General features: G+C 44.1%; 402 protein-coding genes, 4 tRNA genes, 6 pseudogenes and 2 riboswitches (1 of these 414 only partly in view). Of the genes and pseudogenes, 199 read left to right on the top strand and 213 right to left on the bottom strand.

Going from position 1 to position 461,373, the window contains the following annotated elements:
* Positions 1-142: 142 nt before the first annotated feature.
* Entirely contained in the window at positions 143-856 is a 714-nt protein-coding gene (gene torR / locus OCV20_RS05965) for a two-component system response regulator TorR (RefSeq protein ID WP_017067841.1), read from the bottom strand.
* A gap of 285 nt (positions 857-1,141) precedes the next feature.
* Between torR and torD the strand changes: the two genes are divergently transcribed.
* From torD to OCV20_RS05940, 5 genes are all read left to right on the top strand, one after another.
* Positions 1,142-1,789, top strand: a complete 648-nt coding sequence (gene torD, locus OCV20_RS05960; RefSeq protein WP_050621831.1) for a molecular chaperone TorD — start codon at positions 1,142-1,144, stop codon at positions 1,787-1,789.
* 315 nt (positions 1,790-2,104) lie between these two features.
* Positions 2,105-3,109, top strand: a complete 1,005-nt coding sequence (gene purR, locus OCV20_RS05955; protein WP_017062096.1) for an HTH-type transcriptional repressor PurR — start codon at positions 2,105-2,107, stop codon at positions 3,107-3,109.
* Between the two features lie 170 nt (positions 3,110-3,279).
* A riboswitch (cyclic di-GMP riboswitch) is annotated at positions 3,280-3,365 on the top strand.
* 127 nt (positions 3,366-3,492) lie between these two features.
* On the top strand, positions 3,493-4,083 hold the full coding sequence (locus OCV20_RS05950; protein ID WP_019820997.1) for a TfoX/Sxy family DNA transformation protein: 591 nt from the start codon (positions 3,493-3,495) through the stop codon (positions 4,081-4,083).
* A gap of 134 nt (positions 4,084-4,217) precedes the next feature.
* Complete coding sequence (locus OCV20_RS05945) at positions 4,218-4,898, top strand: TVP38/TMEM64 family protein (protein WP_086775876.1); 681 nt, start codon at positions 4,218-4,220, stop codon at positions 4,896-4,898.
* Between the two features lie 64 nt (positions 4,899-4,962).
* Complete coding sequence (locus OCV20_RS05940; RefSeq protein WP_086775875.1) at positions 4,963-5,280, top strand: putative signal transducing protein; 318 nt, start codon at positions 4,963-4,965, stop codon at positions 5,278-5,280.
* 131 nt (positions 5,281-5,411) lie between these two features.
* Here the strand turns inward: OCV20_RS05940 and OCV20_RS05935 are convergent, their stop codons facing one another.
* From OCV20_RS05935 to topA, 4 genes are all read right to left on the bottom strand, one after another.
* Complete coding sequence (locus OCV20_RS05935) at positions 5,412-6,209, bottom strand: alpha/beta fold hydrolase (protein ID WP_017062100.1); 798 nt, start codon at positions 6,207-6,209, stop codon at positions 5,412-5,414.
* A 285-nt stretch (positions 6,210-6,494) separates the two neighbouring features.
* Positions 6,495-7,949, bottom strand: a complete 1,455-nt coding sequence (gene glgA / locus OCV20_RS05930) for a glycogen synthase GlgA (protein WP_017067845.1) — start codon at positions 7,947-7,949, stop codon at positions 6,495-6,497.
* The gene (glgC, locus tag OCV20_RS05925; protein ID WP_017062102.1) at positions 7,939-9,156 is read right to left on the bottom strand and encodes a glucose-1-phosphate adenylyltransferase; all 1,218 of its coding nucleotides are present in this window, start codon (positions 9,154-9,156) and stop codon (positions 7,939-7,941) included. The genes glgA and glgC overlap by 11 nt, the downstream gene beginning before the upstream one ends.
* Before the next feature lie 535 nt (positions 9,157-9,691).
* Positions 9,692-12,322: a type I DNA topoisomerase gene (gene topA, locus OCV20_RS05920; protein ID WP_086775874.1), complete on the bottom strand. Its 2,631-nt coding sequence runs from the start codon at positions 12,320-12,322 to the stop codon at positions 9,692-9,694.
* Between the two features lie 439 nt (positions 12,323-12,761).
* Here topA and OCV20_RS05915 point away from each other — a divergent pair, with 439 nt between their 5' ends.
* The gene (locus tag OCV20_RS05915) at positions 12,762-13,007 is read left to right on the top strand and encodes a YciN family protein (protein WP_017062104.1); all 246 of its coding nucleotides are present in this window, start codon (positions 12,762-12,764) and stop codon (positions 13,005-13,007) included.
* A 61-nt stretch (positions 13,008-13,068) separates the two neighbouring features.
* Here OCV20_RS05915 and aroA read toward each other — a convergent pair whose 3' ends face one another.
* Both aroA and OCV20_RS05905 read right to left on the bottom strand, forming a co-directional pair.
* Positions 13,069-14,349 carry a 3-phosphoshikimate 1-carboxyvinyltransferase gene (aroA, locus tag OCV20_RS05910; RefSeq protein ID WP_017062105.1) on the bottom strand — a complete coding sequence of 427 codons (1,281 nt, stop codon included), beginning with the start codon at positions 14,347-14,349 and terminating at the stop codon, positions 13,069-13,071.
* Between the two features lie 162 nt (positions 14,350-14,511).
* Positions 14,512-14,967, bottom strand: a complete 456-nt coding sequence (locus tag OCV20_RS05905) for an outer membrane lipoprotein (protein ID WP_004736438.1) — start codon at positions 14,965-14,967, stop codon at positions 14,512-14,514.
* A gap of 53 nt (positions 14,968-15,020) precedes the next feature.
* Between OCV20_RS05905 and aat the strand changes: the two genes are divergently transcribed.
* The 4 genes from aat (at position 15,021) to OCV20_RS05885 (ending at position 18,056) form a co-directional block, all read left to right on the top strand.
* On the top strand, positions 15,021-15,731 hold the full coding sequence (gene aat / locus OCV20_RS05900; RefSeq protein ID WP_086775873.1) for a leucyl/phenylalanyl-tRNA--protein transferase: 711 nt from the start codon (positions 15,021-15,023) through the stop codon (positions 15,729-15,731).
* Complete coding sequence (locus OCV20_RS05895) at positions 15,731-16,429, top strand: arginyltransferase (protein WP_086775872.1); 699 nt, start codon at positions 15,731-15,733, stop codon at positions 16,427-16,429. Before aat ends, OCV20_RS05895 begins: the two co-directional genes overlap by 1 nt.
* Before the next feature lie 81 nt (positions 16,430-16,510).
* A complete protein-coding gene (gene infA / locus OCV20_RS05890) occupies positions 16,511-16,729 on the top strand; it encodes a translation initiation factor IF-1 (protein WP_001040192.1) in 219 nt (72 codons plus the stop codon).
* 155 nt (positions 16,730-16,884) lie between these two features.
* A protein-coding gene (locus tag OCV20_RS05885) for an IS3 family transposase (protein ID WP_108721736.1) occupies positions 16,885-18,056 on the top strand; the annotation gives its coding sequence in 2 pieces (ribosomal slippage) (positions 16,885-17,167 and positions 17,167-18,056; 1,173 coding nt in all).
* A gap of 179 nt (positions 18,057-18,235) precedes the next feature.
* On the opposite strand, the gene clpA is transcribed toward OCV20_RS05885, so the two are convergent.
* Both clpA and clpS read right to left on the bottom strand, forming a co-directional pair.
* Complete coding sequence (gene clpA, locus OCV20_RS05880; protein ID WP_086775527.1) at positions 18,236-20,509, bottom strand: ATP-dependent Clp protease ATP-binding subunit ClpA; 2,274 nt, start codon at positions 20,507-20,509, stop codon at positions 18,236-18,238.
* A gap of 39 nt (positions 20,510-20,548) precedes the next feature.
* Positions 20,549-20,869: an ATP-dependent Clp protease adapter ClpS gene (clpS, locus tag OCV20_RS05875; protein WP_004737430.1), complete on the bottom strand. Its 321-nt coding sequence runs from the start codon at positions 20,867-20,869 to the stop codon at positions 20,549-20,551.
* A gap of 585 nt (positions 20,870-21,454) precedes the next feature.
* Between clpS and cspD the strand changes: the two genes are divergently transcribed.
* The gene (cspD, locus tag OCV20_RS05870; RefSeq protein WP_004736548.1) at positions 21,455-21,676 is read left to right on the top strand and encodes a cold shock domain-containing protein CspD; all 222 of its coding nucleotides are present in this window, start codon (positions 21,455-21,457) and stop codon (positions 21,674-21,676) included.
* 329 nt (positions 21,677-22,005) lie between these two features.
* Here the strand turns inward: cspD and OCV20_RS05865 are convergent, their stop codons facing one another.
* Entirely contained in the window at positions 22,006-24,231 is a 2,226-nt protein-coding gene (locus OCV20_RS05865) for an NADP-dependent isocitrate dehydrogenase (RefSeq protein WP_086775528.1), read from the bottom strand.
* A 321-nt stretch (positions 24,232-24,552) separates the two neighbouring features.
* On the opposite strand from OCV20_RS05865, the gene OCV20_RS05860 reads away from it, so the two are divergent.
* The gene (locus OCV20_RS05860) at positions 24,553-25,281 is read left to right on the top strand and encodes a pseudouridine synthase (protein ID WP_086775529.1); all 729 of its coding nucleotides are present in this window, start codon (positions 24,553-24,555) and stop codon (positions 25,279-25,281) included.
* 58 nt (positions 25,282-25,339) lie between these two features.
* Here OCV20_RS05860 and OCV20_RS05855 read toward each other — a convergent pair whose 3' ends face one another.
* Positions 25,340-26,047, bottom strand: a complete 708-nt coding sequence (locus tag OCV20_RS05855; RefSeq protein ID WP_086775530.1) for a DUF2057 family protein — start codon at positions 26,045-26,047, stop codon at positions 25,340-25,342.
* 77 nt (positions 26,048-26,124) lie between these two features.
* The gene (locus OCV20_RS05850; protein WP_086775531.1) at positions 26,125-27,117 is read right to left on the bottom strand and encodes a porin; all 993 of its coding nucleotides are present in this window, start codon (positions 27,115-27,117) and stop codon (positions 26,125-26,127) included.
* Positions 27,118-27,630: 513 nt separating this feature from the next.
* On the opposite strand from OCV20_RS05850, the gene dinG reads away from it, so the two are divergent.
* The 5 genes from dinG (at position 27,631) to OCV20_RS05825 (ending at position 32,550) form a co-directional block, all read left to right on the top strand.
* Positions 27,631-29,706: an ATP-dependent DNA helicase DinG gene (gene dinG / locus OCV20_RS05845; RefSeq protein ID WP_017066711.1), complete on the top strand. Its 2,076-nt coding sequence runs from the start codon at positions 27,631-27,633 to the stop codon at positions 29,704-29,706.
* Between the two features lie 128 nt (positions 29,707-29,834).
* Positions 29,835-30,614 carry a sulfite exporter TauE/SafE family protein gene (locus OCV20_RS05840; protein ID WP_017062114.1) on the top strand — a complete coding sequence of 260 codons (780 nt, stop codon included), beginning with the start codon at positions 29,835-29,837 and terminating at the stop codon, positions 30,612-30,614.
* A gap of 22 nt (positions 30,615-30,636) precedes the next feature.
* Complete coding sequence (locus OCV20_RS05835; protein WP_086775532.1) at positions 30,637-31,185, top strand: primosomal replication protein; 549 nt, start codon at positions 30,637-30,639, stop codon at positions 31,183-31,185.
* Positions 31,175-31,345, top strand: coding sequence for a pleiotropic regulatory protein RsmS (gene rsmS, locus OCV20_RS05830; RefSeq protein ID WP_017055021.1), 171 nt, complete (start codon positions 31,175-31,177; stop codon positions 31,343-31,345). Before OCV20_RS05835 ends, rsmS begins: the two co-directional genes overlap by 11 nt.
* Before the next feature lie 71 nt (positions 31,346-31,416).
* Positions 31,417-32,550: a ribosomal protein uL16 3-hydroxylase gene (locus OCV20_RS05825; RefSeq protein WP_086775533.1), complete on the top strand. Its 1,134-nt coding sequence runs from the start codon at positions 31,417-31,419 to the stop codon at positions 32,548-32,550.
* Positions 32,551-32,684: 134 nt separating this feature from the next.
* Here OCV20_RS05825 and OCV20_RS05820 read toward each other — a convergent pair whose 3' ends face one another.
* A complete protein-coding gene (locus OCV20_RS05820) occupies positions 32,685-34,802 on the bottom strand; it encodes a methyl-accepting chemotaxis protein (RefSeq protein WP_050643783.1) in 2,118 nt (705 codons plus the stop codon).
* Between the two features lie 498 nt (positions 34,803-35,300).
* Between OCV20_RS05820 and emrD the strand changes: the two genes are divergently transcribed.
* From emrD to xthA, 3 genes are all read left to right on the top strand, one after another.
* A complete protein-coding gene (gene emrD, locus OCV20_RS05815) occupies positions 35,301-36,506 on the top strand; it encodes a multidrug efflux MFS transporter EmrD (protein WP_017065927.1) in 1,206 nt (401 codons plus the stop codon).
* Between the two features lie 334 nt (positions 36,507-36,840).
* Positions 36,841-38,931 carry a S9 family peptidase gene (locus OCV20_RS05810; protein WP_162290822.1) on the top strand — a complete coding sequence of 697 codons (2,091 nt, stop codon included), beginning with the start codon at positions 36,841-36,843 and terminating at the stop codon, positions 38,929-38,931.
* Between the two features lie 168 nt (positions 38,932-39,099).
* The gene (xthA, locus tag OCV20_RS05805; protein WP_086775535.1) at positions 39,100-39,906 is read left to right on the top strand and encodes an exodeoxyribonuclease III; all 807 of its coding nucleotides are present in this window, start codon (positions 39,100-39,102) and stop codon (positions 39,904-39,906) included.
* A gap of 36 nt (positions 39,907-39,942) precedes the next feature.
* Here the strand turns inward: xthA and OCV20_RS05800 are convergent, their stop codons facing one another.
* The 5 genes from OCV20_RS05800 to OCV20_RS05780 form a co-directional block, all read right to left on the bottom strand.
* Positions 39,943-42,780: an ImpA family metalloprotease gene (locus tag OCV20_RS05800; protein WP_086775536.1), complete on the bottom strand. Its 2,838-nt coding sequence runs from the start codon at positions 42,778-42,780 to the stop codon at positions 39,943-39,945.
* 220 nt (positions 42,781-43,000) lie between these two features.
* Positions 43,001-43,678 (bottom strand): ABC transporter permease, encoded by a 678-nt coding sequence (locus OCV20_RS05795; RefSeq protein ID WP_017062123.1) that lies wholly within the window; start codon positions 43,676-43,678, stop codon positions 43,001-43,003.
* Between the two features lie 2 nt (positions 43,679-43,680).
* On the bottom strand, positions 43,681-44,421 hold the full coding sequence (locus OCV20_RS05790) for an ABC transporter permease (RefSeq protein WP_017066929.1): 741 nt from the start codon (positions 44,419-44,421) through the stop codon (positions 43,681-43,683).
* Between the two features lie 79 nt (positions 44,422-44,500).
* Positions 44,501-45,271 carry an ABC transporter substrate-binding protein gene (locus tag OCV20_RS05785; RefSeq protein WP_017066930.1) on the bottom strand — a complete coding sequence of 257 codons (771 nt, stop codon included), beginning with the start codon at positions 45,269-45,271 and terminating at the stop codon, positions 44,501-44,503.
* Positions 45,272-45,407: 136 nt separating this feature from the next.
* Complete coding sequence (locus tag OCV20_RS05780) at positions 45,408-46,178, bottom strand: ABC transporter ATP-binding protein (protein ID WP_004736532.1); 771 nt, start codon at positions 46,176-46,178, stop codon at positions 45,408-45,410.
* A gap of 791 nt (positions 46,179-46,969) precedes the next feature.
* On the opposite strand from OCV20_RS05780, the gene OCV20_RS05775 reads away from it, so the two are divergent.
* The 6 genes from OCV20_RS05775 to OCV20_RS05750 all read left to right on the top strand — a co-directional run bounded on the left by OCV20_RS05775 (position 46,970) and on the right by OCV20_RS05750 (position 54,958).
* A complete protein-coding gene (locus tag OCV20_RS05775) occupies positions 46,970-48,511 on the top strand; it encodes a DUF3360 family protein (protein WP_086775537.1) in 1,542 nt (513 codons plus the stop codon).
* Between the two features lie 307 nt (positions 48,512-48,818).
* On the top strand, positions 48,819-51,095 hold the full coding sequence (gene pflB / locus OCV20_RS05770) for a formate C-acetyltransferase (RefSeq protein ID WP_048607440.1): 2,277 nt from the start codon (positions 48,819-48,821) through the stop codon (positions 51,093-51,095).
* A 200-nt stretch (positions 51,096-51,295) separates the two neighbouring features.
* Positions 51,296-52,285 carry a lipid A deacylase LpxR family protein gene (locus OCV20_RS05765; RefSeq protein ID WP_086775538.1) on the top strand — a complete coding sequence of 330 codons (990 nt, stop codon included), beginning with the start codon at positions 51,296-51,298 and terminating at the stop codon, positions 52,283-52,285.
* A gap of 164 nt (positions 52,286-52,449) precedes the next feature.
* On the top strand, positions 52,450-53,190 hold the full coding sequence (pflA, locus tag OCV20_RS05760) for a pyruvate formate lyase 1-activating protein (RefSeq protein ID WP_010437353.1): 741 nt from the start codon (positions 52,450-52,452) through the stop codon (positions 53,188-53,190).
* Positions 53,191-53,411: 221 nt separating this feature from the next.
* Positions 53,412-53,912, top strand: a complete 501-nt coding sequence (locus OCV20_RS05755) for a YfbU family protein (RefSeq protein ID WP_017066932.1) — start codon at positions 53,412-53,414, stop codon at positions 53,910-53,912.
* Positions 53,913-54,388: 476 nt separating this feature from the next.
* Positions 54,389-54,958, top strand: a complete 570-nt coding sequence (locus OCV20_RS05750; protein ID WP_086775539.1) for an outer membrane beta-barrel protein — start codon at positions 54,389-54,391, stop codon at positions 54,956-54,958.
* Between the two features lie 180 nt (positions 54,959-55,138).
* On the opposite strand, the gene OCV20_RS05745 is transcribed toward OCV20_RS05750, so the two are convergent.
* Positions 55,139-55,894, bottom strand: a complete 756-nt coding sequence (locus OCV20_RS05745; RefSeq protein ID WP_086775540.1) for a MipA/OmpV family protein — start codon at positions 55,892-55,894, stop codon at positions 55,139-55,141.
* 354 nt (positions 55,895-56,248) lie between these two features.
* Between OCV20_RS05745 and OCV20_RS05740 the strand changes: the two genes are divergently transcribed.
* From OCV20_RS05740 to OCV20_RS05730, 3 genes are all read left to right on the top strand, one after another.
* Positions 56,249-58,183: a PrkA family serine protein kinase gene (locus tag OCV20_RS05740; protein WP_048607448.1), complete on the top strand. Its 1,935-nt coding sequence runs from the start codon at positions 56,249-56,251 to the stop codon at positions 58,181-58,183.
* Between the two features lie 126 nt (positions 58,184-58,309).
* Complete coding sequence (locus tag OCV20_RS05735) at positions 58,310-59,581, top strand: YeaH/YhbH family protein (RefSeq protein WP_017062133.1); 1,272 nt, start codon at positions 58,310-58,312, stop codon at positions 59,579-59,581.
* 11 nt (positions 59,582-59,592) lie between these two features.
* On the top strand, positions 59,593-61,155 hold the full coding sequence (locus OCV20_RS05730) for a SpoVR family protein (RefSeq protein WP_086775541.1): 1,563 nt from the start codon (positions 59,593-59,595) through the stop codon (positions 61,153-61,155).
* A gap of 198 nt (positions 61,156-61,353) precedes the next feature.
* Here the strand turns inward: OCV20_RS05730 and sohB are convergent, their stop codons facing one another.
* The gene (sohB, locus tag OCV20_RS05725) at positions 61,354-62,415 is read right to left on the bottom strand and encodes a protease SohB (RefSeq protein ID WP_009849001.1); all 1,062 of its coding nucleotides are present in this window, start codon (positions 62,413-62,415) and stop codon (positions 61,354-61,356) included.
* A 402-nt stretch (positions 62,416-62,817) separates the two neighbouring features.
* Here sohB and OCV20_RS05720 point away from each other — a divergent pair, with 402 nt between their 5' ends.
* Together OCV20_RS05720 and OCV20_RS05715 are read left to right on the top strand one after the other, a co-directional pair.
* On the top strand, positions 62,818-63,036 hold the full coding sequence (locus OCV20_RS05720) for a hypothetical protein (protein WP_086775542.1): 219 nt from the start codon (positions 62,818-62,820) through the stop codon (positions 63,034-63,036).
* A 12-nt stretch (positions 63,037-63,048) separates the two neighbouring features.
* Positions 63,049-63,381, top strand: a complete 333-nt coding sequence (locus OCV20_RS05715; protein WP_086775543.1) for a DMT family transporter — start codon at positions 63,049-63,051, stop codon at positions 63,379-63,381.
* 33 nt (positions 63,382-63,414) lie between these two features.
* On the opposite strand, the gene OCV20_RS05710 is transcribed toward OCV20_RS05715, so the two are convergent.
* From OCV20_RS05710 to OCV20_RS05700, 3 genes are all read right to left on the bottom strand, one after another.
* Positions 63,415-63,870, bottom strand: a complete 456-nt coding sequence (locus OCV20_RS05710; RefSeq protein WP_086775544.1) for a hypothetical protein — start codon at positions 63,868-63,870, stop codon at positions 63,415-63,417.
* A 283-nt stretch (positions 63,871-64,153) separates the two neighbouring features.
* Complete coding sequence (locus tag OCV20_RS05705) at positions 64,154-64,594, bottom strand: hypothetical protein (protein ID WP_086775545.1); 441 nt, start codon at positions 64,592-64,594, stop codon at positions 64,154-64,156.
* 133 nt (positions 64,595-64,727) lie between these two features.
* Positions 64,728-65,048: a hypothetical protein gene (locus tag OCV20_RS05700; RefSeq protein WP_086775546.1), complete on the bottom strand. Its 321-nt coding sequence runs from the start codon at positions 65,046-65,048 to the stop codon at positions 64,728-64,730.
* A 303-nt stretch (positions 65,049-65,351) separates the two neighbouring features.
* Between OCV20_RS05700 and OCV20_RS05695 the strand changes: the two genes are divergently transcribed.
* The 16 genes from OCV20_RS05695 (at position 65,352) to OCV20_RS05620 (ending at position 76,293) form a co-directional block, all read left to right on the top strand.
* Positions 65,352-65,609: a hypothetical protein gene (locus tag OCV20_RS05695; RefSeq protein ID WP_086775547.1), complete on the top strand. Its 258-nt coding sequence runs from the start codon at positions 65,352-65,354 to the stop codon at positions 65,607-65,609.
* 154 nt (positions 65,610-65,763) lie between these two features.
* Positions 65,764-66,153, top strand: a complete 390-nt coding sequence (locus tag OCV20_RS05690) for a hypothetical protein (RefSeq protein WP_086775548.1) — start codon at positions 65,764-65,766, stop codon at positions 66,151-66,153.
* A gap of 80 nt (positions 66,154-66,233) precedes the next feature.
* The gene (locus OCV20_RS05685) at positions 66,234-66,686 is read left to right on the top strand and encodes a hypothetical protein (protein WP_086775549.1); all 453 of its coding nucleotides are present in this window, start codon (positions 66,234-66,236) and stop codon (positions 66,684-66,686) included.
* A 38-nt stretch (positions 66,687-66,724) separates the two neighbouring features.
* A complete protein-coding gene (locus tag OCV20_RS05680; RefSeq protein WP_086775550.1) occupies positions 66,725-66,982 on the top strand; it encodes a hypothetical protein in 258 nt (85 codons plus the stop codon).
* On the top strand, positions 66,966-67,091 hold the full coding sequence (locus OCV20_RS05675; RefSeq protein WP_261881428.1) for a hypothetical protein: 126 nt from the start codon (positions 66,966-66,968) through the stop codon (positions 67,089-67,091). Before OCV20_RS05680 ends, OCV20_RS05675 begins: the two co-directional genes overlap by 17 nt.
* Before the next feature lie 129 nt (positions 67,092-67,220).
* Positions 67,221-67,457: a hypothetical protein gene (locus OCV20_RS05670; RefSeq protein ID WP_086775551.1), complete on the top strand. Its 237-nt coding sequence runs from the start codon at positions 67,221-67,223 to the stop codon at positions 67,455-67,457.
* Positions 67,458-67,973: 516 nt separating this feature from the next.
* Positions 67,974-68,411, top strand: a complete 438-nt coding sequence (locus OCV20_RS05665) for a hypothetical protein (RefSeq protein ID WP_086775552.1) — start codon at positions 67,974-67,976, stop codon at positions 68,409-68,411.
* A gap of 319 nt (positions 68,412-68,730) precedes the next feature.
* The gene (locus tag OCV20_RS05660) at positions 68,731-68,988 is read left to right on the top strand and encodes a division plane positioning ATPase MipZ (RefSeq protein WP_086775553.1); all 258 of its coding nucleotides are present in this window, start codon (positions 68,731-68,733) and stop codon (positions 68,986-68,988) included.
* A 1-nt stretch (position 68,989) separates the two neighbouring features.
* Positions 68,990-69,172: a hypothetical protein gene (locus tag OCV20_RS05655; protein ID WP_086775554.1), complete on the top strand. Its 183-nt coding sequence runs from the start codon at positions 68,990-68,992 to the stop codon at positions 69,170-69,172.
* Positions 69,169-69,306 (top strand): hypothetical protein, encoded by a 138-nt coding sequence (locus tag OCV20_RS05650; RefSeq protein ID WP_157896359.1) that lies wholly within the window; start codon positions 69,169-69,171, stop codon positions 69,304-69,306. Before OCV20_RS05655 ends, OCV20_RS05650 begins: the two co-directional genes overlap by 4 nt.
* Positions 69,307-69,861: 555 nt before the next feature.
* Positions 69,862-71,247, top strand: a complete 1,386-nt coding sequence (locus OCV20_RS05645) for a serine hydrolase domain-containing protein (RefSeq protein ID WP_086775555.1) — start codon at positions 69,862-69,864, stop codon at positions 71,245-71,247.
* A gap of 104 nt (positions 71,248-71,351) precedes the next feature.
* Entirely contained in the window at positions 71,352-72,632 is a 1,281-nt protein-coding gene (locus tag OCV20_RS05640; protein WP_086775556.1) for a serine hydrolase domain-containing protein, read from the top strand.
* Between the two features lie 97 nt (positions 72,633-72,729).
* On the top strand, positions 72,730-73,557 hold the full coding sequence (locus OCV20_RS05635; RefSeq protein WP_202910150.1) for a hypothetical protein: 828 nt from the start codon (positions 72,730-72,732) through the stop codon (positions 73,555-73,557).
* 346 nt (positions 73,558-73,903) lie between these two features.
* A complete protein-coding gene (locus tag OCV20_RS05630; RefSeq protein ID WP_086775557.1) occupies positions 73,904-74,740 on the top strand; it encodes a hypothetical protein in 837 nt (278 codons plus the stop codon).
* A 76-nt stretch (positions 74,741-74,816) separates the two neighbouring features.
* Positions 74,817-75,587 carry an oligogalacturonate-specific porin KdgM family protein gene (locus tag OCV20_RS05625; protein ID WP_086775558.1) on the top strand — a complete coding sequence of 257 codons (771 nt, stop codon included), beginning with the start codon at positions 74,817-74,819 and terminating at the stop codon, positions 75,585-75,587.
* An 85-nt stretch (positions 75,588-75,672) separates the two neighbouring features.
* Positions 75,673-76,293 (top strand): thioredoxin domain-containing protein, encoded by a 621-nt coding sequence (locus tag OCV20_RS05620; RefSeq protein ID WP_086775559.1) that lies wholly within the window; start codon positions 75,673-75,675, stop codon positions 76,291-76,293.
* A gap of 169 nt (positions 76,294-76,462) precedes the next feature.
* On the opposite strand, the gene OCV20_RS05615 is transcribed toward OCV20_RS05620, so the two are convergent.
* From OCV20_RS05615 to OCV20_RS05605, 3 genes are all read right to left on the bottom strand, one after another.
* Positions 76,463-77,383, bottom strand: a complete 921-nt coding sequence (locus OCV20_RS05615; protein WP_086773621.1) for an IS5 family transposase — start codon at positions 77,381-77,383, stop codon at positions 76,463-76,465.
* Between the two features lie 30 nt (positions 77,384-77,413).
* Positions 77,414-77,578, bottom strand: coding sequence for a hypothetical protein (locus tag OCV20_RS05610; RefSeq protein ID WP_261881427.1), 165 nt, complete (start codon positions 77,576-77,578; stop codon positions 77,414-77,416).
* A gap of 303 nt (positions 77,579-77,881) precedes the next feature.
* Positions 77,882-78,289 carry a hypothetical protein gene (locus OCV20_RS05605; protein WP_086775949.1) on the bottom strand — a complete coding sequence of 136 codons (408 nt, stop codon included), beginning with the start codon at positions 78,287-78,289 and terminating at the stop codon, positions 77,882-77,884.
* Between the two features lie 1,997 nt (positions 78,290-80,286).
* Between OCV20_RS05605 and OCV20_RS05600 the strand changes: the two genes are divergently transcribed.
* Positions 80,287-81,207: an IS5 family transposase gene (locus tag OCV20_RS05600; protein WP_086773621.1), complete on the top strand. Its 921-nt coding sequence runs from the start codon at positions 80,287-80,289 to the stop codon at positions 81,205-81,207.
* Between the two features lie 35 nt (positions 81,208-81,242).
* On the opposite strand, the gene OCV20_RS05595 is transcribed toward OCV20_RS05600, so the two are convergent.
* From OCV20_RS05595 to OCV20_RS05580, 4 genes are all read right to left on the bottom strand, one after another.
* Positions 81,243-81,380, bottom strand: coding sequence for a hypothetical protein (locus OCV20_RS05595; protein ID WP_157896365.1), 138 nt, complete (start codon positions 81,378-81,380; stop codon positions 81,243-81,245).
* Complete coding sequence (locus tag OCV20_RS05590) at positions 81,380-81,796, bottom strand: hypothetical protein (RefSeq protein WP_086775781.1); 417 nt, start codon at positions 81,794-81,796, stop codon at positions 81,380-81,382. Before OCV20_RS05590 ends, OCV20_RS05595 begins: the two co-directional genes overlap by 1 nt.
* Before the next feature lie 193 nt (positions 81,797-81,989).
* Complete coding sequence (locus tag OCV20_RS05585) at positions 81,990-82,352, bottom strand: hypothetical protein (RefSeq protein ID WP_086775780.1); 363 nt, start codon at positions 82,350-82,352, stop codon at positions 81,990-81,992.
* A gap of 107 nt (positions 82,353-82,459) precedes the next feature.
* Positions 82,460-82,792, bottom strand: coding sequence for a hypothetical protein (locus OCV20_RS05580; RefSeq protein WP_086775779.1), 333 nt, complete (start codon positions 82,790-82,792; stop codon positions 82,460-82,462).
* Between the two features lie 2,152 nt (positions 82,793-84,944).
* On the opposite strand from OCV20_RS05580, the gene OCV20_RS05575 reads away from it, so the two are divergent.
* The 6 genes and pseudogenes from OCV20_RS05575 (at position 84,945) to OCV20_RS05550 (ending at position 93,151) form a co-directional block, all read left to right on the top strand.
* Positions 84,945-85,589, top strand: a complete 645-nt coding sequence (locus OCV20_RS05575) for a helix-turn-helix domain-containing protein (RefSeq protein WP_086775777.1) — start codon at positions 84,945-84,947, stop codon at positions 85,587-85,589.
* Positions 85,590-85,687: 98 nt separating this feature from the next.
* Positions 85,688-86,481 (top strand): annotated as a pseudogene (locus tag OCV20_RS05570) (transposase family protein); the annotation flags it as partial.
* A gap of 386 nt (positions 86,482-86,867) precedes the next feature.
* Positions 86,868-87,608, top strand: coding sequence for a YciK family oxidoreductase (locus tag OCV20_RS05565; protein WP_086774974.1), 741 nt, complete (start codon positions 86,868-86,870; stop codon positions 87,606-87,608).
* Between the two features lie 155 nt (positions 87,609-87,763).
* Entirely contained in the window at positions 87,764-88,471 is a 708-nt protein-coding gene (gene imuA, locus OCV20_RS05560; protein ID WP_050648572.1) for a translesion DNA synthesis-associated protein ImuA, read from the top strand.
* Between the two features lie 3 nt (positions 88,472-88,474).
* Positions 88,475-89,944, top strand: coding sequence for a Y-family DNA polymerase (locus OCV20_RS05555; RefSeq protein ID WP_086774975.1), 1,470 nt, complete (start codon positions 88,475-88,477; stop codon positions 89,942-89,944).
* A 114-nt stretch (positions 89,945-90,058) separates the two neighbouring features.
* Positions 90,059-93,151, top strand: a complete 3,093-nt coding sequence (locus OCV20_RS05550; protein ID WP_086774976.1) for an error-prone DNA polymerase — start codon at positions 90,059-90,061, stop codon at positions 93,149-93,151.
* Between the two features lie 333 nt (positions 93,152-93,484).
* On the opposite strand, the gene OCV20_RS05545 is transcribed toward OCV20_RS05550, so the two are convergent.
* Positions 93,485-94,426 (bottom strand): chemotaxis protein CheV, encoded by a 942-nt coding sequence (locus tag OCV20_RS05545; protein ID WP_017062139.1) that lies wholly within the window; start codon positions 94,424-94,426, stop codon positions 93,485-93,487.
* A gap of 168 nt (positions 94,427-94,594) precedes the next feature.
* The gene (mlc, locus tag OCV20_RS05540; protein ID WP_019820875.1) at positions 94,595-95,812 is read right to left on the bottom strand and encodes a sugar metabolism global transcriptional regulator Mlc; all 1,218 of its coding nucleotides are present in this window, start codon (positions 95,810-95,812) and stop codon (positions 94,595-94,597) included.
* A 611-nt stretch (positions 95,813-96,423) separates the two neighbouring features.
* On the opposite strand from mlc, the gene pyk reads away from it, so the two are divergent.
* Positions 96,424-97,872, top strand: a complete 1,449-nt coding sequence (gene pyk, locus OCV20_RS05535; RefSeq protein ID WP_086774977.1) for a pyruvate kinase — start codon at positions 96,424-96,426, stop codon at positions 97,870-97,872.
* Between the two features lie 160 nt (positions 97,873-98,032).
* On the opposite strand, the gene OCV20_RS05530 is transcribed toward pyk, so the two are convergent.
* Both OCV20_RS05530 and cydH read right to left on the bottom strand, forming a co-directional pair.
* Positions 98,033-99,247 carry a patatin-like phospholipase family protein gene (locus OCV20_RS05530; RefSeq protein WP_086774978.1) on the bottom strand — a complete coding sequence of 405 codons (1,215 nt, stop codon included), beginning with the start codon at positions 99,245-99,247 and terminating at the stop codon, positions 98,033-98,035.
* A 41-nt stretch (positions 99,248-99,288) separates the two neighbouring features.
* Positions 99,289-99,378: a cytochrome bd-I oxidase subunit CydH gene (gene cydH / locus OCV20_RS05525; protein ID WP_100214626.1), complete on the bottom strand. Its 90-nt coding sequence runs from the start codon at positions 99,376-99,378 to the stop codon at positions 99,289-99,291.
* Positions 99,379-99,523: 145 nt separating this feature from the next.
* Here cydH and OCV20_RS05520 point away from each other — a divergent pair, with 145 nt between their 5' ends.
* Positions 99,524-100,117, top strand: coding sequence for an outer membrane beta-barrel protein (locus OCV20_RS05520; protein WP_017067207.1), 594 nt, complete (start codon positions 99,524-99,526; stop codon positions 100,115-100,117).
* A gap of 92 nt (positions 100,118-100,209) precedes the next feature.
* Here OCV20_RS05520 and OCV20_RS05515 read toward each other — a convergent pair whose 3' ends face one another.
* The 15 genes from OCV20_RS05515 to yceD all read right to left on the bottom strand — a co-directional run bounded on the left by OCV20_RS05515 (position 100,210) and on the right by yceD (position 113,298).
* Positions 100,210-100,614 (bottom strand): hypothetical protein, encoded by a 405-nt coding sequence (locus OCV20_RS05515; RefSeq protein WP_048610592.1) that lies wholly within the window; start codon positions 100,612-100,614, stop codon positions 100,210-100,212.
* A 230-nt stretch (positions 100,615-100,844) separates the two neighbouring features.
* Positions 100,845-102,275 (bottom strand): PTS glucose transporter subunit IIBC, encoded by a 1,431-nt coding sequence (gene ptsG, locus OCV20_RS05510; protein WP_048610590.1) that lies wholly within the window; start codon positions 102,273-102,275, stop codon positions 100,845-100,847.
* Between the two features lie 445 nt (positions 102,276-102,720).
* A complete protein-coding gene (locus OCV20_RS05505; protein WP_086774979.1) occupies positions 102,721-103,488 on the bottom strand; it encodes a TatD family hydrolase in 768 nt (255 codons plus the stop codon).
* Complete coding sequence (locus OCV20_RS05500; protein WP_086774980.1) at positions 103,479-104,444, bottom strand: DNA polymerase III subunit delta'; 966 nt, start codon at positions 104,442-104,444, stop codon at positions 103,479-103,481. Before OCV20_RS05500 ends, OCV20_RS05505 begins: the two co-directional genes overlap by 10 nt.
* Before the next feature lie 6 nt (positions 104,445-104,450).
* The gene (tmk, locus tag OCV20_RS05495; protein WP_019821240.1) at positions 104,451-105,083 is read right to left on the bottom strand and encodes a dTMP kinase; all 633 of its coding nucleotides are present in this window, start codon (positions 105,081-105,083) and stop codon (positions 104,451-104,453) included.
* Between the two features lie 10 nt (positions 105,084-105,093).
* Complete coding sequence (mltG, locus tag OCV20_RS05490) at positions 105,094-106,110, bottom strand: endolytic transglycosylase MltG (RefSeq protein WP_017062149.1); 1,017 nt, start codon at positions 106,108-106,110, stop codon at positions 105,094-105,096.
* On the bottom strand, positions 106,107-106,967 hold the full coding sequence (gene pabC / locus OCV20_RS05485; protein WP_086774981.1) for an aminodeoxychorismate lyase: 861 nt from the start codon (positions 106,965-106,967) through the stop codon (positions 106,107-106,109). The genes mltG and pabC overlap by 4 nt, the downstream gene beginning before the upstream one ends.
* Before the next feature lie 104 nt (positions 106,968-107,071).
* Positions 107,072-108,316 carry a beta-ketoacyl-ACP synthase II gene (fabF, locus tag OCV20_RS05480; RefSeq protein WP_010437291.1) on the bottom strand — a complete coding sequence of 415 codons (1,245 nt, stop codon included), beginning with the start codon at positions 108,314-108,316 and terminating at the stop codon, positions 107,072-107,074.
* 93 nt (positions 108,317-108,409) lie between these two features.
* A complete protein-coding gene (gene acpP / locus OCV20_RS05475; RefSeq protein ID WP_004737381.1) occupies positions 108,410-108,643 on the bottom strand; it encodes an acyl carrier protein in 234 nt (77 codons plus the stop codon).
* Positions 108,644-108,809: 166 nt separating this feature from the next.
* Positions 108,810-109,544 carry a 3-oxoacyl-ACP reductase FabG gene (gene fabG / locus OCV20_RS05470; protein ID WP_029235138.1) on the bottom strand — a complete coding sequence of 245 codons (735 nt, stop codon included), beginning with the start codon at positions 109,542-109,544 and terminating at the stop codon, positions 108,810-108,812.
* A gap of 25 nt (positions 109,545-109,569) precedes the next feature.
* The gene (gene fabD / locus OCV20_RS05465; protein WP_086774982.1) at positions 109,570-110,493 is read right to left on the bottom strand and encodes an ACP S-malonyltransferase; all 924 of its coding nucleotides are present in this window, start codon (positions 110,491-110,493) and stop codon (positions 109,570-109,572) included.
* Positions 110,494-110,573: 80 nt separating this feature from the next.
* Positions 110,574-111,524 (bottom strand): beta-ketoacyl-ACP synthase III, encoded by a 951-nt coding sequence (locus OCV20_RS05460; protein ID WP_017054985.1) that lies wholly within the window; start codon positions 111,522-111,524, stop codon positions 110,574-110,576.
* Positions 111,525-111,529: 5 nt separating this feature from the next.
* Positions 111,530-112,555: a phosphate acyltransferase PlsX gene (gene plsX, locus OCV20_RS05455; protein WP_086774983.1), complete on the bottom strand. Its 1,026-nt coding sequence runs from the start codon at positions 112,553-112,555 to the stop codon at positions 111,530-111,532.
* 9 nt (positions 112,556-112,564) lie between these two features.
* Positions 112,565-112,735, bottom strand: coding sequence for a 50S ribosomal protein L32 (gene rpmF, locus OCV20_RS05450; protein WP_004737376.1), 171 nt, complete (start codon positions 112,733-112,735; stop codon positions 112,565-112,567).
* Between the two features lie 35 nt (positions 112,736-112,770).
* Positions 112,771-113,298 (bottom strand): 23S rRNA accumulation protein YceD, encoded by a 528-nt coding sequence (yceD, locus tag OCV20_RS05445; protein WP_017062153.1) that lies wholly within the window; start codon positions 113,296-113,298, stop codon positions 112,771-112,773.
* Positions 113,299-113,447: 149 nt separating this feature from the next.
* Here yceD and OCV20_RS05440 point away from each other — a divergent pair, with 149 nt between their 5' ends.
* A complete protein-coding gene (locus OCV20_RS05440) occupies positions 113,448-114,029 on the top strand; it encodes a Maf family protein (RefSeq protein ID WP_086774984.1) in 582 nt (193 codons plus the stop codon).
* Positions 114,030-114,279: 250 nt separating this feature from the next.
* On the opposite strand, the gene rluC is transcribed toward OCV20_RS05440, so the two are convergent.
* Complete coding sequence (gene rluC, locus OCV20_RS05435; protein ID WP_017054981.1) at positions 114,280-115,224, bottom strand: 23S rRNA pseudouridine(955/2504/2580) synthase RluC; 945 nt, start codon at positions 115,222-115,224, stop codon at positions 114,280-114,282.
* 618 nt (positions 115,225-115,842) lie between these two features.
* Between rluC and rne the strand changes: the two genes are divergently transcribed.
* Together rne and OCV20_RS05425 are read left to right on the top strand one after the other, a co-directional pair.
* Positions 115,843-118,974 carry a ribonuclease E gene (gene rne, locus OCV20_RS05430; protein ID WP_086774985.1) on the top strand — a complete coding sequence of 1,044 codons (3,132 nt, stop codon included), beginning with the start codon at positions 115,843-115,845 and terminating at the stop codon, positions 118,972-118,974.
* A gap of 258 nt (positions 118,975-119,232) precedes the next feature.
* A complete protein-coding gene (locus OCV20_RS05425) occupies positions 119,233-120,780 on the top strand; it encodes a SulP family inorganic anion transporter (RefSeq protein ID WP_019823563.1) in 1,548 nt (515 codons plus the stop codon).
* A 114-nt stretch (positions 120,781-120,894) separates the two neighbouring features.
* Here the strand turns inward: OCV20_RS05425 and OCV20_RS05420 are convergent, their stop codons facing one another.
* Positions 120,895-121,344, bottom strand: a complete 450-nt coding sequence (locus tag OCV20_RS05420) for a low molecular weight protein-tyrosine-phosphatase (protein WP_086774986.1) — start codon at positions 121,342-121,344, stop codon at positions 120,895-120,897.
* An 84-nt stretch (positions 121,345-121,428) separates the two neighbouring features.
* Here OCV20_RS05420 and cobO point away from each other — a divergent pair, with 84 nt between their 5' ends.
* Positions 121,429-122,034, top strand: coding sequence for a cob(I)yrinic acid a,c-diamide adenosyltransferase (gene cobO / locus OCV20_RS05415; RefSeq protein WP_048610567.1), 606 nt, complete (start codon positions 121,429-121,431; stop codon positions 122,032-122,034).
* A gap of 219 nt (positions 122,035-122,253) precedes the next feature.
* On the opposite strand, the gene OCV20_RS05410 is transcribed toward cobO, so the two are convergent.
* The 3 genes from OCV20_RS05410 to apbC form a co-directional block, all read right to left on the bottom strand.
* Positions 122,254-124,380 carry an AsmA family protein gene (locus OCV20_RS05410; protein ID WP_086774987.1) on the bottom strand — a complete coding sequence of 709 codons (2,127 nt, stop codon included), beginning with the start codon at positions 124,378-124,380 and terminating at the stop codon, positions 122,254-122,256.
* A 106-nt stretch (positions 124,381-124,486) separates the two neighbouring features.
* On the bottom strand, positions 124,487-125,128 hold the full coding sequence (gene udk / locus OCV20_RS05405) for a uridine kinase (protein WP_004734002.1): 642 nt from the start codon (positions 125,126-125,128) through the stop codon (positions 124,487-124,489).
* Positions 125,129-125,385: 257 nt separating this feature from the next.
* On the bottom strand, positions 125,386-126,462 hold the full coding sequence (gene apbC, locus OCV20_RS05400; protein WP_048613198.1) for an iron-sulfur cluster carrier protein ApbC: 1,077 nt from the start codon (positions 126,460-126,462) through the stop codon (positions 125,386-125,388).
* Between the two features lie 157 nt (positions 126,463-126,619).
* Between apbC and metG the strand changes: the two genes are divergently transcribed.
* On the top strand, positions 126,620-128,680 hold the full coding sequence (metG, locus tag OCV20_RS05395; protein ID WP_017062160.1) for a methionine--tRNA ligase: 2,061 nt from the start codon (positions 126,620-126,622) through the stop codon (positions 128,678-128,680).
* A 222-nt stretch (positions 128,681-128,902) separates the two neighbouring features.
* A complete protein-coding gene (locus OCV20_RS05390) occupies positions 128,903-129,382 on the top strand; it encodes a YehS family protein (RefSeq protein WP_010437231.1) in 480 nt (159 codons plus the stop codon).
* Positions 129,383-129,551: 169 nt separating this feature from the next.
* Here OCV20_RS05390 and fadR read toward each other — a convergent pair whose 3' ends face one another.
* Positions 129,552-130,391, bottom strand: a complete 840-nt coding sequence (fadR, locus tag OCV20_RS05385) for a fatty acid metabolism transcriptional regulator FadR (RefSeq protein ID WP_017062161.1) — start codon at positions 130,389-130,391, stop codon at positions 129,552-129,554.
* 640 nt (positions 130,392-131,031) lie between these two features.
* On the opposite strand from fadR, the gene nhaB reads away from it, so the two are divergent.
* Together nhaB and dsbB are read left to right on the top strand one after the other, a co-directional pair.
* Entirely contained in the window at positions 131,032-132,624 is a 1,593-nt protein-coding gene (gene nhaB, locus OCV20_RS05380; protein WP_086774988.1) for a Na(+)/H(+) antiporter NhaB, read from the top strand.
* A 147-nt stretch (positions 132,625-132,771) separates the two neighbouring features.
* Positions 132,772-133,281: a disulfide bond formation protein DsbB gene (gene dsbB / locus OCV20_RS05375; protein ID WP_048617897.1), complete on the top strand. Its 510-nt coding sequence runs from the start codon at positions 132,772-132,774 to the stop codon at positions 133,279-133,281.
* A 126-nt stretch (positions 133,282-133,407) separates the two neighbouring features.
* On the opposite strand, the gene OCV20_RS05370 is transcribed toward dsbB, so the two are convergent.
* A complete protein-coding gene (locus tag OCV20_RS05370; protein ID WP_061038830.1) occupies positions 133,408-134,028 on the bottom strand; it encodes a YecA/YgfB family protein in 621 nt (206 codons plus the stop codon).
* A 210-nt stretch (positions 134,029-134,238) separates the two neighbouring features.
* Here OCV20_RS05370 and OCV20_RS05365 point away from each other — a divergent pair, with 210 nt between their 5' ends.
* Positions 134,239-134,793 (top strand): prepilin-type N-terminal cleavage/methylation domain-containing protein, encoded by a 555-nt coding sequence (locus OCV20_RS05365; RefSeq protein WP_050642999.1) that lies wholly within the window; start codon positions 134,239-134,241, stop codon positions 134,791-134,793.
* A gap of 71 nt (positions 134,794-134,864) precedes the next feature.
* Positions 134,865-135,821 carry a tRNA dihydrouridine(16) synthase DusC gene (gene dusC / locus OCV20_RS05360; protein ID WP_048613188.1) on the top strand — a complete coding sequence of 319 codons (957 nt, stop codon included), beginning with the start codon at positions 134,865-134,867 and terminating at the stop codon, positions 135,819-135,821.
* Positions 135,822-135,947: 126 nt separating this feature from the next.
* Here the strand turns inward: dusC and OCV20_RS05355 are convergent, their stop codons facing one another.
* The 4 genes from OCV20_RS05355 to yfbV all read right to left on the bottom strand — a co-directional run bounded on the left by OCV20_RS05355 (position 135,948) and on the right by yfbV (position 141,364).
* Entirely contained in the window at positions 135,948-137,414 is a 1,467-nt protein-coding gene (locus tag OCV20_RS05355) for a GGDEF domain-containing protein (RefSeq protein WP_086774989.1), read from the bottom strand.
* Positions 137,415-137,605: 191 nt separating this feature from the next.
* The gene (malZ, locus tag OCV20_RS05350) at positions 137,606-139,453 is read right to left on the bottom strand and encodes a maltodextrin glucosidase (RefSeq protein ID WP_086774990.1); all 1,848 of its coding nucleotides are present in this window, start codon (positions 139,451-139,453) and stop codon (positions 137,606-137,608) included.
* Positions 139,454-139,643: 190 nt separating this feature from the next.
* Entirely contained in the window at positions 139,644-140,609 is a 966-nt protein-coding gene (locus tag OCV20_RS05345; protein ID WP_086774991.1) for an ABC transporter substrate-binding protein, read from the bottom strand.
* Positions 140,610-140,911: 302 nt separating this feature from the next.
* Positions 140,912-141,364, bottom strand: a complete 453-nt coding sequence (gene yfbV / locus OCV20_RS05340) for a terminus macrodomain insulation protein YfbV (protein ID WP_017062168.1) — start codon at positions 141,362-141,364, stop codon at positions 140,912-140,914.
* 341 nt (positions 141,365-141,705) lie between these two features.
* Here yfbV and OCV20_RS05335 point away from each other — a divergent pair, with 341 nt between their 5' ends.
* The gene (locus tag OCV20_RS05335; RefSeq protein ID WP_017107306.1) at positions 141,706-142,902 is read left to right on the top strand and encodes an acetate kinase; all 1,197 of its coding nucleotides are present in this window, start codon (positions 141,706-141,708) and stop codon (positions 142,900-142,902) included.
* 147 nt (positions 142,903-143,049) lie between these two features.
* Positions 143,050-145,215 carry a phosphate acetyltransferase gene (gene pta, locus OCV20_RS05330; protein WP_017069189.1) on the top strand — a complete coding sequence of 722 codons (2,166 nt, stop codon included), beginning with the start codon at positions 143,050-143,052 and terminating at the stop codon, positions 145,213-145,215.
* Positions 145,216-145,294: 79 nt separating this feature from the next.
* On the opposite strand, the gene OCV20_RS05325 is transcribed toward pta, so the two are convergent.
* The 13 genes from OCV20_RS05325 to moaA form a co-directional block, all read right to left on the bottom strand.
* Complete coding sequence (locus OCV20_RS05325; protein ID WP_086774992.1) at positions 145,295-146,233, bottom strand: glutathione S-transferase family protein; 939 nt, start codon at positions 146,231-146,233, stop codon at positions 145,295-145,297.
* A gap of 183 nt (positions 146,234-146,416) precedes the next feature.
* Positions 146,417-147,409 (bottom strand): murein tripeptide/oligopeptide ABC transporter ATP binding protein OppF, encoded by a 993-nt coding sequence (oppF, locus tag OCV20_RS05320; protein ID WP_017632507.1) that lies wholly within the window; start codon positions 147,407-147,409, stop codon positions 146,417-146,419.
* The gene (oppD, locus tag OCV20_RS05315; RefSeq protein WP_048659733.1) at positions 147,406-148,377 is read right to left on the bottom strand and encodes an ABC transporter ATP-binding protein; all 972 of its coding nucleotides are present in this window, start codon (positions 148,375-148,377) and stop codon (positions 147,406-147,408) included. Before oppD ends, oppF begins: the two co-directional genes overlap by 4 nt.
* 42 nt (positions 148,378-148,419) lie before the next feature.
* Complete coding sequence (gene oppC, locus OCV20_RS05310; protein WP_050647432.1) at positions 148,420-149,322, bottom strand: oligopeptide ABC transporter permease OppC; 903 nt, start codon at positions 149,320-149,322, stop codon at positions 148,420-148,422.
* A gap of 12 nt (positions 149,323-149,334) precedes the next feature.
* On the bottom strand, positions 149,335-150,255 hold the full coding sequence (oppB, locus tag OCV20_RS05305; RefSeq protein ID WP_017062174.1) for an oligopeptide ABC transporter permease OppB: 921 nt from the start codon (positions 150,253-150,255) through the stop codon (positions 149,335-149,337).
* 114 nt (positions 150,256-150,369) lie between these two features.
* Positions 150,370-152,001 carry an ABC transporter substrate-binding protein gene (locus OCV20_RS05300; protein WP_048610543.1) on the bottom strand — a complete coding sequence of 544 codons (1,632 nt, stop codon included), beginning with the start codon at positions 151,999-152,001 and terminating at the stop codon, positions 150,370-150,372.
* Between the two features lie 617 nt (positions 152,002-152,618).
* Positions 152,619-153,461, bottom strand: coding sequence for an IS3 family transposase (locus OCV20_RS05295; protein WP_108721729.1), 843 nt, complete (start codon positions 153,459-153,461; stop codon positions 152,619-152,621).
* Positions 153,458-153,967 carry a helix-turn-helix domain-containing protein gene (locus OCV20_RS05290; protein ID WP_086774936.1) on the bottom strand — a complete coding sequence of 170 codons (510 nt, stop codon included), beginning with the start codon at positions 153,965-153,967 and terminating at the stop codon, positions 153,458-153,460. The genes OCV20_RS05295 and OCV20_RS05290 overlap by 4 nt, the downstream gene beginning before the upstream one ends.
* 88 nt (positions 153,968-154,055) lie before the next feature.
* Complete coding sequence (gene moaE, locus OCV20_RS05285; protein ID WP_081230609.1) at positions 154,056-154,511, bottom strand: molybdopterin synthase catalytic subunit MoaE; 456 nt, start codon at positions 154,509-154,511, stop codon at positions 154,056-154,058.
* Positions 154,512-154,513: 2 nt separating this feature from the next.
* Positions 154,514-154,759: a molybdopterin synthase sulfur carrier subunit gene (moaD, locus tag OCV20_RS05280; RefSeq protein WP_019823606.1), complete on the bottom strand. Its 246-nt coding sequence runs from the start codon at positions 154,757-154,759 to the stop codon at positions 154,514-154,516.
* Entirely contained in the window at positions 154,756-155,235 is a 480-nt protein-coding gene (moaC, locus tag OCV20_RS05275) for a cyclic pyranopterin monophosphate synthase MoaC (protein ID WP_004734026.1), read from the bottom strand. Before moaC ends, moaD begins: the two co-directional genes overlap by 4 nt.
* Positions 155,236-155,247: 12 nt before the next feature.
* Complete coding sequence (gene moaB, locus OCV20_RS05270; protein ID WP_004734027.1) at positions 155,248-155,760, bottom strand: molybdenum cofactor biosynthesis protein B; 513 nt, start codon at positions 155,758-155,760, stop codon at positions 155,248-155,250.
* Positions 155,761-156,116: 356 nt separating this feature from the next.
* Positions 156,117-157,106: a GTP 3',8-cyclase MoaA gene (gene moaA, locus OCV20_RS05265; RefSeq protein WP_009848642.1), complete on the bottom strand. Its 990-nt coding sequence runs from the start codon at positions 157,104-157,106 to the stop codon at positions 156,117-156,119.
* Positions 157,095-157,247, bottom strand: a riboswitch (molybdenum cofactor riboswitch). (Overlaps the previous gene by 12 nt.)
* Positions 157,248-157,441: 194 nt before the next feature.
* Between moaA and OCV20_RS05260 the strand changes: the two genes are divergently transcribed.
* The gene (locus OCV20_RS05260; RefSeq protein ID WP_086775094.1) at positions 157,442-158,329 is read left to right on the top strand and encodes a YvcK family protein; all 888 of its coding nucleotides are present in this window, start codon (positions 157,442-157,444) and stop codon (positions 158,327-158,329) included.
* A gap of 75 nt (positions 158,330-158,404) precedes the next feature.
* On the opposite strand, the gene luxU is transcribed toward OCV20_RS05260, so the two are convergent.
* The 3 genes from luxU to uvrB all read right to left on the bottom strand — a co-directional run bounded on the left by luxU (position 158,405) and on the right by uvrB (position 162,494).
* Entirely contained in the window at positions 158,405-158,749 is a 345-nt protein-coding gene (gene luxU, locus OCV20_RS05255) for a quorum-sensing phosphorelay protein LuxU (RefSeq protein WP_017066591.1), read from the bottom strand.
* A 24-nt stretch (positions 158,750-158,773) separates the two neighbouring features.
* Positions 158,774-160,162, bottom strand: coding sequence for a quorum-sensing sigma-54 dependent transcriptional regulator LuxO (luxO, locus tag OCV20_RS05250; RefSeq protein ID WP_004734031.1), 1,389 nt, complete (start codon positions 160,160-160,162; stop codon positions 158,774-158,776).
* A gap of 301 nt (positions 160,163-160,463) precedes the next feature.
* Entirely contained in the window at positions 160,464-162,494 is a 2,031-nt protein-coding gene (gene uvrB / locus OCV20_RS05245) for an excinuclease ABC subunit UvrB (protein WP_050652938.1), read from the bottom strand.
* Positions 162,495-163,003: 509 nt separating this feature from the next.
* Between uvrB and OCV20_RS05240 the strand changes: the two genes are divergently transcribed.
* A tRNA-Asn gene (locus tag OCV20_RS05240) sits at positions 163,004-163,079 on the top strand.
* Positions 163,080-163,247: 168 nt separating this feature from the next.
* Here the strand turns inward: OCV20_RS05240 and OCV20_RS05235 are convergent.
* The 5 genes from OCV20_RS05235 to OCV20_RS05215 all read right to left on the bottom strand — a co-directional run bounded on the left by OCV20_RS05235 (position 163,248) and on the right by OCV20_RS05215 (position 169,942).
* Positions 163,248-164,168, bottom strand: coding sequence for an IS5 family transposase (locus tag OCV20_RS05235; protein ID WP_086773621.1), 921 nt, complete (start codon positions 164,166-164,168; stop codon positions 163,248-163,250).
* A gap of 64 nt (positions 164,169-164,232) precedes the next feature.
* Complete coding sequence (locus OCV20_RS05230; protein WP_261881440.1) at positions 164,233-165,036, bottom strand: IS3 family transposase; 804 nt, start codon at positions 165,034-165,036, stop codon at positions 164,233-164,235.
* Entirely contained in the window at positions 165,033-165,542 is a 510-nt protein-coding gene (locus tag OCV20_RS05225; protein WP_086774936.1) for a helix-turn-helix domain-containing protein, read from the bottom strand. Before OCV20_RS05225 ends, OCV20_RS05230 begins: the two co-directional genes overlap by 4 nt.
* 433 nt (positions 165,543-165,975) lie before the next feature.
* Positions 165,976-167,349 (bottom strand): melibiose:sodium transporter MelB, encoded by a 1,374-nt coding sequence (gene melB, locus OCV20_RS05220; protein WP_048610537.1) that lies wholly within the window; start codon positions 167,347-167,349, stop codon positions 165,976-165,978.
* A 475-nt stretch (positions 167,350-167,824) separates the two neighbouring features.
* Positions 167,825-169,942 carry an alpha-galactosidase gene (locus OCV20_RS05215; RefSeq protein ID WP_086775397.1) on the bottom strand — a complete coding sequence of 706 codons (2,118 nt, stop codon included), beginning with the start codon at positions 169,940-169,942 and terminating at the stop codon, positions 167,825-167,827.
* 849 nt (positions 169,943-170,791) lie between these two features.
* Here OCV20_RS05215 and OCV20_RS05210 point away from each other — a divergent pair.
* The 11 genes from OCV20_RS05210 (at position 170,792) to nth (ending at position 185,031) form a co-directional block, all read left to right on the top strand.
* Positions 170,792-172,036 carry a carbohydrate porin gene (locus OCV20_RS05210; RefSeq protein ID WP_059020241.1) on the top strand — a complete coding sequence of 415 codons (1,245 nt, stop codon included), beginning with the start codon at positions 170,792-170,794 and terminating at the stop codon, positions 172,034-172,036.
* Between the two features lie 107 nt (positions 172,037-172,143).
* Positions 172,144-173,046, top strand: coding sequence for a MalM family protein (locus OCV20_RS05205; RefSeq protein ID WP_086775398.1), 903 nt, complete (start codon positions 172,144-172,146; stop codon positions 173,044-173,046).
* A gap of 121 nt (positions 173,047-173,167) precedes the next feature.
* The gene (locus OCV20_RS05200; protein ID WP_086775399.1) at positions 173,168-176,269 is read left to right on the top strand and encodes a beta-galactosidase; all 3,102 of its coding nucleotides are present in this window, start codon (positions 173,168-173,170) and stop codon (positions 176,267-176,269) included.
* 314 nt (positions 176,270-176,583) lie between these two features.
* Entirely contained in the window at positions 176,584-177,588 is a 1,005-nt protein-coding gene (locus tag OCV20_RS05195) for a substrate-binding domain-containing protein (protein WP_086775400.1), read from the top strand.
* Positions 177,589-177,856: 268 nt separating this feature from the next.
* Positions 177,857-178,435 carry an electron transport complex subunit RsxA gene (gene rsxA, locus OCV20_RS05190; protein ID WP_004734039.1) on the top strand — a complete coding sequence of 193 codons (579 nt, stop codon included), beginning with the start codon at positions 177,857-177,859 and terminating at the stop codon, positions 178,433-178,435.
* Between the two features lie 2 nt (positions 178,436-178,437).
* Entirely contained in the window at positions 178,438-179,031 is a 594-nt protein-coding gene (rsxB, locus tag OCV20_RS05185; RefSeq protein ID WP_048611571.1) for an electron transport complex subunit RsxB, read from the top strand.
* A gap of 7 nt (positions 179,032-179,038) precedes the next feature.
* Positions 179,039-181,849, top strand: a complete 2,811-nt coding sequence (gene rsxC, locus OCV20_RS05180) for an electron transport complex subunit RsxC (protein ID WP_086775401.1) — start codon at positions 179,039-179,041, stop codon at positions 181,847-181,849.
* Positions 181,849-182,895, top strand: coding sequence for an electron transport complex subunit RsxD (rsxD, locus tag OCV20_RS05175; RefSeq protein ID WP_061040162.1), 1,047 nt, complete (start codon positions 181,849-181,851; stop codon positions 182,893-182,895). The genes rsxC and rsxD overlap by 1 nt, the downstream gene beginning before the upstream one ends.
* 14 nt (positions 182,896-182,909) lie before the next feature.
* Positions 182,910-183,539, top strand: a complete 630-nt coding sequence (rsxG, locus tag OCV20_RS05170) for an electron transport complex subunit RsxG (protein ID WP_086775402.1) — start codon at positions 182,910-182,912, stop codon at positions 183,537-183,539.
* Positions 183,539-184,231 carry an electron transport complex subunit E gene (locus OCV20_RS05165; RefSeq protein ID WP_012603531.1) on the top strand — a complete coding sequence of 231 codons (693 nt, stop codon included), beginning with the start codon at positions 183,539-183,541 and terminating at the stop codon, positions 184,229-184,231. The genes rsxG and OCV20_RS05165 overlap by 1 nt, the downstream gene beginning before the upstream one ends.
* A gap of 164 nt (positions 184,232-184,395) precedes the next feature.
* Positions 184,396-185,031: an endonuclease III gene (gene nth, locus OCV20_RS05160; protein ID WP_048610522.1), complete on the top strand. Its 636-nt coding sequence runs from the start codon at positions 184,396-184,398 to the stop codon at positions 185,029-185,031.
* Positions 185,032-185,211: 180 nt separating this feature from the next.
* Here the strand turns inward: nth and OCV20_RS05155 are convergent, their stop codons facing one another.
* Positions 185,212-187,965: a cation-translocating P-type ATPase gene (locus OCV20_RS05155; RefSeq protein WP_086775403.1), complete on the bottom strand. Its 2,754-nt coding sequence runs from the start codon at positions 187,963-187,965 to the stop codon at positions 185,212-185,214.
* A gap of 764 nt (positions 187,966-188,729) precedes the next feature.
* Between OCV20_RS05155 and gloA the strand changes: the two genes are divergently transcribed.
* Both gloA and OCV20_RS05145 read left to right on the top strand, forming a co-directional pair.
* Positions 188,730-189,146: a lactoylglutathione lyase gene (gene gloA, locus OCV20_RS05150; RefSeq protein ID WP_004734046.1), complete on the top strand. Its 417-nt coding sequence runs from the start codon at positions 188,730-188,732 to the stop codon at positions 189,144-189,146.
* Between the two features lie 467 nt (positions 189,147-189,613).
* On the top strand, positions 189,614-190,048 hold the full coding sequence (locus OCV20_RS05145; protein ID WP_004734047.1) for a DUF2753 domain-containing protein: 435 nt from the start codon (positions 189,614-189,616) through the stop codon (positions 190,046-190,048).
* Between the two features lie 87 nt (positions 190,049-190,135).
* On the opposite strand, the gene OCV20_RS05140 is transcribed toward OCV20_RS05145, so the two are convergent.
* The 3 genes from OCV20_RS05140 to motY form a co-directional block, all read right to left on the bottom strand.
* Positions 190,136-190,978, bottom strand: a complete 843-nt coding sequence (locus OCV20_RS05140) for an IS3 family transposase (RefSeq protein WP_108721729.1) — start codon at positions 190,976-190,978, stop codon at positions 190,136-190,138.
* A complete protein-coding gene (locus tag OCV20_RS05135) occupies positions 190,975-191,484 on the bottom strand; it encodes a helix-turn-helix domain-containing protein (RefSeq protein ID WP_086774936.1) in 510 nt (169 codons plus the stop codon). The genes OCV20_RS05140 and OCV20_RS05135 overlap by 4 nt, the downstream gene beginning before the upstream one ends.
* Before the next feature lie 87 nt (positions 191,485-191,571).
* A complete protein-coding gene (gene motY / locus OCV20_RS05130) occupies positions 191,572-192,453 on the bottom strand; it encodes a flagellar protein MotY (protein WP_017063457.1) in 882 nt (293 codons plus the stop codon).
* A 188-nt stretch (positions 192,454-192,641) separates the two neighbouring features.
* Here motY and rnt point away from each other — a divergent pair, with 188 nt between their 5' ends.
* The 4 genes from rnt (at position 192,642) to OCV20_RS05110 (ending at position 200,864) form a co-directional block, all read left to right on the top strand.
* Positions 192,642-193,286 carry a ribonuclease T gene (rnt, locus tag OCV20_RS05125; protein WP_017061178.1) on the top strand — a complete coding sequence of 215 codons (645 nt, stop codon included), beginning with the start codon at positions 192,642-192,644 and terminating at the stop codon, positions 193,284-193,286.
* Positions 193,287-193,351: 65 nt separating this feature from the next.
* Positions 193,352-194,677: a Na+/H+ antiporter family protein gene (locus OCV20_RS05120; protein ID WP_029235135.1), complete on the top strand. Its 1,326-nt coding sequence runs from the start codon at positions 193,352-193,354 to the stop codon at positions 194,675-194,677.
* 438 nt (positions 194,678-195,115) lie between these two features.
* Positions 195,116-196,459 (top strand): response regulator, encoded by a 1,344-nt coding sequence (locus tag OCV20_RS05115; RefSeq protein WP_086774127.1) that lies wholly within the window; start codon positions 195,116-195,118, stop codon positions 196,457-196,459.
* 46 nt (positions 196,460-196,505) lie between these two features.
* The gene (locus tag OCV20_RS05110) at positions 196,506-200,864 is read left to right on the top strand and encodes a transporter substrate-binding domain-containing protein (RefSeq protein WP_086774126.1); all 4,359 of its coding nucleotides are present in this window, start codon (positions 196,506-196,508) and stop codon (positions 200,862-200,864) included.
* 42 nt (positions 200,865-200,906) lie between these two features.
* Here OCV20_RS05110 and OCV20_RS05105 read toward each other — a convergent pair whose 3' ends face one another.
* Together OCV20_RS05105 and OCV20_RS05100 are read right to left on the bottom strand one after the other, a co-directional pair.
* Entirely contained in the window at positions 200,907-201,536 is a 630-nt protein-coding gene (locus OCV20_RS05105) for a DsbA family protein (RefSeq protein WP_048610518.1), read from the bottom strand.
* 98 nt (positions 201,537-201,634) lie between these two features.
* Positions 201,635-201,973: a Grx4 family monothiol glutaredoxin gene (locus OCV20_RS05100; protein ID WP_004741702.1), complete on the bottom strand. Its 339-nt coding sequence runs from the start codon at positions 201,971-201,973 to the stop codon at positions 201,635-201,637.
* Between the two features lie 269 nt (positions 201,974-202,242).
* Here OCV20_RS05100 and sodB point away from each other — a divergent pair, with 269 nt between their 5' ends.
* The 3 genes from sodB to OCV20_RS05085 all read left to right on the top strand — a co-directional run bounded on the left by sodB (position 202,243) and on the right by OCV20_RS05085 (position 204,540).
* Entirely contained in the window at positions 202,243-202,827 is a 585-nt protein-coding gene (gene sodB, locus OCV20_RS05095; RefSeq protein WP_004734050.1) for a superoxide dismutase [Fe], read from the top strand.
* 247 nt (positions 202,828-203,074) lie between these two features.
* Positions 203,075-203,578, top strand: a complete 504-nt coding sequence (locus OCV20_RS05090; RefSeq protein WP_261881426.1) for a VC2046/SO_2500 family protein — start codon at positions 203,075-203,077, stop codon at positions 203,576-203,578.
* Positions 203,579-203,856: 278 nt separating this feature from the next.
* Positions 203,857-204,540, top strand: coding sequence for an SDR family oxidoreductase (locus tag OCV20_RS05085; RefSeq protein ID WP_050620898.1), 684 nt, complete (start codon positions 203,857-203,859; stop codon positions 204,538-204,540).
* Positions 204,541-204,727: 187 nt separating this feature from the next.
* Here OCV20_RS05085 and adhE read toward each other — a convergent pair whose 3' ends face one another.
* A complete protein-coding gene (gene adhE, locus OCV20_RS05080; protein WP_017061183.1) occupies positions 204,728-207,433 on the bottom strand; it encodes a bifunctional acetaldehyde-CoA/alcohol dehydrogenase in 2,706 nt (901 codons plus the stop codon).
* A 639-nt stretch (positions 207,434-208,072) separates the two neighbouring features.
* On the opposite strand from adhE, the gene OCV20_RS05075 reads away from it, so the two are divergent.
* Both OCV20_RS05075 and OCV20_RS05070 read left to right on the top strand, forming a co-directional pair.
* Positions 208,073-208,711, top strand: coding sequence for a YchE family NAAT transporter (locus OCV20_RS05075; protein ID WP_004734056.1), 639 nt, complete (start codon positions 208,073-208,075; stop codon positions 208,709-208,711).
* Positions 208,712-208,860: 149 nt separating this feature from the next.
* Positions 208,861-209,706 carry an ion transporter gene (locus OCV20_RS05070; RefSeq protein ID WP_050620964.1) on the top strand — a complete coding sequence of 282 codons (846 nt, stop codon included), beginning with the start codon at positions 208,861-208,863 and terminating at the stop codon, positions 209,704-209,706.
* Between the two features lie 60 nt (positions 209,707-209,766).
* Here OCV20_RS05070 and OCV20_RS05065 read toward each other — a convergent pair whose 3' ends face one another.
* Together OCV20_RS05065 and asd are read right to left on the bottom strand one after the other, a co-directional pair.
* The gene (locus tag OCV20_RS05065) at positions 209,767-210,288 is read right to left on the bottom strand and encodes a prepilin-type N-terminal cleavage/methylation domain-containing protein (RefSeq protein ID WP_086774125.1); all 522 of its coding nucleotides are present in this window, start codon (positions 210,286-210,288) and stop codon (positions 209,767-209,769) included.
* Positions 210,289-210,408: 120 nt separating this feature from the next.
* Positions 210,409-211,527 (bottom strand): aspartate-semialdehyde dehydrogenase, encoded by a 1,119-nt coding sequence (gene asd, locus OCV20_RS05060; protein WP_017629874.1) that lies wholly within the window; start codon positions 211,525-211,527, stop codon positions 210,409-210,411.
* A gap of 500 nt (positions 211,528-212,027) precedes the next feature.
* Between asd and nhaC the strand changes: the two genes are divergently transcribed.
* Positions 212,028-213,464, top strand: a complete 1,437-nt coding sequence (gene nhaC / locus OCV20_RS05055) for a Na+/H+ antiporter NhaC (RefSeq protein WP_017063453.1) — start codon at positions 212,028-212,030, stop codon at positions 213,462-213,464.
* Positions 213,465-213,569: 105 nt separating this feature from the next.
* On the opposite strand, the gene OCV20_RS05050 is transcribed toward nhaC, so the two are convergent.
* The 3 genes from OCV20_RS05050 to yejK form a co-directional block, all read right to left on the bottom strand.
* Positions 213,570-214,748, bottom strand: a complete 1,179-nt coding sequence (locus tag OCV20_RS05050) for a chemotaxis protein (protein WP_086774124.1) — start codon at positions 214,746-214,748, stop codon at positions 213,570-213,572.
* Between the two features lie 76 nt (positions 214,749-214,824).
* Positions 214,825-216,228 (bottom strand): Hpt domain-containing protein, encoded by a 1,404-nt coding sequence (locus OCV20_RS05045; RefSeq protein WP_086774123.1) that lies wholly within the window; start codon positions 216,226-216,228, stop codon positions 214,825-214,827.
* 106 nt (positions 216,229-216,334) lie between these two features.
* Positions 216,335-217,339: a nucleoid-associated protein YejK gene (gene yejK / locus OCV20_RS05040; RefSeq protein ID WP_017061190.1), complete on the bottom strand. Its 1,005-nt coding sequence runs from the start codon at positions 217,337-217,339 to the stop codon at positions 216,335-216,337.
* Between the two features lie 84 nt (positions 217,340-217,423).
* Here yejK and OCV20_RS05035 point away from each other — a divergent pair, with 84 nt between their 5' ends.
* From OCV20_RS05035 to OCV20_RS05020, 4 genes are all read left to right on the top strand, one after another.
* A complete protein-coding gene (locus OCV20_RS05035) occupies positions 217,424-217,651 on the top strand; it encodes a YejL family protein (RefSeq protein WP_004734063.1) in 228 nt (75 codons plus the stop codon).
* Positions 217,652-217,679: 28 nt separating this feature from the next.
* Entirely contained in the window at positions 217,680-219,488 is a 1,809-nt protein-coding gene (locus OCV20_RS05030; protein ID WP_086774122.1) for a DUF3413 domain-containing protein, read from the top strand.
* A 138-nt stretch (positions 219,489-219,626) separates the two neighbouring features.
* Positions 219,627-219,717 (top strand) — tRNA-Ser (locus OCV20_RS05025).
* Between the two features lie 446 nt (positions 219,718-220,163).
* Positions 220,164-220,254 (top strand) — tRNA-Ser (locus OCV20_RS05020).
* Positions 220,255-220,329: 75 nt separating this feature from the next.
* On the opposite strand, the gene OCV20_RS05015 is transcribed toward OCV20_RS05020, so the two are convergent.
* Positions 220,330-222,456: a methyl-accepting chemotaxis protein gene (locus OCV20_RS05015; protein WP_086774121.1), complete on the bottom strand. Its 2,127-nt coding sequence runs from the start codon at positions 222,454-222,456 to the stop codon at positions 220,330-220,332.
* Between the two features lie 192 nt (positions 222,457-222,648).
* Positions 222,649-223,569 (bottom strand): histone deacetylase family protein, encoded by a 921-nt coding sequence (locus OCV20_RS05010; protein ID WP_086774120.1) that lies wholly within the window; start codon positions 223,567-223,569, stop codon positions 222,649-222,651.
* 257 nt (positions 223,570-223,826) lie between these two features.
* Between OCV20_RS05010 and OCV20_RS05005 the strand changes: the two genes are divergently transcribed.
* Both OCV20_RS05005 and OCV20_RS05000 read left to right on the top strand, forming a co-directional pair.
* Entirely contained in the window at positions 223,827-224,510 is a 684-nt protein-coding gene (locus OCV20_RS05005; RefSeq protein WP_086774119.1) for an SDR family oxidoreductase, read from the top strand.
* A gap of 7 nt (positions 224,511-224,517) precedes the next feature.
* Complete coding sequence (locus OCV20_RS05000; protein WP_086774118.1) at positions 224,518-225,519, top strand: DUF3080 domain-containing protein; 1,002 nt, start codon at positions 224,518-224,520, stop codon at positions 225,517-225,519.
* Between the two features lie 18 nt (positions 225,520-225,537).
* Here OCV20_RS05000 and OCV20_RS04995 read toward each other — a convergent pair whose 3' ends face one another.
* Positions 225,538-227,532: a DNA topoisomerase III gene (locus tag OCV20_RS04995; protein WP_086774117.1), complete on the bottom strand. Its 1,995-nt coding sequence runs from the start codon at positions 227,530-227,532 to the stop codon at positions 225,538-225,540.
* A gap of 148 nt (positions 227,533-227,680) precedes the next feature.
* Between OCV20_RS04995 and OCV20_RS04990 the strand changes: the two genes are divergently transcribed.
* Positions 227,681-227,995: a recombinase family protein gene (locus OCV20_RS04990; RefSeq protein WP_086774116.1), complete on the top strand. Its 315-nt coding sequence runs from the start codon at positions 227,681-227,683 to the stop codon at positions 227,993-227,995.
* Positions 227,996-228,246: 251 nt separating this feature from the next.
* Here OCV20_RS04990 and OCV20_RS04985 read toward each other — a convergent pair whose 3' ends face one another.
* The 4 genes from OCV20_RS04985 to OCV20_RS04970 form a co-directional block, all read right to left on the bottom strand.
* On the bottom strand, positions 228,247-229,860 hold the full coding sequence (locus OCV20_RS04985) for a YadA C-terminal domain-containing protein (protein WP_238382729.1): 1,614 nt from the start codon (positions 229,858-229,860) through the stop codon (positions 228,247-228,249).
* 327 nt (positions 229,861-230,187) lie between these two features.
* Positions 230,188-230,682, bottom strand: a complete 495-nt coding sequence (locus OCV20_RS04980) for a hypothetical protein (protein ID WP_086774115.1) — start codon at positions 230,680-230,682, stop codon at positions 230,188-230,190.
* 350 nt (positions 230,683-231,032) lie between these two features.
* Positions 231,033-231,581 (bottom strand): NAD(P)H nitroreductase, encoded by a 549-nt coding sequence (locus tag OCV20_RS04975; protein ID WP_017070328.1) that lies wholly within the window; start codon positions 231,579-231,581, stop codon positions 231,033-231,035.
* A gap of 207 nt (positions 231,582-231,788) precedes the next feature.
* A complete protein-coding gene (locus OCV20_RS04970; protein ID WP_162290808.1) occupies positions 231,789-233,798 on the bottom strand; it encodes an NADPH-dependent 2,4-dienoyl-CoA reductase in 2,010 nt (669 codons plus the stop codon).
* A gap of 279 nt (positions 233,799-234,077) precedes the next feature.
* Here OCV20_RS04970 and sppA point away from each other — a divergent pair, with 279 nt between their 5' ends.
* Together sppA and ansA are read left to right on the top strand one after the other, a co-directional pair.
* Complete coding sequence (gene sppA / locus OCV20_RS04965) at positions 234,078-235,928, top strand: signal peptide peptidase SppA (RefSeq protein ID WP_048611534.1); 1,851 nt, start codon at positions 234,078-234,080, stop codon at positions 235,926-235,928.
* Between the two features lie 118 nt (positions 235,929-236,046).
* Entirely contained in the window at positions 236,047-237,063 is a 1,017-nt protein-coding gene (gene ansA / locus OCV20_RS04960; protein ID WP_019823767.1) for an asparaginase, read from the top strand.
* 143 nt (positions 237,064-237,206) lie between these two features.
* Here the strand turns inward: ansA and OCV20_RS04955 are convergent, their stop codons facing one another.
* Positions 237,207-237,488: a YeaC family protein gene (locus OCV20_RS04955; RefSeq protein ID WP_010437067.1), complete on the bottom strand. Its 282-nt coding sequence runs from the start codon at positions 237,486-237,488 to the stop codon at positions 237,207-237,209.
* A gap of 113 nt (positions 237,489-237,601) precedes the next feature.
* Here OCV20_RS04955 and OCV20_RS04950 point away from each other — a divergent pair, with 113 nt between their 5' ends.
* Positions 237,602-238,408, top strand: coding sequence for a DUF2989 domain-containing protein (locus OCV20_RS04950; RefSeq protein ID WP_048610482.1), 807 nt, complete (start codon positions 237,602-237,604; stop codon positions 238,406-238,408).
* A 175-nt stretch (positions 238,409-238,583) separates the two neighbouring features.
* On the opposite strand, the gene msrB is transcribed toward OCV20_RS04950, so the two are convergent.
* A complete protein-coding gene (gene msrB / locus OCV20_RS04945) occupies positions 238,584-239,021 on the bottom strand; it encodes a peptide-methionine (R)-S-oxide reductase MsrB (protein WP_019823761.1) in 438 nt (145 codons plus the stop codon).
* A gap of 319 nt (positions 239,022-239,340) precedes the next feature.
* Here msrB and gap point away from each other — a divergent pair, with 319 nt between their 5' ends.
* The 3 genes from gap to OCV20_RS04930 all read left to right on the top strand — a co-directional run bounded on the left by gap (position 239,341) and on the right by OCV20_RS04930 (position 242,912).
* Positions 239,341-240,336 carry a type I glyceraldehyde-3-phosphate dehydrogenase gene (gene gap, locus OCV20_RS04940; protein WP_017059382.1) on the top strand — a complete coding sequence of 332 codons (996 nt, stop codon included), beginning with the start codon at positions 239,341-239,343 and terminating at the stop codon, positions 240,334-240,336.
* Between the two features lie 245 nt (positions 240,337-240,581).
* Entirely contained in the window at positions 240,582-241,466 is an 885-nt protein-coding gene (locus tag OCV20_RS04935) for a D-hexose-6-phosphate mutarotase (protein WP_086774114.1), read from the top strand.
* A gap of 132 nt (positions 241,467-241,598) precedes the next feature.
* Positions 241,599-242,912 (top strand): IS4 family transposase, encoded by a 1,314-nt coding sequence (locus tag OCV20_RS04930; RefSeq protein WP_086775497.1) that lies wholly within the window; start codon positions 241,599-241,601, stop codon positions 242,910-242,912.
* 79 nt (positions 242,913-242,991) lie between these two features.
* Here the strand turns inward: OCV20_RS04930 and OCV20_RS04925 are convergent, their stop codons facing one another.
* Positions 242,992-243,954, bottom strand: a complete 963-nt coding sequence (locus tag OCV20_RS04925) for a nucleoside hydrolase (protein WP_086774856.1) — start codon at positions 243,952-243,954, stop codon at positions 242,992-242,994.
* A 204-nt stretch (positions 243,955-244,158) separates the two neighbouring features.
* Between OCV20_RS04925 and rlmA the strand changes: the two genes are divergently transcribed.
* The 4 genes and pseudogenes from rlmA to OCV20_RS04905 all read left to right on the top strand — a co-directional run bounded on the left by rlmA (position 244,159) and on the right by OCV20_RS04905 (position 248,646).
* Complete coding sequence (rlmA, locus tag OCV20_RS04920) at positions 244,159-244,974, top strand: 23S rRNA (guanine(745)-N(1))-methyltransferase (protein ID WP_086774855.1); 816 nt, start codon at positions 244,159-244,161, stop codon at positions 244,972-244,974.
* A gap of 75 nt (positions 244,975-245,049) precedes the next feature.
* Positions 245,050-246,002 (top strand): annotated as a pseudogene (locus OCV20_RS04915) (ChaN family lipoprotein).
* Positions 246,003-246,277: 275 nt separating this feature from the next.
* Complete coding sequence (locus OCV20_RS04910) at positions 246,278-246,631, top strand: hypothetical protein (protein WP_048611520.1); 354 nt, start codon at positions 246,278-246,280, stop codon at positions 246,629-246,631.
* A gap of 128 nt (positions 246,632-246,759) precedes the next feature.
* A complete protein-coding gene (locus OCV20_RS04905; protein WP_048611518.1) occupies positions 246,760-248,646 on the top strand; it encodes a BCCT family transporter in 1,887 nt (628 codons plus the stop codon).
* 105 nt (positions 248,647-248,751) lie between these two features.
* On the opposite strand, the gene OCV20_RS04900 is transcribed toward OCV20_RS04905, so the two are convergent.
* Positions 248,752-249,189, bottom strand: a complete 438-nt coding sequence (locus tag OCV20_RS04900) for a YcgN family cysteine cluster protein (RefSeq protein WP_048610470.1) — start codon at positions 249,187-249,189, stop codon at positions 248,752-248,754.
* 250 nt (positions 249,190-249,439) lie between these two features.
* Between OCV20_RS04900 and OCV20_RS04895 the strand changes: the two genes are divergently transcribed.
* The 4 genes from OCV20_RS04895 (at position 249,440) to OCV20_RS04880 (ending at position 255,578) form a co-directional block, all read left to right on the top strand.
* Positions 249,440-250,636 (top strand): tyrosine-type recombinase/integrase, encoded by a 1,197-nt coding sequence (locus OCV20_RS04895; RefSeq protein ID WP_086774854.1) that lies wholly within the window; start codon positions 249,440-249,442, stop codon positions 250,634-250,636.
* Position 250,637: 1 nt separating this feature from the next.
* Positions 250,638-252,371, top strand: coding sequence for a hypothetical protein (locus tag OCV20_RS04890; protein WP_086774853.1), 1,734 nt, complete (start codon positions 250,638-250,640; stop codon positions 252,369-252,371).
* 211 nt (positions 252,372-252,582) lie between these two features.
* Positions 252,583-253,503, top strand: coding sequence for an IS5 family transposase (locus OCV20_RS04885; RefSeq protein WP_086773621.1), 921 nt, complete (start codon positions 252,583-252,585; stop codon positions 253,501-253,503).
* Between the two features lie 17 nt (positions 253,504-253,520).
* A complete protein-coding gene (locus OCV20_RS04880; protein ID WP_261881425.1) occupies positions 253,521-255,578 on the top strand; it encodes a hypothetical protein in 2,058 nt (685 codons plus the stop codon).
* On the opposite strand, the gene OCV20_RS04875 is transcribed toward OCV20_RS04880, so the two are convergent.
* Positions 255,538-256,458, bottom strand: coding sequence for an IS5 family transposase (locus tag OCV20_RS04875; protein WP_086773621.1), 921 nt, complete (start codon positions 256,456-256,458; stop codon positions 255,538-255,540). The two genes, OCV20_RS04880 and OCV20_RS04875, sit on opposite strands and share 41 nt — an antisense overlap.
* A gap of 130 nt (positions 256,459-256,588) precedes the next feature.
* Here OCV20_RS04875 and OCV20_RS04870 point away from each other — a divergent pair, with 130 nt between their 5' ends.
* Both OCV20_RS04870 and OCV20_RS04865 read left to right on the top strand, forming a co-directional pair.
* Positions 256,589-257,014, top strand: a complete 426-nt coding sequence (locus OCV20_RS04870; RefSeq protein WP_086775993.1) for a hypothetical protein — start codon at positions 256,589-256,591, stop codon at positions 257,012-257,014.
* A 25-nt stretch (positions 257,015-257,039) separates the two neighbouring features.
* Positions 257,040-257,336, top strand: coding sequence for a YkgJ family cysteine cluster protein (locus tag OCV20_RS04865; protein ID WP_108721739.1), 297 nt, complete (start codon positions 257,040-257,042; stop codon positions 257,334-257,336).
* A gap of 26 nt (positions 257,337-257,362) precedes the next feature.
* Here the strand turns inward: OCV20_RS04865 and OCV20_RS04860 are convergent, their stop codons facing one another.
* Positions 257,363-257,578: a helix-turn-helix domain-containing protein gene (locus tag OCV20_RS04860; protein WP_086775994.1), complete on the bottom strand. Its 216-nt coding sequence runs from the start codon at positions 257,576-257,578 to the stop codon at positions 257,363-257,365.
* A 101-nt stretch (positions 257,579-257,679) separates the two neighbouring features.
* Here OCV20_RS04860 and OCV20_RS04855 point away from each other — a divergent pair, with 101 nt between their 5' ends.
* The 4 genes from OCV20_RS04855 (at position 257,680) to aqpZ (ending at position 261,019) form a co-directional block, all read left to right on the top strand.
* Positions 257,680-258,216 carry a hypothetical protein gene (locus tag OCV20_RS04855; RefSeq protein ID WP_086775995.1) on the top strand — a complete coding sequence of 179 codons (537 nt, stop codon included), beginning with the start codon at positions 257,680-257,682 and terminating at the stop codon, positions 258,214-258,216.
* A 263-nt stretch (positions 258,217-258,479) separates the two neighbouring features.
* Positions 258,480-259,400 (top strand): IS5 family transposase, encoded by a 921-nt coding sequence (locus OCV20_RS04850; RefSeq protein ID WP_086773621.1) that lies wholly within the window; start codon positions 258,480-258,482, stop codon positions 259,398-259,400.
* A 613-nt stretch (positions 259,401-260,013) separates the two neighbouring features.
* On the top strand, positions 260,014-260,229 hold the full coding sequence (locus tag OCV20_RS04845) for a Fe-S-cluster oxidoreductase (RefSeq protein ID WP_086773643.1): 216 nt from the start codon (positions 260,014-260,016) through the stop codon (positions 260,227-260,229).
* Between the two features lie 100 nt (positions 260,230-260,329).
* Positions 260,330-261,019, top strand: a complete 690-nt coding sequence (aqpZ, locus tag OCV20_RS04840) for an aquaporin Z (RefSeq protein WP_048610468.1) — start codon at positions 260,330-260,332, stop codon at positions 261,017-261,019.
* 66 nt (positions 261,020-261,085) lie between these two features.
* On the opposite strand, the gene recR is transcribed toward aqpZ, so the two are convergent.
* The 7 genes from recR to OCV20_RS04805 all read right to left on the bottom strand — a co-directional run bounded on the left by recR (position 261,086) and on the right by OCV20_RS04805 (position 267,028).
* Positions 261,086-261,685: a recombination mediator RecR gene (gene recR / locus OCV20_RS04835; RefSeq protein WP_019823189.1), complete on the bottom strand. Its 600-nt coding sequence runs from the start codon at positions 261,683-261,685 to the stop codon at positions 261,086-261,088.
* Positions 261,686-261,762: 77 nt separating this feature from the next.
* Positions 261,763-262,092, bottom strand: coding sequence for a YbaB/EbfC family nucleoid-associated protein (locus OCV20_RS04830; protein ID WP_017062338.1), 330 nt, complete (start codon positions 262,090-262,092; stop codon positions 261,763-261,765).
* A gap of 152 nt (positions 262,093-262,244) precedes the next feature.
* On the bottom strand, positions 262,245-264,467 hold the full coding sequence (dnaX, locus tag OCV20_RS04825; RefSeq protein ID WP_086773644.1) for a DNA polymerase III subunit gamma/tau: 2,223 nt from the start codon (positions 264,465-264,467) through the stop codon (positions 262,245-262,247).
* Between the two features lie 18 nt (positions 264,468-264,485).
* On the bottom strand, positions 264,486-265,031 hold the full coding sequence (gene apt / locus OCV20_RS04820; protein WP_017101994.1) for an adenine phosphoribosyltransferase: 546 nt from the start codon (positions 265,029-265,031) through the stop codon (positions 264,486-264,488).
* Between the two features lie 161 nt (positions 265,032-265,192).
* The gene (locus tag OCV20_RS04815; RefSeq protein ID WP_029225617.1) at positions 265,193-265,564 is read right to left on the bottom strand and encodes a YbaN family protein; all 372 of its coding nucleotides are present in this window, start codon (positions 265,562-265,564) and stop codon (positions 265,193-265,195) included.
* Between the two features lie 74 nt (positions 265,565-265,638).
* Positions 265,639-265,776 (bottom strand): hypothetical protein, encoded by a 138-nt coding sequence (locus OCV20_RS04810; protein ID WP_017067606.1) that lies wholly within the window; start codon positions 265,774-265,776, stop codon positions 265,639-265,641.
* A 148-nt stretch (positions 265,777-265,924) separates the two neighbouring features.
* Positions 265,925-267,028 carry a response regulator gene (locus OCV20_RS04805; RefSeq protein WP_048610462.1) on the bottom strand — a complete coding sequence of 368 codons (1,104 nt, stop codon included), beginning with the start codon at positions 267,026-267,028 and terminating at the stop codon, positions 265,925-265,927.
* A gap of 228 nt (positions 267,029-267,256) precedes the next feature.
* Between OCV20_RS04805 and OCV20_RS04800 the strand changes: the two genes are divergently transcribed.
* Positions 267,257-268,132, top strand: a complete 876-nt coding sequence (locus tag OCV20_RS04800; protein WP_017067604.1) for a LysR family transcriptional regulator — start codon at positions 267,257-267,259, stop codon at positions 268,130-268,132.
* A 120-nt stretch (positions 268,133-268,252) separates the two neighbouring features.
* Here the strand turns inward: OCV20_RS04800 and purF are convergent, their stop codons facing one another.
* From purF to fabB, 10 genes are all read right to left on the bottom strand, one after another.
* The gene (purF, locus tag OCV20_RS04795) at positions 268,253-269,767 is read right to left on the bottom strand and encodes an amidophosphoribosyltransferase (RefSeq protein WP_017066676.1); all 1,515 of its coding nucleotides are present in this window, start codon (positions 269,765-269,767) and stop codon (positions 268,253-268,255) included.
* Between the two features lie 34 nt (positions 269,768-269,801).
* Positions 269,802-270,293 carry a CvpA family protein gene (locus tag OCV20_RS04790; protein WP_009848678.1) on the bottom strand — a complete coding sequence of 164 codons (492 nt, stop codon included), beginning with the start codon at positions 270,291-270,293 and terminating at the stop codon, positions 269,802-269,804.
* Between the two features lie 61 nt (positions 270,294-270,354).
* Positions 270,355-270,930, bottom strand: coding sequence for an SPOR domain-containing protein (locus tag OCV20_RS04785; RefSeq protein WP_052878957.1), 576 nt, complete (start codon positions 270,928-270,930; stop codon positions 270,355-270,357).
* On the bottom strand, positions 270,931-272,193 hold the full coding sequence (gene folC / locus OCV20_RS04780; protein ID WP_050647390.1) for a bifunctional tetrahydrofolate synthase/dihydrofolate synthase: 1,263 nt from the start codon (positions 272,191-272,193) through the stop codon (positions 270,931-270,933).
* Between the two features lie 42 nt (positions 272,194-272,235).
* A complete protein-coding gene (accD, locus tag OCV20_RS04775; RefSeq protein ID WP_017062348.1) occupies positions 272,236-273,162 on the bottom strand; it encodes an acetyl-CoA carboxylase, carboxyltransferase subunit beta in 927 nt (308 codons plus the stop codon).
* A 176-nt stretch (positions 273,163-273,338) separates the two neighbouring features.
* A complete protein-coding gene (truA, locus tag OCV20_RS04770) occupies positions 273,339-274,133 on the bottom strand; it encodes a tRNA pseudouridine(38-40) synthase TruA (RefSeq protein WP_004734161.1) in 795 nt (264 codons plus the stop codon).
* Positions 274,134-274,327: 194 nt separating this feature from the next.
* The gene (locus tag OCV20_RS04765) at positions 274,328-279,241 is read right to left on the bottom strand and encodes a FimV/HubP family polar landmark protein (protein WP_261881424.1); all 4,914 of its coding nucleotides are present in this window, start codon (positions 279,239-279,241) and stop codon (positions 274,328-274,330) included.
* A gap of 207 nt (positions 279,242-279,448) precedes the next feature.
* The gene (locus OCV20_RS04760) at positions 279,449-280,462 is read right to left on the bottom strand and encodes an aspartate-semialdehyde dehydrogenase (RefSeq protein WP_017062350.1); all 1,014 of its coding nucleotides are present in this window, start codon (positions 280,460-280,462) and stop codon (positions 279,449-279,451) included.
* Positions 280,463-280,474: 12 nt separating this feature from the next.
* Positions 280,475-281,608 (bottom strand): 4-phosphoerythronate dehydrogenase, encoded by a 1,134-nt coding sequence (locus OCV20_RS04755; RefSeq protein ID WP_048611503.1) that lies wholly within the window; start codon positions 281,606-281,608, stop codon positions 280,475-280,477.
* Positions 281,609-282,091: 483 nt separating this feature from the next.
* Positions 282,092-283,303: a beta-ketoacyl-ACP synthase I gene (gene fabB / locus OCV20_RS04750; protein ID WP_017062353.1), complete on the bottom strand. Its 1,212-nt coding sequence runs from the start codon at positions 283,301-283,303 to the stop codon at positions 282,092-282,094.
* A gap of 128 nt (positions 283,304-283,431) precedes the next feature.
* On the opposite strand from fabB, the gene mnmC reads away from it, so the two are divergent.
* Positions 283,432-285,510, top strand: coding sequence for a bifunctional tRNA (5-methylaminomethyl-2-thiouridine)(34)-methyltransferase MnmC2/FAD-dependent 5-carboxymethylaminomethyl-2-thiouridine(34) oxidoreductase MnmC1 (mnmC, locus tag OCV20_RS04745; protein WP_202910152.1), 2,079 nt, complete (start codon positions 283,432-283,434; stop codon positions 285,508-285,510).
* A 125-nt stretch (positions 285,511-285,635) separates the two neighbouring features.
* Here mnmC and OCV20_RS04740 read toward each other — a convergent pair whose 3' ends face one another.
* From OCV20_RS04740 to OCV20_RS04730, 3 genes are all read right to left on the bottom strand, one after another.
* Entirely contained in the window at positions 285,636-286,157 is a 522-nt protein-coding gene (locus tag OCV20_RS04740; RefSeq protein ID WP_017070306.1) for an NADPH-dependent FMN reductase, read from the bottom strand.
* Positions 286,158-286,333: 176 nt separating this feature from the next.
* Positions 286,334-286,597, bottom strand: a complete 264-nt coding sequence (locus OCV20_RS04735; protein ID WP_017063425.1) for a YfcL family protein — start codon at positions 286,595-286,597, stop codon at positions 286,334-286,336.
* 9 nt (positions 286,598-286,606) lie between these two features.
* Positions 286,607-287,137, bottom strand: coding sequence for an elongation factor P hydroxylase (locus OCV20_RS04730; protein ID WP_086775637.1), 531 nt, complete (start codon positions 287,135-287,137; stop codon positions 286,607-286,609).
* A 299-nt stretch (positions 287,138-287,436) separates the two neighbouring features.
* Between OCV20_RS04730 and OCV20_RS04725 the strand changes: the two genes are divergently transcribed.
* Positions 287,437-288,060, top strand: a complete 624-nt coding sequence (locus OCV20_RS04725; protein ID WP_004734183.1) for a trimeric intracellular cation channel family protein — start codon at positions 287,437-287,439, stop codon at positions 288,058-288,060.
* 275 nt (positions 288,061-288,335) lie between these two features.
* On the opposite strand, the gene aroC is transcribed toward OCV20_RS04725, so the two are convergent.
* Positions 288,336-289,421: a chorismate synthase gene (gene aroC, locus OCV20_RS04720; RefSeq protein WP_086775638.1), complete on the bottom strand. Its 1,086-nt coding sequence runs from the start codon at positions 289,419-289,421 to the stop codon at positions 288,336-288,338.
* Between the two features lie 298 nt (positions 289,422-289,719).
* Here aroC and OCV20_RS04715 point away from each other — a divergent pair, with 298 nt between their 5' ends.
* The gene (locus OCV20_RS04715; protein ID WP_086775639.1) at positions 289,720-290,223 is read left to right on the top strand and encodes a GNAT family N-acetyltransferase; all 504 of its coding nucleotides are present in this window, start codon (positions 289,720-289,722) and stop codon (positions 290,221-290,223) included.
* A 128-nt stretch (positions 290,224-290,351) separates the two neighbouring features.
* Positions 290,352-291,698 (top strand): ISNCY family transposase, encoded by a 1,347-nt coding sequence (locus OCV20_RS04710; protein ID WP_261881439.1) that lies wholly within the window; start codon positions 290,352-290,354, stop codon positions 291,696-291,698.
* 144 nt (positions 291,699-291,842) lie between these two features.
* Here the strand turns inward: OCV20_RS04710 and OCV20_RS04705 are convergent.
* Positions 291,843-291,919 (bottom strand) — tRNA-Arg (locus OCV20_RS04705).
* 211 nt (positions 291,920-292,130) lie between these two features.
* Here OCV20_RS04705 and folD point away from each other — a divergent pair.
* Positions 292,131-292,988 (top strand): bifunctional methylenetetrahydrofolate dehydrogenase/methenyltetrahydrofolate cyclohydrolase FolD, encoded by an 858-nt coding sequence (gene folD, locus OCV20_RS04700; RefSeq protein ID WP_017062367.1) that lies wholly within the window; start codon positions 292,131-292,133, stop codon positions 292,986-292,988.
* A gap of 118 nt (positions 292,989-293,106) precedes the next feature.
* On the opposite strand, the gene OCV20_RS04695 is transcribed toward folD, so the two are convergent.
* The 5 genes from OCV20_RS04695 to OCV20_RS04675 form a co-directional block, all read right to left on the bottom strand.
* Positions 293,107-294,921, bottom strand: coding sequence for a cation:proton antiporter (locus OCV20_RS04695; protein ID WP_086775835.1), 1,815 nt, complete (start codon positions 294,919-294,921; stop codon positions 293,107-293,109).
* A 164-nt stretch (positions 294,922-295,085) separates the two neighbouring features.
* Positions 295,086-296,285: a NupC/NupG family nucleoside CNT transporter gene (locus OCV20_RS04690; RefSeq protein ID WP_019826134.1), complete on the bottom strand. Its 1,200-nt coding sequence runs from the start codon at positions 296,283-296,285 to the stop codon at positions 295,086-295,088.
* A gap of 205 nt (positions 296,286-296,490) precedes the next feature.
* Positions 296,491-297,411 carry a LysR family transcriptional regulator gene (locus tag OCV20_RS04685; RefSeq protein ID WP_017063421.1) on the bottom strand — a complete coding sequence of 307 codons (921 nt, stop codon included), beginning with the start codon at positions 297,409-297,411 and terminating at the stop codon, positions 296,491-296,493.
* Positions 297,412-297,581: 170 nt separating this feature from the next.
* On the bottom strand, positions 297,582-298,580 hold the full coding sequence (locus OCV20_RS04680; protein WP_048615080.1) for a lytic murein transglycosylase: 999 nt from the start codon (positions 298,578-298,580) through the stop codon (positions 297,582-297,584).
* A gap of 30 nt (positions 298,581-298,610) precedes the next feature.
* A complete protein-coding gene (locus OCV20_RS04675) occupies positions 298,611-298,901 on the bottom strand; it encodes a YcgL domain-containing protein (protein ID WP_017062372.1) in 291 nt (96 codons plus the stop codon).
* A gap of 219 nt (positions 298,902-299,120) precedes the next feature.
* Between OCV20_RS04675 and minC the strand changes: the two genes are divergently transcribed.
* The 3 genes from minC to minE are packed head-to-tail and all read left to right on the top strand — an operon-like array spanning position 299,121 to position 300,887.
* Positions 299,121-299,783, top strand: a complete 663-nt coding sequence (gene minC, locus OCV20_RS04670; protein WP_017063419.1) for a septum site-determining protein MinC — start codon at positions 299,121-299,123, stop codon at positions 299,781-299,783.
* 21 nt (positions 299,784-299,804) lie between these two features.
* Positions 299,805-300,617, top strand: a complete 813-nt coding sequence (gene minD, locus OCV20_RS04665) for a septum site-determining protein MinD (protein WP_009848498.1) — start codon at positions 299,805-299,807, stop codon at positions 300,615-300,617.
* Between the two features lie 6 nt (positions 300,618-300,623).
* On the top strand, positions 300,624-300,887 hold the full coding sequence (minE, locus tag OCV20_RS04660) for a cell division topological specificity factor MinE (RefSeq protein WP_010436847.1): 264 nt from the start codon (positions 300,624-300,626) through the stop codon (positions 300,885-300,887).
* A gap of 129 nt (positions 300,888-301,016) precedes the next feature.
* On the opposite strand, the gene rnd is transcribed toward minE, so the two are convergent.
* From rnd to OCV20_RS04620, 8 genes are all read right to left on the bottom strand, one after another.
* A complete protein-coding gene (rnd, locus tag OCV20_RS04655) occupies positions 301,017-302,135 on the bottom strand; it encodes a ribonuclease D (protein ID WP_050620928.1) in 1,119 nt (372 codons plus the stop codon).
* Between the two features lie 143 nt (positions 302,136-302,278).
* Entirely contained in the window at positions 302,279-303,973 is a 1,695-nt protein-coding gene (gene fadD / locus OCV20_RS04650; RefSeq protein ID WP_017062375.1) for a long-chain-fatty-acid--CoA ligase FadD, read from the bottom strand.
* Positions 303,974-304,079: 106 nt separating this feature from the next.
* Positions 304,080-304,931 (bottom strand): alpha/beta fold hydrolase, encoded by an 852-nt coding sequence (locus tag OCV20_RS04645; protein ID WP_050645444.1) that lies wholly within the window; start codon positions 304,929-304,931, stop codon positions 304,080-304,082.
* A gap of 49 nt (positions 304,932-304,980) precedes the next feature.
* Positions 304,981-305,541: a Slp family lipoprotein gene (locus OCV20_RS04640; protein ID WP_048610435.1), complete on the bottom strand. Its 561-nt coding sequence runs from the start codon at positions 305,539-305,541 to the stop codon at positions 304,981-304,983.
* A gap of 35 nt (positions 305,542-305,576) precedes the next feature.
* Positions 305,577-305,882 (bottom strand): hypothetical protein, encoded by a 306-nt coding sequence (locus OCV20_RS04635; RefSeq protein WP_048610433.1) that lies wholly within the window; start codon positions 305,880-305,882, stop codon positions 305,577-305,579.
* Positions 305,883-305,954: 72 nt separating this feature from the next.
* Positions 305,955-306,656, bottom strand: coding sequence for a tRNA (adenosine(37)-N6)-threonylcarbamoyltransferase complex dimerization subunit type 1 TsaB (gene tsaB / locus OCV20_RS04630; RefSeq protein ID WP_086775834.1), 702 nt, complete (start codon positions 306,654-306,656; stop codon positions 305,955-305,957).
* A 59-nt stretch (positions 306,657-306,715) separates the two neighbouring features.
* Positions 306,716-308,644, bottom strand: coding sequence for a DNA repair helicase YoaA (locus tag OCV20_RS04625; RefSeq protein WP_048611472.1), 1,929 nt, complete (start codon positions 308,642-308,644; stop codon positions 306,716-306,718).
* Between the two features lie 160 nt (positions 308,645-308,804).
* A complete protein-coding gene (locus OCV20_RS04620) occupies positions 308,805-309,005 on the bottom strand; it encodes a hypothetical protein (protein WP_017062381.1) in 201 nt (66 codons plus the stop codon).
* Between the two features lie 282 nt (positions 309,006-309,287).
* Between OCV20_RS04620 and purU the strand changes: the two genes are divergently transcribed.
* Positions 309,288-310,121, top strand: a complete 834-nt coding sequence (purU, locus tag OCV20_RS04615; protein WP_048611587.1) for a formyltetrahydrofolate deformylase — start codon at positions 309,288-309,290, stop codon at positions 310,119-310,121.
* A gap of 314 nt (positions 310,122-310,435) precedes the next feature.
* On the opposite strand, the gene OCV20_RS04610 is transcribed toward purU, so the two are convergent.
* Entirely contained in the window at positions 310,436-311,032 is a 597-nt protein-coding gene (locus tag OCV20_RS04610; RefSeq protein ID WP_086775833.1) for a VOC family protein, read from the bottom strand.
* A gap of 347 nt (positions 311,033-311,379) precedes the next feature.
* Between OCV20_RS04610 and argS the strand changes: the two genes are divergently transcribed.
* A complete protein-coding gene (gene argS, locus OCV20_RS04605) occupies positions 311,380-313,113 on the top strand; it encodes an arginine--tRNA ligase (RefSeq protein WP_017063415.1) in 1,734 nt (577 codons plus the stop codon).
* An 80-nt stretch (positions 313,114-313,193) separates the two neighbouring features.
* Here the strand turns inward: argS and OCV20_RS04600 are convergent.
* A protein-coding gene (locus OCV20_RS04600; RefSeq protein WP_108721736.1) for an IS3 family transposase occupies positions 313,194-314,365 on the bottom strand; the annotation gives its coding sequence in 2 pieces (ribosomal slippage) (positions 313,194-314,083 and positions 314,083-314,365; 1,173 coding nt in all).
* A 719-nt stretch (positions 314,366-315,084) separates the two neighbouring features.
* Here OCV20_RS04600 and OCV20_RS04595 point away from each other — a divergent pair.
* Both OCV20_RS04595 and OCV20_RS04590 read left to right on the top strand, forming a co-directional pair.
* A complete protein-coding gene (locus OCV20_RS04595; protein ID WP_086773621.1) occupies positions 315,085-316,005 on the top strand; it encodes an IS5 family transposase in 921 nt (306 codons plus the stop codon).
* Between the two features lie 312 nt (positions 316,006-316,317).
* The gene (locus tag OCV20_RS04590; protein WP_048610423.1) at positions 316,318-316,746 is read left to right on the top strand and encodes an HIT domain-containing protein; all 429 of its coding nucleotides are present in this window, start codon (positions 316,318-316,320) and stop codon (positions 316,744-316,746) included.
* A gap of 106 nt (positions 316,747-316,852) precedes the next feature.
* On the opposite strand, the gene OCV20_RS04585 is transcribed toward OCV20_RS04590, so the two are convergent.
* The 5 genes from OCV20_RS04585 to OCV20_RS04565 all read right to left on the bottom strand — a co-directional run bounded on the left by OCV20_RS04585 (position 316,853) and on the right by OCV20_RS04565 (position 321,031).
* Entirely contained in the window at positions 316,853-317,695 is an 843-nt protein-coding gene (locus tag OCV20_RS04585; protein ID WP_108721729.1) for an IS3 family transposase, read from the bottom strand.
* Positions 317,692-318,201, bottom strand: coding sequence for a helix-turn-helix domain-containing protein (locus OCV20_RS04580; RefSeq protein ID WP_086774936.1), 510 nt, complete (start codon positions 318,199-318,201; stop codon positions 317,692-317,694). The genes OCV20_RS04585 and OCV20_RS04580 overlap by 4 nt, the downstream gene beginning before the upstream one ends.
* A 107-nt stretch (positions 318,202-318,308) precedes the next feature.
* On the bottom strand, positions 318,309-318,539 hold the full coding sequence (locus OCV20_RS04575; protein ID WP_086775977.1) for a FeoC-like transcriptional regulator: 231 nt from the start codon (positions 318,537-318,539) through the stop codon (positions 318,309-318,311).
* The gene (gene feoB, locus OCV20_RS04570; protein ID WP_202910161.1) at positions 318,536-320,809 is read right to left on the bottom strand and encodes a Fe(2+) transporter permease subunit FeoB; all 2,274 of its coding nucleotides are present in this window, start codon (positions 320,807-320,809) and stop codon (positions 318,536-318,538) included. Before feoB ends, OCV20_RS04575 begins: the two co-directional genes overlap by 4 nt.
* Positions 320,810-321,031: a FeoA family protein gene (locus OCV20_RS04565; RefSeq protein WP_004734203.1), complete on the bottom strand. Its 222-nt coding sequence runs from the start codon at positions 321,029-321,031 to the stop codon at positions 320,810-320,812.
* 628 nt (positions 321,032-321,659) lie between these two features.
* On the opposite strand from OCV20_RS04565, the gene OCV20_RS04560 reads away from it, so the two are divergent.
* Positions 321,660-322,831 (top strand): IS3 family transposase gene (locus tag OCV20_RS04560; protein WP_108721736.1). Its coding sequence is split into 2 segments (ribosomal slippage): positions 321,660-321,942 and positions 321,942-322,831, totalling 1,173 coding nucleotides; the frame shifts between segments, so codons are not numbered across the junction.
* Positions 322,832-323,061: 230 nt separating this feature from the next.
* On the opposite strand, the gene OCV20_RS04555 is transcribed toward OCV20_RS04560, so the two are convergent.
* Together OCV20_RS04555 and znuA are read right to left on the bottom strand one after the other, a co-directional pair.
* Positions 323,062-326,424: an AraC family transcriptional regulator gene (locus OCV20_RS04555; protein WP_238382815.1), complete on the bottom strand. Its 3,363-nt coding sequence runs from the start codon at positions 326,422-326,424 to the stop codon at positions 323,062-323,064.
* A 268-nt stretch (positions 326,425-326,692) separates the two neighbouring features.
* The gene (znuA, locus tag OCV20_RS04550; protein WP_050647363.1) at positions 326,693-327,577 is read right to left on the bottom strand and encodes a zinc ABC transporter substrate-binding protein ZnuA; all 885 of its coding nucleotides are present in this window, start codon (positions 327,575-327,577) and stop codon (positions 326,693-326,695) included.
* 83 nt (positions 327,578-327,660) lie between these two features.
* Between znuA and znuC the strand changes: the two genes are divergently transcribed.
* Positions 327,661-328,440, top strand: a complete 780-nt coding sequence (znuC, locus tag OCV20_RS04545) for a zinc ABC transporter ATP-binding protein ZnuC (RefSeq protein WP_048617861.1) — start codon at positions 327,661-327,663, stop codon at positions 328,438-328,440.
* On the top strand, positions 328,440-329,225 hold the full coding sequence (znuB, locus tag OCV20_RS04540; protein ID WP_086774620.1) for a zinc ABC transporter permease subunit ZnuB: 786 nt from the start codon (positions 328,440-328,442) through the stop codon (positions 329,223-329,225). The genes znuC and znuB overlap by 1 nt, the downstream gene beginning before the upstream one ends.
* Positions 329,226-329,338: 113 nt before the next feature.
* On the opposite strand, the gene sucD is transcribed toward znuB, so the two are convergent.
* The 8 genes from sucD to sdhC form a co-directional block, all read right to left on the bottom strand.
* Complete coding sequence (gene sucD, locus OCV20_RS04535; protein ID WP_004734209.1) at positions 329,339-330,211, bottom strand: succinate--CoA ligase subunit alpha; 873 nt, start codon at positions 330,209-330,211, stop codon at positions 329,339-329,341.
* Positions 330,211-331,377, bottom strand: coding sequence for an ADP-forming succinate--CoA ligase subunit beta (sucC, locus tag OCV20_RS04530; protein WP_010436793.1), 1,167 nt, complete (start codon positions 331,375-331,377; stop codon positions 330,211-330,213). Before sucC ends, sucD begins: the two co-directional genes overlap by 1 nt.
* A 206-nt stretch (positions 331,378-331,583) precedes the next feature.
* Positions 331,584-332,786 carry a 2-oxoglutarate dehydrogenase complex dihydrolipoyllysine-residue succinyltransferase gene (gene odhB, locus OCV20_RS04525; RefSeq protein ID WP_086774621.1) on the bottom strand — a complete coding sequence of 401 codons (1,203 nt, stop codon included), beginning with the start codon at positions 332,784-332,786 and terminating at the stop codon, positions 331,584-331,586.
* Positions 332,787-332,807: 21 nt separating this feature from the next.
* Positions 332,808-335,624: a 2-oxoglutarate dehydrogenase E1 component gene (gene sucA / locus OCV20_RS04520; RefSeq protein ID WP_050647361.1), complete on the bottom strand. Its 2,817-nt coding sequence runs from the start codon at positions 335,622-335,624 to the stop codon at positions 332,808-332,810.
* Between the two features lie 97 nt (positions 335,625-335,721).
* Positions 335,722-336,435 carry a succinate dehydrogenase iron-sulfur subunit gene (locus OCV20_RS04515; protein WP_010436773.1) on the bottom strand — a complete coding sequence of 238 codons (714 nt, stop codon included), beginning with the start codon at positions 336,433-336,435 and terminating at the stop codon, positions 335,722-335,724.
* Between the two features lie 12 nt (positions 336,436-336,447).
* The gene (gene sdhA, locus OCV20_RS04510) at positions 336,448-338,214 is read right to left on the bottom strand and encodes a succinate dehydrogenase flavoprotein subunit (protein WP_086774622.1); all 1,767 of its coding nucleotides are present in this window, start codon (positions 338,212-338,214) and stop codon (positions 336,448-336,450) included.
* Positions 338,215-338,562 carry a succinate dehydrogenase, hydrophobic membrane anchor protein gene (gene sdhD, locus OCV20_RS04505; protein WP_010436768.1) on the bottom strand — a complete coding sequence of 116 codons (348 nt, stop codon included), beginning with the start codon at positions 338,560-338,562 and terminating at the stop codon, positions 338,215-338,217.
* Entirely contained in the window at positions 338,556-338,948 is a 393-nt protein-coding gene (sdhC, locus tag OCV20_RS04500; protein ID WP_017061948.1) for a succinate dehydrogenase cytochrome b556 subunit, read from the bottom strand. The genes sdhD and sdhC overlap by 7 nt, the downstream gene beginning before the upstream one ends.
* A gap of 417 nt (positions 338,949-339,365) precedes the next feature.
* Between sdhC and OCV20_RS04495 the strand changes: the two genes are divergently transcribed.
* Positions 339,366-340,655 (top strand): citrate synthase, encoded by a 1,290-nt coding sequence (locus OCV20_RS04495; protein WP_048617859.1) that lies wholly within the window; start codon positions 339,366-339,368, stop codon positions 340,653-340,655.
* Between the two features lie 732 nt (positions 340,656-341,387).
* Here the strand turns inward: OCV20_RS04495 and OCV20_RS04490 are convergent.
* The gene (locus OCV20_RS04490; RefSeq protein ID WP_048606455.1) at positions 341,388-342,146 is read right to left on the bottom strand and encodes a Nif3-like dinuclear metal center hexameric protein; all 759 of its coding nucleotides are present in this window, start codon (positions 342,144-342,146) and stop codon (positions 341,388-341,390) included.
* A gap of 90 nt (positions 342,147-342,236) precedes the next feature.
* On the opposite strand from OCV20_RS04490, the gene OCV20_RS04485 reads away from it, so the two are divergent.
* Positions 342,237-342,995, top strand: coding sequence for a DUF1853 family protein (locus tag OCV20_RS04485; RefSeq protein ID WP_086774623.1), 759 nt, complete (start codon positions 342,237-342,239; stop codon positions 342,993-342,995).
* Positions 342,996-343,116: 121 nt separating this feature from the next.
* Here the strand turns inward: OCV20_RS04485 and pgm are convergent, their stop codons facing one another.
* On the bottom strand, positions 343,117-344,763 hold the full coding sequence (gene pgm / locus OCV20_RS04480) for a phosphoglucomutase (alpha-D-glucose-1,6-bisphosphate-dependent) (RefSeq protein ID WP_086774624.1): 1,647 nt from the start codon (positions 344,761-344,763) through the stop codon (positions 343,117-343,119).
* Positions 344,764-344,855: 92 nt separating this feature from the next.
* Positions 344,856-345,395, bottom strand: coding sequence for a replication initiation negative regulator SeqA (gene seqA / locus OCV20_RS04475; protein ID WP_086774625.1), 540 nt, complete (start codon positions 345,393-345,395; stop codon positions 344,856-344,858).
* A gap of 93 nt (positions 345,396-345,488) precedes the next feature.
* On the opposite strand from seqA, the gene OCV20_RS04470 reads away from it, so the two are divergent.
* From OCV20_RS04470 to fldA, 3 genes are all read left to right on the top strand, one after another.
* Positions 345,489-346,250 carry an alpha/beta fold hydrolase gene (locus tag OCV20_RS04470; protein WP_086774626.1) on the top strand — a complete coding sequence of 254 codons (762 nt, stop codon included), beginning with the start codon at positions 345,489-345,491 and terminating at the stop codon, positions 346,248-346,250.
* A 108-nt stretch (positions 346,251-346,358) separates the two neighbouring features.
* Entirely contained in the window at positions 346,359-346,577 is a 219-nt protein-coding gene (locus OCV20_RS04465) for a DUF2788 domain-containing protein (RefSeq protein WP_004737900.1), read from the top strand.
* A gap of 58 nt (positions 346,578-346,635) precedes the next feature.
* Entirely contained in the window at positions 346,636-347,169 is a 534-nt protein-coding gene (gene fldA, locus OCV20_RS04460; RefSeq protein WP_086774627.1) for a flavodoxin FldA, read from the top strand.
* 97 nt (positions 347,170-347,266) lie between these two features.
* On the opposite strand, the gene OCV20_RS04455 is transcribed toward fldA, so the two are convergent.
* Positions 347,267-347,773 carry a DUF4442 domain-containing protein gene (locus tag OCV20_RS04455; RefSeq protein WP_086774628.1) on the bottom strand — a complete coding sequence of 169 codons (507 nt, stop codon included), beginning with the start codon at positions 347,771-347,773 and terminating at the stop codon, positions 347,267-347,269.
* A 207-nt stretch (positions 347,774-347,980) separates the two neighbouring features.
* On the opposite strand from OCV20_RS04455, the gene fcrX reads away from it, so the two are divergent.
* Positions 347,981-348,430, top strand: coding sequence for a ferric iron uptake transcriptional regulator FcrX (fcrX, locus tag OCV20_RS04450; protein WP_048606469.1), 450 nt, complete (start codon positions 347,981-347,983; stop codon positions 348,428-348,430).
* A 54-nt stretch (positions 348,431-348,484) separates the two neighbouring features.
* Positions 348,485-349,102, top strand: a complete 618-nt coding sequence (locus tag OCV20_RS04445; RefSeq protein ID WP_086774629.1) for a prepilin-type N-terminal cleavage/methylation domain-containing protein — start codon at positions 348,485-348,487, stop codon at positions 349,100-349,102.
* A gap of 132 nt (positions 349,103-349,234) precedes the next feature.
* On the opposite strand, the gene glnS is transcribed toward OCV20_RS04445, so the two are convergent.
* Together glnS and nagE are read right to left on the bottom strand one after the other, a co-directional pair.
* Positions 349,235-350,902: a glutamine--tRNA ligase gene (gene glnS / locus OCV20_RS04440; protein ID WP_086774630.1), complete on the bottom strand. Its 1,668-nt coding sequence runs from the start codon at positions 350,900-350,902 to the stop codon at positions 349,235-349,237.
* A 302-nt stretch (positions 350,903-351,204) separates the two neighbouring features.
* Positions 351,205-352,722, bottom strand: a complete 1,518-nt coding sequence (nagE, locus tag OCV20_RS04435) for an N-acetylglucosamine-specific PTS transporter subunit IIBC (RefSeq protein ID WP_231717418.1) — start codon at positions 352,720-352,722, stop codon at positions 351,205-351,207.
* 517 nt (positions 352,723-353,239) lie between these two features.
* On the opposite strand from nagE, the gene nagA reads away from it, so the two are divergent.
* The 4 genes from nagA (at position 353,240) to asnB (ending at position 359,171) form a co-directional block, all read left to right on the top strand.
* Positions 353,240-354,376, top strand: coding sequence for an N-acetylglucosamine-6-phosphate deacetylase (nagA, locus tag OCV20_RS04430; RefSeq protein WP_086774631.1), 1,137 nt, complete (start codon positions 353,240-353,242; stop codon positions 354,374-354,376).
* A 2-nt stretch (positions 354,377-354,378) separates the two neighbouring features.
* Positions 354,379-355,593, top strand: a complete 1,215-nt coding sequence (gene nagC / locus OCV20_RS04425; RefSeq protein ID WP_086774632.1) for a DNA-binding transcriptional regulator NagC — start codon at positions 354,379-354,381, stop codon at positions 355,591-355,593.
* Positions 355,594-355,678: 85 nt separating this feature from the next.
* Positions 355,679-357,265 (top strand): cation:proton antiporter family protein, encoded by a 1,587-nt coding sequence (locus OCV20_RS04420; RefSeq protein ID WP_086774633.1) that lies wholly within the window; start codon positions 355,679-355,681, stop codon positions 357,263-357,265.
* 235 nt (positions 357,266-357,500) lie between these two features.
* Positions 357,501-359,171, top strand: a complete 1,671-nt coding sequence (gene asnB, locus OCV20_RS04415; RefSeq protein ID WP_050652369.1) for an asparagine synthase B — start codon at positions 357,501-357,503, stop codon at positions 359,169-359,171.
* Positions 359,172-359,251: 80 nt separating this feature from the next.
* On the opposite strand, the gene rfaH is transcribed toward asnB, so the two are convergent.
* On the bottom strand, positions 359,252-359,758 hold the full coding sequence (gene rfaH / locus OCV20_RS04410) for a transcription/translation regulatory transformer protein RfaH (RefSeq protein ID WP_048612174.1): 507 nt from the start codon (positions 359,756-359,758) through the stop codon (positions 359,252-359,254).
* Positions 359,759-360,260: 502 nt separating this feature from the next.
* Between rfaH and OCV20_RS04405 the strand changes: the two genes are divergently transcribed.
* Positions 360,261-361,658: a peptide MFS transporter gene (locus OCV20_RS04405; protein WP_086774634.1), complete on the top strand. Its 1,398-nt coding sequence runs from the start codon at positions 360,261-360,263 to the stop codon at positions 361,656-361,658.
* Positions 361,659-361,784: 126 nt separating this feature from the next.
* On the opposite strand, the gene hemH is transcribed toward OCV20_RS04405, so the two are convergent.
* The 3 genes from hemH to htpG all read right to left on the bottom strand — a co-directional run bounded on the left by hemH (position 361,785) and on the right by htpG (position 365,962).
* Positions 361,785-362,747: a ferrochelatase gene (gene hemH, locus OCV20_RS04400; RefSeq protein WP_017063404.1), complete on the bottom strand. Its 963-nt coding sequence runs from the start codon at positions 362,745-362,747 to the stop codon at positions 361,785-361,787.
* A 277-nt stretch (positions 362,748-363,024) separates the two neighbouring features.
* Positions 363,025-363,669, bottom strand: coding sequence for an adenylate kinase (gene adk, locus OCV20_RS04395; RefSeq protein ID WP_048612175.1), 645 nt, complete (start codon positions 363,667-363,669; stop codon positions 363,025-363,027).
* Between the two features lie 388 nt (positions 363,670-364,057).
* A complete protein-coding gene (htpG, locus tag OCV20_RS04390) occupies positions 364,058-365,962 on the bottom strand; it encodes a molecular chaperone HtpG (protein ID WP_086774635.1) in 1,905 nt (634 codons plus the stop codon).
* A gap of 270 nt (positions 365,963-366,232) precedes the next feature.
* Between htpG and OCV20_RS04385 the strand changes: the two genes are divergently transcribed.
* The 4 genes from OCV20_RS04385 (at position 366,233) to OCV20_RS04370 (ending at position 368,872) form a co-directional block, all read left to right on the top strand.
* Positions 366,233-367,144, top strand: a complete 912-nt coding sequence (locus OCV20_RS04385; protein WP_050620947.1) for a transcriptional regulator — start codon at positions 366,233-366,235, stop codon at positions 367,142-367,144.
* A gap of 1 nt (position 367,145) precedes the next feature.
* The gene (locus OCV20_RS04380; RefSeq protein ID WP_017066005.1) at positions 367,146-367,661 is read left to right on the top strand and encodes a regulatory protein ToxS; all 516 of its coding nucleotides are present in this window, start codon (positions 367,146-367,148) and stop codon (positions 367,659-367,661) included.
* 116 nt (positions 367,662-367,777) lie between these two features.
* Entirely contained in the window at positions 367,778-368,533 is a 756-nt protein-coding gene (locus tag OCV20_RS04375) for a sulfite exporter TauE/SafE family protein (RefSeq protein WP_086774636.1), read from the top strand.
* Positions 368,534-368,551: 18 nt separating this feature from the next.
* Positions 368,552-368,872 (top strand): Rdx family protein, encoded by a 321-nt coding sequence (locus OCV20_RS04370; protein WP_050651628.1) that lies wholly within the window; start codon positions 368,552-368,554, stop codon positions 368,870-368,872.
* 24 nt (positions 368,873-368,896) lie between these two features.
* Here OCV20_RS04370 and yfcE read toward each other — a convergent pair whose 3' ends face one another.
* From yfcE to OCV20_RS04345, 5 genes are read right to left on the bottom strand one after another with little or no spacing between them, the layout of a single operon-like run.
* Positions 368,897-369,442, bottom strand: a complete 546-nt coding sequence (gene yfcE / locus OCV20_RS04365) for a phosphodiesterase (protein ID WP_017068995.1) — start codon at positions 369,440-369,442, stop codon at positions 368,897-368,899.
* A gap of 47 nt (positions 369,443-369,489) precedes the next feature.
* Positions 369,490-369,897, bottom strand: a complete 408-nt coding sequence (locus OCV20_RS04360; protein WP_086774637.1) for a CBS domain-containing protein — start codon at positions 369,895-369,897, stop codon at positions 369,490-369,492.
* Positions 369,894-370,244 (bottom strand): P-II family nitrogen regulator, encoded by a 351-nt coding sequence (locus OCV20_RS04355; RefSeq protein ID WP_017062207.1) that lies wholly within the window; start codon positions 370,242-370,244, stop codon positions 369,894-369,896. The genes OCV20_RS04360 and OCV20_RS04355 overlap by 4 nt, the downstream gene beginning before the upstream one ends.
* Positions 370,234-371,028, bottom strand: a complete 795-nt coding sequence (locus OCV20_RS04350; protein WP_050620952.1) for a DUF1538 domain-containing protein — start codon at positions 371,026-371,028, stop codon at positions 370,234-370,236. Before OCV20_RS04350 ends, OCV20_RS04355 begins: the two co-directional genes overlap by 11 nt.
* Positions 371,025-371,759 (bottom strand): DUF1538 domain-containing protein, encoded by a 735-nt coding sequence (locus tag OCV20_RS04345; protein WP_019820230.1) that lies wholly within the window; start codon positions 371,757-371,759, stop codon positions 371,025-371,027. Before OCV20_RS04345 ends, OCV20_RS04350 begins: the two co-directional genes overlap by 4 nt.
* A gap of 289 nt (positions 371,760-372,048) precedes the next feature.
* On the opposite strand from OCV20_RS04345, the gene OCV20_RS04340 reads away from it, so the two are divergent.
* The 5 genes from OCV20_RS04340 to OCV20_RS04320 all read left to right on the top strand — a co-directional run bounded on the left by OCV20_RS04340 (position 372,049) and on the right by OCV20_RS04320 (position 376,653).
* On the top strand, positions 372,049-372,963 hold the full coding sequence (locus tag OCV20_RS04340; protein ID WP_086774638.1) for a TIGR01777 family oxidoreductase: 915 nt from the start codon (positions 372,049-372,051) through the stop codon (positions 372,961-372,963).
* Positions 372,964-373,006: 43 nt separating this feature from the next.
* On the top strand, positions 373,007-373,822 hold the full coding sequence (locus OCV20_RS04335) for an SDR family oxidoreductase (protein ID WP_086774639.1): 816 nt from the start codon (positions 373,007-373,009) through the stop codon (positions 373,820-373,822).
* Between the two features lie 396 nt (positions 373,823-374,218).
* Positions 374,219-375,073, top strand: coding sequence for a co-chaperone YbbN (locus OCV20_RS04330; protein WP_017061924.1), 855 nt, complete (start codon positions 374,219-374,221; stop codon positions 375,071-375,073).
* Between the two features lie 197 nt (positions 375,074-375,270).
* Positions 375,271-376,200, top strand: coding sequence for an SPFH domain-containing protein (locus OCV20_RS04325; protein WP_086774640.1), 930 nt, complete (start codon positions 375,271-375,273; stop codon positions 376,198-376,200).
* A gap of 3 nt (positions 376,201-376,203) precedes the next feature.
* Positions 376,204-376,653: an NfeD family protein gene (locus tag OCV20_RS04320; RefSeq protein WP_086774641.1), complete on the top strand. Its 450-nt coding sequence runs from the start codon at positions 376,204-376,206 to the stop codon at positions 376,651-376,653.
* 563 nt (positions 376,654-377,216) lie between these two features.
* Here OCV20_RS04320 and cueR read toward each other — a convergent pair.
* The 5 genes from cueR to zipA all read right to left on the bottom strand — a co-directional run bounded on the left by cueR (position 377,217) and on the right by zipA (position 383,380).
* Positions 377,217-377,609, bottom strand: a complete 393-nt coding sequence (cueR, locus tag OCV20_RS04315; protein ID WP_086774642.1) for a Cu(I)-responsive transcriptional regulator — start codon at positions 377,607-377,609, stop codon at positions 377,217-377,219.
* Between the two features lie 93 nt (positions 377,610-377,702).
* Positions 377,703-378,506: a DUF2057 family protein gene (locus tag OCV20_RS04310; protein ID WP_048617812.1), complete on the bottom strand. Its 804-nt coding sequence runs from the start codon at positions 378,504-378,506 to the stop codon at positions 377,703-377,705.
* 96 nt (positions 378,507-378,602) lie between these two features.
* The gene (locus OCV20_RS04305) at positions 378,603-379,706 is read right to left on the bottom strand and encodes a porin (RefSeq protein WP_048617810.1); all 1,104 of its coding nucleotides are present in this window, start codon (positions 379,704-379,706) and stop codon (positions 378,603-378,605) included.
* 525 nt (positions 379,707-380,231) lie between these two features.
* The gene (ligA, locus tag OCV20_RS04300) at positions 380,232-382,244 is read right to left on the bottom strand and encodes an NAD-dependent DNA ligase LigA (RefSeq protein WP_086774643.1); all 2,013 of its coding nucleotides are present in this window, start codon (positions 382,242-382,244) and stop codon (positions 380,232-380,234) included.
* A gap of 92 nt (positions 382,245-382,336) precedes the next feature.
* Positions 382,337-383,380, bottom strand: coding sequence for a cell division protein ZipA (gene zipA, locus OCV20_RS04295; RefSeq protein ID WP_086774644.1), 1,044 nt, complete (start codon positions 383,378-383,380; stop codon positions 382,337-382,339).
* A 229-nt stretch (positions 383,381-383,609) separates the two neighbouring features.
* Here zipA and cysZ point away from each other — a divergent pair, with 229 nt between their 5' ends.
* The 5 genes from cysZ to crr all read left to right on the top strand — a co-directional run bounded on the left by cysZ (position 383,610) and on the right by crr (position 388,598).
* Positions 383,610-384,368 (top strand): sulfate transporter CysZ, encoded by a 759-nt coding sequence (gene cysZ, locus OCV20_RS04290; protein ID WP_086774645.1) that lies wholly within the window; start codon positions 383,610-383,612, stop codon positions 384,366-384,368.
* Between the two features lie 224 nt (positions 384,369-384,592).
* Positions 384,593-385,561, top strand: a complete 969-nt coding sequence (cysK, locus tag OCV20_RS04285) for a cysteine synthase A (protein ID WP_017061934.1) — start codon at positions 384,593-384,595, stop codon at positions 385,559-385,561.
* Between the two features lie 302 nt (positions 385,562-385,863).
* Positions 385,864-386,121, top strand: a complete 258-nt coding sequence (locus tag OCV20_RS04280) for an HPr family phosphocarrier protein (RefSeq protein ID WP_004734263.1) — start codon at positions 385,864-385,866, stop codon at positions 386,119-386,121.
* A gap of 136 nt (positions 386,122-386,257) precedes the next feature.
* Positions 386,258-387,982 carry a phosphoenolpyruvate-protein phosphotransferase PtsI gene (ptsI, locus tag OCV20_RS04275; protein WP_017061935.1) on the top strand — a complete coding sequence of 575 codons (1,725 nt, stop codon included), beginning with the start codon at positions 386,258-386,260 and terminating at the stop codon, positions 387,980-387,982.
* 106 nt (positions 387,983-388,088) lie between these two features.
* Positions 388,089-388,598, top strand: coding sequence for a PTS glucose transporter subunit IIA (gene crr / locus OCV20_RS04270; protein WP_004737851.1), 510 nt, complete (start codon positions 388,089-388,091; stop codon positions 388,596-388,598).
* A 542-nt stretch (positions 388,599-389,140) separates the two neighbouring features.
* Here crr and OCV20_RS04265 read toward each other — a convergent pair.
* The 4 genes from OCV20_RS04265 to OCV20_RS04250 form a co-directional block, all read right to left on the bottom strand.
* A complete protein-coding gene (locus OCV20_RS04265) occupies positions 389,141-390,274 on the bottom strand; it encodes a flagellin (protein ID WP_048659821.1) in 1,134 nt (377 codons plus the stop codon).
* Between the two features lie 296 nt (positions 390,275-390,570).
* Entirely contained in the window at positions 390,571-391,704 is a 1,134-nt protein-coding gene (locus OCV20_RS04260; protein WP_086774646.1) for a flagellin, read from the bottom strand.
* A gap of 121 nt (positions 391,705-391,825) precedes the next feature.
* Positions 391,826-392,749 (bottom strand): Dyp-type peroxidase, encoded by a 924-nt coding sequence (locus OCV20_RS04255; RefSeq protein WP_048606530.1) that lies wholly within the window; start codon positions 392,747-392,749, stop codon positions 391,826-391,828.
* 66 nt (positions 392,750-392,815) lie between these two features.
* Entirely contained in the window at positions 392,816-393,277 is a 462-nt protein-coding gene (locus tag OCV20_RS04250; RefSeq protein ID WP_050644971.1) for a DUF2919 domain-containing protein, read from the bottom strand.
* Between the two features lie 109 nt (positions 393,278-393,386).
* On the opposite strand from OCV20_RS04250, the gene OCV20_RS04245 reads away from it, so the two are divergent.
* Positions 393,387-393,731: a DUF2956 domain-containing protein gene (locus OCV20_RS04245; protein ID WP_048612194.1), complete on the top strand. Its 345-nt coding sequence runs from the start codon at positions 393,387-393,389 to the stop codon at positions 393,729-393,731.
* 12 nt (positions 393,732-393,743) lie between these two features.
* Positions 393,744-394,076, top strand: coding sequence for a DUF4156 domain-containing protein (locus OCV20_RS04240; RefSeq protein WP_048616132.1), 333 nt, complete (start codon positions 393,744-393,746; stop codon positions 394,074-394,076).
* A gap of 91 nt (positions 394,077-394,167) precedes the next feature.
* On the opposite strand, the gene OCV20_RS04235 is transcribed toward OCV20_RS04240, so the two are convergent.
* Positions 394,168-394,455, bottom strand: coding sequence for a winged helix-turn-helix domain-containing protein (locus OCV20_RS04235; protein WP_004734273.1), 288 nt, complete (start codon positions 394,453-394,455; stop codon positions 394,168-394,170).
* 205 nt (positions 394,456-394,660) lie between these two features.
* Between OCV20_RS04235 and OCV20_RS04230 the strand changes: the two genes are divergently transcribed.
* From OCV20_RS04230 to OCV20_RS04215, 4 genes are all read left to right on the top strand, one after another.
* On the top strand, positions 394,661-395,008 hold the full coding sequence (locus OCV20_RS04230) for an ArsC family reductase (protein WP_017060699.1): 348 nt from the start codon (positions 394,661-394,663) through the stop codon (positions 395,006-395,008).
* 99 nt (positions 395,009-395,107) lie between these two features.
* Positions 395,108-396,244 (top strand): succinyl-diaminopimelate desuccinylase, encoded by a 1,137-nt coding sequence (gene dapE, locus OCV20_RS04225; RefSeq protein WP_086774647.1) that lies wholly within the window; start codon positions 395,108-395,110, stop codon positions 396,242-396,244.
* Positions 396,245-396,289: 45 nt separating this feature from the next.
* On the top strand, positions 396,290-396,964 hold the full coding sequence (locus OCV20_RS04220) for a M15 family metallopeptidase (RefSeq protein WP_086774648.1): 675 nt from the start codon (positions 396,290-396,292) through the stop codon (positions 396,962-396,964).
* A gap of 8 nt (positions 396,965-396,972) precedes the next feature.
* On the top strand, positions 396,973-397,182 hold the full coding sequence (locus OCV20_RS04215) for a DUF2897 family protein (RefSeq protein WP_086774649.1): 210 nt from the start codon (positions 396,973-396,975) through the stop codon (positions 397,180-397,182).
* 145 nt (positions 397,183-397,327) lie between these two features.
* On the opposite strand, the gene bamC is transcribed toward OCV20_RS04215, so the two are convergent.
* Together bamC and dapA are read right to left on the bottom strand one after the other, a co-directional pair.
* The gene (gene bamC, locus OCV20_RS04210) at positions 397,328-398,374 is read right to left on the bottom strand and encodes an outer membrane protein assembly factor BamC (RefSeq protein WP_086774650.1); all 1,047 of its coding nucleotides are present in this window, start codon (positions 398,372-398,374) and stop codon (positions 397,328-397,330) included.
* Between the two features lie 49 nt (positions 398,375-398,423).
* Positions 398,424-399,302 (bottom strand): 4-hydroxy-tetrahydrodipicolinate synthase, encoded by an 879-nt coding sequence (gene dapA / locus OCV20_RS04205; RefSeq protein WP_050644965.1) that lies wholly within the window; start codon positions 399,300-399,302, stop codon positions 398,424-398,426.
* 374 nt (positions 399,303-399,676) lie between these two features.
* Here dapA and OCV20_RS04200 point away from each other — a divergent pair, with 374 nt between their 5' ends.
* From OCV20_RS04200 to bcp (OCV20_RS04170), 7 genes and pseudogenes are all read left to right on the top strand, one after another.
* Positions 399,677-400,219, top strand: coding sequence for a glycine cleavage system transcriptional repressor (locus OCV20_RS04200; protein WP_017060705.1), 543 nt, complete (start codon positions 399,677-399,679; stop codon positions 400,217-400,219).
* A 12-nt stretch (positions 400,220-400,231) separates the two neighbouring features.
* Positions 400,232-400,564, top strand: a pseudogene (gene bcp / locus OCV20_RS04195) (thioredoxin-dependent thiol peroxidase); the annotation flags it as partial.
* A gap of 91 nt (positions 400,565-400,655) precedes the next feature.
* The gene (locus OCV20_RS04190) at positions 400,656-402,056 is read left to right on the top strand and encodes a tyrosine-type recombinase/integrase (protein WP_086774652.1); all 1,401 of its coding nucleotides are present in this window, start codon (positions 400,656-400,658) and stop codon (positions 402,054-402,056) included.
* A 1-nt stretch (position 402,057) separates the two neighbouring features.
* The gene (locus tag OCV20_RS04185) at positions 402,058-404,412 is read left to right on the top strand and encodes a hypothetical protein (RefSeq protein WP_086774653.1); all 2,355 of its coding nucleotides are present in this window, start codon (positions 402,058-402,060) and stop codon (positions 404,410-404,412) included.
* Between the two features lie 13 nt (positions 404,413-404,425).
* Positions 404,426-406,627, top strand: a complete 2,202-nt coding sequence (locus OCV20_RS04180; protein WP_086774654.1) for a site-specific integrase — start codon at positions 404,426-404,428, stop codon at positions 406,625-406,627.
* Positions 406,627-407,115 carry a bacterioferritin comigratory protein gene (locus OCV20_RS04175; protein WP_086774655.1) on the top strand — a complete coding sequence of 163 codons (489 nt, stop codon included), beginning with the start codon at positions 406,627-406,629 and terminating at the stop codon, positions 407,113-407,115. Before OCV20_RS04180 ends, OCV20_RS04175 begins: the two co-directional genes overlap by 1 nt.
* A 114-nt stretch (positions 407,116-407,229) precedes the next feature.
* Positions 407,230-407,694, top strand: a complete 465-nt coding sequence (gene bcp, locus OCV20_RS04170) for a thioredoxin-dependent thiol peroxidase (protein WP_086774656.1) — start codon at positions 407,230-407,232, stop codon at positions 407,692-407,694.
* A gap of 65 nt (positions 407,695-407,759) precedes the next feature.
* Here bcp (OCV20_RS04170) and OCV20_RS04165 read toward each other — a convergent pair whose 3' ends face one another.
* A complete protein-coding gene (locus tag OCV20_RS04165; protein ID WP_086774657.1) occupies positions 407,760-408,095 on the bottom strand; it encodes a helix-turn-helix domain-containing protein in 336 nt (111 codons plus the stop codon).
* Positions 408,096-408,209: 114 nt separating this feature from the next.
* On the opposite strand from OCV20_RS04165, the gene OCV20_RS04160 reads away from it, so the two are divergent.
* From OCV20_RS04160 to OCV20_RS04150, 3 genes are all read left to right on the top strand, one after another.
* Complete coding sequence (locus tag OCV20_RS04160; RefSeq protein ID WP_269147984.1) at positions 408,210-408,722, top strand: hypothetical protein; 513 nt, start codon at positions 408,210-408,212, stop codon at positions 408,720-408,722.
* Positions 408,716-410,095, top strand: coding sequence for a DEAD/DEAH box helicase (locus OCV20_RS04155; protein WP_086774659.1), 1,380 nt, complete (start codon positions 408,716-408,718; stop codon positions 410,093-410,095). The genes OCV20_RS04160 and OCV20_RS04155 overlap by 7 nt, the downstream gene beginning before the upstream one ends.
* A gap of 101 nt (positions 410,096-410,196) precedes the next feature.
* The gene (locus OCV20_RS04150) at positions 410,197-410,748 is read left to right on the top strand and encodes a hypothetical protein (protein ID WP_086774660.1); all 552 of its coding nucleotides are present in this window, start codon (positions 410,197-410,199) and stop codon (positions 410,746-410,748) included.
* A 283-nt stretch (positions 410,749-411,031) separates the two neighbouring features.
* Here the strand turns inward: OCV20_RS04150 and OCV20_RS04145 are convergent.
* From OCV20_RS04145 to luxC, 8 genes and pseudogenes are all read right to left on the bottom strand, one after another.
* Positions 411,032-411,262 (bottom strand): annotated as a pseudogene (locus OCV20_RS04145) (integrase core domain-containing protein); the annotation flags it as partial.
* A gap of 176 nt (positions 411,263-411,438) precedes the next feature.
* The gene (ribB, locus tag OCV20_RS04140) at positions 411,439-412,128 is read right to left on the bottom strand and encodes a 3,4-dihydroxy-2-butanone-4-phosphate synthase (RefSeq protein WP_086774661.1); all 690 of its coding nucleotides are present in this window, start codon (positions 412,126-412,128) and stop codon (positions 411,439-411,441) included.
* Positions 412,129-412,150: 22 nt separating this feature from the next.
* Positions 412,151-412,852: a flavin mononucleotide reductase LuxG gene (gene luxG / locus OCV20_RS04135; protein WP_086774662.1), complete on the bottom strand. Its 702-nt coding sequence runs from the start codon at positions 412,850-412,852 to the stop codon at positions 412,151-412,153.
* A 5-nt stretch (positions 412,853-412,857) separates the two neighbouring features.
* Positions 412,858-413,991, bottom strand: a complete 1,134-nt coding sequence (gene luxE / locus OCV20_RS04130) for a long-chain-fatty-acid--protein ligase LuxE (RefSeq protein WP_086774663.1) — start codon at positions 413,989-413,991, stop codon at positions 412,858-412,860.
* Positions 413,992-414,076: 85 nt separating this feature from the next.
* Complete coding sequence (gene luxB / locus OCV20_RS04125) at positions 414,077-415,051, bottom strand: luciferase subunit beta (RefSeq protein WP_086774664.1); 975 nt, start codon at positions 415,049-415,051, stop codon at positions 414,077-414,079.
* A 26-nt stretch (positions 415,052-415,077) separates the two neighbouring features.
* Entirely contained in the window at positions 415,078-416,145 is a 1,068-nt protein-coding gene (gene luxA, locus OCV20_RS04120) for a luciferase subunit alpha (RefSeq protein ID WP_017106196.1), read from the bottom strand.
* 35 nt (positions 416,146-416,180) lie between these two features.
* Positions 416,181-417,098: an acyl transferase gene (locus tag OCV20_RS04115; protein WP_086774665.1), complete on the bottom strand. Its 918-nt coding sequence runs from the start codon at positions 417,096-417,098 to the stop codon at positions 416,181-416,183.
* A gap of 15 nt (positions 417,099-417,113) precedes the next feature.
* On the bottom strand, positions 417,114-418,547 hold the full coding sequence (gene luxC / locus OCV20_RS04110) for a long-chain-fatty-acyl-CoA reductase LuxC (protein ID WP_261881423.1): 1,434 nt from the start codon (positions 418,545-418,547) through the stop codon (positions 417,114-417,116).
* A 164-nt stretch (positions 418,548-418,711) separates the two neighbouring features.
* Between luxC and OCV20_RS04105 the strand changes: the two are divergent.
* The 8 genes and pseudogenes from OCV20_RS04105 to OCV20_RS04070 all read left to right on the top strand — a co-directional run.
* Positions 418,712-418,862: pseudogene (locus OCV20_RS04105) on the top strand (transposase); the annotation flags it as partial.
* 139 nt (positions 418,863-419,001) lie between these two features.
* On the top strand, positions 419,002-419,922 hold the full coding sequence (locus OCV20_RS04100; protein ID WP_086773621.1) for an IS5 family transposase: 921 nt from the start codon (positions 419,002-419,004) through the stop codon (positions 419,920-419,922).
* Between the two features lie 798 nt (positions 419,923-420,720).
* A complete protein-coding gene (locus OCV20_RS04095) occupies positions 420,721-421,827 on the top strand; it encodes an SAVED domain-containing protein (RefSeq protein WP_086774682.1) in 1,107 nt (368 codons plus the stop codon).
* Positions 421,828-421,836: 9 nt separating this feature from the next.
* Positions 421,837-423,201: an SMODS domain-containing nucleotidyltransferase gene (locus tag OCV20_RS04090; RefSeq protein WP_086774683.1), complete on the top strand. Its 1,365-nt coding sequence runs from the start codon at positions 421,837-421,839 to the stop codon at positions 423,199-423,201.
* A gap of 315 nt (positions 423,202-423,516) precedes the next feature.
* Positions 423,517-425,103: an SAVED domain-containing protein gene (locus OCV20_RS04085; RefSeq protein WP_086774684.1), complete on the top strand. Its 1,587-nt coding sequence runs from the start codon at positions 423,517-423,519 to the stop codon at positions 425,101-425,103.
* Between the two features lie 301 nt (positions 425,104-425,404).
* Positions 425,405-426,643, top strand: a complete 1,239-nt coding sequence (locus OCV20_RS04080; RefSeq protein WP_086774685.1) for a nucleotidyltransferase domain-containing protein — start codon at positions 425,405-425,407, stop codon at positions 426,641-426,643.
* Positions 426,643-428,391, top strand: a complete 1,749-nt coding sequence (locus OCV20_RS04075; RefSeq protein ID WP_202910133.1) for a ThiF family adenylyltransferase — start codon at positions 426,643-426,645, stop codon at positions 428,389-428,391. Before OCV20_RS04080 ends, OCV20_RS04075 begins: the two co-directional genes overlap by 1 nt.
* Complete coding sequence (locus OCV20_RS04070) at positions 428,369-428,833, top strand: Mov34/MPN/PAD-1 family protein (protein WP_086774687.1); 465 nt, start codon at positions 428,369-428,371, stop codon at positions 428,831-428,833. The genes OCV20_RS04075 and OCV20_RS04070 overlap by 23 nt, the downstream gene beginning before the upstream one ends.
* Before the next feature lie 84 nt (positions 428,834-428,917).
* Here the strand turns inward: OCV20_RS04070 and OCV20_RS04065 are convergent, their stop codons facing one another.
* Complete coding sequence (locus OCV20_RS04065; RefSeq protein ID WP_086774688.1) at positions 428,918-429,520, bottom strand: Cap15 family cyclic dinucleotide receptor domain-containing protein; 603 nt, start codon at positions 429,518-429,520, stop codon at positions 428,918-428,920.
* Positions 429,520-429,951 (bottom strand): diadenylate cyclase, encoded by a 432-nt coding sequence (locus tag OCV20_RS04060; protein WP_086774689.1) that lies wholly within the window; start codon positions 429,949-429,951, stop codon positions 429,520-429,522. The genes OCV20_RS04065 and OCV20_RS04060 overlap by 1 nt, the downstream gene beginning before the upstream one ends.
* Before the next feature lie 520 nt (positions 429,952-430,471).
* Here OCV20_RS04060 and OCV20_RS04055 point away from each other — a divergent pair.
* Positions 430,472-430,615: pseudogene (locus OCV20_RS04055) on the top strand (thioredoxin-dependent thiol peroxidase); the annotation flags it as partial.
* A 136-nt stretch (positions 430,616-430,751) separates the two neighbouring features.
* On the opposite strand, the gene OCV20_RS04050 reads toward OCV20_RS04055, so the two are convergent.
* On the bottom strand, positions 430,752-431,828 hold the full coding sequence (locus OCV20_RS04050) for an AI-2E family transporter (RefSeq protein WP_019821634.1): 1,077 nt from the start codon (positions 431,826-431,828) through the stop codon (positions 430,752-430,754).
* A complete protein-coding gene (locus OCV20_RS04045) occupies positions 431,821-432,060 on the bottom strand; it encodes a sulfurtransferase TusA family protein (protein ID WP_086774690.1) in 240 nt (79 codons plus the stop codon). The genes OCV20_RS04050 and OCV20_RS04045 overlap by 8 nt, the downstream gene beginning before the upstream one ends.
* A gap of 178 nt (positions 432,061-432,238) precedes the next feature.
* On the opposite strand from OCV20_RS04045, the gene bepA reads away from it, so the two are divergent.
* The 4 genes from bepA to OCV20_RS04025 all read left to right on the top strand — a co-directional run bounded on the left by bepA (position 432,239) and on the right by OCV20_RS04025 (position 435,200).
* Positions 432,239-433,693 (top strand): beta-barrel assembly-enhancing protease, encoded by a 1,455-nt coding sequence (gene bepA / locus OCV20_RS04040; RefSeq protein ID WP_086774691.1) that lies wholly within the window; start codon positions 432,239-432,241, stop codon positions 433,691-433,693.
* Between the two features lie 122 nt (positions 433,694-433,815).
* Positions 433,816-434,166 carry an arsenate reductase (glutaredoxin) gene (arsC, locus tag OCV20_RS04035; protein WP_048606628.1) on the top strand — a complete coding sequence of 117 codons (351 nt, stop codon included), beginning with the start codon at positions 433,816-433,818 and terminating at the stop codon, positions 434,164-434,166.
* 6 nt (positions 434,167-434,172) lie between these two features.
* Positions 434,173-434,766, top strand: a complete 594-nt coding sequence (gene wrbA / locus OCV20_RS04030; RefSeq protein ID WP_048616150.1) for an NAD(P)H:quinone oxidoreductase — start codon at positions 434,173-434,175, stop codon at positions 434,764-434,766.
* Entirely contained in the window at positions 434,763-435,200 is a 438-nt protein-coding gene (locus tag OCV20_RS04025) for a DUF2069 domain-containing protein (protein ID WP_017060713.1), read from the top strand. The genes wrbA and OCV20_RS04025 overlap by 4 nt, the downstream gene beginning before the upstream one ends.
* Positions 435,201-435,311: 111 nt before the next feature.
* Here OCV20_RS04025 and OCV20_RS04020 read toward each other — a convergent pair whose 3' ends face one another.
* Positions 435,312-436,565 (bottom strand): DUF2066 domain-containing protein, encoded by a 1,254-nt coding sequence (locus tag OCV20_RS04020; protein ID WP_050644961.1) that lies wholly within the window; start codon positions 436,563-436,565, stop codon positions 435,312-435,314.
* A 278-nt stretch (positions 436,566-436,843) separates the two neighbouring features.
* Between OCV20_RS04020 and OCV20_RS04015 the strand changes: the two genes are divergently transcribed.
* Positions 436,844-438,082 carry a uracil-xanthine permease family protein gene (locus OCV20_RS04015; RefSeq protein ID WP_050619933.1) on the top strand — a complete coding sequence of 413 codons (1,239 nt, stop codon included), beginning with the start codon at positions 436,844-436,846 and terminating at the stop codon, positions 438,080-438,082.
* A 141-nt stretch (positions 438,083-438,223) separates the two neighbouring features.
* Here the strand turns inward: OCV20_RS04015 and upp are convergent, their stop codons facing one another.
* On the bottom strand, positions 438,224-438,850 hold the full coding sequence (gene upp, locus OCV20_RS04010) for a uracil phosphoribosyltransferase (protein WP_017060716.1): 627 nt from the start codon (positions 438,848-438,850) through the stop codon (positions 438,224-438,226).
* A 169-nt stretch (positions 438,851-439,019) separates the two neighbouring features.
* On the opposite strand from upp, the gene purM reads away from it, so the two are divergent.
* Together purM and purN are read left to right on the top strand one after the other, a co-directional pair.
* Positions 439,020-440,060, top strand: coding sequence for a phosphoribosylformylglycinamidine cyclo-ligase (gene purM / locus OCV20_RS04005; protein WP_008222945.1), 1,041 nt, complete (start codon positions 439,020-439,022; stop codon positions 440,058-440,060).
* 132 nt (positions 440,061-440,192) lie between these two features.
* Positions 440,193-440,867 (top strand): phosphoribosylglycinamide formyltransferase, encoded by a 675-nt coding sequence (gene purN / locus OCV20_RS04000; RefSeq protein WP_086774693.1) that lies wholly within the window; start codon positions 440,193-440,195, stop codon positions 440,865-440,867.
* Between the two features lie 123 nt (positions 440,868-440,990).
* On the opposite strand, the gene OCV20_RS03995 is transcribed toward purN, so the two are convergent.
* Positions 440,991-441,836 carry a class II glutamine amidotransferase gene (locus OCV20_RS03995; RefSeq protein WP_050649617.1) on the bottom strand — a complete coding sequence of 282 codons (846 nt, stop codon included), beginning with the start codon at positions 441,834-441,836 and terminating at the stop codon, positions 440,991-440,993.
* 67 nt (positions 441,837-441,903) lie between these two features.
* Positions 441,904-442,479 (bottom strand): D-sedoheptulose 7-phosphate isomerase, encoded by a 576-nt coding sequence (gene lpcA, locus OCV20_RS03990; protein WP_017063379.1) that lies wholly within the window; start codon positions 442,477-442,479, stop codon positions 441,904-441,906.
* Positions 442,480-442,807: 328 nt separating this feature from the next.
* Between lpcA and fadE the strand changes: the two genes are divergently transcribed.
* Entirely contained in the window at positions 442,808-445,273 is a 2,466-nt protein-coding gene (fadE, locus tag OCV20_RS03985; protein ID WP_086774694.1) for an acyl-CoA dehydrogenase FadE, read from the top strand.
* A 127-nt stretch (positions 445,274-445,400) separates the two neighbouring features.
* Here the strand turns inward: fadE and OCV20_RS03980 are convergent, their stop codons facing one another.
* Both OCV20_RS03980 and dnaQ read right to left on the bottom strand, forming a co-directional pair.
* Positions 445,401-446,648 carry a TIGR03503 family protein gene (locus tag OCV20_RS03980; RefSeq protein ID WP_086774695.1) on the bottom strand — a complete coding sequence of 416 codons (1,248 nt, stop codon included), beginning with the start codon at positions 446,646-446,648 and terminating at the stop codon, positions 445,401-445,403.
* A gap of 9 nt (positions 446,649-446,657) precedes the next feature.
* On the bottom strand, positions 446,658-447,425 hold the full coding sequence (gene dnaQ / locus OCV20_RS03975) for a DNA polymerase III subunit epsilon (protein ID WP_017060722.1): 768 nt from the start codon (positions 447,423-447,425) through the stop codon (positions 446,658-446,660).
* Positions 447,426-447,481: 56 nt separating this feature from the next.
* On the opposite strand from dnaQ, the gene rnhA reads away from it, so the two are divergent.
* Entirely contained in the window at positions 447,482-447,946 is a 465-nt protein-coding gene (gene rnhA / locus OCV20_RS03970) for a ribonuclease HI (RefSeq protein WP_017069372.1), read from the top strand.
* Between the two features lie 78 nt (positions 447,947-448,024).
* Here rnhA and OCV20_RS03965 read toward each other — a convergent pair whose 3' ends face one another.
* Positions 448,025-448,807, bottom strand: coding sequence for a class I SAM-dependent methyltransferase (locus OCV20_RS03965; protein ID WP_048606645.1), 783 nt, complete (start codon positions 448,805-448,807; stop codon positions 448,025-448,027).
* A gap of 53 nt (positions 448,808-448,860) precedes the next feature.
* Here OCV20_RS03965 and gloB point away from each other — a divergent pair, with 53 nt between their 5' ends.
* The 3 genes from gloB (at position 448,861) to OCV20_RS03950 (ending at position 451,947) form a co-directional block, all read left to right on the top strand.
* Complete coding sequence (gene gloB, locus OCV20_RS03960; RefSeq protein WP_017060725.1) at positions 448,861-449,619, top strand: hydroxyacylglutathione hydrolase; 759 nt, start codon at positions 448,861-448,863, stop codon at positions 449,617-449,619.
* 70 nt (positions 449,620-449,689) lie between these two features.
* Positions 449,690-451,264 (top strand): LysM peptidoglycan-binding domain-containing protein, encoded by a 1,575-nt coding sequence (locus OCV20_RS03955; RefSeq protein ID WP_086774696.1) that lies wholly within the window; start codon positions 449,690-449,692, stop codon positions 451,262-451,264.
* On the top strand, positions 451,261-451,947 hold the full coding sequence (locus tag OCV20_RS03950) for a YIP1 family protein (protein WP_017060727.1): 687 nt from the start codon (positions 451,261-451,263) through the stop codon (positions 451,945-451,947). Before OCV20_RS03955 ends, OCV20_RS03950 begins: the two co-directional genes overlap by 4 nt.
* Before the next feature lie 106 nt (positions 451,948-452,053).
* On the opposite strand, the gene OCV20_RS03945 is transcribed toward OCV20_RS03950, so the two are convergent.
* The 8 genes from OCV20_RS03945 to lpxB form a co-directional block, all read right to left on the bottom strand.
* The gene (locus OCV20_RS03945; RefSeq protein ID WP_048612211.1) at positions 452,054-452,896 is read right to left on the bottom strand and encodes an endonuclease/exonuclease/phosphatase family protein; all 843 of its coding nucleotides are present in this window, start codon (positions 452,894-452,896) and stop codon (positions 452,054-452,056) included.
* A 61-nt stretch (positions 452,897-452,957) separates the two neighbouring features.
* On the bottom strand, positions 452,958-453,296 hold the full coding sequence (gene glnB, locus OCV20_RS03940; protein ID WP_017063373.1) for a nitrogen regulatory protein P-II: 339 nt from the start codon (positions 453,294-453,296) through the stop codon (positions 452,958-452,960).
* 130 nt (positions 453,297-453,426) lie between these two features.
* A complete protein-coding gene (locus tag OCV20_RS03935) occupies positions 453,427-453,738 on the bottom strand; it encodes a c-type cytochrome (protein WP_086774697.1) in 312 nt (103 codons plus the stop codon).
* A gap of 58 nt (positions 453,739-453,796) precedes the next feature.
* Positions 453,797-455,143, bottom strand: a complete 1,347-nt coding sequence (tilS, locus tag OCV20_RS03930) for a tRNA lysidine(34) synthetase TilS (protein WP_086774698.1) — start codon at positions 455,141-455,143, stop codon at positions 453,797-453,799.
* A 124-nt stretch (positions 455,144-455,267) separates the two neighbouring features.
* Positions 455,268-456,227 (bottom strand): acetyl-CoA carboxylase carboxyl transferase subunit alpha, encoded by a 960-nt coding sequence (gene accA, locus OCV20_RS03925; RefSeq protein ID WP_017060731.1) that lies wholly within the window; start codon positions 456,225-456,227, stop codon positions 455,268-455,270.
* Positions 456,228-456,272: 45 nt separating this feature from the next.
* Complete coding sequence (dnaE, locus tag OCV20_RS03920; protein ID WP_086774699.1) at positions 456,273-459,752, bottom strand: DNA polymerase III subunit alpha; 3,480 nt, start codon at positions 459,750-459,752, stop codon at positions 456,273-456,275.
* 113 nt (positions 459,753-459,865) lie between these two features.
* Positions 459,866-460,486: a ribonuclease HII gene (rnhB, locus tag OCV20_RS03915; RefSeq protein WP_017063371.1), complete on the bottom strand. Its 621-nt coding sequence runs from the start codon at positions 460,484-460,486 to the stop codon at positions 459,866-459,868.
* Between the two features lie 33 nt (positions 460,487-460,519).
* Positions 460,520-461,373 carry the 3' portion of a lipid-A-disaccharide synthase gene (gene lpxB, locus OCV20_RS03910; protein WP_086774700.1) on the bottom strand. Its footprint extends 343 nt past the window's final position, so the window shows 854 of its 1,197 coding nt (coding positions 344-1,197); its start codon lies off the right edge, out of view; the stop codon is at positions 460,520-460,522.

The following is a 461,373-nucleotide window of genomic DNA, read 5'->3' as shown; positions in this document are numbered from 1 at the left end:
CTGAGCAGACTGAGTCGGCAAGTATTTTTAGGTTCTCTGTTCGTTAACAATGAACGCTAAGCAATAAAAAAGCCGAGACATCAATGATGTCTCGGCTTTTTACGTTTAAATGTCGTTGTTGATTAATCACTCCCGAAGGAAATCAATCACCAGCGAACATGTAACCTTCACCGTGAACCGTCACAAAAATTTGTGGGTTCTTAGGATCGAACTCCATTTTTGCACGCATACGACGAATCAGTACGTCGATAGTACGGTCATTAGGCGCGTCCACTCGGTGGCTGATCATATTCAGAATACGTTCGCGGCTTAATACTTGGTTAGGGTAAGAGGACAAAGCCACTAGCAGTTCGTATTCTGCTTTGGTCAGTTTCACCGGTTCGCCGTTTTTGCTTAACGCACGACGAGGAATATCAAATGTCCACTCACCAAAACGAACCACAGACTCATCTGATGTTTCTTCTACTGCGCCCGCAGCTGTTTTACGAGCGGCAGAGATACGCCAAAGTAGGTTTTTTACTCGAACTAATAACTCGCGAAGTTCGAAGGGTTTAGTAACGTAATCGTCAGCGCCCATTTCAAGGCCTACGATTTTGTCGATGCTATCCGTGCGTCCAGTAACTAAAATAATTCCAATGTCTGATTGACTGCGTAATTCGCGAGTTAGCATCAATCCATCTTCGCCTGGTAAGTTGATGTCCAGCATAATGAGGTCAACGTTGTTTTCTTCTAACACGTTTCTCATTTGAGCGCCGCTTTCTGCTTCGCTCACTGTGTAACCCTCGTTCTGGAAGTATCCAACCAGTTTACTGCGGGTTACCACATCATCTTCTACGACTAATACGTGATAGCTCATCTACACCACTTTTCTTATTTAATAGTTTCAGTGACTATTCTATTCATAACTAGTAACAATTCTAGTGGTACAGAAGATAAAAGCCAGAAACATGGATTTTTTTTGATACAAGACAATCTTAAACCTTGCTATTTATCGTCCATCGCAATTCAATATAGGCATTACTACTAACGAGTAACTTTGCGTTTCGCAAATAACCTTGTTATTCAGCCTTGGTGTGCTTATGCCCAAGTGACTTCAAGATGTATATAAGCAACATCACAAGACTAAGTCAGGATCTAACAAATGAAAGATACGAAAGCGTTCAACGAGCAAAGAGCAGAAATATACTGGTGGCTATCAAGCTTATTTGCCAAAGAGCTCACTCAAGAAGAACTCGATCACTACCACTCTGTTGAAATTCGTTCTTTCCTAACTGGTTTAGGCGAAAATGAAACACTAAAGCCAGCGATTGATAAGTTAGTGGATGCGCTGAACCGTCTACAAACACGTGAAGATGCCCAGCTAGAACTGTCTGCAGACTTTTGCGACCTTTTCTTAAAGACAGATAAACACGGCGCTCTTCCTTACGCTTCTATGTATATCGGCGAAACTGGCCTTTTGAATGATAAGCCAGCAAAAGATATGGAAGAGATCATGGCTAAGCACAACTTAGTTGTGAACCAAGATCTAAAAGAGCCAGCAGACCACATTGCTATCGAACTCGATTTCCTTGGTAACTTGATCATTCGTTCAAACGAAACGGATATTGAAGAAGAGCTAGAGAATTCATTTGCCGTTCAACAGCAGTTTATCGACCAACAACTGCTGACTTGGGTACCAAAGTTCAACGTGAAATGTCATGACGTTGATGAATTCGGTTTCTACGCTAGTGTCTCATCTTTGCTACTCGCATTCTGTCAATTAGACACTCAATATTTAGCTGGTGAATAGCTTATTGGATGACTAGGTAAATAAATTCAGTAGAATGTGACAATTCACCCGGATTTCTGGGTGAATTTTATTGCGAGTAGTTTCTAGTCAGTCTAAAATTGTGACCGCAAACGATAAAATATGAAACATTCACGAAATGCTATGCTTATTAAAGTTCAGAGCATTTCGGTGTTAAGACAAGCCGCTCAATAGCGGTTTTTTGTTTTTTAGCACTTTAGTACCCAAAGAGCCCTACAAATTTAAGCTCTTAGTTAGGTAGCTTAACGGCTACTTTATTCCGTACTTTGGGAAAGTAGCTTCTAATAGGATAAAACCATGGCCACTATAAAAGATGTCGCTCGCTTAGCCGGCGTATCAACAACAACCGTTTCTCACGTAATCAATAAAACTCGCTTTGTTGCAGAAGCAACTCAAGAAAAAGTAAACAAAGCCGTAGATGAACTGAACTATGCACCAAGTGCTGTTGCTCGTAGCTTGAAATGTAATACAACACGCACTATCGGCATGCTAGTGACTCAATCAACTAACCTATTCTTCTCTGAAGTTATCGATGGTGTTGAGAGCTACTGCTACCGTCAAGGTTACACTTTGATCCTGTGTAATACGGGCGGTATCTATGAGAAGCAACGTGACTACATTCGAATGCTTGCAGAGAAACGTGTAGATGGCATCTTAGTTATGTGTTCTGACCTAACTGAAGAACTAAGAGAGATGTTAGACCGTCACGCTGACATCCCTAAAGTTATCATGGACTGGGGCCCTGAGAGCTCTCAGGCTGATAAGATCATCGATAACTCTGAAGAAGGTGGCTACCTAGCGACCAAATACCTTATTGAACGCGGTCACTCTAAGATTGCATGTTTAAGTGGCCACTTAGACAAAGCAGCATGTGTTGAACGTATTGCCGGTTACAAGCGTGCACTTAACGAAGCTAAGATTTCTGCCGATGAAAATATGATCATCGAAGGTAACTTCGAGTGTGATACGGCTGTTCTTGCTGCAGAACAAATCGTTGAGATGGAAGATCGTCCAACGGCGGTATTCTGCTTTAACGACACAATGGCACTCGGCTTAATGAGCCGCCTGCAAGAAAAAGGCATTCGCATTCCAGAAGATATCTCAGTGATCGGTTACGACAACATCGAACTGGCTGAATACTTCTCTCCGCCGCTAACGACCGTTCACCAACCAAAGCGTCGTGTTGGTAAGAATGCATTCGAAATTCTATTAGAGCGCATCAAAGACAAAGACCACGAAAAACGCGTCTTCGAAATGCACCCTGAAATTGTTGAACGAAGTACAGTTAAAACGTTAAATTAATTGATAATTCGAGTTTAATTTCATCAAGCGCACCTTTAGGTGCGCTTTTTTTATCAGCAACTATAATGAACCCAGATGCACAACGGAAAGATCATTAATTGAAGCAATATCACATTTTGAAATATCAACTGTGAGCTTCATTCAACAAAAACTTTATTCTATTCAATCAGTCACGCACAGGGCAAACCACTCGAAAGAGTGAGACGCAAAGCTTCCGGCCTAAACCACTCGTTGGTATGGTAGCGGGGTTACCGATGGCAAAATGCAGTAACTACTAATAATTTAGTAATTTACGGCTTATTGACAATTTAATTGCAACATTTTGCTAATCTCTCGGACCTGCTTATTTGGTGGCGTAGTTCAAATACACCGAGATAAATAACATGGATAAACCGATACTAAAGGACTCGATGAAGTTATTTGAGTCCCTAGGAAAAATAAAATCACGCTCAATGTTTGGTGGCTTCGGTCTTTTTGCTGATGACACTATGTTTGCTCTGGTTGTAAATGACCAGTTGCACATACGCGCAGACAAAGGCACAACGAAACAATTCGAACAACAAGGGTTTCAACCGTACGTCTACAAAAAACGTGGTTTCCCTGTCGTTACTAAATATTTCGCTTTACCTGAAGGCCTCTGGCAAGACCAAGAGAAAATCTTGCAGCTTGCAACCACGTCTCTAGGTTTTGCTAAAGAAGAAAAAGCTGAGCAGTCTTCTGCTAAGCCGACCCGACTCAAAGATCTGCCTAATCTTCGACTCGCTACCGAGCGTATGTTGAAAAAGGCAGGGATCGATTCTGTAGAACGTTTATATGAATCTGGCTCTGTAAACGCATTTAACGCCATCAAAGAATCGCATGCGTCTTCTGTCAGTATTGAACTACTTTGGGCGCTAGAAGGCGCGATCAATGGTACACATTGGTCTGTTATACCGCAGCAGCGTCGCGAAGAGCTTATCAATCGCGTCAATTAACATTGTCAGTACAATCTCTATACACAACTAAGCCGCATTTACTGCGGCTTTTTTTATATCTGGTGAAAGTTAATCTATGCTTTGCCTGTCTATCTATACTATCGGTATGCATTGAAAATTTAGAGGAAGTATCAATGAGTAAGAAAATGATATTGGGTATTGTGTTGGTCGTAACCATCGTGTTGTTAGGCATCAATTTCGGCCAGTACCTAACGCTTGAAAATGCTAAGGCCCAACAAGCTGTGTTAAATGACTACATTGACAGCAACTTTATTGCGGCTGCCGCTATCTATTTTGTCGCGTATGTAATGATTACGGCTTTCTCCATTCCAGGTGCCGCTGTTGTGACCCTATTAGGGGCCGCGCTATTTGGCTTCTGGAACAGCTTGCTGCTGGTATCTTTCGCAAGTGCGATCGGTGCTACTTTAGCCTTCTTAAGTAGCCGTTACCTGTTACGTGACTGGATTCAAACCAAGTTTGGTGACAAATTGGCGACGATTAACAAGGGGGTTGAAAAAGACGGCGCATTTTACCTGTTTTCTCTGCGTCTGATTCCTGTATTCCCATTTTTCCTTATCAACCTATTGATGGGTCTAACACCGATGTCAGTGAGTCGTTACTACATTACGAGTCAAATCGGGATGTTACCGGGGACGGCGGTTTTCTTGAATGCTGGTACTCAGCTCGCAGAAATTGATTCACTTTCGGGCATCGTCTCCCCTTCAGTACTATTGTCATTTGCGTTATTGGGGATATTCCCAATAGTGGCTAAATGGTTGATGGGTAAGTTTCGTTCAACGCCCGTAGCTGAATAACGTTTATAGCAGAATAGTTTATAATAGCTAAATAACACAGATAGCTGAATAAGGTTCTATTTCAATGAAAATCTTCAGTGCATCGAATCCGACAGAAGCTCATATCATCTGTGGATTATTAGAAAGCGAGAATATTGCCTGTGAAGTCCGTGGTGAGGGGTTGTTCGGATTGAAGGGGGAAATCCCATTCACTGAAGAAACTGACCCTTACGTATGGTTATATGAGCCAAAATTGGCCAGTAAAGCTCGCATGCTAGTAAATGACTACCAAAAGCAGCAAGATTCGATCATCTATGAAGAGTGGCGTTGTGGTAAGTGTCATGAAGTCAACGAAGCGCAGTTCGGTTCTTGCTGGCAGTGCGGTGCTGCCTCACCTGAATAGCAAGGTTTCAGTGACCTGATAGAACGATTCGGTCAGATACCTCCTCCAAATAAAAACGGGAAGCTAAAATTAGCTTCCCGTTTTTATTTCAATTCGATTCCATCATCATCTTTGATTTCGCATTTACAAAATCACTGAATTTGTTTTTGAATAAACGCAATCGAACGCTGATTAAACTCTTCAGGGTTTTCCACGTTACATACGTGCCCACAATTCGGAATCTCTACTAGCTCGCTCGACTCATGCGCTGCGACCATTTCTTTCACAGGCTTAATAAACATGTAGTCACGTTCACCCATCAAATAAAGAGTCGGTATTGGTAGCTCTCTATCTTTAAAATATTTCATCAAGGGGTTTACATCAGCCGTTAAGATAAACCAGCGCTTAAACTCTTTCTGGCACAGCTTTTTAGCTTCGCGGATAAACAGGTGACGCGATTCTTTCTGACTCTTTTGTGGCATCACAACATAAGCAAAAAGGCTGTACAACCACATATAAGGAATGATGTGCTTGCTGAGGTTACCCAACTTGATTAAGACTTGAGAGCGAGTGTTTAGCTTAGTGACAGCACCACCCAGTACCATTGAACGTACACGGCCAGCCGCGAGCTCTGCAACGTTACGCACAATAATCGTGCCCAAAGACATACCGACGAAATGTGCAGAACGGATCTTAAGATGGTCTAACACTTTAAGAATATCAAGCGTCACCGATTTGAACGTATAACGATTCGAAATCAGCCCTTTAAGTATATTGTCTGATTTACCGTGCCCTCTCAGATCAATGAGAAGTAAGTTGAAATGCTGTTTATACGCTTTGATCTGCTTGAACCAGATGGAGGAACTGCCTCCTGCGCCATGCACAAATACAACCCACTCATCGCTCGTCGGGTGAGTAAATGTTTTATGAAATAGTAAACTCTCAGACATACCTATCGCTTTAATTATTGGAATGGAGCTATGCCTCATCACGAGGCGATGACTAAGGATATCACGCTATTAAGAACTTTAAGTGATAATAGTGTCAAACCTATCATTAGTCATGTGAATACCTACCTCACCTTTTCTACCTGACTAAAATGAGTTTGCAAGCTTTGTCTTCGTAAACGTGATGTGCTCTGACCAGGAAACAAAAAGGCACTCTACAATTAGAGCGCCTTCATTTATTACGAGCGGTTGTTGCTCGCCAGCTAATTTTAAAGCTAAGTCAACAAGTTAAAATGCTGAATGGTACATAGCTAGGTATTCTTTAGCCGCATCTTCCCAACTAAAATCTTGCTGCATCGCATAAAGCTGAACACGCTTAATTTCAGATGGGTTTTGTGCGTAAAGCAGTAATGAACGATGTAACACAGCCAATAACGCTTGCGGTGTTGGCTCTTCAAAAGCAAACCCAGTCGCGACTTCAGGATCCTCATCGTAATCATTCACGCTGTCTTTTAAACCTCCCACAGAACGAACAATCGGCAAAGTACCGTAAGCCATGCTGTAGATTTGGTTTAAGCCACACGGTTCAAATTCCGAAGGCATCAAGAAGAAATCAGAGCCTGCTTCAACCAAGTGCGCAAGTTCATTATTGTACGCTTCCACGAACGAGAACTTATCTGAGTGAAGCGCTGATAGCTCTTTCAATTGACTCGCTAAAACCGGATCGCCAGTACCGACAATCACGATCTGCAGATCATTTTTCAAAAACTGTTCGATGATAGGCAGTAAGTAATGAACACCTTTTTGATTCGTCAAGCGACAAACCATGCCATAAACCGCGCAGTCGGCAACGGGTAAACCTACATCTTGTTGCAGTTTTTGCTTACAAGCTGATTTTCCGCGAGCCATGCTGTGCTTGGTCGCTTTGTATTTACGAGGTAGGAAAGCATCAGTTTCCGGATTCCAAGCCCCGTAATCACACCCATTCAAAATGCCGAACAGATCAGCCGATCTGTGTTGGAATTCTGCAGCCATACCGTGGCTACCTAATTCCGTTTTCAACTCTTCTGCATAGGTAGGACTTACTGCGTTCACTTTATCCGCGCACATCACGCCAGCTCTTAGCATAGTGACATGAGTGTCACTCACTGAAGCTTCAGGCGCATGGTAACTGTGCATCTCTGGCAGGAATTGAAGTTCATCGTATGCGAACACACCTTTGAAAACCGCATTGTGAATCGAGATAACACTGCGCGTATTTTCAAAGAAATCGTGTTGTTGGTAACGCGATTTAAGCAAGAAAGGTACGAAACCAGTATGCCAGTCATTTGCATGAATGATATCCGGTTGGAAGCCAAGCTTAGGAAGCATATCAAGACAGGCTGCACTAAAGAACGAGAAGCGCTCTCCGTTATCAGCATAAGCTTGATTGTTTTCTGCGTACATTTCCGGGCGGTCGAAATACTTGGCACATTCAATACCAAAAACTGGAACGCCTTCTACACTCAGTTTTTTAACTTGATAAGCCGTATGAGGCCAATGATCGAGTTCAGTCGATAAAATAACTTCTGCTGAATCAATGTTTGGAATGTTTCTATATGCGGGGATAGTCACTCGAACGTCCTGTTCGAGTGTTTGCAACGCTTTCGGCAGTGCCTTGGCTACATCAGCCAAGCCACCACTTTTAATCAAGCCTTCAACTTCAGACGCTACAAAAAGTACCGAGAGAGTCTTAGTAACCAACTCGTGCTCCTTTAGAAATCACTACAACACCATCGTCAGATACGTGGTAATGCTTTTTGTCTTCTGTCAGATTCACACCAATCTGTGTACCCGGTGCGATATCTGCATCTTTATCAATGATAACGCGGCGCAAGATACAACCCTCACCCACTTTTACATCACCGAGTAAGATACTTTCGCTAATATCACACGCTGATGCGATATTGCTGCGGAAGCCCAGTACACTCTTTTCAATACGCGAACCACGTACATAACTACCGCTACACACAAGGCTATCAATGATCTGAATTCGACCATTTGCCGAATCAGTAAACGTAGCTGGTGGTAGTGGCGGGTAATAAGTGTGTAGAGGCCATTTACGGTTGTATAGCGAGAATGGCGCATCTTTCTTAAGAAGGTCCATGTGCGCTTGCCAGTACGCGTCAATCGTACCTACATCGCGCCAGTAAACTTCTTCTTTCTCACCAGTAATACGGTTGGTGCTGAAATCATAAACAAACACGTCACCACGTGGGAACATGTTTGGAATAATGTCTTTGCCGAAATCGTGTGTCGAACCTTCTCTATCAGCATCTTCCGTTAGTTCAGCAAAAAGCTCTTTCGCTTCGAACACGTAGTTGCCCATTGAAACGAGCGCTGATTCTGGATCGCCCGGAATCGACTTCGGATTTGCAGGTTTCTCTTCAAAGCCAATCATACGGCCGTCAGCATCAACCTCAATAACACCGAATTCTGATGCTTCAGCAAGCGGCATGCGCAATGCTGATACTGTTAGAGCCGCTTTCTTCTCTTTATGGAAATCAAGCATCTGTTTGATGTCCATCTTATAGATATGGTCTGAACCAAAAATACATACTTGATCAGGTTCTTCCAACTCCATAAAGCCCATGTTTTGGTAGATAGCATCTGCTGTGCCTTCATACCAACGCTTTCCTTTACGCATTTGCGCAGGAATTGGGTCGATAAAACGGTCTGTTATACCACTGATATTCCAGCCTTTTTTCATATGGTGGAACAGTGACTGTGACTTAAATTGTGTTAATACGTAGATCTTCATTAGATCAGCATTAACGAAGTTGTTCAAAGCGAAATCAATTAAGCGGTAACTACCACCGAAAGGAACCGAGGGTTTGCTGCGAGATTCAGTTAAAGGTCTTAAGCGAGAGCCTTCACCACCAGCAAGAATCATTCCCAATACACCAGCCATTTTATTCTCCATATATCTATAGCTTGTCGATGTTAGTACTCGTAGAGGTATCTTCCTCAGGGGGATGAGCACCAACACTTATTTCGGTATTTAGCGAATATCCATTCACATACAGTGACAATATCCTAAGCCAAACGTTGTTATGTGTGCACTATTCTTTGCACTTGGTTTTATATACGTTATCGACTTTTCGGCCGAATTCAATTTTTAATACGCCATTCTGTGGTACGTAAGCTGATTGCTTTCCTAAGACTTAAAGCAGCTCACACTACACCGTCCAGACGAAACATTACATTAACACCCGACACACATCAGGTATACAACTAAACGCTGATCTGTGAGTTACAATATTTTAATTAAGTTACATTCTCGTTAAAGTTGCATAAGAAGATATAATTAATTAACACCATTTATTTCGCGGTGTGAATTTAATAAATTCCCGCCGACGAAACACAAAGTCAACAAGTTGCATAATTAGTCATATTGAGATCAAAAAAAAGCAGCCATTAGGCTGCTTTTCATCAATAACGTTCAGTTACTTCTCTTTCGGCTTTTTACGCTTATCCGTAACTTCCCACTTACCGTCGATGTACAACGCAGTCCAACCGGACGGTTTTCCATCGACTTCAGTACGAACGTAGTTTTCTTTAGTCTTACGACTAAAACGAACCACTGTCGGCTTACCATCAGGGTCAGCAACTGGCGCTGATGCTAGGTATTGGAACTTAGGTGAGATACGGTCTTTAAAACGAACCAACTCTTCCACTAATGGTGCACGTGTTTCACGTGATTTAGGGAAGTTGCTCGCAGCCATAAATAGACCAGAAGCACCATCACGAAGAACAAAGTACGCGTCTGAATTTTCACAAGGAAGTTCAGGGAAATGCACCGGGTCTTCTTTTGGTGGCGCAACTTCACCATTTTTCAGAATCTTACGAGTGTTCTTGCAATCTTCACTCGTACAGTCCATGTATTTACCAAAACGACCGTTCTTCAGAACCATGTCAGAACCACACTTGTCACACTCAACAAGTGGACCATCGTAGCCTTTCACTTTAAATTCGCCGTGCTCAACCACATAACCTTCACAGTTCGGGTTGTTACCACATACGTGCATCTTACGCTTATCATCAATCAGATAAGCATCCATTGCCGTTTCACAAATAGGACAACGCTTTTTAGCTCGAAGTGCTGCTGTTTCAACGTCTTCTTCAAGCACGTTGATAATGCCTTCTTCATCACCAAGGTTGATTGTTGTCTTACAACGCTCTTTTGGTGGAAGTGCATAGCCAGAACAACCAAGAAATACGCCTGTCGAAGCAGTACGAATACCCATTTTACGGCTACAAGTCGGACACTCAATATCGGTTTCCACGATATGATTTGGCTTCATGCCACCAGCGTCTTCATCAAGATCCGCTTTTTCCAAATCGCCAGTAAAGTCTTCGAAGAAGTTATCTAGCACGCCTTTCCAGCTTGCTTCGCCTTCTGCGATTTGGTCCAACTTCTGCTCCATACGAGCAGTGAAGTCGTAGTTCATTAGGTCATTGAAGCTGCCGTCTAGACGGTCAGTAACAATTTCACCCATCTTCTCAGCATAGAAACGACGCTGTTCAACTTTTACATAACCACGATCTTGAATCGTCGAGATGATTGATGCGTATGTTGAAGGACGACCAATACCACGCTTCTCAAGCTCTTTAACTAGCGCCGCTTCAGTGAAACGAGCCGGTGGCTTAGTGAAGTGCTGCTTAGGGTCTAACGCGATCAGATCAAGCTTGTCGCCGATCTGTACTGCTGGAAGGATAGTATCTTCGTTCTTACCCATTGGACGCTGAACACGAGTCCAACCATCAAATTTAAGGATACGACCTTTCGCTTTCAACGTGTACTCATCGGCTTTAACGCTTACTGTCGTTGAATCGTATTGAGCTGGTGTCATTTGACACGCAACGAATTGATTCCAAATTAGCGAGTAAAGCTTGTGTGCGTCTCCGTCTACGCCGTTTAGGTCTTCCGACTTAACATCTACACTTGAAGGACGAATCGCTTCGTGGGCCTCTTGAGCGCCCTCTTTGCTGCCGTATACAAGTGCTTTAGGTGGAAGGTATTGCGCGCCATACTCAGAACCAATGTATTCACGAGCGGCTTCTACAGCTTCTGAACTCAAGTTAGTAGAGTCAGTACGCATATAAGTGATGTAACCCGCTTCATACAGGCGTTGAGCCAGCATCATGGTTTTCTTTACGCCATAACCAAGACGGGTACTCGCCGCTTGTTGCAGCGTCGACGTGATGTAAGGCGCAGACGGCTTACTCTTTGTTGGGCGGTCTTCACGTTTACATACTTCGTATTGCGCTTTTTCTAAAACGCTAACAGCAGCTTGTGTTTGCGCTTCGTTTTCAGGTTTAAACGCAACACCGTCTTTCTGTGCTACTTGCAGTCTGAAGTCGGTTTTCTCTGCTGTTTTAGTATCAGCATGCACATCCCAGAACTCTTCAGGGATAAAGGCGTTGATCTCGCGCTCACGCTCTACCAGTAGTTTTACCGCTACTGATTGAACACGGCCAGCGGACAGGCCTCGTGCTACTTTTTTCCAAAGCAGAGGTGATACCATAAAGCCAACAACACGGTCCATAAAACGTCGTGCTTGTTGTGCGTTTACGCCATCAATATTTAACTCACCTGGAGTTTCGAAAGCTTGTTGAATAGCATTCTTGGTGATTTCGTTAAAAACCACTCGCTTGTATCGCGTTTCATCGCCACCGATGATCTCACGAAGGTGCCATGCGATAGCTTCTCCTTCGCGGTCCAAATCGGTTGCGAGATAAACATGGTCTGCGTTCTCAGCCAGTTTTTGCAATTCAGCGACGACTTTCTCTTTACCAGGTAGGATTTGGTAATTCGCTTCCCACTCTTTATATGGGTTGATACCCATCTTTTTAATAAGAGCTTTGCGATCTTTTTCTTTCTTGATACGAGCTTTGTCTTCTGGGCTCATACCCTTGGTTGAAACTGCAGCAGCCTTTTGACCAGTACTTTGACCCGCCGTTGGTAAATCACGTACGTGACCTACACTCGACTTAACGACAAAGTCTTTGCCAAGATATTTATTGATAGTTTTAGCCTTGGCTGGCGACTCCACTATAACGAGCGATTTACCCATATTGACTCTAACGTCCTTAATCACGATGCTTCAGCACCAACAATTTAGCTTGTGGGCTTTTACGCATGATATTCTAAATTCATTGCTTCTTTTTTTACTATTGTGCGAGATTACTAGAAGATCAACCGCTTTTTTCAAAATTGGATCTGATCGCTCGACAATTCGACGACTCATAGATAAAAGGGTCACAATATAAAGAAGCTATAAAGTACTCACTAAGAATACTTGCAAGAGCCTATTCATCAGGCATTACGTCTAAACGGGCTCATACTAAGCTTGTCCGCGAATCTAACGCGAGCCCCATTCAATTATTTTTGCCGTAAATCACAAAATAAATTGTGGATGTTTGAAAAGACTCTCTTAATCGGTTGTGAAATCATTGAATTTCTAGTTCGACACCATAAACTCAACGTTATATTCAGTTATCAGAGATAAACTCATGACAAAGAAAGTAATAGCAGAATTTGATTTACTGCTTATCGCAAACCAAATTATCCAATCACATGATGACTACATTGAAGGCATGCGCGCAAACAGCGTAGTAGAAAAAGACGATGTACTCGTCTTCAAAGGTGAATACTTCTTAGACAGCAATGGAATGCCGACCGAGAATACAACCGCGGTATTTAACATGTTTAAATACTTAGCGCACCACCTTTCGAAAGAATTTACAATTCAGCAATAATTAAAAAGCTTGCCACTTAGGCAAGCTTTTTTGTTCCTAAACCTCTACATACTAAGCATTTTTATAGACTTAGCATTTTCAGCTTGTCGAAGTAATCAGGAAATGTCTTTGACGTACAACCTGGATCATTAATCGTCACAGGCGTATCGCTCAAGGCAACCAGCGAGAAACACATCGCCATACGGTGATCATCGTAAGTATCAATCGCCGCGTGAGTCAGTTCAGCCACAGGGTTAACAATGATGTAATCTTCACCCTCTTCGACCTCAGCGCCGACTTTACGTAGCTCTGTTGCCATTGCTGCCAAGCGGTCTGTCTCTTTCACACGCCAGTTGTAGACATTACGGATTGCCGTTGTGCCTTTCGCAAACAATGCAGTTGTCGCGATAGTCATCGCAGCATCTGGGATATGGTTATAGTCCATATCAATGCCTTTCAGCTCGCCACAACGAGAAATAACGTAGTCGTCACCCCATTCGATTTCCGCACCCATTTTCTCAAGCGCATCAGCGAATTGAATATCACCTTGGATACTGTTTTTACCAATACCAGTGACCTTAATCTCACCACCTTTGATAGCAGCGGCTGCAAGGAAATATGACGCAGATGATGCATCACCTTCAACCAAGAAATCACCCGGTGCCGAGTAAGATTGCCCGGTAGGAATGACAAACTCTTGGTAATCATTATTGATCACGTCCACACCAAATTGCTTCATGATGTGCAGCGTAATATCGATGTAAGGTTTAGAAACCAATTCACCGTCAATTTTAATGGTCACTTCACCTTCAGCTAAAGGCGCAGCCATCAAAAATGCCGTCAAGAATTGACTAGAGATAGAACCGTCGATAGAAACTGTACCGCTCTTCAGACCTGTACCTGTTATCTTCAATGGTGGGTAGTTTTCGTTCTCTAAGTATTCAACGTCGGCACCGGCTTCTCGCAGGGCCGTTACTAAGTGGCCAATTGGGCGCTCTTTCATGCGCGGCTCACCAGTAAGAACGTATTCACCGCGACCTAAACATAGTGCAGCCGCCAACGGACGCATCGCCGTACCCGCGTTACCTAAGAAAAGCTCTAGGGCTTTGTCACTTGAAAATGCACCACCAACACCTGTCACTTCACAAACGGTTTTGTCTGCAGACAACTGATAATCAACACCTAACTGGGTCAATGCATTCAACATATGACGAATATCATCACTGTCTAGCAAGTTTGTTAGGCGAGTGGTTCCCGTAGAAAGTGCAGCCAAAAGAAGTGCACGGTTGGAAACGCTTTTTGAACCAGGTAGGTTAACTTCCCCGTTCACTTTTTGAATTGGTTGTAACGTAAGGCTTTCCATTAAATCTTATAGTCCTTGTGCCACCCGAAGTCACTGGCGCGTATTTATTTTCGGGTGATGAATAATTCTTCGTACTTGCAGACTAACGAACTTTTCCAACGAACTCCAGAGCTAATCCCGCTCAAACCGGTGATTAATTAGCCAATCAATCGTATTTACATACTAGTACACGAGATCGACTCGAACACCATCTGAAAAATAGAGAATTCGTACATCATCGCCTCGGTTGAACAGCATCGAGTTATCGACATCTTGGATAATGTTAACCAACTTGTCGTCTTTGGTTTTGACCAATAACTCGACCAGTTTGTACTCGACTTTATATTGTGTGTTACCTCGGTTACGAGCAATACCCGCGCCCGCTACTGCACCGACGGCCGTCGCCACTTCTTTACCGGTGCCGCCGCCAAACTGATTACCAATCAAGCCACCAATCGCCGCACCTAACAAGGTTTCCCAACCATTCGCTTTCGACTCAACGATCTCTTGCTGCGTGATGTATCTGACCGTATCAATCTCACCATAAACCACCTCGTTTACTGGTCGAGCTTGGTTTCTGTTGTAAGCTGCATTTGCCAACATGGGCAAAACAAGTAAAATCCAAAGCAACTTCTTCATGGTAAAACTCCTAAAGACCTCTTGGTCAGTGATTAATCTGTAATGCGGTACTTATGACTATATACCTAACCGAACTTGATACTACTAGTATAGAGTTTCCTTCGCCTTTCGACGCGCTTGATGAACCCAACGGTCTGCTCGCCTTCGGTGGTGATTTATCACCAATGCGAATTTTAAACGCTTATAGCCAAGGTATATTTCCATGGTATGGCCCAGGTGAGCCTATACTTTGGTGGAGCCCTGCACCGCGAGCGGTATTTAATCCTAAGACATTCGAACCGTCAAAAAGTCTTAAAAAGTTTCAAAGAAAGCACAATTACCGAGTCAGCATCAACCAAGCGACGGACAGAGTAATTGGTTATTGCTCTTCACTAAGACCCGAAGAAGAAACCTGGCTAAACAGCGACATGCAGTCAGCCTACCGCAAACTCGCTTCATTAGGTTTCTGCCACTCGGTTGAGGTTTGGCAAGATGATGAACTGATCGGTGGACTTTACGGCTTACAAAGAGGCCAAGTCTTTTGCGGTGAATCGATGTTCAGCCTGAAGACCAATGCCTCTAAAATTGCGCTGTGGTACTTTTGTGAACACTTTACACAATTCGGCGGACAACTGATTGATTGCCAAGTCATGAACCCTCACTTGGAATCCTTAGGTGCTATTGAGGTTGATAGGGATGAATTCCTAGGTTCTCTGCAATCACTCAAAGAGTTCTCCGTTAACGATGCATGCTTTAAAACCCAATGGCTAAAGGAAATGCCTTAATGAATCCAGATTTACAACAAATCAGAATTGGATTAACAGACAATCACGCTTGCAGCTACTTACCTCACCTCGAAGAAAGAGTGGCGGTCACGCTTGATGAACACATGCACACCTCAGATAACTATGAAGTTCTGCTTGCGAATGGATTTCGCCGCAGTGGAACGACCATTTACAAGCCACATTGCGATAATTGCTCAGCATGCCAAGCAATTCGTCTTTCAATTCCTGAGGTAAAGCTCTCCAAAAGCCAACGACGGATCCTGAACAAAGGGAAATCACTGCGCTGGGAGCTGAAAGATGAGATGGATGACAACTGGTTTGACTTATACAGTCGCTATATCACCGCTCGTCACCGTTCGGGAACCATGTACCCACCCAAGAAAGAAGAGTTTCTACAATTCTCTAAAAATGAGTGGCTTACTACAAAGTTCATGCACATCTATGAAGAGAACAAGTTGGTTGGTATCGCCGTAACCGACATCATGGCTCACTGTACGAGCGCGTTTTATACCTTCTTCGATCCTGATATAGACATTTCGATGGGAACACTTGGCGTTTTATTTCAGATCCAACATGCCCAGAAAGAGCAAAAACAATGGTTATATTTGGGTTATCAAATCGATGAATGCCCTGCGATGAACTATAAAGTACGATTTCAACGTCATCAAAGGCTAGTAAATCAGCGGTGGCAAGGGTAGAATACGCGACAACTTTACATATTTTGATTTTAACGGCACAATCAAGCCGTTGAAAACCGCCAAATTTCGAAAGAGGATTAGATGGCTAAAGAAGACGTAATCGAGATGCAAGGCACTGTCCTTGATACTCTACCAAACACAATGTTCCGTGTTGAGCTTGAAAACGGTCACGTAGTGACAGCACACATCTCTGGTAAAATGCGTAAGAACTACATCCGTATTCTTACTGGTGATAAAGTAACTGTTGAGATGACTCCATACGACCTTTCTAAAGGCCGCATCGTCTTCCGTGCTCGTTAATTTTTAATTAGCGAATACAATAAGAAGCGGAGCTTAAGGCTCCGTTTTTTATTGCCTGAACGTTTTACTACACAAGTACATCAATCTCACATCTCGCATCTCACATCTGATGTGACCCCATAAAAGTAGACACTTAATACAGAGCATTGAGTGTCATGAAAGTAAAATCACAAAGACAATATACAGACGAATTTAAACGAGAAGCTGTTCAGCGATCTCTCGATTCTTCTGATACCGTTAAGTCAGTAGCACTATCCTTAGGAATATCGCCGGTGCTACTTTCTAAATGGAGATGCCAAATGACATCGAAAAAGACTAACTCCCTCCCAATACCTAACCACGGCCCCGAAAAATCCTTTGCACAACTGGAGAAAGAGATCCGTCAATTGAAAAAGAAGCTTGAGATGGCAGAGCTGGAGAATGATTTCTTAAAGGAAGCGAAGGCTTTCTTCGACAGCCAAAAAGAATAAGGTTCGAGTATATCCTTAAGAAGGCCAGTGTGAAGCTTCCTGTCATACGACTATGCCAATGGTTGGGTGTTTCTAAAGCGGGTTATTACAAGTGGCTAACAAGGAAACCATCGAAGCGAGAGACAGACAATGAGTCTTTAAGTCACTACTTGAGGAGAGAAAGCAAAGCTCAGTATTGTATTCCAGGCTATCGAAAGCTTTGGGAAGCAGCGGTCGCTAACGGCTTTATTTGTAATAAAAAGCGAGTACAGAGGCTTCTGCAGAATATGGGCTATCGCTCTTGCGCGAGCAAGAAGCGATATGGACGAGCACCAAGACAAAATACGCTTATACCTGCCTATAACATTCTTGCCCGTCAATTTAAGGTGGATAAACCCGATCGAGTTTGGGTGTCAGATATAACTCAGGTGCGCTGTACTGATGGTTGGCAATACCTGTGCGTCGTCTTAGATTTGTTTTCACGCAAAGTGATTGGTTGGTCGACAAGTCGCATTAATAACGCAAAGTTAGTGCTAAGAAGCCTGAATAAGGCTTGGAAACAAAGGCAGCCCTTAGGTCACGAGCTTTTGTTTCACTCCGATCAAGGTATACAGTATCGAGCGTTGGAGACGATCCGTTGGCACCGTAAACGAAAGATTAAAGTCAGCATGTCGAGAAAAGGAAACTGTTGGGACAACGCTTGTTCCGAAAGCTTCTTTGCGCAATATAAGAAAGAGTGGATGAACAACTTAGATCAGCTTTCACGACAAGAAATGACGATGCAGAGTCGAATTTATATCGATACCTATTATAATCCAGTAAGAAGACATGGGACTCTAGGTGGAGTGAGTCCCATGGACTTTGAACTAATCAACTAAACCCCTGTGTCTACTTTTTAGGGGCCATATCACATCTCGCATCTCGCATCTCGCATCTCGCATCTCGCATCTCGCATCTCGCATCTCGCATCTCGCATCTCGCATCTCGCAAGCATAAAAAAACGCACAACCGAAGTCATGCGTTTTATATTTGAGCCCTTGATTTATCAATCACTTCGTTAGTGCATAACCTCTTCTTTAGCACCAACATAGATGAAATCCAATTCGTCTTTTTTCAGGGATACTTTAACCGTACCGCCATCAACCAAGCTACCGAACAGTAACTCGTTAGCAAGTGGTTTCTTAAGCTTCTCTTGAATCACGCGCCCCATTGGACGAGCACCCATGGTCTTGTCATAGCCTTTATTAGCTAACCAGTGACGAGCATCCTCAGAAACCTCTAAAGACACGCCACGAGCGTCCAGTTGAACCTGAAGCTCGACAATGAACTTATCAACTACTTGACTAATCACAGTTGGATCAAGACTGTTGAACCAAATGATATTATCAAGACGGTTACGGAACTCAGGAGTAAACACCTTCTTGATTTCGCCCATCGCATCTGGCGCATGATCTTGTTGGATCAGGCCGATCGATTTCTTCTCGGTTTCAGCCACACCTGCGTTGGTCGTCATCACTAGAATCACATTGCGGAAATCCGCTTTACGACCATTGTTGTCAGTTAGCGTGCCGTTATCCATTACCTGCAGTAGCAAGTTAAAGATATCTGGGTGAGCTTTCTCGATTTCATCCAGTAACACAACAGAGTGCGGGTTCTTGATTACGGCATCCGTTAGCAGACCACCTTGGTCGTAACCAACATAACCAGGAGGCGCACCGATCAAGCGGCTCACAGAGTGACGCTCACCGTACTCAGACATATCAAAGCGCAGAAGCTCAATACCCATCAACTTAGACAGCTGAACAGTCACCTCTGTTTTACCGACACCAGTAGGACCAGCAAACAAGAATGAACCAACAGGTTTATTGTCTGCACCCAACCCAGCACGGGTTAGCTTAATCGCTTCACTCAATACATCGATTGCAGGGTCTTGTCCGAATACCAACATTTTCATGCGGTCATCCAGTTTCTGCAGCGTATCTTTGTCTGAAGACGATACTGACTTTTCAGGAATACGCGCCATTTTCGCAACCATTGACTCAATATCAGCCACGCTTACCGTTTTCTTACGACGGCTTGCAGGTGCCAAACGGCTACGAGCGCCCGCTTCATCGATTACGTCAATGGCCTTATCTGGAAGGTGACGTTCATTAATGTATTTAGCTGACAGTTCCACAGCGGCACGCAACGCTTTGTTGGTGTAGCGCACTTCGTGGTGAGCTTCGTATTTTGGCTTCAAGCCGATCAGAATCTTGGTTGTATCGTCTAGCGATGGCTCGATAATATCGATTTTCTGGAAGCGACGAGCTAAAGCACGCTCCTTCTCAAAAATACTGCTGTACTCTTGGTACGTTGTTGAACCGATGCAACGTAATTTACCACTGCTTAGTAGTGGTTTAATTAAGTTTGCCGCATCAACCTGACCACCCGATGCAGCACCCGCACCAATAATGGTGTGGATCTCATCGATGAACAGAATCGCGTCTTCTTCTTTCTCCAGTTGCTTAAGAATCGCTTTAAAACGTTTCTCAAAGTCACCACGATACTTGGTTCCTGCTAGCAGTGAGCCAATATCTAGAGAATAAATCACGCTACTCTGAATGATTTCAGGCACTTGTCCTTCAACGATGCGCCATGCAAGACCTTCCGCGATGGCAGTTTTACCTACACCCGCTTCACCCACTAACAGAGGGTTGTTCTTACGACGACGACATAGAACTTGGATAGTACGTTCTAGCTCTTTGTCGCGACCGATTAATGGGTCAATATTGCCCTGCTTCGCTACTTCGTTAAGGTTAGTAGCAAAATTTTCTAAACGGTCTTCGGAGTTAGCTTCTTCAGCATTTTCTGCACCACCAAATGAATCAGATGATGAAGGGCTGTCGCCTTCGTTGCTGGCTTTAGTAATACCGTGTGAGATGAAGTTAACAATATCTAAGCGACTAATGTCGTTTTTCTTAAGAAGATATGCCGCGTGAGATTCTTGCTCACTAAAAATAGCCACAAGTACGTTAGCACCTGTTACTTCGCTGCGACCTGAAGATTGAACATGAAAAACAGCGCGTTGAAGTACTCGTTGAAAGCTCAACGTAGGCTGAGTTTCGCGAGTTTCGTCGCTTTCAGGGATAAGTGGGGTCGTTTGATCGATAAAAATATCGAGCTCATTGCGAAGAGCATCGAGATCAGCCTGACAAGCTTGGAGCGCTTCCTTGGCCGCATCATTTTCTAATAATGCTAGTAGGAGGTGTTCGACAGTCATGAATTCATGTCGCTTGTCTCGCGCACGAGCAAATGCGCCATTTAAACTCGTCTCTAATTCTTTATTTAGCATAAGTACCTCCTAAGGGAACAACAGTGTTGTTCGAGCAATTTATACTTGCTCCATTGTACATAGTAGCGGATGCTCATTTTCCTTTGAGTACATCGTGACCTGCGCTACCTTTGTTTCCGCTATTTCAGCACTGTATGTGCCGCATATAGCTTTACCTTCATAATGAACCTTGAGCATCACTTCCGTTGCTTTTTCGATATCTAGTGAGAAGAATCGCTCTAGGATCTCGATTACAAAGTCCATGGGCGTGTAGTCATCGTTATTCAACACAACGTTATACATCGCCGGTGGCTTTACTTTTGTTGCTTCTTTCTCCAGTAAATCTGAGCCTGGAGATGCCCATTCAAAGTTTCTGCTCATATCGCTTTGCTAAGGGTTATTTTTCGGAAGTCGTGAGTGTTTACCTAACTCAAATTTACCACATTCACGCTTTACGGTGTACTAAGAAACTGCACCGAGAAACAGTACCAAAAAATATTCCTCTATACTGAGCCTAATCCACCATTTCCATCGCTGCAAATAAAAGATCTCGATTAACAGGATTAACATATGTGATTGATTAAAAAGACGCCATAACTATTGATACTAACGATAAGATTACCGCTAAGTTACTATTTAGTTAATAGTTTGCAGTTAATCTCGAATGTGATTTGTTATTAAAATTAATCACTTTTATACCAATTTGCTATTGACTGTGCTCAATCATTAGCTACATTGGAGCTAAAAGGTTTTTTAATACATTTTTGCAACATGATTTAAAATCAGTAACACGCTTCAAAAATTAACAATAAGGAATAATTACGCAGGGTAGCGTTAATTTCCATAAGCAATGTACGAGATTCAAGCTATTAGCTGAAATTCTTTAGCTGGTAGGAATGATATCAATCGCACTTACAACAATTGATATAACAACGTTAGTAACAAAATGCATGAGGGATGTATAGCATGGCTACAGGTACAGTAAAATGGTTTAACAATGCCAAAGGGTTTGGCTTTATTTGTCCAGAAGGTGAAGACGGCGATATTTTCGCGCACTACTCCACAATACAAATGGAAGGTTATCGAACCTTAAAGGCTGGTCAGCAGGTCGACTATGAAGTAGAAAGTGGACCTAAAGGCTCGCATGCTAGCTCCGTTGTTCCTGTAGAAGGCAGCGCCGCAAAATAGGCGAATGCCAACTCATGTTAACCTCCGTCAGTCGTCATTAACGGCTGACAGGTAAACAGAATATTGAAACCGCTCATTTAATACCTGTAATACAGGCTTACGTGAGCGGTTTTTTCGTTTTGGGGCTATAAGGTTGCTCACTAGACCATTAGTTCACGGGTGTATTCTTATTAAGCTAGGTCTTGGGGGTATTACAAAAGAACAAAAAAAGACGCTTTAACGTTATCGTTAAAGCGTCTTTCGTTTTGACTTTATCTATGACTTAGCTGTCAGACTAAGCAACTCGTTAGCAAATCACCTTCATGACTGATTAACGATGAGTCCAATCACTATGCATCAATAAACGCGTTTAGCGTTGAGCTTGGTCGCATTAGTGTTGAAACCAATGCATCGTCAAGTAGGTAGTAACCACCTAAGTCGCCAGCCACACCTTGAGCGTTGTTCAGCTCTGCAACAATCACCTCTTCACTTTCAGCCAGTTGACTTGCCACACCTGCAAACTCAGCAGCAAGATCAGCGTCAACCGTTTGCTCAGCAAGCGCCTTAGCCCAGTATGCCGCTAGGTAGTAGTGGCTACCACGGTTATCAAGCTCACCCACTCGACGTGAAGGAGACTTGTTGTTATCAAGGAACTCACCCGTTGCTTTATCAAGCGCATCAGCAAGAACTTGTGCTTTAGCGTTACCTGTTACTACGCTCAGGTGCTCTAGAGATGCGGCCAATGCCAAGAATTCACCTAGGGAATCCCAACGCAGGTGGTTTTCTTTCTCTACTTGTTGAACATGCTTAGGAGCAGAACCGCCAGCACCTGTTTCAAACAGACCACCACCGTTCATTAGTGGAACAATCGATAGCATCTTAGCTGATGTACCAAGCTCTAGAATCGGGAACAAGTCTGTTAGGTAATCACGTAATACGTTACCAGTAACCGAAATTGTATCTAGGCCTTCTTTGATACGAACCAGTGAGTATTGAGTCGCTTCAAGTGGAGCAAGAATCTTAATTTCAAGACCATCGGTATCGTATTCAGGGAGGTACGCTTCAACTTTCTTAATAAGCTGAGCATCGTGCGCGCGTGACGCATCTAGCCAAAATACCGCTGGAACACCCGATGCACGAGCACGAGTTACCGCAAGCTTAACCCAGTCTTGGATTGGTGCATCTTTAACCTGACACATACGGAAGATATCGCCTTCCTCTACTTCTTGCTCTAGAAGCACAGCGCCTGAAGCGTCAACAACTTGAACCTGACCAGCAGCTTCAAGGATGAAAGTCTTATCGTGAGAACCGTACTCTTCCGCTTTTTGAGCCATCAAGCCAACGTTTGGTACGCTACCCATCGTTGTAGGGTCGAACGCGCCGTTCTCTTTACAGAAATCAATAACCGCCTGGTAAATGCTCGCGTAGCTACGATCTGGGATCATTGCTTTGGTATCTTTTTGCTTACCTTCTGGATCCCACATTTGACCAGAAGAACGCAACATTGCCGGCATAGATGCATCCACAATGATATCGCTTGGTACGTGTAGGTTAGTAATGCCACGGTCCGAATCAACCATCGCTAGTGGTGGTTGAGTCTCGTATACCGCTTGCAGGTCAGCTTCGATTGCTTCTTTTTGATCTTGAGGAAGCGCTGCAATCTTCGCGTATACATCACCGATGCCGTTATTCACATCAACACCTAGCTCTTCAAACAGCTGACCGTGTTTAGCGAATACGTCTTTGTAGTAAACCTTAACCGCGTGACCAAAGATCACTGGGTCAGATACTTTCATCATCGTCGCTTTCATGTGAAGAGAAAGCAGTACACCTTGCTCTTTAGCCGATGCGATTTCTTTTTCAAAGAACGCAACCAAAGCGGCCTTATTCATCACTGACGCATCAATGATCTCTTTATCTTGCAGTGCAAAAGCTGGCTTCAATGTTTTCTTCGCGCCATCTTTGCCAACGAATTCAATGCTAACTTCTGTAGCACCTTCAATGGTTACTGACTTTTCGCTACCGAAGAAGTCTTTGTCGTCCATACTTGAAACGTGCGACTTAGAATCTGCAGACCAAGCACCCATTGAGTGTGGGTTCTTCTTCGCGTAGTTTTTAACTGAAAGTGGAGCACGGCGATCCGAGTTACCTTCACGTAACACAGGGTTTACTGCACTGCCTTTGATTTTGTCGTAAGTCGCTTTAACAGCTTTCTCTTCGTCGGTATTTGCTTCTTCTGGGTAATTAGGAAGTGCGTAACCTTTTGACTGTAGCTCTTTGATCGTTGCTTGAAGCTGAGGTACTGATGCAGAGATGTTTGGAAGCTTGATGATGTTCGCTTCTGGTGTCTTAGCCAATTCACCTAGTTCTGCTAATGCATCACCAATACGTTGCTCTTCGTTCAAGTAGTCAGGGAAGTTGGCAATAATGCGCCCTGCAAGTGAAATGTCGCGAGTATCAACGTTAATACCAGAAGAAGCTGTAAAAGATTGAATGATAGGCAGCAGAGAGTATGTTGCTAGAGCCGGAGCTTCGTCTGTAATGGTATAGATGATCGTTGGTTTTTCAGTAGGCATGAAATTTCCCTATAGTTCTTACAAGCTCATTTAAAGTAGTGAGCGTGTTATAAATTGACCAGTAAGCCACTCTAAGAGTGAAAACTGCTTACTCGATAGTCGTACTCTATCTTATTTTTCATACAATCTTGATGACAGCATGAACCAAATCCGTGAGTGCGTTGTTATAATAAAACACGAAGGTATAATTAAACAAATCAGGCTTAAGAGTCCATCAACTTGTTCTATTTTGTGTCTTTTAGGCGCGCAAATGATAGCTCAATTCCGTTTCAGTGAAAACTTTTCAGCACACTTCGTTTACATTTTTGCAAGGTAGTTAACATGTCTACTCGCTCACGCAGCGCATCTCGTTCAGACAAACCGGCTCGTTCTGGTGCAACATTAAAACAAAGCGGTAATAGACAAAGCCGAAGCAGTGATAAGAATAACACTGGCAATTCGCACAAGAAATCTCACTCCAGTAAGCACCGATATAAAGGCAAGCCTACCAATACAAAACCTAAAGTAGCGCTCGAAGATCGCAAAGTAATTCTGTTCAACAAGCCTTTCGATACTCTAAGCCAATTTACAGATGGCGAAGGGAGAAAAACGCTAGCGGACTTTATTCCTGTGAAAGACGTTTATGCTGCAGGTCGCCTCGACCGCGACAGCGAAGGGTTAATGGTCTTAACCAATGATGGGATATTTCAAGCTAAGCTAACTCAACCAAACTCAAAATCCCCAAAGACTTACTGGGTACAGGTTGAAGGCGCACCTTCTGAGGAAGATTTAGATAAATTGAGAAAAGGTGTCGAACTAAAAGACGGCATGACACTACCGGCTCAAGTCGAAGTGATGCAAGAACCTGAAGTGTGGGATAGAAATCCTCCAGTCCGCTTCAGAGCCGCGATACCGACAACATGGTTGGCTATTACAATCATTGAAGGACGTAACCGTCAGATAAGACGAATGACAGCCAATATCGGCTTCCCTACCCTACGTCTTATCCGTTACTCAATGGGCAACATGAATGTCGGCCAGCTGCAGCCTGGAGAGTGGAAAGAGATTTAACTCGTAGCAATATATTAAAGCGAGATTTACGTCTCGCTTTTTTGTACGTGAAGATTGATTACTCTTGATCAATCATCCATTTACGGAATACTTTACGGTCTTCTTTTGAAGTGCTCAGATACAAAGCTTTAAGTTGTTTCAAAGACTCCGATTTATCTACAACCTGAGCAGATGTGTTAGCCGTTAAACCTTCAGCGTTTACTAGCGTGTTTTCTTCTAAACTTGTAGCATTAACCTTAACTGCAGGACGAACTTGGTTTTCTACAACTAAATAACTCATGGTTACAGCAGCAGCAGCACCAACTTTATTATATTCTGTAGCTTCTTCAGAATAACTTCTATTTAGTTGAACTCCGTCACTAGCTAAAATGTCTTCATTTTTGATTAAGGCTTGTCCTTGCTTGTTTTTAATTTCCCAATTCAAGTTTCCAATGTTTTCTTGAGCAGAACGCAAGTTTTTAAACTCAGGCATAGATAAGGTAAGTTCTTCGTTTTTTGCCTCAAATTTAGCGATAATAACAGAACTGTAGACTTTCCTTTGATTATCTCTTTCATCAAATACTGGTTCATATTGAAAAACGATTTGGTTTTCACCGTCAGGTAAAAGCACTGTCTTATCTGCAGAAAACAACCCTTGTTCAAAGTCAGGAGCACTCATGTTTACTGAAAGTAAATTTACATTTTCAGGGACATCCAATATTACTTCGGCATCAACTACTGTAGAAGCAACTAACAGCCCCAAAAAAGAATATTTGAAACTTTGCATTATTGTATCCATCCTTATAAAAAATAGGCAAAAAAAAGCCCAACTCTATGTTGGGCTTTTTCTAACAATATATCAAATTACCAGTAAACACGAGCACCGATACCGAAATTGTTTTCGCCATCAACAGTCTGAGGCGCTACAACCATATCACTACCTTGAGCGTTGAAACCTAGAGTACTACCGTCTGCATAACCATACTCAGCATAAACACGTGCCCAGCTAGCGTACTTGTATTCAGCACCAACGTAAACAACGTTGCTATCTTCTAATAAATCGTGATCTTGAGACACGAACTCATAACCACCATATACTGTTGTTTTATCAGCAACGCCATACGTAGCAGCTACTGAGAAACCTGTTTGGTCTGCTTTATCAATAGCAGATTCAACAGAAGATGCCGCAACAGTTGCACCAACTGTTAGAACATCTTTAGAGTACTCAACAGTACCTTCGTAGTATGTGTTCTCAAGGCCTGTAAAACCAGAACCAGCTACATCATCAGTTGTTTGACCACCACCAACGTGGATATTTACGTCACCAACAGAAAAACCAACGTAAAGTTCAGCTAGCTCTTGATTAGAATCATCTTCTGCTAATCCGTATCCTGCTTTTACCCAGAAGTTGTCAGAATCGTAAGAGTACTTTACTTGTGAGTCATGAAGAGCACCGTTCAAAGTAGAGTAAAGCAGTGCAGAACCACCAAAGAAGTATGAGTAATCAGCGCCGTATACATCATCTGATGTAGTCCATTGCTTACCAAATTTGATTGTTCCCGCTTGATCGCTGCTAAAGCCAAAAATGTGGTTACGTACATACATGTCGCCACTATCTTTCAATGCAAATTCTACTTTACCAAGAACTTTAAGATCATCAGATACATTATATTGAGCGTCAACACCAGCACGCGAAGAACCAGAACCTAATTTGGCATCTTGCCCGTCTAGGAACTTAAGCTCTGTACGTAGTTGACCGTAAAAGTCTACTGCGCCGTCTTCTGATTTATAAATTTCCGCTGCGTTTACTGAGCCTGCTGCTGCAACAACTGCAAGTGCTAATAGAGTCTTTTTCATAATAAATCCACTGCCTTTTCTAAGAATGGGAGATCCTTGCCCGGTTCCCTTTTATTTTTATGACTGGTCATTACCACTCTTTGTTGGTTAATCACCGTCACTAAATTTCGAGGTCTAGATTGCAAAAGATTATCCTGCGTGTCAAATAAACTAAAAACAAATCTAAAAAAAACACAAAGCAATCAAAATCAACCACTTACATTTTTTTTCATTGTTTTACGAGTAGCTTATCCTTAGTTTTATCAGGAAATATAATAATCCAAGAAAAGAACAAAACAGCATTTAACACCACAAACAACTCGCAAAAACGCCAAACTTCAGAATTTAACACCCACAAGCCAGTCTTTTTTAATATTTATATTTCGCAACATAAATAAAATAGTTAAGTTCCTGATGGTTCAGTTTTTTTTTGTGAACAAGATCTACCTTTGATTCAAAAGCAAGCTATTTCACCGTAAATGTACCGACTAGTGATATGTGCTACTATCCTCGCTCCGTTACGTAGGTCACAGTATGCTAACTACTAAAATTCAAAAATCTATTCGCACCAGTTATCAAAACCTCCAAGATCAGTTGGACAACTTTGTACCTCGTCGTGCTCAAAATTACCTTGTTGCAGAAATAGCGAAGACACTTTGTGGTCAATACCACAAAAGTAATCGTATGATTGTTGCAGAAGCGGGAACAGGAATCGGGAAATCACTAGCCTATCTCATGGCTACTATTCCAGTAGCAGTGCTCAATAACCGAAAAATAGTTATTTCAACAGCTACCGTTGCGCTACAAGAACAGCTCGTCAATAAAGATCTCCCTCTGTATCGAAGACTGACTGATCGAGAGTTTTCTTTCATATTAGCGAAGGGTAGACAGCGTTATTGTTGTTCCGAAAAGCTAGCCGCTGCCTGCGGGGTTGATGGCGGACAAATGGCCATGTTCGAATCTAAGCCGAAGAAAAAGGATATAGACCAACTGCAAACCATGTACCGCAGCCTAACCCAAGGTAAATGGGATGGTGACCGCGATTCGTGGCCAAAGCCAATCGACAACATGATTTGGCAGATGATTGTCAGCGATAAGCATAGTTGTAACAACAGTATGCCTACGCATAGAGACTGTCCTTTCCAGAAAGCGCGCTCAGAGCTAGATAAAGCAGACGTGATTATCGCTAATCACAGTTTAGTGATGGCAGATGCTGACCTAGGAGGCGGTGTGATACTGCCTGAACCAGAAAACAGCATCTATATATTCGATGAAGCTCACCATTTACCGCATGTAGCCAGAGATCACTCTTCTGCGGCTGCGAGCTTAAAAGGCGCGGCGTCGTGGTTGGAGCGTTTGAACCAATCCATCACTAAGCTTTCAGGCCTTGCAGACGAGAAACGTGTCCACCGATTTCGAAATGAACTGCAAGACTCAGTGCAACAGCTGATCCCTACCCTGACTCAAATGAGTAAACAGTTTGACGCTAACCACTTTGAAGACGGCTTGTATCGCTTCGAACATGGCGACTTACCTGAGTGGCTTGAGAATGAATCAAAAGATCTCAAGCAGCTCACGCAAAAGGCGAGCCAAGCCGTTGCGAAGATTGCAGACCTAATTGCAGAACGAGTTAAAGACGGTGAGCTTTCAGCAAAACTTGCAGAGCCTGCACTTGCAGAAATTGGCTTCTATATACAAAGAACAGAGAACCTTGCTCAAGTTTGGCGCTTAATGGCTGAACCGAAGAGAGAAAAAGGCGCCCCTTTGGCTCGTTGGCTCGAACTAAATAAAGAAAGTGAAGGCGACTTCGTTGTTAATGTTTCGCCACTGGAGGTGGGTTGGCAACTGGACCAGCAGATCTGGAGCCGCTGTGTGGGTGCCGTATTAGTATCTGCGACCATGAGGGCGCTCAACTCTTTCAGCTTTTTCTGTCATCAAGCAGGTATCAGCCAAAAAGCAGAAGATGGCGTACAGTTTTTGGCTTTGGCTTCACCGTTTGATTACCAGAATCAAGCTGAGTTGATCGTTCCGGCAATGAAGTACGAACCACAAGCACCTCAGTTTACCGAATATCTTATTGAAATTTTGCCTAAGGTAATAGAAGACAAAAAAGCCAATCTCGTTCTATTCTCTTCTTACTGGCAAATGAACAAAGTTGCAGAGGCTTTAGCAACAGATTTCGTTAAAAAGTCGTGGGCATTGCAGGTTCAAGGTGATACTTCACGAACTGAAATCCTAAAAAAACATAAAAAGCTAATAGACCAAGGTAAAACCAGCGTTCTTTTTGGAACTGGAAGCTTTTCTGAGGGTCTTGATCTACCGGGTGAGCTTCTTGAAAACCTCGTGATTACCAAGATTCCTTTTGGTGTTCCTACCTCTCCTGTAGAGCAAGCACATTCAGAATATATTGAATCACGCGGTGGTAACCCTTTTATGCAGATTACTGTTCCAGATGCGAGTAAAAAGCTTATCCAATCTGTGGGTAGACTACTGCGTAAGGAAAGAGATTCTGGTAAAGTCACGATCCTTGATAGACGCATAGTAACGAAGCGATACGGAAAGTCCCTACTCGATTCACTACCGCCTTTTAAAAGAACAATAAAATACTAATATCCCCTGCCCTCGAGGTAGTTATGGGCCTTCATCGCTAGGCCCTTGCATTCACAACCCAACATGACTAATCCATCGATTTTTCATGTGGCTGCCCTATCAGCCGATAACGAGAACACTAGCTACTTATGGAAATGATTGAGCCAACCATGTTGGTCATACTTGCTCTGGTTGCATTTGCAGCAGGCTTTATTGATGCTGTCGCAGGTGGCGGAGGGATGTTAACCGTTCCAGCTTTACTGTCACTTGGTTTACCGCCACACATCGCATTGGGTACTAACAAGCTTGCAGCAACCTTCGCTTCATCTACAGCTGCATTCACTTACTACCGTAAAAAGCTGTTCAAGCCTGAGTGTTGGGTCAATGCATTCATATCTACTTTAATCGGTGCGACAATCGGCACACTCACTGTTGATGCTATTAGCACAGAGTGGTTAGAGAAGGTATTGCCGTTAGTCATTCTTGCCGCTGCGGTCTATACCATTTTTCATAAGACTCCAGATGTGAGCCATAATGTGTCTCCTAAGCCTTGCCCTGTGCTTAAGAGAAAACAAAAGTACCAAGGATTCATTCTTGGCTTTTATGATGGGGTTGCTGGCCCAGGAACCGGCGCGTTTTGGACGGTAAGCTCTATGGCGCTTTATCGCTTAAACATCTTACTTGCCTCTGGTCTATCCAAAGCCATGAACTTTACCAGTAACTTTACCTCTTTGGTGACCTTCGCGATTCTTGGTCATATTGATTGGGTTCTAGGTTTAACCATGGGTCTTTGTTTAATGGCCGGAGCGTTTGTTGGTGCTCACTCTGCTATTCGTTTCGGTGCTACATTTATACGACCTGTGTTTGTTACCGTAGTAAGCGTACTTGCAATTAAACTGGCATACGAAGCTTGGTTTGTGAACTTATAGGCATTAGCCAACGGGAAGTGAAATGAATCAATTTTCAAAGCTAAAAAGTGTCATTGATACCTTGATTGGCCATTGCTCGCAGGTTGATAAATCTCGAGGGGCTTATCATCAAGCCTTGTTTGATCGAGCCTTATTTAAATGTGGCGCCTCTGTTTTGCTTCCCTATGCACTTGAAACTCAGGCAACGTACCGCACCATTGTACGTGAACAAACCACAAATCAACTGACCGCATCCAGAGCCAACTACCTGACAGAAAAGCTGACCAATCAGATTGCAGCAATCCAAAGAGAGTTAGCCAACCACGATTTACGCTTGGACCGAAAAAGTAAGTCAGGGAAAACCCTAAACGACCTATACAACGAACTCGCTCAGCACCAAGACTGGCAAAAGCGATTGGTCGATTTAGTACGAGTACGAAAGTTAGCGTTTGATTCTGCTCCTCGCCACAGTAAGAAAAAAGTGGAAGAGGCTTGGCAGTTAGCAAAAGAGCGATTAGAACGCTGTGAAGACTCAATGAAAAATATTGAGAGACTGATTAACTTAGAGAACCCTAAGCGAAATGAACACTGATAACACACCATCACCACTGGATAACGCACCAGAAGAAGTTAAGTTAGCTGTCGACCTGATTTATCTGCTCGAAAGCAACGAAATCGATCCAAAAGTCGCGTTAGAAGCAATCAAAATTGTCCAGCAAGATTTACAAGCCAAACTAGCATCTAGCATCTAGCATCTAGCATCTAGCATCTAGCATCTAGCATCTAGCATCTAGCATCTAGCATAAAAATATACAGGATTCACATGTACCAACTTAGCTTTTCTATGCCCGAGTTTCTTGAAAACTACTGGCATAAAAAACCAACCATCTTAAAGGGTGGCTTCCAAAACTTCGTCGACCCAATTTCGCCGGAAGAACTTGCTGGTTTATCGATGGAAGAAGAAGTGGATTCTCGCTTTGTCTCTAACCTCGACAATCATTGGACAGCAGAACACGGTCCATTCTCTGAAGAAAAGTTTGGCGAGTTAACCGAAACTCATTGGCAACTGATCGTTCAAGCAGCGAACCACTGGCACCAAGGCGCAAATCAGCTGACTGAGGCGTTCCAAGCGTTACCAAACTGGTTATTCGACGATCTAATGATCTGCTACTCAGAACCAGAAGGCGGCGTAGGCCCACATATTGATCAATACGATGTCTTCATAATTCAAGGCCAAGGCAAACGTCAATGGAAGGTTGGCGCTAAAGATGTTGGCCAATACAAAGAGACTGTTCAAGCGTCTGCACTTCGTCAAATTGAAGGTTTTGACCCGATCATTGATGAAACTTTAGAGCCGGGCGATATCCTTTATATCCCACCAGGTTTCCCTCATGAAGGGAACACGTTAGCGCCGTCAATGAGCTACTCTATTGGCTACCGCTCTCCTAAAGAACAAGAGCTGATCAGCAACTTTGCCGATTTTGTGCTTGCTCATGATATGGGGGACGTTCACCTGCACGATCCAGAATTCAAAACGCAAGAAGGCTACGGAAAAATTCGCTCATCGGATTTAAGCAATCTCACTGACATGTTGAAATCTGCATTAGAGCAACCTGAAACCATCAGTGAATTCATGGGTTGTCTGCTAAGTCAATCACGCCACCAGCTTGATATCGTTGCTCCAGAGCCACTATGGACTCAAGAAGAGATCGCTCAACACTTAGAGTCTGAAGGTGAGATTCACCGAGTATCAGGCTTAAAAGCGCTCTACCACGAAAATGAAAGCAACACGGCTTACATCAATGGCGAAGTGGTTAAGGTGGATGAAGCGGATTCTTCGTTACTCAACATACTTTGCGATGAGACCATGATTACCTCGGCTACTGCCCTATCTCCTTCGGGCGTAACTGTCGTGACTGAATTGGTCAACAAAGGCTACTGGTTTATCGAAGAGTAAGCAGCGTCAACCGTTGGTTATTGACCAGCTTCTAAAGAAACAATTAAAAAAGGGACAAATAAAATCTTCATTTGTCCCTTTTTCTATTCAAGAATTGGTTAAGGCTTAATGCTTAATGCTTATACCTTGAACAACTATACCTTGAACTGATTGACCAACTTCTGTTGTTGTTGAGACAGTTGGTCAATTTCATTACCCACTTGCTCAGAAGCCGCGGCTTGCTCCAAGATCTTCGCACTCAAATCGCGAATATTAACCACGCTTTGGTTTACTTCACCGGAAACCGATTGTTGCTCTTCGGCTGCTCGAACGATCTGACTGTTCATATCACTGATCGCCTCAATAGAAGTAAAGATCGACCCCAGATCTTCAACTGCTTTTTGAACGTGTAGTGCTGTGTCATTTGCAAGTATATTGCCTTCTTGTATCGCTTCAACGACATCTTGAGTTCCAGCATGAACCTTGTCGATCACCGCTCTGATCTCACCAACCGATGACTGTGTGCGACTTGCGAGGTTTCTTACCTCATCCGCAACAACAGCAAAGCCACGACCTTGTTCGCCAGCACGAGCCGCTTCAATCGCCGCATTCAATGCCAGTAAGTTAGTTTGCTCAGAAATCCCCTCAATAACACTTAAGATCTCGGTAATGTTGCCGTTATTTTTAGCCAACTCTTCAACAATAGGAACAGCACTCGACATACGTTCCACCAGCTTTCTCATTTCACCGGCTGAAAGTTCGATGACTTGTTGCCCTTGTTGAGCAGAACGATTCGCTTCACAAGCAGCATCAACCGCTACTTCTGCATTTTGTACCACCAAGCCTGCAGTTTGAGTCATCTCTTCGGCCGCTGTTGCCACAAGATCGACTTCTTTAAATTGAGATTCACTGCTTTCTCGAGTGCTTGATGCCGATGCTTTAGCCTGGCTTGTCGTACTCGCCACTTGCTCAGTGGTGTGAATGACTTCTTTAATCGTGTGTTGTAGCTTGTCTAAGAATAAGTTGAACCCTTTAGACAACTGACCAATTTCGTCTTGAGATTTCACTTCCAAACGTTGGGTCAAGTCACCTTCACCAGAAGCGATGTCATTAAGTCGCTCAACCACTTGTCGAATAGGCTTCACAATTGAAAGGGAAGCAAATGCGATAATGGCTAAACCGAACAAAATGAATACGGTACCTGCAATTACTTCCGTCTTGATGCCTTCACTTAGCTTAGTACTAATGATGGAATCCAATTTGTTGGCATCAGCGACGACGCTCTCTCTCGGAATCTCAAACAACACACCCCAAGTTTGATTAGCCGCAACAACAGGTGCAAAGGCAAGTAACCACTCACCGTTCTCACTCCATTGCGTTGTCACTTCACCACCAAAGATAAAGTCGGTCATTAAATCACTGTTTGTATTGCCACTTTGGAAGGTTGAACCGACCGCAATGCTTGAATCATCAGAAGCGATGACCGAACCATCTAGACTAACCACATAAGCTTTACCGGCACCGTTAAACAAGCTCTGGTCAGATTGCGTAATCACACTGGTTAAACCATCGAGTCTTAGATCAATACCAAGAAAACCAATAGCAACGTCGTCAACCAAAATAGGGACTGAAATAGAGGACGTAAGTAGTGCTACACCACCGCTGTTAACCACTCGAGGGGTACTAATACACGTTTGCCCTGAAGACAAAGGACAGTAAAAACGTTCGCTATTGCTGTCATCATTCAAGATAGATTCTGAAAGAACGTTCGCTAGAACATTTTCACCGTTATCTGCCACCTTCCAGTAAGGAGCAAAACGACCTTTTTCGTTAGAACCAACATAATCAGCATCGACATAATTCGCATCTTCGCTATCGAGTAAATCAGGCTTGAAAACTAGATACGCACCTTGAATAGAGTCGAAATTTAGAACCGAGCGACGAACCATTTCATCCAAGGCGGTACGAAGCTCTTCACTTGGCGTAAAGTTTTCGTCTGCATTGTTTTTTAGAAACTGAGCACTGGCCGCAAGCATCTCTGCGCGGTAAATAGCTTCGTCTACATAACGTTGAGTTTCTTGAGCATTAAGCTGAGAAACAGACGCCAGCAGCTGCTGAGTTTTATTGATAACTGATTCTGAACTTTGAGATTTGATGACTTGTTGATTACTCGTTGCGTTGTAGATCGAGAAACCAATAAGAGACAGTGACGTAATGATTAAACAACAACCTGCTAAGAGGGTTATTTTCCACTGTACCGATAGAGAGCGCATTTAATATCCTTATTTAAGCCAAAAGACTTCCATAACCATAACTATCACATCGACAACGAATTGCTGTACAAAATGTAAATAAGTTAGACGAATAGCTTAGCGGATAATTACAGCACAAATTGCTTACATATAAAACGAAAGTTTACACAAATGTTAATAGAGCGTGTTTTCTTCCTTTTTCTGTGATTTCAAATGATGTACTCATACAATCATTGGCTATGTCGCTTAGGTTTTAGCGCTTTGGACATAGCCAAAACATCGATATTTAAAGGAAGCCCACTCCACCCTCTCCCTCTTTCAAATGCAGCGATTTCGGATTAGTTTTTATAATCCAAGTTATAGATTTTTATCTTGCTCAACTTCACACTTTTTGATTGCTAAGCCCGCAATCAAGCTCTAATATCTCGCGCCTAGATTCCCTGAACACTTTATTCATTTGGCTCTCCTTTAATGGAGCGCTAAGGCTTTTTACGTCTTAATTTTTGGAGAGATACGCAAATGTCCGCCTCGTTTCCATTAGCGAAACTTACCTTTTTAATCGCTATTCTGACTGCAGTAGGTCAAATGACTCAAACGATGTACGTGCCTTCTATCGGTCATATGGCAGGTGAGTTCTTAGTTTCGGCATCTTCACTGCAAGCGGTGATGGCGTGTTACTTGATCCCTTATGGTCTGTCGCAATTTGTCTACGGTCCACTTTCTGATCGCCTAGGTCGTAAACCGATCATCGTGATTGGTTTGATCATCTACATCATCGGTACTTTGGTAGCATTGTTCGCTCACGAATATGAATGGTTCTTAGCGGGTAGCTTTATCCAAGGTTTGGGCATCGGTTGTGGCGGTGCGATGTCTCGTACATTGACTCGCGACTGTTTTGAAGGCGCAGAACTGCACCGTGCAAACAGCTTAATTAGTATGTGTGTAATTTTCTCACCATTGATGGCTCCTGTATTAGGCGGTTACCTAACAGAAGTTTTCGGTTGGCGTTCTAGCTACTTATTCCTTGCCCTGTTTGGTATTGCTGTTGTGATCACTATGATGACGAGCATGATGGAAACACTGCCGAAAGAACGACGCAAGCATGAATCGGTCGCCAACAGCTACAAATTCGTTCTGTCTGACAAACGTTTCCAAGGTTTCTTATTAGTATTAGTCGCAACCTTTGCTGGTGTAGCCGTATTTGAAGCAGCGGCAGGTGTGTTGCTTGGCGGCGTGCTTGGCTTACCGGCAACGACAGTAAGCTTGTTGTTTGTCTTGCCTATTCCGGGTTACTTAGTCGGTGCTGGCTTATCTAGTTACATCGCACAACGTCGCTCTGAGCGCCGCGCACTGAATGTTGGTCTAGTAGCTATCTTGGTAGGCTCAACAGTGGTATTGATACCGGGTCTGTTTGGTCAAACAACAGCATTAACCTTAATTGGCGGTGCAACCATTTACTTCTTGGGCGCTGGCATATTATTCCCAGCGGCGACAACAGGGGCACTTTCGCCATTCCCGTACCACGCTGGTACTGGAGGTGCGATTTTAGGTGGCATGCAAAACCTGGGTGCTGGCATCGCAACACTATTGGCATCGTTCTTCCCAGCTCAAGACCAATTGCCACTCGGTTGCTTGATGATTGCAATGTCATTCATCGCTATGCTTGGTTTACGTTGGGTTAATCGTAAACCTGACCACTCAAACGAAATGCCATTGGCTATTTAACGTAAAGCTCGAATCCTGCCCAAACAAAGGAAAGGGACATACTGAACAGTGTGTCCCTTTTTGTTGCACATTTATTCCTTCCACTCTCACGTATCAGTAATTTCATTTAACATTGCTTTGATTTTTTGAAAACAATAACAGACACTTATGATGAAAGTGCATATCTAGAATCCAATTATAAATAATATCACTGGAAGATACCCAACCAACAAAGGATGCTGGCATCAAAAAGAGTAAGGTGCACACTAAGGATATATAGATGCGTATCGCTTTAACCACATTAGCCGTATCAATAGCGCTTGTCGCCGGATGCAGCAATCAAGGAATCTCAACCATGAACCACTACTCTCAATCACAACTCGTCGCTCAGCAAACCCAAGCACCCGTTGCTAAGAAAGTCCCTCACGCAATGACGATTCATGGTGACGCCCGAATCGATGATTACTACTGGATGCGCGATGATGCACGCCAAGATCCAGAGATCTTGCAACAACTTGAACAAGAGAATCAGTACGCAGATACAGTGCTGAAACATACAGAAGCGGCACAAAAACAATTATTTGAAGAGATTAAAGGCCGAATAGCCAAAGACGACAATTCTGTACCGGTTCGCAAAGGCAGTTACTACTACTCGAATAAAGTCACAGGCGACAACGAATACCCAGTTCACCTGCGTGAAAAAAACTTTTTAGGCACAGACAAGCAAGTCATCTTAGATGTTAACGAGCTAGCAAAAGAACATGAGTTTTTCAGTATTGGTGGCTTAACGATCAGCCCAGATGAAAACTTGTTAGCCTATGGTGAAGATACGCTGAGCCGACGAATTTACACCATCAAGATCAAAGACCTCACAACAGGTGAATACCTAAAAGATGGAATTGAAGGCGCTTCAAGTGCAATCGCGTGGCAAAACGACAACCAAGCCTTCTACTACATCAAAAAAGATCCACAAACATTGCTGGGTTATCAAGTTTACCGCCACGTATTAGGCACAGATCAAGCAAGCGATCAGTTAATCTACGAAGAGACCGATAGTGCTTACTACACCTCTTTGAGTAAAAGCAAAGATGGTGAACAGGTCTACATTTGGCACTCGAGCACAGAAACCAGCGGTGTCTCAGTCATCGATGCCAACAACCCAAAGGCTACAGCTGAGGCTTTCTACCCAAAAGAGACCGGTATAGAGTACAGCATCGCTAAGCTAGGTGATTGGTATTACATCTACACCAACTACCAAGCGGTCAACTTCCGTTTAATGAAAGTCACCGCCGAAGAGATGCATGACCGCTCAAAATGGGTCGATGTCATCCCAGCGGACGATAATACTCAGCTTGTTGATTTCGAGTTGTTTGATGACCATCTTGTTTACGAGCAACGCGCAGATGGCTTGTCTACAGTGAAAGTTCGCCAACTCTCAACAGGCCACGAGTTCCCACTTGAATTTAACGACACCGCATTTGCCGCTTACCTAACGAGTAACTATGAATTAGATAACTCAAAAGTTCGTATCTATTACAGCAGCTTAACCACGCCAGGTACTTATTATGATTTCGACCTAAGTACAGGTGAATCCGAGCTCATGAAGCAAACACCCGTATTAGGTGATTTCGAAGCAGATAACTACCAATCAGAGCGAATCATGGTTACGGCTCGCGATGGTAAGCAAGTTCCTGTCTCTTTGGTTTATCGCAAAGATTTATTCAAGAAAGACGGCACTAATCCAATCTACCAATACGGCTACGGGTCTTACGGCTCTACGATTGAACCTACCTTCAGCTCAATTCGCCTAAGCCTACTGGATAGAGGTTTTGTTTATGTAATCGCACATGTCCGCGGTTCAGAAATGCTTGGTCGCCCTTGGTATGAAGATGGCAAGAAACTGACCAAACAAAACACGTTCAACGACTTTATTGATGTAACCAAAGAGCTTGTTGAAGAAGGCTATGGCGCTAAGGATAAAGTGTTCGCCGTTGGTGGCTCTGCTGGCGGTCTATTGATGGGAGCAATCATCAACCAAGCACCAGAACTGTACCGTGGTATTGGTGCACATGTTCCGTTTGTAGACATTGTGACAACCATGCTCGATGAATCGATTCCTCTAACCACCAACGAGTATGACGAATGGGGCAACCCAAACGATAAAACCTACTACGATTACATGCTGGGGTACTCACCGTACGACAACATTAAGGTTCAAAACTACCCGAACATGTTGGTAACGACGGGCCTGCATGACTCACAGGTGCAATACTTTGAGCCAATGAAATGGGTCGCAAAGTTACGGGAGATGAAAACAGACAACAACGTGTTGCTATTCAAAACCGATATGGAAGCTGGTCACGGTGGCGCTTCTGGTCGATTTAAACGACTAAAAGAAGACGCACTCGAATACGCATTCTTTTTGGATTTACTAAAGACTCAATAGATTCTGCGTAACTGTAAGTATTCACATCATTTAATGTCGCCATTTTGTCTCTACAAAGTGGCGACAGAAATTATCAAGCATGGTTAAATACGATGAACCATGAAATCCACCAAATCAAAAACCTTTAAAGACAAGCAGTACAAAGGTTTACGAGAGGTATAAAAACAAATGAAAGTAATTAGCTTCAACATCAACGGCCTTAGAGCCCGCCTTCACCAACTGCAAGCTATTATCGACAAACACCAACCCGACGTGATTGGTCTGCAAGAGATAAAAGTGCACGATGAAGCCTTCCCAATTGCTGATGTTGAAGCAATGGGCTACAAGGTTTACTTCCACGGTCAAAAAGCCCACTACGGTGTGGCAATGTTGTGCAAGCAAGAGCCTATCTCTGTGCAGAAGGGTTTCCCAACAGATAATGAAGATCATCAAAAACGCATGATCATGGCGACGTTTGAAGATGAAAATGGTGAAAAGGTTACGGTGCTGAATGGCTACTTCCCGCAAGGGGATAACATCAAGCATGAAACAAAATACCCATACAAACGCCAGTTCTACAAAGACTTAATGACTTACCTAAACGACTATCACAACAAAGATGAGCAAGTGATTGTGATGGGCGACATTAATATCAGCCCTATCGACGCAGACATCGGCATTGGTGAACCTAATGCGAAACGTTGGTTAAAAACAGGTAAGTGTTCTTTCCAACCAGAAGAGCGCGAATGGTTGAAAGCATTGATGGACTGGGGCTTTGTAGACAGCTTCCGCTTGCTGCACCCTGAAGTGAATGATCAATACTCGTGGTTTGATTACCGCTCAAAAGGTTTCGTGGACAACCGCGGCCTGCGTATTGATGTAGTCCTTGCGACTCAAAAGCTTGCTGATAAGTGTACTGAAGCTGGCATCGATTACGAGCTACGCGGCATTGAAAAACCGTCAGACCACGCTCCAATTTGGTCGACGTTTAAATAGAAAACAGGGAGCTCATGCTCCCTATTTATTTTTAGATTAGTTGATTGGCCAAGGGGTTGTCCCATCAACACTAATAGGTGCTGTGGCAAACTCATCGACACAATAACCTTGGTTTGAGCTCGCGAAGTACGTTAGTGGCATTGGTGGCAAATTCAGTGTCACGACTTGTTGTTTGGCTTTGTCCGTAAAACTAAAGCCCCACATATCTAGATAATTCCGCATATCGCGCTCGTTGACATAACTCAGCGCAACCAACAGCCAATCGTCGTTCGTGATCTGATTTGCATCATCTCTTGTATAGCTGTCAAAGCCAATGGTTTGCCTATGTGCGGCCCACAAGTCATCACTCGACTTCAAACGATTAAACTCACGTTCAATCAAGTGTAATCGTCCTAACATATGCCAGCCATAATCTAATACGCCTTGCTCTTGAGCTAACATCATCATTTGAATGTAGATGCGTGCTCCCCAACTCCAACCCGTTTGATTCTGAGCTGCCATAAAAGCATTTGGGTCAGGTTGAGATCGGCTCTGCTGCAAAACTTCATACTGCCCTTTAAAATCTAAGCCTTGGCAAGACGATGCTTTTCCTGTGTCTTTATAATATTTTGATTTACTAAAATACGAATAGTAGTTCGTTGTAGAGTGCCCATCCCAACCGCTAAACCTAAATCGACCACGCTCTAAGCCATGCCCTAACTCGTGAAGATCACCATGCCCTAATGGATGAAACGACCAGTAGGCATCATACGGGTTTCCTGAACAACCATAGCCACAGTTAGCTTGGTCTGCGTTCATATGCTTTACAATATCAATGGTCGCAATTTCCCAGCCCTTGTCTTCCCCGTATTGGTGTATTTCAGCAATTTCATCAATACCCGGCCCTTTAAAGCCTGCAAGTGCATGAGGAAAGTTATGTACATAACGCTCTGTGGCGAGAGCCATATCATGAGGCTGAACCCAGTCAGCAGCACTGATAGACTCTTTCATTTTGTCTAGTTTAGAGTGGACTTCAAATCCAGGTGTTACCAGTTCTGCCCAGTCAAACTTTCCTTCTTCAAGCTGTGCCACAAAACTATCGTTGTCCGCTTCACTTCGCCAAACCGGGTGTTGAGCAACATTTTCAAAACGCAACTCCACATCAATATCATTGGTATCAAAATGAACCTGTAATGTTCCACCATAGGCTGAAGTGAGATAAATCGTATCTCCTGGTTTCACTGGATAGGTTACCGAGGTTAAAAATTTCGGCCGAGCGTAACCGTCATTGCCTGAAAACTCGTGTGTCGCTCCACTACGTAGCGTATTAAATGCTATCGATGTCGCTACTGCATTGCTGTCCAAACGAGTCACTTTGATCGTCTTACCAGGCAAAGCATACACGCCTGCCGAACGGAAGTTTCTCTTAGATTCTAGGGTTATATTTTGGCTAACTAGAGAGACATCCTCAAAGGTCTTGGTGCTAAAATTACCCAAGCTTGGTTGTGCCGCATTATACAAACGGCTGTTGTATGCGACGTAATCACTATAGTAAGAACGAAGAAACTCGATTCTCTCAGTTACGCCTTTACCCGTAGGGTACTGGACATCTTGGCGATAATGATCCGCGAGTAACAGTAACAGCTTTTCATATTCATAATCATCGGTTGCAAACAGATCAATTTTTTTACTATCAAGAGTCGTTAAATGTGAACGAATACTATTCGCCGCAGTATAGAACTCTTCATTCATGTTGGAATCGTCAGGGCAAGATTTATCCTCACACGAATTCAGATCGACGGTAAAACTGTTGTCTTTCAATCTCTGTAAAAGCGCTTGCTGTTGGACAATATTATCCGGTATTTGATCAATCAGTTGTGTAGAATCCCAGTTCAACAAACCTAGCTTGCGCCAATAGTTATCGCCAACATACGTCATATGCATTTCTGCAAATAGTGCGTTACCTAAGTCCGTCATACCACCATCAAGATGTAGGTATAACACTGGAATATTTTTACTGAACGCCAAGCGTAACCCTAAAATCACATCTTCAATCTCATCGCCATCATTTAACTTTTGAGACAAAACTAGCAAGTCAGGGTTATTGGCTTCAAGACATTGGCTTAATTTACTGCCATCACAAGTATTGTCAGCGTTGATAACCATAGAAGCGTTAACATTGTCGGTTAACCAGTTTCGTGTCGCTTGGTCATCAGGAAAGTAATGAGACTGATCAAGCTGAGCTAACACGACATTCTGGGGCGCATCAGTACCCGAAACCCAAGTCACCAAATTCTTCAGCCAAGTGTTCATCTCTTCATTAACAGAATCAGGGAAACGTTGCTTCGTTCTAAAAGGGTTACTCGCTAATGCTGCATAGCGACTGTTGTCTGATGTATAACCAGCAATACCTATCACTAACTCTTGATCATCATATCCATCAATCATCGCTTTATTAGTTTTTAAGATGACATCATTAAAGCCATAGGTAGGTAAGATAATTGCTGTGTCATGGGTTGGATCCCAATGAAGATTGCGTAACGGCTCCCCATCTGAGTTTTGAGATATAGCTTGTTTAATCAGATTGTAATCCGAGTTGTATCGAGCCACTAAAGCTTGGCTAGCTTCAATAAATTCATTAGAGTCAGTTACATACGAGGCATCGCCCGTGGACAATGCCTTTTGTACTGCTGTTTGTGGAGTAGGAGTAATATCAGGGTCACCGCTTCCGTCACCTCCGCCCCCTTCCCCACCAGAACCACCAGAACCACCAGAACCACCAGAACCACCAGAACCAGTTTGGGCACTTTCACCGCCGCTACCACCTCCGCATCCTAAAAGTGATAGGGCGATAACACAAAGAACCAAATTGGATAGTAAGTTACTCTTTTTCATCATTATTCCATACAACAAAATTTCGCCGAGTCTATCTATAGTTAAATCTAAAGCAATTATTCTAATGAATGTGTAAGCACAATTTGAAGCAAGTTAACTGTTTTGAAAAATCGATAGCTCTCCAAGGTGAACCTATCCAAAGCCATCACTGAGTTTTCTTGTGATACAAAAAACGGCGCTCAATGAGCGCCGTTTTGTTAACTATATGGATACCATGCAATTAGCTAAGGGGTCTTAGGTAAGCAAGGAAACGTTTCTCTGCGAATTTGAAAATCGCGATGATGATGAACGTTAACGCCATGTAGAACAGACCTGCTGTTAAGAAAGACTCGAATGGAGCGTAGTAACGTGAGTTAACCAGACGCGCTGCCCCTGTCAGATCCATAATGGTTACGATACCCGCAACGGCTGAACCGTGAAGCATAAAGATGACTTCATTACTGTAAGCCGGCAGTGCGCGACGTAAAGCGCTTGGCAAAATGATACGACGGTAAGTCTTCGGTGTACTCATGCCGTAAGCTTTTGCTGCTTCAACTTCACCTTTCGGTAAGCCGTTAATCGCACCACGAATGATTTCTGCAGTATAAGCTGACGTGTTAAGAATGAATGCCACCAAAGCACAGAACCAAGCGTTTTCCCATAGTGTGTCTTTTACTGGGAAGAACTGATCCATACCGTAGTAAATCAGGTACAGCTGAACCAGTAATGGCGTACCACGGAAGAAATAGATGAATGACCAAGCCGGAGCATTAATCAGCATATTTGGGCTATTACGAGCGATCGCTAATGGTATGGCTACGAATAAGCCAATAATCAAAGCGACACAAACCATCCAAGCCGTTGTCCACAAACCACCAAGGTAAATCGGCAGGCTTTCAATTATCAATGAAAAGTCCATAACTACCTCGCGTGGATACTGAATTTACGTTCAACCAGCTTAAGTAAGCCCGTCGAAACACTGGTGAAGAATAAGAAGATAATCGCCACTGTCATATAGAAGGTAAATGGCATTTTGGTTGAACCCGCTGCCAGTGCGCTAACACGCACCATATCTTCTAGGCCAATAATGGAAACCAGCGCGGTAGTTTTAAGTAAAACCAACCAGTTGTTACCAAAACCCGGCAGTGCGTGACGAATCATTTGCGGTAATAGAATACGACGGAACGCTAGAACAGGCCCCATGCCATAGGCCTTTGCTGCTTCCATTTCACCGCTATCAACCGCCATGATCGCACCACGGAAGGTTTCAGCCATGTAGGCGCCAAAGATGAATCCAATGGTTAAGACACCAGCAACAAATGGACTGACATCAATATAATCAGGTAAGTAAGCGGTCCATTCGTGGTTAGGATCACTTGATGTGAACCACTCATTGAGCCACTCATTGATGGAATACAAACTGTTGTTTAAAAGGATTTGTCCACCAAAGAAAATCAGCATCATCAAGACGAGATCAGGAATGCCTCGAATAACGGTTGTGTAGAGGGTTGCGATAGCACGAGCCCAGCGATAAGGCGCTAGTTTTGCTAAGGCACCTAGCATACCAAGAACCATAGCTAAAATTAGCGACAGCAAGGCAACTTCGATTGTGAGCACCGCCCCTTTCAGGATCGACGCTTCATATCCTTGTAAATCAAACATAATGAATTCCAACAGAACTGCGAAAAAGTTGGTAAGACAGGGAGAGGAGAACCTCTCCCTTAAGAAGTGATGCTAGAGATTACTCACCGTATACGTCGTAGTTGAAGTATTTAGCAGCGATCTCTTGGTAGATGCCTTTTTCACGTAGTGAAAGGATTGCAGCATCTAATTGCTTAGTCAGATCTTTGTCTTGCTTACGTAGAGCAATACCAAAACCTTCACCGAACCACTTAGGATCTGTTAGTGATGGACCAACAAACTCGTAGTCTTCGCCACCAGCTTTGTTTAGTACGCCTTCTTCTAGAGCAGATGCATCACCCAGTACGGCAGCAACACGACCGTTAGCTAGATCAAGGTAAGCTTCATCGAATGAACCGTAACGAACGATTTCTACAGTGTCGCCGTAGTTGTCTGTTAGGTACTTATCGTGCGTTGTTGCACGTTGAACGGCAATCTTTTTACCACTTAGATCATCAAAGTTAAGGTCTGCACCTTTCTTAGCGATGAAATTGTTTGGGATAAGAGCGTATTTACCAGTGAAGTCGATCTTTTTCTTACGCTCTTCCGTGATAGACATTGCCGCGATGATCGCATCATATTTACGAGCAAGTAGAGAAGGAATAATACCATCCCAATCTTGTGCAACGATCTTACACTGCACCTGCATTTCAGTACAAAGCGCGTTAGCCATATCGACATCGAAGCCTTTCAGTGAACCGTCAGCTTCTGTCCAGCTAAATGGAGGGTAAGCACCTTCAATACCGAAACGTACTGTTTTCCATTCTTTTGCTTGAGCTACGCCCGTTGCAGCAGTTGCAGCAAGTGCCGCGACTAATAACCACTTTTTCATATCCCTACTCCTGTGATTTAGGTTTTTATGTTTTGCTAGTTTTAATATTGTGTTTGTTGTTACTTATTAACTTACTTGTTGTGTTTTATTGTTCACACCGTCGCTGTTTACCTTGGCAACGGCATTTCAATTCTGATTAGTAAATCGATGAGATAAATTGTTGTAAACGCTCAGATTCAGGTTCCGTAAACAGTTTAGCTGGATCGCCCTGCTCTTCCACTAGACCTTGATGCAAGAACATCACATGGTTAGATACGTCACGAGCAAAAGCCATTTCGTGAGTTACCACAAGCATGGTTCTTCCCTCTTCTGCTAGATCGCGCATTACACCAAGCACTTCGCCTACTAACTCAGGGTCTAATGCCGATGTAGGTTCATCAAACAGCATAACTTCAGGATCAACCGCTAGCGCTCGCGCAATCGCAGCACGCTGTTGTTGGCCGCCAGACAAATGGCCCGGGTAGTAATCTTTACGCTCATACAGTCCTACTTTCTTCAGTAGTAACTCTGCATTTTCAATCGCTTGTGCTTTAGGTACGCCCAAGACGTGAACAGGCGCTTCGATAACATTTTCGAGAACGGTCAGGTGAGACCACAGATTGAAACCCTGAAAAACCATCGCCAGACGAGAACGGATTCGCTGTACTTGTTTTTCATTGGCAGGAACAGAAACACCTTGGCGGTTGTTTTTCATTTGAATTAATTCGCCATTAACCCAAATCTCGCCTGCGGTAGGTGTCTCTAAAAGGTTGATACATCTAAGGAAAGTACTTTTACCCGACCCTGAAGATCCGATAATCGATACTACATCGCCTTTATGCGCAGAAAGTGAAATTCCCTTTAAAACTTCATTTTGACCAAACGTTTTGTGTAGATCCTTTATGTCCAGCGCTGGTACATCTTTCATGCGCTTTCTCTCCCAAGTTTGTGAAAATGCAAGGTACTCCGACCTTTTCATGCGATACAAACTAGCACCACACGGAATAACATGCAACAAATTATTAACCTAATAATTTGGAATAAATAGCGATTCACTCTGACTTATTATGCAAAAGGTAGCGTTTTCGCCTCAATTTAATGAATGGGTTCTATCAATAAGCTGTAATTACACCCCTTACATTGTTTAAATAAAGTTAATCAAAATGAGATTCTCGTAGCTGGATGTCTCACAAGAAAAACACGTTTTGTGAACTTATAAACATTACTGTCGACAAAATATAGCGCACGCATTCAGCACACCAACCTCACCATAAGGCACAATTATTTTAAGGTTATTACATTGTAAGTATTTTACTCAGAGCGTGGGACAAGCGAGTAATAGTGAGATAACTCAGTAAACATAAAGCATTCAGCCAATGCCATAGCGGTAAAGGCTCGGAGAAGATAAGAAAACGACAGTTTGTGAAAACTAATTACACGATTCATCAATGGGAAGTTAATGAATCGCTGCGTTTTGTAGCTTTCTTTCACATACACTCATAAAGTGATCAAGATCAATCACCCTAAAGGGTAAGCTTGTTAGACTCCCCAGCAAAGAATAAGGCATTAAAAATGCCAAACATTTCTTTTAACTTAGCTGCATAAAGCACATCAAAATCGTGCAACATAATGTTAATGAGTTATAACTAAGAAATAACGCAATTACGCGAACTTATAGAATTCAATTTTAGAATTACTAACATAAAATATGAGGAATCTATGTCAGACGTTGTGAACAATGCGAACTCTGAAGTAGAAGAGAAAAGCTATAAAGAGCTACACCGCCCTGCTTCTGAATTTGAGAGCCGCTCAGATTATCTAGATCACGAGCTGCAAATCATGAAGCCTCGCCGCTTCGGTCTTAACCTTCCAGGTCGTGACTTCCGCTTTGAACTTGAAGACCTTGTTCCTGCACTTGCTGGTACCATTGGTATCATCGCGATGTACTCTGCAGTAATGATGTCTTGGGCTGATGGCCTAACTCAAGCTTGGGATCACGTAAACCTTGGTAAAGAGTTTGCGATTGAAGTCGCTCGTGTAGAAATGCTTATCCCTGCACTGCTGTTCTGTATCCTTGCTTCTGGTTTCTTTAACCCTAAAGCAAACCTTGCCGGTAACCACGGCCCAATGATTCCTCTTATTGGTACCATCGCCCTAGCTGGTGCTCACCCTCTTGCATTGGCAATCCTTATCGGTGTCTTCGGTCTAATCCTAAGTTTCCTAAAAGGCGGCTCCAAGCTGGTTAACCTTACTTCTGAAGGTACCGCTGGTGGCTTGCTTATCTTCTTAGGCCTAACGGGTACCATGAGCCAAATCAACTCGATTCAAGAATGGGCGGTTGGTCTTCAATCTTCTACTGTTGAAGCGGGCAGCATGGGTTACGTTGGTTTAATCGTTCTTGCTATTACTATTGCTATCTACGCTTTCCTAGCAAAAGTGAACAAGCGTTGGTTAGCTATCCCAGTGTGTGCATTCACAGGCCTTGCTATTGCATTAATATTAGGTGCTGGCTTCGATATCGTATTCGAAACTGAAATGGGTATTCCAAACCTAAACCCAGTTTACTGGTGGGGTTCTACTTCTGAAGGTTGGATGCTTGGCTTGCCAAACGTTGAACACTTCATTGCATCTCTACCATTTGCAATCCTTGCTGTAGCAATGTGGTCACCTGACTTCCTAGGTCACCGTATCTTCCAAGAACTTAACTACCCTAAACGTTCTGAAAAAGTACTAATGGACGTAGATGACACAATGACTATGTGTTCTGTTCGTCAGATGGTGGGTACTGCAGTTGGTGGTGGTAACATCACATCTTCTTGGGGTACGTACATGATCCCAGCAGCAATCGCGAAACGTCCAATTCCTGGTGGCGCAATCTTGCTTGGTTCTCTATGTATTATTGTTGCAATTCTTGGTTTCCCAATGGACGTAGCAGTATGGCCACCAGTGATGCGTGTTGCGCTACTTGTAGGTGTATCTCTACCTCTACTTGAAGCGGGTATGCAAATGGTTAAGGATTCTAAAGATTCTCAAGCGGCTGGTATCTGTATCTTCGGTTCAGCGGTTGTTAACCCAGTATTAGCATGGGCACTGACTATGCTTCTAGATAATAACGGTCTAATTGGTGATAAAGAGCGTGCGAAGCGTCTATCATTTGTAGATAAGATTGTTATCCCAGTTGGCGTTTTAGTTATCTGTCTAGTAGCAATGCTTGCAGTTGGTATGCTAGAAAGTCAATATGGCCTAAAAGCTTGGCTATAATGGTCCTTACTACACAAAAGTAGTATTAGGATTAAAAAAAAGTTTGGGTGGCAACCCCTGTCACTCAAATTTTTTCAACTTTTTTTGGCATTTATTGATTTAGTTTAAGGTTTGCAGGAATTTTTTAGCGTAGTCTTGAATTCATAGAGTAAAGACAACATATAAAAAGTAGTGACAATATATATAACCATATGACGCTTATATGCTCATATATATTGTTATTAATAAGAGTGTACTACCCTTACGAGGGGCGCTGGCTCAACAGTGTTAATGTACGTATTTTTTCTACTAAAAAGGTAGGTATGTCATGGCAGAGCAATTTGCTAAAGCTTGGGAAGATTTTGCTGCAGGTGAGTGGCAAAGCGAAGTAAACGTTCGTGATTTCATTCAAAAGAACTACACGCCGTATGAAGGCGACGAGTCTTTCCTAGTTTCTGAGGGTACTGAAGCAACTAACAAGCTTTGGTCTTCGGTAATGGAAGGTATCAAACAGGAAAACGCAACTAAAGCACCTGTAGATTTCGATACTTCTGTTATCTCTACCATTACTGCTCACGATGCAGGTTACATTGAGAAAGATCTTGAGACTATCGTTGGTCTACAAACTGAGAAGCCACTAAAACGTGCAATCATCCCTAACGGTGGTGTACGTATGGTTGAAGGTTCTTGTAAAGCATACGGTGAAACTCTTGACCCAATGGTTTCAAAAATCTACTCAGAATACCGCAAAACACACAATGCTGGCGTTTTCGATATCTACACTCCTGATATCCTAAAATGTCGTAAGTCTGGTGTTCTGACTGGTCTTCCTGATGCTTACGGCCGTGGTCGTATCATTGGTGACTACCGTCGTGTTGCACTTTACGGTATTGATTTCCTAATGAAAGATAAAGCTGCTCAATTCGCTTCTCTACAAGAGCGTTTCGAGAACGGCGAAGATCTTGCTGCAACAATGCAATTGCGTGAAGAGATCTCTGAGCAACATCGTGCTCTAGGTCAAATCAAGCAAATGGCTGAGAAATACGGTTTCGATATCTCTGAGCCAGCTCAAACTGCTCAAGAAGCTATTCAGTGGACTTACTTCGGCTACCTAGCTGCTGTTAAATCTCAAAACGGTGCTGCAATGTCTCTAGGTCGTACTTCGACTTTCCTAGACATCTACATCGAGCGCGATATCGCTGCTGGCAAAATCACAGAAGACCAAGCACAAGAAATGATCGACCACTTCGTAATGAAGCTGCGTATGGTTCGTTTCCTACGTACTCCTGAGTACGATGAGCTATTCTCTGGCGACCCAATCTGGGCAACAGAGTCTATGGGTGGTATGGGTATCGACGGTCGTACGCTAGTAACGCGTTCGAACTTCCGTTTCCTAAACTCTCTATACACTATGGGTCCTTCTCCAGAGCCAAACATCACTGTTCTTTGGTCTGAGCAACTACCTGACGGCTTCAAACGTTTCTGTGCGAAGGTATCTATCGATACTTCTTCTATCCAGTACGAAAATGATGACCTAATGCGTCCTGACCTTGAGTCTGATGATTACGCTATCGCTTGTTGTGTATCTCCAATGATCGTTGGTAAGCAAATGCAGTTCTTCGGTGCTCGTGCTAACCTTGCGAAAACAATGCTTTACGCAATCAACGGCGGTGTGGACGAAAAACTTAAGATGCAAGTTGGTCCTAAAGAAGCTCCAATGACTGACGCTGTTCTTGATTACGATAAAGTAATGGACCGTCTAGATCACTTCATGGACTGGCTAGCTAAGCAATACGTGACTGCGCTAAACAGCATTCACTACATGCACGACAAGTACAGCTACGAAGCGTCTCTAATGGCTCTTCATGACCGTGACGTTCGTCGTACAATGGCTTGTGGTATTGCTGGTCTATCTGTTGCAGCTGACTCACTGTCTGCAATCAAGTTCGCGACTGTTAAACCAATCCGTGACGAAGATGGCATCGCAACTGACTTCGAAATCGAAGGCGATTACCCTAAATACGGTAACAACGACTCTCGTGTAGATGATATTGCTTGTGAACTAGTTTCTACGTTCATGAACAAGATCCGTAAGCTTAAGACTTACCGTAACTCTATCCCTACACAGTCAGTTCTTACTATCACGTCTAACGTGGTTTACGGTAAGAAAACAGGTAACACTCCAGACGGTCGTCGTGCTGGCGCTCCTTTCGCTCCTGGTGCAAACCCAATGCACGGTCGTGATGAGAAAGGCGCTGTAGCTTCACTAACGTCTGTAGGTAAACTACCGTTTGCTGACGCACAAGATGGTATCTCTTACACGTTCTCTATCGTGCCAAACGCACTAGGTAAAGAACAAGACAGCCAACGTGCTAACCTTGCAGGCCTAATGGATGGTTACTTCCACCACGAAGCTGGCATTGAAGGTGGTCAACACCTTAACGTTAACGTTCTTAACCGCGAAACTCTTGAAGACGCAGTTAAGCACCCTGAGAAATACCCTCAGCTAACAATCCGTGTATCTGGTTACGCTGTTCGCTTTAACTCTCTAACTGCAGAGCAACAAGCTGACGTAATCGCACGTACATTTACTGAGTCTCTATAAGCTCACGCTCAATAGACAGTAAATAATATTAGCCTCGCCAATGTGCGGGGCTTTTTTATATCTGAAATAAATCGCACTGCTCTCACCTATCCCGCGAAATGTTAGGTTGAGCAAAAAAGCACCCTGTCATTCACTTTTTTTCCACAAATTCTGTCAAATTACGGTAATATCGCGGTTCATAATTTAAGAGTAACTGCTCCATGAAATACCTGCGTTGTTTACCCCTGATTCTTCTCTCTTTCTCATCTTTAGCCTCTGAGCGTTCTACGTTAACTTTTGCTTTAGATAATGATGGTATTTTTGGTGTCGACCAAGACTATACCAACGGCTTATTTCTGGGTTACACATCATCAAGTATTACGCCATATAACTGGGTAAAACCACTGAGCCTTTCTTACTGGGGCGCAAGCTCTCTAGACAAGTGGGAAATCACCATTGGCCACAAGATGTACACCCCTTCTGACATTGAGTTAGAAACACCGTCGGCTAATGATCGTCCATACGCAGGTTACCTACACACTGAATTCAATTACATCAGCTTAAACCCACAGCAAGCCCAACGTTTTAATATCACGTTTGGTACCACGGGCGAGCGCGCGCTGTCAGAAGACGCTCAAAAGCTGGTTCACTCAATCACTAAGTCGGATGAGCCGATGGGTTGGGAATACCAAGTTGATGATGAGTGGGCGGGAAGCGTTGGTTACCTAAGCCATTTCAACTTAATGCGTAATCAAGCTCTTGCGAATACTGACTACGAAATCTCTAACGTTTCAGAAATCAACGTCGGTAACTTTAGAAGTGATATCTCGACTGGTTTTATGTTCCGCTGGGGTACGGACTTAGGCGGTAACTTTGGTGCAGCTAACATCACCACAGAAAACCCATTCAAACCGGGCATGATCGGCGCATCAAACGCTGGTTGGTTTACCTATGCAGGCCTTGAAGGTCGTTACCGATTCAACGATCTGACTATCGAAGGCGATCGTTCTGAAATCGAAGATAATTGGCCGAATCCAGAACAATACGATGTCACTTTAGAGAACATTCAGGCGACTGCTGTGCTTGGTGTGGCTTGGTATAACCAATACGTTGGTGCCTCTTTCGCGCTAACAGCAAAAACACCGGATTACGAAGAAGCGAAAGAGTCAGTGTACACCACTGGCGGTATCACAATGTTTGCATTCTTCTAGCCACCAGTAAGGGCTGTCGTCCTTTACTTTTCAAGTTTAATAAAGGCAATTATCTTCACAGGTGGTTGCCTTTATTTTTAAAGGTCTCGTTACCATTTGACCCTATTTTATGTACCGTTTTTGTAATAAAATAAACGGTATAAATTCCTCTACGAGAATAGCTCATGTCTACAACTGGTCGCATTCACTCATTCGAATCTTGTGGTACTGTCGATGGCCCTGGTATCCGCTTTATTGTGTTTCTTCAAGGCTGCTTAATGCGTTGTATGTACTGTCATAACCGTGATACATGGGATCTTCATGACGGAAAGGAAGTAACGGTCGAAGAGATCATCAACGAAGCAAAATCATACCGTCATTTCATGAAAGCATCGGGCGGTGGTATCACCTGTTCTGGTGGTGAAGCGATGCTACAACCTGAGTTTGTTCGTGACTTTTTCCGCGCAGCTCAAGCTGAAGGCATCCACACTTGTCTTGATACTAATGGCTACATTCGTAAGCACACTGAAGTGGTTGATGAAGTCCTAGAAGCCTCTGATCTAGTAATGCTCGATCTTAAGCACATGCGAGATGAGATTCACCATGATTTCATTGGTGTATCAAACAGACGCACTCTGGATTTTGCGCGCTACTTGCACAAAATTGGTAAGAAAACTTGGATTCGTTACGTGATTGTCCCTGGCTACACAGATACACCTGAAGATGCTCATCTGCTAGGTGAATTCATCAAAGACATGGACAACATCGAGAAAGTAGAACTTCTTCCATACCATAAGCTTGGTGCACATAAGTGGGAAGCACTTGGTTTTGACTACCCTCTTGAAGGTACAAATCCGCCAAGCAAAGAGAAAATGGACGAGATTGTTGCTGTTCTTAGCCAGTACCATTCAAACGTAAAATACTAATCTAGACCTACGTTCATAGTGTTTTCAAACGCCTCAATTTCGATTGGGGCGTTTTCTTTTATGGTTATACCAATCCTTTCACTTTTCTTTACAACTTTTGTTTATCAATTCAAAAAATCATATTAAATCCGTGTTGAGATCATGTTTCCACTCGTAGGAATGCTGTTACTCTTACTGCAACAAAAGAATACAACATTTAGTTTTTTAGTGAGGCTCCTCCCATGGAAATGACCAATGCTCAGCGTCTAATTCTATCAAATCAATACTACCTAATGTCTCAAATGGATCCTGAGAACTCCGCTAAATACCAACGTCTACAAACGATTGTAGAACGTGGTTACGAACTCCAAATGCGTGAGCTTAATAAAGAGTTTGGTTGTTTGACTGAAGCAGAATGTCGCGAAATTATCGACATCATGGAGATGTACCATGCAATGCAAGAGTCGAACAAAATGCTTGCAGAACAAGAACGTGCTGAAGTAGATCAACGTCGCCTGCAGTTCTTAGGTTTTGATATCGCTTCTGAAGCGCAGATCGTACATTACGTGCGTTTCCTTGTTGATTCTGAAGGTCTTTACCCTCAATTCGACAAAGCCGATCACCACTTCAATAGCCAAATGCCAATGCTAGAGAAGTATCGTCGCATGCTAACAACATGGCGCAACTGTCCTCGTCAGTACCACCTATGTGCGACAGAGCTATCTCAAATCTTTAGCGCTTAATACGTTAATAGATCAGCGATAACTTTTAAAAAGTTTCAAGAAAAAGGGTTACTCATCATGAGTAACCCTTTTTTAATGTTCGCACACAAAGAGCAAAATCAAAGCAACTAGAAAGCGTAAGCAGTACCGACATTTGACGTCACATGTATGTAGATAGTGAATATTCACAAACAGAAAACGGGACTTATGAAGCGATGTGGATAAAAAGTGTACTTCAGATACAGAAACGCGAATGAATCATAAAGATAAGATATTAAATATTGAACCATTTCCAATTGATTTCTCTGATATCGACAATTAACCAACGAACAAAAACCTAGTATTTACAAACAATTAGTTCATTCATCTTTGTTAATCCCACTTCGAAACCTTTAATACAAATTAAAAACCATCGCTCGATTTTGAACGGTGTTTTTTATTTTAAATAAGATAGCTAGAATTCCCCCCGAAATTTATTAACCAGAGCGATAAACAAAATGAGAAAATTCATCCTTGCATCACTAGCTATCATGTCTACTTCAGCTTTCGCAGCTAACGAAATGTACGTACTTGGCGGCGTTGGCATTAACGAAGACGACACAGGCGCACAATTCACTGTTGGTTCACAAATTCTTGATACAAACTTTTATCTAGAATCAACGATGAATTACATCGATTCAGATATCAGCGATGTTACTTCAGACGCAAACGGCGACCTAACTAAGCACAAGGGCGATTACCAACACTTCAAAATGTCTCTAGCGCCAATGTATAAATATAGTTTCGATGAATCTTTTGCTATCTACGGTAAAATTGGTGTTGCTTACTCAAACTTTAATTCTAAATCAACGATTACTGATAAAGATGGTTCAGTGAATAACAAGCATTCAGATAGCAAGTGGGGGGCAACTTACGGCATCGGTGCTGAATTTAAGTCTGCGCAACCAATGTTTGGTAACTCAAAGTTTATGGCGCGTGTCGGTTTTGATTGGTACGACTTCAGCTCAGGTGGTCTAAACCTAGACAGTGATACCACTCTAGCTCTACAAGCTGGTTTCACTTTCTAACGTATGAAGCAGGAAGGTTTTACATCAATTGAGCTGATGAGTGCTAAATCTAGCCATACAATGCGTTTCTTTGCTCCGATTCTTGTTGTCATCGGCCTGTACTTCGCATAAATAAAAAGGGTTACTCATCATAAGTAACCCTTTTTTAATGTTCGTACACAAAGAGAAAAAACAAAGCAACTAGAAAACGTAAGCCACACCGACGTTGGCGGCCATGTTGATGCCACTTTCAAGTATTGGGCTATTCTCAATATCGCCTTCAAGGTTGGTATAACGAACGCCACCTGTCACTCGAACGTTCGGCGTAACATGCAGATAGCCACCTAAACCAATAAAGTACTGACCATCCCAGTCTGCGTCGAATTCATCTAAGTTAGTTCTTGCCGCTTCAGCTGAACTCACACCATATAAATGATTGTTCAAACGCTCGCTGTTGTAGGCGTAACCAATAGATGGGGTAATCGCCCAGCCATTACGACGAATAGGTAGACGCCATGCTGCTTCCGCATAAATACCGTTGTGCTTAAAGCCTAAATCCGAACCCGCAGTCGCTTCAAACATACCAACCAGAGTGATCACTTGATAACTGATACCGCCCAATATCGAGGCATCACGTTCATCCAACTTTTGAATATCGACGTTATCGGAATCACCCGGCTTTAATGTTCTTGAATCATAAACCGCTCGAAATACGATGTTTTGCGGTGAGCCTGCTGGTAATAAGCGATAACCAGCGCTGAAACCACGCATAAAGAAGTGCTCACCTTCATAACCAATCATAGGGATCACGGCACGGTTTGATGGTGTATCTTTATAAACAGCAGGAGAATAAGAGGCGGCAACACCCAATGACCACTGCGAGATTCTTGCATGTGCTGTTGTTGAAGCCATTAACGCAGCACTGATAGCCACTATTTTTAACCCATTAGTCTTCACTACATCTACCTATTTATTGAGCAATTTTTGATAACGTCGCGCATTATATGGTACTTCATTCTAAAAGATCAATAGAGCCCAGTTATACATCTAATACACATAAATCCATTGTGAGTATTATTAAGCGACCTAAAATCTCAAAACAAACGGCCAGATCCCCTCGAATGTAAAATAATTTGATTCTACGCGCCTCAAGTTGCCTATTGCGCTCGCCACGTTTTTCACACGCAAAATTGTAAATAAATACATAATTGTTAAGCAAAATTGTGGAAGCGGGTCTAACCTTAAAATGTAGGGAGAGCCTATTTTTCAATCGCTCGTCAGTTTTGACTGGTTAACAAGGGGAATGTGACTATGAGTATTTTTGACCACTATCAATCACGTTATGAAGCAGCCAAGGAAGAAGAGCTGACATTGCAAGAGTTCTTAGGGCTGTGTAAAGACGATAAAAGTGCTTACGCTAATGCTGCCGAGCGCTTATTACTAGCCATTGGCGAACCAGAGGTTATTGACACCGCTCAAGACCCTCAACTGAGTCGTATTTTCTCGAACCGTGTCATCTCACGCTACAGCGAGTTTAAAGATTTCTACGGTATGGAAGATGCGATTGAACAGATTGTTTCTTACTTAAAACATGCTGCGCAAGGTTTAGAAGAACGTAAACAAATCCTTTACCTACTTGGCCCTGTGGGCGGTGGTAAATCTTCTCTCGCTGAAAAACTCAAAGCCCTGATGCAGAAACTACCAATCTATGTATTGTCTGCTGACGGTGAACGAAGCCCAGTAAACGATCACCCATTCTGTCTATTCGATGTTAACGAAGACGGCGACTTATTGAAGAACGAATATGGCATTGAGAAACGCTATCTTCGCTCAATTATGTCTCCGTGGGCAGCAAAACGTCTGCACGATTTTGGCGGTGATATTTCCAAATTCAAAGTCATCAAACTGCGCCCTTCTATTCTCGATCAAGTTGCGATCGCGAAAACAGAGCCAGGAGATGAAAACAACCAAGATATCTCGTCTCTGGTTGGTAAAGTTGATATTCGTAAACTTGAGCACTTCTCTCAAGATGATCCTGATGCTTACAGCTACTCTGGTGCGCTATGTAAAGCCAACCAAGGTGTGATGGAATTCGTGGAGATGTTCAAAGCACCAATCAAGGTATTGCACCCTCTACTAACGGCAACACAAGAAGGTAACTTCAACGGTACCGAAGGGCTTTCTGCACTGCCATTTGACGGTATGATTCTGGCTCACTCGAACGAATCCGAGTGGCAGACCTTCCGTAACAACAAAAACAACGAAGCCTTCCTAGACCGTGTGTACATTGTAAAAGTCCCTTACTGTCTGCGCGTTTCTGAAGAAGTTAAGATCTACCAGAAGCTGCTGGAACACAGTGAACTGTCCAAAGCCCCTTGTTCCCCGAGCACACTCGATCTGCTATCGCAATTCAGCATCCTATCGAGACTGAAAGAACCTGAAAACTCTTCTCTGTTCTCAAAAATGCGTGTTTACGATGGTGAGACTCTAAAAGACACCGATCCAAAAGCGAAGAGCTACCAAGAGTACCGAGATTATGCCGGCGTTGACGAAGGCATGTCTGGGCTATCAACGCGTTTCGCCTTTAAGATCCTATCTCGTGTGTTTAATTTCGACCAAGCCGAAGTGGCCGCGAACCCAGTGCACCTGTTCTACGTTATTGAGCAGCAAATCGAACGTGAGCAGTTCCCTCAAGAGACCGCTGAGAAGTATCTAGAGTTCTTGAAAGGATACCTAGTACCACGCTACGTAGAGTTCATCGGTAAAGAGATTCAAACCGCTTATCTAGAGTCTTACTCTGAGTACGGTCAGAATATTTTCGACCGCTATGTCACCTACGCAGACTTCTGGATTCAAGACCAAGAGTACCGCGATCCAGAAACAGGCCAGCTATTTGACCGTGCTTCTCTGAATGGTGAACTAGAGAAAATCGAGAAAACCGCCGGTATCAGTAACCCTAAAGACTTCCGAAATGAGATTGTGAACTTTGTGCTTCGTGCCAAAGCCAACAATAACGGTCAAAACCCAGTGTGGACGAGCTACGAGAAACTGCGCACTGTGATTGAGAAGAAAATGTTCTCTAACACAGAAGAGCTACTTCCTGTTATTTCGTTCAATGCTAAGACCTCAACGGATGATCAGAAAAAACATGACGACTTCGTTGCTCGTATGATGGAAAAAGGCTACACCGAGAAACAAGTGAGACTGCTATCTGAGTGGTACCTAAGAGTTCGTAAATCCTCATAACTAAACGGTATTGAGCTGCTCAACTGAGCAGCTCGTATAAACCAATAACTTTTATATCCAATAAACCAATTACTCTTATACCCGAATAAAAAGTAGGATCGCGACATCAGCTGAGAGGGAGTTCTTATGGCACAATTTATCGATCGGAGGCTCAATGGCAAAAATAAGAGTGCTGTGAATAGACAGCGTTTCTTACGACGCCATAAAGAGCAAATCAAAGAATCTGTGGCCGATGCAGTCAACCGACGCTCAATCACCAATACTGAAACGGGTGAAGACGTCACTATTCCCCATAAAGACATCAAAGAGCCAAACTTTCACCAAGGTCAAGGCGGCGTTAGAGAGCGCGTTCACCCAGGTAATGATCAGTTCATCACTGGCGATAAAATCGAACGCCCTAAAGGTGGCGGTCAAGGTGGTGGCTCAGGCCAAGGCGACGCAAGCCCAGATGGCGAAGGCCAAGATGAATTTACCTTCCAAATTTCAAAAGATGAGTATCTTGATATTCTCTTTGAAGATTTAGCTCTACCTAATCTAGAGAAAAATCAGGTCAATAAAATCACCGAATGGAAAACTCACCGCTCTGGTTACCAAAGCGCGGGGATTCCATCTAACATCGCTATCGTTCGTTCACTACAGCAATCTCTTGCTCGTAGAACCGCGATGACAGCAGGTAAAAAGCGCGAGCTGAACCTACTGATGGAGCAGCTTGACCAAGTTAAAATGACGGAGCCGGCGCAACCTTTTGAAGAGGGTCGCCTCAAAGAAGAGATTGCCGAGTTACGTAAAAAGATTGAAAGCGTGCCGTTCATTGACACCTTCGACTTACGTTTTAAAAACTATGAGAAGCGCCCTATTCCATCTAGCCAAGCCGTGATGTTCTGTCTAATGGATGTGTCCGGCTCAATGGATCAGGCCACAAAAGATATTGCGAAGCGCTTTTATGTTCTTCTGTATCTGTTCTTAAACCGCACCTACGAAAACGTCGATGTTGTGTTTATTCGTCACCATACTCAGGCTAAAGAAGTCGACGAACATGAGTTTTTCTACTCACAAGAAACCGGTGGCACCATTGTTTCGAGTGCATTGAAATTGATGAAGGAAATCGTCGCAGACCGCTACCCTGCGAATGAGTGGAACATCTATGCAGCACAAGCCTCTGATGGCGATAACTGGGCTGATGACTCTCCTCGTTGTAAAGAGTTACTGGTCAATACGCTTCTGCCAACTTGCCAATATTACTCTTACATCGAAATAACGCGCCGCTCTCATCAAACGCTTTGGCACGAATACGAAAAACTCGAGAGTAGCTTTGACAACTTCGCCATGAAAAACATTAAAACGGTGGATGATATTTTTCCTGTGTTTAGAGAACTGTTCCAGAAAGAGACAGCGTAAGGGAGTTTGCCATGACAGCGAAATCAAACGTTGCAGAGAAAGACAAAGCTGCAGAGAAGAAAAACGACAAGATGCTGCCTGATGGTCCAGATTGGACATTCAACCTCTTGGAGAAATACCACGTAGAAATTAAGCGTGTGGCTCAGCATTACCGTTTAGATACTTACCCAAACCAGATTGAAGTGATTACTTCAGAACAGATGATGGATGCCTACTCGAGCATTGGTATGCCGATCAATTACAACCACTGGTCATTTGGTAAGAAATTCATTCAAACCGAGCAAAACTACAAGCATGGCCAAATGGGCTTGGCGTACGAAATCGTGATCAACTCCGATCCTTGTATCGCTTATCTGATGGAAGAGAACACGGTCACAATGCAGGCGCTGGTAATGGCTCACGCTTGTTACGGCCACAACTCTTTCTTTAAAGGCAACTACCTGTTCCAAACATGGACCGACGCCAGTTCCATCATCGATTACCTGTTGTTCGCTAAGAAGTACATTAGTGGTTGTGAAGAGAAATATGGCGTCGCTGAGGTCGAGCAGCTCCTTGATTCTTGCCATGCACTGATGAATTACGGCGTAGACCGATACAAACGCCCTGAGAAGATTTCCATTGCAGAAGAGACAGCAAGACAAGAAGAACGTGAAGCTTATCTGCAATCTCAAGTGAATGAGCTTTGGCGAACCGTTCCTCAGAATAAAAGTAAGGAAGAAGAGACCAAGATCCGCTTCCCTAGCGAGCCTCAAGAGAACATTCTCTACTTTATCGAGAAGAACGCACCACTGCTTGAACCTTGGCAGCGTGAGTGTGTTCGTATTGTTCGCAAGGTGAGCCAATACTTCTACCCTCAGAAACAAACTCAAGTGATGAACGAAGGCTGGGCAACCTTCTGGCATTACACCATTCTTAATCATCTTTACGACGAAGGCTTGGTGAGTGATAAGTTCATCTTAGAATTCCTACACAGCCATACCAGTGTCGTCGCACAACCCGCCTACAATAGCCCTTATTTCAGCGGAATAAACCCTTATGCGCTTGGCTTTGCGATGTTTAGAGACATCCGACGCATCTGTGAAGAACCAACCGATGAAGACCGAGAATGGTTCCCAGATCTGGCAGGAAGTGATTGGTTAGAAGCGGTGCACTTTGCGATGCACAATTTCAAAGATGAAAGCTTTATTAGCCAATATCTTTCTCCAAAAATCATTCGAGACTTTAAGCTGTTCTCTGTACTCGACGACGACCGTAAAAACACCATTGAGGTAAGTGCCATTCATGATGATCCGGGCTATCGCCTGATTCGTGAGAAGCTTGCGGCACAATACAACCTAAGTAACCTTGAACCGAATATTCAGGTGTTTAATGTCGATGTTCGTGGTGACCGTTCAATGACACTGCAATATGTGCCTCATGACCGTATCCCGCTTGATAAAGGCTACGACGAAGTGATGAAGCATCTTTATCGCTTGTGGGGCTTTGATGTGATTTTGGAAGAGCTCAAAGACACGGGTCATAGAGAGATTCTGACGACTTGTCCAAAACGTAATGATTATGGAGCCAAGATTTAATATCAATCACAGTAAGTCAGTGCTTGGTATAAAACTCCGCTCCCCCTACAACATAGTGGTCACCCGCTCGGAAGTGGAGCAATAAAAAAGCGCATAAGTCTGATGACTTATGCGCTTTCTTTTTAAGGCTCAAACGTCTGTAAATGAACGTAAGGCACTAAGCCTAGAATTAGATACTAGAGCTAAAACAGAATAAGCTTAAACAATCGGCTTTTGACCGCGTTCAATCAGCTTCATCAGCACGCTGTCTGCAGATTTACCTGCCACGCCCGCTAGTTTGTCTGAAAGCTTTTTCTTCTGTACGTAGTGAATCGCTAGAACTGTTTTGTCCTTACATGCCGCTACGACTAAATCATCAGAAGTGCTGATCTCATCCACCAGCCCAAGTTCATGTGCTTGTGTACCAAACCAGTGTTCACCCGTTGCTACTTTTTCAAGATCTAACGCAGGACGATGATCACGGATGAAGTCTTTGAATAGGCCATGTGTCTCTTCTAGCTCTTCTTTAAACTTCTCGCGTGCTTTATCGCTGTTCTCACCAAACATAGTTAATGTACGTTTGTACTCACCCGCCGTTAACTGTTCGAACTCAATATCGTGCTTTTTAAGCAGTTTGTTGAAGTTTGGCAGTTGAGCGATAACACCAATAGAGCCAACAATAGCAAACGGTGCAGATACAATTTTGTCTGCGATACATGCCATCATGTAACCACCACTTGCTGCGACTTTGTCTACCGAGATAGTCAGAGGCAAACCTGCCGCTTTGATACGATCAAGTTGAGAAGACGCTAAACCATAGCCGTGAACCATGCCACCGCCAGACTCAAGTTTAAGCAATACTTCATCACCTTCACGAGCCACAGCCAGAACCGCCGTTACCTCTTCACGTAATGAAGCCACTTCTTTCGCATCAATGCTGCCGTTAAAATCGAGAACGAATAGATGTGGTTCACGCTTGCTATCAAGCTCACCCTCTTTCGCTGCTTTCTTCACTTCTTTACCGCGTGATTTTACTTTCTCTTTTTCCGCTTTCTTTTCTGCTTTATCACGGGCTTTGATGAAAGCATCATCGTGTAGATGGTGCTCTAATTGTTCAATCGTCTGTTTGTGGTGTTCAGATAGGTTCGTGATTTCCAGCTCACCTTTAATCGCGCTTGATTTCCCACCCACAGATTTAGCAATCACTAAAATTGCGATGATGGCGATTACAACGGTCGCAATCTTGGCTAAAAACAAGCCGTAGTCCAACAAAAATTCCAATGTCACATCCCCAAATATAAAAAGTTTAACACCCGAACCCGTTAAAGCCTTTTGGCATAAGGGGTCGTGATAATTCAATAAGTTTCAAAAATACCATTTTTGACTACATTTATGCCTAATTCAAGTTTAATACTAGGCACACAAACGTAATACTAGGAATCGCTAATACGCTAGCCACACCGCATTGTAACATTTCACTTCTAAATCACTAACTAGTATAATTTAACTGCGGCTAGGCCTGATCATATTAGCTTGGCTACTTGTTGGTGGTGTCGTGAAGCTCGAAGTTCTTGGAGGTCTAGGCCAATGGATATCAAATAACGCATTTTTAATTATGCTTATTCTTGCGGTTGTTAGCTTTTCTGTTGGCTATATCGTCACATAATCAATACAGATGTTTATGTGTTCGATAAAGACAAAGAGATTCTAGAGCTTAGAGCGAAGCTATCGCATGAAGCTTCCGTTAATAAGCTCATTACAGAACGCGAACTAATGCACTGGCAAGGAAGATACGAAAAGAGAAAGTATCAATGGTACTTCCCTGTATTGGTTGGTGCTGGCCTTATGGCTGTGTTGCAATTATTGATTAACAAACAAAGACCGCATTTCGCGGCATATTAAATGAGGAAAAACATGGGACACTGGACGTTTCTATTAATCGCGATTGTTGGAGAAGTGATTGCTACTTCTGCTTTAAAAGCGAGTGAGGGGTTCACTAAGTTAGCACCATCAGCAATTGTTGTTGTTGGATATGCTGTAGCGTTCTACTTCTTGTCTTTGACGTTAAAGCACATACCCGTAGGTATCTCTTACGCTATGTGGTCTGGGATAGGTATTGTTCTTATTTCTGGCACCTCTTGGCTCTTGTACGGGCAAAAACTTGATGCTGCAGCTCTAATAGGCATAGCATTAATTGTTACCGGAGTCTGTGTAATCAACGTGTTCTCGAGCGTTTCAGCTCACTAAAAGTAAGGCCGCATATAGCGGCCTTTTTTGTAGTTATGGAGTATCCCTCCTAATACCGTAATCAGCAACCCTGCCCTCTTCCCTTAGATACTCTGACGATTTCTTAAGGTAAAGGCCACCAGTCGCTTTAGCAGCACCAGAAATTCGACTCTTAACACTTTGCTTCAATTTGTCACCGGTTAGCGATTTAGGCGGATTGCGTTTGTTAAACTCACGGATTTCACAAAGGCTCTTATCTTTGGCTTTTGGATTATAATCTTTAGCGGCCTGTGTGAATTGCTCCATCAAGCTTGTTCGCCTGTCCTCTATGCCACGTTCTTTAGCCTTAACAGCAAATCTATGCTTTTGAGTTTCTGACTGCACTAGAGGGTTAAATCCTAAGCTCTTGCCAAATATCTCCCCTGCAGTGAAGTTATCGACAATCGCAGCACCAGAAGCAGTTTTACTTGCCCCCTCACCAAACATGTCACTCCACTTCAAAGCGGTCATTACGTTTTGATGAACAGTGGCGACAGCTTTGCAACACCATCGTAGACCTTGCCCTGCTTGAACTTATCAACCGCTTAGCCGTAACTTGATAGAGAACTCAATGTAGGACCACCGAAGCTATTAGCGTAGACCTCATTAAGTCAGTGAACGATCTTGGTGAATCAAAGGTACGGACAAACAAATCACTCACGCTAGTACGCGATTGCAGGTCTAAACCAGTACCAACAGACAATGGCCCTAGAGTTATCGTCGCAGCCCATCGAGAACCCATAACATCTGTTAACTAGTTACGAAGCTCGATTTTTGCGTCTACCGGCTCATCATCACTTAAAGCAGCACTTAGTATATCAATTAGCAATCCTGCCCCTGGCATACCAGTAACACCAAACATTACAAAACCAACTGCAGCAAAAGCAGCGAACGTTCTACGCGCTTCGTGCTTCTCTACTGCGCTCTGGAACTTGCTCATGTTGAGTGCAAGTGAAGCGTTTCGACCAAGGAAATACGCCATATTCTGACTGTATAGCCAGAAATGAGTGATAACTTTCATGCTTTGGTTACGCATAAAAGGCGCTCGATTACTAGCTTTGTAGTTAAAGTGAACCTGCTCGACTAGATCAGTTGTTTTCTGAATTAGCTTCTCTTGCGCCATGTTAGGGCTTCTTTGCTTGAGCAGACGGTAAGCAGAAAATACCGGCAAAGGAAAATTTAATAGATCACGCATGTAATCCACGTTTTCCATTAGATTTTGCTCTGCTTACGCGTTTGGGTTCGACTTGCCGCAGTACTTGCAGCTTAGTTCTGCCTCGGTGAAGTATTCGTATTGCTGCTTGCCCATTTCCCCATCCTCTCTTCAATTATCTGAATCTCTTCGCGCATTTCACTACGCAAGCTCTTAATGTCACTTTCAGCACGATTAACGCGACTAAACAGCTCCATTTGCTGCCCATGAGAGTGCTTAACTGCCCCTGCATGTTTTGGTTAGATAGCTTAAAGTCCTCAACGGATGAGTGAAGATTGGCAACAGCGCCGGTGAGATAATTGACATTTGAAACGATATCGACTTTCAACTGCTCACTTCTGCTATCTTCGCTGCGCCGCAGTATCACATTTACCATCGCGATGGCTACAATAAGCGCTACAAGGTTAATAAGATAAATTTTGGTTTCAGTTTTCATAATTACCAGACACAAAAAAGCCATCAGGAAAAGGCGATGGCTTTGTTTTTGATTTATTCAACGACGTAGGAGCCACCAAGCACCCACCATCGATTCAACTAACACCCTGAAAGCATCATAACCACACAAGCAACCTCCCATGTAGCACCCCAAACGAAACCAATTAACACAAACCTGACAATTAAAATCAAAAATGAACCTACCATCCTTCGTAAAACTCAAAAAGACGAATGTGAGTCGGAATAATATTATTACGATTATCGAATCAATATTGATAAGGGTATCAATTAACAGGAGCGCCCCATGAAAGTTCTAGAACTTGAAAGTCTACTTAACCGAATCACTCCAATTATCTCTGATATGGAAGCGGAATTAATTTGGCCTGAAGAGGCGAAGCGCTTTATTGGCAATGCAGTTTCAGCACTTGATGAAGATGACACTTTATCTAAACAACTAATCGAATTGCTTACATCAACTCAAGACGCTGAAACAGACGAAAGACGTTTAGATCTTTTGAACTATGTAGAAGAGGTTGTTAACCAAGAATTTGAAGAGCTTTAGTCACATGGCAGGCTTACACACACTTTTGTTCATTGGCTGTCTGCTCTTAGCTTGTTGCAACCAGAACGATCCAATTGACAACATCGTTGTCGAGGAATTTTTAGAGATTGAAGAACTTGAAGAGTTCGAACATTTACATAGTTAGGAGAAACCAATGAAAAGATTAACGGCAGCAGCCCTAATCATCTCTACAGCATTTGGCGCTTCTTGCGCTCACGCTATTAATAACTCTTCTCAATACAATCTGGATGTTTACGAGAGGTTTCAGTCACTTCGTGATGGAGAGGCTTACAACATTTATGCAGGTGCAGAAGACACTAGACGCATGTTGGTAATGGAAGCGAAGTGGTATCCATTCCCAGAACTAAGCACAGGCATATGTGAAGACACGGCAAAACGTGTAGGCCATGAATATGCAGCATCTAAAGGCGTTGCCGTGGCGCTATCAGACGCCACCAGCATCTATCTTGACGGCACTTATGGCTACTCGTTCAAGGTGACACCAATTGTCGTGAAGCCTAAAGGTTTCAAGCTCCAAGCTTAATTACGCACCGGATTAATAATCAATTCAATATCGGATTGATTGCCAAATTAATACTTATTCATCAACTAGGGGAAACACCGATGAAAAAATTATTAGTTCTATTAGTAATCGCCACTGTCTTCACGATGGTTAGAAACGAAGTTAAACAACTCGACCATGAGCCGCAGTCTTCATTCTCTCAATCATTCCTAGAAGACTTAAACCAAGACCTCAAAACCCAGTTTACAGGTAAAAGAATCGACCAGTTCACCACTGTGAAAAGCTATGAAGCGACAAAGGTTCAGGACTCCGAAGCGTATTTAGGTCACATGGTGATGAGCATAGACATGGACTTTTCGAAATTACTTAACACAGGCCTTGTTGACCGTGAAAACTATAAAGCAATGTTGTGCGAACAACTAGCAGGACTAACGAAAGACGAGATGGCAGCGATGGAGAAATTAAAAAGTAAAACCACCATCGATAGTGTTGCTATATCGCTAACGCATGAGTTTACCGATGGCGTGGCAATCACTGTTCAGAAAGAACTTTAATTAATCATTCATCTCACTAGGGGTAGCAAGATGAATAAATGAAAATTCAGTCAGGTACGCTGCTTTCAATTGGCGCTGTGACTTTCGTTTTTGGTCTTATTTTAAATCTAAGCATAGCGGCACTCTTGTTTGCTTGCTTATGCCTTTACAAAGCACTTTCAGCATTAGGCTTTGTGCTTGCTAAGAAGACTAAAACTGGCGCGTGGATGCTACGCCAAAACCAAACCTTTTTTAGCGTGATCACTGTGGACACTGTTTGGCTTCGCTGCCCTATTTACTATGAATTACCAAGTTAAGCTAAGCCAATGCGCACTTGGCCTAGCAATGACGGTTATTCCAATGACAGGCATTTTCATTATGGATGACGCAGCAGAACGTGAAGAGAAGATCTGTGAATACAAATGAACTAAGTCCCCAGAGCGAGAAATGGAAAGAGATATCAGCCTTATCCTGTGTGCTAAAGACACTATAGCTAACAGTCAAACGCAAGGAATGTCTTTGTTGTTCGCAAGCTTAACAGTGTGGAGCTAACCGATGCCTAAGTGCTTTCAAGTCGTAAGACGTGATGAAAGAAACCGTGATGTGACTCTTTTACTTACATCAATCAAGAACAAGGCCGTGGACGAGATAACAGCTCGCTTTCAACTTGTAAACTCGCACAAGCGCGACCGCGTATTGGTTCGCAACTGCAAAGAATCATTCTCTGTATTTCGGCCAACAAGTACCGAGCTAGTACTCAGCGCTAAATACTACATCCGAGAGGTGAATTAACGATGACAAGGATTGGCGATCTTAGATTGGCTCGACTGAGAGCCAAAGCCGAAAGGTTCTCTGTTTTATACGGAGTGCCACTAACGGTTCAGTTTGGAAAAAAGGAGTGAGGCTGGTGGATGGCTCACTTAAAGAATTGTCGAGCTGTGAGCTCGAGCTAGATGCTATGGACAAGTTTCTAGATGGTCTTAACGCAGGATGGCGATTACGAATGATGCTGAGAAGAGTGATTTGGTCATTTACACGTTAACAGAGTCAGTTGGGAATACTCCCCCGACCTTTCTTATACAGGACACAACAAAAAAGCGCGTAATGCGAGAGTTCAACAAGAGGATGGGCAATTACCGATTCAACCTAAAGGAAGGTGAGTACCTTAGGTTCTTTGAGGGCGGAACGCTCCATTTGTTCGAGCGCAACAATGGTGTTATCGATGTAAAACGCATTCTCCAATTTACAGTGTCAGACACACAAGAAATCAGGAAATGATTATCAAAACAATATTAAAAAGGGTATCAAATGCTAATTCGTGCATTTAAGAGGCTATTTCCAAAAACGTTCCTTAACGTTGAGCTTGCTAGGTACAACACCGAAATGATGGATCTAATGTTTGGTGAAAATGCTAGGCACAAGCGCATTGCCAAGATGTTCAATTATGACCGTGCGATCAGGATGATTGTGAAGTCCCACAATTCAAAAACTAGCGAGGCAGGACTCCACGGGGTAAGGGTTGCCGAGGCCACCGGTGAAGAGAAGATCTTTTTATCAATGATTATGGTGGCCCGTCACTTCCTTGGCACCAAGTGCCGCATAGATCATAACTTAGGTGCGAAGTATCTAATGCGTCTACACACCATGATCACGAATAGCCTTGAGTCTGGCACCGTAGCCACTACCCCACTGCTAGCCTACATCATTGAATATCTAAAGCTGTCGGTTGAAGAGATGGAGGCGTAATGGACGAGAGTGTAAAGCGCTTAGGCAAAGGTCACTCTAATATTGATGGAGAAGAATATATGTCTATTCGCTTCTTTAATACCCATTACGACACAGACCTAAACGTTAGCCTAATAGGGCGAGAATTGAAGTCCGAGCCCCCCCCTTTCTTCCAGCAACCTGTGACCTCATGACAAAAGGTGTTTGGTTATCGGGTAAGTGATATCAAGCGTCACGTTAACAAAAAAGCCAACATCGGAATTTAGAGAAACATATTGATTCGATTATCAAAATAATATTGGACACACTATCAAATGAAATTGCATGACTCACGCACCCTGTGCCTGTACCACCTAATGAACGAGATCCTTTACCGTCCCGACTGCATCCAGAAGATGAATTGACGGTTATTGATTGCGGTGGTTTCGACTCGAACACCACACGTTTGGTTATTGCCATGGCCGATCTCGTTCTGACTCCTACAACGGATGATGCGGTTGATCAGTTTGGGCTAAATATGTTCGCGGATACCCTAGCCTCTTTATCTGCAATTATCGGTAAAGACGTTGTGGCTCATGTTCTGCCTAACCGTATCTAGCATGCACGATGAACACGAGCTAGCTCTTGATGGATATCCAAACCTCGAGCTATTGCCATTTATCATTCCACAAAGCACAGACATTACCAACGCGGCTTTCACAGGTACTGGCGTTCTTAGTGGGAACGTAACTTACAAGTACCACCAGCTAGCAACTCATATTAGCGAGGTTCTAACTGCATGAATGGCCGTGTTGATTTGCTTGGGAACCTTGGCGCAAAGCTTAAAAGCACACAGCCAAAGGATGAAGAGTTCAACATCCACACGGATGAGACTTACCCATTTCATTACACCAACATGCCGGTTTCATTGCGCTAGCGGTTCAAGAAGCTGAAAAGCGAGGGACGCGTGGTTGGTACTTACACTTCGTTCGTCAAGAACGCTATTGCTCAATCATTACAAATTGCGGAGAAAGAATGAAAAAACATCAAAGAAACATTGCGGCATTAACACTGCTCATCGCGTTTTGCGCGTGTGTGGGCTATGCGTTAATGAACCCAAACCACTATGTTGAAAATCCATGCCCGAACTCCACTTGTGAATCAAGCTCTGAATTTGACTCAGATAGGCATGAGCGTTTCATAAATAACCACAAATCATGTAAAGACTGCTCAAAGTTGCACTAATTTAAACCTTGTTACATTTATAGGCCGATTATTGATTATTTTCGGCCAATAAATGTTTCACAACTGAGTTCGATCGTGTATATTCACTCTCAAGCCATTTCACATATGAGTCATCTCCTGCGGTTAACTGGCATAGGTTTCAATATTGAAACCACCAATGGATAAATGAGTCAGCTATAGACTCTGAAAAGGCAAATTTAATCTAAAGTTGTCAGCTTATCTGGCATCACAAATAGGAAACTATGTAATGAAAAAATCAATTATTGCTATGGCTATCGCGGCTACATCATTCGGTTCAATCGCTGGCGTTACTTACCACGCTCCAAGCGAAGAGATGGCTAAGAACCTTGAACCTTACCAAGTATCTGTTCGCGCTTGGGAAGAAGCTAAAAACATGCGTTTTACTATGGCTGACGCTCATCTTTACCACTACCACTCAGTAGTAACGCCAAACGAAGCAAACAAGATGCCTCTGAAAGTTACTGGCACTTTCGACCCTGCAAAAATGATGGTTGATGATATTCGTCCGGGTAAGAAGATCAGCATGTATAACATCATGCGTGACCGCGCAGCGATCCAAAGCTACGTGATCATGAACAAAGACGGTGAAATCCTTTCAGAAGATTACTGGTCAAACACAGAACAAACGACAAACCACCACGTTATGAGTGCTCACAAGTCGTTTAGCTCAATGCTTGCGTTCGCTGTTGCCGAAGCCGGTTACTTCAAAATGTCTGACCCTATTGGCAAGTACGCGCCAGAGCTTAATGGTTCAGGCTTCGAAAACGTTAGCATTCAACACTTCTCTGATATGACTGCCGGTGTTTGGGATCTTCCTAAGTCTCGCGATGACTACCACAACTGGGGTATGACTGGTCTTACTACTGGTTCATGGGATTCTCACATGGCTGTATCTGTTGGTTACAACGGCCTTGTTGAAAACGAGAAAGGCGAGCTTGTTCCACCTGCAGACGCTTACGGCCAACTAAACAACTTTAGCGAATGGCTAACAATGTTTGGTAAAGAAGTTAGTCCAACTGCAGAACCTGGTACGTTCTACGCATACCGCGATATTAATACTGAAATGCTAGGTCTAGTGGTAAGCCGCGTTACTGGTATGCCTTACTCAGAAGCGTTCGACAAGTTCATTTGGCAGAAAGGTGGCTTTAACCACCCAGTTAGCTTCTTTGTGAACCAAGAGAAAGAAAGCGCTGCTTCTGGCTCTATGAACATTACAGCTCGTGACTTCGCTATCGGCTCATACCTAATGGTTAACGATGGTAAGAACTTCAAAGGCGAGCAAGTTCTTCCTATGTCATACATCGATGCTGTTAAAGAGGGTGACGAAGTAGTTAAGAACGCTTGGGCTGACCGTGAGTACGAAGCTGCTGTATATCCTCAAGCGTTCTACAAGAACCAATGGCGTACAGTTACGGATCCAGAAACAGGTAAGACGTTCTCTACCATGATCGGTGTTAACGGTAACTTCTCAGCGTTCGACCACGAATCAGGCAACATCATCGCGCTTCAAGGTGCGTACCGCGAGCCAACAGGTTTCGCATTCGTTGAAGTGTACGTTCGTGACGTAATCCAACCAATCTTTGAAGAACTAGCGAAGCGTCAAGCTAAGTAAGTTCTAAACCTTAAGCTGGTGGCGGCTCACCACCAGCTTCTATTTACCAATGAGTTGTTACGACTGCTCATCGATAAATATTCTATGAATCCCGAGGTATTAACATGAAAAAAACTGTCTTAGCTGTGGCTCTTGCAGCGGTCACTACTGGCGCGTTCGCTGATGGTGTAACCTTTCACGCAGAAGATAAAGCAATGCTCGAACGCACTGCTCCACTAGGCATCACACAAGCCAATTGGGACTCTAACGAATACGTTTCTATGTTCTACGTTGAGCCACAACGTACCAGTGAACACGCAGTTGTTGAAAAAAGCTCAAACCCACGAACTTTCGAGAAGTCAGACAAAACACTAGACCTTGCCTCAATCCAAGTTCAAGACGTTGACGGCTTCCCTCTGCCTCTTTACGACTTGCTACGCGACCGTCTTCACAACCGTTCTATGGTTGTTTTACAAGACGGCAAGCTAGTACACGAACACTACTGGTCAGGCACTAACAAAAACACAAAACAATTCACTATGTCGGCTGGCAAGTCGATCACCAGTTCTCTAATGGCTATCGCTCAGTCAGAGGGATACTTGAATTTCAGCGATCCAGTTGAGAAATGGCTACCAGAAGCGAAAGGCACTGTTATAGGCGCTTACCCACTTCAATATGTTTCTGATATGCGTTCTGGCTTCGCTCTTATCGATCCAGTACCTAACGTCTACGGTGACGATTGGGATACTTCAATGGAACATGCGATCTCTTGGAAAGGTCACACTGACTCTGAATGGATTGGTATTAAAGACTACACGCCACACCTTAAAAAACTATCTTACACGCAAGGTGAGAAGTACGAATACCACTCATACAACACTGAGGTTCTTGGCCTAGCGACTCAACGTGCTATTGGTAAACACTTCACTGATTACCTGCAAGAAAAGATTTGGGAAAAAGGTCAGTTTACCTCTGACACAAGCATCATGGTTGATAAAGAGGGCACTGTTATCGCTTGTGGTTCTATGGGTATGACAACTCGCGACTTTGCGAACATGGGTGATATTTGGGCCCACGATGGCAAATCCCAAAACGGAGCGCAAGTAGTTCCTAAAGAATGGCTAGACGCTGTTTGGGCAGGTAACGATGAAGTTCGTAACGCTTGGGCTAAAGGCAAAGAAGCTGGTCTGGCTGATGGCTTCTACAAAGATCAATTCCGCATCCTAAACCTTGGCGGCAAGGATTGGATGATCGCGGTTGGCGTATTCGGTCAAATCATCGCGGTAGAACCGGACTCTAAAACAGTAATCGCTATGTTCAGTAGCTACAGCGAACCATCATCGCCACGTCTAGCAGTTGGCTTCTTCCACACCGCCATTCCTGCTATCGAAGCGGCTATCAAGTAATAACTCTCATTGGTTGGCGGATAACTGCCAACCTTATTTACCAATGGGCTGTCACGACTGCTCATCGATAAATATTCCAAGAATCCCGAGGATTAAAATGAAAAAAACTATTCTAGCTCTAGCTCTAGCTCTAGCAGCTACAACTATGAGCGTTAACGCAGCTTACTTAGACGAAAACACAGGTGAAGTGGTTGTTCCTGAGAACCCAGAACTATTAGGTGATAGCGCTCGCGGTGCCGAAGATGCGCCAGATCCAAGCGACCTAACAAAAGTTAACTCGTTCCTATGGGGTCAAGCGAGCAATAAGAACGACTTAAAAGTTAACCTTGGTCTTGCTGGCGCATTCTCTGAGGGCAATAACTACATGGCTCTTATAGAGCACAACTACAACACCAAAGAAAAAGCAGATAATTCACGTTTGCGTTATTTCCAAGTATTAGACACGGGGTTAACTGCGCTGCCGCAAGCAGGTGTATCGATCGATTATATGCGCGGTTGGGGTAAGAACTCTAGCGATCTGGTAGCAATCGGTACTATCGGTAAGGTTGCAACGCCTTGGGAGTCTTTCACCTTGTTCCCGAACGTTGCTTATGTAACGGGCAATGCTAAACATGATGCTGGCAAAATTGATACTACGGGTTATCAAGCAAACCTATATGGTTCATTGTCTATCAGCGATTGGGGTCAATACATCATGTTCCAACCTCAATACATGCACTTGGATTCGAAACAGAATCAAACTGGAGCTAAAGTGCCCGTTGATATTTCAAAAATGAAAACCGTATACGGTCAACCTTTCACAAGTGATGGTAAGTGGTGGTTTGACGTTACTCACGAATACACAAACACCCAAACCAAAGAAAAAATTGAAGACAAGAGCTTAAACGAGCATCGCTTTGAATTTGGCGTGGCTTACTACTTCTAAGAACCAACGACTAATCACGAAAAGCTAGGGCATTGCCCTAGCTTTTTTTTTCTCAACTCAAAATCAAAATTAAAACCAGCACCAAAACCAGAACCAGAACCAGAACCAGAACCAGAACCAGAACCAAAAATGAAACAATACACAGCAAATTTGCATCATATAAGCAAACCCCACTGCAAATGAAATGAATTTTTACGATCAAATTGAGAATTAACACTTCACAAATGAACCAATCACACGTACAGCTCACCCCGAAGTCAAAGATGAAACACAAATAGTAGTTTCGTATCTTTTTGTGATTTATTTATTAACTTTAAATTTCAATAAAATAACTTAGGATTTTCTAATGAAAAAACTAGCAGTAGCTTCGGCAGTTCTAGCAGTAATGGTTTCATCTGCAGCATTCGCAAACGTATCTCTAGACGTGTATTCAGAGCGTGTAACAAACGCAAAAACTGGTTTCTTCGGTGACAGCAGCGCAAAGCAAGGTGCGATTATTGGTTTCTCTCCAATTGAAAACGTCTCTTTTTGTGCAGAAGCAACTACAGCTAAAGATCTAGACCTTGGCGCGGCTTACACATTTGAAATTAGCGAGCACTTCTACGTTAAGCCTCAAATGGGCTACGTTGCTAAGTTTGGCAAGAGCAAAGACATCAATGGAAAAATTGACTTTAAGGAGGATGCTGGCAACAGCATTGATTCTTTCCACGTTACAGGTGTTAAGTCTGACGTGGCGAAGTTTGGTCTAGAAACTGGTGCTAACTTTGGTGAGTTCTTCACTTCTGTTCGTTACCGCGTAGATTACGATGTAACACCATTTTCAATTGACGTTAAAGGCAAAAAAGACGGCAAGGCACATAAAGAGAATTTGGCTAAGGAACGCAGCCAAATCGGTCGTACTGACTTGTTAGTTGGCTACCACTTTGACGCTGTAACTCTAACAGCTAAAGCTATCCACAAAGCTGAACTAAACAAAGACCTAAAGTCTAACGGTGACTTTGGCAAGAAAGTTAACAGCGCTCTTAAAGGCACTGATTGCCGCTACGGCTACGACTCTAACTGGACAAGCGAAGTTAAAGCTACTTTCACTAGCTTTGATGGCGTAGCTCCTTACGTTCAATACGCTCATAACCACCAAAACAGCGACAACGCTATTAAGTTAGGCGCTAAGTTCGCGTTCTAAGAACACCAGCAACGAACTTACTACCGGAGCAAGGATGCTCCACCCTTCCGAGACTTAAGACAAAGAGACACACAGAATGAAAAAGACAATTATTTCAACTTTAATCCTTTCAGCACTATCAGCAACGGCACACGCTGGCGCATTCGTTGAAGCAAGCGCCGAGTCTGCAGGTAAGCAAGGTGAAGCGAATAACACCATCATTGTAGGTTACGACTTCGATAAGATCGGCTCTTCTATCGCTCTTGAATACAACAAGAAGCGCGACTTTGACCTAACAGCGAAACACAATATCCAAATTACTGATAACTTCTCTCTTGTTCCTGAGCTTGGCTACGTATGGAAAACCAAACATGGCAATACGAAAGACTTCGACATTGAAATAATGCCAGGTGGTAGTGAGTACGCTTATTCTGGTACAGCTAAACAAGTTAATTCAGACGTTATCAGAGCTGGCCTAGAGGCGGCTTACAGCTTTGATAACGGCATCTTCACTTCTGCTCGCTATCGCCTAGAAACGGGTAGCGCTACTGTGGTTGAGGGTGTACGTGATCGTGGGGATGCATCTGCTACTCTATTCAATGAGAGCAAGCGCTCTACGATTGGTCGAACTGACCTAACAGTAGGCTACAGCTTTGACGGTGTAGTAACCCTAACGGGTAAAGCAATCCACAAGACACAAATCGGCACTATGAAAGATGTAACTGGTAGTGATAGCGCTACAGACTACGAAGCAAAAGCAACGGTCGCATGTTTAGGCCCACTAGCGCCTTACCTACAAATTGCAAACAAAGATATGCGAGATTCACGCGACACCACCTTTAAGCTTGGTGCGAAATACAGTTTCTAAGTATGTGTTTGAGCGCTATGGATGGCGCTTATTGTCCTAAGTCAAAGGCCGTTCGCGGCCTTTTTTTCCCTCAATAGGTTTCTCCATGAATAAGTTAGTTAAACAAACAAGTTTTGCCTACATCCTCCTTATGTTTGCTGTGATCGCAATTAGCCTAAAACATATACCTAAAGTTATGGCTGGTACTCAATTCACTGAGGGCGTTCACTACACAGTCCTTGATAGAGAGGCCACCAGCGAGCCAGAAGTTAAAGTCTTCTACACGCCTTACTGCCGCCCTTGTGGAATTATGCACTCTCCGGTTCATCTGATGGCTGAACGCGCTAACGTTAAGTACGTAGACGTTCCTATGAAAGTCGGCAAGCTTGGCCGAGAGATGCAAGAGAGTATCCTTGCTGCCAGAGCTCAGAATCTTGAAGCGCCCTTTACCATTGCCCTACTGGCAAGCATCCACATGAAAATAGACCGTTCTCCTGAGACGCGAGAAGATTTAGCAAAGCTTTTGGAAATTACAGGAGCGAACCCGGATGAGTTTAGAACCGGTTCAAAAGAGCTTACACAACAGGCAGAAGAACTGGATCGAATGGCAAGCGACTACAACATCAACAAAACGCCAACGATCATCATTAATGGCAATAAAGAGGTTCATCTTCCTAGCCTCGCTAGCTTCGATGAACTAGATCAACTTTTGAACTTCCTTTTTTAATGGGAATAACAACTGAATAAATATAAGGCCGCTTCTAGCGGCCTTTTTAATATTACTTTGATAATCGATTTAATATTAAATGAATTATTATTCGGTGAATATTAGCGCTTTTGGAGGCTTTGTTGCGTAATTAAATTTAGAGATAGAGCCAACCCGTTTCGCTTGTTTCTTAGTCAATACGACAAGTTTCAGGCATACCTAACCCAGTAAGCTTGTTCAACGCTTTTATCATCGCGTAAGTTTCACCCACCTGGGCATTGTAATTTCTTAAGCTCAGTTTCCCTCCTAGCAACTGTTTAACTCGATACATCGCTGTTTCTGAGAGTGAACGTTTGTGGTATCCATACCGCTCTTTCCAATACTTATTTGAGTCGTATAATTTCTGGCAACCCACGGCGAAATTTCGAGGGTGACCACGCTCCCAGAAGGCAGCCCCTTCTCTTGGGGGAATAAGCGCAATAGCTCCCTTAATCTTAATAGCAGCGTGACACGCTCTCGTGTCGTAAGCGCCATCACCAGACACCTCAAGGATACTTCGGCGTGTTTGTTTCAGTAAGTTCGGGAGTACTTCTCCATCTGTAACCGTCGATAAACTTAGCTCGGCGGCAATGATCTCATGAGTGTTGGTATCGACTGCAATATGCAGCTTTCGCCAGACTCTACGCTTGCCATCCGTCCCATGTTTTTTGACTTTCCATTCACCTTCGCCATAAACCTTAAGGCCAGTAGCATCAATGGCTAGGTGCTGTATCGCTCCTCTCGTTTTAGTCTTAAATGAAACCTCAACTTGCTTGGCTCTACGACTGATGCAGGTGTAATGCGGACAACTTAACGGTACATGGGCTAACCTAAATATCGAGTCGATAAATCCTTGCAGCGCTCTCAATGGCATAGAAAAAACTCGTTTGACCATGAGTGCTGTCGTGATAGCTAAATCACTGAACCGACGCGGCCTACCGCGCTTATTCTGTTTGCTTTGCGCCCATCCGCTTATTGCTTCTTCATCAATCCAAAAAGTCAGAGAACCACGGTTAATGAGTGATCGGTTGTATTGCTTCCAGTTGGTTGTTTTATAACGAGGCTTAGGCATAGGACTACGAGATAGAGTGGAGGTAGCTGATCAGATCGTAGGTTCTTGATTTAGTTCCATTGAATTACGCAACAAAGCCGCTTTTGGATGCGCGATATAAATCGAAGATAACGCATCACCACCCTTTACTTTATAGCTAACGCTCTTATCTATTTTCTCGTCTGTCTTCGCTGCATCGATAACAATCTGGCGCATTACTGTAACCAGTGTTGCCTTGTCCGTTGTCGTGGTTGGCGCTATCAATCCTATGTTGAAGCTCGAGAACACCCAAGCTCAAAGCGAATACCAAAGCTATTTGATGGCGTACGTACCGTTGGGTAGAGCGCACAACCAAACACCTAGACGGTACGGCTATCGTCAGGCTTATCAACTTCGTGCTTTGCATTACCATAGTAAAAAGGCGCCTCGGCTTGCGTGTTGTAGTTCTTGATGATTTAGTCTGTAAACCCCATCCCGTAGTCCACCAGCCTAGCTACGGTGTAACGTGTGATTGCCATATTAAATACTCCTATCGAAAGTCTTAATGTCACTACCAAAAATCAAGGTGGCCACACCATATGTTTTGTAGTCTGCAGTAATGACGAACGCGCACCGGTCATGGGCATAATTAGAAGTACCGGTAATGTTATTGAACTGAAAAAGGTTCAGCTTGTGATTGTACGTTTCTTCGTTCTCAGCCAACCCAATCACCCCATGTAGGTTCGCCCATAAGCGCGAGATACTGACATCACCGATATCCGATACTTCTACTTGATTGTTACTGGCGATACTGGCTTTTGCTGCAGTTAGTACCAGGTCGAAGTCGGCATGATGAATAGTGTGTTCACTGTTCCTCACCACTCCCGGTGACTGAGCGGTGTTTGTCTTGAATCGATGGCCTAGCCGCGTTCTCATGGTGTAAGGCATAGTATTTCCTTATTGGGTGATCTTCTTAAAGTGCCTACGTGCGTTGTCTTCCGCTTCACACAGGGTAAAAACAAATCGTTAGCGAGGTTCGAATAGTTCCGATAAAAGGCAGAGCGGCTAAGGCCGGTGGTTTTTGAAACCTTGTAAACATAAGCGAATGGGTATGCTAAATCGCTAATCCCAGTGCCATTACAAGCCGGGCATTTCGTCACGACTTTAGACGAGATGATGATCCCACGGCCTTTATAGCGCCTACACTTAATTTCTTCGTTCTTAACTAGCGTGTACTTCAAAATGGCGTACATCATCAAAGCGTGAGCAACTTGATTTTGCCGTTCATCGGTCAGTTTTGAATGTGCATTTACATCCTCAAGGCAGCGCTCGCGCACTACTGGATAGAATAGGTCTATAGCCAAGCGTTTATGCTGGTGGATCAGTACCAGGTCTGGCGACCATTTGGCGAAGACTAGTGTTGTACCTAGCTTGTGGTGGTGATTGGTGATGCCAATAGCGATTTGAATCTCGAACGTTACTAGTTCTGGTATGCCTCCACTAGCTCCACTCATGTCTAACGTACACTTATGGCCTTATAGATTAACAGCTTTACGCAAATCCATTACTTGTTACCTCCCTAAACCGGAAGTTACCCTTTTCTTTGGTAACAAGCACAAACTTCATAGGGAACATACCGACAGCGGTCTTTAGCTTTACTGCAGCGTCATCGCGCATAAAACCTTTGGTTTCGTAGAAGCAGAAGTGATCAGGATAGTAAGCTACAAAATCTGGGGGGTAGAACGTCTTATGCCCAAGTAGGAGCTTGATGGACTCAAACGCGTAGCCAGAGGTGCGGCCACCAGCGGATATTCGTCCTCAAAGCTGCGCTCGAGCTTGTTCTTTTTGTCTATTGGTTGAGGGGTGCAGGAAGCGCTTTCGACTTGCCTTTAAGCTTACTTTGCACCTGCATCTGAACATGCAGTGGAAGTTGAGATAGTTCCATAAAGTAATGTCCAGTTACCAAACGCGCATCTCACAACATCATCTAGGGTCACTGAACATTAATTTAGCTATCAAATTAATATCGTTTCGATAATCGAAATAATATTAGTTGAACCTTGTAAATTTAATTCCACTCAGTTCGTTGGGTTGTCCCACATTGAAACTTTCCAAATAAGGTTTCTTGCAAAGATCTCTTCGTTGCTCGGCCACTTATCTGCTTTTGCGCCTACAAAGGCTTTCCGCAATCTCTAGCACTTGCTCCCGGTGCTTGTATCCCAAGCGCCAATCTTTTTTGTGCTAGTGTCTACAAGCGAGCTCAATTTGCTCTTTGTGTGCCGCTTCCTTGCCCTTGCACTGGTGATATCCCATACGGCCTCAATCAGCATTTACTTTCCTATAATTTCTTGACTAAGCATGTAGATTTGAGGCTTAGTAAATTGGTCAACTGCCGACTCAGCGATCACCTCCCAATGAGCTATTTGAGAGAAATGCGCGAGGTCTGTCCACTCTTCCACTTCTAGCTCATCCTTTAGTACAGCGAGCTGAAAATCGCAACTGAACGCCAATCGCAATGATAGCGCTGGCAAATCGTCTTCAAACGCTTTGCATAGGGTAACAACTTGCTATTAAATATCTTCACTAGAGGTCAGAACGGTAATAGCAGCCGCTAGTGCTTTTTCGCCTGCATCTTCAACTGTCGAGTCCATTTCTGCTCTCCTTTTTGTAAATTTGACTGATACCTTTTCCCTCTTCGAACAACTGGACTACATATTGCTCCATGCTTCCAAGTAGCTGTTCTGGGTCATCGACATAACGTGAACATGAGACTTGTATGAGCATTTCAATAGAAATGCTGAATTGAGTGATGATGGTATTAAGAATTTCGTCATACTGCTGTTGTGTCAGTATGCCAGCGTGAGATGGCTTTGTTGCGTAATTCAATGGAACTAAATCAAGAACCTACGATCTGATCAGCTACCTCCACTCTATCTCGTAGTCCTATGCCTAAGCCTCGTTATAAAACAACCAACTGGAAGCAATACAACCGATCACTCATTAACCGTGGTTCTCTGACTTTTTGGATTGATGAAGAAGCAATAAGCGGATGGGCGCAAAGCAAACAGAATAAGCGCGGTAGGCCGCGTCGGTTCAGTGATTTAGCTATCACGACAGCACTCATGGTCAAACGAGTTTTTTCTATGCCATTGAGAGCGCTGCAAGGATTTATCGACTCGATATTTAGGTTAGCCCATGTACCGTTAAGTTGTCCGCATTACACCTGCATCAGTCGTAGAGCCAAGCAAGTTGAGGTTTCATTTAAGACTAAAACGAGAGGAGCGATACAGCACCTAGCCATTGATGCTACTGGCCTTAAGGTTTATGGCGAAGGTGAATGGAAAGTCAAAAAACATGGGACGGATGGCAAGCGTAGAGTCTGGCGAAAGCTGCATATTGCAGTCGATACCAACACTCATGAGATCATTGCCGCCGAGCTAAGTTTATCGACGGTTACAGATGGAGAAGTACTCCCGAACTTACTGAAACAAACACGCCGAAGTATCCTTGAGGTGTCTGGTGATGGCGCTTACGACACGAGAGCGTGTCACGCTGCTATTAAGATTAAGGGAGCTATTGCGCTTATTCCCCCAAGAGAAGGGGCTGCCTTCTGGGAGCGTGGTCACCCTCGAAATTTCGCCGTGGGTTGCCAGAAATTATACGACTCAAATAAGTATTGGAAAGAGCGGTATGGATACCACAAACGTTCACTCTCAGAAACAGCGATGTATCGAGTTAAACAGTTGCTAGGAGGGAAACTGAGCTTAAGAAATTACAATGCCCAGGTGGGTGAAACTTACGCGATGATAAAAGCGTTGAACAAGCTTACTGGGTTAGGTATGCCTGAAACTTGTCGTATTGACTAAGAAACAAGCGAAACGGGTTGGCTCTATCTCTAAATTTAATTACGCAACAAAGCCGCGTGAGATTGGTAGTAAGCCGTAGGTAAGCGTTCAAGTAATGGTTTTAATCGCTCTTCTACGGCCTCTCGGGAGAACTTAGCCTCCTTAACGTCAAGGTTAATGGTCAGCTTATCCATTAATGCACTTTCCCTACATTCTTAGCGTCTTGAGCTTCTTGAGCCTCGCGGTGCTTCTCAGTCGCTTTGCTAGGAGTTGTAGACATATTGCTGCCCCGCTCTTTAACAACGTCTTCGTACTTCCCAGCGTTCTGTTCGCAAACATCAATGATTTGGTTAACTTCTTTGCGTAGAGCATTAAACATCTGCTTGCGTCCATTCTCGTTGAGCGTAGAGCCATAGAGAACGGTCTTAGCCTCCATCACCAAGGCAAGCATAACGTTGATATCATCGTCTATAGCACTGACGTGTTTAGGGCATAGATTGGCTCGCATAGAAGCCATGTAAGCCTTGGTAAAGGTAGCGCTTCCGTTAAGAACGCGACTGATCATTTGTTGCGGTGAGACTTCGGTTTCGATTTTAGTTTCGTAAGGCATCACAATCTCCGGTAGTTTTGTTTACTTGTTTGTGTGAACCAGACGGAGTGACAGACTGGTGGTCTAGTGCTTTTTGTCGCCTGAAAACACCACTAAGTCTTCCTCTGCAACATGCCACTTCTGCGATTTAACCTTGAGTAGCCAGTTGCGGCAAAACTCCATCGTTTCGGAAGTTGGTGATCGCGAGAGCCGTTTAAGAGTTTAAGTCTAATCCGGTTGGGAACAGGAATAGATTCTCGCCTTTGGTGCGTCTGGATTGCTCCTTGAGTCGCTTGGCTTCCTTGGCGAGTTTAGCGTCTTCGACAAGACTAACAATCTTGAGTTTCATCTCAGCGTTAGTACGAGTGAGAGTGTCATTCTCACGCTGCAAACCTTTCACAGCCTCGAACAAGCCGACCGAGGTACGAAGGCCGACCTTCATGCGCTCTATGTCTTGTTCGAATTGTGAAATTTGGTTCTCAAACCCCGTGATACGGTTCTGGCGCATCAAGAGCTCACGTTGCAAGTCATCATCGAGGTCAACCTCACGGTTGTACGAATCCGCTAGGGTCTGCAAGGCATCGCAAGGCCTGTGGCGTTGGAGTTAACCACGCTCACAAGAATATCCATCGCCTCACCAGCGCTTAACTCTAGCCAACTCTCGTTCTCAGAGCCCACCCCCCATTAACTGCAACAAAAAACCAAGCAAACAATCAAAATAAGACCCACATTATAATCATATAAATCATAATTGAAACAATTGAGGCGGATTTTTTTTATTGGTTTAATTTTTGAGCCACGCCAGAAAAACTTTCGATTACGGTTTAGCGAGTCTCGAACGGCTTCGCGTTTTTGGTCTGGAAGCTTGGTAAGTTCGTTCGCGATCCAGGTTCGATTGACCACCTCAGATGTGTTCATTCCAATAGAACTTAGCTTGAACTCCCAAAGCCACATCAAGGCAATTTCATTCGCCTCACGTTCTAGCGATTGTCGAGGTGTAAAGATTTTATTATTCATTGTTATTTTTTAAGCTATTTGTTTTTTAAGCTCTTCTAATTATTGTTATTTTTTAATATTTAGATCTTAAGGGTTATTAATATATATTATTAGATCTGTATTGTTGGGTTAAAACAACTCATGGGCTAAAGATGCAATAATTGTGAATAACTAGCAGGTATTACTTGTGAATAAATTGGAATGTTTTTTGCAGTGGAAATGTCCTTTATGATGCAGATGGATGTGGCCATGGGTGGCTGACCTGCTCCAAATGTCATGTGGAATAGAGACGTATGAAGCCTGAGCTTGAAGCGGAGTGGAACAGGCAGCAGATAGAAGAAAGAAAGCAATTTAGACGGTATTTATAAGCAAAAAAACTCCATAGTGTGAACTAGAGAGGTTTTTAGCAGCCGATTTTAAGGCTTAAGGATGGTTTTTGTGGTGAACAAATAGGGGTCTTCACCCATCAACTTCAAACCATCTTGTGTGATTGAGTACCATTTAGTACGATCTAGACTGAGCCGATTGAAACATCCAGTTACTACACACACTCTTCGAGCTTTTTGAGCGCTGTTCTTACCTTTGTTCTTCCAATTTAGGGAGCAGCAACTCTAAAACTCTTGTGGTGACATATGACCAGTACCGCCCGTCATAGTAGTACCGGTCATTAACTCGGTTGTTTTCAAGCCATCCAAATATCACTTCAACGATAACACCTGCATTTAGACTCACTTCTTTTGCAGTTTTTCTATAATATACAACTATCACTGTTCTCTCCTTTAAAGTAGTGACCATGCTACAGTTGAAACGACCGGTGATAGTCCATCCACCAGCCTTACTTCTCTTTAGGGCAAGAACCTCTCATTAATTCGAGCGTAGCGCTGCTCCCCCTCGGTTAACACCTCAATGATGCCCTCGCTCGTTAAGCGCCACACATAGCGCTGGCTTTCACGGTAGTCGCCCCCGGACTTGCCAGCCCATATGGTTGTGTTGAAGTCGTAATACTCTTTATTGTCGCGAGTGACAGCCTTTCTAATGACTTCCCCACTCTGTTGCGCGTACGGTTGTTGGCGATTAGGTTCCCAATGGCAGAGCTATCGTTCTTGGTGGTAGCATTGGGAATGACTTACGTAGACTTTTATGTTTCACGGGCTCGCTAAATAACAGTTCTAGATAGCAAATCTCTTGAGAATACGAGCGCCATGAATGCCGCCCTTGACGACAGCAATAGCTTTCGGATTTACACTTAGATTAGACATATCGGTATTTTGTTTGCGTGATCGTTTGCAAATCAGAAACGACACAGGTGTATTCACGCTTGCGTATAAAGTGTGTGACTTTAAGCCAGAGTGGTTTCTCCCTAGTTACTGCTCAGGCTTTTCATCTCCTGGCTCTCGTAGTTTGTCAGCACTCCAATCCCCCCTGAAGAATACTTATTAACGACATTGCAAAACTGCGCTGCTACCACTTCTGGAACTCTATGAGTCTTCCAATGTGCAACATCATCTCTATAAACTGCTATTTCGTCATCAAGAATGGTAAGCGCATTCCAAAACCCTCCTACAGAATCGGAAAATTATGAAATAGCCACACGCGCTGCTTTCGCTCTATGAGTTTTATCTGTTGTCACTCACATCATTTTTATCTCAATCAAAGTTTCACCTATGGCCTCATACCAATTAATTATGAAACAACAAGAGATTTGCGAAAAATGATGTAATACTAGTTAATGATAGGATGCTGGCTCTTATATCCCTTAAATAGACCTGGATACATTTCGTGTTTTTTTACCACACTAGGGGGCGACTTCTCTATATGAATGTCCGTCTCTATTGATAGTAACAGTATTCCCTTTCATATCGGTACATACTTGCGCGTGGAACATCTGACATTTTTCCCAAGGCAATCGAATCCAAGTTATAGTGTATTCGCAACTTATCGAACATTCCCTTTTGTCCTTCCGTTTGTTCCTTATTAATCATATTCACACCCATCAGTTTCAATATTGAGCCAACCAACAACAAACGTAGCGCTTAATGACACAAACCATTAACAAGCATCTATAATCAAATTTGGTTCATTGACCTTGATTAAGCACCTAAAACCGTTTATCTTTTGAGATAGTTTCATATGTGATATACAAATGATTTAAGAATGACAGGAATAAAATTCAATGACTGAAAACTACCAAGATCGAATAGTCGCGCTCCTTAGGGAGTTAGGCGAGACTAATGCGAGCCTCGCCAAAGGTGTTGGGAGAGGTAAAGCGACTATTGGGCGCTACCTCTCCAAATCAGAGAATAGAACGCATCCAAGCATTGATGAACTAACAGATATAGCCGTGTATCTTGGAGTTCAGCCTCATTGGTTGTGTTTTGGTGTGGGAGATAAGTACACAGAGAAGCAGATCGTAAATAACATGGTTGCGGCTGGTGCTGCTACGGTGAACATTTATAACCGTGCAGATATAGCGGAGCTGTTATCGACAGGTTCAACTAGAATTATAGGTACAATGCCAGTACCAAAAGAGCATAGTGATTGCTTTGGTGTTGTTTACCCAGTCCAAGGCACAATCTCACACTCTTGGGATTGTGCAGCCCTTATCGTTCGTAACCGTGAGTGGGCGAATGATGATCTAGTTCTAGCACGTATCGGCAATAACCCAACTCCTGATTTCTTCACCCTTGTTCGAATTGCTGACACGGTGCATGTTTGGTATGGCGATGACACGTCCAAGAACGCGATGCACACAATTACGGAGTCCGAAATTGATGTGCTTGGTGTAGCTTGTTGGGGTGTCTGGTCTAAACGAACTTAGACGAACCATAATAAAAGCCGCTTATGTGGCTTTTTTTTCGCCTATTGTACCGTCCTAAATATGGTTGACACATTTCCAACATGAAATTGGAGAGTGTCATGAAAACAACAAGTAGACGTACTCAACGAGATTATTCTCTTGCCTTTAAATTGGCAGTCGTAAGCCAAGTTGAAAAAGGCGAAATGACTTATAAGCAAGCTCAAGAACGTTATGGGATCCAAGGTCGCTCTACCGTTTTAGTTTGGCTTCGCAAACATGGTCAACTAGATTGGTCTAAAGGAATAGAACAATCGAGAGCGTTAGGAGCGACTATGTCAAACTCTTCCTCAACTCAAACCCCAGAGCAACGAATCAAAGAACTCGAGCAGCAATTAGAAGAAACTCAGCTCAAAGCTGAGTTCTTTGAAGCGGTTGTAAAAGTCATGGATCGAGATTTCGGAGTCCGAATCTCAAAGAAGCGCAAGGCCGAGTTATTAAGGAAAAAACGGTCAGAAGATTGACCGTCACTAAAGCTTGCCACTTCATAGGTATTACACGACAAGCTTTCTACAAGCGCTGTGTTGCAGAAATTCATCAGACAAAGAAAGATGAATCCGTACTCGGTTTTGTGAAGGAGCAAAGGATGATGCACCCTCGTATAGGGACTCGTAAGATCAAGTATTTACTTGCTCAGAACGATATTGAAATCGGGCGAGACCGCTTATTCTCTCTGCTGAGAATGAATCGATTATTAGTACAGAATCGAAGGGCTTATCATCGAACTACAAACAGTAATCATCGCTTTTACTGCCATCCAAATCGAATTAAGGAAGGCTTAATCCCGGAAAGACCAGAGCAATTATGGGTTGCCGATATTACTTATCTAGCAACGCGGCGCGGTAGTACTTATCTCTTTCCCTGATACATTCCTCAGAAGAGCATCGGTGATGTTCATTCTTCCCCCTAGTTCTAGCCTAAACCTTAGGATCATTTCCCTAATTAGTGCCTAGACTTGTGCCTAATCGTAATTTAATAGTACGTAAAACTATGTAAATTAATGATCGTTTCAAATCGGAAGAATACCGCTCAAGCCCCGTAAATACTAACGCTGTGTTATCTTTCTTAAAAAGCCGAAAGGATCATAAAACCTAGATAATGTCATATCCCCTATTGTATGAATTAGTGTATTGTAACCATCTTGTCACGATTACCAAGAATTTCTCATCATTCCTGCGGTTATCTGTGTGATTAAACATCAATGGAATGACGAACATAATAAAAGAAAGAAGGATAAGCACAGTGGATTACCCAATCTCTACAGATGCCCTCAAAGATAAAGTAATTTTGGTTACAGGTGCCGGTGCTGGCATTGGTCGCCAAGCAGCACTAAGCTTCGCTCAACATGGTGCAACTGTCATTCTGTTAGGCCGCAATGTTAAAAACCTTGAATTCATTTACGATGAAATCGAAAGCGCTGGTTACCCACAACCTGCGATTATTCCATTGGATTTAAAAGGTGCGACAAAGCAGAACTACGTTGATATGGCTGAAACCATTGAATCACAGTTCGGTCGTTTAGATGGCCTACTGCATAACGCAGGTGTTCTCGGTACTCTGAGCCCATTTGAGCAGATTGATGAAGAAACGTTTGATGATGTTATGCAGATCAATGTGAAGTCTGAGTTCTTGATGACTCAAGCTCTGCTACCTGCACTTAAGAAAGCAGAAGCGGGTCGCATTGTTTTTACCTCTTCAACGGTTGGTCACTCTGGCCGTGCATTCTGGGGCACTTACGCGATTTCTAAGTTTGCTACCGAAGGTATGATGCAAACCCTAGCAGACGAGCTTGAAGACACTAACATCCGTGTTAACGCAATCAATCCGGGCGGCACTCAAACACGTATGCGTGCAAAAGCGTACCCAGGAGAAGATGCGAATAAGTTAAAAACGCCACTCGACATCATCCCACTGTACCTACACTTAATGAACCCAAGTGTGACAGACATTAATGGCCAATGTATCGATGCTCAACCTAAGTAACTGATATCATTAACCAATAGTGAAAAGTCGCTTCCATAGCGGCTTTTTTTGTATCTAAATCAACCATCTAATATTTAGTTCACCTGATTTTCATCATTTCTCTTTGCATCTTTTTCATTGTTAAATATACTGTATAAATATACAGGTATTTAATTATGCATGAACTAATAAAAAACTTACAAGACCGCCAGCTAATCTGGAAAGGGTTACAATCAACAACGCAAGGAAGTACCACTTCAACAGGCTATCCTCAACTGGATAAACAGCTTGATGGCGGCTTCCCGACGCACGGCGTTATTGAGGTTGAATCACAACAAGGGATCGGTGAGCTTCGCCTACTGACGCCCTATTTATCTCAACAAAACTCGCAAAAACTGGCCATATTCATTAACCCGCCAGGGAAGATTTGTGCCGAGTTTTTTAGTAACCAAGGCATTGAATTAGAGAATATTCTCGTTATCCAGCCCCAACGCGATCTCGATGCGTTGTGGGCAGCTGAGCAGTGCCTCAAAAGCGGCGCTTGTCACTCTGTATTGCTATGGGGAGCCGATCTAGAAATACACCAAACAAAGCGCTTACAAGCAGCAAGCGAAACCGGTAAGTGCCTGCAGTTTCACTTTAAAGCCACCAGCCATAATCAACTATCCCTGCCCGTTTCCTTAAGCATGAAACTGTCTTCTCACGCCCAAGGGTTGAAGGTAGAGGTAACAAAAAGAAAAGGCAGTTGGTCGTATGGCAGCTTTATTCTCGACATGACTCACAATTGGCCGTTACTTACAGAAAAAGTCATCAGCATCGACAGTTCACATCACAATTTGTCAGATAATACTGTGCTGGCTTTTCCTATTGCGAAGCAAGGCTAGCGTATGTTGTGGCTTTATCTGCACTTTCCATCTCTGCAGCTGGATACCTTGTTTAACTCTAATGAATTGGGTTCGAGCGAAGACTCCCTCGAACAACCTATTATCATCGTGGATGAAAAAGATCACCGTGTACTGCAAGCGAACCCAACTGCGCTGCAATCGGGAATTTCACTTGGTATGGGCTTAGGGTCTGCGGCGGCGCTGTGTCACAACTTACACGTCCACCCTTACAGTATTGAACTGGAGAAAAGTAAGCTCAAAGAGATCGCTCAATGGGCGTATCTGGTCACTTCTGATATGGCGTTATTGCCACCTAATGGCTTGCTGATTAAAGCCTCTAACATGCTGTCACTTTACGACGGGCTAGATAACTACTGGCATGAGCTCAAAAGCCACTTAGAAACGCTCAATATCCAGTTCAGCTTCGCTACGGGTTATTCGCCGCTTTCTGCGATCCTTTTGGGTAAGCAAGCGATCAACCAAGCAACAAACAATGTTGAGCAGATGAAAATTTGGGTCAATCAACAAGCATTGAATTCCAGTGAGCTACCGACCAAGCAAGTAGAACGCCTGAACCGTGTCGGTATCAATACCGTTGAAGACCTATTAAAGCTGCCTTTGCAAGAGGTCGCACGCCGCTTTGATATCGACTTGGTCAATTATGTCGGTCGCCTTAACGGCCAATTCAAGCACCCGATTGATTTCTATCACCCACCAGAAAATTTCCAGCAATATTTGGAGCTGTTATTTGATATTGAAAACATCCTATTTATCGAAAAGCCGTTGCTGAAATTACTGAATCAACTCGAGTGTTTTTTGAAGCTACGCGACCGAGTGGCTTTCGAGTTAACGTTGACTTTGCACCTCAGAGATAAAGACGATCACCCTGTCTCTTTTTATTCGGCACAAGGTGATTACCTTGCTGAAAAATGGGCGAACCTGACCCATCTCACCTTAGAGTCACTAAAGATCACAGCACCGGTTCAGGGGCTAACCCTCAGCTTGGTTCGTCATGGGGAACCGCAAATGGCCTACCATGATCTTTTTGATGGTAATACCGGAACACTTGCCGCGTTAGATTTGCTCTCATTACTGCAAGCAAAGCTGGGGCAAGCCTGTATCCAAACACCGAAAATACAGCACGATCCAAGGCCAGAAAAGGCCAATCAGTATTCGCTCCCAACACTGAATAAGTCTTTAGCAAAAAGGCAAGCGCCCTCAGGGAGCGAGCAACAAACCACAGCTCTCAGCGTCGTTCAACATCGGCTCAGGCCCAGTATTTTACTGCCAGAGCCCGAAGCCTTAACCGAAAGCGTCACCTTATCTCAAGGCCCTGAGCGCATTGTTTCTGGCTGGTGGGATGGAGAGAAGATCATTCGTGACTACTTTATTGCTCACAGTGAAAACGGTCGATGGTTATGGGTCTTTAGAACGCCAGATAAACAGTGGTTTTTGCACGGCTTATTTAGCTAATCTTTAGGAAAATAAGTCAGTAAGAAAACTTCGTTAACTCGTCCGTTCTACTTATTCAATTTCAGCGTCCCTTTTCAATCATGTTCATTCGCAATGGTTAAGTGAGAATACGTTATGTCTCAGCAATATTCAGAGCTTTTCTGTCAAAGCAATTACTCCTTTCTTGAGGGAGCTTCGCACGCGGAAGAGCTGGTTTTACAGGCCGACTTTTTACGCTACAAAGCACTCGCGGTTACTGATGAGTGCTCAGTCGCGGGCATCGTTAAGGTTCACTCTGCAATCAAGCAACATAAACTGTCACTCAAACAAATTGTCGGGAGCATGTTTTGGTTAAATGAAGAGTGCCAAGTGATTTTGATATGCCCAAACAGACAAGCCTACGCCGAGCTGTGCCGTATTATTACCAACGCGAGACGTCGTAGCAGCAAGGGACATTATCAGCTCTCTGAGTGGGACATCATGTCGGCTAAGCACTGCTTTATTCTTTGGCTTCCTCAACAGAAAAATGAAGACGCACACTGGGGGCAATGGCTCTTCCAGCATCATTCAGGTCGGCTTTGGATCGGCTTACAACGACACCTAAAACAAACCGACCAGCAGTACACAGATTACTGCGTTGAGCTGTCACAACATCATCAACTGCCAATAACAGCTTGTGGTGGTGTACTGATGCACAACGCGAATCGCTTACCCTTACAGCACTCACTCACTGCGATAAAGTACCAAAAACCCATTACCGAAGTGGGCAGTCACTTACTCGCTAATGCCGAACGCTGTTTACGAAGTATCAATAAACTCTCTCATATCTTTAAAGCTGAATGGCTAGAAGAGAGCAACCGTATCGCTGAGCTGTGTGAATTTGATTTAGGTAGCTTGCGATACGAATATCCCAGTGAACTGATTCCTCAAGGTGAGACACCCATGAGTTATCTGCGCATGTTGGTCGAAAAAGGAAAACAGGCTCGCTTCCCACAAGGTGTACCTAACGACATCCAACAGATCATAGATAAAGAATTGGGGCTGATTGGCGAACTCGACTACCCTTTCTTTTTTCTCACCATTCATGACATCGTGATGTTTGCCAAAAGCCAAGGGATTCTTTATCAAGGTCGAGGTTCCGCGGCCAATTCTGTGGTTTGCTACTGCCTAGAAATCACCTCTGTCGACCCAAGGCAGATCTCGGTGCTGTTTGAGCGTTTCATCAGTAAAGAGCGCGATGAGCCGCCTGATATTGATGTCGATTTTGAACATGAACGCCGAGAAGAGGTTATTCAATACATCTACCAAAAATACGGTAGAGAAAGGGCCGCGCTTGCCGCAACGGTCATCTCTTATCGCTTTAAAAGTGCGGTAAGAGATGTCGGTAAAGCATTAGGGCTACAAGAAACTCAGCTCGACTACTTCATCAAAAACACCAATCGCAGAGACAAAAGCTTAGGTTGGCAGGCTCAGCTCACTCAATTGGGGCTACAGCCTGATTCTTTGAAGGGGCAGCAGTTTATCCATTTGGTTAATGAGATCATCGGCTTTCCACGTCACTTATCTCAACACGTTGGTGGCTTTGTCATCTCTTCAGGGCCTTTGTATGAATTGGTTCCCGTCGAGAATGCCGCGATGCACGATCGAACCATTATCCAATGGGATAAAGATGATCTAGAAACCTTAGGCTTGCTGAAAGTTGATGTGCTCGCGTTGGGTATGCTCTCTGCGATTCGTAAATGTTTCGACCTAATCAAACGCATTCACGGGCGATCACTGACCATTGCTGAGATCACTCGCCTTAAGGATGATCCTCAGGTTTACGGCATGATTCAGCGAGCAGACACGGTCGGGATATTCCAAATTGAGTCACGCGCGCAAATGAGCATGCTGCCAAGGCTTAAACCAAAAACTTATTACGACTTGGTGATTCAAATCGCTATCGTACGCCCAGGTCCTATTCAGGGCGATATGGTGCATCCATTTCTCAAGCGTCGAGATGGCATTGAGCCAATCAGTTATCCATCTAAAGACGTGGAATCAGTACTGTCGCGCACCTTAGGTGTACCGATATTCCAAGAGCAAGTGATCAAACTCGCGATGGTGGCCGCAGGCTTCACAGGCGGAGAAGCGGATCAACTCAGACGCGCAATGGCCGCTTGGAAGAAAAATGGCAACGTCTTTAAGTTTAAAAACAAACTCATCGAAGGAATGCAAAAGCGCGGTTATGAGACAGAGTTTGCTGAGCAGATCTTTAAACAGATATGCGGCTTTGGCGAGTACGGTTTTCCTGAAAGCCACTCGGCTTCGTTTGCGGTGTTAGCGTATTGCTCCGCTTGGTTGAAATGCTACTACCCAGAGTGTTTCTACGCATCCTTGCTCAATAGCCAACCCATGGGCTTTTATAGCCCCTCACAATTGGTACAAGACGCACAACGACACAATGTGGTGATACTTCCGGTATGTGTGAACGCTTCTCAAAACGACCACACGGTTGTCTCTCATCAGAATGGTTTAGCGATTCGCTTAGGGCTGCGGCAAATCAAAGGATTCAGCGAGCATGGAATTCAAAGCGTGCTCACCAATCGCCCACCATCCGGTTATCGCCACCCTAGTCAGGTAAAACAGTTATCGATGAATAAGAAAGACATCGAGCTACTGGCATCAGCCAATGCGCTACATAACGTTTCTGGAGACCGTTTCCAGACTCGCTGGGCGATCATGGACTCGGCGTCTGATCTACCTCTGTTTAGCCAAGCCTATGACGATGCTGAGGCAGGACATGACGAACATGCACTGCACAAGCCCAATGAGATGCAAGATCTACTCGAAGACTTCACCAGTGTCGGAATTTCATTGAACAAACACCCAATCACTTTGCTCGAAGAAGCGGGACGATTAGGTCGATTCACACACATGAAAGATTTAATACAGCAAAGACACAAATCTATGGTCACCGTTGTCGGATTAGTCACTGGAAAACAATCTCCCGGCACCGCGGCAGGTGTCACCTTTGTCACGCTAGAAGATAGCACTGGTAATATCAATGTCGTGGTATGGGGAGCAACCGCACGCGCTCAACAGCAAGCTTATCTCACAGCCAAGGCGTTAAAAGTACAAGGGATATTAGAAAAAGAAGGTGAAGTCGTGCATGTTATCGCGGGAAAACTTATCGATATTACCGATGAAATTGTTGGCTTGAAAACCAAATCTCGGGATTTTCATTAGCGAAGTAGCAATTGTCCTCAATCGGTCCTTGGCTAAAGAAACGAGAGAAAGAGCAACGAAAAAGGGAAGCATCCGCTTCCCTTCAATTCCAATTGTTGAGTTATGACTCAACTTCAGCTTCCGTACGTCTTTTCTTAAATTCCCTATACAGTAATAAGCTCAAAGTCATGACGACTTTAGACGTTAACCATATCATTAAGAGGAACTACCTTAGATTGTGTGTGAAAAGTTACGCTAGTAGTTGAGCATATTTCGTTAAGAAAAATATGCTGCGTGAATATTAGCAAACGTTTTCTATAAGGTCACTCAAAACAAACCGTACAGCAGCGTTAATTACAAAATCTGACGCATTCGCTCTTGAGTCACTTCAACCAAGAGGTCTGGCTGGAACTTAGAAATAAAGCGGTTACACCCTACTTTCTCAACCATAGCTTCATTAAAACTTCCACTTAATGAAGTGTTTAGCGTAATGAATAGGTCATGCATTCTTGGGTCAGTACGTACTTCGTGTGTCAGCTTATAGCCATCCATTTCAGGCATTTCAGCATCGGTGATCATCAACAATATTTCTTGATTGATGTCTTTGCCTTCATCACACCAGCCCTTAAGTAAGGTTAGTGCTTCTAAGCCATCACAACACTCAATAATGTTCAAACCAAGCTGTGACAAGGTGCCTTTGATCTGGTTACGCGCTGTTGAAGAGTCATCAACGATAAGCACGTTACGTCCAATCATCTCCTGAGCTAATTGTTCATCCAAGACGCCTTCAGAGATCGAGACATCGTAATCAATGATCTCAGCCAACACCTTCTCAACATCGATGATCTCGACGATCTTGTGCTGCTCTTCTTCTTGAATATGCGTGATAGCGGTTAGGTAATTTGCACGGCCTGTTGTCTTTGGCGGCGGCTGGATTTCTGTCCATGTCGTGTTCACGATATTACGAACTTGCCCAACCAAGAAACCTTGTACGGTTCGGTTGTATTCCGTAATGATCAGGTTGCTCTCTTGAGACTCCGCACGAGATGGCGGAAAGCCAATGGCACTGCGTAAATCGATAACAGGCACCGATTCACCACGTAAAGACGCAACACCCGTAATATGGTGATGAGAGCCCGGTAAGCGAGTGAGTACTGGAACTTTGAGGACTTCTTTCACTTTAAATACGTTAATCGCAAATAGTTGACGACTATTTAAGCTGAATAACAAGAGTTCCAGACGGTTTTCACCGACCAGTTTGGTTCTCTGATCAACCGAATTTAAAACGCCAGACATACAACACCTTAGTGACAAATAATAACTGTGGCTACAATAGCCTACTTCAATAGGTTAAAGCAAAGCGCCAATGCACAGAATGCTTAAACTAAGTACAACAAATGATGTTATACAAAGCTTAAGTACATGGAAAGATTCAGGGTAAGGCTACAAGACGAGAAAAAGGGGTTAACCTTCAATAACTTTCATTAACAGTTGGCCATCGTATAAGGCCTGCTTGATAAGCGCAGCACCTGGCATGGTTGCCTGCTTATAAAAACGAGATTCCACCAGCTCTAAGTCTTTATGGTAAACCGATAGACTCTGCTCTTCGATGCACTTTTGAATCGCCGGGTATAACACGCTCTTCGCCTGATTGATAACACCACCCACCAAGATTTTCTCTGGGTTGAACAGGTTAATCACAATCGCAATCGCAGAACCTAAGTAACGACCTAACTGTTCAATCACTTCGACAGCCAGCGGATCCCCATTAGCAGCGGCAGCACAGATTTGTTCAATAGTGACGTCTTCAAACACCGTTAGCGTTGATTCTTCACCATTTGCCAATCGCTCTTTGACTTGCTCACGGATTGCCTGAGAACTCGCCACCGTTTCTAAACAGCCTCGATTTCCACAGTGGCAAAGCTTGCCTTCCTTATCGATCTGGATATGCCCCAACTCACCGATGTTACCGTGACGTCCTTGCAGAACGCGACCATCAAGAATGATCCCGGCACCTAAACCGTGGTGAATCGAGATAAGAACAGAGTTGTCGTTGTCTTGTGAATTACCAAACAGCTTCTCTGCTAATGCCCACGCTCGGGTATCATTGGCAATAAAAACTGGCAAACCGGTTTCTTTGTAGATCTCCGGCCCCAACGCTAAGTTTTCAACGTTGTAGTGCGGCATCTGCAACACAATACCTTGTTCTGAATTCACCAGACCTGGCAGTGTGATAGCGATACTCGTCACCCTGTCGAGTTGCTCGGCATAGGTTTGGAAGAACTCATCGATTTCATGGAGAAGACGCGCTAGCACATCGTCTTGGTCACGTTCATGGATATCAATCTTGGTATCGATAAGCACGTCGCCGCCCAATTCATGGAGCGCGATCGTCAAGTATCCGCGACCAAGACGCATCGACAGAAACTGCCAACCTTCGTTATTGGTTTGCAGACCGACAGCAGGACGCCCACGAGTCGTGGCTTCTTGAACCGTCGTTTCGTGAATAAGGTGAGCTTCAATGAGTTCACGGGTAATTTTAGTAATACTCGCCGGAGCCAACTCACTTTGCTTGGACAGATCGATACGAGAAATAGGACCTTTAAGGTCAATTAGTTTATATACACGACCAGCATTGACCTGTTTGATATGATCAATATGGCCCGGTTGAGCCATGTACATTTTACGCTCCAGAAATCATCAACGAGGTAATTTTTTTACTTTGCGAAGTAATTGTGAAGTCACTTGGTATATCGCCGTGACCAGTATCACGTATATACATGAATCTTTGTGTATCGAGTCAAATAGTTCGAGGAAAATTAACACCCACATCGATAATTTGCGACTTAATTTTCAGAATAAAACATCGCGTTTGAGCCCTGAATTCAATAATTAAAGGCAAATCAAGAAATATCCTCCTAGCTCCCAATAAATTATCAATTAATGCATATACTTAATTAAGGCGCGTTGACCTTTCGTGGTTAAATTTTGTTCGGATGGGGACGCCTAGTCAAAAGCGTTTTAATCGCGGCGAGGGGGAAGTAGCCTAGTCATTCTAAGCAAATCTCCCTCAACAAAGAGTAAAACGCTTTTTGCGGGGGCGCCCAGCTCGAACCCTTCGGGCAGCGTTTGCTGGTCATTTCTACTACGTTATCGGCTTCTCATGTAGGCTAGCTACACATCAAAGCCTCTGCCTTGTATAAATACCCAGCAACTCGCTGCAAAAATCAGCTCGAAAGATCAACACGCCCTAGTCTTTTAAAAGATTACTTGGCCTCACTCTAGGAGTATTCATGACAGCCGAATTAAGAAAAACGAAAATCGTCACAACGCTAGGCCCTTCTACTGATAAAGGTAACGTGCTTGAAGAGATCATCAAAGCCGGTGCCAATATCGTTCGTATGAACTTCTCTCACGGCACCAGCGACGACCATATACAACGCGCAGAAAAAGTCAGAGCAATAGCAAAAAGACACGGCACTCAAATCGCCATTCTCGGAGACTTACAAGGTCCCAAGATTCGTGTGTCGACATTCAAAGATGGCAAAATCCATCTTGCCGTAGGCGACCTGTTCACTCTCGATAGCAGCCTAGGTTTAGGCGAAGGCAATCAAGAAGCCGTTGGCCTTGATTACAAAGAACTGCCTAACGACGTATCCGCCGGCGATATCTTGTTGCTTGACGATGGTCGTGTTCAACTCAAAGTAACCAAAGTAGAAGGCTGTCGCGTTCATACCGAAGTCATTATTGGCGGCCCACTCTCAAATAACAAAGGCATCAACAAAAAAGGGGGTGGCCTTTCCGCAGAAGCGCTAACAGAAAAAGACAAGCGCGACATCGTCACCGCCGCACAAATCAAAGTGGATTACCTAGCGGTGTCTTTCCCTCGTAATGGTGAAGACATGCACTATGCTCGTCAGCTTGCACGAGAAGCCGGCTTAGAAGCTCACCTCATCGCAAAAGTGGAGCGAGCAGAGACAGTAGCTACTGTTGAGAACATGGATGACATCATAATGGCCTCAGATGTGGTCATGGTGGCTCGTGGTGACCTCGGAGTGGAAATTGGCGATCCTGAGTTGGTCGGAGTACAAAAACAGCTTATACGCCGTGCTAGAGCGCTTAACCGAACAGTCATCACCGCAACTCAAATGATGGAATCAATGATTTCTGCGCCAATGCCAACCCGTGCCGAAGTGATGGACGTTGCCAACGCCGTACTCGATGGCACCGATGCTGTGATGCTGTCTGGTGAAACTGCAGCTGGTGACTACCCAGTCGAAACCGTAAAATCGATGGCAGAAGTTTGTATTGGTGCTGAGAAGATGGCAGGCATTAATGACCAATCCAATTACCGTATTGATCGCACCTTTGTTACTGCCGAAGAAACCGTTTCGATGGCGACCATCTACTCTGCGAACCATATGGAAGGCATTAAAGGCGTTGTCACTCTCACCGAGTCAGGCCGCACTGCACTGATGATGTCTCGCCTAAGTGCCGACATGCCGATCTACGCGCTGTCTCGTAACGAAGGAACGCTTAATCGCTGTACCTTATACCGAGGTGTGACACCTATCTATTTCGAGACAGAAGCCGAAGACAGCTTTGACATTGCACTATCTACACTCACTTGCTTGAAAGACAAAGGACACCTTAAGTTTGGCGACCTAGTGATCGTCACTCAAGGTGACATTATGGATGTGGCGGGGTCGACCAACTGTATGAGAATCTTGCCTGTCACCTAATATTTGACCTTAAGGCGAAACGATTCGCCTAATCTCAAAAGCAAAAAAGGGTTATCGAACCAAGTTCAATAACCCTTTTTCATTTCAGAACACGACTCACTAACGATCTGCTTAAACAGCATAACGAGCTCACAGTATGCTAGCTCATCAACTTCGAGAGTTACTTGCCAGCAGCAATGGTGGCTAACTGTGGCATATGAGAATTGCGCGCGTTTTCCGTTGAGGTGTAGGTTTCGACAAATCGGTAACCGGCTTCTAAGCCCATTTCGTAATCGTGCAACAGGTCTTCTTTGTCGCTCATTAATGAACTCGATTTTAGTGGCTGACTTGGCGCTATCTGTACCACAAACGCGTCATCTGGTGGCGAATTCAAAAAATCCTGAGTCAATGAGTAGGTCTGATAATGCACCATCAGCATGTCAGCCAAGCCTGAATCAAACTTATCTCCGATTAAATGACTTAAGCGATAAATATCATCTGCACCAAATAGCCAGCGACCACCGTTCAGCAGGTCTAAATGCCCACGGTCACGCTTCTGCTCTTTTGAGCGCATAATTTGTTGTTGGAAGAAAGAGGTCCAGTCGGTTTTCCACTGTTCCACTTTCTGTTGCCAATGGCCTTGAACACTGTCGAAAGATTCGCGAAACCACTCCAGTTCTTCGGCAGAGATTGGTTTAGGCGCTTTGACTGAAGGTCCCTTAACTGGTGCTTCAACCAATTGGGTATTACCTTCCTCAACCACTGGCTCAGTACGAATCACTACAATAGAACGGGCTTGTCTTCGCCACGCTTCCTGAACTGGGATACACGCCGATACACCACCGTCCACATAAGCACTGTCACCAATAAAGACTTCATCATTGTACAAACGAGGAATGGCGCAGGTCGCAATCATCACCTTGTACCAATCTTCACCCAATAATGGGAAGTAGTGGTCTCGTAAGTCTTTGGAATCCGTTACAGCCGCATAGAAGTGGCGATCGCCTAGCGTTTGCCGCCCTAAATCCAGATCGAGCTTATATGGGTAAGCCATAATTTGTTCTAGCGCCCATTCTAATCCTAGGTTCTTTCTGTGTCGTATATAGGAAAAGAGATTGAAGAACTCTGGTGAGGTTGTGAGGTCGAGAACAAAAGAACGGCCAAGGCCTTTATCACGGCACAGATAAGCGCATAAGTTGAGAGCACCTGCTGAGGTACCAAAAAATTCGTCGAAGGGATCAAAATTTGAGAGAAGAAAGGCATCCAGCACTCCAGAAGTAAAAATACTTCTCTGTCCGCCACCTTGAGCGACCAGTGCTGTTTTTCCAGCAATAAACTTAGCGTAATAATCCAAGTCTATTGCTGTATCAATATTGGTTATAATCCCACTATTCATTATTCCCTGAGTATCAAAACTCAGCCTCGCAATAGATGGTATTAACTACCAATCGCAATAAAGCCAAATGAAAGAATGATCATGTAGATAAACACGGTAATTTGTAGGGCATTTTTCAGATTATGGTCCATAGACACCTCTGGCTTATTATTAATTTGTCGAGTCTCTATTTAAGTACTATCAGGTGTGTGAAGTATCTTCAAGAATCGTCGAAATTAGTCGCACAATATTGATGTAACCATCACAATTAGTAAGTGTATGGATAAGGATATACTCATGAATAACAAAGCAAATATGATGGCACTGATTACGCTTCTCTCCGTTTCAAGCGCGTATGCTTCGCCGGAGATCATCATTACACCTATGGTAGGTTATACCGGCGGTGGCAGTGTCGAAGACCAGGACGGTAAAACCTATGACATGAAAGGCTCTGAAAACTACACCTTTGCCATTGAAACGCCACTTGAAAAAGGACGTATCGGCTTCTTCTATTCCAATCAGAGCTCGGAATTAGAAACGCTTAACCTAAGCTCCTCCATCCAATACCTGCACCTTCAAAGCAGCATCTACTACCCTGCTTCGCCTGTGTTGTCGGGTTATCTAGGGCTAGGCCTTGGTGCTTCTTACGTCGATGTAGACTGGGCAAAAGATAAGTATGGATTCTCAACTTCTATCTTTGGCGGCTTAGAGTACAAATTTAGCGACCGATTAGCGTTGAACACACAAGTACGTTGGTTAGGCACGGTTGTCGACAACGATACCTCCGGTGTTTGTAATATCCCAAATAACGGGCAAGAGTGCATCATTCGCTTTGATACCGACTGGATGAACCAATTCCAAGCTAATGTCGGACTGAGTTTTACTTTCTAAGCGGCTCAATGAAGCAAAAATATAAGATCGGCCCAAACGAAAAAACCAGCTAAATGCTGGTTTTTTCATTATTAAAACAGTTTTAGTTCAGATTAGAACTTATAGGTAACACCTAAAGCGCCGCCTATTTGCAACTCAACACCTTTATACATATCGAGTTCAGGGTGAACTTGTGCGTAAGCATTCCAACCTTCGTAGAAATTCACTTTCACGCCTAACGGCAAGCGTAAGCCAAAGTCGTCATTCCATTCAGCCCAAGCACCAGCACCGACGTACCAGCTCAACGGAGCTTCAGTCTCGAACTGACCACGCTTCAAGATGTAATCAAAGGCAGCGCCGTCATTGCCAATCGTAGCACGGTATTTCTGATCAAATTCCACAACGACACTCAGGTCTTGGTCAATGGCGAGTCCCACTTCCAAAGCTGGAGCTTCAGAAGCTTGAGCAAACGAGGCTCCGCTGCAGCACATAAGGCCGATCAAGTAACGATGTTTCATAATATTCTCAGACTGTATTTAAAAAACGGAAGTCTACTGGAATCTCAGCAAAAGGTGTCATCGCTGGGTAAAAGATAAAAGACACGAAAAATTTGGGAACGACCATCAAATAATCGAGTTGAATGGTAACTCTCTGAGTTAGAGAGGATTAGACGCGAAAAGATCTTTCATAGAGCTGAAAACAAAAAAGGAGGCCTTTCGGCCTCCTTTCAATTTATTGAGTCAGTGAATTAACCGTTGTTACGGATCCACTCATCCATGTCTGTCTTAAGGTTGTCAGACTTAGTACCGAAGATAGCTTGTACGCCACCAGCAACTACAACAACACCTGCAGCGCCTAGTTTCTTCAGTTTGTCTTGGTCAACAACTGCTGTATCAGCAACTGCAACACGTAGACGAGTAATACAAGCGTCAAGACCAGTGATGTTCGCTTTGCCACCGAATGCAGCAACTAGCTCACCAGCAAGTTCAGAACCAGTCGCAACTGACTCTTCTTCAGTCTCGTCTTCACGGCCTGGAGTTTTAAGGTCTAGAGCTTTAATCACAGTGCGGAATACGATGTAGTAAATTGCAGCGTAAGCAATACCACATACAACCATTAGGCCCATCTTAGACGCGTTGCCAGATAGAACTAGGAAGTCGATTAGACCGTGTGAGAAAGATGTACCGTGTACAAAACCTAGAGTGTTCGCAAGAACGTATGCAGAACCAGCTAGTAGAGCGTGGATTGCGTACAGTACTGGAGCAACGAATAGGAAAGAGAATTCGATTGGTTCAGTGATACCCGTTAGGAATGAAGTCAACGCAGCAGAAGCCATGATGCCCATTACTTTAGCGCGGTTTTCAGGCTTAGCTGAGTGTGCAATCGCGATTGCAGCAGCAGGTAGACCGAACATCTTGAACATGTAACCACCAGCTAGCTGACCGAAGCCATTGCCCGCTGCACGAGATGCGTCATCAGCAACTAGGTAACAAGTAAGAACACCGTTTTGAGTTTCGCCAGCAGCGTTTACACAAGTACCAGCTTCAAAGAAGAAAGGTACGTTCCAAACGTGGTGAAGACCAAATGGAATTAGAGAACGCTCAACGATACCGTAGATACCAAACGCCACTTGTGGGTTTTGGTGAGCAGCCCAATCAGAGAACGCAGAGATAGCGCCGCCAACTGGTGGCCATACTACAGATAGTAGGATTGCTAGACCAATCGCAGAGAAACCTGTGATGATTGGCACTGCACGCTTACCAGCGAAGAAGCCAAGGTACTCTGGTAGTTGAATACGGAAGAAACGGTTGAATGCCCAAGCAGCAACACCACCGACTAGGATACCACCTAGTACACCAGTATCGATTTTATCAACGCCCATTACACCAGCCATTACGCCAAGTGTAGCAGTCATGATGCCGTAACCAACGATAGCAGCTAGACCCGCTACACCATCGTTGTTAGTAAAGCCAAGTGCAACACCTACTGCGAACAGTAGTGCCATTTGACCGAATACTGAACCACCAGCTTGTTCCATTAAGTTTGAAACGATTTCTGGAATGAAAGGAAGATCTGCTGCACCGACACCTAGCAAAATACCCGCAACTGGTAAAACTGATACTGGAAGCATCAGAGACTTACCAACTTTCTGCAGGCTAGCAAAAAGGTTCTTAAACATGTTTATGCTCCTGATAAAGATAAAATAATTATATTGGGTTCTAACGGCACACCCCCGTAGCCTATATGTTAGCACCCTGCGAAAATGTAACCATGTATTGCATTATATTTTCTGCCGCTAAATATATATTGATGGGGAACTAACTTTCTAGTCACTTACGAAATTTAGTTTCAAAACACGTCTTGGATCACATGTCAAATCTAGAAATGCAATGCTTTACAAGCATTTAATTAATTGAAATATATAAGTATTTTTAAGTGGCTCTATTATTTTACTGGGTAAATAAAATAGGAGCGAATGTTATTTTTAGTAACAAAATTACAAATGTTATAATTAGCGCTCTCAAGTTCAACATAATTCGTAAACATTAAAAAAAAACGTATTTTTGGTGATCAAAAACACAAAAAGGGAGCTTTCGCTCCCTTTTATTTGTTTACTTAGATTTTTATCGCAAAAAAAGTTTTTGGTAATTTTTGGTCGTTTGTTCGGCAACCTCTTTCATCGACACACCTTTTAATTGCGCAATGTAGGCCGCCACTTCGACGACATATGCAGGTTGATTCTGCTTTCCACGATATGGGATGGGTGCCAAGTATGGAGAATCTGTCTCGATCAGCAACCTGTCTAGCGGTAGGTTCTTAACAACTTCTTTAAGTTCTGTAGCCTGCTTAAAGGTCACAATACCTGAAATTGAGATATAGAAACCTAGTTCCATTGCTGCTTCAGCGAACGCTTGATCTTCGGTAAAGCAGTGAATCACACCACCACACTTCTCAGCTCCGCCATCACGTAAAATAGCTAATGTGTCTTCACGTGCGTTACGAGTGTGAATGATCAAAGGTTTATTCAGTTCAACGGCCAACTCAACATGCTGCTTAAATCGTAGCTGTTGCAGCTCTGCCGTCTCTGGTTGGTAGTGATAGTCTAAGCCAGTCTCACCAATCGCCACAACCTTATGGTTGCTCGCGTATTCTCGCATTGTCTCTAGGCTGAAATCACTTTCAACATCGAGAGGGTGAACGCCACAAGAGGCTTTAACGTTATCAAACGGCGAGATCATCTCGAGCATATTTTCAAACGAATCGAGTGTCACACCGACAGAAAGCAATTGGTCTACGTTAGCAGCCTTCGCCTTGTTAACCACATCTTCTACGCTGGTGTGTAAATCTTGGTAATCCAGTTTGTCTAAATGACAGTGGGAATCTACGAACATGTTTCCTCGCAAGTGGCTATCAGCCAATTCATTATGAGTAGCTCCGTATTGAGCCCAGGGTATTGCTTTAACTGCTCAATCAATATCAGCAGTTTATTCGATGCTGCATAAGCACTTTGATAAGACATCACCTCACACAGTGCTTTCGCACTCGGAGTGAAAGCCTGATTCGCCAAACCAAAATGCAGCTTCTGTACATCTGACAATAGATGCCAAAGCCAGCCAAGTTGAATCAAAGGGTCTTTGCTAAGCTCTGTAGAGAACTTTAGCATGTCAGGTTGAGTGCCTTTTATCACATTCACAAAGCCATCGAGCGCTTTTGTTGAGGCGTCAACGCCACCTTGCTCAAACATCGCTTTTGCTTTTAAAGGCGCGTTGTCATTGAGTGCTAAAATATACTGCGGTACCGCTTTGCCCACTTCACTATCTAACCACGCCGAACCTGTCTCCAACTGCGGGCTAACCACATTGAATTGCTGACAACGACTAATAATCGTCGGCATTAAGCGATTGCTGTTGCGAGTAGACAGAATGAAGATGCACTTGCTTGATGGCTCTTCCAGAGTTTTCAGTAATGCGTTGGAAGCCGATTCGTTCATTGCTTCAGCAGGATTAAGCAAGATAACGCGCAAACCACCTAACTGAGAAGACTCTTGAGCCCAGCGGTTACTGGCACGCACTTGATCAACCGTGATCGACTTACCTTCTTTCTCTGGCGAGATCACATGAAAATCAGGATGACTGCCCGACTTCATTAACTCACAGCTGTGGCAAAACCCGCACGACTCGCTTTCATAGTTCGTGCACATCAATGCGTCGGTAAGTTGGCTAATCAAAGCATCAACGCCGAGCCCTTCCGGTGCATTAACAATCACAGAGTTAGGAAAACGCTCCGCATCGAGACTTTTTTTCCACTCACTCCATACCGGTGTGAGCCAAGAATACACTTCAGCCATGACTACCTACTGTTTGTCGAGCCAAGCAGTTAGCGCGACTTTAATATCAGCGGCTACTTGCTCAATTTCTTGCTGCGCGTTAATCACAAGTACAGAATCATCTTGTTCTGCAATTTCTAGATAGCGCTCACGCGTGCGGTCGAAAAATGAGATGTCCATCTTTTCGATTCTATCAAGCTCACCACGGCCTCTAGCACGTTCTAGCCCTACTCTAGGGTCTAGGTCCAAATATAGCGTTAGATCGGGTTTAAAACCGCCTAGCGTGGTTGATTTCAGTGATTCCATAGTCGTGCGCGCGATCTGGCGACCACCACCTTGGTATGCCTGCGAAGACATATCATGACGATCACCCAATACCCATTGACCATTGTCGAGTGCGGGCTTGATGACGTTCTCTACTAGTTGAACACGTGCTGCATACATCAACAGCAATTCAGTCATATCTTGAAGCTTCTCGCCTTCGTGCTCTTCTTTAACCAATGAGCGCATCTTTTCAGCTAAGACCGTACCACCCGGCTCGCGAGTATTAACAATATCCTCAACACCCGATGCTTTTAATGTCTCAACGATGGCATTGATTGCTGTGCTTTTGCCAGCGCCTTCAAGGCCTTCAACCACGATAAATTTCGACTGATTCATAATTATTTCTTTATCTGTTTTTTCTTAATTGCTTTAAGTAAGCTCGCACTGCACGGTTATGCTCAGTCAAACTCTTTGAAAATACGTGACCGCCTGTTCCACTCGCAACGAAATACAAGTAGTTGCTCTTCTCTGGATTCAACGCCGCGTTGATAGACGCTTTGCCTGCCATAGCGATAGGTGTCGGTGGCAAGCCACTCATTGTATAGGTGTTGTATGGTGTTGGCGTGCGTAAGTCTTTCTTACGGATATTGCCATCGTAGCTGTCACCCATGCCATAAATAACCGTTGGGTCAGTTTGCAAACGCATACGCTTGTTCAGACGGTTAACGAACACAGAAGAGACACGCTCACGTTCTGACGCAACAGCGGTCTCTTTCTCAATGATAGACGCAAGAATTAACGCTTCATAAGGCGATTTAAGAGGCAGCTTATCCGCTCGATTTTCCCACTCTTCATTCACCACGCTCATTAGGTCTCGATGCGCACGCTTCAGCAAATCTAAATCAGTGGTGCCGTAGGTGTAGTGATACGTTTCTGCCAAGAAGAGACCTTCTAGCTTTTCGTTTTCAATACCCAACTTTTCAGCGATCTCTTTTTCAGAAACACCGTCCAACGTCTGTTGAATGAATTCGTTGTCTTTTAGTTGAACAAGCCATTCGTCAAAACGACTGCCTTCAACAAAGGTAATGGTAAACTGGTGTTCTTTCCCTTCTACAAGCACCTGTAGCGCCTGCTCTAAGGTTAAACCCGGTTCAAGCAGGAATGTACCCGCTTTTACGTCTACAAGCTCAGGATGTAACTTACGGATTAATTTCTCGTAAGGAGAAGCCTCAAACAGCCCCTCGTTAATCAACTGGGCTAGAACGCGGTTAAAGCTGCTACCTGAAGCAACAGTCACGACTTGTGGTTTTTCTAATTGAATAACTTGTTTCAGGTTATCTTGTGCTTGGTTGTAAACATAAAAACCAGCAGCACCGGCTGCGATTAAGCACAAGATAATAAAAATAAATAACTTTTTGATCACGAGTTTAGTTGTCCTTGAAGGCTACGAGTAACGGTTCCAATGTTAAATTGGGTATCACTAATACGGGTAACTGGGGCAACCCCTAAGATGGAGTTGGTCATGAAAACCTCATCAGCTTGCATGAGTTGAGATAAGCAGTAGTCACTAATTGTAACGGAAAGTTCAGCCTGATTCAGCGCGGTTAACACTTGCTTACGCATAACCCCCGCAACACCACTTTGAGTGAGTTGAGGTGTGTATATCGCCTGACCTTTTCGCCAAAACAGATTGGCCATGGTGGTTTCAATCACATTGCCCGATATATCAAGAACCACACCATCCACTTCATTAACCTGATCCATTTCATCTTTCATCAAAATCTGCTCAAGACGATTATTGTGCTTATGGCCAGCAAGTAGTGGGCTCAAACCTAGCGCTTGATGACAGATACCGAGTTCAACACCGGAGTCTTGCCACGCTGAATAATGACTTGGGTAATTAAAGGTACTGATGGTGATTGTCGGCTTGGCGATATTCTTCGTACTGTAGCCACGTCCACCAGCGCCACGGCTAACGTGCAGCTTGATCCCTGCTTTTTGATTATGGAGCTTGTTTGAACCTTCAAGGCCCTTTGTGCCATGAAGATCGTTATCTTGGATATGTTGAAGCGCAGTACCGAGCCAAATACTAACCACATCCCAATCAAGAGCAGAAATGCGCAGCGCTTTAAGGCATTCGTCGACACGGTGCTGATGATCGTGAAAATGTTGTATCTCACCATCACTCACGAGCATCGTCGTAAAACAGCCGTCTCCGTACTGAAACGAGCGATCCAAAATATCGATAGTTTGCTGGCTTTCTCCATCAACCCAAAACATGTTTTTCCCCATAAAAAGAAACGGCTCAATGCTAAAGCATCAAGCCGTTTAAAAACAAGTCTAATTGTGACTATCTACGAGTGTTTACGTCTTTAATAAGATGATTAAATCTTTTTGAAGATCAAACAGCCGTTTGTACCACCGAAACCGAATGAGTTACATGCAGCATATTCCATGTTGCTAACTTCACGCGCAGTGTGAGGTACTAAGTCAATATCTAAGCCTTCTTCAGGATCATCTAGGTTGATTGTTGGTGGAACAATTTGGTCAACCAGAGACATAGCCGTGATGATAGCTTCAGCAGAACCAGCAGCACCTAGAAGATGGCCTGTCATTGATTTCGTAGAAGAAACCAATACTTGCTTGCTGCCTGCTTCGCCAAGAGCACGCTTGATGCCCTTAACTTCCGCTACGTCACCTGCAGGAGTCGAAGTACCGTGTGCGTTTACATAACCGATTTGTTCACCAGTAATGCCAGCATCACGCATAGCCGCTTCCATCGCTAGTGCGCCACCTGAGCCATCTTCACTTGGAGATGTCATGTGGTAAGCGTCACCCGACATACCGAAGCCAACTAGCTCACAGTAAATCTTAGCGCCACGAGCTTTCGCATGTTCGTACTCTTCAAGAACCATCATGCCTGCACCGTCACCAAGAACGAAGCCATCACGGCCTTTGTCCCATGGACGAGAAGCTTTTTGAGGCTCATCGTTACGAGTAGAAAGTGCTTTAGCCGCACCAAAACCGCCCATACCTAGTGGAGTTGATGCTTTTTCAGCACCACCCGCTAGCATTGCGTCAGCATCGCCGTATGCAATCATACGAGCCGCGTGACCAATGTTATGTAGGCCAGTCGTACATGCAGTAGAAATCGCGATGTTTGGACCGCGTAGGCCACGCATGATAGACATGTGACCAGCAATCATATTCACGATCGTCGACGGTACGAAGAACGGGCTGATCTTACGAGGGCCTTTTTCAGTTAGAGCTTGGTGACCGGCTTCGATCAAACCAAGACCACCAATACCAGAACCGATAGCAACACCCACACGTGGAGCGTTTTCTTCAGTAATAGTTAGGGCTGAATCATCTAAAGCTTGAATACCTGCTGCGACGCCGTACTGGATGAACAAGTCCATCTTACGAGCATCTTTTTTAGTCATATACTCTTCGCAGTTAAAGTCTTTAACTAGACCTGCAAAACGAGTTGAGAAATTGGTTGCATCAAAATGATCGATATTAACGATACCACTTTGACCAGCTAGCAGGGCTTTCCAAGAAGATTCTACAGTGTTGCCTACCGGTGACAACATACCCATGCCAGTGACAACTACACGACGCTTGGACACGATTTTACACTCCGGGGATTGAGGTGATTTAAGATGAGGATAGATGAGTTAGATAAAACACAGGCGGTCGAGGTGACCGCCTGGGAGAGATTATTACTGAGCGCTAGTTACGTAATCGATAGCTGCTTGAACAGTAGTAATTTTCTCAGCTTCTTCATCTGGGATTTCAGTGTCGAATTCTTCTTCTAGAGCCATTACTAGCTCTACTGTGTCTAGAGAATCTGCACCTAGGTCATCAACGAAAGAAGCTTCGTTTTTAACTTCAGCTTCGTCTACACCTAGCTGTTCAACAATGATTTTCTTTACGCGTTCTTCGAGGTTGCTCATTTTTTCTTTTCCTTTACAGAGTTCGCTTTATGCGATGTTTTCCGTAGTTTATTCAATCTATTGAAAGTTGCAAGGTCAACTTTTCTGGTCAAACCACAATTTTCACGATTTTAACCGAAATTACGTATGATCTTGACTTAAATCATGCACAAATGTTGCACATAATTTACACCATGTACATACCGCCATTGACGTGAAGTGTTTCACCTGTGATATAAGCTGCCGCAGGTGATGCCAAAAATACCACAGCTTCAGCGATTTCGCGAGGGTCACCTAGTCGACCTGCTGGTACATTCGCCAAAGTTGCTGCACGTTGGTCATCATTTAGCGCTTTAGTCATGTCAGTTTCGATGAAACCAGGAGCTACAGTGTTCACTGTAACGCCACGAGACGCAACTTCACGAGCCATTGATTTAGTAAAACCAATTACGCCTGCTTTTGCAGCTGCGTAGTTAGCTTGACCAGCGTTACCCATAGTACCTACTACAGAACCAACGTTTACGATACGGCCTTGACGCTTCTTCATCATGCCACGCAATACAGCTTTAGACATGCGGAAGATAGGCGTTAGGTTAGTATCAATGATGTCATTCCATTCGTCGTCTTTCATACGCATCAGTAGGTTATCACGAGTGATACCTGCGTTGTTAACTAGAATGTCAATCGCACCGAATTCATCGTTGATGGTTTTCAGTGTAGCAGCAATTGAGTCAGTATCCGTTACATTAAGAGCAAGACCTTTACCGTTCTCACCAAGGTACTCGCTGATTGCAGCTGCGCCGCCTTCAGATGTCGCAGTACCGATAACTTTAGCACCACGCTCAACTAAAAGTTCAGCGATTGCACGACCGATGCCACGGCTTGCGCCTGTAACTAGTGCAACTTTGCCTTCTAAATTCATCATAACTTCTCTATTAAGTGGTTATTTACTTAGCAGCTTCTAGTGATGCAGTGTCATTAACTGCAGCAGCTGTCATAGTTTTTACGATTCGTTTTGTTAGACCAGTAAGAACTTTACCAGGGCCTAATTCAAGTAGCTTCTCAACGCCTTGCTCATTCATCGCTTGTACGCCTTCAGTCCAACGAACTGGGCTGTATAACTGACGAACAAGTGCGTCTTTAATTTTTACAGGGTCTGTTTCAGCAATAACATCAACGTTATTGATAACAGGCAATGCTGGCGTGTTGAACTCTAGAGCTTCTAGAGCCACTGCTAGCTTGTCTGCTGCTGGCTTCATCAGTGCACAGTGAGACGGCACAGAAACAGGTAACGGAAGTGCACGCTTAGCGCCCGCTTCTTTACAAAGTGCACCTGCACGCTCTACTGCCGCTTTGTTACCCGCGATAACAACTTGGCCAGGAGAGTTAAAGTTAACTGGAGACACAACTTCGTCTTGCGCAGCTTCTTCACACGCTTTAGCAATCGCTTCATCATCTAGACCGATGATTGCGTACATTGCGCCAACGCCTGCAGGAACGGCTTCTTGCATCAATTGACCACGTAGTTCAACCAGCTTGATCGCTTCTTTAAAGTCGATAACGCCAGCACATACAAGTGCAGAGTACTCACCTAGGCTGTGACCTGCTAGATTTACAGGTTGCTCTAGGCCAAGCTCTTGCCATACACGCCAAATTGCAACAGACGCTGTTAATAGAGCCGGTTGAGTGCGAAAAGTTTCATTTAGATTTTCTACTGGACCATCTTGAACCAATGCCCATAGATCGTAACCAAGTGCTTCTGAAGCTTCAGCAAATGTCTGTTTTACAACATCATACTGTTCGCCTAGGTCAGCAAGCATACCGATAGCTTGAGAGCCTTGGCCTGGGAATACGATAGCAAACTTGCTCATTGTAATTTTCCTTTAAGCAAAGCAAAAAATTGAATAAGGCACATAAGTTATGTGCCTTGTTTGTTGATTATCGCTTGGGGTTAGAATTTAACTAACGCAGAACCCCAAGTGAAGCCGCCGCCAAATGCTTCAAGTAGAAGCGTTTGACCACGTTTAATTCGCCCGTCGCGAACAGCCTCATCTAGCGCCGTTGGTACGGTAGCTGCTGACGTGTTGCCGTGCTTATCAAGAGTAATCACTACTTGATCAAGCGACATCGTCAGCTTTTTAGCGGTAGCCGAGATAATACGGTAGTTCGCTTGGTGTGGAACTAACCAATCAAGCTCTGACTTATCCATATTGTTCGCCGCTAAAGTGTCTTTAACTAGCTTAGAAAGCTGAGTTACCGCCACTTTAAATACTTCGTTGCCCGCCATGTGCAGCCATTTGTCTGCATCACCGCCACGCTCTGGTACTTCTAAGCTTAGAAGCTCACCGTATTTACCGTCAGAGTAAATATGAGTAGACAAAATACCTGGCTCTTCGCTTGCGCCTACAACCACCGCGCCTGCTGCATCACCAAATAGGATGATAGTAGAGCGGTCAGTCGGATCACAGGTTTTTGACAGTGCATCAGCACCAATTACCAAAACGTTCTTACACATGCCAGTCTTGATGTGTTGATCAGCAACAGACAGCGCGTAGACAAAACCAGAACACGCCGCAGCCAAATCAAACGCAGGGCAGCCTTTGATACCAAGCTTGCCTTGTACCTGACATGCCGAAGACGGGAATGTATGGCTACTGCTGGTTGTCGCAACGATGATTAAATCAATCTCTTCTTTGTCGATACCTGCCATTTCAATGGCATTTTCAGCAGCGTAAAACGCCATATCAGCAACGGTTTCGTTTTCCGCTGAAATACGACGCTCTTTAATACCAGTTCTAGCAACGATCCACTCATCGCTAGTCTCTACCATTTTCTCTAAGTCTGCGTTAGTACGCACCTGAGATGGCAAGTAGCTGCCAGTACCTAAAATTTTGCTATACATGAAGACTAATAATGCCTCTCGAGTAAAACCGCTTCCAAACGATCGCTAATGCGGCTGGGGACTTGTCGTTTGACCTCGTGTACTGCTTCACCAATCGCGTTGACGACTGCAGACACATCAGCACTTCCATGACTTTTAATGACAATGCCGCGCAATCCTAACAAACTTGCGCCGTTATACTGGTCGGGGTTCAAGGTTTTTAATTCAGTAAATAGCTCAGAAAACAGCATTCTGGCTATCCAACCCTTTATTGTTGAAGCCATCATGCGCGTTTTTAGCTTATCAATAAAGAGCTGAGCCGTACCTTCGCACGTTTTTAAGCAGACATTGCCCACAAAACCATCACATACGACGACATCAGCAGCATCTTGAAGTAATTGATTACCTTCAATATAGCCTATGAAGTTCACAGACTGAGTATTAGACAACATTTCAGCGCATCGTTTTACAAGGTCATTGCCTTTAATTTCTTCTGCACCGATATTCAAGATAGCGACACGTGGTGCGCGACCTAAATGTTGATCTGCTAATGCACTGCCCATGACAGCAAACTGAAAGAGTGAATCTGCGTCACTAGAAACGTTCGCCCCTAAATCAAGCATCCATGTGCGATTTCCGGATGCAGTAGGCAAAGCTGAAACCAATGCAGGCCTATCAATACCGGGAAGAAGCTTAAGTCTGAAACGGGATAAAGCCATCAGTGCGCCCGTGTTACCACCACTAACACAAGCATCAGCCTGTGATTCAGCAACCAGATCGATAGCGGCACGCATAGAGCTACCCTGACTATTACGTAAGGCTAGTGAAGGTTTTTCAGAATTGGAAATGACTCGATCACAATGCTGGATACTCAAACGAGAATCAGGCATTCGACCTAATGAAGATAATTGAGATGTGATCGCGTTTCGATCACCTATTAGAATGACTTTTAGCTCTGGGAAATACGACAGTGCCTGCACGGCGGCAGGCACTGTTACACGAGGACCGAAGTCCCCGCCCATTGCATCAAGCGCAACGGTTAGATTTTGCAAAGGTCAACCTTACTTGTTGATAACCTTTTTGCCGCGGTAGAAACCTTCGGCAGTCACGTTGTGACGTAGGTGAGTTTCACCTGAAGTTGCGTCTACAGAAAGTGCAGCTGTAGTTAGCGCATCGTGTGAACGACGCATGCCACGCATTGAACGTGATTTCTTGCTCTTTTGTACGGCCATTGACCCTACTCCTATGTAAATTCTTAAAGAAGCAATTACTTCTTTAAGCTTTTTAAAACATCAAATGGATTCGGCTTTTTGTCTTCCTCAATTTCTTCAGGAAGTTCACCAAACACCAAGTTATTTGAGTTAACGCTACATTTCGCATCGTCGTGCATTGCTATTTGCGGCAATCCAAGGATGAACTCGTCTTCAACTAATTGAATCAGGTCTAACTCACCGTACTCGTTCAGATCTACCAAATCGTACTCTTCCGGTGCTTCCTCTTCACTTTTCTCACTGTAAACAGGAGTATAAGTAAATTGGACATCGCACTCATGTGCGAAAACCTCATTACAACGTTGACACTCTAAATCGACTTCGACGTTAGCTTTACCAGAGATAACGACTAATCGTTGTTCATCAAGCCCAAATGACATTGAGACTTGCGCGTCACGTTTTACGCCTTCAGTTGCTTCAGTTAAACGCTTCAAAAGACTGACCTGAATGATACCATCCATATCGAGTCGTTTTTGAGCCGTTCTTGCCGGATCAACTGTACGCGGTATTTTTTCCTTTTGCATAGGGCGCGAATCTTATCTTCCAAATCGTGTTTAGTCAAAGGAAATGGCAAAAAAAATGTACTTTCCTGCCTTTCCTATTCAGAGCATTATGAATAGCAGGACAAGTTACGTTATCCTGAGATAAATGCTTCCTTGAATTGTAAATTAAAATGAGAAATTACCAACTAGTTTTAGCCTCTACATCACCATTTAGGCAAGAGATCCTCAAAAAACTACAGTTAAGCTTCATTACAACCAAGCCAGACTGCGATGAAACGCCGCTTCCAGAAGAGACGCCACAACAGTTGGTGATGCGCCTTGCTGAGACCAAAGCTAAGTCTTGTGCTGTGGATCAACCTAGCTTAGTCATCGGTTCTGATCAGGTTTGTGTGATTGATGGAGAGATCATAGGTAAGCCTCATACTCGAGAAAAAGCGATCGAGCAGTTATCTCGTCAAAGCGGCAAGAGCATTACTTTTTATACTGGGCTTTCGGTTTGGAACAACGAAACCAATCAAACTGACACGCGTCTCGACACCTTTGTTGTGCATTTCCGCGATTTAACCGAGCAGCAAATCATTAGTTATGTCGAGAAAGAACAACCTTATTACTGCGCGGGCAGTTTTATGTGTGAAGGGTTAGGCATCGCGTTGTTTAAACAGATGGAAGGTAAAGATCCGAATACTTTGATCGGCTTACCGCTGATCGATCTCGTCGATATGTTAGAAGCACAAGGAATGAGTGTACTGTAACGGATACGATCTCTTTGTTAGAGGTTCTCTACTCCTTCCTTCGTCAGTCTAGGGAATAACGGAACACGCAATTTTATCTAATCAGCTAATGATATAGAACGTGATTTTAAAAAGTCGTCATCCTCAAGAGCGAGGAACAAGCGACTTGGGGATCTTCTACAACAGATAAAACAAAAAAGGTTGACGATATTAGTCAACCTTTTCCATTTGATGCGTCTGATACTCAATTCACGAAAAATCTCGTATCTTCTTAAAGCTTACGTAAACCCGTTAGGGCTTTCTCTAGCCTTCTTTCCATTGGCGCCGAGATATCCATCTTCTCTTCACTACCTGGGTGTGTGAACTTGATGTTTGCTGCATGTAGGAACAGACGATCAAGACCAACCTTACCCGTGTAAGCGTCAAAACGACGATCACCGTAGCGATCATCCCAAGCGATTGGGTGACCAGTATACTGAGCGTGCACACGAATTTGGTGTGTACGGCCTGTAATTGGGCTAGCTTGAATCAACGTCGCCTCTTGGAACTTCTCTAAAACCTTAAAGCGGGTTTCAGAAGCTTTACCATTCGGGTTCACTCGTACAATGCTATTCACTTCATTTTTTAACAAAGGTGCATTGACGACTTTACAGCTGTTCTTCCATTCGCCCATGACTAAAGCGAAGTAGTATTTTTGAACCGTTTTTTCACGGAACTGTGCTTGAAGGTGTCTTAGCGCCGAGCGCTTCTTAGCAACAAGCAAAATGCCAGACGTATCTCTATCGATACGGTGTACTAATTCAAGAAAACGAGCATCAGGGCGAAGCGCACGTAATGCTTCAATCGCGCCAAACTTTAATCCGCTACCACCATGAACAGCAGTGCCAGACGGTTTGTTAAGAATCAGCATGTGATCATCTTCATAGATGATGCACTGTTCTAATTCTGAAACCTTGTTGAGTTTCGTGCTCGGCACGTTCTCTTCTGTTTTCTCTTCAATAGTAACCGGAGGGATACGAACTAAATCGCCAGCTTTTAGTTTGTACTCAGCCTTAATGCGTTTTTTATTTACGCGGACTTCGCCTTTACGCACGATTCGGTAAATCATGCTTTTCGGGATGTTTTTTAATTGGTTGCGTAAGAAGTTATCAATACGCTGACCAGCCATATCTTCGTCAATGTCGACGAATTGGACTTGGGTTCTAATTTCGCTCATCGGGCTATTGTATCACTGTCACTTTTGATAATTGAGATTTTCTTAGCCCTATTCCGAACTTATTTATCCCTAATCCTTACCGATCTATCCCAAAATGGTCATTGAAGTTCTATATTTCTTTGATTCTTCGAACAAAAAAGCATCAAGATTCCTGCAAATTAAAATATCAATTGATAAATTATTTATAGACAGTGAGTTAGAGCTATCAAAACCCAAACAAAAACTGTTTTTTTTACAGCATTCCGACAAAGCAGATTGCTGTGTTTACCGACCGCTGCTATAGTTCACAGCTGCTATCAGTGGTTTGACTATTATTTAAACAGCTAACCATTCATAAGCAAGTAAATGAGTAGATAACTCAGATTAGACAGTGCTGCAATCGGCGTAAGACACGGTCAACTGAGTTCCTTATCGCTCTACTCACGTACACTCATGTTGAGTATTCACCGCCACATCGCGGATCATAGGCTAACTACCTATGATGACTGACGTGCCCCAGAGCATCCCTCTCCAGCCGGGAGGCTGCACCGATAAAGCCATGGGATCTGGCACCATGAGAAACGAAATAAAGCGATAAGAACAATGATGAAAATAAGAAAAGACAATGAGAATTTCTAAATGAAAAGAATGTTAATTAACGCAACTCAAAAAGAAGAGTTGCGTGTCGCTTTGGTTGATGGCCAGCGACTGTTCGATCTAGATATCGAAAGTCCAGGTCACGAGTCAAAGAAAGCGAATATCTACAAAGGACGTATTACCCGTATTGAACCAAGCCTAGAAGCGGCATTCGTTGATTACGGCGCAGAACGTCACGGTTTCCTCCCTCTTAAAGAAATTGCCCGCGAATACTTCCCTGAAGGTTATACATACCAAGGCCGTCCTAGCATTAAAGAAGTGCTAAAAGAAGGCCAAGAAGTAATCGTACAAGTAGAGAAAGAAGAACGTGGTAGCAAAGGTGCTGCACTGACAACTTTCATCTCTTTAGCTGGTAGTTACTTAGTTCTTATGCCTAATAACCCTCGTGCTGGCGGTATTTCTCGTCGTATCGAAGGTGATGAACGCACTCAACTGAAAGCAGCATTAAGTACTCTTGAGCTTCCTCAAGGTATGGGCTTAATCGTGCGTACAGCGGGTGTTGGCAAAAGTGCAGAAGAGCTAGAATGGGACCTGAATGTTCTATTGAACCATTGGGGCGCTATCAAGCAAGCTTCTGATTCAAACGCAGCTCCTTTCCTAATTCACCAAGAGAGTAACGTTATTGTTCGCGCAATTCGTGACTACCTACGTCGTGATATTGGCGAGATTCTAATCGACAGTAATACTATTTTTGAACGTGCACAAGCGCACATTCAATTAATACGCCCAGATTTCATGAATCGCGTTAAGAAATACGATGGTGAAGTGCCACTATTCAGCCATTACCAGATTGAAAGCCAGATCGAATCTGCTTTCCAACGTGAAGTTCGTCTTCCATCTGGTGGTTCTATCGTAATCGACCCAACAGAAGCACTGACTTCTATCGATATCAACTCGGCTCGTGCAACAAAGGGCGGCGATATTGAAGAAACAGCACTTAACACTAACCTAGAAGCTGCCGATGAAATTGCACGTCAATTACGTCTACGTGACCTAGGTGGTCTTGTTGTAATCGACTTTATCGATATGACTCCGGTTCGCCACCAACGCGAAGTAGAAAGCCGTCTACGTGATGCCGTTCGTTTAGATCGCGCACGTGTTCAGATTGGTCGTATTTCTCGCTTTGGTCTTCTAGAGATGTCTCGTCAACGTTTAAGCCCATCACTAGCAGAAGCAAGCCACCACATTTGTCCTCGTTGTACAGGTACTGGTGTTGTTCGTGATAACGAATCTCTAGCACTTTCTGTTCTACGTTTGATTGAAGAAGAAGCTCTAAAAGACAACACAGCACAAGTACTTGCTGTTGTGCCTGTTCCAATCGCTTCTTACCTTCTGAACGAAAAACGTCGCTCAGTAAACCACATCGAGAAGAACCAAGAAGTTAAGATCACTGTTGTTCCTAACTCAGACATGGAAACGCCGCACTTTGAGGTTATCCGTGTTCGTGAAGGTGAAGAGTTCGATCTACTGTCTTACTTGCTGCCTAACAAGCTAGAAGCTCTAAAAGAAGCTGAAAGCAAAGAGCCTGCTGAACAGACTATTCGTCCTAAGAAGATCGAAGAACCTGCTCTGAAAGGCTTCGCAGCTCCTGCTCAATCAGCACCGACTCCTGCTCCAGCACCTAAAGCTGTAGAAGAGAAGAAAGCTGAACCAGCAGCGACTCAAGAACCAGGCCTAATTGGTCGTTTCTTCAAAGCTATCGGTAGCTTCTTATTTGGCTCTTCAACTCAAGAAGAGAAAAAAGAAGAAGAGAAGAAAGAAGAAGAGAAACCTAAAAACAATCGCAACAACGGCAACCGTCAACGCCGTGATCGTAACGATAACCGTCGTCGTAACCAACGTGGTGAGCGTGGCGAACAGCGTAACGACCGTGGTGAACGTGGCGACAATCGTAACGAAAACCGTGACAACAAACGCCGTCGTAAGCCAGCTCGTGATGAGAAGCCTGAAGAGCAAAAAGAAGCAGCTCCACAGCAAACTCGTCAGCCTCGCAAGCCTAAGCAAGACCGTCGCAACAAGCCACGTGATGAGCAGAAGCAACGCGAAGAGCAAGCACCATCTAAATTAGCAGAAGAAGGTCTACAGCTAGCGGCAGAAGCACAAGCTGGAAAACCGGAAGCGCCTAAGGCTAAGCCTGAAGCGAAAGCAGCTAAGATTAAAGAGCGTCGTCAGCGTCGTAAACTGAACAAGCAAGTTCGTGTTAAAGACCAGCAAGCTCAAGCTGAAGATAATGCTTCAAAAGAGCAAGTTGCAGCTAAAGAACAATCAGTAGCTCAAGAGCAAAAAGTTGCGGAACAAGTAGAAGCAACTCAAGCGAATGCAGAGCAAACTGAACAGGAAGAGCCGAAACAACGTCGTAACCGTCGTTCTCCACGTCACCTACGTGCAAGTGGTCAACGTCGTCGTCGCGGTCGTGATCGTCGCCCTAACCCATTCCGCCTACGTAAAGGTGGTGTAGCTTCTCCAGAGATGGCTATGGGTAAAGTGATGCCTCGCTTCATTCCAAAACCTCACCACAAGCAGGCAAAACCTGAAGTGGCTGAAGTTCAAGTAGCAGCTGAAGCTCAAACATCTGTTCAAGAGCAGAATGTTGCTCTAGAGACGGCACCACAAAGCAACGTAGCAATGGCTGGCGGCTTCGCATGTCCAGAGCTTGCAATGGGTAAAGTTATCATCCGTCGTGAAGATGCTGTTATTGCTGAAGAAGTGGCTACTGAACCTAAGGTTGAAGCTCCTGCCGTCGTTGAAGAAGCACCAGTGGTCGTTGAAACTGCGAAAGTTGAAGTTCCAGTGATTGCAGAAGCGACGAAAGTTGAAGCGCCTGTTGTAGCAGAAGCTGTGCAAGCAGAAGCAACACCAGTTGTTGAAGCTGAAGTGCCTAAAGTTGAAGAAGCACCTGTTGTAAAAACAGAAGCTCCTAAAGCGGCACCAAAGGCAGCTGTTGCTAAGAAGCAAGCCGGTTCACCAATGACTAAAGCTCCTGGTCCTCAAGAGATCAAAGAGATTGAAGTGATTGCAGCTCCGTTCCGCACTGAACGTTTTGTATCGAAAGGTGCAGGCAGTCAGGCAGCGTCGAACAAAGCTGGCGCGGCGATGACTAAGCCAAACTACTAGCGATTACTGATAGATAATCGCAAGTAAATAGAATCAAAGGCTGCTTATTAAAGCAGCCTTTTTCATATCTACTAATCGAATAAAAATTAACAGATATATTACTCAAAGTTAGGTTCAACCTTGAACTTAATCACATTTTTGGGTAGCATTCGCGCACTTATCTTTTCGACACTTCGCTATTGCCGCTCTTTTCCATCACTGTTTGGCTACGCAATACACCCGTGTCGGTAAATCCATCTTAAGCATAGCTGAGCAAACATGTTCGAATTCCCACAATTTTCAAAGCACTCTGTAAAGAATGACGTGCTTTCAGGTCTTACAGTAGCCCTAGCTCTGGTACCTGAAGCTGTAGCATTCGCCTTTGTTGCTGGCGTTGACCCAATGGTTGGTCTTTACGCAGCATTCATCGTAGGTTTAATCACCTCTGTCTTTGGCGGCCGTCCAGGTATGATTTCTGGTGCAACTGGCGCAATGGCCGTGGTAATGGTGAGCCTAGTGGCAACCCATGGTGTTCAATACCTATTCGCAGCCGTTATGCTGGCTGGCCTTCTGCAAATTGCAGCGGGTGTATTTAAACTAGGTAAATTTATCCGTATCGTTCCACACCCAGTAATGATTGGTTTCGTGAACGGTTTGGCCATTGTTATCTTCCTAGCTCAGCTTGGTCAATTTAAAGCGCCAGACGTAACAGGTGCGTTGACTTGGTTACCAAGCGGTCAAATGACACTAATGCTAGGTCTAGTCGCCCTTACAATGGCTATCATCCACTTCCTACCTAAGCTAACAACAGCAGTACCGTCTTCATTGGTTGCTATTGTTACAGTAACGGCTTTGGTTGTGGGTCTTGACCTTGAAACTCGCACTGTTGTCGACTTCCTACGTACCATGTCTGGTGACGAAGCTGCTACGCTAGCGGGCTCTCTACCAACATTCTCAATTCCTGCTGTTCCGTTTTCTTTAGAGACACTACAGATCATCCTGCCTTACGCAATTATCCTTGCGGCTATCGGCCTGATTGAATCTCTGCTGACACTGACAGTACTAGACGAAATGACAAACACTCGAGGCCAATCTAACCGTGAATGTGTTGGTCAAGGTATGGCTAACGTAACGTGTTCTGTATTCGGTGCGATGGGTGGTTGTGCGATGATCGGTCAATCGATGATCAACGTAAACTCAGGTGGTCGTGGTCGTCTTTCAGGTATCGTAGCCGCAGTTGCACTACTGATGTTCATCCTGTTCGGTTCTGCACTGATTGAAATGATTCCTCTAGCAGCACTTGTGGGCGTAATGTTCATGGTTGTTATCGGCACATTTGAATGGGCTACTTTCAAGCTTGCACGTCGCGTTCCTAAGCAAGACTTCTTCGTTATCGTTCTTGTTACCGTAGTAACCGTTCTGACTGACCTTGCAGTAGCAGTAGGTGTTGGTGTTGTAGCTTCTGCGCTAATGTTTGCTTGGCAACATGCTAAACACATCTACGCAGATACATCAGTAAACGCTGAAGGCTCAAAAGAGTACAAAGTTAACGGTCCAATCTTCTTTGGTTCGACGGCTAACTTCTTAGAGTTGTTTGACGCTTACAACGATCCACAAGATGTAATCGTTGATTTCGCAAACTCACGCGTGACTGACCACTCTGCAATTGAAGCGATCGACACGATTGCTGACCGTTACGCGGCCCTAGGTAAAACACTTCACCTTCGCCACCTAAGCCAAGACTGTGTTGCTATGCTGCACAAGGCAGGTAGCTTAGTTGAAGCGAACGTTGCAGAAGACCCAATCTACAAAGTAATGTCTAAGTAATCTTAGCTGTAGCTTTAAGTTAGATTTAGAGAGGCCGACATTCAATGTCGGCCTTTTTTATACCTATCGGTCAGCCCTTGCGCTGATCACCAAAAGACGAACATTGTTCCTACACTACATTGAACGCAATATCGCTTCGCTAGACTCTTCGATTAAATCCAACACCAATTCAAAGCTATTTCCCTCACCATAATACGGATCGGGGATCTCTTGATATTGTGACTCTCCAAAGCTCAAAAATAGCGCAAGTTTGTATTGGAGGTGAGCGGGACACTGGCTCATTAAGTCATCTAGATTCGCCCTATCGGCCGCGAGTATCAGGTCAAATTCTTCGAAGTCATTATCTACCACTTTACGAGAAGTTATCCCCTTAAAGCTGTAGCCTCGCTTCTCTCCTGCAGATTTGGATCGCGAGTCTGGCGGGTTGCCTTGATGAAAACCAATCGTCCCCGCAGAGTCGACCACAACGTCAATATCCAGCAGTTGCGCTTTCTTCCTTAGCACCGCTTCACCTGTTGGCGAACGGCAAATATTCCCCATACAAACTACGAGTATCTTCTTCATCCCTAATCACCTGTTCTTCCGATGGTTTTTGCTATCGTTAAGTTAGGCTATGATAGGCGCAATCACAACTTAAAAGGATTTGTTATGTCGACTGAAGACAACAAAGAACAACGCCACAAAGCAAGACAACAGAAAGTAAAAGAACAAGTCGATGCTCGTGTCGCTGCAGCACAAGAAGTAAAAGGCCTATTGCTGGTTATCACTGGTAACGGTAAAGGTAAATCAACATCCGGTTTTGGTACGATTACGCGTGCCGTTGGTCATGGTAAGAAGTGTGCCGTTGCTCAGTTTGTAAAAGGAACTTGGGATAACGGTGAAAAGAACGTTCTCCAAAAGCTCGATGTAGAGTTCCAAGTGATGGGTACTGGCTTTACTTGGGAAACTCAAAACAAGGCTCAAGATATCGAAGCCGCACAGCGCGTCTGGAAAGAGTGTCAGCGTATGCTAGCCGATGAGTCAATTGATGTGATTCTGTTTGATGAGCTGACTTACATGGTGAGTTACGGCTACATTGAACTGGATGAAGTGGTAGAAGCTCTAAACAACCGTCCGAAAATGCAATCAGTCATCATTACTGGCCGTGGCGCGCACCGCACTTTAACGGACATGGCCGATACCGTGTCTGAAGTTCGTAACGTTAAACACGCTTTCGAATCTGGTGTAAAAGCACTTCAAGGCGTGGATTGGTAATCGCACTCAACCAGAGATCCCCGACTCGGTCATTCTCCCTCTCGAGGATGACGAAGATTCAGTGTTACTCCCCTAAATAATGGACGAGCACCTGTCGTCATTCCCTAGAACGAGGGACGAGTGTCATAGGGAATCTCTCGAAAGTATTATAAGCATCCAAACAAAAGCGCCATTCCTATAGTAGGAATGGCGCTTCTTTTACATACGAGTCAAAAATGTTTAGTTAAAGAAACCTTTCAATAAACCATCAACGGCTTCTTTAGTTTTCTCGTCTTTGATCTTGTCCGTTAGCTTGTTCACACCACGGTCAATTTCTTTCTGTGCTTTCTGCTTCAACACATCATCAAAAACAAGTGCGAATTTCGGGGCAGCCCACTGGCCAGTTACCTTAATTGGGATCGTCACATCTTTCAGATCGTCGATGCTCTTACCGCCCTGACCTTCAAGTGAACCCACAATCGATGTACGAACAAGGAAGTCTACGGTTTCATTGATGAAGTTCGCTTTACCTTGGCCTGTCACACGTAACAGTGGCGACTGTGCAGATAAGTCGTTAGTTGAAACCCAACCTTTGTCGACTTTCAGTGTCGCTTTCATTGCACTGAAGTCCGTTTTTTGAGCTTCATTTGTGCTTTCAACTTTCTCGCCTTTGATCTTAGCGTAGTTTTCTCGAATCAGTTGAGCTACGTTGATGCCGTTAACTGCACCATCTTCAAAGTTAATCGCGATAGTACCGACAAGGTTCTTCTTGATTCCTGTTGGAGTTAAGCTCTTACCTTTCACGTTGACATCAATATTACCGGTACCTTCCAGCATATCGTTATCTGCAACATCAACCAGTAACGGTTGTACTTTCACGCCTTTGATTTTCTTCTTAGCCGTGTAAGTTGCTGGTGTTTTACGAGCGTCTAGCTTAGCCGTAGCTGAAATAGAGCCTTGGTAAAGATTCGATGTGAATGAAGTTAGCTCTGCGATACCACGGTTAACCGAAAATGCCGTTTTAACATTCTGCATCTTCGCGTTGTTCGCCTTGAACTTATCAATCGTAATGTCACCTTTCACGTCTAACGTTTTCAGAGCCGACAGATCAGGTTCCACTTCTTTAGCAGGAGCTGAACTACCTGAGTTTGACGTTGAGCCACCAGCAGAACCAGAAGGAGCGGTGCTCGCTGTTTCTGTTGTATTGCCTAAGCCTAGGAACTCGTCCAAATCAATATCCGGGCTATGAAGAGAGAAACGAACCTTTGGTATTTCAGATAGGGTTACGTCTGCTTTACCGTCTAATGCAATAGCGTTAGCTTGTAGCTTCTCTAACACAAAGCTCAGGTGGCTCTTGTTAAGATCGAAGCTTAAGTCAGACAGCATGTCGACTTTCATTGGAGACTGAGGAAGCGTGTCGCCTTTGAATGTTGAGTCTAACGTTAATTTGTTCAGCGTTACTTTTGAAATCGCGCTATCAACAGTAAGTTCACCGCCACCTTTAAGATCAAGGTCAAGGCCAGCCACGTTACCGATTACAGCGTAAGTCAGTTGGTTTACCTTATCGAACTCAAACGTATTCAAACCAATTTTTGCTGACTCAATCGACGTCGATGGATCATTGAACTTAGCGTTTAAGTCAATATTACGAAGTGCGTAACTTGCGAAGCCTTCAGCTAACTTGAATTCTGCGCTACCTTCCGCAGAGAACTTCTGTTGGTTGTTTTCACCAGAAGCCGCAAACGTCGCGGTTGTCCATGTATCAACGGCAAACTCAGAAAGATTCAAAGACACATCGTATAGCTTAGTGAATGAACCCGCTTGCTTGTCGTCCATTTCAAATAGTGCGTTTGATACTGTTACGCCTGCAAGGTTGATCGTCCAACCCGATGCGTCTGTGGTAGTTTGCTCTTGAGGGGCAGGCGCTGATTCAGAACTTGTATCTGCTGCAGGCTCAGATTCTTGAGGCGTTGACGCTTGCGTTAGTGCATCAATGTTCTTGCGACCATCTTTAAGCGTTTCTAAATAGAATTCTGCACCATCTAGAGTAATGTTGCCTATCTCTAGTTGGTTGCTAAATAGCGGAGTAACCGAAACATCAACGCCAACGGTATCAACCTTGAATAGGTTCGGTTGGGTGAACCCTTCAGGATTACGTAATTCAGTTTGACCAAGTTCAAAGCCAATGGATGGGAAGAATTGCCAGCTGATATCACCCTCGATCACGAGCTCTAGGCCTGTGTGTTTTTGGGCTTGTTCGACAATTAATGGCTTAAATTGGTTGGGATTCACTAACAGCACTAGTGCCAGAATTGCTGCAACGACAACAAACACTGGTACAGCTATGAAAATGAGTAGTTTCTTCATCCGCATATTCCTTGCTTAGATTCCAAAAGAAAGTGGCACTATAAAAGTGCCACTGATTCGGTAAAAAATAAAGCTAAGTGAGTCACTTAGGCAAAATTTTATTCGATTAAGACTTCAACAACTTCGCAATGTGCGCTTTTAGCACATCAATCGCAATACGGTTTTTACCACCACGAGGAACGATGATGTCTGCATGTTGTTTTGAAGGCTCGATAAACTGCATGAACATTGGACGTACTGTTTCTTGGTATTGCTTAAGTACAGTGTCCATTGTACGACCACGCTCTTCTACATCACGCTTAACACGGCGTAGTAGACAGATGTCTAATGGTGTATCCATAAACACACTTGCGTGCATTAGTTTACGAAGACGCGGGTCTGTTAGAAGCAGAATACCCTCTAAAATGATCACTTTCTTTGGAGTAAGTGTAGTCGTTTCAGAAGTACGTGTGTGCTCTGTGTAGCTGTATTCAGGAACTTCTACGGCGTTGCCACTCATTAGCTGCTGTAGATGTTCACATAAAAGATCATGATCTAGTGCATTTGGGTGATCGTAGTTAGTTTTAACACGCTCTTCCATACTCAAGTGGCTTTGGTCGCTGTAATAGCAATCTTCCGTGATAACACCAATTTGATGGTCGCCTACTTTTTCGCGCAATTCATTATAAATTGTACTAGCAATCAGACTTTTTCCTGAAGCTGAAGCGCCAGCGATACCTACGATGACACATTGATTATTATCAGACATTAATTTTGCACCCGATATGGTTTGGTGGTGGGAAGAGATAAACCGCCTGATTATAGGGGCTAAAGCACATAGATTCTAGTCGCCATTTTAGCTAATTGCAGTCAAATTGATGATATCAATGCATTTAATGAATACAATCGTTTGCTTTCAAATAACTTGCCTACAACTATTTGCACAACCCCAATGGCTATCAGCCTAAATCCAAGCGTTGTTTATCTAATCCAACATGATTAACACAAATTTTTGATTATCTTTCGCTATTCAACCAAAGAAAAGTTAATCGCCTCTGGTCTCGCCTTACCGGTCCAGAACATCTTCGCAGCCACATTCTCAGCAAGCTCTAAGTAGTGACGTGTATGTTCACTGTCTGGACGACGAATCACCGTAGGGCAACCTGCGTCTATGTCTTCTCGCACATCAATATGAAGCGGGATCTGTGCCAAAATATCGAGGTAAAACTCTTCTGACATAGCTTCTGCACCACCAGCACCAAAGATATGCTCTTTCTCACCACAGTGACTACAAATATGATAGCTCATGTTTTCAACTAAGCCTGCCACTGGCACGCTTACCTTATCGAACATCGCTACGCCTTTACGCGCATCCGCTAATGCCAAATCTTGAGGAGTGGTCACCACTACTGCGCCCGTCACTGGGATCTGTTGCGACAACGTCAGCTGAATATCACCGGTGCCCGGTGGCATGTCGATAACAAGGTAATCCAACTCTGGCCATACAGTTTCATTAACTAGCTGCCCCAAAGCCTTCGCTGCCATAGGACCACGCCAGATTGCCGCATCATCTTTCGACACAAGATAGCCAATAGAGTGAGTGAAAATGCCATGCGCCTCGATTGGCATCATCCATTTGTTGTTCTGTACTTCTGGTTTCGCGTCTAGTTGGCCGAGCATCATAGGCACTGATGGACCGTAGATATCCGCATCCAACAAACCCACTTTTGAACCAGACTTAGATAACGCGAGCGCAAGGTTTACTGAAGTCGTTGATTTACCCACCCCACCCTTTGCCGACGTCACAGCGATAATATTCTTAACACCCTTCAATGGCGTCGCGACTGTGGTTTCTAGCGCAGACGGCTTCACTTTTACTTCAAACTGAAAAGCGCTAACAAGCTGTTGTTCAATCTGAGAGTGGATCCACTGTTCCAATTCAACCGCGAGCTGATTAGCAGCAAAAGGCAAGGTGATAACAAATGATCCACGCGGATCAACCGATACAATATTTTGGTGTAGCGCCCACTCTGGGATGAGGATTGGTGACTCGAACTCATTCAACCATGAACAGAAATCTTGCTTAGAAGTAAAGTTACGCATTGGGGCTCCTTTTTTTATTTATGCTATCACCCACGAGATGAAGACTGAACCCCTAAAAAACTAGGGGAATCCTTTGTCTGATACCTTGGCGTATCACACGTTATAAAGTAGTATTACCTCTCAAATTTATACCTATCAAAAAAGCGAATTATTAAGTATGGCAACTGATCCAAGACAACTTTTGGTAACTTGTGCGCTTCCGTACGCTAACGGCTCTATTCACCTTGGCCATATGCTTGAGCATATCCAAGCTGATATCTGGGTTCGATACCAGCGTCTACGTGGCAACACTGTAAACTTCATCTGTGCTGACGATGCTCACGGCACGCCAATTATGCTTAAAGCTCAACAGATGGGTATCACGCCAGAAGAGATGATCGCTGCTGTTAGTGAAGAGCACCAAAAAGACTTCGCTGGCTTTGATATCAGCTTTGATAACTACCACAGCACACACAGCGAAGAGAACCGTGAACTGGCTTCTCACATCTACCTAGAACTTAAAAAGAACGGCTTCATTTCTAGCCGTACTATTTCTCAGCTTTTCGATCCTGAGAAAGAGATGTTCCTACCAGACCGCTTCGTAAAAGGTACTTGCCCTAAGTGTAAGTCAGAAGACCAGTACGGTGATAACTGTGATAACTGTGGTGAGACATACAGCCCAACTGAGCTAATTAACCCTAAATCAGCGGTTTCTGGCGCAACTCCAGTAATGAAAGACTCTGAGCACTTCTTCTTCGACCTACCTCAGTTCGAAAGCATGCTTAAAGAGTGGACTCGTTCTGGCTCTCTACAGAATGAAACTGCAAACAAAATGCAGGAATGGTTTGAGTCTGGTCTGCAACAGTGGGATATCTCACGTGATGCACCTTACTTTGGCTTTGAAATCCCAGGCGAAAAAGACAAGTTCTTCTACGTATGGCTAGACGCACCTGTTGGCTACATGGCTTCTTTCAAGAACCTATGTGACAAGCGTGACGATCTAAACTTCGATGAATACTGGAAGAAAGACAGCACAACTGAGCTTTACCACTTCATCGGTAAAGACATCGTTTACTTCCACAGCCTATTCTGGCCAGCAATGCTAGACGGCGCAGGTTTCCGTAAGCCAAACAACGTATTCGTACACGGCTACGTAACAGTGAACGGTGCGAAGATGTCTAAGTCGAAGGGCACATTCATCAAAGCAAGCACGTACCTAAACCACCTAGACCCTGAGTGTCTACGTTACTACTACGCTGCGAAACTAAACAGCCGCATCGATGACTTAGATCTTAACCTTGAAGACTTCACTCAACGTGTAAACGCTGACGTAGTAAACAAGATTGTTAACCTAGCTTCTCGTAACGCTGGCTTCATTACTAAGCGTTTTGAAGGCAAGCTAGCTGCTGAATTTGCAGAGCCTGAGCTATACAACGAATTCGTTGCTGCTGCTGAGCGTATCGGTGAATTATACGAGACTCGTGAATTCAGCCGTGCTATCCGTGAAATCACTGCACTAGCGGATAAAGCTAACCAGTACATTGACGAAAAAGCACCTTGGGTTCTTGCAAAAGAAGAAGGCAAAGAAGCTGAGCTTCAACAAGTTTCTTCTGTAGGTATTAACCTATTCCGCGTACTGATGGCTTACCTGAAACCAGTAATGCCAGAGCTTGCAGCTCGCACTGAAGCTTTCCTAAACGAAGAACTAACGTGGGAAGCGATTGCGACTCCGCTAACTGATCACGAGATCACTAAGTTCAAAGCGCTATTCAACCGTATTGACCCTAAGAAAGTGGAAGCAATGGTTGAGTCTTCTAAAGAAGATGCAGCCGCTGAAGCAGCAGCAAAAGAAAAAGCAGAAGCTGAAAAAGAGCAAGCAAGCCAAACTGAGCTAGACAAAGAGCCAATCGCAGACGAGATTGAGTTCGATGCCTTTGCAGCAGTAGACATGCGTATTGCTCGTATCATCTCTTGTGAAGAAGTACCAAAAGCGAACAAACTACTGAAGTTCCAACTGGACATCGGTGGTGAGACTCGCCAAGTATTCTCTGGTATCAAATCAGCATACAAACCTGAAGAGCTAGAAGGCAAGCTAACTGTAATGGTAGCCAACCTAAAACCTCGTAAGATGAAGTTTGGTATGTCAGAAGGCATGATCCTGGCAGCGGGCCCTGGCGGCAGCGACCTATGGATCCTTGAGCCACACGAAGGTGCTCAACCTGGTATGCGTGTAATGTAATTCTGACTCCAGTCAGATAACAAGCACCCATCACTAAATCCCTAATGCATTTTTTGACTTGAAAGAGTGAATCAGCATTGGGGATTTTTTATATCTACCGAAAATTAGCGTTCTCTGTTAGAGTCGCCGTCAACTATGCTATGTAGAGTAGAAATTGGTTCGTCGACAAAAATAGGCGAAACCAGCACCTCTTTACTCTAAAACCCTTTTTAGGAATTCCCAGTGACTAACAACGAAATCTTGCGTCGTATTCAACACGCACTAAACCTTAAAAATGCACAAATCATCAAAGCTATCGAACAAGCTGATGTGACCGTTGCTCATGACCAAGTGATTAACTGGCTAAAAGACGACAACGACAAGTCATGCTCTAAGATGAAAGATAAAGAGTTAGCGGTATTCCTAAATGGTTTCATCAACCTTAAGCGTGGCAAAAAAGAAGGCGAGCAACCTAAACCTGAAGTTGCACTAACGAACAACATGATCTTCATGAAGCTTCGTATCGCATTAAACATGAAAGCAGAAGATGTTTTGGACGTACTAGAAGTGGTTGGCATCAGTTTGAGCAAGTACGAAATCGGCGCTTACTTCCGCAAGCCAGAAAACAAAAACTACAAAGTGTGTGAAGACCAACTACTTTGCGATTTTCTAAACGGCGTGCAATTTACCAACCGCCCAGACTCAGAAGAGTTTGCGGGTTAAGTCGCTACTCCTAGATAAATCACTCGTCATAGGTAAGTAACTGACCCACGGATAATTTTCTAGTAACGACAGATAAATAAAAAGCGGCGAGATAATTCAATTATCTCGCCGCTTTTTCGTTTTCTTTACGTCACTGACTAAACAGGAACAACAATAGTAAATCTATGGCTTAGCTGTCGTCTTCAGTGAAGTTCGTTGGTAATGTCGTTTTCATTTCATTCCAAACTTGTGCACTTGCGATACCGTAGTTACGAATCACTAATGGCAACGTTTCGCGCTCACCACTTTCACAGATAATGAACAGCTCTTTATAAAAGTCCATCGCTAAACGTCGTGCTTCTGGGTTAGAGAAGTAGTAGCTACCGATACGGTCATACAGTTTACGCACACCGTTAAAGATCAGGCCGTAAATCTGGTTGCCTGAGTGGAATGCCAAACGTTGGAAAAGCATGTAATCATAGAAGTTGAAAGTCTTCGCGATTAAGATCGTCTGACGTTTCGCTTCATCTTTTTCTGAATCTTCTTTTACCGCTTGTTTGATCTTATCAGCGTATGGCGACGATTCTAGGAACTCATCCCAAGTTGGTGCCGCAAGTAACGCTTCACAAGATTCAATTACGTTACTGATAGTACGCTCTGAAGCTTCTTTGTTTGCTTTGAATGCATAACGCATAAAGATCGGGCTGATATTAGTACGAGCAGCAAGCAGGTCTTCTACCATTTTGCTTGCGTTATCAACGTCCAACGTCATTAGCGTATCAAGGATATGAAGACCTGAGGTTTCCATAAACTGGTTAACTTTAGTGGGTTTGCCGTGTTGGATTGTCAACCAACCATCACGAGCAAGACGTTGTAGTACTTCACGAAGCGTAGTACGTGTAACACCAATCAGCTCAGAAAGCTCACGCTCTGCGGGCAAGATAGAACCTGGAGGGAAACGGCCATTCCAAATACTTTCAATGATATACTTCTCTGCAAATCCTGCCGGGCTCTTCGCCTTAATGACCATCTACACTTCAATCCAATTTAATTATTCTGTTCTAATTTACTCATCATACCACTAGTTCACACCTAGCGGAAACACCCTCAAAAATTTTACTCACCCTAAATACCATTAGAGTTATAACTCTAAAGTTCAGCACACGTTTGCACCTCAGGTTTGTAAAGCAAGCGACTCTAAACCACCATTTCAACAAATCGTTAACACAACAAATTTTCTTTAAAATCAATGAGATTGATCATATTTTTAAAGCTATTAATTTGCAATATTAAGTTGTAATAATCATATATAAGTCGTCGTTATTCTGTAATTTTCAATCATTTCGCTGAAATATTGATTCTAGTCGGTTTTTATCACATTTTAAGTGGTATGCTTGCGCTACTTTGATCGCGTTTCTCAACAAAAAAGAGGTATTTTTAGTGCTACAGGGCTTTTCCTGTTGACTAAATGTTATCTAAGAGTAGAGTTGCGCTCAAAAATAAGCAGTGCTTGAGTTTCTAAGGGAGTGACTTGGCAAGACCACAGAACATTACATGGAATGTAGTTTTTCTAAGTCACTGTTAGTTATAGTTTTTAACAATTTCTATAGCTCGATTCTCAAAATGTTGTATTGCTTGTCTATTCATAATCAACATAAAAGAGTATTAACATGCCGATGTCTCTCGGAAACGCTTTTATCAAGAACTTCCTTGGTAAAGCTCCTGATTGGTATAAACTTGCCATCATTTCCTTTTTAATCATCAACCCGTTTGTTTTCTTCCTAGTTGACCCATTTGTTGCGGGCTGGCTATTGGTGGTTGAGTTTATTTTCACTCTAGCTATGGCTCTCAAATGCTACCCACTTCAACCGGGTGGTCTATTAGCTATTCAAGCAGTCGCCATTGGCATGACCAAACCAGAAATGGTTTATCACGAGCTGCAAGCAAACCTTCCTGTATTACTCTTGCTCGTATTCATGGTTGCTGGCATTTACTTCATGAAAGAACTGCTTTTGTTCATTTTCACGAAGATCTTGCTTGGCATCCAATCTAAAATTTTACTCTCTGTTGCCTTCTGTGTTGCTGCCGCTTTCTTATCAGCATTCCTAGATGCACTGACAGTAATCGCCGTAGTTATTAGCGTTGCGGTCGGCTTCTACTCTATCTACCACAAGGTTGCATCAGGCAAGGGCACAACGTCTTCGCACGATCATACTCATGATGAAGAGATCTCAGAGCTAACTCGTGATGACCTAGAAAACTACCGTGCTTTCCTACGTTCACTGCTAATGCACGCTGGTGTGGGTACAGCACTGGGTGGTGTAATGACCATGGTAGGTGAACCACAAAACTTGGTAATTGCTAAGCAAGCAGGTTGGGAGTTCGGTGAATTTATCATCCGTATGCTGCCAGTAACACTGCCTGTTTTCTTCTGCGGTATTTTAACTTGTGCACTTGTCGAGAAATTCAAAGTGTTTGGTTACGGTGCTGAGCTGCCAATGAATGTTCGCCAAATCTTGGTTGAGTTTGACAACAAAGAACGTGCAAACCGCACCAAGCAAGACGTAGCAAAACTATGGGTTCAAAGTGCAATCGCAGTTTGGCTGATTGTTGGCCTTGCGCTTCACGTCGCTGAAGTGGGTTTGATTGGCCTTTCAGTGATCATCTTAGCAACGGCATTTACTGGTGTAATTGAAGAGCACTCGATGGGTAAAGCCTTTGAAGAAGCACTGCCATTTACTGCACTTCTTGCTGTCTTTTTCGCTGTCGTTGCGGTAATCATTGATCAAGGGCTATTTAAGCCAGTGATCGATGCAGTACTTCACGTTGAAGATAAAGGCGCGCAACTTGCACTCTTCTATGTTGCCAACGGTATTCTATCGATGGTTTCAGATAACGTGTTCGTCGGTACGGTTTACATCAACGAAGTGAAAACTGCACTGGTTGAAGGCATCATTACTCGTGATCAGTTCGACCTACTTGCTGTTGCTATCAACACTGGTACTAACCTACCTTCTGTTGCTACGCCAAACGGCCAGGCTGCATTCCTATTCCTATTAACATCAGCACTTGCTCCGTTAATTAGATTGTCTTACGGCCGCATGGTTATCATGGCGTTGCCATACACCATCGTATTGGCACTGGTTGGCCTAGCAGGCATTGTGTTCTTCGTAGAGCCAATGACAGCATGGTTCTATGATGCAGGTTGGATCATTCAACGCACTGGTGAAGTCGTTGCTCCAGTTATCTCTGGTGGCCATTAAGCTAAACACTGTGTCGCAAACCACATTAAGTATAACTAACTAATCAAAAATATTAGTTGATTAGGAAACTTATCCAAGATAAAAAGCTCTGAGTAATCAGGGCTTTTTCATTTTATAGACGGGATTAAATTCGTGAACTTTTTTGCAATGCTTAAAGACTTCTCTAAGGGACGTTTATCTTGGCTTTTACTGCTGGCTTTTATTGTCTTTTTTGAGGCATGCGCTCTCTTCTTTCAACACGTGATGATGCTTGGCCCTTGCGTAATGTGCATCTATGAGCGCGTTGCTATGCTTGCTATCGGTGTTGCTGCAATCATTGGTGCTATTGCCCCTCATAACCCAATATCACGTTGGTTAGGCCTTGCTGGCTGGGGATTTGGCGCATATAAAGGTTTGACGCTGGCTTTAGAACACGTCGACTACCAGTTTAATCCGTCTCCTTTTGCTACTTGTGACCTGTTCGTAACCTTCCCAAGCTGGGCGCCTTTAAACCAATGGGCTCCGTGGATGTTTGAGGCTTACGGTGACTGCAGCAAGGTTGTGTGGCAATTCTTAGAACTCTCGATGCCACAGTGGCTGGTGATTATATTCGCGGGCAACTTAGTTGCTTTCGGTTTTGTAGTGATTTCTCAATTCGTTAAATCAAAGAATGACTAACAATTAGCTCATCATGTTCAGAAACGAAAAAGTCGACCCTAAGGTCGACTTTTTTATTGCTTAAACTTTTTATCACTTAAAGAAAGTCTGTTACTCACTCAAGCTAAGTTGTTCAACAAGCCGTGACTAGCTGTTTTTACCGCAGCATTGTTTAAACTTCTTGCCGCTTTCACAAGGGCAAAGGTCGTTTCGACCAATATCTTTAAACGGGTTCACGCTCTGCGATTTATTACCTAGCATCGCCTCATCAGCCGCCATTGCCACTTCTGAGATCATCAGATCGACTTGACCCACTAAATCGGCAAGCGATGGTGGGTTAGTAAGCCCTGCAGCGATCATTTGTTGTTGAGTTTGCTCTTCATCAATCGCAAGCATCAAGGTTGTTAGGAGCGCTTGCAACATGCGTAGAGTTCCATCCGCGACTGTCACGCTCTGCCATTGCTCTTCGACTGTTGGCCAAACCATCATGAAGCCTTCAGAAAAATCGGCGAACTGCTCGTTAAAATCACCTTCAGCCAATACGTCTGTCAGTAGGTATTCATTACGCTGAATCAGATTGTGCTGGCGGTTAATCTGTTCTGTCACCGTTGTTACCAGCTCTTTACCCGCTTCAGGCGCAACGATAGCTAGCCACTCTTCTGGATCAAGTGGCTTGGTAGCCAAGTTAGAGGCAAGGATTGCACCTTCCATAAACTGCGGTGTAATGTCTGAAATAGATTCTGGTAGGCTTAATAATTGATATGTCATGAAAGCTCTGGATATTGGGCATTTTCGATATTATAACGCCATCCTCCCCAAGATGTCGCCAAGCACTTTTCTCTATTTCCTCACCAATTACCTTACGCAAACCATTGCTATTCAAATATTATCGAAATTTAACTTATTTCGCTTTGATAATCATAACCTTGGGTGTAAAACGCTGACTTAAACATTCAGTTACATATAGGCGCATTCATCATGAAATCAAAATCCCAAGGTTTTACATTACTCGAGCTTATTGTGGTGGTCGTTATTCTGGGTGTATTAGCGGTAACCGCTGCGCCTCGTTTTCTTGGTGTTCAAAGGGATGCTCATGAAGCATTAGCACAAGGCGCATTTGCTGCGTTCAGAAACAGCATTGATATGTACCATTCTCAATGGCTTGTCGATGGAGAACCCGACTTCGATCAAGTGGTGAATTACGGCGAAGGAGACGTGTACCCCTCACTGACTGGTTTTCCAATCTCAGTTCTTGACACTCCACCAACAGAGACTCCAAAAGTTAGCGGTGAGCAATGTGTGGCACTTTGGAACTCTTTGATTGATTCTGATTTGGTCGCTCGTTCTCAATACGATACTGGCTTTGTTTTACCTTCCGACGAAGCCATTGTTAGTTGGTACACTGGAACACCTGAGTGCTATTACTACTACACTCCAAGCTTTACCAGTTCTGAGCGTTTACCCATTCTCTATTATTCACCAATTAGCGGAGAAGTAAGAGTAGCTCGAGAAATGGCAAACACCGCTCCTTAGTGACAATCTAGCTAACACGCCGTACAATCACGCCTCGAATTTTTCGGTTCACTCAGTTTCGGTAAAGCAGCATGCGCGTAATACTTGGCCCTATGGAGGGCGTTCTAGACCACCTAATGCGTGAAATTCTCACAGAGATTAATGATTACGATCTCTGTGTGACAGAGTTTGTGCGCGTCGTGGATCAACTTCTTCCCCCGCATGTGTTCCACCGTATTTGCCCTGAGCTACATCAAGGCTCTCAGACCATGGCTGGTGTGCCAATCCATCTCCAGCTTTTAGGTCAACACCCAAATTGGATGGCCGAGAATGCTTTTCAAGCTGCTAGCTTAGGCGCTAAAGGGATTGACCTTAATTTTGGTTGCCCAGCAAAGGCGGTCAACAAAAGTAATGGTGGTGCCTCACTGCTAAAAGAACCAGAGCTCATCTATCAAGTGGTGAATGCCTGTCGAGAAGCAGTACCTGCACACATTCCGGTATCTGCAAAGATTCGATTAGGTTGGGAGCATCCGGAAGAGTGCTTTGAAATCGTCGATGCCATCCAACAAGCCAAAGCTGACGAACTCACCGTGCATGCAAGAACCAAAGTTGGCGGCTATAAAGCCAGCGAAATCAAATGGGATTTCATCAATCAAATAAGAGAAAAAACGTCTCTACCGTTGATTGCTAATGGGGAAATCTGGAACTATCAAGATGGTCAAGATTGCATAGAAGCAACAGGCGTCGATTCATTGATGGTCTGCCGTGGTGCTTTCAATATTCCAAACCTTGGTAACGTCGTTAAGCACAACCACCAGAAAATGCCGTGGGATAAAGTCATTGAACTTTTGCTGCGCTATTCAGAGTTTCAAATTAAAGGGGACAAAGGCATGTACTACCCCAATAGAGTGAAGCAGTGGTTTGTTTATCTAAGTAAAGGCTACCCTGAAGCGAACGAACTATTTAAAGAAATTCGTACTTTCAAAAAGGCCCCGCCGATTGTAGAACGCCTTCAGCGTTATCAAGAAGAACGCCGCCAACCTGTTTAAGATTATGTTTAGGGTTAAATACCCAACGCTACAAACGTGTTTACCGGCGCAAATAAGCTTCGCTTGGTAGACACGTTGGCTCTTCCCTCTTTCATTTTCATACAAAGCATCGATTCAACAACGTAGCTAAAATTCAAGACGGTCTTTACCCGTCGTCTTAGCCACGTACAGCTTTTCATCGGCGTATTTAAATATCTCATCGAAGTTAAGTTTACTTTGCTCAGTTTCAACAATGCAGACACCGCCAGATACCGTAAATCCATTTGGAATAATGTCGGCTGAAGTGGAACAAATCGCATTCTTCACTCGCTCTAATGTTCTCATCAACGTTTCACGATCTTCGCCTTTCATATAAACGACAAACTCTTCACCGCCAAACCGTGCTGCAACGTCACTGCTTCGAATACTGTTGCTGATCTGACGCGACATATAACGAATCACATCGTCACCCTTATCGTGGCCGTAGGTGTCGTTAATTGACTTAAAATCATCGATATCGAAGACGGTTAAGGCAAACAGTTGATCGTGCTCTACGCTGCGCCAGAACGCTTCTAAGCCACGACGATTCAATAACCCTGTCATAGGGTCTTTGGCTGCGAGATCTTTGAAGTAACCACGTTCAATATTGGAATTGACGTAGAAGAAGATGGTTACTGAGAACAGATACACAATGATGGCAACAATAAGGCTGTCTTTCTCGTAGACGAAAAAGTGCTCAACCTCTTTTGTGATGTCTAACTCGTAATACATCGCATGGTGAGACGCGACACCATCCAGTTTGATCTCGTGATAAAAAGCCGCAGAATCTACCGGGGTCGCTAAAGTGGTATCAATGATATCGATCCGACCTGCAAGATGCTCATTCGAGTTTGCAAGCAGCTTGTCAGCATCAATATCAACCGAAAGCATCCCTTGATGCACACCTTGGTGGAACACTGGGATCGTCATACTGATCATTCGGTCTAGAGACTCAAATCGATAAGCAGGGCCTGTTAGTGTTAACTGTTCTGGATTGTTGGCCGTTTTTTGCCAATAGGGACGACTTTTTATGGTTGAAAGTAATTCCTTGCTCAGCTTCTTAGCAAACCCTTCAGGCGACGAGATCACATAACCACGCGTATCAATAAAGTGCACACCGTTATGGAACTCATCGAGTTGGGATAAGAATGAAAGAATTGGCGCAAGAGCAATCTTCTTAGACGCACTTTTGTAGCTGTCACTGGTTTCGGAACAAAGGGACTCTTCACCGACCAACATATAGTCGATATCGACAGAAGGGATGTCTGAGGTTTTACCATCAGCGAGAAGTAACACGTCGATCGGCCAAATTTGGCAAAGGCCATCCACAACTTGTTTGTTGTGATCAAGAAAGAGAGGGTTTCCTGATTTGTAATAGTTGGAGAAACTGTAGTCTAGGGCTGTCACCACCTTTGTGGTTCGTTTGAACACCTCTTCAATACGTTGGAATTCGCTGCTGATGTCTTTCTTCACCAAATCAAAATGATTCTTTCCTATTAGGCCAAGTAACATTGCGGCGATCACAGCGGGAAACCCGAAGACAAAGGTTAGGCTAAAGTGCCTATTTACTTTCATATAATGTGCTCTTAGCGTTCAGCTATTTTCATTTACCCCATTAATATTATTACATTAATTGCCATTTTCCTCGAGGTAAAAGAGTGTAAATTGATATGAATCGAGCCTAAGTATTGAACAGACAATTCCTTTTATAAAACTAACCCTGCATGAAGCAGAGTTAGATGAGATTGTTTAAGTCATTTTAAAATTCAACGATTTACCACATCAAAAATCTTCGCTTGCATCGCTGGAACAAGAATGTCAATGGCACCGTTAGCAATCGGCACGCTCTTCTCCTTGCCTTGCAAATTAACCAGCTCTCCTTGCTCATGTCCAAGCATCCACACAGGCAAAGACAACGCCTTTTCGTCTTGGGATAGGTTGAGCACAACCAGTGTTTTTTCACCCTTGAGACTACGGGCAAACACTAATGTCTCAGCGTCACAATACAACTCGAGGTACGCACCACTTTGTAAGCTGCGACGTTCTGTTCTTAGTTTTATCAACGCTTGATGGAATGGGAACCAAGACGAAGACTCTTCATCTCCCCATGGGAAGCACCTGCGGTTATCTGGGTCTTGCCCCCCTTCTAAACCGACTTCTGTTCCGTAGTATAAACACGGAGTTCCAACATAGGTAAACAGCAACGTCAGAGCCAGCTTATGCTTAGCTTGGTCGCCCCCTAACAGCGTCAGTAAGCGAGCCGTATCATGGCTGTCCAATTGATTTAGCTGCGATAATTGGTTCAACCAAGGAACCTTAGCTCTCGCTTCAGCTAACCAATCAGAGAAAGCGAACATATCAATGTCAATCGGCTCGTACGCGATGTCTTGTTTCGCCAATAACGCACGAACTGGGTGAGCGAAACCATAATAGTTCATCGACCCATCTTCTTGTGCGCCCTGTAGCCATGATGTGGCCTCAAAGAAATGCTCTCCCAAGATGTAGGCCTCAGGGTTCTCTGCTTTTGCTGAATTCCGAAACGCCTCTACATAATGCGCATTGTTATACGCTCCCTCACCCTCCCCTAACATGTGAATCACATCAAAGCGCCAACCATCGACATTATAAGGTGGTTTCAACCAATGCTTTATCACAGAGTCTTGCGACTCATATATGTAATCTCGTACAGAAGCGTTAGAAAAGTTTAAGACTGGAAGCGAACTGATCCCTTTCCAACCGACATATTGTTGAGGGTTGTTAGGATCAAAAAAGTAGTAGTCGTGAAATGCCGAGCCTGGGTGGTCATAAGCACCCGAGCCTGTCACTTTCAGCTTATCAAACCAAGGATGCTCGACAGAGGTGTGATTAAACACAGCATCCAGAACGACTCTCATATCACGCTTGTGGATGTCACTTGAAAGTGCAGCGAACTCGTCATTGGTTCCAAAGTGCGAGTCGATGTTGTAGTAATCGGTTGTGTCGTATTTATGATTACTAGGCGACTGAAAAATTGGATTGAGATACAGCGCGGTGATGCCTAGATCTTGTAGATAATCTAACTTGTTATGAATGCCTGCGAGGTCACCACCGAAGAACTCCGCAGCCCCCGTTCCATTGTGTCCTTCTACAGAGTCGCCCCACTCTTTCACCACAACATCTAAGGTGTTTTCTTTTAGGCGATATTCCCCAGCTTTGACACTAATGCTCGGGTTTCCGTTACAAAAACGTTCAGGGAAGATTTGATAGAAGACTTGCTCTGACACCCACTCTGGTGGCTGATGTTGGCTATTAAATTTAAAGTGAAATTCGCGACTCGAAACACGGCTGTGAACGCCTTTCGCATCCAGCCAGTATTGCCCCTTTGAATCGACAAGCTTGAACGCATAGTGAGTAACACTTCTGTCTGTATTAACAGGAAAAGAGACCTGCCAAAGCGTCAACCGACCTTGTGTACCCACCTTTGTCATATCGAGCAGATACTCTTCGTTATCTGGCTCATGCCTCAACTGAACCTTATTCCAGTCATTGCGTTCAGACAATAATGTTACGGTTAATACACCATCTTTTTCGTGGAAGTAGTCAGAAGTTTGAGCATGAAAGATAAATGGTTTCATAGCGGTTCTCGAGCAATGTTCAATTTGCTTAAGATATGAAAAATTTCATTGACCACAATGAGAAAAATAACATCCGTTAAAGTAGATCACGTTTTGTAGATCTACTTTGTTTACAGTAAGTCGATTTCTCTCAAAATGATCAATTGAGTCACCCATTTGAGAAAGGGATATCAAATTTGGAATTGCGCCATCAGCGGCTAATGACCGCACGATCAATCACAGATTGAGGCACTGTCACGCCAAGCTCACGTGCAGCATCTAGGTTGACCACCAGTTGAGAACTCTGCGCAGTTTTGACATTCAACTTCCCCGGCTTCTGTCCTTCCAGAATGGCTGCGACATAATCCGCGGTCTGAACCCCAACATCATAATAATCTAGACCTAAACCAGCAATCGCTCCCTTCCCGACATAAGACGTTGCTCCTGCAACCACTGGTGTGCCAGCTTGGTTTGCAGCGTCTATCAGCCCCTCCATGCCACTTGCAACCGTGTTATCGGTCAAGGCATAGATAACATCAGACTTCTTAGCAATGGATTCTGCTTTTGCTTCGACATCGTCAACGGTCAGCGCTTTTTCGGTGTGAAGCGTATAACCGAAATCTCGGGTCGCCTTTCTCAATAACCCAACTAACGCAACGGCATTCGCTTCGGCAGGGTTATAAACCACACCGATTGAACTTGCCTTAGGAAGAAGCTCTTTGATCAAAGAGACATGTTGAATGATTGGAGAGAGATCAGAAAGCCCCGTGACATTTCGGCCCGGCTTTTCTAGCTGTTTGACCAACCTAGCGCCGATAGGATCGGTTACCGCGGTAAACACGATCGGTATCGAACGGGTTGCCGAAACCAAAGCTTGTGAAGTCGGTGTCGCGATACCAACAAGTACATGAGGATTTTCACTGACGAGCTCTCTGGCAATCTTGGCTGCCTGAGCCGGGTTACCATTCGCCATTTCATAGGAGAATTCTAAGTTCTTACCGGGTTCATAACCCTTGGCTCTCAATCCTTCAAGAAGCCCTAGACGTGTCGCATTCAGATCTGGATGGTCAACAACTTGTGAAACCGACACTTTGGCAACGTTTGCCATTACATTGCCAGTCCATAACAACATCAAGCAGCTTAAAACCGCTGCCAATACCTTTCTTACAGAACTCATTATCGCTCCCTGAATCAGGCTCTACCCGTCATTACTCGCTCAAAGAGAACAACATCAAAATCACTATTGACATTATTACCAGTAACCATTGATAACTTGAAGTGATATTTAACAAAAATACAACAAGGCTCGAGTTATGTGAGAAAGGTTATATTGACTTCGGAGGAAGGTAAGAAACCAAGTGAATAAGGACAGGTAAGCTAAACGGAAAGTAAGCGAGGTAACAAAGAGAGGAGCAAATCTGAGAACAAGCTATAGAAGATGAATAGTTGTTCTCAGACAAGAGGGAGAGCTGGGATTCTTTAGAACCAACGCTCCATTGAGGATTTATCTAACTGACGAAAGGCACGATTTAAAATGATTGCCAATTCTTTATAGCGAGGGCGCGGCTTCATAGGCTCTAACGCAAAACCCGTTTCAGTGATCTTTTCATGCAGTTCGCGGTACCACGATACTAGCGCCGGCGGAAGTTGTGTATTTGAGCGATTGCCCAACCACCACATACCTTGAAGCGGCAAGCTGATCGCAAACAAAGCCATAACCACAGCCTGTGGCATCGCTTGGTAATTATTAAAGACCATTTGTGTAAGAACACTGATAGCGGCAATCGCAGGCATCACTTTCACGCCAAAACGGGTCGCTTTAATAATGCGCTGTTCTGGGAAGATCGCGTTTAACTCTTTTCGGACGGGCCAGAGATCCATGTACTTTTGGCCATCTTTTAAACTACTAGCTAAACCAACTCTATTGCTCATATGAGTCTCCCATTAAAAAAAAGTTGAAATCATCAACTAAAAACACAAAAATTTGACGAAAAATAATATTCTTTCAAATTTTTTTGTTATATTTGCACAATATCGCTATTATTTGCAGACCTCAATCTCATTGTTGCCCTTATTTACAATTTAAGCAACTTTGAGAAGACTTCTGCAAGGAATGCACAAGCCTCTTTTTGATAAAGAGCGCTTTCACTTTATACGGAAATTAACGTTTTTTTGACCAAGGTTAGTACGCAAGCCTATGTGCTTCGACTATTCTTGAGATTAATTTTCATCCTTAACTGATTTCGATCAGAAAAATAAACAGGTAGTCATTAATGTCTAAGCTAGTTTTAGTTTTAAACTGTGGTAGTTCTTCTCTTAAATTCGCTGTTGTTGATGCAGAAACAGGTGCAGAGCACCTAACTGGTCTTGCTGAGTGTCTAGGTCTTCCAGAAGCTCGTATGAAGTGGAAACTTGATGGCAAGCATGAAGCACAACTAGGCGCGGGCGCAGCTCACGTAGAAGCACTATCTTTCATGGTAGAAACTATTCTTGCTTCTAAGCCTGAGCTTAAAGCTAACCTTGGCGCTATCGGTCACCGTATCGTACACGGTGGCGAGCAGTTCACTTCTTCTGCACTTATCACTGATGAAGTTCTTAAGGGTATTCAAGACGCTGCGACTTTCGCACCTCTTCACAACCCAGCTCACCTTATCGGTATCGAAGCGGCTCAACAGAACTTCCCTGGTCTACAAAACGTTGCTGTATTTGACACTGCGTTCCACCAAACAATGCCTTCTGAGTCTTACCTATACGCTCTACCGTACAACCTGTACAAAGAGCACGGCATCCGTCGTTACGGCATGCACGGTACTTCTCACCTATTCATCACTCGTGAAGTTGCAGGCCTACTAAACAAGCCAGTTGAAGAAGTTAACATCATCAACTGTCACCTAGGTAACGGCGCTTCTGTTTGTGCAATCAAGAACGGTCAATCTGTAGATACTTCTATGGGTCTTACTCCTCTTGAAGGTCTTGTAATGGGTACTCGTTGTGGTGACCTAGATCCTGCGATCATCTTCCACCTACATGACGCTCTTGGTTACTCTGTTGAAGAAATCAACAACATGCTAACTAAAGAGTCTGGTCTTGCAGGTCTAACTGAAGTGACTTCTGACTGTCGTTTCGTTGAAGACAACTACGGTGAGAAAGAAGAAGCAACTCGTGCAATGGACGTGTTCTGTCACCGTCTAGCTAAGTACGTAGCTGGTTACACTGCAACTCTAGAAGGTCGTCTAGACGCAATCACTTTCACTGGCGGCATCGGCGAGAACTCAGGCCCAATCCGTGAAATGGTTCTTAACCGCCTAGGCATCTTCGGCATCGAAGTTGACGGTGAAGCTAACCTTAAAGCTCGTTTCGGCGGCGAAGGTACTATCACTACAGCTAACAGCCGTATCCCTGCAATGGTTATCTCTACTAACGAAGAGCTAGTAATTGCTGAAGACACTGCGAAACTAGCAGGTCTTTAATTGATTTTCCTGACTAGCTTCACTCGAAGCTAGTCAGTTTTTCATATCAAGAAAATGGGGCTCAACTTCTATTCCTACCCCAATTTAAATATCGGTGGGAATAGCAGTTGAGCTTTTTTTATTTCCAATAGTCAAAGGTGTTCGTCAATGTCACGTACTATTATGCTTATCCCTACAAGCGCTGGTGTTGGTCTTACTAGTGTTAGCATGGGTGTTCTTCGCGCTATGGAGCGTAAGGGCGTAAGTGTTTCTTTCTACAAGCCAATCGCTCAGCCTCGCAGCGGTGGTAACCAACCAGATCTAACGTCTACTATCATCAGCGCAAACAGCGACATTAAGATTGGTGAGCCAATCGCAATGACTAAAGCTGAAGCTTTGATCGGTAGCGAAAAAATGGACGAGCTTCTTGAGTCTGTTGTTGAGCAATACAACAAAATCAACAAAGACGCAGAAGTAACGCTAATCGAAGGTCTAGTACCTACTCGTAAGCACCCATTTGCTAACCAAGTGAACGCGGAAATCGCAAAAACACTTGGCGCGGAGATCGTATTCGTTGCGACTCCTGGTACTGACAACCCTACGCAACTTAAAGAGCGTATCGAAGTAGCATGTTCTAACTTCGGCGGTACTAAGAACAAAAACATCAAAGGCGTAATCATCAACAAGCTTAACGCTCCTGTTGATGAAGCTGGCCGTACTCGCCCTGACCTATCTGAAATCTTTGATGATGCAGACAGCGCTCAGCAAGCGAACCTTGAAGTAATGCAAATCTTCAATTCTAGCCCTATCCGTGTTCTTGGCTGTGTGCCATGGAGCATCGATCTAATCGCAACTCGTGCGGTTGATATGGCTAAGCACCTTAACGCTGAAATCGTTAACGAAGGTGAAATCTCAACTCGTCGTATTAAGAGCATCACTTTCTGTGCACGTTCTCTACCGCACATGATTGAGCACTTCAAACCAGGTTCACTGCTAGTAACTTCTGCAGACCGTCCTGACGTTATCGTTGCTGCAGCTCTTGCTGCGAAAAACGGTGTTGAGATTGGCGCAATCCTACTGACTGGCGGTTACGACATTCCAGAAAGCATTGCTAACCTTTGTGCACCAGCATTCGCTTCAGGTCTACCGATCTTCAAGGCGCAAGGTAACACTTGGCAGACGTCTCTAAACCTACAGAGCTTCAACCTAGAAGTTCCTGCAGACGATAAAGAGCGTATCGAGTTCGTTAACGATCACGTTGCAAGCCATATTGATGGCCCTTGGATTGATTCTCTATCTGAAGGTACTCAAGGCATCCGTCGTCTAAGCCCACCAGCATTCCGTTACCAGCTAACTGAATTTGCTCGTAAAGCGGCTAAGCGCATCGTTCTTCCTGAAGGTGATGAGCCACGTACAGTTAAAGCTGCGGCTATCTGTGCTGAGCGCGGTATCGCAACGTGTGTACTTCTAGGTAACCCTGAAGAAATCCGTCGCGTTGCAGCGCAGCAAGGTGTTGAGCTTGGCGCTGGCGTTGAGATCATCGATTCTGCATCAGTTCGCGAAAACTACGTAGCTCGTCTAGTAGAACTTCGTGGCGCTAAAGGTATGACTGAAGTTGTTGCTCGTGAGAAGCTAGAAGATTCAGTATTCCTAGGTACTATGATGCTTGAAGCTGGCGAAGTTGACGGCCTAGTTTCTGGTGCTGTTCACACAACGGCGAACACAATCGTTCCTCCGTTCCAGATCATCAAGACTGCTCCTGATGCTTCTATCGTATCTTCAATCTTCTTCATGCTTCTGCCTGATCAAGTTCTTGTATACGGTGACTGTGCGATCAACCCAGATCCAACAGCTGAACAGCTTGCTGAAATCGCTATCCAATCTGCCGATTCTGCTGCGGCATTCGGTATCGACCCACGCGTTGCTATGATCTCTTACTCTACTGGTGAATCTGGTAAGGGTGCAGACGTAGATAAAGTACGTGAAGCAACCAAACTTGCTCAAGAGAAACGTCCTGATCTAGTGATCGACGGTCCTCTACAGTACGATGCAGCAATCATGGAAAACGTAGCCGCTTCTAAAGCGCCTAACTCTCCAGTTGCAGGTAAAGCGACAGTATTCGTATTCCCAGATCTAAACACGGGTAACACGACTTACAAAGCTGTACAACGTTCAGCAGATCTAGTATCTATCGGTCCAATGCTTCAAGGTATGCGCAAGCCAGTAAATGACTTGTCTCGTGGCGCTCTAGTAGACGACATCGTTTACACAGTAGCTCTAACGGCTATCCAAGCAGACCAAGCTGCACAAGCTGAAGAAAAAGTAATTAACTAATTTTTCTTTTGTAGAAAGCAAAAACCCTAGATGTTTATCTAGGGTTTTTTTATGTCTGGAACTAGACTACTTGTTAAGCCTAGCCTCGGCCATGTGGCGATTCTAAATCTAACGCAGGTCCTTTAGGAACAACCTGAGTTGGGTTAATACCCGTGTGGCTGTAATAGTAGTGACGCTTGATATGGTAAAAATCGGTCGTCTCTTTAATACCCTCTATTTGGTACAACTCTTTTAAGTAACCTTGTATGTGTGGGTAGTCAGCAATTCGCTGCTTATTACACTTAAAATGCCCAACATACACCGCATCAAATCGAACCAAAGTAGTGAACAAACGCCAATCCGCTTCAGTAATCTCGCTACCCGCTAAATAGCGATGTTCGCTAAGGTGAGCATCTACTTTGTCTAGGGCTTCAAACAAGGCGTCATACGCTTCTTCGTAAGCTTCTTGTGTCGTTGCAAAGCCAGTACGATAAACGCCGTTGTTGATGTTCGGGTAAATATATTCATTCCACTCATCAATCTTGTTCGCTAACTCCCATGGATAGTAATCATCCATATTGCCTGTTAACTCATTAAATTCTGAGTTAAACATGCGAATGATTTCAGACGACTCGTTACTCACAATGGTGTTGGTTTTCTTATCCCACAACACAGGCACCGTTACTCTGCCCGAGTAGTCCGGTTTGGCTTGAGTGTAAATTTGATGCATGCGCGTATGACCGAACAGAGGTTCAGGTAACCCCATTTGCCACCCTTCACTCATCATGTCAGGGCAAACAACCGTCACATCAATATGATCGGTTAGGTCTTTCAGCTCACGGAAGATCAGAGTGCGGTGTGCCCAAGGACAAGCTAACGATACGTATAAGTGATAACGGCCGCTTTCCGGCTGAAACTGCGCGCCCGGTTTATTCTCTACCCAGTGACGAAAGCCTGCATCTTCACGAACAAACTTACCACCACTTTCTTTGGTGTCGTACCACACATCGTGCCAAACACCTTCAACTAACTTACCCATATCCAAACCTCTGTCATCCTAGCTTTTCTCTAGTATAAAAAAAGCCAACTTTTTCAAAACTAGAAGAAGTTGGCCTAGTTGTTCGAATTATTTGAAGGAGGCTTGTTCAGACACAAAAAAAGCGCGACTCTAATAACTAGTCGCGCTTAAGCCTGTCACAGGCTGAACCGTTTTAAATAGGCTCTAGACTTGTACGTGCAAGCAAGATACTGCGTGAACGTCATCGCCTTGAATCGTTGGCTTAGTTTGCGCACACGCCTCTGTTGCTTGTGGGCAACGAGTACGGAACACACACCCTGATGGCGGGTTGATTGGCGATGGTAGATCACCTTCCAACATCTGAATGGTTTTGCTGCGCTCTAAGCGTGGGTCTGGGATCGGAACTGCAGACATCAACGCTTTGGTGTACGGGTGCTTAGGATCAGAGAACAATGCATCTGATTCACCAAGTTCTACCGCGTTGCCTAAGTACATCACCAACACACGGTCAGAGATGTGTTTAACCACTGACAAATCGTGCGCGATGAATACCAAAGACAAACCAAGTTCTTTCTGTAGCTCTTTCAGAAGGTTAACTACTTGAGCTTGGATAGATACATCCAATGCCGAAACTGGCTCATCACAGATGATCATCTTAGGCTTCAAGATAAGAGCACGTGCAATACCGATACGCTGACACTGACCGCCTGAGAATTCATGCGGGTAACGGTTGATTACGTTTGGTAGTAGACCAACCTTTGCCATCATCTCTTTAACTCGGTCCTTCACTTCCTGCTTAGAAAGTTCTGGGTAAAAAGTCTCTAGAGGCTCGGCAATGATGTCGCCAACAGACATACGCGGGTTAAGCGATGCTAGTGGATCTTGGAAGATCATCTGAATCTCTTTACGAGTTTCACGACGCTGCACTTCCTGCATTTTAGTCAGGTCTTGGCCTAACCACATCACTTCGCCGTCTGTCGCTTCAACCAAGCCAATGATTGCACGAGCAAATGTCGATTTACCACAACCAGACTCACCTACTACACCCAGCGTTTCCCCTTCGTAAAGGTGAATATCAACGCCATCAACAGCTTTCAGGTTTGACGGTTTTGCCCAAGGCCACGCTGATTTAGCTGCGATGCTAAAGTGAACTTTCAGGTCTTTAATATCTAATAATAACTGTTTATCTACACTCATTTTGTCCAAGTCTCCCAGTCAGAAAAACAAGCACGCTGACGGTCATTACCAAATGGCGTCAAAATAGGTGCTTCTTGCTTACAACGGTCCATTACACGGTGACAACGGTCTTGGTAAGGACAGCCTGTTGGTAGGCGAAGTAAGTTTGGTGGATTACCTGGAATAGTCGGTAGAATTTCACCTTCTGTATCCAAACGAGGAATCGCTTTCAGTAGGCCTTCTGCGTATGGGTGGCTTGGCTCGTAGAAGATTTCATCCACCGTGCCGTACTCCATTGTACGACCCGCGTACATCACAAGTACCTTGTCACATGAACCTGCAACTACACCCAAATCGTGGGTGATCATGATGATTGCCGTGTTGAACTCATCTTTCAATTCGTTCAGCAATTCCATGATTTGCGCTTGAATCGTTACATCCAAAGCCGTTGTTGGTTCATCAGCGATAAGCAATTTAGGACGACACAATAGTGCCATTGCGATCATCACACGCTGACGCATACCGCCAGAAAATTCGTGTGGGTACATAGTGATACGCTTACGTGCTTCAGGGATTTTAACCGCTTCAAGCATGCGTACTGATTCTTCAAACGCCTCTGCTTTACCCATGCCTTTGTGCAGCATAAGTACTTCCATCAACTGATCACTTACTTTCATGTAAGGGTTCAGTGATGTCATCGGATCTTGGAAGATCATCGCGATCTGTTCAGCACGAACTTTGTTCAGCTCTTTCTCTGGAAGGTTAAGAATCTCTTTACCTTCAAACTTCGCGCTACCCGAGATGATGCCGTTCTTAGCCAGCAGGCCCATGATAGAGAATACAGTTTGTGATTTACCTGAACCCGACTCACCCACGATACCCAGCGTTTCGCCTTGGTTGAGTGAGAAGTTCAGATCGTTTACTGCGGTTACGATACCATCTTGCGTGGTAAATTCGACGCGCAGATCTTTGACATCTAATAAGCTCATTATTGCTTCCTTAATCATTTATAGCTTTTAATTGCTATTTCTTTATCTGTCTTTTGGATCAAGCGCGTCGCGCAGACCATCACCTACGTAGTTAAAGCAGAACAGCGTAACTACCATGAATGCCGCAGGGAACGTCAATTGCCAGATAGCAACTTCCATTGTTTGCGAACCTTCTTGAAGCAATGCGCCCCAGCTTGTCATAGGCTCTTGAACACCAAGACCAAGGAAAGATAAGAATGATTCTGTAAGGATCATGCTTGGAATAAGCAGCGTAGAGTAAACCGCTACGATACCCAGTACGTTTGGTACGATGTGACGCGTAATGATCTTCCATTTGCTCACACCACATACGTGTGCTGCTTCAATGAACTCTTTACTACGTAAGCTCAGCGTTTGACCACGTACAATACGCGCCATATCTAGCCAAGCAATCGCACCAATAGCAACGAAGATTAGAATGATGTTACGACCAAAGAATGTTACTAGAACGATAACTAGGAACATGAATGGAACCGCGTACAAAATCTCTAGGATACGCATCATCACTCGGTCAGTACGGCCACCGATGAAGCCAGAAGCTGCACCGTAAAGCGTACCAATCAGTACCGCTACGAATGCACCCATCACACCAACCATCAATGAGATACGGCCACCGATAAGCGTACGAACGTACAAGTCACGACCTAAGCTATCAGTACCAAACCAGTGGTCCGCGTTTGGACCAACGTGCATTGCGTACCAATCAGTATCATCATAAGTGTACTGAGCCAGCATTGGTAAGAAGATAACTGCCAGTACCATAAGCGTAAGAATGAACAGGCTCACCATCGCAGCTTTGTTTCGCATGAAACGAATGCGCGCGTCCTGCCACAAACTACGACCTTCAATCTCTAAGCTCTCAGAGAACTTTTCGATCGCTTCTAAATTTTCTTTTTTCTTCAACATAACCAGTCCCTGTTAGTAGCGAATTTTCGGGTCAATCAGCGCTAGCAAAATATCAACGATTGCGTTGAACAAGATGAATAGGAAACCAATCAAGATGGTTACACCCATTACTAGCGAGTAGTCACGGTTAAACGCGGCGTTAACAAACAGCTTACCGATACCTGGTAGGCCGAAGATGGTTTCAACAACAACTGAACCTGTGATGATACCTACGAACGCAGGTCCCATGTAAGAAACAACAGGCAGCATTGCTGGCTTAAGTGCATGTTTTAGAATGATATAACGGTAGCTTAGACCTTTTGCACGAGCAGTTCGGATAAAGTTACTGTTTAGCGTTTCAATCATGCTACCGCGAGTAATACGAGCAAAGGTTGCTACGTAAAGAAGAGACATCGCGATAACAGGCAGCACGATGTACATGAATGTACCGCCATGCCAACCACCTGCTGGGAATATGTTCCAGTGCAGGGAGAAAAGGTAAATAAGCGCCGGTGCCAACACGAAGGATGGCATCACCACCCCGAGCATGGCGGTCGACATTATGGTGTAGTCGACCCAGGTATTGTGCTTCAAGGCGGCAATCGTCCCGACGGTGACCCCCATCAATAGTGTGAAGATAAAGGCAACGAAACCTACCTTCGCAGATACTGGAAGTGCAACCGCGATCAGCTCATTTACTGTGTAATCTTGGTATTTAAAAGAGGGACCGAAGTCACCTTGTAAGATATTTGTCAAATACGTGGTGTATTGTTCAAATACTGGTTTATCTAAGCCGTATTTAGCTTCGATGTTAGCCATAACTTCTGGCGGTAATGGACGCTCGCTTGAAAACGGGTTACCCGGTGCGAAACGCATGAGAAAGAAAGATATAGTGATCAACACCAACATGGTTGGAATCGCTTCAAATATCCTTTTCATAATGAATTTAAGCATAAACTCACTCTTTCAGTCTGTGACAATTAAAATTAGAAAGACGCTACATGCGCGCCCTGCGCATGTAGTGTCTGTATCGTTATAGTTATATTAACTTTTTAGAATCGAAGCTTATTATTGAGCTTTGATGTATAGGTCTTTCGAGAAGATCTTGTCTTCCGCGTTGTTGATTGGGAAACCACCAACATGCGGGTTAAGTAGACGTGATTTCACGTATTGGTAGATAGGAGCGATTGGCATGTCGTTTGCCATTAGCGCCTCAGCTTCTAGGTAAAGTGCTTTGCGCTCTTCTTCTGAAGTTGAGTTAAGTGCTTTATCGATGATTTTATCGTAAGCCGCGCTGTCGTAGTGAACACCACCGGTAGTGTTGTTACTCTTCATTAGTGTTAGGAACGAAGACGCTTCGTTGTAGTCACCACACCAACCAGCACGTGCTACTTCGAAGTCACCAGAATCTTTAGAAGATAGGTACGTTTTCCACTCTTGGTTCTCAAGTGTTACAGAAAGACCCAGTGTTTTCTTCCACATAGAACCTAGCGCTACAGCAATCTTCTTGTGGTTCTCTGAAGTGTTGTAAAGTAGGTTGAATTTAAGTGGGTTATCTTTACCGTAACCTGCTTCTTCAAGAAGACGTTCTGCTTCTGCGTTACGCTCTTTTTGAGACATCTTACCGTAAGCTGGTAGCTCAGGATCGAAGCCAGCTGTGATTTCAGGCGTTAGGAAGTACGCAGGTTTTTGACCTTGCGCTAGGATAGCACCTGTTACGATATCACGGTCGATTGCGTAAGAGATTGCTTGGCGAACACGAACATCATCAAATGGTGCTTTCTTCGTGTTGAAGATGTAGTAGTAAGTACAAAGGTTACCCGCTACAGATACATCTTCCGCGTACTCTTTTTGAAGACGCTTGAAGTGCTCAGTTGGAAGTTCGTTTGTGAAATCGATTTCGCCAGATAGGAAGCGGTTCATTTCCGCTACTTGGTTTTCGATTGGTAGGAAGGTTACTTTATTTAGAACCGTCTTATCGTTGTTCCAGTATTGGTCGTTACGCTTTAGAACTAAACGCTCGTTAACAACCCATTTATCAACAGAGAATGCACCGTTACCAACGAAGTGGTCAGGCTTAGTCCATTGGTCACCGAATTCTTCAACAGTAGCCTTGTGTACTGGCTTCATTGTTGTGTGGCCCATCATCATTACGAAGTATGGTACCGCTGTTTCTAATTCAACAACAAGCGTGTTTGCATCTACAGCTTTAACGCCTAGCTCACTCTTGTCTTTCTTACCCGCTACGATGTCCTTCGCATTCGCCATCTTGGTATATTCCATGTACCAAGCGTATGGAGAAGCCGTTGCAGGATCAACTGCACGTTGCCAGCTGTAAACGAAATCTTCAGCTGTTACAGGATCGCCGTTAGACCATTTTGCGTCTTTACGTAGGTGGAAAGTGAATGTTTTGTTGTCTGTCGTTTCCCAGCTTTCAGCAACACCAGGGATAGTATTACCTTCGCCGTCTTGGTTCACTAGACCTTCTAGAAGATCACGAATTACATGAGATTCTGGTACACCTTGAGATTTGTGTGGGTCGATAGTCGCAACTTCAGTACCGTTACCGCGAACAAGTTCCTGAACTTTTGCTAGTTCTGTACCTGCTGGAACTTCAGCAGCGATAGAAAGAGTAGAAGTGGCAGCCACTGCCAAACCAGCACCTAGAAGAAGGGCCTGAGTGATTTTATTCTTGTACATTTAATAAACTCCAAGTTTTTCGTATTGCATCCATGACTTCTTTGCTAGGTTCACTGAACGGCAGTGATTTAGATTTATTTAGCTCAAAATTTAAGCATAAAAATCTAAAACCTTACAAAGATTGAGGCACACACTATCAACCATTGAAGTAATTTGCCATAAACAAGTCGCAAAAAATCGGATAATTCTCCGAATTACTTAAGGTAATAGTGTAAATCTCTAATAAAAACCTAATGAATAGTGAGTTACACATAGGGATTAATTAAAAAACAGCCTTTAGTGTTGATGTATCTGTATTGATACTTTTTTTTAGCATCTTATGCTAGAACACAGACGGCAAATTAACATTAATGCCACATGAAATCTAATTGCACATCACATATCCCCTAAATAGACTCTACTATTTGTGAGGATTATCACTTTATACAAAACAGCATAAAGCACTGCACCAAAACAGTTTTAGAAATGCACCAAGACAGACAAAATCAGGCATCGAATTTATATGCAACATGAATGACTAACCATTTATTAATACAGCGCTTATTTATAAATAACTTTGTAGCACGCACAAAAAAGCCGACCTTAATGAAGTGACCCCGTAAAGTTGGACATTTCTGTTAAGCGGCTTTCAAGGCCTGAGTTCGATATTCTATCGGAGTCAGGCCTTTTAGTTTCACTTTTATACGTTTGGTATTGTAGTACTCGATGTATTCTTTAATCTGCTCTATCAGAGCATCTGCATCTTCAAAGCTTTGGTTGTGATACATCTCGGTTTTGAGTAAAGCAAAAAAGTTTTCAGCAACAGCATTATCCAAGCAGTTACCTTTTCTCGACATGCTTTGCGTTAACCCACTCTCCGCTACCTTTTTCTGATACTGTCGATGGCGATATTGCCAACCTTGATCGCTATGTATAATTGGCTTTGAGTTGGGTTTAAGCGTTGATATAGCTTCCGTCAGCATATCTGTGACAAGCGGCAAGCAGGCATTTTTGGCCACTCTATAAGCAACCACCTCCTGAGTAAACAAGTCGACAACGGGAGATAAGTATACTTTCTGCTCTTTGACTTTGAACTCCGTGACATCAGTTACCCACTTTTCATCGGGTTGAGTCGCACTAAAATCTCTTTCAAGAACGTTGGGAGCAGCTTTTCCTGACTCTCCTCGGTATGAACGATACTTTTTAATCCTGACCGTCGATTTAAGGTTGAGCTGAGCCATAAGCCTTTGAACCGTTTTGTGATTAAGCACGAACCCCTGATTCTTTAGTTCCAAGTGAATACGGCGGTAGCCGTATCGCCCCTTATGTTCATGATAAATTGACTTTATCAACCGCAGCTCACGTTCGTAGCTATTTTGGCGCTTGCTCGTTTGAGCCTGATAATAAAAGACACTTTTTGCCAACTGTAGAGTGTGCAGTAAGTGCTTTAATGGGTACTTGCCTTTAAGAGTTAGAGCTATGACCGCTTTTTCTTTGTTCGACGGTTTTTTTTCTGCTCCAACTCTTCCAACTTTTTTAGAACGGCATTCTCGGTTCGTAAGTAGACCAACTCCTCTTTTAGCTCCTCAAGTGTCATTTCATTATCAGGCTTAGTGGTACGTTGAGGTTGCTGTTTCATTGAGGGTCTTCCTTTCTGGCGCATTTCGAGCCCCTTGATACCGAGCTCATTAAATCGTTTAAGCCAGACAGAGAGTATTCCAGGGGATGAGAGGTTTAATACAGCGCTAGTGTGCGTGAGAGACCATTCATTCGTCCACATTAAATTCAATGCTTTTCGTTTTGTTTGAGCAGTCGCGGCATGATTAGTTGGTAAAAATGAATCAGTACCATGGATGGCAAAGACTTGAGCCCAATACCGTATCTGCCTTGAAGAAATTGAATATTGTTTTGCTAAGTAGAGAGATGACGTGCCATCTAAGTATTGCTTAGCAATGATACATTTTAGCTCTCGGCTATATTTGGACATAAAAAGACCCCCAATAATTGGTGTCCAACTATTGGGGGTCAGTTCAATCAACAGAGCGAATTTTTGAAGCAGCATCATATTGCGAGAATTATTTCTCCCAACGCTCCGCAGCTTTTGTATCTGAATCGCGAGAATCAACCCAGCGAGTTGTTTCAGTAGTACGTTCTTTTTTCCAAAACGGCGCTTTGGTTTTCAGAAAGTCCATAACAAACTCACACGCTTCGAAGGCAGCACCACGATGCGCACTGGATACACCAACGTAAACAATCTGGTCACCGATATCTAGGTCACCCACGCGGTGAATCACTCGCATCTTCTGAATAGGCCAGCGTGCCTCAGCTTGATCACAGATCTCGCTCAGCGACTTCTCTGTCATACCCGGATAATGCTCCAGAGACAAACCAATAACGTTGTCGCCAAGGTTCATGTCACGAACTTTACCAACGAACGTCACAATCGCTCCGGCAGCTGTGCCTTGAGCCAAGTAGTCGTATTCGTCGCCTACAGAGAAATCCTCTGTTGTCACTAATACTCTTGGATCCATGCTTAGCCTCCAGTTACTGGTGGGAAGAAAGCGACTTCATCGCCGTCTTTCACTTCAGTCGTCAAAGGTACGATTGATTGATTAAGCGCAGCCAGAAGCTTGCCCTCTTCTAATGCGATATCCCATTTGCCTTCTTGTGTTACAAGGTGGCTGCGAATCGCTTCGATAGTACTGAATTGCGCGTCGACTTCTAGGCTATCAACGCCGACAAGTTCACGAGTTTGAGCAAAGAAAAGTACAGTAATCATGATTCCACCTTGAAGTGTCCTGATTTACCACCCGTCTTCTCTAACAGACGTACGTTCTCGATAACAATGTCTTTCTGAACAGCTTTACACATATCGTAAATCGTCAGTGCAGCAACAGAAGCAGCCGTTAGCGCTTCCATTTCTACGCCTGTCTTACCCGCAAGCTTACAAACAGATTCGATGCGTACCTTGTTTTCAGACTCGATCGCTTCAAGCTGCACTTCTACTTTAGTCAATAGTAGAGGGTGACACAGTGGAATCAGATCCCACGTCTTCTTAGCCGCTTGAATACCCGCAATACGTGCCGTTGCGAAAACATCACCTTTATGGTGGCTACCAGAAACAATCAGCTCTAACGTTTCAGCAGACATTTGTACGAAAGCTTCCGCTCTCGCTTCACGTACTGTCTCTGCTTTAGCCGATACATCGACCATGTTTGCTTCGCCAGACGCGTTAATGTGTGTAAATTGGCTCATACTCAAACCGCCTTATACAGAAAGGTGTGGCATGAAGTTACAAGGACGGTGGCTAGCATCCATCTGTTGCTTAATGATCTTAGTCCAACCTGTGCGGCAAGCGCCTGTAGAGCCTGGCATTGCAAAGATTACTGTGTGGTTAGCAAAACCCGCAATCGCACGAGATTGAATTGTCGAAGTACCGATCTCTTCGTAAGATACTTGACGGAATAGCTCACCAAAACCTTCTACTTCTTTGTCGAACAGTGGCTTAAGCGCTTCAGGCGTGCTGTCACGAGAAGTGAAACCAGTACCACCGGTAATCATGATCGCTTGTACGCTCTCATCAGCGATCCACTTAGATACGATCGCACGGATCTTGTACATGTCGTCAATAACGATTTGCTTATCAACCACGTTGTGACCCGCTTCTTTCGCATGCTCTGCTAGGTAACCGCCTGACGTATCATTTTCTTCTGTACGAGTATCTGAAACGGTTAGAACTGCGATGTTTGCTGCTTGGAATTTGCTTTCTGCGTGACCCATTTGTTCACCTATATAAATTTTTCAATTATTAGGGCGTGTTGACCTTTCGTGATTAAATTTTGTTCGAGATAAAAGCGTTTTAATCGCGGCGAGGGGGAAGTAGCCTAGTCATTCTAAGCAAATCTCCCTCAACAAAGAGTAAAACGCTTTTAGCCGAACCCTTCGGGCAGCGTTTGCTGGTCATTTCTACTACGTTATCGGCTTCTCATGTAGGCTAGCTACACATCAAAGCCTCTGCCTTGTATAAATACCCAGCAACTCGCTGCAAAAATCAGCTCGAAAGAGCAACACGCCCTAGACTGATTCGCCCAGCTTAAAGAAGCTGAGCGATAAAATGCTTTAGAGTGTGTAGCGGATTAACCGCCGATTGACGCCAAGTTTGGAGTCATGCCGCTGTTGCCATCGTGTAAGAAGTGGCTAACGGACTTGGTTTGAAGCTGAGCCTGAATTCGATCAATGAGCTCTTGCTCTTGTTGATCTTCTTGAATCAGATCTCTCAGTTCAACACCATGGTCGCCAAACAGACATAGGTGAAGTTTACCGGTCGCAGAAACGCGCAGACGGTTACAACTCTCACAAAAGTCTTTCTCGTAAGGCATGATCAAACCAATTTCACCCTTGTAGTCTGGGTGAACAAACACTTGCGCTGGCCCATCGTTAACGGCTTTGACTTTTAACAGCCAACCATTAGCAATAAGCTGGTTGCGAATCGCAACGCCAGACACATGATGTTTATCGAACAACTCGTCCATCTCGCCGGTTTTCATCAGCTCAATAAAACGTAATTGAATAGGTTTGTCTTTGATCCAATTAAGGAAGGCTGGTAATTCCTGACTATTGAGGTCTTTCATTAATACAACGTTGACTTTGACTTGTTCAAAGCCAACCTCAAACGCTTTATCAATACCTCGCATAACCTCAGTAAACTTATTCTCACCAGTGATCTGATGGAACATGCGCGAATCTAAACTATCCACGCTCACGTTTATATGGGTTAAACCAGCATCACGCCATTGCCCTACTTGTTTCTCCATGCGGTAGCCATTCGTTGTGGTGGCCACTTTTTCGATGCCTGGAGTAGAAGCAACGGTATGTATGATTTCAGGAAAGTCTTTACGCAGGCTCGGCTCTCCGCCTGTAATGCGGATCTTTGAGGTACCACAATCTGCAAACGCTTTAACAACACGTTTGATCTCGGGAACACTTAAAAAAGACGAGTTTTTTTGCCCTGACGGTTTATAGCCATCTGGCAAGCAGTAAGTACATTTAAAGTTACAGACGTCTGTAACCGACAAGCGCAAGTAATAAAACTTGCGATGGAATCTATCTTCGAATTGTTGCGCCACGGAACACCTTTCCAAACACGGGAGGCATAATCATTTCCAATTAAGCCCTTGTGACAACATGTCACTGGCTCTTGATGCGTATCGGTACAGCAAATACCACTGTGCGACTTAGCATGCGAGAGCTCGGAGTTATGGCAACTGAGCGTTATATTCACACGCGCAGTAGCTGAGTAATAAAATACTTAATATTTGTACGTGAATCTAGCTCTGATGGTAAAAAACGGGTCACATCGGCAAAAAAAACGTATCAAACGCTCAAAATAACTCTTGTTGAGTATATAGCGAGAAGCATTTAACCTAAATTATAGTTGGTAATAACCTAACAAGAACAATAAATGAATATTTACTCTTCAAAGAAAGTCGTAGCAATCGGCGGTGGCCATGGCTTAGGTCGTATGTTAGCTGCATTAAAAGACTTTGGTAACAACGCAACTGGCATTGTTGCAACGACAGATAACGGCGGTTCCACCGGACGTATTCGAGATTGCCAAGGTGGCATCGCATGGGGAGATACACGCAACTGTATCAACCAATTAATCACAGAACCTTCAATCAGTTCGATGATGTTCGAATACCGATTTCGCGGCCAAGGTGAGCTAGACGGTCATAACTTGGGTAACCTAATGCTAACGGCGTTAGACAACCTTTCCGTTCGCCCATTGGAAGCGATTAACCTGATTCGAAATATGCTCAAGGTCGATGTCAATATCGTTCCGATGACTGAGCATCCTTCAGACCTCACGGCTCTATCAATGGACGGCCGCTGGGTAACCGGCGAAACCAACGTTGATGACATGACGGAAAAACTGCGCATGATGGACTTGTCTCCAGAAGTGCCTGCAACCAAAGAAGCCGTTACTGCCGTTGAGCAAGCAGACTGCATTGTCCTTGGCCCTGGAAGCTTTTTAACCAGTGTGATGCCCCCTCTTCTCCTTCCAGAGATTGGGAAAGCAATCGCTGAGAACACCAAGGCAAAAGTTATCTTCGTCGAAAACCTTTCACCAGAGCACGGTCCCGCAGGGAAAATGACGCTTCAAGAGCAATTGGAGTGGTGTGAACGTACCTGTAAGGCAAGAAAAATAGACATTGTACTGGGCAATGAACCACACCCTGAATTAGAAGGGCAATGGAATTGTGTGACCACAGATCTTGCATCGGCAAACCGAGATTGGCGACACGACCGTGTGAAGCTTCAACAAGCCATTGAAGCCCAGTTAACTTAAGCCGTCAGTTAAAGCGACAGACAACAAAAAAGGAGCATCATGCTCCTTTTTTAATCTCAGTAATAACTCGCCGTTTTAGAGGTCCGTCATCAACTGCTGATATTCAGTGTACGTCGATAAGAGGAGGTCTTGCATATCTTGAAAATCAACTTCTGTCACCGGCAACGCTTGCTTCACTTTTGCATCTAAGCTAATCGCAAAACTACACAAAGAATCCGCGCCAAAACTTGCTGCGCTGCTCTTAAGTGCATGACTGATATCAGCCAAGTACTTAGAGGTATCCGACTCTTTATTTATCTCTAGGTGTTCGTAGTAGCCTTTCAACTCACCTAAAAAGATTTCAAGTAAAACCGGGACATTCTCTTGCCCAATTTCGCCGGCAAGCTCATCAACTTTTTGCTGATTTAATACTTTCGTCATTATTATTTTCTTATTGTTTGGTGATTACTGCTTCGCATTCCACGTTTGCAACTTACGGTATATCGTCGATGGACTGACATCTAAGAAACCTGCCGCACGGGGGATGTTGCCATCACACGCTTTAATGGCTTGTTCGATAGCCGTTTTCTCAGTGATCCACAATGGGAAAATATCTTTTACCGTGATGTCTTCATTCTGCTTCTCTTTCAATCGCAGACTGTTTTCAATCGGTTGGTTCAACGGTGGTGGAAGCATGTTGAGAGTAATCTCTTTGCCGTTATTCAAAACCACCACGTTTCGCAACACGTTTTGTAGCTGACGAACGTTACCCGGCCACTCATATTGATTAAAGCGATCAAGTACTTCCTGAGCAAAACGTACAAACGCCTTCCCCTCCTCGACCGACATATAGCCTAGCAGAGAATACGCAATCTCGATGACATCTTCACCACGCTCGCGCAATGGCGGCAAGTGCAATGGAATCACGTATAAACGATAGTATAAATCTTCTCTAAAGCGACCTTCTTGTACTTCTTTCCAAGGGTCACGGTTGGTCGCACACACAAAACGAACATCAACACTCTTCATCTTCGAAGAGCCGACTTTTTGAAAAGTACCGGTTTGGATAAAGCGCAGCAGCTTAGTCTGTAGCTCTAAATCCATCTCGCACAGTTCATCAAGAAACAGTGTTCCACCATCAGCAAGCTCAGCAGCACCTTGGCGATCGGTCGCAGCACCGGTAAAGGCACCTTTAACGTGGCCAAACAGCTCACTTTCAATCAAATCTTTTGGGATAGCGGCACAGTTAATCGCGATAAACGGCTTATCGCCACGCTTACTCGCCGCATGAATGGCTTCTGCACATACCTCTTTACCGGTACCACTTTCACCCGTGATGAAAATGCTCGCCTTACTCGATGCAGCAGAATCAATCGTTCGGTAAACCTGCTGCATGGTTTGGCTGCTGCCGATAAAGCCTTGGTAATTTTGGTTTCCCGGGTGTTCCGAGCTGTTTTTAAGCTTGGTGGCTTTGCGGATCGCGTTGTTCACCGTAATACGGAGTCGGTCGGCTTCACACGGTTTGATAAGGAAATCTTGAGAACCATGACGCATCGCTTCTACGGCGGTATCGATAGAGCCATGAGCCGTCATGAAGATAACCGGAACTTCAGGGTACTTTTGTTTTACAGCAAATAGCACGTCCATACCCGTCATATCAGGCAGACGTAGATCTAATAAAATAAGGTCTGGGATTCGATGATTCAAACTCTCGATTGCATCGCGGCCAGTGCCAACAATGTTGATATCAATTTCGAGCGGTGTAAGATACGAACGATATAAAGCTGCTACCGAAGCGGTATCTTCTACCATCAACAAATACTTCGATTTGTTATCTAGCGTTTTTGATTGCATATCCTAGCCATTTATAATTTGCATTTCTTATTATAGTCGCATTCCGCTTTGCATTATGCAAATTAGCCACAATATTTGTAGTGTGTTTTTTTACTTGCTTCAAACAATCAATGTTTTATCTATCTGGCACGAACGATGCAACAGTGTAAATGACCTTCGGGTCACCTAGCCAACTGACGTTGTTAGTGGACCGAGTGTTCACAAACGTAAGCCAGTAGAACATTTACTACTGGCTGTTTTTTTGTCTGAAACACTCTCAATTCTTGTGTTGAGGGGATCACTTCTCGAGTGAAAAATGAGATTAGCTGTTGGTAATAAACTGCTTTCTTAGCTGCTCAATTTCATCACGCTTCTGTGCGGCCAATTCAAATTCCAGATTCTGAGCATGCTGATACATCGCAGCTTCTAGCTTGCTGATCTCTTTATCAAGCTGTTGCGGCGTAAGTACGGCATAACTTTCAGAAGGCTCAGCCACCTTAGATAAAGGAACTTGCTTCGATTGGCGCTGCTGCTTCGATTTGGTTAGATCGCCCAGTTCCATAATGTCTTTGATATTACGCTTAAGCGCTTGCGGTGTGATGCCTTGCTCTTCGTTGTAAGCCTGCTGTTTCTCACGACGACGATCGGTTTCATCAATCGCTTTTCTCATCGACTTAGTAATCGAATCACCATAAAGGATCGCTCGACCTTCCAAGTTACGCGCAGCACGACCAATGGTTTGGATCAGAGAACGCTCAGAACGCAAGAAACCCTCTTTGTCTGCATCAAGAATCGCCACCAGCGACACTTCAGGCATATCCAAACCTTCACGAAGTAAGTTAATGCCCACTAACACGTCGAACTCGCCCAAACGTAGGTCTCGGATGATCTCTACGCGCTCAACAGTATCGATATCCGAGTGCAAGTAACGCACTTTAACGCCGTGCTCACTGAGGTATTCGGTTAAGTCTTCCGCCATTCTCTTCGTTAGTGTTGTGACTAACACGCGCTCTTCTTTCGCTGAACGGATTCTGATTTCAGACAGCAAGTCATCCACCTGAGTCGCAACCGGACGTACTTCGATGATTGGGTCTAACAGACCAGTAGGACGCACCACTTGATCAGCAATCTCGCCATCTGATTTTTCAATCTCGTAATTACCCGGCGTTGCCGACACAAAAATCGTTTGTGGGGCGATAGACTCAAATTCTTCAAACTTCATTGGGCGGTTATCCAATGCAGAAGGCAGTCTAAAGCCAAACTCGACCAAGGTTTCTTTACGAGAACGGTCACCTTTATACATCGCACCAATTTGCGGCACAGTCACGTGTGACTCATCGATGATCAGCAAACCATCATCAGGCAGATAGTCAAATAACGTTGGCGGCGCTTCCCCTTCCGCACGGCCGCTCAAGTATCGTGAATAGTTTTCGATACCGGAACAGAAGCCAAGCTCAGTCATCATCTCAATATCAAACTGAGTTCTTTGAGAGATACGCTGCTCTTCCAAAAGCTTATTGTTGTCTTTTAAGTATTGAGCACGATCGCGCAGTTCATCCTTGATGTTCTCAATCGCCTCAAGGATCTTCTCTCTTGGGGTTACGTAGTGAGTTTTTGGATAAACCGTAAAGCGCGGCAAGTCTCTTTGCTTAACCGCACCAGTCAGTGGATCAAAGATACTAATGCAATCGACTTCGTCATCGAACATCTCAATTCGAACCGCATCTTGGTCAGATTCAGCCGGGAATATATCGATCACCTCACCACGAACTCGGAACTGACCACGTTCAAAGGCGACATCGTTTCTTGAATATTGCAGCTCAGCCAAGCGGCGTAGGATGTCTCGCTGATCCATCACCTCACCACGACTCAAATGAAGCATCATCTTCAAATAAGACTTAGGATCACCAAGACCGTAGATAGCCGACACAGAAGCCACAATGATGGCGTCTTTTCGTTCTAGTAAGGCTTTGGTTGCCGAAAGCCTCATCTGTTCAATATGAGCATTCACAGACGCATCTTTCTCGATGAATGTGTCCGTGGTTGGAACGTAGGCTTCAGGTTGGTAGTAATCGTAGTAAGAAACAAAATACTCAACGGCATTGTTTGGAAAGAAAGATTTCATCTCACCGTAAAGTTGAGCCGCCAATGTCTTGTTAGGCGCTAACAGGATCGCAGGTCTTTGAGATTGGGAAATGACGTTGGCAAGGGTAAAGGTTTTACCAGAGCCCGTTACCCCTAATAGAGTTTGATGTGCCAAACCAGAATCTAGTCCATCTAGTAATTTGGTTATCGCCGTCGGCTGGTCACCGGACGGGCTGTAGTCCGATACCAAGTCAAAGAGTTTGCTCATAGGTCGCCATTTCCATACTGTTTTTTTAATCAGGTCATTGTCACTCTAGGTGGAGTGTCGTTGCAACTATTATCTAGAGAAATGCATCTTAAGATTCGAGATCAGTTATAGCTTTTATTTTTAGAACTTGGTATTATCCGTGCCCCTGCAAAGTTTCCCCAGCTAAATTACTCGAATTTTAATCCACTACTTTTCCCCAAAAAACCTAAAAATACCGCTTGTTTTACTGTTCTTTTTATAATCTACAAAAGTTATACAATTGCGATATTTTGCTATAAATCTTTTAAATACATTATGTTAGATAAGATTTTTACATTTTTCGATTTATCCCAATTATTGTTGTTAAAGTTTCACACACACACTTATCCACAATTTTGGTGGATAACTAAAGCAAAGCTAAATCCAATAAGGCGTTCAAGAAAGTAAAGTTTTTTATCTTACTTTTTTCTGATATTTTTTATTGACAGAAATCCGGACAATTATTAGAATTCGCGTCGCTAACAAGCAATTCCCCCTTAGTTCAGTTGGTAGAACGGCGGACTGTTAATCCGTATGTCGCAGGTTCGAGTCCCGCAGGGGGAGCCAAATTTAAAGAAGCCGCATCATGAAGTGACCCCGTAAAGTTGGACATTTCTGTTAAGCGGCTTTCAAGGCCTGAGTTCGATATTCTATCGGAGTCAGGCCTTTTAGTTTCACTTTGGCTTTGTTGCGTAATTAAATTTAGAGATAGAGCCAACCCGTTTCGCTTGTTTCTTAGTCAATACGACAAGTTTCAGGCATACCTAACCCAGTAAGCTTGTTCAACGCTTTTATCATCGCGTAAGTTTCACCCACCTGGGCATTGTAATTTCTTAAGCTCAGTTTCCCTCCTAGCAACTGTTTAACTCGATACATCGCTGTTTCTGAGAGTGAACGTTTGTGGTATCCATACCGCTCTTTCCAATACTTATTTGAGTCGTATAATTTCTGGCAACCCACGGCGAAATTTCGAGGGTGACCACGCTCCCAGAAGGCAGCCCCTTCTCTTGGGGGAATAAGCGCAATAGCTCCCTTAATCTTAATAGCAGCGTGACACGCTCTCGTGTCGTAAGCGCCATCACCAGACACCTCAAGGATACTTCGGCGTGTTTGTTTCAGTAAGTTCGGGAGTACTTCTCCATCTGTAACCGTCGATAAACTTAGCTCGGCGGCAATGATCTCATGAGTGTTGGTATCGACTGCAATATGCAGCTTTCGCCAGACTCTACGCTTGCCATCCGTCCCATGTTTTTTGACTTTCCATTCACCTTCGCCATAAACCTTAAGGCCAGTAGCATCAATGGCTAGGTGCTGTATCGCTCCTCTCGTTTTAGTCTTAAATGAAACCTCAACTTGCTTGGCTCTACGACTGATGCAGGTGTAATGCGGACAACTTAACGGTACATGGGCTAACCTAAATATCGAGTCGATAAATCCTTGCAGCGCTCTCAATGGCATAGAAAAAACTCGTTTGACCATGAGTGCTGTCGTGATAGCTAAATCACTGAACCGACGCGGCCTACCGCGCTTATTCTGTTTGCTTTGCGCCCATCCGCTTATTGCTTCTTCATCAATCCAAAAAGTCAGAGAACCACGGTTAATGAGTGATCGGTTGTATTGCTTCCAGTTGGTTGTTTTATAACGAGGCTTAGGCATAGGACTACGAGATAGAGTGGAGGTAGCTGATCAGATCGTAGGTTCTTGATTTAGTTCCATTGAATTACGCAACAAAGCCTTTCACTTTTATACGTTTGGTATTGTAGTACTCGATGTATTCTTTAATCTGCTCTATCAGAGCATCTGCATCTTCAAAGCTTTGGTTGTGATACATCTCGGTTTTGAGTAAAGCAAAAAAGTTTTCAGCAACAGCATTATCCAAGCAGTTACCTTTTCTCGACATGCTTTGCGTTAACCCACTCTCCGCTACCTTTTTCTGATACTGTCGATGGCGATATTGCCAACCTTGATCGCTATGTATAATTGGCTTTGAGTTGGGTTTAAGCGTTGATATAGCTTCCGTCAGCATATCTGTGACAAGCGGCAAGCAGGCATTTTTGGCCACTCTATAAGCAACCACCTCCTGAGTAAACAAGTCGACAACGGGAGATAAGTATACTTTCTGCTCTTTGACTTTGAACTCCGTGACATCAGTTACCCACTTTTCATCGGGTTGAGTCGCACTAAAATCTCTTTCAAGAACGTTGGGAGCAGCTTTTCCTGACTCTCCTCGGTATGAACGATACTTTTTAATCCTGACCGTCGATTTAAGGTTGAGCTGAGCCATAAGCCTTTGAACCGTTTTGTGATTAAGCACGAACCCCTGATTCTTTAGTTCCAAGTGAATACGGCGGTAGCCGTATCGCCCCTTATGTTCATGATAAATTGACTTTATCAACCGCAGCTCACGTTCGTAGCTATTTTGGCGCTTGCTCGTTTGAGCCTGATAATAAAAGACACTTTTTGCCAACTGTAGAGTGTGCAGTAAGTGCTTTAATGGGTACTTGCCTTTAAGAGTTAGAGCTATGACCGCTTTTTCTTTGTTCGACGGTTTTTTTTCTGCTCCAACTCTTCCAACTTTTTTAGAACGGCATTCTCGGTTCGTAAGTAGACCAACTCCTCTTTTAGCTCCTCAAGTGTCATTTCATTATCAGGCTTAGTGGTACGTTGAGGTTGCTGTTTCATTGAGGGTCTTCCTTTCTGGCGCATTTCGAGCCCCTTGATACCGAGCTCATTAAATCGTTTAAGCCAGACAGAGAGTATTCCAGGGGATGAGAGGTTTAATACAGCGCTAGTGTGCGTGAGAGACCATTCATTCGTCCACATTAAATTCAATGCTTTTCGTTTTGTTTGAGCAGTCGCGGCATGATTAGTTGGTAAAAATGAATCAGTACCATGGATGGCAAAGACTTGAGCCCAATACCGTATCTGCCTTGAAGAAATTGAATATTGTTTTGCTAAGTAGAGAGATGACGTGCCATCTAAGTATTGCTTAGCAATGATACATTTTAGCTCTCGGCTATATTTGGACATAAAAAGACCCCCAATAATTGGTGTCCAACTATTGGGGGTCAGTTCATCACTCGATGCGGCTTTTTGCGTTTTAAAGCGACTGGTTTGTACCAAACCAATGTCTCAGACCTAGTCGGCCACGTTCGAGTCCCGACATGGGGAGCCAAATTCTAGAAGAAAGCTCAATCGAAAGATTGGGCTTTTTCGTATATAACTGCAACTAACTTGTTCCAAGTTTATGTCTCAGAACTGGCCGTCCGCGTTCGAGTCCCGCAGGGGAGCCAAATTTAAAGAAGCCACATCACTCGATGCAGCTTTTTGCGTTTTAGTCGAAACAAAAGCTCTACAGGCACAGCTTTGATTAGCTAACATCCATAAAAAACGCCTCACAAGGAGGCGTTTGGGCTTAGTGACTAAACTGAGCGTTATTCTAGATGAGACGTCGTTTTAGCGGTTATGCTTCTGCTGTAACAACATTAGTCTGAGTCTCTTTACCGGCTTGGTCTTGATCAAACCCTTCATGCAGGTGGTAGTAGCGCTTATAAACAAGAGCACTTACCGTCATTAGAATCGCTGGTAAACCTACCATCATAAACTGCAGCCCCATGATAGTGCTGTCAGACTGTTCCACGTTTGGTACATAACCCACCACAGACAAGCCCATACCAACAATAAAACCACCAGCCGCGCCTGCAAACTTAACAAGCATCGTTTGAACAGAGAAGATAACACTCTCACTGCGACGACCCGTTTTGTGTTCACCGTAATCAACAACATCGGCAAGCATTACAGTTTGCAGTGCGTTAGCGATACCCACACCAAACTTGATAGCAGCACCTGCGATACCGATTAGAATCGCGTTACCTGGAGCGATAAAGCCCATGATAAGTAGAGTGATACAAGACAGCACTGGGAAGCCACAAGCGATAACCCATAGGTGTTTGCGTGGTAACACTGATGCAATACGAGGGAACAAGAATACGCCTGCAACTTCAGCGATACCTGCCACCATCATATAAACGGGGAACAAGTCAGCGTTGCCTAACGCGTAAGAGAAGTAGTAAATCGCAAAACCACCCACCAACAAGTTTGCTATTTGGAACGACAATACGGTACCAATAAGTGCTTTTAGTTGGTCATTCTTACCAATGATAACCATTACATCTTTAAAGCTGAAACGCTCAGCTGGTTTAGCATTTGCTGGTGCAGATTTTTCTTTTACGTTGCGAGCAATCAAGAATGCACTCATCACGAACAGAACAGCAATCAATATAGCAACGTTGAAGAAACCTTGTCCTTGGTCGCCATCACCCAGTTTACCGACAATGTGTAGCCCGTAAGTACCCGTAATAAACCACGCCAAGCTAGCAAACAATCGTGGCCAAACAACCAGCTTTTCACGTTCTTGACGAGAGCTCGATAGTGCAGGAATCAAAGACCAGTATGGAATGTCCATAATAGTGTAGGTAAGGCCCCACAGAATATAAGCAGCCGCTGCATAAATGTATAACGTAGTGCCTTCAAACATATGCGTACTAAAAAGGCCAACAAGCACTACAGCATTTAACAGGGTTCCAATCACTATCCAAGGACGGAATTTACCAAACTTAGAGCGTGTGTTATCAACGATAACGCCCATCATTGGATCGGTCACCGCGTCGACAATGCGCGCGGCCAAAAAGATAGTACCCACAAATGCCGCTGACAGCCCAGCAACATCGGTGAAATAAAACATTAAGAAGATGTAGATCGGAGCACAGGCAAAGTCTTTACCTAAAGCCCCAAGTCCATACGATAATTTGGTTTGTAGAGTAATTTGATCAGACATAGTATTTCCTTCAGGCGCGTAACTTCATCTCCTAACAGACGTTGAAACGCTTACCTTTTATTTATAATAATTTATCCACTCAAGTTCTGTTTTAGAGCCACTCTGTGGTCGCTTCTTAAAACACTCAAGTATCAAGTCCGACGCTAATGTAACCATTCCAACGAACAGATACTGTGATCAACAACCACTCAATGGAAACGTTTTCAGTCAAATATCTAAAGTGAGAGATCGAACAATAAAACCCTCGAATTGATAGAGAATATCGCTAATTAAAGTGCTCAAAACAGTTCGTAGTGTGAAGTAACGCATGAGAACGATTACATAAGTGGAGTATCGCGGTGGGAACACCTACAGCTCTCCAATCTATAAGGGCACATCAATTTGATTAGATAGTTCATGGCGGCTTATTAAAGGCAATAAAAAACCGCGTAATTTCACCTACGCGGTTCGTCAAATATAAGGTCTATGTTAAAACTTACTCGATACGTTCAAACTTAATCAGCATCGCTGTTTCTGCATCGAGTATTGGCATCGTCAGCCCCACCTCGGCACACCAAGCACCTGATAATTCACAGCCAGACTCTGTCCATGGCGGTTGATAATTCACAATATCATCGTAGTTTGAAGGTTTATCAATCACAGAGATCTTGTATAGGCTTTGTGGATCTAGCCCAGGTATGCGCAAATGGCCACTCAACGAATTGGTTGGCATCGCCAGCTGTGCAATCATCACCACCGCTTCTGACACATCTTCGGAAACGACCGCATGGATCTGATGAGCACTATCGTCCGTTGGAACTCGCCAAGTTCTCCCGCTATGCAGTAACGGGCGCAGCATCTTATGTAGCTTGATGTAGTGTTCAAAGCCCTGCTTCTCTTCTTGAACTTCTTTCACAGGGTCTAATTCAATTCCCATATGACCAAACAGTGCTGTTAGGCCACGAAACTCAATACTATGACGACGACGAGTGCTGTGGCAGTGGCTCGCGCCAATATGGCTTCCCATTACCTCAGGGGGGAAGAAGTAACTCATCCCGCGCTGAATCGTTTGTCTTTCTAAGGCATCGTTATTATCTGAAGCCCAAAAACGTTGCGTACGCTTAAGAACCTCAAAATCGATACGACCACCACCAGCCGCACACGATTCAATATCAACCATAGGGTGCTTCTCTCGAACTTTATCGACCAACTCATAATAACGAGCGGTTTGTTGATGAGCCGCAGCCCTGCCTAGATGCGCAGGTTGTACAACCTCTCGGTTCATATCCCACTTAATGTAAGCAATGTTGTACTGACTTAAGAAGTGATCAAGGCGCTCAAACAGAAAGTCGAATGCTTGTTGATTCTGAAGATCGATAACATATTGATTGCGACCCGTTGGTTGGTCATAGCCGTCAACCGCAAGCAACCAGTCTGGATGGGCTCGGTATAAGTCAGAATCCTTATTGATCATCTCAGGTTCGAACCACAATCCAAACTCCATACCCAACTGATTAACGTGTTCAACTATCGGCTCTAAACCATTTGGGTATTTTTCTTCATCTAAGAACCAATCCCCTAGCGCAGCCTTGTCTCCGCAGCGCCCTTTGAACCAGCCATCGTCAATGATAAAACGCTCTACTCCCATAGCCGCGGCTTGGCTAGCCATCGACATAATATAATCAGGATCATGGTCAAAATAGATGCCTTCCCATGTATTAAGATGGATAGGTCGAGGCTTTTGTACGAAAGACTCCGGCAAGATCGAACCACGCACATGAGAGTGGAACTGGTGGCTCATTCCATTTAGGCCTTCCGAACTGAAACTGGCATATAACCAAGGTGTCGTTACGCTTTCACCTTCATCCAATGCAATCTCGCCCGGTAGATAAATAACTTCCGCTTGCACGTAGCGACGACCGTCTGCTTTTACATCCGCGCGTAATCTATGGTTACCACTCCAAGCGAAGTGAATCCCCCACACATCACCTGCCATTTCATTGAAGTTAGACGTACCAACAACCATCGCGGGATAATGTTCATGAGACGTTCGTCCACGACGATTTTCTTGTTGGTAGCCCCCTTGCTGTAAGGGTTGACGCACCGTTTGGAACTCATGTACCCAGCGACCGTAGTACGTCATCAACTCGTTAGCCCTTGCTGGTAATGGCAAAGTATTCGCGAGACGGTTCACCTGATAAAGGCCGGCTTTAACGTTGGTTAAGGTGTGACGAGATTTCACAACATCATGTTTATCGAGGCATAACTCGGTTGTTAAACGTAAGCCTGCACGTACATCTTCACTCTCAATGATTAGGCTAGATGGTGTTTGTTGAATATCCGTAATAGAGAAAACAGGCGCCCAGTCCAACCCATCTCGGTGTCCTTCTAATGCTGGACTGCTGAATACACCGCGTCCGAGCTCTGGGCTCAGCGACATAGCGACATCATTATCAAGGCGACCGTAAGGAACTGCCCTTTGAAGAGAAACACGAAAGTTCGTTAGATCGCCACGAACTGGAACTCCCCAATGCAGAATTTCGGCGAAATCACCAAGTTCAACGATCAGTTGCGAGTCTTTACCCGTAATTTCTACTAGGGATTTATTCGTCATTTTATTTAACCTTAACGCGTTTAATTACCCCGTATCATAATTATTGAGCTGAGAGTTTCTGTGATCAAACCCAAAATCATGAAAACGTTTCCATTAAATATTTTGAGATTAATAGATTCAAACAATACCTCCTAATTCAAAGATTTATGCCAACCACCACCTCAATACATATGCTCCTAATCCTCAAAAATAGTGATATTCCACATTAAATAAAGCGCTATAACGTTAAAATAAACAGGGGTTCAACAACAATTAACCCCTTATAATTCATTGCTTTACAATGAATCCATCATTTAAAAATTGGCTCAAACACATTTCCTCTTGAACTCACCACACCACACTCGTATTCTTAACCTTTAGAGTACAACTATGAAGTGTCTCCCTGGGTCCTAACTTTTACATTCCAGCTTGACGGTATAGAACGCAATGCCTGTAGCCTAGCTTCGACATTGAATTTGATACTTGCTTCCTTATCTCACATGCCCAGTTATCATTGACTGGGCTGCTTTTCCCCTCAAACTCCCCCTAATCCCTTGCTGGCTATAGCCTTACATCACTATTACCTATGCTCGAACACAACGAGCCACTTCAGTTCTAACGCACTATCACCCCCCCTCAACACCTCTGAAATAGAAAACGATTCCATTAAAAACCCACAGAAACCTCTATAAAACTACCACCACAAGCTCAATAACCTGATCAAAATCACACAAAATAATCACAAACCCATCAATAGCGTAAAAATGCCAACCTCATCATGAAAACGTTTCCATTGTTTATTTACACTCTCGCTCGAGTTAGGACTCAAACATAAAAATATCCATAAATAAAAAATAATGGAGACACTTCATGAAACAAAAAATGCTAGTTAAAGCATTAGGATTCACTCTGGCCCTCACCCCATTAGTCAGCTTCGCTGCAGTGGAAAACGTAACGTATTTTGGTTATGCGAAATGGGGCAACATCTACACCGACAATGACCAACATAACGATGGCAAAGGAGAACGCAACGACGTTATTCGAGCTGGTCAAGGTTACGGTAACTACCGTTTAGGTAATGAACTGAATTGGTGGGAAGCGGGTGTGAAAGCCGATGTATGGCGTGACAATGACGCTTATTTTGATACCACGATTTATCTAGGCAGCGGTGATAGCTGGGGAGACGTAAGTACGATTCAGCTTTGGTCAGCAGGCCATGGCCTTATCGAAGGACAACCTAACGCGAAAGTATGGGCGGGAGAACGTTTTTATCGTCGCCATGAAGTCCACATGATTGATGTTAAGTACTGGGATACATCCAGTACGGGTTTAGGTATTGAAGATTGGGACCTAGGGTTTGCGGATGCACATTTGGCCTGGATGGCGCCAAACTCGTCAAGTGACGATGGGCGTAGTCTTCACAATATTGATGCTCGCTTAAGCGGTATTGAATTGAGTGACACAGCGGATCTTACTCTTGGTTTGAACTACGTGACCACGCAAAACTCGAGCTACGACGATAAAGACATTACTACTTCTGGCGCAATGCTCTCTGCTCTTTACCGTCAAGCTTGGAACTACGGCTCAAACACCTTGGCCTTCCAATACGGTACTGATGCCTTAGCTGGCGGGTTAATGAGTGCCGAAGGTGGTTCAGACAAAAAGTACAGCACTGGCGTCGAACATGATGGCTACAGCTGGCGTCTATTTAACCACGGTGACTTAAATATCAGTGAAGATGTTCAAGTCATGTACTCCATCGCTTATCAAGATAACAACCTAGATAACAACGATGGTGAGAAATGGTTCAGTGTCGGTGCACGTCCTCAATATGCTTGGACAGATTATATGTCGACAGCACTTGAAGTCGGTTACGAAACGGTAGAAGCACAAAACGGCTCAGGCACCAATGATATGTACAAAGTGACTGTCGCTCAAATGTTCCAAGCTGGCAAAGGCGTATGGGCTCGCCCATCTATCCGCATCTTTGCAACTTACTCTGAATCCAACAACGAATGGGATCGTGGTAACGAGGTTTATGGAACTGCAACAAGCATCAACGCCGAGACTGTTGACGAGATTACCTTTGGTTTCAACGTAGAAACTTGGTGGTAAACCACAACACCCGAGCGTCTGTTCAATCAACAAATTGACGCTCAACACTGGAATAGTAATTTAACGGGGAAAGCCGATGTTTTCCCCTTTACTAAGGTAGCAATCAGATGAAATTAAAATCATTGGTGATCATTGTCGCGGCACTCACCGTTAGCGCATGCAGTGGAACACCTGAAAAGGAACTTAAGACTGATTTCAATGACAGTGCATGCTGTTCTCAGCTAAGTGCGCTGCCAATGACGCAATTGTCTGTTCCATTCCACCAACAAGTGATTATGGACGGTCATTTACCGACCCTTTCCTCTTTATTGTTAAATAACAATACACAAGGGGATAGCCAGCGCTTTCCGACCATCGCGTACCAAATCAGTGACACGACAGAATCGCTGTCCTTACTCATTCGTTCATACATTAAAAATGATGCGCTTTTCGCACCGTCTATCTATGTCTTTGACAAACAATGGCGACTGCTTGGTCAATACAGCACTAACGACTTCACTTACTACCCGACAGCCATGCAAGGGTTAGAAAGAATTGAAGCATCAATTGCACTCGAACCTCAACGAGACAACGCGCAATTTATTGTGGTCAGCGCCGATAGCACTAAGTTAGATAGCGTCATCAATCGAATTCACCCTGAAGATCTGTATTCAGAATCTCAGCAGATTATTGGCAATAAGCAACTGCCGTTGACGGCCACGTTGAGCAGCGTAGGTGTCATTGATGTTACGGCGAGCCAATCAACAAACAGTGCGGTTTTGACCCTATTGGCTGAGCTTGGCGTTTCATCCAACAATGAGCGCGAAACATTGGGTTCAACGCAAGTTTCTCCACCATCAATTCAGACAGTTGAAACCAATCAAAAGGCGCAATGGTTGAATATCCATAAGGACATTGACGAAGCCCTAAACAACAACGACATCAAACAAGCCGCATTTATTGCTAATCAAGCGGCCGAACAGGGCATGCCCGAAGCAAAAGATTATTTATTAAAACAGCTCGCTGAATAGCTCAATAAGCCAACAGAACAATACGCAAAACCAACGATTTGATAACGGTCATCACAGCTTAAAAAACCGATGACTTAATAGAATTATTACCCATATTGAACACTTTAAGAGTAGGAATACCATGAAGGCATTTTCAAACATCATCCAAAGACGCGATTGGGAAAACCCACAGTCTGTGAATATCCACTGCCTTAATGCGCACAGCCCATTATCAAGCTACCGCAACCTTAAGCACGCTCGAGACGGCATTGAGTCACAACGTAAATCTCTTAATGGACAATGGAAGTTCAAATACTTTGATGCACCTGAACAAGTTGATGGTGAATTTATCGAAACAAGTTTCAATGACTCACAATGGGATGAGATTACGGTACCATCGAACTGGCAAATGCAAGGCTACGATAAACCTATCTACGCCAACGTAAAATACCCATTTGAAGTGAACCCACCGTTTGTACCGGCAGAAAACCCAACCGGTTGTTACCGCACTCAAATTACGTTGACTAAAAATGACCTAAAGAACACCCAACGTATTATCTTTGATGGTGTCAATTCCGCTTTTCATCTTTGGTGTAATGGCAATTGGGTTGGTTACAGCCAAGATAGCCGCTTACCTGCCGAGTTCGACTTAACTCAGTATCTAACTGTTGGCGACAATACGCTGTCTGTCATGGTGATACGTTGGTGTGATGGTAGCTATTTAGAAGACCAAGATATGTGGTGGCTAAGCGGTATTTTCCGTGATGTGACCTTACTAGCTAAACCAAAGCAGTGCATTGAAGATGTGTTCGTTACGCCGGACTTAGACGCATGCTATCGCGATGGGTTACTGTCTATTGTCACCAAAATTACGGCACCAGACACTTACCAAGTTCAGGTTCAACTGTTTGACGGTGAAAACGCAGTGACTGAGCCACTTATCGATCGCCCGCATAATCGACGAATTGACGAGCGTGGCACCTACGATGATGTGGTATTCCAAACTCTTCATGTTCGAGAACCGAAGAAATGGAGCGCAGAAGTCCCTAACCTTTACCGAATTGTCGTGTCATTGCTTGATAGGCAAGGTAACCACGTAGAAAGTGAAGCTTATCAAGTTGGATTCCGTAAAGTTGAAATGACAGACGGTCAGCTAAAGCTAAACGGCAAACCGCTATTGATTCGCGGCGTCAACCGTCATGAGCATCACCCAGAGTTGGGGCATGTGATGACAGAAGAAGACATGATCCGCGATATCTGTCTAATGAAGCAGTACAACTTCAATGCTGTGCGCACCGCCCACTACCCTAACCACCCACGATGGTACGAGCTGTGTGACGAATACGGTTTATACGTGTGTGATGAAGCGAACATCGAGACCCATGGCATGCAGCCTATGAATCGCTTGTCTGCAGACCCACAATGGGCACACGCTTATATGAGTCGTTACACGCAAATGGTCATGCGTGATAAGAACCACCCTTCTATCATCATCTGGTCTTTGGGCAACGAGTCAGGGCACGGCAGCAGCCACAATGCGATGTATGCTTGGTCGAAACAGTACGATCCTTCTCGCCCGGTACAGTATGAAGGCGGTGGTTCAAATACCACAGCTACCGATATCATTGCGCCAATGTACGCACGCGTCAACAGCACGATCGAAGACGATGCTGTACCAAAATGGTCTATCAAGAAATGGGTTTCTCTGCCTAACGAGCAACGCCCGCTTATTCTTTGTGAATACGCACACGCAATGGGCAACAGTTTAGGTAGCTTTAATGATTACTGGGATGCATTCCGAGAATACCCTCGCCTACAAGGCGGTTTCATCTGGGATTGGGTTGACCAAGGACTAAGCCAGTGGGATGAGAACGGTGAACACTTCTGGGCTTATGGTGGAGACTTTGGCGATATCATCAACGACCGTCAGTTCTGTATCAACGGTTTGATCTTCCCAGATCGCAGCGTACACCCGACCTTGGAAGAGGCGAAATACTGCCAGAGAATGATCACTGTGACGTTAGCAGAGCAAACTGAAGATCAATGCCGCCTAACGGTAACCAATGAAAACCTGTTCCGAGCGACTGACAATGAAATCTTACGCTGGCAATTGCTCGAAAATGGCATCGTGATTCAATCGGGGCAACAAGTCTTATCCGTTGATGAAGATAGTAAACAAGAGCTGGTCATTGACCTCGCTTTCACACCAAAAGCACAAGCCGAATATCATCTCAACACCGATATTACTCTAACTCATTCAACCAAGTGGGCAGAAGAAGGCCATGTTTGTGCGACGGAGCAGTTTGCTTTACGTAACCATGCTGGCTTGCAATTCCCTAGCACGGCAAATACTTTGGCTCCTCAGCTAAATCAGCAAGACAATAAAGTGGTCGTATCTAGCCTAGATGAAACACATCAATGGCAATGGGATACAGAGAGTGGATTGTTGACCCACTGGATCGTTGATGGACAACCGCAAGTTATCAAGGCACCTGTCGATAACTTCTATCGCGCGCCACTTGATAACGATATTGGTATCAGTGAGATAGACAACATCGACCCAAATGCATGGGCTTGTCGCTGGGAACTTGCAGGCATTGGTCAATGGGAACGTCAGTGTACAAGTTGTGCCGTGCAAGCACTCGCAGACTCAGTACAAGTGACGTCATTATTCGCCTACCAATTTAATGGCCAAATCCAAGCGATTACCAAATGGCAATACACCTTAAATAACCTAGGCGAAATGAATATCGTGGTTGATGTCACTTTAGCTGATCACTTACCGCCGATGCCGCGCATTGGCCTTGAAATGGAGCTGCCTTTACCACTCGAAACTGCCAATGAAACTCCAGTATCGTGGCAGGGATTAGGTCCTTTTGAAAACTACCCAGACCGTTTGGCCGCTGCTCGATTCGGTTTACACAAACAAACACTGGATCAGATGCACACGCCGTATATATTCCCAACCGATAGCGGGTTACGTTGCGGAACCAAAAACTTGAATGTGGGAAATATCGGAATCAAAGGCGATTTTTCATTCAGTGTGAGCCAGTACAGCCAGCAACAATTAACGGATGCTAAGCATACCAATGACCTGACTCGTGAAGAGAAAATCTATGTACGCGTAGATCACCAACATATGGGCGTTGGTGGTGATGACTCTTGGAGTCCAAGTGTTCACCAAGAGTTTCAACTCACCGACAATCAATATCGTTATCAGGTTACGCTAACAAGCGCATCGTAAGTAGATTCAGGCTAAGTGGCTTGCTCTAAAGCCACTTGGTTCCCTATTACTTTGGGTTACCTGTGATTACCTTACTTCACGCGACAACAGCTCACACGACAGCAGTTCAAACGACAACTGTCCACACGCCAATGTGACTCAAAAGCCAAGCTCAAATCTAGAGCTTGGCTTTTTACTTTCAAACCAGTCAGCCAACAAAAAATAAACCATCAAACCTCGTCATATTTGATGTTTAGTATTTGAATTGGCTAACTATCCGTTGTTAAATGTCCAACCACCAGCACACAGCATTATATTCAGAATAAGAGAGCGGAATGGCTACCATTAAAGATGTTGCGAAGGAAGCAGGCGTATCAATCGCGACCACCTCTCGAGTAATCAACAATGCACCTCACACCAGTGAAACCGCAATTGCGGCGGTAAAAGCCGCTATGGAAAAACTCGGCTATCGCCCAAATGCCAACGCCCGTGCATTGGTCAGCAAATCTTCAAACGCGATTGGTGTACTGGTTAATGATGTTTCTGCCCCGTTCTTCGGCTCGATGATCAAAGCCATTGATACCGTGGCAAGTGAGCAAGAAAAGCAGTTACTGATTGGCAGTGGCTACCATGACGCCACCAAAGAGCGTAATGCGATTAACTTGCTTATCAACAGCCGCTGCGAATCACTCGTGGTTCATAGCAAAGGCATTAGCGACGAAGAATTGGTTAAGCTAGCGAATGAAGTGCCCGGCTTGGTACTGATCAATCGTATTGTTCCTGATATCGAAAACCGCTGTATTGCTCTCGACAACCGCCGCGGCTCCTACATCGCGACAGAGTATTTAATTAAAAATGGCCACAAACACATTGGTTACATCTGCTCGAGTCACGATATTGAAGATGCTCATGACCGCTTAGGTGGCTATTTGGATGCATTGAAAGATCACGGTATTGAATCGAACGATGAGTACATCGAATATGGTGAACCTGACGAGCTAGGCGGTGAACAAGCCATGGTTAACCTAATGGCAAAAAACACAGATATCACAGCCATTGCCACGTACAACGACTACATGGCAGCAGGCTGTTTGGCGTTATTACAAGAAAATGGCGTTCGTATTCCAGAAGATATGTCAGTTATTGGTTTCGATGACGGCCACATTGCTCGCTTCATCTACCCTAGATTGACGACCATTCGTTATCCAATCCAAGTTATGGCTAACCAAGCGGTTAAGCTCTCTCTGCAACTCGCAAGTGACGAGCCAAAAGAGCACCCGGAACATAAGCTATTTATGCCAATTTTGGTGCGCAGAGCCTCTGTTCGAAACATTAATTAAAAAGCTCAGCTCCATAAAGACTAAGTCATTTCGTTCCTCGACATTTTTTACAACAAAGAAAATAAGATTGATTCGATGAGTTATCATTGAGTTAATCTTATTTTTCATTCCCAGCAAATACCCACCTATACTTAACCTGATCCATCTTAATCAAACGGTTACCCGTTGATTTTTTCACCAAGTGTCTAAATCCCTAGTGATCCTTGGTTGTTATTAGGTGAGCAAAGCAGGATAATATCGGGATCGGAATCTCAAGAATTAATCCATTATGACCGAATACCTTTTGTTGTTGGTTGGCACAGTGCTGGTCAATAACTTTGTGCTAGTGAAGTTTTTAGGACTATGTCCATTTATGGGAGTCTCCAAGAAACTGGAGACTGCGATTGGCATGGGCCTCGCGACGACTTTCGTTCTAACGTTAGCGTCGGTCTCTGCATACCTAGTAGAAACCTACATCCTTACCCCTCTGGGTATTGAATACCTGCGTACCATGAGTTTCATCTTGGTTATCGCGGTGGTGGTTCAATTTACGGAAATGGTCGTTCACAAAACCAGCCCGACTCTTTATCGCCTGCTGGGTATCTTTCTGCCTCTTATCACCACCAACTGTGCGGTATTAGGTGTGGCACTTCTGAACATCAATGAAAACCACAACTTCATTCAGTCGATCATCTATGGTTTCGGCGCAGCGGTTGGTTTCTCGCTTGTATTGATCCTATTTGCTGCAATGCGTGAACGTATTGCGGTTGCTGATGTTCCAATGCCATTCAAAGGTGCATCGATTGCGATGATCACAGCAGGCCTAATGTCTCTGGCATTTATGGGCTTTACTGGGTTGGTGAAATAAGCATGAGTACCATTTTAATTGCGATCATTGCGCTAGCCGTTTTAGCCGCTGTTTTTGGCGCTATTTTGGGCTTTGCTTCTATCCGTTTTAAAGTTGAAGCCGATCCTATCGTCGATCAAATCGACACCATTTTACCGCAAACTCAATGTGGCCAGTGTGGCTACCCTGGTTGTCGCCCATACGCAGAGGCGATCGCTAATGGAGACAAGATCAACAAATGTCCTCCGGGCGGCCAAGCAACCATTGAGAAGCTAGCAGATTTAATGGGCGTAGAAGTTGAAGACTCCGCTCATGACTTAGATAACAAAGTAAAAACCGTTGCCTTCATTCACGAAGATATGTGTATCGGCTGTACCAAGTGTATTCAAGCCTGCCCTGTTGACGCCATTGTTGGTGGCACCAAGGCATTGCACACAGTAATTAAAGATGAATGTACAGGTTGTGATCTATGTGTCGCACCGTGCCCTACTGACTGTATTGAAATGATTCCAGTGGCAACAACGACTGAAAATTGGAAATGGCAGATGAACATCATTCCTGTTACTGATATCACTAACCAAGCGACTGATGCGGCTGCGTCAGAGCCTAAAGCATAGGGTTAGTATGATCTCTTTAATTGAACAAATTCGCACGGGCTCGATTTGGAACTTCCCTGGCGGCGTGCACCCTGCTGAAAACAAGAAACAGTCGAATACTACTGATATCGTCCATGCAAGGCTTCCAGAAGAAATCGTTCTTCCGGTGAAACAGCACATAGGTAAGCCGGGTAACCTATTGGTTGCTGCTGGCGACACTGTGTTAAAAGGTCAGCAACTTACAGCCTTAGATACAGGTTTTACTTTGCCAGTACACGCACCAACATCGGGTGTGGTTATCGCTATCGAACCGCGAACCACCGCTCACCCTTCAGGCTTGAGCGAAATGTGCGTGGTTATTAAACCTGATGGCCTAGACACTTGGATTGAAAAAAATCCAGTTGAAGATTTTTCGACAAAGACTTCTGACGAACTGCTTGATGTGATTCGCCAAGCTGGCATTTCAGGCATGGGCGGCGCAGGCTTCCCTACGGCTAAGAAGCTTCAATCAGGCTTAGGTCGTACCGACATTTTGATCGTCAACGCTGCTGAATGTGAACCTTACATCACCTCTGATGACAAGTTGCTTCAAGAACATGCCGACGAAGTATTAAAAGGCATCGAAGTCGTTGAACACATTCTTCAACCAAAGCTGACGGTTATCGGCATTGAAGACAACAAACCAGACGCGATAAAAGCACTTGAGATTGCAGCGAAAGACAAAGATATCGTCATTCGTGTTATCCCAACTAAGTATCCTTCTGGTGGTGAGAAACAGCTAATCAAGATCCTCACCAACAAAGAGGTTCCGGCTGGCGGCATTCCTGCAGACATTGGTGTTTTGGTTCAAAACGTCGCCTCGCTTTACTCAATTAAGCGAGCGGTAATCGACGGTGAACCAGTGGTTAACCGCGTAGTGACTTTAACCGGTAAAACCTTTAAGCAACCTCGTAACGTGTGGTCACTACTAGGTACACCAGTACACGAGTTACTAGAAGAGTTCGGCTACAAAGCGGATAAAAAACTGCCGCGTTTGATTTTGGGCGGCCCGATGATGGGCTTTACCTTGCCACACGCCAATGTGCCAATCACTAAAACGTCGAACTGTATTTTAGCGCCAACACGTCGTGAGATCTCACCAAGCACTTACGAGATGGAATGTATTCGTTGCAGCGCGTGTGCTGAAGCTTGTCCTGCGTCTCTACTTCCTCAACAACTGCAATGGCATGCCAAAGCCAACGAGTTGGATAAGTGTGAAGAGCTGAATATTAAAGACTGTATTGAATGTGGTGCTTGTGCGTTTGTCTGCCCAAGTGAAATCCCTCTTGTTCAATACTATCGCCAAGCGAAAGCTGAAATCAAAACAAGAAAAGACGAAGCAACAGCTGCAGAGCGCGCCAAGATTCGTTTCGAAGAGAAAAACGCTCGTATGGAGCGCGACAAAGCAGAACGTGAAAACCGCTTCAAGAAAGCTGCTGACAACCGTCGTAAAGATATGAAGTCTGCGGATGGTGATGATGCGATTGCAGCTGCGATTGCTCGCGTTAAAGCGCAGAAAGCTGCGGCAGACCAAGCTCCTAATGCAGAACCAGCAGTGAAACCTGCGGTAGCTGCTGCTATTGCGAAGGCAAAAGCGAAACAAGCTGCGGCTCAGAAAGCGGATGGCGCTGAACCAGACAACTCTGAAATGTCGAAATTGCGTGAAGAACGTAAACGACAAGCTCGAGAGCGCAAGGCACAACAAGCAGCCGCTGATACTCCTGAAGAAAGCTCAGGCGATGGTAAGAAAGACGCAGTAGCTGCTGCGATTGCTCGCGCTAAAGCGAAGAAAGCTCAACAAGCGGAATCAGCTTCTGACGCTCCGGCTGAAAGTACTGGCGATGCCAAGAAAGATGCTGTCGCTGCGGCTATAGCTCGCGCTAAAGCCAAGAAAGCCCAACAAGCAGGTTCAGCTTCCGAGGCTCCAGTTGAAAGTACTGGCGACGCTAAGAAAGATGCTGTCGCTGCGGCCATTGCTCGTGCTAAAGCGAAGAAAGCTCAACAAGCGGAATCAGCTGCTCAAACCGAAAGTGAAGCTCCAGCTAAAAGCTCTGGCGATGCTAAGAAAGATGCTAAGAAAGATGCTGTCGCTGCGGCTATCGCGCGTGCTAAAGCGAAGAAGGCTCAACAAGCAGAATCAGCTTCTGATGCTCAGACTGAAAGTACTGGCGATGCCGAGAAAGATGCTGTCGCAGCGGCCATTGCTCGCGCTAAAGCCAAGAAAGCACAACAAGCAGAATCAGCTGCTCAAACCGAAAGTGAAGCTCCAGCTGAAAGCTCTGGCGACGCTAAGAAAGATGCTGTCGCTGCGGCCATTGCTCGCGCTAAAGCGAAAAAAGCACAGCAAGCTAAGCAAGCGGAAACTCCTGAGTCAGTGATTGAAGTTGAAGCTGAAACTCAACAAGAGTCAGTCGATCCTAAGAAAGCCGCTGTTGCTGCAGCCATCGCTCGCGCTAAAGCCAAGAAAGCTCAACAAGCTAAGCAAGACGAAGCAGCAGAAACTCCTGAGCCAGTGATTGAGGTTGAAGCTAAAACTCAATCAGAACCCGTTGATCCTAAAAAAGCAGCCGTTGCTGCCGCAATCGCTCGCGCTAAAGCAAGAAAGGCACAACAAGCGAAACAGGAAGAATCAGCAGAAACGCCTGAATCTGTGGTTGAACCTGCAGTTGAAGTAAAGGCTGAAACTCAACAAGAACCAGTCAATCCTAAGAAAGCAGCTGTTGCTGCCGCTATTGCTCGTGCTAAAGCAAGAAAAGCACAGCAAGAGCTAGATAAAAAGAATAATGAGGAGAAAGAGTAGTGGCCTTCTTTATCGCCAGCTCACCGCACGCACACAGTCGTAGAAGCACCCCAGATCTGATGAAATGGGTCGCTATTTGTGCATTGCCAGGTCTACTAGCTCAAACCTACTTCTTCGGATGGGGTACGCTCATCCAGTTAGTATTTGCTATCGCACTTGCGATTACCTTTGAAGCGGTAATCATGCTGCTAAGAAAACGCCCACCAGTGATGGCGCTACGTGACTACAGTGCTGTTGTCACCGCTTGGCTACTCAGTGTCGCGATTCCTCCACACTCTCCGTGGTGGATTCTAGTGATAGGCATGTTCTTCGCAATTGTCATCGCGAAACACCTATACGGCGGACTTGGGCAAAACCCATTTAACCCAGCGATGGTCGCTTACGTTGTTCTGCTGATCTCGTTCCCAGTTCAGATGACCAGTTGGAATGCTCCCGCGAGCTTAACCGCTGAAACAACCAGTTTTGTTGACTCATTCTTGATGATCTTTACTGGCTTCAATAATGAAGGATTATCTCTACAACAAGCTCGTTTAGGGATTGATGGCACCACAATGGCGACGCCACTCGATGCCTTCAAAACCGCATTAACGGCAGGCAACACCGCTTCTGAAGCTCTGTCTCAACCTCAATTTAGCTGGTTAGCTGGCGTGGGTTGGGAATGGGTAAACCTTGCTTACCTTGTTGGTGGCTTGGTGCTTATCAAACAACGCGTGATTCAATGGCATATCCCAGTGGCATTTCTGGGCAGCTTGACCCTATTTAGCCTAGTGTTCTTGATGTTCACTCCTGGCGAAACCGCATCACCGACCATTCATCTATTGTCTGGTGCGACTATGCTCGGCGCATTTTTCATTGCGACCGACCCAGTTTCAGCATCCACGACAGTGAAAGGTCGCTTAGTGTTTGGTGCTCTGATCGGCGGTTTAGTCTTTATCATCCGCAGTTGGGGTGGTTTCCCTGATGGTGTGGCGTTTGCTGTATTGTTAGCCAACATGTGTGTTCCACTGATTGACTACTACACCAAACCTCGTACATACGGCCACTAAAGGGAGCGGATACCATGCTAAATGCAATTAAGAAAAACGGCCTTGTACTCGCGATTTTTGCGTGTGCTTCGACGGGTTTGGTCGCGGTAACTCACTACCTGACCAAAGATCAGATCAAACAACAAGAACAGGCTCAGTTACTGTCTGTTCTTAACCAAGTGATCCCACACGATCTGCACGACAACGAGCTGTTTTCGTCTTGTACTTTGGTTCAAGCAGAAGAGCTTGGTACTGAGCAAGCGATGCCGGCTTACATTGCTAAAATCAATGGTGAGCCGCGTGCGATTGCGATCGAAGCGATTGCCCCAGACGGCTACAACGGCGCAATTAAAGTGATTGTTGGAATGAAGATCGACGGTACTATTTTAGGTACTCGCGTGCTTTCTCACCAAGAAACTCCAGGTTTGGGTGATAAGATTGATTTGCGTGTGAATGATTGGATTCTTTCGTTTGCAGGCAAACAAGTAACAGATTCTAATCTTGACCGTTGGAAGGTTCGTAAAGACGGTGGTGACTTTGACCAGTTTACTGGCGCAACCATCACACCAAGAGCGGTCGTGAAGTCAGTCAAACAAGCGGTTCAATACGTTAACCAAAACAACCAAGCATTGCTTGCTCAACCTCTAAATTGTGGTGGTGAATAATGAGTGACCATAAAACACTGATCAAAAATGGCATGTGGGCCAATAACCCTGCCTTAGTGCAACTTCTTGGGTTATGTCCGCTGCTGGCTGTATCGTCAACAGTCACTAACGCACTTGGGCTCGGTATTGCTACCTTGCTTGTACTGGTCGGCTCAAACGTTTCTGTTTCTTTGGTTCGTAACCACGTACCAAAAGAAGTGCGTATCCCAGTATTCGTAATGATCATTGCCTCGCTAGTAACGTGTGTTCAATTGCTGATGAACGCTTACGCCTATGGGCTTTATCTCTCTTTGGGTATCTTCATCCCGCTGATCGTGACCAACTGCATCATCATTGGTCGTGCCGAAGCCTTCGCTTCAAAGAATGAAGTGCTACCAGCGGCTCAAGATGGCTTCTGGATGGGTCTCGGCATGACATCAGTATTGGTCGTGTTAGGTGCGATGCGTGAGATTATTGGTAACGGTACCCTATTTGATGGTGCAGACCTGCTGCTTGGTGACTGGGCTTCTGTGTTACGAATCCAGATATTCCAATTTGATAACAGCTTCTTGTTAGCCCTGCTTCCACCGGGTGCCTTCATTGGTGTTGGTTTCTTAATTGCTTTGAAAAACATCATCGATAACCAAGCAAAATCTAGACAACCAAAACAAGAAAAACCAGTCATTGAACGCGCTCGCGTTACCAATGCCTAATAAGTTAAATTAGCTTAAACCTCGCTGAGTTAGCTCAACCACTCAGCGGGGAAAATCAGATCTAAACAGTACATATAATAATGACGCTCATAAGAGCGCGTAACCGATGATAAAGCAGAAGCAATCCAAGCTTCATGCCCTAACTATTTGAAAGTAATGTCGCTATGAACAATGTAAAACGAGTAGAAATACTTGAGCGTTTAAGAGAAAACAATCCAAAGCCAGAGACTGAGCTTAACTGGAACAGCCCATTCGAGTTGCTGATCGCCGTACTTTTATCAGCACAAGCAACCGATGTTAGTGTGAACAAGGCGACAGATAAGCTGTACCCTGTAGCCAATACGCCACAAGCTATTTTCGACCTAGGTGTTGATGGTTTAAAAGAGTACATCAAGACCATCGGTCTATTTAATTCGAAAGCAGAAAACACCATCAAGACGTGTCGTATGCTGCTTGACCTACATAATGGTGAAGTACCGGAAGATCGCGCTGCATTAGAAGCCCTTCCAGGTGTTGGACGTAAAACAGCAAACGTAGTGTTAAATACCGCTTTCGGTTGGCCAACGATTGCCGTTGATACTCACATCTATCGCGTATCAAACCGCACTAAGCTAGCGATGGGTAAAACCGTCGACGATGTCGAAGCAAAACTACTTAAAGTTATCCCAAAAGAATTCAAACTGGATGTCCACCACTGGCTCATTCTTCATGGACGTTACACCTGTGTCGCACGTAAACCACGCTGTGGCAGCTGTATCATTGAAGATCTCTGTGAGTTCAAAGAAAAGAGCGAAGATTAGTCTTTCCGTTCACAACAATTAATCAACACGGCAGCGCTTAAAGCGCTGCTTTTTTATTGCCACTCTCTAGAAGCCGCCTCTACATCAGTTTTCATTTCTAATTCTGCGTTCCCAAGATAACAGGCATAAAAAATCCCGCCTTTTATGGCGGGATTCAATTATTTAGCTAAGAAGTCTGCCTTAGATAAACTTCACTTTAGTCACTTCTTTGATAGCAGATAGAACAAATGTTGGTACTGCTGCAATGAAGATTAACGATATTAAGTGATTAAACTCTAGTGCTTCTGTGCTGAATACCAGCTGACCGAAGCTTGTGTAAACAACGCTTAAAGACAAGATAGCCGATACTGCCACCGCACCAAGTAGGTAGTGGTTAGTGAACGGGTTCTTACGATAAATCGTTGTAAACGTACGTGCATCGAACAAGCTCCAAAGTTGAGCAAAGATCAGTGTTAAAAACGCAACAGTTTGTGCGTATTGAGCACTGTAACCACCGTCGAGTGCGTAAGAGAATGTCACAAAGCTTAGACCACCTAATGCGAGACCACGAGTTAGGATACGAGCGCCCAGACCATTAGAGAAGAAGCCTTGGTCACGTTTGCCTGGCTTACGCTCCATGAGATCTTTCTCTTCTGGCTCAACACCGAGTGCAAGTGCTGGTAGACCGTCAGAAACGAGGTTAACCCATAAGATCATTAGTGGAGTTAGCGGAAGTACTACATCTGGTCCCATGAGTAGGAATGCAAATAGGATTACCGAAACCTCACCCACGTTCGCTGTAAGTGCTTGGCGGATAAACTTACGTAGGTTATCGAAAATTTGACGACCCTGACGTACCGCCTTCACGATAGTACTGAAGTTATCATCCAACAGGATAAGGTCACCTGAGTCTTTCGCAACAGACGTACCTGTAATACCCATCGCAACACCAATGTCTGCACGACGCAGCGCTGGCGCATCGTTCACGCCGTCACCGGTCATAGAGGCAACTTCGTTGTTCTCTTGCTGTGCTTTTACGATACGCAGCTTGTGCTCTGGAGTAACACGTGCAAATACTGCAACCTGAGAACAGATAGACAACAGCTTCTCGTCATCCATTTGGTCAAGCTCAGCACCCGTTACCACTAGATCGTCTTCACTACGGATGATTCCGATTTCACGAGCAATCGCTGCTGCCGTGACTGCGTGGTCACCGGTAATCATTACCGTACGAACACCAGCGCTATAACAGCTATTTACTGCATCGCGCACTTCTGGACGCGGTGGATCCATGATGCCATAGATACCCAGGATGCTGACGTCTTTTTCAAGCTCAGGGAAATCTAACTCAAGCTCTTCTTCTTTTAATTCACGGAAACCAACGGCAAGTGTACGCAGAGCATCACCACCAAAGGTTTGGATTGCCGCTTCAAAGTTTAAATGAAGCTCTTGAGACGGTGCGGTATCGAGAGCCAAGTTGCCTGAAACTTCACAGCCAACCGTTGGTACGAAACCACCGTCAACCATGAAGCTGGTTGATTTACCAAGAACAACATCTGGTGCGCCTTTCAATGCTAGGAAGTGCTTACCTTGTGGGTCACGAACGATAACAGAAGCCATCTTACGACCAGAATCGAACGGGAACTTCTTAACGATTGAGTAGCCACCCGTTGATAGCATTTCATCTTGTTTAAGACCTGCTTTTGCAGCTGCAACAATTAGTGCGCCTTCTGTCGGGTTGCCACGAACCGTCCATTTACCATCAGCATTTACATATTCAGCATCGTTACAAAGCGTTGCAACAACAAGACCTTTCATCATTGCAGGGCTGTTTGTCGCTTCGACATTGTGACCTTTGGTAATGAATTCACCCTTAGGATCAAAACCTTTACCTGATACATCCCAGTAACGACCAGACGCATCGTACGCTTTCATTACCTGCATTTGGTTTTGTGTTAGCGTACCGGTTTTATCTGAACAGATAACGGTTGTAGAACCAAGCGTTTCGATTGCTGCTAGCTGTTTAGCCAAAGCATTATTCTTAACCATCTTAGTCGAGCCCATCGTTAATACGATAGTAACCACCGTTGGTAAGCCTTCAGGAATTGCGGCAACCGATAAAGAGATACCTGTTGTTAGGATTTCTAACCATGGCATACCGTGGTAAACACCGATAGCACAAACAATAGCAACAACCACAAGAGCAACAACCAATAGTGCGAGTGCGATGGTGTCCATACGCTCTTGCATTGGTGTTTTCGTCTCTTCCGTTTGGTTCATCATATCAGCGATGTGACCAACTTCAGTTTGCATACCTGTGCTTGTTACAACAGCAAGGCCTGTACCTGTAGTCACGATTGTTGTCATGAAACCCATGTTCTTCTGATCGCCAAGACCAAGGGTCTCATCTTCAAGGCGTTCAGACTGCTTGTTCACTGGCTCAGATTCACCGGTCAGGGCAGCCTCATCTACCGTCAGGCGGTTTGACTCAAGAATACGAACATCAGCAGGCAGAATATCGCCAGTATTAATTTTGATGATGTCACCAGGAACGAGGGTTTTCGCTGGAACACTGATCCATTTACCATCGCGCATCACTTCGGCTTCTGGAGCTGCCATTTCTTTTAGCGCTTCCATCCCTTTCTGAGCTTTAAACTCCTGCCAGAATGCAATACCAGTATTGATAAGGATAATCACTGCAATAGCAATAGCATCAATCGCGTGGCCAGTAGACCAAGAAACGATTGCACCAACAGCTAGAATAAAAATCAGTGGGTTTTTATATTGATGAATATACAGTTCCCACGCAGAAGCTGACTCTTGTGCAGTCAGTTCGTTAGTGCCGTGCTTCTCTAAGCGTGCATCCGCTTCAGAAGTTGATAAACCTGTCGTTTGATCTGCGTTCAGTTCGTTTAAAACATCTGAACTTTGTTGTGTAAACCATTTACTCGTCATTTGAGTACTCCACATCAATGCCTCACACCGAGGCTAATGTAATAAAATAATACTTATTTTTATGTGATAGAAAAATCGCACAAATCAAAAATGAATATTTAGTCGATTTAGTGCGTTTGAAAAACTATATAGTAAGGATTGTCTATTTAGCAAAGATCGTAAAAGATACACTTAATACACACTTGACAACCGCTTTGAAAACACAGCCACCACAAATATCAAACAAAAACAAACAATATAAACCCAAGCCATTGTTTAATAAAAATAAGTACAAAAAATGAACACCCCTGACACTTTCGTAAAAACCATTAGTTATTAGCGTGTTTTATCGAAAATTCCTTAATGCCGAAGTGAAGCATCGGAATAACCTTTCTATAAGCAGGGATATATTGGCGTAATCATAAATTGATAAAATGAAAAGTTAGATGCTAATTGTAAAAATGAAGGATCATCAGTAACAAGGTGGATATAAAAATCACAACTCAATAACCAAGGCTATTCTTGGCCATTACAAAAAAGACCAACACTCAAACTTACTATTTATGCAAAATTTCAAATAAGGCGCTAGTGACGGATAAATCAAGAAGACCGTCGACTTTTATTTTCTTGTAATACAAATAAGAAAAAAGGTAGAGGGGGAGAGTAAGATAGATGATGAGAATAAGAAAATATGACCAAACTCATCATCTCTTTGGTGTTGCTTATGAGCTTGCTCATATATAGTGCTATAAAAGAAACAACCAATAACAAGCTAGGAGCAAATCATGTCAAACGGTCGTATTTTACATACCATGCTACGCGTGGGTGATCTAGACAAGTCTATCGAGTTCTACACCAATGTAATGGGCATGCAGCTATTACGTAAGAACGAAAATAAAGAGTACGAATACACACTGGCTTTCGTTGGCTTTGGCGACGAATCTCAAGGCGCAGTGATTGAGCTGACTTACAACTGGGGCACCACGGAATACGATCTTGGCTCTGCTTTTGGTCACGTTGCTATCGGTGTTGATGACATCTACACAACGTGTGATGCGATTAAAGCAGCTGGCGGCAACGTAACGCGTGAAGCGGGTCCGGTTAAAGGCGGCTCAACACACATTGCGTTCGTTAAAGATCCTGATGGCTACATGATTGAGCTGATTCAGAACAAACAAGCAAGCGCAGGTCTAGAAGGTTAATTCCTTGACCTCTTTGAGAAGTTGGGTTTGAACGCCTGATGAAATGAAAAAAGAAGCGAGCACTATGCTCGCTTCTTTTTTATCACTCTCCCCATAATCGATATTCTTTACTAGGGCTTGTTGATGTTTTGCGGTTGAATTTTGTTCGAGATAAAAGCGTTTTAATCGCGGCGAGGGAGAAGTAGCCTAGTCATTTTAAGCAAGTCTCCCTCAACAAAGAGAAAAACGCTTTTTGCCGAACCCTTTGGGCAGCGTTTGCTGGTTATTAACGACTACGTTATCAACTTCTCTTACAAACAAACGACATATCAAAGCCTCATCCTTCCATATAAACCCAGCAACTCGCTGCAAAAACAAGCTCAAAAGGTCAACATGCCCTATATATTCTTAACAATCTCATTGATGAAACTTTACATGATAATGATTATCATTTAAATTGACCACCTATTGATTAATGAGGTAATACAATGATTAGCGAATGGGAAAAACACACGTTACTTGCCGATACTGCATTGCAGCTCGACGATCCTGTACGAAGTATTCTTCATTATCAGCAGGCTTTGAACTTAAGTGAAGAAATTACAGAACGCACCGATATTCAAGCCGATGAACGCTTACTGATCTCGGTGATTTCTTGCCACAATCTGGCTCAATTCTGGCGTTGGGCTGGCGACACTGAATACGAGCTCAAGTATCTTCAGCTGGCTTCCGAAAAGGTACTCACACTGATCCCTCAGTGCCCTAATACTCAATGTTCAAGCTTTATCGATTCTATTGGTTGCTGTAAGAAAGCGCTGATCGATTTCATGAAACGCCACCCAAACCCTAAAATTGCCTCTATGGTGGAGAAGATCGATACCGCGACCAATTGTGAAATGATCGCCCGCTTCCGCTTGAATTAAACGAGTTACGTCTAAACAACGACTCCAAATCTAAAACATAAAAAAGCCCGTCATCATGAAGTGACCCCGTAAAGTTGGACATTTCTGTTAAGCGGCTTTCAAGGCCTGAGTTCGATATTCTATCGGAGTCAGGCCTTTTAGTTTCACTTTTATACGTTTGGTATTGTAGTACTCGATGTATTCTTTAATCTGCTCTATCAGAGCATCTGCATCTTCAAAGCTTTGGTTGTGATACATCTCGGTTTTGAGTAAAGCAAAAAAGTTTTCAGCAACAGCATTATCCAAGCAGTTACCTTTTCTCGACATGCTTTGCGTTAACCCACTCTCCGCTACCTTTTTCTGATACTGTCGATGGCGATATTGCCAACCTTGATCGCTATGTATAATTGGCTTTGAGTTGGGTTTAAGCGTTGATATAGCTTCCGTCAGCATATCTGTGACAAGCGGCAAGCAGGCATTTTTGGCCACTCTATAAGCAACCACCTCCTGAGTAAACAAGTCGACAACGGGAGATAAGTATACTTTCTGCTCTTTGACTTTGAACTCCGTGACATCAGTTACCCACTTTTCATCGGGTTGAGTCGCACTAAAATCTCTTTCAAGAACGTTGGGAGCAGCTTTTCCTGACTCTCCTCGGTATGAACGATACTTTTTAATCCTGACCGTCGATTTAAGGTTGAGCTGAGCCATAAGCCTTTGAACCGTTTTGTGATTAAGCACGAACCCCTGATTCTTTAGTTCCAAGTGAATACGGCGGTAGCCGTATCGCCCCTTATGTTCATGATAAATTGACTTTATCAACCGCAGCTCACGTTCGTAGCTATTTTGGCGCTTGCTCGTTTGAGCCTGATAATAAAAGACACTTTTTGCCAACTGTAGAGTGTGCAGTAAGTGCTTTAATGGGTACTTGCCTTTAAGAGTTAGAGCTATGACCGCTTTTTCTTTGTTCGACGGTTTTTTTTCTGCTCCAACTCTTCCAACTTTTTTAGAACGGCATTCTCGGTTCGTAAGTAGACCAACTCCTCTTTTAGCTCCTCAAGTGTCATTTCATTATCAGGCTTAGTGGTACGTTGAGGTTGCTGTTTCATTGAGGGTCTTCCTTTCTGGCGCATTTCGAGCCCCTTGATACCGAGCTCATTAAATCGTTTAAGCCAGACAGAGAGTATTCCAGGGGATGAGAGGTTTAATACAGCGCTAGTGTGCGTGAGAGACCATTCATTCGTCCACATTAAATTCAATGCTTTTCGTTTTGTTTGAGCAGTCGCGGCATGATTAGTTGGTAAAAATGAATCAGTACCATGGATGGCAAAGACTTGAGCCCAATACCGTATCTGCCTTGAAGAAATTGAATATTGTTTTGCTAAGTAGAGAGATGACGTGCCATCTAAGTATTGCTTAGCAATGATACATTTTAGCTCTCGGCTATATTTGGACATAAAAAGACCCCCAATAATTGGTGTCCAACTATTGGGGGTCAGTTCATCAAGACGGGCTTTGTCATTTCAAACGAGCCATTGTTTAGCTTAAACCTGTGTACGACCTAAAGAGATCACAACACGTCGGTTCTTGTCTTTACCAATTGGCGAGTTATTGTCTGCAATCGGACGACGCTTACCATAACCTTGTACTTGAATACGATCTTCTGGCAGGCCTAGGGATTTGAAGTATTCTCTTAACGATTCCGCTCTGCGCTCTGAAAGATTTTGGCTAATACCTTTGCTGTCGACAGAGTCGGTGTACGTTGCCACCAGCACAAGGTCGATGTCTTGGTTATAGCGAACGTAATCGGCAATCTGGCTCAGCCTTTTGCGCGACGACTTGTTCAGTTGATCGCTGTTGCGGTCGTAATGCAAAATAGTAAAAGAGATATCTTCAAAGCTGTAAGGCAGCAGGTTAGCAACACAGTCACTGAACACATTGTATTTTTCTTGGAATAGCACTGACGACAACGACACTTCGATACGTTGATCTCGGCTCTGCCACTCTTGGTAGCTGAATGTCGGATAACGCCCTTTCTCCAACTCACTCAAGATGCCCCAAGCTGTTTGACCGCCGACATAGCCGTCAAATTGCTGGAAGAACTTAATGGTTGTCATGCGATCAGCACTTTCACCCGGACGCCAAGGTGGCGGCATAGAGATCAAGCTTACATTGCGCGTCGCACCCATTGGGCGGCGCATTTTAAGCTCAAAGTCCAAAATGATTTTTTTACTCGCGCGAGATGAGAACTCAGCATCACCAAAGTTTGGAATTGGGTGAACCAAGCGACATTCTAGTGGCGTGTTGGCCACCATCTCCCACGTCGACTGTTGAGGAGATGCTCCGTAACGCTTTTCTTGTGCCATGACCGATGACGACACAAGTAGCGAAAATAGCATTGAACCTGTTATGAGTTGTTTCTTCATAAAGTGGAGTATCTCTTAAGCAATTCGTTTAACAATGCAGCCAATTGCCGCATTTTTCTCTCACGTTTAAATATGCAATTATCAAGCCGTAATGGGTTAGGTAATTTATGATTTATTGCCCTCCCCTAGTTTTTATCACTGCTATTATCTGCAATAATGCAGCCTTAATCACACTTATTTGGGCTAACATGACTGTAGAAAACGAAGCTCTGACCCTAAAAAAACGCTTTCGCGGCTATTTTCCAGTGGTCATCGACGTGGAAACCGCAGGGTTTAACGCTGAAACCGATGCATTATTAGAAATCTGTGCCATTACATTAAAAATGGATGAGAACGGAGATCTGCACCCTGCATCAACGCTTCATTTTCACATTGAGCCTTTTGAAGGCGCAAATATAGAGCAGGCAGCATTAGACTTTAACGGAATTAAAGACCCATTTAGCCCATTACGTGGTGCTGTGTCGGAACAAGAAGCCCTTAAAGAAATCTACAAGCTAGTGAGAAAAGAACAAAAAGCTTCAGATTGCAGTCGCGCAATCATGGTTGCTCACAACGCTACATTCGATTTGAACTTCGTTAATGCGGCAAGTGAGCGCTGTAAGCTTAAACGCGTCCCTTTCCATCCATTTGCTACTTTTGACACTGCAGCTCTTAGTGGTCTTGCCTACGGTCAAACCGTTTTGGCTAAAGCTTGCCGCACTGCAGGGATGGAATTTGACAACAAAGAAGCACACTCTGCTTTGTATGATACGCAAAAAACCACAGAGTTATTTTGCGGCATTGTAAACAAATGGAAAGCCCTTGGTGGTTGGCCTCTTGTTGACGAAGAATAAAAAATAGAGTCGGTAAACGTTTTTTCGTATTGCCTTCATAAAAAACACAACATCCCGAGAATAATATGAATCCTGTTGTAATTTCAGTTTGCATCATGCTTGTTTTAGCTTTGATGCGTGTAAACGTAGTCGTTGCTCTGACGTTCAGTGCAATTATCGGTGGCGTAGCCTCTGGTATGAGCTTGAACGACGCAGTCGCGGCTTTCGAAAGTGGATTAGGCGGCGGTGCAACGATTGCACTTAGCTACGCTATGCTTGGTACATTCGCTGTTGCTATCTCACGTTCTGGTATCACAGATCTCCTTGCTCAAAGTGTTATCAAACGCATTCACGGCAAAGAGAACAGTGCAGCATCGACTGGTCTTAAATACGGCATGCTTGCGTCGTTGATCTTAGTGACCATGTCTTCGCAAAACGTGATTCCAGTACATATCGCCTTCATCCCAATCTTAATCCCACCTCTACTAGGCGTATTCGCAAAAATGAACCTAGACCGTCGTCTAGTTGCGTGTGTACTTACTTTTGGTCTGATTACGCCTTACATGGTGTTACCAATTGGTTTTGGCGGCATCTTCCTAAACAACATCCTGCTTAAAAACCTTCACGACAATGGTCTTGAAAACGTTGTAGCAAGCCAAGTACCTATGGCAATGTTGTTACCAGCAGCAGGCATGATCTTCGGTCTTCTTACTGCAGTATTCTTTACTTACCGTAAGCCTCGCCAATACAAAGAAACCTCTCACACGGTTGTTTCAACAGAAGTGAAAGAGATCAACAAGAAGCACATCCTAGTTGCAGCAGCGGGTATCGTAGCAGCGCTAACCGTTCAACTGTCGACGGGTTCTATGATCATCGGTGCTCTAGCGGGTTTCATGGTATTTACCTTCGGTGGCGTTATTGCTTGGAAAGAGACACAAGATGTTTTCACCAAGGGCGTTCACATGATGGCAATGATCGGTTTCATCATGATTGCTGCGGCAGGTTTCGCGGCAGTTATGAAGCAAACTGGCGGCGTTGAATCTTTGGTTGAAGCACTTTCAACAAGCATCGGCGACAACAAGCCTCTAGCAGCACTACTTATGCTAATTGTTGGTCTATTGGTTACTATGGGCATTGGTTCTTCGTTCTCTACGATTCCAATCCTTGCAACTATCTACGTTCCACTAGCAGCAGCATTTGGCTTCTCGCCTATGGCAACAATTGCTCTAGTAGGTACAGCAGCAGCACTTGGTGATGCGGGCTCTCCGGCTTCTGACTCAACATTAGGTCCAACGTCTGGTCTAAATGCTGATGGTCAACACGAGCACGTTTGGGAAACCGTAGTACCGACGTTCCTGCACTACAACATCCCACTGATCGTATTCGGTTGGATTGCAGCCATGGTTCTGTAATTAGGTTCTGTAGTTAAAGAACCCTAAGCTAACTTTTATAAAGACCGCCTCGTGCGGTCTTTTTTGTCTCTGGGATTCGTTTCACTCTTTCTTCCAATCTTTTCAAACAAGCTAACCTTCTGAATCAACGTCACTTTCTATACATTATCCCGTGCGCATTGATATGCAACTTGTGGCGATTCATTGAATTCACTTCTACACTTAAGTGTTTAATAAATAAGCCGCTAATTCATAGAGAATACCAATCACAGTAAGTAAATGATCAGAAATAGCACAGGAAAAAGGTTCGAGAACAAGGCAGATTTTTTGGTAAGTAGTTATTCTACAATCAAAAATTCTAACGCAGTTATCGAGCGTTTTAACCAGCTAGGATGATTAGTTGTTTACTACGATTGGTGTAATAAAGCGGCAAGGCTCAATACGTCAGAAGGCTACTATATGGATATACTCGCCCGTTCGCGCTATCTCATCATTGATGACAGCAGTGTGATTCAAAGTGCAACACGCGCACTACTTATCAAGCTAGGCGTACCGAACAATAATGTGATTAGTGCGTCTAATGCACAAAACGCGATTGAGGCATGCCGGGCACATCGGTTCGATATCTTATTGATTGACCACGATTTAGGTTCGGGAAGCAATGGCTTGCAGCTACTTGAGTTTTTGCAGCAAAAAGAATTGATTAGGCCACAAACGATTGTTTTTATCGTCACCGGCAATGACAGTCAAGACACCTTCTTTGGCTATGCTAACTTCGAACCTGATGGTTACCTGATTAAGCCAATACGCGCCGATGACATCATCAAAAGAGTCACCTCAGCACTCTCTCGACAGCAATACTTTTCAACATTAGAGCAGGCCTATATCAAGAGTGGACTCAACGCGGTAAAGCCACTCTTTGGACAAGCACCTGACCCGTCGACATTGAAAGATGCCATTATCTATATGGCGAATATTCTGATCAAAAATCAACACCTCGATGAAGCACAAGCCATGTTGAATGGGCTGTTACAGCTTCACGATTACCAGCCCGCCAAGGTCAAGCTCATTGAAATCCATATCGCTAAACAACATTATCGCGACGCCTTAAGTCAGATAGATGGCTTAATAGAAAACAACCCTCGCAATATCAAACTGCAGCAACTTAAGGTTAAGATCTGCTTAAATACTAGTGACTTCGAATCAGCCAACACGCTCATTGAACAAGTGCTCACAGTAAATGGCAGTAACATCGAACTGACCAACACCATGGTTTGGCTTCAGCTGCTCGATAAGAACGTCGATCAGGCGACTCTTTATCTCAAATCGCTAGCCCAATTAGTCCCGCATTCGATCTGGGATTCACCGGGTAAGCGAGCACTCATCTTATGGGCGGACAGTTTAGCCCTCTCTCAAAAAGAGTTAACAATCTGGAAGCCAGAAGCCGCTTGGCAAAGGCTCTCTCACTCCGGAAAATCGCATACACTCAGTAAACCACTATTAAAGCTTTGCCGTACATTGCAGCTCATTCAACTCGATCAGCAAGACGTTGCAAAAGAGCGTATCGAGAGCATTTCGATGAATGAATTCGCAGACAATGATGTCGAAGCCTTCTTCTTATTGGCATTGTGTTATCAGGCCTTAGGTTTACAAGACAAACTCGATCAAATAAAACGTCAAATTGAGGTTTATCTTAAAGCCGACCATACCAGCCTCGCCCTTTTACAACGCATGGCTTTGCAGCAAGCAGACAATTTTGCATTACCCACACTAACCAAAGCCCCTCTGGCCGCCGTTAGTTGAGCATGCCATCAAACCCAAGTGAGTACGTAAACGACAGGATGTCTTTATGCAGAACAAAGCTTCAAAAACGAAAATTTGGTGTATCGCCTTTTTATTGAGTTGCCTTTCGGTGTTGATGTGGCCGCTGCACACTTTTGCTGACAATACACCACCAAACCTCAACGAATCCACATCAACTAACCAAGTGATTTTACGTGTAGGTCTGCCTTCATATGACATGGTTCCTTACAGCTATCAACATAAGACTCCCTCAGGAAACCTCGTATCCGAAGGGTTATTGATCAGTATGTTGGACCAAGTCTCGGCCAACGTAGGCTTCAAGTATAAGGTTGAGCTGTATCCAACCTTTAGTGCCGTGCTCAGTGCATTTGAAAGAGGTGAATTAGACCTGCTAGTCGGTGTCTCTTCAACTAAAGAGCGCCAAGAATACATGACCTTTAGTGAGCCTATGTTCTCCATAAGACGAGCGGTGATTACTCAAAATCGAAAAATAAACGATCTGGGTGAACTGGCAAGCGCGAACCTAGCATTGGAGAAAGGGTTTGCGCTCAATGATCTTCTTCCTAGCCTGCTTCCTGAGAGTCGAATTACAACACTAGACAGCACACAAGCGGCCTTCACTGCGATACAAGAAAATCGTGTCGATGCTTATATTGGCGATGCGCTTGCTCTTTCTGCGCTGCTACGTGAACAGCCTCGAGACTCACTGACATTATCGGTACTTCCCGACCTACCCGCTGATCACTTGCACTTTGCCGTCAAAAAAGGAACCCACAAATTAGTCAGCCGAATCAATTTCGCTTTAGAAGACATTAAGCAAGACTCACTGCAGTCGATTTACAACCAATGGCTTGCTCCCTCTCAACACTCGATGTTGCTCGATTATGGAACACTGAACTTAACCCAAGACGAAAAGAACTGGCTTAATAACAACCCTAACATCCCTATTGGCACACACGCCAATTGGTACCCTTACGATTTCACTAACGAGCAACAACAACACTCTGGACTATCTGCTGATGTGTTGAATCTAATAAGCAATGTGCTTGGCGTATCATTCAAAAGTACCACTTACCTAACACCCGAAGCCGCAGAGGTCGCGTTCAATAATGGTGAGACTATGGTGTTGACCAACATCACACCGACCACAGATAAAGCTCGATACATGGACTTCACTCAAGCCTACAGCTCTGAACCATGGGTGCTTTTAAGTCGTTCAGATCGATTAGGCAACTTTGCGCCAAGTGGAACCGAAGCCATCGCTGTGATTGAAAACTCTGGGGGTACAACGGTACTCCCTTCTCTCTGCCTGACTTGCCAACCCGTCCCTTACATTAATCATGTCAGCGCTTTTCAAGCATTACAAAAAGACGAAATCAGTTTTGTGCTCGCCTCGCTTCATCGTGCAGCCCCGCTATTACACCAAGACTATGTCGGGCAATTTAAAATCACCGGCACCATCAACGAACAAAACAGCGCACCGCTGGCTCTCGCGGTTAACTTCCGCCACCCCATGCTGCTGAGCATTCTCAATAAGGCCATTAGTGCGCTACCTGCCAATGAATTAGAGCGCTTGGAGAACAAATGGCTGACCTATGAATATCAAGAAGGCTTGTCGCCACGTGAAGTGGCTAAATGGTCTGCGATCATTGGCGTTGGAATCTTTGTGGTCATCTTCGTGATCGTATTTTGGAACCGAAAAATGGCGGCTGAAATCGAGCAGCGAAAGGTCGCCGAGCAGAGAGCAAAAGCAGCAGAAGCCCATTTACAAACCCTGGCCGACAACATTGATGGGGTTGTGCTTAAACACATTCAACCACACCCTCAACAGCCTTTAGATATCCAGTTTAGCTTTATCAGTGCAGGTGTAGCCGATATGTTCGGCTTATCTGTTGATAGCGTAAAAGAGCACCCTCAACGTCTTTTTGAGCTTATCTCGAAGGATGGCTTGCCACTGTTTAAAACCAGCATGCTCGATGCTATTGAATCTGGGCATTGGGAAAATGAACAGCAAGTGCAGTTAGAATCAGGTGAAGCGAAATGGGTGAAATTTAATAGCCAAGTATCGAGCGGCCAAACCATTGAATGGAATACGGTGATCACAGACATCACCTTGCTGAAAAAACAGCAGCAAGCTTTAGATAATGCACGTCAAAAAGCAGAAAGTGCGACGGCCGCTAAGTCGCAATTCTTAGCGACCATTAGCCACGAAGTTCGCACGCCAATCAGTGGGATCTTGGGGCTGTTGGAGTTAATGCAGGAACATCAGCTGAGTGAGGAGTTACTAAACTTACATGGAGGATTAAATCAGTCAGCTCGTAACTTGCTGCACATCGTCAATGACGTACTCGATTACTCCAAAATTGAAGCTGGTAAACTAGAGCTTAACCCGACTGAAATTGAGCTAGGCAAAGTACTCGCGCGTATCGTGCAACCGCAATCGATTCATGCTCAGCAAAAAGGATTAGCCTTCCACTATTGGCAAGACCCAAACCTCGCACAGTGGTTGTTCGCAGACGACATACGACTCCATCAGATTCTCAACAACTTCCTCAATAATGCGATTAAATTCACCGAACATGGGACTATTTCGTTGCATGTTGATGTAATTGAACAGAACGAACATCAGCAGAGAATTAGCCTCACGGTTTCAGACACGGGCATTGGCATCCCGAAAGACAGGCAACAAAGTTTATTCCAGCCTTTTGAACAAGCCGACAAAACCACCAGTCGCCGCTTTGGGGGCACAGGGCTTGGACTGTCTATCGCTTTGAAGTTGATTGAACAGATGGATGGCAATATAGAACTGTCGAGTGAAGAAGGAAAAGGCAGCCACTTTACGGTTACCGTTACCCTCCCGACTTGTACTCCTGAACATGTGGTTAGCAATGCTTTGGCTCTATCAAAAACTCTGATTTCCACTTCGGAAACTGAGAACCCTATTGAGCTAGATGTCGGTAATCACTCACACGAGGTATATGTTGTCGGCTACGTTCTGCAGCAAGAAGAGCTGTGTCGATATCTGAAACACTTCGGCCTTGAACCAAAAGTTCTGCACATTAATCAAAAGCACCTACTCAAAGAGATGGTCATCAAACATCAGCCAAAACACATCTTTGTGGCGATGTCTGTTTGGCAGCAACTGGCGATTACCGATGCTTGGATTCAACAACATGCGAGCTCAACACGCTTCACTGTGATCAATCAAAACCCAATGCTCTCACCAGAGCCTTTAGGTAACTCTTGGTGTTTGTCGGTAAACCCTCTGCTACCCGACAACCTTGTACATGTTCTAACGAAACCCGTCAGTCACGACAATCTAATCTCACCATTAGACTGCGAAGCTAAAGCACCGACCGCTACAGAGACTCGCGAACAAGCAGAGAGCAATGGCAGGCTGATTCTGGTCGCGGAAGATCATCCCATCAATCAACAAGTGATCGCCAAGCAGCTTGAGAGTATTGGTGTCCACGCCGATATTGTCGATAACGGAGTGCTCGCACTTAATGCCTTAAAAGATAAGCGTTATGGCCTACTTCTTACCGATTGCCATATGCCTGAGATGGATGGGTATACGCTCGCGTCGAGCATTCGTCAGATAGAGCAACGCAGCGAAGAACTCGATCAAGAAACTCAAAGGTTGCCTATTGTCGCGTTGACAGCAAATGCCGTTCAAGGTGAAGACGCCAACTGTTATGCACACGGCATGGATGACTTCTTAGTTAAGCCTGTGTCCATTAAGCAAATGAAGCTAACCATTGAGAAGTGGTTGCCCGTAATAAACGACTCCTTCACAACGCCTGAAAACGATATTTCTGATGCCGAAAAACCAAGCTCGCACAGTCAGGACACAGGCTCTTCGTCAAATTCTTTACCTGCGGACCAAGAAGCCAATGAGTTTTCGATGTTGTTCCAAGACATTGAACAGAGCTTTGCGGAAGTGGAGGACAGTAACCCATCAGAGCCTAGCCAAAAGGTTACTCCTACTAGCCCTCAAGACTCGTTCCAAAATGCCAATAATCAGGTTATCGACTACGCTGCGCTCTACGATCTATTTGAAGAGCATGAGGTGGTAATGACCTTACTCGATGAGTTTGCCGTAAGCTTTATTGAAGATAATGAACGGATAAAAACATATTGGGCGAGCAGGGAATATAAGGAACTAAAAACCACAGCACACCGACTTAAAGGCGCAGCGAAAATGGTGGCGTGTGACATGGTTGCCTCGCCGCTAGCCAACATTGAGGCACAGGCAAACGATCTGGTCATCGAAGCGATTAGCCTAGAGCAAGTCGAATCAAAAATTGAAGCGTCAATCGAGGAAGTGAATTCGACATTTGAACGATTTACTGAGGAAATAAACCAACTACGTCAGACAAAAGAAAAGGCTTACTCTTATGAGTAAGCCTTATAAATCATTGCGTCAATACAGACAACTCTCGCTGAATTATGCAGCGGGAGCATTACTCACGAGAATTTCGCGAATAGACTTAAGCGTTGCTTCCGTTGAATGGTAATCCAATTCAACTTCACTAAAGATGCCGTTCACTTCAAGCATTAAAGTCGGGTAAGAGAATACTCCCATCGCTTCTTTAAAGCCTAACTGGTCATCTAACTCACTTTCCAATAGCTTGCTAGAAAGGTCATTTTCAAACTGTTGAACATTCATACCTAGCTCTTCAGCCAACTGCAAATGCGTATCTTGGCTATGAGGCAGCATCGCACGAAGGTAGTAAGCATGTTGAATCGCTTCAAGCATCGCCTCGTAGTGGTCTTGAAAACCAGCGGCAATCACAGCACGGCACGCAGGGTAAGTACTGCGGACGGGTTGGCACTCAGTCCAAAACTCATGGTTAAACTCAGTACCTAGCTTAGCTTCGATCTGCTTCCAAATCGCTTGCAGCTTGCCTTTCATCTCTTCTGACATTGGCTCATCAGAATCAGGGGCTAAACCACCCACTACATAGTTAAACTCAATGCTCGCAGGCAATTGTTGTTTCAATAACTCAAGTGTTGGCTTGTAACCCCAACACCAGCTGCACATTGGATCATGCACATAATGAAGTTTTACGTTCATTGTTCATTCCTTATCGAGTCAATGATTCGATCAATTCAAACAAAAAAGGAGCCTAATTAAGGCCCCTCATTTTAACTATTCAGCGCAAAGGCTAGAACTTATTCAGCGTCATCGCCAGCAACTTTAGCCGCTGCTTCTTTGATGATTGGCTGAAGTTCGCCTTTTTGGAACATCTCAAGAATGATGTCACAACCACCGATTAGCTCACCTTCAACCCAAAGTTGTGGGAAAGTTGGCCATTGTGCGTAAGCAGGAAGCTCTGCACGGATATCAGGGTTTTGTAGGATATCTACGTAAGCAAATTTTTCGCCACATGCCATTAGAGCTTGAGACGCTTGAGAAGAGAAACCACAGCTAGGTAGCTTAGGAGAACCTTTCATGTACAGTAGAATAGTGTTTTCTTCAATTTGCTGTTTGATTTTATCGATAGTTTCCATTGCTTCCTCGTTAATGGATTACGGCTTTTATTGGCTTTATTCTACCCCAAACTAAAAGAATAAAAACCATATAAAAAAAGCGGCTAACAAGCTAAGCTAACAATTCACACAAAAGTAATGAAATAAGCTTTTAATAAAGTAAAAACTTGCTAAACTATATCGCAAGTCAGCAAATTGACCATGGTTGGCAGTATAGCGAGCCATGAATAATAATATCACTGGAAGCAATCGAAAGAGTTAACTCTTTCATATCAATGGAGAATTGAGCAATGGCATTTGAACTACCGGCTCTTCCTTACGCGAAAGACGCGCTAGAACCACACATCTCAGCAGAAACGCTAGATTTCCACCACGGTAAGCACCACAACACTTACGTTGTTAAGCTAAACGGTCTTATCCCAGGTACTGAGTTTGAAGGCAAAACACTAGAAGAGATCGTTAAGACTTCTACTGGTGGTGTTTTCAATAACGCTGCTCAAATCTGGAACCACACGTTCTACTGGCACTGTCTTGCTCCTAAAGCAGGCGGCGAACCAACTGGCGCTGTTGCAGAAGCTATCAACGCTGCATTCGGTTCTTTCGAAGAATTCAAAGCGAAATTCACTGATTCAGCAATCAACAACTTCGGTTCTTCTTGGACTTGGTTAGTTAAGAAAGCTGACGGTTCTCTAGACATCGTTAACACTTCTAACGCTGCTACTCCTCTAACAGAAGAAGGTGTTACTCCACTTCTAACTGTTGACCTATGGGAACACGCTTACTACATCGATTTCCGCAATGTTCGCCCTGACTACATGGCTGCATTCTGGAACCTAGTAAACTGGTCTTTCGTAGAAGAGAACCTAGCTAAGTAATTATTACTTACGCTGCGCTATTTATAGCGAGTTATCTATTGAAAGCTCATGCCCCGGCGTGAGCTTTTTTGTATCTGCCGTATTCCACAAAATCTAGGCATTTCGTAATAAGCTCCCCAATAGCGCTTACTTCTCGCCCTATTGCTAGCTTTCTTCCCTACCCTGCATAAATTCTCTATTTGCCTGTAATTAAACACTAAAGTTTGCCGACTCCATGCCGTTAAAGGTGTATCCAATGAGAGGCGACATGCAAATACATACTTTAGACAAAGCAGGAATCATCAACGAACTGAAGTTCGGCATCGGGATCAGCCAAGCGGTTGAGCAAGGTCGCCGTGCAGATTTCGCGTTGCTGTTATCTATGTTTTCTAATGATGTTCGTGATTGCACGCCGATTGACACCATTGAAATCACAGAGACAAATGAAGATCGCCTGCGCAAACAATTTGGTGTAGCAGAACCTCAACAACTGCGTTCAAACCAATCTTCGTATGAGATTTCAGCTCAGCAATCTAATCATTTTCATCAAGCTAGCCTTGCCAGCGCCAAGCTCAGCCATTACTTGAAACCAGAAGCGCTTGCCTTCATGCCTGAAGATACGGCCGATTTACCCGAAGAGGTTTACCAAAACCTTTCTGGTCATGACCGACGCAAACTTGCCAACAAGCATTTACCTGATTTGCCACATGCTACGCTCTACAATGAGCTAACCACCGCGCAACGTCAGTATCAAATTCAAGCTCAAGTATAGCGGTCTCCTACCTTTCCCTTTTTCGCTGTCTCTCCACAGCTCTTCTTCGACTAACTCGCACACTTCAAAGTATTCACATGAATGATATGAACCACCAGCCTTAGGCAACCTAAAAACACCAGATGTCGGTTACCGCTTGAAGTTACTACAAAATGTGACATGCCACTAAGTTCATAAAAACTTATTATTTGGCGCACCTTAGTTTGAACCAATTCACACCCATTGTATAAAATTTAACCCATCCTTATCCGACATGGACGATTTGTTTAGGTACTGGGATGGAAATAAAAAGCTCAATCATATTGGTGACATCTGCCGGCTCGCGACTAGGAGGGACGATTGCGAACCACTTTGTTAACCTTGGAGCCACCGTCATCCTTTGTGATAAAGACACGGAAGCACTTAAAGCGACGTATCTACAGTGTGCCCGCTTTTCTGACTCTGTTTACCACTACACGCTCAAAGGCAATGACAGCCAAGCGATTCTCAGCGTATATGATTTTATTCAAACCACCTTCAACACGACACCCGATGTGTTGGTCAATAACTGGATAAGCTCCCCAATGCCTAGCCTAATTGGCGATCAACCTGTCAGTAGCTTTATTAATGATCTCTCATCGATGGCATCAACCCTTTTCGCATTTGGGCAAATCAGTGCCGAGAGGTTGCGAGAGGAAGATAAAGAAGGCGTGATTGTGAATGTGATATCTCATGATGACTTCCACGATGTGTCCGGCTTAGAGAGCGCAAACTCAATGATCACTGGTTTTACCCATAGTTGGGCGAAGGAGCTGACTCCCTTTGGTATTCGAGTCGGTGGTGTTGTTCCCGCCGTTCATAACTCCGATGGCAAGCTCAACCGATGTCACTGGGCGCAGCTGCAAGACGAACTGACCAGAACCACTGAATACATTGTCTCGAATGACTACTTCAGTGGGCGAGTTGTCGCGGCAGAGGTTTAACTCTCTACTCCAAGTGAACATGGCTGACTCAGCTCATATTAAGTAGCAGAGCTATTGCCTCTCAATCCGTTTTACAAACGAAACCAAACATAAAAAAAGCCCCAGTCTCTCGACTGGGGCTTTCATCTTTTCCCGATAGATAAGTATCGTGCTAGCGAAAACTTATCTCAAAACTAATGCTTACTTATTATGCGTTAGCTTTTTCTTTTTTAGCTTTTGGCGCTTTCGCTTCAGCTGGCTTTTGGTCTGCTTTCTTAAGGATAACTGTAGTACCTTCGAAAGTTTCGCCTTCAACGTATGGTTGGCCGAAGTAAGAAGTTGTTAGCACTTCTTTTAGCTCAGTGATTAGAGGGTAACGTGGGTTAGCACCTGTACACTGGTCATCGAACGCTTCAACAGCTAGCTCGTCTAGTTTAGCGATAAAGTCAGACTCGTTAACACCCGCAGCTTGGATAGATAGTGGGATGTCTAGGTCAACTTTAAGCTCTTCTAACCAAGTCAGTAGACGTTCAATCTTCTGAGCAGTACGGTCACCAGCTTGGCTTAGGCCTAGGTGGTCAGCAACTTCAGCGTAACGACGACGTGCTTGTGGACGGTCGTACTGAGAGAATGCAGTCTGCTTAGTTGGGTTATCGTTCGCGTTGTAACGTACAACGTTTGAGATAAGTAGTGCGTTAGCAAGACCGTGTGGTAGGTGGAACTCAGCACCAATTTTGTGAGCCATTGAGTGACACACACCTAAGAATGCGTTCGCAAATGCTACACCAGCGATAGTTGCTGCGTTGTGTACTTTCTCACGAGCAATTGGGTCAGCCGCACCATTTTTGTAGCTTGATGGTAGGTATTCTTTAAGCATCTTAAGAGCTTGAAGAGCTTGACCGTCTGAGTACTCGTTCGCTAGAACAGATACGTAAGCTTCAAGAGCGTGAGTTACTGCATCGTAACCACCGAACGCTGTTAGAGACTTAGGCATGTTCATTACTAGGTTCGCATCAACGATAGCCATGTTTGGCGTGATTTCGTAATCAGCTAGTGGGTATTTAGCACCAGTCTTGTCGTCTGTAACAACAGCGAATGGAGTAACCTCTGAACCTGTACCTGAAGTTGTAGTGATACATACAAGCTCAGCTTTTTGACCCATTTTAGGGAACTTGTAGATACGTTTACGGATATCCATAAAGCGCATTGCTAGTTCTTCGAAGTGAGTTTCTGGGTGCTCGTACATAACCCACATGATCTTAGCAGCATCCATTGGAGAACCGCCACCTAGAGCAAGGATTACGTCAGGTTGGAAGCTCTTCATTGCTTCAGCGCCTTTCTCAACAACAGATAGCGTTGGATCCGCTTCTACGTCGAAGAAAGTTTGAACTTCGATGCCTTGTGCTTTAAGCAGGCTAACTACGTCATCTGCGTAACCGTTGTTGAATAGGAAACGGTCAGTTACTAGGAATGCGCGTTTCTTACCTTCTAGGTCGCTCATTGCGATTGGAAGGCTACCACGACGGAAGTAGATAGACTTAGGTAGTTTGTGCCACAACATGTTTTCAGCTCGCTTCGCTACAGTTTTCTTGTTGATAAGGTGCTTAGGACCTACGTTCTCAGAGATAGAGTTACCACCCCATGAACCACAACCTAGAGTTAGAGAAGGTGCAACGTTGAAGTTGTACAGGTCACCGATACCACCGTGAGTAGTCGGGATGTTGATTAGGATACGAGCAGTCTTCATCTTGTCACCGAAGTAACGGATGCGGTCTGCGTTAGTATCTTGGTTAGTGTAAAGACCAGATGTGTGACCGATACCACCGATTTCAACCATAGTTACCGCTTGAGCAACTGCGTCTTCGAAGTCGTCTGCGCGGAATAGACCTAGAGTTGGAGATAGTTTCTCGTGAGCGAATTCGTCATCGTAAGAAACTTTACCAAGACCTTCACCTACAAGTACTTTTGTATCAGCAGGAACTTTAACACCAGCCATTTCAGCGATTGCTGGAGCCGGTTGACCTACGATTTTAGCGTTTAGGTTGCCGTCGATAAGAAGAACTTTACGCACTTTATCAGCGTCAGCTTTAGATAGAACGTGAGCTTTGTGAGAAGCGAAACGCTCTTTCACTTCGTCATATACTTCGCTAACAACGATTGCAGCTTGCTCAGAAGCACATACTACGCCGTTATCGAAAGTCTTAGACATAAGGATAGATGCTACAGCACGTTTGATGTCAGCTGTTTCATCGATAACTACAGGAACGTTACCAGCACCAACACCGATAGCAGGCTTACCAGAAGAGTATGCTGCTTTAACCATGCCTGGACCACCAGTAGCAAGGATAAGTGCGATACCGTCGTGCTTCATAAGCGCGTTAGAAAGCTCTACAGATGGTTGGTCGATCCAACCGATGATGTCTCTTGGAGCACCAGCTGCAACAGCTGCGTCTAGAACTAGTTTCGCTGCGTCGTTAGTTGAGTTCTTTGCACGTGGGTGTGGCGAGAAGATGATGCCGTTACGTGTCTTAAGAGAAATTAGAGATTTGAAGATTGCTGTAGAAGTTGGGTTCGTTGTTGGAACGATACCACAGATGATACCTACAGGCTCAGCGATAGTCATTGTGCCTAGGTTGTCATCTTCTTCTAAGATGCCACATGTTTTTTCGTCTTTGTATTTGTTGTAGATAAATTCAGATGCAAAGTGGTTTTTGATAACCTTATCTTCAACAATACCCATTCCAGATTCAGCAACTGCTTGTTGAGCAAGTGGAATACGAGCGTGGTTAGCAGCAAGAGAAGCTGCGCGGAAGATTGCGTCAACTTTCTCTTGAGAGAATGTTGCAAACTCTTCTTGTGCTGCTTTAACGCGAGCTACTAGAGCATCAAGTTCCGCTAAGTTAGTTACAGGCATGGTGGATCTCCTAAAATAATAAATATTAAAAACTTTTTATTAAATTCGCTGCTTGCCTTTAACCTTAAACATCAGCGTTCTTAGTAAATTGCTTTCAGGGCTGAGTATATTATTTCACAGTGTGAAAAAAATTGACCCAGATCAGTTACCCAAAAAGAATTAACCAGAAAGTAGTAAGGCAATCGCAAAAATGAACTTAAGAGTATGATTTATATAGATTAAACTCACACTTTTCGTTCGCGCAAAAAACAAGCAAACAGACAACTTTTTTCTACATAGCGTAATAAACTGTAAAAAAGTTTCATTTTTAGTCCGTTAAATTACATGTATACAGCTATATTCGTGCTACTGAGAGTATATCCATACCGTTGCACGGGCTAGATTCTGACATAATTTTTATTAATTTCGTGCGTCGGTTAACAGTTACTCAATAATAAATTACAAAATGAAACACTACCAACTAGCTTGCAACAGGCTTAAAACAAAAGTGAGATTCAATTAGTTTTTCTAAAAAGAATCACCCATTTCAAGTTAGTTTTTTTCATTCGTGAAAATCTAGTTTGTCCCTTACATTACGCGCCTAGACTATTCACAGATCAACCCTTCAACCTTAAAGTACGCTAACTGGAGATCGCTCTCATGCAAGGCTTAGAACTCGCAATCTTTATGCAATTCTTCCTTGGGCTTGTTGCTGCCGTAAACCCTATCGGCATCATGCCTGTTTTTGTTTCTCTTACTGCTCATATGCCGCCAGAAGAGAGGAACAGGACAGCCTTACAAGCAAACATTGCTGTTGCCGTGATCTTGATTGTGTCGCTTGTTGCGGGGCAAATGCTGCTTGATATGTTCAGCATTTCACTAGACTCATTTCGTGTGGCAGGTGGTTTGTTATTACTGAGCATCGCGTTCTCTATGATGAGCGGTAAACTCGGTGAAGATAAGCAGAACAAACAAGAGAAATCTGAATACATCAGCAAAGAGCAAATTGGCGTTGTTCCACTTGCTATGCCGCTAATGGCAGGCCCAGGTGCAATCAGTTCGACGATTGTTTACGGGTCTCGCTACCCTGCTGCTATTGATACGGTCGGCATCGGTATTAGTATCATCGCATTCGCAACGTGCTCTTGGCTTTTGTTCCGTTCAGCGCCGGTTATCGTTCGCTTTTTAGGTCAAACGGGTATCAACGTGATCACTCGTATCATGGGCCTGATTCTTGGCGCATTGGGCATCGAGTTCATCGCCAATGGCCTACGCAATCTGTTCCCAGGTTTGGCATAACGTTTAACGACATTTTGGTTGCTCTATAAAGGGCAACAATATTGAAATATAGATGAGGCGAGTAAAGCAATTGGGCTTTCACTCGCCTCGTTATTATGAAGCTTGTATAATGACTGTTAATGCATTTAACAGAAGACGAACCTCTCCTTATGTCACGCAAGCCACTCAAGCATCATTTGTACGTCATTATCTTTGGTACTCACACGCCAGCCGGACGTGCATTTGATATATCTCTGATCGTTGCAATCTTGGCTTCGCTGTTGGTTCTGATCTTAGAATCCATCCCTAATGTGATGACCGAATGGTCACAACAGCTGCGTTATATCGAATACACCTTCACTGCGCTCTTCACTCTTGAGTATTTGTTAAGACTCTATTGCTCTCCAAAACCAAAATCTTACGCCACCAGCTTTTATGGTGTTGTTGACCTATTGGCGATTCTTCCGACTTACCTAGCGATCATCTTCCCAGGCGCTTCATTTATGGGTGTGGTGAGACTGCTGCGTGTGATGCGTATCTTCCGAATCCTAAAGCTAGTTCGCTATCTGCAAGATTCCAATATTCTGTTGCGCTCACTATTAATGGCACGACGAAAGATACTGATCTTCTTTAGCACCGTCGGCATCTTGGTGGTTATCTTTGGCGCACTGATCTTTGTTATTGAAGGTCCTGACAATGGCTTCACCAGTATTCCTCACAGTATCTATTGGGCCATCGTGACTATCACTACGGTCGGTTATGGTGACATGGTGCCGCAGACCGCGCTTGGTAAAGCCATAGCATCACTGACCATGCTATTGGGTTACTCTATCTTAGCAGTGCCAACCGGGATCATTACTGCAGAACTCAGTAATGAGATGAACTCACACAAAGAGTTGGTTAAGTGCCCTAACTGCAACCGAGCGGGTCATGATTCGGACGCCATCTATTGCAAGCACTGTGCTAGCGAATTAGCAGATCCAGACAAGCGTGTCGTCACCGACGAGACCGAATAAAAACCAAAAAAAGAGCTCCTAAGAGCTCTTTTTGTTTTCTTAACTATCTAACTAAAGCAACTAACAGCCGTCTGTGAAAACTTCCACTTGGTAGTCATCACTTGCTTCCATTGCGGCCGTGTATTTCACATAGCATTGGGTCTTCTCGATAGCGCTGTTGAAGTCATTAGGAAGAACGTCTGACAAATATTCCGATCGGGTAATCAGCCATAGGTCTGGGTCGCTCACTGGGCCATTATTATGCGCTGCCCATGTCCATTCAGTCGTCAGGTCATGAAACCCTGAATCAATCGCTAAAAAGTTCTCCATTCCCCCTTTTTCAACCGCGGGGTAACCAAACTTCACTCGCCCGTACTCAGGAATCAAATATGATTCTTGGTCTTCCATACCTTCTACTGCGGCTTTTTCAAATGCCAAATCAGCCGCAGTATGGACCGATGCTCCTAGCCCTTCCATAACCGAAGTCCTAGCATCATGTTGTATGTTTAAAAACCTAGGTGCTGCGACAACGGCTAAAACACCAATAATGACGATAACAACAATCAACTCGATAAGAGTAAAACCTTTAAGGTTTGCTTTCATTTTCTAGCTCCAACTTTAAGACGCACGAAAGGTAAGGTTTTAAAGTCAGGCTTCTGTCATCAGAAACAAAAAAAGCGCCCTAAGGCGCTTCTTCGTTAATTATTCTCAAAAATGAGGCAGTTACGCTTTCTCAGCAAGGATAATGCGCAGAGTACGACGTAGTGGTTCTGCAGCACCCCAAAGCAGTTGGTCACCAACAGTGAAGGCGTTTAGGAAATCGTTACCCATCGACATCTTACGCAGACGACCGACTGGTACAGACATTGTGCCTGTTACTTTCGCTGGTGTTAGCTCCTGTGCCGTGATGTCACGGTCATTAGGAATCACTTTAACCCAATCATTGTGCGTTGCGATGATCTCTTCGATCTCGTCCATTGGCACGTCTTGCTTAAGCTTAATCGTTAGCGCTTGAGCGTGACAACGCATTGCACCGATTCGTACACAAGTACCATCGATAGGGATTGGTTGACCATCTAGACCAAGGATCTTGTTTGCTTCAACACCGGCTTTCCACTCTTCTTTGCTCTGACCGTTTTCACGCTTCACATCGATCCAAGGAATCAGTGAGCCCGCAAGCGGAGCACCAAATTGGTCTGTTGGGAATGAAGATGAACGAATCGTATCAGCCACTTTCTTATCGATATCAAGAATTGAGCTTGAAGGGTTCGCTAACTCAGAGCTTACGCTGTCGTTGATCACACCCATTTGTGAGATCAGCTCACGCATGTTCTTAGCACCCGCACCCGAAGCCGCTTGATAAGTCATGGCACTCATCCACTCAACCATGCCTTTCTCGTATAGGCCACCTAGAGCCATAAGCATTAAGCTCACAGTACAGTTACCGCCAACGAACGTGTTGGTGCCGCTGTGAATGCCTTGCTGAATTTGAGCCAAGTTAACAGGATCAAGAGTGATGATTGAATCAGCATCCATACGCAGAGTCGAAGCTGCATCAATCCAGTAACCTTTCCAACCTGCTTGACGCAGTGCTGGGTATACTTTTGATGTGTAATCGCCGCCTTGACAGGTAATCACAGCATCAAGCTGTTTTAGGCTATCAATATCAAAAGCGTCTTGAAGTAGACCCGCATCTTTACCACCTAAAACAGGGGCAGGAATACCAATCTGAGATGTGCTGTAATAAACAGGCTCAATCAAGTCGAAGTCTTTCTCTTCAACCATACGTTGCATCAGTACAGAACCAACCATACCGCGCCAACCAACTAGACCTACTCTCATCGCTCACTCTCCATGTATAAATTAAAAATTGCTCTCCCCCATCTATAAGTTTTTCAGAAACAGAACTCAAGTGCTTTTTGTCAAAAAGTGTAACTTTTTCGTTTCTTTTAAGTGAACGTAATGAATCGTGCAGTTATCTCTGTATCGACATTCCATCTCCACCTCATTGATTAAGCGTCCATTATCGTCAAATTCAAACATTTACATCGCCAAAATCGATTCAATCGACGCTCATCACAAACAGTAAATCCCTCTTTTAAACCAAGGTTAATCAGAATTTTATTTTACAAAACGAAAACAATGTGCGACAGATTTCAACATGTAATAATCATGAATTTAACAAAATTTTAGATTATGAAACCACAATTGATTGAGTTAACAGTCAAATATCACAACTTGGACGTATTTTTTCGATATAATAAACTAATTACTGTAGTGTCCGTTTTGCACCACACACTATAACGAAGCACTATAAATGCTCGAAATCACAAGAGGCTTTTATGAAGCAGAGTAAAACTCGCCTACCGAACCTATTGCAGGTATTCATCGCGTTAGGACTATTTCTATCCCTTGCTTTTTCCTTTACTGCAAAGCTTGACCTTCCAATTCAACTTGCCTTGTATATTGGCTGGTTCATTATCATGGTTCTTGGTATTCGTCTTGGACACCAATACAAAGACTTAGAAAAAGCAGCACTCAAAGGAATATCCAATGGCTTAGGCGCGGTTTTAATACTTTTAGCCGTTGGCGCTCTTGTTGGTACTTGGATCTCAGGCGGGATCGTACCTACTATCATTTACTATGGTCTGAAAGCTATCCACCCTTCTATCTTCCTTTTAGCTACCATGATCATCTGTTCTCTAACTGCATTGGCGACCGGTACTTCTTGGGGTGCTGCGGGTACAGCAGGTATCGCAATGATGGGTATCGGCCAAGGTCTAGGTGTTCCAGCACCGATTACTGCAGGTGCCGTGCTGTCAGGCTGTTACTTTGGTGACAAGATGTCTCCACTTTCTGATTCAGTGATTTTGGCTTCTTCAATGTCTGGTGTTGAAGTGGTTGAACACATCAAGGGCATGCTTCCAGTTGCGTTAATCAGCTACGTGATTACAGGCATCATGTTCACGGCGTTTGGTTTCCACTACGCGGGCAACGTTGACATGAGCCAAGTAGACTCTGTCATCAAAGCGATGGAAGTTCAGTTCTACATCACGCCTTACTCATTCGTTCCGGTACTTATCGTGCTTGGTCTGTTGGCTTTCCGTATGCCTTCATTCCCGGTCATCAGCTTTGGTTCTCTGCTGGGTATTATCTGGGCAGTCATGATCCAAGATATCGACTTCCTAACAGCATTCAACACTGCTTGGGCACCGTTCTCAATCTCATCTGGCGTCGAGTTTATTGATTCGATTCTAAACCGTGGTGGCATGTCTTCAATGCTAGGTTCAGTTGCGGTTATCGTATTTGGTCTAGGTTTCGGTGGCTTACTGGATAAAGTGGGCGTACTAGAGACAATCGCTAAGGTGTTTGAGCGCCGCGTAAATAGCGCAGGCTCACTAGCGACGAGTACAATTGGTACGGCCTTCATGGGTAACGTGTTCGGTTCTGCAATGTACGTATCGTTAATCCTTACGCCAAAAATCTGTGCGAAAAACTACGACCGTTTAGGCTACAAGCGTAAGAACCTATCTCGTAATGCTGAGTTTGGTGGCACGCTAACGTCGGGTATGGTTCCGTGGAGTGACAACGGCATCTACATGGCGAGTATTCTTGGTGTTGCGACGCTGTCTTACGCACCCTTCATGTGGTTAAGCTTCATCTGTATCATCGTGACTATCGTGACGTCTTACATGGGTTGGTTCGTTGATAAGTGTGAACCAACAGCACCAGCGTTTGAAGCTGAAGAAGCGACAGAGTTAAGCAAGCAACAGGCTTAAGTTCAGGAGCTAACGCTTTCGAACGTAACTCAAAACGTTAATGGATAAATGCAAAAAGAGCGCCCTAGAGCGCTCTTTTTTTGATCTGCTGATTTACTTATTTATCTATTTCTTGGCGGTTCGTTTACCCAACCAGTAACCGATTCCTAACGGTGCAAAGAACACTACTAAGATAAACAGGATGAAGTAGATAATCACACCTTTGATTAACTCCATCAGTTTATCAATTGCCAGTACCACCACCTCTTGAGAGACACGATCAAGGTCTTGTGTGAACAACTCTCTTTCTGAAGTCACAATACCTGCAATCTCGATGCGCTCTTTCGCAATCATCTCTACTAGAGCTTCTCTCTCACGTGTCACCATTTTTTCTAACGCCACACGTTCATCACTCAGCATCGCTAATTTTTGATCGGTTTTATCGCTAAGGTCATTTAACAGTGGCTGCATTTCTGTCGACATAATAGAAGCCAGTGTTTGCATGTATTCCGGGTTGTTCTCAATGAAGTCTTGCATGCTTGCTGATGTTTGACGAAGACTTTCCAGCGTCATCGATAGGTCTTCACCCGTTAGTGAGCTATTCAATGCAACCAGCTCCGCCTTCCACGACATTAGTTTCGGTGTCTGGTCAGCCATAAGGCTTAAACGATCAGATGCGTCACTCATTGCTTCTGGCATGGTGCCTAAGCTCTGAACGATTTGCGATTCGTCTTTACCAAGGTAACTTAGCCATTCACGGTAAGCAGGTGTGCTTCTGAATGTGAGGTCTTTAAATGGGTGACTAGCAGCAAACTGCGCAACGAACGCTTTGCTGCTTTTGAAATCACTCGAGCTCAATACACCCTTTGCCAGCTTCTCAGCTTCTTGGTCAAGAAAACGAGCTGTCTCTACCGCATCATCCGTCGCGAACAGATCCGCGCCGTCACCTTGACTATAAAACTGATTCATTTGAGCAGTGAAAACCCACGAGTCAATTAACGCAGACATTGGGGAAGTTTGGTAAGCCGCTTGTTGTAAGCCCTGCTCTGCATGGATCTTCCAAAGCAACACATAAGACTGATGTAAGGTGTCATCAGCAGGGTAAGATTGCGCGATAAGATCGGCCGAGTCTTCTACTCGAGTAAAGAACATCTTGGCGTATTCACGCGTCATGATCCGAGCATTTAACTCTTGTTGAGTGAGAGGCGTCGTTTGACTATCTAACTTAACTTCTAAGAGAGAACAACCACTTAGCACAATGCTAAGCACCAACACCATCCAACTTCGACTCGAAACTCGTAACATATAAACCTCTGACAAAGACTAAGGGCGCGGATTGTATGAGCGCTTGGTCAGAGTATTGTCAAAAATCCTGTAAAAGTTAACGCTGACTGTCTAAATATTCATGAGCAGAATCCACAGAGGCTTTTATAGCCTGCTCTAGTTCAGCCAAATCATGTTCACTGATCGCTCTGGACTGCTTCATTGTCATTTCAATACTTGCGGCAATGATGGCTAACCGAGACGCTTTAATACTGCCAGCCACGCCTTTTAAGCTATGTACAATGCGAGCCGCGGAGGTTTCATCTTTGGTCAGCAAAGACTTAAACTTCTCGTAGTCTCCTGCGTGGTCTTGTACAAACACACCAAGTAAGAGTTCAACAGATTCAGCATCACCATCGAGCGTTTCTAACATGTCTTCAATATCAATCGCAGGCTTTGAATCTGTGACACTGGCAATGTGTTTCTCTACTACTGGCGCCTGTTCAGGGGCTCGCTGAATAGAGTCTTGCTGCACAATTGGTTGGCTTGTAACGTTAACACTCTTCATAGGTTGAAGGTCGGAAGACTGTCTCGTTGACCTGTTCTCGGATACATAAGCGTCGCTATCTGCTTGTTTCACTGCTGAGGAAACAACATCGCTATAAGAAGCGTCTTCCTTACTTGAATTAGTTTCTAGTTCAGAGCTGAATTCTTGGTCTGCTTCTTTCATCGTTTTTGTGGACCTAACGCCCCAAAACACTATCCCGCTCATCGCCACCAAGCTTAAGCCTAGCATCACCAACAATAGGTTGAATTGACGATCATGGAACTCAGCTTCGAGTTTTATGATCTGCTCATTCACAGAGTTTTTCTTAATTTTATCAACCAAATAGTTAAGTTGAGCATAATCACTCAACAATGCTGACGCATCAGCCAGTAACTGCTGGAGTGCATCTTGCTCTTCGGTTTCTAGAGAATAAGATTTGTCCAAAATGGAATCAAAGGCGCGATAAGTCGCTGACGAACTTTGATTGTCAGAATACATGGCTTCAAATACCACAACACCGAATTCGTTGAGGAGTGGTTTGAGCTTAGGGGAAAGCTCTTTATCAGCACGCAAGATCTTAATGTTATCAACGATGTCTTGAACTTGGCTTTCTATTGGAATGAACTCATCGAACTTTTCTAGGAACTGATCAGCTACGTACAACAGTTGGTTCACATCGGGTCGAAACAAGGCGTGTTGGAAATCAGATTCAATCTGCAGTCGGATCGAATAAACCAATTGAGCATCGAGTGCCAGATCATTGATACGAGAGACTCGAAGCGGTTCTGAGAAATAAAGCGATTGCCTCAATTCGTTGACTCGAATACCGAGCTCTTCGATTTGAGCAAGAGAATTGGTGTAGGAACGGCTTAGATTAAGAAGAGCTAATGAAGGAAGTAACCACAGAGCCAAGAGCACAACCAAAAAGGTGGCTGGTTTTTTAAAGCGTTTGGGCTTTGCTACTGATTGTTCCATCTATATTCCTTGTGCGTGTTAACTTGAAGCCATGACCGTAGCTAAAAGATTAAGCACAAAATAAGCGACAACGTCCTGCTGCCGCTTTATATCCGTTAACTTCGGACTATGACTTATTGCGAGTCAGTTGGTCACGTAAGTTCGGTGGAGTGCCTTTAATCGTTAGCGTGTCTGTCTCCGGATCGTAAAAGATACGTTCGCCTAGAAGCAGACTATCAAAACTAACATTCAAACCGCCACCAGCACCAACAAATTTTGTTAGTTTACGCATAGTTGCGCGATCGGCTGGGAAGCTGTCTTCTAACTCGTAGCCTTGCTCACTAGTATAGTCAAAGAAGCTTGTGCCATCTGTGCTTGCTGGCAACTCACCAGAAAGTTCACGAACTTGCACTTCATCGCCCGCTTTAAGCTGCTCGTTACAGTAATCCGCAACCTGCTTTTTGTAGCTGATCGCTTCTTCTTTCTCTAATTTGGAGTCAGAAACGAAGTCTTCTACCGCTTGCATCAGTACTTGGTTCTGCTGTTTCGCATCCAAACCAACTTCAGCTTGTAAGAAATCTAAGAAGAAATCCGCGACTTTACGGCCAACACGTCCTTTAATATAAGTTAAGTAACGGTTTGACTCTTTATCAGTCTCATAAGTTGAAAGGTCTAGGCGAGCCGCGATATCCATTTTTGAGATATCAAGGTAGTCAGTCGCACTAATATCAAGCCCTTCAGTTACCTTTAGGCTTTGGTTTGAAGGCAATAAACCAATGAAAAGGTAATCTGTTGCAAGTGACTGATATTCAGCCATTACCAAGATACCTTCGTCAGCGAATGGGTACTTTGATAGTTCGTCTTTTAGACGTTGCGCACTCTTTTGAGAAAAATCGTAAAAGTTTGTCTCACCAGCACGAAGTTGATGCAACCACTGCTGGAACTCGCTGTCAGATTTGAAAGAACCAAACCCTTTGCCTGCTTTTGAATTAAAAACACGGTGAAGTTCAGCAACTAGGCTTTCAGATGAAGCATCGTTTTCTAGAGATTCAGCACGATAGTTAACAATCAGCTCATCCTGATCGTTCTTGCTCAGCTGGTGTAAAATTACGTTGGAAAGGTGAAGGCTCATAGTGAAAATATTACCGTTCAGGTTTCAGTTGTCGTGCATAGTAGGTTATCATAAGCCGCTTTTACTATCATTATTAGAGTCCTTATGCCGATTATATCTAAATACACAGATGATCAAGTTGAAAAAATCCTAGCTGAAGTAGGTGCTGTACTAACTAAGCACAAAGCTTCGCCAGAACTTTCACTGATGATCGCTGGAAATATCGCAACCAATGTCTTAAATCAGAATGTTGCTGCTTCACAACGCAAAGGAATTGCTGAAAAATTTGCCGAAGCTTTAATTTCTTCTCTTGAAGATAAAAAGTCTCACTAAATTTGATTGACGGATAAAAGAATTATAAATGGTAGACAGCGCAAACTCATATAGCGATCGTGTATCTCGACTGGTTGGTTGGGGTCACTGGTTTGCATTTTTCAACATCATTGCTGCGATGTTGATTGGTACTCGTTATATTACTCAATCTGCTTGGCCAGAAACCTTGCTAGGCCAATTCTATTTGGCTGCATCGTGGGTTGGTCATTTTGGCTTTTTAGTGTTCGCGCTCTATCTATTAGTGCTGTTCCCGCTCACTTTTGTTCTTCCGTCGAGGAAGTTATTACGTTTGGTTGCCGTTATCTTCGCGACCATAGGTTTAACTGTCCTGTTGATTGATACCCAAACGTATCAAAATATAAACCTCCACCTGACGCCTGTCGTGTGGGAGGTTTTATTCAGTGGAGAGGAATCTGCATTCACGTCTGATTTGCAGCACCTCTTCATTGTTATGCCATTTATCTTCTTACTACAGCTTGGTCTGTCTGAGTGGGTTTGGCGTAAGCAGCGTAAACTGTCTCATAAACACATTGGCCGTCCGATTACTGCCGTCTTCTTCTTGTGTTTCATCAGCAGCCACTTGACCTACATGTGGGCTGATGCGTATTTCTATAACCCAATTACTAGCCAGAAAGCGAACTTCCCACTGTCTTACCCAATGACAGCGAAAAGCTTTATGGAAAAACATGGCCTATTAGACCGTGAAGAGTACCTTGAGCGTTTAGAAGCGAATAAAGAGACCGTAAACCTAGTTAGCTACCCGCTAGAAAAAATTCAATACAACCGCCGCAGTGATGATCTTAATATCCTGATGGTGAGTGTGAACAACCTTCGCTCTGACGCACTTAATGCGGCAGCGATGCCAAACAGCTATGCCTACGCACAACAGTCGATCAACTTCACCAACCACTACAGTTCAAGTAACGATATGTTTGGTATTTTCGGCTTGTTCTACGGCCTACCGAGCAGCTACGCAAGCAGCATCGAAGCTCAAGGGTCCAGCGCAGTATTGCTCGATGTTTTAGATAATCACGATTACAAGTTCGCTGCTTTCAGTGGCGACAACTTTAGCGATGCACTTTACTCGGATATTATCTTCCGAGGCCGTGATGTGATGCCAGAGCAAGCAACTTATGATGACCAGAGTGCAATAAAAGCTTGGTCTGACTGGATTCAATCACCGCAAGCTAAACGCCCTTGGTTTAACTTTATTGAATTGACCACACTGGATAACTTCGCCAGTTACGATTCAAGTTCAGAGTCGGACTCTACGCTTACGACAGCAGAGCGTTTTGCAGCAGACTATCAAAAGTCTGCGACAGCGGCCGATGCTCAGCTAGCAACTATCTACACTGAACTGGAACGCTTAGAGCTCGCCGACAACACGGTAGTTATCATTACCTCTAACCACGGTACTGAGTTTAACGAAACCAAAACCAACAGCTGGGGTGCAAACTCCAACTACAGTCGTTATCAGTTACAGGTGCCACTGTTTATTAGCTGGCCTGGTAAGTCTGCTTCTGAATACACCCACCGTTCTAGTCATCTAGACGTATCAGTAACACTGATGCAAGAGCTATTGGGTGTATCTTCGAACCCAACAGATTTCAGTAGTGGTCGCAGCCTGTTTAATGAGCGTAACAGAAAGTGGATCCTCGCAGGCGACTCACGTGAGCTTGCGCTTGTTACTGATCAGCAAACAACGGTGTTAGATAAATTTGGTAACTACAAATTGTACGACCAGAATTACAAGCGCCTGAAAAACGTAAGCCCTCGCTTACCCGTGTTGATGCAAGGCCTGACAGAGCTACAGCGTTTCTACACAAAAAATGACTAAATAATCACCAAACAGAAAAGGGAAGCCAATGGCTTCCCTTTTTTATTGCCGTGAATGATTAGAAAACAAGCAACAAAACAAAATTATGAAAATTAAGGGTTTACAAGATCCTCCACCCCTTATATTATTCACGCCATTGGAGGGATGGCTGAGTGGTCGAAAGCACCGGTCTTGAAAACCGGCAACCGTTAATAGCGGTTCTAGGGTTCAAATCCCTATCCCTCCACCACATTAAAGAAAGCCGCTGAGAAATCAGCGGCTTTTTTGCATCTGAAGCTTATCTATAATATAAAGCTCATCTAACAAGACTCTACCCACCCTCATTTTAAGCCTATTCACTTTATGCCTAGTTTTAAATTCCGAGCTCAGAGTTCTAAGCTAAAAGCTCTTACTTAAAAGCCCCTAGCTGAAAGCTCCTATGCCTAAGCCACTCCCCTCATAACTTTGCCTGCAAACCAATTAGATACTTTCTTTTTTAATGGCACTGAAACACTTCACGTATAACAAAAGTTGGGGATACTTGGCTTGTTGAATATTAGATTTTGTCTGCCTCTTAATAAACCGAACAATAAATAATCATTCAGAACAAAAACACCCAAAAGCGTTCATAAAAAAAGCAGTCAGTTAATAAGGGTATTTACAAGCGAAAGCCACCCTTATATTATACGCGCCATTGGAGGGATGGCTGAGTGGTCGAAAGCACCGGTCTTGAAAACCGGCAACCGTTAATAGCGGTTCTAGGGTTCAAATCCCTATCCCTCCACCACATTAAAGAAAGCCGCTGAGAAATCAGCGGCTTTTTTGTATCTGGCATTTGCATAAAGAACTTACGTAGTTTCCACTATGCCACTTTTCGGCTAACTTCAAAGCGTCCAATCAATTGGTCTAAGCGGCTCAATGCATTGCCCATCAAAGAAACTCGACGTGCGAGTTGCTTAGTCGACAGTTGTAAGTCAGATATTGAACGTTGGGCTTTATCTGCCGTTTGCCCATTTTTCTGACTATTCTCATCTAGGTTAGACATCGTGGTAAAGAGATCGCTCACCGCTGCTTGAATTTGCTCACTGCGAGCATTTGAGTCGACTGTTAAGTTTCCTTTACTCACATTCTCCACACCTCGCTCCATGGACTCAACAGCACTGCGAGACTTACTATGCAACTCTTTCATTAGGTCACTAATATGGTTAGCAGCTTGTGAAGTTCGGTCAGCCAGAGTTCTTACTTCAGAAGCGACGACAGAGAACCCTCTGCCGTGTTCACCTGCTCTTGCCGACTCAATGGCCGCATTCAAGGCCAAAAGGTTAGTCTGCGCGGTAATGTCAGTAATGATATCTATAATGTCAGACACCTTAGTCATTTCATTATTCACCTCATTCACGCTATGCGCCGAGCTTTCTACGATATTGCGAACAATCTCCATGCCTTCGACGGACTGATTGTATTCCTTCTCCGCACTCAGAACGGCTTGTTTCATCACCGTGTCCATTTGCGTTGCTGAGACACTCGCATGAGTAATTTCACTCTGTTGATACTGACTCAACTGAAGCATATTGCTTAACGCTTGTGATGCATCATCACTGGTTTGCTTCATCACGACACTACGACGAAACATCGATTCAGAAACCTCTCTAACTTCGTGACTCGCATGGATCAACTCACTCACCGTGTTATCTAAATTGTCGATAAAACTGTTAGTCCAACGCCCTAGGTTGCCAAGTTCATTATGACTGAATGTGGTGGGATCCAGCCTCCGACTTAAGTTGCCATCACCTTCGGCTAAGGTCTGCATTACTCCGGTCATTTCGTGAATCTTCTTCGCTAGTGGTTTGGCGCTAACTAAACGGAATAAGCCCAATGAAAGCAACGCGCAAGCGAACATAATGCCACTCTGCATAAAAGGTGTGAGTGTATAAAGGTTGGCAAACAGTAATGGAACAAATAGAGGCAGTAGCATGCAGCTGATAAAGTGCTTAGATAAGGTATAACTTAGGCTTCGGTCTCTGTAGACCTCTTCTAAATCGGACTCACACATCATGCCAAAAGTATCTGGTGAACCATCCAATTGAAAGGTGATACCTTTGCCAATAACGGGTATGTGGCGATAGTCGGAATACCCGGGATAATCTATAAACAGGTTACTGCCATTTTTAATGGTTTCTCTTACGCCTGGGTGAAGCTGATTAGTGGCTGGGTCTGTAAAGCGAATCTCAAATTCGGTATGCTGCTGGATCTTAACCGTTCCCCAATCAGTATGAATCCCTTGCTTTAAGTTCTCGCCGTGTGAAAATGTATTATCTTCAAAGCGAGAACGAGAGAGCGCAACCCCCGGCTGAGTATGAGGATCATGAATGGAGTCGACCATAAAGATATAGTTATCACCCGACTCGCTATAAATATGCCCCGCTTCTCTCTGAATAATGTCACCAATAACATCATTAGGTACACGACCACATAGGAATTGTTGCGCCCCTTCATCCCGAGAAAAGGGGACATAAAACATCAGCGTTACTTGATCATGAAACGATGAACTCGACGACCCTACGTTCAACGTGCGTGGATCCATATACGGCCCATGAAGATAACGCTTTGAAGCCCCTTCAACTAAAGCCTTCTTGTCTCCAAGATTAACCCCTACATGCTCATGATAACTCGATGCTTGTGCTATCCCCTTAGCATCGACGATCGCCAACTCAGAAAAATCCGTACTGCGTTTAAGAAGGCTAACTAACGTCCCTTGAGCTTGCTCTTCCGTTCGACTTGCCAAATAAACAGCAGAGTCTTCTAAAAAATCCCATTGATTCTTGACCCAGTTATGCAGAAGTTGAACTCGCGTGTGAGCAATACTTTCAAAAGCTTGTTCAAGCTCTTCCGTCCTACTTCGATTGAGGAAACAAGCTCTGCGCATAGCCAGTTTTCCTGTTGCGCCAAACCAATTAAGCCAACTACGTTCCTTGTCCGTCAGGTTCATTTTTATCCCTTGTGTTTTTATAGACACATGGGTAAAGCAATTTACAGACCACAATTAATCACACAAATACGTAACTAATTAATAAAAAAGTACTTTATATGAATCATACTGGTGCAAGCGTGTCTTTTATGGTGCAAGAGGCCTTATTTAATACATCATTTCTGATGAGCTTTCTGTCGCTAATTTAGGAAGCTAACCGTGAACATGATAAGCCGCTTTTAACAGCTGCATGTGAATCGGCACCAAATCTTGATGTTGAGTTCGATATCCGCCACCGACTACGCAGGCCATCGGAATAGACTCTGATTTCGCTAATTCAATCATGAAACAGTCGCGCTCAAATATCCCTTGTGTCGAGACATTCAAATAACCCAGTTCATCGTCTTGATGGATATCGATCCCCGCATCATAAATAATCAGATCAGGTTGATGGTGAGCAATCGCTAACTTAGTGACTTGTTCAAAACAACGTAAGAACTCTTCATCTTCTGTTTCACGACTTAACGGCACATCTAAATCGGATAGCGGCTTTCGTGCAGGGAAGTTTTTATCGCAGTGGAACGACAGAGTAATGATGTCGTCGTTCTCTTGGCAAAGAGTTGCTGTGCCATCACCATGATGAACGTCGCTATCAACGATCAGCACTTTATCGATATGTTCAAAGGTCAGCGCGTGTTTTGCCGCTAAAACCAAATCGTTCAACAAACAAAAGCCACTGCCAAAATCATGATGCGCATGATGATAACCACCACTCAAATGAATCGCTAAACCACTCTCTATTGCCATTTCAGCGGCCAAGCAGGTTCCACCACTTGAGTAGAGTGTTCTTTCGATAAGTTGCTCGCTCCACGGGAAACCGATACGTCTCATCTTTGCTGCAGGCAAATTACCAGACACGAGCAAATCGACATATTCGCTATCGTGTACTTGTTTTACTTGCTCTACCGAAACAGGCGTTGGTTGACACACTTCAAACTTGCTCTTCCATCGAGGTTCACTATCCATCAGCGCCTCAACAGCACTATGCAACAACTGATATTTGTTGATTGGGTAGCGATGACCTTCGGGTAAAGGTAACTGCGAATAGATTGGGTGGTAAATTAAAGGAATCATAATCAGACTAATTGCGTATCTTTCTCAAAATCATAACAGCCTCAAACTTGGCGACAACCCTAATTAATGATAATGATTATCGTTATTATTAATTAAAGAGACAACAATGAAAAACGTAATACTCATCTTTGGGGTGATCTGCGACTCAGCGGCAGCAGTAATGATTTTTGTAGGAATGCTAATGGCCAGTTGGTGGAGCGTTGATTTTCTCGTGTTAAGCCATCAAACTTAACTAATTGAACTGAAAAGGAATCACCATGAGCGTTATTTTTATTACTGGAGCGAATCGCGGCATTGGCTTAAGCCTGACTCAACAATACTTGGAAGGTAATCACAAGGTGTACGCGACTTATCGTGATACCCATTCAGCAAAAGAACTGCTCTCACTCGCAGACCACAACACCAACCTTACCTGTATTCAATTAGAGATAACCGATTACCAAGCAGTAAGCCAACTCCCTTCGCAAATAGAGTCGATTGATATCTTGATCAACAACGCTGGCTACTATGGCCCGAAAGGCTACAGGCTGGGTAATACCGATGTTGAAGAGTGGCGTCGTGTATTCGAAGTCAACACCATCGCTCCACTGAAGCTTGTCGAAACGCTATTGCCTTTATTAGAAGGCAGCGATATCAAAAAGGTCGCTTGTTTATCCTCTAGAGTCGGCAGTATGTCAGAGAACACCTCAGGCGGCGGTTATATCTATCGTTCCTCTAAAGCCGCTCTAAACTCCGTGGTGAAGAGCTTAAGCAACGACTTAACCGATGGCTTTACGGTGTTAGCACTGCATCCAGGTTGGGTACAGACCGAAATGGGCGGCCCTAATGCTCTGATCGACACCGACACCTCAGCTTCTGGCCTTATTAAAGTCATCGACTCAGCGAATATCGAAGTAAGTGGTCACTTCTTCAATTTCGATGGCAGCGAAATAGACTGGTAATCCACAGATGAATGCAGGGCATCTCTCAAACCTAGTTAAGCACTCAACGCTGTTTTGTCTGACAGTGATGCTAGCTGGCTGTTTCAGTGATGGTCCCGGCGACTTGTTCGACGACTATCAAACCAAGATAGCCAGAGTACAAGATGCTGACGAGATAAAAGAGGAATGGGAATTTGAAAGCCTACCGAGAAAACGAGAACTGCTGCTTGACGTGCCCTCACTCTCTATCGGCCTCATCGACAGCTACCAGCTTCGTCAATGTGGACTGTTCAATCTGATAGCAGAAAGAAATTCGGTTCTGGGCAAGGTCGCGGATGAGTTTCGTAATTACGATTATCAAGCCGCGCTACTTGAAGGTGTGGGTAAATGTTTATCCAGTAATGAATTAGACCCAGAGATCGTAGAATTACTAAGAGAAATTGAGCAACAGAAACTCGCACAGTTTCCACTACATCAATGGAATCTCATCTATGCCAGTGATGCGATGCAGTCACAAATGCGGGGTAGTCAGTGGTTGAGCGCTGATATCGGCGATCAGGTACGACAAACCAGTGATGCCTTACAACACATCAATCAAGCGTTAAACATTCCGCTCGTTTCCGGCAGAACCACTGAGGTTCAAGAAATCTTAGAGAAGAGCTCTACGCTCGGGGATTTATACTACTCGCTCACGCGAGCTTCGGCCGAACTTGATACCATCACCAAACAGCTGACAACTTTTGATGACAATATCATCTGTGGTAAACAACGAGACACGACCAAGTTTCGTTATCTCAACAATGTATTCGAGCAACAATACATAGGTAAGGTTCAGCCTTACATGGCGCAACTGGATGGCTACTATCAGCAGTTAGCCCCGCAACTAGGAATGTTTGACGCGCAACCTGAACTGCACAGTTATTACTTTCCCATTCAAGATGCACATCAAGCTTTTCGAGCATCAACTCGTCGCCATGTCGACTATTGGCAGCAGCTGTTTAAGCGCTGTGACCGTAAAGTTGGTCGTTAATCCTAACCTCAATAAGTCTTAGCTTTTGGTGCTCTTTTTAGCGGAAGTTCCTTTCTTAGCATACGTACCTGTCTTGGCATAAGACTTCTTCGCACCACCGCTTTTACGGCGTTTGAACGCAGGTCTCTCGACTTTAGGAAGATGGCGCAGAGACTCAGGAACTTCGCCGGTTTTTACCTTGCCCATCAAACCATCAATCTTGCTTTCTAACGCTTGCATGAAAGGTTGATACGCTTGATTTCGTTCAGCCATACCTTGCAATTGGTGCTCCCAGTGTGCCGTCATGTCTGGGAAGGTAGAATCCTCAGGTAAGGCATGAATCAAGCCTCTGCCCGCTGGGCTACTGTGAATGCTCTTACCTTGGCGCGTTAGCAGTTGTCTTTTGAAAAGGGTATCTAGAATGCCTGCACGGGTCGCTTCTGTGCCAAGGCCATCGGTCTCTTTCAAAATAGCTTTAAGGTCTTTGTTCGCAACAAAACGCGCGATACCTGTCATCGCTTGAAGCAACGTCGCTTCCGTAAAGTGTTTTGGTGGCTCCGTTTTCTTATCACCAATCACGCCTTCACGACACGTCAAAACCGTACCTTTATCCAATGGGGGAACCGTATCCGTGCCATCCCCTTTTTCTTCAGTGTCCGTTTTGCCCATCAACACTTTCCAGCCCGGGTTGATAAGCTGGCGCCCTTTTGCAATGAACACACCACCAGCGATATCAAAGACTAACTTTGCATCGGCAAAAACCGCCGGTGGGTAGAATTGCATTAGATACTGACGAGCGATTTGCTGATAGATCTTCATCTCGTTGGCAGACAGGCCATTCACCGATGATTTCTTCGGTGTTGGGATTATTGCGTGGTGAGCATCGACTTTGCTGTCGTTCCATGCTTTGGATTTAAGAGAAAGGTCCGCACCTTGAGCGCCACTTTGCAGCTCTTTGGCATTGTTAGCGATAGCATCAACGATCGATTCTCGCTGCGAGTAGTGCTCTTTAGGTAGATAGCGGCTATCAGAGCGTGGGTAAGTGATGAGCTTGTGTTTCTCGTACAAAGACTGACACGTATCTAACACCTGCTGAGCACTCATACCAAAACGCTTAGACGCATCAATCTGCAAAGCTGACAGCGAGTAAGGCAGTGGCGCAGCTTGTTTACTTTGCTTTTGCTCTGATTCCGTCACCGTCGCGGGTTGATTCGCAATTCGGTTAGCCACGTTCTCAACCAGCTTTCGATTGAGCACGCGACCTTCTTCATCTTGCCATGGTTTACATGCTTCGCTTGGTTTCCAACGCGCTCGAATATCAAAGCTCTGGCCGTTGTTTTGATAAGGGATCAAAGCGTGTAGAGTGAAGTAATCTTTAGGAATGAAATTCTCGATTTCTTCATCACGTCTTACAACCAAACCAAGCACTGGCGTTTGCACTCGTCCGACCGACAACACGCCTTGGTAGCCCGCCTTTTGACCTAACAAGGTATAAGCACGAGTCATGTTCATGCCATACAACCAATCGGCTCTAGATCGCGCTAATGCAGAAATAGACAGTGGAATAAAGTCGCGGTTGCTGCGCATTTGAGAGAGCGCCCGCTTCACAGCAGGTAAGTTCAAGTCGCTGATCAATAGCCTGTCCATCGACTCTTTCTTAGACTTAGACACCTTGCAATAATCAATCACTTCATCAACCAACAGCTGCCCTTCTCTATCCGGGTCTCCCGCATGGACAATTTGGGTCGCGTCCTTCAATAGCTTTCGGATCACCGTGAGCTGTTTGCTTGACGTCTTACGCGGTCTTAGTTGCCATTGCTCTGGTACGATAGGAAGATCGGCTAAGTTCCACTTCTTATAACGGTCATCATAAGCATCCGGCTCAACCTGTTCCAATAAGTGTCCAATACACCAAGTCACCACATCTCCATTACCACATTTGATAAACCCTTGGTCTTTCTTCTGTGGATTCGGTAGTGCAGCGGCGATCGCGCGGCCGAGGCTTGGTTTTTCAGCAATAATAAGGCGAGACATGTTTTTCCAGATGCTACAAACAATTAGGGCCACATTATCTAATTTCTACCCCGCCAGAGATCAACATGGCAGGCTGTAAAGATAATGCAGGTGAATTTAATTACTTAGACCCTGATTTTATTGATTATCTAACGGGAATGATACCCATATGACAGACTTTATAACCTACGGACGTGTTTCGACTAAGACACAGTTGAACGATGGAAAGCTAGTTAAGCAAATCCATTTGTCTCCCGCTCAGAAGGTAATCGATGAGCACAACGGACATATTGTTAACGAATACTTCGATGCAAGGCTATCAGCGTACACGGGTGAACACATGGCTGATGGTGCGGGATTGAAGGGAATCTATGATGATGTACTTAACGACCGTTACAAGCGTGGTACGGTGCTCTTGATGTACTCATCAGATCGATTCAGGCGACAAGAACCAGAACAAGCTACACACTACTTCACTGGTTAAAACTGAAGGTATTTAGGTATGGACGTACATTGATGGTTTGCAGACGTACGAGGCTTTGATGTGATGTACGCACCTCCCTTCTAGCGTCGTTGTACCAAACTAATAGTACAAATTTGTTAGGCGAACCCACTGCTTGAAAGTTCTTAAATTGCACTGGTGATTATTCAGTTCACCGCTAGATAAATTGAACCAGTGCCCTTTAAAAACCCCCGCCCGAAGACGGGGTAAAACATTAGTTTATAGGGTATTCATTAGAACGTGTACTGCGTACCTGCGCCTAGTACAACATCATCTGAAGTTGCTGCAACAGTGCCTGATACAGACCATGCAGATTCTTCAAAGCTGTGTGCAACACCGATTGCTAGTGCAGCCTCAGAGCCAGCGTAACCAACACCCGCGCCGAATGCCGTTTGACCATCTACAACCATTGGACGAGCGTTCACTGTAGCAGCATTAAGCGCTTGTGTTTGGTCGATACGTGTATCAAGGCGGTCAACTTCACCAAATAGCGTTTGAATATCGTTAGCATTCGTTTGACCTTGTGCATAGATTTCATCAATCTGTGCTTGTTGTTGTGCTGCTTGTGCTTGTCCTTGAGCTTGAGCTTGAGCTTGAGCAACCTTACCTGCGTCAACAAGGTTTGCACCTGAATCAACTAACTTTTGAATTGCTTCTTTAGCTTTTGCCGGGTCAACAACTGGTGATTCAACTGGTGGTGTACCTGCGTCTGTACGCTTCGCAACTTCTTCTTTGATTAATTGCTTTGCTTCAACCAAAGCAGTATCTAACTGTTCTTGTGTTAGCGTGTGAACGTTGCCGTTTTTGTCAGTTACTTGTAAACGTGTATCAGCCATTGCACCATCTTCACCCGCAATGATTTCAAATTTAGGTGCTGCTGTACCATCTTCTGCATGACGAACAGCGATTTTGTTTAGCAAATCAACTTTTTGTACATTTGCTAACGTTTCACGGTTTTCAACTTGTGTACGGATATGTTCACGAACTTGAACTTTAGTGTGTGAATCAAGATTGTTACCGTAATCTTTCATCTGACCAATCAGAATTTCAACCTGATCATTTGTCATTTCAGAAAGATTAATGTGTTGTGTTGCACCTGATTCTGGATCTACATACGTTAGAACCTTATCACCAGTTTGCTGTGTTGTGATTGAAGCGTCTTTATCCCACTTTGCCATGATTTCGTTGAAATCGTCAGCATCGCGAATTTCACCACCGTTGATAGGTTCAACTGGTTCAACTGGTTCAACTGGTTGTGACGGGTAACGTGCTTGCGCTTGTTCAACAACTGCATTTTTTGCCGCTTGTGTCATTTCTTCTTTAGAAAGAAGAACTTCACCGTTTGGCGCAGAACCATTTGTATCAACTAAAACTTCGTCAGCGTTAACTGTAAATGTAACAACTGATAAATCTTCAATACCGTGCTTTGATGCAAGATCAAGGTTAGTAAAACCGTTAGCAGTTGTGTTTTTAACTACATTTGTACGTAACGTTGATTTTTCTGAATCAGTTAGATTACGCATTTCTTGATGATCAACGTTTGTACCTTTATCGTGATTTACCAAAAGAGCGTCAAGAACGTTTTCGCCTGTGTAAATAGTGTCGCCATTTTGTGTATCAAACGTTAAACCTGAAGTTTCAACACCATCTGCATCGAACGTTGAGTAAGTAATAACACCATCAGCATCAACAGAAACTTTACCGATTTTAGCAACACCATCTGGAAGGTTATTTGTAAACTCAGAACCAGTAAGTTGAGTGTTAACAATATCAACCTCGCTTGGTGCTGCTGCTGCTGCGCCAAAAGAAACCGCTGAAATTGCTAGTGCTAGAATAGTTTTTTTCATTTTCATATACCCTATGAATTAATAATATTTTGATTTGTTGCAATTAGTGCAACGAACTATGGCTTTAACGCCTAATAACTTGTGAAACCATTTCCGATGTATTCGGACACGGAAACCATCACCACATGAATACATCTTAAAACCTTTGCATATACTTACGCATTCAGTTCAAAATAAAAGAGAAACGCAACATTGCTTCTCTTTCATTTGAAAGTTAAGCGTAAACTTACGCATAGAGTTCAAAATAAAAGAGAAACACATGTGCTTCTCTCTCTGTTGGCGGCTATTCTACGCATTGCGGATTTTTACGCAAGCTTTTTTCGAGGGTTATTTTTGATTATTCTCAGATATACGTGTAAAGCTTTGATTCATATGATAAAAAACAGATTTGCCAAGAGCAACTTCAATTGCTTCTATAGCTTCTTGTTGCGTCATTCCCTGCATCATTGCACCAACCAAGCGTTGTGCGCCTCCTTTGGTCTTTTCGTTGGTACTCGGAACTAACGCGTTCTCTATCAGCATGCGTACAACCATTGAAAAGAATTGATCATCCATTGCAGTAACCCATGAATCAATGAATGCTTTCTTGCTCTCAAATGATAGATGAACAACTACTAATGGAAACACCTTACCTTCTAATGCTCTGCCAAAATCGCGTCTGTGTGGGTAATAGCGTTGAATGCTGCTATTAGTTGTTTTGAAGTGTTTAGAAATGCGTTCGTACGTTATAGCGTCCCAACCTTCTGTGGTGAAGATTTCGAAAATGAAGGTATCAAACGCTTCCTTTTTGGCTTGTCGTTGCTCTGGTGATATGTAGGCCATTCTGAATCCCTAAAATAATTTCGTTGGGTTATTATACGCAATAAAAGCACCTATAGGTGCTTTTATTGCGTATACACAGGGCGGCAACCATTGAAGATGTGGTAGCACGCCGTAAAACACTTTGTTGACCTTGGTGTGTTGGAAGTTCTTAAAAACGTTGGCGTGGGCTATACGAACGCTTACAGGTTGATTTTAGATGCAACAGTAAGGATTGTTCACCTATCTGACCTGTTTAAAGTCACATCTGTCAAATCGCAACAGGGGAAACGTTCTTTAGTGTGGCCCTTAGAAACCAAGAAAAACTGGTTGTTTATACAGTTAGCATTCCACTATTCAAGCTTCAGCTTCCTTTATAAGAACTCAACGAACTTAGAGAAGTCGCGTTCTGGTACCTTCATTGGCGTACAGCCCGGAGTGCCTAGGTATAGGAAACCAACAATTTCATCGTCGCCTTCTAGGCCAAATGCTTGGTGTACTTCTGGGTGGAACATCCATTTACCTGAGCGCCAAAAGCCTTGGAAACCTTGTGCGACTGCGGCCATTTGCATCGCCTGTGCAGCGCAACCCGCGGACAGATGTTGTTCGATAGCAGGCACTTTCTCGTGCTCAGTGACTTTTGCAATTACGGTGATCACCATTGGAGCTCGGAACGGCGCTTTTTTTACTTTCTCGATAACCGCTTCTTCGCTTTCATCCGCTTCAGCGGCGCGCACCAAGATGTCTGAAAGCTTCTGTAGGCCTGAACCTTGCGCGATAACAAAGCGCCATGGTGTTAGTGCACCGTGGTCTGGCGCACGCAGTCCTGCCTTGATGATGTTTTCTAACGCCACACCTTCAGGTGCCGGATCAGAGAGTTTTGCGATTGAGCGTCTGTTGAGCAATAGATCCAAAGCATCCATTTGAAGTCCTTACTATTTCTTTATTATTTGTATACTTGAACTTTAGCACAGAATACAAACGATAATAAATCTCAACCACTGTCCATTTGGCCTAGATTAGAAACAATAAAGGCTCCTAAATCTATGACTTAGGAGCCTTGTTCAAAATCTAACTCAGCAAATTAATTAACAACATCTACCGACAAGATTACAGTTTGATGGCTGATTCTATAACTTAATAGCCAGCTCAACTCCTTGACGAATTGCGCGCACTGCATCCAGTTCACCCGCGTAATCAGCACCGCCTATCACATGCAGTTTGCCACCAAATTCTTGCCACATATCTTCGAATGGACGAACTGACACCTGACCTGCACATACGATAACCGAATCGGCATCGAGCACCTGATCTTGCTTACCAACGCTGATATGCAGACCTTTATCATCAATCTTGTTGTAGCTCACGCCGCCTAAAAGGTTTACACCGCGTTTTTCTAGGGTGCGCTTATGAATCCAACCAGTAGTCTTGCCCGGACCTTTACCAACACGACCCGCTTTACGTTGCATCACCCAAACCGTTTTGTCACTGAACGAATCAGGGTAAGGGTAAAGCCCACCCGGGTGTTCCATATTCTTATCAATGCCCCACTCATGCAGCCAGTCATCTAAACTGTGAGAAGTAGGCTCGGTTAGCATGGTTGCCACATCGACACCAATACCACCAGCACCAACAATTGCGACCTTTTCGCCTACTGGTGTCTTTTCGCGAATCAAGGTTTGATAATCGACCACGTTTTCTTGGTCGATGCCCTCAATATCGAGCTTTCTTGGTTCAACACCCGCTGCCATCACCACTTCATCGTACTTCAACAACATCTCAAACGTTGCTTCAGTATCCAGTTTCAGGTTCACACCTGATGCGTCGATTTGGTTTGCAAAGTAACGAATCGTTTCTCTGAATTCTTCTTTACCCGGAATCTGCATTGCCAATCTAAACTGGCCGCCGATACGGTCATTTTTCTCAATCAAGTCAACCTTGTGTCCACGTTGCGCTAGAGTCGTGGCACAAGCTAAACCTGCAGGGCCTGCACCGACAACTGCAATGGTCTTAGTCGCTTGAGCAGGTTGAACAACGATTTCAGTCTCGTAACAAGCGCGTGGGTTCACCAAACAGCTCGCTCGCTTACCCTTAAACACGTTATCAAGACAAGCTTGGTTACAACCGATACAGGTATTAATGAACTTTGCTTGGTCTTGAGCGGCTTTATTAACAAAGTCTGGATCCGCCAAGAAAGGACGCGCCATTGAAACCATGTCGGCCTGTCCTGAACTGAGGATACGTTCGGCCTCTTCTGGCGTGTTAATTCGGTTACATGTCACCACTGGGATCGACACGTATGGTTTCACTTTTTCCGTCACCCAAGAGAATGCGCCTCGTGGTACTTGCGTCGCGATAGTCGGAACACGAGCTTCATGCCAACCAATTCCGGTATTGATGATCGTCACGCCCGCTTCTTCTAGCTTCTGAGCCAAAAGAACAACGTCTTCAAAGGTGCTGCCTTGCTCAACCAAATCAAGCATCGACAGTCGGAAAATAATAATGAAATCTTTACCCACCGCTTCGCGAATCGATTTAACGATCTCTAGCGGGAAACGCATACGCTTCTCGTAAGAGCCGCCCCATTCGTCGTAACGCATGTTAGTACGCTTACAGATGAATTGGTTAATCAAGTAACCTTCCGAGCCCATGATCTCAATGCCGTCATAGCCAGCAACCTGAGCTAGCTCCGCACTATTGGCAAAGGCACCGATGGTCTTTTTGATCTGACGAGGGCTCATCTCGCTCGGTGCGAACTTAGCGATTGGCGCTTTAATACCCGAAGCACTTTGCGCGAATGGATGCATTGCATAGCGACCTGCATGCAGCAACTGGAGGGCAATCTTACCGCCATGCTTGTGCACGGCTTCGGTAACAACTTGGTGAGCTTTTGCGTGCTTCACTTTACTGAATTCAGCACTAAATGGGGTCAATCTGCCACGTAAATTAGGAGAGAAACCACCGGTAACAATAAGGCCAACGCCTCCTTTTGCTCGCTCTTCATAAAACGCGGCGAGTTTGTGGAGACCTTCTTTATTTTCTTCTAAACCTGTATGCATTGATCCCATCAATACACGGTTACGTAACTGGGTAAATCCAAGATCGAGTGGTTCAAGTAAATGTGGGTACATGGCAGACATCACTTCTATTATTTTATCCTTGTGGTCTGACCACAGTATAGTTCAATTACCAAAAGTTCAAACAACCGTTTACATTTTTGTAACACCGATCATAATGCTGCACGTATTAATCGTTCAGAAGCCCTTAATTTGACTACACTTAATGAGAATATATATCGATTAACAATTCTTGGTGTAGTTTGAGCTTGGGAATTATCGTAGGATACTAAGCAGTTCATATTATTGAGATTAATGGTACTACGGCTTGTTAAAGCGACGTGATCTCACTGCGGAGACAGAATGAAAAAAATATTCAAATTTATAGGCATGATCTTTAAAGGGATTTGGAAGCTCATTACGTTTGTACGTCTTGCGCTGGTTAACCTAGTCTTTTTACTCAGTATCGCCATCATCTACTTTGTGTACTTCCATTCAGATACGGCTCAACCGACGGTTCCACAGGATTCGGCTTTAGTGCTTAACCTGTCTGGCCCTATTGTGGAACAAAGTCGCTATATCAATCCGATGGATTCGGTCACCGGTTCGCTGCTTGGCAAAGACCTTCCAAAAGAGAACATCCTGTTTGATATCGTTGAAACGATTCGCTACGCAAAAGACGATGACAAGGTTACTGGTATCGTTTTAGCACTCAAAGAGCTGCCAGAAACCAACCTGACCAAGCTACGCTACATTGCTAAAGCGTTGAATGAGTTCAAAGCAACAGGCAAACCGATTTATGCGGTAGGTGACTTTTACAACCAAAGCCAATACTACCTAGCCAGCTACGCAACTAAAGTCTTCCTATCACCAGATGGTGGGGTTCTTCTTAAAGGCTATAGCGCTTACTCGCTTTACTACAAAACCTTACTAGAGAAGCTAGACGTAAACACGCACGTGTTCCGTGTGGGTACTTATAAGTCAGCTATTGAGCCTTTCATTCGTGATGACATGTCAGACGCAGCGAAAGAGTCCGCTTCTCGTTGGTTAAGCCAACTATGGGGTGCGTACGTTGATGACGTCAGCAACAACCGTCAGATCGACGCTAAAACACTGAACCCAAGCATGGACACCTTCTTGAAAGAACTTGAGTCTGTAGATGGTGACATTGCAAAACTGGCTGAGAAACTTGGCTTAGTGGATGAGTTAGCGACACGCCAACAAGTTCGACTAGAGCTTGCCGATGTTTTCGGCAGTGACGGCCAAGACAGCTACAACGCGTTTGGTTATTACGAATACCGTGCAACCATGCTTCCGGATATGACCAGTGAATCTCACGACGTTGCCGTGATTGTAGCAAGCGGCGCAATTATGGATGGCAAGCAACCACGTGGCACAGTTGGCGGAGATACCACTGCAGCCCTACTGCGCCAAGCACGTAACGACGATAAAGTGAAAGCCGTTGTACTTCGTGTCGATAGCCCAGGTGGCAGTGCCTTTGCTTCAGAAGTGATTCGTAATGAAATAGAAGCGATCAAGCAAGCTGGTAAACCGGTTGTTGTGTCGATGTCGAGCCTTGCGGCTTCAGGTGGTTACTGGATCTCGATGGGTGCGGATAAGATCCTAGCTCAACCAACTACACTAACGGGGTCGATTGGTATATTCAGTGTTATCACCACCTTCGAAAAAGGGCTGAATGATATTGGTGTTTACACGGATGGCGTTGGCACCTCACCTTTCTCAGGTCTTGGTATTACAACTGGGCTTAGCGATGGCGCGAAAGACGCGTTCCAAATGGGCATTGAAAACGGATACCGCCGATTCATCAGCCTAGTTGGAGAGAATCGCGGTCTGGAAGTCGATGCGGTCGACAAGATTGCTCAAGGCCGAGTTTGGACAGGTCAAGATGCGATTCAGAAAGGCTTAGTCGATGAGATTGGTGATTTCGATGATGCGGTTGCAGCTGCGGCTTCACTTGCAGAGCTTGAAAGCTACAACATCTACTGGGTAGAAGAGCCACTTTCGGCCACTGAACAATTTATTCAAGAATTTATGAACCAAGTTCAGATGTCGATAGGCCTAGATATTCAATCGATGATACCAAGCAGTTTACAGCCAGTTACTCAACAGTTAGCTCAAGATAGCCAGCTGTTAGGCAACTTTAACGACCCACAAGGCCGATACGCTTTCTGCTTAAATTGCCAAGTTCAATAAGTTGAGCCAATAACTCAATAACTAAGGGGTGCCTCTGTGTGAGGTGCCTCTTTTTATTGCATGATAATTCGCTATAATCGCCCCCCTGTTCCCTACATCACACTAAGTATTAATCGCCATGGAAAGAAAACACATCTATATCGCGTACACCGGCGGCACAATTGGCATGCAGAAGTCTATTGACCACGGCTATGTTCCTGTCGCAGGTTTCATGGATAAGCAGCTAGCTGGCATGCCTGAATTCCATCGCCCAGAGATGCCTGAGTACACCATTCACGAATACTCTCCATTAATGGACTCTTCAGATATGACGCCACTTGATTGGCAGACTATCGCTGATGACATTCGCGCGAACTACGATAAGTACGATGGTTTCGTTATCCTGCATGGTACAGACACTATGGCTTACACTGCCTCTGCACTGTCTTTCATGCTTGAAAACCTCGGCAAACCTGTGATTGTTACGGGCTCTCAGATCCCATTAGCAGAGCTTCGTTCAGACGGACAAGCAAACCTGCTGAATGCGCTACACATTGCGGCAAACTACCCAATCAACGAAGTGACACTGTTCTTCAACAACAAGTTGATGCGTGGTAACCGCAGCACTAAATCACACGCAGATGGCTTCAATGCGTTTACGTCTCCAAACCTGAATCCTTTGCTAGAAGCGGGTATCAATATCCAACTTAGCAATAATGTAAAAGTAAACGAACAACCTGAAGGTGCTTTCAAGGTTCATAACATTACTCCGCAACCTATCGGCGTAATCACAATGTACCCAGGCATCTCACACGAAGTTATCCGTAACACGCTATTACAACCTGTTAACGCGATGATTCTGCTTACTTTCGGTGTGGGTAACGCACCACAAAATCCAGAACTGCTTCAGCACCTGAAAGATGCTTCAGAGCGCGGTGTTATTGTGGTGAACCTAACTCAATGTTTGGCTGGTAAAGTCAACATGGGTGGTTACGCGACGGGTTGTGCACTAGCAGAAGCGGGCGTTGTCAGTGGTTACGATATGACACCAGAAGCGGCACTGGCGAAATTGCATTATCTATTAAGCCAAAACCTAGGCTACGAAGAAGTGAAGGCTCAGATGCAACAAGTGTTGCGCGGTGAGATGAGCTTATAACCTGTTCAAGGATTCACTTTAAAGCCAGTTATTCTATGAAAGTAACGGCGGCTTAACGTGAACTAAATCGTTTTATTGCTTATAAATAAAAGAGTTAAACTAAAAGGGGTGGCACATTGCCACCCCTTTGTTGTAATTTAAGCCTAATGATTCGGGTTAACCCTAACAATGTCTTCTTGATCTGACTTAAACTGTTTCTTTAGTTCAGACTTAGATTTAAAGCTAATCTCACCACCAGCTGCAATTGTCATATGTTGAGCTTCAGAGTTATGTTTAGATTGGTATAACATAACCGCTTGCATACATGAGTCGCGCTGTTCTTTTGAGAGCGCCGTACCTTCTGGCCATTTACCCGTTTCAACTGCGTAGGTTAAACGTTCGTAGACCTCGGGTGTCATTGCGCTAAGAAGTTGTTCTGCATCCATGGTAAAGCCTTAGTTTTAACAATTTTCACCAGAAAATAACCCGTAACAGAATTGAGTCAAGAACCTGACCAATAATAAGTGCATCTGATCACAAGTGAAGGAATATGAAAATTATGAAATGGTTGGCGATTAGCCTATTGCCTTTCACTCTGGTTGGGTGTCTTGAAGGGAACAAAAATACCGATCAACTGTGCCAAAGCAACCCGGGTCTTCAATGTGAACAATTGAACATGAACGATGGGCAATGTCGTGTCGCACGTACCGACCTCATCTGGCATCGATTTGAAGTTCAGAAGCAACCCACCGAAATCAACAAAATTAAAGAATTCGAATTAGTCACTGCCTACAAAAAGTGCCTAGAACTCGCGGCGCAGATCGAAACGATCGATCAATCTAAGCTGCAAGAACGTCGCTTTACCTCTTTAATGCACAGTATCGAAGAGTCTGAGCGCATTGTTAATGAGCTATCGAAATCCGATACACCGGAAACGCTATACTTCTTGTGGTCGCAAACTGGGGACACCAACGCCAGACGCAGTTTCTTACAACTAGAAGGCACTGAAGCGTTAAACACAGCTGAGATGCAATATGCCTTGGCAACCTTCTATACTACCCGCAATCATATAAAGACACTTAAGCTACTCAATAATGCGTTAACGCTTTCTAATGGCTCGGCAGCCAACACTGAAATCTTCAAGTCGATGGCCAGTATCAACCACAGCCTGGGTCATATGGAAAAAGCGTACGTTTGGGCAATGGTTGCCAAAGACTTTGATGTGCCGATTGCTTCTGAAGCCGAGCTCACGGTGTTGTACCATTTCGACAAGGCAACCTATAAGAAGCTAAATAAAGACGCAGACAACATCGTCGAAGCGATTGAGGATGGAATTTACAGCCCTTCAATCGTCCCGAGTTACTGATCGCTTCATTTATAATGTTCTAACTTAAGCTTCTTATTCACCTGCTTTCAAATAAAAACAGCTACCTTTTTGGTAGCTGTTTTTATTTGTACTAGAGTTAAATCTGAAATCTTGGGCGTTTCAGTATTCCTAAATCGACAAATGCGACCTGTAAGGATTAGACAATAGTTACAAGTTATTTCGTACTTTCGTCATTTTTGTTGAAAATTAACGACACTGAATTAACACAGAACCGTTCACCTGTGGTCTTCGGACCATCTGGAAAAACGTGACCTAAATGGCTATCACAGGCGGTACAACGGATCTCTACACGCTTCATTCCGTGACTTAGATCTTCTATATAGCGTACTGCTTCATCATTCACTGGGGCATCAAAGCTTGGCCAACCACACCCAGAGTCATATTTGTTATCCGACAGAAACAAAGGGCTTTCACAGCATGTGCAGCTATAGACGCCAGTCTTATGGTTGTGCAGTAACTTACCGCTATATGGGGCTTCAGTACCACGTTCACGACACACTGCAAATTCGTCGTCTGTTAGGCGTTCACGCCAGTATTCATCAGGCTTTATCATATTTCCTCCCTTTTGAATCACGTTAATATCTCTCCACATTCTCAGTTATTATATTTACTTTTTTCTATAAAGGCTTGCATATCAGTCGTTTTGTAGCACATACTTTCTCACCAGGAAACATTGTACATATACACTCATAAGTGAATCATCATTTAGGGGTATTTTACCCAACTGGAAGGGTACAGAGCCACTTGCAATGGTCAATTTTCAACCACTTACACCCAATTGTTAAGAAAAGCGTCGCTTTTTTTTGACATTAAACAAGTTAAGTCGGATTATCTATTGCAGATGTATACTGGATTCTGTAATTTTACTACCAGTTATCTTTAATCAGAAATTAAGTTGTGGAGCAACTACAATGACTATCAAAGTAGGTATTAACGGTTTTGGCCGTATCGGCCGTTTCGTATTCCGCGCAGCTCAAGAGCGTGCAGACATCGAAGTAGTAGGTATTAACGATCTAATCGACGTAGAGTACATGGCATACATGCTTAAGTACGACTCAACTCACGGCCGTTTCAACGGTACTGTTGAAGTTGAAGGCGGTAACCTAATCGTTAACGGTAAAACTGTACGTGTTACAGCTGAGCGTAACCCAGAAGACCTTAAGTGGGATGCTATCGACGTAGACGTAGTTGCTGAAGCAACTGGTCTTTTCCTAACTGACGAGACTGCACGTAAGCACATCACTGCTGGCGCTAAGAAAGTAGTTCTTACTGGTCCTTCTAAAGATGCAACTCCAATGTTCGTAATGGGCGTTAACCAAGCATCTTACGCTGGTCAAGACATCGTTTCTAACGCTTCTTGTACTACTAACTGTCTTGCACCTATCGCTAAAGTACTTAACGATAAGTGGGGCATTGAGTCTGGTCTTATGACTACAGTTCACGCTACTACAGCAACTCAAAAAACTGTAGATGGCCCTTCTGCTAAAGACTGGCGCGGTGGCCGTGGTGCTTCTCAAAACATCATCCCATCTTCAACTGGTGCTGCTAAAGCTGTAGGCGTTGTTCTTCCAGAACTAAACGGCCTTCTAACTGGTATGGCTTTCCGTGTACCAACTGCTAACGTATCTGTAGTTGACCTAACTGTTAACCTAAAAGAAGCTGCATCTTACGAAGAAATTTGTGCTGCAATGAAAGAAGCTTCTGAAGGCGAAATGGCTGGCGTTCTTGGTTACACTGAAGACCAAGTAGTATCACAAGATTTCATCGGTGAAGTTCAAACTTCAGTATTCGATGCTAAAGCTGGTGTTGCTCTAACTGACAAATTCGTTAAAGTTGTATCTTGGTACGACAACGAAATCGGTTACTCAAACAAAGTTCTAGACCTAATCGCTCACATCTCTAAGTAATTTCTTTTTAGAAATCGCTTTAGATAAGCATTAGCGAAGACTGTTTTGAGCAGACTTTGAAAAAGGCGACCTTAGTGTCGCCTTTTTAATGCCTGCTATCTTTTAAACCGCGTCTGTCTAAGCTCATCAAGATAGCCCAAATGCAAAATTCAATTCTAATACTGACTCTGCTTGTCACTCATAAATTCACAAGCACCCTAGTTCTAGTCAGCATTTGAATTCAATTTCCTTAGAAGGATCATGTAATGGATTTATCTACTCTACCTGCACTAGCGGTACTTTCTGACAACGTCACTATCGTTGAACATGAAGGTGTAAAATTGGTTCGCGTTATCCACGATAAAGCAAACGCAGCGATTTCACTGTTTGGCGGCCATGTGGTGTCATTCCAACCACAAGGTCAAGAAGACCTAATTTGGATGAGCCAACAAGCTAAGTTCGATGGTAAAACAGCTTTGCGTGGTGGTATTCCAGTATGTTGGCCTTGGTTTGGTCGCATTGCAGCACCAGCGCATGGTTTTGCCCGTTCAAGTGAATGGCAATTGGTTGAGCACCGTGAAAGCGAAGCTGGCGTGATTGTTAGCTTAGGTCTGAAGCCAAGCGAAGAGACGCTAGCAGTATGGCCTCATCAATTCGATGCACGTTTGAATGTTGAGATCGGCGAGCAGCTAAAAGTAACGCTGGACGTGAAGAACACGGATTCTCAGCCATGGACTTTCTCTGGTGCCCTACACACTTACCTAAACGTTGGTGATATTCACAACACAACCACAACGGGTATGGGTGCTGAATACATTGATAGCCTGCAAGGTGGCAAGATCTGTCAAGGTGGTTCAGAACTGGTACTAACCGACACGATTGACCGCGTTTACACGCAACCAGAAGCGCAAATCTTTGTTGCTGACAAGAAGCTAGACCGCACGCTAACAGTTGAAAACCACGGTCATAACTCTGCAGTACTGTGGAACCCGTGGGCAGAAGGCGCTACTGGTATGGGCGACATGCAAGACGACGGTTACCTAACCATGTTATGTGTTGAATCAACACTGCACGCACCAAGCCTAGAAGCAGGAAAAACATTACAGCCAGGTGAAAGCCACCAGCTGATTACAACGATTTCTGTTAAGTAATCAGTTCGCTACAGCAAGACACATTAAAGGCCGGCTCACTCCGTAATGCCGATCAGTTAAGTAAAAAAGACTGGTTGAACGATCCTCCAAGGATGTCAAAATCCGAGTGTTTCTTTAACACTCGGATTTTTTATGTTTCTTAGACAAGCCCTTAATCAAGTCCATAACTTCTCTCCAGAACAGCTCTCAGGGTTATCAGACCTGCTGTCCCCGGAACTCGTCGAACAGTGCCTCCAAGAATCTGGGGTTGCGACTATTCGAAAGCGCAGGTTACCAATGGAAATGATGGTTTGGAGTGTTTTAGGGATGTCCCTTTACCGTCATTTATCGATGGATAAAGTAGTCTCGCAACTTGATATTCTCCTACCGGGTAAGAAGCCATTCGTCGCACCTAGCGCTGTCATACAGGCACGTCACCGACTTGGTTCCGACGTTATGGAAGCCGTGTTCAATCACACTCAACGACTTTGGCACCGCAAGACTCCTCATCCCGATTGGCATGGGTTAACACTTCATGCTGTAGATGGTGTTGTGTGGAGAACACCAGACACTAAAAGTAATGATGAGCATTTTAGTAGAACAGGCAATAAAACAACGATATCTGACTACCCTCAAGTGAGAATGGTCTGCCATATGGAGCTGACCAGTCATTTACTCAACAGCGCTTCATTCGACTCAGTATCTAAAAGTGAAGTCGACCTTACGATCCCGCTTATTGAACAATCTCCCTCAAACAGCTTAACTATTTTTGACCGCGGATTTTACGCCTTGGGCTTACTGCATAAATGGCAAACCAGTGGCGATGAAAAACATTGGCTGCTCCCATTAAGAAAAGGGGCTCAATACACTGTGTTATCGAAGGTAGGCCGAGGACAAGAGCTCGTTGAGCTCAAGCTATCACCTCAAGCTCAAAAGAAGTGGGTTGATGCCCCCAAAACTCTCCAAGCTCGTTTAATCACAAAGACGATTAAAGGAAAAGAAGTCCGACTATTAACGTCAATGATAGACACGATGAAATATCCTGGTGCTGATATCGCCGAACTATATAGCCATCGTTGGGAAATAGAGTTGGGGTATCGTGAGATGAAGCAATACATGCTTCAGAACCAACTTACGTTAAGAAGCAAAAAGCCAGAGTTAGTGAATCAAGAGCTTTGGGGAATGCTGGTTGCTTACAATCTACTGCGGTTCATGATGTGTCAAATGGCCTATCATCAGAAGTCAGTGATGCCTTATCAAATCGGCTTTAAACAGGCTTCATTATTCCTTGTTGGACAGCTTCAATTATTACCAGCGGTCGCACCGGGACGAATCCCAGAAGTAATAAACTACATACTGGATATGTCAGAAAGCTTTGTTTTACCTGAGAGGCGAGAACGAAGTTACCCAAGAGCAGTAAAAAAGAGGCCTTGTCGCTATGCGACAAGGCCTCCAAGAAGACGCTAAACGATGCTTAACTTACAAGCATTACGGCTCACTCCGGCCTTTTTTATGGCTGTTGCTCGTCTAACGATCAAACTTATCTCTAAGAATATCGAACTAACGTCTCTCTATAGAGTGCCAACAGCGCCGTGTCGTCCACTTTGACACCTACTTTTTGTGCAGGGAACGAACTCCACTCATCGTTCATATAACTACGCTGGTCGCTTTTCTGGATTGTCATACCTTCCGCAGGACCATCTGTGACAACTCGAATCGCACCACTACGACATTCAAACAAAGAAGGTTGGATGACATAGGCAATAGCGGATGGATCGTGAACGTGACAACCCTCCGTTCCTACCTTTTCAGAATAGAACTTTAAGTAGTAGCGGCTTACATCCCAGATAAACTGCCCTACCTCTCCAGCCTCATCTCGTAAGTCATCAAGGTATTGAGCAGTGAAGAAGCTCTCCTCAGTGACGTCTAATCCGATAATCACAACAGGCCATGATGCAGTAAACACCTTATCCGCAGCGTGAGGATCATCATGGATATTCGCTTCAGCAAATGGCGTCACGTTGCCTCTATGGTCATTTTCACCGAACGCGCCGCCCATAATGACCACTTCTTTTACTAAGTCGACAATTTCAGGATCTGCCTCCAGAGCTAGCGCAAGGTTAGTAAGAGGGCCAACCGCCACAAGAGTAATCTCTCCTGGTTCAGCTCTAACGCTGTCGATAATGAACTGATAAGCCGGCTTATCAATCGCTGTAACATCTAATGTACTTGGCGCTTTCACATCACCAAATCCAGTTTCGCCATGCACCACAACCGTGGCTCCAACGGGATCTCTAACTAAGGGCTTATCCGTTCCCTTAGCCACAAGCGCCTTCATTCCAAACTTCTGCTTCAGATAAAGGGCGTTTTGAGTCCCGTTGTCTATCGTCGCATTACCGTAAACAGTGGTGATGCCCATCAGTTCAATATCAGGATGCGCTTCTGCAAATAGGATAGCCATTGCATCATCAATGCCCGGATCTGTATCTAGGATGATTTTCTTTGTCATATCAGCTTCAAATTAAACAGTAGGAAGACGTAGACGATACCCAGAAAAAACGCAGATAAACGTGACCTAAACCTAAGCTCTGATTTTTATTGTAATAAGCCATAAGATCACTATTCTAGAAGCGGATATTCTCGCCTTTTTATTTAGCCTGATGCAGACCTTTTTGATAGAATCTGCGCCCAACTCTATGCCTCTGAGATCGTCATGACTTACCAATGCCCTTTGTGTCACCAACCTTTATCTCAAAACGATCGTACGTTTAAGTGTGAAAAGAACCATCAGTTCGACCTAGCAAAAGAAGGCTATGTCAATTTGATGCCTGCGCACCACAAACGCTCAAAAGATCCAGGTGACAACAAAGAGATGATGCAGGCACGTCGTCGCTTCCTTGAAGGTAACCACTATGACCCAATGCGCCAAGCTGTAGTGACATTGTGTTCTCGCAATCTACCAGAAGAGTCGCCTAGCCTATTGGATATTGGTTGTGGCGAAGGTTATTACACCAACGAAATTGCAGTGAATCTTCAAGAAAAGAATGGTGCTACTTTTGGCCTAGACATTTCTAAGATTGCTATCAAATACGCCGCTAAACGCTACCCTGCTGTCGATTTCTCAGTTGCATCAAGCCATCGCCTACCCTTTGCAGAAAGCAGCTTAGACGGCATTCTACGCATTTACGCGCCTTGCAAGGCTGAAGAGCTACAACGCACCATCAAAGACAATGGTGTGGTGATCACCGTGACACCAGCTAGCCGACACCTGTATCAACTGCGTGATGCAATTTATGATGGCGTTCGCTTGCACGATGAAGATCCAGAAGTGATCGAAGGTTTTACGCTTGAGCACCAAGAGCAACTAAACTATATGATGGAACTATCGGGGTCAGATGCATTCGACCTGCTACAGATGACGCCGTTTGCTTGGAAGGCGAGTGAAGAGTTTAAACTACAACTCACCGAGGCAGAGCAATTCAACTGTGAAGCTGACTTTATGCTGCGAGTGTACCGCAAACAAATTTAATTGATATTGATTATCGTTTGCATTGAAATCTTATCTTGCCTCCTTTAGTATGCGTGTTCTTCAAGGAGGCATTTCATGCAACGTATTATTCTTATCGGATTAGCTACTCTTCTCACGGCTTGTGCTAATCAACCTTCAAAAGACACTTCTCAAAAAGTGGCTCAAACGGAATCCGTTTCCACATTCTATGACTACCAGTTCGCTTCTCCACAAGGCGAAACACTTTCTCTCGATGCATTCCTAAACAGCTGATTGACGCTGATGTGGTTCTTATTGGCGAATGGCACACGCATTCTGCGATTCACCGCTTCCAAACCGACTTCTTAAAAGCGCGCCGCAACGCAGCATCCAACATTGCGCTTTCAATGGAACAGTTCACTCGAGAGCACCAAGCCACACTTGACCAATACTTAAACGGTGAAATTGGTGAACAAATTCTCATGTCTCAAGCGGCAGCTTGGCCGAACTATGAAAGTGATTACCGCGCATTAGTTGAGTTCGCAAAAGCCAACGACGTCGATGTTATTGCGGCAAACGCACCAAAGCCATTTGTGCAGTGTATTGGGCGTAAAGGATTACCTTATCTTGAGCAGTTATCAACCGAGCAACGCCAGTGGATTGCTGCCGAAGTGGATACTGGCGATAGCCCATACAAAGAAAAGTTCATGGCTTCTATGCACCACGGTACGCCAGAGCAAACAGAAAAGCAGTTTGCCGCTCAGGTTACCTGGGACGAAACCATGGCTGAGTCGATTGTGAGTTACCTAGCATCAAACCCTGGTAAACAAGTAATTCATGTGGCTGGCAAGTTCCACACCGAGGGTGGTTTAGGGACAGCAGCATCGATTCTACGTCGTAACCCTGATTTAAAAATCGCCATCATCAGCCCGGTTGAAGCGATTTCAGCGGATAGCAGTGATTATCAGCTTGAAGTGCTTTCGCCGCCGGCTCGCTTTGTTAAGAAAGAGAACCGAATGAAGGCATACAAGCATCTGTCAAAACGCAGCGCTAGCCTAGAGTGTGAGTAAGGTCTGTTGATCCACTCTTCTAAGCTAATGAGTCGATGGGCTAATCCTAGATAATTAGCCCATCGTCACGACTTGATCACGTTCCCGTCATTCATCCTAACTCTATCTAAATCAAACATTCTTATCGGCACAAGACTTGCTTAGTAAATAGACGATTTAACCAAGCAGACGAAAATGTAATGTGCGAATAAAAAAACATCAATATCGATGATTAATTGCACAAGTTTTTCACACCTCTGCCGATACTATATTTAAGGATAGGTAAGGAGAGCGATATGACGCCAGTAGGAACGAGTAATACTCAGCTGTATTCACCTTCGCAAATGAATGCACAAGCTAAAAGCACTGAAGCTGAAAAGCCTGCGCCGCTTAAGGTTGAGCAAAATACCGTGAAGCTTTCTGATGAAGGCAAAGCCCTATTATCTGCACTTAAAGAAATCGATAAAGAAGCCAAAAAAGTCGAAGCTGAAAACGCGACCGTTACCGATAAGGTTGAGTCATTTGCTCATGGCGCTCTAGGTATGGATCACCCAGATAAGATTGAAGAAGAGGACGATGGTTCTTATTCAGCAGGGCAATACTTATCCGCAGCGGCAACCGTTGGTGGCATCCTACTCGCGTTAATCTAACTTTATCCCCAGTTACTGCACTTTCCCCTCTGCATTAAAGCGATTTGTCGTCACGACAACAGACCCGATTTGGTCTAAAAAACGAGTTCATTCCATAATTCCGCTCTCATTTTAATGGAATAATACTCGTGAAAAACACTTTTGAGCTTATTGACAAGCCGACCTTCTTTGGTGCTATTGCACTCCTACTCACGATAGTTTTCCCGCTCATTTTGTTCCCAACACAGGGCGCAGACTGGATTGCGGTTGCGAAAACATTCATGACTGACCAACTTGGATTTCTATATCTTGCTCTAGGCCTCGCGGCTTGTGCATTTATGGTTTACGTTGTGTTCAGTGATATGGGACAAATTAAACTGGGCGAAGCCGATGAAGAGCCTGAATTCAAAACAGCATCATGGGCTGCAATGTTATTTTGTGGCGGTATCGGTGCAAGTATCTTGTACTGGGGCTGTATTGAGTGGGCTTACTACTACCAATCACCGCCTTTCCAACTAGAACCTGGCAGTGAAGAAGCAGTTCGTTGGGCTGCAACGTACGGTTTGTTCCACTGGGGACCAATCGCGTGGTCTATCTACCTGATCCCTGCGATTCCTATCGCTTACTTCTTCTATGTACGTAAACAGCCAGTTCTAAAGATCTCTAGTGCGTTAATGCCTGTTCTTGGTGAACACCGCAGTAAAGGCGTACCTGGAAAAATCGTCGATATCCTTTTCATTTTCGGTCTATTAGGCGGCGCTGCAACAACACTAGGTTTAGCTGCACCTCTAATCACTGAAGGCCTGAATCACCTATTTGGTCTACCTAAAAATAACCTAACGCAAGTGATGGTGCTTTTAGTATGTACTGCGATTTTTGCTTACTCATCTTATGCTGGATTGGAAAAAGGCATCAAGATCCTAAGTAACATCAACTTCTGGGGTGCAATGGGTCTGTTGGCTTTCGTTCTGATCGCGGGTCCAACAATCTTCATGTTAGAGACAGGTTTAGACTCGATTGGTCGTCTGTTATCTAACTTCTTCGTGATGGCAACGTGGGCTGAACCATTTGGCGGCTACGGTACATTCGAAAACACTCACTTCCCACAAGACTGGACGATTTTCTACTGGGCATGGTGGTTAGTATTTGCACCGAGTATGGGTCTGTTTGTTGCGCGTATCTCTCGCGGCAGAACCATCAAACAAATGGTGTCAGGTTCGATCTTCTTTGGTTCTCTAGGTTGTTTCCTATTCTTCATGATCTTAGGTAACTACGGCCTATCACTGCAGCTTTCTGGTGAGCTAGATGTCGTTGCGATTTTGAATGCTGAAGGCGCAACCAAAGCTATCTTCTCGATGCTTGCACAACTGCCAATGAGCACGCTGGTTATCGCTGTATTTACAATGCTGTGTATCATTTTTACGGCAACAACATTTGACTCTATCTCATACATCCTGGCGTCTGTTGTACAAAACAACGTGACCGAAGAGCCATTGCGCTGGAACCGTATGTTCTGGGCATTCACTCTGTCATTCTTGCCAACGATTCTGATGTTCTTGGGCGGTCTAAGTACGCTACAAACGGCTGCGATTGTTGGTGGCTTACCGCTGCTAGCTATCTCTGTCATGCTAATGATTTCAGCGGTACGTGCGACTAACCTCGACCTACGCCATCAAGATGCGTACATCGAGCCAACGATCAACATCGAAGAGCTGCCAGACATGGACCCTTGGTCTGCTGAAGGTATGGCGCTGGCTCAATTTGAGAAAGAAAGAGATGCAGCACAAGAAGCTGCAGAACTTGAGCGTGTTGCTTACACAGAACTTGCCGCAGTGAAGAAAGAAATTCGCGCTTATGTGCTAGAACAGGGTTCACAAATGGAAACTCACGAGTTACCAGAGAATCTACAACAAGCACTTGAGCAGGCCGAGAGTAATCTTAGCGCCGCACAAGCGAAAAAGATCGAGTTATCTGAGCAAGCTCAGAATGCTCGTATCACGTTCAATCAGGTGGTTGCAGACTTACCGCTTGCTTGACATTAGCCATGACACAGTCCATTGATTTGGACCCTCCTAAATACGACAAAGGCTCACAGAAATGTGAGCCTTTTTTTATTCGGGTGATTGACTAGTCTTCGTTTACTAGCGGTTCGGGTGATTCAAAATGTGATCTTCCCAATCGACAACATCGATTTCGTATACCACTTTGTTACGAACGCTTTCACCTGCTGCATGCATCTCTGCTTTTGATCCGGTGATCAATGGGTGCCACTCAGGGATCGGCTTAGATTCTGATAGAAGACGGTAAGCACAAGTGTCTGGTAGCCAGTGAAACTCATCGATCTTGTCACGAGTCAGCTTCAAACACTCTTCACCTGAAGTGAAGCGGTTCGGGTAGTCTTTACACGAACACGTTTTGTCGTTTAACCAGCTACACGCCACATTGGTGTAGTAAACTTCATCGCTATCTTCATCCATTAGTTTATGCAGGCAGCACTTACCACAACCGTCGCAAAGTGATTCCCACTCGTTCTCGGTCATTTGCTCTAGTGTCTTTTCTTGCCAAAATGGATTCGTCATAGGATTACTTCTTACTCTTTTACTGGGGTGCGTGTTATACCGCTAGCCCATAAAAAGTTCAAGGATAATAATTGTTCATTCTTTGATTCAATCAACAGCTGTCACTCTCATCATTTTTTGCTACTATCGCGCACCCTGTTATTTAGTGAGTTTAATTTGATGGAATGTCGCCTAGGTTGTGGAGCTACCCTTTTCAATTAAACTTAGAACTACTACCTTTATCTAATAATTTAGAAAAGGTGCCAATAACATGGCGGTGGAAATCCTAGTAAATGTTCCGGTCAGACTTGGAACTGTATCCCCTCTAAAATCCCCTCGCGACAAAATATGTATGGCCGGGCACTTCAAAGAAGTGACCATGCCAGTGCTAATTGGAAGCAAAAACCAAATCGTTTACTTGTCTAACTTATTTCTCATTAATGAAGTCTCGGAAGGCAAAGTAGATTCGCTACCAGCAGCTAAGGCGCTAAAAACTTGGCTCAACTGGCTACTCCTAAACAAAATAGATGCATTGCTCACTACAAAAATTAAACTCAATAGTCCCACTCATGGATTTCGATACTATCTACTGGATCGTGTTCAAGGAAAGGAAGACTTAAGTCGGAGTACCGCCAATGCATACATCCAAGTAATCAAAAGATTGTATGACTGGCTAGACATAGAAGGCCTAATCGACAAACGTAATTTTTATAATCACAAGCTCAGTATTATTGATGGGTTTAGGAAAATACAATCTTCCGATCTGGCAATTCAAGTCCAAAAGTCACCTGAACAATCATTATCTCCACTGACAGAACAAGTTCAAAACCAGTTCCTACAATTAATCGAGCTTGAAACTATAGAGTTTCAATTAGTTATAAAACTAATGATGTTTTGTGGACTAAGAAAGCAAGAGGCGTTGATCTTTCCTAAAGGCCTGATCAAAGAAGAGCATATAACAGAAGAAGATAGCCAGATTATAAAAGGTATTTATATTGGCCCCCATAATGGAGTTAAGACAAAGTTCTCATCTTATCGTGAGCTTTTCATAACCAGAACTCTAGTCGAAGACATACTAGATTATTCGATTTCTCCCCGATACAGAAAGCGCCAGAAGAGAAGTAAAGGACAATATAAGAAGTACCCTCCACTACTCAATTACTCTGAAGATGCATTTTACAGCGCATGGTATAGACTTAAAAAAAAGTATCGTGGGGTTTATAACTCTACGTTCAATCATAAACCTCATGATCTCAGGGCTACATTCGCAACAAACCTTATGAAGTCGGCACTTAAGGTTACGAATAAAAATACCCAAATAGCACTCGATATTACTCGTTACTACATGGGACATAAACGGGAAGAAACAACATTAATGTACTTAAAGTTCATTAGCAGAAATGATGTTTCTAACCAGGTAGCTACGATCATGGATCAATTCGTATCTGACGCTATTGCAGGACGTTAATATGAACAATGCCGACTATGATGTAGATCTAGTTATTAATGTAAGCCGTATAAGTGATGGCCGTCAGTTTATTGATCTTAATATGGTGTCACTTAAAGGTTTTTTCGGAACCCCTTCAAGCCTTGGCAGAAGTGCTAACGGTATCAATAAAGAATTTTTCAAAGAACATAAAGCCAGCTACTCACAAAATCTGCATGATGAGGCAGTACTAATTGCAAAATGTATCCGAGGGTATGCTCCAGCAGGTAGGAAAACAATATTCTTCGCTTTAAAAGCATTTTTTGATTTTCAAACGAACCACAAACGTCGATTGAGAGATTCATCTGGCCTTCGCGACTACTGTATCTACCTCCAATCTAAAGTGATGTCACGAGAAATAACCAAACAGCATGCGACGTCTAGATTTAACCAAGCTAACTTTTATCTCGTGATGACCGGTGAGATAAACGCTTACTACAAGTACCGTTTCACAGGGCAAAAATATAGAGGCTCGAACACCCCTTATACTAATAGCGAGCTCAAATTAATCATAATCCCTATCGTCCAAGTCTATAAAACTTGCTCTGAGATGATTAAGAATCATATAGAGAAACAGAATGTAAACAAAAGAGACTTTCAGCTTCGTGACTGTATAGAAATATTCGAAATTAAGTTCAAAAAACACGATGTCGTTTTCGAATACATGCAAAGAAACCCTTTGCAATGGTTTATGCAGAGTGCATACATACTGTTTGTACTCTACACATGGAGCAATGAAAAACAGCTTTGTGAGCTCGATGCTAACGACATAACAAAAAGCGTGGATGGCGTGGAAAGCAACTACCTTTATAAAGGACGAGCAAAAAAATTCATTAGACTGAATATCGGTGTTTCTGGGCTAGAAGCGGATATCAACGGAATTAAATTTTTTGAGGACTATATATCAACACGACAACTGATTCTTAAGTATCTGTTCGATTCAGGTTTCGTAAGCAGCCACAACGCCCTGTTATTCTCACCTCAAAGACAAACAAGCGAAATCACACGTTTCACCCCCCATACCACAATGTTCTCAGCTCACCCTATTGTCATATCGGCTTCACATAGAGATATTGAAATCCCGTGTATTTCGAGTCGTCGCATAAGAAAAACAGTAGAACAAATGACCGATAATGAGATAAACGATCCATTTGTCATTCTGGAAAAAGCTCAACATAACTGGGGTACTTACCGAAAATACTATGCGCATGGGAATATTCTTGAAGCAAGAAGCGCCATAAGTACCGCCTTGAAGCAATTAACTGATTTATGCATTCAACAAGAAGAGTTTGAATCAAGGCAGGAAATTGCAAAGCAATATGATATTAATTTGATTGAGAAACAAGCAAATGATTATCAACTGAATGGGCTTGTTTGCTTAGACAAGCCAAACACTGGAGAGAATGCCAAAGGTTTCATTCGTAAGCAAAATCACCTTGGTAGAAACCCTAAAGTGTGTGCTGACTTTGCGAACTGCGTAAACTGCCCTAAGTGCGCTGTAGTAGATGATGAACAAGCCGTTTACCACCTACTGAGTTTCCAACATATGATTGAGTTTAATAAATCCACATTTATCGGTTCAAATACTGCCAAAAATAAATACATGCATTTGGTAGATAAGATAAACCTAATGTTGCGATTCATCAGCCCTAAAACTCTTGCTAGAGCTAAGAATCAACTTCAAAACAATGGAGTAGCTGACATATGGAGAACTTAAGATCTACTCAGGAAAATATTTCATTTGTTGACAGTCATATTGAATCCAATCTCAACAAAAGCCTCCCCTCAGTAAGCGAGATCAGCGACGCTTTAACCACAAAGGATTATCGCAAACTTTCTAGCATGACGGGGCTTTGTTGCGTAATTCAATGGAACTAAATCAAGAACCTACGATCTGATCAGCTACCTCCACTCTATCTCGTAGTCCTATGCCTAAGCCTCGTTATAAAACAACCAACTGGAAGCAATACAACCGATCACTCATTAACCGTGGTTCTCTGACTTTTTGGATTGATGAAGAAGCAATAAGCGGATGGGCGCAAAGCAAACAGAATAAGCGCGGTAGGCCGCGTCGGTTCAGTGATTTAGCTATCACGACAGCACTCATGGTCAAACGAGTTTTTTCTATGCCATTGAGAGCGCTGCAAGGATTTATCGACTCGATATTTAGGTTAGCCCATGTACCGTTAAGTTGTCCGCATTACACCTGCATCAGTCGTAGAGCCAAGCAAGTTGAGGTTTCATTTAAGACTAAAACGAGAGGAGCGATACAGCACCTAGCCATTGATGCTACTGGCCTTAAGGTTTATGGCGAAGGTGAATGGAAAGTCAAAAAACATGGGACGGATGGCAAGCGTAGAGTCTGGCGAAAGCTGCATATTGCAGTCGATACCAACACTCATGAGATCATTGCCGCCGAGCTAAGTTTATCGACGGTTACAGATGGAGAAGTACTCCCGAACTTACTGAAACAAACACGCCGAAGTATCCTTGAGGTGTCTGGTGATGGCGCTTACGACACGAGAGCGTGTCACGCTGCTATTAAGATTAAGGGAGCTATTGCGCTTATTCCCCCAAGAGAAGGGGCTGCCTTCTGGGAGCGTGGTCACCCTCGAAATTTCGCCGTGGGTTGCCAGAAATTATACGACTCAAATAAGTATTGGAAAGAGCGGTATGGATACCACAAACGTTCACTCTCAGAAACAGCGATGTATCGAGTTAAACAGTTGCTAGGAGGGAAACTGAGCTTAAGAAATTACAATGCCCAGGTGGGTGAAACTTACGCGATGATAAAAGCGTTGAACAAGCTTACTGGGTTAGGTATGCCTGAAACTTGTCGTATTGACTAAGAAACAAGCGAAACGGGTTGGCTCTATCTCTAAATTTAATTACGCAACAAAGCCGCATGACGGTCATCCCTGGAAAGAAGAAACTTACAGGTATCAAATTTTCTGATGACAGCTGGACAAACCAACATCTTATAAATGAAGACGAAACTTACAGGAAAGCCAATTTCAATGGCATCACAGAAAAACTCAAGATTGAAGTAAAGATAGTGGGCATATACCTCTTATGGTTTAGCCCCAAAAAGGCAAAACTATCATCAGTAATCAGAATCATAGAGAACTTGATATTGGTGGCAAAAGTACTCATGAAATCGAATATCTCTTCACTCTTCAGCCTTGATAGAGCCCCTATAAGACAACAATTTATGAGTGATATTAACGAGGGGCGAACGAGTGGGACGATCGATAACTACTATAAATCACTCTCTAGAATTGCAGAAATGAAGCATTCGGTATTTGGCAAACATAACTTCTACCTCAAAACAAATTTTCTCTTCCTTTCTCCAGGGCGCACAAATAATCAAACCTATTGTATGCCAATGAATATACTCAACGCATATTGGTCCTCATACATAAACCACTTCAACAACTTTTCTGTCAATATCGATAATTGGAGTTATTTGTGCAACTTGCTCCCCCGATACAGTGACTATCTGACAAAAAACAACTTTAAAAAACATAATAATAACTGGTTGTACTTTATCGACGAATTCTGCCAGGAAGAGTTACAACAGATAGCTAATGACACTCGATGCGCTACCAAAAAGATTGTAATAGTCCGTTCAGATGAATCCGTCGATGACTACAACAACAAATGTTATACATATAAGTCATTGAGTGACGGGGAGTTAGTTGATATGCAGCTAAAAAAGTACAACCGAAGATACCCCAAATACCTAGTTGATATAGAGGATATCTATAACTTTTTCAACCAATTAGCCTTACTAGCAACAGAGGCAATTCAAGCAATGACTGGTATCAGAAAATCAGAAATGGTTTCGCTGAAGTTTGGCTCTCTCATCGAAGAACAAGACTGGGTTGGAATAAATACAACATTGCACAAGCATGCTGATGAAGGTGGAGTCGAGCAGATTTGGGCAGGAGCACCTTTCATCAAAAATATTTTCGATAAGATTAAGCCAATAGCTCAAGTTATCTTCAAAGTAAGCAACCAAGAGTTAAACTCTTTATACATAAAAACTGATGCAAGGCACTTCTATTCTACCAATCAGTTTCGGCTAATGAAGACTCAAAGAAACTCGGAAAATTTACTAGACTGGACATCAAAACACGAAATAGCCTTAACAAGAGAGGATATAGAGGAGTTTTGGAGCCTAAACCCTAACTTATCTGATCGCCTTAAAGTAGAGAAAGAGATCTACATCGGTGGTAAGTGGCCAATCACATCTCACCAATACCGAAGAAGTATCGCCGTCCACGTTAGAAGGTTAGAACTAGTTACATCAAACCAATTGCTCGTTCAGCTAAAGCATATCGCAAAATCTGTTACTGAGTGGTATTCAGATGGGTTTATATCGAACTCTAAGACAATAGCCAAGCTTGCAGATAGTTTTGCGAAAGAACTCGAAAATGCCGACCTTGAAAGGTCTGCAACTATTGCAATGCAGTTCCAAAATGGGAGCAATTTATTTGGTAAAGGTGGGGGGAATATAGAAAAACAAAAAAATAAATCTATTAAATCAAAAACATACCAATCATTCGAACATGCTAAGTCACTCGCTAAACGGAAAAAATCAAAAATTATGTCGTTAGGTAACGGCATGTACTGTATGAATGGATTAGATTGCGAATACAAAAGCATAACCCAAGCAGCAAACTGCAACCCTAATTGTGAAAGCCTAATAGCAGATAAAAATTCTATCCCTATATGGCTAAAACGATATGAAAAATATAGAGCTTTATTAAAGCAAGCAAAAGACAGCAACCAACCGACCGCAAGTATAGAATTTTTGCGTTTGGAATGGCTTTGTTGCGTAATTAAATTTAGAGATAGAGCCAACCCGTTTCGCTTGTTTCTTAGTCAATACGACAAGTTTCAGGCATACCTAACCCAGTAAGCTTGTTCAACGCTTTTATCATCGCGTAAGTTTCACCCACCTGGGCATTGTAATTTCTTAAGCTCAGTTTCCCTCCTAGCAACTGTTTAACTCGATACATCGCTGTTTCTGAGAGTGAACGTTTGTGGTATCCATACCGCTCTTTCCAATACTTATTTGAGTCGTATAATTTCTGGCAACCCACGGCGAAATTTCGAGGGTGACCACGCTCCCAGAAGGCAGCCCCTTCTCTTGGGGGAATAAGCGCAATAGCTCCCTTAATCTTAATAGCAGCGTGACACGCTCTCGTGTCGTAAGCGCCATCACCAGACACCTCAAGGATACTTCGGCGTGTTTGTTTCAGTAAGTTCGGGAGTACTTCTCCATCTGTAACCGTCGATAAACTTAGCTCGGCGGCAATGATCTCATGAGTGTTGGTATCGACTGCAATATGCAGCTTTCGCCAGACTCTACGCTTGCCATCCGTCCCATGTTTTTTGACTTTCCATTCACCTTCGCCATAAACCTTAAGGCCAGTAGCATCAATGGCTAGGTGCTGTATCGCTCCTCTCGTTTTAGTCTTAAATGAAACCTCAACTTGCTTGGCTCTACGACTGATGCAGGTGTAATGCGGACAACTTAACGGTACATGGGCTAACCTAAATATCGAGTCGATAAATCCTTGCAGCGCTCTCAATGGCATAGAAAAAACTCGTTTGACCATGAGTGCTGTCGTGATAGCTAAATCACTGAACCGACGCGGCCTACCGCGCTTATTCTGTTTGCTTTGCGCCCATCCGCTTATTGCTTCTTCATCAATCCAAAAAGTCAGAGAACCACGGTTAATGAGTGATCGGTTGTATTGCTTCCAGTTGGTTGTTTTATAACGAGGCTTAGGCATAGGACTACGAGATAGAGTGGAGGTAGCTGATCAGATCGTAGGTTCTTGATTTAGTTCCATTGAATTACGCAACAAAGCCGTTTGGAATTAGAGACCTATCAACAAGCATTGGACTTTTATAAGGTAGATTATGAGTAAGGTATCTCAGTCGGCTGAAGCGGCACAGTTAGCTTTAACCCAACTAATAGCCAGTGGAAAAAAAGTTAGCCAATATGCTGTTGAAAAAAAAGCGGGCTTAGCCAATGGAGCACTAAATTATAAACACCCAAAGTATGAAGAGATCAAACAACGAATACGCGACGCAAAATGTTCGTTGAATCAAAAAAGCACCGTATCAAATGACGACTTAAAACAAGTTTGTAACCATGAAAGACACTTGAAAAAAGTGTATTGGGAAAAGCTGAAATTAGCTAACGACAGATTAAAAGCATTAGAAGGAGAAAAGCTAGAGCTACAATATCAATTGTTTCATATGCAAAAGTACTTGGCTGAACTAGAAAAGCTTGGCGTTGCCGATAGCAATATACTAGAATTCCGCCTCCGCGATTTGGACTAACGTTCTAGTATATACAGGTGAACCAATGACAACTTATTCTATCGATGTATCTGACTGGTCACCTTGCATATCAGATTCCCTCAAGAAAGGTTGCGGGGCTTGCTGTATTGCACCTTCGATTACCTCACCTATTCCAGGAATGCCTAAAGGTAAACCAGCTGGCACACGATGCATCCAACTGAATGAGCACAACTTGTGTAGCCTATTTGGGAAGCCAGAGAGACCGAAAGTCTGTCACGACTTTACAAGCGACGATTGGATCTGTCATAAAGGACCAGAATACGCGTTACAAACCTTATCTGAGCTAGAAAGCCTGACTTAAGAAAGCCTAGATTAGCTCGATACAAATCAATTTAAGTTAGGCAACAAATCTCGCACATCACATTCAAGTGCCGAAGCAAGCTCATAAACCTTTTCAAGGGTAATATTTACTTCACCTCTCTCGATGCGACCAACGTAACTTCGGTCAATATCAGCAATTAGTGCAAGTCTATCTTGTGAGATTTTTTTATTCTTACGTATGACCCTCAGTTGTTTACCAAAAGCTGCAGCTAAGTCTTTCATTTGTCTTCACCTAAAGACTAAGACTATCCTCAGTTGCCGCATACATATCCACGGACTATAATCCTCATTTAAGTATTATTTAATCGCGGTGCTGCTCAAAAATGACTACCTTACCTGTAAACTTAAATGTATCTCTCCATAAAATCTTAGTCGTAACTCAGTTAGATAACTTTTCGGTTATCGAGCTCAGAGATCGATTTTTATCAATGAGTACATTAAGCCGAAGCAAGGATGATGCAAGACGATATGTGTACAGAAATATACTTAGATTAGAAAAACTTAAACTATTAAGACGCACATACCTTCCTGCTTCAAAAAAAGCTATCTACAAAAAAGAATGCGCATTTTTCGAAGTAATATGGAACGTAACTAATGAACCAAGAGGGGATAAAAACAGTTTACCTAGTCATCCCAAAACCCGTGACAAGATCTGTAGTCTTTTAGAAAAGCGATTAGACGACTGTCAAAGCAGATACCTGTCATATCAAAATGAGCATGAGACCTACAAAAACTTAACTTATGACTTTCCTATATTAGCTACTACTCTTTCCGAACCTCAAAAAGATACTGCTATCAAAACACTCAAGCTAGATGGTGAGATTAGAGCAATTGAAATGGCACTAGCACTGTCACGGTGATAACACTCTTTATCAGCCTAAATGCGGCTCTATATATAAAAATGTGACGCTAGTTTTCTGTAAGAACACCTCTGTAGCTAACCTCACTTTTCTAGTTTTCTCTTCGCAGCATCGTGTTCAGCTTTAATTACAGAGGCAACTCTCCCATTGACCCGTTTGAGTATGGAAATCTTAAGGCTAAACGGGCTTTGTTGCGTAATTCAATGGAACTAAATCAAGAACCTACGATCTGATCAGCTACCTCCACTCTATCTCGTAGTCCTATGCCTAAGCCTCGTTATAAAACAACCAACTGGAAGCAATACAACCGATCACTCATTAACCGTGGTTCTCTGACTTTTTGGATTGATGAAGAAGCAATAAGCGGATGGGCGCAAAGCAAACAGAATAAGCGCGGTAGGCCGCGTCGGTTCAGTGATTTAGCTATCACGACAGCACTCATGGTCAAACGAGTTTTTTCTATGCCATTGAGAGCGCTGCAAGGATTTATCGACTCGATATTTAGGTTAGCCCATGTACCGTTAAGTTGTCCGCATTACACCTGCATCAGTCGTAGAGCCAAGCAAGTTGAGGTTTCATTTAAGACTAAAACGAGAGGAGCGATACAGCACCTAGCCATTGATGCTACTGGCCTTAAGGTTTATGGCGAAGGTGAATGGAAAGTCAAAAAACATGGGACGGATGGCAAGCGTAGAGTCTGGCGAAAGCTGCATATTGCAGTCGATACCAACACTCATGAGATCATTGCCGCCGAGCTAAGTTTATCGACGGTTACAGATGGAGAAGTACTCCCGAACTTACTGAAACAAACACGCCGAAGTATCCTTGAGGTGTCTGGTGATGGCGCTTACGACACGAGAGCGTGTCACGCTGCTATTAAGATTAAGGGAGCTATTGCGCTTATTCCCCCAAGAGAAGGGGCTGCCTTCTGGGAGCGTGGTCACCCTCGAAATTTCGCCGTGGGTTGCCAGAAATTATACGACTCAAATAAGTATTGGAAAGAGCGGTATGGATACCACAAACGTTCACTCTCAGAAACAGCGATGTATCGAGTTAAACAGTTGCTAGGAGGGAAACTGAGCTTAAGAAATTACAATGCCCAGGTGGGTGAAACTTACGCGATGATAAAAGCGTTGAACAAGCTTACTGGGTTAGGTATGCCTGAAACTTGTCGTATTGACTAAGAAACAAGCGAAACGGGTTGGCTCTATCTCTAAATTTAATTACGCAACAAAGCCTTTAAAGAATGAAAATTCGGATAAAAAGAACTGATAACGCTTAATCTTCGCCCAAAATTTACTTACAGTGCTGCTTTACTGCTCATACTAGAGCCGACAACTTCGCTTTACAATACCTGTAGCTATTCATGTGTTACAGGTATTTGACTTTCAAAAGTATGTTGTTGCCCAAATTCGTGAATAGGGTCATACACCTCTTGCATAGCCGTTTCTAGTTTCCACATATCTACCAATCTCATGTTCTAACACAAACATTCTATGACTCTCTTTTCTAGTGATACTACTCAATCAACAGATTATTCAAAATAACAAATTAGGCCTAATGTTCTTTACCACTGACAATGAGGTACACATTCAGAAAATCATGCAGTTAACCAAATACGAACAAGAGCGGATGCCATTTAATTAACAAAATACTAAAGTAGAAAACTTAGAAAAATTAGACTTCGATCATCAATTAACCTTCGAAATAATCACGAGATTTTAGAAAAAACACTTAAATAAAAACAATAAGTTAAGTGTTTTTCTAAATAATAAAAAAGGGTACGGTTTATGTTGTATCGCTCCGAGTATTACATCTGCTATTCCTGGAATGCCTAATGGTAAGCCTGCTGGCGTACGCTGCATCCAATTAAATGGGCAAGATCTCTGCAAATTGTTTGGTCAGCCTTCACGCCCGAAGGTATGTCACCAATTCAAAGCTTGCCCTATCATTTGTGGTAAGACCGACCAAGAAGCCCTTGATAACCTGATCGAGTTAGAAGCCATTACCTAAAATTAGTTGGCCTTTTCTTCCTCCTATATGCCCAAGATTTCACAATTCTGCGAAATCTAAACTATCTTGTTGATACTGGTACAGATTAATAAGGATCGTTATGAATAGGTATATCGCAGAAATGTTCGGTACATTTTGGTTGGTGTTAGGGGGTTGTGGTAGTGCCGTCTTAGCCGCCGCTTTTCCCGATGTAGGTATCGGCTTACTCGGGGTTTCCCTCGCCTTTGGTTTAACCGTACTCACCATGGCTTTTGCTATTGGCCATATATCTGGCTGTCATCTCAACCCTGCTGTTACTATTGGACTTTGGAGCGGTGGTCGCTTTGACGCCAAAGACGTCGCACCTTACATTATTGCCCAAGTCATTGGCGGTATTATCGCGGGTGGTGTGTTATTTGTGATTGCTTCAGGCCAAGCAGGTTTCGACGCTGCGGCATCTGGCTTTGCTTCAAATGGTTACGGTGAACACTCACCAGGCGGCTATTCACTAACTGCTGCACTGGTCTGTGAAGTGGTCATGACCATGGTATTCCTATTCGTGATCATGGGCGCAACCGATTCAAAAGCGCCTGCTGGGTTTGCACCCATTGCGATTGGTCTCTGTTTGACCTTGATTCACCTGATCAGTATCCCTGTCACTAACACCTCTGTGAACCCTGCTCGAAGTACTGGCGTGGCTGTGTTTGTCGGTGATTGGGCTGTTTCGCAACTATGGCTATTCTGGGTTGCACCGATTATTGGTGCCGTGATTGGCGCGATGATATACAAAGCGGTGAGAGGTTCAGATTAAGCGCTGAAAAACGTCTAAAGCAACAAAAGAAAAAGCCGCTTAGTGATGATTCACCAAGCGGCTTTTTTAGATCTTATGACGACCGAGTAAGGAGTGCGAAAGCGTGGTGCCATCCACCAGCTCTAGCTCACCACCAACGGGAACACCATGAGCGATACGGCTAGCGTTCACTTCATGGGCATTACATAGCTCAGCAATGTAATGCGCTGTTGCTTCCCCTTCAACTGTTGGGTTAGTCGCTAGGATTACTTCAGAGATATCACCACGACGCAGGCGGTAGTCTAAAACATCGAGACCGATGTCACTTGGACCAATGCCATCAAGTGGTGAAAGGTGACCCATCAATACAAAGTAACGACCTGAATATTGGCCTGTCGCTTCTATTGCTGCAATATCTGCAGGGCTCTCTACTACACAGATTTGACCATTTTCCTGACGTTTAGGATTGGTACAAATGTGGCAAGTATCTTCTTCAGTAAAAGTACGGCACTCATTACAGTGACCAATTTCGGTCATTGCTTGGCTAAGAGCTTCAGCCAACTGTAGGCCGCCTTTTCTATCGCGCTGTAACAAATGAAAGGCCATACGCTGCGCCGACTTGGGGCCAACCCCAGGTAGACAACGTAAGGCCTCCATCAAATGCTCCAGCATATGACTGGTACGCATATTTAACCGTTCTAATGTTCAAGTAATAGCCTGTTCAACCAAACCACCACCTGAATTAACCTTTAAGAATAAGTTACTTAGAAAGGCATCTTCATACCTGGTGGAAGTTGCATTCCACCAGTTACGCTAGCCATTTTCTCTTTTTGAGTTTCTTCAACGCGACGAGCCGCATCGTTGAAAGCAGCAGCGATAAGATCTTCAAGCATCTCTTTATCGTCTTCCATTAGGCTTTCATCGATATCAACACGGCGAACGCTGTGGCTACCAGTGATCGTTACTTTTACAAGGCCAGCACCTGACTCACCTGTAACTTCCATATTTGCGATTTCTTCTTGAAGCTTTTGCATGCGCTCTTGCATTTGCTGGGCTTGCTTCATCATGTTGCCCATACCGCCTTTACCAAACATGTTAATACTCTCTGGTCTAATTGGTTTATTAAAATTAATTAAGCTATACGAGCTTAAATGGGGGTTAAAACAGTGTGATTCAACCCCTCGATGTTCAGTTCTCAGATTTGCTTATCTGGGATGATACGCCGGTCACTAAACAAGAAAACGTTCTAGATAGGACGAACGCTGTCTCTGTCGAGTTCAGCGGCAAAACGTCTTTCAATGAACTGTACGTTGGCATCGTTTTCTAAAGCGGTAAACGCATCTTTCAACTTACCTTGATACAATCTTTCTCGTAATTCTAGCGGCGTTTCTCCACCATCACCGATTTCAACACTCAAATGACACTCTTCTCCAAGCACAGTATTGAGAGACTGCAATAGCTCACTCTGTGCACGATCCGTATTCAAGTGAGCTTGGCTCGCTCTTAACGTTAAAGTGATTGATGTGTCGTTTTTAGCAAACACTGAGTTCAATGCTAACTGTTCAACAAGCTTGGCTGTCTCTAGCTTTTGAATCGTGGCGGACCATTCATCTTGAGCAATCGACTCTTGAAGCAATTTATCGACCATTTCTGGTGTCTTAATATGCTCTAACGCACGCTTGATCTGAGTAGGTGTAAGCTCTTTGCTCACCTCTTTCACTACAGGTTTAGACGGTTTCCAGCGATAAGGTTCATTATCGTTGGTCACATTTTCTGTCGAAGAGGCTGATAAAGAAGCTGGCGACACCCGCTCAGAACCACCGTGTTGCTGAGCAACTCGATCAAGAACTGAAGTTTTAGCAGGTGTCGCTTTAGCCTTTTTTGGCGCCGAGCCTTTGTTTTCTGTTGCCGAACTGCCTCTACGTTGAGAACGTAATTGGTGGCGTAAACCACTCACAGGCGAAGTTGCACGCGCTGGCTGCTCTTGCGGAGCAGAAGGTGCAGCGCTTGGCTGTTGAACCTGACTCTGGTTTTGATAATTCGTTTGTTGCTGCTGAGGCTGCTCTGCACCGTAGCTTGGACGCTCATCATAAGCAGGAGGCGCATCATACTGGCTATGCGGGTAATCCTGTTCTGGATAACCTTGGTTGCCTGAGTGATCAGCGTAACCTTGCGAATCTGAATACTGTGCTGGATTCTGCTGCGGAGCCTGCTGTACGGGTTGCTGCTGCATAGGCTGCTGTTGAGGCGCCTGTTGTTGCATCTGAGGCTGTCTCGTAGCTGCCATTGGCGCAGGTTGACTCACAGGTTGAGCAACGCTCTGAACTTGAGCTGCTGGCACTGGGCTTGTCGACTGAGTCGAGATTGCCGTAGCAACCGCTTGTTCTGCCGGTCTAAATGCCAACATGCGTAAAACCACCATCTCAATACCAACGCGAGCGGTTGGCGACAATGGTAAGTCTTCACGACCTTTCAACACGATCTGGTAGTAGAGTTGAATGTCTTGTGGGCTAAGCGCTTTGCTCAGTAACTCAAGCTTCTCTGCGTCAGGCTGTGCCTTATCTAATGTAGATGGCAAAGCTTGGAACATCGCAAGACGATGCAGTTGGGCCGCAAGCTGATTCAGCAAACCATCCCACTCAACACCGTTCTCAGCAAGGCTTTGGATACACGCCATCGCTTGCTGTGGCTGCTTACTGCTAATCGCTTCAAGCAAGTGGATAGCTTGGTCGGTATCCAGTGTCCCGAGCATGTGAGCAACAGTATCTGTTACGACATTGCCGTTACCCAATGCGATTGCTTGGTCTGTAAGGCTTAGTGCATCACGCATACTGCCATCAGCAGCATGAGCAATCATTCCAAGCGCACGAGACTCAGACGTCACACTCTCTTGTTCAAGTATGTGGTCAAGCTGCTCGTGAATATTATCAACGCTGATCGGCTTGAGGTGGAACTGCAAACAACGCGACAAGATCGTTACTGGAAGCTTCTGTGGATCCGTTGTTGCGAGCAAGAATTTCACATACTCAGGCGGCTCTTCTAAGGTCTTTAGAAGCGCATTAAAGCTGTGCCTAGAAAGCATGTGTACTTCATCGATTAGGTAAACCTTGAAGCGACCACGTGCAGGCTTGTACTGAACATTGTCCAGAAGCTCGCGGGTATCTTCTACCTTAGTTCGTGATGCCGCATCGATCTCGAGCAGATCAACAAAGCGACCTTCATCGATTTCTTTACAGGTTGCACATTCACCACAAGGTGTTGAGGTAATGCCTGTTTCACAGTTGAGTCCCTTAGCAAACAAACGGCCGATGGTTGTTTTACCAACGCCTCGTGTACCGCTGAACAGATATGCGTGGTGCAACCTATTCTGGCTAAGGGCATTCTCTAATGCTGTTAAAACATGGGCTTGACCAACCACTTCTTTGAATTTGGTTGGTCGCCATTTTCGCGCTAACGCAAGATAGCTCATGAATAATTCCGAAAAGGATTAGTGACCGTCGAATTCGCAGATGCTAAACACTTCTAGACCTAAGCCTTGTAAGCGCTTGTCACCACCGATTTCTGGAAGGTTAATAACAAATGCAGCGTGTTCTACCACACCACCAAGCTGACGAATCAACTTTGTTGTTGCTTCAATCGTACCGCCCGTTGCTAGCAAGTCATCAACCATAAGCACTTTATCGCCTTCAACGATAGCATCAGTATGGATTTCTAGAGTGTCGGTGCCGTACTCAAGCTCATAAGATTGTGCCACAGTTTGACGAGGCAGCTTGCCCGGCTTACGAACAGGAATGAAGCCAACACCTAGCTCAAGTGCCAAAGGCGCACCAAATAGGAAACCACGAGCTTCAGTACCAACGATCTTAGTAAAGCCCATGTCCTTGTATGTTTCCGCTAGCAGGTCGATAGTCGCTTTATAAGCTGCTGGGTCTTCCATCAAGCTTGTTACGTCACGGAACAAAATACCCGCTTTAGGGTAATCAGGAATGCTTTTGATGCTTGCTTTGATCAGAGAGATTTTTTCTGTGTTCATAATCTTATGCACTTCATTAGGCCGCTTTCCAAACTCTCGTTAACGAATCAAACATCAACGCTCGGAATTAAGGAAAGGTACGATTGGTATTCATTGCAACGAGAGTCATAACTCTGATTGCTGAAATAATAAACGCCCGCTATACAAGCAGGCACACTGGCTTAATGGTAGTGATTTTCTTTGCTGTCAGCAACCAACTCATGGGTTGGAAGTCGCATAAACCATGTGAGAAGAATAACAAGTACACAAATTAGGAAAGCCTTGACCCAAATGATAGGGGCAAAGTAGATAGATAACGCAAAACTCAACAAGATAAAGAATACGCCACGCGTTTTAACTTGTTTGGTGACGGCACCGTGTTGATACCAATTGTTCAGCAAAGGACCCAGCGTTTTGTGCTCATGCATCCATTTATGAACTTTCGGATTGCTTCGCATAAAACACGCGCTAGCAAGAAGGAGAAAAGGAGTGGTTGGCAGAACGGGCAAAACTATCCCTAGAACTGCGAGAAATATACAAAGGCCACCAGCAATATTGAGGCTTAAAACTCGAACGCTAATTGTGGCCTCCTTGAGTTAGCTGCCACCAATCGGCGACGACAGCTTAACTAGAATGTTGCGTAACCATTGAATACACGGATCAACGTAAGTGTTGCTGGTAGCAATGGAATCATTAAAAATGCGGCTAAAAATCCTAAAAAGTAGAATACATTAAACGGGTCTTGAAAGTCTTTGTTATCTGCCATGATTGCTTCTTGTTTTTGTTAGTAAAGGTAAGTATCCGGCGAACCAAACCCGCTTTGCTAAATCGACATTTAACAAAAAAGGCATAGCCACACCATTTGCGCAACTATACCTTAATCAATTATTCACAAAAACCGAGGAAATATAGGGTTAATCAGTAGACCCTTGGTGTATGTCTAAACTAAAACTTGCCGATCCAAGTAGGCTCAACGAAAGTTGGCAGCCCTGTTCGATCGGAAGGTCCCGCGTAATAAAGTTCTTCTTGCAGTTCTCGCCCAAGCGCTCACCTGCTGCAATATGTTGATTCAATTCACCATTCGACCATTGCCCATCTAAACCCGCAGGTAAAATGGAGATGGTTCCCTCGGCAAGGTCTGCAACACCAAACAAGGCATTCACTGGGGTAGAACATTTAGAGCAACGAATCCCCTTCTCTAAGATCTCAGCAATATCTTTGAGATCAACATTAAAATCTTTTCTGTTTCTTATGTAATCGTGGAACAGCGCTCTCACCAACAATGTTGTCGCGGAGCCGCCATTATCAGAAGACGATGAATCGACAAGGTAAAAAGCAAACTGCCCGTTCATCATCCACGCATAATCAAACACAAGTGGCATCATCTCTGTTGATTGCAGTAACCGGTAACTGCAACGCCATGAGCCTTGTCGCGTGTCTTTCTCTGGAAGCAACGCATGCAGTAAGTCTTTTGCTGCGCTTGGATTATCTTGAAGGTAATTCAGATGCCAATGCAGTTCTTGGTCTTCAGGGATCTCTCCCCCGTCATCCACACAGAACCACTGGCTCGAAAAATCTCGTTGGTCTGAAATGTTATCGAACGAATCGGTCAATGTATTCGCAATCGCACTTCCTAGGTGACGGTGATCCTCTAACGGTTTCGCTAAGAAGTCTTTAATACCAAATCGCAAGGCTTTCGCCACATCAGACATATCATCAGTACCGGACACCACGATCATCGGCAGTGACGGGTACTCCAAACTGAGCTCTTCCACAAGCTCGATGCCATCAAGTATTGGCATTGATAAGTCACACACAATTAAATCTGGCGCTGAGTCTCTAAGTTTCTGCAAAGCGTCCAGTCCATTTTCAGCCTCAACCACTTTATAACCGACCTTGTCTAGGTACGCGCTGGTTATACGGCGAAAAATAGGATCATCATCAACCAACATCACGCATTTTTGGTTAATTACTTCCTGAGCCGAGGTCATTACTGGCTGACTGTGAGTTTTGTACATAATCTATAACCTCACAAAACTAAGTCGAATTATTATTGTTATCTGTTCTAAGAACTAATATAAAACTTAGTAATAAAATGCTAAATACACAAATTTGCACTCTTTACTGGTAATTCGTGACGAGGGTTGGAATACTTGTAAATAGTGCAACGAGTTGACGTAACGCAAACATTGATCTCACTGTTACGTATAAATTAGATGAGATTGTAAACAAATGTGTCTGGATTTATGAAATTAGATGATTTAAACCTCTTTCGACTCGTCGTTGAAAATGGGAGCTACACCGCAACATCGCGCAAGACTATGATTCCGGTTGCGACCATCACACGACGCATCCAAGCCTTAGAAGATTCTTTGAACCTTAGGCTTCTCAATAGACACGCGCGTAAACTTTCTTTAACAGAGGCAGGCGAACGTTTCTTCAATGAATGCTCTCCGCTGTTGCAACGTCTCTCTTCTACTGCAGAAGAGTTAACTGACGTGTGTAAAGGCGCTTCCGGTAAGATTCGTATTACGGCACCCTCAAATCTGACCAAGCGCATGATGATGCCAATGTTCAGTGAATTCATGACTCAATACCCTGATATCAATATTGAGCTGATGATGAACAACCAAGCGGATCAGCTGGATCCAACGGAGTGGGACGTGATTTTCCGTGTCGGACCGCAGCGTGATTCAAGCCTAATCGCTCGAAAAATCAGTGAAGTCAAAGATATTCTTATCGCGAGCCCTGAGTACTTAGCGAAGAACCCAGCTCCAAGCCATGCTGAAGAGCTAGCGAACCATTCGCTACTTAAAGGCTACCCGCTGATTAAGTGGCAGCTGAGTAATTCGAATGAAGAGACGGTGGTAAATAGCGAGAAAGGCCGTTTCAACGCCAATGCGCTTAATGTCGTGAGACAAGCGTGCTCAGAAGGCCTAGGTATCACCCTGATGCCTGACGTGATGATTCGTGAATACATTGAAGATGGCAGCTTGGTACAAGTCTTAGAAGACTGGAGCGCTAACCCTCGTGATATTTACATGCTTTATAACCACAAAGACCATCTACCAGAGAAAGTGAGATTGTTTATTGATTTTGTGATCGCATACCACATTCATTAAGGTCAATCCCCTTCTCTATAAACAAAAAACCAGAGCCGAAGCTCTGGTTTTTATTTTCTTTATCGCTAGCAATAATGAATCATGGCTAACTAAAACTCTTTATTACTGACGAAACGCTAATTACGCGCCTTCGTTGTGTAACTCTAAGTTAGCAAGATCTTGTTGAATCTCACGTTGAACCTTTGAGTCATCATTACGCAAAGAGTCTAGGAAATCTAGGTATGCTTGGTCGATATCGCCAGTCACATACTCGCCGTTAAATACAGAAGTATCGAAACGAGAAATGTCTTGATTGCCCATGCCCACTGCAGAAATCAGATCTGGTAGCGTTTGGAAAATCAATGCGTCTGCGCCAATCTGCTTACAAATCGTTTCGTTATCACGACCATGAGCAATCAGCTCTGTCGCGCTCGGCATATCAATGCCGTAAACGTTAGGGAAGCGAACCTCTGGAGCCGCTGAAACCATGAAGACCTTGTTTGCGCCAGAATCACGAGCCATCTCAATGATCTGCTCTGATGTTGTGCCGCGAACGATAGAATCGTCAACCAGAAGAACGTTCTTACCTTTAAACTCAGAGCGAATTGCGTTGAGCTTACGGCGAACCGACTTCTTACGCTGTTGCTGACCAGGCATGATGAACGTGCGGCCAACATAACGGTTTTTCACGAAACCTTGACGGTATGGCTTATTGATCGCTTGAGCGATTCGTAGCGCAATATCGTTTGATGTTTCAGGGATTGGGATAACCACATCAATATCTAAGTCTGCGTACTCTTCTTTAATACGCTTACCAAGCATCTCACCCATCTCAACGCGTGCGCTGTAAACCGAGATTTTGTCGATGAATGAATCTGGGCGTGCAAAGTATACAAACTCAAAGATACATGGGTTTAGTTGTGGATTGTCTGCGCATTGCTTGGTGAAAAGCTCACCGTCGAACGTTGCGTAGATAGCTTCACCTGGTGCTACGTCGCGCATGAAGTCGAAACCAACAGCATCGAGTGCTACCGATTCAGACGCAACCATGTACTCTGTTTTACCTTGAACTTCACGCTTACCAAGACACAGTGGACGAATACCATGTGGGTCACGAAATGCAATCATACCGTGGCCGATGATCATCGCAGTTACGGCGTAAGCACCACGAATTGTACGGTGCACATTTGCCACAGCGCGGAAAACGTCATCTGAAGTTACGTTACCTTTAACGGTATCGATCTCATGAGCTAATACGTTCAGTAGAACTTCAGAGTCAGAGGTTGTGTTTACATGACGACGGTCTTTTTCGAACAACTTCTCACGAACTTCGTTTGCGTTCGTCAGGTTACCGTTGTGCGCCAACGTAATGCCAAAAGGAGAGTTTACGTAGAAAGGCTGAGCTTCAGACGCACTTGAACTACCCGCAGTAGGATAACGAACATGGCCAATACCAACTTCACCTTGTAGGCGCTGCATGTGTTTTGCTTCAAAAACATCTTTTACTAAACCGTTCGCCTTACGCAGACGGAAACGATTGCTTTCTATGGTACAAATACCAGCGGCATCTTGGCCACGATGCTGCAATACCGTTAAAGCGTCATAAATAGACTGGTTTACAGGTGTTGAACCCACGATTCCAACAATACCACACATGTCCTAATCCTCGATTTTTCGACATTAACTGGCGCTAGAGCGCGCCAGATAAGAAACTAGATGTTGCTTGTAAATGCTCGAAGAACGGCGCAATGATTCGACTAAATTCCGGAACCAATTGCGAATTCTTCCACCACTCAGAACTTGGGAATGCAGTAAACGCATCCATGAAAAACAACACTGCAGAAACAATCAAAACACCACGTAAGCCACCAAAGACGACACCGAGGATTCTGTCTGTACCTGACAGGCCTGTTTTCTGAACTAGTTGACCGATGACATAGTTAACTAAGGCACCCACAACTAACGTTGCAACAAACAATGCTGCTATCGCAGTTCCGTTTCGAAACATCTCATCTTCGATATTGGTGAAGTACATCGCTAATTTAGCGTAGTACTGGCTAGCAATAAAAAATGCTCCAAACCAAATAACGAGTGACAAGGCTTCTTTAGCGAAACCACGAACTAAACTGATCACGGCAGAGAAGCCGATCACGCCTAAAATGACAAAATCTAACCAATTCATGAATTCTTCATCTTAAGTTGGCGCGCATTTTAACAGAAAAAATGCTGACGCAAACGTTTTCTTATGGATTTAACGGTTTAAATTTGAGCAATTGGCCTTTTGAACCCGTAATTTTTTCTAATTCCTTAATTTGTCGCTCAAGTTTGGATTTAGAGACATCCGGGCCAATAATTACTCGCGTAAATGTTTTTTCTTGCTTGGTGTGAGCCTGATAACCACGCTTTTGCAGATCCTTAACAACGTTTTTTGCGTTGTCAGCATTCTTCAAAGCCATCAATTGAATAATCCAAGCACTGTCTTGGTATTCATTTTTTTCAGGTACAGGCTTAACCACGACTGCCACTTTGTCTGCTTCTTTATTATTGGAAGAAGACGCGGTTTGCGTGTTTGAATTATCAGTACGACCACTTTCAACCACTTGCTCAACCGGAGAATCTGGTAGCGCTATCTGATCTTCAACGGGATCGAGTACTTCAAACACTTCAACATTACTATCAAGCTCAGGCTTAATCGGAATGCTTGCAAACTCTTCTTTATAGTGGAGCTTCTTACCATCTAGCACATCGGGTAATACAATCACGCCAATGGCCACTAAAATGATGGTGCCGACTAATCGGCTTTGGAATTTACTTGCCATTTAGTTTCCTTTTTTCTGCCAATGCTCCAACACTTCACCCACGGTATGGAAAGAACCGACAACCAACACAACATCGTCACCTTTAACAGAAGCTAAAGCCGCTTCAAAAGCTGTGACAGGGTTTGAATGCTGTTCTACGCCTTCTGGTAGGCTTTGACACAGTTCAGCGGCTGTCGCAGCGCGTGGCCCTTGCAATGAAGCTGGATACCAATGAGTTGCGATTGGCGCTAATACTTCCAATGTCGCTGGGATATCTTTGTCATGAAGCATGGCGACTACAACGTGTAAATTTTTACCTGCATACTTTTTCGTAACTTGCTGCGCAAAGTATTCAGCAGAATGCGGGTTGTGCGCCACATCCAGCACAATCACGGGTTGTTCGCTAATTTGCTGCATACGCCCTGGAAGCTGCGCATTCTTCATGCCGTTAACCACGTTCACGTCACTAATACTAAGCTCTGATGTGCCCAATGCCATTAATGCTGTTGCCGCGTTAGGTAACGGCAGGCTTGGAATAGGTAGTGATTCTAGTTGGAATGCCCCACTGCGCCAGTTCCACGTATCACCGTCAACATCATAAGTGTATTGAATACCGACTTGGTAGAACTCAGCCTTAATATCATCAGCGTGCGCTGCAACCGTTGCTGGTGGCTTGGGTTGACCACAGATAGCGGGTTTACCGCTGCGATAAATGCCCGCTTTCTCAAAGCCAATCACATTGATGTCATCACCTAGCCAGTCAACATGGTCGACAGCCAAACTAGTAATCACAGAAACATCATGCTCAACGATATTGGTCGCGTCTAAACGCCCGCCTAAACCCACTTCTAAAAGCACAACATCAACCGCTTCAGTTTGAAATGCGCGTAACGCCGCTAAAGTGCCATATTCGAAAAAGCTCAGGCTGATTTCGCCACGCTCTTTCTCAATGAAATCGAAAGACTGAACCATCTTTTCATCAGATAGATCTTGGCCGTTGATACGAACACGTTCGTTATAGCGAATTAAGTGAGGAGAACTGTAGACACCAACTGAGTAACCAGCGTCCAATAGAATCGCTTCCATCAGTGCACATGTTGAGCCTTTGCCATTGGTTCCGGCAACAGTAATAACATGTTGAGCAGGTTTGGTGAGGTTTGCCTTAGAGGCGACGGCCTGAACTCGGTCTAATCCAAGATCAATAGCGCTTGTGTGGATGTTTGATAAATAATCAAGCCACATCTCCAAAGAGGATGTGGCTTGAGGAATAGGTTGTTGACTCATCTAACTCATAACCATAATTAAGTTGGTTTGTTAGAAGGTACTTTACCCTTTTTCTGGCGCTTCTGGTACTTCATAAGTAGCTTCATTCGGTGAATCGTTCACAGAAACTACTAATGGTGAAGGCTGGTTGGTCATTTTAGCAACAAGGCTTGCAACGCGCTGACGCATCTCACGACGGTCAACGATCATGTCTATAGCACCGTGGTCTAGTAGGAACTCACTGCGTTGGAAACCTTCAGGAAGGTCTTCACGTACCGTTTGTTCGATTACACGACGTCCAGCAAAACCGATCAGTGCTTTTGGCTCACCAATGTTGATATCGCCAAGCATTGCCAAACTTGCAGAAACACCACCCATTGTTGGATCAGTCATGACTGAAACAAACGGTAGGCCTTTCGCAGATAAACGCTCAAGCGCAGCACTGGTTTTCGCCATTTGCATTAGAGACATCAATGCCTCTTGCATACGAGCACCACCACTTGCAGAGAAACACACTAAACCACAGTTGTTCTCGATAGCAGCATCTACCGCTTTCACGAAACGAGCACCAACAACAGAACCCATTGAGCCGCCCATGAATGAGAATTCAAAAGCACACGCTACGATAGGTAAACCCAATAGTTCGCCTTTCATTGCAACTAATGCGTCTGTTTCACCACTGTTCTTTTGAGCAGCAGAGATACGTTCTTTGTAACGCTTAGAGTCTTTAAACTTCAGCTTGTCTTGTGGCTCAAGATCAGCACCTAGTTCAACACGCTCACCTTTGTCTAGGAATGTATCCAGACGGCGACGTGCTTTCATGCGCATGTGATGGTCACATTTTGGACATACTTCTAAGTTACGCTCTAGTTCAGCATGGTACAGAACCTGCTCACAAGAAGTACATTTAGTCCAAACACCCTCAGGGATAGACGCTTTACGAGATGTTACGATGTTGCTTTTTTCTAAAATCTTTTCAAGCCAACTCATGGAAGACCTTTTTGTTTCGATTCTTCCGCTTGATTGCGAAAGAAATAAATTTGGGAATTATGCGTGGGAATTAAAGCACATAAAACAGCGACTGTAGATAAAAAACTGGTTGTACCTATTTTCTGGGACTATCTTACGCACTAAACCGTAATAATTTTTGAACCTAAGTCTCACATTTAGTTCAAATTATCCGGTAAAAATAGAGGACCAATTGGCTCTCGTGGTAGCTCAAAATGTTCAGGATAATCAACATCCACCAGATACAAACCTTCCGCTTTTGCAGTTGCGCCGGCTACTTTTCGATCTTTAGCTTCTAAAAGCCACTGGATCCACTCTGGTTTCTGCTCCCCTTTACCTACAGCAATAAGGCTACCAGTAATATTCCTCACCATGTGGTGAACAAACGCATTCGCTTTAATATCGATCACAATGTAGTGTCCATGACGAGTCACGTTCAAGTGAATCATGTTTCTCCATGGGCTACGAGATTGACAATGTGTTGCCCGAAACGAAGTGAAGTCATTCTCACCAAGTAAGTACTGACCCGCTTCATGCATTTTTTTCTCATCAAGGTGACCATGATAATGGCTCACTCCTGAATTCAAAATGCCTGGGCGTAGTGCATGGTTAAAGATAATGTAGCGATAACGGCGAGCAGTTGCCGAGAAACGAGCATGGAAATCCTCATTCACTTCTGTCGCCCAACGAACCGCAATATCTTTTGGCATGTTAGCATTCGCGCCCATTGTCCATGCCACCATTTTACGATCGACATTAGTTTCAAAGTGAACGACTTGTCCCGTACCGTGAACACCGGCATCTGTACGACCTGCGCACATAACTTCTACAGGGTGATTCGCGACAACTGAAAGAGCCTTTTCCAATTCTTCTTGGACACTTTTCACGTCTCGTTGGCGCTGCCAACCAAAGTAGTGGGTACCGTTATATTCAATACCTAAAGCAATTTTCATGTTCTTGTTCTCTTTGAAAATGGGCGAGAAGTATATACGGAAATCAGTGCTAGCCCAAATAGGATGGGACTAAAACTTCAATAAACAATCAGCAGCGACCGAGACGATGCTGTTGAAAAACCAAATCAAACGATAGCGCTCTGCATTGCCTTAAAATAAAGGGTAGCCAACGCTACCCTTTCTGATTTGTAAATTTATCGACCGTTTAACGTATCGATAAGATTTTTTGCCTCTCGACGAATATCATCGCTGCCATCAACGATTGCCTCTTCTAGAAGCTTAATTGCCCCTTGCGAGTCACTCATCTCGATGTAGATTTTGGCCAAATCAAGCTTACCCGCAGCTTCTGCATTGCTGTCGACATCATAATTGCCAATATCACCGATAACATCAGGGAATTCGTTTAGACCAACATCCAGTTTAAGCTCTTCATCGTCTGGATTAATGACTTCTTCACCTTCTTGCTCGACTTGAGCCATCAGTTCATCAATCGTCATGTACTGCTTATCACGACTGTTGCCTGATTCAGTTAAGTTGTCTTGTTGAGCCCAATTCTCTTCTTTGATCTTCGGTTCAGCTTGCTGTTCAGCCGACGCCCAAATCTCTTGTTGGTCATCAGGCACATCATTATGCATGCTCGATTGTTGCTCTGGCGCTAGGTTAAAGCCTTTCCAGTCTTCGCCGCCAACTTCAAGCATTGCGTCAATATCCAGCCCTGCGCTATCAATCGAAGTTGCGTCCAATGGCTTATCGAACATGTTGTCGACAGAGTCTTGAACATCTTCAGAAAGCAACTCAGCTAATGCTGTCTCATCAAAGTCATCAAAGCCTTCTAGTGGCTCATCTTGAACCGATGCAGGCGTTGAGTTTGGCTCTGAAGCCGCGCTCAGTGATTGTTCTGGCTGTGTAAAACCAGCCGGTTCAGAGTCATCAGCATTCGAGAAATCATCGGTCTGACTGTAGCTCTGCGGGTTTGAGAACAGATCATGCAACGCATCTTGCTCTTCGCCTTGTGGGCTGAAAGAAGTCAATGGTGTCGGTTTCTCTGCAAACGCATCGGAGATGGCTTCATCTTCACCGTATTCCGGTAAATCAAACTCATCAAACTCTACGCCTTGGTCTTCCGCCACCGGCTCAGCGTTGCTTTGCTCAATATCATCTAAAACAGAGTCCGCTTTTGCGCTTTCTTCATCGTACTCAGGAAGATCAAGATCATCGAACTCAAACTTCTCTGTGTCAGGCGCTAAGTCTTGCTCTAACTGCGCTTCATCAGGCTCACTCACCACTTCAGCTAACGCGTCTTCTTCACCAAACTCTGGGAGTTCGAAGTCATCGAATGAGAACTCTTCTTCGCTTTCTGGTTGCGCAGTTTCTGCCTGTGGTGCAGCATCTAGTTGAGGCTCAGCGGTTGGTTGCGATTCAACACTTGATTGAGAGTCTATAACAGGCGTTGCTGGCTCCAGTGTTGATTCAGCATCAGCTTCCGCTAGTGCGTCTTCTTCACTAAACTCTGGTAACTCGAAATCATCAAACGAAAACTCTTCGTCGTCTTGCGCCTGAGCTGTAACTTGGGCTTCAGCTTGAGGCTCAACACTTGGTTGAGAGTCAATAGCAGGCATTGCTGGCTCTGCTGTTGATTCAGATTCAGCTTCCGCTAGTGCGTCTTCTTCACCAAACTCTGGTAGTTCAAAGTCATCAAACGAGAATTCTTCTTCGCCTTCTTGTCCTAGAACTTCAGCTTGTTCTGCTACTTCCGCTTGTGGTGTAGCTTCAACTTGCGGTTCAGTATCTAACTGAGGTTCAGCGACAGGTGTTACTGGCTCTGGTGTTGCGCCAGGTTCTGCCAATGCTTCTTGTGCAGGCGTCTCGTCTTCAACCAGCCAATCATCGTCTTGTGGCACACCAAATTCATTCGGAATGATCTCTGGCATATTTGCAGCACGAACTGGCTCTGGCTCTGGCTCTGGCTCTGGCTCTGGCTCTGGCTCTGGCTCTGGCTCTGGCTCTGGCTCTGGCTCTGGCTCTGGCTCTGGCTCTGGCTCTGGCTCTGGCAAGGATTCAACAACATCTTCAAGCTGATCGCTACCTTGGATTTTCGGCTCAAAGTCAAAATCAGAGGTAACGTTCGCTGGCGACTCTACATCGCCGATGGCTTCAGCTAACCAGTCTTCAACCGTCTCTTCATCATCTTCAGAGATATCATTTAAAGAGGATGGCGAAGCTTGTTCTTGTATGTCGGCTTCTTTTGACTCTGGTTCTTGTTGTGCGGTTTCTTCTTGAACTCGCTCTTCAAAATCTGGTTTGTCAAAATCAGAATTCTCAGATAACAGCGAGTCGATATCCAGTTCATCATCTTCAACCGACGATGCGGTTTCTTCCGCTGATACTTCGTCGCTGTCTAAAAGAGACGCTTGCTCTGGTTCAACCGTATTGTCAATTAATTGCTCAACAGGCTCTTCTGTCGCTGGCAACAAATCATTGTCATCAGAAGTCATTAACTCATCAATTAACGCTTCGTCTGTTGTTTCTAGCGAGTCATCAAGCAAAGCATCCGTTGCTGGTGCGACACCGAACAAATCATCGATAAAACCATCACGATTAAAGGCTTCATCTTTTTCTGGCTTAATGTCAGTACTTTCTTGAGTCACTTCCGAGTCTAACGATTCATCACTAACGACTTCAGGTTGTGGTGTTTCACTAATGTCCGATGCTTGCTCAGGCTCAACTTCAGATGTTTCAGAGGTTAACGGAGTAAGCTCAACGCCTGAGTCCTTTTCAGGTTCATCGTTAACGTTGTCAAAACCAAAGGCTGCGTCTAACTCTTTATCAAACGCCTTATCTTCAGATTCAAGCTCGTCTTCAATGCCACTTGTCAGTAAGTCATCAAATGGGTCTAGAGATTCTGATTTTGATGCATTCGCTGAAAGCTCATCATCTGACAGTTCACTATCAAGGAAATCATCCAGTAAGTCGGTACTTGCGGCGTCGAGTTCGAAATCATCATCGTCAGAAGCACCTATCAATTCATCTAAAGTTTCCGTGCTATCTTCCGCAATGTTTAGCTCATCATCGGTCGATAGGCCAGAAAGCTCTTCAAGTTCAGATAAGGAATCAAAGCCTAGAGGCTCACTTTCAGACTCATCATCCGATTCGTCTTCCAACATTTCATCAAGAAGGTCAGTCGAGTTACTTAAATCAACGTCATCCCCGGCCAATTGCTCATCAAGCAGGTCAACGCTGTCTTGAGGTTCTTCATCTACGATTGGCTTATCGAACTGAGACAGAATGTTTTCGATATCATCGTCAGACGCCAAACCACTGTTTAGGTTAGTGGCAATCTCATCGTCGCTATCAAGGTTGAAAAGGTCATTCGCTTGATCGTTCTGAGCGGCAACCTGGGCAAAGATGTCATCAATATCATCATTCGCTGTCGGTGAAGCTGGCTCAGGGGACTGTTGTTCAGAGATTAGAGCATCAATATCAAAGTCGTCATTGCTCAAATCAGCAGGCTTAGTCTCACTTTGTTGCTCAGAGATAAGCGCATCGATGTCAAAATCATCGCTTGCTGGTGTTTCAGTGCTAGAAGGCGAATCACTTTGCTCTTCCGAAATCAGAGCATCAATATCGAAGCTATCATCATCTTCGTCATCAAGAGCAAACAGATCATCTAATAAAGATTGGTCTAGCTCGTTGGAACCGAGATCTTCAGTTTCAGACTCTTGAGATAGTAAAGCTTCAATGTCATCAGCAGACATTGCGTTATCATCAGAAAGGTCGAAGTCGACATCATCAGTATCGACGGCGCTTTCCGCAGTTTTGTCTAGCGCACGCTCCATCTCTTCAAGACCAAGCGCTTTCTCTTCGCCATTAACACTAATGCCGTTGCTGCTGTCTAAATCTAGATCGTCGAAGTTGGTGTCTAAATCGCCGTTTTCGCCAATGCTGGCAAATGGGTCATCGTCTTCACCATCTAGATTGAAATCGAGATCAGATTCATCTAAGCCGGCAAAGACATCGTCTTCTTCGGCTAGCGCTTGCTCGTCAAACAGCTTGTTGGCGTCATCTTCTGTACCAAACAAATCATCGTCTAAAGACAGCTCGTTAAGGTCATCCATCTCGTCGCCCAATGCAATAGGCGCAACGGTGCTTGGTTCTGGCTGAAGCGGTTGTTCTTGAGTCGTCTGCTGTTGCTCATCATTTTTAGAACGACGGCCTAACAGCATCACAACGATCAAACCAATGAGCAAACCTGGAATAATCGCCAGAGCCGCTACTAACCAACCATTCGATAACAGTTCGTCCATGGCACTTGGTGCCATCTTTTCAATTTCGGCGTTCTTTCTGCGCTCTTCATCAAGCAGCTTTTCCACTTCGCTACGAATGCGCTCTTCATCACTGAGCTCTGTTTTTAGCTCATCCACTTCCGATTGAACATTCGATAACATCAAACGAAGTTGGTGGTTTTTCTCTTCAAGTGACAGCAGTTCAGTTTCTGAAAGCTCTAGCTGCTTCTCTAACTTGTTCATCTCTTGGGTTGGAGCAGATTGAGCTAGAGATGATTGAGTTGGAGACAATGGCTTTTTAGCGGTTTCAGTAGTGCTTACTTGCTTAGCAGGAGCAACATTTTTTGCATCAGAACTCGACGCTTTTGGTTTTGAAGCGACAGGCTTACTTGCAGGAGCATCAAGCTTAGCAAGATGTGAGTTCATGATGTTGATAGCTTGCTGCGTCGAGCTTGCACGTGCTTGCTCTAAAGAAGGCACTCGTAAATTACTGGCAGGCAGCAGGCTATGGATATTCTGGTTTTCAAACGCTTGTGGGTTTAAGCGATAAATAGCCAACAGGGTTTGTTGGACTGAAACGGAGTTATCAGGGCGTAACTTTGAGGCAATAGACCACAATGTTTCTGAGCCGCGAGTTGGACCATAGAAACGTGAAGGCTCAGCGCTATTCGATTGCGCTCTTTGAAGTGGTTCTGAAAACGTAGGCGCTGATTGTATCTGGCCATTAGGCCCTACAACTCGAATGGAATCTGCACGAACAACGGAAATCTGAGTCGCAATGATAAAGGCAAAAGGCATTAACCACGGCTTGAAAATTTGAAACATAAAAGGCTCAGCTAGGTGCTTAAATTCGGAAAAGTGATGATCTATTAAATATATCGGATAAATGACGTAAAACTATAGAGATGAAAACAAAAAATGTGTTGCAGCAACAATATTCGCAGCAATTTCACACAATTTGACTAACAATATTTTTAATCGATTAAAAAAGCCCCACTAAAGAGTGAGGCTTGTTTATCAAAGCAATAAAGCTTAGAAGTAATCGCGAATCAGAACTTCAGCGATTTGAACTGCGTTTGTTGCTGCGCCTTTACGAACGTTATCAGCGACAACCCACATGTTCACGCCGCTGTGATGGCTGATGTCGTTACGAATACGACCAACCATTACGTGGTCTTTACCACCTGCATCACGAACTTGAGTTGGGAAGTCTAGCGCTTGGAATACTTCAACACCTTCTGTGTTCTCTAGAAGCTGAACCACTTGCTCTGCACCGATTGGTGCGCGAGTTTCAATGTGTAGAGATTCTGCGTGACCGTAGAATACTGGTACACGAACACAAGTCGGGTTCACTGTGATTGAAGAGTCAGCAAAGATTTTTTGAGTTTCCCAAACCATCTTCATCTCTTCACGCGTGTAGCCGTTCTCTGTAAATTCATCGATTTGAGGAATACAGTTGAAGGCGATCTGTTGTGAGAACGCTGAATTTTCAGCTGGCATACCGTTAAGAAGCTTAGCCGTTTGACCCGCTAGCTCATCGATACCTGGCTTACCTGCACCAGACACAGATTGGTAAGTTGAAACGTTAATACGCTCAAGGCCCACTTCATCGTGAATTGGTTTCAGAGCTACTACCATTTGGATAGTAGAACAGTTAGGGTTCGCGATGATGTTACGGTTACGGAACTCAGCAATTGCTTCAGGGTTCACTTCAGGCACAACCAGAGGAACATCGTATTCGTAACGGAAACGTGATGTGTTATCGATAACAACAACACCTTCATCAGCCGCAATTGGAGCCCAACGCTCTGAAAGCTCGCTACCTGCAGAGAAAAACGCAATATGTACTTGAGACCAATCGAAGTCTTCTACGTTTTGTACTTGTATTGTTTTGCCGTTAAAACGGGAAGTTTTGCCTTCACTACGTTCACTTGCTAGTAAGTGCATTTCACCGACAGGGAATTTACGCTCTTTAAGTACTTCAAGAATGGTTTCACCAACCGCACCAGTCGCACCTAAAATAGCAATATTAAATTCTTGGCTCATTGTTTCTCTCTTTTATAAAGTTGGCTTTACCATAAAACCGAGTTTAGATAACGGCGTTAAATTACAAGATTCGTCGCCCGTTAACTCGACTGCACTGTACTCTCTGCGGTCCCAATATTCTTTACGCATCTTGTCAAAAGAACCCGGCGTAGCGATATTGCGACGGAATAAGGCGTCGTCTTTGCGCACATCATAGATCAACTGAGTCAAATTGTGCAGTGTTGCTTCATCCCAAGCTCTATCTAATTTCATTTGAGGTACAGGCGCTGTCGGCAATAAGTCGCTCGCATAAGCACGCTGTTCAGTACCTAAAAACTCACAATAGCTGTTGAAGATCATTGTGGTACCACGCGCTTTACCCTCTAAACCGTAGCCCGCTACGTGAGGAGTTGCAAAAGCAAGAAGTGGAAGAAGCTCAAAGTCGACTTCAGGTTCAAACTCAAACACATCAAGCACTGCGGTGAAACCATCGGCTTTTTGCAGGCGAGCTTTTAGCGCTTGGTTATCAACCACAGGACCGCGAGCTGCATTAATCAGAATTTGATCAGCACGTAAGTTGTTCAGCACTTGCTCATTGATCAAGTGATGCGTTGGAAACTCACCCGTCTTAGTGATCGGTGTATGCAATGTAATAACGTCTGATTGCTCAAGCAGAGTTTCTAGCTCAGTAAATTCGCGAGTATCACCCTCTTGCTGTTTTAGAGGGTCGTTCAGCAGAACTTTAATACCAATGCCTTCTAGGCACTTCGCTAAGTAACTGCCCACTTGACCACAGCCGATAATACCAACCGTTTTATCAAAAACAGAGAAGCCTTGTTGCTGCGCAAGCACCATCATCGCACTGAACGCGTACTCAGCAACACCCACCTTGTTACAGCCAGGCGCCGCAGTAAAGAAAATGCCACGCTCTTTCATCAATTCTTGGTCAACATGGTCCATACCAGCCGTCGCAGTACCGACAAACTTCAGCTTATTGGCTTTGCTGATCAATGACTCGTTTACTTTGGTAACAGAGCGAATCATCAATGCGTCTACGTCAACTAGGTCGTCAGCAGTAAGTGTGCGACCAGACTTCATTGTCACTTCCCCTAGCTGGCTAAAAAGCGCTTCAGCGTAAGGCATATTTTCGTCGATTAAGATTTTCATTTGGCGAGTACTTTTGTTGGGGTCTATCGACCTAAATGTGAATTGAAATGATTGTGCAAAATTCCACACACGGTGTCGAGTAGCAATTGGAATACATTATAAATAAAGGGCTGAATCACTGAGTCTGCACAAACAACAGGCATAAGATTCCATACCCAAATATTAAACGGCTAAAACGAAAAATGCCCGATTGAATAAACAATCGGGCAAACATCCAGAACAAAAGGATCCTATCTCGCTCTCCAGGAGACAGAGTCTTGCGTCTGTTCAACCAGTACTAACCAAGGTCAGTACTGGTCAAGCTCTGGAAACCTTTCAATTTCTAAACCCAGATTTAAAAACTATGTTTAAAAAACACGTTTACCAACCTACGTCTAAAAACTTTGTTCTGATGGTCATTATTACTGGGTGACCTGTGCGTGTTGAATCTGCACTAGCGCAACCCTTTAACGATTAACCTTGTCTCTGTAACTCAAGCCTAAGTTAAGCTTGGTACTTTTTGATTACTAGCGTTGCGTTCGTACCGCCGAAACCAAAGCTGTTAGACATAACCGTTGTTAGCTCTTGATCACGAGCTTCAGTTACGATGTCTAGGCCAGCAGCAGCTTCGTCTAGGTTAGAAACGTTAATGCTTGGAGCGATAAAGCCGTTATCTAGCATTAGCGTTGAGTAAATAGCTTCGTGTACGCCAGCAGCACCTAGAGCGTGACCTGTCATCGCTTTAGTTGCAGAAATTGCTGGGCTGTTGCCACCAAATACTTCTTGGATAGCGCCTAGCTCTTTCACGTCGCCAACTGGAGTTGAAGTACCGTGAGTGTTCACGTAGTCAACACCATCAACGTTTTGCATTGCCATCTTCATACAACGAACCGCGCCTTCACCAGAAGGAGCAACCATGTCGTAGCCATCTGAAGTTGCGCCGTAACCTACGATCTCGCCGTAAATTTTCGCGCCACGAGCAACAGCGTGCTCAAGCTCTTCGATAACTAGCATGCCGCCGCCACCAGAGATAACGAAACCATCACGGTCTGCATCGTAGGTACGAGAAGCCAGTTCTGGCGTGTCGTTGTACTTAGTAGAAAGTGCGCCCATTGCGTCGAACATCATAGTCAGAGACCAATCCAGTTCTTCACCACCACCAGCGAATACAACGTCTTGCTTACCAAGTTGGATAAGCTCCATTGCGTGACCAATACAGTGTGCAGATGTCGCACATGCAGAGCTCATAGAGTAGTTCACACCACGGATTTTGAAAGGAGTTGCTAGACAAGCAGAAACCGTAGAAGCCATTGTACGTGGAACCATGTATGGACCAACGCGCTTCACGCCTTTCTCACGGATGATGTCTACCGCGTTTACTTGGTTTAGAGATGAAGCACCACCTGAACCCGCAACGATACCCGTGCGGTCATTAGATACTTGATCTTCAGTTAAACCAGAATCAGCAATTGCTTGCTCCATTGAAAGATAAGCGAATGCCGCTGCATCACCCATAAAGCGCATTTTTTTGCGATCGATATGGTCAGCAGGGTTCATTTTTAGGTTACCCCATACTTGAGAGCGCAAGCCATTTTCCTTGAACTGCTCTGAAGCGGTAATACCAGATTTACCCTCTTTCAGTGATGCTAAAACTTCTTCGACGTTGTTACCGATACTTGAAACAATACCCATACCGGTGATTACGACTCGTTTCATGTGACATTCCTATAATTCTAAATTCAGCTAGATGATAACTAAGAAGCCTAACAAAAGTGGTCAGCTTTCCTAGAAATTCGTACAATCCCTACCAACATATCGCTTCAAATCACAAAATGATAGATTTTATGACTTCAATTACTAATGCAGAACTGGAATGGAATGAGTCTGGCACGCCAGTTTCAGACCAATTTGACGACGTTTACTTCTCCAATGTTAACGGTTTAGAAGAAACTCGCTACGTCTTTTTAAAGCAAAACCACCTTCCAGAGCGTTGGCTTGAACATGAACAACGCCGCTTTGTGATTGCTGAAACCGGCTTTGGCACAGGTTTGAACTTTCTTGCCGTTTGGCAATGGTTCGATGCTTTTCTTAAAGATAACCCACAAGCGATGACCAAAGAGTTACATTTCATCAGTTTTGAAAAATATCCTTTAAATAAAGAGGATCTCATCAAAGCACACCAATCGTGGCCAGAATTAGCCGAGTATGCGACGCAACTCCAAGAACACTACCCTATCGCTCTACCTGAGTGTCACCGCATTGTGCTGGGCGACGGTGCAATCACGCTTGATTTGTGGTTTGGCGATATTAAAGATTGCATGCCTAACGTACCAACCCCACGTGAAGGTTTGGTTGATGCTTGGTTCTTAGACGGTTTTGCTCCGAGCAAGAACCCAGAGATGTGGAATCAAAACCTGTTCAACGGCATGGCCAAGCTCGCTAAGCAAGATTGTAGCTGCGCCACCTTCACCGCTGCCGGCTTTGTTCGCCGTGGCTTAATTGAAGCTGGCTTTGAAATGAAAAAGGTCAAAGGCTTTGGTACTAAGCGAGAAATGATCGCCGGCCGACTTGGCGAAAAGCACGCTCATACCAACATCAAACCTTGGTATGGCCTCGCTCAACACAGTGAATCACAAGACATTGCGATCATTGGTGGTGGTGTCGCCAGTGCTGCATTAGCCAAAACGCTAAGCCGTCGTGGTAAAAACATCACCCTTTATTGTGAACACCCACAAGCTGCGGGCAATGCCTCAGGTAACAACCAAGGAGCGATTTACCCGTTATTGAGTGAAGCGACCTCGAACGTGTCTCGCGTGTTTGGCCCAGGATTACTGTTTGCTCGTCAATTTATTAATCAAGCGGCTCAGTCTATCCAATTTGATCACAGCTGGTGTGGCGTGAACATCTTGATGTGGGATCAAGGCTCCACTAAAAAGCTCAACCGCATGTTGGAAGGCAACTTCCACACCGACCTAATTCAACGTTTATCACCAGAGCAAGCCAACGAAAAAATTGGCTTACCGGTCGATAAAGAGAGTGTTTACTTTCCGTTGGGCGGCTGGCTAAGCCCTCTTCAGCTTACTCAAGGCTTGATTGGCAAGTTAGAAGAGAGCAACCAAGTGAGCGCACACTATCAACATCAAGTAACGCAACTTGAATGGTTAGAAGCAGAGCAGCAATGGTTACTGACGATTGAGACACCTCAAGGTGAGGTTCAAACCAAGCACGACCAAGTGGTTGTCGCGAATGGACACAAGTTCACTCAGTTTGAACAAACTCAGCCGGTACCACTGACTCCGGTTAAAGGCCAAGTGAGCCATATTCCGACCACGGAAAATCTCAGCCAGCTAAAAACCGTGTTGTGCTTTGATGGCTACCTGACGCCACAGAATCCAAACAATGGTCATCACTGTATTGGTGCTAACTACGACAAAACCAATATCGATCAAGAATTTGATATTGAGGTTCAGCAGCACAATGGCGAGCGCCTACATGGGTCACTACCAGACCAAGCTTGGACAAAAGATGTCGATACCAGTGATAACTTAGCGCGCCAAGGTATCCGAAGCGTAAGCCGTGACCACCTTCCGTTTGTCGGAAACGTTGGTGACTTTGTAGCCATTAAGGAACAGTATCAAGATCTGCACAACTTCAACCCGCAGCGTGACTCGGTTGAAGATGTTGAAACGGTAACAAGCTTCCCTAACCTATACTGCTTTATCGGACTGGGTTCGCGTGGTTTAAGCTCTGCACCATTATTAGCTGAAGTATTAGCATCACAGATCTGTGGCGATCCGCTGCCCTTGCCTGTTGATGTGCTTGAGGCGATTCACCCAAGTCGAATGTGGGTACGCAGACTGCGTAAAGGTAAGGCATTAACGGCTGGATGGGTTGCTGACAAGCATTCTAAATCAAATCCGTAGTTTCTAGTTCAGCTATTCTGAACATCTGAAATATCTGAAACTAATAAGTTAAAAGCTAAAAAGCCCGAGCGACATTGTGTCGCTCGGGCTTTTTGTTATTAGTGTTGCTCTAAACGAAGCAGTATTTACAGCTTAGCAACCGCGTCTTTAATCTGTAGAGCGATCTCTTCGTTGCTGATAGAACCAGATTCAAAATCAAAGTTATCGTAGAAGCTTGGTACTGAAACTGACGCTTGCACGTTGCCACCGAAGTAAGGTGCAGAACCTGTCGCTGCGCCAAGTACCGTTTGTGCGCCACCAGGACCCGGTGAAGTCGCTAGGTAAACCGCAGGCTTCTCGCCAAATACTGAACGCTCAATACGTGTCGCCCAATCAAATAGGTTTTTATATGCTGCTGGGTAGTGACCATTGTGTTCTGCGAACGAGATAACAAATGCATCAGCTTCAGCTAGGTCGCGCAAGAATGCTTGAGCGCCTTCAGCTTGGCCGATTTCTTTTTCAGTGTCTTCACTGAACATAGGAACATTGTAATCGTTGATGTCTAGGACTTTAACTTCAGCACCTTCAATCAAGTTTGCTGCGTAAGTTGCTAGTGTTTTGTTGATTGAGGTAGAACTTGTGCTTGCGCCAAATGCGATAACTTTCATGATGTGACCTTTTCTGTAATTCCGTTAAGTGGGATTAGAATAACGTAGTAAGAAAATGGAACCATCACAAGAAATGAACGGACTCATTCAAAAATTTCGAACGAGTCTCAAATAAACCAGTTCGCTCAGCAAAATTGAAAGGAAAGGACTGAGCGGATAGTATCAATGCATCGAGATTAAGCTTGGTTTTGTAGCTCAACCCAAAGGTCATTAACGATGGTGCGGTCTGCTGGCGTTAGTTCAGAGCGAGCGTCGTCTAGGCTCTGTTCAATACGCGCTTTTACTTCAGCCACATCTTCAATGCCTTCTTCTTCACATGAAGCCACAGAAAGAGAAATATGACCACGTAAGTAACCACCAGCAAACAGTTCATCGTCTGATGCGTTTTCAATGCGAGCATCAATTACTTCAAGTAGTTTTTCTTCAAATTCGATAATCATAATATTCTCTTATTTCACAATAAATTGGCTAGTACATAAAGGTTCTACATCGTAGAAGCTGCGTAATGCTTCAGAGAGCATTTTCACGCGAGGCGGAAGACCAGCTTCAAAGATACCCATGACTTCACTGTGTACTTTATTCATAAAGGCCAAACGATCTGGCTCAAAATCGCCGTGTAGATTGTCACAGCTGACATTAAAAGGAAAGCCCGCACTCATCGCAATGATCCATTCATACGCTTGTGGGCGAATTTCTACTTTTTCAAACTCAGCTTGAACCGCCTCAGTTCGACCATCAGGCTCATACCAATAGCCAAAATCTTCCAACAAACGACGTTCAGGCCCAGCGACACACCAGTGTGCTATTTCGTGAAGGGCAGACGCATAAAATCCGCGAGCAAATACGATACGGTGATGAGAAATCTGTTCGTCGGCTGGCAGGTAAATAGGCTCGTCTGCACCCAGTTCGAGCTTGGTATTGTAACTCTCGAAAAAGGTATGATTGAAAATATCGATGATGTCTGGGTATTGGTGCGTCATAAAATCAAATTTAAGTAAAAAGAACTGGGGCATTTTGCGTTTTTTTCAGCGATCGGTAAAGCCCTATCACGAGCAATGGCATTGGGTTGACCCCAATACTTTACCGTGACAATCGATTGCTGATCCCAGATTACACTACTTTGAGGTGAATGATTAGTTTAGCTAATCTGAAAAGGCCATTCACGGTACAAATATTCATTCGTCAATCAGCGTTTTTACTACTACACTCGCGCTTCATTTTTATATCCCTATGGCCTATAAGACTCCAATTTATAGACCTATATTATAGAGCTACAGCAATGCTACTAAGTGTTTTGTATATCATTGGCATCACGGCAGAAGCCATGACCGGCGCTCTCAGTGCTGGCAAACAAAAAATGGATTGGTTTGGTGTAATGTTGGTTGCGAGTGCAACGGCAATTGGCGGCGGCACAGTACGAGATATCTTACTTGGCCATTACCCTTTAGGTTGGGTGGAAAACCCTCAGTATCTAGCGATCACCTGTATCGCAGGTGTTATTACAACCGGACTGGCTAAATGGGTAATCAAGCTCAAAGGGCTATTCATTCGTTTAGATGCACTCGGGCTTATCGTGTTCAGTATCATTGGTACTAAGGTAGCGATGACCATGGGTCTTCACCCAATGATCTGTATGGTGTCTGCGCTAGTCACCGGTGTCTTTGGTGGTTTGCTGCGAGATCTTATCTGTCGTCAAACACCATTGGTATTGCATGAAGAGCTGTATGCATCTGTCGCACTTGTCGCTTCAGGTTTATACCTAGGTTTGCTTGAGCTTGGCATCAACGACGTAACCGCGACGATTGTTACGCTTGTGGTGGGTTACTTGCTGCGTATGGCGGCCGTGCGATTCAAGTGGCGTTTACCTTCGTTCCAGCTTGATCCTGAAAGCTCGGTACATTAGGTAATACCAATCGTAGTAAATAACTGGTCACCCTAGCTTGCTAAAACGCTCGATAACTGCGTTAGAATTTTTGATTGTAGAATAACTACTTATCGAAAAATTCTGCCTTGTTCTCAAGCCTTTTCCCTGCGCTATTTTTGATCACTTACTTACTGTGATTGGTATAATATATTCTCAATTACGCACAATATAAAAAGGGTTGCTTCATTACGAAGCAACCCTTTTTGTTTTTATCAAATCAGTTTCAAATCTGTTCTGAATAAAACGAAGCAGAACTAGATTTTTGGCGTTTCAGTTGTCACACCAAAGTTTTGACCACGGTGACGTAGCAAGTGATCAAGCAATACAATCGCTAACATCGCTTCTGCGATCGGCACAGCACGGATACCTACACATGGGTCATGACGACCTTTAGTGATTAACTGCGTTGCTTCACCGTCTTTAGTGATCGTGTCACCAGGAACGGTAATGCTTGATGTTGGTTTAAGCGCAATGCTTGCCACAATATCTTGGCCAGTAGAAATACCACCTAAGATACCGCCAGCGTGGTTGCTGCTGAAACCTTCCGGAGTTAATGGGTCACGATGTTCACTACCGCGTTGATTAACCACATCAAAACCATCACCAATCTCAACACCTTTCACCGCATTAATGCTCATTAGAGCGTGCGCGATGTCTGCATCGAGACGATCAAAGATTGGCTCACCAAGGCCTACAGGCACTTTAGTCGCAACCACTTGAATCTTCGCACCGATCGAGTTGCCTTCTTTTAGCAAGTCACGAATCAGTTGGTCAAATTCCGGTACTTTGTCGGCATCTGGGCAGAAGAAAGCGTTGTTTTCAATCTCGTCCCAATCCACTTTCTCAATTGAGATATCACCCATTTGAGAGAGGTAAGCTTGGATTTCAACACCAAATTCTTGTTTTAGGTATTTCTTCGCAATTGCACCTGCCGCTACACGCATTGCAGTTTCACGAGCTGAAGAACGACCACCACCACGGTAATCACGCACACCGTACTTTTGATGGTACGTATAGTCAGCGTGTCCAGGGCGGAACTTGTCTTTAATTTCGGAATAGTCTTTAGAGCGTTGGTCTGTATTTTCAATCAATAGACCAATAGAAGTGCCCGTAGTTTGGCCTTCAAATACACCTGATAAGATTTTCACTTCATCCGCTTCACGGCGAGCCGTTGTATAACGAGAAGTACCAGGGCGACGACGATCCAAATCTCTTTGAAGGTCTGCTTCGGTAATTTCTAATCCTGGTGGGCACCCATCTACGATACATCCTAGTGCGATACCGTGACTTTCTCCGAACGTGGTCACGCGGAAATGTTGTCCGATACTGTTTCCTGCCATTACTTCCTCTAAATCAGCTATTGAGCAGAAGGTTTGATTCCTAAACCAACTGGCTAACAGCTTTACTTGTCTATTCTTCGTGAATTCATAGTGGCTTTATTACCAAATGATGTAAACCCCAAAAAACGAACAATTTTAACTTTCTATTACATGAGCCGAATGAAATGAATGACGAGGAGAAATGAGCGTCGCTTTGAAGTGGCCATTTTCACCAGTAACATTGCCCAATTAACAAAGGTTAATGAAGTCACTTTAAATACTCTCTATGTTGTACCCCACAATAATAAGGAGAAGAATAATGATTGAGTGGAGAGTTAAAAAGTTCGAAGATCTGTCTGTTCAAGAGCTCTATGATTTCTTGCAGCAAAGAGTTGATATTTTTATCGTGGATATGAACACGCCCTACAGTGATTTGGATGGTAAAGATAACCATCCGGAGACTTATCACGTCATGGGCTACGAGAACGGACACTTAGTGGCTTACAGTCGAATTATGGCTCAGAAACTTGGGTATCCAACCGATGTTCTTCCCCTGCTCGATTCAGATGCCAACGATGTTTGTATCGGACGAGTGATTGTCGCGAAGGACTATCGAGGCAAACAGATAGGTAACCAACTCATGCAGGTGAGTTTTGATGCAACTCGAAAGATTTATCCTGACTGCTCAATTTTTATTTCGGCACAATCACACCTTAAAGACTACTATGGTAAATTCGGTTTCGACGTGGTGACGGATAGTTACTTAGAAGATGGGTGTACGATGTTAGGTCTTCGATACATTCCAGAGGTTGTGGCTGTTTAACATAAGCCAACAGATACGCAGACAAGCTGTTAGAGCAATTTAGTAATGTCCGGTTTGAGCCATTTTAAAATGTCCTCCTAAGCTTACCTATATTGGTCTGCTTAGGAGTTATCCGGATGCTTATTACTATGAGTGCAAAAGATATTCATCGATTCAAGGTGCTTACTGACGTACGTGAAAAACGACTACGCCAAGTTGACGCCGCTATAATTTTGAATCTGTCTGCGCGCCATATCCGACGTTTGGTGAACAAACTGGTCTCTCTTGGTGCTCAAAGTCTTACACACGCAGCGCGTGGACGCCCAAGTAATCGACGCTACTCAGAACATTTCAGAATTGAAATACTGAAACTTATCCGTGAGCATTACTCTGACTTCTCACCAACGTTCGCTCTGGAAAAACTGACTGAACGACACAATCTATCCGTCTCTAAAGAAACACTCCGTCAATGGATGATCGCCGACGGACTGTGGCTTCCACATTCACAACGCAAACCTCGAGTCTATCAGCCTCGTTACCGTCGTGATTGCTTGGGTGAACTTATCCAAATTGACGGCTCCCATCATGACTGGTTTGAAGGCCGCAGCGACAAATGCTGCCTATTGGTGTTCATTGATGATGCGACTGGCCGTTTGATGAACCTAAGATTCAGCGAGACAGAATCCGCATTTGACTACATGTTGACCACGCGTGAATACCTCAATGAGCACGGTAAACCCATCGCATTTTACAGTGACAAGCACTCAATTTTTCGAGTGAATCAGGAGAAACACAAACAAGTTGGCCAAACTCAATACGGGCGCGTGCTGAAAGAACTGGCCATAGAACTCATCTGTGCCAACAGCTCCCAAGCCAAAGGCCGCGTTGAGCGAGCCAACCTCACGCTGCAAGACCGACTGGTTAAAGAGATGCGCTTACAAGGTATCGACACCATCGAACAAGCCAACGCCTGGCTTCCCTACTTCATCGCCGATTTTAACCATCGCTTTGCTAAGCCCGCTCAATACCCAAAAGACATGCATCGCCCGGTTCGAGAGTCCAAGCAAGAACTCGACGATATTTTCAGTTGGCAAGAAACCCGCAAGCTCTCAAAGTCGCTGACATTTCAATACGATAAAGTGATTTATCTCATTGAACCTACTGAAGAAAACAGCCGACTAGCGCACGAACATGTCAAGATACTCGACTACCCAAACGGTGAAATCGCCATCCAATACGGGCATCGAAAACTCGAATTCAAAACCTTCGACAAACTCGAGCACGTTCAACAAACCCAAATCGTCGACAACAAACGCCTCGGCCAAGTTTTAAAATTTGCTCAGCAACAACAAGAAGAATTCGAACAACAACAGCAACGAACCCGCAGTAAGAAAGCCCCCAAGCGCCGTGCACAACAAAGAGCCCTTCAAACAGCGCCTCGAGCCATCAACCCTGTCCTCACCGAACCATTCAAAGCTTCCAGTCGAAAGACCTAACAAGGGGACATTTCTATTTGGGACAAATGAGGACATTTTAAAGTGGGATTGACACAAGCGAAGCCACAAAGACAAAGAAGATTAGATTGCCCTGAAATGCAAAAAACCCGACAACTCGGAGAGTTATCGGGTTTCTTTAAATAATGGCACGCCCTGAAGGATTCGAACCTTCGACCACCTCCTTAGAAGGGAGGTGCTCTATCCAGCTGAGCTAAGGGCGCGCTACAGGAACGAATTATACGAATTCGAATCAGTAAAGCAACGGCTTTATGTAACATTCTGATCTAAGTGGGTAAAAAAAGGGCAACAAACATATAAGTGTTGGAAAATAGACCAAAGCAAACGTTTGCTTGATGGTAATCAAAAAGATTTTCTGGAATAATGCGCCAAAAACATCAGCCACTAACTTGAATATCAATACTAAGGAAATTCATGACTGCTCAAAATATTGATGGAAAGCTAATTTCTCAAACGGTTCGCTCCGAAGTTGCTGCACGTGTAAAAGCTCGTACTGAAGCTGGATTGCGCGCTCCGGGCCTAGCGGTTGTTTTAGTGGGTGAAGACCCTGCTTCTCAGGTTTACGTTGGAAGTAAGCGTAAAGCGTGTGAAGAAGTTGGCTTCGTATCTAAATCTTACGACTTGCCAGCCACTGCGACAGAAGACGAATTGTTAACACTGGTAGACCAACTGAACGACGATCCAGAGATCGACGGTATTCTTGTTCAACTGCCTCTACCAGCAGGCATTGATAGCACTCACGTTCTTGAGCGTATCACGCCAGAAAAAGACGTTGACGGCTTCCACCCATACAATGTTGGCCGTTTGGCTCAGCGCATGCCTAAGCTTCGCTCTTGCACGCCAAAAGGCATCATCACGCTGCTTGACCGTTACAACATCGATTTACGTGGTAAGCACGCGGTTGTGGTTGGCGCATCAAACATCGTAGGTCGCCCAATGACGCTAGAGCTTCTTCTAGCAGGTTGTACGACAACAACATGTCACCGCTTCACCAAAGACCTTGAAGGCCACGTACGTCAAGCAGACGTTGTGGTAGTTGCCGTTGGTAAACCTAACTTCATTCCTGGCGCTTGGATTAAGAAAGGCGCTGTTGTGGTCGATGTTGGTATCAACCGCTTAGAGTCTGGCAAACTAGTGGGCGACGTTGAATACGACGTAGCGAAAGAAAGCGCAAGCTTCATCACACCTGTACCGGGTGGTGTTGGTCCAATGACGGTTGCGAGCCTAATCGAGAACACCATGATCGCTTGTGAGCAATTTCACTCGAAGTAATCCGCAGCGTATATAAATAGAATTAGAAAGCCGCAACGTGATGAACGTTGCGGCTTTTTTGATACTTAGCTATTCGTTTTTGAAACAAGGCGACGCGCTTTTGATGAAGTGCTCGTTGCTACTTATCTGGAGTATCAACTTTTTCCGTCTGTTCAGAAGGCGGTAATAAACTAATAAGCTCACACTCCGTTGATATGAGTTTTTCCAACTCAGATCCTTGTGTAATTAAACGGAAATCACCGCCATTAATCACCCCAAGAGGGATAGCTTTAGGGTACAGCGCGTTAAACTCGTTTAAATCAAATGCCTCTGTCAAACCTGTACTTTTAATTTGGCTACCCTGAGCCATCAGTGAGTTAAGCTTGGAATAGGTAATCCCTTCCGAAAACAAGCTTCTATTGCCATCGCGACTCACTTGATGCCTTTCATGTTTATTCTCTGAGGACTCAAGCTCAAACACCTTATTCTCACCAAACTCGTCTTGATAGTGCATGCTAACTAACGGGTTGGTTTGACGATAAGGCGACACGATCATCGCACGCCCTATTCCATCCAATTCCAGATTATTTTCAGCGTGGCTCGAAGCCGGGTTACCAAAATAAACATTCAAGTTTTCCATGCGCGCTAAACGAATGCTCTCCCAGTTGGTATCAGCAAGCACACTGTTGATGTTGTGTGTGGCCAGCACTTTGGCAAACTGGCGTGAAAACTGAGTCGCACCAAAGAAGATAACGCCTTGTGCCTTCTCTTGAGTCACACCTAGCCTTCTCGCCCACCAACTCGCGGTAAGGCTCTGAATCACAACCGTACCGATGATGACCAAGAACACCATTGGCACCAGAAGGTCTGCGCCTTCAATTAATTGTTTTTCTTGAAGCTTGATTGCAAACAGAGAAGAAACCGCGGCTGCAACGATCCCGCGCGGTGCCATCCAGCTCAAAAACCACTTATCCGCAGAGGTAAGATCCGTGCCGATCCCGCTGATCCACACACTCAAAGGGCGCGCCACCAGCATCACTACCGCTAACAGACCAACCCCACCCCAACCTATCGAGAGGAAGGTTCCGGAATCGAGCCTGCTCGCTAACAGAATAAACAACGCAGAAATAAGCAACACGGTTAGGGTTTCTTTGAATTCGATGATGTCTTCGATATCCAAGCCTTTCACGTTGGCAAGCCAGATCCCCATGATGGTCACGGTTAATAAACCCGATTCTTCACTCAAATCATTAGAAAACGAGAACGCGGCGAGCATTAACGTCAACACAGCCACATTACGCAAATAGTGCGGTACCCAATGCCCTTGCAGCATCTTGGCAATCAAATGGCCACCGATGATCCCTAAGCCTAAACCTATTACTAGCGTCAGGCCCAGTGCTGACAGAACGTGTCCAGTAGGATCGGCAGAAGAAACAATGTACTCGTAAACGAGAACCGCAAACAGAGCGCCAATCGGATCAATCACTATCCCTTCCCATCGCAAGATACTGCCTAACGAAGATTTAGGCTGAATACTGCGAAGCATGGGCACGATTACCGTAGGGCCAGTTACCACAACTAATGCACCAAACAGTGCGGCTAACGGCCAACTGAAGTCCACAAAGTAATAAGCACCCACCACGATACACGCCCATGTAATCAACATGCCGAAACTCACGAGATGAGTCACCATCCGACCATGGCCTCTGATTTCTTTGAAATTTAGGGTTAATGCCCCTTCAAACAGGATGATGGCAACCCCTAATGAAATCATAGGAAACAGCACATCACCGAAAATGGCATCGGGATTTAGGATATTCAGGCCGGGACCTAACAACAGGCCAACGATAAGGAGAGGAAGAATAGCGGGAAGACGTAAACGCCAACCGAGTAGCTGACAAGCTAAAGACAAGAGTCCAATTAACGCCAAAGAAGAAGTAATCGACAAATCCATTTGTGCCCCTAAAAGGTTTGCACCACACCCTGTGGTACAAACTATTCAATGAAATAAGAAAGCCTACGTTCTTACACTATAGGCTCTCTTTTTCACGCTAACCGAATATTATTGTGATTAATCAGTCACTTTACTATAGGGGGAGTAAAGTCATGATCAGTTAGCTATAGGGAAAGTACAACACCAGCAATAGCGGCACTCATTAGGTTAGCAAACACACCTGCACAAATCGCTTTGAAGCCATATTGTGAGATGAAAGAGCGACGCTCTGGAACTAAGCTGCCCAAACCACCGATAAGAATCGCCATGGTAGATATGTTAGCAAAGCCACATAGAGCAAAAGTCACGATCGCTTGTGAGTGCTCACTTAGCGCCTCTTTAGCATCCATTAGTTGGATGAAAGCCACGAACTCGTTCACGACAATCTTGTTACCGATCAATGAGCCCGCAACCACAGCCTCAGACCACGGTACACCGATCAGCCATGCAACGGGTGCAAACACATAACCTAGGATAAGTTCGAAGCTTAGGTTTACGCCAAACCAGCCGCCAACGATACCTAGCAAGCCATTCAGCATTGCAATCACACTGATAAAGGCAAGAAGTGTTGCACCCACCGCAACGGCAATACGAAGTCCAGACATAGCCCCATCTGCCATTGCCTCAACTACGTTTGTTGCTCGTGGAATTTCTACATCAGACTCAATATTTTCTTGAGCGTCATCTGGGCTGCCAGGTACTAAGATTTTAGCCATCAATAGACCGGCTGGTGCAGACATGAATGCCGCAGCGATCAGGAAGTTTAGGTCAACGCCAAGCGATGCATAACCCACTAGCGTACCACCAGCGACAGAAGCTAAACCACACACCATCACAGCAAACAGTTGTGAATCCGTCATGTGCTTTAAGTAAGGTTTAACCACCAATGGCGCTTCAATCATGCCGACAAAGATGTTGGCAGTCGCAGACAGTGATTCCGCACGACCTGTGCCCAAGAACTTCTGCAGTGCACCACCGATAAGGTTGATCACTTTTGGCATAAAGCCGATGTGGTACAAACCAGAGATAAGCGCAGAGAAAAAGATAATGATGCCCAGAACATTAATCGCGAAAACGAAACCGTTATTCGTTAGGCCACCAAATAGGAAGTTAATCCCCTCTTGACCGTAGTTGATCAAGCTAGATACCGCACCCGTGGCTGCATTCAACGCTTCTTTACCCATTGGTACATACAGAACCAATAGCGCGAATGAGATTTGTAATAAGAAAGCCAAAGAGACTGTTCTTAGTGGAATATTTTTTCTGTCCGTAGATAGTAACCAAGCGGCAACTAAAATAGTGATAATTCCAAGTAGGGAAGCCATGTGCGTCAACCTAAAAGTTGTAGATAGGAAAGGCGACGCATTCTATAGAGGAAATCGTTTGCGGCAAGCTGAGGTTGTTAACGTGATGTTGGGGTAATCACGATTTAACTATGAGTAGAATTAAGTTATTGAATTTTAATAATTAACTTTGATTAAAAAGCGTACTTTTTCCATATGGAAATTATATTTATAGATTAGGAAACAGTTAGCGATGCAGTTCAACGCACGTTTTGAGGTTTTTGTCCCAATACGTCGGCGACCCGATATGATCTTTAATGAACTCAATCACCGCTGAAAGCTTCTTCGGCATGTTCTTTCGGCTTGGGTAAACAGCATAGAATGGCATCAACTGACTGGCTCTCCACTCTGGCAAGACTTGAATCAACTTGCCCGTTCTAAACTCTTCTTTCACTAAGTAAGTCGCCAAATAAGCAACGCCCCACCCTGATACTGCCGCGTCTCGTACTGCCTCAGCCAAATCGACTGAGTAATCGCCCGCGACTTTGACGCTGAGGTTTTCTTGCCCGTTATCAAACGCCCACGATGTGTAATCTCGTTCACGGCTACGATAAATAAGACAGTTATGGTCAATCAAATCGGAAGGTACATGTGGCGTCCCAGCCTTAATCAGATAATCCGGTGACGCAGCCACCACAAACTGGCTATCGGCTAAACGCTGCGCAATGTAACCTTCAGGCAAGTCTTCATTGTTGGTGATCCAGAGATCCAAGCGCTCTTCAATCATGTCCACCTTATAGTCGAACAAGTGGACCTCGATTCTCAACTGAGGATAAAGCTGTCTGAGTTGATCAATCGCCGGAATGATATGCAGTGTGCCAAATGACTGCGACAACCCGACGCGCAAGATTCCAGAGATATCATCGCGCTGGCTGTCCATATCCATCTGAGCCGCTTTTACCGTGTTAAACAACTGCTCACAATGTTGATAGAACACGTCTCCCGCTTCAGTCAGCGTGAGGCTTCGTGTGGTTCGTTGCACCAGCTTGATGCCTATCGAGTCTTCAAGCAAAGCGACTTGCTTACTGATATGAGACACCGAAACATTTAAGCTTTTTGCAGCACTGGTAAAGCCTTCGTGCTTGATCAGCGCATGAAATATCACCATCTGTGCAGCTCTATCTGTTAGCACAAGATCACCTTATTAAATCTCTGAAATATAAAATCAAAAAGGACTCCGAAGAGTCCTTTAGTTCGTTCTGCCTATGGTAGGCCAAATGCTATTCAAAGCGGCCTAAGGCTATTAACCAAATTCAGTCTATTAATCAAATGGGTCGATTAATCAAACTTAATTCTGTCAGCTAGATGGCTTACTGCCAAAGCAAAGTAGTAAGAACGGTTCCACTTCATTAACACATTGTAGTTGTTGTAAATGAGGTACGAACGACCCGCTTCGTCATCCGGCATTATCAACCAAGCTTTAATGTCTTCATCAAGCGTTGGCAGTGGGCGATCGTCATAGCGTTTAATGCCGAGTTCAGACCACTCTTTTAAGTATTTCGCTTTGTCTTCGTCTCGACCTTGTAAGTCAATAGACACAGTTGACGGAACATGAACCTGACGACCCCAAGTATATTTGTCATCCCATCCTGATTGGCTGAGATAATTGGCCGCTGAAGCAAATACGTCTTCTTCAGTGCCCCAAATGTCTTTCTTACCGTCGCCACTGCCATCAGCGGCATACGCTAAGAATGAGCTCGGCATAAACTGAGGCTGACCCATCGCACCAGCCCAAGAGCCTTTCATCTCTTTTGGAGCAATATGGCCTTGATCAAGAATCTTCAATGCCGCCATCGCTTCGCTGCGGAAGAAAGCTTCTCGGCGTCCTTCATAAGCCATGGTCGTTAGGGCGTCGATAACGCTGTAATTGCCCGTGAACTTACCAAAATTACTCTCAACACCCCATAGCGCGACAATGAATCTTGGTTGAACACCATATTCATCACCAATACGCTTTAACGCGGTGTAGTGTTCCTTATAAAGTGACCTTGCTTGCTTCACTTTCCAATCTGGAACCGCTCGTGGAATGTATTCATCCAGAGTCAGTTTTTTCTCAGGTTGGTTTTTGTCGGCTTTCACCGCACGTGGCTTAAACGTTACACCATCAAAGGCTTCATCAATGATCGCTTCAGAGATGCCTTCTTCACGGCCTTGTTGCTTTAGTTTTTCTACATATTGCTCGAAGCTCAGTTCTTCAGCTTGTACTGAACTTATGGTCAGGCTATTACCCAATAGTAATGCCGACACAGCCAATATGGTTTTCGAAAATTTACTCAACGATCACTCCTCCTTGAATTGAGGTGGCTATCACTCTTCGTCTTGAGATTTCTGTTGGGCTTTACGCTCTTTATGAAGCTCAAGTTCGTTAACTGGTGGTGGTGGAACCTGCAAAAAGAAACCATCGGTATTCAGTGATTCTTTCACTTTTTCGATGTTTACTTGAGCCAGTTTACGGCCATCCATTTTAATTACCATTACAAAACTAGGTTTACCAAACATTTGCATCAATGCGTCAGGAACTTGTGAAAAATCATCCTTCTTAGGGATATAAAGGTATGTTCCTTCTTTCTTTGAGCTTTTATATATAGAACACAGCATGACAAACCTTTTAATTGATTATGACTACAAAACTCTCACTTGCGAGATCAATAGTTTATGTTAGGGAAATATTGGGAACAAAACGTCCATTTGACAACAAGATTACTTGCTGTGCTTGGTTTGGGAATATAACATGATAAACCTAGTTTCAGGCAATGCCCTTTATTTTATTGATAAAGAAATTGTACCAATCCGCTATTGAGGTCCTGTAGTTTTTCGATGTCTAGTAACCCAGATCTAAAAGGTAGCAGCTTTACGCTATCTGTTTTGCACTTATCCGATGATCAAGTCGAAAATGCAGTCTCTTTTCTTCAAGAGAAAGTAGACCAAGCACCTACGTTTTTCGCTGCCGCACCTGTTGTTATCAACATCAGTAAAGTCGCGGGCGATATCGATTTTGTGCAACTTAAAAATGGTATATCTCAAGCGGGCATGATCCCGGTTGGTGTGGCAGGCTGTTCTGATAAGCGAATGCAAAACCTCGCTAAAGAAGCCGGTTTTGCAGTGATGACGGCAAGCAAGTCGCCATCACAAGCTCCAGCGAAGATGGCACCAATCAAGGTGATTAGAACCCCTATTCGTTCTGGTCAGCAGGTTTATGCGAAAGATGGCGATCTATTGATTCTCAGCCATGTGAGTGCAGGCGCGGAAGTGATTGCCGATGGCAGTATCCATATTCATGGCACTTTACGCGGCCGTGCGATTGCGGGTGCAAGTGGTCAAACTGAAGCAAAAATAATTTGTAATGACTTACAAGCCGAGCTGGTTTCCATTGCTGGAAATTACTGGCTCAGCGATCAAATTGAAAGCGAGTACTGGCAGAAGAAAACCATGTTCAGTATGGCAAACGATGTATTACACGTTGATGTCCTCGCAATATAAGAGAAATAAAAGGAAAACAGAATGGCACGCATTATCGTTGTAACGTCAGGTAAAGGCGGGGTAGGCAAAACGACCTCCAGTGCAGCTATTGCCTCGGGTCTGGCTTTAAAAGGAAAGAAAACCGCAGTTATCGACTTTGATATCGGTCTGCGTAACCTAGATTTAATCATGGGTTGTGAGCGTCGTGTTGTGTACGACTTCGTTAACGTTATCAATGGTGAAGCGACGCTGAACCAAGCGATGATCAAAGACAAGCGAACAGAGAACCTGTTCATTCTTCCTGCTTCTCAAACTCGTGATAAAGACGCACTAACAAAAGATGGTGTTCGTCGTGTATTTGATGAACTGGATGAAATGGGCTTTGATTTCATCATCTGTGATTCTCCTGCGGGTATCGAACAAGGCGCTCTGATGGCGTTGTACTTCGCTGATGAAGCGATTGTAACCACGAACCCAGAAGTCTCTTCAGTACGCGATTCTGACCGTATTCTAGGTATTCTTGACTCTAAATCTCGTCGTTCAGAAGACGGCTTAGAGCCAGTGAAAACACACCTTCTACTGACTCGCTACAATCCGGCACGTGTAACTCAAGGTGAGATGCTCAGTGTGGAAGACGTTGAAGAAATCCTGCACATCTCTCTACTGGGTGTAATTCCAGAAAGCCAAGCAGTACTCAATGCATCGAACAAGGGTGTTCCCGTTATCTTTGACGAAGCAACCGACGCAGGTATGGCTTACAATGATACTGTAGAGCGACTACTGGGTAGCCAAGTTGACTTCCGCTTCTTAACGGAACAGAAGAAAGGCATCTTCAAACGACTGTTCGGGGGCTAATGCACAATGTCATTATTAGAGTTTTTTAGACCACAGAAAAAGACAACCGCAAACCTAGCCAAAGAACGTTTGCAGATCATTGTTGCAGAGCGACGCAGCCATGACGATCCAGCGCCGTCTTATCTGCCGCAACTGAAAGAAGACATCTTGAAGTGTATTGCCAAGTACGTTGAGGTCGACCCATCAATGGTTGATCTGACTTTTGAACACAAAGATGACGACATCTCAGTGCTAGAGCTGAATGTTAAGCTTCCAGAAGAAGATCGATAATCTTTCTGAACAAGATAGGCAGGTAATACACTTGCTTGTATTGATTAAATAAAAAAGAGAGCCTAGGCTCTCTTTTTTGTATCTGCAGTTTATAGCTGTAACTAAGTTAGGCTTTAAAGCAGCAAGCGGTTATTTGATCGCTTTGCTCAGCTTTTCGCCAACCACATCTAAACGCCAGCCTTGCATAACATCAGGCAGCTTCTCTGGGTTACGATCGTGCTTCCACACCCAACTTAACACTTGGTTAAGTTGCTTCTTAGATGCCAAGAATTCCGTAGCCAAACCGCTGTGCTGTGATGCTGTTTTCACTTCATCTTTCAACACTTTGAACAGTTGCTTGTAGCCAGGGAAGTCCATTAGACGTTCTACTGGTGCTGGGTACTCTTCTTCTGGTGTATGTTCCGCTAACTTAACGATTGAGCTGATCTTCGCACCATGGCGACGCACAGAGCGGTAATCGAAACCTTCTTGCTCCATGTGCTTAGGATCTTTCATCGCAAAACGCGCCACAGCCCATAGGTCTTGTTCTTTGAAGACAAAGTTCAGCGCTAAATCGCGCTTGATTGCTTCTTTTAGACGCCAAGTTGCTAGAGGTCGTAAGATCGCTAGCTGCTTAGGTTTAAGCTGCCACGCCCCTTTAATATCAAGGTAGGCAGTGTCTGGGTTTACTTTACGGATGCGCTTGGCAACTTGTAAGTCAGACTCTTGTTGAGCCGCTTCCCACCAGCCAGCTTCCATCACTTTTTCTAGAAGCTTGTTGTACATTGGCATTAGGTAATGCACGTCTGCTGCTGCGTAGTCCAATTGCTTTTGAGAAAGCGGACGCGCTAGCCAGTCTGTGCGAGATTCACTCTTATCGAGATCGACACCGACAAACTCTGAAACCAGAGCAGCAAAGCCTGTTGATAAGCCATGACCTAAGAAAGCTGCCATGATTTGTGTATCAACCATTGGGGTTGGTGTGCAGCCAAATGCGTTTTGGAACACTTCCAAATCTTCACCGCAAGCATGCAGCACTTTCAGAACAGAGGCGTCTTTCAACAATCCAACAAATGGTGTCATTTCACCAAGAGCAATAGGGTCAATCAGTGACAGCGTTTCACCATCAAATAACTGAATTAAGCCTAATTGAGGGTAATAGGTTCTTGTACGAACAAACTCCGTATCAAGCATAACGACATCGGCTTCACGTGCTTGTTGGCAAACTCGCTCAAGGTCTTTCAATTGGGTAATGATTTGATAATCCACAAAAACTCTCACAGGTTTCTATTTGATCGCCGGATACAAAAATGCCGACATTAACTGTCGGCATTCTAACACCATTTTTCAGCGCTCGCTTAGATTAAGCGCCTCTATGGTTATGGTGCTGTACTTTCGCGTAAACGGGTTAATTATTCGCTAGCGCGTTTCGCAAGTTCTGCATCGTTTTCTTCACGCAGTACTCGGCGTAAGATCTTACCTACGTTAGTCTTTGGAAGATCATCTCTGAACTCGACTAATTTAGGGATCTTGTAACCCGTTAGGTGCTCACGACAGTGCGCGATAATGTCTTCTTTGGTCAGGCTAGGGTCACGCTTAACCACGTAGATCTTAACCAGCTCACCAGACACTTCATGAGGTTGACCGATAGCTGCCACTTCTAACACCTTACCGTGCAGAGCCACTACGTCTTCAATCTCGTTCGGGTAAACGTTGAAGCCTGATACAAGAATCATGTCTTTCTTACGGTCAACGATGTACAACAAGCCTTCGTCATCAAACTTAACGATGTCACCTGTCGATAACCAACCGTCTTGATCGATCACTTCTTTAGTCGCTTCAGGGCGCTGCCAGTAGCCTTGCATCACTTGAGGACCACGAACTTGTAGCTCGCCTACTTGGTCATTAGCAATAACCTTGCCTTCATCATCAACAATACGAACTTCTGTCGATGGTACAGGTAGGCCAATAGCACCTGTGTAGTCTTTCAGGTCGTATGGGTTACCTGTTACCAGTGGTGAACACTCAGTTAAGCCATAGCCTTCCAATAGGTGAATGCCTGTCGCTTTCTTCCATTGCTCAGCAACAGCACGTTGAACCGCCATGCCGCCGCCAACAGATAGGCGTAGGTTACTGAAATCCAACTCGTGGAAATCTTCGTTATTAACTAGTGCATTAAACAGTGTGTTTACACCGGTAATCGCAGTAAACGGAACCTTTTGCAGCTCTTTAATAAAGCCAGGAATATCACGAGGGTTAGTAATTAGAAGGTTACGACCACCCATCTCAACAAACAGCAAGCAGTTCACCGTCAGTGCAAATACGTGGTAAAGCGGTAATGCCGTTACAACTAACTCGCGGCCTTCTTGCAGAACAGGACCGTAAGCCCCTTTCGCTTGAAGTACGTTCGCGATCATATTGCGGTGCGTTAGGATTGCGCCCTTCGCAACACCCGTAGTACCACCGGTGTACTGTAGGAACGCGATGTCATCACCCGCCATGAACGGCTTCACATATTGAAGACGACGACCTTTGTGCAGCGCTTTTCTGAATGAGATAGCACCCGGCAGATCATACTTAGGCACCATGCCTTTTACGTATTTCACTACGAAGTCGACAATTGTCCCTTTCGCGCGTGGCAACATTTGCCCTAGGCTAGTTAGAACTACGTGTTTAACCGGCGTGTTATCAACAACTTTCTCTAGCGTGCTCGCAAAGTTAGATACGATAACAATCGCCTTTGCACCAGAATCGTTCAGTTGATGTTCAAGCTCACGAGGTGTGTACAGTGGGTTGACGTTCACTGCAATCATACCGGCACGCAATACACCAAATAGTGCAATTGGGTATTGCAGTAGGTTTGGCATCATTAGCGCGACGCGATCGCCCTTCTTCAGTTTCAAGTCATTCTGTAGGTAAGCGGCAAAAGCACGGCTGCGCTCTTCAAGCTTACGGAATGTCATAATCGAGCCCATGTTCTCGAATGCAGGTTGGTCCGCGTACTTCTGTACCGACTGTTCAAACATTTCTACAAGAGATGGGTACTGATCTGGGTTGATCGTTTCTGGTACGTCACTTGGATAACGTGAAAGCCAAGGTTTATCCACGATGTTACTCCTCGTTTATCAGCTGACGACTGCTTCGCCGCTTTTTATCATTGCGGTATTACAGCACAGCTTTAGTGCATGAGCACTAAAAGGCTCAAACACTTGTTTAAATTTTGTTAACTACACCAAGAATTAGCTCTGAAACTAGCTCTGGGCTCTCTAAATGACAATGATGTCCACCAGGAACAGTCTCTATATGCAGAGGACTATGCACTGATTTGTAGCGATTATGCTGCAAATGTCGGAATCCATCATTCCCTAGGATTATTAATTGAGGGCATTCAATAGCCGCCATAATCGCTTCAGCGTGCGCCTGTGACATTCGATATAACGAGTCACATTTTAGATTAGGGTCGCATCGCCATTGCCAAGAGTTCTCGAACTCGACAATACCTCGCTCAACAATAGGAGCGATTAATTCAGCATTAATTTGGTTGGCGTGAGCTCTCAGCTTAATAGCATCCTCAAGGCTTGCCAGAGGACGTGAAGGCTTTCTTCGCTGTCGAAGACGACTGAGTACCCCATCCCTCAAGCGAGAGACTGTTTCGTGGGGAGCTTCAGAAAGAGGTCCGTGACCTTCAATTTGAATCAATCCTGACACCTTTTCAGGAAAGGCGGCACTATAGCAACTTGCTATCAATGCACCAAGTGAATGTCCTACCAGTACCAGTCTGTTTGGCGATAATTTAGTCACCAACTGATGCAAGTCATCAATATAATCATGAAATGGGTAGTAACTTCCCGATTTGTGCGACGAGAAGCCGTGTCCGAAGAGGTCGATAGCTACAAGGTGAGCATTGGGAGCAAGCTTGGCGACTTGCTGCATAACCTGGTTAAAACTGGACGAATTGTCCAACCACCCATGAATAAAAACGACCGTCGTTGCGGTCGTTTGTGGGTTGCCAATCTGTTGTGTTGCAAGCGTCCCGCTCGCGAGGGAGTATGACTTTTCAATCATCAAACATTTAGTTCCATCTGTTTGAGCAATCAACGTCTAATAAAAATAATTACTCTACGTCCTGTATCACTCGGCCTTGTCTTGGCATCGTTTGAAAACTACGACAATGTAAACTTCTGCACGAGTAGTAGGTTGGTGCAAAATCGTTAACAACAACGCGCTCAGTAATGTTCCACAGTCGTTGGTTGTCCACTTTCATTACAGGGAAGGTGTAAGGGTATTCCCCTATTTTTCCATCTTCACTTCCGCTTGAATGACCGACCAAAGTAATCAGGCGACCTTCTGCAAAGCTTAGAGGTTCAACGTACCCTTCAATATAACCAACAAAACGTCCGCTTGGCTCTGCGTCTAGATCAGGCTTACCGCTACTCGAAATCGGCATATTGGCGACTTCGATTCGAGTCCTGTCTTTCAAGTTGGTCACTTTAGAGATAACGCCACCTAATCGAACACTTTTCGCATCCGGTAGTTGGTCGACCCATTGTTGGTAATCACTAATCACAGGCTCTGATTTTGCTTCAAGCTCGCTAGGAAGTGATGAACACCCGGCAAGCACCAAGACACCAAGAGAAAAGGCTATTAAGCGTAATTTAGAGAGATAGTTAGACATGGTTCTGGTCCTTAAACAGGCATTAATAAGAAGCTCTAGATGTAGATATCGACACCGATAAGCTTTGCAAGTTCTTCTTTCTTCGCCTGATTCATTACATCCATATACTCTTCCATAGCCTTACGTCCTCGGCCTTCTGGAAGATCATACTGGATTTGAGCCTTGTGCAGTTCAGACTCTTTAACTTGACGAATAGAATGAGAAACAGCATTAGCCACCTTAGTCGGTTGCCCAACCGCAGTGCTAGCATCAGATTTTTTTGCCTGCTCCTTCTTTTTAATTCGATTCGGCTTAGACGTATTGCCTATCGAAGAAGGAGGTAAGTTGTTAATTGATACCATGACTAAATATCTGCCCTCTCAAATCTAAATAATACGCATTTAGACCTAATTTGCATCAGAACCTTGTAAAAATTATTCGCGACCTGGCAGTTTCTTCCAAGTCACTTTGTCACGAAGATAAACTGGCTCAGACTCTTCTGCTGCAACCGCTTTACCTTCTGCATAAGCGAATTGAGCAAGGAACGCCATATCTTGAGCTTCTGGGAATAGCACTTCACACGCTTTGGTGTTGATCGCTAGTGTGTCCATATGCTCGGCATAAGCTACCCAGCCGGTACCGACTTTCGCCCATGTTTCAGAATCTGCTTCTAACTGCGCAGCCAGTTCACTTGGTGGTATTACACATTCGGCATCCACCGCAGTCCAACGACCATCTTGTTCGCGGCTGTAACGAGCCCAGTATACTTCGCTCATACGCGCATCAATCGCTGTCGCAACGTGAGTTTCACCAAATTTACGGTAGCTGCCTTGCGCCATCGCTGCCAATGTAGAGACGCCGATCATCGGTAAATCAGCACCAAAAGCTAAGCCTTGAGCAATACCAATACCAATACGTACACCCGTGAAACTGCCTGGGCCTTGGCCAAACGCGATAGCATCGATATCGGTTAAAGCGACATTCGCTTCTTTCAGTACTTCATCCACCATAGGTAGAATTTTTTTCGTATGGTCTCGAGGAGCCTCTTCGCTACGTGCGAACACCTGGTCACCCATTACTAATGCAACTGAACAGTTTTCAGTTGCGGTATCTACTGCAAGAATTTTCGCGCTCATTTGTGTCTCAAATATCTGTTATCTAATCTAAAAATAATGGCTAAATTCAACAATGCCAATTAATCAGCAGCGGTTGAATGGTCTTTAGCTAAGAATTCTTTAATGACCCCTAAGTCACGGGTACGTGGGATAGGCGGTAAACTCGCCAAAAATATGCCACCGTAATCGCGAGTCACCAATCGGTTATCGCAAATAATCAAAGCGCCATTATCGCGCTTGTCACGTATCAATCGGCCGACACCTTGTTTCAAGGTAATCACAGCGTCTGGCAACTGTACCTGTGCAAAAGGATCACCCCCTTTTAATTTACAGTCCTCGATTCGAGCCTTAAGTAAAGGGTCATCAGGGGCCGTAAAGGGCAATTTATCGATGATAACACAGCTTAATGCGTCGCCCCTAACATCTATCCCCTCCCAGAAAGCACCAGTAGCCACCAGCAATGCGTTACCTAATTCCATGAATTCGGCTAAGGTTTTTTGCTTACTTGTCTCACCTTGCAGCAGAACTGGAACCGAGAGGGTTTCACGGAATCGCTCCCCCAACTCTTTCATCATGCTGTGTGAAGTACACAAGAAGAAGCAGCGACCTTGGTTTTGCTCAATCACAGGGGTCAGCATTCTTACTAGCTTATCGGCTAAGCCCGGGCTATTCGGCTCAGGAAGATAACGAGGCACACACAAGCGCGCCTGATTCGGGTAATCAAACGGGCTCGGCAGTGAAAACTGTGCCGACGGTTTTAAGCCTAATCGAGAAGTAAAGTGGTCGAAATCATCCGACACCGCCAAGGTTGCAGAGGTAAATACCCAAGCACCCGGTTTAAGCTCAATCTGCTCGTGGAATTTATCGGCGACAGAAAGCGGTGTGATGTGCAAAGCAAAGTGGCGCGGCGTGGTGTCATACCAATACGAATAGCCAGTGATCGACACGTCGCATACACGTTCGATACGCGACTTAATCATGTTTGCGCGTTCGAAAGCGGTATCTAACAGTTGGCTTCGCCCAAGTGCTAACTTCAATACATCAACAGCAAGTTGTAGAGCATCTTGCAAACGAACCAACTCGCGTGCAATCGACTCAGATTTCAAGGCTTCGCGCCAGTTACCACGAAAGCCGGTATCACCAAGCACAATACGCAGATCGGCTGACGATTGAACGAGCCTATCCCCTACTTTCTGTAGCTGACGCATGTCTTTGGCTTCAGTTCGGTAAGCGATTTCAATGTCTTTAGCTAGCTCTTGGATCTGTCGACTGGAAACCGATTGTCCGAAGTACTGGCTGGCGATGTCAGGAAGTTGATGCGCTTCATCGAAAATAAACACATCAGCTTCAGGAATCAGCTCACCAAATCCGGTCTCTTTAATCGCCAAATCCGCTAAGAACAAGTGGTGGTTTACCACAACCACATCAGAGTCCATCGCTTTTTTACGCGCTTTCAGCACGAAGCAATCGGTGTAGCTTGGGCACTCTTTACCTAAGCAGTTGTCATTGGTCGAGGTAATAGTCGGGATAACCGGGCTGTCTTCGGCGATATCATCACAATCGCCCAAATCACCCGTTTGAGTGGATGACGACCAACTACGAACTTTGACTAACTGAGCCAGCAGTGTTGGATCGGTATGAGCACCATGACTCTCGATCATTTGACGGCTGAGCCTATCCAAACACAAATAGTTTGAACGCCCTTTGAGTAACGCAACTTGACCATAAAAGCCAAGCGCATCGACCATCAAAGGTAAATCTCGGTGAAACAGCTGCTCTTGAAGGTTTTTAGACCCCGTACTAATGATGGTTTTCTTGCCACTCAGTAGCGCTGGCACTAAGTAAGCAAAGGTCTTACCGGTACCCGTTCCCGCTTCAACAACTAATTGGCTCTGTTTCTCAATAGCTTGTGAAACCGCTTCAGCCATGTCTAGCTGAGCTTGTCGTGGTTGAAACCCGGGGATCGCTTTACCCAGAGCACCATCAGCAGAAAACGTTTTAGATATCATAGAGTACGAAGTTTAGAAAAATAGAAGGCGAATTATGGCAGGTTTAGTGAGCCGGCGCGAATCAAGAATGACTTCGCACCGGAGGTGTTTGGTTTAGTTTGACGTGACTTAAGCTACCTTGAAGGTAAGAACTGAAGAAGTAAGAATTAGAGAGTCGTTTTTATTTTCGACTTAGATAACGTGACAGCCAAGGGGCACCTTCAAAATGGTTATCACCGGGCTGTATGGCTTTCGCTGCATCGGTTGGTGAGGTCTTACTTTCCCACATTTCATCTAGAACATGACCATCTAACTCGGTACCTCTCGCCAATGAATTCACTCGCTTGCAGTACAGTTTTTTGGCTAGTAACTCTTTATCCATAAGTATCACCTCTATTTTTGGCCAAGGCATAAATGCCTCGGTTGAAGTTCAAATGCGTACTACGGTCAAAACTTTTAAAAATGAAGCTTCTGCCTGTTTTTCTATCTAAAAACTGATATTTCTATATCAAACAATTTATCAAAGCGATAAATCAGCAGCAGAATTTGTTGAAACCAACTTGATAATAGATTAATTATAACGGTGATATTGCGGCTCAGTTCACCGTTCGACGGCCTGCATTTAATTTGAAGAATAAAAATATTTCATGGAAGTAAGATGCAAATGGAAAGAAAAACTTTACTAACACATTGTACTGATGCCCCGGGCCTCATCTCTAAGATCACCAACATTTGTTATAAGCACCAACTCAATATTATTCACAACAATGAGTTCGTAGATAACACAAGTGGCCACTTCTTTATGCGCACCGAGCTTGAAGGCTATTTCAATGATGAAACCTTGCTTGCCGATTTAGACCAAGCCCTGCCAGAAAACACGAAACGTAAGCTTGTTGATTCGTCTCGCAAGCGTGTAGTGATACTCGTGACCAAGGAAGCACACTGCCTTGGCGACATTCTCATGAAGAACTTCGATGGCAGCTTAGACGTTGAAATCGCAGCCGTTGTCGGTAACTACGACATTCTACAAAGCCTAACCGAGCGCTTTGACATCCCTTACCACCATGTTTCTCACGAAGGGCTAAACCGTGAAGAACATGAGAAGAAGATGCTAGAAGTAATTGACCAATACGAGGCTGATTACCTTGTTTTAGCTAAGTATATGCGAGTGCTGACTCCAGGATTTGTTGAAAAGTACAACCACAAGATCATCAATATCCACCACAGCTTTTTGCCAGCATTTATTGGCGCGAAGCCATACCAACAAGCGTATGAGCGCGGCGTGAAGATCATTGGCGCAACGGCACACTTTGTGACTAATGATTTGGATGAAGGCCCAATCATTAAGCAAGATGTTATCCCTGTGGATCACAACTTCAGCGCGAAAGACATGGCACAAGCCGGTCGTGACGTAGAGAAGAATGTATTAAGTAAGGCGTTAAACAAGGTGATCAATGATCATGTGTTTGTTTACGGCAATAAGACTGTGATTCTGTAAGTCGGATAACGATTTCCGGTAAGACTTCCAGTTAGAACCCAATAAAAAACGCGCAATAGGGTTAGCCCATCGCGCGTTTTTTGTATCTGATGATCAGACTCGCTTTACGAGATTCCCAATTACACTCCTTCGTCGCTATCGGGAATGACGAAGTCGATGATGAATCTTCTCGCTATAGGCTCCAACATACGCCCTCGAACGCTCAGTCTTTCAGTATCCATAGATAGACTGTGGCAAACACCTTCGAACACCCCGTCATTCCGACGAGCCTAGGCGAGATCAGGAATCTCTTTCCTGGCAACTCTCTGCTCAAATTACGCCTGTTCTGATTCCACAATCTTCTTCAAAGAGTGTGGATGTAGCTTGATGCAAATCCCTTGATGTTTAAAAGCCACTGTTGGGTTATTCAAACGTTCACCCTCGCCTTTCGGGCTAGAAAGTTTGATCTTAACGCCTTGCTCAGCCAGCGTTTCAAAGTTAGCAGCGAACTGCGGGTAAGTTTCTTTAAGATCCGCTAAGTACTCATCAGCCGTTTGAGCATGAGACGGAATCACAAACTCTACATGTTCCCAATCTTGGCTTGGGTAAATCTTACCTTCTGCTGGATATGGCAGCTCTAAACATTCAATGCTCCAGCCAAGGCTTTTCAACGGTTCATCGAAAGCCAACACCACAATTGGACGACCATTAATCATCGCCTCTGAAATCGTAGAGCCGTACTCAGACCATGCTTGATGGGCAGATTTCGCTAGCTCAGTGTCATTGATTCGAAGCGCAATATGATCCGCTTGAGCAAAGCTTAAATCCAAACCCAATGTATTTCCTAGGTTCTCGATTTTTGCCATAAAGGTATCAAGGCGGGCGATCATTTGTTGTGGTTCTAGTTCAGCTTGCTTCAGGCTCATCATCATTGTCTGTGTTCTCCAAATAATGGCTGCATGTTATCAGTTTTGCCTTTTGCAACAAGCGTTGCTTTTACAAAAAATACTCAATAACTATGTTCTTTTCGCTCCTTAAACATGCAAACGCGTCTTGCTAAAAGTCGATTGTCAAAAACCACTCAGGAAATGTTAATTTTCTATCAATTCGACCTATAAGAAACCCCACAAAATTGGTATGATTAACGCCATTTTTGTGAACTTAAACAGTGTCTGTTGTTCATTTCGGCATTAAATCGTTAACTAGATGCATAATTAACCAATTTAATGACCTCGAAATAACGGCCACTCTTATCATCCTTGAATTGAAGGAAACGCGTGTGAATATCCAAGCACTTATTAATGACAAAGTATCTCAGGCTCTAGAAGCCGCTGGCGCACCTGCAGGCTCTCCTGCGGCTGTTCGCCAATCTGCAAAACCACAATTTGGTGACTACCAAGCAAACGGCGTTATGGGCGTTGCTAAGCGACTAGGCACTAATCCTCGAGAGTTTGCTCAAAAAGTATTGGACGTTCTAAACCTAGACGGTATCGCTTCTAAAGTAGAAATCGCAGGCCCAGGTTTCCTTAACATCTTCCTAGATGAAGCTTTCCTAGCACAACAAGCAGACGCAGCATTGGCTGATTCTCGCCTTGGTGTTGCAGTAGCAGAAACACAAACAATTGTTGCAGATTACTCTGCACCAAACGTTGCGAAAGAGATGCACGTTGGTCACCTACGTTCAACGATCATTGGTGATGCGGTAGTTCGTACTCTTGAATTCCTAGGCCACAACGTTATCCGTGCTAACCACATCGGTGACTGGGGTACTCAATTTGGTATGCTTATCGCAAACCTTGAGCGCGTTCAAGCTGAGTCTGGCGAAGTTTCAATGGAGCTTGCTGACCTTGAAGGCTTCTACCGTGAATCTAAAAAGCTTTACGATGAAGACGAAGAGTTCGCAGTTAAAGCACGTGGCTACGTTGTTAAACTGCAAAGCGGCGACGAGTTCTGCGCAGAGATGTGGAAGAAGCTTGTTGATGTAACAATGATTCAAAACCAACGCAACTACGACCGTCTAAACGTATCTCTAACACGTGATGACGTAATGGGCGAAAGCATGTACAACCACATGCTTCCAACTATCGTTGCTGACCTAAAAGAGCAAGGTCTTGCTAAAGAAGATGACGGCGCACAGGTTGTATTCCTAGACGAATACAAAAACAAAGATGGCGACCCAATGGGCGTTATCATCCAGAAACGTGACGGCGGCTTCCTTTACACAACAACAGATATCGCTTGTGCAAAATACCGTTTTGAAGAACTAGGCGCAGACCGCGTACTTTACTTCATCGACTCACGTCAGCACCAGCACCTAATGCAAGCTTGGACTATCGTTCGTAAAGCAGGTTACATCCCAGAATCTGTTTCTCTTGAGCACCACGCGTTCGGCATGATGCTAGGTAAAGATGGTAAGCCATTCAAGACTCGTGCAGGCGGTACTGTTCGTCTTGCTGATCTTCTTGATGAAGCCGAAGTTCGTGCAGCGCAGCTAATCGAATCTAAGAACCCAGAACTAGCAGAAGACGAGAAGAAAGCGATCGCGAACACAGTTGCTATGGCAGCGGTTAAGTACGCAGACCTTTCTAAGCACCGTACTACTGACTACGTGTTCGATTGGGACAACATGCTTGCATTCGAAGGCAACACAGCACCGTACATGCAGTACGCATACACTCGTGTTGCTTCTGTATTTGCTAAAGCTGGCATTTCTATGGACTCGCTTGAAGGTGAAATCAAAATCACTGAAGAGAAAGAGAAAGCGCTTATCGCGAAACTTCTACAATTTGAAGAAGCAGTTCAGTCTGTTGCTCGTGAAGGTCAACCACACATCATGTGTAGCTACCTGTTCGAACTAGCTGGTCAATTCTCTAGCTTCTACGAGGCGTGCCCTATCCTAGTTGCTGAAGACGAAGCTGTTAAACAGAGCCGTCTGAAGCTTGCTGCACTAACAGCGAAGACGATCAAGCAAGGTCTGTCGCTTCTAGGTATCGATACTCTAGAACGCATGTAAGCGATTCGAGATTCGAGATTCGAGATTCGAGATTCGAGATTCGAGATTTGATATGGCCCCTAAAAAGTAGACACAGGGGTTTAGTTGATTAGTTCAAAGTCCATGGGACTCACTCCACCTAGAGTCCCATGTCTTCTTACTGGATTATAATAGGTATCGATATAAATTCGACTCTGCATCGTCATTTCTTGTCGTGAAAGCTGATCTAAGTTGTTCATCCACTCTTTCTTATATTGCGCAAAGAAGCTTTCGGAACAAGCGTTGTCCCAACAGTTTCCTTTTCTCGACATGCTGACTTTAATCTTTCGTTTACGGTGCCAACGGATCGTCTCCAACGCTCGATACTGTATACCTTGATCGGAGTGAAACAAAAGCTCGTGACCTAAGGGCTGCCTTTGTTTCCAAGCCTTATTCAGGCTTCTTAGCACTAACTTTGCGTTATTAATGCGACTTGTCGACCAACCAATCACTTTGCGTGAAAACAAATCTAAGACGACGCACAGGTATTGCCAACCATCAGTACAGCGCACCTGAGTTATATCTGACACCCAAACTCGATCGGGTTTATCCACCTTAAATTGACGGGCAAGAATGTTATAGGCAGGTATAAGCGTATTTTGTCTTGGTGCTCGTCCATATCGCTTCTTGCTCGCGCAAGAGCGATAGCCCATATTCTGCAGAAGCCTCTGTACTCGCTTTTTATTACAAATAAAGCCGTTAGCGACCGCTGCTTCCCAAAGCTTTCGATAGCCTGGAATACAATACTGAGCTTTGCTTTCTCTCCTCAAGTAGTGACTTAAAGACTCATTGTCTGTCTCTCGCTTCGATGGTTTCCTTGTTAGCCACTTGTAATAACCCGCTTTAGAAACACCCAACCATTGGCATAGTCGTATGACAGGAAGCTTCACACTGGCCTTCTTAAGGATATACTCGAACCTTATTCTTTTTGGCTGTCGAAGAAAGCCTTCGCTTCCTTTAAGAAATCATTCTCCAGCTCTGCCATCTCAAGCTTCTTTTTCAATTGACGGATCTCTTTCTCCAGTTGTGCAAAGGATTTTTCGGGGCCGTGGTTAGGTATTGGGAGGGAGTTAGTCTTTTTCGATGTCATTTGGCATCTCCATTTAGAAAGTAGCACCGGCGATATTCCTAAGGATAGTGCTACTGACTTAACGGTATCAGAAGAATCGAGAGATCGCTGAACAGCTTCTCGTTTAAATTCGTCTGTATATTGTCTTTGTGATTTTACTTTCATGACACTCAATGCTCTGTATTAAGTGTCTACTTTTATGGGGTCACATCAGATTCGAGATTCGAGATTCGAGATTCGAGATTCGAGATTCGAGATTCGAGATTCGAGAAAATTAGAAAGGTTGGCGTGAAAGCGTCAACCTTTTGTTTTATCTGAAGGTTTATTTAATCGACTATCTATGCGATTAGCTAACCTACACAGCAAGAGATCTCCTATTTCGCTCCTTCGTCGCTCTAGGAGATGACGAGAATAGGTGTAGTGAATCCAAGACAGCATCAATGATACGCCATCAAGTCACACCAAATCGTTATTACTTTCCCCAACCGTCACTTCCTTAGTGAAGAACCACGTCATTGAGAACCCACCTCAAGCGAATAACACCAACAAATCAATGCACCATCACTTTCCACGCCCGTCATTCCCTAAAGTGAGGCACGAACGTGATAGGGAGTCCCCTAAAACACGTAACAACAGCAAACCAATTCGTTATCACTCTCCCCAATCGTCACTTCCTTAGTGAAGAACCAACGTCATTGAGAACCCACCTCAAGCGAATAACACCAACAAATCAATGCACCATTACTTTCCACGCCCGTCATTCCCTAAAGTGAGGCACGAACGTGATAGGTAATATCCTAAAACAGGCTTTGTTGCGTAATTCAATGGAACTAAATCAAGAACCTACGATCTGATCAGCTACCTCCACTCTATCTCGTAGTCCTATGCCTAAGCCTCGTTATAAAACAACCAACTGGAAGCAATACAACCGATCACTCATTAACCGTGGTTCTCTGACTTTTTGGATTGATGAAGAAGCAATAAGCGGATGGGCGCAAAGCAAACAGAATAAGCGCGGTAGGCCGCGTCGGTTCAGTGATTTAGCTATCACGACAGCACTCATGGTCAAACGAGTTTTTTCTATGCCATTGAGAGCGCTGCAAGGATTTATCGACTCGATATTTAGGTTAGCCCATGTACCGTTAAGTTGTCCGCATTACACCTGCATCAGTCGTAGAGCCAAGCAAGTTGAGGTTTCATTTAAGACTAAAACGAGAGGAGCGATACAGCACCTAGCCATTGATGCTACTGGCCTTAAGGTTTATGGCGAAGGTGAATGGAAAGTCAAAAAACATGGGACGGATGGCAAGCGTAGAGTCTGGCGAAAGCTGCATATTGCAGTCGATACCAACACTCATGAGATCATTGCCGCCGAGCTAAGTTTATCGACGGTTACAGATGGAGAAGTACTCCCGAACTTACTGAAACAAACACGCCGAAGTATCCTTGAGGTGTCTGGTGATGGCGCTTACGACACGAGAGCGTGTCACGCTGCTATTAAGATTAAGGGAGCTATTGCGCTTATTCCCCCAAGAGAAGGGGCTGCCTTCTGGGAGCGTGGTCACCCTCGAAATTTCGCCGTGGGTTGCCAGAAATTATACGACTCAAATAAGTATTGGAAAGAGCGGTATGGATACCACAAACGTTCACTCTCAGAAACAGCGATGTATCGAGTTAAACAGTTGCTAGGAGGGAAACTGAGCTTAAGAAATTACAATGCCCAGGTGGGTGAAACTTACGCGATGATAAAAGCGTTGAACAAGCTTACTGGGTTAGGTATGCCTGAAACTTGTCGTATTGACTAAGAAACAAGCGAAACGGGTTGGCTCTATCTCTAAATTTAATTACGCAACAAAGCCCCTAAAACACGTCACAACAGAAAACCAATTCGTTATCACTCTCCCCAATCGTCACTTCCTTTAGTGAAGAACCAACGTCATTGAGAATCCACCTCTAGGCGCGTAACACTAGCAAAGCAATACACCATCACTTCCCCAAACGTCACTCCCTACAGTGAGGCACGAACGTGATAGGGAATCTGCTTATTGAGAACGTAAGCCCTAGCCACATTCAAACTCCGACCTTATACTCATGTAAAACAATTAATTGGAAAGATCATGAGCTTCGAACTTCACCCGCAACTTGCGAAAGACACCACACTTATCGGCGAATTTCCACTGAGCTTGGCTCTGCTGCACAAAGATAACGCAGTGCCTTGGGTTATCTTGGTACCAAAACGTGCCAACCTAAAAGAGTTGCACCACTTACCAATGAAAGAGCAACAGCAGTTCCTACATGAATCTCAGGCGGTAAGCCAAGCACTAGAAGCCACGTTCCAACCAGACAAATTGAACCTTGGTGCGCTGGGTAACATGGTGCCACAACTGCACATTCACCATATTGCACGCTTTAAAGACGACATTGCTTGGCCTGGCCCAGTATGGGGAAATACCAAAGGTGAACAGCGCAATGAAGAAGATCAAGCTGCTATCCTGACTCGTATTCAAAACGTTCTGTCACTGAGCTCTATCTTCAAGAAAGCATAATTCGAGTTCATCTCATTGAGCTTTAAAGCAAAACACTTCAGAAAAGACACATAACAAAAAGCCGCTCATCTTAGATGAAGTGACCCCGTAAAGTTGGACATTTCTGTTAAGCGGCTTTCAAGGCCTGAGTTCGATATTCTATCGGAGTCAGGCCTTTTAGTTTCACTTTTATACGTTTGGTATTGTAGTACTCGATGTATTCTTTAATCTGCTCTATCAGAGCATCTGCATCTTCAAAGCTTTGGTTGTGATACATCTCGGTTTTGAGTAAAGCAAAAAAGTTTTCAGCAACAGCATTATCCAAGCAGTTACCTTTTCTCGACATGCTTTGCGTTAACCCACTCTCCGCTACCTTTTTCTGATACTGTCGATGGCGATATTGCCAACCTTGATCGCTATGTATAATTGGCTTTGAGTTGGGTTTAAGCGTTGATATAGCTTCCGTCAGCATATCTGTGACAAGCGGCAAGCAGGCATTTTTGGCCACTCTATAAGCAACCACCTCCTGAGTAAACAAGTCGACAACGGGAGATAAGTATACTTTCTGCTCTTTGACTTTGAACTCCGTGACATCAGTTACCCACTTTTCATCGGGTTGAGTCGCACTAAAATCTCTTTCAAGAACGTTGGGAGCAGCTTTTCCTGACTCTCCTCGGTATGAACGATACTTTTTAATCCTGACCGTCGATTTAAGGTTGAGCTGAGCCATAAGCCTTTGAACCGTTTTGTGATTAAGCACGAACCCCTGATTCTTTAGTTCCAAGTGAATACGGCGGTAGCCGTATCGCCCCTTATGTTCATGATAAATTGACTTTATCAACCGCAGCTCACGTTCGTAGCTATTTTGGCGCTTGCTCGTTTGAGCCTGATAATAAAAGACACTTTTTGCCAACTGTAGAGTGTGCAGTAAGTGCTTTAATGGGTACTTGCCTTTAAGAGTTAGAGCTATGACCGCTTTTTCTTTGTTCGACGGTTTTTTTTCTGCTCCAACTCTTCCAACTTTTTTAGAACGGCATTCTCGGTTCGTAAGTAGACCAACTCCTCTTTTAGCTCCTCAAGTGTCATTTCATTATCAGGCTTAGTGGTACGTTGAGGTTGCTGTTTCATTGAGGGTCTTCCTTTCTGGCGCATTTCGAGCCCCTTGATACCGAGCTCATTAAATCGTTTAAGCCAGACAGAGAGTATTCCAGGGGATGAGAGGTTTAATACAGCGCTAGTGTGCGTGAGAGACCATTCATTCGTCCACATTAAATTCAATGCTTTTCGTTTTGTTTGAGCAGTCGCGGCATGATTAGTTGGTAAAAATGAATCAGTACCATGGATGGCAAAGACTTGAGCCCAATACCGTATCTGCCTTGAAGAAATTGAATATTGTTTTGCTAAGTAGAGAGATGACGTGCCATCTAAGTATTGCTTAGCAATGATACATTTTAGCTCTCGGCTATATTTGGACATAAAAAGACCCCCAATAATTGGTGTCCAACTATTGGGGGTCAGTTCAAGATAAGCGGCTTTTTATTTTTCTAATCTCGCCTTTTTCAACGAGATAATGAAGACCTGAACTACATCATCACGTTAAGCGACAAACCATCTTGTTTGCTGATGGTGTAGCGAATACGCGTTGTATGACCATGCTTATTCGTATCGACCAAGCGAGATACTTTCCCTTTCCTGACCCACACACTCAGCATCGCATCGATGCCATCTTCACTCATGCCAAACTTTGCAGCGAGCTCTTTACGAGCCGCAACGCCTTGGCTATCAATGTATTGATGAAGTTCAGTTAAAATCATACTACTTGCACCTCTAGTACTTTCTGCTTACTGCCCACTTTCTTGAAGACGCGATACGTCACAACAAAACCACCAGCAATCGCCACCATCCATACTGCACTTGTCACTGGGTGTGCAGCAAAGTTTGCCGCTTGGTAGTAGAAAGTCGCACCAAAGTAACCAAGAGCCATCGTCCAAACCGCGATGAAGCGTGCAAAAGTCTGACCAAATTCACGAACATAAGCACCCATCGCGGCCACACAAGGCGTGTAAAGCAGGATAAGAATCAAGTAAGCGAATGCCGCATGACCAGATACAAACTTGTCTTTCAAGTTACCAAAGATAGAGGTATCGACTTCTTGGTCAGCTGCTACAGAATTAGAATCAGACAAGTCGCCAACTTCAATACCCAATGGATCTGAGTAGCTCAAACCGGCTAGGTTTTCAGGGATTGTCATTACCGCTTCTTGCAGGCTTGCTGCTAAGTCAAACTCAGCCGCTTCTTCATCAGAAGGCGTTGTGTATAGGCTATTTAATGTACCTACAACAGCTTCTTTAGCGAAAATACCTGTGATGATACCAACCGTTGCAGGCCAGTTCTCTTCAGTAATACCAATTGGTTGGAATACAGGTGTTACAACCTGAGCCGCTTTAGACAGTACTGAGTTTTCGCTGTCTTCGTTACCAAAGCTACCGTCCATACCTAGAGAGTTTAGGAAGCTTAGAATAGCCACAACCATCACGATTGTTTTACCTGCGCCAAGTACGAAACGCTTCAGCTTCTGCCAAGTTTTCAGCATTACGTTTTGCACTGTCGGCAATTCGTAATCTGGCATTTCCATCACTAAGCTGTCGCTGCTACCTGGGTAGATCGTGTTTTTCAGGAAAAGGCCCGTAAACACAGAAGCAACGATACCCATGATGTACAGAGCGAATACTACGTTTTGTCCTGCACCAGGGAAGAACGCCGCTGCGAACAGTGCGTATACCGGTAAACGAGCACCACATGACATAAACGGCGCCATTGATGCTGCCAGTTTACGTTCGCGCTCTTGGTCAAGAGTGCGAGTTGCCATGATTGAAGGCACGTTACAACCAAAGCCCAGTACAAGTGGGACAAATGCTTTACCCGGTAAACCAATCTTCTGCATCACTTTATCAAGTACGAATGCAGCACGAGCCATGTAGCCTGAGCTTTCTAGTACCGCTAAGAATAGATAAAGCGCAGCGATAACAGGAATAAAGGTCGCAACCGTTTGGATACCACCGCCAATACCATCAGCAAGTACAGTGACTAACCAAACTGGTAAATGGCCATCTAATAAGTGGTGTCCACCATCAACTAATATTGCCCCAACACCAATATCGAAGAAGTCGATAAACGCACTACCGATATTGATAGAGAACATGAACATTAGGTACATGATGACGAAGAAGAAAGGAATACCGACCCATTTGTTCAAAATGAATTGATCGGCTTTCTCTGTAAAGTTACGGCTTAGTTTGCCTTCGCTGCGACGAACACGTTTACAAAGGTCATGTAAGAAAGTGTATTTAGCGTCAGCAACAGCAAGGTCAATATCGAAATCAGCACCAAGACGCACGCTATCAATTTGAGTGCGAGTTTGTGGAGCCAGTCCATTCAATACCAAGTAATCATTTTCTAAAGCACGAATCGCGAGCGCTCGGTGAGATACGTCAGCATCATCAAATTGTGACTCAACAGAAGGGATAAGAGCTTCTAACGCGGCATCGTAATCAATAGAGATAGGGTCAAGGCTCACACCTTGAACAAGCAGTTTATGCAGACGCTCTTTAAAGCGAACCACTTGACCTTTATCGTTTGCAGACAAGCTTAGAACTGGGCAACCTAGCTCTTTCTCTAGTGCTTTAAGGTTAATCACCTGACGTTCGCGCTTCAATACATCCATTTTGTTCAACACAACGATCATTGGGCGACCCAACTCACGTAGTTGTAATGTCATGTATAAGCTTCGTTCTAGACAGCTAGCGTCGACAACATTGATGATCACATCTGCTGGGTGAGTTAAAACAGCGCGAGACGCGATAGATTCATCGATGCTGTTCGCATCATTACCACTGTCTAGTGCGTAGATACCCGGTAAATCCGTTAGTTGAAACTGATCACCTGCGTGCGAGTATAAACCCGTCTTCTTTTCAACAGTGACACCAACCCAGTTACCAACGTGCTGCTTGGCACCTGTCAGTGCATTGAACAGTGTTGTTTTACCACTATTCGGGTTACCAACGGTAAGAACTTGATAATCCATTTAGATAACCTCGATTTGTTCTGCAATGCTTTCACGAATGGCGATAGAAACACCTCTCACTTCAACTTGAAGCGGATCACCCATAGGTGCACGACGGATAAGCGTCACCTCGGTTTTTGGCAACATACCCATGACCATAAGTTTTTTCCTTACGTCTGGTGTTAAACCTGTTAGTGCAACAATAGAAGCCGCCTTTCCTTGCTCTAGTTGTGAGAGTTTCATAAGTACCCAATTCGTGACTGATAATGAGAAAGATTGTTATTAACGCTATGATACACATACATGCCCACAATTCTATTGTGTGAAATCAATGTTTTCGAAAATACATACTCGTAAATTTCGTTAAAAACGTTTACGTCAAAAACGTTACTTTCAACAACTAGCGAGAACTACCCCACTAGTACAACCCCTTCCAAACCACAACAAATCATTAATTATCAATCAGTTAAAATAATGTCGGTTTTCTCATAGGTATCTGTCGTTAATTTTATAAGTAAAATAAGTACCTGGACGTATAGTTACTCCATCGAAGAGAAACTACTTCTCTTTAATTTTATTCCAGAGGTGATATGGCTTTGCTATATCACTCCGGCAGCAAGCGAAGGTGTCATTGGCACCCGTGGTATAGTCCCCCCGGCTATGCCACGATATTTTTTTCTTCCCTTTGTTTTATCCCAACAACCTTTTTAAACTCCCCATTTATCTCGTATCTCGTATCTCGTATCTCGTATCTCGTATCTCGTATCTCGTATCTCGTATCTCGTATCTCGTATCTCGTATCTCGTATCTCGTATCTCGTATCTGATGTGACCCCATAAAAGTAGACACTTAATACAGAGCATTGAGTGTCATGAAAGTAAAATCACAAAGACAATATACAGACGAATTTAAACGAGAAGCTGTTCAGCGATCTCTCGATTCTTCTGATACCGTTAAGTCAGTAGCACTATCCTTAGGAATATCGCCGGTGCTACTTTCTAAATGGAGATGCCAAATGACATCGAAAAAGACTAACTCCCTCCCAATACCTAACCACGGCCCCGAAAAATCCTTTGCACAACTGGAGAAAGAGATCCGTCAATTGAAAAAGAAGCTTGAGATGGCAGAGCTGGAGAATGATTTCTTAAAGGAAGCGAAGGCTTTCTTCGACAGCCAAAAAGAATAAGGTTCGAGTATATCCTTAAGAAGGCCAGTGTGAAGCTTCCTGTCATACGACTATGCCAATGGTTGGGTGTTTCTAAAGCGGGTTATTACAAGTGGCTAACAAGGAAACCATCGAAGCGAGAGACAGACAATGAGTCTTTAAGTCACTACTTGAGGAGAGAAAGCAAAGCTCAGTATTGTATTCCAGGCTATCGAAAGCTTTGGGAAGCAGCGGTCGCTAACGGCTTTATTTGTAATAAAAAGCGAGTACAGAGGCTTCTGCAGAATATGGGCTATCGCTCTTGCGCGAGCAAGAAGCGATATGGACGAGCACCAAGACAAAATACGCTTATACCTGCCTATAACATTCTTGCCCGTCAATTTAAGGTGGATAAACCCGATCGAGTTTGGGTGTCAGATATAACTCAGGTGCGCTGTACTGATGGTTGGCAATACCTGTGCGTCGTCTTAGATTTGTTTTCACGCAAAGTGATTGGTTGGTCGACAAGTCGCATTAATAACGCAAAGTTAGTGCTAAGAAGCCTGAATAAGGCTTGGAAACAAAGGCAGCCCTTAGGTCACGAGCTTTTGTTTCACTCCGATCAAGGTATACAGTATCGAGCGTTGGAGACGATCCGTTGGCACCGTAAACGAAAGATTAAAGTCAGCATGTCGAGAAAAGGAAACTGTTGGGACAACGCTTGTTCCGAAAGCTTCTTTGCGCAATATAAGAAAGAGTGGATGAACAACTTAGATCAGCTTTCACGACAAGAAATGACGATGCAGAGTCGAATTTATATCGATACCTATTATAATCCAGTAAGAAGACATGGGACTCTAGGTGGAGTGAGTCCCATGGACTTTGAACTAATCAACTAAACCCCTGTGTCTACTTTTTAGGGGCCATATCATATCTCGTATCTCGTATCTCGTATCTCGTATCTCGTATCTCGTATCTCGTATCTCGTATCTCGTATCTCGTATCTCGTATCTCGTATCTCGTATCTCGTATCTCGTATCTCGTATCTCGTAGAAGCATAAAAAAGCCCCAACACGAATGTCGAGGCTAAAATATCTTTTCTAGGTTCTAGTGGAGTATCCGCTGCACGCTACTCTTCGTTGTTTTCAGCAAACTTAGATGGTGACATGCCAAAGTGGTGCTTAAACCTTTGACTGAAATAGGAAGGGTCATTGAAGCCCGAATCAAACGCCACATCAGAGATCTTCTCTCCAGCGAGTAAGCGCTCACACGCATGCTCTAGACGTACTTCATTCAAGTGCTCTTTGAAGGTCTTGTTGTAAGCCGATTTAAAGCGTCTCTGTAAGCTTCTCTCAGACATAAACAAATACTTAGCGGCAGTTGCAGTACTGAACTCAGCATCAGCGTAGTTTTCACTCACAAGCTGCGACACTCTGTTCTTCCACTCTTGTTCCGCTGTCAGTTTTTGCTGCTCTGGTGTTGAAGCGGCAAGCTTAATGGTTTCAATCTGTTCAATTGTGCTGGCTTCGAGATTGTCGAGTACTTGATACTCAATTGGCCACGAAAGCTGAACCTTATTTTGAGACTCCGAAACAAAGGCATTAAGCTCACCACCGCTCTGATTCATCAATAGCGGCAGCTTTTCGATGTTAAGGTCGGTCGACTTTCCGGTATTGTCACCCATGCTTGATGCCAGTTTAGGGAAAGGCATCCCATGATCTCGAATGGTCACAACAAGATGCTCCTTAACCTCTTCAACCAGAACTACCATACTCTGCGACTTAAAGTTTCTCTTGATGATGCTCGCAACCAAGCTATTGAAGATAATATCGAGATTAAAATACAGCAACGAGACATATCGTTGTTTTGTTTCGACTTTAATATCCAGTTCAATACCAGCTTTGGCTAAATCATCCTGCCAAGCTTTGAGTACCGCTTCTAAGATTAAAATTATATCGTAACAAACTTGCCCTTCTCCTTGAGGCGTATTACTCAATTGAGATAAGCCATTTTTCAAGGTTAGAATTGGCGACTTCCCATGCTCGTCATTCCAATTCGGGATCATCGCAGCAATATGATTCACTTCAGAAGAGAGTTCATTGGCAGTATGAGACACAAGCGCATTCTTAACGGATAGCTGCTTTTTAAGCTGTTGATTAGTCGCGAGTAATATCCGGCTTTGGTGCCTCAATTGATCCGTCTTCAGTGCAACTTGCGCTTTTAAGTGCCGGTTGGCAAAAGTGACATAACGAGAGCGCCAAAAGACCAAAATAGTCACAACGCCAATCAGTAACATCAGAGAGCTTGCGGCAGCCCAATTGGTCAGATACCAAGGCTCCGCAATCGAGAAGCTTTGATTGGTTGATACAAAGCGATAATGGGAGTCCTTAACCGGCTTCACTTCAAGTGTGTAATCCCCAGGAAGAAGATGGTCGAGCGTTAACAAGCCCCCTTCAAACTCACTCCATGGTTCATCGTCGCTCAGTCGATATTCCATCGCTGGTGCAAACGTTGCTGGTAAGATGCCCAGCTTAAACCCCATCGATGAGCCATAAGGAATCTCATCCAGTTCAGCCGTTTTCCCGCCAAGTGACACCGTTTGTTGGTCGACACTGATCTTACTCAACAAGGCACGGCTATGAGGTGTTGTTGATACCAGTAACTCGTTAGATAACGCGCTGACTACGCCATACTTTGAGCCGAAAACAAGCCTCGAGGATTGGCTATCTTCACTGTAAAACAGAGCACACACTCCTGCCGCCAATTCATTGGTGATCAAACCAAATGGCGAACCGATGTGTTTATGCAGTTGCCCATCCAATCCGTAATAACTGATGCCTTTCGAAGAGCCTAACCAAACACCATTGTCATCGCTTATCAGGCAGTTGGGGCTAATATTGTCTTCAACAAGAGTGATTTCTTGAATAATAGAGCTGTCATCCGGGATTCGATACACGCCATAACTGCTCGCAAACCACTGCGCTCCATCCTTCGCTTTTTCAATATCGACGACTTTGCCAAACCGTTCGCTGGAACGACTAAAGCTAATTCGCTTATCAATGAACGAGTAGAAGCCATGATCCGTTCCTATATAGATGCGACCTAGCAAGCCTACATTGAGAGCGGTGATCTTCGCAGGCAAGAACTTGTCGACTAACCAGTCGGTGCCATAACTCGTCAGTTTCATGGTTTCGATAGATAACGAATAGAGGTTTTGCCCAGAGGTCATCCAAAGAACGTTATCGGCTTGAAGTGCAAGGTTTTCAACGTGTACTCCCTTAATCGGCCTTGGTAAATCAAGGGCTTTGGGTTGTAGCGTTTCCGTATTTAGACTGATGATGCCTTGTTCAGTCGCCAACCAAATGGAAGAGCCAAAGATCTCAAAATCATTAACAGGGTTAGAATAAACACGAATTGGGTTCTCTTCACTTTCAGAATCAACTAAGTAGAGCCCCATTGAGGACGCGACCCAAGATAGGTGGTCACTGACAGGCAGTACTTTATTGATCACCACACTACTCGAATGCATGCCCATTCCAGTTAGGGGGGTTCTCGAGAAGGTCTTACTAAACAGTGAGAAATATCGGATACCGTTGTTTGTCGCAATCCACATGCCACCAGCATGATCGTTTATCAACGAATATATTTTCTCACCCGGTAACGAGAAGTCTTGATTAGCGGCTTGTTCGAATCGAGTAATTTGTCCCGTAATAAAGTTGTAGCTAATAAGGCCATGTTCTGTACCAATCCAATACTGGTCCGAAGTTTCGGCCAGCGAGAGAACATGCGACCCTTTAACTATGGTCTCTTTATCTGGGTTCGCGAGATCTACAATCACAGCACCATTTAAAGTACCGATCACTAACTCACGTCGAGCATTCGAAAAATAAACCGTCTCAATATGATTTTTGTCGGATGCGGTGACATGGGTAAACTCTTGATTCTCAGAAAGGTAAACGCCAGAACTGGTCGCTAGCACCCACTTTGATAACACCCACTCAGCGTCGTTAATCGCAATGTCACTGCTGTTATTGTATCGGTACAATTTGAGCAGAGAGTAAGTGTTGAATTCTAAAGATTGAGTGTTGTAGGTATAGAAATTACTGCCGTCAGTAACCCAAATATAATCGCCTGATGCACCGATATTGGTTATTTCAGCACCGGGACTTAGGCTAAACGCCAATTCGTTGCCAATTCCAGGGTTATGTCGATACACCTCGTTATCGAAAAATGTCCAAAACTCATCGTTCAGAAACGCGACTCTTTCCGAAGAAAATTGCAATAAGCTCCCCTTGCGAGGGAATAGAGTTCGACCATCGTAAAAGAGTACTTTTCCATGTACATCATGAACCCAAAGCCCGCCTCCGGCACCTAAATACAAGTTTTTAGCCGCAAGGAAATTCCCTTGCGCTTGAACGGGCAAAGGATAGAAAACGGAGGGTGAGGTATTTACCGCTAGAACGCTAAATGAAATGCTCATTAAGATGAACATTTTGAAGATAATTCGATACAACTCTTAATCCTGAACAGCAACAACGCATGAAATTTTGGGCACCACAACGTCTTATCGTTGCTTAACCAAAAACTGAGTTTTTTTGTGCTTATTATTATCTTTCTATTTTAGCGGAAATTAGAAAAGGAGAAAGGAGGTTTGCTATTTGTTGGGAGGTTTTATCTTAGCGGTCACGAAAATGCCGCAAAAAGCGGCATGATTCATAAATTAACGAGAGCAAAGTAGAGTAAAGAATACTCGTTATGAATTACTTCCCGCTTAAGCAGCTTGTGTAGCTATCTGTAAGTTGCTGAAGAAAATCAAAATAACTTCCACTCTTCACTTCAACCGTTGAACCGATAGGATCAAGCTGGCCTTGCTTAGCGTTACTTCCGCGAGTCACTGATTCAATCACAGCAGGAGTGAATTGAGGCTCTGAGAATACACATTGAACATTGTCGCGTACTAGCGTTTTCTTAATCGCGATCAGGCTTTTTGCACCCGGTTTACGCTCTGGGCTCACCGTGAAGTGGCCTAAGTTATTCAGTTCAAACTCTTGCTCAAAGTAGCCATACGCATCGTGGAATACGTAGTAACCTTTTTCTTTCACTGGCGCAAGTTGTTCATGGATAGACTGCTGCTTTTCTTTTAAAGCAAGCAAGAAAGAATCTAGGTTTTCTTGATACGCCATTGCGTTATCAGGGTCAGATTCAATCAACTTTGCTGAGATATATTTTGCGGCTACTTCAACTTGGTCGATACCTAACCAAAAATGCGGGTCATGGCTACCATGATTATGTCCTTCATGAGAATCGTGGTCATCATGCCCGAACTCACGCAAGTTAATTCCTGGAATCTCACTGATCTTGATAACGTTTTCTTTTGAACCAATCACCTTAGTCAGAAAGGCTTCTAGGTCAGGACCAAACCAGATAACCATATCGGCACTGTGAACTTTTTTGACATCAGATGGCTTAAGCGCATAATCGTGCGGCGAAGCATTGCTGTTCATTAGCACATCCGGTTCACTAACGCCCTGCGTTAATTCCGTCACAATCATTTGAATTGGTTTAAAGCTTGTTAGAATAGTATTGGCACTTGCGACACTTGGCGCTAAAAGCAAAGTAGCAAGTATAAAAGATGAACGTGACATAATCCCTCGATAATAGAAAAGTAGCTTAGGCTTGAGGTAAATGTTACATTATAACATTAGCGAATTGCAAATGAGTTCTATTCATGGATAACTTAATCCAACTAGATTCTGTGAGCGTCGAATTTGACGGTCGAAAAGTTCTAGACAACATCTCTCTAAATTTAGAGCGCGGCAGAATCACCACCCTAATTGGGCCAAACGGTGCAGGAAAGTCGACATTAGTAAAAGTGGTACTGGGTCTACAGACCAAATTTTCAGGCACAATAACAAAAGCTAAAAAACTGAAAATTGGCTATGTACCACAAAAATTAAAGCTCAATGACTCACTACCGCTCAACGTAGAGCGTTTTCTAAAGCTCACTGGCAAGTTCAGTCAGCAAGAAATCCTTGAAGCATTGAAGCTCGTTGGTGCTGAACATCTGCAGAAGAGTAACATGCACCAGCTATCCGGCGGTGAAAACCAACGTGTGCTGATTGCTCGTTCATTGTTAAGAAGACCAGACCTACTGGTTCTCGATGAACCGGCTCAAGGCGTCGACGTTCAAGGGCAAATTGACCTGTATGACTTGATTGACACCATTCGTCACCGCTTTGGTTGTGCCGTATTTATGGTTTCACACGATCTGCATTTAGTGATGGCAAAAACAGACGATGTTATCTGTTTGCACCACCACATCTGCTGTTCAGGCGCACCTGCAGACATCAAACACCATCCTTCGTATATTGCGCTCTTTGGCACTGCGACCCAAGAGACACTAGCGTTTTATCATCACCAACACGAACATCACCATCATGACCTTGCAGGCCAACCAGTAACGGGCGGTGCACATGAATGTTCAAACCATAAACACGGACACCACTAATGCTTGAGTTTCTTCTTCCCTCTATTTTGGCGGGTTTGGGTATTGCACTAATTGCAGGCCCACTAGGTTCATTCGTGGTGTGGCGTAAGATGGCTTACTTTGGTGACACGCTTGCTCACGCTTCTTTGATGGGCTTAGCACTTGGCTTTCTGTTCAACATTAACTTGTATTTCACGCTGCTGATTTGTTGTTTGATGCTGGCCGTGTTGCTAGTGACTTTACAAAAACAAAAGCTGGTCGCAACCGATACCCTACTCGGTATTTTGGCGCACAGTGCGCTATCACTTGGTTTGGTTGCTGTCAGTTTCTTAGATAACGTTCGTGTTGACCTAATGAGCTACCTATTTGGTGACTTGCTGGCAGTATCTCCAACGGATTTAGTGTTCATCTATGCGGGTGCTGCTGTGATTGGATTGGTGCTTGCTATCTTTTGGCGACCACTACTATCAACGACGGTTAACGAAGATCTCGCGGCGGTTGATGGCATCAACATTGATTTAATGCGTCTGATTCTGATGCTATTGGTCGGTATCGTGATTGCTGTCGGTATGAAGTTTGTTGGTGCGTTAATCATGACATCGCTACTGATCATCCCAGCAGCTACAGCAAGAAAATTCGCGAATACACCCGAGCAAATGGCCTTCCTCGCATCGGTTATTGGCTCTATTGCAGTCTTCGGAGGGCTAAGCTTGTCTTGGTTCTATGACACGCCAGCTGGCCCGTCTGTTGTTATCAGTGCAGCTGCGATGTTTATGCTATCTCAAATGGTTAGGAGCCGAGCTTAGCAGTACGATCTCGTATCTCGTATCCCGAGAACATAAAAAAAGGCTTGGTCAGTGACCAAGCCTTTTTAATATCGTTCAGTTAACTTCTATCTCAATCGATAAAAGTCAGCTGATTACCAACCCGTGATTTCACGTAGGCCTTTACCGATGTCAGCAAGAGACTTAACAGTCTTAACGCCTGCTGCTTCTAGTGCTGCGAATTTATCTTCAGCAGTACCTTTACCGCCAGAGATGATTGCGCCTGCGTGGCCCATACGTTTGCCCGGAGGAGCAGTAACACCAGCGATGTAAGATACAACTGGCTTAGTTACGTTTGCTTTGATGAACTCAGCCGCTTCTTCTTCCGCAGTACCACCGATTTCACCAATCATTACGATTGCTTCAGTTTCTGGGTCTTCTTGGAAAAGTTTTAGGATATCAATGAAGTTTGAACCTGGGATAGGGTCACCACCGATACCAACACATGTAGACTGACCAAAGCCTTCATCTGTTGTTTGCTTAACTGCTTCGTATGTCAGAGTACCTGAGCGAGATACGATACCTACTTTACCCTTCTTGTGGATATGACCAGGCATGATACCAATCTTACACTCGTCTGGAGTGATAAGACCTGGACAGTTAGGACCGATCATGCGAACGCCAGTTTCTTCTAGCTTCACTTTAACGTCGATCATATCTGTTGTAGGGATACCTTCAGTGATCGTTACGATCAGTTCGATACCTGCATCAATCGCTTCTAGGATTGCATCTTTACAGAAAGGAGCTGGTACGTAGATAACTGTTGCTGTTGCGCCAGTAACTTCTACCGCTTCACGTACTGTGTTGAATACTGGAAGGCCTAGGTGAGTTTGACCACCTTTACCAGGTGAAACACCACCAACCATTTGCGTGCCGTATGCGATAGCTTGGTCTGAGTGGAATGTACCTTGACCGCCAGTGAAACCCTGACAGATTACTTTAGTGTCTTTGTTAATTAATACAGACATTATTTAGCCTCCGCAGCAGCAACAACTTTCTGAGCAGCATCTGTTAGAGATTCAGCTGCAATGATATCAACATCAGAATTAGCAAGTACTTCGCGACCTAGGTCTGCGTTTGTACCTTCTAGACGAACAACTACAGGAACTGTTACGCCGACTTCTTTAACTGCACCGATAATACCTTCAGCGATCATGTCACAACGAACGATGCCACCGAAGATGTTTACGAGTACTGCTTTAACATTGTCATCAGAAAGGATGATCTTGAATGCTTCAGCTACACGTTCTTTTGTCGCGCCGCCGCCTACATCAAGGAAGTTTGCTGGCTTGCCGCCGTGTAGGTTTACGATATCCATCGTACCCATAGCAAGGCCTGCACCGTTAACCATACAGCCAACGTTACCATCTAGTGCTACGTAGTTCAGTTCCCACTGTGCTGCGTGTGCTTCGCGCTCATCTTCTTGAGATGGATCGTGCATTTCACGCAGTTTAGGCTGACGGTACATCGCGTTTGAGTCGATGTTGATCTTGCCGTCTAGACAAAGCAGGTTGCCTTCGCCAGTAATTACAAGCGGGTTGATTTCTAGTAGAGCTAGGTCGTACTGAGAGAACATTTGGCCAAGACCCATGAAGATCTTAACGAACTGTTTGATTTGATCGCCAACTAGACCAAGTTTGAACGCCAGTTCACGGCCTTGGTAAGCTTGAGGGCCTACTAGAGGATCGATCGCTGATTGGTGAATCAACTCTGGAGTTTCTTCAGCGATTTTCTCAATGTCCACACCGCCTTCAGTTGACGCCATGAATACAATTTTACGCGTTGCGCGGTCAACAACAGCACCTAAGTAAAGTTCGTTAGCAATGTTTGATGCTTCTTCAACTAGGATCTTTGTTACAGGCTGACCATTAGCGTCTGTTTGGTAAGTCACTAGGTTTTTACCTAGCCACTTTTGTGCAAACTCTTTAACGCCTTCTTTGGTGTCATGCAGCTCTACGCCGCCCGCTTTACCGCGGCCACCAGCGTGTACTTGACACTTAACGACTTTCTTGGCTGTACTGATACGACCTGCAGCTTCGAAAGCTTCTTGTGCAGTATCACATGCGAAACCTTCTGGTACAGGCAAACCGAATTCTGCAAACAGCTGTTTGGCTTGGTATTCATGCAAATTCATTTTGATATTCCGTTTATTTTCCCTTAAGGGATTATTATTTCCATAACGACACAGTTTCCTGTGTTACGTCTGTAGGGTCTTCTCAAATCAACTGCTGTCCATTTTCTAATGGCTTTACAGTTCAATTGAAGGCCAGACGTTGAGCAGCCTAGCCTTTGAAACTTTTTACGTCTAGCTAACGGGGTTAACTAGACGTTTTAGCGATACTAAACGTCTAATAGCAGACGTGCAGGATCTTCTAGAAGCTCTTTGATGGTCACTAGGAAGCCAACTGATTCACGGCCATCGATTAGACGGTGGTCGTAAGAAAGCGCTAGGTACATCATAGGTAGAATCTCTACCTTGCCATCAACAGCCATTGGACGGTCTTGGATTTTGTGCATACCCAAAATTGCCGCTTGAGGCGGGTTAATGATTGGCGTAGACATTAGAGAACCAAATACACCACCGTTTGTGATAGTGAAGTTGCCTCCCATCAGTTCATCAACCGTTAGCTTGCCGTCACGGCCTTTGATTGCTAGCTCTTTGATGCCTTTTTCGATATCAGCGAAACCTAGTGTGTCACAGTCTTTCAGTACTGGAGTCACTAGACCACGTGGCGTAGATACCGCCATGCTGATGTCGAAGTAGTTGTGGTAAACGATATCTGTACCATCGATAGAAGCGTTCACTTCTGGGAAACGCTTCAGTGCTTCTGTTACTGCTTTCACGTAGAAAGACATGAAACCAAGACGCGTATCGTGACGCTTCTCGAATTGGTCTTTGTACTGCTTACGAAGGTCCATGATTGGCTTCATGTTCACTTCGTTAAAAGTAGTCAGCATTGCTGTGCTGTTTTTCGCTTCTAGAAGACGGTTTGCAACTGTCTTACGTAGGCGAGTCATAGGCACGCGTTTTTGGCTACGAGCCGCTGCTGGCGCTTCAACTGCTGGTGTAGATGCTGCTGCCGCTTTCGCTGCTGCTAGATGTGCGTCGATGTCTTCACGAGTAATACGACCACCAACACCAGTGCCTTTAACGTCAGCTGGTTGTAGGTTGTGCTCAGCAAGCAGGCGACGAACAGCTGGGCTTAGTGCGTCGTTGTTCTCTTCTGTTAGCGCAGCTTTATGGCGCTTGTCAGGAGATGCTTCTGTATCTTCAGTGGTGTCTTTCGTTGGTTCACCAGCGACAGCACCCGGCTTGATTTTAGCCAGAAGCTGCTTAGAAAGTACCGTAGCACCCTCTTCTTCGATGATAGCTTCCAGAACACCCGCTTCAGGAGCCGGTACTTCTAGAACTACTTTATCAGTTTCGATATCTACAATGACTTCATCACGTGCAACCGCTTCGCCCGGTTTTTTGTGCCAAGTAGCAACTGTTGCATCAGCCACAGATTCAGGTAAATCTGGAACCAGAATTTCAATTGTCATGTGCGTATTTTCCTTTTACTTCTAGTTCTTAAGTAGGGTCAAAGCGTCGTCAACTAACGCTTTTTGTTGTTTCAAGTGTACCGACATATAGCCAACAGCTGGTGATGCTGATGCAGGACGACCTGCGTATTGAATATCAGCACCTACTGGGATAGCAGCTCGGAAATTATGTTGGCTACTGTACCAAGCACCTTGGTTTTGTGGCTCTTCTTGACACCAAACGTAATCGACTACATTTGTGTATTGTGCGATGGCAGCCCTCACGTCCTCATAAGGGAACGGGTAAAGTTGCTCAATACGTACAATAGCGACATCGTCTTGCTCGTTCTTACGTCTTTGGTCAAGCAGGTCAAAGTAAACCTTACCTGAACAGAACACGACGCGTTTTACGTTCTCAGGCGCCAGGTCATCAATTTCTGCGATAGCTGGTTGGAACGTGCCTTCTGCCAAATCTTCAAGAGAAGAAGTACACAGAGGGTGACGAAGCAATGACTTAGGTGACATTACAATCAGTGGACGACGCATTGGTCGAACAACCTGACGGCGAATCATGTGGTAAACCTGTGCCGGTGTTGAAGGAACAACAACCTGCATATTTTGTTCAGCACATAACTGAAGGTAACGCTCAAGACGTGCAGAAGAGTGCTCTGGGCCTTGGCCTTCATAACCGTGAGGAAGCAGCATAGTTAGACCACATAGACGTGCCCACTTTTGCTCACCTGATGAAATGAATTGGTCGATAACAACTTGTGCACCGTTTGCGAAGTCACCAAATTGTGCTTCCCAAAGGGTTAGACCGCTTGGCTCTGCTGTTGCATAACCATACTCAAATGCGAGTACCGCTTCTTCAGATAACACCGAGTCAAACACTTGGAATGGCCCTTGTTTATCATGAATGTTCGCAAGAGGAACATACGTGCTTGCATCTGATTGATTGTGCAGTACTGAGTGACGGTGGAAGAACGTACCACGACCTGAATCTTGGCCTGAGATACGAATACGCTTACCGTCGTCAACAAGTGTTGCGTAAGCCAGAGTTTCAGCCATACCCCAATCGACTTGTTTCTCACCATTCACCATGGCAGTACGATCGTTGTACAGTTTATTTACTCGGCTTTGCAGCTTGTGGCTGTCTGGGTATTGGCAAAGTTTGGTACCAAGCTCTTTCAGGCGCTCGATATCAATCTTGTTATCCCACTCGATGTTCCAGTCGTGACCTAGGTAAGGAGACCAGTCTACTGAGTGAAGTGCCATTGGACGCCACTCTTTAACCACAACTTCACCGTGATCAAGTGCATCACGATATTCGTTAACTAGCTGAGTTGCTGTATCAATACCAAACTCACCGCGCTCCATTAGCACGTCAGCGTAAAGCTTACGTGGTGTTGGGTGCTTTTTGATTTTTTGGTACATCAAAGGCTGTGTTGCATTCGGCTCATCGGCTTCATTGTGACCGTGACGACGGTAACAAACCAAATCAATAACAACATCACGCTTAAACGTATTACGGTAATCCAATGCAAGACGCGCAACGAACGCAACCGCTTCTGGATCATCAGAGTTAACGTGGAAAATCGGAGCCTGAACCATCTTCGCGATATCGGTACAGTACATCGTAGAGCGTGTATCGCGAGGGTTAGACGTTGTAAAACCAACTTGGTTGTTTACAACGATACGAACCGTACCACCAACACAGAAACCACGCGCTTGAGACATGTTAAACGTCTCTTGTACTACACCCTGACCAGCGATAGCTGAGTCACCGTGGATAGTAATTGGAAGTACGCGGCTACCATCATTATCACCAAGGCGATCTTGACGTGCACGTACTGAACCGATAACTACCGGGTTTACGATTTCTAAGTGAGATGGGTTAAATGCTAGTGCTAAGTGAACGTTGCCGCCTGGCGTTGCGAAGTCCGCAGAGAAGCCTTGGTGGTACTTCACATCACCAGTACCCCACGTGTCATCGTGCTTGCCCGCAAACTCGTCAAACAGGTCTTGTGGCTTTTTACCAAGCACGTTGACCAACATGTTTAGACGACCACGGTGAGCCATACCAACAACAACTTCACGCATGCCTTGTCCGCCAGCATGACGAATAATTTCTTTCGTCATTGGGATAAGAGCATCACCACCTTCCAACGAGAAGCGTTTTGCGCCTGGGAATTTTGCACCAAGATAGCGCTCAAGACCTTCAGCAGCAGTTAGCTCTTCTAGGAAAGCTTGCTTTTCTTCTTTGTTGAAAGAGGGTTGACCAGATACAGACTCTAAACGTTGTTGGATCCAACGCTTTTGCTCTGTATTTGTCATGTGCATGTATTCAGCACCAATAGAGCCACAATACGTTTGCTTTAGAGATTTGTAGAGATCTTTAAGCACCATCGTCTCTTGGCCAATGGCGTAAGAGCCGACGTTAAACGTCTCATTGAGGTCATCTTCGGTAAGAGTGTGGAAAGAAGGGTCGAGTTCATCAACTGTCGCTCTTTTCCATAAACCTAGGGGGTCTAGATTTGCTGCTTGATGCCCTCGGAATCGATAGGCATTAATAAGTTGCAGAACCTTTACTTGTTTCGCATCGACATCTGGATCACTAACTTGGACACTGTAATGCTTTGTTTCTTGAGCGAGTCGACGGAAGTATTCACGAACACGAGAGTGTGGTTGTTCCACTGCCTCTGAAGCTTGCACAGGCAGTTCTTCAAAAACACTTCTCCATTCGTCACTTACCGAATCTGGGTCACTTAGATACAGTTCATAGAGTTCTTCTACGTACGTTGCATTGGCGCCAGCCAAGTGTGAAGACTCGAGCCATGCCTTCATCACGCCGTTGTGCATATTTTCCCTTAACCAGTAGTTTTCACGTTTGCTGCGGTCTATGCCGAGCTATTAAAAGGCCGCCCCAAAACTTCTAGGGCGGCAATTTTTATATAACTTAAACCGAACGATTCACTAGCATGGTCTTGATGTGACCAATCGCTTTCGTCGGATTTAATCCCTTAGGACAAACACTTACACAATTCATGATGCCATGGCAACGAAAAACGCTAAATGCATCATCAAGATCGGACAAACGTTCGTCTGTCGCTGTATCTCGACTATCAATTAGCCAACGGTACGCTGCAAGCAGGCCTGCTGGTCCGATGAATTTGTCAGGGTTCCACCAGAACGATGGGCATGACGTTGTACAACATGCACACATGATACATTCGTACAATCCATCTAAATGAGCACGCTCATCAGGGCTTTGTAAGTTTTCACGAGCCGGTGGCACATTGCCATCAGACACTAAGAATGGCTTCACTTTTTCGTAGTTATCGTAGAACTGAGTCATGTCTACAATCAGGTCACGAACAACGGGTAAGCCAGGCAGTGGGCGAATCACAATCTTGTCTTGGCCAGAAAGCGCAGACAATGGCGTGATACACGCTAGGCCATTCTTACCGTTCATGTTCAAACCATCCGAGCCACATACACCTTCACGGCATGAGCGACGGAATGAGATTGTTGGATCTTGCTCTTTCAACAGAATAAGCGCGTCCAAAAGCATCATGTCTGAACCTTCATCCACTTCTAGAGTGTATTCCTTCATATAAGGCTTCTGGTCGACATCTGGATTGTAACGGTATAAAGAGAAATTCAGTTTCATGGTCATATCTCCTTAGTACGTACGTGCTTTTGGTGGGAACGCTTCACGATGGATAGGTTCCATGTTTACACCACGCTTAGTCATGCTCTCTGACTCTGGGTTGTAAAGTGAGTGGCATAGCCATTGCTCATCATCACGGTCAGGGAAATCGAATCGAGCGTGTGCGCCACGGCTCTCTGTACGGAAGTTTGCAGCAACAGCGGTTGCGAATGCCGTTTCCATCAAGTTTTCAAGCTCTAGACACTCAATACGTTGAGTGTTGAACTCTGTAGACTTATCAGATAGGTGTGCATTCTTCAGACGCTCGCGAATCGCTTTTAGCTCTTCTAGGCCTTCAGCCATTGCTTTGCCTTCACGGAATACCGAGAAGTTGTTCTGCATACATTGCTGAAGATCTTTACGGATTTGCGCTGGATCTTCGCCGTCTGTGCTGTTTTCCCAACGGTTGTAACGCTCTAGTGAACGCTCAATGTCAGCTTCAGTTGCAGGTTTCGCTTCGTCTTGCTTCTTCAGTGTCTCACCTAGGTGTAGACCTGTCGCACGACCAAATACCACTAAATCAAGCAGTGAGTTACCACCTAGACGGTTAGCACCATGTACTGATACTGATGCGATTTCACCACAAGCAAATAGACCTTGGATTTCAACATCTCTGCCATCTTCGGTTTGCTTAATAGCTTGACCAGAAACTTGTGTTGGAACACCACCCATCATGTAGTGACATGTCGGGATTACTGGGATTGGCTCTTTCACTGGATCAACGTGAGCAAAGGTACGAGAAAGTTCACATACACCAGGAAGACGAGATTCAAGTGTCTCTTTACCTAGGTGATCAAGCTTAAGCTTGATGTGTGGACCCCAAGGGCCATCGCAACCGCGACCTTCACGAATTTCAACCATCATTGAACGAGCAACAACATCACGACCCGCTAAGTCTTTAGCGTTTGGTGCGTAACGTTCCATGAAGCGTTCGCCGTCTTTATTGAGAAGGTAACCACCTTCACCACGACAACCTTCCGTTACCAATACACCTGCACCAGCGATACCCGTTGGGTGGAACTGCCACATTTCGATGTCTTGCATAGGAACGCCAGCACGAATCGCCATACCAACACCGTCACCAGTATTAATGTGAGCATTGGTTGTTGATGCGTAGATACGACCAGCACCACCGGTAGCAAGGATTGTTGCCTTCGCTTTGAAGTAGCAAACCTCACCGGTTTCCATACAAAGCGCAGTAGTACCTAAGATTGCACCATCTTCGTTCTTAACAAGATCCAGTGCATACCACTCAGAGAAAACGGTCGTTTTGTGTTTAATGTTTTGTTGGTAAAGCGTGTGTAGCAGAGCGTGACCAGTACGGTCGGCTGCAGCTGCGGTACGAGCCGCTTGCTCACCACCAAAGTTTTTAGATTGACCACCGAAAGGACGCTGGTAAATAGTACCGTTCTCAAAACGAGAGAAAGGTAGGCCCATTTTTTCAAGTTCGATTACCGACTCAGGACCGTTTTTACACATGTATTCGATAGCGTCTTGGTCACCGATGTAATCAGAACCTTTTACTGTGTCGTACATGTGTTGTTCCCAATGATCTTCATGCGCGTTACCAAGAGCAACAGTGATGCCGCCTTGCGCTGAAACCGTATGAGAACGAGTAGGGAAAACTTTAGAAAGCAATGCACAAGAAAGGCCTTGCTCAGAAATTTGCAGTGCGGCACGCATACCTGCACCACCAGCGCCGATAACTACGGCATCAAACTCACGAACAGGAATAGTCACTTACGCACCCCACAAAATAAACAGACCAGAGAAGAAATATCCAAGAAGAACTGCAACAACACCGACTTGAAGACCAACACGCAGTTTTGCGCATTTGATGTAGTCAGTTAGTACTTGCCATAGGCCGATCCACGCGTGAACCAAAACAGAAGTAAGCGCTAACATGGTGAAGACTTTAGTGAAGGTTCCACCAAAGAATTGCGTCCAAGATGCGTAAGAGATATCACCAGAGAAAGCACAGAAGCTAACTAGGTAGATAGTGTAAAGCGTCATAATGATGGCAGTAGCACGAATCAATAGATAATCGTGGACACCATTACGACCAAAAGTAGAAACGTTGTTTACCATACTAAGATCCCCGCTAGTAGAGACAATACCGCTGTTGCTGCGAATGCAACCTTAGCGCTCTTAGCGCCAGATTCCAGCTCTTCAAAGTGACCAAGGTCCATAAGAAGGTGACGAATACCACCAGCAATGTGGTAAGCCAAAGCGGTTAAAATGCCCCACAGAATAAACTTCACGAAGAAACCATCGACAATGTCGCTAGCTTCGGCAAAGCCTACTGGGGATGAGAGGGAAATGGATAGTAACCAAAGCAAAATTCCAATCGCGACAAAAGTTATCACCCCAGACACACGGTGTAGGATGGAAGCTATTGCTGTGATTGGAAAGTGGATGGTCTGTAAATCTAAATTAACAGGTCTTGTCTTTCTTTCTTTCACGGGCTTGCTCACTCAGCTCCATTGAGCATTATGGTCATTAAATAACCTTATGATATTGTTATGGACAAAATTTGATTGCAAACCTTCAAAATTTAACATTAACTTAACAAATAACTGAAGTTGAGCCTTAGATAATTGTAAAATAATTGTTAACTGCTCGATTAAGAAAGACACCTCACATTTCTTCTTAGCCTTGCATTTATAAGGTTTTAACCAAACTTTTCAGCGCCACTATACGGCTGGCAACATTCTAATACAATTGATGTAACAAATAATGCTACACAGACCAGATTTTTAACGAATTTAATGTAAAAAACACTAACAAGTGCACACAAAGCTTCAGAAAAATTGACTTTCCCACGTAAGACCAGTAAAAAAATGGCACATAAACATCCTGGACGGATTAAATAATAAACAAAGGAGATTGTTATGGCGGATAAGAAAGCTACCCTTCACATTGAAGGTCAAGCGCCAATCGAGCTGCCGATTACAGAAGGTGTACTTGGTACTCCAGTGATCGATGTTCGTACACTAGGTTCTAATGGTTTTTTCACTTTTGACCCTGGTTTTCTTGCCACTGCATCCTGTGAGTCTCAAATCACTTTTATTGACGGTGGAAAAGGCATTCTTTTACATCGTGGTTATCCAATTGACCAACTTGCCAATAACGCTGATTACTTAGAAGTATGTTACATACTTCTTTACGGTGAAGCCCCATCTCGAACTGAGTACGAAAAGTTCAAGACTACCGTGACACGTCACACTATGGTGCATGAGCAAATCGCTAGTTTCTTCCACGGCTTCCGTCGTGACGCTCACCCTATGGCTGTAATGTGTGGTGTTGTAGGCGCTCTAGCGGCGTTCTACCACGACTCACTTGATGTCAACAACGATACACACCGTGAAATTGCGGCATACCGCCTGATTTCAAAAATGCCAACACTGGCTGCAATGTGTTACAAATATTCAATCGGTCAGCCGTTTATCTACCCACGTAACGACCTAGGCTACGCAGAAAACTTCTTACACATGATGTTTGCAAACCCATGTGAAGAGTATGAAGTGAACCCTATCGTTGCTCGTGCAATGGATAAAATCTTTACTCTACACGCTGACCACGAACAGAACGCTTCTACGTCAACAGTGCGTCTTGCTGGTTCATCTGGTGCTAACCCGTTTGCGTGTATCGCAGCAGGTATCGCATCACTTTGGGGGCCAGCTCACGGCGGTGCAAACGAAGCTTGTCTGCGCATGCTTGAAGAGATCGGTAGCGTAGATAACATTGAAGAATACGTTGCGAAAGCAAAAGACAAAGATGACCCATTCCGTTTGATGGGCTTCGGTCACCGTGTTTACAAGAACTACGATCCACGTGCAACAGTAATGCGCGAAGCGTGTCACGAAGTACTTAAAGAGCTAAACATCCAAGATCCACTACTAGACGTAGCAATGGAACTTGAGCGTATCGCTCTTTCTGATGAGTACTTTGTTTCTAAGAAACTATACCCGAACGTAGATTTCTACTCAGGTATCATTCTGAAAGCAATCGGTATTCCAGTATCTATGTTTACTGTAATCTTCGCGATGTCTCGTACCATCGGTTGGATTGCGCACTGGAACGAAATGCACAGCGATCCGACGAACCGTATCGGTCGTCCTCGTCAGCTGTATACTGGTGAAGAACAACGTGACTTTAAAGCACTTCACGAACGTGAATAGTTACTATAAATCATAATGTTAAAAGGGGTTGATGTGAGAACATCAACCCCTTTTCTTTTGTACGCTCTCAACTCTGTCATCCTCAAGAGTGCGAAGTGAACGAATAAAATAATATCGTCATCCCCAAGAGTGCGAAGTGAACGAATAAAATAATATCGTCATCCCCAAGAACGAGGGACGAGTGAGTTGGGGATATCAATCAGTTTATAGAGAACCTTGAGAGATTCCCTACTCCTTCCTCCGTCAGTCTAGGGAATGACGAATTACTTATGAACTCTCTAAGTTGAGTCCATTAGAGTTCTAATTAGCCCGCCTAATCGAAGGATACAAATTTATAGTTACTCGTCATCCTCAAGAACGAGGGACGAGTGAGTTGGGGATATCAATCAGTTTATAGAGAACCTTAAGAGATTCCCTACTCCTTCCTTCGTCAGTCTAGGGAATGACGGTACTTATAGAGCGAAACAATGTCGTCATCCTCAAGAGCGAGGAACGAGCGAGTTGGGGATCTCATTTAGTTTATAAAGAAACTTAAGAGATTCCCTATTCCTTCCTCCGTCAGCCTAGGGAATGACGGAGCCTATAAAACGAAACAATGTCGTCATCCTCAAGAGCGAGGAACGAGCGAGTTGGGGATCTCCTTAAGCGAGCAGATCAACTCTACAGGTTACCTGCTCAATGCTAGAAAATGATGCATACTCTCGACTCGTATCCCTCATCTCGCAACTGCTCTTATACCGGATTATCGATATCAATAAACTCAACATCCAAGCCATGCTCTTTCGCTAACCATTCACCTAGCGCTTTTACACCGTAGCGCTCAGTCGCGTGGTGACCAGCAGCAAAATAATGAATGTCTTGCTCGCGTGCTGAGTAAGTAGTGCGCTCTGAAATTTCACCAGAGATGAACGCATCAATACCTTGAGAAGCTGCAAGTTCAATGTAGTCTTGACCACCACCAGTACACCAACCGACGGTCGTAATCATTTTGTCTTGGTTTTCTGGCGCGATATGCAGTGGTTTACGATTCAGAACTTGATCGATTTTTGCTGCAAATTCAGTACCTGTCATTGGCGCTTTTAATTTACCAAACATAGCAACCGATTGTGGATGCCCTTCCAAGCCACCTTCGACTTCTATCTCAAGTAACTCTGCCAATTTTGCGTTGTTACCAAGCTCAGGGTGGATATCAAGCGGCAAGTGATAACCTAAAAGGTTGATGTCATTCTTAATCAGGGTACGAATGCGCTTACCCTTCATGCCACGAATCGCTTCTGACTCGCCTTTCCAGAAAAAGCCATGATGGACTAACAAAGCGTCTGCGTTCAGTTCTACCGCTTTATCAATCAAGGCTTGAGAAGCTGTCACACCAGTAACAATTCGCTTCACTTCTGTTGCACCTTCAACTTGAAGACCATTAGGACAGTAATCTTTAATCTGCTGTGGCTGCAGTTTTTCGTTAAGTAGCTTTTCTAATTGTAAGTTATTCATTTTTCTTTCCAGCTTACCTTTATAATAACGTCGTTATATCAATTTACGGGTAGAATGTCGAAAGCCCCACGATGAGTTTATGAGGAAGAGATGACAGCACTGCAACGTTTTTACCAATGGGTCATCGACTCACCGCCATTACTAGAAATCAAGCCACCGATTTCGGATCTCAGTGCATTCTCTAGCCACCATGCCATCGACTCATCACATACTTATGATGGTAATCCTAGATTAGGCTTCCTCTACCAGCATCTATGTGAACAAGTGATCACTGCCTCACCGAATTACTCGATAAAGCACGATGAGATTCAGATCAATGTGGAAGGCAGAACTCTCGGTGCAATCGACTTTATTCTTGAAGAAGAGAGCAGCCAAAAGCTAGAACATTGGGAAGTGGCGATTAAGTTTTATCTGCTCCACGAACAAACATGGTTTGGACCCAACTCTCACGACCAATTGGATAAGAAACTCGACAGGATGCTCAGCCACCAACTCGAAATGTCCTCTTCTGCCGCCTTTGTTGAGCAATATCCAGAGATCGATGTCGACTCAAAGCACTTATTGATGCAAGGTCGCCTATATACCAACCCATTCTTAGAGCAAAACGTACCTACTGCATGTTTGGCCTACGACATTAACTCGAGCCAAGTTAACGGGTTTTGGTGCTATCAAGACCAAGTTCATCTAATCACTGAAGCGCTCTACCCTCTCACCAAAGAGCAATGGGCAGCTGGTACGGATGATTTCAGCAGTCAGCCTATCACCGAGTTCGGTGATCGCTTCGTCCATGGGCAAACAAAGTCGGGGCAATTCTGGTTTGTGATGCCGCAAAGCTGGCCACACGGTTAGTCGTCTGAGCTAACTCAGTTACCTTTCCCAATTATACGAAACCAACACAAATAAAAAGGGTTGATGCTTTCACATCAACCCTTCTTCTATTTACGTAGCAACTCTAGTAATCGAGATTCGATTATAGGCCAGCGGCTGCAAATACTTGGTTAACAATCTCTTGAGCTTCTGCTTCGATTGCTTTCAGGTGCTCTTCACCCTTAAAGCTTTCACAGTAGATCTTGTAGATGTCTTCAGTGCCTGATGGACGCGCAGCAAACCAGCCGTTCTCAGTTGTCACTTTCAAGCCACCAATCGCAGCACCGTTACCTGGAGCGTGTGTTAAACGTGCAGTAATTGCATCACCAGCCAGCGTCTCAGCAGAAACCATCTCTGGAGATAGCTTTTTAAGCACGTCTTTTTGTGCGCCATTTGCTACCGCTTGAATACGGTTATACTTAGATTCACCGTGTTTAGCGGCAAGCTCTTCGTAGTATTCTTGTGGGTTCTTACCCGTCACAGCAGTGATCTCAGCCGCAAGTAGGCAAAGAATCAGGCCATCTTTATCTGTTGACCAAGGCGTACCGTCTTTACGTAGGAAAGAAGCACCTGCACTCTCTTCACCACCAAAACCAAACTGGCCGTTGTATAGACCATCAACGAACCATTTGAAACCAACTGGCACTTCGCAAAGCTCACGACCTAAGTCAGCAACTACGCGATCGATTAATGCACTTGATACCAGTGTCTTACCAACAGCAACGTCTTTACCCCAACCTTCACGGTTACGGTATAGGTAATCAATACAAACCGCTAAGAAGTGGTTTGGATTCATCAAGCCTTTAGGTGTCACGATACCGTGGCGATCGTAATCTGGGTCGTTACCAAACGCTAGAGCGTACTCGTCTTTAAGCGCCAGTAAGCCTGCCATTGCGTATGGAGAAGAACAGTCCATACGAACCACGCCATCTTTATCTAGAGACATGAATTGGAATGAAGGGTCCACCGCTTCACTTACCAGAGTAAGATCTAGGTTGTACGCTTTACCAATTTGACGCCAGTAATCAATACCGCTGCCACCCAGTGGATCAACACCAATCTTGATGTTTGCTTTCTGGATCGCTTCCATATCCACAACGTTAACCAAATCAGCGACGTATGGCGCCACTAGGTCAACTTCTTTTACTAGCTCAGACTGTTTAGCATGTGCGATAGGCGTACGCTTAACACCTTGCATTTGCTCAGCAATGATCACGTTCGCACGGTCTTCAATCGCTTGAGTCAATTCAGCTTCAGCCGGGCCACCGTGTGTCGGGTTGTATTTAATACCGCCGTCTTGAGGTGGATTATGTGAAGGCGTGATAACAATGCCATCAGCTTTTTTGTCATTCACTAGGTTGTGCGTAAGAATCGCGTGCGAGATACCAGGTGTTGGAGTAAAGCCGTTGTTTTCTTGAATAATAACTTCAACACCGTTCGCTACAAGCACTTCGATAACCGTAGAGAATGCAGGCTCAGATAGAGCGTGAGTATCTTTACCTAAGAAAAGAGGGCCAGTTGTACCTTGCTCGGCACGAACTTCAGCAACCGCTTGTGCAATTGCTAGAATGTGGTTTTCGTTAAATGTTGATTTGTCTGCTGTACCGCGGTGACCTGAAGTACCGAAAAGTACTTTATGATCTGGGTTAGTAGCATCCGGTTGCTGTAAGAAATAGTTAGCAACTAAAGCCGGGATATTATGAAGATCTTCCTGCTGAGCTTTCTGCCCAGCACGAGGGTGCATAGCCATTTTTCGACATCCTTATATATAAAATTTAAAAACAAAAAAACCTCATAATATCTTCTTATCCATGGATATTATGAGGTTTAAATCAGATTTCGTTAAATTGAACCTGTTACTTTTTCTATCAATTCTGCTTGGAAACTCATGCGGCTCATAAGCTGCTCAACCATCTGTCTTTTTCGGCTTGTATTGTTATTAGTAATAACCCAAAAAGGACTTTGTGGAATAGCTTTAGGCTTAGTCGTGTTGCCGTTTGCTAGCAACGTCGCTTCGTTATCTGCAAAGTAAACGCGCTTACGGCCTTTTACTTGAGTTGCTTCTGAAAAGCTTAAAGGGTCGATTTTATGCAGTGTTGATAACACAAGCATGAAACGATCAATGGCTTTCTTTAGTGATGCAAACTCATCTGATATTAGTAGTGAGCGCATTTCTTTAACGCCATCGAACTTCTCTGGAGTAAAGCCTACCTCTTTGCTAACAACGATACCTTTTGGCTCAACGATCTCTTCGAACGGAGCCATGCCTTGGCTATCAACCTGTAACAAGCGGCGCAGAATATCTGAAGCGCTTTCGCCAATACGTTCTGTCTGACCCGCAATAAAACGGTATAGGTCCTCATCAACCTCAATTGTTTTCATTCGCTTTTCACAATCTCAATGTTTAAACTCTGGGGGATTATAGCGAGATCCGCGCGGATACTCTACGTCAAACCCACCATGAATAAGATAAAAATGTCAGTACAGCTCAACTATAAAATTGAAGGTGAGGGTCACACCATTGTTTTGATCCATGGATTATTCGGTAATCTGGACAACCTTGGCTTGCTCGCTAGGGATCTAAAAGCCGATCATCAGGTACTTAGTATTGATCTCCGCAACCACGGTCAATCCTTCCATAGTGACACTCATAACTATCAAGCGATGGCACAAGACGTGGCTCAACTGCTGCATGATCTTAAGTTAGAAGACGTCACTGTGATTGGTCACTCGATGGGTGGCAAAGTAGCGATGGCAATGACACAGCATCTTGCACTGCATAAATTGATTGTCTTGGATATGGCGCCAGTCGCGTACACTCAAAGTCGCCACGACAACGTATTCGCAGGCCTACAAGCCGTGATAGAAGAAAAACCGACTTCACGCTCAGACGCACTCAAGGTTCTCGCAAAACATATCGAGATCGATGGCGTTCGCCAGTTTTTAACCAAATCTTTGTTCAAAACAGAGCAAGGCATCATGGAGTGGCGCTTTAACGTCGCATCACTGCTCGCTAATTACGCGCACATCATTGGCTGGGAACCGATCGAGAAAACCTCGGTCAAAACCTTACTCATAAAAGGCGGGGATTCTGATTACCTCACAGCAGAACATCAAGCAGCCGTTCAGCAGCAATTTTCTAACGCAAAAGCGCACGTCATTGCCAACACCGGTCACTGGCTGCATGCTGAAAAACCAGCAGAAGTACTTCGAGCAATTAGAAAATTCATCGCTTAACTGCGCTTTTTCGTGCAGATAAATGAGAGCTGTGTAATTACTGCAGATTAACTTTATCTCACAACAGTGATATAGTGCGCCCAAGCAAAATTGGTATATAAGGTTCCCATGCTTTACGACTACATGAACATCATCGAATCTGTTGGTTTAGATCTCCTGTTTGCCGCGATTTTCTTTTTAATCGGTATGGCAATTAAGGACGTTCTCAAGCAGGGAAATGTTCCTCCATTTGGTCGTCGCATCGTATGGTTAGTACTTTTCCTTGGCTGTGCGGGTTTTATCGCCAAAGGGATAATCCAACTAAGCTGGGAAGGAACTGGGATCTAACGATTCTCTTCCGAACTTTATTACACCGACAACAGACAAAATGAAAGGTAATGATTCTATGGCAAGTGTAGGTCTCTTCTTTGGTAGCGATACAGGTAACACTGAAGCTGTTGCTAAGATGATTCAAAAGCAATTGAGCAAACAGCTCGTTCACGTTCAAGACATTGCAAAAAGCAGCAAAGAAGATATCAATAACTTCGATCTACTGCTGCTTGGTATCCCTACGTGGTACTACGGCGAAGCACAATGTGATTGGGATGACTTTTTCCCAGAGCTAGAAGCTATTGATTTCTCAACTAAGCTTGTTGCTATCTTTGGTTGTGGCGACCAAGAAGATTACGCAGAATACTTCTGTGATGCTATGGGTACTATCCGTGACATCGTTGAAGCGAAAGGCGGTACTATCCTAGGTCACACATCAACTGAAGGCTACGAATTCGAAGCATCGAAAGGTTTAGTTGAAGGCGATGACAGCCAATTCGTTGGTCTATGTATCGATGAAGACCGTCAACCTGAGCTAACTGATGAGCGCGTATCTAACTGGGTTAAACAAATCCACGAAGAGATGTGCCTAGCAGAGCTAGAAGACTAATTCTCTAGTGGTTGTTAATTGTTACAATTAATAACCATTATGTAGATATGAAAAAAACCTCCTTATAGGAGGTTTTTTGCTATTTAAAATCTATTAATTAGCACTCAGCTTCTAATGTTTCATCGTCATCTCTAAATTGCGGCTTCTTTCTTACATAGAGGGTGCGTTGAATTTCTGAAACCACATTACCCTGCTTATCTTTCACGTGAATAATAAATTCGGGGAAACACTTTTCACCGAGTTGCGTCTGACGATAGATATCGTCAAGCTGCCCTTGGCTTATCTCAAAATCTGCATACAAGTCCGATTGCCCCGGCTTGATGAAATTAATGCTCGCTTCTTTATCCCAAACATAATACCGCTCACCTAAAATTCCCATTAACATCAATGAGTAAACGGGATCGGTAAGAGAAAAAATACTGCCGCCATATTGAGTACGATTGGCGTTCTTATTCCACCTGCGTAGTTTAAGTACTGTCTTAACAACCCTAAAGTCAGCGCTAATGTGGGCTATTCGAATACCCGCTCCCCAAAAGGGAGGCCAAATATTAAGAGCAAATTTTACAATGTTGGGTTTATATATTTTTGCGAGTTGCTTATTCATAACAACATTCCATGTTCATATCAGAAACACCGTCACCTTGACTGGTCGTACCTCTACTATAAGTGAGATACTTCCAATTTACAAAACAGATTGTGATGTCAGTAAGTAACCCTTTGAAGTTCGTGGTTTATTGTTATGCCTGACTAAACTATAATGGTATTAATATTGAATTCTGTTAATTGCTGCAGATCATCAACAGGAAAGTATATGTCAGACAATAATCAAGCGCTAAAAGATGCAGGTCTTAAAGTGACCCTTCCACGGCTCAAAATTTTAGAAGTATTACAACAGCCAGACTGCCAACATATTAGTGCTGAAGATTTATATAAGAAGCTGATCGACCTAGGTGAAGAAATCGGTCTTGCAACCGTTTATCGAGTACTTAACCAATTCGATGACGCTGGCATTGTAACTCGTCACCACTTCGAAGGCGGCAAGTCTGTATTTGAACTTTCTACACAGCACCACCACGACCACCTTGTATGTTTAGATTGTGGCGAAGTGATCGAATTCTCTGATGACATCATCGAAGAAAGACAAAAAGAGATTGCTCAGCGTTACAACGTGCAACTAACAAACCACAGTTTGTACTTGTACGGCAAAAGCATTAGCGGAGATTGCAAAGGCAATCCAGACGCGCATAAAGCGAAGAAGTAATACAGAACGCTGGCTTAGGCCGGCGTTTTTTATATAGGGCTCCATAAAGTATCCATGAAAAGAATCCCGCTAGTTAAGGCTTTTACTTTAATTGAGATGTTGGTTGTTGTGGTGATTATCGCCGTACTTGCTGTTGTTGCCCTTCCCCGTTTTCTTAACATTCAAACCGATGGCCGTATCGCTCTGTTTGACGCTGCTCAATCTCAATTTCAAAGTGCGATCACGTTTGCTCACAGTAAATGGCTAGTCAGCGGCGGCGGCAACGCTGAAATGAATGACATGCCAGGTTTTGGCGAAGACGCAGACGGCAATGCTCAATTGGACATAAATGACGTCGGCTACCCACTTGGCGTCGATAAAGGTAACCCTATGGGGCAGCCTTACAACATAGGTCAAGGTGATCAAGGGTGTGTGTCAATATGGAATGCCATTATGACAACCGACCTAACCGCTACCACAGACCCGAATCAGTCCAACAATTTTGATTTTATTACCCGCCGTCAAAACCATAGTTTTGTTGCCAAAGACGGTACTCCTCAAAACAAACTCGCGCTTTGCTACTACATCTACACTGGAGTCGATTTCGACAGCGATCCTGGAAATGCAGGTTATGTTTTCTGGTACAACTCACGCACGGGTGAAGTAACCCAACAAGACCCTAATAATCCCTAAAGCTCTGGCTCTAGTGCTTAAAACGCCAGTTGGTCACTAGAAGCGCCTTAGTAATCAAATTTAAGATACAAAAAAACCGGCTCTAAGCCGGTTTTTTATTGGGTCGTTTTTAACAAACTAAATACTTAAGCATTAAGCTTCAGTTTTACCCCAAGTATCACGTAGACCAACCGTACGGTTGAAGACTAGTGCATCTGCTTTAGAGTCTTTCGAATCCACACAGAAGTAACCTGTACGTTCAAACTGGTACGCTTGCTCTGCCACACCTTCTGCTAAGCTAGGTTCAACAAAACCATTTAGCGTAACAAGTGATTCAGGGTTTAGCGTTGCAGCGAAGTCATCAGCAGCGGCTGGGTTTGGCACTGTGAATAGACGATCGTACAAACGAATCTCAGCAGGCAGCGCTTTATCAGCAGATACCCAGTGGATAACGCCTTTCACTTTGCGGCCATCTGCAGGGTTCTTACCCAATGTTTCATTGTCGTAAGAACAGAAGATAGTCGTAATGTTGCCTTCTGCATCTTTTTCGATACGTTCAGCTTTGATCACGTAAGCGCCACGTAGACGAACTTCTTTACCTAGAACCAAACGCTTGTACTTTTTGTTTGCTTCTTCACGGAAGTCATCACGCTCAATCCAAACTTCACGTGTAAATGGTACTTCACGAGTACCCATTTCTGGCTTGTTTGGGTGATTTGCAACCGTTAGCGTTTCTACTGTATCTGCTTCGTAGTTTTCGATAACGATCTTAACTGGATCCAGAACAGCCATTGCACGAGGTGCATTTTCGTTCAGATCATCACGGATGCAAGATTCAAGTGAACCGAACTCAATCATGTTCTCTTGCTTAGTCACACCAATACGCTTACAGAATTCACGAATCGAGCTTGAAGTAAAACCACGACGACGTAGGCCAGAAATAGTAGGCATGCGTGGGTCATCCCAACCTTGAACTAGGTTTTCAACCACAAGTTGGTTCAGCTTACGCTTAGACATCACTGTGTATTCAAGATTCAGGCGGCTAAACTCGTACTGACGAGGTTGGCAATCAATCGTGATGTTATCTAGAACCCAATCGTACAAACGACGGTTATCTTGGAATTCAAGCGTACAGATAGAGTGCGTAATACCTTCCAGCGCATCAGAGATACAGTGAGTAAAGTCGTACATTGGGTAAATGCACCACTTGTCAGCCGTTTGATGGTGGTGAGCAAAACGAACACGGTAGATAACAGGATCGCGCATAACCATGAACGAAGAGCTCATGTCGATCTTAGCACGTAGACACGCTTTACCTTCTTCAAAGCCACCGTCACGCATTTTTTCAAACAACGCTAGGTTCTCTTCAGAGCTACGATCACGGTATGGGCTCGCTTTACCTGGCTCTTTTAGCGTGCCACGGTACTCACGGATTTGATCAGGACTTAGCTCGTCAACATACGCTAAGCCTTTATTAATTAATTCCACAGCATAAGCGTAAAGCGTATCGAAGTAGTTTGATGAGTAACAAATATCACCAGACCATTCGAAGCCTAACCAGCTTACATCATTCTTAATTGACTCAACGTATTCAACGTCTTCTTTTTCAGGGTTTGTATCATCGAAACGAAGATTACATTGTCCCTGGTAGTCCTGAGCAATACCAAAGTTCAAGCAAATAGATTTAGCGTGACCAATGTGCAGGTAGCCATTTGGCTCCGGCGGGAAACGAGTATGCACGCTACTGTGTGTACCATCCGCTAAATCTTTATCAATAATTTGGCGAATGAAATTCGATGGACGAGCCTCAGCTTCACTCATCTATAGCACCTCTATGTATTTAGTATTGTCAGAGAAAGTTATCTTTCGTCTCCAAGAAAACGGTCGCTTATAGCGCCAGTCAAAGATAGAAAGATCATTGTTGCTAATCATCCACAATTCTTAGCCTTTGCACAATAAGAACCGTCCGTTAATTGCGATTATTTCTACTATTCGATGAAGAATAGAACGAACCGTGTTCGCTCATCTTAAACTGCAGACACAAAAAAGCCTCCCATGTGGGAGGCTTTCAATTTGACACTTACTTAAGAGTAACTTTACATCTTAATTAAGTACTTCCCTTACTATGGAAGTTTTACATCAGATAGGTCTTCGCCTGCACCGATAGCTTTCATTTCGCCAGCTACGATTTCAGCTAGTGGGCCTAGGATAACCTGTAGGTTGTTTTCACCTAGTTTAACCACACCTTTAGCACCTAGTTTCTTAAGAACAACTTCATCTGCAACAGAGCGGTCTTTAAGAGTTAGGCGTAGACGAGTGATACAAGCGTCGATTGAAGTTAGGTTTTCGTGACCACCTAGAGCTTTCAAGTATTGACGTGCAAGGTCGCCCTTTGGTGCGTCGCCAGCAGGAGCAGCAACAGCTTCGTCATCATCTTCACGACCTGGCGATTTCAAGTTGAAAGCGCGGATTGCGAAAGAGAAAGTGAAGAAGTATAGAGCACCGAAGCCAAGACCGATTAGTAGTAGTACGAATGGTTTAGTTGCTAGACCCCAGTTCAATACGAAGTCGATAAGACCAGCAGAGAAACCGAAACCGTGCAGAGTACCAAACATGTTAGCAACTACTAGAGACAGACCTGTAAATACAGCGTGCATTGCGTATAGAGCAGGAGCTAGGAATACGAACATGAATTCTAGCGGTTCTGTGATACCTGTTAGGAATGAACAGAATGCAACTGAGAATAGTGCGCCACCAACTTGGCTACGTTTTTCAGCAGGAGCAGCTAGGTACATTGCAAGTGCAGCACCTGGTAGACCGAACATCATTACTGGGAAGAAACCGTTCATGAATACGCCAGCGCCTTTATCGCCGCCGAAGAAACGGTGTAGGTCGCCAGATTTAACAGTTTCAGTCACTTCTTTAACTACAGTAGTGATTTCTGGAGTTACAGAGTTAGCGAATGTGAATGTGTGCTCTTGGCCAACAACTAGAGTTTTAGCAAGTGCTGGGTCAACACAAAGTTGAGTGATGTTAGCGAATGCGCCTTGACCAGCAACGATGATTTCTTGACATGTACCCATACCGAACCAGAAGTATGAGTTCAATACGTGGTGTAGACCTACAGGGATAAGTGCACGGTTAAGAGTACCGTAAACGAATTGGCCGATAGCGCCAGACGTTGATACTGCATGAGCAAGTGCGTCTAGACCAGATTGAACACCAGGCCAAACCACACCAGACACAGCACCTGCAACAAGTGCAAATAGACCGGCCATGATAGGTACTAAACGTTTACCCGCGAAGAAAGCCAGCCATTCTGGAAGGCGTGTCGCGTGGAAAGCGTTGTAAGAGTGACCTGCGATGATACCTGCGAAGATACCGCCGAAGAATGACATGTTAACGTCTGCGTTAATTGTCGTTGCTGTAGCAGTTAGTACGAAGTAAGCAACTGCACCAGCAAGACCTGCTGCGCCGTTACCGTCTTTAGAAAGACCAATCGCGATACCTAGACCAAAGAGCAATGGTAGGTTACCGAAGATAGCACCACCAGCTTGCGCCATGAATGGAATATCAAGTAGATCGCCTTGACCTAAACGTAAAAGAAGCGCCGCAATCGGAAGCGTTGCGATTGGTAGCATTAACGCCTTACCAAGCTTCTGTGCATATCCTAGAATATTCACCAGTTGTTTCCCCCTATAGGATTTTTTAGAATTCGTTTGAGAAACTTATTTTAGTCGCTCAATTTAGTCCTATTCAGTGTATTCAATTAATTTTGCTCCGCAAATTAAAACCTTACCATTTGTGATCCTAATCACCAGTTTTTACCAAATCCAGAGGTTTTTGCTAGCGAGATCATAAAACTTATTTTATCATTCAAAAAAATGAACATTTATAGATAAAATCTAAATCTAATCATTAGGCAAAAAGATGGTATCTCAGAGCTTATAGAGCTCCGTGAATAATCATTAATGATGAACCTAAATGTATAATAACTATCAATTTTTCATATGCTTTTCAATAACTTAAATCGCTTCCCACTTTGAAGCCGTTTGCCCATAAAAGATAAATCGTTACGTAAATGATGCTCGAAAACTAAGTCCACATTTAGGTAACGAACGAATTTAAAAGATCTCACGAAATAAGGATTAGCTGACTATGTACGCGCTAAGTAACTGTAAAATTTACACTGGTAGTGATGTTCTAACCGATCATGCTGTTGTAATCGAAAACGAACTGATCAAAAAAGTCTGTCCTATCTCTGAATTACCAGAAGGAATCGAGGTTCGCGACCTAGACGGAGCAAACCTAAGCCCAGGTTTCATTGACCTACAACTGAATGGTTGTGGCGGTGTAATGCTTAACGATGAGATCACTGCAGAAACCATGCAGATCATGCACAAAGCAAATCTGAAATCTGGCTGTACTAGCTTCCTACCAACGCTTATCACCTCTTCAGACGAAGATATGCGTGCGGTTATTACGGCAGCTCGTGAATACCATAACCAGTACCAAAACCAATCTTTAGGTCTGCACCTTGAAGGCCCTTACCTAAACGTTGCGAAAAAAGGCATTCATAGCGTCGATCACATTCGTAAATCTGACAGCGAAATGATTGAGCTTATCTGTGAAAACCGTGACCTTGTTGCAAAAGTAACATTGGCTCCAGAGCTTAACGACCCAGAACACATCGAATGCCTGCACAAAGCTGGCGTTGTCGTTTCTATCGGCCACACCAACGCAACTTACGCAGAAGCGCGCCAAGGTTTCGAGTCTGGTATCACGTTCGCCACTCACCTGTTCAATGCAATGACGCCGATGGTTGGTCGTGAGCCTGGCGTTGTTGGCGCGATTTACGATACTCCTGAGGTTTATGCAGGCATTATTGCCGACGGCTTCCACGTTGATTACGCAAACATCAGAATTGCGCATAAAATCAAGGGAGAAAAGTTGGTATTAGTGACGGATGCCACAGCTCCTGCAGGTGCTGACATGGAATACTTTATTTTTGTCGGTAAGAAAGTATATTACCGTGATGGTAAGTGTGTTGATGAAAACGGCACACTGGGCGGCTCAGCTCTGACTATGATTGAAGCAGTTCAGAATACAGTTGAGCACGCTGGTATCGCTTTAGACGAAGCTCTTCGCATGGCTACGCTATACCCAGCTACGGCTATCGGTGTAGAAAGCAAGCTAGGTCGAATCAAAAAAGGCATGGTTGCAAACCTAGCTGTATTTGACCGAGACTTTAACGTTAAAGCGACTGTTGTTAACGGACAATACGAGCACAATTAAGTATGAATGGCGGACAAATAGGTAACGTAGACTTAGTTAAACAACTAAACAGTGCGGCGGTATATCGACTTATAGACCAACAAGGGCCTATCAGTCGTATACAAGTGGCTGATGTAAGCCAACTCGCACCGGCAAGTGTTACAAAAATTACCCGCCAACTTTTAGAGCGCGGCCTAATTAAAGAGGTTGCGCAGCAAGCGTCTACTGGCGGTAGACGCGCTATCTCCCTAACCACAGAAGTAGAGCCTTTCCATTCTGTCGCTGTGCGTTTGGGTCGAGACTACATTCAAATAAGCCTGCATGACCTTGGTGGTCGTGAATTGGCTTTCCAACAGCAAGACCTGAATTATTCAGACCAATCAGACCTTACCCAAGGCTTGGTCAATAGCCTCAAAGCTTTCATTGCTGCGCATCAACCAAAGATCGACCAACTGATTGCTATTGGTGTCACGCTTCCAGGCTTAGTTAACCCAACGACCGGTGTTGTTGAGTATATGCCGAATACCGACATCGATAACCTCGCATTAAGCGACATTATTCGCGATACATTCCATGTTGCTTGTTTTGTTGGTAACGATGTTCGTGGAATGGCGCTTGCTGAGCACTACTTCGGTGCAAGTAAAGACAGCCAAGATTCTATTTTGGTCAGTGTTCACCGTGGTACAGGTGCAGGTATTATCGTTAATGGTCAGGTTTTCCTAGGTCATAACCGTAACGTGGGTGAAATTGGTCATATCCAAATTGATCCGCTCGGCGAGCAATGCCAATGCGGTAATTTCGGCTGTCTTGAAACCGTAGCGGCAAACCCAGCGATCGTTGAACGAGTGCAAAAGCTGATTAAGCAAGGCTATGAGTCTTCTTTAACAGAGCTTGAACATATTACGATTCAAGACGTTTGTGACCACGCAATTAATGGTGATGAGCTAGCCAAGCAAAGCTTAGTTCGAGTAGGAAACCAGTTAGGTAAGGCTATCGCGATGACGATTAACTTATTTAACCCTCAGAAAGTTATCATTGCTGGTGATATTACCAAGGCACAAGAGATTGTTTTCCCTGCAATTAAGCGCAATGTAGAGAATCAGTCGTTAACGACTTTCCATAGCGGCCTGCCTATTGTAGCATCACAGATCGATAAACATCCTACGATGGGAGCTTTTGCTATGATTAAGCGCGCAATGCTCAACGGTGTGTTGCTTCAAAAGCTTCTCGAAGACTAAAGAAAAACAATTCTGATTTTCCGCGGGCCGTGTTTGTATGAACACGGCCCGTTTTTTTTAAGCTAGGGAACTACAACAACAAGTTATGGAACTTATATTAATATCCACTGCGTTTATCGCAGGATTTATTGCTTTAAAATGTCAACTTCCTCCATTAGTTGGATTTTTGGTCGCAGGTTTCGGGCTCTTTGCCCTAGGCTTTGAAACTAATGACACCATCATTACCTTGGCTGACCTTGGTGTCACCCTGCTCCTATTTACTATTGGCTTAAAGCTCGACATCAAAACCTTGCTCTCTAAGGAGATCTGGGCTGGCGCAACAATCCACAACCTTTTATCTACTCTGTTTTTTGCGGTCGCCCTATTTGGTTTTAAGTTCCTAGGTATTTCATCTCTGGCAGCCATGTCGATGGAACAGATCGTTCTACTCGGGTTTGCCCTTTCATTCTCTAGTACTGTATTCGCGGTTAAATCTCTACAAGATAAAGGCGAGATGAATGCGACCTATGGCACGCTAGCGATCGGTATTCTGGTGATGCAGGATATCTTCGCCGTGGTCTTTTTGACCGTATCGACAGGCAAGATTCCAGAGTGGTATGCCATCGCATTGTTCGCTTTGCCTTTCTTTCGCCCATTGTTCTACAAGATCCTCGATTGGGTTGGACACGGTGAAATGTTGGTACTGTTCGGCATCTTCTTCGCATTAGTTGTTGGTGCGGGTTTGTTCCAGTTTGTAGGTGTAAAGCCAGACTTAGGCGCTCTTATCTTAGGTATGTTGCTCGCTGGTCATCCAAAAGCTTCAGAGCTATCGAAGTCGCTGTTTAACCTCAAAGAGCTTTTCCTCGTCTGCTTCTTCTTGAATATTGGCTTGTCCGAACAACCGACCATTCAAGGCTTTATGCTTGCAGTCTTGTTCTTGTTGTTACTGCCAGTGAAAGGCATGTTGTACTTCTTGGTGCTCAACCGATTCAAGTTCCGTGTTCGAACGTCCCTACTCGCGTCTCTATCACTGTTTAACTACAGTGAATTTGGCCTTATCGTCGGCGGTCTTGCCTTCAAGATGGGTTGGATGTCTGGTGACATTTTGGTGGCAGTAGCGATTGCAGTTTCACTATCCTTCTTAATCGCTGCACCTCTCAATAAAGCGGGTCACAAGCTTTATCAACAATCAGGTCGTTGGTTAAAAGAACATGCGGCAGAGAAACTTCACCAACGTGATAAGCGAATTGACCCGGGTCGGGCTCAAGTGCTAATTCTTGGTATGGGACGAATTGGTACTGGTGCTTATGACGAGTTACGTTCTCGCTACGGCAAAGTCAGCTTAGGTGTCGAAGTTCGTGAAGAAGCCGCACACAACCACAGAAGCCATGGCAGAAACGTAATTTCTGGCGACGCGACTGACCCAGATTTCTGGGAGCGAATTCTAGATACAGCAAACGTAAAACTGGTGATTTTGGCAATGCCTCACCACCAAGGTAATCAAACCGCTTTAGAACAATTAAAGTCACGTAACTTTAAAGGCCAAATTGCGGCTATTGCTGAATATCCCGATCAACTCGAAACACTGAAAGAGAATGGCGTTGATGCGGCATTTAACATTTACAGCGAGGCTGGTAGTGGTTTTGCTCGCCACGTTTGCGAACAGTTAAATCCAAATATCAATAAAATCTAGTATTAGACGGTGTTCAACTAAACCTCTCAAAATTGCCTATTTTTCGCACTTTTGAGAGGTTTTTGTTTAAAAAATCAACCACAATTAAACATCACACACCAAAAGCTCATAAAAATTAGATAATTTCTAACAGAACACCCTTTATATTATTTTTTTGCTCACATCCGGTTGCTTTTTTTAGCCAGAATGGCAAATTGAATGCAGTTGATTTGGAAATTATTTAAAAGGAAGTTCTATGTGTTCAGTATTTGGCATTCTCGACATTAAAAGTGATGCCGCAGCACTTCGCCCTATTGCTTTAGAAATGTCTAAGAAGCTTCGTCACCGTGGTCCAGACTGGTCTGGTATCTATGCTGGTGAAAAAGCAATCCTTGCTCATGAACGTCTTGCTATTGTTGGCTTGAACAGTGGTGCTCAACCACTATACAGCCAAGACAAAAAGCATATTCTCGCAGTAAACGGTGAAATTTATAACCACAAAGAACTTCGCGCACGCTATGAAGATAAGTACCAGTTCCAGACCGATTCTGACTGTGAAGTTATCCTAGCGCTATACCAAGAGATGGGTGCAGACCTTCTAGAAGAGCTTAACGGTATTTTCGCATTCGTTTTATACGACGAAGAGAAAGACGAATACCTAGTCGGCCGCGACCATATTGGTATTATCCCGCTTTACCAAGGTTACGATGAGCACGGTAACTACTACGTGGCTTCAGAGATGAAAGCATTGGTTGAAGTATGTAAGACGATCAGTGAATTCCCTCCTGGTAGCTTCTACTCTTCGAAAGATGCTGAACCTCAACGCTACTACATCCGCGATTGGAACGAGTACGCTGCGGTACAAGGCAACAGCACAAGCAAAGAAGAACTGACTGAAGCGCTAGAAGCAGCAGTTAAACGTCAACTAATGACTGACGTTCCTTACGGTGTACTTCTATCTGGTGGCCTTGATTCATCAATTACTTCAGCAGTCGCAAAACGCTTTGCTGCAATGCGTATCGAAGATGATGAGCAATCTGAAGCTTGGTGGCCACAACTGCACTCATTCGCTGTTGGCCTTGAAGGCGCACCAGATCTTATCGCTGCTCGTGAAGTTGCGGACAAGATCGGTACTGTGCACCACGAGATGACTTACACCATTCAGGAAGGCTTAGATGCCATCCGTGATGTTATCTACCACATCGAGACTTACGATGTAACGACGATTCGTGCATCAACGCCAATGTACTTGCTTGCTCGTAAGATCAAAGCAATGGGCATCAAAATGGTATTGTCTGGCGAAGGTGCTGATGAGATCTTTGGTGGTTACCTGTACTTCCATAAAGCGCCAAACGCGAAAGAGTTCCACGAAGAGACAGTACGTAAACTGCTTGCTCTAAGCATGTTCGACTGTGCTCGTGCAAACAAATCGCTAGCGGCATGGGGTGTTGAAGGCCGTGTACCATTCTTGGATAAAGAGTTCATCGATGTCGCAATGCGTCTAAACCCTGAAGACAAGATGTGTGGTAACGGTAAGATGGAGAAGCACATCCTGCGTGAGTGTTTTGAAGACTACCTACCAGATTCAATCGCATGGCGTCAAAAAGAGCAGTTCTCTGATGGTGTTGGCTACGATTGGATTGATACATTGAAAGCAACGGCTGAAGAAAAAGTAACGGATCAACAAATGGAAGCTGCTAAGTTCCGTTTCCCTTACAACACGCCAACAACCAAAGAAGGTTATGCTTACCGTGAAATCTTTGAGGAGCTATTCCCTCTAGAATCTGCGGCAGAGTGTGTACCTGGTGGTCCTTCAGTTGCTTGTTCATCAGCGAAAGCGATTGAGTGGGATGAGTCATTCAAAAACTGTGTCGACCCATCAGGCCGTGCAGTACAAGCCGTTCACAACGATGCTTACAACGCTTAGGGCATTTTGAACAAATCCTAAAAACTAAAAAAGGCGCATTATGCGCCTTTTTGTTTTAAGCCTATTTTTTATTACTGCAGTTATGCGCGAGCTTGTAGTGCTTCGTTCTCAATACTGATTGGAACGACTTGGCTGATCATTTTCACCAGCATAATCGATCGAGCCTCACCGTCTTTCTGATCGAAAATAGCTTCAACCCCGGCAAACTGGCCACTCTGAATCTTGACTACCTGCCCAGATTCAAACTCAACACAACAATCTTCCACTTCGTTACTGCAGCACTTCTCAAACTCTTTGAGTTCAAACACCAAGTCTCCTTGGACCTCGTGCGGCCTCGCACCGAACTTAATAAAGTCCACGACGCCACGTGTTGAACGAACGGTCGTGAAGCTAGGGCCTTGCTCATAGTCGAAGCGAACAAAGATGTAAGATGGAAACAGCGGTTCTTTGACCTGCTTTTCTTTCCCTCTCACCACCTTTTTGACTTCTATTTGAGGGTAAAAGCACTCTACCCCTTGATTCTCTAAGTGCTGCTGGGCGCGTTTTTGATCACCACGCTTACAGTAAAGCAAATACCAACGTTTCATTTAACTAACCATTTTATATTTTTGGATATTTTACCACATGCCTAAAACGGTTGAATCGCCATTAATAAAATGAATCGTCGCGAACGAAAAATAATGCGTAGCAGACCAATTTATCAACAAAAAGTTATAGGTGTCGAAAGTGGTTAAGCATTGTACAGGGATAATTTAGAGATCAAAAGGCTCATTGTTGTAATCATATGTACGCCCCAATTAATGAGAATGTCATTCCATTTAAATTCAAAACGATACACCAGAGCAATACATCTAAACATCTTTATTCAACATGACTTTAAAGAAGGTTATTAACCAACCAGCTCAAATCTGGAAAATTAGTTTGCAGCACACTTAAAATGGGCAACATTAAAAGTAAAAGTCATTAATATCAACACTTTAGCCAAACCGAGTTATCGTGACCATAAAATACGTCTATTGCAGACTTTTATCCCACTGTGTATACATGAATGACTATAAAATCTTTTAATACCTAAAATTAGTAAAACTTATGCCAAGCAACCACAACATCTTTGGCCACCCTAGAGGCCTATTTCTACTTTTTAGCACAGAGCTATGGGAACGTTTCTCTTACTATGCGATGCGTGCCATCCTTGTCTTATTTTTGACTGACACTACCATCAACGGTGGACTGGGTTGGTCAACAAAAGACGCACTCGATCTCTACGGTATTTACACCGGCTTAGTCTACATCACACCATTAATTGGTGGCTGGATTGCCGATAACTACCTAGGTCAGCGTAAATCAATTCTGATTGGCGGTGTATTAATGGCACTTGGCCAATTTACACTGGCTCTACCTAACGGCTTCATCGGTTTAGACCAAGTGAACGCTCTGTACCTTGGTTTAGCACTGCTAATCAGTGGTAACGGTATGTTTAAGCCGAACATCTCAACCATGGTAGGTGACCTGTACCAAGAAGGCGATAACCGCCGTGACGGTGCTTTCACCATTTTCTACATGGGCATCAACTTAGGTGCGCTGCTTGGTGGCTTAATTTCAGGGGCTGCTGTCGATTCGTTCGGTTGGAAAGCAGGTTTCCTAGCCGCTGGTATTGGTATGGTTATTAGCTTGATCATGCAAGTGACAATGGCTCAGTCTTGGTTAGGCAACATCGGTTCTGTACCTGCTGCTGCTCGAGCGAAAGCACTGAACAAATCTAAAGAAAAAGCGCCACTGACCAAAGAAGAGTTCGACAGACTAAAAGTGATTCTTATCATGGGTCTGTTTGTGATTGTTTTCTGGGCGGGCTTTGAACAAGCTGGCGGCCTAATGAACATCTACACTCAACAATATACTGACCGTATGATTGGTGGCTTTGAAATTCCTGCTGCGTGGTTCCAATCTTTGAACCCATTCTTCATCATTACACTTGCTCCAATCATTGCTGCGTTCTGGGTGAAACTGGGTAAGCGTGAACCCAACTCTCCTGTTAAGTTTGCAATGGCATTGTTCTTCTTAGCACTTGGCTTTGTGTGCATGATGGGCGCGGTAATGGAGCAAGGCGGCGACCTAACAGTGAAAACATCAATGCTATGGCTAGTCGGTGCTTTCTTCTTCCATACCCTTGGTGAGCTTTGTCTATCTCCTATTGGCCTGTCGTTGGTCACTAAGTTAGCTCCGCTTCGCCTAGCATCATTGATGATGGGTGCATGGTTTGGCTTCAATGCGGTGGCAAACTACGTGGCGGGCCTGGTTGGTTCTCACGTTGGTGAGCTTGGTGCTATGTCTATCTTCAGTGGTATTGCTATCACAGCAACGGTGAGTGGCATATTACTGCTGCTTTGTGCTGGTAAGCTTGTGTCATGGATGCATGGCGTAGAAACCAACATGACGCTTGAAGCAGAGCCTAAAGCTAAGCAAGCAACAGAGACATCTGTGGCTTAACTCTCAAGCTGTTTCAAAACGAAATATCCTGATCAAAAAGGGCTGCTCAATGAGCAGCCCTTTTGTTATTTGTATTATGCATCTTACGACGGTTAGCGATAAGCCATAATCAAGGCTCAGCAGCTGTTAGCGATATAGAGCGACTAACTCTGCCATCATATCGATATGCGAGTCTCTGTCGTTCAGACACATAATGTAGCTAAAGTCTGAACCACCAGCATCAATGAACGTCTCTTTACACTGGTCTGAAATCTCTTCCAGCGTTTCCAAACAGTCAACCGAAAAGGCAGGTGCCATGATATCGATCTTCTTGATGCCTTTGCTTGGCAGTGATTCAAGTGTCTCGTCAGTGTATGGCTTCAACCACTCTTCTCGACCAAATCGCGATTGGTAGGTCATGGTGATATCGTCTGCTGATAAACCTAGCTCTGCCGCAAGCAGTTTTGTTGTCGCTTCACAATGCTGAGGGTAGATATCGCCTTCATCAGCCAGTCGCTTAGGAATACCGTGGAAAGAACACACTAAATGATCGGCTCTGCCATTTTTATCCCAATGGCTGCGAACGCTTTCAGCCAATGCTTTTGCATAGCTTGGGTGCGCGTAGTAGTCACGAATAAAGCGATAGCTCGGGATGACCGGCATCTGTTTAAAGGCTTTGGTTAAACCATCAGAAACCGCCGCTGTGGTTGTGCCAGAGTACTGAGGATATAAAGGCAGTACGATGATGTCCTCAACGCCCTGCTCCATCAGTTGCTCAACACCTGTCTTTAGGCTTGGGTTACCATAAGTCATACCCAGTGCAACAGGCATCTCTAGTTTCTTCTGGAGTTTTTCAGCTTGTCTTTGAGAGTACACAAGCAGTGGTGAGCCTTCATCCATCCAAACAGACTGATACAGCTTAGCAACTTTAGGCGAGCGAATCGGTAAAATCACGCCATGTAATATAGGACACCAAAGCCAACGTGTTAGGTTTACAACTCGCTTGTCGTGTAAGAATTCACTCAAAAATCGACGAACGCCAGCTGGGGTCGCCGAGTCTGGTGTTCCTAAGTTCACCAGTAAAACGCCCTGCTTTTTATTATTTTCCATAGATACCTGAGACCAATATGTGATTTTCTGGAAAGTAATATACTAATCTGCATAAGTTTAAGATCATTGCGCCTCAATGAAAGTCTGAATAATCATTCTTCATATGAGATACACAACATCCACTCTCAATTGCTAGCCACTACCATCGGGCCTGAACCGTTCTGAATCATGTGCAATCAAATTATCTAGATTGGTATCGTACTAAAAATTGAAACAAAAAAAGCGACCCTTAAGGTCGCTTCCAATATATCAAATTCTAAAACTGGCTGTTAGCCAATTATGCTAGTGCTTTCTCAAGTTCTGCACTAACTTCAGCAACTTGCTTAGTACCGTCAAACTTAAGGTACTGAGTGTTGCCTGCTTCAGCTTCTTTACCGTAGTAAGAGATAAGCGGAGCTGTTTGATCGTGGTATACACCTAGACGTGCACGAACGGTTTCTTCTTTGTCGTCATCACGTACAACTAGGTCTTCACCAGTTACGTCATCTTTACCTTCTTCTTTAGGTGGGTTGTACACATTGTGGTATGTACGACCAGAAGGAAGGTGAGCACGACGACCAGCCATACGCTCAACAATCACATCGTCAGCTACGTCGAATTCAACAACGTAATCAACAGCGATGCCCATTTCTTTTAGGCCATCAGCTTGTGGGATTGTGCGTGGGAAACCGTCTAGTAGGAAACCTTTCTCACAGTCATCTTGAGCGATACGCTCTTTGATAAGACCAAGGATAATTTCATCAGAAACTAGCTGACCAGCGTCGATTACTGACTTTGCTTGCTTACCAAGCTCAGTACCCGCTTTGATAGCAGCACGTAGCATGTCACCAGTTGAAATTTGAGGGATACCAAATTTGTTCATGATGAAGTTAGCTTGAGTACCTTTACCCGCGCCAGGAGCACCTAGAAGAATGATGCGCATGTTTAATCCTCTTATAAAATTATGATTTATACCGAAGCTCACTATCCCTCCATTCTGGCTCATTTTTAGGATGAACAGAAAGCGTTAAGTAACCATTGAGGCTAAGCAAAACTGTGAACAGAAGCAAAACGGTAAGTTTCGGTATAACGTTTAAAAATCATACAACTGGAGATAGTCGCTTCTTAGCCCCAGCTGATTAGGTCGAGCATTCTATCACATTAATATTCAATTTGGCTGAATTTACGACTAAAGAATGCATCGACAACATTTGTTGTGACGATAACGGTGACGTTGACCACGTTAGGTCAATTTTCAACGACGTTCATAAAAAAAGCCCGCATTTGCGAGCTTTTTATTACAATTGTTGGCTTAACCTAAAGTCGAAAGACTAACGCTTTGTTAGTAGCTCGTTGATTGCACCCAAGAATTGTGACGGATCTTCCATTGAGCCTTTCTCAGCTAGCATAGCTTGGCCAAGGAGTAACTCAACCCAACGGCCGAATGCTTGCTCATCAGCTTCATCAGCCATCTGTTTCACAAGTGCGTGCTCAGGGTTAATCTCAAAGATGTACTTAACTTCCGGTGCCGCTTGACCCGCAGCTTCAAGAAGCTTCGCCATTTGCGTGCCCATTTCGAAGTCGTCAGTTACGACAACCGCAGGTGTTGTTGCTAGCTTAAAGGTCGTACGAACTTCTTTAACACGACCACCTAGGTAAGATTGAGTACGCTCAACAACAGATTTGAACTCTTCTTCTGTCTCTTTTTGCTTCTCTTTCTCTTCTTCACCTTCAAACTTGCTTAGATCTAAGCCCGCTTTAGTGATCGATTGGAACTGTTTACCGTCAAAGTCAGTCAGGTAGTTCATTACGTATTCATCAATACGATCGTACATTAGAACCACTTCAATACCTTTAGCTTTGAACTGCTCCAAGTGTGGGCTGTTCTTAGCGGCAGCGTAGCTATCTGCTGTTAGGTAGTAAATCTTATCTTGGCCTTCTTTCATGCGCTCAACGTAAGATTCTAGGCTGATGGTTTGTTCAGCAGAATCCACTTCCGTTGACGAGAAACGAAGTAGACCAGCGATCTTCTCTTTGTTCGCCATGTCTTCAGCTGGGCCTTCCTTCAATACTAGGCCGAACTCTTTCCAAAACTCTAGGTACTTGTCATTGTCATTCTTTGCCATGCGCTCAAGCATAGTCAGTACACGCTTGGTACATGCGCCACGAAGAGACTGAGTTACCTTGTTGTCTTGCAGGATTTCACGAGACACGTTCAATGGCAGATCGTTTGAGTCAATCAGACCGCGAACGAAACGCATGTAAGATGGCATGAACTGTTCTGCGTCATCCATGATAAATACACGCTGCACATAAAGCTTCAAGCCGCTCTTGTGGTCACGGTTCATCATATCCCAAGGTGCTTTCGCTGGGATGTAAAGCAAGCTTGTGTAGTCGTTCTTACCTTCAACCTTGTTGTGGCTCCAGGTTAGTGGATCAGCAAAGTCGTGAGATACATGTTTGTAAAACTCTTGGTACTCTTCTTTCTCAATATCAGACTTGTTACGAGTCCAAAGCGCTTGCGCCTTGTTGATCTGTTCCCAATGTTTCTCTTCGGTGTCTTTACCTTCGTCATCTTTCACTGCTGTGAAGATAGAAACAGGAATGCCGATGTGGTCAGAATATTTACCAATCACTTCACGCAGACGCCACTCATTTAAGAACTCTTTACCGTCTTCACGCATATGAAGAATAATGTCAGTACCACGAGACTCTTTAGTGATGTCTTCGATTGTGTAATCGCCTTCACCTGCAGAGTGCCACTGAACAGCTTCATTGTTCGGCAGGCCAGCTGCACGTGTGCGAACCGTTACCGCATCTGCAACGATGAATGCAGAATAGAAACCCACACCAAATTGACCAATCAGTTGAGAATCTTTGCTTTGGTCTTCAGACAGCTTTGAGAAAAAGTCTGCAGTGCCTGACTTAGCAATTGTACCTAAATGCTCAATAACGTTGTCGCGGTTCATGCCGATACCGTTATCAGAAATGGTTAACGTGTTTGCTTCCGCGTTGAATGAAAGTTTTACACCTAGATCTGCATCACCTTGGTAAAGGTCACCGTTCGATAGAGCTTGAAAACGAAGCTTATCAGCCGCGTCAGATGCGTTAGAGATCAGCTCACGTAGAAAGATTTCTTTATTTGAATACAGTGAGTGAATCATTAGATGAAGTAGTTGTTTTACTTCAGATTGAAAGCCACGAGTCTCTTTATTTTGCGTTGCCGTTTCGCTCATTTTTACTCCAAAACATCTATACTTTATGTTGAATAATCATAGGGGCGTAACACTTGATGCCACTCTTCTGTTCATTAACATGAGGATGACAAATGTAAATTCAAGGTCAAAAATCATAAAAACACTGTTTTTTTGATCTGTTTTTATTATCCTTGAGTCTGATAAATATAAAAGAACATAAAAGAAGCCATGATTTGGTGAAGAATTAACGGAACTTCACCTGAGATTTGTCTATTTCGCACCCAAAACAACCCAAAATAGAAGAATTCAATGAGCAATATCGGCACAAAGTTTATTCTCGCACAGCGGTTCGTATTCGACCCAAACAGCAATTCACTTGTTGATCAAATGAGCGACGGTGAAGTCGTACGTCTTGGTAGCAATGAAAGCCGCATTCTCCTAATGCTGTCAGAAAGACCCAATGAAGTTATCACTCGCAATGAGTTGCACGAGTATGTTTGGCGAGACCAAGGCTTTGAGGTGGATGACTCAAGCTTGACGCAAGCCGTATCGACGCTGAGAAAAATGCTCAAAGACTCGACTAAATCTCCTGAATTCGTAAAGACAGTACCTAAGCGCGGCTACCAATTTATTGCGACCGTTGAGCGCTCTGCCCCACTATCATCAAATGATCAGCCAGTAGCCGCTGAAATTGCAGAAAATGACGTAGAGCCTATCCTAACGTTTGCAACGCCTGCAGCGACTGAAGATGCGATCACTGAAACGGTTGAACCTGAGCCAATTGCAAAAGTTCAAGAGAACAAGGTAGAAGTAGAACCAGCAACAGCTCCTGTTGTGGCTCCGACTAAAAGCACCAATAAATGGCTAACATTTTGGTTGCTGCTTGCCGCTTTCATCATGCCGATTCTCGTTTTAACGTTTACCAACCCGGCAGAGTCCGAGTTCAAAACATTGGCTGAAGTCGATGGCGTAAAGGTTCAATCACCGGTTAACCACCCAGACCTCAGCAGTTGGCTACCAGCGATAGAAAAGTGTGTATTACGTTACAACACGAATCACACTGGCATGCTAAAGCCGACTGAAGTGATCGCGACAGGTGGACAAACCAATAACCTAGCCCTCAACTACATTCACCCGCAAGATTACTCGAGCGAAAATGTAACTCTAAGAATTTACGCAAATCAGTCGGATCTAAACGACATTTGTAACGGTGGTCAGTAACATGAAATTAAAAGTATCGATTATTTTACTGGTTCTATCTGCATTCTTGAGTGGTTGGTTATATTGGGGCAGCGATGCAAAAGTAGAGCGCTTGCTCACTCAGCATGAGTGGCAGTCGAAAATGGTGACGCTGATTAGCGATAACAAGCAAGCTGACTCAATCGGCCCGCTTCGTAGAGTTGAACTATCATCGAATGCGAAATACCTACCAAATGGTACATATTTAAGAATGTCAGTGGTGAGACTTTACGGTAATCAAACTGAGCCTGCGAATGTCATCAACATCTCTGAAACGGGTCAGTGGGATATTAACGATAACTACTTACTGGTTTCGCCAACGGAGTTTAAAGATGTGACTTCGGCTCAGCGCCAAGACTTTTCAGAAGAACAGCTAGAGCTGATCACTCAAGTCATTAAGATGGACGCAGAGCAAAGCCGCCGCATAGACATCGTTAACCCGAAGGCACTGCTACTGACTAGCTTAAATCATGGTTCTACCGTATTGTTTTCAAACTAAGATTGGATCGCTATTTACTGTTTATGAATAGCTGAATACTATGAAACGGAAAACCAATAGAAAAAGGGGCATGAAGCCCCTTTTTGTTATCTGAAGCTAACAAATACGAAGACTCTATGGATTGGATAAACTCGCTAGCTCTGTTCTTTGGCTCTTTAATCGCCAATACCTTAGCCTCCTTATCGGGTGGCGGAGCAGGACTCCTGCAATTCCCACTGCTTATATTTCTTGGCTTACCCTTTTCCGTTGCTTTAGCCACTCACAAAGTCGCCAGTGTCGCATTAGGTTTGGGCGCCGCGTATACCCACATTAAAGGCGGTACTCTGAATTGGAAGCTTTGCTGCTACTTGATTGTTGTCGGCAGCATCGGCGTGGTCATTGGCGCGAATATTGTGCTACTGATTCCCGACAATATTGCTCAGAAACTGCTTGGGGCAATGATCTTGGCGTTAGGTGTCTACTCTCGTCTAAAGAAGCAACTAGGCCAAGAGGAACACCTGAAAAACCGCAATACCAAAGGGTGGATCATAGGTGGCTTTGGTCTGGCACTGATCGGCGTTATTAACGGCTCACTTACCGCAGGTTCAGGGCTATTGGTGACCTTGTTTCTCGTTCGGTGGTTTGGCTTCACATACAAACAGGCGGTTGCACTCACCATGATATGCGTGGGTTTGTTCTGGAATGGTATTGGTGGGTTCGCCATCGTTCAAGCAGGAGCCCCCGTCTACTGGTTATGGCTACCAATATTGTTGGCAAGTTCATTTTTAGGTGGCAGTTTAGGAGCCTATCTAGCCAACCGTTCAAGTAATCAGCTCGTCAAAACCGCTTTTGAAATATTGACGTTTGCCGTTGGCATTAAACTACTGATATAGAATTTAAAAGGATTAACTATGAAGACGGAACAACCCAATCTAGCGCCAGCGAAAGAAACAACAGCAAAAGCCACAATCGCCATACACTATTGCCGTCAATGCAACTGGATGCTTCGCTCTAGTTGGTTATGCCAAGAGCTACTGCATACCTTCAGCGAAGAAGTTGAACAAGTGAGCTTACACCCAGACACCGGAGGCAGGTTCGAAATCTTTTGTAATGGTGTGCAGATTTGGGAAAGAAAAGCAGATAACGGTTTTCCAGAGGCGAAAGTTCTGAAGCAAAGAGTGCGAAACATCATTGCTCCAGACAGAGATCTCGGCCACGTAGACTCAAAATAAGCCTTTCACAGCCGATCCAATGATTTAAAGCTGACCACTCACGAGAACATCACCTTCAAGGCTAATGACTTTGAAGGTATTGTTTTCATAGATGCCATAGCTCGCCGCGTGTCCCTCTCGTGGGAATGTCACCGAGCTAGGATTAAAGATAAAGATGTCATCTTGGTATTCGGCGACAGGAATATGGGTATGACCGTGTGCAATGATATCGCCCGCCTTCAGCGCAGGGCGTTTATTGGTGTTGTACAAATGGCCATGCGTTAGGAAGATACGTTGACCTGATTCTAATAGCACCCACGAGTAATCCATCATCATTGGAAAAGACAACAGCATCTGATCCACTTCGCTATCGCAGTTACCGCGAACGGCAATGATCTCTTGAGAAAACGCATTCAACTTATCTGCAACCGCCGGCGGATTGTATCCTTCTGGGATCGGATTTCTTGGTCCATGATTCAGAATGTCACCCAATAGAACTAAATATTGCGCACCAGACGCTTGGTAGAGTTCTAATACCTTTTCTGTTGCTGGCAGCGAACCGTGTAGGTCTGAAGCAAAAAATAATTTCACACGTACTTCTCCATAAAATTTATGAGCCTATTGTACGTATCTAAATGCTACACGTCATCTCTCACCATACCGTTGATCACGATATTATTGTAACTAACCATACCGACTATCTTGTTATCACGAACTACTGGCGCACGACTGATACCAAAGCGTTCAAACAGGCGAGCACAATACTTTACGTTCATCTCTGCAGACACGCTTAGCGCAGGCTTGGTCATGATCTCATAAACATTGGTTCGCTTTGGAGATCGGTTCTTAGCCAGTACTTTCTTGGCAATGTCATTCATCAATACGATGCCGTATTCGTCATCTTCGTGGCGCTTATCGACAATAATTGCTTTCACCTTATGCTTCTTCGCCGTCTCTATCGCTTCTAACACAGTGGTTAGCCCATCGATAATCACGTACGTATTGGCCATGACATCACCTACTCGGATTTTTTCACTGGTACTCATAACTCATCCTCCACAACCTTAGTTAATGTCTCGACTTGATGCGCAACCCCGACTGCGTCTTCGATATCGATCTGCACCGCTATACCTTGTCCTGACTCTTGGTCAAACTCACCGACTTCGCCAATAGTTTCGAGAATATGCCGAGCTAAGTGTTCCTCAACCACAAACAGCAACACATCTTTTTGCACCTCTAACGTTAAGCCGAAGAAGGTGGTTTTTTGGTTTAAGCCTTGCCCTCTGGCGTTGTTAATCACCGTTGCTCCAGTCGCGCCCGCATCACGCGCGGCATCCAGCACAGTGTCGGTCTTACTCTCTTCTACAAACGCTAAGATAAGTTTAAAGCGCATCTTTGCTCTCCTTAGAGGTGTGTAAACGGTTTAACCATTGTGTTATTTGGGCATAGCCCATCACTGAAATGATGGGAAATAAACTGGCAAAGGCGATCAATCCAAAGCCATCAATGACAGGATTTCTTCCTGGTACGGTTGAAGCGAGCCCAAGCCCGAGCGCTGTCACTAAGGGGACGGTCACCGTTGATGTGGTTACGCCACCCGAGTCGTAGGCCAATGGAATAATGAGTTTTGGGGCGTAAAAGGTTTGAATGACCACAACGACATAACCAAAAATGATGTAGTAATGGATCGGGTCACCCGCAACGATACGGTAGCTACCCAGTGAGATACCGATAGCAACGCCCAATGCCACGGCGATCCTCAGCCCATTGACGCTAATACTGCCACCGGAAACTTGGTTTGCCTTAATCGCTACAGCAATCAAAGAGGGCTCGGCTATCGTGGTGCTGAAACCAATGCAAAACGCGAAAAGATAAACCCAATAATAATCAAACCAAGCCAAAGCAAGACCAGAACTGATCTTAAACTCAGTCAAAAAGCTTGGTTCGGTGAGTTGCATTGCCATCGTCTCCCCCAAAGGAAACAACGCGAGTTCCAACCCCATCAAAAAGAGTGATAAGCCAAGAATGACGTAGAAGAAACCGATGAGCACTTTGGCTAGGTTATTGACTGGCTTTCGTAATACCGCCAACTGAAAACCGAAGATGATGACCGCAATCGGGATCACATCCATCACAGTGCCGAGAAAGGTGTCGATAAATTGTTGAGCACTGATCATGTCACCACCATCCCGTACACCATGACAAACATCATCGGCAGCAACGAAGCAAACGCGATCAACCCAAAACCATCTATCATCGGATTGCGTCCTTTAATTGCCGAGGCTAAACCCACCCCTAACGCAGTTACTAACGGGACGGTGATCGTCGATGTCGTTACTCCGCCAGAGTCATACGCAATTCCAATGATGTTTTCCGGAGCAAATGCCGTGAGCACCACCACTCCAATATATCCACCGATGATCATGTACTGGATTGGCCAGCCTTTTAAGATTCTCAGCACACCGAGTAAAATAGCGATACCGACTGACAGTGCCACAGTAAAGCGCAGGCCATCGGCATACTGCTCCATTTCATCTAACGTATTGGGGATTACACCTCCCTCAGCTGCCACTTCTGCGGCTTCGGCAGCGACTGCGGTTAACGCTGGCTCGGCTATGGTGGTACCGAACCCCAAACAAAAGGCGAAGATCAATAACCAGAACACACTCCCCTTTCTGGCAAATGCTTGAGCCATCGATTCGCCAATTGGAAACAGCCCCATTTCAAGGCCAAAAATAAAGAAAGTGAGTCCAAAAACGACGAGCACTAAGCCAGTCAGAATAGATAAAAGATGAGGAAGTGGCTCTTGTAAGACAGCAAGCTGGAAGAAAGCGATTACCGCTACGATTGGCAATAGATCCCTCAGGCTACCTAACATGGATCGAAACAAAGCAAGCACCGCCGTCATCGCAATTCCTTGTCGCTGGTTATGAATTAATAATAATCATGGCAAATCCTTATCATTGCTTATGTGACAAATATTACGCAGTTGGTAACATATCCGAGTAAAGTGCATAAGTGTGATAACGATACACATCCTGACTTGATGAATTTAATTTCATTCCTTTGTAAATTGAAAAAGGCGTAATTTGGGCATCACACGATTGAAACCTTATGATCGTTATAGTGATTTTTTCGTATTGATTGGCGACTAAAAACAAGCCATGTCTATAATTATGTTTAATAGGGAGATTGGTATGAAGATATTGTTAACGGGTGGTACTGGATTTATTGGCTCTGAATTGGTCAAGAGTTGGAACACTGACGACGTGACATTGCTGACGCGGAGTCCTGAAAATGCGAAGCAAAACCTAAATCACCTCAACCAGAACAACCTTCATTACATTCAATCCCTTGATGAGCTCAGTGATCTCAATGAATTTGATGTGGTGGTCAACCTCGCGGGTGAACCGATTGCCGATAAGCGTTGGAGTACAGAGCAAAAAGAGAGGATCTGTAACAGCCGCTGGCACATCACTGAAAAGCTGGTCGAATTAATTCATGCCAGTAGCAACCCGCCACACGCTTTTATTAGCGGTTCAGCCGTGGGTTACTATGGCGATCAACAGCAGCATCCCTTTGACGAGTCACTGCAAGTAGAAGATGAAAGCTTTCCTCATAAAGTCTGTGCCCACTGGGAAGAGATAGCCAAGCGAGCACAATCAGAAAGCACACGCGTGATACTACTGCGAACAGGGGTTGTACTCGGTGAGAATGGCGGCGCACTCAAGAAGATGTTATTGCCCTATAAACTCGGCGTCGGTGGCCCACTAGGTTCAGGTGAGCAGTACATGCCATGGATTCACATTCTCGATATGGTGAGAGCCATCAACCACTTATTGTCTATCCCTCACGCTCAAGGGGAATTCAATATGTGTGCCCCTCACCCTGTGACCAACAAACTGTTCAGCAGCACGTTAGCGAAACAATTAGGCAGACCGCATTTCTTATTCACGCCAAAATGGGCAATGTCGATTCTAATGGGGGAATCATCTTGCTTGCTATTTGACAGCATTCGCTCCAAGCCGAAGAAACTCACTGAGATGGGGTTCATCTTTAGTTACTCAAGAATCGAGCCAGCACTAAAAAACTTGTTACAACATCAAGACTAATTCTTTACCCTAGAGCGATAGAGACTCTAATAAAGGATTAAGTGTGAACAAGTCGATTCTTATTACCGGTTGCTCAACAGGTATTGGCTATACATGTGCTCATGCACTTCAAAAGCGTGGTTTTCATGTCATTGCATCTTGTCGTGATCCACAAGATGTTCAACGCCTTCAAGATGAAGGCCTCACCTGTATTCAATTAGACCTTTCCAACCAAGAAAGTATTGAGCATGGCGCCAAGCTTGCTATTGATCTCGCACCTAATGGATTGTATGGATTATTCAATAACGGTGCTTACGGTCAAGCAGGTGCGCTAGAAGACTTACCAACCCAAGGACTCAGAGAACAATTCGAAACTAACTTCTTTGGTTGGCATCATCTCGTCTGTCAGATCCTTCCGCACATGCGCGAGCGTGGCGAAGGTCGAATCGTACAAAACAGTTCCGTATTAGGTTTTGCAGCCATGAAGTATCGTGGTGCTTATAATGCTTCTAAATTCGCGATTGAGGGTTGGACGGATACCTTACGATTAGAACTGCATGGCAGCGGTATACAGATCTCATTACTGCAACCAGGGCCAATTGAGACTCAATTTAGAACTAATGCCCTGAAAGCGTTCAATAAATGGATCAACATTTCTGGCAGCGCTTACCAACAACAAAAAGATCGACTCGCAAAAGAATCATCGAATAATGCTTTTGTTCTACCTCCAGAAAGTTGTATTGAGCCGGTATTCCATGCTCTCACCGCCGACAAGCCCAAGCTAAGATACCGAGTTACAACCCCGACTAAAGTGTTCGCGGTATTGAAAAGGATCCTACCGAGTCGCTTGCTAGACCCTATTTTGAGAAAAGCTGCATAAATTACTAACTTTGAATGCAGAGTCGCAAACTTTAATGTAACGATGTAATTTTTCCGTAACAATAAGATGTCATGATTATCCTATCCCATCAATTACTCCCAATTGATGGTTCTACTCTGGAAATCTCATGACTTTAAACCGCCTTAATTGGGTAGGTGTGGGTCTGGCTATTACGTTGTTTATTCTGTTTTGAGTATCTCACGCAACGCCTCACTGACTACCTCGATGATAACGCTATGCCTTCCATGTTGAGATAACAATTCTATCAGCATCGAAGCATAGCGTTTTTCTATTTTTGGTTCTTTTTATCAGAGATAACCGAGTTAGATCTTGAAGTTACCGACTAATCCCCCCATATTTGCAACGTATCCACAAAACAAACCTCAAGGAACGTAAATGCAATCTCCGCATATTGTTGAACTTAATGAGCAGAACTTTCGTCAAGTATTAGAAGGTTCGATGCAGACCCCTGTACTCATCCATTTTTGGGCACCAATGAGCCAAGAGAGCGCCCAAGTCATTCCTGAACTTCAAACTTTAACTCAGCAATACAACGGTGCCTTCACCTTAGCCCTGCTCAATTGCGAACAAGAGCAAGCTATTGCTAGCCAGTTTGGTGTTCAAGCACTGCCTACTATTGCACTGTTTGTTAACGGTCAGCCAGTCGATGGGCTCGGTGGCCCTCAAAGCATAGAAGCTATCGTCGATATGCTAAGCAAGCACCTTCCTAGCCAAGATGAACTTGCTTTACGCCAAGCGCTTGAGCAAATGCAAGCTGGCGAGCACACACAGGCACTAGCAGCAATGCAGCAACTACCAGCAGAGCTGACGAATAAAGGTGAAGTAAAACTGGCGATCGCAGAGTGTTTGTTAGAAACGCAACAATTTGACCTTGCTGAAACTCAGCTAGCAACTATCCCTCTTGAGTACCAAGACAACTACTACAAAGGCTTAGTTGCAAAGCTTGAACTTCATAAACAAGCAGCAGACAGCCCTGAAATACAAGCATTAGAAGCCGCTCTTCAGCAAAATCCGAGCGACGCTAAAACAGCATCTGAATTAGCATTGCAATATCACCAAGTGAACCGCAGTGAAGAAGCTATGGATCTATTATGGTCTTTCCTAGCCAAAGATCTTAATGCTCTCGATGGTGACATGAAGAAAGAGTTCATGGACATTTTGAGTGCGCTTGGACAAGGTAACCCAGTTGCCAGTAAGTACCGTCGACAACTGTACTCTCTGCTTTACTAGTTAAACCTAAAAAGCGGTAGATTAAACATCGAAAATTGACCATTCAATCAATTAGTTTATCGAATAACAGAATGTAAAATGGGCCATAAAATCAATATTTTATGGCCCATTTCTCGTTTATAAATTTGCTCAGAATTTAAATATGAGCCAGTATCAATACTGAACTATCAAAAACTTAAACTTGCAAAGGATTTTGTATGCCTATTGATACCTTGATTACTATCGGCGCCTTTACTGCCGTCGCACTGTTATTTATCTTCGCTGGCGTAAAAACCGTTCCACAAGGCAACAACTGGACCGTTGAACGCTTCGGGCGATACACACACACCCTTAAACCGGGTCTTAACTTAATCATTCCATTTATTGATAAAGTTGGACAGCGCATCAGCATGATGGAGCGTGTTCTCGACATCCCAGCACAAGAGGTCATCTCTAAAGACAACGCCAATGTAGTTATCGATGCGGTGTGTTTTGTTCAAGTTATCGACGCGCCTAAAGCAGCTTATGAAGTTAATGACCTTGAACATGCGATCCGTAACTTAACCCTCACCAATATCCGTACTGTACTTGGCTCGATGGAGCTGGATGAGATGCTTAGCCAGCGTGACATGATCAATACCAAGCTACTGAATATCGTTGATGAAGCGACAAACCCTTGGGGCGTAAAAGTCACCCGTATCGAAATTAAAGACGTACAGCCACCAGCAGACCTTACTGCTGCGATGAATGCCCAGATGAAAGCCGAGCGTAATAAACGCGCTGATATCCTAGAGGCAGAAGGTGTACGACAAGCTGAGATCTTGAAAGCAGAAGGCCACAAACAATCAGAGATCCTGAAAGCAGAAGGTGAGAAGCAAGCCGCAATATTGCAAGCAGAAGCCCGTGAGCGTGCCGCAGAAGCAGAAGCTAAAGCGACAGAAATGGTATCAACGGCGATTGCTCAAGGTGACATGCAAGCGGTCAATTACTTTATTGCACAAGGTTACACCGACGCATTGAAATCTATAGGCCAAGCTGAAAACGGCAAGATCATCATGCTACCACTCGAAGCAACTGGCCTTATGGGTTCTGTCGCGGGTATCGCGGAGATGTTTGCACATAAGAATGACAAAGGTAGTAAGGACTAACATATGGTCGAATTACTAGAACAAGTAAACCACTGGCATTGGTTAGCGTTTGGTCTAGCATTGTTAGCGCTTGAGCTAATTGGAACCGCTGGTTACTTTTTATGGATAGGCATATCTGCCATGTTGGTCGGTGCCCTATTAGGCGCATTACCAATCGGTTGGCAGATGCAATGGCTGTCCTTCGCTAGCTTTTCTCTTATTACCACTTGGTTGTGGTGGAGAAGACAACTGTCTAATGACAAGCAGTCAGATGCAGTGCGAGAGCTAAACCAAAGAGAAAAACAACTGGTAGGTCAAACCGTTATTCTAAGTGAAGACGTAAAGAAAGGTAGCTGTCGAATTAAGTTCGGTGACTCTTCTTGGTCAGCAAAGGCTAGTCAAGATATTCCATCTGGCACCGAAATTAAGATTGTCGCTTTAGACGGAATCGTTCTAATAATAGAACCTTTATAAACAAGAGCTATATGAAGCCTGCATTTTCAATAAATGCAGGCTTTTTATATTTTTGAATCTTAATAATATTCGAATTATCATTGCGATAGATTGAATTGAAAAAAAAATAAGTTCTTATTTCGTAAAGCTAAAAAGTTTGATTGAGCTAAAAAGGTATAAGAAAGCCAGATTTCTTACTCAAGATATATATGAATAATTAGCCTGACTCTCGCTTAATTATAATTATTAAAAATGTTAAGTCCGTCCAATTTTTGAAATTTTCCTTTCCTTGTCCATACTTTCATTTATCTCAATCAGAGATAAACCTAATGGAGTTTTTATGAGACATTTTTTGATAATTCTAACCGCAATTTTCAGCTTATCATTCGGAAGCGCTCTCGCGAGCAGTCAGTCTCCTGGTAACGGAAACATGGGGCCTATCGTTAAGTGTTCAGATGGTAACGCAGTCACTCATGTACCACTGTTGATCTGTAAACATTACGGCGGAAAGGTGCTGTGATAGGTGATTAAAGTCAGGCTAGTAATGAAATTGCTGCCTGACGATTATTTAGAACTGGAATAACCTAACTGCGGCCAGAGAGATTATTCAAGATAGGACATTCCGTTGAAGTATCTCCAGGGCAGTCATGTACCCAAGATTGTAGCTGCACCTTCATCTTGTTTAACTCCGCAAGCTTCAACTCTATTTCATCTAACTTCTGAGTGGCCTTCTTCTTTACTTCGTAGCTTTCTCTGTTTGGATTAATTGCCAACTCGACAAGTGACTTACACTCTTCGAGAGTGAAACCAACCATTTTAGCTCTCAATACGAACTCTAACTGTTCGATATGAATCTCGCCATATTGCCTGTAACCATTTTCTGATCGGTGCGGTGGACTCATCATGCCTTTACTTTCGTAAAAACGAATGGATTTCGCTGTTGTACCAACACGTTTCGCTACTTCACCAATATTCACAATCTTACCTGTAAGCCTAAAATGAAAAACCGCAGTACTGTTGTTATACAATACTGCGGTTGAAAAACATAGCTAGAGACTTACGTTAGAAGCCTACTCTTGCTCTAACAGCCAAATCATAGTTTGAGATTTTTCTTCACTGTCTAGCTTATTAAACCAATATGAAACCATTTCGATCTCTTTTGAGCCTTCTAGTGATGCTGGCGTCGCGTTCTTACGGTTTTGGAATGCCCAATCCGTCACAGCAGATTGCTCTTCTTTTGTCGCTTGTCCATACCAGTAATTAACCATCTCTTGAGCTTGAGACGCTTTTGGTTCTTCAGCAACTACAGCCGCAACAGGTACCGCAACCGGAGCAACAGCGATAGCCGTATGATTATTTGCACCATTATAAATTGTGTCGATATACGCTTTCGGCACAATGAAAGTTGTACTCATGACTGAGTTTTGCCCATCAAGCGTAAACTCTAAGTTCTTTTCTCTTGCTTGCTGTATATCAGCGTCGCTTAATGGGAATTTAATATATTGAGTCTTTGTACAATGTTCGCTGCAACTTTCTCTTGGAACTTGTCTCTCTTCTAGCTCTAATGTCTTACCAAAAAAGCTAACGGTTTCGTACTCTTTATAGCTCTGGAAGTAACTCACATCCATAGTGATTGAAGATTCTGGAGCTGAGTTCTGTGTTACTTCTTTATTATATGTAAAATAAAGTGACGATTTCAGGATGTCAGCCCCGACATTCGCTTTGTTTTCCGCTACATAAGATTGTCCAGTAACTTGAATGTAACCACCTTTAGGCTGCACATCCGCCACTGAGTCTACAAAATTACTTTTTGAATCGAGTGAACTACAAGCTCCCAAAAATAATGATAATACAACTACACTAACTTTATTCATTATGACTAATTCCTTATGTTCACTATGGAAAAACGCTGGCAAAAAAATTTACCAGCGTTTTGATTTTATCTAACTGTTTAAGCTGATAATTCTAGCTTAGAAACCGTACTCAAGACCAACGCGAGTTACGATATCTGTATCAGCGTCACCAACAGTACGACCCGCTACACGTAGGTAAGGTACGAAACCGTTGTGAACAGCCATTAACTGACCAGAGATAGTGTTGCTATCTGTGTTAGCATCTTTAGAACCGTTTGTTTCAGACTCAAGGTTGGCAGCGTAACCTAGTTTGAAACCGATTGGGCCATTCCAGTATTGACCAATGATTGAGTAAGAATCTTGAGTCACTTTACGGATATTATTATCCAACTCTTCGCCTTTATAAGCTGCTGCTAAACCGAAGCCCGCAGGAAGGCTAGCTTCAAAACCAACGATGTATGCGAATGTGTCATCTTTGATTTCTGCAACTGCAGCTACAGGGTCTGAAGCACCTGTCTCTGGGTTGAACTCAAATCCAGCATCAACTGCAGGTGTCACGCGAGTACCAGATTCAACTGCACCCATCAAAGTGATTTTTTCGAAGCTGTACTTAGCGCTTGCGCCAGCAAAGTTAGCATCGCGTGTCGCATTGCCGCCACCATTGTTATCATCATCACGACCAACAGAAGCTGCAAAAGAGAAACCACCAAATTTAGCTGAATCGTAACGTACTTGGTTAGATTGACGATCGTAGTGACCGTTGATGCCGCCCCAATCGAATACAGAACCTAGACCAGGGTTAGAGAATGGCCAATCGACGATTTCGTATAGTGGTGTAAGAACACGACCCACACGTAGGTTACCCCAAGAGCCAGAAGCACCAACGAAAGTATCACGGAAACCTAGCACACCGCCTGAAACGCCACCGTGAGACCAGTCTGTGCTATCTACATAACCAGATTCAATCTGCATTGTGATTGTAACGTCTTCAAACATATCTTTATGAGCACGGAAACCGATGCGAGATTCATTCTCAACAACGAAGCCCTTGCTGTTATTATTATTGTCTGTTGTGTTGTAGTTAACCATTGAAATAGCTGCAACACCGTATACGTCAACGTTGAAGTCAGAGTTGATACCAACTTCTTTCGCCATTACACCTGTCGATAAAAGTGCAACGGATGCACCTAGTAGAGTACGTTTGAAAATTTTGTTTTCCATGGAATAAAACTCCTAAAAATGGATATAGCTGTTTGAATATTCCCCGCCTAAAGTTGGCCGCCGTAGAGAGAAATACCTTTTCTTGTTTGAGAACCCTAAACTCTGAATTCTCTATTTCCTTTCTGGTTATGCACATCGTGTGCATCCATGGCATTAAGACTAACTTCGCCCTCAAAAAGATCAATGAGAACTTAATTTTCATCTAAAAAAATATGAGTTGGTGCAAATTTAGTAGGTACTTAGTGATCCAGATCGATAAATTGTAAAGCTCACAACCAAAAACAATAAAAACAATAAATATCAAACACTTAATCCAATGGTGTTCTTATAAACATAGAAGTGACTCGCATTTTTGATACAACTATAACGGTATTTCATTAATGTTGAGCAGCGTCACTGTCCTGATTTTAGAGTTCGTATAGGAACAAAATTCTCAACAATTAAAAAGCCCTCATTTTTATATCAGAAACAAAAAAGGCACTCCCTTGAAATGAGTGCCTTTGAGCTTTTTTTATCTGTATTTACTTACGATATAAGGGCTATTAGATCTTCTTCTGTTCTTATTTCGATACCTAAATCTTGTGCTTTAGTTAATTTAGAACCCGCAGCTTCACCGGCAAATAAGATGTCCGTTTTCTTAGATACACTACCCGTCACTTTCGCTCCCAATGCTTGCAATGCCGCTTTGGCTTCACTGCGACCCAATTGAGAAAGTGACCCGGTCAACACAACTACCTTACCTTCTAGTGGTAGCTCTTGGTCATCCGCAGCTTCTTCGATGACAGGCCAGTTAACACCAAGTTCTATCAGCTGATCGACAACCGCTCTGTTTTTCTCTTGTGAAAAGAAGCTTGTGATATGGCTAGCGACGATGTCACCAATATCCGACACTTCAACTAATTGTTCATGCGTTGCAGCTTGAACCAGCTCCAGTGTTTTGAAGTGTTGCGCCAAGTTCATCGCAGTTGCTTCACCCACTTCACGAATACCTAACGAATAAAGGAAACGTGCCAATGTTGTGTCTTTGGCTTTATTAAGTGCACTAACCACATTTTGCGCCGATTTAGGCCCCATTCGGTCAAGAACTGTGATCACGCCTGCGCTGAGCTTGAACAAGTCAGCGGGCGTTTCTACCATTTCACGGTCTACAAGCTGCTCTATCACCTTTACGCCAAGGCCATCAACATCCAATGCCTTTCTCGACACAAAGTGCTTAAGCGCTTCTTTACGCTGCGCCTGACACACCAAACCGCCTGTACAACGCGCTACAGCTTCGCCCTCTACGCGCTCAACTGCAGAATTACACACAGGGCAAGCATCAGGGAAAACAATGTCTCTCGCTGTTTCAAGGCGACGATCTTGTACAACAGCCACAATTTGCGGAATAACATCACCAGCACGACGGATAATCACGCTATCGCCTACCTTCACGCCTAAACGAACAATCTCATCGGCATTGTGAAGGGTGGCATTACTAACCGTCACGCCGCCTACGAAGATAGGTTCTAGTTTAGCAACCGGTGTAATAGCGCCAGTACGGCCCACCTGAAACTCAACGTCATTGAGCAGGGTAATCTCTTCTTGAGCTGGGAACTTGTAAGCAATTGCCCAACGCGGTGCTCGTGCAACAAAGCCAAGCACTTCTTGAGCCGCGATATCGTCGACTTTGATAACAACGCCATCAATCTCGTAAGCCAACGCATCACGACGAGTCATAATATCTTGGTAATAGGCTTTCACGTCTTCAAGAGAGGTCAGTTGCTTAGTCTCAGGGCACATAGGTAAGCCCCAACCTTTAAGCTGTAAAAAGCGTTGGTAGTGACTATTTGATAGCTCAGCGCCTTGAACAACACCGACACTGTATGCGTAGAAAGCCAGCGGACGTTTCGCTGTAATACGAGAATCAAGCTGACGCAGGCTACCTGCAGCGGCATTACGTGGGTTAACAAAGACTTTCTCGCCTTTCTTCAACGCCATCTCATTCAACTTATCGAAACCCGCTTTTGGCATAAACACTTCGCCACGAACTTCAATACGCTGCGGCCAGCCTTCACCTTGCAACTTAAGTGGGATCGAGCTGATAGTACGCACGTTTTCAGTGATGTTTTCACCCGTCGCACCGTCACCACGTGTCGCAGCCTGAACTAAAGTACCATTCACATAGAGTAGGCTAACTGCAAGGCCATCAAGCTTAGGTTCACAACAGAAAGTCTTGAGGTTAGCGGTTGGCGCTCTATCAGACATTCGCTTATTGAACGCATCCAAATCTTCATCAGAGAAAGCATTGTCCAGAGAAAGCATTGGGATCTCATGAGTCACTTGAGTGAAACCATCGAGAGGCTGACCACCAACGCGTTGGCTCGGAGAATCTACCGTCACTAGCTCTGGATTCTCTTCTTCGATCTTTAGCAATTGCTGCATTAATCGATCGTACTCGACATCAGGGATCTCAGGGCTATCTTCTACGTAATAACGAACGGCGTGATAATGCAGAGTTTCTCTTAACTGCTCTAAGGTAACTTGAATCGATTCTTTCATATCATTCTCTGTCGTGATTGAAATATCAAAAAGGGCTCCCTTAGGAGCCCTTTTCTATAAATATAGATTATTTACAAGGCTAAACAATACGGCTAGGCATTCGATGCCGTCATAAAGTCTCTGATTTGCTTGCGGTAGTCAGATAAACGGTTTGGTGTCATTAAGTTGCGTGACTCATCCAACACGTTTCCGCCCATATCGTCGGCAATTTTCTGCGCCGCACTCAGCATCACATTGAAGTTTTGGTCAGCTTGACCGTAACAAGGTAGCGTCATAAAGAACGAAATACCTTTCGTCGTGAAATCAGCTGGGTCGTCATGTTCTAAAGTACCCGGTTGCATCATGTTCGCTACGCTGAAAATAACTTTTGGAGCGTCTGTAGATTGTGCAAAGCAGTGGTAGATAGACATCTCACCATAAGTTAAACCGTTGTTCTCCATGCTGCGGAAAAGTTCAGTACCCACGAATGGGATCTCTCCAGCACAATGAACATTAAGAACGATAACTTCTAAGCCAAGTTCTTCATCTGGCTTAGTTTCTTCAACAGGCGCACTTTGCGGAGTCACTACTTCTTTCGCAACAACAGGCTCTCGTTGAGTAAGCGTTTCGTTTGGAACGACTGGCTCATCAACTGTCTCAGAAGGTTCTTCAAACGAACCGTACTGCTCTTTAAAGCCGGCATGGTTTTCTTTTTGCTCGTCAGTCAACTCAAAACTTGGAACTTCAGGCTCAACGACCTTCTCTTCCTCAATCACTTCAGGTTCACTTTCAACCTTAATTGGGTCTTCTACGCTGAAAGAAGGAAGATCATTCAATTCGATGTCATCTTCGTAAGCTTCTTTCGATTGTGGCGCTGTTAGCGGATCTGAATCGATCAGCGGATCAGTCTCAGAGGGTGAAACAGCAAAATCCGGCTCTTTACGTTCTTTTCGGATTATCTCAAAATCATCTTCTGGGGCGAATGAACGGTTTGGAATAGTTTCTGCTTCATCTAAGCTGTCGTTATCAAGCTTACCGAGCGGCTTATCTCCAAACTTTGCTTTCCCTTCTTTTTTACTCGTCCATAGACCATGGAACAATAATGCGGCGATAGCTAATGCGCCAACAATAATGAGTACAAATCGCAATTCCTGCATTTTTCGCTCTCAGCTTTCTTAGTCAACTAGCTATAAACACGCTGTCACTAAGTTGGGTTAATTTGGCTAATCTCACTACTCTATCAAAAGTAGCCACTGTTTTAGAACAACTTAATACAATTAGTTCCTTACATGGTGTGATTTTCGCCACGCTTTTTTTCTTAATTTCGGTCGAGTACACTAGACATGTTTGCTATTTAACCAAATTCACATGTGACCTAATTTAAATATGACTATTGAATCTATTCCCCGCTCCGGCTTTGGCTATTTTATTTTCGGAATAAAAATCGCTTTATCACCGAGCATTCGTAAGTTTGTACTAATGCCACTTATCGCGAACGTGTTACTCGTTGGTGGTGCCTTGTTTTATATCTTCTCCAACCTAAACACTTGGATTGAAGGTTGGATTGGTGCATTGCCAAGTTTCTTGTCGTGGTTGTCATACATTTTATGGCCACTGCTTGTGTTAACCGTTTTGGCCACGTTCTCGTATTTCTTTAGTACGCTCGCTAACTTTATTGCCGCACCGTTCAACGGTTTACTCGCGGAAAAAGTTGAAGAGTTGTTGAGTGGTAAAAAAGTTAATGACGATGGTTTACTTGATGTTCTCAAAGATACCCCACGTATATTAGCGAGAGAATGGCGCAAGCTTGTCTACATTCTGCCAAAAGCGATCGGTTTATTCCTGCTTTTGTTAATTCCAGCACTAGGACAAACCGTTGCACCGTTTTTATGGTTCATTTTCACAGCATGGATGTTAGCGATCCAATACGCCGACTACCCATTCGATAACCATAAAATCAAGTTTGATGACATGAGAAACAATTTGAAACAAAAACAAGGCAAGAGCTACAGCTTTGGCGCGCTTGTTTCTGTGTTCACCACAATTCCAATTCTAAACCTGATCGTAATGCCCGTTGCCGTTTGCGGCGCGACGGCAATGTGGGTTGCTGAGTTTAAAGACCAAGCTCTGCGTTCTCGTCTATAACCCTTCCTACACGCCCTAGTCTCGCCTATCTTTTTGAAGTTCTGATTTCAATATAGATAGGCGTGAATTCTGCTACATATCTATATGATATAACTTTTTAATCCTTTTACCTTTTTTTCAACTTGTTTAATCTAAATTCAAGCTGAATAAACATCGTAAGACACTAGACGGTAAAGTGATTGATATACTACGTTTAGTTCTGTCATTAAATGAAGGAATATCGCATGAGCAAGATCTACGAAGACAACACCCTAACGATTGGTAACACACCTCTAGTCCGCCTTAACAAAGTAAGCAAAGGTAACGTCCTAGCTAAGATCGAAGCTCGTAACCCAAGCTTCAGTGTTAAGTGTCGTATCGGTTCAAACATGATCTGGGAAGCAGAAAAAGCGGGTACGCTTAAGCCAGGTATCGAGCTTGTTGAGCCTACCAGTGGTAACACAGGTGTTGCACTTGCATTCGTAGCAGCAGCACGCGGTTACAAACTAACGCTAACTATGCCTGAATCAATGAGCCTAGAACGTCGTAAGTTGCTTAAAGCGCTTGGCGCAAACCTAGTGCTAACTGAAGCACCAAAAGGTATGAATGGCGCGATTGCTAAAGCAGAAGAGATTGTTGCTTCAGACCCAGACAAGTACCTACTACTACAACAGTTCAACAACCCAGCCAACCCACAGATTCACGAGCAGACGACTGGTCCTGAAATTTGGGAAGCAACAGACGGCGAAATCGATGTATTTGTCGCGGGTGTAGGTACAGGCGGTACTATCACAGGTACAAGTCGTTACATTAAAGGTGAAAAAGGCAAAGCGATCACTTCAGTAGCGGTTGAGCCAGCAGAGTCTCCAGTGATTGCACAGGCACTTGCAGGCGAAGAAATCAAACCAGCTCCACACAAAATTCAAGGTATCGGCGCAGGTTTCATCCCTGGAAACCTAGATTTAGAGATTATTGACCGTGTTGAATCGGTAACTTCTGAAGAAGCTATTGAGATGGCTCAACGCCTAATGAAAGAAGAAGGTATTCTTGCAGGCATCTCATCTGGCGCGGCAGTTGTAGCAGCGAACAGAATCGCCGAACTACCTGAATTTGCAGGAAAAACTATCGTTACCGTACTACCAAGTTCTGGTGAACGTTACCTAAGCACAGCCCTATTTGCTGGCATCTTTACGGAAAAAGAGAACCAACAATAATATGTGGTCAAATCAATTTTTCGTCCAAAAAAGCCCCGTTTAGGGGCTTTTTTGTTGATCCCTGCCCCACCTTTGGTAATATCGGGTCTGTTTTATTTTTCGCTTCAAAATAAAAGAAGCAATAAACAAATTCTGAAAGTCATGAGTACTCAACAAAAGACGACCATGGCTGGATAAAAATTTATAACCAGTCTAAGTTCTAACACGAACATGGCGTACTAGCCTCTAGCGCATTTGGGCTAAAGCAGTTAAGCTAATCTGGTTACAAACTTACAAAAAATAAATTAATTGGGGTATATAAAATGTACGAGAAGCAAGTAGAAATCACAGCAGAAAACGGTCTTCACACTCGTCCAGCTGCACAGTTCGTTAAAGAAGCAAAATCTTTCGACGCTGACATCACAGTGACTTCTAACGGCAAAAGCGCTAGCGCGAAAAGCCTGTTCAAACTACAAACTTTAGGCCTAGTAAAAGGTACTAACGTTACTATTTCAGCTGAAGGTCCTCAAGCTCAGCAAGCAGTAGACCACCTAGTTGCTCTTATGGATCAACTACACTAATACGGTCTCCTTCTTTCAAAGCCATTTTGCATAGCAAAGTGGCTTTGTTCGAAATAGATAGGAATAAGCGCGACATTAGTCGACGACTTAAAGTCACACACTCTCCCGTTTACAGTTGAACAACTAAGGTAAGGCTATGATTTCAGGCATCCTAGCATCTCCTGGTATTGCTTTCGGTAAAGCACTACTACTTCAAGAAGATGAAATTGTCCTAAACACTCAATCTATCTCTGACGACCAAGTTGAAGCAGAAGTACAGCGTTTCTTTGACGCTCGTAACAAATCTTCTCAGCAACTTGAAGTTGTTAAGCAAAAAGCACTTGAAACTTTTGGCGAAGAAAAAGAAGCAATCTTTGAAGGCCACATCATGCTGCTTGAAGATGAAGAGCTAGAAGAAGAGATTTTAGCACTCATCAAGAAAGACAAAATGCACGCAGACAACGCGATCCACACTGTGATCGAAGAGCAAGCTGTTGCACTAGAGTCTCTTGATGATGAGTACCTAAAAGAACGTGCAACTGATATCCGTGATATCGGTACTCGTTTCGTTAAAAATGCTCTAGGCATCAACATTGTATCTCTAGCAGATATCAATGAAGAAGTTATCCTAGTTGCTTACGACCTAACGCCATCTGAAACTGCACAAATCAACCTAGACTACGTTCTTGGTTTCGCTTGTGACATCGGCGGTCGTACATCTCATACTTCAATCATGGCACGTTCTCTTGAGCTTCCAGCTATCGTTGGTACTAACGATATCACTAAGCAAGTTAAGAACGGCGACATGCTTGTGCTAGACGCGATGAACAACAAGATCATCATAAACCCTTCAGATGCTGAATTAGCAGAAGCTAAGAAAATCAAAGAAGATTTCGAAGCAGAAGCTGTTGAACTAGCAAAACTAAAAGATTTACATGCTGAAACTCTAGACGGTCACCGTGTAGAAGTTTGTGGCAACATCGGTACAGTAAAAGACTGTGACGGTATCCTGCGTAACGGCGGTGAAGGCGTTGGTCTGTACCGTACTGAGTTCCTATTTATGGACCGTGACGCGCTTCCTACTGAAGAAGAGCAATACGTTGCTTACAAAGAAGTAGCAGAAGCAATGGAAGGCGAGTCAGTGATTATCCGTACTATGGATATCGGTGGCGATAAAGACCTACCATACATGGACCTTCCTCAAGAGATGAACCCTTTCCTAGGCTGGCGTGCAGTACGTATCAGCTTGGATCGTCGTGAAATCCTACGTGACCAACTACGTGGTATCCTACGTGCTTCTGCACACGGTAAACTACGTATCATGTTCCCAATGATCATTTCTGTTGAAGAGATCCGTGAACTGAAAAAAGCAATCGAAGAGTACAAAGTTGAACTTCGCGCTGAAGGCCTAGCTTTCGATGAAGAAATCGAAATCGGCGTAATGGTTGAGACTCCAGCAGCTGCTGCAATCGCACACCACCTAGCGAAAGAAGTATCTTTCTTCTCTATCGGTACTAACGACCTAACGCAATACACTCTTGCGGTAGACCGTGGTAACGAAATGATTTCTCACCTATACAACCCACTATCTCCTGCTGTTCTTACAGTAATCAAGCAAGTGATCGATGCATCACACGCTGAAGGTAAGTGGACTGGTATGTGTGGTGAGCTTGCTGGTGATGAACGTGCAACGCTACTTCTTCTTGGTATGGGTCTAGATGAGTTCTCTATGAGCGGTATCTCTATCCCTAAAGTGAAGAAAGTAATCCGTAACTCTAACTTCGCTGAAGTTAAAGCTATGGCTGACGAAGCACTATCTCTACCTACAGCTGCAGAAATTGAAGCTTGCGTAGAAAAATTCATCGCTGAGAAAACTCAGTAATCGCCAAATGCTTAATAAAGTTAGACGGCTAAAAATAGTCGTCTAATTTGTTAGATTGGTATAGTATATTCTACAGAATAAAACTAAACGTTAGGAGCATGACACAATGGGTCTGTTTGACAAACTGAAAAAGCTTGTATCTGATGACAGCGCTGATGCTGGTGCAATCGAAATCATCGCACCTCTTTCTGGTGAAATCGTAAACATCGAAGACGTGCCAGATGTAGTTTTCGCTGAAAAAATCGTTGGTGACGGCATCGCTATCAAACCAGCTGGCGACAAAATGGTAGCTCCAGTTAACGGTACTATCGGTAAGATCTTCGAAACTAACCACGCATTCTCTATCGAGTCTGACGACGGTGTTGAGCTTTTCGTTCACTTCGGTATCGATACTGTTGAGCTTAAAGGCGAAGGCTTCACTCGTGTAGCTGAAGAAGGTCAATCTGTTAAAGCTGGTGACACTATCATCACTTTCGACCTAGCGCTTCTAGAAGAGAAAGCGAAATCTACGCTTACTCCAGTTGTTATCTCTAACATGGACGAAATCAAGGAGCTGAACAAGCTTTCTGGTTCTGTAACTGTTGGCGAAACTCCAGTTCTTAAAGTAACTAAGTAATCTCGATTACTTATCTGCTTTAATTAAAACGCTACCTAAGGGTGGCGTTTTTTGTACCTGTTATATTTGTTCAATACCTCAGATAGGCATTACTGAGTATCACACCGAAAACCTTCTCCTAGCTCCCTCAACCAGTGACAAACACACTGACCGTTTGTCCCCTGCTATCGAACTAGTTTTTTACTAAACGTTGTTAAGCGCTATTCAAAGCATTTCACCCATACATCAAATTACACTTGTGAATTTTAACAAACAGCAGATCTCTGATATCTCGTTCTACTCGATTCTGAGATGACGACTAGAGGCTTCGATTCAGGTAAACAATGGATCAATACTACCCTTACAGTGAGGCACGAACGTGATAGGGGATCTCGCTTTTGCTCCTGCCTACCAACATTGCACTTTTCTAAATACATACTCGCCAAATAACGGGCAATAAAAAACCCAGCCGAAGCTGGGTTTGTTTAGCGCTCATCTCTCACCACGAGCTAATTTGTGGAGGTCCTACGTTAACACTAGAGTCAACGTGGCCTTTCAATCGATTAACCTAGTAGGCTAAGTGCCGAGTTCGGAGCTTGCTTCGCTTGAGCAAGAATCGAGCTTGAAGCTTGAGAAAGGATCTGAGACTTAGTCATCTGAGTCGTTTCTTTCGCGAAGTCGGTATCTTTAATACGGCTCTTAGATGCATTAACGTTCTCGTTAATGTTGTCTAAGTTGCTGATAGCGTGGTCGAAACGGTTTTGGAAAGCACCTAGCTCAGCACGGTGGCTATCTACATACTTAAGTGCCGCATCGATAACTGCTACAGACTCTTGTGCGCCGCCAACTGATGTTACATCGATAGTATCAACGGTTACATCTTTGCCAGGTTGCATGCCTAGTTCACCCGCAAGGCTGCCAGAGAATGCCACTTCGCCTTCAACTTTGTTGTTACCAGTAAACATTTGTAGCTTACCGTCTTCAGTGACAGACGCTTTAACAGAATCTTGTTGACCGTTGATGTACGTTGCTAGCTCTTCGATGTCGTCACCCGCTTTTGCGCTGATGTCGATTTCTTGTGCTTGGCCGAAGTTATCAGTGAACGACAGTTTTAGGTCGTTAGAGCCTGCTTGAACGTTCCAGTCTTTGTCTTTCGCGTTCTCAGTTTGGTAGCTCTTACCACCCATCTGAGCGTTATCAGAGCGCATGTCTTTCAGTTGAAGCATTACCGCTTCACCGTTGTCCGCACCGATTTGGAATGATTTTGTACCGTGAGTACCGTTAAGCAGCTTGTTGCCACCAAAAGACGTCGTTTCCGCGATACGGTTTAGTTCGTCGTTCAGTGCTGTTACTTCTTCTTGAATCGCTACACGCTCAGATTTTGAGTTTGAGCCGTTTGAAGATTGTAGAGACAAATCACGCATACGTTGCAGGATGTTCGTCGTCTCGTTCATTGCACCTTCAGCTGTTTGTGCAATTGAGATACCGTCGTTCGCGTTACGTACAGCAACATCAAGACCACGACTTTGAACGTTCAAACGGTTCGAGATTTGTAGGCCCGCAGCGTCATCTTTTGCGCTGTTGATTTTTGAACCTGAAGCTAGACGCTCCATTGATGTTTGTTGTGCGCTGTTTGCGTTGTTTAGGTAACGTTGCGCTGTCATCGCTGAAACGTTTGTATTTACATTCACTGCCATGGTGACTTCTCCAATTGATTTTCCGGTATAGCGGTTTCCGACGTCTCGGAAAACCAAGTAGTTATCTCTAAGTTACTTTTAATAACGGCGTGATTAGCGAAACCTTTAGGAAAAAAACAACAAAATTAAAGAAATAGCGATAAAGGAGAAGAAAGCGTGACTGGCAGTGAAATTATCAAAAAAAGATGAGAAAAACGCTAAAGTTGCCGATAAGTCGGTCGAGCGATAATTTGTATTTTAATTAACCAAATGGACTGATTAAGTTGAAACACCTTTATAAGATTTGAGGTGATTTATTACCCTAATAAGGTTAAGGCAAGGTTCGGCGCTTGCTTGGCTTGAGCGAGTATCGTTGTGCTCACTTGCTGAAGTATTTGTTGCTTGAGCATTTGAGTGGTTTCTTTGGCGTAGTCGGTATCTTTGATTCGACTGTTTGATGTCGCCAAATTCTCATGAACGTTTTCAAGATTATTAATGGCATGATCAAAGCGGTTTTGCATTGCCCCTAATTCAGAGCGATGGCTATCGACATACTTCATCGCCGTATCCAAAATAGAGACAGCACGCTGAGCACCACCCACATCCGTTACATTGATGTCATCGACTGATTCGTAATAACCCGCAGACATGGAAAGCTCACTGGCTAACGAACCTGAAAAAGAGATCGTGCCCGAGGTATCTTCACCAGACATATAAATCTGAAGCTGTCCGTCATCATTAACAGAAGCCGATACGAGATCGGTTTGACCATTAATGTAAGTCGCTAACTCTTCAATGTCATCACCCGCTTTCGCGTTGATGGTGATCTCTTGTAGCTGACCAAAACGATCAGTAAACGACATCGTCATATCATTCTGGTTTGATTTCACTTCCCATGAATCACTGGCCATGCCATTAGCAACGTAGCTAAAGCCGCCCATGTTGATGTCATCAGTACGCATGCTTTTCAAACCAATCTGCACGGCTTCGCCCGAACTGCCGCCGATTTGAAACGAGGTGTGCCCAAAACTGCCGTTAAGGAGCTTTTTACCACCGAATGAGGTGGTTTCGGCAATTCGATTCAGCTCGTCATTTAAGGCGGTGACTTCTTCTTGAATAGCGATTCGTTCCGATGAACTATTCGAGCCGTTACTCGCTTGTAGGGATAAGTCTCGCATGCGCTGCATGATATTAGTGGTTTCATTCATCGCTCCTTCTGCAGTCTGCATAATGGAGATACCGTCGTTAGCATTTCGAACGGCAACATCAATGCCACTCATCTGTGCTTCTAATCGATTCGAGATCTGTAAGCCAGCAGCGTCGTCTTTTGCGCTATTAATACGGCTCCCTGAAGCTAAGCGCTCCAAAGATTGGTTCAGCATGTTATTAGCATTAGAGAGGTTTCTCTGAGCCACTAACGCCGAGACATTCGTATTAACAGTGATAGCCATAGACCTTCGCTTACAAAAAGATGAATAAAACTCACGATTGCTCTTATATCGACCAGTTCATATAAAGCTTTAATAAAAAAGGAGCCCTGAGGCTCCCTTTCTTTACTGCAGATGAGGTGATTTACTTAATCGTTAATGCGCTCAACATGTCAGTTGAAGGTGCAAAGTAGTAAGCGCCAGTCACTGCTTTGGTAAAGCGAAGCAGTTGGTCTGTTTTGCCATCTGTTGCGCCGTACATGCTCTCTAACATCGCATCGAAGTTATGACGAACGTTACAGTAAGCAATGAACAATAAGCCGTGATCGCCCGTAGCAGTACCATAAGGTAGGCTGTGGCGAACAATCTTAAGCCCCTTGCCTTCTTCTTTGATATCCACACGGCCAACGTGAGACGCCGCAGGAACATCATCTAACTCAATTGAATCAGGTTTAGTTCGGCCAATCACTTTCTCTTGTGCCGATACATTCAAACGATTCCAAGCTGGCAGGTTGTGCACAAAACGCTGCACCATCACATAACTACCACCAGCGAATTCACCCTCAGGCACAATAGCGACTTCAGCACGTTGTGCATCTTTCGGGTTTTCAGTGCCATCAACAAAGTCTGTCATGTCACGAGAGTCTAGGAAGCGGTAACCATAAGTTTCATCAACCACTTCAACATCAGCCGCTACTTCAGATAGCAATTTACGCAAGATAAAGAAGTGCAGATCATGTCGATTTGAATGACAGTGAATCAGAACGTCAGACAGTGTGCTCGGTGCAGTGATATCACCTTCACCCAGCGCAGGGAAGTCAATCAAATCAGCGGGCGCTGCTTGTTCGAACTTATCCCAAAAAGCTTTTGAGAACGCAACCGATGCCGTTAAGTTCGCATCAGGTTGAGTTTGGTTTAATTCGTCGATTAAACTCGGAAGCTTTTGAAGTTCCGCTAAAACATTAGCAGCGTTAGCATTCACTTTCAGTTGAACATAAAGAGCGAAAGGCCCAGCTTCTGGCAAGATAGCGCTTTGAATTTTAGGCTGCTCATTTGAGATGTTAAGCATAGATTAATCCTTTCATTTTTTAGCTTCTAAGTATAATTGGGAATGGGACAAATGTTTTGATGAGAATCAGTCTTCGTGCTCAACCACTTTAAAGCAATCCCTAGCAGCATGGCTATTAGTCAGGTAAAGCGATAACCATAAAAGCAGCAATAAAGTGATGCCATTGGACCAGCGGAACCATCCATTATCCAAATAGATCAAATAAATCGTATGTGAGCTCTGCGCCAAGATAGCCGTCATGGTGACCCAACGCCCCCAAGACACGACTTTATTGAGGCGTTTTCTATCTGGCGATCTTAGTCCAAATAGCCACATCAGTAGCAAACTAGGCACACTCAACGCGATCCCAACATAAAACATTTGATGATCTGGATAGATAATTTCGAGTATGTCAGTGCCCGACTCTCGGCTTGCTCCTGCGACAATGAAAACAACCAAAGCTTTCGCCAGAAACAGCCAACCTAACCATAATAGGATTGGGGCTTTTAAAAAGCCGTGCTTATCGTATTGTTCTATGGAGTACCGCACAAATCTCACTTTCAGTTATTTTCAAACCAACACTTTAACGCAAATCATTCATACTTAACTAGCTTTGCGTTATCTTAGTAGCCAATCCGTTTTAATTATCGAACTCAGTATGAAAAAGAAAACTAATACGCCGTCTGTTGAATCTCAACAAGAAGCACTGAAGATAGCCAAAGCGACTCAAAAGCCAGCTCAAACCAAAGAACAAACCAAGTTGATTGCTCAAGGTATCGAGAAAGGCATCGCACTGTACAAGAAACAGCAAAAAGAGCGCAGTCGCCAAGCCGACAAAGCAAAAAAGCGTGTACAGAAAGAGAAACAAACTCAACAGACTAATCAAGACCAAGAACAGAATGTCGACACGAGTGTTGAAACAACATCAAATCACGGCAGCAAATTACCGTGGCTACTACTGATCGCTAGCTGGATAGGCTTCGCGATTTATTTGATGAAATAACAGGGTAATCGTATGAAAAAGGAATTAATCGCTTTAGCTATGAGTGGTGCATTGTTAGGTTGCACAACACCAACATCAATACCTCATAGCGAAGCTGACAAAGTGCAAATGGATTACCACGGTGTGATTAATATCGAGCAATGCGAGTATAAAGGGGAAGTCACAGGCAGCGAAGGCCATTGGTACAGCTACCTGTTTTACCCGAATGACACATTAATTCAAGGCGCCATGAATGAACTCAAGTCGAATACGATTGAGCTAGGTGCAGATACCGTGATATTCACACTTCCCCAAGATTTTTCCACATCCGTGACTATGCTGGGAACTGCCTATCTGTGTAAGTAAATAGAAACGTAATGAGCTCGCTCACCACTCAAATGAGCGAGGTGCTCCCTACTATTTCTATTCTAAAAAAAGAAAGCCAGCTTTCGCTGGCTTATGCACTAAATCCAAGGCTTGTTGCTATATCGCCTTTACGCTGGATAACCCATTGACTATCAAATGGCCCCCAGTCGGATAACTGGTAATAGCCATCATTATGACGTCGCCCATCTTGAACAAACATAAGTTCGATACCGATCCCCGGTAACGCCTTGAGTACATCTTGAATAGTACGACGAGGCCACCCCGTTTTTTCGATGAGTTTAGGCACATTTGGCCTATCAAGGCTTTCCACTAACAATGCTAAATATAGCCGCCTTGCAAAAACAGGACTCAACTCCATTGACACCTCCTATATATGTGCAGCTCAATTATTTCTTTTTTCGCTGACAACATGTTGAGGCTGATCAATAAGTCTCCAATAGTGACATTTTCTTACGCTTTTTTTTCACTCTATGAAATATTCATCACTCTATTTTGTCTGAGTTGCTGCTTCCTGATAGGATTCAACTCATAACAATGAAATAAAATCACTCAAAGGAAGAATAATGACTATCACCATGTTTGGTATCCCAAATTGCGACACCATTAAAAAAGCAAAGAAATGGCTCGAAGCTGAAGGTATCGAGTTCGAATTTCACGATTATCGCAAACAAGGCATCACAGAAGAGCTAGTAACAAGCTTCTGCTCTGAGCTAGGTTGGGAGCTTGTGCTAAACAAACGTGGTACGACTTATCGCCAACTTTCTCAGGAACAGAAAGACACCCTAACAGAAGAAAAAGCGGTGACTTTGCTTGTTGAACAACCTGCAATGATCAAGCGCCCAATCTTAAAAGTAGAGGGCAAGCTTCACATCGGATTTAAAGCCGACCAATACGCGGCTATTTTTGCTTAGATCGTCGTATTGACATAGACAGACAACAGGACGTTGATCATTGAATCAGCGCCCTAAAAATTAATGACTAGACGTTTTATTTAAACAAGGAATTCAAGGATGACAGATAGCCCAACTTTGGCTCTGGCAAAAGACCTCATTAGCCGTCAATCGGTAACACCTGAAGATGCAGGCTGCCAAGAGCTGATGATTAATCGCTTAAAAGCGCTCGGTTTTGAAATCGAAGTGATGGTATTTGAAGATACGACGAACTTTTGGGCTCGTCGTGGTACCGAAGCGCCTCTGTTTGCCTTTGCTGGCCACACTGATGTTGTTCCTGCTGGCCCGATTGAGCAGTGGAACACTAAACCATTCGAACCGACTATCGTAGACGGTTTCCTACACGGCCGCGGCGCAGCGGACATGAAAGGCTCTCTGGCTTCAATGATTGTTGCAGTCGAGCAGTTCATTGCGGAGCATCCAAACCACACAGGTTCAATCGGTTTCCTTATCACATCGGATGAAGAAGGCCCGTTCATCAACGGTACCGTACGTGTTGTTGAAGCTCTGATGGCTCGTGGTGAGAACATCGACATGTGTATTGTTGGTGAACCATCAAGCACTGAGTTCGTAGGCGATGTTGTGAAGAACGGCCGTCGTGGCTCTATCACAGGCGATCTAACGATTAAAGGTACACAAGGTCATGTTGCCTACCCTCACCTAGCAAACAACCCAGTACATAGCTCCCTGCTTGCTATTAATGAGCTGGCAACAACTGAGTGGGACAAAGGTAATGATTACTTCCCGCCAACGAGCTTCCAGATTCCAAATGTGAGTGCGGGTACTGGCGCTTCAAACGTGATCCCTGGTGAGTTTAATGTTCAGTTTAACCTACGTTTTAGTACCGAGTTAAGCAACGACATCATCGTTGAGCGCATCACAACAACACTCGACAAATATGATTTCGAATACGACCTTAAGTGGACATTCAATGGCGACCCGTTCTTAACCGACGCAGGTTCACTGCTTGATGCTATTGTTGATGCTGTGGGTCACGTCAATGATGTGAAACCAGCTCTGCTAACGACTGGCGGTACGTCTGATGGTCGCTTTATTGCACGTATGGGCGGACAAGTGGTTGAACTAGGCCCTGTCAATGCAACGATTCACAAGGTTAACGAATGCGTGAAGGTAGCCGATTTAGAAAAGCTAACTGACATGTACGAAAGAACATTAGTGAACCTGTTCGCTAAATAGTCTTTCATCAGCGATTCATAGCATCTAATTATTGAGAGACTCGTTATGACACCAGAGCAGCTTACCGGACAATCAGATTCTCATCTAGAGCCTTGCCTGATCGGCACCAAGAGCTTTTTGGTCCACAGTGAGGTTAAGAATGACCTGAATAATTTGATTGAAGCTGCTCAGCTCGCTGGTTTTAAAATGGAGATTGCCAGTGGCTTTCGCGACTATGAAAGGCAATCTCTGATTTGGAACCGTAAGTTTTCTGGCGAAGCTCCGATATTAGATTCAGAAAGCCAACCTCTTGATCCATCAACACTGACTGAACATCAAAAGTTATCGGCAATCCTGAGGTGGTCTGCCCTTCCCGGAGCAAGCCGTCACCATTGGGGTTGTGACTTTGATGTCTTTGCTCGAAACGACTTACCTGAAGGCACACAGCTGCAATTAGAGCCATGGGAATACCTTACTGGCCACCAGCAAGCGTTTTACCAATGGTTATTTGTTCACGCTTCGCAATTTGGGTTCTTTTTTCCTTATAGCGAAGACCTCGGCGGTGTGGCAATCGAACCGTGGCATATCAGCCATCGCAAAGTATCGGAGTCGTGCTTATCACAGTTATCTCCGACTTTACTTGGCAAGCAACTCCAATCTAAGCCAATATTAGGGTATGAGATTATTATAGAGCAGCTAGACGAGATCTATGCGCGCTTCGTAGCGAATATCAGTCATTAGGAGCGCTTATGTTGGAGTGGCTTACAAACCCTTGGGTTATCATCATCATCGTGGTTAGCGTTGTGGTGGGTAACATCGCAGCGCTCAAACAGACCGCCAATATGGATCTGACGGGGCGTGGTAAAACCGAGCGAGACTTAGATAAGCTCAATCGCTTGGATAAACTTAACCAAGAGAAAGCTGAAAAAGAAGAATCCAAAAACAATAAAGACGCATAGCTTTTTTGCTTTGGCTAATCAGCTTGATTGACCAATATAGCCAGATGACAACGAATACAAAAAAGAGGACACAGTGTGTCCTCTTTTTTATTTGCTTGAGCTAATCACAACGCTGATTTAACTCAGCTTGTGACGGCTTGAATGACTACTCAGCTTTCGCTTCTTTGTCATCTTTGGTTTGGTCAGCAATATGCGCTAATATCGGAACCATTGATTTAAGCAGCTCTTCTTCTACTGGCTTACCTGATGCATCCGTTACGTTGATTGACGTACGGTTGCCAAGGTCACCAAATAGGAAGTTGTAAGTGCCTGGCGCTAAGTCGATAGGCTGTAGGCCAATTTCTTCCCAGAATTCATCATCTGGCGCGGCGTACTTCGCCTTCACCGTACCCTGAGATTGATTGCGTTCTTCAAGCTCAAAGCCCATTTCAGGCAACAAGCTAGGCAGATGTTGCCAGAATACATTGTATGGTGTACGAGCAATAATCACCAGGAAACCACTGCGGTCAGCACCGATTGAGATTGGAATATGCTTCACCAACTCTTGCGCTTTCAGCTCCGCTTCAGCACGAAGGTTTTCATCGTACTTAGCCATAACTAGGTTAGTCAGGAACGCGTTGTAACGCTCTTTATTGGTTGCCGTTACCGGTTTCTCTTCAGTACCTTCACGCCAATCAATCAGATTAATCTTGAAGCCATGACGGTTGTTCGCTTGGAAGCGAGAGATAGAGTAGCGGCTGCCAATCTCTACGTCTTCGTCTTCAGAAACCCAAGTAACCCAATCGGTCTCAATCTCATTCTCAGACTGTTCACGAATACCAATACCACGTTGAGCTAACATGTCGACAGCCGTTTGCCATACACGGTCTGCTTCTTCAGCACGAAGCAGCCATAACGTTACTTCACCGTTTTGACGCTCCGCACGAGCACCAGGGATCAACTCAAGTACCTGTTGTGGTGGACGAATATCCACAGCAGGGCCTACACCACCAGTGAAGTCACCGCTCGGGATGTCATAATTTGGGTAGAACTGAGGCTGAGCATCTTCAGGCAACTGCCATTGTGAAAACTCAGGTGTTTCTAAGTATTCGAAATCATCTTTGGCTTGACGACGTTGAGTCGGGCTGCCAGAACATGCTGTAAGAACGAAAACAGCCAGTGACCCAATCACTAGCTGGTGAGAATACTTCATTTATACTCCTAAATGCCGAAGGTTCGCTTCGGCATCACTTCATACGTTTTTAGTAAATGCACGCTTCAGTCATTGCTTGAGCAACAACAGGTTGAGCTGGCTCTGACAGTTCAGTCAGCGGTAGACGTAAGCCACCTTCAGCAATCAGACCCATTTTATGAACCGCCCATTTTACGGGAATAGGGTTAGACTCAACGAACAAATTCTTATGTAGAGGCATCAAACGCTCATTGATCGCTTCTGCTTCTTCAAACTTACCTTCTTTCGCTAGCTTGAACATGGTTGCCATATCAGCGGCTGCAACATTATTCGTTACAGAGATCACGCCATCGCCACCACGCTTAACAAATTCTAGACCTGTTAAGTCATCACCACTTAGTAAGATAAAGTCTTCGCCACAAAGTTCACGGTGAATTGCAATTCTGTCGAGATCACCCGTCGCATCTTTCAGTGCAACGATGTTTTCGATCTCAGCAAGACGAGCAACCGTTTCTGGCAGCAAGTCTACAGCAGTACGACCAGGAACATTGTATAGGATTTGTGGAACGTCACTGACTTCAGCAATCGCTTTGTAGTGTTGGTACAAACCTTCTTGAGTCGGTTTGTTGTAGTAAGGCGTTACGCTCAGGCAACCAGCAATACCAGAACCATTCAACAAACGGCTGAATAGAACAGATTCGTGAGTTGCGTTTGCACCTGTACCAGCGATAACGGGAATACGACCATCAGCAAACTCAACGATCTTATTGACGACTTTGACATGCTCTTCAATAGTGAGTGTTGAAGACTCACCTGTTGTGCCAACCGCAACCAGACCATCACTACCTGCAGCAACATGGTGCTCAACTAACTTTTTAAGGCTGTCGAAATCCACTTCACCATCTGTATTAAATGGCGTAACTAGCGCAACGATACTTCCTGAAAACATGTCTATCTCCCTTAATTTATTCTTTTTGCATGTTACTGTAAGCCAATCAATAAACACAAGACATTAAAGTGGCTTACCGGCAACATCTGCATTAAATATTGTCGTATGTTTGAGGTAAAACGACTTCTAACGACGTTCTACCTAGAATTTGGGTAACCTGCGCTCAATCTAGCGGATAGCACACCACTGGATGTCAGTAACAAGTAAGCTGTGCTCTCATCACTCTATCTCATTTTTTAACGCGCTCGATATTCTTATCATTGGTTACATGTTAGAAGCAAGGTCGCTCATAAAAAGCCCCGTACGCACGCTTATTCCACGAGCTAACTGTGCTAACATGCATGAATCAATGGAATATAAAGAGACGTGATTTTATGACTCAACATCTAGTAATCACAGCTGTGGGCACTGATCGCCCAGGTGTATGCAACCAAGTGGTTCATTTAGTCACCCAATCAGGCTGTAACATTATTGATAGCCGTATCGCCCTGTTTGGCGAAGAATTTACGCTTATCATGCTGCTGTCTGGAAAGGCAAACAACATTACCCGCGTTGAAACCACCTTGCCCTTGCTTGGACAAGAGCACGACTTGATTACGATTATGAAGCGAACCTCAACTCATGATGTTATTGAGAACTCTTACACAGTAGAGGTGTTCGTTGAGTCAGACGATAAAATCGGCCTTACTGAGCAGTTTACCCAGTTCTTCGCAGACCGAAACATCGGCCTCGATTCGTTAAGTGCACGAACCATTAATAAGTCTAAGGTTCAACTCGACAACGACCAATTCCATATCTCTATTACCGCTTCTGTGCAATCAGAATGTAACTTGATGCAGCTACAAGAAGAATTCGATTCGCTGTGTCAGAGCCTATCAGTCCAAGGCTCGCTCAACTTTATCAAAAACAGTCTTTAAAAAGGAAATGTCATGAATACGCTAACGGCTGGTGTTCCAGCACCTGCTTTTTCTCTTCCAGATCAAGATGGCAATATCGTATCTCTTGGTGACTTCAAAGGTAAAAAAGTACTTTTCTATTTTTACCCAAAAGCAATGACTCCAGGTTGTATTGTGCAAGCGGAAGGTCTGCGTGATATCAAAGCACAGCTTGATGACCTAAACGTGATTGTTCTAGGTGTGAGTGTTGACCCAGTAAAACGTCTACCAAACTTCGTTGAAAAGAAATCTCTGAACTTCACCCTGCTATCTGATGAAGACCACAGCGTTGCTGAACAGTTTGGCGTTTGGGGCGAGAAGAAATTCACCCTTGAATAATTTTTATGACATAAAACCTTGATCGTTTTTTATGACAAATCTATCTTTGATATGTGGGTAACATATTGAGGGTTGTTTTGTGATAGAAACACATGATGAAAAACATTCTGATATTTATGATGACTACCGATTGCTTTCCATAGAGGTAGATACATTAGCAAAGCTTAAAGTTTCAGAGAGCATCAATGCTGACTCAGGAGAGGTGACTTATTCACCCTACCTTTCTCCTTCCAGTATTGAAACACGCCTAAAGAAAACAGATATTATCATTGCGCCTGATGGGAGTGTTGTTTACCCACAATCTCTTTACCTCGTCTCTAAACTGCGTGGTGATGGTGCCGTCAAGGACACTGACTCAATTGCCAAAGGCTTACTGGCTTTTACTCGCTACTTAGATTCCACCCATCACCCTCAACCTGATGAAGACGATAATGAGATACCACCTGAATATTTAACGTATAAAACACTATCGAAGTATGAAGAAGAAGGTGCGCCATGGCGCTTTGCAGAACACCTTTTAGCAAACTGCCGTGCCAAACTAAGCGCAACCGGTGACGAAGCATACTCACTTAGCTCTGCAAGAAGCTATATGGGCGCTGTGATTGGCTTTTATAAGTGGATGCAAAAATACGGTTACCTCAAAAATGATGATGAACACGTATTAACACACTTCAGTAAGGTTGAGAGTTACGAAGGTATCAATCAGCACGACATGCTTGCTCATACCCAATCTGGCGCAAAGCGAGTCTATGAAATCTCAAACATCATGAAGATGTTTCCCAAGAACGATAAAACGCCTGCTTATAAAAAGTTAAAGCCTATGACGTTCGATCATAAAGAACTGTTCTATCAACACATAGGTACGTTGCCAAAAGCTGTATCCTTAATGCTTAGACTTTGTGAGGAGTCAGGACTTAGGATTGATGAAGCCACGCACTTCCCCGCACACAATATTGGTCACACTGATTTTAGTGAACTCGAAGTTGTCTCCGTTCACATTACACACACTAAAGGCAGTAAGGAACGTACTGTTGAAATCCCTATAGCGCTTTATGAAGAATTAGAGCAATACAAAGAAAATAAACAACGACAAAAGAACCTTATCAGACGTAAAGAGCTGATTGATTCTAAAGAAGAGCTAGATTCCACTGATTACCTTTTTGTCTCTAATAAAGGCCGCCCGTACACAGAAAACACACTTGAAGTACATTTTGGGGAACTAAGAAAGCGCATCCGAGGGATAGAATCTAGTTGGTACTACCGAGTTCACGATTTGCGTTCAACCTTTGCCACCCATTGGCTTTGGAGTGAATATCAAAAGCGACAGGTTGCCTATGACTTTCTGATGGATGAGTTAGCAGAGCTAATGGGCCATGCAAGCACCTCAACAACTGAAAAGTATATTAAGTTCATGAATAAGCTTGACGACCAATTGAGAGTCGCAAAGAGTAAAAACAACAAGATAAACGGGGGTTGGTAGCATGGCAAAAAGCCCACTCGCAAAAAACTCAAAGACAGCCAGGCACGTTAGAAATAGTAAAAATGTGATTCCATTACGTCTTACTATCCCTTACAAGAGCTCTAGAAACAGAGCAGTCACAGAGTTTGATGTCTCACATTTGTTGTACCTTGGCACCAACCGCGATAACGATAAAATTGAAAGCCGTACACCATACTTGAGAAGCTTTTGCAAAAAAGCCAAGCAGTATGTTGATAATGGTAACCGTGTATCAACGGTCGTGAGAACTTATGAGTGCTTGCGTGCTTTCATCGTCTTTTGTGATGCTGTGAAAGTTAACCCATTATCAGAGGAAGGCTATTTAAAATTCGCGGGGAATGATGGTGAGTTACGGCATCGCATAAAAACGTACCACCCATCAAAAAAGTTGTGGGAAAGGCAACATGGGGATGAGCTTGGCATTAAAGAAAACTCAACACCTGGCATCGTTTCAGCACTTCGCATAGCCCTTATATGGTGTGGATTACCCGCTGATTCATGGGCGCTCCTGCATCGAGGATTTAATGGTGAAGGAATACCAAACCAAGGCTATTCTGATGCTGAGGAGAAAGTCCTTGTCACTCGATTGAGTGAGTTGTTTTTCACCTTAGCCCCGCAGCTCATTGCTGCAAAAAAAGAAAATCTAGAACTGCCTGATGAACTGCCTATCGTTATTGATTTGAATGGGTACCAAGAAGTCATTTCGATTCAAACCTCTCTAAAAACACGAACACATGGATCAAGCCAGAATGGCACGTCTGTAAGAGCTTCCGCTGCGTTTAACATGGTGATGGGGGCGACTTATCACCTAATGTGTTTTTTCACCTCATTGAACGATAGCGACATACAGGGCATCGCTCATCCAATTACAATTCATACTGATGAACGGGATAAGGGCTTGCAGGTGGTCAAGGTATCGAGCTTTAAAGCACGAGCAAACAAAGAAGTAGACGCCGTTCTAACCAATCAGAGCTTCGATGTTGAGAAGCGTGATGGTGTGAAGTTTATTAAAACCCTTGAGACACTTTCAGCTCTGTACGGCGGTAGCGAAGAAGGTTCAGGGTTACTCTTCGCTCTCAATAACCTGGGGGAGAAAAGCGAAACGTTTAATTTAATAGAATTAAACAAAAGTCTGATGGTGAAATTAAACCTACTCTCACCCACTCGAGCATCCATTATTCCATGGTTTAAAGAGCTGTTTTATAGCTATCGAAACCAACATATTATCGAGCTTAAAAAAAAGACCAATAAGCATGGTAGAATAGTCGTAAGCAAAGTGACTCACCCATGCTCAAAAATGCATGCCACAAAAGGCGCAACCAATACCGCCTACTGCATTTTATCGTGTTACACAGACTTGCCACTCAAAGGCATCCTGCTGCCACTTTCCTACTCAGAGAAAGATTCCGATGGAAACATCAATATTTCATTAAAATACCGAGATGGTGCAAGCCATTGCTTCTCTATCTCTGCTGCGGATAAGACGTTAATTCAAGATATTGAACAATTCGCCACAGAGCTAGCAGACAAACAATACCCTAAATATGAGCGACTGCTACTCAAACGAGGTCATGAAAACCAAGCCCCTAAAGACTGGGACGGGATTAGCCCTATCACATCCAGCCAAATGAATCGATGGTCAATTGAGACAAATGAATACTTCATTTCACTTCAATCAAGCCGTTGGAGAGAAATGACCAGCAACCAAGTGTACTCCGATAATGGTAAAGGCGGTGTTCAGAGTCTCCTTCAAAATCTACTTGAAACCATAGATAAGCATTATACCAATGGTGACGCGAGACTAAACAAGGTCATTATCTCACAAGCCATGCAAGTCATGGAGCAATTGGGCGAAGGCACAAGTTTAGAGCAAGCGAAAGCTATGGTTATGACCAAACTCGGCATTACAATGCTGGCACATGATGAATGGAAAAAGAAACAAGAGGAAGAAAGAGCTAAAACGAATCCAAATGGCATTCATTGTAATGGGCAGCAAAGCATTACAGGCGGTAAAGACACGCAGCGCGAAACCAACAACGCAATGGGCTTGACACTGCCTTGTACCGAGTACGATATGTGCCATAAATGTCAGTCTGCCAAAGCCGTTGATGAGGTTCAATCCATCTATAAACTTATTTCTTTTATTGATGTGCTGAAAGAAGCCTTAGCTCAGTACCCCAATGCAAAAGAAGAGGTACATGAAAAGATAGCCGCTTTTGAGTTCACCCTGGACGGGGCAAGTCAAGATGTGTACGAAGATGCTATGGCGATGTTTAACAAAAACGGTCGTCATCCAAGGGTATCCACTGACCACGCCATTTTGGCTTTATATCGTTAATTAGGAGTCTGCCATGATAAAGCTACCTAAGCATGATCTTGCCCGACAAAATGCCATCATAAATGCGCAAAATAACGTTGGCAGCTACACAAACTACCTGAACGACGTATTAAGGCCTGCGATTAAGTCGGGGGATTGGGATTATTTGGAAACGCTAGATATTGGCTTTAGCGTCACTGGCGAATCACTAGGTAAAATTGGGAACAATGATGCGTGGCGAAAGCTTCAATCGTTCTTTGAACCCAACTATACCAAAATATCCACACTAGACTTCTCGCTTAATGGAAAAGTGATGGAGCGCAACCTTAGAAATCAATTGATGGCGCTTGCTTTGAATATGATGTGGCTCTCTCCCAAATACTACTCTTTTGATTCCATTTACTGTACCGTCAACGTGTTAAAAAAGTTCATTCCACCTCTTTTGAGTGAAGGCTACAACAGCTTTGAGTTTTTGAATTTTAACCGATTAGAGTCTTGGGTGCTGAGCGATTTCACCGATATCGATTTTGAAAGAGAACCAACCTATTCTGCTCTCAATAAAATTTACATCGAGTCAAAAGGCTTACCGTTTATCGTTGCTCTGACGAAAAAAACAAACGCATCAGATTTTGGCTTAACTCTTAAAGACGCCCAGCAATACACAGTTGTCCCTCAGCGATTATATTATTGGGGACTGCAAGAATCAGAAGCATTAGTTGACGAGCTGTACCCGATCCGAGATGAACTGAGCAAGTTATCAGATTATATTGCAACCTACTTTGATAAGAGCTATCAAGGGTACGCCAAATACCTTGTCAGTGATGAGTCAAAGTTAAAAAATGGCGGACTCAAGTGGTATTTAAGTAAAACAAGAGAAGTTGGTAGAGAAAGAGTCATAGCCTTTCAAGCGGCTTTTCTAGCGATAAACTGCCCCTCAGAAGCAGCAACCCTTGAGTTACTCTATAAGCACAAACCTCAAATCAAAGGTGCTTACATCGACAAATTCCACCCTGATAGAAGATTAAGGGTAGGAACAAGGGAAGTAGCAAGTCTAATTGAGGCTCAGTCACTTTTTAAACAGCTCAACGGCGGCTGCCTCTGGGCGCTAATGTCTCGAACGGGCATGCGCTCTGATGAAATCTTTCACCTTCATACCGCGAGTGGGTGCTCAGAAGAAACTATATCTAAGCAAACCATTCATATTATTCATGCAGACCTATCAAAGACCACCAAAGGCTCTCAGTCAAAGCAAGATGAGTTTGTCACTACTGAAGTCGGAAAAAAAGCTTACGAGATATTGCAGGCTTTACACGAACCACTTAGAGAGCGCCACCCAGACAGTCAAGCGTTTTTCCATAAGGTAAGAGAGGACTGTGGTGCAGTTCTTAAAAACCAACTCGGAGACCATATTACGGATTGGTTTGAAGGCGCACTGGGGGAGAAACTTGCGCTAACCAATGATGATGTGATTGATTTGAAGGTTTCCGACTCTAACCTCTCGTTTACTGTGGGTGATGATTATATATTCACAGCCCACCAACTGCGCCGCTCGTTTGCCTACTACCTTATCGGCTTCGAGCTTTGTGCGTTTCCACAACTCAAGCAGCAGTTCAGCCATGTATCGATGGCGATGACAAGACATTACGCTAAGAACGCCAGTAAATTTCAGAAAATCAGAAAGCAAAAACAAAGCTTGGTCCACGCCATTGATGAAGAAAGGATTGTTCAAAAAGCGCAGGTCTATCTAAACATCTACAAGAAACTGGCGAATAAAGAACGTGTCGCTGGCGGTAAAGGTAAAGAGTTTGCCAAAAACATGATGAAGGCTAAGCACAACCTGTTTAAAGATAAAGTTGATGATGACATGCTATCGCTCAATTACTGGAAAAAACAAATCCAGGACCAAAAGCGTCACATTCATGCCGTCGCCCCTGGTGTTTACTGCACTTCTACAGGTTGTAGTCTACGCACACAAGTCAACCTTTTAGAGTGTGTGGACTGTAAGAACGACTACATAGTCGATGCCGTTTTTGCCGAGGCCACACGCAAAGAGGCTGAAATCAATATGCTATGGGATATTGAACATGATGAATTAACGCCTCAAACGGCGGCAGAAGCGTATATCAAAATCACGGCTGCCGAGCGCATTATGAATGACTTAGATATCAGTTATGAGCCTGTTGAGATACCACAAGAAGTAGAAAATCTGCTGATTCCTTTCGGAGTGACTGCGTAATGACACAAGCAACTAAAAGCAAACTGGTAAAAGCCCTAGGGCGACTGTTAGATGGTAGTCCAGAAAACCGAGAGCTAAGGAAAAAAGCCCGAGAGGGCAAACTAAAAATCAACAATAGCACCGTTGAGAAGGAAGCAGGTCTTTCGGTAGGCGCACTACGAAGACATGAGGATGTTCGAGTCATGGTGGAGAGTAAATCACTTGAAGCTCGCGCGGCTCAGGATAACTCAAGCCAATCACCTATTGATGTATTACAAGCGGAAGTGAAACAACTAAAAAGCGATAAGACTCAAGCAAATAAAAAGAAAAAGGAGTATCTAGATCTAGCTAGAAGCCATGAGCAAGCATTAGCTATACAAGCTGCTAATCACATAAAGGTGGTTCAAGAACTCATGGAGATGCTGCATGAAAGTGAGCGTGAAAAAGCAATGGATAAGGTAGTCAAAGCAAGGCCCGATAATATCGTTGAAGGCAACTTCAGAAAGTAACTAAACTCAGTTTAGACTTACCACTAGACAACACCACCAAGCATAGATAAAACTACACACTGAAATAATAACAAAGCTCGATTCAGAGTAAATTAAAGAAAGTAAGGATAACCCATGGCTATCGAAGCAGGACAAATCGCTCCAGATTTCACATTAAACGACCAAGACAGCAACCCAGTAACCCTCTCTGAGCTTCAAGGAAAGAAAGTGCTGCTCTACTTCTACCCACGCGCTTCGACGCCTGGCTGTACCGTTCAGGCTCAAGGATTGCGTGACACGAAAGCTGAACTAGATGCACACAATGTTGTTGTACTTGGTTTAAGCCCAGACACCCCCAAAAAACTGACCAACTTTATCAACAAGCAAGAGCTGAACTTCACTCTACTAGCCGATGAAGAACACGAAGTGTGTGAGAAGTACGGTGTTTGGCAACTCAAGAAGTTCATGGGCCGTGAAAACATGGGCGTTGTAAGAACAAGCTTCTTGATTGACGAGTCAGGCAACCTTGAGCATGTGTTTAACAAGTTCAAGACTAAAGATCACCATGAAATTGTATTGGACTACCTAAATAGCAAGTAACTCTTAATTTATTAATAGGGCTGGTGCTAACGGCACTGGCTCTGATTTAAAACCGCTTAACGAGCTTACGAACTACTACCCTCCCACGATTCATCAATCAGTCGAGCAGTCATATCAAGAACCTTCTGCTTATCCTTTTCAGAGAGCCTGTTCAGGTTCACTGCTAACTCAGCAGAAATCTCATCTTCACAAAAGAAATAACTTAACGGCACACCTAATTCGTTGGCTAATAGCTTTAAGGTTTGTACGTCTGGAGTATGTTTACCCTTCTCATATTGATTCATTCTAGGGCTAGCAGAGCTTTCATCCATACCTATACGCCCTCCCAACGCTTTTTGAGAGAGGTTTGCTTTTTTGCGTGCTTCTTTGAGCCGCACGGGAATTGGGTTTTCGAATGGCACTTGAGTTTCATATCTCTAATCTCATCGTAACTAAGATTTTCTTAGTTTTACCGATTTCTGTATACTAAGCAATCCTTAGTATTTTAATGGTATATGCAGTACATGAAGCGTTGTATAAAAATCAGTAATGAAATGCACAAGTTATTGATCGAAAAAGAGATGGATGGTTTTTTAGTTGTTGAACTAAGAGATGCATTTGTTTCCATTGATGACTCCTATGTTGATCTGGATGATGCTCGTCGTAAGGTTTACCGTCAACTCCTACGTTTGGTTAAGAACAATTGGCTTCGAGTTGAGGGGACGGGGCAGCAAAAACGATACTTTCAAACGGACTTATTTAAAGGTCTTCAAGTCTATATTGGATCAGAAAACACTAAGGCTACCCTTTCCGCTGCTTCTGATTATTCGGTACTAAGACACGAATGCAATCAGTACAAAGGTGAGCTAGAGATTGTTTTAGGGGAGATTAATGAGTATCAATCTCTCTGCGGTCGTTTTCCTGAACTAGAACCGAGGTTAATCCCACTTCTTGAACAAGCAAAAGAACATTCAGGACAATTGTTGGGCAGCGTAAATGTACTAACTAGTGTTCTCAAAACACTCTCAGAGGACAATCCGTCGTGCTAAGGCAATGGCAAGCAGAGTGCTCAGGGAAGGCGTTACATAAATACAGCTCAAGCCAGCAGCACTTCTTCTGCCAAGCAACGCCTGGGGCAGGAAAAACGGTATTGGCTGCGACGGTTGCTTCAAGATTACTGCAAGAGGACAAGATTGACCTTGTATTGTGTTTATCCCCCTCTTTAACGGTTTCAAGCGGAATAAAGATAACCTTATCACAGATTCTTAATTGTACCTTTAATGGAGGATTAGGCTCTATTGGACGGTCTCTCACTTATCAGTCGATTCAATTTCTAAATGAGGAGTTTTGGCTGACGCTGCGAAATCACAGAGTATTCGTTGTCTTCGATGAGATACACCATTGTTCTGGTTCAGAGATTGAAAACGCGAATGTTTGGGGGCAACAAGTCCTTGCAAAGATTCAAGGACTCGCAACGTATACTCTTGCGCTTTCAGGGACTCCGTGGCGTTCGGACTCTTTGCCGATTGTTCTTGGTGAGTATAGCGACCCAGATGGAATTCTTTTGGTTGATTATCAATACACGCTGAAGCAAGCAATCGCCGATAAGGTTTGCAGAGTCCCTAAGATTGTTTTGGTTGATAATGAGCATTTGACCGTGACGAACGATGAGAAGATGGAGTCTTTCTCTTCAATATTAGAAATGATTAAGCAGACTAAGACCTCTTATCAAAGCATCATTCATAATGAAGATGCGATGGAGTACTTGCTTGGATTAGGTTGCAAAAAGCTTACAGAAATCCGCTCTCGAACCCCAGCGGCTGGAGGGTTAGTTGTTGCCGCATCAGTTCAGCATGCACAAACAATTAGAAAGGTACTTTCTGAAAAGTACGCTCAATCGGTCTCAATAGTGACCTATCGGCATGAAGAACCTTTAGCTGAGATTGAAAGGTACAGACAAAGTGACACTCAGTGGATTGTTAGCGTTGGTATGATTAGTGAAGGGACCGATATTCCGCGTCTTCAAGTATGTTGCCACATGAGTTCGGTCAAAACCGAATTGTATTTTAGGCAAGTCTTAGGCCGAATTCTTCGTGTGAACTGCGCGACAAATCAACAAGCGTGGTTATTCACCTTTGCTGAACAAAGCTTGATCGAGTATGCCGAGAGGATTGAACAAGATATCCCTGAGTCGTGTATGTATGCAAAGTGGGAAAGGTTTGCAGAAGCCGATCCTGAAACTAAGCGCAACCGTCTAAACGAAAAAGAGTTGCTAGAAGAACGAGAAGAAATAGGTTCTAAACTGGTATGGAATAGCACGACAAGTAGCACGAAGAATATTGATGACGTACTTGGCGCGCTTGATGAGCTTCGGCTCGGGACTTTTAGGCAGCGGGTAATATCGGCATTTTTGGCTTCTTGATTCGATGAGTGTGGGGACTGTTGTTGTCAAAACCAAGGTTTGGCTACGCGGCACATCAGAGTTTATAGAATACCTTTAAAATAATAGAACAGCGGGTAGTCATGAGTAAAATTATCGCAGCGCTTGAAGGTAAAGCTAGTGTGGAGATAGGCCGGTTAATAACAGAAGCTATTGACCTTGAAATTGGAACTAACTTGATTAGCCCAACTGGTGAGTTTATGAGTGATGACGTTAAGCTTGCCATCGCACACCTTAAGAGTTCTATCGATAGCAGGGTTGATGCCCTTAATACGCTCTATACCTTTATTGAAGATTCGCAGCATCCTGAAAAATTCTTTGATGCTGAATCCATCAAAGAGTTAACCGATGCTGCTGCAATGATTCAGTCTTTTAAAGACATCCTTAAGACTCAATTTTATGGGATAGTTAGGTGTGCTGGGGTTGAGAGTGAAGCTGTGCAATCTTTTAAACTAGTTTGTCGGGCTAATGCTAAGTTTTCTACTAGCGTACGGAACCTTATTTCTCTTCACAAGCAACTTTGTATACCTAAACGCTCAGAGCATAGACCTGAACTCGCATTTAGTTCAGAGATGGCTGATATGCTAAAAAAGGCGACCGATTCAGTAGTGGCCAAAGCTCTTGTTGAAGAGTAACAATGCTCCCTAAGACTAATAGAGTGTGATAAATGGATAACTTCTTTTTGGTCCTTCTAACGCGTCTTTGCCCCAAACCTTCTTAGAGCCAATTTGCTTTTAGATAAAGCTGAGTAATGCCACTGGTCGCTGTCAAATTGGCAACAGCTTGTCGCTAAATTGTGAAACAACCTGTTTCACAATTTATTCCTGATCCTTTCCTATTTAGTGCTTCTATTCATTCACATCCTGTTCAGGGCTCTTTCCCTACTAAAAGTTATCCATTCTGTAGTGGTCAACAAATTCAGGACACTGACTTAAGACGATTTTCGGCATTCACTGGTGACAACCCATCATTTGCTTGATGAGGCCGCTGCCGATTGTAGTAACTCATCAGGTAATGGCTGATCTCTTTCTTAGCTTGAGCTAGTGTCAGGTAACCTGTTGCTGGTATCCACTCGGTTTTCAAACTTCTAAATAGCTGCTCCATGGGAGCGTTATCCCAACAATTACCACGACGGCTCATGCTTTGAGTTGGCCGCCCCATCGCAGTAAAGCCGTTTCACCTACGCCCATAGAGTTAGCTGCTCCAGGTATGGAATACCCTTAGTCAAAAACCAAACTTGCAGCATATATTTTGAACTCAGTAGGAAATGTACGTCGTTGTCGTTTCGTCATTGAACACCTCATTTATGGTGGAGACTTTACCACCTAATTTGGTGTCCGGGATTTGTTGACCACTACAATATTCTTTTTGTCGCACGATGTATTTCGATACTCAACAATGTCTTCTATCGTCAGAACGGGCATTTTGTGAAGTTTCGCAAACACAATGGTTTCAGGCAATTTTGCCATAGTACCATCTGAGTTGGTAAGCTCGCAAAGCACACCAGATGGGACAAGGTTAGCGAGCTGCATTAAGTCAACAGTCCCTTCTGTATGACCTCGACGGGCCAGTACGCCATTGCTTTTAGCAACCAAAGGAAAAACGTGGCCCGGTCTCGCAAGATCTTCCGGTTGAGCACCAAAATGGATCGCTGTTTTTACTGTTGTCACACGGTCTTTTGCTGATACTCCTGTTGTAACCCCCTCTTTAGCTTCGATTGACACCGTAAAAGCCGTTTGGTTTTTACTTCGGTTATCTTCCACCATAGGAGGCAATTCCAACCAGTTCGCTCGCTCTTGAGTTAGGCACAAACATACGATTCCACTACACTCTCTGATCATCAGCGCCATTTGTTGCTCTGTCAGGTATTGAGCAGAAAAGATCAAGTCACCTTCATTTTCGCGGTTCTCATCATCCATCAATAAGATACCATTGCCATGTTTAAGCGCCTCAATAGCCCGTTCGACTCTTTGCAGAGGATTACCAAACTCTTCTAAAAGTGACGTAGACTCCATAATTTCATCTCCTTGAAAGTTGTTATAAATAAGCGAATGCATCGGAATAAAGTTGATCTAGCTCTACACCTTTCTCTTTACAAAATTCTGTCCGAGCGGACTCAACCATTTTGCCAGGGCCACATAAATAGATATCGAATTCAGATAAGTTCCCGAAATCATTCATCACACACTCTAGAACCTGCCCACGCTTCGCATATTGGGGGGAGCTTGAGACCTCCGTAATAGGTACGTAACGAACATTTCTGTTTTTCAAGGCAATATCAACCAACTCATCATGCACGTACAAGTTATTCATATCTTTTGCACCCCAATAGACGTAGATCGGTTGTGTAAACCCATGTTGTAAACTGTTTCTCAAAATACTCATCGCATATGACATACCAGTACCACCGGCTATGAGTAATAGAGATTTTGCGCTCTTACTGCGGAGCCAAGCGTCACCTCTCGGTTCACTCACTTCAATTTTTTGGCCACTGAGCCAAGCGTTGGTCAGCTCTTCCATAACAAGGGTATTTTTATTACGCAGCTCTGAGCCACCAATATGAAGCTCTAAAAACTCACCTTCAGTAGGGCAAGAAGCAATGGAAAGCGGAACTCCGCCACAATTTAAGCTGAGGTTGATGTATTGCCCTGCTCTAAAATCAAATGGTTGATCTGGTCTCAAAACTACACGGGATATAAAGCTGGTAAGTGGTTCTATTTTTTCTACCGTACATAACATCACATTCACCCCTTCACATTCTTAGTCGTAATCGTTTGAGACAAACTCAGTGCGCACCCTTTTAGCCCTCTCGTATTTACCCGTCTAACGATCTCGACCGTTGTCCCAGGCCTTTCTCCCTCTTCCTCTCTCACGATGCCAATATCATCGGTGACCAAGAAACAGGGATAACTCACCGCCGACGCATCCATATAGCTCATTAGCCCCGGCTCCCCATTTGGCAAAGGTTTAAGAGTGATGGGATCCAAGGCTCTCGCAAACACCCAAGGTGGTACTCTTTTTTTATGTTCTTTATCTTCGAAAAAGCAAGTATTCAACTCCACTTGGTTGAAGGTATCTCGGATCTGTTGGGAACTGTCTAAGTCAAATGTTTCAAGCAGAAGTTGATTGAAAGCCTCTCGATCGAGAGATTGGTCTTGATGCTTCTTCCAGCCTCCACCCGTAATTATGTAAAGATCGCTGCCACCATTGAACTCTCGCCCTTGTTTACGCATGAAATGACAAAGCAGGTAGATGAAATAAGGAGGGCCAATAAGACAAATGGTTTTACCCTTTTTCTTAATCCTCTCCATGTTTTTTAACGTTGCTTCAAAATCGATTTCATCTTCGTTCACAGTAAAAGCTGTTGGATAAAGCAGCTCGACCAAGCTCATCACATATTTGAACCAAATGTTATTGGCGTTAAAGCGGTCCGGGCCTAAATTGACCAACTCCATTTGATGATCAAACCAATCACCGACATAGTTCATGCCGAAATTGACTGAACCAAGCAGGCGCTCGATGCTCAGTCGGTCTCTAGCAACTATGCTTTTTATTCCACTAGTGCCGCTGCTTGTGAATCGATTTTCAACGTCAGCGTCTTCGACTGTCAGTAACGTTCTTAGTTTGAAGATTGAAGTTGGAAAAACGGGGATATCGTTGAGGTCGGATACGTCCTCTTTCACACCTAATGTTTGGCAGAAATGACGATAATCCTCGTTATTCTGGTAATGATACCGATACGCCTCTTTAACAAGACGGGAAGTCAATTGCTTCTGTTGCTGCAAAGGCCACTGGTGTGGTGTACCCATAAAAATCAAGTCATCGATTTCTGTGCTTGCCGCGATATTTTCCTGCTTGACCGCTGAAAGTACGTCCATATAAATGCCTATATAAATAAGCGCGATTGCGCATAGAGATGGAGAAAGGGGCGTCAATGTAGCCCCTTTATGTGTTGGTATGATCTTAAGAGTGGTATTTCACAATGTTGGCATTCACAACATCGATGACCGCTCTTTGCTGCGTCTTGTCTGCAATTGATTCAAATGACATCAATACATCAGAAGCACCACAGCACTCGATTGCAATACGGGCTGCTTGAGTACTTTCTTCATAGGTACCAATGGCATTTTCAGACAACAATTCGGACATTTTTGTTGAGAAATCACTATTTGGGTAAGACTCGCGAACATACTCAGCTAAGTACTCATGCGTTTCTGCTCTTGCTTGGTCGCCATCAAGATTCTGGTTGACTAAAAGAGTCAGCTTATGGCGCACTTTCGCTATATCTACACCGTGCTCGTTAGCAACATCGTTGTAGAGCATCGCGTATTCTTGGCGCTGCGCATTGGAGTCATCCCACTTAAACACAAGAGCAAGACCTCGCTTCGCCGCCCATTCGACCACTTCTTTACTGGTGGCATTCACAAACTGAGCGGGACCACCTTCGGTATAAGCATGTGGATTTACAGAAATCTTTGGAAAACTGAAAAAGTCGTTATCAGGGTGGCAGTAACCCGTTGAAAAAGCATCATTAATGATTTCATAACATGCATCAAATACCTGAAATTGCGCATCGGTCGGACGATTAAAGAAGCGCATATCTGTACTTTTTTCGCAATCACTGAAACCAAAAACAAAGCGACCTTCACTCATCTGGTCAAGCAGGCAAGCTTCTTCAGCAACGCGAACCGGATGATGGGTGGTAATAACATGATTCAAAGAGGCCACTTTGAGATTTTGAGTCATACCAAGTAAAAAACCCGCAACCGTCAATGGCGCCCCTACTGTGCCTTGATTCGAAAAATGGTTTTCATATACAGCGACGGTATCAAAACTCAGTTGGTCAGCGTAATGAGCAGTATCTAACATCTCTTCAATGACTTGGTCTGAAGATTGCTTTGAGTTAAAAAAATTGAGGAAGAATAATCCAAATTTCATGTCCCTTTCCTTATCGAAAATAATTATTATTGTTTCTCTTTGAGATATGGCATCACATCAGATTGAAACAGCGTCATGGATGCGATGATTTCTTCTTCTGAACCGTTAGCTTCAAAACCACAGCAAATATTGTTGATGCCTGTTGCATCGATATCCTGCTGGATGATCGCGATACACTCTTCAGGCGTGCCCACTGGATTGATTTCGTAGCTGTAATCAATGCGACGATTCGTGTCCTTATGACCTTTCAAAACAAAGTCACGCCATTGGCCTTTGTTAAAGTCATAGCCTTTGATCTGGTTAGAATCATCAAAAATAGTGGTGGCATTCACGTAAGAGTCGTACCAATGGGCAAGGAAGTTTCGGCAAACTTCTTTAGCTCTCTCAGAGTCATGGTCGACTGAGGTAATGTAAGATAGGCAGTGGTCAATTTGGGTGACGTCGTAGCCATGTTCCGCCGCGATTTCATTGTAAAGATCGAGCTGAGCTTTCTTTTCATGTGTATTGATGATCCAACTTAAGATCATTGGCAGACCACGCTGTGCGGCCCATTCCGTTGTGGACGCTGATTCAGCAACCACATAAACAGGTGCGCCGCCTTTGGTGTGTGCTGCAGGGTTCAACTGTACTCTAGGAAATTTAATATGCTCGTTATCTGCGGCCATGTAACCTTCTTCAAAGCCTTCTTTCATCAAGTCATACCAACAATCCATCAGTGCACGGCTGTTGTCCATATCAGTCCCAAACACTCGGAAGTCCTTATCGTACAACCCGCGACAAATACCAAAGCGGAATCGCCCTTTCGACATTTGATCAAGCAAGTTAACATCTTCAGCTTGTCGGACAGGGTGCGCCGTTGGTAACACAATCGCAGCGGTACCAACATTAAGGTTTTCTGTCGCACCAAGTAAGTTCGCAGCGGCCACATATGGGTTCCCCAGTAAACCGAACTCAGTAAAGTGATGCTCTAATAACCAAACGGTATCGAAGCCACAACTTTCAGAGGCTTTGCCAAGGTTAACCAATCGCTTCATCACTTGTGCCTGATCTAACTCAGGTGGTTGATAAGTGAGAAGGAAATTTCCAAATTTCATAACGTTTCCTTATTTATTGGTGTTGCAGGTAAGCATTAAGCCATTTCTAGCATGCGGCTTTCGATTTCTGCTTTTAGACGACGCTCATTGACCGTCGCGATGGTGAGCTGCTCAAAATCTGGCTCGACAAAATCAACATCGATTTCGAGACTGCCGTCATCCATTGCGATCGCTGCTTTCGTCACAGATTGATAAAAGTTACGTAAGACAACTAAATTCTCACCCAAGTCGTGAGAGCTCCCAAGCAAGGAGTACAGTTTGCAATTGCCGCTGCTGATTTGTCCGAGCATTCCGTAGACTTCACCTTGCTCTACCCAGTCATCGTTGTTGGCGGTAAATGCAATTAATGGAACAGAGGTATTAGCGACCTTGGCAAGCGTAGATTCCAAAGTATCCCAATGATGCTCAAAACAGTCTCGAACAAACACTTCAGAACCAAGCTTGTGCCCTTCGAAGTCAAGGTCGTTTGGCAACTCATCGATCGGTAAACTGAGATAATCAAACCCAAGTGCTTTTTCCAGCGTGTCACGCAGATTTACGACACCAACAGCAGTAATGAGGAAAGACAATTCAAGATCAGCAACAACCTCATAAGCCACACGAGCCGACAAACTTGCCGCAATGAGTCCGATGTTCGAGATGCCCTTTTGTTGTAGCCAGTGATAAACCGTGCATAAACTGTTTTTTCCAGTGGTCATCGTAAATTCATCGATAGTGCCTGAGCTCAAACCGACGTGATGGAGCGAGTCATAACGAAATACATGGAACCCATTTTCAGACAAGTATTCTGCGAGACCAGCAAAGTGATCCATTCTCCGAGCGAACCCAGAAGCAATAAGAATGGTATTGTTTTTAGAGGGAGCACTTTTATTCGGAGGTGTTTCCCAGATGTGAATATTATGACCATTATTCACGCTTAGCACGTGAGAAATAGTCTTACATTGACTTTTCATTATAAACTTCCTTATTTAAGGGACAAAAACCAAGAACTTATCTTCTTCAAGAAATCGAGTTTGTTCTATTTCTACAGAGACATCCTTGGTGGTAAAACTATATGGTCTTTCGTGAGAGACAAATCGAACTAAGCGTTGTAGTGGTCGCATCGCATCATGTGCACCACCCGCTCTAAATATATTATTCATGCCGGATTCAACTATTCGCTCAACGCCTTTTTGAGCAAAGATATCTCGGTATTTAGTTGAAGAACGCCAAGGATAAAAAGAAATCGTTTGCGTTTTATGCTTTTCGATATAATCAATAACATCTTCCACCTTATTTATTTTATGGATATAAACACAACGACTTAAAGGGTGGTTGTATTCGACACCAGCGTCTGATTCTATAATCATCCACTTATTATCTGGTTCCGATATAATGTTGAGACCTGAGAATTGACATTCCAGTCGAGTAAATGAAAACAAAGCTTCTTCATCAAAACTTTGCCTAGACTTCGGGAGAATATTTTCATAAAGACATAATTTTTCTACCAACTTATCCTTAAAAGCTTCATAGTTGTCTCCACAAAAGTATATATTCTGGGTAGAGAAACAAGCATTCTGGTCATAAAAGCAAATATCATGAGCGGCGCCGGAAGCCGCTTCATCTAAGTTGGTCGGTTCATCTAAAATAGTAAAACTTTTTTTAGGGCCGAACTTCAAAACATCAATATGTGAAGGCGAATGCTTAACCGCCCAATCAATAGCATCATGCCCTCCCCAAGCAACAACCGCATCCATATGACTAATGAGCTCTTCCGCAACTGTCGTATCAGCTTTATGTGGCCAATACAGTACAGAGATCGACTTAGAAATTGGGTGGTCCGGATTGACGTCTATAAAACTCATTGCCAATGCATGCGCAGTAAATGGATCGGAAGCCGACATTCGTACGATGCATTGATTTTTAGTCAGAATGCCACGCAATATCGATGTCACACCGGAAAGGGGAACATTACCTGCGAGTAAGTGCATGACTCGCCCTTTAGGGAATGCTCTTACATAACACTCACCTTGAGGTAACCACTCATCTTGAATATGGGTTGACCCAAGCTCAGTATTCACAATGTCATATAGGGCACTTTTAGAGCATAAAATCATTGCGATCCAATTGGCCTCTAATTTTGCCATTTGTGGTGAATAACCTAAGTAGGTAATTAGGTTTCTAATGTACGTTCTTCTTCTAGAATATTCTTCATTCTTCCAGCGCTGTCCCACTGTATAAACAAAATTGATTATATTATTTATATCTAAATCTATCAGAACCTCCTGATTAAGCATCTGAGAAATATGCTCAACATTGAAAGAATCTATTTTAACTTTATTTTCTTCAAAAGTGATCTCATGACTTCCTCGCCCCGTAGAGCATATAAGACCATTTATAATCAAGGGTAAATGCTTTTCCATATTAAAGGTAACTCCTCTTTATCTAGAAAAAGCCTATCTGTTAATTAATTTATTTGGAAGCGGAAATACCACTTATATTAAAAAGCGTTAATCATATCAAAAAATTCCCACTCACAATAATTAGTTATCATTATAGATAATCCACCCTATAAATATTATTAATCATAGTGATTACGACGGCTTTTATGGTCAAACGGGTATTTTCTATGCCGTTGAGAGGTCTGCAAGGATTCATGAATTCTGTTTTCAAGCTTGCTCAACTGCCATTGTTATACCCTCATTATTCATACATTAACAAGCGAGCAAAAACGGCGATGTTCCGTGTGAAGAAACTGCTCGGAGGAACATTAAGTTTAAGAAATTATAACGCCCAAGGGCTTTGTTGCGTAATTCAATGGAACTAAATCAAGAACCTACGATCTGATCAGCTACCTCCACTCTATCTCGTAGTCCTATGCCTAAGCCTCGTTATAAAACAACCAACTGGAAGCAATACAACCGATCACTCATTAACCGTGGTTCTCTGACTTTTTGGATTGATGAAGAAGCAATAAGCGGATGGGCGCAAAGCAAACAGAATAAGCGCGGTAGGCCGCGTCGGTTCAGTGATTTAGCTATCACGACAGCACTCATGGTCAAACGAGTTTTTTCTATGCCATTGAGAGCGCTGCAAGGATTTATCGACTCGATATTTAGGTTAGCCCATGTACCGTTAAGTTGTCCGCATTACACCTGCATCAGTCGTAGAGCCAAGCAAGTTGAGGTTTCATTTAAGACTAAAACGAGAGGAGCGATACAGCACCTAGCCATTGATGCTACTGGCCTTAAGGTTTATGGCGAAGGTGAATGGAAAGTCAAAAAACATGGGACGGATGGCAAGCGTAGAGTCTGGCGAAAGCTGCATATTGCAGTCGATACCAACACTCATGAGATCATTGCCGCCGAGCTAAGTTTATCGACGGTTACAGATGGAGAAGTACTCCCGAACTTACTGAAACAAACACGCCGAAGTATCCTTGAGGTGTCTGGTGATGGCGCTTACGACACGAGAGCGTGTCACGCTGCTATTAAGATTAAGGGAGCTATTGCGCTTATTCCCCCAAGAGAAGGGGCTGCCTTCTGGGAGCGTGGTCACCCTCGAAATTTCGCCGTGGGTTGCCAGAAATTATACGACTCAAATAAGTATTGGAAAGAGCGGTATGGATACCACAAACGTTCACTCTCAGAAACAGCGATGTATCGAGTTAAACAGTTGCTAGGAGGGAAACTGAGCTTAAGAAATTACAATGCCCAGGTGGGTGAAACTTACGCGATGATAAAAGCGTTGAACAAGCTTACTGGGTTAGGTATGCCTGAAACTTGTCGTATTGACTAAGAAACAAGCGAAACGGGTTGGCTCTATCTCTAAATTTAATTACGCAACAAAGCCACGCCCAAGTTGGCGAAACTTACGCCATGATCAAAGCGTTAAACAAGCTCACTGTTCTAGGTATGCCTAAAACGATAGTAATCGCCTAACAATTCTCCATATTAGGCGAGTTTATACCTGAACTCGAATTAGGAAACAAAGCCACTATGAGGAGTTCTTGTCACCAGGTTGGAATATTGAAAAACATGGTAGTAAGCTCCTTTGGGGAGGCAGTAAAGTTCTTCAGTTAAAAGAGCGAATAGGTATGTTTGAAGGAAAAAAGTTGATAGCAGACGTATTAACATGAAGGAGCATGTCGTTAGATAATTTAGGGGCCGTTATGAAAATAGAACATTCCTTTTTAGATTCTCACTACTCAGTGATACTGTGCATGAGTGTAAGCGACTTCGTGTTACCTCAACTAATTAAGATTGTGCTAACTTAGCAAGATTGCTAACAAGCTTCTGTCCAGAACCTTCACAGACTGAATTTTTACCAGTGGCACTTTCTAACTCCAAAGTGCCCCAAAGTTGTTTAGATCTTTTACTCATTCACACCCTGTTCAGGGCTTTTACAATACTAAAAATTATCCCTTCTTCTCATGCTGTTCGCTGTTAATCCCCGAGATGTAATATGGGAGTGAAAGTCTGTACAAACGAATAGATAACCAAATATGAATAGGCATTTACATACACATATATCAATGTGCAATAAATACCTTATAGGTTAGAATCAATTACTTTCTAGATATATAGGACTTGAAGTTTGAAATGGATAGATCAACTACTTGATTTTGGTTACGTAATTTTTCAGCGCCGACTTTCAGGCTCACGCTATCTTATGAGCTTAGGCATAAAGCTCTTTACTCTTACGGCAATTGGCTCACTTGCAATTCAGTTTAGCAATGGTGAATACTCATTCGTCATTGATACAGCGTCTGACTCAACATATGAAATTGCGACGTTGGTAGGTGTTTATGTCTCAATAGTAATGATCGTCGTAGGATTCTTCTTTGAAGTTTACTCAATGCTATTTGGTGAGTCAGCCTCAAAGAACAGAGCAAAGAGTATCGATTTAAGAAGCTTAGATGGGGCTGCCGCTCCAACCCTGTGCAGCAGTTTTAGTTCCACAATCGAACCAGCCGGGTTACATGATGACCTTTTCATGTGGAAATCTAGAAAGCAGACTCTTGAGGACTGGTTAAAAGAATCATGCGCCAAACTTCAGAAGTTTTACGACGAATCACTTCAGAAATTAAATGGCTTTGAACCAAACAAGCCACTCGCTTTAGGAGCTATAGCTCATGTTCCGCATTGCTTTACTTTAGGTTACTTGGTTGGAAATAAGCGTTTGGTAAATTACTACTGCTGGAACCGTGACAACAAGAAGCAGCACAAGGAACGATGGTTAGACTGTCGAGATGCTAGAAGTCGAGGTCAAAAATTAGAGTGCTCAGAAATTATGGAAAAGCCGGAAGTTCTAGATTCTCAGGTAACAAAGCTAGGCATTTCGATAGAAGTCTCTTTTGATAATGACTTAAAGACCTTTCTTGAAAGTCTAGAGTTAGATCGCGCTATTGCTTATAGAGTTGAAAGTAGAAACGTTGGAAATATGTTCTCAGATGTAGAGCAATCAAACTTTGTTGCCTCCCTTAGAACCGAAATAAATAACACCCTTCTTAAGAAGTACCCCTACGTTACTGAAGTTCATTTGACCCTTATGGCTCAAGCCTCGCTAATCATGCGCATAGGGGCGGAGTTTAATCAAAATCACCTTAGTCAGCAGATAAACGTACACCACTTTGATGGTGCTGGTTACCCTTGGTCATTACAAATAAACAAAGACCAAGAAATTAGTTATTTAATTAAGTAAGGAAACCATGTGAGACATCAAAAAATATTTACTGAATTCCTAACAGAAGTGGTCAATCTCAATCAAGCTCGAATTAACAAGGTTACTACCACTTCAGCGTCTGTTGAGAAGTATGTAAAAGATCACGACGATTTTAAAGGGATTTTTAGGAACACCTCGCCTCAGGGGTCATACGGACATAGGACGATTATCAAGCCAGTTAAAAACAAAGAGTTTGACGCTGATATAGTCTTCTTTATGGACGAAAATGATAATTGGGAGCCTAAAGACTACATAACAAAACTTCATCAGGCTTTTAAGGGGTCAAGTATCTATAAAGATATGGTTCACTATAACACTCGTTGTGTTTATCTTGATTATTCAGGTGATTTTCATATCGATGTTGTTCCATGTATTGTACGAGTAACAGAAACCGTTTTAGGTAATCATACACAATATTTGATTGCGAATAGACACACCAATGAGTTTGAGCTTACTGACCCTGAAGCATACAAGAAGTGGGTCGCCGACAAGAATTCAGTAGTAGGTAACAACAACCTCATTAAATGTATTCGCCTTATCAAGTATCTTCGTGACATAAAAACTACGTTTTCATGTAAATCAATACTTTTAACCACTTTGATTTGTAATATGGTTCAAGACTACGAACCTAATAGTGAGCTCTTCAAAGATATTGCTACCACCTTAAAGACAATTTTTACCCGTTTGGATGATTATTTAAGTTTTTACGATTCAATGCCAGAAATAGTCAATCCAGTACGAACCGAAGAAACGTTTACTCGTCACTGGAATGAAGAAAAGTATACGATTTTCAAAACAAAGATCGGCGATTATAGAACTTGGATAGAAGATGCATTTGATGAAACAGATCGAACTGAATCTATTAAAAAATGGCGCCGTGTGTTCGGAGATAGCTTTCATTCTGTTACCAAGAAATCTGCCACAGCAGCTACCTATGATGAAATCTTGGGCGAAGCAAGTCAACCTAACTTCCCTATTCCTCCTTACTGCGCGCGTCATAGATGGGAAGAAGTGGAGAGCGTTGGTAGTGTCAACTTAGATGTTGAGTATCGTAATAAAAATGGCGTCAATCCGTTCGCTAGAGCTGTCCAACAAATTATTTTTGGCAAGAACTATTCGCTTAAGTTCACGGTTACAGATGATATTCCTCCCAACTCAGACGTATATTGGCAAATTACTAACACTGGAGAAGAAGCGGGTAGATTAGGTCAATTACGAGGTGGGTTTGAAATCGGTGGAAAAATCAAAGAAGAAACAACCTCTTATAAAGGGAATCACTTCGTAGAGGCATTTGTTGTTAAAGACGAGGTGCTTTTAGCAAGAAGTGGTAAGCTCGTCATCCCTATCAATTGATAGATATAAGGCTCGCATTAGCGAGCCTTTTCCTTCTTGAACTTGACCAATTCACCGCCAGCCACTCACGTTGACTCCATTTCTTTTCTCCTAAAAGTGGACATTTCTATCGGGGATTGACAGTACGAAAGCGTTTTAACTGGAAATATTTGTTACTTTTAGTAACCCTCGTTACCTCTGTTTGACCAAATCTAACTAATACCACATTATGAGCTTGGTTGATTATTGTTCTTACTTATCTGCAACCGAAAGGAAGAAATTGGGTCAGAGTCAGTTAATAATGAGTAGCAGTTAAATGATGGAAAAGGATTACAAGTGCAAAACGAACTGAAGGTACTTAAAGGTCATCCGTCAGGTTTATCTGACGCAGAATTGGCAGAATGGCTTTCTTTATGCCTCTCAAATGGAAAACTAATAGTTTATGCTTATGCCAAACATATCTTCAAGGTCTATGAACAGGGTGAAAAACCGTCGCAGTTAATGGTAGGTGATTTAGGTACGGAAGCTGTGTCCGTTCTCAAGGTGCTGTCTAAGAAGAACATGCTTAAACGTATAGAGCTTCCTTATGACGTATTAGTAGAAAGTAAGACCTCACAATTTGACTGGGCGTTGCTAGAAGCAAAAGTCAAAGATATTACCGCCCTAAAGAAAGCAAGGGATGTACTATTTGGCCAAGGTCGAGGTAAAGCAATATCACCCCTTACAGCTTCTAAGGTATGGCATGATGCTGGAGGAAGGTGTATGTACCGGGGGTGTGGTCAAGATCTTGGCTCTACTCCTTTAACAACAAAAAATGCAAGGGTTGCATATTTGGCTCACATTGTAGCTTCCGATCCAGATGGACCTAGAGGGAATGAGAGCTCTCATGCACTATCAGACTCTCCAGACAACATCATGCTTATGTGTGACGGTCACCATAGACTTATAGATAGGATAGATGTAGCTGGACATTCAGCATCCGATTTACAACATATGCGCGATGAACATACTGCCCGAGTTAATTTGTTATTGGGTAGTTTGCAGTATCCCACCGTACAACTCATAACTCTACTCGCTGACTTAGCTCAAGTACCAACAAATGTATCCAAAACAGAACTTTGCAGTTCTGCACTTAGCCGAAATCTTGGTCCACTCCCAGAAATCAAACACATGCTCCGAAGAACACAGCGAGATGACCGAGGACGTTTTGGGTTTTGGGGGCATTTTCTTCATGAACATGAGTCAGATATACGAGAATTAATTAGCTTCACAAGTAACAAACCATCTCAGAAATCATCTATGACACCTGAATCTCTAGGAATTTTCCCGTTGCATTTGGTTCCAGTACTAGTTCTAGCTGGAAGGATTATCGGTGAAGCTAGGCATGTAGAAATTTTCCAATATGATCGAATCGCAAAAACTTGGCGTTGGCCAAAGGAATCTCCGATCTTAACCTCGCAGTTTAATATCTCGTATGAAGTAGGTGACGATTCTGACCAGGAAGAAGCAATCCTTTCTTTCGAACTCACAGCAAAGTTAGATACCAATGCTTTTCCCGAAGAATTGGCTAAAAAAGTTAGAGATAAGAAAATAGGCTGGATTAGAATCACTAATACTGACCCCGACCCTAACTGCATTAACTCAAAAGAACAATTAGATAATTTTTCAGTTCTTGCTAGGCAAGCCATAAGGACAATTCAAGATTCATGGCGCTCTAAGGTGATACATGTTTTCGGTATCTCCCCAGCCAGTACACTTTTCAAATTTGGCCAAATGTTACAAGCAGGGAATCATTCAGTATGCAGACTTTACGATAGACCTGATGGTTCAAATATTTTCGTCCCCGCTTTAGATATAACTGGCAATGATGTTAGGTCAGTCGGTGCTAACTCCGATCAGCAACATCAAATAAGTCTCAGATAAAGGATATTAAAGTAACAATTACACAAATTTCAGGACAATCTCGATTTATACAGTGTAGATTTTCAATTACAGCCTATTTTTGTGGCATACCAGATAGACTCCAGCCAGAGCATGTATTCCCATATGTTACGAATACATCTTTTAAATATGTCGTTGTAAAAATGGCGGTTGCAAATTGTACATGATTGATTCTAAGGAGTATTCTAGCTATGCAACTTTTGGCATTTATACAACATCAACGTTCAAAAGCTGCATTATTGAAGTAACGGAATGATGTTCCCATAAGGCAGGAGAAGGTTGTATGTCTGTATCAGTTACAAAGCAAGCGGATACTTATCTAGAGGCTTTGGCCAAAGCATTAGAGATCCCACAGTCTAGATATGAGCAGGCTGAGAAAAGCTATAAGTCTGTAGGGGAATGGCTTCATAGAGATGAGTCAACGGTAAAAGATTACTCTCCTGACGTGTATGTACAAGGCTCTTTTCGTCTAGGATTAGTCATTAAACCTTTGTCAGCACAGGAAGAATACGATATTGATTGTGCGTGCTCTTTGACTTATCTCGATAAGTCGTCTCTCTCGCAACAAGATTTAAAAGTGCTCATGGGGGATGAACTAGAGTTATATCGCAAAAGCAAGGGTATCAAAAAGCCAGTCGCTGAGCAGAGGCGCTGTTGGAGGCTAGAATATGCTGACGGCGCGCAATTCCACATGGATGTCGTTCCCTGTATCCCAAACGCTGAACAACAACGTCTTCTACTAGAACAGAAGAACTTTGATACTAAATTTGCTGAGACGGCAATAGCTATAACAGATAATGAAGTACTACCTCAGTACTATCAAATTACATCAGACTGGCCGAGATCGAACCCTCGTGGATATGCTGAATGGTTTAAATTTCGAATGGGTGAGAACTTTGAAAGAAAACGCCGCGAAATACTGAAAGAAATGGAAACTAAAGGTATACAAGCCAGTATTGAAGACATCCCGAGTTATCGCGTCAGAACATCCTTGCAATCAGCGATAATGATACTTAAACGTCATCGTGACATGATGTTTGAAGGTAATTCAAAAGATAAACCCATATCAATAATTCTTACAACGCTATCTGCTCATGCATATCAAGGTGAAGATAATATAGGTTCGGCGCTGCTCTCCATATTATTCAAGATGGAGGAAGGAATACACTATGATGGACAGAAGTATGTAATCAACAATCCAACAGATGCCATGGAGAATTTTGCCGATAAATGGGAAACACATCCTGAACGCGCTGAAGCCTTTTTCTCCTGGCTTAGTCAGGCTCGAGAAGATTTTTACTCAGCAGCACAACAAGCTGAACACCGCCGAATGTCGGGTATCCTGGAAAGCAGAATCGGCCAGAATGTAACGAATCTGGTTCACCAAGATCTATTAAGTTTAACAAAATCTGGAGCCTCTAGTTTGTTGTCTGCTGCGACGGCAGCATCAACCTTAGCAACCCCAAACATTGCATTTGGTGATGTTGCAAGAAAACCTAAGAAGCCGGATGGATTTGCGTGATGTGGTGGATTCTTCAAAAAGAAAGGTTTTCTTTAGAAAGAGCGGCTGTATCGGAGCTTGAGTCTAAAATAGGCTGGTTAGAAGTAGGCAAGTGGCAGGCTGATCCAGATAATGAATTGGCAATGTGTTTGACATTTCATGTATTTCATCTAAATACAACTTATCACTTTAAGATGGTGTACCCGAGCGTATTCCCTGATTCACCACCAATGATCTATACAGAAGATAAAACGAGGGTCTCTTTGCATCAGTATGGGCCGAACGGTGAACTATGTTTAGAGCATAGGCCTGATAATTGGCAATCGTCAATAAGTGGCTCAGATATGATTGAAAGTGTTTACCGACTACTTTTAGAAGAGCAGGGAGAAGAAGGGTATATGGCGCATGCACAATCAGCACATATACCTTCCTTAGGGCGTGATACGCGCATCAAAACTTGTCGTTTTTTGCTTGCTGAAGGAGACCTAAATGCACTCAAAGCGCTCACAGAGAGAAAAACAGAAAGAGCTTGGATCAGAGAACGTAAGGTGGGCGGGGTCTTCATTAGTTCTCTTTTAAAGGTGGGAGACAAAGATAATCCAATTTGGACAAGCAATCTCAACTTACCTGACGGTAATAGAGAAGAACAAGCCTTCGTAGTACGTTTTTCTGGTGCAGAAATATCAGAACAACCAGAAGTATCTGATTTAAAAAAATTACTTGAAACATCAGAAATGCTAGAGCTGTATCATGAAGTTCTACAAACAGATTCAATTGCAAACTTGATTATGGGGGATAAAGATAATTGGGTTTTATTGACTCTCTTTGGTTCTATCGATGAACGAAAATTAATACGTTACACGACGATTAAAATACCGGAGCACAAAAATAGATTACCTGATCAATTTTTATCATTGAGCGATAAAAAAGTAGGACTAGTTGGGTGTGGCTCTGTTGGTTCCAAAGTTGCCGCAAGTTTGTGTAGATCTGGGGTAGGAAATTTTTTGCTCATTGATGAAGACATTTTTTTTCCTGACAACATTGTTAGAAATGACTTAGATCTCAACTATGTTGGAGCTCATAAAGCACCTGTATTACAACAGCGATTACAAAACATTAACCCTCGCGTTGATACACAGATCCTTAGATTATCGTTAGGTGGACAAGAAAGCTCTAGTTCAATGTCTGGGGCGTTAGAATCACTCGGTAATTGCGATCTCATTATAGATGCTACAGCAGAGCCTTTAGCATTCAACTGGATTGCGTCTGTTTCAGTGCGCAAGAAAAAACCAATGATCTGGGTTGAAGTTTTTGGTGGTGGAATTGGCGGCCTTGTGGCAAGGTCAAGACCTGAGCTAGACCCTGTCCCACTGTCTGCGAGAGCTCAAATATATAATTGGTGCGAAGGACAAGGTGTAGAGTTCTTGCATAGCACAAAAGCAAATGACTATAGTGCTCAAATGGATGACGATACACCGTTAATAGCAAATGATGCTGAAGTCTCCATTATGAGTGCTCATGCTACTCAGTTCGCAACCGATATTCTAGCTCGACCTGAAGCTAGTATATTCCCTTATTCTGCGTATATCGTTGGTATGTCGTCAGAATGGCTTTTTCAACAGCCTTTTGATACTCGCCCTATCGACCTGCTACCAGAAGGCAAGTGGGGAGAAACTGCTGAACATATTGATTCAGAAGAGATTATCCAAATATTGCAAGCTTACCTGCCACCTAAGGGCCAATTAGATGCAAATAATTCTTCCGAATAGTGTTTCGAAAAAGCTTCGGCTTCATATGTTAAAGGCTGGCAAGCGTGAAATAGGTGGAATGCTTATGGGGGAAGACTTAGGCGAACAGGCCTTCCGGATCGTTGACTTTTCTGTTGATGTGAAAAGAGGGACGACTTCTAGCTTTTTCAGAGATTCTGATGAACACGATTTGGCATTGCAGAAGTTTTATGAAGAAACAGGCTCTGATTACAAACGCTTCAATTATTTAGGAGAGTGGCACACACACCCAAGTTTCTCAGTTGATCCTAGTATCAATGACATCAATGCTATGCAAGGTATAGTTAATGGTGGTGAAAACGTAGATTTTGCGTTTTTATTTATTTCTAGGTTACGTTGGTTTTGGCAGTTCGAGTGTAGTGCTTACCTGTTTATTCGAGGTCATCAACCAATTCAAGTAGAGGTTATTATTGAGAAAAAATAAAGGCATATTACTTTGATAGTTAATTGTCGAGCTTTTATGCTATTTATCACTATTAGCAAGGTAGAGTTAACTTTCGGTATGATTTTAATCAGAATGGCTAACACGTTTTAACACATAGTAACCGACGGTTTTTCGACTAGTAAAATAATTCCCTTGAAGTAATCCATCATCATCCAGACCTAGCTTAAGAATAGCTGTACCCTTATATGGTTGTTGAGGCTGTGAGTGTGATTTGTGTTTTGGGGTGGTTAAAAAAACATAATATAGTTCTGATCTCCCAGTTTCTGCATCTTTTTTAGGCTTAGCCAGTAAAGTTTGAGAGTCAGAATCTTCAGCCTCTACATCCATACCGATATTCAGAAAACTTTGTTTAATCACAGCTCTGCCTTGCGATGTACCTTGCTTTCCTTCCCACTCCCAATGGATCGTCATATCCCATGTCCCGTTTAAGTTGGGGAATAAAAGTCTGTTTAGGATAGGGTATTTCCCCCAAATTCTCTCCCAGCCATAATAAAATAGAATGGCGAGTAGACCATTTAAAACAGCTGAACCGCTAGCTCCTATTGATACAGCTGACAAGAACGATGTACTTTCGTCATACACAGCCCAGAGGATTAGACAGCTAACGACTGCGTATACGACAGCAATGAGGGTAATAACTCTACCTATTGGAATAAGGCTAATCATTATGCTTTCTCAAAATATACTTCTTTGCCACCTACAAAGATAGAAAGGCCATGTCTTTCACTGATAACCCCGGTCATTATTACATCAGGAATTGCTGAGCCGAAAAGAGCAGCTACGAAACGCCCACCTACTGGGCGAACAGTATCGATGTTCAATTCTTTAATAATCGGTGGAGAGAAATACTGAGCGACATGCGTAATTTCTCCTTTTCTATTTAGAATATGAAACCCATCATGATATTTGCTTCTATAGCTAGAAAGCTCTGCCAAAATCTCAACCACCGAACCGGATAACTTTGGTGATGTATCTCGTAGACTTACTATTGGTAAACTCGCAGGAGAATCAGACACAATAACACCAACTCCAGAGAAATCGGAGCAAGCATCGGCCTTAATCTTATACATTAAATCTCTAAAATCGCTTTGTGTCATAATAGCTTCTATACTAGAGCGCTGAGTACTAGGAGCGCCCGAGGTACTTCTTCGATACTTTATGGAGATAATACAGGAAACTCGTACCAAATTTCACACACTAAAATCAGAGATATCAAATTCTTTTCAGCATGATATCAGTAACTGTAGTGAATAAGGGAACTTGGCCTGTCACATGTAGGCTGGTTACATAGTTGCAATACTAGAAGTAATCCGAAAAATCAGGGCTCTGTATGGTTCATTACTCAGAAATGTCCAAAAGCGAGTTGAGTGACAAGTGTACATGTGATCACCAAGTGATCCCATCGTAATGACTATCAACTTCAACTTATAGCAACGCCTTAGTTTTTATGACAAGTTTGCGCTTGGAAAAGCGTCAAAATCAGCCCGATTTACAAAAAATTATGACAACTACTATAATTGAGGTTCAAAAAGAGAAATTACCAAACTAACTCACTGTTAAATATAGAGTTTATTAAAAATTGTCAAAAGTTGAGTCTAAAAAGATTTCCAAGGGTATGAACTCATGGGTAAGGTATACGATGGTCTACACCGTATTAGCTTCCTAATTGATGAAGAAGGTCAGATTGAACATGTCTTCAACAAGTTCAAGACTAAGACTCACCACGAAGTGGTTCTAGATTACTTCAATCAAGAAGCTTAAGGGCGATTTGAGTGAGTTAATGACTTAGATTCAACACTCTCTAAGGCAAAAGCAGCACTCATTAAGCTAATTATTAAGCTAAGAGCAAAAAGGCCGAACATCATGGATGTTCGGCCTTTTTCTATAACAAGATCAATTACTTTTGATGTTCAGGGTCATCGTCTAATGCGTGACTCGGTAAGGCATTCCAAACCGCCTTAACTAGCGTTGCCAACGGGATCGCAAAGAACACGCCCCAGAATCCCCACAGTCCACCAAACACTAACACGGCGACAATAATGGCCACTGGGTGCAGGTTCACCGCTTCAGAGAAAAGAACAGGAACGAGCACGTTACCATCTAGCGCTTGGATAATACCGTAAGCGAGAAGCAACCAGTAAAACTGGGGCTCTAATCCCCACTGGAACAGGCCAACAATCGCTACTGGCACAGTCACAGCTGCCGCACCGATATAAGGGATCAGTACCGAGAAACCAACCGCGACAGCCAACAAGACTGAATAACGCAGATCCAAAATCGCGAAGGTTACATAACTGACACCACCAACGATTAAAATCTCGAGAACCTTACCGCGAATGTAGTTCGAGATTTGCTGGTTCATCTCTTCCCATACTTTGGTCGCTAAACGACGATTTCGAGGAAGTACACCGCTCGCCATTCTGATCATCTCTTCTTTGTCTTTTAACAAGAAGAAGATAAGCAGTGGTACAAGAATCAAGTAAACCGCCAAGGTCGCTAAGCTCACAAGAGAAGCAAGAGAACCTTTGACAACACTTTCACCAAAACCTAACGCTTTGTTCTTGGCGTTAGACATAATGGACTCAACGATCTGCAGGTTGGCTAGTTCTGGGTAGCGTTCAGGGATCGTCGCGATGAAATTTTGTAAGCTGCCATACATGCTTGGGATGTCATTGATTAGGTTACCCACTTGTTCCCAAATAGTTGGTACCAAGCCAAAGATCGCAAGTAGCATCACGCTAAAGAACATCATGATCACCAACATCACCGAGGGCGTTCTTGGAACGCCGAGTCTTTGAAGTTGGGTAACAGGCCACTCAAGCAAATAAGCCAACACAATTGCAACCAAGAGTGGCGCAATTAGGTGACCAAAGAAGTAGATCGTAATAAAGCCGAAGAGAATGATGGCAACCAAACTGACAGCATGGGGATCAGAGAAACGTCGTTTATACCAACGATTGACCATTTCAAGCATCTGACTGCAATTCCTTTTTAGTGACGAGGAGATGATGGTAATTAGAGCAAACCTCAGCGATGACATCATAGGCTTGCTTAGACAAATAAGTAACAATATCTTTCATCGAGCTGTTATCAGACACATAAATTGACAATGACTGCCCTACTTCTAACTTTACACTGTGACGCTTGGCTAATAATAGCGCCATTGGACAGCGCTCTTGGCGTAAATCTAGAATATTAGGTGTCATTCTTGAGCTCGATGCTTATTATAAGGGTCGTATTGTAATCTGTTTTTGAAAACGCGCCATCATTCATTCATCTTCCTTCATGATAGCGCACGCACTTGGCAAAGGTTAAATCAGATAAAGAACCAATTTCCATTGCACTTGTCTTACTGTCAGAAGAAACGGAGTATTACTGACTAATATGTTTAAACGCGCTCGCTCAATTGCTTGCTTATGCATCGCAGCCACATTAAGCACCCCAACTATGGCGAATGCCAATAGTTTGGAGCTACCAGATATCGGTACCGCTGCTGGCGGCACACTCACTATCGACCAAGAGCTTATCTATGGTGATGCCTACATGCGTATCATCAGAAGTAGCCAGCCTATCGTAAACGACCCAGTTCTAAACCTGTATATTGATACGCTTGGCCATCGTCTGGTCGCGAACGCAAATGATGTAAAGACACCTTTCCAGTTCTTTATGATCCGTGACCGCAACATCAACGCCTTTGCTTTCTTTGGTGGTTACGTTGCTTTGCACTCAGGTCTGTTCCTGCATGCACAATCTGAAAGTGAACTGGCTTCTGTATTAGCGCACGAAATCGCGCACGTAACCCAACGTCACTTAGCACGTAGTATGGAAGATCAAGCTCGCCGTTCACCAGCAACCATTGCAGCACTAGCAGCCTCTGTATTACTGGCAATTGCAGCTCCTGAAGCCGGCATTGCAGCCCTAACGGCAACGACTGCGGGTAATATGCAAAGCCAAATCAACTACACCCGTAGTAATGAAAAAGAAGCCGACCGCTTTGGCATCAACACGCTAGCAAAAGCTGGGTTTGATGTGAATGCCATGCCACGTTTCTTTGGCCGTTTGGCTGATGAATATCGCTATGCGAGCACACCACCGCCAATGCTACTGACTCACCCATTACCAGAAGACCGAATTACCGATTCACGTGCTCGTGCTCGTAGTTACCCGCCACTGAAACTGGCTCCGTCTCTGGACTACCACCTAGCAAGAGCCCGCATTGTTGCTCGCTATGCTGGCATCAATAATGATGCTGCTCTTGATTGGTTTGAGCGCCAGCTGAAGAAAGCCCCTAAAGCTTTGGTTCCATCATTAGAATATGGCCAAGCACTGGTTTACCTAGACTCTAAAAAATTAGACAAAGCAGAGCCGATTCTGAACAAGCTGATTAACAGCGACCCAACTAACCTATTTTATCTAGATGCTATTTCGGATCTGCACATCGAGAAGAAACAGCCTGAGGTTGCAATTAAAGAACTTAAATCGGCACTGGTTCGTCAACCAAACAACCCGGTTCTGACCATTAACTACGCCAACGCACTGATTGAAAATGAAGATCTACAAGAAGCGGTTCGCGTATTGCAACGTTACACGCACGATAACCCGAATGACACCAATGGCTGGCACTTACTTTCAAAAGTAAATACGAGCCTTGGTAACAGCGACGAAGAACTGGCTGCTCGTGCAGAAATTTTGGCATTGCAAGCCAACTGGAACAAAGCGATTCAGTACTACACGCAAGCAAGCCAAATCGCAGAATTAGGAAGCCTAAAACAAGCACGCTACGACGCTCGAATTGATCAGCTGATGATTCAACGAGAACGCTTCTTGTCGCTACAATAATATGTTTACTGATAACAGCTCGTTACCAGAATAAAAAGAAAGCTCAACTGTACACAAAAAAGAAGTCACCTCTGGTGGCTTCAGCTAAACAATTAAATCAAAAATAATAATGAGGAAGAACCATGTCTGTCGTGATTTATCATAACCCACGCTGCTCAAAGAGCCGTCAAACTCTAGAAGTGCTTCAGGAAAACGGCGTACAGCCAGAGGTAATCAAATACCTAGACACTCCGTTAACAGTTGAACAGCTGAAAGTACTGTTCACTCAGCTTGGTTTTGAGAGTGTTCGCGACATGATGCGCACCAAAGAAGCGGACTACAAAGAAGCAAACCTTGGTGATGCTTCGGTTACTGATGAAGATCTTTTCGCTGCGATGGCAACCAATCCAAAACTGTTTGAGCGCCCAGTCGTTGTCGCGAACAACAAAGCAAAGATTGGTCGTCCACCAGAGCAAGTGCTAGAGATTCTGTAATCCAATATGAGCATTAACATTCTTGTTCTTTACTACAGTCGTCACGGTAACACACAAGCTCTAGCAAGGCAGATTGCACGAGGGGTTGAGTCTATCCCGAACTGTGAAGCCATGTTAAGAACGGTGAACGACGTTTACACGGTAGAAGAGCAGCCTGATTCACGCTATCAACCAACCGATCCTATTGCCTCGTTACAAGAACTTCGATCTTGTGATGGTTTGGCGCTAGGCAGTCCGGTTTGGTTTGGTAACATGGCCGGGCCAATGAAGCACTTTTGGGATAGCACGACATCAATGTGGATCAATGGTGATCTCATCGATAAGCCAGCTTGTGTATTTACCTCTTCTTCATCATTGCATGGTGGTCAAGAGACGACACAGCAAAGCATGATGTTGCCTCTGCTTCATCACGGTATGTTAGTCGTGGGCATCCCCTACTCAGAACCGGCGCTGCACACCACGCAAACTGGTGGTACGCCTTATGGTGCAAGCAGTACTGGAGAGAGCGCTTCACTTAGCAAAGAAGAGATTGAGTTGGCGCAAAACCTAGGTAAACGCCTAGCGCGCATCGCAATAAATCAGAAGGGAATTACTCAATGATGTATATGCCAGAGAAGGCTATGTCTCCCAAAACCAAGCTATTTCGCTACCTCGCTTTAGCGGGCAACTTGTCACTTTTATTCTGGGTGGTGGCTTGGCAGATGACGCTTTCACCGCACCCTCATCTCAGTAATGTCACGCTGGCGATTGCTTGGGCTATCCCACTGTTGCTGCCATTGCCGGGCATTTTAGCAGGTAAGCCTTATACGCACGCATGGGCAAATTTCGTCTTGATGCTCTATTTCCTACACGCATTAACTATTTTGTATGTAGACGATGGTGAACGCTTGTTAGCGGCTGTAGAACTGCTTCTGACGACTCTAGGTTTCGCGGGCAATATCTTATTTACTCGCTTTAGAGCCAAAGAGTTAGGCATCAAGTTGAAGCGTCTTTCTGAAGTAGAAAAGAGAGAGAAAGCTAAGTTCGAGCAATAATATTGAACCCATGCTTTTAAACAGACCGCTTAATAAACAAAAAGCCCTGCAAGATTGCTCTTGCAGGGCTTTTTTCATGTTTTCATTTCAATCAGTCATGTCAGCTGACAATTATGAGCGAACCCACTCGTAGACCAAGCTTGGCTTAGCATGCACTGGCGCAGTGATGGTTAGATCTTCTGTACTAGAATCCTCTAACGTTGCGTCAGGCGTTAGCTCAGCATCCTCAGATACCTCGTTGCCCTTAATCACTTGTACGCCTGAGTCAGTTTCGTCACCAACGACTTCAGCAGCGTCTGTTGAATCATCACCGACAGACATTGTGTTGTCTTGAGTTTCAAATTCAGGACTCACTTCAGGCTCAATGTAAGATTCTTCAACCTTCGCAACTTGGCGAATACTTGCTACTTCTTGCTCAAACTCTTGTTGAGTCGACAATAAGTGAATTCGGAAAGTCACTTCGTTGTTCTGAATCTTCAGAATATCTAGGCTTGCCACCGAGTTTAGACGCTTAAGTGCGTTCTCCAACTGGAAGAAGTCTTGAGCATTATTCAGGCTAATAAACTGCGTTAAAATCGATTCTGATGACTCACTCGCTACCGTCACAGCACTTTTGCCTGCGTAGTAGTTACTGATTTGGTCGACTAACTTCTTAGAAGTCGTTGCGCTGTTACCTGATAAAGAACCACTTACAGGCGATGTTGGTGCGCTCGTCAATTGACTTGGCTTTTGATCGTATAGAGCCCAACGTAGGCCTGAAGATTGAGCCTTTATCACCAGCACAGCATCAACAGGGTAACGCTGACTCGCTTTACTGATTGGCGTAACAAAGCTGCCCCACAAATCAGAAGTCGCAATACCGGTAATATCGTCAAAGTCACCCACAGGCAGCGTTAGAGGCAAGCCACGCTCTTTTGCGTTCGCTTGTAAGCCAGCGGCCAACTGTGAGTTAGAGTGTTCCCATACGATGTTCTTGTCGTAGTTGTCCTCTTCCACCAGCCAAACAAGGATGTTTGAACGCGTATCAGGCCAGTAAGGTAACTGTGCTTGAGTCAGTAGAGAACGGATTTGAGCACCGTTAAAACGCATACGCAATGTTGATTGGTCATTGCTTTCGCCAAAACTCATTTGAGACATGTACTGCGAACTCTTGCGCATCGCCTTTTGAATCGTCTCATTCGAAGCGACATCAGTTTGGCCAGTCGCACGTATCAATACCTGCTCCATACCTGTATTTCTTGCCACTTGTTCTGGCTGTTTGTCTTCAGCGTTAATCGCAACTTCAGCACTAAAAATATCTACTTGAGTTAAGGCATAACTCGGAGAGGCTAATAGTCCCATCAACAACAATGCTATGTAGCGCATACTGATCCTAATATTCAAATCTTGTGCCTAGATGATAAGCAACTATGGATTGAGGGGCAAGGTCGTTAGCGCCCACTGTGTTTAATAACCACAAAATATCACCTGGCCATGATAAATCGCTCACTTATAAGCTGAATTTCTAGGGCTTAGATGGATATAAAACATCACTAAGATAAATAAATTTGATCTATCAGGTGTAGCAATCGATTGCTAAGTGATAGAATCCCGCGAATTTTATTTTTCACTTTTCATATAACGACCATTTTTAAGGACATATCATGAAAAATGCTTTGCAAGGTGCGCAAATGCTGTTCGTAGCTTTTGGTGCGCTTGTACTCGTGCCGCTACTAACAGGACTTGATCCTAACGTTGCACTCTTTGGCGCAGGTATCGGTACCCTTTTATTCCAACTTATTACACGCCGTTCAGTGCCAATCTTCTTAGCGTCTTCTTTCGCATTCATCGCGCCTATCATGTTTGGTATTCAAACTTGGGGTGTAGGTGCAACCATGGGCGGCCTTATGGCGGCGGGTGTTGTGTATGTACTAATGGGCGCGTTAATTAAAGTTCGTGGCGTTGGCTTCATCCATAAACTGCTTCCACCGGTCGTTGTTGGCCCTGTGATCATGGTTATCGGTTTAGGCCTTGCGCCTGTTGCCGTTAACATGGCGCTAGGTAAGACAGGCGATGGCGCGGTTCAGCTTGTTGATGCAGACGCTGCACTGTGGATCTCTTCGATTTCACTGTTAGTGACCATTGTCATCAGTGTGTTCTCTAAAGGCTTCCTTAAATTACTGCCAATCTTCGGTGGTATTGTTGCGGGTTACATCACTAGCTTGGTTTATGGTGCAGTCGACTTCACACCAGTAGCTCAAGCATCTTGGTTAGCTCTGCCAAACTTCACAGCGCCAGAGTTCAACATCAACGCTATCTTCTTTATGGTATTTGTTGCGATTGCACCTGCTGTTGAGCACGTAGGCGACATGCTTGCTATCTCTAACGTGACCGGTAAAGACTACCTTAAGAAGCCAGGCCTACACCGCACAATTACTGGTGACGGTGTGGCAACAATTGCGGCTTCTATGCTGGGCGCGCCACCAAACACGACGTACAGTGAAGTAACAGGCGCAGTAATGCTGACCAAAGCATTCAACCCAGTGATCATGACTTGGGCTGCTGTAACAGCTATCGTTCTTGCATTGGTCGGTAAGCTAGGCGCACTACTTCAAACGATTCCGGTTCCTGTAATGGGCGGCATCATGATTCTACTGTTTGGTTCTATCGCAACCGTAGGCTTGAATACTCTAATTCAAAACAAAGTTGACCTGCACAAATCACGCAACCTTGTGATTGTGGGCATTACCTTAGTATTTGGTATTGGCGGCATGGCATTTGGCATCGGCGACTTTAGCCTACAGGGCGTAAGCTTATGTGGCATCGTAGCGATTCTACTCAACCTAGTACTTCCAGATGAGCTAGGTGACAACACTGTGGTAGATAAAGCTCAAATCGATTAATGAATCGATAAGGCTAGATTCAAAAGAATCACAACCTAACAAGATCAAAAAAGGGAGAGCATCGAATGCTCTCCCTTTTTATTAATACGGTTAATTCAACAAGTTAAGGAACTGTTTAGAGTCACTTAAGCTGAAACCGAATTACTTAGTACCGAAGATCTTATCACCAGCATCGCCAAGACCAGGAACAATGTAGCCCTTGTCGTTTAGCTTCTCATCGATTGCAGCCGTGTAAAGCTCAACATCTGGGTGCGCTTTTTCTAGAGCAGCGATACCTTCAGGAGCAGCAACAAGCACAAGAATCTTAAAGTGCTTACAACCTTTCTCTTTCATCAGGTCGATAGTCGCGATCATAGAACCACCTGTCGCAAGCATTGGGTCTACCACTAGAGCAATACGCTCATCGATGTTAGATGCAAGCTTGTTGAAGTATGGTACTGGCTCAAGCGTTTCTTCGTCACGGTAGATACCAACAACGCTGATACGTGCACTTGGGATGTGCTCAAGAACGCCGTCCATCATGCCTAGACCAGCACGTAGGATTGGCACTACAGTTACTTTTTTACCTTTAATTTGGTCAACTTCTACTGGACCGTTCCAACCGTTAATCGTCACACGCTCAGTTTCAAAGTCTGATGTCGCTTCGTATGTTAGAAGGCTACCCACTTCTGTCGCTAGCTCACGAAAACGCTTAGTGCTAATCTCACCTTCACGCATCAGGCCAATTTTATGTTTTACTAGCGGGTGTTTCACTTCAACAACTTTCATTTCCAACTCCGGCAATATTTAAACAAACCTGTAGATTATACACGAACTCTAAGGTTATTTCAGAATCTTTATTCTAATAAAAAAAACCGCGCAAACGTTTGCTCTTGGTAATCAAGCCCTGTTAGAATAGCGCCGTTTTCACATCCAACTTAAGTTCGAGGACTATCCCGTGAGTGGTAATACTTCTTCTCTAAGCTACAAAGACGCTGGTGTTGATATCGACGCAGGTAATGCACTAGTAGACCGTATCAAAGGTGCTGTTAAACGCACTCGTCGCCCTGAAGTAATGGGCGGTATTGGTGGCTTTGGCGCCCTATGTGAACTTCCAACGAAATACAAAGAGCCGGTACTTGTTTCGGGTACTGATGGTGTTGGTACTAAACTTCGCCTTGCTTTGGATCTGAAAAAACACGACACCATTGGTATCGACCTAGTGGCAATGTGTGTGAACGACTTAATCGTTCAAGGTGGTGAGCCGCTATTCTTCCTAGACTACTACGCAACAGGTAAGCTAGATGTAGATACAGCAGCAGACGTTGTTTCTGGTATTGCTGAAGGCTGTGTTCAAGCTGGCTGTGCACTAATCGGTGGTGAAACTGCTGAAATGCCAGGCATGTACGAAGGCGACGACTACGATGTAGCTGGCTTCTGTGTTGGTGTTGTAGAAAAAGCTGACATCATTGACGGCACTAAAGTAGCAGCAGGCGACGCACTTATCGCTGTTGGTTCAAGTGGTCCACACTCAAACGGTTACTCTTTAATTCGTAAAGTTCTAGAAGTTTCTGGTGCTGATAAGAGTGAAGAACTAGAAGGTCGCACTATCGGTGAGCACCTACTAGAACCTACTAAGATTTACATCAAATCGGCACTTAAGATGATTGCTGAGCATGACATTCATGCTATCTCGCACATCACAGGTGGTGGTTTCTGGGAAAACATCCCACGCGTACTTCCTGAAGGTACTAAAGCAGTTATTGATGGCAAGAGCTGGGAATGGCCTGCTATCTTCAACTGGCTACAAGAGAAAGGTAACGTGGAGACATTTGAAATGTACCGCACTTTCAACTGTGGTGTAGGCCTAGTTGTTGCTCTACCTAAAGATCAAGCAGACGCTGCTGTTGAACTACTGAAAGCTGAAGGCGAAAACGCTTGGGTTATCGGTGAGATCGCAAACGCTGAAGCTGGCGAAGAGCAAGTTGAAATCAAATAAGTGATACGCTCACTTACTTAGTTAATCAATGAGGACCTAATGGTCCTCATTTTGCTATTTAGCCCGCAGAAAACCTTAGTTTATGTAGGTACATTGTAAACAGTTCAGTTAATCAATCGTATGACCCACTCTATGAAAAACAATCACTCAAATAAAACCAGTCACTCTAAGAAAAACATCGTTGTGTTAGTTTCAGGAAGCGGAAGTAACTTACAGGCAATTTTGGATGCCTGTGATAGCAATATGATTGATGCTTCAGTTAAGGCTGTCTTCTCAAACAAAGCAGAGGCTTTTGGATTAGAACGAGCGAAAACCGCAGGTGTTGACGCACATTCAGTGAATCCAAAAGACTTTGGTTCACGTGAAGAGTTCGATCATGAATTGATGATTCAGATTGATGCATACCAACCCGATTTAATCGTACTTGCGGGATACATGCGTATCCTGAGTTCAGAGTTTGTTCGTCACTATGCGGGTAAAATGGTCAACATCCACCCTTCCCTGTTGCCTAAATACCCAGGCCTACACACCCACCAGCGTGCCATTGATGCACAAGACAAAGAGCACGGAACTAGTGTCCACTTTGTGACCGAAGAACTTGATGGTGGCCCGGTGATCTTACAGGCTAAGGTACCGGTATTTGAAGATGATGATGCTGATATGCTGGCAAGCCGAGTGCTTACCCAAGAACACTGCATTTACCCTATGGTCTGTAAATGGTTCGCCGAAGATCGTTTATCAATGCTAAATGGGCAAGCTGTCTTAGACGGTAAGGCATTAGGTAAACACGGTTACGCAGAAGAGTAATTCTTCAGAAACTAAATCAAATCAAATCAAATCAAATCCAAAAAAAGGCCGCTTACTGATTCATTAGTTCAGTAAGCGGCCTTTTTTTATACGGTTCAAATAATACTATTCGGAATACTTAGCTTAGCTTAATGGCTCAGTTGGCGCTTGGCTTGCTACCTTCTTCGGTGCATAAGCGACATCTTCCAACGCTTGATGGTTATTGCCAATCAACTCACCAAAATGAAACAGCGCGTATTCACCCGGCTTCATTCTAAACCACTCTTCATTGTCTGTTAGAGGCTGAGTTGCCACCACTGTAACCACATCATTAGGCGTAGTTTCTTCTTGGAAGTTAATCTCAACATCTTCATCAATCAGGCTCGCTTTACCAAAAGGTGCGCGCCTTGTTATCCAGTACAAATGGTTGGTGCAGTACGTCATCACATACTCACCATCACTGAGTAACATGTTAAATACGCCTTTCTCTCGCAGCTTGTCACAACACTCAGCCACAAAGCGAAACATACCTTCCATATCTTGAGGTGGCTCAGGGAAACGCTCTTCAAGTTGTTTGAGTAGCCAACAGAAAGAGAGCTCACTGTCTGTCTCGCCAACCGGTCTGAAACGACCACTAATCAGATCGTCGTAATCCGTTAATTGACCATTGTGAGCAAAGGTCCAATATCGCCCCCAAAGCTCACGAGTAAAAGGGTGTGTATTCTCTAGATTAACACCACCACGGTTCGCTTGACGGATATGACTGACAACGGCTTGGCTTTTAATTGGGTAGTTTTGAACCAACTCAGCGATCTTAGATTCACAGCTAGGGTTAGGATCTTTAAATGTACGAAAACCCTTTCCCTCATAGAAGGTAATACCCCAGCCATCGCGGTGCGGGCCAGTATTGCCTCCACGCTGCATAAGACCAGTAAAGCTAAAACAAATATCAGTTGGCACATTCGCGCTCATACCGAGCAATTCACACATGGTTTAATCTACTCCCTATTAAAACCAATAGAGCCACAAACCTGGGCTCCAAATGTCTGTAAAACTATTATTCCATCTCTTTTTCAACAAGCTGAATCACAATATGAATGATCTTAATGTGAATCTCTTGGATGCGATCTGCGTAACCAAAGTGTGGTACTCGGATTTCGATATCGGCGCAACCCGCCATTTTGCCGCCATCTTTACCCGTCAATGCAATCGTCTTCATGCCTTTAGCTTGAGCAGCTTCAATTGCTTTTAGAATATTGGCAGAGTTACCTGAAGTCGACAGACCAAACAACACATCACCTTTACGACCTACCGCTTCTACATAACGAGAAAATACGTGGTCGTAGCCAAAATCATTACTCACGCAAGACAGGTGGCTTGGATCTGAAATCGCAATGCCAGCGTAACCTGGACGGTTTTCACGGTATCGGCCTGTAAGCTCTTCCGCGAAGTGCATTGCATCACAGTGTGAACCACCGTTGCCACAAGAAAGCACTTTGCCCTCTTGCTTGAATGAGTCAGCAATCAGTTTTGCCGCCGCTTCAATTTGAGCGATGTTATGGTCATCACTCAGGAACTTATTCAGAACGTCAGCAGCTTCGTTTAATTCACTTTTGATTAGGTCTTGGTACATAAGGCTTATCTCTTATTTTTTTGACGCAGCTTAAAGTGCGTGAAATGAGAACTGAGGGTTTTCCCCTCTTTATAGCTGAGTTTACCCACAAACATGAAATAGTGTCGACACTTAAGCCCAAAGATTGCCACCTTAATTAACTTGTCGTTGTAAATCCGTCCAAATATTCGCCACCAACCTCTCACAATTAGAACTTTAACTCTATTGAGATCACTTTTTACTCACTTTGGAGTTTTACAAATATTTAATATTTTGTTTACACTTGACTGGTTAGACCTCTTACCTAAAACTTAATAACAATAAGTGATCTCTGAAAAGGAAATCGATCATGAACATATTGCTCTCCCTACTCGGCATGACCGCCATCTTAGGCGTCTGTCTTTACCATAGAGTTAGTCTGGTACGTGCATTAGTTGTATTAACCGGCGCAATGGTAGCATTAACACTGTTTGGCGGCGTGGCTGTTACTGGCTGGCTTTGCTATCTATTAGCCGTTGCGATCTTTGCTGTACCGACCATTCGTCAGACACTAATCAGCCAAAAAGCACTCTCTTTATTTAAGAAAGTTCTACCAGCAATGTCTCAGACAGAAAAAGAAGCACTAGAAGCTGGCACAGTATGGTGGGAAGCAGAGCTGTTCAAAGGTAAACCTGAATGGAAGAAGCTTCAGAACATTGCTGACCCGAAACTCTCTGAAGCTGAGCAAGCGTTTTTAGATGGTCCAGTAAATACCGTGTGTGAAATGGTCAATGATTACCAAGTCACTCATGAGCTTGCTGATTTGCCACCAGAAGTATGGCAATACCTGAAAGACCATAAATTCTTCGCCATGATCATCAAGAAAAAATACGGCGGCTTAGAGTTCTCAGCTTACGCTCAATCTTTGGTTCTACAGAAGCTAACGGGCGTTTCGAGTGTATTGTCATCGACGGTTGGCGTACCTAACTCATTGGGCCCAGGTGAGCTGTTACAACACTACGGAACAGAAGAACAAAGAAACCACTACCTGCCTCGCCTAGCGGAAGGTAAAGAGATCCCTTGTTTCGCACTAACTAGCCCAGAAGCCGGTTCAGATGCAGGTTCAATCCCAGATTACGGTGTGGTGTGTAAAGGCGACTGGCAAGGCGAAGAAGTACTTGGCATGCGCCTAACTTGGAACAAGCGTTACATCACTCTCGCGCCTGTCGCGACCGTTTTAGGCTTGGCTTTTAAATTGCGTGACCCGGATGGCCTGCTTGGCGATCAAAAAGATCTTGGTATCACTTGTGCGCTTATCCCAACGGATTTAAAAGGCGTAGAGATTGGCAACCGCCACTTCCCGCTTAACGTTCCGTTCCAAAATGGTCCAACGCAAGGCGACGATATCTTCGTGCCTATCGATTTCATCATTGGCGGCCAGAAAATGGCAGGTCAAGGCTGGCGTATGCTAGTTGAGTGTCTGTCGGTTGGTCGTGGTATCACACTGCCTTCAAACTCAACCGGTGGCATTAAGTCTGCCGCGCTTGCAACTGGCGCTTACGCTCGTATCCGCCGTCAGTTCAAACAACCAATTGGTCGCATGGAAGGGGTTGAAGAGCCACTTGCACGCCTGGCAGGTAACGCTTATGTAATGGACGCTGCAAGTAACCTAACCGTTGCGGGCATCGACCTTGGTGAAAAGCCTTCGGTTATCTCTGCAATCGTTAAGTACCACTGTACTCACCGTGGCCAGCGCAGCATCATTGATGCGATGGATATCGTCGGTGGTAAAGGCATTTGTTTAGGCCCATCGAACTTCCTAGCTCGTGGCTACCAAGGCTCGCCTATCGCGATTACGGTTGAAGGCGCAAACATCCTGACTCGTTCAATGATCATCTATGGTCAAGGTGCGATTCGCTGTCACCCTTACGTACTGAACGAAATGGAAGCGGCTTATTCTGAAAGCAGCGATGCGCTTGATAAGTTTGATTCAGCGTTAGCAGGGCACGTTAGCTTTACGATGAGCAACCTAGTCCGCAGCTTGTGGTTTGGTTTAACCGATGGTCGTGGTTCTGATGCGCCAACACCTTCAAATAAAACAGATAAACAGACACAGCGTTATTACCAACAGCTAAACCGCTACAGTGCAAACCTAGCGCTACTGTCTGATATCTCAATGGCTGTTCTAGGCGGATCACTGAAGCGTAGAGAACGTTTATCAGCAAGACTGGGTGATATCTTAAGTCAACTTTACTTAGGTTCAGCAACGTTGAAGCGCTTTGAAAGCGAAGGCAGCCACGCTGAAGATCTACCGTTAGTACATTGGGGTATGCAAGATAGCTTACGTCAGACTGAAGTGGCGATTGATGAGTTCTTAGCGAACTTCCCTAACCCTGTGATTGGTCGTCTGCTTCGTGTTGTGCTAATGCCATTTGGCCGCATCCGTCGTGCACCAAACGACAAGCTCGATAGCAAAGTCGCGCACATTCTACAAACACCAAGCGAAACACGCTCTCGTATAGGTCGTGGCCAATATCTAGAAGCAACGGAATACAACCCTGTTGGTAAGATTGAAAAAGCGCTAGAAGTGATTCTTCAAGCTGAACCCCTGTTCGACAAAGTCTGCAAAGAGACACATCAAAAACGTGCCTTCTTACGACTTGATCTTGTTGCTCAGTTGGGACTTGAGAGAGGTATCTTAACGCAAGACGAAGCAAATCTTCTGATTAGCGCTGAGGAACATAGACTGTACACGATTAACGTGGATGACTTCTCACCAGAGGAGCTTGCAGCAAAGTCTCAGTACCCAGACCAATCGATTGATAACGTCGCTTAAGGCCAGAAAAAGAAACAAAAACGGGACTCCTATGAGTCCCGTTTTTTGTTCATGATTCCGCTGTCACAAATTCTAATGCTTTATCTAGCGGCTTATTCTCTCTAGACAATCTAATCATCTAAGCGAGTTACTTGGGTGCCTTGAGCTGCATCTCAGGTAACGCTTTTTTCTTCGCCTTAACCTTACGAACCACAAACCAAATCAATAAGCCCAATAGAATCGCGACCACATTACCCACCGCAATAATGATCATACTGCGCTGTCTGTCATCTTCACGTTTTTGAAGGATCATCAACTCTGTTGCGATACGCTTCTGTTCAGCAAGTGCTTCTTCTTGAAGGCGTCGTGACTCTGCTAAGTCGATATCTTCAACAACGCTGTACGACTGCTCGGTAATAGGAAAGATCAGCGGGCGCTGACTTGAAGCATCAGTGGCGTAAACCATCCCTGACCAATTATAAATCCCCAAATCGCCATTATAAGGCACCTCAAGAGCGACTTTCATTGCGTCGACTTCAGCTTGCCCCTGCTTGTACATCACATATTCATCAGGAGCCTTGTGCTCAACATGAACCGCTAACGAGCTCGGTGCGATCATCCCCTGCTCACCAGACACCACAATAGTATGAGGTAAACCCTCTTTTCGTGATTGAATGAAGGTGCTAGTGATCGGTGTTGGGTAAACCAAGACTTCTTGCTCTTGCGCTCGCAGGAACACGCCATTACCAGAGGTAATACGCGCTCGGTATTTACCGGGCTCGATATCAATTGGCAAAGAGACCGTGAACACACCATCTCCAGCCTTTTCATCAAGATCTGCGCCATCATCAGCAAACTCGCCCATCACAACCGGCACCGGGCGCGCTTCTCTCACCAAAGACTCTTCGTTTTCAACAAACTTAGTAAAGGTGACTTTAAGCTTTACGCGATCGAGAAAATCGCGCAGCACCAGCGGCTTGCCATCAGAAGTCAGTCGAGCGGTAAATTTGATGCGTTCTGTTTGATACAGCTTATCTGGGAACTCATTAGCATCCAAAACAAGGTGAGACAGGAGCTTGATATTGTTCTTAGGGGAAACTTTACCTATCGCTTGCCAAGGGCCGGGCATCGGATTGTCGATAGAGATAATGTCCATGGACGATTCTTCGTACCAACGGACATTATCAGCATTGCGCCAAGAGTAGTATTTCTTGCCATCAGGACGAACCAAAACGACAGGTTTAGAGTTATCGGCTCGATAAATCACAAAGGTGACTTGTTCAATACTGGGATCAACTCGAAAACGGTTGTCCAATAAACTCATTACGGATTCTGTTGCTGCATGTAAGCCAAAGCTTAACAGCAATAAGCAACCGGTAGCCCATACCCTTAACATACTTTCTCCCTACTGACGCCAGAGGCAGCTTCCGCTTTTCTCGACGAGATCTAAACGACTTTGATGCGCTTCTACTTCATCGGCCGTAGCTCGTAAAACCTTTAGGGATTTTCGACCACTTTCTACTCTTCGTATGCTTTCGGCTTCGCCTTCCTGTTGACCAGCGTTAAATTGCAGCGAAGTTTGACCACCCGTCATCAATAAGTAGACGTCAGCTAGGATCTCCGCATCGAGCAATGCGCCGTGGAGAGTACGGTGCGAGTTATCAATACCATAACGGTCACATAAGATATCTAGGTTGTTTCTTTTACCCGGGAATATCTTCTTCGCCATTGCCAAGGTATCGGTGACTTTACAGTAGTCATCCGTTTTACCTATCGCAGGGTTGAGCTTCTCAAACTCATAGTCCATAAAGCCCGTATCGAAGGGCGCGTTATGAGCCACCAGCTCAGCACCTTTGATAAAGTCGAGAAACTCTTTATGTATGTCTTGGTATTCAGGCTTATCAATCAAGAATTCATCGGTGATACCGTGAACGCCAATCGCCTCTTCTTGAATCGCACGATCGGGCTTGATGTAGACGTGGAAATGACGCCCGGTCAGCCTACGGTTGATGATCTCTACTGCACCAATTTCAACGATGCGGTGGCCCATATAGTGAGGACCACCTTCTGTATTCATACCGGTGGTTTCGGTATCGAGTACAACAATGCGCTTATTTTCGTTCGAACTGTTTTTTTCGTTCGTGCTTTGTTCTGGAGTGCTACTGGTATTCATAAGGATAACTGTGTCAGACTATGCCGATAATGTGCTTGAGGTAATAGTATCAAATCATGACGAAACAAGTTGAAATTTTCACTGATGGTTCTTGTTTAGGCAACCCTGGCCCCGGTGGCTATGGCATCGTACTTCGCTACAAAAAAGTCGAGAAGACGCTAGCAGAAGGCTTCACGCTAACAACCAATAACCGTATGGAAATGCTCGCTGCTGTCGTTGCCCTGCAAGCCCTCAAAGAGCCTTGCTCTGTGATTCTGACCACAGATAGCCAATACGTGCGTCAAGGTATCACACAGTGGATTCATAACTGGAAAAAGCGTGACTGGAAAACGGCCGACAAGAAACCGGTTAAAAATGCCGACCTGTGGCAAAGGCTCGATAAAGAAACCGCTCGCCATAGCGTTGATTGGCGCTGGGTAAAAGGACACGCAGGGCACAGAGAAAACGAGATGTGTGATGATTTAGCAAGAAACGCAGCGGAAAATCCGACTCAAGAAGATACGGGCTATCAGCCAAGCTAACCGCTTTTTAAATTAGACGCACATTTCAGAAAGCGATTTATAATTTCTTAAACTGACCAATCGATAAAAAGCCGACAACTAGTCGGCTTTTTCTGTTTTTAGCGGATATGACGCTTTGGTTGAATCCATTGTACGGCGCGTATTGGTTCTAAAACTGGCTCCAACAGGCGAGAAACGTCGCTTAAGGTGCCAATGTGGCTTGATAGGTTTAAGCGGGTAAGTACGTTTACGAGCAACAATAAAGTATTGGCTTCCAGCAAAAGATGCGCAGCCACCTAAGCTGTTCTCCAACCACGTCCACATCGCTTGATACTTACTCATCGGAAACAGCGCGTAGGTGTCACAATGAATCACTTCATAATTAAGTACACCTAACCAATCTTTTATTCGGCTTGGGGTGTACATCCGCCCACTCCAAGGCAAACTGTTCTTTCGCCAAGGCATTAAACTGGCAAGTCCAGTGACACTGATTGGGTTGAAGCCGGTGATAATGATATAGCCATCGTCCATCATCACTCGATCGACTTCTCTCAATAATCGATGCGGGTCATTGCTATAATCTAGCTGATGACTCAGTACTACAACATCAAAGCTTTTTTCCAAAAAGGGTAAATTATAGCCATCCGCTATCACATTATGTAATGGGTTCTGGATATCTAGGTTTACTTGATGTTGAATGTTGCATGTGCAGCTAGAAATCTCACTACTGAGGCCGCCGAGCTTGAGCATATGGTAACCAAATAGCTTTGGGCACCACTCATCGAGTCGAGTTTGAATAGATTCTCTCAACCAGTCCCCATTGTGCAATTGCGCCCAAGTGTAAGGACGTTCAAACTTCTTTCTGCTACGTGCTGGCTTCATCAATAATCTGTCTCACTTATTCTGTCGCACTAAAAGTGACTGGAGAACCAATAATGTTACATATCAAAAGCATACCTGCATTTAACGACAATTACATCTGGCTGATTCAAAATAGCGATCGCCGTTGTGCTGTCGTCGACCCTGGTGATGCGGCTCCAGTATTAGAGTACTTAGCACACCATGAGCTAACTTTAGATGCAATCTTGATTACACACCACCACCACGATCACATTGGTGGCGTTCCAGAACTCGTTAGACAATTTCCCGGCGTGGATGTCGTGGGTCCAAGGAATGAACCTATCCCTACCTTAACTCATCCGGTCGATGATGGTGATCAATTAGAACTGTTTGGCGAAGTATTCCTCGTCCTAGGGCTCAGTGGCCACACCGCGGGTCACATTGGTTATGTGGGTGATGCCAAACTGTTTTGTGGTGATGTGCTGTTCTCTGCGGGTTGCGGCCGAATCATGGAAGGCACACCACAGCAGATGTTCGATGCACTGAATAAGATCACGGCGCTACCTCAAGAAACTGAAGTTTATTGTGCACATGAGTACACTGCAGCCAATATCGCTTTCGCATTAGCAGTTGAGCCTGATAACCAACATTTGCAGCAATATCGCGATCAAGTGAACCGACTTCGCGCTCAAAATAAGTCGACCATCCCCACAAATTTGAGACAAGAGAAGTTTGTGAACCCCTTCCTGCGCTATACCGAGCCAAGTGTAGTGAAATCAGTGTCTAATCGCACCGAGCAGACCGATCCTTTATCAGTATTCACCGCTTTACGTGCGTGGAAGAACGAATTTTAACAAATACAGACTTGTCACTCATAGGGGGTGGCAAGTATTATCATCGGCCGTTAATTAAAAAGGCTGTAACATGCGAGTTAAGTACAGCTGGGCTTTGGTATTACTACTTTCTGGTTGCCAATTAACTCAGTCAGAGAATCCAGACCAAGCTTCCGAGCAAACCAACACATCTCCTACTAAAGAAGTTTCTCAAGCGAACGTTTCATCAGAAGCAACAGCCAAAGAAGATCAAAAAGTTGAAGCACCTGTCGTTACTCCACAAACACAAGAAGATGTTTGGAAACGAATTGCGATGCAACTTGAAATGGAAGTACCAGACCAAAAGAAGGTCGACTACTACCGAACTTGGTATCTCAAGCACCCGAGTCATCTAAAAACCGTATCAAAGCGTGCTGAACCTTTCCTATATTTGATCACCACTAAGATTGAAGAAAAAGGCTTACCACTAGAATTGGCACTACTACCCGTTGTAGAAAGCTCTTTCGATGCGTTTGCCTATTCTCATGGCAGTGCTGCAGGTCTATGGCAGTTCATTTCAGGCACAGGCAAAGACTACGGTCTTGAACAGAACTTTTGGTATGACGGCCGCCGCGATGTTGCCGCCTCTACCGACGCCGCATTGGACTTCCTCTCAGATCTTAACCGACGTTTCGATGGCGACTGGAACCATGCGATTGCTGCCTATAACAGTGGCGGTGGTCGAGTAAACAGCGCAATCCGTAAGAACAAGAAGTTGGGTAAACCAATCGACTTCTTCTCTCTGGACTTACCAAAAGAGACCAGCAGCTATGTACCAAAACTGCTTGCTCTAGCTGATGTCATTGCCAACCAAGAAAAGTATGGCATCGATATTCCGGCGATCCAGAACAAGCCAGTGCTGACTCTAGTTAACCCTGAAGAACAGCTTGATTTAGCCATTGCTGCGAACTACGCAGGCATTCCTGTCAAAGAACTTCAAGGTTACAACCCGGCTTACAACCAATGGGCGACAGCGCCAGAGAAACACCAACAACTATTACTTCCTTTAGACTCAGTTGAAAGATTCAACAAAGAAGTCGCTGCCAATAAAGGCAAAGGCATGAAGTTGGTGCGTTACAAGGTTCAATCTGGTGACAGCATTAGCGTACTGGCAAGCAAATATAACACCACCAGCAAAGTGATCCGCTCTGCGAACGGTTTGAGCAACAACAATATTCGTATTGGCCAGCACTTACTGATCCCAACATCCACCAAAGACGACAAGACATACGCCCTAAGCGCCTCAAATCGCCTAGCAAGCACACAGTCGAAGAGTCGTGGTCAATATAAGCTTAGCCATACTGTAAGAAGTGGTGACAGCCTATGGACGATTGCACGCGCAAATAAGGTCTCTCACCAATCACTGGCTAAGTGGAATGGCATGGGACCACGCGACACGCTTAGAGTTGGTCAAGAACTGGTCATTTGGAAGAATGGTTCAGACGGCGCCATCATCCGTACGATCTTTTATAACGTGAGATCAGGTGACACAGTCAGCGGTATTGCATCAAAGTTCAAAGTAAAAAGTGCAGATGTTGTAAAATGGAACACTTTGCAGAACAAGAAATACCTACAGCCAGGACAAAAACTGAAGCTGTATGTTGATGTAACTAAGGTAAGTGTATGAACCCGTCAAGTAACCCACTCGTCATGCTGTTGGATATATTCCGTTCGCCAACAGCTTGTTTCTTAGCGCTTTATCAGCGAAGTGCTTGGGGATGGCAACCCTACGTCGTATTAATGCTCAGCCCATTTTTATTTTGGGGTGCTTATTTTTCGAATGTAGATTTTGCATGGTTAAGTGCAGAGCTCTCGCAGCAACTGGCTCAAACGAACCCTGACCAATTGGCGTTACTTGACAGCAATACCTTACTCGCAAGTGAAATCATCAGCGACGTATTTGGCCGAACATTAACCATCGTTCTATTGGCATTCTGGTTTAACCTAGCAACCAAGCCAAGCCAACATCAGCACAGCTTTTGGCGATGGTTTGCAGCGGCATCGGTTGTTATATTCCCAGCTGTTTTAGGTGATGTCGCAAGCTACGCAAGCCTGATACTCAAGCATGGACATGTGATGAACTACGCTGCCGACTTGAACAGCTTAAATGGCTTGATCAAGTTACCGCTAACTAATGATTGGTCACAGTTTGCTAGCTCATTACCACTGCTTCTTCCATGGTACATCGTGCTAGGTTATGCCGCGGTATTGACGTGGACTGAGTTTGAACGCGGGCAAGCGCTTGTGATTTCTGGCTTACCATGGGTTGGCTACTACCTAATCTGGGCGCTCTACATTTTAATCTTTTAAGTTGAAGAGATAAGGCTAGCGAAAACTCTCTAGCCTATTGTTCCGTTAGATTTCCCAAGGTAACCACAGTGCGAATGGTTAAGCTCCAATGACTAATAGCTAATGACTATTTAGCCTTAAAGGTCACTCGCATAGGGTTATGATCAGAAGCGTCCGTAATGGGCGCTTTTGCTTTTTCTACCTCTAGCCCTCGATAGAACACGTGGTCGAGCACTAGCCCTGTAATGAACTGAGTTCTGTTATCTGGCTCAAAGGCAACTTCCGTCAAACCAACCTTCTCCAACGCATCTTTCAATACAGCAAAGCGAGCTTCACTCCAGCTATTAAAGTCCCCAGCAAAAATAACCGGCCCACGATACTTTTGCAGATTGTCAGTTAAGCTCTTGAGCTGAGCCTCGTAATCTTCCGTACCAAAAGTAAAGTTCACAGCGTGGATATTAATCACAGCCAACTCTTCGCCATTGCTTAGTTGGTAACGCGACCAAAGCGCGGATTTAGGCAGTTGAAGCCAAGGTTCTTCGTGAGTATAAGCACAAGCTTCAATCGGTAAATGAGTTGCTAGGTTGAGTACCCCTGCACTTTGCTCAAAGGCTTCAAACGCATTCACACGAGTACTACCCCATTGGCCACTCGTTACCCATTGGCGAAGTCCTTCTGTCATACTCGCTTCTTGCAGCAAGACTAAATCGCTGCCTGCCGATAGCTTATTTAACTCACTCTGCCAATTATTTCGGTTTTGCTTATAGATATTCCACACCGTAATGTCTAAGCCATCAGACACATCAATCGCTTTCGGTGCAGAGTTTTGGTAGCAGCTGTAGATGTCGTTACTGGTACTTTGAGAGGAAGTGATCAGGTTGGGTTTATTCGGGATCACGAAGATAAAATGAAAACTAACGACAGCAAGCGTTATCAATAGCGTGATAACAATGATGGTTTTCTTAAACATACAGCACCCTACCAGAAATGAAAAAGGAGCGATAAACGCTCCTTTTAGGGTAATAGTTTTTTTATACGGCGTCTTCGTCTTCTTCGCCAGTACGAATACGTACCACACGTTCAACTTCAGTAATGAAGATCTTACCGTCACCAATTTTACCTGTTTGAGCCGTTTCGATGATGGTGTCAACACATTGGTCAGCCACTTCGTCGGTCACAACGATTTCTAGTTTCACTTTAGGTAAAAAGTCGACCATGTACTCTGCGCCGCGGTATAGCTCAGTATGACCTTTTTGACGTCCAAAGCCTTTAACTTCAGATACTGTCATACCCGTAATGCCCACTTCTGCAAGTGCTTCACGTACATCATCAAGTTTGAATGGCTTGATAATGGCTTCAATCTTTTTCATGTTCATCCCTTAAACTGTGCGAATGGCTCATTATCGGTTAGCTATAGTAAACATTCAATGAAAAAAGCCAGAGCTTTAAAGCTCTGGCTCGAAATTTATCATCTTGTTTAATCAGCGCTTTGAGAAGGTTTTACTTAAGGCTTGCGTAGTAAGCGGCTAGATTCGCGATGTCTTCATCATTCAGCATTGAAGCTTGAGCCTGCATTACAGCGGCCAAACCGCCGGTGCGCTGGCCGTTCTTATAAGCATTAATTGATGAAGCGATGTATTGCTCGTTTTGACCTTTAAGGTTTGGATAGCCAGGGATCACTGCGATACCGTCTGCACCATGACATGCCGCACAGATTGCAGCTTTAGCTTGACCCGCAGCAACATCAGCCGCCAGAGCGTTACCACTCAATAGTCCAAATCCAAGAACTAATCCTAGTGTAATTTTCTTCATTGCATATTCCATTAATTATTTTTATTAAAGTGACGTCGAATTGTGACACAAACTTTTTCTACTTGCTCCAAAGCGCTTCACAATCTTGACCTTCGTAGTTTTTATCTACGAATAAGCCTAAAACAGCGATCACTTGATCGCCATCCATTAATATCGGCGTTCTGCGCCTTAACCAACTGGGTACTTGGTACTCTTGAAACAACTTCTTCAGCTTCCTGCTATGACCGCGCCCAACAGGGTGTGCTGACAATCCCTCAGGGTTAAAGATCACTCGCAGTGTTCCTCTCGTTGTGTTGAGACTAAAACGTAAACGTTGCACATCACGGTGGTTAGACACACCATCACTCGCCGCTGAAGTTAAGTTTAGCTCCCCTAAACCATCAGGCAGAACTAAGCTCTCTTCCATCGAGATATAGCTTTGCCAGTTCGACAAGTCTTTGGTCTCTTTGACGACATAGAGCTGATGATTAAAACGTCTAACCTCAACGTCATTCAACACTAACTTAGGATTGGCGTCCGCCTGAGCACATGCCACCTCATCCCATATAAGTTTGAGCTGCTTTTGGCTCGGCATCGGTTGATTACAGTGGCTCAGCCACATTCTTAATAGGCGTGCACGCAGTAAATCAGAGTGCTGAGATAGTGCTTCTATACTTATGCTTTGACTTGGATTGCCACCTAAAGCTTGCTGTAAGTGAGACTCAAGCAACTCATCCAACAGTAACTCTTGCTCTGCACATAGCTGAGCGCTGCGACTGACCGACTCTTGGAAACTAGGCCAACGCTCGTTCAGTGTCGGAGTGACTTGATGACGAATAAAATTGCGGTCAAAACGAACGTCTTGATTACTCTCATCTTCTACCCAAGTTAAAGCCATATCGCGCGCCGCCCCTTCAATATCCGTTCTCGTCACCGACAGCAGTGGGCGAACGATATAAGCATTAGCAAACGGCATCATTTTCGCCATTGAAGAGAGCCCTTTCGGACCACTGCCACGCTTCAACGCTAACAAAAAAGTCTCGACTTGGTCATCGATGTGCTGGCCTGTCACTAATACATCGCCTTGTCTAATATGCTTTTTAAAGGCTTGGTATCGCGCGTCTCGAGCCAGCTTTTCAATGCTTTCTCCACGGCTGATATCTAACGAGACTCGTTCAATGAACAAGGATACCGACAAAGCATCACACCATGTTTGGCACTGCTCTGCCCAATAATCAGCATTGTTGCTTAAGCCGTGGTGAACATGTACCGCACAGCACTCAATGTGATGGGACTTAGCGTATTGCGCAGCCAGTTCCAACAAAACTCGTGAATCGACACCACCACTGAAAGCGACGATCAACCGACAAGGCTTAAGCGCGCTTTGATCAAGTACAGATGTGAAGGTATCAATTAAGTGTGTCATGAGGCTAATAAACCAAGAGATCGTGTGTGAAGGGATAATGTTTTAATAATAAAAAAGGGTTGGCACTGAGTCCAACCCTTTCATCATTTGTTCGTATAGCTAGCCTTATCGCTAAGGCAAGTTATCAGCAGTAGCCGTAGCTCATTAGACGCTGGTAACGACGCTCAAGCAGCGTTTCGTTATCAAACTGCTCTAGCTCTTCTAGCTGTTTAACCAACATGTCTTTCATGTTCTGAGCCGTTTGTGCAGGGTCGCGGTGCGCGCCACCTAGAGGCTCAGGAATGATTTCGTCGATAAGCTCAAGCTCTTTAAGACGAGGAGCAATCAGACCCATCGCTTCAGCAGCTTGTGGTGCTTTATCTGAATCGCGCCATAGGATTGAAGCACAACCTTCTGGAGAGATTACTGAGTACGTAGAGTACTGAAGCATGTTCACGTAGTCACCAACACCAATCGCTAGTGCACCACCAGAACCGCCTTCACCCACAACGTTACAGATAACAGGAACTGAAAGGCCAGCCATCACTTTTAGGTTTTTAGCGATAGCTTCAGATTGACCTCGCTCTTCAGCACCAACACCTGGGTATGCGCCCGCTGTGTCGATGAAAGTGATGATAGGCATGTTGAAACGCTCAGCAGTTTCCATTAGACGTAGCGCCTTACGGTAACCTTCTGGCTTTGGCATACCAAAGTTACGGATCACTTTCTCTTTAGTCTCACGACCTTTCTGGTGACCAATAACCATAACAGGACGGCCATTTAGACGAGCCATACCACCCACAATAGCTTTGTCGTCAGCGTAAGCGCGATCGCCCGCCATCTCTTCAAACTCTGTGAATGCATGCTCCAGGTAATCTTTTGTGTAAGGACGTTGAGGGTGACGAGCAAGTTGAGCTACCTGCCATGCACCTAAGTCACTAAAGATTTTCTGTTTAAGCTCTAAGCTTTTTTTCTCTAGTTGTTCGATTTCTTTGTCTAGATCTACCGCTGTGTCACCACCGTGACGCGAAACGTCACGTAGCGCTTCGATTTTTGCTTCAAGTTCAGCGATAGGCTTTTCAAATTCTAGAAAGTTCAGGCTCATCTATGAATCCTTGTTGATTCAGCTCCGCATTCGCGAAGCTAAATTTTAGTTAAATTCGAGTTCTACTTGGCTATTTCCAAGCAGCTGTTTTAATTCGTCTAGTAATGTATCACTTGGCGTCACACGCCATTCTGTGCCCAATGTTAACCGCGCTCTAGCGTCGGCACGCTGGTAGTATACATTGACTGGGACCGTTCCGGCTCTATAAGGTTCTAAGATTTGACTAAAGCGTTCAAAAAATTGACCGTTAATTTGGGATTGGTCGATAGATATCGACACCCCACGAGCATATTTCTCACGGGCGCTTCCTAAGTCCATGACCTCGCGCGCGGACATTTTAAGCCCGCCATTGAAATCATCAAAGCTGACCTGTCCGGAAACGACAACAATTTTGTCTTTTTCGAGCAATTCTGCGTAGCGATCGAGCGCATCCGAGAACAACATCACTTCCATTCGGCCCGATCGATCATCAAGTGTCATCAAACCGATTCGCGTACCGCGCTTAGTCGTCATCACTCTCGCCGCAATCACCAAGCCAGCAATCGTTAATGATTGGTCACGACGCGTTGGCGTAGCATCTTTCAAACGACAGCTGGTGTATTTCGCTAACTCTTTGATGTAAGCGTTAACCGGGTGACCCGTTAAATACAAGCCAAGCGTTTCACGTTCACCTTCAAGCCAAACCTTCTCAGGCCATTTAGGCACTTGGGTATACTTGTGTTCAACCTCTTCCGGAGCATCGGTCAACACACCAAACATATCAGATTGACCAAAAGACTCGGCATGGTGGTGTTGGCTCGCCGCCTTCACCGCATCTTTCAAAGATGCCATCATCGCCGCTCGGTGAGGACCTAATCTATCTAAGGCTCCGGATAGAATCAACTTTTCGATAACACGTTTATTAACCTTCTTCAGATCAAGACGCGCACAGAAGTCGAATAAGTCTTTAAAGTAACCGCCTTTATTTCGCGCTTCAATGATCGCTTCAATAGGGCCTTCACCGACCCCTTTGATCGCACCGATGCCATAAACAATCGCGCCATCTTCATCGACGTTAAAACGATAGAGACCCGAGTTGATATCTGGGGGTAAAAGCTTGAGCTTCATACGGAAACATTCATCAACAAGGCCGATAACCTTCTCGGTGTTATCCATATCCGCTGTCATTACCGCAGCCATAAATTCCGCTGGGTAGTGCGTTTTCAGCCATAGCGTTTGATAAGAAACCAGTGCGTATGCGGCCGAGTGAGATTTGTTAAAGCCGTAGCCCGCAAATTTCTCTACCAAGTCAAAGATCTTCATGGCCAGTTCGCCATCAACACCATTGGCTTCAGCGCCCTCTTTAAAGGTACCACGCTGCTTTGCCATCTCTTCTGGTTTTTTCTTACCCATCGCACGACGCAACATATCCGCTCCACCAAGCGTATAGCCAGCAAGGATCTGTGCGATTTGCATTACCTGCTCTTGATACAGGATGATGCCGTACGTAGGTTCTAGCGTCTCTTTCAGCGATTCGTGTTGCCACGTTTCATCAGGGTAAGAAACCGCTTCACGGCCGTGTTTACGGTCGATAAAGTTATCTACCATGCCTGATTGCAGAGGACCCGGACGGAACAGGGCTACCAATGCGATAATATCTTCAAAACAGTCCGGTTGTAGACGTTTGATCAGGTCTTTCATACCACGCGATTCGAGCTGGAATACCGCGGTGGTTTCAGAATTTTGTAATAGGTTGAACGATGCTTGGTCATCAAGAGGAATCGACTCGATACGAACAGGCTCTTTACCCTCTTTCTTTAAGCGTGGGTTTACGAGGCCCAACGCCCAGTCGATGATGGTCAGGGTACGTAGACCCAAGAAGTCGAACTTAACCAAACCAGCGGTTTCAACGTCATTCTTATCGAATTGCGTTACTGGGAAGTTACCTTCGGCATCGGCATAAATTGGCGCAAAATCGGTGATCGTGGTTGGTGAAATAACAACACCACCCGCGTGCTTACCGGCATTTCGCGTACAACCTTCAAGGATGCGACACTTATCAATCAGCTCACGAACTTCTTCATCGCCATCATAAAGCTCTGGCAATGCAGGTTCAGCAAGGAATGCTTTCTCTAGCGTCATACCCGGATCTGGCGGTACAAGCTTTGAAATTCGATCGACGAAACCAAACGGGTGGCCCAGTACACGGCCTACATCGCGAATTACCGCTTTCGCCGCCATGGTACCAAAGGTGATGATCTGAGATACCGCATCACGACCGTACATTTCAGCAACGTGATCAATAACTTGGTCACGCTTATCCATACAGAAGTCGATATCGAAATCGGGCATGGATACACGTTCTGGGTTCAAGAAACGTTCGAAAAGTAGATCGTATTCAAGTGGATCAAGATCGGTGATATCAAGCGCGTAAGCCACCAAAGAACCGGCACCAGAACCACGCCCTGGACCTACTGGCACATCGTTGTCTTTTGACCACTGAATGAACTCCATTACGATCAAGAAGTAACCTGGGAAACCCATGTTATTGACAACTTCGAGCTCGATCTTGAGTCGCTCATCGTATTCAGGTCTGCGCTCAGCGCGAACTTTTTCGTCAGGGAATAGGAACGCCAAACGTCGTTCAAGACCTTCTTCTGATTTCTTGATCAAGAAGTCTTCAATCGCCAAACCTTCCGTAGGGAAGTTAGGCAGGAAGTATTCACCTAAACGAACGGTCACGTTACAACGCTTGGCAATCTCAACACTGTTCTCTAGCGCTTCTGGAATGTCTGAGAACAGCTCACACATCTCTTCTTCGCTACGAAGATACTGTTGCGCACTGTAGTTCTTAGGACGACGAGGGTCGACCATAGTGAAACCGTCATGGATCGCCACGCGGATTTCGTGAGCATCAAACAGGTCTTCAGTTAGAAAAACCACTTCGTTGGTTGCGACAACAGGCAAGTCTTCCTGTTCAGCAAGCTCTAACGCAAAATGTAAGTATGACTCTTCATCTGGTCGTCCGGTACGAATCAGCTCCAAGTAAAAACGGTCGGCAAAGTACATTTTGTAAAACTCAACGCTGCTTGCAACCAAATCACGGTTACCTTTCAGTAACGCCTTACCAATCTCACCTTCTTTGGCGCCCGATAGAATGATCAGGCCTTCTGCATTCTCAATTAGCCACTCTTTATCAATAACAGGCTGATGCTGAACGTGACCACGAAGGTAGGCTTTTGAGATAAGTAGCGTTAGGTTGTTATAACCTTTATTGTCCGTTGCGATAACGGTGAGCTTGGTCAACTCGTCACCGAATTCCGGAGACTGCATCAAGAAGTCAGCACCAATAATAGGTTTAACCCCACACCCATGGGCAGTACCGTAAAACTTCACCAAACCACACAGGTTGGTAAAGTCGGTCAATGCTAGAGCAGGCATACCCATTTCAGCGACTTTTTTAACTAATGGTGGCACCTTGGATAGGCCATCCACCATCGAAAAGTCACTGTGTACGCGTAGGTGAACAAATTTTGGATCTGACATTATTTTTCCTGAGTTCTAGGTTTGAGCCTAGGATTACAACTGTGTGTATTCTATTTTTTTCTAATACAAGTTAGCAACTTTATTCGATGCTAAGCTCTAGTTAACGTAAAGCTCTAGTCTATGCCAAGAATACGTTTTACTGGCTTAAAGCTCTTACGGTAATGCTCGGTTACACCATGTTTTTCAATCGCTTCGAAATGCGCTTTGGTCGGGTAACCTTTATGTTTAGCAAAACCAAACTCTGGATGAAGTTTATCAAGATCTTCCATCTCTTGGTCACGAACGACTTTTGCGATAATAGACGCCGCACTGATTTCAGCCACTCGCAAGTCCCCCTTCACAATCGCAAGACCGTCCATCGGCAGTTCTGGGACACGGTTTCCATCTATCAACGCCATATCAGGTTGAACGCTCAAACCTGCGATAGCTCGCTGCATAGCTACCATCGTCGCTTGCAGAATATTCAACTCATCAATTTCTTGTGGAGAACAACGACCGACAGACCACGCTAAAGCTTTCTCTTTGATTTCTGGAAGCAGCGCAAGACGCTTTTTCTCAGATAATTTCTTTGAGTCGTTCAAGCCTTCGATTGGGTTGTTTGGATCGAGGATAACCGCAGCAGTCACCACGTCGCCAACCAAAGGGCCGCGTCCTACTTCATCTACGCCAGCAAACAGCTGGTAGCCTTGCGGATATTCAAATGGAGGAAGCTCTTTTTTCTCTTTTACTGCCATAACTAATCTCTTAATGTTCTGTATGTAAGCGCTTTATGCTTCAACAAAAGGTCGGTCAATCAATTTCAATACTGCGTTAGCGGCTTGTTTGTCTGCGTCTTTACGGATCCAGTGATGCATCTCGGTAAAGCGTTCGATCAAGGCACTGTTATCGGCTGATAGCATCTTATCGACAGACGGGAACAAAAAGTCTGGGTGGCACTCTTCAAGAATATGCTCTTTCACGATCTCTTCACCAGCCAAAATATTCGGCAGTGACACAAACTCAGTGATCGCCAATTTCTTAACAATGTAACCCGTCAGCTTATTTACTTTGTAACCAACCACCATAGGGCGTTTAAGCAACATACATTCAAGAGCCACGGTACCTGAAGCCAAGAGCACAGAATCAGCGGCGGTAATCACGTTGGTTGCCGTATCTTCGACTAACGTGAATTCAAGCTCAGGTGCGGTCGATTGCCAGATTTCAGTAAACTGCTTTTTACGCTGCTCGTTAACGAGCGCAACAACAAAATTGATATCCGGATACTTCTGCTTGATACGTTGGCAAGTTTCGATAAATGGCTGAGCAATCAAACCCATCTCACCACCACGACTACCCGGTAATACGGCTAACCACTGCTTGTCTTGATCAAGACCTAACAGCTCTCGAGCATCTTGTTTACTAGGCTCTAAAGGAATCGCGTCTGCCAACGTGTGACCAACAAACTCACAGGCAACGTTATATTTATCGTAGAACGCTTTTTCGAACGGCAAGAAAGCCAATACTAAGTCAGTTGCTTTGTCGATTTTAAAGATACGCTTTGGACGCCAAGCCCATACTGAAGGGCTCACGTAATGCACCGTTTTGATACCAGCGTTCTTAAGGTCTAACTCAAGCCTTAGGT

Origin of the sequence: Vibrio coralliirubri (assembly GCF_024347375.1) — a bacterium.
Lineage (GTDB): Bacteria > Pseudomonadota > Gammaproteobacteria > Enterobacterales > Vibrionaceae > Vibrio > Vibrio coralliirubri.
This window is presented reverse-complemented; position numbering and strand designations above follow the sequence as displayed.

Coding starts and splice junctions, on each gene's coding strand:
- torR (WP_017067841.1), bottom strand. CDS start 856: ATGAGCTATCACGTATTAGTCGTAGAAGATGATGTGGTAACCCGCAGT.
- torD (WP_050621831.1), top strand. CDS start 1,142: ATGAAAGATACGAAAGCGTTCAACGAGCAAAGAGCAGAAATATACTGG.
- purR (WP_017062096.1), top strand. CDS start 2,105: ATGGCCACTATAAAAGATGTCGCTCGCTTAGCCGGCGTATCAACAACA.
- OCV20_RS05950 (WP_019820997.1), top strand. CDS start 3,493: ATGGATAAACCGATACTAAAGGACTCGATGAAGTTATTTGAGTCCCTA.
- OCV20_RS05945 (WP_086775876.1), top strand. CDS start 4,218: ATGAGTAAGAAAATGATATTGGGTATTGTGTTGGTCGTAACCATCGTG.
- OCV20_RS05940 (WP_086775875.1), top strand. CDS start 4,963: ATGAAAATCTTCAGTGCATCGAATCCGACAGAAGCTCATATCATCTGT.
- OCV20_RS05935 (WP_017062100.1), bottom strand. CDS start 6,209: ATGTCTGAGAGTTTACTATTTCATAAAACATTTACTCACCCGACGAGC.
- glgC (WP_017062102.1), bottom strand. CDS start 9,156: ATGGCTGGTGTATTGGGAATGATTCTTGCTGGTGGTGAAGGCTCTCGC.
- topA (WP_086775874.1), bottom strand. CDS start 12,322: ATGGGTAAATCGCTCGTTATAGTGGAGTCGCCAGCCAAGGCTAAAACT.
- OCV20_RS05915 (WP_017062104.1), top strand. CDS start 12,762: ATGACAAAGAAAGTAATAGCAGAATTTGATTTACTGCTTATCGCAAAC.
- aroA (WP_017062105.1), bottom strand. CDS start 14,349: ATGGAAAGCCTTACGTTACAACCAATTCAAAAAGTGAACGGGGAAGTT.
- OCV20_RS05905 (WP_004736438.1), bottom strand. CDS start 14,967: ATGAAGAAGTTGCTTTGGATTTTACTTGTTTTGCCCATGTTGGCAAAT.
- aat (WP_086775873.1), top strand. CDS start 15,021: ATGACTATATACCTAACCGAACTTGATACTACTAGTATAGAGTTTCCT.
- OCV20_RS05895 (WP_086775872.1), top strand. CDS start 15,731: ATGAATCCAGATTTACAACAAATCAGAATTGGATTAACAGACAATCAC.
- infA (WP_001040192.1), top strand. CDS start 16,511: ATGGCTAAAGAAGACGTAATCGAGATGCAAGGCACTGTCCTTGATACT.
- clpA (WP_086775527.1), bottom strand. CDS start 20,509: ATGCTAAATAAAGAATTAGAGACGAGTTTAAATGGCGCATTTGCTCGT.
- clpS (WP_004737430.1), bottom strand. CDS start 20,869: ATGAGCAGAAACTTTGAATGGGCATCTCCAGGCTCAGATTTACTGGAG.
- cspD (WP_004736548.1), top strand. CDS start 21,455: ATGGCTACAGGTACAGTAAAATGGTTTAACAATGCCAAAGGGTTTGGC.
- OCV20_RS05865 (WP_086775528.1), bottom strand. CDS start 24,231: ATGCCTACTGAAAAACCAACGATCATCTATACCATTACAGACGAAGCT.
- OCV20_RS05860 (WP_086775529.1), top strand. CDS start 24,553: ATGTCTACTCGCTCACGCAGCGCATCTCGTTCAGACAAACCGGCTCGT.
- OCV20_RS05855 (WP_086775530.1), bottom strand. CDS start 26,047: ATGCAAAGTTTCAAATATTCTTTTTTGGGGCTGTTAGTTGCTTCTACA.
- OCV20_RS05850 (WP_086775531.1), bottom strand. CDS start 27,117: ATGAAAAAGACTCTATTAGCACTTGCAGTTGTTGCAGCAGCAGGCTCA.
- dinG (WP_017066711.1), top strand. CDS start 27,631: ATGCTAACTACTAAAATTCAAAAATCTATTCGCACCAGTTATCAAAAC.
- OCV20_RS05840 (WP_017062114.1), top strand. CDS start 29,835: ATGGAAATGATTGAGCCAACCATGTTGGTCATACTTGCTCTGGTTGCA.
- OCV20_RS05835 (WP_086775532.1), top strand. CDS start 30,637: ATGAATCAATTTTCAAAGCTAAAAAGTGTCATTGATACCTTGATTGGC.
- rsmS (WP_017055021.1), top strand. CDS start 31,175: ATGAACACTGATAACACACCATCACCACTGGATAACGCACCAGAAGAA.
- OCV20_RS05825 (WP_086775533.1), top strand. CDS start 31,417: ATGTACCAACTTAGCTTTTCTATGCCCGAGTTTCTTGAAAACTACTGG.
- OCV20_RS05820 (WP_050643783.1), bottom strand. CDS start 34,802: ATGCGCTCTCTATCGGTACAGTGGAAAATAACCCTCTTAGCAGGTTGT.
- emrD (WP_017065927.1), top strand. CDS start 35,301: ATGTCCGCCTCGTTTCCATTAGCGAAACTTACCTTTTTAATCGCTATT.
- OCV20_RS05810 (WP_162290822.1), top strand. CDS start 36,841: ATGAACCACTACTCTCAATCACAACTCGTCGCTCAGCAAACCCAAGCA.
- xthA (WP_086775535.1), top strand. CDS start 39,100: ATGAAAGTAATTAGCTTCAACATCAACGGCCTTAGAGCCCGCCTTCAC.
- OCV20_RS05800 (WP_086775536.1), bottom strand. CDS start 42,780: ATGAAAAAGAGTAACTTACTATCCAATTTGGTTCTTTGTGTTATCGCC.
- OCV20_RS05795 (WP_017062123.1), bottom strand. CDS start 43,678: ATGGACTTTTCATTGATAATTGAAAGCCTGCCGATTTACCTTGGTGGT.
- OCV20_RS05790 (WP_017066929.1), bottom strand. CDS start 44,421: ATGTTTGATTTACAAGGATATGAAGCGTCGATCCTGAAAGGGGCGGTG.
- OCV20_RS05785 (WP_017066930.1), bottom strand. CDS start 45,271: ATGAAAAAGTGGTTATTAGTCGCGGCACTTGCTGCAACTGCTGCAACG.
- OCV20_RS05780 (WP_004736532.1), bottom strand. CDS start 46,178: ATGAAAGATGTACCAGCGCTGGACATAAAGGATCTACACAAAACGTTT.
- OCV20_RS05775 (WP_086775537.1), top strand. CDS start 46,970: ATGTCAGACGTTGTGAACAATGCGAACTCTGAAGTAGAAGAGAAAAGC.
- pflB (WP_048607440.1), top strand. CDS start 48,819: ATGGCAGAGCAATTTGCTAAAGCTTGGGAAGATTTTGCTGCAGGTGAG.
- OCV20_RS05765 (WP_086775538.1), top strand. CDS start 51,296: ATGAAATACCTGCGTTGTTTACCCCTGATTCTTCTCTCTTTCTCATCT.
- pflA (WP_010437353.1), top strand. CDS start 52,450: ATGTCTACAACTGGTCGCATTCACTCATTCGAATCTTGTGGTACTGTC.
- OCV20_RS05755 (WP_017066932.1), top strand. CDS start 53,412: ATGGAAATGACCAATGCTCAGCGTCTAATTCTATCAAATCAATACTAC.
- OCV20_RS05750 (WP_086775539.1), top strand. CDS start 54,389: ATGAGAAAATTCATCCTTGCATCACTAGCTATCATGTCTACTTCAGCT.
- OCV20_RS05740 (WP_048607448.1), top strand. CDS start 56,249: ATGAGTATTTTTGACCACTATCAATCACGTTATGAAGCAGCCAAGGAA.
- OCV20_RS05735 (WP_017062133.1), top strand. CDS start 58,310: ATGGCACAATTTATCGATCGGAGGCTCAATGGCAAAAATAAGAGTGCT.
- OCV20_RS05730 (WP_086775541.1), top strand. CDS start 59,593: ATGACAGCGAAATCAAACGTTGCAGAGAAAGACAAAGCTGCAGAGAAG.
- OCV20_RS05715 (WP_086775543.1), top strand. CDS start 63,049: ATGGGACACTGGACGTTTCTATTAATCGCGATTGTTGGAGAAGTGATT.
- OCV20_RS05710 (WP_086775544.1), bottom strand. CDS start 63,870: ATGACCGCTTTGAAGTGGAGTGACATGTTTGGTGAGGGGGCAAGTAAA.
- OCV20_RS05705 (WP_086775545.1), bottom strand. CDS start 64,594: ATGCGTGATCTATTAAATTTTCCTTTGCCGGTATTTTCTGCTTACCGT.
- OCV20_RS05700 (WP_086775546.1), bottom strand. CDS start 65,048: ATGAAAACTGAAACCAAAATTTATCTTATTAACCTTGTAGCGCTTATT.
- OCV20_RS05695 (WP_086775547.1), top strand. CDS start 65,352: ATGAAAGTTCTAGAACTTGAAAGTCTACTTAACCGAATCACTCCAATT.
- OCV20_RS05690 (WP_086775548.1), top strand. CDS start 65,764: ATGAAAAGATTAACGGCAGCAGCCCTAATCATCTCTACAGCATTTGGC.
- OCV20_RS05685 (WP_086775549.1), top strand. CDS start 66,234: ATGAAAAAATTATTAGTTCTATTAGTAATCGCCACTGTCTTCACGATG.
- OCV20_RS05680 (WP_086775550.1), top strand. CDS start 66,725: ATGAAAATTCAGTCAGGTACGCTGCTTTCAATTGGCGCTGTGACTTTC.
- OCV20_RS05675 (WP_261881428.1), top strand. CDS start 66,966: ATGAATTACCAAGTTAAGCTAAGCCAATGCGCACTTGGCCTAGCAATG.
- OCV20_RS05670 (WP_086775551.1), top strand. CDS start 67,221: ATGCCTAAGTGCTTTCAAGTCGTAAGACGTGATGAAAGAAACCGTGAT.
- OCV20_RS05665 (WP_086775552.1), top strand. CDS start 67,974: ATGCTAATTCGTGCATTTAAGAGGCTATTTCCAAAAACGTTCCTTAAC.
- OCV20_RS05655 (WP_086775554.1), top strand. CDS start 68,990: ATGCACGATGAACACGAGCTAGCTCTTGATGGATATCCAAACCTCGAG.
- OCV20_RS05650 (WP_157896359.1), top strand. CDS start 69,169: ATGAATGGCCGTGTTGATTTGCTTGGGAACCTTGGCGCAAAGCTTAAA.
- OCV20_RS05645 (WP_086775555.1), top strand. CDS start 69,862: ATGAAAAAATCAATTATTGCTATGGCTATCGCGGCTACATCATTCGGT.
- OCV20_RS05640 (WP_086775556.1), top strand. CDS start 71,352: ATGAAAAAAACTGTCTTAGCTGTGGCTCTTGCAGCGGTCACTACTGGC.
- OCV20_RS05635 (WP_202910150.1), top strand. CDS start 72,730: ATGAAAAAAACTATTCTAGCTCTAGCTCTAGCTCTAGCAGCTACAACT.
- OCV20_RS05630 (WP_086775557.1), top strand. CDS start 73,904: ATGAAAAAACTAGCAGTAGCTTCGGCAGTTCTAGCAGTAATGGTTTCA.
- OCV20_RS05625 (WP_086775558.1), top strand. CDS start 74,817: ATGAAAAAGACAATTATTTCAACTTTAATCCTTTCAGCACTATCAGCA.
- OCV20_RS05620 (WP_086775559.1), top strand. CDS start 75,673: ATGAATAAGTTAGTTAAACAAACAAGTTTTGCCTACATCCTCCTTATG.
- OCV20_RS05615 (WP_086773621.1), bottom strand. CDS start 77,383: ATGCCTAAGCCTCGTTATAAAACAACCAACTGGAAGCAATACAACCGA.
- OCV20_RS05610 (WP_261881427.1), bottom strand. CDS start 77,578: ATGCGCCAGATTGTTATCGATGCAGCGAAGACAGACGAGAAAATAGAT.
- OCV20_RS05605 (WP_086775949.1), bottom strand. CDS start 78,289: ATGCCTTACACCATGAGAACGCGGCTAGGCCATCGATTCAAGACAAAC.
- OCV20_RS05600 (WP_086773621.1), top strand. CDS start 80,287: ATGCCTAAGCCTCGTTATAAAACAACCAACTGGAAGCAATACAACCGA.
- OCV20_RS05595 (WP_157896365.1), bottom strand. CDS start 81,380: ATGGATAAGCTGACCATTAACCTTGACGTTAAGGAGGCTAAGTTCTCC.
- OCV20_RS05590 (WP_086775781.1), bottom strand. CDS start 81,796: ATGCCTTACGAAACTAAAATCGAAACCGAAGTCTCACCGCAACAAATG.
- OCV20_RS05580 (WP_086775779.1), bottom strand. CDS start 82,792: ATGAATAATAAAATCTTTACACCTCGACAATCGCTAGAACGTGAGGCG.
- OCV20_RS05575 (WP_086775777.1), top strand. CDS start 84,945: ATGACTGAAAACTACCAAGATCGAATAGTCGCGCTCCTTAGGGAGTTA.
- imuA (WP_050648572.1), top strand. CDS start 87,764: ATGCATGAACTAATAAAAAACTTACAAGACCGCCAGCTAATCTGGAAA.
- OCV20_RS05555 (WP_086774975.1), top strand. CDS start 88,475: ATGTTGTGGCTTTATCTGCACTTTCCATCTCTGCAGCTGGATACCTTG.
- OCV20_RS05550 (WP_086774976.1), top strand. CDS start 90,059: ATGTCTCAGCAATATTCAGAGCTTTTCTGTCAAAGCAATTACTCCTTT.
- OCV20_RS05545 (WP_017062139.1), bottom strand. CDS start 94,426: ATGTCTGGCGTTTTAAATTCGGTTGATCAGAGAACCAAACTGGTCGGT.
- mlc (WP_019820875.1), bottom strand. CDS start 95,812: ATGTACATGGCTCAACCGGGCCATATTGATCATATCAAACAGGTCAAT.
- pyk (WP_086774977.1), top strand. CDS start 96,424: ATGACAGCCGAATTAAGAAAAACGAAAATCGTCACAACGCTAGGCCCT.
- OCV20_RS05530 (WP_086774978.1), bottom strand. CDS start 99,247: ATGAATAGTGGGATTATAACCAATATTGATACAGCAATAGACTTGGAT.
- cydH (WP_100214626.1), bottom strand. CDS start 99,378: ATGGACCATAATCTGAAAAATGCCCTACAAATTACCGTGTTTATCTAC.
- OCV20_RS05520 (WP_017067207.1), top strand. CDS start 99,524: ATGAATAACAAAGCAAATATGATGGCACTGATTACGCTTCTCTCCGTT.
- OCV20_RS05515 (WP_048610592.1), bottom strand. CDS start 100,614: ATGAAACATCGTTACTTGATCGGCCTTATGTGCTGCAGCGGAGCCTCG.
- ptsG (WP_048610590.1), bottom strand. CDS start 102,275: ATGTTTAAGAACCTTTTTGCTAGCCTGCAGAAAGTTGGTAAGTCTCTG.
- OCV20_RS05505 (WP_086774979.1), bottom strand. CDS start 103,488: ATGTTCGTAGATTCCCACTGTCATTTAGACAAACTGGATTACCAAGAT.
- OCV20_RS05500 (WP_086774980.1), bottom strand. CDS start 104,444: ATGGCTGAAGTGTATTCTTGGCTCACACCGGTATGGAGTGAGTGGAAA.
- tmk (WP_019821240.1), bottom strand. CDS start 105,083: ATGAATCAGTCGAAATTTATCGTGGTTGAAGGCCTTGAAGGCGCTGGC.
- pabC (WP_086774981.1), bottom strand. CDS start 106,967: ATGTTTTGGGTTGATGGAGAAAGCCAGCAAACTATCGATATTTTGGAT.
- acpP (WP_004737381.1), bottom strand. CDS start 108,643: ATGAGCAACCTCGAAGAACGCGTAAAGAAAATCATTGTTGAACAGCTA.
- fabG (WP_029235138.1), bottom strand. CDS start 109,544: ATGAATTTAGAAGGCAAAGTTGCACTAGTTACAGGCGCAAGCCGTGGC.
- fabD (WP_086774982.1), bottom strand. CDS start 110,493: ATGAGCAAGTTTGCTATCGTATTCCCAGGCCAAGGCTCTCAAGCTATC.
- OCV20_RS05460 (WP_017054985.1), bottom strand. CDS start 111,524: ATGTATAGCAAAATTTTAGGTACTGGCAGCTACTTGCCATCTCAGGTG.
- rpmF (WP_004737376.1), bottom strand. CDS start 112,735: ATGGCCGTACAAAAGAGCAAGAAATCACGTTCAATGCGTGGCATGCGT.
- yceD (WP_017062153.1), bottom strand. CDS start 113,298: ATGCAAAAGGAAAAAATACCGCGTACAGTTGATCCGGCAAGAACGGCT.
- OCV20_RS05440 (WP_086774984.1), top strand. CDS start 113,448: ATGAGAAATTACCAACTAGTTTTAGCCTCTACATCACCATTTAGGCAA.
- rluC (WP_017054981.1), bottom strand. CDS start 115,224: ATGAGCGAAATTAGAACCCAAGTCCAATTCGTCGACATTGACGAAGAT.
- rne (WP_086774985.1), top strand. CDS start 115,843: ATGAAAAGAATGTTAATTAACGCAACTCAAAAAGAAGAGTTGCGTGTC.
- OCV20_RS05425 (WP_019823563.1), top strand. CDS start 119,233: ATGTTCGAATTCCCACAATTTTCAAAGCACTCTGTAAAGAATGACGTG.
- OCV20_RS05420 (WP_086774986.1), bottom strand. CDS start 121,344: ATGAAGAAGATACTCGTAGTTTGTATGGGGAATATTTGCCGTTCGCCA.
- cobO (WP_048610567.1), top strand. CDS start 121,429: ATGTCGACTGAAGACAACAAAGAACAACGCCACAAAGCAAGACAACAG.
- OCV20_RS05410 (WP_086774987.1), bottom strand. CDS start 124,380: ATGAAGAAACTACTCATTTTCATAGCTGTACCAGTGTTTGTTGTCGTT.
- udk (WP_004734002.1), bottom strand. CDS start 125,128: ATGTCTGATAATAATCAATGTGTCATCGTAGGTATCGCTGGCGCTTCA.
- apbC (WP_048613198.1), bottom strand. CDS start 126,462: ATGCGTAACTTTACTTCTAAGCAAGATTTCTGTTCATGGTTGAATGAG.
- metG (WP_017062160.1), top strand. CDS start 126,620: ATGGCAACTGATCCAAGACAACTTTTGGTAACTTGTGCGCTTCCGTAC.
- fadR (WP_017062161.1), bottom strand. CDS start 130,391: ATGGTCATTAAGGCGAAGAGCCCGGCAGGATTTGCAGAGAAGTATATC.
- nhaB (WP_086774988.1), top strand. CDS start 131,032: ATGCCGATGTCTCTCGGAAACGCTTTTATCAAGAACTTCCTTGGTAAA.
- dsbB (WP_048617897.1), top strand. CDS start 132,772: ATGCTTAAAGACTTCTCTAAGGGACGTTTATCTTGGCTTTTACTGCTG.
- OCV20_RS05370 (WP_061038830.1), bottom strand. CDS start 134,028: ATGACATATCAATTATTAAGCCTACCAGAATCTATTTCAGACATTACA.
- OCV20_RS05365 (WP_050642999.1), top strand. CDS start 134,239: ATGAAATCAAAATCCCAAGGTTTTACATTACTCGAGCTTATTGTGGTG.
- dusC (WP_048613188.1), top strand. CDS start 134,865: ATGCGCGTAATACTTGGCCCTATGGAGGGCGTTCTAGACCACCTAATG.
- OCV20_RS05355 (WP_086774989.1), bottom strand. CDS start 137,414: ATGAAAGTAAATAGGCACTTTAGCCTAACCTTTGTCTTCGGGTTTCCC.
- malZ (WP_086774990.1), bottom strand. CDS start 139,453: ATGAAACCATTTATCTTTCATGCTCAAACTTCTGACTACTTCCACGAA.
- OCV20_RS05345 (WP_086774991.1), bottom strand. CDS start 140,609: ATGAGTTCTGTAAGAAAGGTATTGGCAGCGGTTTTAAGCTGCTTGATG.
- yfbV (WP_017062168.1), bottom strand. CDS start 141,364: ATGAGCAATAGAGTTGGTTTAGCTAGTAGTTTAAAAGATGGCCAAAAG.
- OCV20_RS05335 (WP_017107306.1), top strand. CDS start 141,706: ATGTCTAAGCTAGTTTTAGTTTTAAACTGTGGTAGTTCTTCTCTTAAA.
- pta (WP_017069189.1), top strand. CDS start 143,050: ATGTCACGTACTATTATGCTTATCCCTACAAGCGCTGGTGTTGGTCTT.
- OCV20_RS05325 (WP_086774992.1), bottom strand. CDS start 146,233: ATGGGTAAGTTAGTTGAAGGTGTTTGGCACGATGTGTGGTACGACACC.
- oppF (WP_017632507.1), bottom strand. CDS start 147,409: ATGAGTGTAGATAAACAGTTATTATTAGATATTAAAGACCTGAAAGTT.
- oppD (WP_048659733.1), bottom strand. CDS start 148,377: ATGAGCTTATTAGATGTCAAAGATCTGCGCGTCGAATTTACCACGCAA.
- oppC (WP_050647432.1), bottom strand. CDS start 149,322: ATGTTGAAGAAAAAAGAAAATTTAGAAGCGATCGAAAAGTTCTCTGAG.
- oppB (WP_017062174.1), bottom strand. CDS start 150,255: ATGCTTAAATTCATTATGAAAAGGATATTTGAAGCGATTCCAACCATG.
- OCV20_RS05300 (WP_048610543.1), bottom strand. CDS start 152,001: ATGTACAAGAATAAAATCACTCAGGCCCTTCTTCTAGGTGCTGGTTTG.
- OCV20_RS05290 (WP_086774936.1), bottom strand. CDS start 153,967: ATGTCCAAATATAGCCGAGAGCTAAAATGTATCATTGCTAAGCAATAC.
- moaE (WP_081230609.1), bottom strand. CDS start 154,511: ATGGATCCAAGAGTATTAGTGACAACAGAGGATTTCTCTGTAGGCGAC.
- moaD (WP_019823606.1), bottom strand. CDS start 154,759: ATGATTACTGTACTTTTCTTTGCTCAAACTCGTGAACTTGTCGGCGTT.
- moaC (WP_004734026.1), bottom strand. CDS start 155,235: ATGAGCCAATTTACACACATTAACGCGTCTGGCGAAGCAAACATGGTC.
- moaB (WP_004734027.1), bottom strand. CDS start 155,760: ATGGGTCACGCAGAAAGCAAATTCCAAGCAGCAAACATCGCAGTTCTA.
- OCV20_RS05260 (WP_086775094.1), top strand. CDS start 157,442: ATGAATATTTACTCTTCAAAGAAAGTCGTAGCAATCGGCGGTGGCCAT.
- luxU (WP_017066591.1), bottom strand. CDS start 158,749: ATGACGAAAGTATTAAATCAGCAAAAAGTTGATGAGCTTGCCGGCGAA.
- luxO (WP_004734031.1), bottom strand. CDS start 160,162: ATGCAATCAAAAACGCTAGATAACAAATCGAAGTATTTGTTGATGGTA.
- uvrB (WP_050652938.1), bottom strand. CDS start 162,494: ATGAGCAAACTCTTTGACTTGGTATCGGACTACAGCCCGTCCGGTGAC.
- OCV20_RS05235 (WP_086773621.1), bottom strand. CDS start 164,168: ATGCCTAAGCCTCGTTATAAAACAACCAACTGGAAGCAATACAACCGA.
- OCV20_RS05225 (WP_086774936.1), bottom strand. CDS start 165,542: ATGTCCAAATATAGCCGAGAGCTAAAATGTATCATTGCTAAGCAATAC.
- melB (WP_048610537.1), bottom strand. CDS start 167,349: ATGTCTGATCAAATTACTCTACAAACCAAATTATCGTATGGACTTGGG.
- OCV20_RS05215 (WP_086775397.1), bottom strand. CDS start 169,942: ATGACGAATAAATCCCTAGTAGAAATTACGGGTAAAGACTCGCAACTG.
- OCV20_RS05210 (WP_059020241.1), top strand. CDS start 170,792: ATGAAACAAAAAATGCTAGTTAAAGCATTAGGATTCACTCTGGCCCTC.
- OCV20_RS05205 (WP_086775398.1), top strand. CDS start 172,144: ATGAAATTAAAATCATTGGTGATCATTGTCGCGGCACTCACCGTTAGC.
- OCV20_RS05200 (WP_086775399.1), top strand. CDS start 173,168: ATGAAGGCATTTTCAAACATCATCCAAAGACGCGATTGGGAAAACCCA.
- OCV20_RS05195 (WP_086775400.1), top strand. CDS start 176,584: ATGGCTACCATTAAAGATGTTGCGAAGGAAGCAGGCGTATCAATCGCG.
- rsxA (WP_004734039.1), top strand. CDS start 177,857: ATGACCGAATACCTTTTGTTGTTGGTTGGCACAGTGCTGGTCAATAAC.
- rsxB (WP_048611571.1), top strand. CDS start 178,438: ATGAGTACCATTTTAATTGCGATCATTGCGCTAGCCGTTTTAGCCGCT.
- rsxC (WP_086775401.1), top strand. CDS start 179,039: ATGATCTCTTTAATTGAACAAATTCGCACGGGCTCGATTTGGAACTTC.
- rsxG (WP_086775402.1), top strand. CDS start 182,910: ATGCTAAATGCAATTAAGAAAAACGGCCTTGTACTCGCGATTTTTGCG.
- OCV20_RS05165 (WP_012603531.1), top strand. CDS start 183,539: ATGAGTGACCATAAAACACTGATCAAAAATGGCATGTGGGCCAATAAC.
- nth (WP_048610522.1), top strand. CDS start 184,396: ATGAACAATGTAAAACGAGTAGAAATACTTGAGCGTTTAAGAGAAAAC.
- OCV20_RS05155 (WP_086775403.1), bottom strand. CDS start 187,965: ATGACGAGTAAATGGTTTACACAACAAAGTTCAGATGTTTTAAACGAA.
- gloA (WP_004734046.1), top strand. CDS start 188,730: ATGTCAAACGGTCGTATTTTACATACCATGCTACGCGTGGGTGATCTA.
- OCV20_RS05145 (WP_004734047.1), top strand. CDS start 189,614: ATGATTAGCGAATGGGAAAAACACACGTTACTTGCCGATACTGCATTG.
- OCV20_RS05135 (WP_086774936.1), bottom strand. CDS start 191,484: ATGTCCAAATATAGCCGAGAGCTAAAATGTATCATTGCTAAGCAATAC.
- motY (WP_017063457.1), bottom strand. CDS start 192,453: ATGAAGAAACAACTCATAACAGGTTCAATGCTATTTTCGCTACTTGTG.
- rnt (WP_017061178.1), top strand. CDS start 192,642: ATGACTGTAGAAAACGAAGCTCTGACCCTAAAAAAACGCTTTCGCGGC.
- OCV20_RS05120 (WP_029235135.1), top strand. CDS start 193,352: ATGAATCCTGTTGTAATTTCAGTTTGCATCATGCTTGTTTTAGCTTTG.
- OCV20_RS05115 (WP_086774127.1), top strand. CDS start 195,116: ATGGATATACTCGCCCGTTCGCGCTATCTCATCATTGATGACAGCAGT.
- OCV20_RS05110 (WP_086774126.1), top strand. CDS start 196,506: ATGCAGAACAAAGCTTCAAAAACGAAAATTTGGTGTATCGCCTTTTTA.
- OCV20_RS05105 (WP_048610518.1), bottom strand. CDS start 201,536: ATGAACGTAAAACTTCATTATGTGCATGATCCAATGTGCAGCTGGTGT.
- OCV20_RS05100 (WP_004741702.1), bottom strand. CDS start 201,973: ATGGAAACTATCGATAAAATCAAACAGCAAATTGAAGAAAACACTATT.
- sodB (WP_004734050.1), top strand. CDS start 202,243: ATGGCATTTGAACTACCGGCTCTTCCTTACGCGAAAGACGCGCTAGAA.
- OCV20_RS05090 (WP_261881426.1), top strand. CDS start 203,075: ATGCAAATACATACTTTAGACAAAGCAGGAATCATCAACGAACTGAAG.
- OCV20_RS05085 (WP_050620898.1), top strand. CDS start 203,857: ATGGAAATAAAAAGCTCAATCATATTGGTGACATCTGCCGGCTCGCGA.
- adhE (WP_017061183.1), bottom strand. CDS start 207,433: ATGCCTGTAACTAACTTAGCGGAACTTGATGCTCTAGTAGCTCGCGTT.
- OCV20_RS05075 (WP_004734056.1), top strand. CDS start 208,073: ATGCAAGGCTTAGAACTCGCAATCTTTATGCAATTCTTCCTTGGGCTT.
- OCV20_RS05070 (WP_050620964.1), top strand. CDS start 208,861: ATGTCACGCAAGCCACTCAAGCATCATTTGTACGTCATTATCTTTGGT.
- OCV20_RS05065 (WP_086774125.1), bottom strand. CDS start 210,288: ATGAAAGCAAACCTTAAAGGTTTTACTCTTATCGAGTTGATTGTTGTT.
- asd (WP_017629874.1), bottom strand. CDS start 211,527: ATGAGAGTAGGTCTAGTTGGTTGGCGCGGTATGGTTGGTTCTGTACTG.
- nhaC (WP_017063453.1), top strand. CDS start 212,028: ATGAAGCAGAGTAAAACTCGCCTACCGAACCTATTGCAGGTATTCATC.
- OCV20_RS05050 (WP_086774124.1), bottom strand. CDS start 214,748: ATGTTACGAGTTTCGAGTCGAAGTTGGATGGTGTTGGTGCTTAGCATT.
- OCV20_RS05045 (WP_086774123.1), bottom strand. CDS start 216,228: ATGGAACAATCAGTAGCAAAGCCCAAACGCTTTAAAAAACCAGCCACC.
- yejK (WP_017061190.1), bottom strand. CDS start 217,339: ATGAGCCTTCACCTTTCCAACGTAATTTTACACCAGCTGAGCAAGAAC.
- OCV20_RS05035 (WP_004734063.1), top strand. CDS start 217,424: ATGCCGATTATATCTAAATACACAGATGATCAAGTTGAAAAAATCCTA.
- OCV20_RS05030 (WP_086774122.1), top strand. CDS start 217,680: ATGGTAGACAGCGCAAACTCATATAGCGATCGTGTATCTCGACTGGTT.
- OCV20_RS05015 (WP_086774121.1), bottom strand. CDS start 222,456: ATGAACCTGACGGACAAGGAACGTAGTTGGCTTAATTGGTTTGGCGCA.
- OCV20_RS05010 (WP_086774120.1), bottom strand. CDS start 223,569: ATGATTCCTTTAATTTACCACCCAATCTATTCGCAGTTACCTTTACCC.
- OCV20_RS05005 (WP_086774119.1), top strand. CDS start 223,827: ATGAGCGTTATTTTTATTACTGGAGCGAATCGCGGCATTGGCTTAAGC.
- OCV20_RS05000 (WP_086774118.1), top strand. CDS start 224,518: ATGAATGCAGGGCATCTCTCAAACCTAGTTAAGCACTCAACGCTGTTT.
- OCV20_RS04995 (WP_086774117.1), bottom strand. CDS start 227,532: ATGTCTCGCCTTATTATTGCTGAAAAACCAAGCCTCGGCCGCGCGATC.
- OCV20_RS04990 (WP_086774116.1), top strand. CDS start 227,681: ATGACAGACTTTATAACCTACGGACGTGTTTCGACTAAGACACAGTTG.
- OCV20_RS04985 (WP_238382729.1), bottom strand. CDS start 229,860: ATGAAAAAAACTATTCTAGCACTAGCAATTTCAGCGGTTTCTTTTGGC.
- OCV20_RS04980 (WP_086774115.1), bottom strand. CDS start 230,682: ATGGCCTACATATCACCAGAGCAACGACAAGCCAAAAAGGAAGCGTTT.
- OCV20_RS04975 (WP_017070328.1), bottom strand. CDS start 231,581: ATGGATGCTTTGGATCTATTGCTCAACAGACGCTCAATCGCAAAACTC.
- OCV20_RS04970 (WP_162290808.1), bottom strand. CDS start 233,798: ATGTCTGCCATGTACCCACATTTACTTGAACCACTCGATCTTGGATTT.
- sppA (WP_048611534.1), top strand. CDS start 234,078: ATGAAAAAAATATTCAAATTTATAGGCATGATCTTTAAAGGGATTTGG.
- ansA (WP_019823767.1), top strand. CDS start 236,047: ATGGAAAGAAAACACATCTATATCGCGTACACCGGCGGCACAATTGGC.
- OCV20_RS04955 (WP_010437067.1), bottom strand. CDS start 237,488: ATGGATGCAGAACAACTTCTTAGCGCAATGACACCCGAGGTCTACGAA.
- OCV20_RS04950 (WP_048610482.1), top strand. CDS start 237,602: ATGAAATGGTTGGCGATTAGCCTATTGCCTTTCACTCTGGTTGGGTGT.
- msrB (WP_019823761.1), bottom strand. CDS start 239,021: ATGTGGAGAGATATTAACGTGATTCAAAAGGGAGGAAATATGATAAAG.
- gap (WP_017059382.1), top strand. CDS start 239,341: ATGACTATCAAAGTAGGTATTAACGGTTTTGGCCGTATCGGCCGTTTC.
- OCV20_RS04935 (WP_086774114.1), top strand. CDS start 240,582: ATGGATTTATCTACTCTACCTGCACTAGCGGTACTTTCTGACAACGTC.
- OCV20_RS04930 (WP_086775497.1), top strand. CDS start 241,599: ATGTTTCTTAGACAAGCCCTTAATCAAGTCCATAACTTCTCTCCAGAA.
- OCV20_RS04925 (WP_086774856.1), bottom strand. CDS start 243,954: ATGACAAAGAAAATCATCCTAGATACAGATCCGGGCATTGATGATGCA.
- rlmA (WP_086774855.1), top strand. CDS start 244,159: ATGACTTACCAATGCCCTTTGTGTCACCAACCTTTATCTCAAAACGAT.
- OCV20_RS04910 (WP_048611520.1), top strand. CDS start 246,278: ATGACGCCAGTAGGAACGAGTAATACTCAGCTGTATTCACCTTCGCAA.
- OCV20_RS04900 (WP_048610470.1), bottom strand. CDS start 249,189: ATGACGAATCCATTTTGGCAAGAAAAGACACTAGAGCAAATGACCGAG.
- OCV20_RS04895 (WP_086774854.1), top strand. CDS start 249,440: ATGGCGGTGGAAATCCTAGTAAATGTTCCGGTCAGACTTGGAACTGTA.
- OCV20_RS04890 (WP_086774853.1), top strand. CDS start 250,638: ATGAACAATGCCGACTATGATGTAGATCTAGTTATTAATGTAAGCCGT.
- OCV20_RS04885 (WP_086773621.1), top strand. CDS start 252,583: ATGCCTAAGCCTCGTTATAAAACAACCAACTGGAAGCAATACAACCGA.
- OCV20_RS04875 (WP_086773621.1), bottom strand. CDS start 256,458: ATGCCTAAGCCTCGTTATAAAACAACCAACTGGAAGCAATACAACCGA.
- OCV20_RS04870 (WP_086775993.1), top strand. CDS start 256,589: ATGAGTAAGGTATCTCAGTCGGCTGAAGCGGCACAGTTAGCTTTAACC.
- OCV20_RS04865 (WP_108721739.1), top strand. CDS start 257,040: ATGACAACTTATTCTATCGATGTATCTGACTGGTCACCTTGCATATCA.
- OCV20_RS04860 (WP_086775994.1), bottom strand. CDS start 257,578: ATGAAAGACTTAGCTGCAGCTTTTGGTAAACAACTGAGGGTCATACGT.
- OCV20_RS04855 (WP_086775995.1), top strand. CDS start 257,680: ATGACTACCTTACCTGTAAACTTAAATGTATCTCTCCATAAAATCTTA.
- OCV20_RS04850 (WP_086773621.1), top strand. CDS start 258,480: ATGCCTAAGCCTCGTTATAAAACAACCAACTGGAAGCAATACAACCGA.
- aqpZ (WP_048610468.1), top strand. CDS start 260,330: ATGAATAGGTATATCGCAGAAATGTTCGGTACATTTTGGTTGGTGTTA.
- recR (WP_019823189.1), bottom strand. CDS start 261,685: ATGCGTACCAGTCATATGCTGGAGCATTTGATGGAGGCCTTACGTTGT.
- OCV20_RS04830 (WP_017062338.1), bottom strand. CDS start 262,092: ATGTTTGGTAAAGGCGGTATGGGCAACATGATGAAGCAAGCCCAGCAA.
- dnaX (WP_086773644.1), bottom strand. CDS start 264,467: ATGAGCTATCTTGCGTTAGCGCGAAAATGGCGACCAACCAAATTCAAA.
- apt (WP_017101994.1), bottom strand. CDS start 265,031: ATGAACACAGAAAAAATCTCTCTGATCAAAGCAAGCATCAAAAGCATT.
- OCV20_RS04810 (WP_017067606.1), bottom strand. CDS start 265,776: ATGGCAGATAACAAAGACTTTCAAGACCCGTTTAATGTATTCTACTTT.
- OCV20_RS04805 (WP_048610462.1), bottom strand. CDS start 267,028: ATGTACAAAACTCACAGTCAGCCAGTAATGACCTCGGCTCAGGAAGTA.
- OCV20_RS04800 (WP_017067604.1), top strand. CDS start 267,257: ATGAAATTAGATGATTTAAACCTCTTTCGACTCGTCGTTGAAAATGGG.
- purF (WP_017066676.1), bottom strand. CDS start 269,767: ATGTGTGGTATTGTTGGAATCGTGGGTTCAACACCTGTAAACCAGTCT.
- OCV20_RS04790 (WP_009848678.1), bottom strand. CDS start 270,293: ATGAATTGGTTAGATTTTGTCATTTTAGGCGTGATCGGCTTCTCTGCC.
- OCV20_RS04785 (WP_052878957.1), bottom strand. CDS start 270,930: ATGGCAAGTAAATTCCAAAGCCGATTAGTCGGCACCATCATTTTAGTG.
- folC (WP_050647390.1), bottom strand. CDS start 272,193: ATGAGTCAACAACCTATTCCTCAAGCCACATCCTCTTTGGAGATGTGG.
- accD (WP_017062348.1), bottom strand. CDS start 273,162: ATGAGTTGGCTTGAAAAGATTTTAGAAAAAAGCAACATCGTAACATCT.
- truA (WP_004734161.1), bottom strand. CDS start 274,133: ATGAAAATTGCTTTAGGTATTGAATATAACGGTACCCACTACTTTGGT.
- OCV20_RS04765 (WP_261881424.1), bottom strand. CDS start 279,241: ATGTTTCAAATTTTCAAGCCGTGGTTAATGCCTTTTGCCTTTATCATT.
- OCV20_RS04760 (WP_017062350.1), bottom strand. CDS start 280,462: ATGAGCCAAGAATTTAATATTGCTATTTTAGGTGCGACTGGTGCGGTT.
- OCV20_RS04755 (WP_048611503.1), bottom strand. CDS start 281,608: ATGAAAATCTTAATCGACGAAAATATGCCTTACGCTGAAGCGCTTTTT.
- fabB (WP_017062353.1), bottom strand. CDS start 283,303: ATGAAACGAGTCGTAATCACCGGTATGGGTATTGTTTCAAGTATCGGT.
- mnmC (WP_202910152.1), top strand. CDS start 283,432: ATGACTTCAATTACTAATGCAGAACTGGAATGGAATGAGTCTGGCACG.
- OCV20_RS04740 (WP_017070306.1), bottom strand. CDS start 286,157: ATGAAAGTTATCGCATTTGGCGCAAGCACAAGTTCTACCTCAATCAAC.
- OCV20_RS04735 (WP_017063425.1), bottom strand. CDS start 286,597: ATGATTATCGAATTTGAAGAAAAACTACTTGAAGTAATTGATGCTCGC.
- OCV20_RS04730 (WP_086775637.1), bottom strand. CDS start 287,137: ATGACGCACCAATACCCAGACATCATCGATATTTTCAATCATACCTTT.
- OCV20_RS04725 (WP_004734183.1), top strand. CDS start 287,437: ATGCTACTAAGTGTTTTGTATATCATTGGCATCACGGCAGAAGCCATG.
- aroC (WP_086775638.1), bottom strand. CDS start 289,421: ATGGCAGGAAACAGTATCGGACAACATTTCCGCGTGACCACGTTCGGA.
- OCV20_RS04715 (WP_086775639.1), top strand. CDS start 289,720: ATGATTGAGTGGAGAGTTAAAAAGTTCGAAGATCTGTCTGTTCAAGAG.
- OCV20_RS04710 (WP_261881439.1), top strand. CDS start 290,352: ATGAGTGCAAAAGATATTCATCGATTCAAGGTGCTTACTGACGTACGT.
- folD (WP_017062367.1), top strand. CDS start 292,131: ATGACTGCTCAAAATATTGATGGAAAGCTAATTTCTCAAACGGTTCGC.
- OCV20_RS04695 (WP_086775835.1), bottom strand. CDS start 294,921: ATGGATTTGTCGATTACTTCTTCTTTGGCGTTAATTGGACTCTTGTCT.
- OCV20_RS04690 (WP_019826134.1), bottom strand. CDS start 296,285: ATGGCTTCCCTACTTGGAATTATCACTATTTTAGTTGCCGCTTGGTTA.
- OCV20_RS04685 (WP_017063421.1), bottom strand. CDS start 297,411: ATGGTGATATTTCATGCGCTGATCAAGCACGAAGGCTTTACCAGTGCT.
- OCV20_RS04675 (WP_017062372.1), bottom strand. CDS start 298,901: ATGCTGTGTTCTATATATAAAAGCTCAAAGAAAGAAGGAACATACCTT.
- minC (WP_017063419.1), top strand. CDS start 299,121: ATGTCTAGTAACCCAGATCTAAAAGGTAGCAGCTTTACGCTATCTGTT.
- minD (WP_009848498.1), top strand. CDS start 299,805: ATGGCACGCATTATCGTTGTAACGTCAGGTAAAGGCGGGGTAGGCAAA.
- minE (WP_010436847.1), top strand. CDS start 300,624: ATGTCATTATTAGAGTTTTTTAGACCACAGAAAAAGACAACCGCAAAC.
- OCV20_RS04645 (WP_050645444.1), bottom strand. CDS start 304,931: ATGATTGAAAAGTCATACTCCCTCGCGAGCGGGACGCTTGCAACACAA.
- OCV20_RS04640 (WP_048610435.1), bottom strand. CDS start 305,541: ATGTCTAACTATCTCTCTAAATTACGCTTAATAGCCTTTTCTCTTGGT.
- OCV20_RS04635 (WP_048610433.1), bottom strand. CDS start 305,882: ATGGTATCAATTAACAACTTACCTCCTTCTTCGATAGGCAATACGTCT.
- tsaB (WP_086775834.1), bottom strand. CDS start 306,656: ATGAGCGCGAAAATTCTTGCAGTAGATACCGCAACTGAAAACTGTTCA.
- OCV20_RS04625 (WP_048611472.1), bottom strand. CDS start 308,644: ATGATATCTAAAACGTTTTCTGCTGATGGTGCTCTGGGTAAAGCGATC.
- OCV20_RS04620 (WP_017062381.1), bottom strand. CDS start 309,005: ATGGATAAAGAGTTACTAGCCAAAAAACTGTACTGCAAGCGAGTGAAT.
- purU (WP_048611587.1), top strand. CDS start 309,288: ATGGAAAGAAAAACTTTACTAACACATTGTACTGATGCCCCGGGCCTC.
- OCV20_RS04610 (WP_086775833.1), bottom strand. CDS start 311,032: ATGATGATGAGCCTGAAGCAAGCTGAACTAGAACCACAACAAATGATC.
- OCV20_RS04595 (WP_086773621.1), top strand. CDS start 315,085: ATGCCTAAGCCTCGTTATAAAACAACCAACTGGAAGCAATACAACCGA.
- OCV20_RS04590 (WP_048610423.1), top strand. CDS start 316,318: ATGAGCTTCGAACTTCACCCGCAACTTGCGAAAGACACCACACTTATC.
- OCV20_RS04580 (WP_086774936.1), bottom strand. CDS start 318,201: ATGTCCAAATATAGCCGAGAGCTAAAATGTATCATTGCTAAGCAATAC.
- OCV20_RS04575 (WP_086775977.1), bottom strand. CDS start 318,539: ATGATTTTAACTGAACTTCATCAATACATTGATAGCCAAGGCGTTGCG.
- feoB (WP_202910161.1), bottom strand. CDS start 320,809: ATGGATTATCAAGTTCTTACCGTTGGTAACCCGAATAGTGGTAAAACA.
- OCV20_RS04565 (WP_004734203.1), bottom strand. CDS start 321,031: ATGAAACTCTCACAACTAGAGCAAGGAAAGGCGGCTTCTATTGTTGCA.
- OCV20_RS04555 (WP_238382815.1), bottom strand. CDS start 326,424: ATGTTCATCTTAATGAGCATTTCATTTAGCGTTCTAGCGGTAAATACC.
- znuA (WP_050647363.1), bottom strand. CDS start 327,577: ATGTCACGTTCATCTTTTATACTTGCTACTTTGCTTTTAGCGCCAAGT.
- znuC (WP_048617861.1), top strand. CDS start 327,661: ATGGATAACTTAATCCAACTAGATTCTGTGAGCGTCGAATTTGACGGT.
- znuB (WP_086774620.1), top strand. CDS start 328,440: ATGCTTGAGTTTCTTCTTCCCTCTATTTTGGCGGGTTTGGGTATTGCA.
- sucD (WP_004734209.1), bottom strand. CDS start 330,211: ATGTCTGTATTAATTAACAAAGACACTAAAGTAATCTGTCAGGGTTTC.
- sucC (WP_010436793.1), bottom strand. CDS start 331,377: ATGAATTTGCATGAATACCAAGCCAAACAGCTGTTTGCAGAATTCGGT.
- odhB (WP_086774621.1), bottom strand. CDS start 332,786: ATGACAATTGAAATTCTGGTTCCAGATTTACCTGAATCTGTGGCTGAT.
- sucA (WP_050647361.1), bottom strand. CDS start 335,624: ATGCACAACGGCGTGATGAAGGCATGGCTCGAGTCTTCACACTTGGCT.
- OCV20_RS04515 (WP_010436773.1), bottom strand. CDS start 336,435: ATGAAACTGAATTTCTCTTTATACCGTTACAATCCAGATGTCGACCAG.
- sdhD (WP_010436768.1), bottom strand. CDS start 338,562: ATGGTAAACAACGTTTCTACTTTTGGTCGTAATGGTGTCCACGATTAT.
- OCV20_RS04495 (WP_048617859.1), top strand. CDS start 339,366: ATGGCGGATAAGAAAGCTACCCTTCACATTGAAGGTCAAGCGCCAATC.
- OCV20_RS04490 (WP_048606455.1), bottom strand. CDS start 342,146: ATGAATAACTTACAATTAGAAAAGCTACTTAACGAAAAACTGCAGCCA.
- OCV20_RS04485 (WP_086774623.1), top strand. CDS start 342,237: ATGACAGCACTGCAACGTTTTTACCAATGGGTCATCGACTCACCGCCA.
- pgm (WP_086774624.1), bottom strand. CDS start 344,763: ATGGCTATGCACCCTCGTGCTGGGCAGAAAGCTCAGCAGGAAGATCTT.
- seqA (WP_086774625.1), bottom strand. CDS start 345,395: ATGAAAACAATTGAGGTTGATGAGGACCTATACCGTTTTATTGCGGGT.
- OCV20_RS04470 (WP_086774626.1), top strand. CDS start 345,489: ATGTCAGTACAGCTCAACTATAAAATTGAAGGTGAGGGTCACACCATT.
- OCV20_RS04465 (WP_004737900.1), top strand. CDS start 346,359: ATGCTTTACGACTACATGAACATCATCGAATCTGTTGGTTTAGATCTC.
- fldA (WP_086774627.1), top strand. CDS start 346,636: ATGGCAAGTGTAGGTCTCTTCTTTGGTAGCGATACAGGTAACACTGAA.
- OCV20_RS04455 (WP_086774628.1), bottom strand. CDS start 347,773: ATGAATAAGCAACTCGCAAAAATATATAAACCCAACATTGTAAAATTT.
- fcrX (WP_048606469.1), top strand. CDS start 347,981: ATGTCAGACAATAATCAAGCGCTAAAAGATGCAGGTCTTAAAGTGACC.
- OCV20_RS04445 (WP_086774629.1), top strand. CDS start 348,485: ATGAAAAGAATCCCGCTAGTTAAGGCTTTTACTTTAATTGAGATGTTG.
- glnS (WP_086774630.1), bottom strand. CDS start 350,902: ATGAGTGAAGCTGAGGCTCGTCCATCGAATTTCATTCGCCAAATTATT.
- nagE (WP_231717418.1), bottom strand. CDS start 352,722: ATGCTACCAATCGCAACGCTTCCGATTGCGGCGCTTCTTTTACGTTTA.
- nagA (WP_086774631.1), top strand. CDS start 353,240: ATGTACGCGCTAAGTAACTGTAAAATTTACACTGGTAGTGATGTTCTA.
- nagC (WP_086774632.1), top strand. CDS start 354,379: ATGAATGGCGGACAAATAGGTAACGTAGACTTAGTTAAACAACTAAAC.
- OCV20_RS04420 (WP_086774633.1), top strand. CDS start 355,679: ATGGAACTTATATTAATATCCACTGCGTTTATCGCAGGATTTATTGCT.
- asnB (WP_050652369.1), top strand. CDS start 357,501: ATGTGTTCAGTATTTGGCATTCTCGACATTAAAAGTGATGCCGCAGCA.
- rfaH (WP_048612174.1), bottom strand. CDS start 359,758: ATGAAACGTTGGTATTTGCTTTACTGTAAGCGTGGTGATCAAAAACGC.
- OCV20_RS04405 (WP_086774634.1), top strand. CDS start 360,261: ATGCCAAGCAACCACAACATCTTTGGCCACCCTAGAGGCCTATTTCTA.
- hemH (WP_017063404.1), bottom strand. CDS start 362,747: ATGGAAAATAATAAAAAGCAGGGCGTTTTACTGGTGAACTTAGGAACA.
- adk (WP_048612175.1), bottom strand. CDS start 363,669: ATGCGCATCATTCTTCTAGGTGCTCCTGGCGCGGGTAAAGGTACTCAA.
- htpG (WP_086774635.1), bottom strand. CDS start 365,962: ATGAGCGAAACGGCAACGCAAAATAAAGAGACTCGTGGCTTTCAATCT.
- OCV20_RS04385 (WP_050620947.1), top strand. CDS start 366,233: ATGAGCAATATCGGCACAAAGTTTATTCTCGCACAGCGGTTCGTATTC.
- OCV20_RS04380 (WP_017066005.1), top strand. CDS start 367,146: ATGAAATTAAAAGTATCGATTATTTTACTGGTTCTATCTGCATTCTTG.
- OCV20_RS04375 (WP_086774636.1), top strand. CDS start 367,778: ATGGATTGGATAAACTCGCTAGCTCTGTTCTTTGGCTCTTTAATCGCC.
- OCV20_RS04370 (WP_050651628.1), top strand. CDS start 368,552: ATGAAGACGGAACAACCCAATCTAGCGCCAGCGAAAGAAACAACAGCA.
- OCV20_RS04360 (WP_086774637.1), bottom strand. CDS start 369,897: ATGAGTACCAGTGAAAAAATCCGAGTAGGTGATGTCATGGCCAATACG.
- OCV20_RS04355 (WP_017062207.1), bottom strand. CDS start 370,244: ATGCGCTTTAAACTTATCTTAGCGTTTGTAGAAGAGAGTAAGACCGAC.
- OCV20_RS04350 (WP_050620952.1), bottom strand. CDS start 371,028: ATGATCAGTGCTCAACAATTTATCGACACCTTTCTCGGCACTGTGATG.
- OCV20_RS04345 (WP_019820230.1), bottom strand. CDS start 371,759: ATGACGGCGGTGCTTGCTTTGTTTCGATCCATGTTAGGTAGCCTGAGG.
- OCV20_RS04340 (WP_086774638.1), top strand. CDS start 372,049: ATGAAGATATTGTTAACGGGTGGTACTGGATTTATTGGCTCTGAATTG.
- OCV20_RS04330 (WP_017061924.1), top strand. CDS start 374,219: ATGCAATCTCCGCATATTGTTGAACTTAATGAGCAGAACTTTCGTCAA.
- OCV20_RS04325 (WP_086774640.1), top strand. CDS start 375,271: ATGCCTATTGATACCTTGATTACTATCGGCGCCTTTACTGCCGTCGCA.
- OCV20_RS04320 (WP_086774641.1), top strand. CDS start 376,204: ATGGTCGAATTACTAGAACAAGTAAACCACTGGCATTGGTTAGCGTTT.
- OCV20_RS04310 (WP_048617812.1), bottom strand. CDS start 378,506: ATGAATAAAGTTAGTGTAGTTGTATTATCATTATTTTTGGGAGCTTGT.
- OCV20_RS04305 (WP_048617810.1), bottom strand. CDS start 379,706: ATGGAAAACAAAATTTTCAAACGTACTCTACTAGGTGCATCCGTTGCA.
- ligA (WP_086774643.1), bottom strand. CDS start 382,244: ATGAAAGAATCGATTCAAGTTACCTTAGAGCAGTTAAGAGAAACTCTG.
- zipA (WP_086774644.1), bottom strand. CDS start 383,380: ATGCAGGAATTGCGATTTGTACTCATTATTGTTGGCGCATTAGCTATC.
- cysZ (WP_086774645.1), top strand. CDS start 383,610: ATGACTATTGAATCTATTCCCCGCTCCGGCTTTGGCTATTTTATTTTC.
- cysK (WP_017061934.1), top strand. CDS start 384,593: ATGAGCAAGATCTACGAAGACAACACCCTAACGATTGGTAACACACCT.
- OCV20_RS04280 (WP_004734263.1), top strand. CDS start 385,864: ATGTACGAGAAGCAAGTAGAAATCACAGCAGAAAACGGTCTTCACACT.
- ptsI (WP_017061935.1), top strand. CDS start 386,258: ATGATTTCAGGCATCCTAGCATCTCCTGGTATTGCTTTCGGTAAAGCA.
- crr (WP_004737851.1), top strand. CDS start 388,089: ATGGGTCTGTTTGACAAACTGAAAAAGCTTGTATCTGATGACAGCGCT.
- OCV20_RS04265 (WP_048659821.1), bottom strand. CDS start 390,274: ATGGCAGTGAATGTAAATACAAACGTTTCAGCGATGACAGCGCAACGT.
- OCV20_RS04260 (WP_086774646.1), bottom strand. CDS start 391,704: ATGGCTATCACTGTTAATACGAATGTCTCGGCGTTAGTGGCTCAGAGA.
- OCV20_RS04255 (WP_048606530.1), bottom strand. CDS start 392,749: ATGCTTAACATCTCAAATGAGCAGCCTAAAATTCAAAGCGCTATCTTG.
- OCV20_RS04245 (WP_048612194.1), top strand. CDS start 393,387: ATGAAAAAGAAAACTAATACGCCGTCTGTTGAATCTCAACAAGAAGCA.
- OCV20_RS04240 (WP_048616132.1), top strand. CDS start 393,744: ATGAAAAAGGAATTAATCGCTTTAGCTATGAGTGGTGCATTGTTAGGT.
- OCV20_RS04235 (WP_004734273.1), bottom strand. CDS start 394,455: ATGGAGTTGAGTCCTGTTTTTGCAAGGCGGCTATATTTAGCATTGTTA.
- OCV20_RS04230 (WP_017060699.1), top strand. CDS start 394,661: ATGACTATCACCATGTTTGGTATCCCAAATTGCGACACCATTAAAAAA.
- dapE (WP_086774647.1), top strand. CDS start 395,108: ATGACAGATAGCCCAACTTTGGCTCTGGCAAAAGACCTCATTAGCCGT.
- OCV20_RS04220 (WP_086774648.1), top strand. CDS start 396,290: ATGACACCAGAGCAGCTTACCGGACAATCAGATTCTCATCTAGAGCCT.
- OCV20_RS04215 (WP_086774649.1), top strand. CDS start 396,973: ATGTTGGAGTGGCTTACAAACCCTTGGGTTATCATCATCATCGTGGTT.
- bamC (WP_086774650.1), bottom strand. CDS start 398,374: ATGAAGTATTCTCACCAGCTAGTGATTGGGTCACTGGCTGTTTTCGTT.
- dapA (WP_050644965.1), bottom strand. CDS start 399,302: ATGTTTTCAGGAAGTATCGTTGCGCTAGTTACGCCATTTAATACAGAT.
- OCV20_RS04200 (WP_017060705.1), top strand. CDS start 399,677: ATGACTCAACATCTAGTAATCACAGCTGTGGGCACTGATCGCCCAGGT.
- OCV20_RS04185 (WP_086774653.1), top strand. CDS start 402,058: ATGGCAAAAAGCCCACTCGCAAAAAACTCAAAGACAGCCAGGCACGTT.
- OCV20_RS04180 (WP_086774654.1), top strand. CDS start 404,426: ATGATAAAGCTACCTAAGCATGATCTTGCCCGACAAAATGCCATCATA.
- OCV20_RS04175 (WP_086774655.1), top strand. CDS start 406,627: ATGACACAAGCAACTAAAAGCAAACTGGTAAAAGCCCTAGGGCGACTG.
- bcp (WP_086774656.1), top strand. CDS start 407,230: ATGGCTATCGAAGCAGGACAAATCGCTCCAGATTTCACATTAAACGAC.
- OCV20_RS04150 (WP_086774660.1), top strand. CDS start 410,197: ATGAGTAAAATTATCGCAGCGCTTGAAGGTAAAGCTAGTGTGGAGATA.
- ribB (WP_086774661.1), bottom strand. CDS start 412,128: ATGGAGTCTACGTCACTTTTAGAAGAGTTTGGTAATCCTCTGCAAAGA.
- luxG (WP_086774662.1), bottom strand. CDS start 412,852: ATGTTATGTACGGTAGAAAAAATAGAACCACTTACCAGCTTTATATCC.
- luxE (WP_086774663.1), bottom strand. CDS start 413,991: ATGGACGTACTTTCAGCGGTCAAGCAGGAAAATATCGCGGCAAGCACA.
- luxB (WP_086774664.1), bottom strand. CDS start 415,051: ATGAAATTTGGATTATTCTTCCTCAATTTTTTTAACTCAAAGCAATCT.
- luxA (WP_017106196.1), bottom strand. CDS start 416,145: ATGAAATTTGGAAATTTCCTTCTCACTTATCAACCACCTGAGTTAGAT.
- OCV20_RS04115 (WP_086774665.1), bottom strand. CDS start 417,098: ATGAAAAGTCAATGTAAGACTATTTCTCACGTGCTAAGCGTGAATAAT.
- luxC (WP_261881423.1), bottom strand. CDS start 418,547: ATGGAAAAGCATTTACCCTTGATTATAAATGGTCTTATATGCTCTACG.
- OCV20_RS04100 (WP_086773621.1), top strand. CDS start 419,002: ATGCCTAAGCCTCGTTATAAAACAACCAACTGGAAGCAATACAACCGA.
- OCV20_RS04080 (WP_086774685.1), top strand. CDS start 425,405: ATGTCTGTATCAGTTACAAAGCAAGCGGATACTTATCTAGAGGCTTTG.
- OCV20_RS04075 (WP_202910133.1), top strand. CDS start 426,643: ATGTGGTGGATTCTTCAAAAAGAAAGGTTTTCTTTAGAAAGAGCGGCT.
- OCV20_RS04070 (WP_086774687.1), top strand. CDS start 428,369: ATGCAAATAATTCTTCCGAATAGTGTTTCGAAAAAGCTTCGGCTTCAT.
- OCV20_RS04065 (WP_086774688.1), bottom strand. CDS start 429,520: ATGATTAGCCTTATTCCAATAGGTAGAGTTATTACCCTCATTGCTGTC.
- OCV20_RS04060 (WP_086774689.1), bottom strand. CDS start 429,951: ATGACACAAAGCGATTTTAGAGATTTAATGTATAAGATTAAGGCCGAT.
- OCV20_RS04050 (WP_019821634.1), bottom strand. CDS start 431,828: ATGCTTGAAATGGTCAATCGTTGGTATAAACGACGTTTCTCTGATCCC.
- OCV20_RS04045 (WP_086774690.1), bottom strand. CDS start 432,060: ATGACACCTAATATTCTAGATTTACGCCAAGAGCGCTGTCCAATGGCG.
- bepA (WP_086774691.1), top strand. CDS start 432,239: ATGTTTAAACGCGCTCGCTCAATTGCTTGCTTATGCATCGCAGCCACA.
- arsC (WP_048606628.1), top strand. CDS start 433,816: ATGTCTGTCGTGATTTATCATAACCCACGCTGCTCAAAGAGCCGTCAA.
- wrbA (WP_048616150.1), top strand. CDS start 434,173: ATGAGCATTAACATTCTTGTTCTTTACTACAGTCGTCACGGTAACACA.
- OCV20_RS04025 (WP_017060713.1), top strand. CDS start 434,763: ATGATGTATATGCCAGAGAAGGCTATGTCTCCCAAAACCAAGCTATTT.
- OCV20_RS04020 (WP_050644961.1), bottom strand. CDS start 436,565: ATGCGCTACATAGCATTGTTGTTGATGGGACTATTAGCCTCTCCGAGT.
- OCV20_RS04015 (WP_050619933.1), top strand. CDS start 436,844: ATGAAAAATGCTTTGCAAGGTGCGCAAATGCTGTTCGTAGCTTTTGGT.
- upp (WP_017060716.1), bottom strand. CDS start 438,850: ATGAAAGTTGTTGAAGTGAAACACCCGCTAGTAAAACATAAAATTGGC.
- purN (WP_086774693.1), top strand. CDS start 440,193: ATGAAAAACAATCACTCAAATAAAACCAGTCACTCTAAGAAAAACATC.
- OCV20_RS03995 (WP_050649617.1), bottom strand. CDS start 441,836: ATGTGTGAATTGCTCGGTATGAGCGCGAATGTGCCAACTGATATTTGT.
- lpcA (WP_017063379.1), bottom strand. CDS start 442,479: ATGTACCAAGACCTAATCAAAAGTGAATTAAACGAAGCTGCTGACGTT.
- fadE (WP_086774694.1), top strand. CDS start 442,808: ATGAACATATTGCTCTCCCTACTCGGCATGACCGCCATCTTAGGCGTC.
- OCV20_RS03980 (WP_086774695.1), bottom strand. CDS start 446,648: ATGTTAAGGGTATGGGCTACCGGTTGCTTATTGCTGTTAAGCTTTGGC.
- dnaQ (WP_017060722.1), bottom strand. CDS start 447,425: ATGAATACCAGTAGCACTCCAGAACAAAGCACGAACGAAAAAAACAGT.
- rnhA (WP_017069372.1), top strand. CDS start 447,482: ATGACGAAACAAGTTGAAATTTTCACTGATGGTTCTTGTTTAGGCAAC.
- OCV20_RS03965 (WP_048606645.1), bottom strand. CDS start 448,807: ATGAAGCCAGCACGTAGCAGAAAGAAGTTTGAACGTCCTTACACTTGG.
- gloB (WP_017060725.1), top strand. CDS start 448,861: ATGTTACATATCAAAAGCATACCTGCATTTAACGACAATTACATCTGG.
- OCV20_RS03955 (WP_086774696.1), top strand. CDS start 449,690: ATGCGAGTTAAGTACAGCTGGGCTTTGGTATTACTACTTTCTGGTTGC.
- OCV20_RS03950 (WP_017060727.1), top strand. CDS start 451,261: ATGAACCCGTCAAGTAACCCACTCGTCATGCTGTTGGATATATTCCGT.
- OCV20_RS03945 (WP_048612211.1), bottom strand. CDS start 452,896: ATGTTTAAGAAAACCATCATTGTTATCACGCTATTGATAACGCTTGCT.
- glnB (WP_017063373.1), bottom strand. CDS start 453,296: ATGAAAAAGATTGAAGCCATTATCAAGCCATTCAAACTTGATGATGTA.
- OCV20_RS03935 (WP_086774697.1), bottom strand. CDS start 453,738: ATGAAGAAAATTACACTAGGATTAGTTCTTGGATTTGGACTATTGAGT.
- tilS (WP_086774698.1), bottom strand. CDS start 455,143: ATGACACACTTAATTGATACCTTCACATCTGTACTTGATCAAAGCGCG.
- accA (WP_017060731.1), bottom strand. CDS start 456,227: ATGAGCCTGAACTTTCTAGAATTTGAAAAGCCTATCGCTGAACTTGAA.
- dnaE (WP_086774699.1), bottom strand. CDS start 459,752: ATGTCAGATCCAAAATTTGTTCACCTACGCGTACACAGTGACTTTTCG.
- rnhB (WP_017063371.1), bottom strand. CDS start 460,486: ATGGCAGTAAAAGAGAAAAAAGAGCTTCCTCCATTTGAATATCCGCAA.